Below are 461,373 nucleotides of genomic sequence, written 5' to 3' on the forward strand. Positions count from 1 at the left end.
GGACCCCCTTTATTTTGATTTTCATTTTACTGTGGATGGAGATAAAATTACACGCCTGCACAATGTTCTTTCCTCTAACAGTAGAGCAATTCCTTTGCCGCAGCCTATTGCAGCCTATTATCATGCCTCAGATATCTTTGACGGTGACCTTCTCGCAAACTGCTTTGCAGAGGATGCCATATTAGTTGACAATGGAGAAGAATTTCATGGTCCTGAAGTTATCAGCAAGTTTATTGTGAAGGCTAACAGGGACGCTGCGGGTAGGACTGAAATCACCAATTGTGCGGAGAAAAATGACGAAACGGTGGTCACCGCCACCATTTCAGGTAATTTCAAAGGCAGTCCAATTCCACTGGATTTCCGCTTCAAGCTTAATAACGGGAAAATCAAAGCCTTGAATATCGTAGTGTCAGGTGTATAAAGATGCTGGTGGAGAATTTAATTAAGGTACTAGAGTAAAGGGCTGGTATGACCCAGCCCCTCCTCATCAAACCGTACGTGAGGTTTTCCCTCATACGGCTTTCCGATGTTTGTCATTCATGGGCATGCAGATTACAATAGCGTTTTTAGTCCATATTGGATGGCCAAATATCGAACTTCTGACCGGGAACTCATCCATCTTCCTCGTTTTCTCTTCTTTGCATACCACCGGGTAAATCGCTGCTGAATATACCAATCCAGCTTTGCTAACCTCTTTTGACTATACTTCGTGTAATAATAATTTCTCCATCCCTGTATCTTGGGATTGAGCCATTCCACATGTTCCTCAAACGATTTCCAGCGCATGCCAGGCGGTGCTAATCGGTCTTTGACCACGCCCCGGATACGTTCCTCTGCCTTCTTCGTTAGCCACTGCTGTGTGGTATAGTACACCTTCCCTTGAGAGGTTTCTGCTTTCGTTTTTCGGTGGTGCATTCCTAAGAAGTCGAAGCCTTCGTCTCCTGTCCACAGACCTACAATGCGAGTTTTGGTCGGATGTAGCGTGAGTTCCAGACGTTCCATAATGTTGCGGATGAGTTCATACGCATGTTCCGCATCCTTTTTGGTTTTACAGACCACAACGAAGTCGTCTGCATACCTCGTCAGTTCTCCCAGCCCACTTCCGTGTTTCTCCCATAACCAATCAAAGTAGTTCAAATAGATATTCGCCAGCAGTGGCGAAATCACGCCACCTTGGGGTGTCCCTAAATCGGAGCGCCGTACGTTTCCTTCTTCCATCACTCCCGCATGAAGCCACTTCCGGATGAGCTTCAGAATCCGTCTGTCATTGATACGCATCTGTACCAGTTTCATAAGCTTCTCTTGATTGATATTGTCGAAGTAACCTTGGATATCGACATCGACTACCCAATTTCCTTTGCGGTTGCAGGCCTTCCGGATTCGCTCCAGCGCTCCTTTCGCGCTTCGTTTCGGACGAAATCCGAAGGAGACTTCTTTAAAATCCGCTTCAAAGATGGGTTCAATTACCAGTTTCGTTGCCATCTGTAGGACTCGGTCCCGTACCGTAGGGATGCCTAGCGGTCTTGGCTTCCCGTCTTTCTTTGGGATATAGTGCCGACGTACGGGCTGCGGATGGTAGCTGCCTTCTTTCAGTTCTCGCTCGCATTCCTTGAGGAATCTTGTTTCTCCTTGTTCTTCAATATCTGCGAGCGTCACGGCATCCACTCCCGCAGCTCCCTTATTCGCTTTCACCCGTTTCCAGGCTTCGCCTAGCACATCCCACCGGTAGACTTTGTCATACAAGGCGTGGAATTTACGCTTGTTGTTCTCCTTGGCCGCATGACCTAGCTTTTCTTGGAGTTCTTGAACTTTTTCCTTGGGTGTCGTTAGCCGCTTGGCATTCACTCACTCGTACCTCCTCCAAAAGCGTAAACAAAGCAGGGCTCCTTCCCTCCCTAAGGTTATGTTGTCCTTAGGTTCTTCGGTACTATGAGCCCCTCGGACTCCCTTCCCACAGACGGTTCACTTCGTCTTCTGGACTTATAGAGCGTCTCTTTACGGGTTCCTTAAAAAAAAATTTTTTTCTTTTTTTCTCCCGTGTGGGGGAGGGTCTCCCCAGTTCACTGCATTATCTTTCAATCCATGCCGTTCCCTATACGCCGGAGGATTCTTCACTGCTGTTCCAAGTTCTGTACAGTTTCCTTGGCCTTCGTCTATTGATTCGAGACTCGGCATCCTCTCATCCCCTTCGCAGGGCCTTTTTGACGACGCGGCAAGATTCACTTCATGTTGCGGCCTGGATTGTTGCTCGCCCAGTCTCTGACCGGTACTTTTGTCGATGCGCTTTTACGCACAGATTTCGCCATGCGCAAGCATCCTAGCTACAAAGGTGGCTTGGTCCCTCCTTTGGTTGGACTTTCACCAACTAGATAATGCGTGCCTCTGGGCACGCAATCAAGATAAAGAGCAGGTTATCGAAAAGATAACCTGCTGCATATGAACGTCGTCTATGTCTTCTTTGTTAGAATCCTGTTATTATATCCGTTCACCCACTGCGAAACCAGCGCTTGATCTGCTCCAGCGCCCCCTTCGCTTCCGGGCCATTATAGCCGAAGGCATTGCCAATCATCTTAATATATTCGTTAAAAGTCGTCTCCCGGCTATACCGGTCACTCCACCACGCCTTCGCGTTATAGCCCGAATCCGCCCCGATATAAGTCAGCGCAATCCCCGACTTCCTATACACATGATCGAAGATAAACTTCACCCGCCGCATATGAAAATCCGACGACACCACAATCGCCGACTTGAATCCCTCCTGCTGCATGATCGGAAGCGTGAGCTGCGCGTTTTGGTAGGTGCTCTCGGCAGCGTCCTCCGTCAGAATAGCGGATTCCGGGATGCCCAAGGAGAGGGCGGTTTCGCGCATGTCGCCGGCGGGGCCGGTGATCTCTTTAGCGTTAGACAGCAGGATCTGCGGCGCGTTGCCTTCTTGAAACAGCTGAACCCCTTGCTCCACCCGCCCTCCCCCGCCGCTGAGGATGATGATAACGTCTGCTTGCTTGGGAGCCTCAGTTACGGGAAGGAAGCGCCCGGCGCACAGGAACAGCAAGACGATTAACAGAAGGGGCAAGTACAGAAAAAGGATTCTTTTTCTGCGCTTGCCCATCTTGGTCCTAGTTAGGTTACGGCTCATAAGCTACTTCCGGTACTCGCCGCTAAGAATCTGTTCCCACCACTGTACATTCTCCGTATACCACTGGATGGTCTGGGCGATCCCGGTCTCGAACGTGTACGTAGGCTTCCAGCCCAACCGCTCCAGCTTAGCCGGATCAATCGCATAACGTTTATCATGACCCAGCCGGTCGGTAACGAATTCAATCAAATCCTCAGATTTCCCCAAAGTATGAATAATCGTCATCACAACCTCAAGATTGGTGCGTTCATTATGCCCGCCTACGTTGTACACCTCACCGCTTACGCCCTCATGCAGCACCAGGTCAATCGCAGCACAATGATCCCACACATGCAGCCAATCCCGGATATTCGCGCCATCTCCATAGACAGGAACCTTCTGTTCATTCAGAACCTTAGAGATTGTAAGCGGAATGAGCTTCTCCGGGAAGTGGTAGGGGCCATAATTATTAGAGCAACGGGTAATGTTCATCGGCAAGCCGAAGGTCTCGTGATACGCACGGACTAACAGATCGGACGAAGCTTTGCTTGCACTATAAGGACTGTTAGGCTGGAGAGGGGTCTCCTCCGTGAAGAATACAGCAGGGTCCCAGTCCAGTTCACCATACACCTCATCCGTAGACACATGAACGAACTTGGTCACTCCAATCGCACGGGAAGCATCCAGCAGCACCTGGGTTCCCATCACATTCGTACGGACGAATACCGCCGGATCTGTAATAGAGCGGTCCACATGACTCTCGGCTGCGAAATGAACCACATAATCAAATCGCTCCTCTGCAAAAAGAGACTGAATAGCCTCACGGTCCGCAATATCCGCCTGAACGAAGTGGTAGTTATCCCGATCCTCAATCTCTTTGTGCTTGGAGAGGTCACCTGCATAGGTCAACAGATCCAAGTTATAGACATCGTAATCGGAGTACTTATCGATCATGTACTGCACGAAGTTCCCGCCAATGAAACCGGCACCTCCGGTAACCAGCAATTTCTTTCTATTCATCAATTACACCTCAGAATCATTCAATTGGATTTCGGCCTGCTTCAGGGAGTATAGGTAAAATTCAGAACAGCGTCTTGCAGCAACGGAGCCTTTTCATCTTTGCCGGAAAGAACAGGTGTAACATGTAATGGCCACTCAATCCCGATAGCCGGATCATTCCAGAGAATGCCGCCATCACAGTCTGGAGCGTACAGCTCATCACACTTATACTGAACTTCAACATCCTCGGTCAGCGTCATGAACCCGTGGGCGAACCCCTTGGGAATCAGCAGCTGCTTCTTATTCTCTGCGCTTAGTTCAACACCGAACCACTTGCCGTAAGCGGGACTGCCTGCTCTGACATCCACAGCCACATCGAATATGGCCCCACGGGTACAACGCACCAGCTTGGTCTGAGCCTTGGGATTGAGCTGATAATGCAGACCGCGCAAAGTGCCCTGAACCGCAGAATAGGACTGATTATCCTGTACAAAAGCAATATCGATACCCTGCTCTCTGAACTTCGCATCACTGAACGTCTCCATGAACCATCCCCGGTGATCCCCGAATACCGTAGGTTCAACTATATACACGCCTGGAAGCGCCGTTTCTGTAAACTTCATATCCGACACACCTTTACTGCTTAATATTGAATTTTTCCGGTAGCCACCTTGATCAGATACTGGCCATAGCCCGTCTTGCTTAGCTTCTGCCCGCAACTGAGCAGGTGCTCCTTCGTAATCCATCCGTTAATATATGCAATCTCTTCGAGTGCGGCAATCTTAATCCCCTGATGATCTTCGATCGTCCGGACAAAATTGGTGGCATCCACCAGACTCTGATGAGTCCCCGTATCCAACCAAGTGAAGCCACGGCCCAGGAGTTCCACATCCAGCTCTCCCATTCTAAGATATGCTTCATTAATGGAAGTAATCTCAAGTTCCCCCCGGGAAGAAGGCTGTACCTTCTTGGCAATCTCCACCACACGGTTATCATAGAAATAGAGACCCGTAATCGCATAATTAGACTTAGGCTGTACCGGCTTCTCTTCCACACTCAGTACCTTGCCTTCATCATTGAACTCCACCACACCAAACCGTTCTGGATCATGGACATGATACCCGAACACCGTCGCCCCCTGCGCCTTCCCGGAAGCACGCTGAAGCATCTTACGGATGCCATTCCCATAATAAATATTATCGCCAAGAATCATAGCCACAGAGTCATTCCCAATGAACGATGCGCCCAAAATAAAAGCCTGAGCTAAACCGTCAGGACTGGGTTGTACTATGTATTGTAGAGAGATCCCGAACTGAGAACCGTCGCCGAAAAGACTCTCAAATCTCGGTGTATCCTCAGGTGTGGAGATGATAAGGATGTCTTTAATCCCGGCCAGCATTAAAGTGGATAAGGGATAATAGATCATTGGTTTGTCGTAAACAGGCAATAGCTGCTTACTGGTGACCATGGTTAACGGATAGAGACGGGTGCCGGAGCCTCCGGCTAGGATTATGCCTTTCATATATGCCTCCTATATTTCTATGACAAGCAAATTCACAATAATAAAAAATAAACTTGATAATTAATTGCATCATCTAAATAAAATATTTCTATGGGCATGCCTGAAAACTAATATCAATGCGGAGAATAACACGACGTACCAATTAAACGAAGTAAAACAACACTGATCTGGCAGCACTGAAAAACTTTTAACTATTAGAAAAGTTGTAATTTTGCATTCGAAAATATTAATGATTAAACCTTCTTCCAATAAACTGCAAAATAAAAATAAAGACAAAGTATTTTCCTTATGTTAGAAATTAGTTACCTTAATCCACTTTTTAACGAGGAAAAAACACAATGTCTCATATAACGATAGCGTACCAGAACAGTTACAACTATTTATTTCAGCATCACTTATCCCTATATTCTCCAAACCTATTCTGACTCAGATGAGCGTATGTAGTCGTTGCAACAGCAAAAAGATTCCGAATAAAAGTCGTTGGCCTGAGTAATGTCAATTCCATCCCACATCGCATAGTCATTTTCTAACCGAAGACAAGTGGGATTAGAGTCCTCTTAAACAATTGGTTACTGCTGATACTTTAGCTCAGGTCAAGCAATTACCCCGAAAGTAAAACGTTCGTCTCCTTCCTTACCTTGAAAAGTTATCGTAATGGATATATATAATGAAGAAGCGCTGAATGGAATACCGAACTTTCTGACCTAACTTTGTTAGCAAAAACAGACTTTTAGTGGACCGAAAGCTCTGTACACCTTTTGTTGAGGGAGCTAACTGGAAATCTAAAACATCGCCAAGTACTAAAACGAACGCACGCTCACCCAAGTCTTCTTTTCACAGTTCAAAATCACCTTGTATTTGAAAACCTATCAAGTTCATTCCGCGAAAACGTTTATCCACTTTTTAGCACATTAACCTAAACACATTTGTATTTCAAGGACGATTTGGTACAACTCAATTAGTAAAAGACTGCACTGGATAATAAAAACAGGCACAGAAAGAGCGACTTTGATATGTTTACGACCAAGCACATAACGATTCAATTTTACTTAATTATCATTAAATTCCTTGTAAATTTCTCGCTAAATTATAAGTTGAAAAGTTATTCACACATTTTTTTATAGTACGGTTAAACTTCTAAAATAATATCACAAACTCTATCAACTTCTTCTAAACTTAGATCCGCATAAAGCGGTAATGTAAGTACATTATTTGCAATATAATTAGCAACTGGAGTATCCTCGGTTTTAAATCTTCCTTTATAGCAATCATAACTATTTGTAAGTGGATAGAAATATTTGCGCGCAATAATATTTTCGTTTTTTAAATATTCAAATACGTCATCACGACTTTTTTTGAAACCTTCAAACACGACAGGAAAATAAGCATAATTCCTTTTTACACCTAATTGACTACGACATAATTTAATCCCATTAATATTAGTTAATCTCTTCTCATATTTTTCGAAAACAATTCTTCTTTTGTCCAGTTCTCTTTCGATGTGCCGAAGATTACATATTCCCATTGCAGCTTGAAATTCATTCATTTTAGCATTCCCACCTATGTACTCTACAGATTCTTGGCCGGTAATACCAAAATTTTTTATATCATAAAGGATTTTTGATAACGACTGATCCTTATAAGTTACCGCGCCTCCTTCAATTGTATTAAATACCTTTGTCGCATGAAAACTAAACATAGATGCATCGCCGAAGTTTGCTATATTCACATCATTAAATGATACTCCAAAAGCATGGGCAGCATCATAAATAACCTTTAATTTATACTTTTCAGCTAGATGATTGATTTTTTCTACATTACATATATTACCATATACATGAACGGGTAATATAGCCGTAGTTTTTTCTGTTATTAAACTTTCTATTAAATCTACATCAATTGTATAATCAATAGGATTGATATCACAAAATACAGGGTTCAATCCATTTCTTACTATAGCATGTGTGGTAGATGCAAATGTAAATGGAGTTGTAATTACTTCTCCTTCAAGCTTTAAGCTAGCGATAATACACTCTAAAGCCAGATGTCCATTTGTAAACAGGGTAATGTTCGGAGTTTCAAAATATTTCAATAATAAACCTTCTAATTCTTTATGTTTCTTCCCCATATTTGTTAGCCAATGAGTTTCCCATAGTTCTTTAATTTCATCTATATACTCTTCTAAATCCGGCATAGACGAACGAGTTACTTGTATTGGTTTCATTAATTACACCTCTAAACTTTTCATTGGAATTCGACTAACTTCTAAGTTCCGAGAATCTATTTATTTCCATCTCTTTTTTAAAATCATTTAAATAATCTATATAAAAATATTCAGGTTTATATCCTAATTCTAATTCTGCATTTGAGATATCCATTATAAACTCTCTACTATTATTCTTTTCAGGCAACTCGATTATTTTCGACTTTTTATTAATTGGACAAAAAACATCTATTATTCCTTCAATTTGTTCTCTTAATGTTATAGCAGTACCTGTTCCTACATTATAAAATCCAGAATCTTTTGTTGCTATTAATGCTTTAAAAAGCATTTGGCAAAAATCGCGAATATATACTATATCTTTAGCTTTACTCGGGTCGCCCCACATTTCAATAGGTTCACCTAAAATAGCTTGATTCATTAAATGTCGATAAGCCAATACTCTCTTAATACCATTAACATAAAAATACTGGTTTGGAGTATACGCATATATAGTTGGACATCTAAAGATAAAATTCTTTATTCCATAAGTTTGATGATAATGTTCTATCAAATCAACAGCAGTATTTTTTGATATTACGTAAATTGCATGATCTCCTTTAAAACTAAACTTTCTTGGAAAATCGGACTTAATTAATTTTTCCTTCCCCCAATATCCTGAAAGATCCCCTTCTGATTGAGGATATAAAATTCTATCTGCATTAGTTATCCTACAATACTCAAGAACATTAAAAGCGCCAATTATATTTGTATTTAAATATTGTTTAGGCTCATACCCTTCCATGTAAGCGGGAAGTACTGCCGAAAGATGAACTACTGCGTATACATTATCTTTTGGCAATTTAACAAATTGATCTTCATCGGTTATATCTACCTGATGATATTCAATTCCATATCTAGAAAAAAAATCAGTTTTTTTACGTCCAACTGCAATAACCTCAAACTCGGTTGCGCTCAAATTATTAACACAATATTCAGTAAAATATGCACCTGTATTTCCTGTAGCCCCAAATATAACAATTTTCTTTCTCATTTTTTCACACTCCATTTATCAAATTATTTCATACATATCTAGCTGCTCTTTAATATTATCTATTGAATTAAACATCATGACATCTATTATGGATAAATTTGGTACAAAATTATCTTTAAATTGTGGATATTGGATCTGCCTTGTTTTAAGAATTTTCAGATCAATATTACTCATTGAAAAAGTTTTGGCTGAATACAAATCTTGACCGCCTATAGCGTTATAATACTCATCAGCACCTAGTATTTTGCATATTTCAATAACTTTATCTTGTCCCCTTAAGTTATTATCTTTAGAAATATCTGAGGATCTTATTAAAATTGTATCAATTTTTAAATAAGAACAAATTTTTTCTATGGAATTTTCTATATACGCTGCTAAATTTATTTCTTTGTACTCTAAAATTTGCTCTAATATTGGCATAACATCCAAAAAGTAAGGAGCTTTGGAATAAGACAGTTCGATTGTTTTCAATAGCTTCTTAATGTGAGACTTATCTTTAATTATTTCAACCTCATTAATTTGCTTATTCGAACTTACCCCACTTAATTTTATATTTATCATTTGTGGTTCACCATTCAAAAGAATTCTATTTCGATTGATCCATCCACTTTTTATATAATTCACATCATCATATATTACATATTTATCAACAGTATTTAACAACTGCCAGTATCCAATGTAAGCAAATAAATAAGGTTGCATTATACCTAACTTCATCACAATAACTCCTTTCGTTTAGCTTATTTTTTTTTCCTATTTCTATATAAAACTAATGTTTCGTAAATAATATCCAGTTCTTTAATCTTAAATATCTTAGAAAATAATATATAAGATAAAAAGCCAATTATAAATTGCACTATCAAATTTAAAATGTTGCTTAAAGGAAGAATTATTCCAAAAGCATATACTAATAAACCCATTAACAGTGCACAAATGAACATAGGGGTTATGTCTTTAAGTTGTTCTAATGTCGAATATGAAACTAGTTTAGCAGAATAATAAGAATTTATAACAAATGATAAATATGACACTATTACACTTGCAAATAATAATCCAAAAATACCAAGTTGAAAAAACAAAACAATAATAATCGAACTAACACCAATAACTTTCTTTAAAATTTCTAAACCAAGATATAAATCCGATCTCCCTTTAACCTGGAGAATATTCAAATTAATTGCATGCAAAGGAAATAACATACCCGCAAAACATAAAATTTGAAAATAACTTATCGAATTAATCCATTTTTGTCCAAACATTAATTCAATAAGAGGAGGAGCTACAGCAGCTAAACCCAATAATAAAGGAAAAGTAATGAAAACAGAAAATTTTATAAGCTTTTTATATACCAAACTTAATTGCTTATCATCCTCTTTAATACTACTAAGAACAGGATAACTTACCTTTTGTAAAGCATTTGTAATTGATTGTGATGTTGTATCTCGTAGTCTTTGAGCATTTGAATAGTAGCCCAGTTCACTCGCAGAATATAATTTACCTATAATTAAATAATATAAGTTATTATACAAAGTATTAATTAGACCAGAGACCAATAGTTTCCATCCAAATCCGAATAATTTTCTAAAAGAATTTAAATTAAATACAAACGATGGTAGCCACCTATTTGTCAAGCATAGCATTAAGGTTTGTACCATTTGCATTATTAATGTTTTAATCACTAAGCTCCATATTCCAAACCCTTTATATGCGAGTATTATCGCTATAATACCAGACAAAATTGAGGAAATTAAATTAATTTTAGTTTGAGCTCTAAAATTAATATTCTTAGTTAATATAGTTCTTTGAATTAAACCGAAAGAATCAATTAGGAGTACCATTGAGAGTATTCTAATCAGTTGCAGCAATTGAGGCTCTTTAAAATAATTACTTATAGGTTCAGCACATAGAAATAATATAATATAGATTATAAAAGCCATAAGTAAATTAAAATAAAATACTGTTGAGTAATCATTTTGAGTAGGTTTTTTTTCACGGATTAAGGCATTGCTAAAACCACTATCTACGAAAGTTTGTGAAATAGCAATAAAAATCGTGATCATTCCAATAACCCCAAAATCTTTTGGAACAAGTAACCTCGCTAATACTATTTGTAAAATAAACTGTATCCCTTGGTTACCAATAGCGTCCGAAAAACTCCAAAATAAACCTGAGAGTGTCTTATTTTTCAAAGAATTATCGGACATACTTATCTCCTAGTCTTCATTTTTCTTTTTTTAATGTTCATTTTTAATGAGTATGTTAGACCAATAAGTGTTATGAACCAACTTGGGATGACGCTTCTGTAATCAACATTTTTTAGCATAAGTAATCTTTCAGTTGATTTAGTAATACTTTCTGACGAAAATGTATTATATGTATCTTCACTTAATTTTAAATAGCTTTGCGTATCCATATTTATAGTTTCCTCAATAAACACCTCTATTGGGATACCCGGTTCTGATGAAGTTAAATATTCTTTGCTTTCAGGTAAAAAACCGTAACCTTCACATATTTTGCAATAATGCCTTACTGGTATGGAAATCAGACCATTAATTGCACTATCTACAATCGAACCTGCTACACCAATAAAAATATTAGCCTTTTCAAAATGCTTATTCAGATTTTCATATTCAACTTTTCCAATTAACTCTATATCTTTTTGAGCATTACTTGATAGTAGTTTAATCTCTTGAATTACTTTCGCCTCGTCTTCACCATGACCTATGATTGTTAGTTTTAAATGACTATACTTTTCTTTTAATTTTTCATATGAATGAAGCAAACCAATAATATACTCTTTATGAGGAAAAGAAAAACGACCTACAGTAATAATATTAAATACATCACGTTCACTTCGCTTAAGTGCCAAGGAATTATCAAAAGGTAGAACCTCCCTAGAATACCCTACTAAAACTTTATCTTCTTTATTAGTAACTTTATATTTATAATTTCTAGTCATAGCATTTAAATGTGATTTATTTACATAGAAAATATTATTATTCCTCTCCATTTTTCTAATAATTTTCCCAACCACTTTTTTTGCAACCCTTTGAGTTTTTGTATTTAGACTTTCCTCAATAAATACTCCCGGACCTTCAAAATGAGGCACCCAAAAAAAACTATTAATGGTTATTTTACTATATTTTCTTTTCATTAACTCAAGAAATGTAAAATTAATTAAATCGAATGCTAAAGCCACTACTTCTTCATCATCTTTAAAAATTAAATCAAATGAATTAATCCAATTTATCTTTTCAAAATCGACATTTACAATTTCTATTTCTCCATTTAGAAGTGATCCTTTAAAGGAATCATCAATATAACCGTCCACAGGAAATAACCAAATAATTCTATTTCCATTTTTTTTTAATTGTTTAATAGTTCGTATTAAATATGTTTGAATACCACCAATTTCCATCCAACTTAAAGTAAACAAAAAAGTTTTAACCTTCTCCAAATTAATTCTCCTCTAATCAAATAGACTATTAAATAAAATATTCTGATAAGGCATAATAGCATCGACATTCCAATATGCCTGTATATAGTATATATATTTAACTAAAATGCAAAGATAAATTAAAAAATTAAAAATTTGAGTGTAATTCTTTTTCCTTGATATTTGTGCAAAACTAGGGATCAAAAATATTTCTATTATTGAAAAGTATGATGAAATTCTTCCAAAAATATTAAAACTATAACTAAGTGGAGTAAGTAGAAAATCAAAGATTAGTATATTTATATATAGATCGTTTGCTTTGTCTACCTTTGCAAGAGGTTTTCTTAAAATAAAAGCAATTAAAAGAAGGGGCGATTTAATAAGGTATAAACCAATTCCGTGAGAATTTTCATTTAAAGTGTTATCATAATAAGAGTATTTAGTGTTTGAAAAGTATATATTAAAAATATCATTAAATTTATAAATAAATACTGCAATAATCAAAAAATAAATAATATTTTTAAACTTAAAATTATTCTTGTTCCAAAAAAAATAAACAGGCCATACTATTAATGCAGTAAAATGAAATGAAGCTGCTAGTAAAACTAATGTAGTATATTTGAATATTTTCCTTTTCTCAATGTATGAATATGCATATATTATTATAGACACTGCTAAATATAATCGAACTAAATTAAAAGATTGAATAAAAAAACTAGAGCAATAAATCATTAATATTTGAGGAATACTAATGTTATCCTTTTTTTGTAATGCAGCAATTAATATGAAAACTATCGTTATTGTAGAACAAGTCACAAAAAGAAATTGTGCATTATTTGTAAAAAAACCAATGATTTTATTAAGCAAAAGATAGCCCGGCTCAACTTGATTTAAGGTAATAATATTTTTTAACGAAAAAACCTTTAATTCACCAGATTGTACTGATTTAAAAATCTCTTCATAATTTGCAGTATCAATTCCTACTTTACCATTTGTAACTCGAAAGCCTGATATAAAAACCAAAAGAAAAGCAATGCCAATAAAAAAAACTTTATTTATATTGTTTCCCTCATGTTGTTGAACACTTCTATTTAATCCTATAAGTCTCCTTGAGTTTTGTCCAATAAAAGCTAAAACGCCAGTGAAAAACATTACAAAAATATAGAAAAAAAATGTATAATAATCCCAGTAGCTATAGTTATACCACAAATTGCTCATTATTCAGAACTCCATTTCTTAATTTCCAATAAAAATATGATTTAGCACAAAAAAGCACAAAGAAAAATCAGATATCAATATAATATAATTCCATTTTTCGCGCTTCCTGTTCAATATCATAACCCTCTTTTTTCAATTCCTCGTAAGTGCTCTCTCGACTATAACTTCTAGTTAACTCAAGGATTTTAAAAGCCCATTTTTCATAAGTCTCTTTCAGAGAAATATAATCAACTAAATCAGTAACTTTTACTTCCCTAGTAACTGTATCTGATACTACACACTTCAAACCGGCCGCCTGGGCTTCAACAATGACTACAGGTAGACCTTCATATATAGAGGGTAATAAAAAAACATCCATTGCTTGCAAGACATTATTAATATCATTACGAATTCCTAAAAACTTAACCGCTTCTGTTAATTGAAGTCTTTCAACTTGAAGCATTAATTCCTTTTCTAGATCTCCTCTTCCCACCAAAAGTAACACTGCATTTTTATTTTTTTTATATATTTCATTGAAAACTTCTATCAAAAATTTATGATTTTTTTGGTGAGTTAATCTTCCTACAGTTCCTATCACAAATTTATCTTCAATGTTAAGTTCTCTTCTCAATTTATCTCTTGTCGCTCTATTAAAAATAAATTTTTTTAGATCTATTGAATTCTTCATTACAAATAGTTTATTATTTTCAACAATCCGTTTTCCCCATAAGTAATTACCAGCATCAACTCCACATGCAAAAAAATCAGTTGTGTACCTTTTTAAAAAAGGAGAAAATAGTAAATTCATTATTTTTTGTAACTTGTTATTCTCCGCTGAAGTTGTATGACTATGAGTTATTCTTTTTTTCACATTGAATTTTTTAGCATAATACATAGGAAATACAGATACTATTCCCTGATGAGAGTGAACCACATCATAATTACCATTTGAGATAACCTTTTTCATCAAACTTAAATTTTTCTTCATATCCTGCCGTTTTGTTGGTATATGATAAACTTTTGAATTCATTTGTTTAAAATCCAATTCCAAACTACCAATAAATTCACCATGAACAATAAAATCAAACCTAATTTCTTCTCTACTCATATTCTTATAATAACTTAAAAGTAAATTTTCTATTCCACCTGAATCTAAAAAAGGAACGATATGTAGAACCTTTATCATTTTATTCTCCTATCATGTAACATCTCTTTAATTTAACATGCTGTTTTCGAAATACATAATAACACTAAATTTATTATATTTTTCTGATTTTTGTTAATAAAATCCTTCTGAAATATTTGCCCCAATAGAATAGTTTCAAAAACAAATAAAAATGCTTATTAATCAAAGAGTTTTCCATAAGTTCTCTAATATTTTTTAAATTCCCTAAATGCATCTCTCTTAAGTTTGCCGATAATCCACTAAAACCGAAGGCAGGCTTACCTCCTCCGTAAGAGAGCATTTGAATAGGGTAATGATAGTAATTATAAGCGGCACAAATTTTCAGAAAGTAATTTCCGTCCTCTGCATATTGTTGTTTTTCGTCATATCCTCCAATTTCCTCAAAAATAGACCTTTTAAAAATGGCAGCAGAAGTTTGTGGAAACATCTTTAAACAAATATCCTTGATACTAGCTTTATAAAGGCCTTTAACTCTTTTGAATAATATTTGCAATCCCCTATCATCAATATCACCACCTAGAAAATCTATTTTTGGATTTAATTTTATAATATCAATTTGCATTTGAATTTTATTAGGCAACCAATCATCGTCTGAGTCTAATAAAGCTATCCAATGCCCTTTTGCCAGTTTCATACCGTTATTTCTTGCTACAGAAACTCCACTATTGGATTGATCAATTATTTTTATAGGCATAAAACTATTAGCTTCATAATATTTTTCTACAATGCTCAGTGAATTATCTAAGGAACCGTCATTAACAACTATTATTTCAAAAATTTCATTAAATGCTGTTTGATTTTTCACAGAATCTAAAGTGTTTATTATGGTTTTGCTACTATTATACATGGGTATTATTACTGATATATTCATACATCCACCTTTTATAAATTAAATTGTGAAAGCAATAAAAACCGGAATAAGCAATCCTTTAATTAAATTTCTTCTCAATTCCACTAAATTATTCAATAAACTTATTATTATTATTCATAAATTGATATAAATTTCACACTCCACATAAAATGTTTCACTTTTCAATAAGTACTCATATGTTTTTTGAATTTGATAATTCTATTTGTGGTATTATATATGCATCTTAGTTTTCATTTATTACATTTTCAACTTTTCTCCATTCGCTAAATGAATCATCCCACATTTTAATAATTTTTGCTGGTGTACCAGCAACAATACAATTATTAGGTATATCTCTGTTAACCACAGAATTTGCTCCAATAATACAGCCGTCGCCAACACTTACTCCAAGAAGTATACAAACATTTTCACCAATCCAAACGTTATTCCCAATTTCAATTGGCTTTGTATACAACTGTCTGTGATCTGGTGGAATATGGGGTCCAGAATTCAAATCCCTAATAGAATAATTCCCATGATTCGTATCACTAATAAATACCTTTGAAGCTATTAAGCAGTTATTACCAATTACTACTTTTTCACTTGCAACTATATGAACATGATCACCAATTTTACAATTTTCCCCTATAATAAGTTTCTTCGATCTTTTATCATGTTCTTCACCTAACAAATCAAATCTGCACATATATCCTGTAGTAAGCCCCCGAGCAAATTGTAGTCTTGATTTACCCCGACAATAAAACGGTTGTCTAATCAATCGAGCTCCATTATAAAATAATTTAGTACATATCAAAGCGAAGGCAGTTGACAAACTCTCAGATAATGAGTACATATTTTTCATAGACTACCTCCATCAGTCTTCTATAGCCCTACTATAAAATATCTTTTACTATTTTCATCCGAAATAATTGTTTCTAACCAACTATGTAGACTGTATTTTATATAGATCTGTTCATCAATTGGTTCATACTCCTGCTTCAAAAAATTTTCTATAGTGTTCAAATTATATTCTTCCAATACCAGAATGTTGTTTTCATTATAAAAGTCATACTTTTTAACATTCGTATTTGTTGTAATCATTTTCCTTTTTGCACCAAGTGTTTCAATTGTTCTCATCGTTAAACCACTTTGTTGATTATGTTGGATATCAAATACTGTATTTGATTTCTTTAAAATTTCTAGATTCTCCTTTTCCGACAATGGTATGAACTTAAATTCAATACTTTTAGAACCTTTAAATGCAGATAAACAAGCTTTATTATAAATATATTGAAATTTGTTCAAGAATAAATATGAGAAGATACGGACACCTTTAGACTCTAATCGCGGAAATAAATCCTTCAATATAACGTAACGATTTGGGTGGGCAGTACATACACTCACGATATCGTATTGCCTTTCACTGACGACTTCCCTGCCTACATTCTCATATGTCTTACAGTAGAATAGTGGCAAGAAACTTAATCCTTTAAAATTGTCACAATCATCAGAGTCAAAAGAATACGCTCGATCAAAGAGAGGTATCAGATCTTTACTATTAGGATAGAGTGTTAATGAGTCCCACATATACAAAACAAATCTCGCATTTTTATGAATGTCTTTTAATTTTAGAATCATCATTGGTGTAAAGACCTTACAATTAACGATAAATACAATGTCGTAGCTTTTGTTTTGGGTCTCAGTCATGATTTTTTCAAAATATTTTTGAATGAAATAGTTCATCAAACTTCTTTTGATTTTAATTAACCCTTTCGTTAAAGCACCCTCACTGGGCCTGTCATTATAATAATCAACAGAGCATCCTTGTTCCTCGAACTCCGTTATAATTTGTTTGTAATATCCAAAAAATGGGGTTCCAATATATAGAACATTCTTATTATTTCTCATCTGAGTCTAAACCTCAACTTGAACCAACATTCCTGTTGACTTCATTTCCTCAATTGAAAATTCAAAAAGATCATTAGATTTCTCAAGCTTATTATCTTTTTCTTGCCCTTTAACCCATGCAGTGAATTCTTTCATCCCCTCTTCAAATGTATATGAAGGTTTAAAACCAGTAAGTTGTTGTGCCCTGCTAATATCAGCAATATTATGTCTTATATCACCAATTCGGAAGTCACCTGAGATCTTTATCTCTGAATTAGACTCATATAAGTACTTCAACGTTTCTGCAACTTGGATTACAGAAATATTCTCACCACTACCAACATTAATATATTGATTATTAGTTAACTCATTCTCAAGTGCATCACATGTAATTGCAGCTACATCGCTAACGTGGATAAAATCTCTGCTTTCGTTACCATCCTCAAAGATATTAATCTTCTGATTCTGTAACAATAACTTTGAGAAGATTGAAAGGATACCTGTATAGGGGTTAGTAAGAGATTGTCCTGCTCCATAAACGTTTTGATATCTAAAGATTGTGAATGGAATATTCATTGTTGGACACATAACTTCTAACATTTTTTCTTGCGCAAGTTTTGTATAAGCATAATAGGAAATTGGAGATAAAGAACAATCCTCAGATGTTTTGCTTAATTCAACTTCCCTTCCACAAAGAGGACACTTCACTTCAAAGTCCAAACTCACCATATTATCAACATGTCTTGATTTTGGTACAACACTACCATGTTCTTTGCACTTGTACATACCTTCACCATATACGGAACGAGATGAAGATAGGATGATTTTCTTAATAGGTAACTTATTTTTCAAGATAGCTTCAAATAGATTGGACGTTCCCATGATATTGACATCGGTATATCTATTAATTTGATACATAGATTGCCCTGTACCTGTTTCCGCAGCAAGATGTATTATATAATCGACTTTTTCCAATGCTAACAATATATCTTCATAGTTACGCACATCGCCCTTAATCACCTTACATTTGCCTTTAATATTTTCATATAAAAACGATTCTTCGTAGTGTTCACCATGAATTTGTGGTGAAAAGTTATCCAGAACCACAATATCATACTCGCTATAAAGTCTGTCAATAATTCTACTTCCTATAAAACCTGCCCCACCTGTAATAAGTAACTTTTTCATAAATAATTACTCCCCTCAATATTATCTACGTTTATATTGTTCTACCTCTATTTCAATCCCTTCACTAAAGGGCATTGGATTAAAGCCAAAATCTTTACTCGCATCCTCGTGAGAATAGCTCCTATTCTCTCCCATTCTTTGGACTCTTTCTATATAATTAATTCTTCCTAAGCTAACAAATTTTAGAGCATTAGCTAAAAATACACCAATTACAAGAGGGACACTAATAAATACTGTCTTTTTATTGATTTTTTTGCTAATAAGCTTCAACCCATCAACCAATTTGATTGGTTTTTCGCCTGACAATATGTATTCTTTTTTCACAAGATCATTGGGTATACACAACACTTGGTAATATGCTTTACCAAGATCTCTTGCATTAACAGGTTGAATCAAGCTGTACCCTTTATCAATTACCGGAAATACCCTCAATTTATCAACCATTTTTATAAACTTACTAATATTAAGATCACATATATCCCCATAAATCATAGTAGGTCTTAATATAGTTATACTAATTTTTTTACTCCTATTTACAATATTTTCAATTTTAGCTTCAATATTTTTATATTCCTCTGAAGCCGATTTGAATTTCGAATAAATTCCTGTTGTATGCACCAATATAGCTCGGTCTATACCATTGTTTGCTGCAACCTCCATAAGAGCTAGAGATTTTTGAATACCAGCAATATGCATTACTGTATCTACATCTTTCATACAAGAATCTAGGAAATCTATATCTGTTATATCTCCTATAACTTTCTCTATCTTCAAACCGCTGGAATCTAGCAAACTTGTATCAGAGTTTTCACGAATAACACAACGGATGGTATCTTCATAATTATTATTAATCAATTCCTTTAGAAAAAATCCCCCTGTATGACCAGTAATTCCTGTAACTAACAACAATGGACTAACACCTCTCACCCTTTATTATCTTCGAAGGAGGATATTATTCCTCAGGAACCTAGTCACATGTCTTTACTTTTTAAGGTTCCAGTTCCTCCCTCAATAACACCTTCACTCTTTAAAACAATTAAAACTGTTATAAAAAAACACTTCACATCAGTTAAGAGTCCTATTTTCTGAACATACTCTCCATCTAATTGAGCTTTATAAGTTACCTCTAACTCATCCCGCCCATTAACCTGTGCCCACCCAGTAAGCCCCGGCTTAATATCGTTTGCCCCATACTTATCTCGCTCCGCGATCAAATCATGCTGGTTCCACAACGCAGGGCGCGGACCTACTATGCTCATGTCACCCTTAAGAATATTAATAATCTGAGGAAGCTCATCAAGACTTGTCTTCCTGAGGAATTTGCCTACTTTGGTAATGAAGAAGTCAGGATCTTGCAGCAGATGTGTAGGCATATCGCTTGGTGTATCTGTACGCATGGTCCTGAACTTGAGAATATAGAATTCTTTTTTATTCCTGGCTAACCGCTTTTGCCGAAATAGAACAGGACCTTTAGATGTAGACTTGATCACCACGGCGATAATCAAGAAAAGAGGCCATAACAGGAGCATTCCAATTAGAGCCAATATGAAATCTAAAGTTTGTTTGACGATAATATAAGGCTTCATACGCTCACCTTGTCCTTGGGATACTATGGTTTACAGCTACGGTTAAATAGAATGCATCCTACAACTGTAAACCATGTTTGTTCTGATATTGATACTTTTTCAAACCTATTATTTTCCCATACCCTCTGCTATAGCTCTTCCCTTATCCAGGTCAGCCTCAAAGGCCGCTCTATACTGAGCAATAATAGCCGTGCTATATCCATTAGTGTTTAGTTTTTGTTCAGCGTCAGCGATTATACTGTTAAATGAGGCTTTAAAAGAGGCTAGTTGCTCTAACCCTTTGGCCTTGATACTTTGCTTGGTTGCAGCATCTGTAGCACCCACATATTCAAAGGCTATTCCTAACAATGTAGATGTACTCTGCGACTGTAGCGCGCTCAGCTTCGCTTCGGTCTCACTGGTAATACTCTCGTAAGAAACCTTACCGGACCCTGTTCCTGCCGATCCTGAACCGCCGGCTGCTCCACCTGGTTCAACCGCAGGGGTTGCTACTGGTACGGGTGTCGGGCTTGCAGATGGACTAATTCCCTTGTCGGTTGGTTTCGCCGAAGCCGTATTTTCGTAGTTCTTAGAATTTGCAGTAATGGTCTTTGTTTCTGGATTCCAGCTAATGGAATTTCCTGCAGATTCCGATAAGAATCTTAGAGGGACATAGATCGAGCCGTTCAACAGATAACTGGACTGGCCTTGGGGCAACGCCTTGGTGCTCCCGCTAAATACATAACTTGCATTAACGTTGTTCAGCGTAATACTCTTGGCTGCAAAAGAAGGACTGGAAGTCGCATTCATCAAGTACTCCTTAATGACTACCATCTCTGAACTGCTTGGCTCAGCTACGGTTACCTTCAGGTTCTTGGCATCCCAGCTTACGCTCTTCTGCAGGGCATACGACATGAAGCGTAAAGGGACATAGGTAGTGTTATTGTACATGAACACATGTTGTCCGGCTGGCGGCTGTAGTGCTACACCGTCGAATAGCATGGTCACATCCACATTCTGTACTTTAATGGAATTGGATGCTTTGATTGGCGCTGCTGTTGCAGTTGCTACAGGGGTAGCTGCTGCTACGGTGGTAACCGGAGCCGATGCTGTCAGGGGCTCACAGCCCATTAAGGCTACGCTCAGAAGTGCTGCTGCAGGAATCTTGATCTTGAACATGCCTATTCACTTCCTTTTTCTTGGGCTTTGAGTTGTTCTTCTTCAGCTAAGATCTGATCCCGGGTCTTACCTTGGCTCACCCCGTACTTCTTGGCAATCTGAGCTAATTCGTTATATTGCTCCTCTGAGACCTTGCCGAGGATAATGCTGCGGGCTTCCCGCTTCTCTTCATTGGTAAGTCCGCCTTGGGCTAACTCTTGCAATCTCTTAATATCTGAGACACTGAGCTGCTTAGCTACGATCGCCGCCACATTCGCTTTATCTGTGATCGTTACGTTCTCTTGAACTTCCTTGGCCTTGTCCGTTGAGATATGGGCTAATCCATCCACACCCGCAGGTGTTGGAGCAGGAGTGCTTGCAGGCTTGTCAGTACTTACCGGCTTCTCCGTGCTGGCAGCTGCCGGATCAGCGGCATTACCGGATGCAGGTGTGCTAGCTGGTGCAGAGCTTGTTGCCGGAGCAACAGAAGCTGCTGGCTCCGCAGACGGATCGCTATCTGCTACCACAGGCTCAATCACTTGTCCTTGAGGGACACTGGGCGTATTACCAGCTTCCACATCGAAGCCGCCCGACATTGAGTTCATCAGTTTATCGACAGCATAATTGGCCGCGAATAGTCCGCTGGCACCTAACACGACGATGACCGACAACGTCCAGATCAATACTTTTTTCCACCTCTTCACTTCAGGTACCTCCACATCTCTAATTAGCTAATGGCTGCCTGGATGACTGGCTGCATCGGTACGATCTGGTTAATCACTTCGCGGATGGCTTCTGCATCTTCGGTGACAACCCGTTCCAACCGTTTGAATTCTAGCTCCATCTGGCTCCGGGTGATGACGTTAGGTCTGCCGATGAAGATCCGGTCATGCTGAGTGGAACCCAGGTTCTCTTCATCTGTCAACAGTTCTTCATACAGCTTCTCGCCTTCACGGATGCCTGAGAAGGTGATGTCAATGTCCTTGTAAGGCTCGTAACCGGACAGTGTGATTAAGTCCTCGGCCAGAGTCAGAATCTTAACTGGTGCTCCCATATCCAGGACAAATACTTCTCCGCCATTCGCGAAGGAACCGGATTGAATCACCAGTTGAACGGCCTCGGGAATAGTCATGAAGTAACGGACCATCTCGGGATGCGTTACGGTGACAGGCCCACCGGCTGCAATCTGCTGCTTGAAGGCGGGAATGACACTGCCCCGGCTGCCTAATACGTTACCGAAGCGTACCGCAGAGAACTTGGTTGGGCTTGCTACATTGAGACTCTGCACATACATCTCGGCAATCCGTTTCGTGGCTCCCATGACGCTGGTCGGGTTCACGGCCTTGTCGGACGAGATCATCACGAAGCGCTCTGCACCATACATATCTGCACAGTCGGCAACATTGCGGGTCCCGAAGACATTATTCTTGATCGCTTCGGAAGGGTTGCGCTCCATCAGAGGAACGTGCTTATGTGCTGCCGCATGAAAGACCACCTGCGGCTTATAGCTCTGAAATACATCCATCAGCCTTGACCGGTCCTGAATATCAGCAATCACGGTCACGATCTCCAGGTAAGGGAAGCTCTTGCGCAGCTCCATCTCAATCGTATAGATACTGTTCTCGCCGTGTCCTAGAATCAGCAGCTTGTCCGGTGCAAAAGGAGAGATCTGGCGGCATAGCTCTGATCCGATCGAACCGCCTGCACCCGTAATCAGTACGGTCTTGTTATGAACATAGCCCAGTATACTGTTCATGTCTGCCACAATGGGCTCACGGCCCAGAAGGTCTTCTACACTGACATCGCGGAGCTTCTTGACAGAAATCTTACCTGCAATCAGATCATTCAATGCAGGTATAATCTTCAGCTTGGCTCCTGTTGTCTTGGCCAGGTTAATAATCTCGGATATTTCAGTTCTGGAAACTGAAGGCATGGCAATAATAACCTCATGAATATTCTTCTCCTTCACCAGACGCGGCAGATCGTATCTATTCCCCAAGACAGGCAGTCCCAAAATAGACATATGATATTTATTGGAGCTGTCGTCAATGAAGCCTACCAATTTCGTATCGGCAAACGATGGACCCATCATTTCCTTAGCAATTAGCATTCCACAATCCCCGGCTCCGACGATTAAAGCATGGGTCTCTCTATTCTTGTCATTAATCCGTTCCTTCCGAAGGAATCTCCATAGGAAGCGGATGCCACCAACCAGAACTAGAGTGGTCTCCATAATCCGAACTTCTACTCCGAAGGGTACACGCACTGGTAGAATTAATAGAGATATACCATAAGCTATGATTGCCCCAGTCATTATAGCCTTAAGAATAGATACTATTTCACCGATACTAGCGTATTGCCACATCCGGCGATATAACCCGAAATAGACTAAGTTCCCACCAATCGCAACAGTAGAAATTATTCCAAACTGAATCATCTGTACAACATATTCGTGAGGAATGCCATCAAAGAAACGGAACATATACGAAGTGACTACACTAAACCATATGATCGCAATATCAATTAGAAACAACATAAACACTCTTGTTTTCGCTGTCATTTTCAGTGCCTCCAAAAACAACATTTTATCTATTAAACAATTCAATTGCCATAGTAGTAATAGTAGTAGCCTTCACTGGCCTTGCGCTTCACGTTGTTAAGGACCACGCCCAGCATCTTGGCCCCTACCCGGTCCAAATTGTCCTTGGCCTTGGCAGCAATATCCCGCTTCACCTTACCGTAGCTGACCACCATGATTACGCCATCACTCTTGGAGGCAACAATCTGTGCATCTGTAACGGCCAATAGCGGAGGTGTATCAATCAGAATGACATCATATAACTGGCGCAGCTCCTGCAGCACCGCACTCATCCGGTTGGAGGCCATCATCTCCGCAGGGTTCGGAGGAATCGGGCCGGATGTCATCAGATACAGGTTGTTCACACCCGATTCCTGAATCACATCAGACAGATTCGCCTGCTGCGAGAGCAAGGAGGACAACCCATACCGGTTACTCAGTGAGAAAGTCTTATGCGCTGTAGGCTTACGCAAGTCACCGTCGATCAGCAGCACCTTCTTATCCGCTTGCGCGTACGCAGCGGCCAGGTTAGCGGTAACGGTTGACTTCCCTTCCTCCGGTCCGGAAGAAGTGACCATAATAATCTGGATCTGTTCATCTACAGAGGAGAAATCAATGTTCGTGCGCAGTGCCCGAAAGGCTTCGGATACCGGCGAACGCGGGTTGGTCACGGTGATCAGATGGCGTTGTTTATTTGGCTGCTGTGACATGCTCGAGTTCCCCCGCCTTTCTGCTCTGTGTCTGAGCCTGCTGCCCGGTGGTTTTGGTTTCTTCCTGGCCCAGCCGGGTAATCATAGCTATAGTTGGAAGTCCAAGGTATTTCTTAATGTCGTCTTCTGTCTTCAGCGTATCATCAAGATACTCCAGCAGGAAGGCAATCCCCAGACCAATCATCAGGGATACGATAAAAGCAATGGCGAGGTTCATGACCACATTCGGCTCTACCGGTCCGGGTGCAACTGGCGGATTAAGCTTGGCTTCGTTGAGGATGGACACATTCTGTACGTTGAACAAGGACGGTATCTCCTGCTTAAATACAAGTGATATGGCATTCACGATCTCTGCGGCTCTCTGGTATGAATTATCTCGAACGACAAGTGTCATCACCTGCGTATTATTTACAGAACTCACGTTAACCTTCTTCAGCATTTCCTCTGCCGTAATCCCGAACTGCGGGTAGTTCTTGGCCACAACATCGAGGATCGCCGGGGTCTTGATAATTTCCTTGTACGTATTAATCAGCTGAATGTTGGTATTGATCTGATTCAGATCCAGCTGTGCTGCCGTAGCTTGGGTAGGCGTCTGATTAACAATGATCTTCGTTGAAGCTTCATAGACCGGATTCTTGATATATAAGCTGTAGATCCCGGCAAGAATACAAGCCACGATAACAATACTGATAATCATCCACAGTCTCTTCCTGACAATCTGGAAATAATCGCGCAAATCCAATTCTTGTGCTGACAAGTGCATTTCCCTCCAAGCTGTAAATTCTTATACCCTATATCCTAAAAAAGTGCCTCCTCTCTATACGACGAGAGGAGGCTCTCCACAATACTATTTACTTACTTGAAGTTGATTGTACGGTAGATAATTACTGCAGCTTCAGCACGTGTAGCTGTGTTGTTAGGGTTAAACTTGCCGGCGTTGCCGATAACCAGGTTATTGCTGGCAGCGAAGGCTACTCCGTCTTTCAGGGAAGCAGCGATCTTGCCTGCATCGGAGAACTTGCTCAGGGAGCTGACACTAGTTGCAGCATCTGGCTTCTGCGACTTCACGGCACGGGCAATCATCGTTGCCATTTCCGCACGGGTAATCGTTGCACTAGGATCGAACTGGGCTGCACTGCGTCCAGTAATGATGCCCTTCTCAGCAGCAACAGCTACATAAGGAGCATACCAGGCAGTGGAGCTTACATCACCGAAGCTCTGCTTCGCGGAGTTGTTCTCCAGGTTCAGTGCACGGATCAGCATCTTGGCGAATTCTGCACGAGTCACATTGTTCTTCGGAGCAAAGTTGCCGTTACCTACGCCTTCAATAGCGCCCTTGGCTGCTACGACTGAGATCTGTCTTCCAGCCCAAGCCTGAACACTTGCAACATCCTTGAAGCTGACTTTGTTCTCCAGTACAGCGTAGGAAGAGAAGCCGTCACGCGGTTCAGTGATGTGATCACCATCTACAACACCACCCTGGTATTGCAGTTCTTTGTAGACTACCTTCGCAACGGACAGCAGTTCACGGTCAAGGCCTTCTGTATTCTTAAGCGGCAGCTTGATGATGATTGGCTGCTTGAAGGTGGATGTAACCACACCGCCTACAGTCAGTTCGAAGTCATATACGCTGGATGCCAGCTTCATGCTGGACAGGGATGTTACGGTTGTATCTGCTACAGTGGAAGTAGTCAGTGTAATAGCTTCACTGAACTGTCCTACTGGAATCGTTACAGTCAAGCCGTTGAAAGTAATCGCAATGTTGGCAATGCCTTTCGCCTTGGCTGCTTCGATGATTGCTTTGGACAATGGCACTTCTACTGTTGCCGCGTTCACTGTACCCAGGTTCAGGGTAAGCGTAAGACCTGTCTTACCGGCATTAGCTGCAACCAGTGCATCAAAGGCTTTCAGTACATCAGCATCTACGAGCTTCAGGGTTGCTTTGTTGCCTACAATCGTTACCAGCTTGGATACATCGTATACACCTGGTGTAGCTGTAGGGTTCGTAACTGGAGTTGTTACTACAGCGCCACCACCGCCACCGCCGCCAGTGTTGCCACCAGGGGTTCCAGGATCAGGTGTTACAGGCTCGTTAATGTAAGCTCTCACATAAGCTAAAGCAAGAGCCTTCACTGCTGGCGCGGCTGTTGGAATTGTATCCTTCAGGTTCTTGAGACTGAGCTGTATATCTCCTGGAGTAATGTTAAGGTTGTAGACTACCTGGCTTACAGTAAGACCACCCTCAACTGTGTTGTGATTCAGAACCTTGGTAATGGCTTCATTCAGCAATGTATTCAGAGCATCATCAGTGCTAGAAGCATTAAGAATCAGGTTCATCAAGTCAGTTTTGGACTTATTGCTGATCATTGCACGAAGTTCAGCTTCAACGCCTTTGTCGCCGAACAGGAATTCATTGAAATCGTCAGCCGTAAGATTCTTTACGCCAGCCTTAACTGCAATTCTCTTCAGCAGGTCCACATTCTTCTCATCATAGCGGATCACCTTAATTGCAGTGTAATCCTTGTCATATACATCGTAGACTACACTGGATACGCTCGCGAAAGCTTTATGAGCAGTTACAAGATCATCAGCTTCTAAGGCAAGCTTGGAAAGTACTGGTTGGAAAATCTGTTCGAAAATTTCAGCGCTGATATTGCCTGCTTCCTTCTCATAAGCAAGAAGATCTTGTCTCTCTTTTTCTGTAAGCTGAGCATAAATCTTCTCAACCTTCGCCTTCACACCTGCATTAGTTACTGCTGCTGCGGAAGCTGTACTCACTCCAAAATGTTCAGCCAACCCCTTGCTGCTGAACGGGAATCCGGCAACGGATGCCGCTGCCATGCTTACTGCTAGTGTAGATACTGCCAATTTTTTCTTCAAAGTCACTTGTCATCCACCTCTGTGTATGTATTTTTATATAAATAGAACATAAATCCAGTAATACCCATTCTACCACCAAAAGTTCAGTAGGTCACCCCTTACGAGAGAAAAATCCGAACAATCTATGACGTTTGCTGGTAGATTGAATAGGATTAACTCGAATAATCTCCTTATTTGCAAGGATATCGCGCGCATTATGTTGAAAAAAGTCGAATGATTCTTCTCCCAATTCCCGCCGCACCACCCCGTAAGCTTCGCTTAATCCAAAGGGACGATGCATAGAATCATGCGCATCCGATGCAATAATATGCACGGCATGCTGCCGGCATAATTCGAGCGACAGCTTCTGCAGCTTACTCCCGAAGACGCCGGCTATACTCTGTGCGGTTACCTGTCCCAGGGCGCCAAGCTCTATTAACCGCAGCAGCTTGGACGGATCGGCAGCAACCTCCGCATTGCGCTCGGGGTGGGCGATAACCGGCACCATTCCCTGGATGACCAGCTCATGGCAGGTCTCTTCCATCGTGCGGGGCACCCGTGAAGAGGGCATCTCCAGCAGAATATACCGGGAACCGGCAAGCGTCAGCAGTTGTCCGCGCTCCAGATCATCGAGCAACTCTCCGTAGATCCGGATCTCCTGCCCCGGCAGCACGACCAGCGGATTGCCTGCCTCCTGCAGCTTCGCATTCAGCACCCGCACCGCCGCTTCAATCTCCGGGGCCGGATTCATATAGACTCCGTTCGCATGGTGGGGGGTAGCCACTACAGTTGTAATACCATCGTTATGGGCGTCAAGCGCCATGGCGAGAGCGGCGTCGTAATCAGCGGCTCCGTCATCCATGAAGGGTAGAATGTGGCTATGGATATCTATCATATGTTGTTTATCGGTCCTTTCGTAGAGGATATGTATAGTTTTCGCAAAAAAATACAACCATTTCACTAGGAAATGATTGCCATATATCGAAACATTATCACTTATGCTTCCAGTCGGAACAGCCGGCCGGCCGCCTCTGCAAGTCTCTCATCGACTTCCTTAATCACTGCCTCTTGCTGACTACGGTTGCGCAGATCGAGCAGTCTATCAGTCTCTTGCCGGAGCTGCTCAATCTCACATTCTACGCTCTGACGCTTGTAGACAGCCAGCATCTCTGCCACTGAATATTTATGCTGATAGATCAGCTTGGTGCCGCCCGGCCTTACTTCAGAGATCCGGCGCACCGAGCCGCCTTCATAGTAGTACATCATTGTAAGATCTTTATAAATCCGGTTTACGGTCCCCGTGCCCTTATACATGAAGAATAGTTTGCGCACTGCATTAATCAGATGAGGATTCACCACCCTGCAGGATAAGGAACCCATATAGATGCCGCCTTTGCGTTCAAAAGACAGATGGACCTCCTCACCTCCGGCCTCCTCCAGCACAATCTCCTGTTCACCCGCGCCTAGTACCTTTACACGGTGACTGATATAGCTGGTATCAGCGGTCAGCAGAAACTGGTTCAGCTGAAATTCAGTCATTTGCATCGTTGCATTCACATATTCCATCGCCAGACGCTGAGCCATAAACATCCCTCAATTCTTAATGACAAACCCTTAAGTCTCGGAAGGCGCTTCGTGCTGCGGTTCATCCCCGGAATTCTGATCATCCGGATCTGCCGGAAGCTCTTCTTCGGTGGGTAGAGTATGTCTATCTATAAGTTCCCATAATTCGTCTTTACCAAGTCCAATCTCAGATGAATACGCAATGAAGCTGTCTCCCGGCAGCACACCGAGCTCCTGCTTCATTACCTTGATATGCTTCGGCCAGCGGGTCTTCGGGATTTTGTCCGCTTTGGTAGCCACTACGCAGAGCGGCAGATCGTAGTGCTTCAGCCAGTCAAACATCATCTTGTCATTGGCCGTCGGCGGGTGGCGCAGATCCACGACAAGCAGGACCATCTTCAGCGTCTCGCGTTCCGCCATGTACTTCTCGACCATTTTGCCCCAGGAGGCGCGCTGTGTCTTCGAGACCTTGGCATAGCCATAGCCCGGGAAGTCAACGAAATACATGCTCTCATTCACAAGATAATAGTTCATATGCTGCGTCTTGCCCGGCGTAGAACTGGTGCGGGCCAGATTCTTGCGGTTAATCATGCGGTTGATCAGAGAGGACTTCCCTACATTGGAGCGCCCTGCCAGAGCAATCTCCGGCAAGGCATCCACAGGGTATTGGTCAGGGCCTACGGCACTGATAATAAATTCGGCGTTGTTAACTTTCATAAGACTTCCTTTCTAATGCACACTACTGGGCGCTTCAATGCTTATTTCTGTATCTGTATCTGAGTCTGAGCCGGTGTTAACGTCTTCTGCATGGTCTACGAGCGCGTGCTTCAGCACCTGGTCCATATGAGAGACCGGCACGAACTCGACATCATTACGGACACTCTCAGGAATATCCTTGAGGTCGCGTTCATTGTCCTTCGGCATAAGAATCTTCTTGTAGCCTGCACGGTGGGCGGCCAGGGACTTCTCCTTCAGTCCTCCGATCGGCAATACGCGTCCGCGCAGGGTGATCTCACCGGTCATGGCCACATGCTTCGAGACATAACGCTTGGTGAGTGCAGAGATCAGCGCCGTGGCGATGGTAATCCCTGCGGACGGGCCGTCCTTGGGAATCGCACCTTCGGGAATATGGATGTGAATATCGTTCTTCTCGTGAAAATCAGGGGCAAGCCCCAGCTCCTCCGCCTTCGAGCGGGTATAGCTGAAGGCGGCCTGCGCCGACTCCTTCATTACATCGCCGAGCTGTCCGGTCAGCGTCAGCTTCCCGGTGCCCTGAACCACCGTGACTTCAATCAGCAGCGTATCGCCGCCAACCTCTGTCCAGGCCAACCCGGTAACGGTACCGATCTGATCCTCCAGCTCTGCCATTCCATAACGGAACTTGGAGGCTCCCAAGTAATCCTTGATCTCCTCTGGAAGAATGCTGACGCGCTCCTTCTCTTCTGAGACAATCTGCTTCGCCGCCTTGCGGCAGAGGGCAGCAATCTGCTGCTCCAGATTCCGCACCCCGGATTCGCGGGTGTACTCGCGGACAATCTTCAGCAGCGTATCGTCTCCGATGGACAGCTGCTCTTCCGCAAGGCCATGGCTCTTGCGCTGCTTCGGCAGCAGATAACGGCTGGCAATCTGCAGCTTCTCCAGCTCCGTATAGCCGGGAATGAACAGCATCTCCATCCGGTCCAGCAGCGGACGCGGAATGTTGTGCACGGCATTCGCCGTAGTGACGAACATGACGTTCGACAGGTCGAACGGCAGCTCTACGAAGTGATCGCTGAACGTATTGTTCTGTTCCGGGTCCAGCACCTCCAGCAGGGCCGCCGACGGATCGCCGCGGAAGTCCGCTGCCATCTTGTCGATCTCATCCAGCAGGAAGACCGGGTTGATGCTGCCTGCCGTCTTCATCCCCTGGATGATCCGGCCCGGCATTGCGCCGACATACGTACGGCGGTGACCCCGGATCTCGGCTTCATCCCGCACGCCGCCCAGCGAGATGCGGACGAACTTGCGGTTCAGGGAGCGGGCGATGGAGCGGGCGAGCGAGGTTTTGCCGACGCCCGGAGGACCTACCAGACATAGAATCGGCCCCTTCAGACCCTTGACCAGCTTCTGCACGGCCAGGTATTCCAGTACCCGCTCCTTCGGCTTCTCCAGACCATAGTGGTCTGCGTCCAGCACCTCTTCCGCCTTGCGGATATCCAGATCATCTTCCGTGGCTTCACTCCATGGCAGACCAAGCAGCCAATCCACGTAGTTGCGGATGACGCTGCCTTCGGCCGAGCTTGCCGGCATTTTCTCCAGACGGTCGATCTCCTTCAGTATCTTCTCCTGCACCCGCTCCGGCAGATTCTTCTCTTCCATCTGGGTGCGCAGCTCATCGGCTTCACCAGCCCGGCCTTCCTTCTCGCCAAGCTCCTTCTGGATCGCTTTCATCTGCTCGCGCAGGTAATATTCCTTCTGGGTCTTCTCCATCTGCTTCTTCACGCGCTGGCTGATCTTGCGTTCGAGCTCCAGCACTTCGCGCTCATTATTGAGAATATCGAGCAGCTTCTCCAGACGCTTGCTGACGTCAATGGTCTCCAGGATCTCCTGTTTGTCCTTGATCTTCAGCGCCAGATGACTGGTGATGACATCCGCCAGCCGCCCGGGCTCCTCGATATCGGAGACCGCAGCAAGTGTCTCCGGCGTTACTTTTTTGGACAAAGTGATGTAGTGTTCGAACTGGCTCAGCACGCTGCGCATCAGGGCATCGCTCTCCTGGTCCACATCCTCCTGCTCCGGCAGCTCACGCGCCATCACCTCATAGTACTCCTCGTTGTCCGTATAATGAATGATCTCAGCCCGCTCTACGCCTTCCACCAGCACACGGATCGTACCATTGGGAAGCTTCAGCATCTGCCGCACATTCGCCACCGTACCCACGCGGAATATATCCTCTTGCCCCGGCTCCTCAATATTGACTTCAGACTGGGAGCAGAGCAGAATCAAATTATCTTCAACCATAGCTTTCTCTAATGCCCGGACGGACTTCTCACGGCCTACATCCAGATGCAGAACCATACTGGGATAGACAAGAAGACCTCTAAGCGGTAATAAAGGAAAACGACGACCTTTGGATTTATTTTGTATCATCGCTTTCGCACCTCCCATGGTTCATAAGTTGTGTCATATGCATTCATTCTAACAAAAGCCGCATGAAAACACCAACAACCCGTGTCCGCAATTGGCGTTATTGGCACGCTTACCCATCGGTATGTAGTATTCGCTGAACATTCGTGTCCTATGCCGCCGCTCTCCCCTACTCAGCCATAAAAAATCCCCCGGCAGCTGCCCGCCAGGGGATTCCTTCACACTATGCCTGTCTTACCCGGGCATACTCTCGCCCGAAGCGTCCGCCTTCAGCAGTGAAGGCGCCGAAGAGAAGGTCTCGCCGGATACGGCGGGCATCCGGATATCCGCCGTGTCGGTGCCGAACAGGTGGCGGAAGACTTCCTCCACCGTGTCCACGGGGATCACCCGCAACGCGCCGAGATCGGCGAACAGCGACTGCCAGTTCTCCTTCGGAATCAGCACAGTCGTTGCTCCAGCCTGGAAGGCAGCCTCCACCTTGGCGACCACGCCGCCGACCGGCTTCACCCGGCCATGGATGCCGACCTCCCCGGTGATCGCCACCGTGTTGTCCACCGGCAGCTGCCGGATGGCAGAGACGATGGCCACCGCCATGGCCACCCCGGCGGACGGGCCGTCAATCGGCGTCCCGCCGGGGAAGTTAATGTGCAGGTCATACTTGTCCGGCTCCAGCTTCATGGAGCGCAGGACGGTCAGCACATTCTCAATCGAGCCCCGGGCCATGCTCTTGCGCCGCACAGTCCGCGAGCCTCCGCGTGTCTCCTCTTCATCGACTACCCCGGTGATATTCAGCCTGCCCGGCCCGTTAAGGGCTGGCGCGGCTGAGACCTCAATCTCCAGCAGTGTGCCCATGCCGGGCCCGTAGACGGCAAGGCCGTTGACCAGTCCTACCTGCGGGGCGGATGGTATCTTACGCTCCGTCCGCAACGGCAGCTGGCTGCTGCTGGCGACCCATTCCACTTCCGCTGCGCTCAGCGTATCCCGGCCTTCGGTCAACGCAAGGCCCGCAGCCAGCTGAATCATATTCACCGCCTCGCGGCCGTTCGTAGCGTACTGCTGCACAACTTCGACCGCTTCGGGGCTTGGCTTCAGCCCAATCTTCTGGACGGCATCCCGTCCGATCACGGCAATCTCCTCCGGCAGCAGCGGACGGAAATAAATCTCCATGCAGCGCGAACGCAGCGCCGGCGAGATCTCGTCCGGCGACCGTGTCGTGGCACCGACCAGCCGGAAATCGGCAGGCAGGCCATTCTGGAAAATATCATGGATATACGCTGGTGTATTGCTGTCCTCCGAGTTGTAATAGGCGCTCTCCAGCAGTACCTTGCGGTCCTCCAGTACCTTCAGCAGCTTATTCATCTGAATCGGATGCAGCTCGCCAATCTCATCAAGGAACAGAATTCCGCCATGCGCCTTGGTCACCGCTCCGGGCTTCGGCTGCGGAACTCCGGCCACACCCATGGCTCCTGCTCCCTGATAGATCGGATCATGCACGGAGCCGATCAGCGGATCGGCAATTCCGCGCTCGTCGAAGCGCGCCGTAGTGGCGTCGATCTCGGTGAATTTGGCATCGCGTTTGAATGGCGATAACGCGTTCTTCTTCGCTTCTTCCATAACTACCCGCGCCGCTGCCGTCTTGCCCACACCCGGCGGCCCGTAGATAATGACATGCTGTGGATTGGCACTGCATAACGCGGCCTTCAAGGCGCGCAGCCCGTCCTTCTGTCCGACGATATCGTCGATGGAGGCGGGGCGTGTCTTTTCCGAGAGCGGCTTGGTCAGTGAGATCATCCGCATCTTCCGCAGCTTATCCAGCTCCTTGCGCGATTCCCGGTCCACCGCCGTCTTGTTCGTCTTCTGTCCCCGCAGCAGATTCCAAAAATAAACGCCGATGACCAGCGCGAAAAAGAGCTGCACGACCATCAGCAATATACTTAGTTCCATAGGTCACCCTCCTGTATCCTTCCGTCTGCATGTTCTGTATTCAGCTTCTACTAGGTAGTATAGCCGTTTCAAACATTCGTAAACTCCGGCGGCAAAAAAACAGGAACCGCACCGCCCTGCCGGGCAGTCTATTGCATACGATTTCCACAATCGGAAAGACTATACGGGATGATAGGAGGCGAATGAACATGACACAGCTGGAGAACGCAGGCTCGCCGCAGGAGAAGCTGCCGGATTCTATGTCCGCTTTTGTAGAGGGGACACAGGCCCGTCTGGGTACAAGTACAGATATCATCTACAGATTCATTACACTCGGACCCTCGTCCGTGGTGGTTGTATATATTGAAGGAATGGCTGATCCGCAAGCTCTGATGGAGGCCATTCAAGAAGACGAAGGCCGGTTCAATGCGTTCAGTGAACCGCAGCCGGAGCGCTGCCTGGAGCTGCTGCAGGAAAGAACAATCTCCCTCGGCAAAGTTGGAGGGATTACTAATTATACAGAGGTAGAGACGGAGCTGCTGGCCGGCAACTCGGTCATCTATATCGATGGAAGCACGAAGGCGTTGTCTGCCGGTACAGAAGCGCTGAAGCAGCGTTCAGTGGAAGACGCGGTATCCCAATCCGTAGTAAGAGGGCCGCGTGAAGGCTTCACCGAATCCCTGCGGGAGAACACGGCTCTGATCCGCCGGCGTATCCAGAACCCCAAGCTGCGTATTGAACAGCGGAAGCTTGGAGAGCAGACCCAGACCAATGTCGCGGTGATGTATATTGAAGGCAATGCCGATCCCGAAGTGCTGCAGGAGCTGCGCAGGCGGCTGGATGCCGCTAAGCTCGACAGTGTGCTGGAGAGTAACTATGTTGAAGAGATGATTCAGGACCAGCGCTACAGCCCCTTTCCGACGGTGTATAATACAGAACGCCCGGATACTACAGCCTCTGCACTGCTGGAAGGCCGGATCGCCATTCTGGTCGAGGGTACCCCGTTTGTCCTGGTGGTTCCGGCGCTATTGGTGCAGTTCTTCCAGTCCAGTGAGGATTATTACCAGCGGAGTGATTTTGCCAGTCTGGTCCGGATGCTCCGGTTCTTCTGCTTTGCCATCGCCCTGCTGACTCCCTCCTTCTATATAGCGATTACTACCTTCCACCAGGAGATGATTCCTACCACTCTGCTGATCAGTCTGATCGGACAGCGCGAGGGGATTCCTTTTCCGGCCTTCCTGGAAGCCTTCATCATGGAGATTACCTTCGAGATTCTGCGTGAGGCCGGCATCCGTCTGCCCAAATCGATCGGCCAGTCCGTGTCCATCGTCGGAACGCTGGTGATCGGCCAAGCGGCGGTCGATGCAGGACTCGTCTCGGCGGCTATGGTTATCGTCGTATCCATTACAGCCATTGCCAATTTCGCCTTGCCTGCCTTCAATGTGGGAATTTCCGTGCGGATGCTGCGGTTTGTCCTGATGGTCATTGCCGCCTCCTTCGGTTTATTCGGAATCATTATTGCCTTGATTATTCTGGGATTGCATCTGTGCAGCCTTGAATCTATGGGCATTCCTTACATGACCTCGTTTGCCCCCATCCGCTGGCAGAGCCAGAAGGATACGTTCATCCGCTTATCCCGGCGCACCATGAAGAAGTATTTTGGGCAGAATTAGCAGGTTGACATGAACTCTCTTCAACGAAAGGACTGCTGGACATGTGGAGAAAATTCCTGAGTATCCTTCTAATCATCAGCCTTACCTTGCTCACCGGATGCTGGAGCCGCAAAGAGCTGAATGATCTGGCTCTCGTCATGGCGCTCGGCATTGATCTCGATCCGGGCGGCTATGCCGTCACCGTTCAGGTGATGAATCCCGGGGAGGCGGGCAACCAGAAGGGCGGCAGATCCGGGGGGATGCCTGTGGTTACCTATCAGACCATTGGCAGAACTGTTCCCGATGCGTTGCAGCGCATGCTGAGCATGACTCCGCGTATGCTGTATCTGGCCCATATCCGCGTGTTAGTCATCGGAGAGGCCTTGGCACGCAGAGGAGTCAGCGATGTGCTGGACTTCATCTCACGCAACCATGAGCTGCGTACCGATTTCTTCCTGATGGTAGCGAAGGAATCCAAGGCTTCCAAGATACTGGAAATCATCACTCCATTCGAGCATATTCCGGCGAACTCCCTGTATTCTTCTATTCTGGTCTCGCATAAAAAATGGGCAGCTACCGGGAAAGTGACCCTCCAGCAGTTCATTACCGAGCTTGAGCGCGGCGGCTCCAATCCGGTGATGTCCGGTGTGCAACTGAATGGGGGCGGGCAGAATGGAGGGTCCGTGAACAATGTGGATACGATCCGCCCGAAGACCATGATCGAGCATGCGGGAATCGCAGTGTTCAAAAAAGACAGGCTGGTCGGCTGGCTGGACGAGCCTGGCAGCAAAACGGTCAACTATGTCCTGGATGAGGTAGACTCCACAGTTAGCAATGTATCCATTCCCGGAGGCGGGCTTGCAGGCTTCATAATAACCCGTTCAGACAGCAAGCTGGACGTCCGGCTAGATACACAGGGCAAGCCTGAATTTACGGTAAAGCTAAATATAGAAGCCAATCTTACCACGATTCAAGGCAAGCTTAATCTGAATAATCCGGCCAGCATCGAAGATATTCAGAGGAATCTGGAGCAGAATTATGACCTCAGCCTCACGCAAAATATACGGAAGGTCCAGCAGAAATACGGCGCTGACATCTTCGGCTTCGGCGAAGCCCTGCACCGGAAGTATCCCCGTCTGTGGCGAACATACCGCGAGCATTGGGAGGGCAGCTTCAGAACCGTCAAGGTTAATGTACGTTCCAAGATAGTCATTCAGCGCATCGGTTCGGTCATCCAACCCTTGAACCAGGAGATGGAGGAAAAATGAATTGGAATCTGATTCTGCTGTTCTTTCTGTTACTGGTGTTGATCCTGAAGACACCTGCCGTAATCAGGCTACGGTCACTGCGGGATGCGGCCGCCTTCTATAGTCTCTGGAGTCTTACTGTTGCGGCAACCGTACTGGACATGGCAGACCTGCCTCAGTTCAGGCCGCTCGACTGGGTACGCAGTCTCATGCAGCTTCTGTCCTGAAATAACTTTCAAGCGAGAGGGAGTGAACCACCCTGTGAAGAATCGTTCGGGTATTTCCTTACGGCAGTTCTATATCATGACATTCGGACTCACCATCGGAACCTCCATTCTGATCATCCCAAGCGGACTGGCGCATACCGCAAGAGAAGATGCCTGGATCGCTGCACTTTGCAGCCTCCTGATGAATCTGGTTATGGTCATCCTATATCTCGCGGTTGCCCGCTTGTATCCCGGCAAAGATCTCTACGAAATACTCGAAGCGGGGTTCGGCAAATGGGTTGGCAAAATCATCTCGTTACTGTATCTGTTCTATTTCATGATTCTCACCGGCACGCTGCTGGGCGACCTGGGCTTCTTCATCACCAGTGAGATTCTGCCCGAAACACCGATAGAAGCGGTCCAGATTATCTTCCTGACCGCTGCCATAGTAAGTGTCAGTTCAGGGATTGTCGTATTTGCCAGAGTATGCGAATTATTATTCCCCTGGGTGCTGTTCCTGTTCCTGATTCTGGTGCTGGCCCTGATTCCCAAAATCGAATGGAATCATATCAAGCCGGTCCTGGAAGGGGGCTTACCTCCTGTCCTCCTCGGCGGCTATCAATCTGCTGTGTTTCAGGAGCTCATCGTGCTGATGACCTTCCTGCCACTCGTCAGGAAGCCAAAAAGCGGGGAGCGGGCCTTTCTGCTGGGCACGTTCACAGGCGGCATGGTCCTTAGCCTCATTGTGCTGCTCAGCTTGCTCATTCTTGGGATTGAACAGACGGAGAACAGCACCTTCCCCGCCTATACTCTCGCCAAGACGATTAATATCGGAAATATTCTACAGCGGGTCGAAGGCATTCTGATCACCATTTGGGTACTGACCTTTTTCATCAAAATCTCGTTGCTCTACTTCTCCATTCTGAAGGGGCTGCAATCCGTCTTCCATCTGCTGAAGCAGGACTATCTCATCTATCCCTTGGCTGTATTGTTCATCATCATCGCTTGGAATACCTATATCAACACCGTTTATATCAATGAAATCATTGCAAAGGTATGGGGGAATTTCGCGTTTATCTTCTTGGTACTTCTTCCGCTGCTGCTCTATGGGCTAACTTTGCTGAAGAAAACTATTCATCGGCTCCGCACAAAATAAGCGCCCCGCCACAAACGTCTGATCAAACAGACTTCTGCAGCAGGGCGCTTCAAGTACATGGACATAATTATAATTAGGACAGGGTTCGTGACGAACGGGGCGTTCTGTTAATTCCCGTTCTCCGAATTGCTGAGCGCAGCGGCCGGAGCCAGTCCGGCATGACTGCGGCCGGGAATCTCGCCGGTCGCCTCAAAATGCTCCACAATAATGTCAATCTCCTTCTTCAGCTCGGAGACCAGCTCCGCCTCAGGCACCTTGCGGATCATCTTGCCGTAACGGAACAACAGCCCTTCTCCGCGCGCACCGGCGATGCCGATGTCCGCTTCTCTGGCTTCCCCCGGACCATTCACCGCACAGCCGAGGACGGATACCTTAATCGGCACCTTCAGCTTGGAGATGTACTCCTCCACTTCGTTCGCAATCGAGAAGAGGTCAATATCCAGGCGTCCGCAGGTCGGGCAGGAGATCAGTGTTGCCGCATTCGAGATCAGACCGAAGGTCTTCAGCAGTTCACGCGCTACCTTCACTTCCTCCACCGGATCAGCACTCAGGGAGATCCGCACTGTACTGCCGATGCCCATGGAGAGCAGCGCGCCGATCCCGGCGGAGCTCTTCACTGTTCCGGCGAACAGAGTACCGGACTCGGTAATCCCCAGATGCAGCGGATAAGGAATGACCTCCGCTGCCTTGCGGTAGGCTTCGATGGCCATTGGCACATCGGACGCCTTCAGCGATACGATAATATCGTGGAAGTCCAGCTCCTCCAGAATGCCGATATGGTACAAGGCACTCTCAACCATCGCCTCCGGAGTAGGATAACCGTATTTCTCCAGCAGGTGATTCTCCAGTGAACCGGCGTTAACCCCGATACGGATCGGTATCCCCTTCTCCTTACAGGCCTTAACGACAGCTTCCACCTTATCACGGCGTCCGATATTGCCGGGATTGATCCGCACCTTGTCGATGCCGTTCTCAATCGCCAGCAGGGCCAGCTTGTAATTGAAATGAATATCCGCTACGAGCGGGATATGAATCCGCGCCTTGATCTCCTTAATTGCTGCTGCCGCTTCTTCATTGTTGACCGTCACCCGCACGAGCTGACAGCCGGCTTCCTCCAGCCGCAGAATCTCGGCCACGGTTGCCTCCACATCAGCGGTCTTGGTCGTACACATGCTTTGGATGGCAACCTCGTTGTTACCCCCGATAATCACTCCGCCAACATTGACGGGACGGGTCTGGTGTCTCAGGAACATGGTTTTCTCCCCCATAACGATCAAAGCTCCACCCTCTCCGCCCCCGCAGGTCATGCGGGGTGTGCGGGAGAAAGTGGAGACCTGAGCTGTATTGTTAAGCCGCATCAGGCCCGGTTATTTAAGCCTGGCTTACGCGCTTTCTTCTTTTTTCTTATCCTTCTTGAGACTAAGCTCCGGCAGGGACTTCTCCTTAACAACCTGCTCGGTAATGACACAATCCTTAATGTCATCCCGTGAAGGCACCTCGTACATCACGTCAAGCATAATGCTCTCGATGATGGCACGCAGTCCACGGGCACCGGTGTTGCGCTTGATCGCTTCCTTGGCAATTGCTTCAAGGGCAAGCGGCTCGAACTTCAGTGCTACATTATCCATCTCCAGCAGCTTCACATACTGCTTCACGAGCGCATTCTTAGGCTCGGAGAGAATACGCACCAGGGTGCTCTCATCAAGCGGCTCCAAGGTCGAGATTACCGGCAGACGGCCGACGAACTCTGGGATAAGACCGAACTTCAGCAGATCCTCAGGCAATACCATGGACAGGTATTCACCGGCCTTGAGGTCCTTCTGTCCTTCAACCGCTGCGTTGAAGCCGATGACTTTTTTGCCGATACGGCGCTTGATCATCTGCTCCAGGCCGTCGAAGGCACCGCCCACGATGAACAGAATGTTCGTCGTATCGATCTGGATGAATTCCTGATGCGGGTGCTTGCGTCCCCCTTGCGGCGGAACCGAAGCAACCGTACCTTCCAGAATCTTCAGCAGCGCCTGCTGAACGCCTTCACCGGATACGTCACGGGTAATGGACGGGTTCTCGGATTTACGCGCTACCTTGTCAATTTCGTCTATATAGATAATGCCGCGTTCGGCTTTCTCCACATCATAATCAGCCGCTTGAATCAGCTTCAGGAGAATATTCTCAACGTCTTCACCGACATAACCGGCTTCCGTCAGGGAAGTGGCATCTGCAATGGCAAAAGGCACGTTGATGATCTTCGCCATCGTCTGCGCCAGCAGGGTCTTACCGGAGCCTGTAGGTCCGAGCAGCAGAATGTTGCTCTTCGTCAGCTCCACATCTTCAATCTTGCTCTGGCTGTTGACACGCTTGTAGTGATTGTATACAGCGACGGAGAGCGATTTCTTCGCTTGCTCCTGGCCGATCACGTATTGATCCAGAATATCACGGATTTCCTTCGGCTTCGGAATATCCTTCATATCCAGCTCTTCCTCGTGGCCAAGCTCCTCTTCCACAATCTCTGTGCACAGCTCGATGCATTCGTCACATATATAAACACCAGGTCCCGCTACGAGCTTACGAACCTGCTCTTGTGATTTGCCGCAAAAGGAACATTTCAATTGTCCTTTTTCATCATTAAATTTAAACATCTTACCACCCCTTTAAGATATGATCGGTGAAGAGAGTACCTGGTCAATGAGCCCGTATTCCTTCGCTTCTTCCGCGCTCATGAAGTTATCGCGGTCTGTATCCCGTTCGATTTTGTCAAGGGGCTGACCTGTGCGCTCTACATAAATCTGATTCAGCTTCTGTCTCGTCTTGAGAATCCAGTCGGTATGAATCCAGATGTCGGACGCCTGCCCCTGAACGCCGCCGAGCGGCTGATGAATCATAACCTCGCTGTTGGTCAGCGCATATCGCTTGCCGGGCGCTCCGGCTGTCAGGAGCAATGATCCCATACTGGCGGCCATCCCTACGCAAATCGTTGAAACATCCGGTTTGATATATTGCATCGTATCATATATACCCATGCCGGCTGTCACAGAACCACCGGGCGAGTTGAGGTACAAGTGAATGTCTTTTTCGGGGTCATCTGCTGCCAGGAACAGCAACTGCGCAATAACCAGATTGGCGACATCATCGTCAATCGCACTGCTCAGGAAGATGATGCGATCCTTGAGCAATCTGGAATAGATATCGTATGAGCGTTCTCCCCGGCTTGTCGTTTCCACAACCATTGGTACCAGACTCATGCCACCAACCTCTTTTCTCTATACAGATTAGTCTTTCCGTTTCAGAAATATTTTAACACGTTCAAAGCGGGATGTCATTTATTCACTGGCTCCCTAAACCGCATTGTTCATGTGCATGCCATTATAACGCAATTCCACGGACAATGCCAATTGAAGGGTCATGATATGTACTACTAAACGCCCGGCCCCCGATAAAAATAAGGCACGTAACAAAAACTTACGTGCCTTATCAAATCTCTATGGAGGCTAATGGATAGCCGTTCTAGGTAAAGGATTGAAGCTTACTCAGCCTTTGCTTCTTCTGCTGCCGCTTCTTCTGCAGGTGCTGCCGGAGCTTCAACTTCCACGCTGTTGCTAACGAGGAATTCGATGGTCTTGCGCAGGGAGATCTCATCGTTCAGGCTGCTCAGGGAACCGTTGGCTGCCAGAATGCTGCGGATTTCTTCAGGAGTACGCTTGTAAGCTTCAGCCATAGTAGCCAGCTCTTGCGTAACTTCTTCTTCCGATACTTCGATCTTCTCTTCCTTAGCAATAACTTCCAGAACAAGGTTGTTGCGAACGCGCTTCTCAGCATCGCCCTTCATTTGTTCCTGCAGGTCTTCACGAGTCTGGCCCGAGAAGCTGAGGAACATATCCATGTTCATGCCCTGCTGGCGGAGACGGGTATCGAAGTCACGAACCATGTTCTCTACTTCGCTGGCGATCATGGCCTCAGGAATTTCCACTTCAGCATTTGCTGCTGCTGCGTCAACTACTGCGGATTCACGAACGCTCTTCAGCTCTTCCTGCTTGCGGGATTCGAGCTGTGCCTTCAGGTCTGCCTTGTATTCTTCGAGTGTGTCGAATTCACTAACATCCTTGGCGAATTCATCATCCAGCTCAGGAAGCTGTTTGCGCTTGATTTCGTGCAGCTTCACTTTGAATACAGCAGCTTTGCCTGCCAGTTCAGCAGCGTGGTACGTCTCAGGGAAGGTTACTTCAACATCCTTGAAGTCTCCAGTGGACATGCCCACTACCTGCTCTTCGAATCCTGGAATGAAGGAATTGCTGCCCAGCTCCAGGGAATGACGCTCAGCCTGTCCGCCTTCGAATGGAACGCCGTCAACTGAACCGTCAAAATCAATTACTGTGATATCGCCGTTCGCTGCTGCTCCTTCTTCAATTACAACAAGCTCAGCGTGACGCTCTTGCAGACGCTTCAGTTCAGCATTCAGCTCTTCGTCAGTGACTTCTGCCTTCTGTACTGGAACTTCCAGACCTTTGTACTCGCCCAGCTTCACTTCCGGCTTAACTGTGATCTTCGCTTTGAAGATGAACGGCTGGCCCTTGGCGAATTGCTCGATGTCCACTTCAGGACGGTCTACAGGGAAGATGTCAGTCTGTTCAACGGCTTCGCCGTAAGCTTCAGGAAGAAGAATGTCGATAGCATCCTGATACAGGCTTTCAACACCGAAACGGGATTCAAAAATCGGCCGCGGTACTTTACCTTTACGGAATCCAGGTACGTTTGCTTTCTTTACCACTTTATTAAAGGCTTTGTCGAGTGCTGCAGCTACGCGATCTGCTTCTACTTCGACTTCAAGAACTCCGAGGTTCTTCTCTATCTTTTCCCAAGTTGCTTTCATAATATACTTTTCCCTCCAAAAATAGGTTGCATGTTTACTTAAATAGTCCAACATTTCACGCACAGAATAACCACTATATTATATACAACATTACTTTATTTATCAAGTAGAGAACTCTTCACGAATCCCCTGAGCGAACGGTAGGCCCCCTCAAATTGGAAGCGCATGCTATCGGTGATGCCGTACATCCCCCGTGTTTCCTCTTCTTTGCGGTTCCCGTTCAGGCTCTCCGACACCATCTGGTGCAGGGCCCCCGCCCAAATATCCAGCTGCGAATACTCCCCGTCCAACAGCTTGCGGTAATCCCCCGTCCCGTAGATGGACATGACGAACTGCCCCCACAGCTCCTGGGCAAAATAATACAGCGTCGGCTCATGCACCTCCGCCTGCTCCGCCACCCGTTCCAGCACCTGGCTGATCTGCGGCGGGAACTCGTCGCTGTGCAGCGGCACGGTCTCGATCTCCACCTCAGCGGCCTCATGGCCCCGGCTCAGCCTGATTGCCCCCTGAGCCCCTCTGCGCCGCAGCGTCTGCAGCGTGCGGAACTGCAGCAGCGGATGCACTTCGGCCTGCTGCAGCCAGCCGGTCAGCGCTTCATCCACCCCGCTCCCTTCCAGGTAGGAGAGCTGCTCCAGCGCCAGCACTGTCGCTTCAGACAGCGGTTCGTTCATCACCCGCTTCAGCAGCTTATCCGGGTACTCCGCGTCCTCCTCCAGCTTCGATCTGGCCAGAATCCGGGCCATGTCCTCTTCCCCCAGATCCATCTCCTCCGCATCCGTGGCACCGTCCCCGTCACCGCCCTGCGCCGCGTGGGGGAAGGCTGCCGCCAGCCAATCCAGCAGCGACCGCCATTCCTCGTAGTGCCGCTCTTCCTGTCCCTGGCACTGCAGCAAAAAACGCAGCAGCTCCATCGCTTCCCCGTAACGTTCATTCTCCAGCATAACTGTGAGCTGAATCTGGTAGTAATCCAGGGTCTTGGGAAACAGCACGATGTTCTCTTTGGCGGGGGAATTGAATTGATTCATGAGGGCACCTCCTTTTCTCCGAACTGTAATCGCTTCTGAACCTTAATCAATTGTAGATTATAACATATCCCTGCACGGTTTCAAAAAAACAAGTTGAAAAAGTTAACTATGTATGATAACATAATTTTTGCTTGCTTTTCAGTCAGTGTTCATGTCCCGGTAGCTCAGTTGGATAGAGCATGCGCCTTCTAAGCGCACGGTCGGGGGTTCGAATCCCTTCCGGGACGTCAAAACAACAGCCTTCCTTCGGGGAGGGCTGTTTTGTCGTCCGGGGGGGATGAGAATCCTAGGCGCCAGCCGGGGACGTTGGAGCATCAGCTTCGATAGCACCACTTCGCAATCAGCCCGAATGGGCTGTATCCCTTCCGGGACGTCAAAACAACAGCCTTCCTTCGGGAGGGCTGTTTTGTCGTCCGGGGGGAGTCTTAGTTTTGAGCGGGATGTACTTTGGCGCTTGGGTGGACGCTGCGCGAACGGACCGTTGTTACAATCGCTGTTGTCTCCAGATTTTATTTATTTCCCTAATCGGTAAAAATCCGGAGACAAAGGCGACCGCTATCGCTTTTCCACAATCGTTCCGTCCTCTCCGCTGTTTGAGCGGGAAATGACCTTCACAGACCCTCCCTCACTCTTTAGTAGTGGAGGAAGGGAATCCTGCACGTACTATGCGGACTGGAGATCCCTTATTCCGGCGGATCACGCCTGTCCGCAGGGTCATGCGGACTCAGAGGCCGTTAAGTAACCTGTTTCTCCGCACTTCCTGCTCGAATGCACAGTTTAACGTCCTCTGAGTCCGTTTAAGAACAAAAAGTTGGTTTTTTCGGCGAATAGCGTACCCTCAGTCCGGATGACTCAGCTGCTGGCTACATTCTATTGGTTCACTTTGTTGTCCACGTTGAACCGGCTACCTGGGGAGGATGCCGGAGTAACAGCGAACCGTGCACGTACCGTGCATGTACTATGCGGACTGGAGATCCCTTATTCCGGCGGATCATGCCTGTCCGCAGGGTCATGCGGACTCAGAGGCCGTTAAGTAACCTGTTTCTCCGCATTTCCTGCTCGAATGCACAGTTTAACGTCCTCTGAGTCCGTTTAAGAACAAAAAGTTGGTTTTTTCGACGAATAGCGTACCCTCAGTCCGCATAGCTCAGCTGGTGGCTACATTCTATTCGTTCACTTTGTCGTGCACGTTGAACCGGCTACCTGGTGAGGATGCCGGAGTAACAGCGAACCGTGCACGTACTATGCGGACTGGAGATCCCTTATTCCGACGGATCACGCCTATCCGCAGAGCTTGTTATTACATAATGTGTAGAATAACGCTGTTCCATCGTTGGATCTCCGGTCTTCGAGAAGCGAAGCGGACGCTTGGGGCCCTTGCCCCTTTTGACATAAGCGGTATGGGAGGGCTTCAGTTCATGCTCCCTTGCCTTCTGACGGATCAGTGACAGAATGAAGTTGATCTGCGACAGATTGCCGCGAAGGACCCGTTCCAGATAAGGAACTTTGCCCAGACGCCACTCTTCTACCTGTTCAGGACTGACTGCTCCAAGTCTGAGGAAGACTTCCAACGGAGCGACAACGCCCTTTCCTGCAATGAGCTCCTTAACAATTTCGCCCACTTTCTTGTTCAATTCCTGCCTATTCATGCATGCCGTCCTCCGTATTCCTGCAACGCCCGCACTTCTCCGGGAAGTAAATGCCATCTGCCCGGTAGTAGCTAAAATCAAGGTGATCGAACACAAACGGCTCCCCGCATTCCTGACATGCCAGCAAAACATGATCACGCGGGCGTATAATAAGCAATTGCGCTCTTTCCTCCAGCAGTTGCTGCCACGCTGTTTCATCCATCTTGTAGCGCATTCTAAGGTCTGCAATTAGCTGGCGGATTTGAGTCTGTACCTTCTGAAACTCTATCGTTTGCCACTGCTCCAGGAAAGGGATGTATTTCTGGTCACCGGCACACAGGATTTTGAACAGAAACAACAGAATCATGCCACGGTTCCGTTCCTTCAGATACTCCATACTGACCGGCGTGATCCCTTGGTCCAGCCAGTTCTCCCACTCCCGCAGCAGCTCCTCCGCCGCCCGTTCCCGCCGGACGGTCCAGCCGTAGACGGTGAACTCGATCATGGGAAGCTTCCCGGACAGCTCGGTCTTCAGGTACCCGGCCTCTATAAGGACGTCTACCTTCTCCATGATCTGCTCCATCGTCAGTTCGCGGTAGAAGCCATAGGCGGGTGTGTCATCCAAGTCGAGCTCGAGCAGCTTCTTCTCCTTCGAGCCCTTCAGGATCTTGGCCAGAAGCGTACGTCCTCCGGCGGCGATAATCTCATCGGCGGCCTGCAAAATGGCAAGCAGCTCCGGTCTTGGCAGCGGTGTATTCAAGGGATACACGGGCGCCTGCTTCCGGCCCGGCTTACGGCGGCTCTTCTTCTGCGTACTCACAGCGTTCTGCCTCCTTGTCCTTATCATGGGCACAGGCTAGTCCAGCCTGCACTTATTTTATAGCCGAATTATAACATATCCAGACCCGGAAACAGGAAATTCAGGGTGAATTACAGCCCTTCCCTGAGCACTCCTAAGCTCCCTCCATTACACAGCAAACAGGCTGCCCGCCATGGATTGTCCATAGCAGAGCAGCCTGTTCTTACAGGGTTATAGCGATAGCGTGAATCCGCGCATCCGTATCCCTCTCAGCGTCCCCGGCGGCGGTTGCCCAGCCACAGCGGGAAGCGGAACATGAAGTTGATCAGCAGCACGACAAAGACCAGCACGGCGGCAGACTTATCCGCGATTTGCCGCGCATCCTCGACAATGGCCTCAGATTGCACGTACCACAGATGTACAGCCAGGGTCTCGCCCGGCGAGAACAGGTTGAAATCCCACATCTCGCCGGAGGTGCTGAGCCCGGCGGTCAGGATAATGACCGCCGATTCCCCGAAGGCGCGGCCGGCCACCAGGCAGACGCCGGTGACGATGGCCGGAAGGGCTACCGGCACGACGACCTTGCGGATAACATGGAACTTGGTCATGCCGAGGGCATAGCCGGCTTCACGGATCTCGCCGGGGACCGCGCGCACCGCTTCCTCCGTGACGCGGGCCAGCATCGGCAGATTCAGCAGCGCCAGGCTGACTCCCCCGCCGAGGATCGTTAAGCCAACACCGAAGTACTCGGCGAAGATCGCCAGGCCCAGGAGGCCGAACACGATGGACGGCACCGAGGACAGGGATTCCACGCAGATGCGCAGCGCACCCGTGAAGGCATTATCCGGCGCGTACTCCGCCATATAGATCCCTGCCCCGATCCCGATCGGAACGGAGATCAGGAGGGAGATGAACAGGATATAGAAGGAGTTGAACAGCACGGGACCAATCCCGCCGCCGGGATCGATCTCCTCCGGCTGCTTGATCAGGAAGTCCGGTCTGAGTGAAGGCAGGCCTTTGCTCAGAATGGTGAACATCAGCCAGAAGATCAGCAGCATGACCAGAACGCCCAGCGTATAGAAGCCGATGGTCGCCAGTTTATTACGCCGCTGGGCTCTGGCCGTATGGCGTGTGCGCGTGAATCCGTTCATCAGGCATCCCTCCGTTTGCGGCCCAGGAGCCGGATAATCAGAATCAGTACAAACGAGATCAGCAGCAGCAGGAAGGCCATCATATGCAAGGAATAGTTCCAGGTGGAGTCGAACTCCACGTTGGAGATCTGCATCACGATATTACTGGTCAGCACCGAGGTGGGTGCGAACAGGCTCTTCGCCAGCTGCGGCGTATTGCCGATGACCATCACCACCGCCATAGTCTCCCCGACTGCGCGGGTCATGCCAAGAATGACCGCCGAGATAATGCCCCGGCTGGCAGCGGGCAGAACGACGCGCATAATGACCTGCAGGCGGGTCGAGCCGAGCGCATAGGCAGCGTCACGGTATTTGCGCGGAACAGCCACAATCGCATCATCGCTGATCCGGCAGATGGTCGGCAGCACCATCAATGCCAGCACGAGTGCGGCGGCAAGCAGCCCGTCCCCGAGACCTTCTCCGCTGACTCTGCGCAGGAAGGGCAGCAGCACGGTCAAGCCCAGATAGCCGTATACAATAGAAGGAATGCCGACCAGCAGATCAAGCACCGGACGGATGAAGCTCTTCAGCCAATTCGGGGCAATCTCTGCACAGAGCACAGCCATCCCGACCGAGATGGGCACGGCGATGACCAGGGTCAGCGCGGTAAGCGACAATGTATTTACGATGAAGGCGGCGGCGCCGAAGGCATCCTCTTCCGGCGTCCAGTTGAACGAGAAGAAGAAGTCCTGCGGGGAGATGCGGGTGAAGAGCAGCAGCGCCGTTTTGCCAATGAATACAATAACTAGTCCCAGCACAAGACAGAGCGCAAGGATGCTGAATAAGAAATAATAACGGGAGATGCTGTTGCCCAGCAGATGTCTGCGGTGCCGCTTGGTGTTACGTTTAACTTCCTCTAGGCTTGTCTGTGTCTTTGCTGTCAGGCCATGAACCGGTGCCCCCATACTTTCCCTCCTGTAAGAGGCCAACCCCGTAGTTCCCGGAGCTGGCCGCTGTTACCTATCAATCTATTGTGCTTGCTTGATTCAAGGATCTTAGGATTGCATCGCAGAGATTGGAATGAACTTAAGCTTCTTAAGCGAGCCCTGCTGGAACTTCTTGCTCTGTACATATTCGATGAATTCTTTGGTCGCGCCGGTAGGCTGGCCCTTCGTCATGTAGTAGCCGTAGGCCCAGATCTTGTACGAGCCGTTGATCACGTTATCCGTAGTAGCTTCCACACCATTGAACTTTACAGCCTTGATATCATTGCCGGTTACATATACAAGGTCGATGTAGCCGATAGCGTTAGGCGTTGTACCTATAGCTGTTTTCATGTCGCCGCTGGAGCCGGTTTCCTTGTAGTTCTTCTCTTTCTTCACGATATCTCCGCCGCCCAGCGCCTTGGCCTGATAGTTAACGCGCGTACCGGAGCCGAAGGCACGGGTGATCACTACGATATTCGCGTCCGATCCGCCGACCTCTTTCCAGTTCGTGATTTTACCGGCGTAGATGCCTTTAAGCTGCTCTGTAGTCAGGTTGTCGACTCCGACATTCTTATTAACGATGGTTGCAAAAGGAATCACCGCGACCTTGTTCGCCACCTGTCCGTCAAAGGCCTTGAAGCCCGGAACATCAATGCTGGCATCCCAGTCGCAGGCTCCGATATCGGCAATCCCCTTCTTCACGGCCTGCGGTCCGGTCACGGAGCCTTTGCCGGAAGCGGCGATCTTCACTTTAGGGTGCAGCTTCTGGAATTCCTTAGCGGCCTGCAGCGTCAGCGGAAGCAGGGCCGTAGAACCGTTAACGGTGATTTTACCTTTGAGGCTGTCCGCTGCTGCGGCTACCCCTGCAAAGGATGCGGTAACCGCGATCACCGCGGTAAGTGCTGTAACTGTGAATTTTTTGAACATCTTCATGTCTGAATTCTCCTCCCGGCGGTGTGCGCCGATAAATGTTTTAATTAATTAGCAGCTTCCGGTGAGACTGACAATTGCAGCGCTTTGCCGTTCTGAATGACCAGTACCTTGCCGTCGCTGATAATAGCCAGCTTGCTGCCGTCTGCCGATACCGCCACTTCCGATACATCTTCAGCTGTCCGGTACAGTTCAACCGGAGCTGCACTGCCTGCAATAGAGTAGATTACCGTGCTGCCGTCCGCTGTAGCCCCGGAGACCACAAGGCCCGTGCTAATCCCTGTGGACCAGTTCACCTCTGCACCGAGGGCAACATCTGTGCTTTTACCGTCTGCTGCAATCAGCTTCAGTGTGTTAGCGGCATTGCCGTCTGCATCTGCACTCAGGTAGGTCACGCTGCCGTCTGCCAGAATCTCAGGATACAGCTTGTTGTCAGGCGTAGTAGTCAAGGCTGCCGGCTTAGCACCTTTGGTCGTAAGATCCAGCTTATAGAGCTGTTCTCCGGCCTTGCTGAAGTCTACGGTAAGTGAATCTTCTGTGCTGTCGGCATCATTCTTCGCGGTACCGGTGATGTTGACGATGTACACTGCACTTTTGCCGTCTGCCGATATGCGAAGCTCCGATTTGTTCTCCACTTTATCCTCAAGCAGAGCCTTGATCTCTCCGGTCTCTACTGAAATCTGTGCCAGCTTCTCCTGCTTGTCGCCCTGGACGAAATAGAGCGTCTTGCCGTCACTGGACCACACGATATCTGTCTTCACGCTGGTGTCCTTGCCGAGCGGACTGATTAAGCCGGTGGACAGGTTGATCAGCTTCAGCTGGCCGGTCTCATCGCTGAACGCGCCCCACTGCTGGTCGGCGGAGACTGCGAAATCCACCGCGCCTTGGCTAGAAGAGAACAGATCATAGTTGCCTGGAGTCTGGGTGAATTTATAGAGCAGGGTGGATTCAGCGTCGCTTCTGTTCGCAATCAGGCCGCCGTCAGCGCTCCAGTGAAGAGTATCGAATGAACCGGCGGGCCGGGCAAAGCTCAGAATCGTATGGGCATCGGCCACAAGCTCACCGCCAAGCGCCGTAACCAGCTTCGTCAGCTCCACATACGTTTTGCTGTTACGTACAACCGGGGCCACTGTGAATTCCAGGGTTTCGCCATCCACCTGATAGCTTTTCACGCCAGGCTGGAGCTGTACACTATGTAGACCTTTGCTGTCATTCAGCTGGATTCCGCTGCTGCCGTGCACAAATCCTGCTCCCAGCTCTGCGGCTACCTGGCTCAATGAATAGAGCTTGTATCCGCCGCTGTTAATGGTGCTGAGTGTAACCGGCGTACCGTTGATGCTCCAGGACATGCTGCCCTCTACGGCTGCTGTTTTCACAGCTGCGGCACTTACTTGGCTGCTTGTGGCCAGAACACTAACAGCTCCCCCTGTTACGAGAAGTGCAGAAGCCAGAGCCGCGCCGATCCATTTACTATTCTTCAATTAGATTCACCCTTTTCCTATAGGTAACTGCTAATGTTATTTTCGTCTACGAGTGTCAATTCTGTTGCGCAGGAATGTTATGGAAATATTAACTGTAAAAATAATTACAAGCCCAAACCAAAGAAGACCCGCCCGGGAACCCTCCCGGACCGGCCTATTGTAAATCCTGTGTTAATTCACAATCCACGTCACGATAATCTCGTTCCCGCCGCGCTCTGATTCCGAGGGACTGCCAATAATAGAATACGAATAAGAGCCGTTCACTTTGCCGTTAATCAGCAGGTTATGGCTGTCGACAAGCTCTGTACCGAGTTCCAGCTCCTTCTCTCTTACATACTTCTGATATGTAGTTCCAAGAGCGGCCATGCTCTCCTTCGTCTGATAGATCAGCATGGAGGATTTCTTCCCCTCTGACTGTTCACCTTGGGTAAAAGTAATACCTGCCCCTTCGGGAATCGGCAGATCCTCCGGCAAATATTGCCTTGCCTCCGTCTTCTCGTCTGCCAAGGTATGAAACCGTCCGCCACTGCCAGACTTGTCCGCACCGCCGCAGCCGCTAAGTCCAGCCGCAGCCAGCAGAGCTGCCAGAGGAAGGAGCAGCTTATGTCCTGCCATAATTCCACCGCCTTTAGTGAATTGGGTTTCAGGATGCCGGTAACCATAGGATGTCCCTTTTATTACCCGGATGAGGGGTGGGAGTAACGGATAATCCTTACAATTTTATTTACTTTTGAGCAGGGAATCAGTAGTATAATGAGTGAGCGCTCACTCATTATTATGGCGGATGGAGGAGATTGGTATGGATGAGGGGAAGCCTGTCATTGCGGTTACTCATGTGAACCGGGCTTTTGGTAATAAAACGGTGTTGAAGGATATTACGCTTCAGGTGAATCAGGCAGAGACCTTCGGGATTCTGGGGCCATCCGGCTCCGGCAAAACCACGCTGGTCAAGCTGCTTACAGGTATAGACGAGGTAACCTCCGGTGAGGTCACCGTGCTGGGGGTGCGGATGCCGAAGCTTGCCATGCTCCAGCAAATCGGATATATGGCCCAGTCGGATGCCTTGTATAACGAGCTTAGCGCCAAGGAGAATCTGGAGTTCTTCGCCGCGCTCTATGGACTGAAGGGAGGCGACCGCACGCGGCGGATCGGGGATGTGATGGAACTGGTGAACCTGCAGGAGCATCTGCGGAGGCGGGTGGACCAATATTCCGGCGGCATGAAGCGCCGGCTGTCCCTGGCGATTGCCCTGCTGCACGAGCCGCCGCTGCTGCTGCTGGATGAACCGACCGTCGGCATCGATCCGGTGCTGCGCCAGTCCATCTGGAAGGAGCTGAAGGCGCTGAACCGCAAGGGAACAACGATTGTGCTGACTACGCATGTGATGGATGAGGCGGAGAAATGTGACCGGCTGGCGATGATCCGGGACGGCGTGCTGCTGGCGGCTGATACTCCGGCCGGACTGCTTGAGGCTACCGGCACCGCCAGCATTGAAGAAGCCTTCCTCTGCTATGGAGGTGTACGCCGATGAGAATCCGGGCCATTACACTGAGAATTCTGCAGCAGTTCATTCATGACCGGAGAACCATGGCGCTCATGTTCATCGCTCCCCTGCTGGTGCTTAGCCTGATGAGCCTGGTATTCGGCAGCGATGCCTATGAGCCTAGGATCGGCGTCTCGGGAGGTGCAGCAGGGTTCAGTTCAGCGCTGGAAGCCCAGCAGGCTGAGGTTACTAGCTATACGGATGAAGTATCCGGGCATGCCGCCCTGAAAGCGGGAGACATCGATGCTCTCCTTACAATGAAGGGAGACGCTCCTGCTGTTGTCCTTGAAGGCAGCAATCCGGCGGCTAACCGTGCTGTGATCATGGCGCTCCAGGAAGCTGCCCAGAGCCTCCGGCCGCCAGCTCCGGGCGGCGGACAGCTCCAGCCGCAGATCAGCTACCTCTACGGCGCGGAGGATATGAAGACGATCGACCGCTTCGGCCCGATTATGATCGGAGTGTTCGTCTTCTTTTTTGTCTTCCTGATTGCCGGTGTCTCCTTCCTGCGGGAACGGACCACGGGCACGCTGGAACGTCTGCTCTCCACCCCGCTTAAGCGATGGGAGATCGTGACCGGGTATGTCTGCGGCTTCGGCATCTTCACCGTCTTCCAGGCTCTGCTGATCTCCTGGTTCTCGATCCAGGTGCTGGGAATTATGATGACAGGCAGCTTCGGCTACGTGCTGCTGATGACGCTGCTGCTGTCGATGTCGGCGCTGACGCTCGGCACCTTGCTCTCGGCGTTCGCCGCCAATGAGCTGCAGATGATCCAGTTCATCCCCCTGGTCATTGTGCCGCAGATCTTCCTCAGCGGATTATTTCCGCTGGATACCCTGCCGCTCTGGCTCCAGCGCATTGGACTCGCCACCCCCATCTATTACGGCGCTCAGGCGCTGATGGACATAATGGTACGCGGCAGAGGCTGGAGTAATATCGCAGGGGATGTGTTCATGCTGATCGGCTTCTCCCTGCTGTTCATGCTGCTGAATGTACTGGCTCTGCGCAAGCACCGCAGAATGTAAAGGGTGAACAGGCTATGGTACACTAGGAGGAACTGCAAGAGTCTGGAGGTTCTATTGATGGAGAAAAACCCTGCTGCCGATCAGGGGCAGCTGGAGCAAGACCAGTGGATTCAGGAGCTGCTGGACCTCAGCGAGAAGGAGCAGGTCACGCCCAAGCAGCTGTCGATTCTGCGGGCGGCGATTGATGTTTTTGCAGAGAAGGGATTCTCGGCGGCCGCCACCAGTGAGATTGCCCAGAAGGCCGGCGTGGCCGAAGGCACGATCTTCCGTTATTACCGGACCAAAAAAGATCTGCTGCTCGCCATCGTTGTGCCCACTATGAGCCGGATGATCGCCCCGTTCGTGCTGCGCAACTTCAGCGGTGTGCTGGATGTGCCGTTCGAGAGCTACGAAGCCTTCCTTAAGGCCTTCATGGTGAACCGGCTGGAGTTCGTCCGCAGGAATCTGAAAATCGTCAAAATTCTCATTCAGGAGATCCCCTTCCAGCCTGCGCTGAAGGAGCAGCTGACCGAGAATATCTTCGAGCAGGTTCTGGCGCGTGTCACTGCAATTACCGAGCATTTCAAGGCGCAAGGTGAAGTGATTGATGCGCCCACTCCTGCGATTATCCGCTTCACGATCTCCGCAATTGCCGGCTACCTGCTGACCCGGCTGCTGCTGATGCCGGAGCAGGACTGGGACGATGAGGCAGAGATTGAACAGACCGTAAGCTTCATTCTGCACGGGATCGGCGGGAATGGATAATCTTTAAGTACGATATCCCCCGTGGGGGTGGCTTAGATAGAAGCAATAAAAGGAAGTGAGTATACGGTGGGTTATCAGGTGCCGGAACGGGTAATCAAGCTGCTGTGCGGCAATGCCGCTTTTGACCAGGGAGCGGCTTATTATCATGCCCATAAGGTGGATCTTGTCTATACGGAGCATAACGAGGAAGACGAATATTCCAAATACCGCGCTGAGGTTCATGGCTTGGAGAGCTATGAGATAGCGCTAATTATCGACAGCGACGGGGATGTGCAGGGGGAATGCACCTGCCCTGCTTATGTTCACGGCGGCCCCTTCTGCAAGCATATTGCAGCGGCGCTGGTGGCGGTCCTCTACCGCAGCCGGGCGGCCGGAGCTGAACAGGCTGAGGATATGCAGGCAGATGCGGGGGAGGCTTATCCCGCAAAGGCTGGCAGTCCGCCGCTGGCGCAAGGCCGCTCCGGCCCCTCGGGGGCAGAGCACAGGGAGCGCAGCGGAGACCGGCAGCTGGTGAGCAGCATGCTCGGAATATTCACCGGCGGGCGGCAGCTGCCAAGCGGTGCAGGCACGTATATCGACCTGCGGACACCGCTCCAGGTCGAGTTCATCTGCCGGCCCTTCAACATTGGCTACAGCAGCACGATGCTTGGAATCGAAGTGAAGCTGGGTCCTAAGCGCCTCTATATCGCGCAGAAGATCAGACCTTTTCTGGAGCAGGTTCACCGGGGTGAGCCTTTTCAATTCACAGCGCACTTCAGCTATGATCCCGCCCTGCACAGCTTCTCCAAGGAAGATAATGAGGTCCTGCTGAAGCTGATTGAGATCATGCAGAATGAGAAGGTCTACAACAGACTCAACGATCCGTATGCCACCCGCTCCAACACTCTGGGGAATGACCGGCTGCTGCCGGTGGCCCCTTTTTTCTGGGAGAGTCTGTACCCCCTGCTAGAAGCAGCACCTGCCGTACGCCTTCAGCATGGACAGCTTCTGCTGGACCGCTTGTCCCTCTCGGAGGAGCCGCTGCCGCTCAGCTTCCAATTCGATCAAGCACAGGAGGAAGGCTACCGGCTGGACGTCCGGGGGCTTGAGCAGCTTACGATTCTGGAGAGCTACGGGCTGGTCTTGACCGAAGGCAGGCTGCTGAAGCTCCCGGCACAGGAATGCGGGCGTCTCTCCGAGCTGAAGCGGATGCTCAGCGGCAGCCGGCGGGATAGCCTGGCGATTGCACCTGAGCAGATGGAGCCCTTCATGGAGACGGTCATTCCCGGACTGAAGAAGCTTGGCCGGGTAAGCATTGCCGACGCCATCGCGGACCGGATCGTCCAGACCCGGCTACACGCCAGACTCTACCTGGACCGGGTGCGGGACCGGCTGCTGGCCGGGCTGGAATTTCAGTACGGCGGGATCGTCATCAACCCGCTGGAGGAGAAGGCGCATGAGCGGAGCAGCGAGGTCATACTGATGCGGGACGGGGAAGCGGAACGGCGGATTCTGGACCTGATGGCGCATGAGTCCTTCTCTCGGACCGAGAGCGGATATATCATGCGTGACGAGGACGGGGAATTCGACTTCCTGCACCATACCATCCCGCTCTTGGAACCGCTGCTTCAGGTCTATGCGACGACTGCGGTCAAGGAGCGGGTGCTTACGGAGCATGCAGCGCCCAAGGTCAGCCTGAGCTGGAACGAGAAGACCGACTGGCTGGACTTCAAGTTCGCCATGGAGGGCATCACGGAGAAGGACATTACCGAGGTCCTGAAATCTCTCCAGGAAAAGCGTAAATATCACCGGCTCAAGGACGGAGCCCTGCTCCCGCTGGATACCGCAGAGTTCCAGGAGATTATCGCGCTGATGAACGAGCTGGGCGTCCGCAGCGTGGATATCCGAAGTACCGAGTTCTCCCTGCCGCTGGTCCGCGCCCTCCATCTCCATGGGGGCACCGTTCAGGGGCAGACCATCCAGACCGGACGCTCCTTCCGGCGGCTGCTGGCCAACATGGCGAGTCCCGAGAATCTGGACTTCCCGGTGCCGGAGAGTCTGGCTCCCGTGCTGCGGGATTATCAGCAATACGGCTTCCAGTGGATGAGGACGCTGGCCCATTACCGCTTCGGCGGGATTCTGGCGGACGATATGGGCCTTGGCAAAACACTGCAGAGCATTGCCTTCCTGCTCTCGATGCGGGAAGACATCCGGCAGAGCGGCGTGCCTGCGCTTATTGTGGCGCCGGCCTCCCTGCTCTATAACTGGCTTAACGAGCTGAAGCGCTTTGCCCCGGAGCTTCAGGCGGTCATTGCCGACGGCACCGCCGGTGAACGCAGCCGGGCCCTGCGGAACACGGCCGGTCATGATGTCATCATCACCTCGTACCCGCTGCTGCGCAGAGATGTGGATGAGTATGCCAAGCGGTCGTTCCATACGCTCATTCTGGATGAAGCGCAGATGATTAAGAATCATGAGACTATGGCTTCGCAGGCGGTCAGATTGCTCCAGGCCCGCTACCGGTTTGCGCTGACCGGAACACCGGTGGAGAATGCGCTTGAGGATCTGTGGTCGATCTTCAGCGTCGTTTTCCCCGGCCTGTTCCCCGGGAAGAAGGCCTTCCATGACCTTCCCCGGGAGACGGTCGCCAGGCGCGCCCGCCCCTTCCTGCTGCGCCGCCTGAAGAGCGATGTGCTGAAGGAGCTGCCGGACAAAATCGAGTCCCTCCAGGCCTCCGAGCTGCTGCCGGAGCAGAAAAGGCTCTATGTCGCCTACCTGGCCAGATTGCGCAAAGAAGCGCTTAAGCATCTGGACAGCGACAGCTTCGGGAACGGCCGACTCAAGGTGCTGGCCGGACTGACCCGGCTGCGCCAGCTGTGCTGTCATCCCGCCCTGTTCGTGGACGGGTACACAGGCGGCTCCGGCAAATTCGAGCAGCTCCTCGAGATTATCGACGAATGCCGCAGCTCCGGCAAGCGGATGCTGATCTTCTCGCAGTTCACGCAAATGCTAGGCATGATCAGTCGTGAACTGGCTCTGCTCGGGATTCCGCATTTTTATCTCGACGGACAGACCCCGGCCTCCCAGCGGGTTGAGCTGTGCAGCCGCTTCAATGAAGGCGAGCGCGACCTGTTCCTGATCTCGCTGAAGGCGGGCGGCACCGGCCTCAACCTGACCGGGGCCGATACGGTCATTCTCTATGACCTGTGGTGGAACCCTGCTGTCGAACAGCAGGCCGCCGACCGTGCCCACCGGATCGGGCAGAAAAAGATCGTCCAGGTCATCCGCCTGGTAGCCCAGGGTACGGTGGAGGATAAAATGTACGAGCTGCAGCAAAAAAAGAAAAACCTGATTGACGAGGTGATCCAGCCGGGGCAGGAGGCGTTGTCGAGCCTCAGCGAGCAGGATATACGTGAAATCCTCTCGATCTGAGGCATCTGCGAGTTGTTACCAGACCCGGCCTGGGAGATTTTCTGCTGTTCTGCTGCATTTTGTACACTAGAATAAGGCCATATCGGCTGAGAAATCCGATCTGTTGCACTTTGTACACTAGATTTTTACGTATCTGCTGTTTCCGAGCAGAAATTCAAAAATCAAATGTATGAAATGCAGTAGAATGGTTTTTTGCGTCCAAAAGTACAGTTTCTATTGCACAGAATACAATTACCAGCAAAATGCGTGCTTTGAAGACGGGACAAGAACCTGAAGCGAAACCCGGTTTGGATGCATCCGGCAAGTCCGGTATACAGTAGGGAAGGCATTGGATGCCTGCCGAGGCTTGCGATCTGGTATAGTCCGCTCTGCTCTATTCACAATATAAACAGGGACCTTCTGAGCGAGCAGCTCTGCAAGGTCCCTGTTTCATTTTACAACCGGGAAGTCCGGATCATTACCCTACCACTCTATAAGTCTGAGCTTAATACCTCTGAGCTTAATTTCTCATGCGTCACCACACGGTGTGCATTCACCAGCTGGCCGGTTGATGTCTTGCCCCACACGGATATTCCGATCTCATCCACGTCGTCTGGTTCATCGGTTAAGAACACAAATTCATAGGCATTCAGATCGGCAAAATAATCCCGAGTTACCACTTGATTCGGAGCAAGCGCAATCACCTCACTGACATACAGCGTTCTTGTGTTGCTCAGCACATACCCCTGAATACTGACGGTTGAGCTGCCTGAGGCACTGTTCTTGACAATTCTTACCGTCACCGTCTGCGTAGGTCTGACTCCCGAAACGGCATTGTTCTCTATCGGTCCTGTTGACAAAATCGCCATCCTGTCTCGTCCTCCCTTGAAGTTCTAGTGTCAAAGTACGATATATTCATATTCGGACTTTTCTATAACGGTGTGGACACAGGCCTGAGCCTATTCACCAATGACCGCAGGCACGCATATCCTTGAATAAGGAAAGACCGCCCATGGGCTGCGCTTTCTTCATACGAACGCCGAACGGAAGAAGGGAGTCCCATGCCCCCTCCTGGAAAAGGGAAGAAGCCCGCCGCCAAAAAAACACCGTCCAGCTCCAAAACCCAGACACCTAAGGGGCTTGAATTTGCCGTAGCTGCCCTTCTGTTGACCGGCAAGCTGAAAGTAGACTCTATCCAGATGTACACGGACGCGTCGATGTTCGTCAGTCTGGTAGGCAAATATAAAACCTTAAGCGAGCTAAGTAGTGACAACGTCGATAAGCTGGTCAGCTTCCTCGATGACAACAGCAGCCTGACGCTGAACGAGATCATGGCCGCTCTAAAAAAGAAAGCCGAAAACACATGAACACATGCGAAAAGTGAAAGTGAGGGACGGGGCTATGGACAGTTTTGACGGAGAAGGGTTTGCCGGCGGAATTCTGCTGGTCATTGTAATTATGCTGCTGATTTATGGTTCAACGGACATCAAGAATCTGACAGGGGCGCCCAATGACGAGTAACTCTTAACGGTTGGACTCCTGCTGCACGGTAATCCGCTCTTGCTTTCTCGCAGAAATTCGCTATACTGATACAAATCCATATTCAATCGATGACCGGGAGAGTAATGGTCTTATATCTAGTCCCCAGCGAGCCGGGAAAGTGGAAGCCGGTACAGATTAGAACCATGAAGCGCACCCGTGAGATGGACTTCTGAACCTTGTAGTAGGAAGCCCCGGCCGAGGACCGTTAACCTGTAAGGTGGCTGAACCGTAAGGCTCAGCAACGAGAGTGGTACCGCGAGCGCACAAGCCTCGTCTCTTAGGAGATGAAGGCTTTTTTTGTCGTTATTTTATTCAGGAGGTTGTTATTCATGCCAATGCTAAGTGAGCTAATCCAAGAGAGCTTGAAACAGTCTGTTCACAAAATCGTGCTAACCCTGGGCGTGCCCGCCATCGCTGAAGTAAATGTTGCCCTGGAGCAGCCGGCGAGTGCCGACCACGGGGATTATTCAAGCAATATCGCCATGCAGCTGGCCCGCCCCTTGCGCAAAGCTCCACTGGCTATCGCCGGACTGATCGTCGCCGAGCTCGAAGCTTCGGGCTCTGTTCACGGACTGGTGCTGAGAACCGAGGTTGCCGGTCCGGGGTTCATTAATATGTATCTGGATTGGCAGGCCTGGGCACGGGCGAAGGGGAATTTCACGCTGCCTCAGCATGCAGGAGGGTCGAAGGTGATTGTCGAGCATACGTCCGTCAATCCCAATAAAAGTATGCATATCGGTCACCTGAGAAACTCCTGTATCGGGGACGCGCTGGTGAGGGTACTGCGGGCAACCGGCCATACCGTTGAGGTACACAACTATGTGGATGATCTCGGCAATCAGCTGGCAGATACCGTAGCCGGTCTGCTGAATGTTCCGCTGGCGGGAGAACATGTCCGGTTCGGGGATTACTGCTGGGACATCTATGCCGAGATCAACAAAACGTACGCGCAGCAGCCGGAGATGGTGCAGAAGCGGACCGGGATTCTTCACGCGCTGGAAGAGGGCCATGGCAACACCGCCTGGATTGGCACCCTCGTCGCCGGTCAGATCGTGAAAGAGCATGTGGAGGAGATGCGGGGCTTCGGCATTGACTACGATCTGCTGGTGTGGGAGAGCAGCATTCTGAAGGAGGGCTTCTGGGCCTCGGCATTCGAGCTTTTGTCGCAGACGGAGATCTTCGTGCAGGAGACGGAAGGCAAGCTGGCAGGCTGCTGGATTCTGAAGCAACCCGCTGAAGACGCTACACCAGACACCCTGGAGGAGCATCAGAAGGATAAGGTGCTGGTGCGCTCGAACGGAATTCTGACCTATACTGCCAAGGACATCGCCTATCATCTGTGGAAGTTCGGACTGCTGGAGAAGGATTTCAGCTACAGCGAATTTCAGAGCGGACTGTGGACGACCGGCTTGAGCGGACAGGCTCTGCCTTTTGGACGGGCGGACCAGGTTGTGAACGTCATCGATTACCGGCAGGAATATCCGCAGCAGATGGTCAAGCAGGCGCTTAAGGCACTGGGATTCGGTGCGCAGGCAGACGCGCTGCATCATGTCAGCTATGGGGTGGTCTCGCTGAGTCCCGCTTCTGCGGCCGGGCTGGGCATTGATACCTCCAGCGGCAAAAGCTCCTACGCCATGTCCGGGCGCCAGGGAATCGGCATTAAGGTAACCGAGCTGGTCCGGCTCATGGAAGACATGATTGAATCCACCCGTTCGGACAAAAACGGCCTGTCCAGCCGCCTCATCGCCACCGCTGCCATCCGTTACTACCTGCTGCGCTTCAATCTGGGCACCGAGATTGTGTTCGACTTCAAGCAGGCAATGGAAATCTCCGGCAACACCGGCGTCTACCTGATGTACGCCTACGCCCGGGCGCAGCGCGTGCTTAGTAAGGCCGCTGCGGCGGGTGGCGGGAGCGGCGTTGGCAAGTCCGGCGTTAGCGAGTTCGGCGCTAGCGAGTTCGGCGCTGGCAAGTCCGGCGTTGGCGAGTCTGGCGTTGGCGAGTCCGGCGCTGGCGAGTTCGGCGCTAGCGACTCTGGCGTTGGCGAGTCCGGCGTTGGCGAGTTCGGCGCTAGCGACTCTGGCGTTGGCGAGTCCGGCGTTGGCGAGTTCGGCGCTAGCGAGTCTGGCGTTGGCGAGTCCGGCGTTGGCGGGGTGCCGCTATTCCCGGCGCATCTCGAAGCGGCTGAGCTTGCCCTGTTGAGACAGCTCAGCTTATGGCAGGACACACTCTATACAGCAAGCCGGGAGCTTACGCCGAATACGATTTGTAACTATGCCTATTCCCTGGCCTCGTTGTTCAGTAACTTCTACTCGGCTTGCCCGATTCTCAAGGGCGGGGAAGTCAGTATTGCCTTCCGCCTGTGGCTGACCCAGAGCTTCACCGATACACTGGGCGAAGCGCTCGACGTACTCGGTCTGCCTAAGCCGGAGCGGATGTAGACGCGCTGAGTCTACATCCGTTTAAGAACAGAACATACCTGCTCTATGGGATGAATGAGCAGGAACCTATGCGGGTCCGTGTAGCTTGCGTGGGCTGCTCCCCTTTCTCCATCTGCCCACTTCTGAGACATTCTACTTAATGAGGTGCACTAATGCACCTCATTTTCACATTTCGCCCGCTTCCGGTAAATTCAAGTGCACTTTTACACCACATTTTCTCATTTTGGCCGCTTCTGCTAAATTCAGGTGTACTTATGCACCTCATTTGCTCATTTAGCTCTATTCTGCTAAATTCAGGTGCACTTGTGCTCCTCATTTGTTCATCTCGCTTACTTCTGGTAAATTCAGGTGTACTTATACACTACATTTGCTCATTTTGCTCACATCTGGTGAATTCAGGTGTACTTATGCACCTCATTTGCTCATTTGGGCCGCTTCTGTTAAATTCAGATGTACTTATACACCTCATTCGCTCATTTGGGCCGCATTCAGTAAATTTAGAGTCAATTGGTCCTTTCTAAATTGAGCGTACTAAGATCGCTCCTTTGGAATGGATGGTTTTTGAGCTTTTTTGGATTGTTATGTATTTTGCACCCCGCTTAAACAGCGGAGCGGACGGAACGATTGTGTAAAAGCGATAGCGGTCGCCTTTGTGTCCGGATTTTCACCTCTAAGGGGAATACATAAAATCTGGACACAACAGCGATTGGAACAACGGTCCGTTCGCGGAGCGTCCACCCAAGTGCCCACGTTGATCCTACTCAAAATAAAATGAGGGTTCTCATCCCCCGGACGACAAAACAGCCCTCCCGAAGGAAGGCTGTTTCTTGACGTCCCGGAAGGGATTCGAACCCCCGACCGTGCGCTTAGAAGGCGCATGCTCTATCCAACTGAGCTACCGGGACATGTAGGACAACGTTGTATCACTTGAAGCTTTTGTAGAGATATGTATTAACGCAACGTTATTTATTATACCTGATTCACCAGAATTAGCAAGACCAAACTCTTCCAGTTAAGAAGCTTCCCGCAACCGCCGTCACGGAAAGCCTCCTGCTCTATAGTTAAGCCTGGACATGACCTGCGGAAGATGTGGGCTCAGGGAAGCTGCCTGAAGTGCTCGCCCAGTTGACGCTTCAGATCGCCGAAGATCAGCAGCTCGCGCTGGAACTTGGAGCGTTCATCCTCCGGGGTCATCACCGTACTGCCGGTGAAGCCGCTGACCGTAACGTCCTGGAAGGCATCATGCAGATTATTGTCGAACCAGTCGGTGGCCGTATCCGCATCATTCGTCAGAATCCGGACAATTTCATAGCCCTCCTCGCGCTGATCCTCAACAATATACACCAGCAGTGCGGAATCGCCCACAGCTCCCGGCAATACGCCAACCTCTGCGCAAGGCGCACCGTCGTAGTCAGTCATTCTGCGGATTTTGGCGTCTTTAATGTAATACACTTGTCATCATCCCTCCTGGCAAATTTCCCTCTCCCCTAGTGTTCGGATAAGGACATACATTTTATCCCTTCAATCGGCATATATCTGTATTACTTGGCAAAAAAGAAAGGACAGACAACAATCGCACAAAAGAGAGGATGAATCAGACATGTGCGGAATAACCGGATTTGTCCAGTGGCGCGGTGATCTTACCGGGCACTCGCAGCTGCTCGTCAGAATGACCGAAACGTTAGCCAACCGCGGACCGGATGCAGCCGGAACCTGGATTTCAGGGCCTATTGCCTTCGGACACCGCCGACTCAGCGTCATCGATCCCGAGAACGGTGCACAGCCGATGATTGCCCGCCATGAGGATAAGTTATACGCTATAGTATATAACGGCGAGCTATATAATGCCCCTGAGCTGAAAAAAGAGCTGAAGCAGCGCGGGCATCATTTTCTCACGGAATGCGATACCGAGGTTCTGCTGCATGCCTACATCGAATGGGGGCCGGATTGCACAGAGAAGCTCAATGGCATCTTCGCCTTCGCCGTCTGGGACAGCTTGCGCGATCAGGTGTTCCTGGCCCGCGACCGTCTGGGCGTGAAGCCGCTGTTCTACAGCCAAGTGGAGGACGTCTTCGTCTTCGGGTCCGAGCCCAAGGCGCTGCTGCAGCATCCCCTGGTCCAGCCGAAGGTCGGGCCGGAGGGTCTGGCCGAGATATTCATCATCGGTCCGGCACGGACTCCGGGACAAGGGGTATACAAAGATATATTCGAGCTTCGCCCGGGTCATGCCATGATTTACAGCCGCAGCGGAATCCGCAGCTATGCTTACTGGAAGCTGGAGAGCGTCCAGCATGCCGATAACGTGGATGAGACGGCAGCACGGGTGCGTGAATTGCTTCAGGATACGCTGGAGCGCCAGCTGGTCTCCGATGTTCCGGTCTGTTCGCTGCTCTCCGGCGGACTCGATTCCAGCGCCCTGACTGCGCTTGCCGTGGATTATTACAAGCGGACCGGCCAGGGCCGGGTCGACACCTTCTCGGTCGATTATGTAGACAACGACAAGCATTTCAAAAGCCATTCCTTCCAGCCCGGAGCCGACGGTCCCTGGATTCAGCGGATGGTCGACGAGTTGGACACGAATCATCACTTTATCGCTTTTGACACACCGGAGCTGGTAGCGGCTCTCGATAATGCCCTGTACTCCCGCGATTTGCCGGGGATGACCGACGTGGATTCCTCACTCTATTTGTTCTGCCAGGAGATCAAAAAGAAGGCCACAGTAGCCATCTCAGGCGAAGCAGCAGACGAAATCTTCGGCGGCTATCCCTGGTTCCACCGTGAAGAGATGTTATCTTCCGGCACCTTCCCCTGGTCAGTGGCCCCCAATATGCGTGCCGGATTATTATCGCCGGAAATCCGGGAGTGGATACGTCCGCTGGAATATTTAGGAGACCGGTACAGCGATGCGGTGGCTGAGGTGCCGAAGCTTGACGGCGAGACCGGCAAACAGGCACAGATGCGGGTGATGTCCTATCTCAACATAACCCGCTTCATGCCGACCCTGCTGGACCGTAAGGACCGGATGAGCATGGGCGTGGGGCTGGAGGTACGCGTTCCGTATTGTGACCACCGGCTGGTGCAATATGTTTTTAACATTCCATGGGAGATTAAGATGGTAGGCAACCGGGAGAAAGGCATCCTGCGCAAGGCGCTGGAGGGCGTACTGCCGGACGATGTGCTCTACCGCAAAAAAAGCCCGTACCCCAAAACGCATAACCCTGCCTATCTGAACAAGGTGCGCTCACAGGTACTAAGCATTCTGGACGATCCTTCCTCCCCCATTCTCCCGCTCCTTGATCCGGCCAAAATCCGTGAAATCGCCGCATCGCCAGAGTCCTCCACCAATCTGCCATGGTTCGGCCAGCTGATGTCCGGCCCGCAATTATTCGCTTATCTGGCCCAGGTCAACCTGTGGCTGAAGACATACAATGTGTCGATCGGCTGATGCCGCGTCAAGCCAAAAACAGCGGCTCTCATCAAAGAGAGTCGCTGTTTTTATTTTTAGCAAGCCGGTCCGCCTCATTTCTCAGCGCAAATCATGAACATCGGTGTGGACCGGTACAAGACCTGCTGTCTCTCATCCAACACCTTACCGTTAAGCTTCTCTTCCGTATATACAGCGGAGAAGCCCAGCTCTGTGAGTACCCGTACATCCCACTCCGGCCGCCACTCTCTGGTCAGCGGTAAGGCCAGGCTCAGACGGTCAGTCTCTTCGATGTTCTTATGATGCGGAAGCTCACCATAGCCCCTGTCGATATAGGCCTGCTGATCCTCTGCGTGCTTCCGCGCCATCTCTTCATCCCATAGATGACGATTCCAGTTGGCATCGAAGACCAGCAGCCGTCCCCCGGGCTTGAGTACTCTTCCCCACTCCTTGTAAGCTGACTGCGGATCGGTAAGACTCCAAGTGACATTGCGGCACACGATTAGATCAAAGCTCTCTGCAGCAAAATCCAGCTTATGCGAGTCCATCTTGCGGAAAGTAACATTCACCCCTTCCCGGCTGGAGTGCAGACGCGCCTCTTCCAGCATATTGTCTGTACAATCAATGGCCGTAACCAAATGCCCGACACTTGAAAGAATGACTGAGAAGAAGCCGGGACCACAGCCAATATCCAGAACATGCAGGCTCTCCTTCTGCGGAGCATGATCAAGGATAAGCTTCAGCCAGGCCTCCCGCTGGAAACCGTTCAGTTCCTTCTGGATGCCTTCACTGTACAGCTCTGCTTCGCCTTCCCAATACTGTTCTACCTCTTGTTGTATACTCATTATCATTCGCTCCTTCTTGGCAAGTACTGTATCTTATCATTTACTGTCTACATCCAGCTGGTTCCAAAAGACAGGGGTGAACGTGGTGTACCCCGGCTTAAATCCGGTCACTCTATGATTTACAGCCAATATGTCATCAGGGAAATACACAGCTGCAAACATTGCTTCCTTATACATGCTTAAAAATATGGAATCATAAGCACTCTGACGTTCCTGAAGATCCATGGCTCCGACTGCGGCATCAATCTGTGCTTCCAGCTCAGCATCAGACCATACCACAGCAGGGGCTTCAGCTGACCGGTGGAACAGGGACAACAGGAATGAATGAGGGTTATAGGCATCATCATAGGTCCGGTACAGGATAAGATCGTAGGCTTTGCTTGTCCATAAAGCATCATAATAGGCATTCGGCTCCAGCACCTGAAGATTAACCGCAATCCCAATCTCCTTAAGCTCCGATTGAATCAGCTCACTGATGGTCTTCCATTCAGGATATTCCGCCTGCTGAAGTACGAAATTGAATTCAAGCGGGTTTCCGTCCTTCTCGGCAATCCCATCTCCGTCCGCATCCTTATAGCCGGCAGCTGCCAGCAGTTGCTTCGCTTCCCCGGGATCGAAGCCGTACCATGTGTTATTGGACTCTGTGACATAGGGAACGGTCAACGGGAATAGGCCCTTTGCCTCCTGTCCAATACCGTTCATGAGATCGTTCACAATGCTTTTTTTGTTCATTGCCAAATTAATTGCTTTGCGGACATTCAGGTCTTGCAGAGCAGATGTATTATAGTTAAAAATCATGAAATGCGAGCTTGTTCCTGGTGATTTTTGCAGAGTTAGTGAGGAATCTGCTTCGATCACGGGTACACTTTCGACTGGGATTTTCCCCATTTGTCCCCCGGCAATATCTACATCCCCGCTTTGCAGCGCCAGTACTCTGGACTGTGGATCAGGAATGACCTTCATAATAATTTTGGACAGCTTCGGCATGTCTCCCCAATAATTAGGATTGCTGACCAGTACGGCTTCCTGATCCGTCTTATAGCTCTCTGCCATCCAGGGACCGGTTCCAATCGCCCGGACGAATGTACCGTTAATATCACCTGCCGGCTCCACTGCGGTGGGGCTGATAATCCGTACAGGTCTTGCAAAGGATAGCTCGGTCAAAAAAGGATAATAGGCTTTGTTGAATGTCATAGTAATAGTATGCTTGTTTACGACCTCAAGAGATTCCATGGCGGTAGCTACATTCAGCGAATTGGCCGGATCTTTAACCCAGCGTTCGAAGGAGAACTTGACTGCATCCGCATTAAATTCCGTACCGTCCGAGAATTTGACACCCCGACGAAGGTGGAAGGTATAGACCTTCCCATCCTCAGAGATGTCCCATGACTCCGCAAGCGAAGGCAGGATTTCCCCCTTCTCGCCGTACTCCACTAATCCGTCATATATCATCGCATGTACATTCATCGAACCCTCATAGGCCCCGGCATCCAGCCGGTCAAGACCGGTATCAGCCGCTATGGCAACAGTAATCACCTTGTCCCCGGATTCAGAGGTTTGTACTGTTCCATTGCCTGCAGCAGAATTGGAATGAGTTGATGAATTGCTTCTGTTATCCGAACTACTGCAACCTGACATTCCTATAATTAGCACAAGAAGCAGGATGAATAGTGACGTTGTTAATACACTTTTTGACTTTGAGCTGGCTCTCATTCTCTGTACTCCTTTTCTCTATCTTTTCTCCTTAAGCGGGGGTCTTGCACAGGTATCGAGGAGAGTAATTTTCTTGTATACGGGTGGTCTGCCTGCTGCATGATATGCGCACCTGATTGCTTCTCCACAATTCCCCCTTGATACATAACCGCCACACTGTCGCAAAAACGGTTTACTACCGACAAGTCATGTGTAATGAACACGTAGGATAATCCCAGCTCACGCTTCAACTCCTGCAACAGATCCATCATCTGCTTGCGCAGGGTGACATCGAGACTGGAGAACGGTTCATCACAGATCATCAGCTCCGGGCGCAGTGCAATCGCTCTGGCAATTCCGACCCTTTGCTGCTGGCCGCCGCTGAGTTCATGCGGATAGCTATGAATGTGCTTCTGCTCAAGTCCAACAAGCTCAAGCGTGTCAGCTACCAGAATTCTCCGCGCGCCGGTTTTCCTCTCCCCGTAGTTCCGCAGAGGCTCTCCGATAATTTGCTCTACTGTGAACAGTGGATTAAAGGAAGCCAGACTGTTCTGGAACACCATCTGCATCCTGCTGCGGATCTTACGCATCTCGCTGAAGCTCCAGTCTGTATAATCCGCACTTCGGTACAGCACTCTTCCGGAGGAGGGTTTCTCCAGTCCCAGCAAGAGTCTGGCTAAGGTACTCTTCCCGCAGCCGCTTTCACCCACCAGTCCCAGGGTTTCTCCGCTCTCCAGACTGAAGGACAGATTCTTCACAGCATGCACACTCCTGATATCAGATGTGAACCACCCCCTTTTCATTCCATACTTCTTATTCAGGCTTACCGCCTCCAGCAGCTTCATGGATCACCACCTCCCCCGTAGAACATATAATTCTATAGTTGTTATCTGCAATCCATTAAGTATCTAGTGTAGGAATGCATTGGACGTGCAAAGATGTCAAAGACATTGCCCGATTCCACAATCCTTCCGGATTTCATCACATATACATAATCCGCAAGCTCGGCGACAACACCGAGATCATGCGTTATTAATAGGATGCCCATATTATTCGCCCATCTGATCCGGTCCAGCTCCGTAAGAATCTGTGCTTGGATGGTTACATCCAGAGCCGTTGTAGGTTCATCTGCAATAAGTAAGCTTGCCCCGGAAGCCAGCGCGATAGCGATCATGACCCGTTGGCACATCCCGCCGCTAATTTGAAAAGGATATTTATTGAATAGCTGCGCCGGATCATTAAGGCCCGCTTGCTGCATTTGCAGCATAGCCAGCTGCTTGGCTTCTTGTCCAGTGACTTGCCGGTGCATGGTAATCGTCTCCATGATCTGCCTTCCAACCGGAAGCACCGGATTCAGCGCGTTCATGGGATCTTGAAAAATAACCGCCATTTCTGTTTCCCGGAGCTTCCTTAGCTGGCGGGTAGAGCACTCCCGGAGGTTGTGGCCGCGAAGCCAGATCTCTCCGCTGTCAATGCAGCCTGGAGGATCTACCAATCCGAGAATAGACATCGCCGTAACACTTTTCCCGCTGCCGCTCTCGCCAACCAGAGCAACAATCTGCCCGGACCTCACTTCGAGACTGACATCCTCTACAGCCCTGACTTGCTGACTTCCGGTATGGAAGCTGGTCGATAAGTGACTAACCTTCAGCAGGGTGGATTCACTGTTCATTTACCGGACGCTCACCTCCCGGGTATCGTAATCACGCGCTGAGCGGCGCAAGCCTTCCCCCAACAGATTGAAGCCCAGCACCGCCAGCAGGATGGCCATTCCCGGGAAGAGCATGAGCCGCGGCTCAGTCTGAATATAGGCCCGGCTGTCGTTCAGCATCATCCCCCATTCCGGTGTAGGCGGCTGGGCTCCCAGACCAAGGAAGGACAAGCCCGCAATCGAGAGCATAATTGTACCTGTCTCCATAGAAGCCAGAACCAGAATGGGACGCGCCGCAACCGGCAGGATATGCGTGAGCACAATTTGCAAATGGGAAGTACCCGACGCTGTGGCGGCTGCGATATAGCCGCCTTCCTTGATCTGAAGCACCAGGCTGCGGATCACTCTGGCATATCCCGTCCACCAGACGGCTGCAAAGGCGATTAACAGATTCTTCATACTGGCGCCCAACATGGCTGTAATTGCGAGCGATAGAATTAAGCTGGGAAAAGCAAGTAAGATGTCGATGATCCGCATAATCAATTGATCAATCTTGCCGCCAGCGTAACCAGCCAGTAAACCAACGGGGATGCTGATGGCAAAAACTACAGTCAAAACGGCAAATGAATAGTAAAGCGTGGTTCTTGTCCCATAGATTAAACGGGATAGCATACAGCGCCCCAGATGATCCGTACCCAGCGGGTAGTCCCAGGAAGGCATGCTCAGCTTATGCTCCATGTGAATCTGCAGCGGGTCAGAGGGGGAGAGCCAGGGGGCAAAGAGTCCCGCTCCAATGAACAAAAGGATAATCCCTGCCCCCAGCTTCGCTCCGTTATTCTTAAATAAGCTACTTCGAAACATAATACCTTACTCCTTTTACAGCGTCACCGCAGCCTGATTCGCGGGTCCAGCATCAGATGCAGTGCATCTACTGCCAGGTTAATCAGAACAACGACGACAGCCATCCATAATACATAACCCTGAATGACAATATAGTCTTTTGCAAAAATCGCCTCAATCACATACTTTCCGATCCCCGGCCAGGAAAATATAGTCTCTACGACCACAGAACCGCCGAGAAGCCCTGCTATGTTAACCCCAAGTAAGGTAAGACTCGGAAGAAGTGCATTACGAAGCGCATGTCTGGTGATGACTCTCCATTCCTGCAGCCCCTTTGCCCTCGCCGCCTTGATGTAGAGCGTACCCAGAACCTCCAGCAGACTGGAACGAATCAAACGGATGTACACCCCCGCCATGCCGAACCCAAGTGTAAATGCAGGTAGAATGACACTGGAGACCCCATCCATTCCTGTTACAGGTAATAGCTTCAGCTTCACTGAACCATAATAAATCAGGAGCAGACCCAGCCAGTAGCCTGGCATGGATACGCTAAACAGAGCACATACTCTTCCCAGGCGGTCAAACCATTTCCCCGGATACAGTGCAGAGCCTACACCCATAGGCAGAGCTATAAGAATAGCAGCCAATAAGGAACAGCCGCTCAACAGCGCAGTAGCCGGGAAACGATTCATCAGCTCTGTGAATACCGGGCGATTGCTGCTGTAGGATATGCCCAAATCGAGGTGGAGCACACGGTACAACCAATGAACATACTGCATATATACAGGTCCATCCAGACCCAGTGCATGTCTGGTCGCCTCAATGGCTTCATATGTAGGCTTAATACCGTCAGCACGCAGCATAATCTCTGCAGGATCACCTGGGGTCAGGTGCATCAGCGCAAAGGTTATGACTGAGATGCCTAGCAGCACAGGAATGAGCTGCAATAAGCGTTGCAACAAAGTTCGTATAATGGCATTCAACTCCACTTATTTAATCGTAATAATTACGATTATAACATAAAAAATTTAAATGAATAGTCCTAAAAAAATGCCACACTGCCGCCAAATGAAAAAAAGCAGCCCCCTTGAGGAGGCCGCTCTTTGCATCTACAGCTCATAATGCTCTAACTGTAGCTTAGAAATTGAAATTATCCGGGTCCGGGCCGAAGCGGTGGTTCTGGTTGAGATCCTCGATGGCTTTAACATCCTCATCGCTGAGTGTGAAGTCGAAGAAGCCGGCGTTCTCGATGATCCGCTCCTGATGGACCGACTTCGGAATGGTAATGACACCCTGCTGGAGATCCCAGCGCAGAACAATCTGTGCTACCGTCTTGCCGTAACGCTCTGCCAATTCCTTCAGCAGCGGCAGGTCCAGATTACCCTGCATGAGCGGACTCCAGGCTTCCAGCTGGATATCATGTTCCCGTGCATACTTCAGCAATTCACGCTGGGTCAGCAGCGGATGGAATTCCACCTGGTCCACCACCGGCACCACGCCGCTGTCCTCGATGATATCCTCCAGATGATGCGGCTGGAAGTTGCTCACCCCGATGGATTTGACCAGCCCTTCCTTTTGCAGATGGATCAGCGCTTTCCAGGTTTCTTTATATTTGCCGGCCACCGGCCAGTGGATCAGATACAAATCTACCTGCTCCAGACCCAGCTTCTTGCGGCTGACTTCAAAGGCCTTCAGTGTCGATTCATATCCCTGATCCGGGTTGCGGACCTTGGTGGTAATAAACAGCTCTTCCCGGGGGACTCCGCATTCACGGATGGCCTGCCCCACACCCTCTTCATTGTTATAGCCGGCAGCCGTATCAATACTGCGATACCCCGTCTCCACCGCAGACTTCACCGCACGGATAACCTCCTCGCCATCCTTGGTCTGCCATACGCCAAGACCCAGCCACGGCATAGTTACTCCATCGTTCAAGGTAGGCCCGCCTGTAAATGGTGCGTTCATTTCACTCATATGGATACCCTCCAAGCCTAATTTGAATTCAACAAGCTTCCTTAACCGTATTACCGCTCTCATAATCATCCAATTGCGAAATCCGTTCCCGTTATAGCGAATAGGTTGCCAAATCGTGAAGATTGTATGCCTCTTATGTACAAAAATGGAGTACAGCCCCTTCCCGGCCGTACTCCATTACAAACCTGCTTATTTCTTGTCAATCAGCTTGAAATCGTCAAAATGGAACTCCGGCGATACGATGCAGGAGACGAGTGCCGGTTCTTCACCCAGCGGGCGGGCGGCCTGCCATACGCCTGGAGGAATCACTACCTGCGGCTGCTGGCCCGCAGCGATATCCAGACCCAGGATAACCTCCGTTACGTTCTCCGGCTCTGCGCCATTGCCTCCCAGATTAAGCACGATCGGGCTGCCGGAATGATACAGCCAGATTTCGGAGGACAGCACAGTGTGCCAATCCGAACTCTCGTCAGCATGAAGCAGGAAATAAATCGATGAAGCTGAAGCACGCGGGCCCGAATAAGCCTCGCCCAGCGTGTCCCGGGGAATCTCAAACGGAGAATTCCAAAGTCTCTTGTACCATCCGCCTTCCACGTGGGGCTGCAGCCCCAGGGTTTCTACGAGCGGGGAAATTTCTTTTTGCGTCACGGTATCTTCTCCTTCAAGTTCTGCACAGCGGCAAAACAGTCTTCATAAGCAAAGGCTTAAGAGGTACAAGAGTACCTGCTAAGCCTCGGCCTGATTGTGCTATTAACTGTAACGGAATCTTCAGCAATTGTAAATTGTCTTACGCTTATTTGCCTTCTTTGCTGGCCTTGAATACTTCGGCGATCGCTCCCAGGCTGCCCAGTGTCTCCACCGCACTGGTCGGCAGGAATATTTTGTTCGCAGGTCCCTTAGAGATGTCAGTCAAGGCTTCAAAGGATTGATAAGCCAGCACTCTTTCATCCAGTCCTGCGCTGGCAATCATGGCAATCCGGGCTTTCTCCGCCATCGCGACTGCTTCAATCGCCTTGGCCTGGCCGAGGGCTTCCAGCTCCTGCGCCTGACCGAGACCTTCCGCCTGACGGATGCGGGCTTCCTTATCGCCTTCCGCCTTCAGGATCTTACTCTGCTTATCCCCTTCAGCACGAAGGATCATATCCTGCTTGGCGGCTTCCGCCTCCAGAACAATCGCGCGCTTGCTGCGTTCTGCCTTCATCTGTTTGTCCATGGCTTCCTGAATATCGAGCGGCGGCTTGATGTCGATAACTTCGACACGCTCAATGCGCACGCCCCACTTCTCTGTCGCTTCATCCAGCGCGAGACGGATGTCGGAGGAGATTTTCTCACGGCCGGACAAGGTCTCATCCAGCTCCAGCTTACCAATAATCTGACGCATGGTGGCTGTGGAGATATTCCGTACCCCGTACACATAATCGGAGATTCCGTACGTTGCTTCTTCCGGACCTACCACCTGATAGAAGATAATCGTATCGATCTGCACCTGCACGTTATCCTTCGTGATTACCGTCTGCGGCGGTACATTCGCCTGTTGAATCCGCAGGTCATGGTAGACCCGCACCTGATCAATTACCGGAATGAGAATATTCAGACCTGGTGTGAGCAGACGGTGGAATTTACCCAGACGCTCTACAACTCCAACTCTTTGCTGCGGGACAATCTTGATCGTCATTGCGATAAATACTACGACAACAACAATAATAATTCCGATAATTATCAATTCCATTAGTACATATCCCCCCATCGTTCTACTTCAATAATGGTAGTGCTTCTTCTTACTACAATTACCTGCTGACCCTTACCCAGTGCCACTGTTGAGGTTGCACTCCATGTATCGCCGCCAATCTTGACCTGCCCGTAACGGCCAGGCTCAATCGGTTCGGTCACCAGACCCTGTCTGCCGATAATCTCGGTACCCGTATCCTTGAAGCCCCGCGCATTGCGCAGCCGCTCAGACAAAGGCTTGGTGAAGAACGTCAGGACCAGGGCTAACAGCGAACCTGCTACGACCTGCAGCAGCCATGCATCCGGCAGCACAAGCGCAACCAGTCCGGCAGCCAAGGCTCCCAGGCTAAGCCATAACAAATAGAATGTAAACGTAAACATCTCTACAACAAACAAGACGCCAGCGGCAATTAACCACAATACCCACATACTCATTGGTGAACCCACCACCTTCCGCTATATACTACTATAACGAAATAATCGGCATCACGTTTCACAAATTTTTAGAGGCCGGGACAGCCGCCTGTCTGTTCATTATATTTCAGCCTGTGGAAGCTTATGAACCTTAAGCGGGATACAGGACGGCTAAATTGTATTTAAACATAAATATATCCAATCGAAGCGAAAATAACTCATGAACCGGAATTTCCGTACCCGGGAGCTCGCGGCAGATGAAGCAAGTGTCTGCTCACGCTTTCTATTAGCAAACAGAATCGTACGCAGCAGCACAACCTGTTCAGAAAAACACAAAAACGGTGCCAGCTTAAAGCCGGCACCGTTCCTTCTTCTATACTTAGGCATATTCATGCCTTATGGCTGGATTTCCGCGCTGCCCGCTCCGCCTTTAGTTCAGCTTCCAGAGCGCAGGAGTGACATTCGGTTCCCAGCCGGCAAGTGAGGTATGCGCCTGCAGGCAGGTGTAGGATTGGCCGCTGTACGTTACGGTACTGCCGACACTATAAGCGGTGCCCGCTTTCCAGGCAGCAGCGCCTGGGGTAGCCGAAGGGACTGGCGTCACTACAGGCGTAGACGTTGGCGCTACTGTTGGCGTAGCCGAAGGGCTTACTGTCGGGAGTGGCGTAGCTGTCGGCTGCGGAGTAGCGTTACCGCAGGTTCCGGTCACCCGCCATACCCCGGAGGTACCGCTGAGGTCCGGCCGTTCTCCTTGTGTCCACCACTGGGCTTGGTACAGCAGCCCGCCATAGGAGACTTGCTGGCCCTGTGTGTAGACAGCGGTGGAACTCCAGGCTGCCGTAGAGCATTGCCCCGGCGTAGCCGTTGGCGTCACGGTTGCGGTCGGCGTAGCCGTTGGCTTTACCGTTGCCGTTGGCGTCACGGTCGCGGTCGGCGTAGCCGATGGCTTCACCGTTGCTGTCGGCGTCACTGTCGCGGTCGGCACCGGCGTAGGCGTTGGTGTCACCACTCCGCCACCCAGCTCTGCGCTGAGCTTGGTCTGCAGCGTCTTGTTGCGGTCTCCGCTGGTCTCCCAGAACATCGCACCGGCCAGGCCCTTGGATTTCAGGTAACTGGCTTTGTAGCCGATGGATTCAGCATCATCATAGCTGATGAAGGTCTGGTTGGACGGGTTGTAGAGATAAGGGACCTTGGAGGTGTTGTTCCAGTAACGGGTATAACCATTCTTATTAATGTAATTGGCTTCCAGATCACTGAAATCGTAGTTGCCCTTCTCCCAGGTTCCGGTGGAAGAGATCCCGGCGGATACCTGATATTGCCCGTTCCCCGCAGCAGGAGCCCCGCCCCAGCCCCGGCCGTAGAACGGCATGCCGAGCACCAGCTTATTCGCCGGTACGCCTGCACTCAGATAGCTGGTCACCGCCTTATCGATATTATAGTTCGCCGGCTCGGTCAATCCTGACGAAGCGGCTGCCGGGTCATAATACAGCGGCGCATTGTGGCCGGTAGTAGGGTTCCAGCTGCCGTTAAAGTCATAAGTCATAATGTTGATCCAGTCCACCACGGAGGCGATTCCGCTGAGATTGTTATTCTGGATGTAAGTGGGGCCTGCACCGGAGGCAATGGTCAGGAGATACGTTTTGCCGTCGGCAGCTCCGGCGGCATTCAGCTTCTCACGGATCTTCTGGAGCAGCAGGATGTAGTTCTGCTTATCCTCGGGGCGGTAGCTGTTGCCCGCAAGTCCGCCGCTGACCGGGTATTCCCAGTCCAGATCGACGCCGTCCATCTTGTATTTACGGATGAAATCCACGGAGGAATTGGCGAATACCTCGCGGGTTGCCGCAGTTGCAGCCACATCCGAGAAGCGGTTGGACCAGGTCCAGCCTCCGACAGAGATCATTGTCTTCAGGTTCGGATTCTTCTCCTTCAGCTTCCAGAGCTGCTTCAGATTCCCCTTGATCGGGTCATCCCATTTGTCATCGCCGAAGCTTTTCTGGGCATCGATCCAGGGATCGCCCAGCACTACTGTACCGTTGGGGACGCTGATCGCCTGTCCCTGCTCGTTCTGGCAGGACCAGGTGACCGGATTCGGTCCGGTCGGATCGGGATTGCCGTGTATGCCGTTCCAGCAGATGTCGGCAAAGGCATAGTTGATGACATTCATTTTGCCGGGATCGATATCGGTGACATTATAAGCCCGCCCGTAGGCGGCCCATGAAGCATAGTAGCCGACAATCTTGTAGTTACCGGCTGCATGAACAGTCCTGCTATTTGCACCAAAGGCCGAAAAAAGAGTAAGGAAAAGGACTGCCGCCAAGCCAAGCACAAAGGATTTGCTTTTGATAAAGGCCATTTCGTGATTACCTCCCCGTTTCAATGCGTAACCTGTAAGCCTGCTTCATGGACATACATGCGCCTCTGCCATCAAGGATATTAAGTGACCGTTCTTCCCTTGCCGCGAATGAGAAAGCTCAACGTTCACCTCCCGGACCCGATTGACCTTGACCTTCACCCTGTGAAACTATTAAATTCCTTGCAGTGTCGCTGGTAGACTAGCAATATACAGCTCAAAAAAGCACAGTTCAGCAGCATACGGATCACTCGCTCCGCTGCGGTAGCATTGTTGTTTGGTACAGGGCAGGGTGGATGGATTGCGGCGATTGGCGGAAGGATGCAGGATCTGCGAAGGGGTGAAGTCAACTCTTATTCTCATACAAAGCCGGAGGATATGCTAGGGATAAATTTCCATAATCAGGGGGGATTATTATCTAAAAAACAGAAGCAGCCCCAAGCATATTCTGCTTACGGGGCTGCTTCCATAGGTACCAAATATTCTATTGACCGCCGCTCTGCGCGGCAGCAAGCTTCTCGGTCAGACGCCGCAGCGCCGTCCCGCGGTGGCTGACCGCCTGCTTCTCCTCAAGCGTCAGCTGAGCCATCGTCTTCTCGTATTCCGGGAGATAGAACAGCGGGTCATAGCCGAAACCGCCGGCACCCGCCGGCTCTGAGGTAATCCAGCCTTCGACCGTACCTTCAGCCGTCCATTCCCGGCCGTCCGCCGGATCATAGAGCGACAGGGCACAGACGAACCGGGCGGGGCTCAGCAGCGGCTGTCCGGTATCCTCACCCTGCTTCAGCCGCTCCAGCTCGCTCATCAGCTTCAGATTATTCGCCTCATCATCCGCCGCCTCACCGGCATAGCGGGCCGAGTACACGCCGGGGCTTCCGTCCAGCGCCTCTACGCAGAGACCGGAATCGTCTGCCAGCACAGGCAGCCCAAGAGCGTCCCCTACGGCGCGGGATTTCTTGAAGGCATTCTCGGCAAAAGTGGCCCCGTCCTCGACCACATCCGGCAGATCCGGGTAGTCATACATGCTTTTGACCGTAAGTCCCAATGGAGCAAAGGCATGCTGGAACTCCCGCACCTTGCCTTTGTTCTTCGTCGCGACAATCAGAACTCCGCTGCCGGACTTCATCCTACACCTCTTGGCCGGTCTGGCCGGCAGGGATTTTGAGCGTGATGGCGCCAAGGACTTCTTTTTGCACAGCGATCAGCTCGTAGATCCCCTTCTCTCCGAGACCCAGCAGCTGGTCCAGCTCCTGGCGGGTGAACGGCCGCTCTTCGCCCGTGCCCTGAACCTCAACGAAAGCGCCGCTGCCCGTCATGACCACGTTCATATCCACCTTCGCCTTGGAATCCTCTTCATAATTCAGATCGAGCAGCGTCTTGTCGCCAACGACACCCACACTGATGGCTGCCAGGTAGTCTGTAATCGGGAAGACCGTCAGCTTATTCTGGAGGGCAAGCTTGTTCATGGCGAAGGCCATCGCTACAAAAGCACCCGTGATCGAAGCCGTCCGCGTTCCCCCGTCCGCCTGAATCACATCACAGTCCAGCGTAATACTGCGTTCGCCGAGCGCCTGCAGATTCACCACCGAACGCAGGGCCCGTCCGATCAGGCGCTGGATTTCCATGGTCCGCCCGGTCAGCTTGCCGCGTGCCGCTTCACGCTGGTTGCGGGTCTGGGTCGCGCGGGGAAGCATCGAATATTCGGCGGTTACCCAGCCCTTGCCTTGTCCTTTCAGAAACGGCGGGACCTTCTCATCCACAGTTGCCGTACAGATAACCTTGGTATCTCCCATCTCAATGATGACGGAGCCTTCTGCATATTTGTTGGTTTGGGTCGTTATCGTCAGTGGCCGGAGCTGGTCTTCGTTGCGTCCGTTTGATCTCATCTTTTCTGCCTCCTACATCGTATAGCGCAAAGTTTGGGTATGCATTCATCCGTATCTTATACGCAGAAACGGGTGCCGCCCCCTATGGAAGAGAACGGCACCGCTGCTCCTGACCCGTTATTCGGATGAACAATACTTTATTCTATCAAAGAGTAGGCACAAAAGCATCTTTTTAAACCGGCGGCTTCGGCCTAAAGCGGCAGCTCGTTCACATATTCCGGCGCGGAGACCGGCTGGCCGTAATCGACGTTATTGGTGCCCGTAACCGTATCCTTGCCGTTCAGGCGGATCTGTACCAGCGAATCATCTGTATTCTGGGCCACCGTCAGCACAACCGACTCCAGCATCTCCTCGGGAATGCTTGTGCTGCCTTTGAACATATCATCGGTCAGCGATACGGTGACTACCCCGTTCTGCCCTGCTTTTACAGAATCAACTACCGTTCCCTGCGTCATGACCATCTCCAGGCCGTTCTCGGACTGCGGTCCGGCAATCAGCTCGCTCAGAGCTGCCTTCACCGTATCCCCGCCAGCGGGTACAAAACGGGTAACCGGAACATAATACTGATGGCCGCTATCCGGTGAAGCTGCAGCGAAATAGACCGTAACCGCGCTGGAATTCATCATCAATGCGTTATGCTTCGGCAGGTTAATGCCCATTGTACGGGACAGCGGGCGATCCAGCGGTGTACCCTGCAGCGGCATTTCAGTCAGCTTTTTGCCATCGACCCAGAGCTGTACTCCCTTGATGTCATCCTGCCCGGTCAGTGTCCAGGTCAGCGCTTCAAGGATTTTGCGTTCATCTGATGGATCGTAGTCGTTAAACGCCGAGTTGAATTCAACAATTGCTACATGATCCTGACCGACCGACACCTGGTTCACCTTCGTTCCTGCGGGCAGTACGCCCTGGAAGCCCTTAGGCAGAGCAGAGGCGTAATCCCCCTTGCTGACCAGTGCCGTGAGGGAATTCTTCAGCATGACCGTATCCTCGCTTTTCGGAAAAGACAGAGCCACCGGAGCCAGCAGACCGTTCTGATCCTCCAGATACACAGTAGTCCGCTCCCCGGCTACAGCAGGCGCACCGGTATCCTTCACCCCGGCAGACAGATCAGTCTCATCCATGGAGGCCGGTCCGAATACACCGGTATCCAGCGTATCTTCCCCGCTCACTTGCAGCATTTGCGCTTCTACGGCGGCGGGAGGCGGGTCCACAGCGGCGGATTCTGAACCGAACAGACTGCAGCCGGAGAGCACAAGCGGAACGGCCAGCAGGCAAGCCGCAGACGCCCCGCGGAGGTGTTTCACTGGTTTCATCAATCTTCATTACCCCTTTCTAGCGTTAAGATCAGTTTGTACTGCTATGTATACGAGCCCTGTGTCCAAAAAATAACAACAGCTTATCCTAAATTACAGAAGTTCTATTCCGGACGTTTCTGGACATCGGTCTGCCGCTTGCGTACAATTTAATACATACCCACATCACATCCGACTCACGAATGGAGGACTTCCTATGACTGATGCCAAAATTCCTTACAGCCTCAACAGCAAAGCCGTTGCCGAAGCGACCCGGCACTGGCTGCACAAGCGCGGGGTAACCCTGGAGGAAATTGCAGAGCTTGTCATGCTGCTGCAGAAGAAGTACTATCCGGGCCTGACTATGGAGGAATGTATTCATAACGTTGAGATGGTTCTCAGCAAGCGTGAGGTGCAAAATGCGGTTCTGACCGGCATCCAGCTCGATGTGCTGGCGGAGGAGGGCAAGCTGTTCTCGCCGCTGCAGGATATGATTGAGAACGATGAAGGATTGTACGGGGTAGACGAGATTCTCGCCTTCTCTATCGTTAATGTATACGGCAGTATCGGCTTCACCAACTATGGTTATGTGGACAAGCTCAAGCCGGGCGTACTGGAGAGGCTGAATGACAAAACCACCGGCCAGATCCATACCTATCTGGATGATATCGTAGGTGCTGTAGCCGCAGCGGCCAGCAGCCGGATTGCCCACCGCAAGCAGGCGGAACGCGAGCAGGAGCTGGGCCTGCCCCATGCCCCGGAGGACGCGGAAGAGGCTGCACGGCGCAGCCGGCTGGAGGAGACGGAGCCGGAATAAGACGAGAGCTGCTATTTATAAAAGAAAGGTGCGAAATGTGCATGACCTATTCGTTCGTAGTGGAGCCGCTGGCCGTCCAGGATTTCGAGAGTGAGGATGAGCGGATTGAGCGGTGTAAGGAATGGAATCTTCTGCCCGGTTCAGCCACCCGGGTCAAGACTTATCTGTACAAACGGCAGGGCCTGACCCTGCCTTGTGAAATTATAGGGTTTGTGGATAATCAGACGGTGGTGGTCCAGTTCGAGAATAAGCAGCAGCATTGTATCCACCCGGCGTACCTCAAAGAAATGCAGACCGCCAGCTTCGGCCAGCGCGCACAAGCGGCGGCAGATGCACGGTCCGAGGACCCGGCAGAAGCTGCCGGAGAGGAGTTGCTGGAGAACCAGCCGGTTGAGGAGGTTCGCGGTGAGGCTGAGGTGGAGGGTGCGGGGAGTGCTGGTGCTGTGGAGCGTTCAGAGAGCGGGAGTGCTGCTGAAGGCGTGACTGCTGCGGAGACAGCAGCTCTTGAAGAGAAGCCGCGCAAGCCAGCCGCCTCCAAAAAGAAGCCCGCCCTGCAGCTGCCGGAAGACAAGCTCAAGATTACAGCGGTTGTCAAGGAATTCACGACCGTTCCCAACCACTTTTCGGATAACGATGATGAAGTGATTATCTATGACAATGTAGCGATAGAAGGGCATGAGCTGGCCATTGACGAAGTCTGGTCAAGCCATAGTGCCACGCTGAAGAAGCTGGAGCTGAAGGAGGGCGACCCTGTTTCTTTTGAAGCGAAGATTGTGGCTAAGAAGCTCTCCCAGCACCCGGTCAAATACAAAATCAACAACCCGTCCAAGATGAAGGTGATCCAGCCGGATTCCTAGGAATGGGATAACCGCAGGCCACTGGACGACACCGGCAGCTCATTGTCTAGGGCAGAGCGTCCAGCGGCTGCGGTCCCATCTGATTGCGTTCGAGGAGGATACTGATATCCTCCATCAGCTTTTTGGCCGAAATCGGCAGCGAGTGTGTAATCCACCATTCCATTACGCCCACAGCAGCCGAAGCCATAAAATGCAGCAGCATCTCCTTGTTCATCCCCCGGTTCACACCATTCATATCGATCTGCTCCGCCAGTCCCTCCATCAGCATTGCATGCAGACGGCTTCTGAAGGCAGGAATGCCGCTGTTATTAATCAGGGTAATGAAGACGGCAGCATGTTGCTCGACATATTCAGCCGTACGCAGCAGAGGACCGGAAGAGGTGAAATCCAGATTCTCCTGGACGCCCATACAGCGGTCACGCAGCTCCGTCATTTCCTGCTCCACACACTGATCCAGCAGATCATATTTGTCCACAAAATGCAGATAGATAGTCCCTCTGCTGACATTAGCCCGCTCCGCAATCTCATGTACCGTAATCTGTTCAAAGCTCTTCTCTTCCATCAGACTAATAAACGCCTTAAAAATAGCATCCCGCGTCTTCCCAATACGCCTGTCCACCGCCATCCCTCTTACATCTCCTTCCCCTGAGCTCTTAGTTGGGTTCATTATATTTAACAGTTGTCAAAAAATCAACAGATGTGCAGAATTATGGAGCACTTGTGCTCTTCATTCACGCTCCCCGCCCGTTTTCGGCGAATTCAGGGGCATTTGTGCTCCTCATTTACGCTCCCCGCCCGCTTTCGCCGAATTCAGGGGCACTTGTGCTCTTCATTCAGACTGCTCAAAGGGATTAATCCCTTTCATTTCTACACAGCTGCCATTTCTAGCTAAATCAATGGGATTTATACCTTTCATTTCTACACATCCGCCACTTTCAGCCAAATTAATGGGATTTATCCCTTTCATTTCGCACCATCCACCACTTCTAGCCGAATCAATGGGACTTATCCCTTTGAATATCACACATCACCCGCCTGCAGCCGGGCTAGAGGTAGTGTTGATTACAAGCTGCAGTTTCACCAACGATTTAGCCATTTTTTTCAGGCATTCCAGTAGTCGAGGTTTCCCAGAATAGTGTGAGGGTAGCAACAGGCTAATGAGCGGTTTTCGGTCAGCGGGTTGTGTGCAGTGGGGCATTACAGCGTGTTATGGGGGCTACCTGTCGTGAGCTGTGTGGGCGTGTTATGGGGAGCTACCTGTCGTGAGCTGTGTGGGCGTGTTATGGGGAGCTACCTGTCGTGAGCTGTGTGGGCGTGTTATGGGCTACGTGTCGTGAGCTGTGAGGGCGTGTTATGGGCTACGTGTCGTGAGTTGCATGTTATGAGCCACGTGTGATGAGCTATGTACGATGAGCTACTACATGTCATGAGCTGCGGGTTGGCGGCAGCAGATTACAATATGATGTAATCTGCTGCCAGCTGCCTGCTCATTTCCCGCGCCGGCCTACTCCACAGCCGTGAAAAGCAGGTCGCCGCCTGGCCCGGCCTCCGTCTCGGCCGCCCGCCCCCGGCGCACCAGCTCGGCCAGATGGGCCAGCGCCTCGCTCATGGCGAACCGCATCTGGTGCGCTGTCGCGACCCGGCTGCGGAACAGCCCCTCGCAGACCGCGAACCCGCTCTGCGGTCCGCCCGCGAGCAGCGCGGCTGTAGCATCCAGCCGCTCCTCATGATGCCGGAGCAGGCTGTCCGCCCGCGCCGTGAACCCCGGGAACGGTTCCCGGTGGCCCGGGAACGCCAGCGTTACCCGCAGGCTGCGCAGCTCCCGCAGCCCCTCCAAGAACGTCAGCAGCGGCTGCGGATCGCTGCCTGGCTGCAGGCCGACATTGGGCGAGATCTGCGGCAGCACAGCATCGCCGCAGAGGATCTGCCCGCTGCCGCCGTGGTAGAACGACACATGCCCCGGCGCATGCCCGCCTGTGATAATGGGCTGCCATTTCCGGCTGCCCATCACAAACGGCTCCGCGGCATGGATATAGGTGACCTCCGGCTGCGGGGTCACCTCGGGCAGGAAGCTATCCAGATGCTCCCGGATACCCAGAAGCCACTCCTCCGGCATGCCATGCCGCCGGAAAAAGAGCGGCAGCGCCTCATTCAGAATCGCCTCGTCCCCCCAGGCCAGGGCAGCCTCGGCATGCGCCCGCTCGCTCATCCACACCCGCGCTCCGCTGCGGGACTGCATCCAGCCTGCCAGCCCGTAATGGTCGGGATGATGATGGGTCACCACGATATCCCGCACCTGCGCCCAGGTAAGGCTCAGCGCCTCGAGTACCCCCTGCCAAGCAAGCTCGGCAGCCGGTGTATGCGGGCCCGGATCAATGACCGTAACCCTGCCGTCCTTGTCCGGCAGAAGATAGCTGTTAACCTGGCGCAGCGGCAGCCCCATTGGTACAGATACCTGAAGAACTCCTTCGTCCCAAGCTTGAATGATCTCCTTGTTCAACCTTCCTTCGCCTCCTCTAAGCCCTCTCCCTGATGCCATCTCTAAGGTCTACCTCCCATGAAGATCATGCGGGCTGAGGCTTCAGCGTCATATTCCTCTTCATCGTAGCCGCCGTGAACGGTATCCAGCCGCAGCCCGGCAGCGTCAAGCATTCTGCGGAAATCCTCCAGCGTGTAGAGCTTCACCCGTTCCTGGCATTTGCGGGCCGGAGCGTTCCCAGCCTTCGAGGTCAGCAGGATCTCCTTTTTCACATACCCCTCCTCGATCCGGCGGGTCTCGTCAATCGTGATATCTCCATCCTCCCGGACCGAATGGGGCACCAGATGGCGGATGACGTAAGCCGGGTTCAGAAAATCAATGAGGAACCGGCCACCCGGCTTCAGCATCCGGCAGATCTCCTTAAGCACCTTAATCTGCTCCTCATCCTCTTCAAAATACCCAAAAGAAGTGAACAAATTGACCACAGCATCGAAGCCGCCCGTAAGCGGAAGCTCACGCATATCCGAGCGCAGCCAGGTTACCTGCTCGGCACCCGCCTGCGCACGCGCCTCACGCAGCAGCACCTCCGACAGATCCACGCCCGTTACTTCATATCCAGCCTGCGACAGAGCCAGCGAATGGCGGCCCATGCCGCAGCAGAGGTCCAGTACCTTCGCGCCCCGGGGCAGGCCAAGCCACTGGATCAGGCTCTCCACCTCATGACGCGCACCGCTGAAATCCCTGTGTTTGTATACAATCAGATAGTCCTCGCCAAAACATTTCTCATACCACTCACTCATCTCTCTCCTGGCTCCCTCCATACCCCGCTTCACCGCACGGGCTTATCCCTGTCTCTAATAACGCCTATTGTACCGCCTTTTACTATAGAAGCCCAGCGAAGTCACAGACCTGCAACACATAATATTTTATTTATAATTAGAGGAACAGGATCACAGTGTGGACAAAAAACATAATAATTCGCAATACCTCGCGGCGCATATGTATTCAGTCTTCCGCATAACAAACAGCAGTCCCGGCGTTCCCGCCAGGCCTGCTGCACATCTATAGGTTCGGTTCTGCATTCGTTCGATTCTATGCTCAATTATCGCTTGGGTTCGCTTAAGCAGGACCCTTATCTATCCGCTGCAGATACACGCGCGCTTCATAAGGGCGGAGCTTCAACTGCTGGAGATCCTCCTCCTGAGCAGGCTCATAATTGGAGATCAGCAGCTCCAGCTTCGCGGCCGACTGGAATTCCTCCGGCAGCTCGAATACCGGCTCATGCCCGAAGAAATTCAGGATCACGAGCAGGCGCTCGTCCTCCAGCGTCCGGGTATAGGCATAGATTTCGGGATGCTCCTTCAGCAGCAGTCCGTATTCACCATAGACGATGACCTGATGTTTTTTGCGCAGCTGGATCAGCTTCTTATAATAGTTGAAAATAGAGTCCGGGTCCTTGACGCTTCTGGCTGCGTTGATCTCCCGGGAGTTCGAGTTGACCCTGATCCACGGGACACCTGTGGTGAACCCGCCTTCCTCGCCATCATCCCATTGCATCGGAGTCCGGGCGTTGTCACGGCTCTTGGTATGAATTGCCGCCATGATGTCGGCTTCGGGAACACCGCCGTTGCGCTTTTCCTCATAATAGTTCAAGGTCTCCACATCCCGGTAATCATCGATCGACTCGAAGGCTACATTGGTCATGCCGATCTCCTCACCCTGATAAATATACGGCGTACCTTCAAGCATATGAATGAAGGTGGCGAGCATCTTGGCCGACGGTACCCGGTAGTACAGGTCATCCCCGAACCGCGATACCGAGCGCGGCTGATCATGGTTACACAGATAGTTGGCGTTCCAGCCCCGGTTATGCAGCACGGTCTGCCAATCGCTGATGATGGTCTTCAGGTCCGTCAGCTTCCAGGGCACGACATCCCACTTCCCGCTGCCCGGCGAAGCGGCATCCAAATTCATATGCTCGAACTGAAAGGTCATATTCAGCTCGCGGCGTCCGTCACCGACATAATCCAGCGCCTGCTCCGGCCCGAGGCCCGAGGTCTCCCCTACCGTCATGATGTCATAGTAATAGAGCACCTGATCGTGCAGATTTTGCAGCAGGGTATGCACATGATTCAAGTTCGAGAACATATCATAGGCGCGGACAGTGGGGGTGCCGCCGGGATTCAGGGCATCCGGGTAGCCTTCCGCCTTCACGATATGGGCAATTGCATCGAAGCGGAAGCCATCTACACCCTTCTTCAGCCACCACTGCACCATCTCATGCAGCTTGTCGATTACAGCAGGATTCTCCCAGTTGAGATCGGGCTGGAACCGGGAATACAGATGCAGGTAATATTCATCCGTACGGGGATCAAGCTCCCAGACCGAACCGCTGAAGTAGGATTCCCAGTTGTTCGGCGGACCACCGTTTTTACCTTTTCGCCATATATAATAGTCACGCTTGGGATTGTCCTTCGAGCTTCTGGATTCCACGAACCACGGATGCTCATGCGAGGTATGATTCAGCACCAGGTCCATCATCAGCTTCATTCCGCGGGAGTGCATCTCGCGCAGCAGCAGGTCAAAATCATCCATCGTGCCGAATTCCTTCATAATGTCGCAATAATCGCTGATATCATAGCCATTATCATGATTCGGGGATTTATAAATCGGACAGACCCAGATCACATCCACGCCGAGATCCTGCAAATAATCAAGCTTCGATAATATTCCGCGCAAATCTCCAATTCCGTCACCGTTAGCATCCATGAAGCTGATCGGATAGATCTGGTAGACAACACTCTCTTTCCACCATTTAGGGTTCACTTCAGATACCTCCGCTTCTCTCGATTCCTGTTGCATAAGACACATTAATATATTTTAACCAGAACAACCGCCTTCAACCAACCTTCGTATTCACATGCCTGATCGACCTTTGCGGCAAAAAGAAAGGCCGGATACCTGATCGGGTACCCCGCCTTCTGCCGGCACGTATCCGGCCCAATAAGTGAAAATATTCTGGTCGAAAGCCGAGCGATGACGCTACATACGGTACGCCTAATTGCATTCCGTACATCTAAATCGCCTGATTTATTACCGGTGATACGTTAAACCGAACCCCATAAATTGCTCATGGTGAATGAATTCACTTCTTGGTACTGATGCTGTACTAAGCCAGCTGCTTAATGACAATCGAAGCATTGACATTGGCTTGTGTTCCTCCAGCCAGCGTCTGCAGAGTGACTGCGGCAGCCGAGCTGTGATTCCGAAGCGTCAGCACATCGCCTGACGATAATGCGATGATCGCCTGCCCGGTGTTCTGCTGGGTGCCTGCGCCCGATCCGTAGACCGTTCCCGGAACCTCCGCCCCATTCACGAATAAGGCAAACTGGCTGGGTTCCGTACCGGATACCGAGAAATTAACCTCATAGATTCCGTCATTGGCTACCGAAATTGTAGTTGTCCCTGGGGCATGTGTAATTCCCGGGGTAAGCAGCCCATTCGTATCAAAAGACACATCTGCCTCAATCGGCACTACCAGCGCGCCGAGGTTATAGACGTATCCGAACTGGGCAATTCCACCGGCTGCCCCTGTGGCACCCGTCGCTCCCGTTGCCCCGGCTGGACCGGCAACTCCTGTTGCACCCGTTGCTCCAGCGGGCCCCGCTACTCCCGTAGCACCTGTGGCCCCCGCTGCTCCTGCCGTTCCCGCTGGCCCCGCCGGGCCGGTGGCTCCTGCCGTTCCCGCTGGCCCCGCCGGGCCGATGGCTCCCGCCGCTCCCGCTGGCCCCGCCGGGCCGGTGGCTCCTGCCGCTCCAGCTGGCCCCGCCGGGCCGATGGCTCCTGCCGCTCCAGCTGGCCCCGCCGGGCCCGCCGGACCGATCCCGCCCAGCGCTCCGGCCGCGCCTAATGCTCCGGCCGTTCCCGCAGCGCCGAGCGCACCTTGGGTACCGGCTGCGCCCAGCCCCCCGACTACTCCCGCTGCGCCCAACAGCCCGGCTGCTCCCGCTGCTCCACGGGCACCTGCGGCACCGGCTGCACCTGCGGCGCCAAGTGCTCCGGCCGCGCCAATTGCCCCCAGTGCCCCTGCGGTTCCCTGTTCGCCCAGCGCTCCGGCTGCTCCCGCTGCACCGAGCGCACCTGCTGCACCTGCGGCTCCCGCCGCTCCCAGCGCTTCAACAGCGCCTGCCGCGCTTAAGGCTCCTGCCGCACCCGCGGCCCCCAGCGCACCTAATGGAATATTGACGCGGACAATTTGCTGTTTGACGATAATTTTCTTGCAGCCGCATTTGTTGTCCTTCCGTTTTGTCGCGGGACGTTTCGCTCTTGGCAGAGGGCATCCGGCAAACTCCTCTGTGCAGCTCCGCTTTTTCTTCTTACGTTCCGTACGACCCATATTTGACACCTCCTATAGACTTTATGTATCCTACTCCGTTTACCCAGAGGGGGCATGGACATTCATCCCGTAGGCAAATATTTATTTTATGGAAAAGTGGTTAATTGTACAGGATGGACAAGCTCAATTCACCCCGTCAGGCCGAAATTTGTTCTCATACCCGCTCACCACCCGTCCACCAAAAACATATACTATTGCCGGACAAACCGCCTTCATTGCCCCGGTGATCACACTTGATTGCATCCTCGCTCAGACTCTCTGCATCAGCAGGCCAAATAAGCCTACTGATGCAGTACATACATCCGATTTCAGTGCAGAGTCAAACTTCAGTTGCAGAGTCATCAAATCAGCTATCCGTTGGATTCTGCTGTACAGAATGCAATAGAACAGGCTCCGAACGCAAAATAACCCCACAAAGCGGGAGCCAATCACCTTTAAATGCTCAGGTAAATGCTCAGGTGCTTTCGGGGGATGCAAATCATACAAATCCTTGTCTTTTCAGAACAAGATAAGCCAAACGGTTGAATCTTGCTGTAGGTTATGGCACCGTTATGGTGATTATGTAGCTATTACGGCCACTCTTCATCGCTGTATTATGACGATTCTGGAGTAGCATCCGGCGAAATCAGGTGCACTAATGCCAATGTCATTAAGTTAAGATATAGAGCCAAAAACAAGAAAAAGGCAGGTTATCGAAAAGATAGCCTGCTCTTTTTTTGCACAAAAAAATCTTGACAATCCGTAGAAAACGTGTGGCGAAGCCCCTTGAAAAAACGAGGAGGTTACGCCAATGAATGCTTATGCAAATTCGCTGAAAGACAGACTGACATCTCTCATCCGTGAGATGGCGGCTGCCCCCGCGCCTTACGTCAGAAACCCGGGAAAGGATTTTACCCGAACGAAAAAACTACCCTTTGAAATGGTTATGCAAACCCTGATCTTTATGGGCGGCAACAGCCTCTATAAGGAACTGTTGGAATCGCAGGGCTATGACGTTAACACCGCAACTTCTTCTGCTTTTGTTCAGCAAAGAAATAAAATTTTGCCGTCTGCGGTCGAATCTTTGTTTCACACCTTTACCGCGTCCCATACGGAATTCAAGGATTATCGAGGCTATCGATTATTGGCCATTGACGGTTCCGATCTGCATATTGCAACAGATCCTGCGGACCCGTTGACCTATTCTCAAAGTCAGCCCCACTCGAAAGGCTTTAACCTTCTGCACTTGAACGCTGCTTATGACCTCTGTAACCGGCTTTACGTGGACGCCATCCTTCAACCTCGAAAGCTACGCAACGAAGGAAGGGCGCTGTCCACGATGGTGGATCGGTCCCCTATTCAGGGGAACGTCATTGTGTTGGCGGATCGAGGATTGGAAAGCTACAATACGTTCGCGCATCTGGAACGGAAAGGATGGAAGTACGTCATACGGGTCAAGGATTTGCATTCGAATGGCATTCTTTCGGGCTTGCACTTGACCTTTGAAGGGGCGTTTGATCAGGAGATTCACCTGACGCTGACTAAAAAACGAACGAAAGCGTTCAGGGATCACCCCGAAATCTATAAAATTCTTCCGGCCACCTCTAGCTTTGATTTTCTGGACATGCAAAAGAACCTGTTTTACCCGATTTCCTTTCGGGTGGTTCGTTTCCTCCTGCCCAGTGGCGATTATGAAACCGTCATTACCAATCTACCGGCTGCTGAATTCTCACCGGATGAACTCCGGGAACTGTATCACCTGCGATGGGGGATTGAGACCTCTTTCCGGGCCTTAAAATACACCATCGGTCTGACCCATTTTCACGCAAAGAAGCAAGAGTCCATTACCCAAGAGATATTCGCAAGAATGATCCTCTACAATTTCGCTGAAATGATTACCTCGCACGTAGTCATTTCCCAAAAGGATAAACGGCACCTCTACCAAGTCAACTTCACGGTGGCCGTTCACGTCTGTAGACATTTCCTGCGCTCCAAGGGCGATGGACCCCCGCCTGATGTGGAAGCTTTGATTCGCAAAAATATGTTGCCGATTCGTCTCACCCGTCCTGGGCAAAGGAATACACGCAGAATACGTAGCAAATCCGCCATTAGCTTCGTCTACAGAGTAGCATAATTCGGTTCGCATGAACATTTTTTTAAGTGGATCTTCCATCCGCTTTGTTTGCTATGCGCTTTTTTCCTTCCTTACACCAAAAACAAACGGCATAGGACGTTTCCCCATACCGTTTTGGATTCTCTTTATTAATTCCAAACTTATCTTTGAACTTATCTTAATGACATTGGCACTAATGCTCCTCATTCCCGCCTGCCGCCCACTTTCTACCGATTCAGGTGTACTTATGCTCCTCATTCCCGCCTGCCGCCCACTTTCTACCGATTCAGGTGTACTTATGCTCCTGATATCCTCCTTTAGCCTGCATCCAGTAGTGTCAGAGCGATTTATCCCTTTTATTTCCCCTTCCAGCACACTCTGGCGGGATCGAGGGATTTTGCCCCCATAATTTCATAGCTGGTAACAAAAAGAGCATTCAATTGCATAAAACTGCAATAGAATGCTCTTTAAGATGCGTTCCTGCTCCAGATAACGCCCCAGCCATCGGTTTGTTGCTTTCTCCGGTTACTTTTCCGTTCGTATCTATGGGTGTTTCTACAGATATTTCTCCAATGTTTCGTCAGTGTTTCTCCAGAAGTTTCTCCGCTATGTTTCCCTACCCTCTCCAATTTCCTCCTACCTTCTCAAGTCGCTTTCCCGCCTCGGCCATTTGCTCACCGCACCGCATCAGCCCCTATCTACAGCAGCCCGACCATCTTCAAGCCTTCATAGATCCCGTCCTCACGGACAGACTTCGTAATGAAGGAGGCGGCCGCCTTCGCTGCCTTCTCGCCGTTGCCCATGGCAATGCCATACCCGACATACCCCAGCATCTCCACATCATTCAGGCCATCGCCAAAAGCATAGACCTCTTCCTTCTCCACCCCGATCACCTTCAGCATCTCCGCGATCCCGTTCGCTTTGGAGCCGTTGCCGGGCAGTACATCCATACAGAACGGGTGCCAGCGGATGAAATTCAGCTCCGGGTACCGCTCGGCATAGATCTGCTGACTCTCCTGCGGACAGAAGATCATCGCCTGGTAGATGTCATTCTTCAGGAAATATCCAGCGTCATGCGTCGGAAATACCAGCTTCAGCGAACCTACGCTCGTATTGATGTACTCATGATCGGCCACATTCACTCTCATGCCCGCCGTATCCGTATACGCAACAGGGTGATCCAGCTTCTCCGCGAACAAGGTCAGCTCCTCCAGCACGCCGGTCGCAATCGGGTTCTTGTACACCGGCCTCCCTTCATAGACTGCATACTGCCCGTTCAGCGAGACATACGAGTCGATTCCCAGCTCCTCGCGCAGCCCCTCGAACATATAATCCGCTCTTCCGGTAGCAATCGCTACATGGTGCCCGCGTCTCTTCAGCTCCGCTATCGCTTCTCTGGTGGAAGCCGGAATATTCTTTTCTTCATCATAGATCGTACCGTCAATATCGAAAAAAATCGTTTTCTTCAAAGTGATGCCTTCCCTTCTCCATACGCTCTGCCTATTCATAACCTGCTCAAATTGTAACAAAATCCTCCGCCAAAGTGGAGTCCATTCTACCCCCGGCCTGCCAGACCCGGATATATTTTCAAAAAAAAGCTGCGCCGCACTCCACATGGAGGACAGCCCAGCTTATGCATCCGTATAGTTAAAAATATATTATACCGCATTCTGTGCGCGCTGCTGCTCTTCCATCAGCCACTGCAGCAGCATGACTTCCGGCACAGTGCCCTTACGGGCCTCCGCGTAGGCCCGGACCTTCTCCAGCAGACGGCCGGCAGTCTCGGCGCTGACTGCAAGTCCCAGCTGCTCCAGCACATGCGCCACGCCGCCGCTGCCGGAATGCTTACCCAGCACATAGCGGTGCGCGCGGCCGACCACCGCCGGATCGAAAAACTGATACGTCTCCTGCTCCTTCATCAGCCCGTCCACATGAATCCCGGATTCATGGGTGAAGGCGAGCTGTCCCACGACCGGCTTCGCATCGCCGACACTGCGGCCGGACGCGGCAATGACCTTGTCGGCGAGGACCTGGAGCCCCTCCAGCCTGACCGCGCATTCCCCGCCGTACAAATAGCGCCAGGCCATGGCAACTTCCTCCATGGCCGCATTGCCGGTCCTCTCGCCGATCCCGGCCACCGTCGTACTGGCCCACACCGCTCCGGCAGCTATGCCGCTGAGTGTGTTCGCGCAGGCCAGCCCGAAGTCATTGTGGCAGTGTACCTCCAGCTCCACATCCTCAGGCACTTCTCCCAACAGCCGGCTTACCCGCTCTGCCATCTGGCCCGGATGATGAGCCGAGACGGTATCTGCATACCGGAACCTGCGGAGTCCCTCCTTGTATAAGGTATTCACCACTTCGATCAGGAAGCTCAACTCCGCCCTGGAGGAATCCTCCATACCTGCCGATATGGTCATGCCCTGCCGCAGCCCGTATTCCACGGTACGCAGCAGCTTGTTCAGACCTTCCCGGGGCGTCAGCCCCAGCTTGCCCTGCAGCTGAATCTCCGACACCGGAATGGAGATATGGCTCCAGTTCACACCGGTAGCCTTGGCCTTGTCAATATCCCCGGGGACCGAGCGGTTCCATGTCATAAGCTTCATGGGTAATCCCAGCTCAGCAACAGCGGCAATATCCTCCTGCTCCCGCTTGCCCATGGCAGGAATGCCTACCTCTGCCTGCTCTACTCCGCTCTCCGACAGCAACTTTGCGATTTCCAGCTTTTCCGCCCTCGTGAATGAAACTCCAGCCGCCTGTTCACCATCCCTGAGTGTCGTGTCACATAGCTTGAGACGTTTCACGGTTTACCTCCCTCTCCGCAGCAAGCGCAATTCGGATTACGGGCAATACGGACGCTATAACAGGCGAAGTCGAGTGAGCTGAAGCGATGCATTACGCCCGCGTAAGTTGTCCCTACCCCTGTAATCCATTTTACGGCCTCCAGCGCTGCCAGACAACCGGCAATCCCGGAGGTGGCGCCCAGAACCGGGAACCCCAGCGGCTCCCACTGCGGCGGCAGTTCCGGATACAGGCATTCGAGGCATGGTGTAAGCCCGGGAATCACTGTAGTGAGCGATATTTCAAAGCCATACATGGCTGCCTCCACCATCGGTGTATTCGTATCGACACACAGCCGGTTCAGTGCATACCGCTCCGGGAAGTCGTACCGGGCATCGATCACAAGATCGGCAGCTTCTAACCAGGGGCGTGCCTGAGGATATTCAATTCTGGAATTATAGCCTTCAATCTCTACCTGCGGATTCAGCTGCTTCAGCCGGGCAATCGCCGTACTCATCCGCTCCTGGCCGAGATGCTCACTGTCCATTAGAATCTGCCGGTTCAGGTCAGGGGCTACAATGACCCCCTCATGGGCCAAAATAAGCCGGCCTACTCCAGCCGCCGCCAAATAGAGGGCAGCCGTTCCGCCAAGCCCGCCGATTCCGGCGACCATAACCGTCGCTTCCTTCAACGCCTTCTGCCCGTCTTCCCCGAGCAGCTTCAGCTGCCGGGTGTACCGTTCCAGCTCCAACCCTCCGGCAAGCTGCTCCATCCCTGACTCCCCCTGTTACCAGTTATATAAGACGCACTTAAGGTTTAAACTTGAAGCTTTATCGTCACTGCGGTGAACATTTGGACTTCCGGCCGCTATTGTCAACAGATTTCTTGAATTTTCCCGCTGTTCGCGGTTGAAATCCGTTGACAAAGGCGGTCGCTACCGCTCCTTCAGTTCCAAATTCCCCCTCCGCTTCTTTTGCTTTTTGTTATTTTTTTTAGTGTTTCTTATATAGATATTCCTTTCTTCCCCTAGCCCTCCAGGCTAAGCAGGCCATGCGCTGAAGTCAGCTCCTTATATTTCTCCAGCCAAGCCATTCCTTCTTCAATACACTCCACCCCGTACGAAATCGTCTTCTCAGCCGAAGTGAACGGGAAGGGGAAGCCGGCCCGCAGGCTCTTAAGCACCACAATGACTCTGCCGCTGTAGAGCAGCCCCCGTCCGAAGCCCTCGCCGTTAATCTCCGCCGTACTCTGGATCATCAGGCCGATTCTCTCCTCCATGACGCCCGCCATGGCCTGGAACAGCAGCGGCACCTGCTGGCGGACCTTGGGCGACACCGCGCAATTGAATTCCGATTGATCCTTGTCCCCGGCAGATGCCAGGAACAGCTTCGCGATCTTCTCCAGCGGAGGAAGGCTGCTGCTGCGTCCGAAGAAATCTCCAGCATCCAGCAGATGACACAGACGCCGGATCAGGGCATCTGCGGTCTCCGGATTCAGCTCCTTGCGCGCTCTGGGACTGCGCTGTCTCAGCGCCGAAGCTCCCGGAATTACCGTTCCCTGCCACGTCGCACTCTCATTAGCCTTGGGTTCCATCCGCATCCCCTCCTTCATTCTTTTCCGCTTCCTCTGCCCGCAGCACCTTGGCCAGCCACATCGGCGGCTTGCCCTGAAGCATCTCGACCAGCCGCTTCAGCTGCTCCTCGATAGGGCTGCCCGGCGGAACCTTCACCGGCATAATCTTCCGGCGTGTTACCCGCGCAGCGGCCGAAGCGCCGATCTGCATGATGAAGATCAGGGTGCAGTCGCCTACGGAATCCAGGCGGCTGTCGATTTTACCTGCTTCATCCTGGTTCGGCACAGCTGACAGCCTGCGCAGCTCCACCAGCTCGGCTCCTGCTTTCGTTACATTATATACAGCGAACATCGGACTCTGTCCGAAATGCGCATTCACACGGCTTCCATCATCTGTGGCGAACGCTACTTTCACGGCTGCCTGCCTCCCTTTGCATGAACAGATTCCCTGCCTTATTACTCCATTCCATCGCTCCCCGGTACCCTACGGAGACGGACATGTAAGCCCCAAGCTCATTCCAGACCGGGAATCCGGCCGGCATGAAGGCGGCACCCGTCCGCTGCGCCCCGGCGATCCCATGGGAATTGCTGATCCACAGATCCGCCCCCTTGCCCAGCACCTCGGCATCGTCCAGATCGCCCACCCATACCTCGCGCTTCATTCCGGCAATAAGCGGGGTCTCGAACGAAGTGATCAGCGCCTTCTGCTCTACGCCCAGCTCCTCCAGCCACCCCGAGACTGAATGCAGATGATCCGGTTCCAATGCGGCAACCACCGACATTCCGGCAAATTGAAAATGGGCGTCCAGCATGCCGTCGAGCAGATTCTCCCGCTGCCAGCAATACCGCAGCGGCACCGGCTCCCCGCTGATCTGATGCAGGAAATGCAGCAGTTCATCGGTCGCCTTAAGCCCCATTGCCCCTTCGAATACCTTATACGGAGTGCCTATGGCATTATGCAGCCGTCTGGCCGGACGCTCCATGCTGCCGCCCACGGCAATCGTCAGCCCGGACTGCAGGCTCTGGAGCATAGAGTCCAGCGGAACCCCGCCGCGCGTCAGCGGCGAAAAGCCGGTAAGTAGATGGCCGGACAAGGAGGTCGAGATATCCGGCAGCGCAATCACCTCGAAGCCGAAGGAGGAGATGATCTCCTTCAGCTCCATCACATCGGCCGGGGTTAAGAACGAGCCGGGCAGCAGGGTAATCTGCCGGGCATTCACGCTTCTTTGCCCCCGGTGTCCTACCTGCTGGATCATCTCGTCAATCATGGCCTCCACCGTAGAGCTGAAGCCCGATTCCAGCGATCCGCGAAAATCAGGCAGCACAACCGAGAAGGCGAGACCTCCGCGCAAATTCCGCTCTCTTTTATACGACTTAAGCATATTCTGATAATCCACACCGGCTACATCGGTCAATTCCGTCCCAATGATGCCGATAATATCCGGGCGGTGCTTGCTCAGCACCAGATTCAGCGCCTCCTCCAGATTGCGGTTGGCATCGAAGATGACATCCATCTCCTGCAGCGCCGAGGTCTGCACGGCAATCGGTTCCCGGAAATGACGGGTCAGGAGCGCCTTCGGAAAAGCGGAGCAGCCCTGGGAGCCGTGAATCAGCGGCATGGCCCGGTAGCAGCCCTGCAATGCCAGTACGGCACCCAGCGACTGCCCGATCTTCATCGGGTTGACCGATGCGGGCTTTTTTCTCCGGTTAACGGTCATAGGGCGGCGCCTCCTTATCCCAGGGAGCAGGGCTTGCCGCCAGCTTCCAGATCGGGTTCGCAAGCGAATAGGTCAGCTCTTTGGCCAGCCGCAACAGCCCTTCATATCCGGCATACGCTTTGTGGCGCTCCTGATTAATATCAATGAAGGGAATCTGCTCTTTCATCGCCACATACATATTGCGGCCGCCGGCAATCATAATATCCGCCTTGCGCTCTCTTACCGTCTTGATGATCCGGCTGGCCCCGCCCTCGGGAATGTATTCTGTATCATCGCCCACACGGTCGGCAATCCGCCGCACATCATCCTCCGTGCTTTTGTTCGTGCCTACCCCCACGACCTGAACGCCCAGCTCCTTCAGGGCCGAGATGACGGACCAGCTTTTGACCCCGCCCGTATAGAGTACGGCCCGCTTCCCCCTCAGCAGCTTGCGGTAAGGCCGCAGCTCCTGGCCGAGCCGGGCCTCCTCCCGCTCGGTGAGCCGGTCCACACGCCGCTCCATCTCCCGGTCATTCATCAGATAGGCCATCTGGCGCAGCGAATAGGTCGTCTCCTTCGCACCATAGAACGAGCCTTCGAAATACGGGATCCCGTATCTTGACTCCATCTCCTTGGCAAGGCCCAGCAGCGCCCGGCTGCAGACCACCATATTCACTCTCGCCCGGTGCGCCCATGTAATCTCCTTATAGCGTGCATCCCCCGTAATCCGCGAGGTTACAGCGATCCCGGCGCTGTTCATCAGCTTCTCAATATCCCACATCTCACCGGCGATATTGTACTCCCCGATCAGATTCACCCCTAGATCCGTCTCCGGCTCCGGCTCCCCCGTCCCGATGACATACTGCAGCAGCGCATCCCCCGCCAGCCGGTTCCCGAGATTCTTGCTCCCGACGAAGCCGGGACTGTTCACCGGGATCACAGGAATCCCGATCCGGTCCGCCGCCTCCTTGCAGACCGCATCCATATCTTCGCCGGTCAGTGCGGTCACGCAGGTTGAATATACAAATATTGCCGGAGGCGCAAAGCGCCCGGCAATATAATCAATGCTGTCCTTCAATTTCTTCTCGCCGCCAAAAATAATATCAGAATCCGTAAGATCCGTAGCGAAGCCGTATTGGGACAGGGAGGGGCCGCTGGACAACGTGCCTCTGCTCTCCCAGCTGTTTCCCGCGCAGGCAATCGGTCCATGAACCAGATGTGCAGCATCCATAATCGGCAGCAGCGTGATCTGGGCTCCGTCGAAGGAGCAGCCTCCAACAGCTTCGCCCGGCTTGGGCCTCGGACAGGGCTTCGCCTTAGGCGCTATGCTCCCGCAAGCCTGGGAATCAAATTCATCTTGCCGTAAAGGGTCCATTGGCTCTTCATCTCCTTCGCTTAAGATGCTGGAATTCACGCCAGGCTTACGCGCAGTTAGCGCACCAGCTCAAAATTAAAGCCGGAGTTATGATCATCAAGCTGCTGCAGAATCGTGTTCACGATCAGGCTGAGCAAATTGAGTGTTCCCTGATACCCGATAATCGGATAACGGTGCATATGATGGCGGTCAAAGATCGGGAAGCCGACCCGCACCAGCGGCACCTCCGCATCCTTGGCTGCAAACTTCAGATGGGAGCTGCCAATCGCCAGATCCACCTTGTCATTCAGCAGCAGCGAGCGCATATGCCACAGGTCTTTGCCGACATGCACAGTAGCTTCGGTGCCATACGGGCTTGCTGCCAGCAGCGCTTCAGCTTCGTCCTTGAACTTCACTTCGTTGTAATCCACATCACCGTTCGAGCAGATAATGTGTACCGGCTCCATCCCGGTCTCCAGGCAGAAGCCGATCAGGCCAATAAGCAGATCCGGGTCGCCTACCAGCGCTACCCGCTTGCCATGCAGGTAAGGGTGACTGTCCATCAGCGCATCCACGACACGGCCGCGTTCTTCCGTGAGCATTGCTGGAACCGGGAGGCCGGTCAGCTCGCTGATCGTAGCCAGCAGCGTATCTGTGCCCTTAATGCCCAGCGGTGTGGATAACGCTGCCAGCTGCTGGTTCCAGGTGCCGCTGATATATTCCTGGGTCTTCTTCAGCGTATACTTTTGCAGGGACAGGGTTGCAAGCGCATTGGCTGCCTGCGGAACATCCGCAAGCTTGGTGCCGCCGTAGTAGTATTCATACTCACCGGTTGCCGGTGAATCGTAGTTCCCGCTGTGGTCTCCAAGTATGGTGTACTTGGTATCGAAGGCTCCCAGAATCTTGCGCAGCTCTGCAAAGTTGCCGGTGTACGGCTCAAAGCCCAGCATCACATTCAGCTTCTCTCCGCTCTCCGCACCGCTTCCGGGATGGCTCTCAATACCCGAACGGGTGTAGAGGTAGCTCAGGATCCCCTTGATCATGGCATCGTAGCCAGTGATATGTGAGCCAACGAAGCTTGGCGTGTTGCAGTAGGCCACCGGATATTCCTCACTGATCACCCCTTTAATGCGGGCATTGCCGATAAAAGAGTTCAGGTCATCCCCGATGACCTCAGCCATACAGGTGGTACAGATTGCAACCATCTCCGGTTTGTACAAGGCGACACTGTTCTCCAGACCGTCAATCAGGTTATTCATCCCGCCGAATACGGCGGCATCCTCTGTCATGGACGTGGATACGGACGGCGTAGGCTCCTTGAAGTGGCGGCTGAGATGGCTGCGGAAGTAGGCATTGCAGCCCTGCGACCCGTGTACGAACGGCAGCGTCTTCTCGAATCCGAGTGCGGCCATGACTGAACCCAGCGGCTGGCACGCTTTATGTGGATTGATCACCACATTCTGGCGGCTGAAATTCTTCTCCATATATTCGGCGGACTTGGAGTAAGCGAGTGCTTCGGCGGTCTCCTGCTCGCTGCAGGGCGCTTCGAACTGCTTCTTGTTCTCCCGCTGCTGCACATAACGCTCTTCCTTGAACAAGCTGGTATTATCTTTAATATTCAGTTCATCCCTGCTCATACGCCCGCCTCCTCCGGCTTCCTTGTGCCTTGTCTGCCCACCAGATCCCATACCGGGCTGTTCACGGTCATATCCATATCCTTAGCGAACACCTTAAAGCCGTCAAAGCCGTGATACGGGCCACTGTAATCCCATGAATGCATCTGGCGGAACGGCACACCCATTTTGTGATAGACATATTTCTCCTTCACGCCTGAGCCCACCAGATCAATGTTCATCTTCTTCGTGAGCTCTTCCAGCTCATAAGCTGTAGGATCATCCATGACAATGGTTCCCTCGGCAAGCATCGGGAGCATCTTCTCATAGTCATCCTTGTGGGCGAATTCATAACCGGAGGCTACGATATCCATCCCCAGATCTTCATAAGCTCCGATGGTGTGGCGGGAACGCAGGCCCCCGATCATCAGCATGACGGTCTTATTCTCCAGGCGCGGTCTGTATTTGCGGATCACCGCATCCATAACCGGCTTGTATCTGGCGATCATCTGCTCGCAGTTCTCCTGAATCGTGTCATCGAAAAGCGCTGCAATCGCCCGCAGGCTCTCATACGTCTTCGTAGGTCCGAAGAAATTGTATTCCAGCCAAGGGATGCCGTAGGCCTTCTCCATATGATCCACCATATAGTTCATGGAACGGTGGCAGTGGATCAGGTTCAGCTTCGCCTTGTGGGCTACCTCCAGTTCGTTCAGAGAGCCGTCACCGGACCACTGGGCAATAACGCGCAGGCCCATCTCTTCCAGCAGGATACGGGAGGCCCAGGCGTCGCCGCCAATATTATAGTCACCTATGATATTCACATCGTAGGGACCGGTCTCAGCCAGCTCGGCACGGCCCATCACGAAGTCACGGATCGCATCGTTCGCAATATGATGGCCCAGCGACTGGCTGACCCCGCGGAAGCCCTCGCAGCGTACCGGAACAATCGGCATTTCCAGCTCCTTGGACATCTTCTTCGACACCGCTTCGATATCATCGCCGATCAGCCCCACCGGACATTCCGACTGGACAGAGATCCCCTTAGCCAGCGGGAACATCTCGGTAATCTCGCGCATAATGACGGCCAGCTTCTTATCCCCGCCGAACACAATATCCGTCTCCTGAAAATCACTGGTAATCTGCATCGCCGTAAAGTTATCGATGCCAAGCGTCCCATTCGCAAAGTTACGGCGTGAGCCCCAGCTATACTGTCCGCAGCCGACCGGACCGTGACTGATATGGACCATATCCTTGATCGGACCCCAGACCACCCCTTTGGAGCCGGCATAGGCGCAGCCGCGCGGGGTCATGACACCCGGACGGGATTTGATATTGGACTTCACCGCACAGGTGCTGCAATCAATGGCCTTTTCATCCGCCACCTGAAAATGCTTCTCGCGGTCCTTCCGCGCCTTTTTGGGATAGGCTTCCAGAATCTCCTCAACCAGCTTCTGATTCTCTTCAATACTCAGTCCCATGGTTTGACCCTCCTTTTTCGCTTCGCCTCAGAGCTTATTGCCCGGAAGCCTGCAGCTTCTTGATCGCAGCTTCTTCATCTTCAATGATGCCGAATTCCATCAGCAGCTCTTCCAGCTCTTCCATCGAGATCGGGGTAGGGATCGTCAGCATTTTGTTATTGAGGATTTTCTCGGCCAGTATTTCATATTCTTTCGCCTGCTGGTGCTCAGGATTATATTGGGCTACGGTCATTCTGCGCAGCTCGGCATGCTGAACGATGTTGTCGCGGGGAACAAAGTGAATCATCTGCGTGTTCAGGCGGCGGGCCAGCTCCATGATCAGCTCATCTTCACGGTCTGTATTCCGGCTGTTACAGATCAGGCCGCCCAGCCTTACGCCTCCGCTGGTCGCATATTTCAGGATACCTCGGGCGATATTGTTCGCTGCGTACATCGCCATCATCTCGCCGGAGCAGACGATATAGATCTCCTGGGCCTTGCCCTCACGGATTGGCATGGCGAATCCGCCGCATACTACGTCACCCAGTACGTCATAGGAGACGAAATCCAGATCCTGATACGCGCCCTCCTGCTCCAGAAAGTTAATCGCAGTGATAATCCCGCGTCCGGCGCAGCCTACCCCCGGTTCCGGCCCGCCGCACTCTACGTTGATAATGTCGCCGAAGCCTGTCTGCAGCACATCCTCAAGCTCCAGGTCCTCTACGGAGCCAAGCTCCGCCGCCAGCTCCAGCACGGAGTTCTGGGCTTTGGTATTCAGAATCAGACGGGTGGAATCTGCCTTCGGGTCGCAGCCTACGATCATGACTCTTTGTTTGAATTTGGTTGCCAGCTGAGCCAGGGTGTTTTGTGAAGTTGTCGATTTACCGATACCGCCTTTACCGTAGAACGCGATTTGTCTCATTGTTCATCATCCCTTCGAAATGTTTAATGTTTCAAAATAAGAGCTGTACTTCACGCTTTCGAGAATGGCTTCCTGAATGCCGCCATTGCGGACAAGAGGCAGGACACCGATTTTGTTCAGGCTGGCCCTTGGGGCCTCGCCGATGCCGGAGCAGAGAAGAATGCGGCAGTCACTTAGAATCGATATAATTTCTTGCAGCGTAGCTGCTTTGTCACCATTACAATCGGCCTTGCCATGGCAATAGGCTTGGATCTTGCGGACACCCAGAAGCTGTACATCCGTTCCGTCAGTGTCGTAGACCAGGAACTCAGTGGCATGACCGAAATGCTGATTCACCTTGTCGCCGCCTCTGGTGGCTACCGCGACCCGCGTCTTCGGCCCTCCGGCCTGAATGCGTCTGGCCTGTCTGGCTAAGACACGCTCACGGATCTTGGTGTCCAGCTCCCTCTGGAACATCGCCCGGGCTGCTTCATTAATGACCGGCTCCACCTCCATCGCTTCCAGCGGGAAATCGGGATTGCGGTCCTGGCCCAGCAGCCCGATCGCATCGGCCCGGCATTGCCGGCAGTGGCGCATCACCTTCATCCCCCCGCGGCCCAGCTGCTCCTGCAAATTAAGCAGTTCCTTCGGACGGGGCGCCTTGCGCCCATCCGCTTCATACTGGCTGCCCGGTGCGATAATAAGCGGTGTTACATTGTGCAGCGTGGCTCCGAGCTCTTTTACCCGCGCTGACACTGCCGTCAGATGATGATCGTTAACCCCCGGAATCATAATGGAATTCACTTTCACCAGAATCCCCAGCTTCGCCAGCATTTCAAGTCCCAGTAATTGACGGCGGATCAGCAGCTCGGCTGCCTCTCTGCCTTCGTACCGGACCCCTTCATCGAACACCCAGGGATAAATCGCCTGGCCGACCTCGGGGTCGATGGCGTTGATGGTAATCGTGACATGGCGGATGCCCAGCTCCATAATCTCATCCACATGCCGGTACAGCGTGAGTCCGTTCGTGCTGAGACAGAGGGAGACATCAGGCACATGCTTCCTGACCCGGGCGAAGGTATCGAAGGTCTGCTCCGGATTCGCCAGGGGATCTCCGGGTCCGGCCACACCCACTACCGAGAGCTGCATCAGCCCGGCGGCAACTCCCCGCACCTTGCGCTCCGCCTGCTCCGGAGTAAGCACCTCACTGACCACGCCCGGCCTGCTCTCATTCACGCAATCGAACTTGCGGTTACAGTAATTGCACTGGATGTTACAGGCGGGAGCAACCGGGATGTGCATCCGGGCATAGAACCGGTGGGCCTCCTCGCTGTAGCAAGGGTGGCGGCTAATCTCCTCCTCCGCTTCACTTGATAGACATGACGGCTGCATCATTTCCCACCTCCTAAAAGCTAAAAGTTTTATGGTTCAAATAGCCTTTGTTTTGGTTAATGTTATTTTAGTTAACATTAACTTCACTTGGCCGCTTTAATTAGTCTCATCATATTTTCATTACGGAGGATCGTCAATTAGTCCGACGTTCATTTCGTCCTTTATTTCCTTTTGTTTGCAGTTTCGCCATATCATATGTCAACTTATATAACTCACACTTATCATGTTTCCGTTTTCAGGCCTGTCACTTTCTAATGATATGTGTTCTCACAAAAACATTGACAATGTCTCTTAACTCGGATATGATACGTTTAGCCAGAAACGAATACTATAAAATTTCATATAATCCCGTAAAGGGGAGTAGCTGTTAGATAAAATCGTCAATACGAGAATATGAGGATATTCTCCGGTTTTATCGGCAATAGATTATTGTTAGCGAGACCTTTACCAACCAGGTTACCTTTATTCCAAAGGCTAATCTGTTTGGTAAAGGTCTTTTTTATATATATTTTTGGTTAAACTAATGGTATCACCGTTAGTTTCGCAAAAAGCAGCTAAACCCACTTGAGGAGGAAACAGCAATGGATTGGGGATTATTATTAGAATACGGATGGGTATTGCTCGTTCTCGTAGCACTGGAAGGGCTGCTTGCCGCAGACAACGCACTTGTACTCGCAATTATGGTTAAGCATCTTCCTGATGAGGAACGTAAGAAGGCATTGTTCTACGGATTGGCCGGAGCGTTTGTGTTCCGGTTCGGATCACTGTTCGTCATCTCCTATCTGGTAGACATCTGGCAGGTACAAGCCATCGGTGCGCTTTATCTGTTATTTATCGCGGGGAATCACATCTTCCGAAAAGTGTTATTCGCTAAGCCGGTCACGGAAGACGCCGCTGAAAGCGGAAGCCCTGGAGCTGTAAATAAGAAGAAAGCCAGCTTCTGGTTCACCGTACTTAAGGTCGAAGTAGCAGATATTGCCTTTGCTGTAGACTCCATCCTTGCAGCCGTAGCCCTGGCCGTTGCTCTTCCGGCAAGTGGTATCCGCAACATCGGCGGCCTCGACGGCGGACAGTTCCTTGTAATCTTTGCGGGCGGCTTCATTGGTCTCGTTATTATGCGGTTCGCTGCTTCCTTCTTCGTTAAGCTGCTTCACACCCGTCCGGGTCTTGAGGTTGCTGCCTTCTTCATCGTCGGCTGGGTAGGGGTTAAGCTCGCAGTCATCACACTGGCCCACCCTGCTCTGGGTGTATTGTCCGAAGACTTCGCACACAGCACCTGGTGGAAACTGACCTTCTATGTAGTTCTGATCATCATTGCAGCTACAGGCTGGTTCATGAGCAGTGTCAAGACCGAAGAGAATGTCGGCGAGAACCCGGTCAAGGAAGTTGATAAGCAGCTCGGTAAATAATCCGGGAAAGATCTTAAGCGCTTCTGTTATGCTTTAAACATACCAAAAAGCCCGTTTCCTCCATTTGGGGAAGCGGGCTTTATTGTGTTGAATGGTTATACTCAGCGGCTATCTCCGCCACTTCATGAATCTGTAATCCAGCACATCCACCAGCAGGAACAGCACGAATCCCACCAGACTGAACAGCATAATTCCGGCATACATCTCAGGGTAATCCAGCCGGAGCCAGGCATCCATGATAAAGAAGCCCATGCCATGCTCTGTCCCATAGATCTCGGTGAAAAAGAGTACTGAAATCGCTGTGCCCAGCGAAATACGAATCGTACTGAGGATCACCGACAAAGCGCCGGGAAGCGTCACATTCCAGAATTTCTGCATCGTGCTGGCACCAATACTCGTCAGCACATCATAAGTACTCTCGGGGATGGCCTTCACACCATCACGTACCGATATAATGACCTGAAACAGCAGGATCAGCATAATCATCAGCACCTTGGAGGTTTCTCCCAGGCCGAAGAAGAGCATGACCACCGGCAGCAGCGCAATTTTGGGAATCGGATAGGTCAGATAGACGACCGGGTCCAGTACCCGGTTCCAGAAAGGAGAGCGGCCCATCAGCAGACCGGCCAGCAAACCCAGCAGCAGAGCCAGCAGCACACCTTCAGTGATCCGCATCAGACTGTAGCCGATATTCAGAGCCACATCATGGGCCCCCAGCTGAAACATTGCCTTATAGACCGCGCCCGGGCTGGGCAGAATCGCGTGATTCATGAGCAGATAAGCGATATACCAGAGCGCATTCATTCCGGCAAAAACGAGCAGCAGGCGCAGCAGGTGAACAAAACGCCGTCGTTTTACCATTTCTCCATCATTACCTTTCGGATTCTCTTGGACTGCATAAAGTACTCCTCGCTCTCCCGCTTCTCAGAATGCTTTATTGCAAATACAGCAGCGTTATCGAGAATCTCCGGCGGCTCCTGCTGCCTGGGCAGCAGGATGATAATCTTCTGTCCAAGGAGAATCGCCTCCTCCACATCGTGGGTGACGAACAGCGTGGTCGCCGGATGTGCCTGCCAGTTGTCGATAAAAATCTGCTGCAGCCCTTCCCGCGTAATGGCATCCAGCGCCGAGAACGGCTCATCCAGCAGCAGAAGGGTCGGCAGAATGGCAAAGGCGCGGGCAATGGCCACCCGCTGCTGCTGACCGCCGCTCAGCGAGAGCGGAAACCGTCCGGCGAGCTGCGCAATTCCCATGGATTCAAGCCAATGCATAATTTGACGGTCCTGCTCCCGCCGATTGTGGCCTTCCCCGCCCGGACGGGCGATCCGCATCGCAATCCGGATGTTGTCACGGACCGTCTTCCAGGGCAGCAGGCCATAATTCTGCGGCACCAGCCCGATCAGCGTCTCCTTTTCATGGACAGATCTGCCATTGAAGAGCAGTTCCCCCTTGTAACCGGGCAGCAATCCGGCAATCGCCCGCAGCAGCGTGGATTTTCCGCTGCCCGAGGGACCGATCACCGTATAAATCCCGTGCTCCGGCAGGGTCAGGTTCATTTCACCCAGGGCCAGCTGCCCGTTCTGATAAGCTACATGCAGCTGATGAATGCGGAGACCGCTATTTTTTAAACTGGACATCGGAGATCACATCTTCAGCCGATAGCGTTTTGGTCAACAGTCCTTTTTCACGGGCCCAGCCAAAAGCAGCCTCCACTTCCTTCACATCCACCTGGTTCGCAGGCAGATACTCCGGCACCTTAATCTCATTCTTCAGCGTATCGGGATAGCCCACTTCCTTAATAATCAGGTCGATATATTCCGATTGGTCATGCGTCTTCATATAATCGACAGCCTCATCATAGGCGGCGTACATATCACGGATTCCCTGACCCTTGGCATCAATGGCACTCTGCGGAAAAGCCAGCACAAACGGATTGATTCCCGCACTATGGGTGGAGCTGAGAACGCGCAGACCGGCAGTACGGCCCATGGTTACAAAAGGCTCCGGCAAAACAGCCGCATCCGCCTTATGATTCTTAAGCAGCTCCAGACGCGTTGGAATCTGCGGCACTTCCGTTACGGTAATATCGGCTTCCGTCAGGCCGGCCTGCTTCAGCATCATGGCAACGGTATACTGGGTTGAGGTATTCTTGGACAGGATAACGGTTTTCCCCTTCAGATCCTTTACCTCTTTCACTTCATCATTTCCGGTCAGCAGGTCGAATTCACCTGTGGTCGTACTGGTGATTTTGACATCGAGTCCTGCTTCATTATAGATCGAGATCGCCACCAGATCCGCACTGAGGCCATCTACCTTACCCGCCTGAAAAGCCACATCACGATCCTTCGCGCTCTTGAAGGTCTGGATATCCAGGTTCACATGATGCTTCTGATCAAATCCCTGCTCATGGGCAATAATAAAAGGAATCGCATCGATGGATGGCAGCAGTCCCAGTGATATCGTAACAGCCTCAGCAGGTGCAGCTACAGCAGCTCCAGTATTAGTATCTTTGGCATTTCCTGCCTGTTTTGCGCTACCGCATCCGGCAGCTACTACACTGACAGCAGCAGTCAGCACAACTAGCTTCATAAGGTGTTTCCAGTTTCTTGTCTTCATGAATCCTAATTCCCCCATCTCTTATCGGTTACGCTTCATGCGAATTTATTCACATACATAGTACACCTATTGTCCTATTTTGTATATTTATAAATTTAAGTATCAGTTTTCTAATGTCCAATATGTTCATGGAATTCTTTTGACAGCAGCACCCAATAATGACGCAAATATGCTATAATAACCTGTACCTATTCCGCAGGTATCCCCTCTTCAAGCAGCAGTCCTATTCCAACCCTATCTAAGGAGCTGTGCCCTATGAGCGATGTAATTCTCCAGCAGATTCTTGCCGAGCTGCAAGGAGTAAAGTCCGAAATTAACGGAATGAAATCTGAAATTGCAGGAATCAAGTCTGAAATCACTGGAATGAAGTCCGAAATCGCAGGAATCAAGTCCGAAATTGCAGGAATCAAGTCCGAAATTGCAGGAATCAAGTCTGAAATTGCAGGAATTAAAGCCGATGTTAACAATCTTCAGTCAGAATTCGCTACGTTCAAGTCTGAAATTGCGGCCGAGCTGGTGATCATCAAGGCTGATATCGAAAGCATTAAGGAAGATACGAAGCTAATTCCGCTTGTTCAACAAGCGGTGTCTGAAGTCAACGTTGAAGTCGTTGCTGGCCGGGATTCTCTGGAGCGGATCGACCGGAGCCTGCGCGGACATGACGCAACACTGGATATACTGGCCCGGCGTTCTATAGATCAGGAAGCTGAAATGAAACGTTTAGCTGCTTCTGCATAACACCCTGCCCCGAAGCGACCGCCCTCCCGGCTGCCGCTTTTTTGTTGCCTCCATACAGTCCATACCACAAGGACATTACTCTCTTATACAAACACAAACCCAGTAATCACGACATTATTCCTTATTTATTTGTCTTTTACAGGCGGACATCACATTGATTTATTGATTATCTATGCTATAATGAAAGCGTAACCAGGATAGATGTCCCAGAGGTTCATTACCGTATTTCATCGCCAAGGAGGATGAATGCAATGCTGGCAGGAATTAAGGAACTGAAGAATTGGGTAACCGGAATGTGGCAGCCGGGGATGGCTTCCGGAGAAGAGGATTACCGGAGAATGGAATACAGCGCACACCGCCATCTGCACACACCGCCAACACCAAGCCCGCTTACTTATGAGCAGGAATCGCGCATCAAGACCGTCAAATTTCACTAATCTCCAGTTAGATGTATATATAGAACACCCTTCACCTATCAGGTTAAGGCCGCTAAGGAACGGGAGCATCCCGGTTCAAGCGGCCTTTTATTTGTTGCACTAGATTCATTATCTCGCCAACCACCGCAGGATCGTCTGTGCTGCTTCCAGATAGCGCTGTCCTGCGAGCAGGCCGGTATGGGTGGTGCCCCAAAGACCTGCGTAGGCTGCGCGGAAATACGCTGCATTGGCTCTGCCCCGGCGCTCATCCTCATCACTGTTAACCGCATGGATCGCCAGACAAGGGCAAGTAATGGACCCGCTGTCTACAGATACCCCTGCTGCTCCGAAATGATAAGAAAAGGTTCGAAACGCCTTGGCGGACTCCATCGTCAGGTATTTGCGCTGAAACGCTATGTCTTCTGCCGTCTCATCCAGGCTGGTCTCCTCTTCGCGGACCGGAGCGGGCACTACATTACCTGGTACCGTTCTGACGATATCTGTATACGGCACCTCCTCATGAACCTCCCTGCATAGACTTGAATCCATCAGCACAAGCCCGGCCAGCCCGGCTGTCTCCGCCACCTTCTGGCTGAGGATCCCGCCCATACTGAACCCGATCAGGACAGGAGCAGCTCCGCATTCAGTCTGAATCAACTGCACTATCTCATGGATATCCTCCAGATAATCTTCAAAGGTAATCTGTGTCATATCCAGTACCCTGCTCCGGTAATGACTTCTCAGATTCATCACATAACACGTCCAGCCATCACGGATGAAATGGGGAAGGTACTTGCTCCACATCCAGCTTCCGGTATATGCACCGTGTACAAACAGCAGGGGTACGTTAATCTTCTGTTCGTGGCCTTCTCTCGCCTCCTCTCCCTTATAAATCTCCAGGAAGAGATCATGCTCACCGACATATTTCTCTGTATGCGGCGGTAATTCATTAGTGTAGTCTCTCATTTTTATTTCCTTTCCATAATTAGTTTGATATCAAACTATCACGCAAATTTTTTAGAAATTATGATTGATTTTCATTAAAATCGTCAGCAAAATCTTCTGCTCTTCTTCCGTGATATCGCGGTAGAACTGCTTCAGCATGGCAGAAGAGACCGATTCAAATATCGGCTCCAGCTCCTTCCCCTTCCCGGTTAGAGTAACATATACGTACCGGGTGTCCTCCTGATCCCTCTCCTTCATGACCAGCCCAAGCCGCACCAGCTTATCCACAAGTGCCGTAACTGTTGATTTGTCCTTATGAATATATGCCGAGATCTCGGCCATGGTGAGTCTGTGCTTAGACAGCAGCGCATACAGAATATCCCCGTGTGAGGTGGCAATGCCGTTTACTCCCTGCTTCGCCATCTCTTGTACGATGAACCGGTTAACCTTCTCGCGGATCTTTGATATAAGTGAAATAGCATCTCTGGTTTCCATAAATGAATTATAGTTTGACATCAAACTATTGTCAATAGTTCAGTATTTCAGTGTGCTCCTATTCAAGAGTCCTCATCAAGCAGCATGACTTCCTCGCCCCGCTGCTGCCGGATCGCAATATTGGTTCTGCCCCAAGAGCACATCAGGTCAATAATCTCATTGGCTGTGATCCCATACTCGGTGATGTAATATTCCACCTTGGGCGGCATTTGGCTATAGACCACTCTGCCGATGATCCCATCCCGTTCCAGCTCGCGAAGCTGCTGAATCAGAACCTTTTGCGAGATGCCTGGAATACTGCGCTGCAGTTCACTCGTCCTCTTGGTCCCCGACATCAGTATACATATGATCAGCGACTTCCACTTCCCGCCGATAATCTCAAGCGTCGCCTCAATCCCTAAATGATATTGCTTCATCCCCGGCACCTCCTCAGCAGTCATAACAATGCGCTGATCTAATGATTACTATTCTGCCACATCCGGCACCCGATTCCAATGCACACCTTGAGGTAACCTTGTTACTTCATTGTGTGTATTTACATTTTAAGGAACTTACAAAATAATAGAAGCAGCTGCACAACACAAATTATACACCAGAAAGGTGATCCCTAATGACAACCCTGGTAATCCTGGCACACCCCGATATAGAGGCTTCAAGAGTGAACCGGAGATGGAGACAAGAGCTGCTGCTGCATCCGGAGGACGTTAAGGTCCATGAGCTCTACAAGGAGTACCCGGACTGGAGCATCGATGCTCTGCGGGAGCAGCGTTTATTGGAGGCGCACGACCTGATTATTTTCCAATTCCCCTTATACTGGTACAGCTACCCCCCGCTGCTGAAAAAATGGCTCGACGATGTGTTCACTCACGGCTGGGCTTACGGCTCGAGCGGAAATAAGCTGAAGGGTAAGAAGCTGGGCATAGCTATGACCATCGGCGATAAAAAGGAAAACTATCTGCCAGCCGGGTCTGTTTCTTTTACAGTAGATGAGATCATCGCCCCGTTCCAGGCCAGTGCCATCCATGTCGGCGCAACCGCCCTGCCGTACTTCGCCGTGTTCGGCGCTTCCTTCCAGGCGAGTGATGATGATATTAATCAAAGTGCCGTGGATTATTTGCGATATGTCAAACAAGATACAGGTCAATTTCTTCTATAGCAATGACTTCAACTTCATTACAGTAAAATTTAAATCGGCCCTCCTCTTCAAAATCTCCCACATGAAATCTATACGAGTCCCAGCCTCTATCGGAAATATCTAAAATCTGAAACAAACTCAATTGAACTGCCGCTCCTCCAGAAGCTAGCTGAAGGTTGCCTACATTGGTGAATTGAAGGGTGACCTTGTAGGTTGGCGCTCCCGTACGAATTAAAATAAAGTCTATCCGAAGCATGGGAATGTTATGTTCATCAAACAAATTCACTGTATCTATTTCAATCCAATATCTGAAATCCGTAATGAACTTAAAATCGTAAAAAGTGAAACGGTCTATCAGGCTGGTTACCAAGTCCAGTTTTTTTATATTCCGAGTCACACCTGTCCTCCATTTCAATGGTCTGCAGATTTCGGCAATTGTCTTTGTTGCTCTTACCTAATCTTTATCGAAGCGATGACTGTCCAGGCTTGAAAAATAGACCAAATGATGCCTCCTTACCCGGACGGCAGTCACTTGGTCTATTCCTGTTTATTTTTCAAAATAATCATCCGAAACGATGATTCCATTTACTGAGAAAAGTTTGTTGAACGGATTATTTTGCTCAGAGACCTGTGTGGCAAACTCGCCTCCAAAATGCCCCATTTTGAACATATCGCGTAGTAACTTGGATTTCTGTGAGGTGGTACTTTGAGCAGCACCGTAATATTCACAGATGTCATGCACAGAGACGTAAGGCTCAAAGCTTTTATCAAATAAAAAGTTAATCGTGCCAATGGCGTGAATAATGCCTGCTGCCCAGATTTCCAGCTTTCCGCTCATAAAGGGAACTGTCCGTTTTCGTCCAAGCTTCTCTACCATTTTGCAGCACAGCTGTTCATAATCCTCATCCAGATATTCCTGGCAGAACCCCCGCACCAGTTGCAGCAGCTGTTCTTTCTTCTCTAACATCTTCGGATCTTTCATTCTCGGCCTCCCCATGTACAAATTTCGCATCACTACTATACCTTGGCAGCTATATTATCAGTGCGAACGCAACTCCATCTTTTGCATATCTACGATAAAACCATAAGTCTGCAAGATGTCTAGTCCAAGCAATCCTTTGTGAGACTTCGGAAGTATTCCCACATCAATCTCCACATCTTTAATTATAAATGCATCAATTTCAATTCGATCCATCACTTTAGTGTAAAAAGGTACCGTTCCCCCAACACCATATGCTTCATAAACAGGGTCTCCGTTTTCATAAGTTACACCTATCTCTTCGAGTACATCAGGACTAAACACAGTATGCGAGGAACCCGTATCAATAATAATATCTTTAATTTGCAGTGTTCTCCCTTGGTAGCATACGGAAATATCTATTGTCAGGAGTTGTCCATCATAAGCTATCTTCATGACCGCCGCCTCACTCTCATCAATGGGTCTCTGCGCAGATGAATAACGCACTCCTCATTGGCAGTGTGATAGACAAGATTGCCAGGTTCGGCGCTGAAAAATTCCTGGTTGGCGTTCTTCTCAGATACTGCACGAACAGGAGCTACTTCCGTTATAATTTTCTTATCATCTTCCTCGCGATAGTCAAGAATGGAAAGCAAAACAAATTGGTCAGGAAATAATTCTCTTACTTGCTGCCATTTCATTCTTTCACACCTCCCGGGTAGCCATCGATAAAAAAGTGGTTCTAATGAATTCATTTTATCATAGTTTGAAATCAAATTGAGAGTTGGCAAACAACAAAAAACCTCCCCTCACCCGAAAGGGTAAAGGAAGGCTTAAACACATCACCTCTGAAGCACGGCAGCTAAATTCTCAGCTCTCCAAGCCTATTCAGTTAGGAATACCTGTTGCGAACGGCCTATACGTCAGCTGTACAGTGTTGTGCTGCTAAGATTACCTTCTCAGCTTCCAGAGTCAGCCGGTAGCCGTTCTTGCCCTCCCGGACAGCAAATCCCCAAGCCTCAGCGGCTGCCCAGGCGGGATCACTCCCCAGCCGGACCTCGAAGGCCTGACAGGCTTCGGCCCGCCTGCGCAATTCTTCGCCTGCCCCGGGTTCAGCCGTTCCGGCAATCTTCTGCCGCAAGGCTCTCCACAGCTCTACATCCGCCAGGGCTCTGTGCAGCCAGGGGCCTGCTTCTGTCTGGAACTTGGAATTCTCCATTTCAAGCAGCCGGCAGGAGACGCTCTCCAGGCGTTCGAAATACGCGTCAAGCCAGCGGATATCTCTGCTGTGCACAGCCTCTTTCAGTTCCTCATATCCTCCGCTATAGAGCTGGCTGTTCAGATTCTGGCTACAGAAGAACATCAGCTCCTCTGCCAGCTCTCCGGCAAATTCGCGGACCGACAGCGCCCAGGACAGCTCAGGCATATAACGCTCACTGTTCCACATATAGTGGGCCATGGTGTTCAATGTAATCTTGGAGCATTCCCACTGCACCATCGGATTCGCTACCACGGCCTGATGTCCGGTCTGGGTTAGCCGGGAATAACGTCCGCGAACCGGGTCCAGAAACAGCCGGTCGTAGTCGGCATCATTGACAGGGATGTTGTCCCACAGCCACAGCTCATGTCCGTAATAGCTGTAATTATCCCGTGCCTGCCTGCTCCCGACCTGCCGGGCAAAGACGGCAGAGCCGGTCCAGAATACCTTGATCTCCGAATGCAGCTTCTCGCGGATATCCCGCTTATATTCGGTATCCCAGGAGGACCAATACTCAGAAGGGCACATTACCAGAGTAACCTTCTGCAATTGACGGCTTAGATAGTCATAGACACGGTTAGCCACATAGGCATGCGCCACTCCGGACCGTTCCAGGTAATGAAGGTTCTCCCCGGACAAGGCGTAGTCGATGTCGTCCATCAGCAGGGCGAAATGCCGGACACCAATAGCGATCATCGCGCTCAGCTTCGCCTCCAGACTGGCAAAATCATCTTCACTGCGAAACTGCAGATCGTTCCCCGGACTAATGCAATAATAGAAGTCCACCAGCTGCGTATCACATTCCTGCTTCAGCTCACGAATCTGCTCGAACAGATTCTCAGGATAAGGCTCACGCCATAGCTCGCGGTGATAGGGATCATCCTTGGGAGCGTACATGAAGGTATTCATCCGGTGAGCTGCCAGATAGCGCACCGCATCCATCCGGTCCTCCCAGCTCCACGGCGTGCCATAGAAGCCTTCAATAATGCCGCGGACTGGAAAAGAGGGCTCATCATGAATAGTCGCCACAGGCAACCGGCACTTGCCTTCATCTACGCTCAGCAGCCGGTGCAGAGCATCCATTCCATACCGTAGTCCCCTCTTATTGGAGGCAGCTATCGTAACTGTGCCGTCCTTACGGATATCCAGCAGATAGCCATCCGCCTTAAGCGATCCCTCGTATTCCAGCTCCAGCTTGATATTTCCAGGTTCGGGTGTTTCCTCATTTTCTCCAGGCGGCTCAAGGATCACAATCGGGCCTTCGGCGGCAAGCGGCCACTCCCACTTCTGGATCAAGGAAAATTTTGAAGTCAGCCCGATTCTCAGCTGCCGCCCTTCCAGCACCAGCTCCTCACCCTGATCATAGTAGTCCCGGAAGTAATACTGCCGTTCTCGTAACGGCATAGTCATAGTCATACTCACGCCCCCTTTAGCCTTCATAGCAAGTTAACTCTATCTCCCGGCTATTAGGCTTAATCCGTAACCTTCACGTTTCCGAACACAGCCTTGTTCCGTGAATCATTCCCGGGATTGCTGAGGGCAATCCCGATATATACTTTGTGTTTCATCGGTATCTGAATGGTTCCGACCGTCTGCCAGCTGTTCCCGTTTGAAGAAATCGACCCTTTGAACGTATTTCCGGTTCTCGTCAGCTTCAGCCATTTCGGAGCCGAAGCAGCCGCAGTATGGTCAGCCATACTGCCTGCGGTTTCTGTACGATACTGGAAGGTGGCCCCATTCGAGGGGGTAAGCATCATATCCGCGTGCTTGGAATTATGGCTCAGCGACTCCCGGATCATAATACCGGCCTTGGCCCAGCCGTCCAGCCAGCTGGTGGACTGCACCTTAACAACAATCTCCGCATTGCCGCTCACGGGCTGATAGATATAATTCAGCTGATCTCCATTGCCCCAAATATCCGTAGAGCTGCTGCTGAGTGTAAATTGCTTATTGGAAGCATTGTAGGTGGCGTTCCCCGGCATGGAGCCGATATTCCGCGCCTTCCATACTGCAGGCAGCTGGGCCGGATAATCTTGCTCTACCGGAGCCGTCCAGCCCGGCGTCGGCCAGGTCTCACGTTCATGGATGTTCGCCAGCTCCGCTTCCGGCCAGGCCCCGTAGGCAAAGAACGACAGGCGCTTCACATCCGGATAATTCTCGCGGATTCCCTTGTAGACCTCCTGATATTGATCATCGGACCAGTCATTATCCAGGGTGGCTACAATATCCACATTACTGCCGCTGATCGCGTCGCTGGTATCCTTCAGGATGCCGTAGGAGGTGCTGTATACCCAGTCACTGTTGAATTCCCAGTCATCGAAGTACGCCATCGGTGCGACAAAGTCGATCTCGTCTTTGAACTTGGCTACATTCTGTCCAACCTCGGTGAATTCCGGCGGCAGAATATACACCCCAAGCTGCACATCCGGATTCGCGGATTCGGAAATGTCCTCACGGATATCACCTACATACTGTCCGATTTGTTCGGTTCTCCATTCATTCCACTGCTGACGCTGCGGCGAATCCGTATCGAAGTCAATGCTGAGCGGCGAATAGCCGAACTGCGCCTGATACTTTGCAACCGTGTAATCACTGACATCCATGTTGTAATTGTCGAAGCGGATCCAGTCCAGTACAACGCCGTCCACATCATAATTCTCAATCACTTCCTGAATGATGGAACGCTCATATTGCTGCACTTCATGGTGAATCGGATTGACGAAATATTCGTTGCCGTTAGAGCCTGTAAACGGAGTCTGAACCCCGTCCACCAGCGCCTGCATCTGCCATTCATCGTGAGCCAGGAAGGCCTGCTGGTCATGGAACTGGGGAATCCAGGCGTGAACCTTGATTCCTGCGGCATGAGCTGCCGTAATGACAGCCTGCAGGGCATCGAAATTCTGATAGCCCTGGGCGATGGGCGCGATATCACTCTGATAAAATACACTGCCGGACGGAACCTCATCATCTTCATCCTGCTTCACATTCATGCTGATGACATCGACCCCGTAGCTGGTGGACAGTGCGATGAAATTCTGGACATCCGTCATGTTCTTGAACTGGTTCACGGTCCGTACAATAACCTCTGTCTCGAAAGGAGGATTGCTCTGCTCCTCGGCCTGGACAGGAAGGGGAAGGGAAGCCCCCGCTGCCGAAGAAACCAACACGATGCCTAACATTGCCATGAACCTCGATCTCAGTGTAAATGCCATAATATCGCCTCCACATCATAGTCTTATTGAACTTCTATATAGTTTGAACTCTATTTTTTGATATAAGGATAAGTCGCCACTGCGGTGAGTTTTGGACTTCCGGCCGCTGTTGTCCCCAGATTTCCTGATTTAAACCGCAGTTTGCGGTAGAAATCCGGTGACAAAGGCGGTCGCTTCCGCTCCTACAGTTCCAAAATCCCCTCCGTTGCTTCATCCTTCTATAGTTTTATAGTTCAATCTATATATCAATAATTATTTCGTAGCGTTAATTTTCTTTACATTCTCCTGCCATTTTTCGGTTCTGAACGTAAGCAGCTTATCCAGCCCGGCTTTTGCGGTGTTCTTTCTGGCGGTATCCAGTGCCGCAAGCACCTCTTCATCCGACTTGGCCTGAACCATCTGGGCGTAAGCAAGGGTATAGATATCCGCAACATTCTGGGCGATAATGCCGGTCTCCGTATCGGGAAGCGGATCGGTATTTACGAATTGTGTAATGTCCAGCGCGGTTTTCCAGGTCACTGTGGACTGGGCCACGGTCTCCCATGATTTCTGGTTCGCGGAGAGCAGCGCCTCGAGACTCATTTTGGCCGTATCAATGAAGGTCGTATTCCCGGCCCAGTTAAAGTCCTCGAATTTCCGCATCGTATCCGTGCGCTCGTTAGCAGGCGTCGTCTTGTATTTCTCGTTCGGAATCGGCGCTCCATCCGCATCCTCTTCATCCCAGTACAAGCCCTTAGGGCCGAAGAACAGCACCTTCTGTCCCTCCGGACCCGTGATCCAGTCAAAATAAGCGAAGATCGCCTCCGGGTCCTTGGCTTGTTTGGTAATGACACTGACGTTCCAGCCCAGCGTCTCAAAGCCGCTTACAAATACTTTATTCTTATCAATTCCGGCTTTGTGGACCGGCCAGATAATCTCATAACCGCTGTCCGGATTGCTTGCTGTCAATGCTCGGTGTCCCTCGGCTCCATACGTAGTAATATTGGATTCGACCATGACTGCTACCCGGCCGGTATTGACCTTCTCCTTGACCGCATCCTGGGTTTGCTGCAGCGCATCCTGCGTAATCAGCCGTTCACGGTACAGCTTATTGATGTACAGCACCATCTCCTCATAAGCGGGATCATCCAGGATAGAGTTCAGCTTATCGCCATCCGGATAACCCATGAGTGTAACGAACTTGCTGGTGGAATTCTCCTTGAAACCGCCATACATAATTTCCAGACCTGCGCCCTTCTCCCCCACCTCCAGAGGAACTACGTCAGGATACTTTGCTTGCACCGTGTGCAAATATTGATACAGGTCATCAAAGGTCTCCAGCGCCGGCCGGCCGAGTGCGTTATAGATATCCTTATTCACCATCCATCCGCCGTTGCCGAATTGCCCGGAGGTATACCAGTTCGGGATTTGATAGATTTTCCCGTCATCGGAACGGAGCAGATTCAGTGTCGATTCCTTCACATATTTCTTGAAGTTCGGATATTTCTCATAGTAATCATCCAGTGCAACGAGCTGCCCGGCCTGCACCAGCCGTTCTACCGAAGATCCCCGGTCCGTAAAAATAACATCCGGCAAATCGCCGCCGACGATCATCGTGTTGAGCTTTTCTCCGGCCGCTCCTCCGGATTGGATCGGTTCAACCGTAACCTTGCGGTTCTCCTGAATCCACTTCGTCGCCTCGTTCTCCCCCCATGGTGATGTCGTGAGCCAGTCGTAGTTGCCATAGAAGCTGAAGGTGACAGGCTTGATCCCGCTGCCGTCATCTGTAGCGGCCCCGGTATTCAGATTGTTCTGTGAATTGTCAGAATTCCCCCCTCCACTGCAGGCAGCAAGCAGAAGCACTAGCGAAGTCAGCAACAGAGCTACCCATTTCAGGCGTTTGCGCATTCTTTTTCCTTCTTTCTACGTAAGATGGGGACTGCTATTCTTTCAATGAACCGACCATTACGCCCTTAACAAAGTACTTCTGGAGAAAAGGGTAGGTCAGGATAATCGGAATAGTAGCGATCATCATCGTAGCCATAGTCAGTGACTTCGTGGTAATCGTCCGATTCCGGTTCATATGATCCAGAGCAATCGCATTCGAGGAGCCAATCTGGGTCATGATGTTGGAGTTCATTACCTGCCGCAGCAGCGTCTGTATAGGCAGCAGGCGATCCTCGGTAATGTAGATCGCTCCCGTAAACCAGTCGTTCCAGTAACTGACTGCGGTGAATAAGGCTATCGTAGCCAGCACCGGGCCGGAGACGGGAATCACGATCCGGAAGAAAATACCGTAGTTGCTGCAGCCGTCGATTTTGGCGGATTCCTCCAGTCCCTCAGGCAGAGCATTGAAGAAGGTGCGGATGACAATCATGTTCCAGACGCTGATGATGCCGGGAATAATCAGAACCCAGAAGGTATCAAGCATCCCCAATGAACGAATCAGTAAATAACTGGGGATAAGGCCGCCGCTGAAGAACATCGTAATCATGAAGAACACCATATATTGTTTGCGGAAAACCAGAGACTTTTTGGACATACCATAGGCTAACAAGGCTGTGAAAAAAACGGATAATGCCGTGCCGCTGAGCGTTCTAAGAATGGTGATCAAAAAAGAATTCAGCAGGCGGTCATCCTGAAACACAATATAATAATTCTCCAGGGTAAATGCTCTCGGCCACAGGGTTACACCGCCGAGCGCCGTATCGCTCCCCAGATTAAAAGAGATGACGAGCGCATTCCAAAACGGGTACAGCATGAGTAGCGCCAGCAGTGCCAAAAGGATATAAATACTCCGCTGCATCACTTTGTCGCCCAGGCTTAGTCTCATTGTTCGGCCCTCCTAAAAGGTTTATGGAGCATTGTTGTGGTATCTACCAGAGACTTACATCTGCCCGGCGGGCGATTTTGTTGGCTGTCACCAGCAGAATGACACTGATTACCGCTTTGAACAGCCCTACCGCTGTCGCATAAGAGAATCTGGCATTTAATATCCCGACGCGGTACACATAGGTGTCGATCACATCGGAGTAAGGCCTGAGGATTGGATTGGTTGCAAGCAGCAGAATATCCTCGAAGCCCGCACTGAGCAGACCGCCGATGGCAAGAATCATAAAGATGACGATAATGGGGGTAATGCTGGGGAGTGTAATCAGGTGAATTTGCTTGAACCGGCTTGCTCCGTCTATGGATGCAGCCTCATACAGGGTCGGATCAATGCCGGCAATCGCAGCCAGATAGACAATACTTCCGAATCCGACTTCCTTCCACACATTTACACTTACCAGAATAGACCAGAAGTATTTGGGTACCGCAAGGAAGTTAACCGGCTCCTGGACCAGATTGAACCGCTCCAGCAGATAGTTCACCGTTCCGTTATCAACGGACAACAGCGAAAATACGAAACCGGATACAATAACCCAGGACAGGAAATAAGGTAAGTAGCTGACGGTCTGGATCACGCGCTTGAAGCCCATATGCCCAACTTCATTCAGCATCAGCGCAAGCAGTATCGGGGCAGGAAAAGAGATAATCAATTTTAACAGGCTAATTACAAGGGTGTTACGCATCACATTCCAGAACTCCGGCGCCTCGAAGAACATTCTGAATTGCATCCATCCCACCCAGGGGCTATTCATCATGCCGCCGAAAATATCGTATTGCTGGAACGCCATAACCACGCCATACATCGGAATGTAACTGAAAATGAATACAAAGATAATTCCCGGCCAAACCATAGACTGCAAATCCAATTGACTGTTAAATTTCTTCCACCTGCTCGGTTTCCCGGCCGTATTCATCCGCTTGACCTCCTCTGGACGATTCTATTGAAATAACGGCAAAAACGGTTTGTTCTTCTCCAGCATTTCATCCAGCAGCTGTTCAGCTACGGTGACCGAAGGCATGAGCGGATGATGAACCATCGCCTGCAAGGCCACATCCCGGTCTCCGTGCACAGCCGCCTCGATCGTAAGACTCTCGTATTGCTTGACCGCAGCCAGCAGGCCTCTGACAGACTGGGGCACCTTGCGCAGCGGAATCGGCAGCGGCCCCTGCTTGGTGACCATACAGTTCACCTCAATCGAGGCATCGTCCGGCAGGAAATCAATAATCCCGTTATTTCTTACATTCAGCGTCTGGATATCGCGGGAATCATTATGGATAGAGCGCATCAGCAGCACTGCCGCCTCCGAGTAATAGGCTCCGCCGCGCTGTTCCAGCTGCTTCGGCTTCTCCTTCAGCTCTACGTTCCGGTACAGCTCGAATAGCTCCTCCTCCACCTTCTTCACAACTTCAGCGCGTGATCCGGCCGTTGCCGCTGCTTCCTTCTGTTCCGCCAGCATCGCGTCCGTCATATAGTAATAGCTCAGATAATAGGAAGGGATAGCTTTCAGACCGTTCAGAAACCGGTAGTCCCAGGAATCAAACGGCACATTGCTTGCCTTATAGCTCTCGGGGTAATCAATAAGCTCCTGCAGCTTGCTCTTCCCGTCAATCACGACATCGGATACCCAGTGCAGATGGTTGATGCCGACAAACTCCGCATAGATCTTCTGCATGGGAAGCCCGAAGAATTCGGAGAGCCATTTCTGAAATCCGATCGGCGAGTTGCACAGGCCCACGCTTCTAACCGATGAATATTTGTGAACAGCTTCAGTCACCATCCCGGCCGGATTCGTAAAATTCAGCAGCCAGGCATCCGGGGCCAGCTCCTCGATATCCCTGCAAATGTCCAGAATAACCGGGATGGTCCGCAGGCCCTTCATCATTCCTCCGGGACCGGTCGTCTCTTGACCGATGACACCGTACTCAAGCGGAATCAATTCGTCCCATTTGCGTGCTTCAAGCATCCCTACCCGGATCTGCGTGCAGACGAAGTCCGCTCCGGCAATGGCCTCCCGGCGGTCAAGCGTCGCTGCAACGGTAATCGGCAGTCCGGACTCGGCAATCATCCGCTTGCTCAGTTCCATAATCGTATGTAGCTTCTCTCTTCCTTCTTCAATATCCACCAGCCATATTTCGCGGACAGGAAGCTCCTGGTGGTGAAGGATGATCCCTTCAATTAATTCAGGCGTATACGATGACCCCGCTCCGATAACAACCAGCTTCAATGTTTCCCCCATGATAATTGCTCCTCCTTACCCTGTGATAGATGATCAAGAACCTCCTGATTCACATGCAACCCGCTGCTTTCCATCGCCAGAACGACCGATCCTACAACCGGCTCCCGGGTTAAAATCCTTAATGTGCCGTCCGGAGCCGCCTGCTTCACTCTTCGCTCAATGGCCCGGCGGATGATGCCCGCACGGTCTCCCTTGGTCAGCAGGCTGCCTGCAAGCACGATGTCGAAGGTATCCTCCTCCATAGCCAACCGGCGGATAGCCGCTGCCGCCGCCAGACCCAACTCCTCTCCCTGCCTGACCAGCAGTCCCGTGGCCACCGCATCCCCTTCCTCCGCCGCCTGAAACAGCAGCTCCGCAATTTGGGGAGGCAGGTCTCTGAAATGATCGAGGTAATCCTCTCTTAGCTCTGAGACACTGGAATAACCCAGCAATTGCGTTAAGCGTCCGCTTAGGACGGTCTTCTGTTCTCTTCCGTCATCCGCCCTGAGGACGCTGCGGAAGACCTCCATACTCAGGTCATAGCCGCCGCCGAAATCCCCGAACCGGTAGCCGAACCCGCCGCATTGATAGGTAGCCCCTGACGGATTTTTGCCGCTGCAGTTCACGCCCGATCCGCAGATCAGCACGATTCCGTAGTTCTTCTCTGTCCCTGAACGCAGCGCATTCCAGGTATCGCAGGAAATCTCCGTCCGGGGAAGCCCGAGGCGGCCGATGATGGGCCGTAAAATTCTAAAATCGGCCTCTCTGTCCGCTCCCGCCAGGCCGAACCAGGAGTAATCCAGCTGATCCCTGGTCAGTCCAGAGGCCCTAATGGCTTCCGATACAGCCTGCTGTAAGCTGTTCTCTGCCTGCTCACGGTCCAGTTGATGATTCCCGTTCCCGCCCTTGCCTACGCCGAGAAGCTTCCCCTGTTCATCTGCAATCATTGCGTAGGTCTTGCTGCCCCCTGCATCCACTCCCAAAAAATACTTCACAGATCATTCACTCCTAAATTTCAAGTTAATCGAACAGAAGCGGTAGATTCACGGATGAGAAGCTGAGGAGCAAGCTTCGTTACCGCAGGCGGCATCACCTCCCCATTGATCATTTTCAGCAGTAAGTCTACGCCGATATTGCCCATCTGCGCCTCCGGCTGTCTGACCGTCGTGAGCCGCGGGTAGAATTCACCTACGAACTGCTGATCATCAAAGCCGACGACTGAGATATCCTGAGGCACCAGAATCCCCTCCTCGCGCAGCGCTTGAACAACCCCGAGGGCAATAAAGTCGTCTCCCGAAAAAATGGCTGTAGGCAGCTTATCTTCACGAATCCATCGCTTGGCCACCTCATAACCGCTGCTTACCGTAAAGCCGCAATATTCCGTGCTAAAGGGCGTTAGTCCCGCTTCATCCAGCGCCTGGACATATCCCCGTTTGCGCTCGGTTACACTCAGGAACTCCGAAGGGCCGCCGATATAAGCGATCTGAGTGTGTCCAAGACTAATCAAGTGCCTTGTCGCTTCGTACCCTCCCTGGTAGTTATCCACGAGGACACTGGGAACATCCTCATGCTGGAACTGGTTATCGAGCAGAACAACCGGAATGTTCTTACGCTTCAGCTCCTCCACATATTCCTTCTCCTCCAGCGGAGACAACAGGATAATCCCGTCCACGCGGTCCTTCTGGAACAGGAAGTTCACCCCATCATCGTCATTCTCGGCGATGGACAGGGCCAGGAAGTATCCCTGCTCTGCCAGCTTCCGGTTCACTACGCGAATCACCCGGTCATAGAATGAATCGTTAAAGTTGTTAATCGACATCCCGATGACTCCGGTCTTGCCGCGCACCAGACTCCGCGCCGCTGAATTGGGCTGATAATTTAATTCCTCTATCGCATTCAGCACTTTCTGGCGGTTGCCTTCACGTACAGAGGGTGAATTGTTAAGGACTCTGGATACAGTCACCACCGAGAGCCCCGACTTTTTGGCTACATCATGAATGTTCATTTAAGTATCTATGCCTCCACGTTCAAAAGTTTAAACGATTTAACTTTTAGAGAAATAAAAAAGATTTACTCAGTATGCTACAACTTACAGCCTGACTGAAAAATCGGACATTGTACGTCAGCTTTTCATTTACCAAAAGCTTTAAAACCCTTTATAAAGTTTAAAGGTTTATACTTTACACAGATTTTACAACCAATTCCCCTATCCGTCAATCCATAAAATGCAGCCGGACTTGACTTAATATTTCGGGAGATTGGATCGCCGGGACTAGCTAAGAACAAAAAACCTCCCCTTCCCCCGAAGGGTAAAGGAAGGCTTAAACGCATCACCTCTGAAGCATGGCAGCTATATTTTCAGCTCCCCAAGCTTGATCAGCTCGACAACCGCTTGCGAACGGCCTTTTACGTTTAATTTTTGCATTACGTTTGAGATGTGGTTGCGGACGGTTTTTTCGCTGATGAATAACAGTCCGGCAATATCCCGTGTAGTTTTGTCCTGCACAAGAAGCTCGAATACTTCGCGTTCACGATGCGTCAGCAAAAATTTGCTATGATGTTCGTTGCCCTTCAATGGTGTCACCCCTCCTTGCCCTGGGTTTGTTTGGTATAACAAGGTAAAGGGATACAGTCAAAACATACTATGTGGAGGGGCAGTTAATGGTGCTGTCGCAGCATTAAATTGGGCGGGGGCAGGCGCGGAGCATGGACAATCCTGGTACTTCTGACCGGAATGCACACAAAAAACGGCTGCTGCTCCTTAGTCATTAAGGCGGCATCCGTCGGGCAATGTCTATAGAAACCACGCTGCTAAAGGGTTGCTCAGGAAAAAAATATTGCTGAACATCCTTCCTGCCCGCAGCGTGAAATGGCTAACGTTACCGGTCCGTCACGCCCTTGCGGTCACGCCGGTTTCTCCGGTAAGGCTTGTTGCACCCCCAGTGTAAAGTATGAAATGGATTCCATAGCAAGCTTTTTATCGGCCGAAAAGCTGGTCATTTCTATGTTAGAATAATGACATACCAGTCTCACACAGGAGGCGCAGAGAAGCGTGGCTAATATTAAAGAAATCGCCCGGATGGCCGGAGTATCTGTAACGACCGTCTCACGGGTGCTCAATAATCATCCGTATGTCAGCAAGGACAAAAGAGCCGCTGTATTGCAAACGATTGAGCAGCTCGACTATACCCGCAATATGAACGCCGTTCATCTGATTACCGGACGTACCGGTGCGGTGGCGGTGATCCTGCCGTATATTCATGCTTTTTATTTCTCGATTATTATGAATGGACTTGCCCACGAGGCGCTGCTCTCGCAATACCGGCTGATTCTGTGCCAGAGCAATTACCTGGAGGAAGAAGAAATCAAAGTGCTGGAGATGCTGCGCCATAAAGAGATTGACGGTGTCGTGATTGTATCTACTGCGCTGAAGCCGGACATCATCGAGGAGTATACGGCCTACGGTCCAGTTGTCACTTGCCAGGACAACGGAGAGCGGCGCTTCTCTTCTGTCTATATTGAGCATTATGCGGCTTTCAAGGAAGGGCTGGAGTACTTGACCGGCAAAGGTTACCGCTCCATCGGATATTGCGAAGGAAGGAGTAACGGCAGCAGCGCCGTGATCCGGCAGGCTGCTTACCGCGAATTCATTGCTGAGCATAAGCTGGCTTTTGAAGAGGAATGGATGATCTATGACTGTACAACGGAGGAAGACGGCGCAGCCGTTGCACAATCCCTGCTGAAGATGCCACAGCGGCCGGAAGCCATGATTATTACGGGAGACCATGTAGCTGCCGGGCTGATTATTGAAGCGCGCAGAGCCAGCCTCAGCATCCCTGGGGACCTCGCAGTTATGGGCTTCGATAACCAGCCGATTGGACGTCTGCTTCAAATCACCACCATGGACAACCACCTGTATGAGATGGGGGCCGCCGCCTTCCGCATTATCCATGAGCAGATTCACTCGGAGCACCCGAAGCCGGTCTACCGCAAGCTGGACTACCGGATTATTGAGCGGTCCACGGTGTAGTATAGATCAGCCGGAAATTCATATATACGAACTGCGTCTTCCGCCTGTCGGGAGGCTTTTTTTTGCATTTTATTTGTGCGAATTAGCATGGATATGATAAATATCACTTTTTTATTGACAGCTAATAGACAGAGATTTATGATAAGTCCATCATTGATAACGATTATCATTTTCATAAATGAAAAGGGGTATCCATACAGATGAAAATAGGCTATGCAGTACCTGCGGGTCTGCTTGCAGCGTCCCTCCTGTTTGCCGGATGTGCGGGCAAGGACAACAGTAATAACGATGGCAACAATGGCAACAGTGGTAACAACTCAGGGAATAATGCTGCAGCCCAGGCAGGCAGCGGGGCAGAAAGTGTAGCGAAGGCCGGAGGTGAGACGAATGCAGATTTCACCACTGCCATTGACGAATACCGCAAATATGTCATTGAACAATGCGACGAGTTCGTTAAACAGACCGAGGGCTTCACGAATGCCGTCAAGGCGGGCAAGCTGGATGAAGCCAAGGCGCTGTATGCTCCGGCACGCATGCATTATGAGCGGATCGAGCCGATCGCCGAAGCGCTCGGAGACCTGGACCCGAACATTGATGCCCGTGAGAATGATGTAGATGCTGCAGACTGGCGCGGCTTCCATAAGATTGAACAGGCTCTCTGGCAGAACAATACAACGGGGGGCATGACGGATGTCGCGGACCGTCTGCTGAAGGATGCGCAGCTGCTGCGCGCCAAGGTAGAAACTGCCGGAATCGATGCCAATCTGCTCGTTACCGGGGCTGTTGAGCTGCTGAATGAGGTCTCCTCCTCCAAAGTAACGGGGGAAGAGGAGCGTTATTCCCATACGGATTTGTATGATTTTGTGGCGAATGTGGAGGGAGCACAGAAGATCTATGAGCTGCTGAAGCCGGAGCTGGCCAAAAAAGACCCGGCCCTTGAGCAAACCATCGGCGAACGGTTCACCGCCTTAATGAATGAGCTGGCGCCGTTCAAATCGGGGGAGGGCTACGTCTCTTACGAAACGCTCAAACCGGAGGAGGTCCGCAGGTTAAGCCAGAATCTCGACGCCTTGGCTGAGCCGCTATCCAACATGGGAACGATTCTGGGAGTGTGACGATATGAACAAGAAAGATAAGAATTCCCGGAGTCAAGCTGACGCGGATCATGGCATTCCTGCGCCGGGGACCCAGCTGTTCAACACCAAATTAAGCCGCCGCGATATGCTGCGGCTTACCGGTGCCTCGGGTCTCGGGCTGCTGCTCGGCGGAGGCGGTGTGGGCGGCATTATGGCTGCACGCCAGGCAGCAGGACGGGCGGTCCCGGCCGCCGCAGCCTCCGGGCAGAATGAAGAACAGGCGGATACGATCCCCTTCTACGGTAAGCACCAGGCGGGGATTCTTACCCCTGCGCAGAATTTTCTATGCTTCGCTTCATTTGATCTGACGACTGCCAGGATCAGTGACGTGCAGAAGCTTATGCAAGCCTGGACTGCCGCCGCCGCTGCCCTGACTTCGGGCACGATGATCGGCACAGCGAACGACAAGCCCAATCTTCCGCCTACCGACACCGGCGAGGCGGATGGGCTCACCCCTTCCAAGTGTACGCTTACCTTCGGGGCAGGTCCGGCCTTGTTCGACAGCCGCTTCGGCCTCTCCGGCAAACGGCCCGCCTCCTTCACCGAGCTCCCGGCATTCACAGGGGACAGCTTGGAGCCGCAGTGGTGCGGCGGCGATCTCTGTGTGCAGGCCTGCGCGGACGATATGCAGGTGGCGTTCCATGCCATCCGCAATCTGGCCCGCATCGCCCGGGGCACGGCGGTGCTGCGCTGGACACAGGAAGGCTTCCAGCGCAGCGGCAGCGCCGACCCGTCAGGCGGCACCCCGCGTAATCTGCTCGGCTTCAAGGACGGCACGGGGAATCCGGACGTCACCGATGACGCGCAGATGCGAAATATCGTCTGGAGCGGCAGTGCCGATGGCCCGGCCTGGATGAACGGGGGCGCGTATCTTGCGCTGCGCCGCGTCCGTTTCCGTATTGAGGTCTGGGACCGCTCCTCGCTGAGCGATCAGGAGGCCACCTTCGGGCGGCACCGGCAGAGCGGCGCACCGATTGGAGCCGGGGATGAATTCGCCGAGCTGGATCTGGAAGCAGCCGATGCTGCCGGCAAGCCGCTCATCCCGCCGGACTCCCATTCCGCTCTCGCCCACGGAGACGGCTCGGTCCAAATGCTGCGGCGCTCCTACTCCTATTCCAGCGGCATGGATCTTAAGACCGGACAGCTCGATGCCGGTCTGGTATTCATCAGCTTCCAAAAGGACCTGATGAAGCAGTTCGTCAGCATCCAGCAGCGCCTCGCCAAAAATGACCGGCTGAATGAATATATGGTTCACACCGGCAGCGCCGTCTTCGCCTGCTTCCCGGGTGTACGCGAAGGCGGCTATATCGGGGAGCTGCTGCTCGAGGGATGAAATGCCTAGGCTGTGACCGGTGACACTGAGGAAGCAGGAGCTATGGGGATTGCGAGGCCGGAAGCGTAGCTGCCATTCGGGGACCGGAGAGGACGGAAAGGTAGCTGATCGTTACGGACTGAGAGGCCTTTATTTTCTCTTTTCGAGCATATTCAGCTACTTGAGCGGACTGCACGGCGCTTATTTCCGCTACAGCGGGCGTTTTCCTCCCAATTATTTGTACATTAGCTCCACTGAGTCCGTTTAACTTGCAGAAACGTTAATATTACTAAAATAAGCGCAGCTGAGTCCGTTGCAAGTGACCCCTCCTCGCTAAACTTGAAGGGAATGATCCCGATGATCGCAACAGATCTATTCAAACCATGGCGGCAGTTCAGGGCAGCGCTGCTGCTCCTCTGCCTGCTTGTGCTGCTGCCCGGCGCGCCGGCTTCTGCGTCAGGCGCGCCGCTGGATGAGCTGCTGCCGCCTGTAGGCAGCGCGCTGGTCGAGGCCGGCCAGAGCCGCTGGGCGGAGGCGGCGGCCGATGTTGATTCGTTCGCGGCGCTGTGGCGCAGCGCGAACGAGAGCACGCCGGACCCGGCACTCGCCGGTCCGGCTGCTGAAGTGGACGCCGCGCTGGCCGCTGCGGCGGAAGCCTTGGCGGGCGGCGGCGGAGCGCCCGCCAAGGCGGCCCTTTCCACGCTCGCCCGCAGCGTGGACGCGTTCGTCACCGCCGCCGCAGGCGAAGGCGGCGGTGACACGGGCGCCGCCGGACGCGCAGCGGCGGCGAAGCTGCTGCCCGCGGCGGAGCGCACGCGGGATGCGGCGCGGAGCGCCGACTGGGCCGCGGCGGCGGAAGCCTACCGCGCCGTGGTGAACGGCTGGACGCCAGTGGAACGCGGCATCCGGGCGGACAATCCCGCCGTCTACGGCTTGCTGGAGACGAAGATGAGCCTGCTGCGCATTGCGCTGCAGGCAGAGCCGGTCCGCGGGGAGGCCGCGCAGGCGGAATCGGAAGCGCTGGTAACGCTGCTGTCCGGTTACAGCGAAGGCCAGGCCGTTGATACCGGTGGCGTGCCAGCGGAGCCGGCTTCCATTGAGGGGCTGATCAGCTATCTGAAGCAAGCTTTCACCGCCGCCCAGGCTGGTGACAGTGCGGCAGCCGCAGATACAATGCAGCAATTCATCGCTGCCTGGCCTTCGGCCGAAGGCCAGGTCCAGCTGGCCTCACCCAAGGTCTATGCCAGCATCGAGAACGAGAGCACCGCCGTCACCGGTTATCTGCTCTCCAGCCCTCCGAAGCTGGACCAAGCGCTATCGCTTATGGACACAATGCTCTCTGAGCTGACGCCGCTGTCCGGGGAACGGACATATACCGCGTGGGATGCGGCACTCATTCTGCTGCGCGAGGGGCTGGAGGCGATTCTTGTACTCGCCGCTCTCCTTGCCTACCTGCGCCGGGAAGCAGAACCGGCGGCCCGCCGCTGGGTCTGGTCCGGCGCAGCGGCAGGTCTGGCTGCAAGCATCGGCCTCGCCGTATTACTGACCTATTCCCTCTCCCAAGCCGCCTCCGGCGGAGCGCGTGAGCTGATCGAAGGCATCACCGGCCTCGTCGCTGTGGTCATGATGCTCACCGTCGGCCGCTGGCTGCATGGGAAATCCAGCACAGCGGCCTGGAATAAATATGTGGACCGCCAGATGCAAGGGGCCCTGGCCAAAGGCAATCTGTGGTACCTGTTCTTCATCGCTGCGCTGGCCATTCTGCGCGAAGGGGCGGAGACTACGATTTTCTATGCTGGGATGGCACCGGCCATTGACACCTCTCAGCTGCTGCTCGGGATTGGCAGTGCACTGGTGGTCCTGATTATCCTCGGCTATGCCATGATTGCACTGAGTGCCCGGTTGCCGGTTGCCGCCTTCTTCCGCGCCGCTACCGTACTGATCTACTATCTGGTGTTCCGTTTCCTTGGCGAGAGCCTCCACGCATTGCAGATCGCCGGCAAGCTGCCTGCCCATAACGGGCACAGTCTGCCTTCCATCGGCTGGCTTGGCATGTATCCGACCTGGGAGACCACCATCCCGCAGCTGCTGATTCTCGTCTTCATCCTATGGGAGCTGCTGCGGGGCAGACGTCCTGCCAACAGGACGAAGGCTGCTGGCGGGATCACTAAGTAAACATACTAATAGCTCTTCAGATTTAAACTTGTGAAAATCACTTTAACTAATCACTTTCTGATGATTTACCGCGCCCCGATTAGGGTGCAAGGGGTAGGCTTAATTGCACGCTGTACAACTAAATCGCCGGATGTGGCGCCGAATCACTGTTTAGCTGTATTTCGTGCAACTAAAATGCCTCTATACCTGGATTTCCGCCCATTCGGGCAAATGTAGTTGTACAGAATACAGTTAGAAGAGGAATGCCTTCCGTTTCACTGTTTTTAGTTGTACAGAATACACTTATCTGTGATGATTCGCTACGAACAGAATGCCTTTTTCCCCCCATGGGATCATACTTGCTAAAGATGCATTTAATTCCATAATATGAGATCTTCCATCCGTTACGCCGAGTCCTCCAGCAGAGGGGAGTCCCGAATCCACCATTCAAAATCTGATGATCAAACTAATTATGTAAAAGCTGCCATCTGTCCGTGTGCTCCTCAAACACGCAGATTGCAGCTTTTTGTATCTCCTGCCACTTGTCAAACCTTGCGGGATGCATTTTCACAGTGAACTAATTGACTATGATCCTCATACAGGGATGTCCAAAGAGTTTTTGCTACGGTTCTAAAATTTAATGAGCGCGATCTCCCTCTCCTTTTTCAACCCCAACCAAACTACCTATTGCAACCTTCCGTAATTTGTTTTATTCTGATTATGAAAATAATTTTCTTTATAAACGTAAGTATTATGTAAAACAATTTCAGTAGCGACTTAGGCCAAAACTTAACCTGTCCATTTCCGCATGTCCATTTCTGCATTTTCATTCTATACGTAGAGAAAGCTACATGAATCCGAATCTATAGAAAAGAAGGTGAACGCTTGTATCCCATTCTGCATGCTCTGGAGCATGGCAAGCCCAAGCTGTCACAAGTGGAACGCAAGCTGGCTGAACGCATTCTGGCCTCGCCCGGGGAAATTGTCCATATGGGCATCACGGAGCTGGCGGAGGAATGCGGCATCAGCACGGCGACGATTACGCGCTTCTGCAAAGCGCTGCACTTCAAGGGGTATCCCGATTTCAAGCTCAAGCTGGCGGCTGAGCTGGCGCATAGCGACGGCTCGCCGGAGGCGGGCAGCTCCTCTTATCAGGACATCGTCGCTGGTAATCCGCTGCCATTCATTGTAGAGGCGATGCAGGCTAACCACCTGGCCTCGATCCGGGACACTACCTCGCTGCTGGATCTGGGACGGCTGCAGCAGGTGATTGATCTGCTGTGCCGGGCGCGGCGGGTCGATCTGTATGGAATGGCCACCTCGTCCATCGTGGCCCAGGATTTCTATCAGAAGCTGATCCGCATCGGCGTGAACTGCACCGCTTTTGCCGATTCCCATATGCAGATTACTTCCGCTTCCTCACTCTCTTCCGGCGATGTGGCCTTCGCGGTCTCTTATTCGGGGGAAACCCCGGAGACGGTGGATGCCTTAACCTGTGCGGCCGCAAGCGGCGCAGCCACGGTGTCGTTAACCTCATACGGAAGCAGTACTCTCGCTACACTCGCTGATATTCCGCTGTTCTCCTCGTCTCTTGAGCAGGGCATGCGGCGCGGCGATATGGCGTCAAGAATCGCACAGCTGCATATTATCGATATTCTGTTCACCGGTATGGTCAGTACCCGGTTCGGGGATTTCATCCCGAGGCTTGAGCAGTCCTACAGGAACGTCCAACATTACCGTCATAAACGGGGAGGTCAAATCTAATGAATATTTTGAAATTTCAGCATGAAGAAGATTTCGCAGCTACAGGAGCCAACCTGATCGCCAGTCTGCTGCAGAGCAATCCCAGAGCCGTTCTGGGACTGGCTACCGGAAGCTCACCTGTCGGGGTATATGAGAAGCTGGTGGAGATGCACCGCAAAGGCAATGTCAGCTTCGCCAAAGCCTCGTCCTATAACCTGGACGAATATGTCGGGCTCCCTGTGGATCATCCGCAGAGCTATCGCAGCTTCATGAATGAGCATCTGTTCAACCATATTGATATCGATTTGGCCCGCACCCATGTCCCTAACGGAAATGCCCCCGATCTGGAAGCCGAATGTCTGGCTTATGACCGGATGCTGGAGGATAACGGCCCTGTGGATCTCCAGATTCTCGGCATCGGCAGCAACGGCCATATTGGCTTCAATGAGCCGGACGCCAGCCTGAGCAGCGGGACGCATGTGGTTGACCTGCTGGAAGAGACCCGGGAGGCCAATGCCCGCTTCTTCGAGCGTGTGGAGGATGTGCCGCGCCAAGCCGTAACGATGGGGATTGGCGGCATTCTCAAGGCGAAGCAGATTGTCCTGCTTGTCCGCGGGGAAGAGAAGGCGGAAGCGGTTAAAAATGCGCTGGAGGGCCCAATCACTACCCAGTGTCCCGCCTCGCTGCTGCAGAGCCATCCGAATGTGGTCGTCCTGTTGGATGAAGGAGCCGCGAAATGGCTGAAATAAACGGTACGTGCGGAGAATTGTTGTACGGCAAGGTGCTGACTCCTGACGGAATCATCGAGATGGGTGTAATTGCCGTAGCGGATGGCTTGATTCAATATGCCGGAGAGGCTTCCTGGCTGCCCGCAGCCTATGAGAGCTGGCAGACAATCACCCGGGAGCCGCAAGGTCTGCTGATCCCCGGATTCGTCGATGTGCATGTGCACGGCGGAGCCGGACATGACTTCATGTACAGCGATGCAGATGCTCTTGACGACATCACTCGGTTCCATGCCTCACACGGAACGACCTCTATGCTTGCTACAACCATGACGGCTGCCAAGGCAGATATCGATCAGGTGTTGGCTGAGGTAGACTCCTACCGCGCCCGTGAAGGCGGCATGCCTTATGCAAGGCTGGTAGGCGCGCATCTGGAGGGACCGTTCATCAGCATAAGATGGCCAGGAGCGCAGAATCCTGAGCACATTGTTCCGGCTAATATAGAATGGCTGGAGGAATGGGAGGAAAAATATCCGGGATTGATCCGTCAGGTCACCCTGGCCCCTGAGCGCGAAGCTGCCCTGGAAGCTATCCAGTGGCTGCGCAAGCATGGCATTACGGCTGCGCTCGGCCACACAGATGCCACATTCGAGCAGGTGATTACCGCTGCCGATGCCGGGCTGAACCAGGCGGTGCACATGTTCAATGCCATGACGCCGCTGCATCACCGCAAGCCGGGAACGGCCGGTGCCGTCCTGTACGATCCCCGGATCAGAGCCGAGGTCATTGCCGACGGCATCCATGTTCATCCGGCAGCCATCAGCCTCATTACCCGGCTCAAAAACAATCATAATCTGCTGCTGATTACAGATGCCATGTCAGCAACCGGACTCAGCGACGGAGAGTATGCCATCGGTGATCTGCCTGTGATCGTCAAGGACGGCATAGCCACGCTGAAGGAGCACCCCGAAGCGCTGGCCGGCAGCACACTGACGATGATAAGCGGGTTCCGTTATCTGGTTCAGGAGGTCGGTCTCAGCCTGCTGGAAGCCTCACAGGCTGCCAGCCTTAATCCGGCGCTGTCGCTCGGCATGCAGCGGTCTATCGGAACGCTTGAGGCAGGCAAACGCGGCGATATTCTGCAGCTGGATCAAGACCTGAACCTGCGCGGCGTATGGATCGGCGGACGCAAGCTGGAGGCCTAATCCGGATAAGACACAGCTTGGTATTTGTATAAACGCAGGCAATGCAGCCCTCTCACGTGAGAGGGCTGCATTGTTTGCGTCTGTCTTCATTCACTTTTGCCCTTCTGTGCCCGTCATTTGAATAAGCCTCATATCCCTCTGGAATACTATCTACATTCAAGGCACAATGCTGTAGCGCTGCTTACTGTCCGCTGCGCGCAGGGAAAATCCGTTCCGCCATGATGCGGAATTCATTCGCGAAGCCTTTGAGCGGATGTCCGGCACGGAATTCCCGGGCATAATAATCAGCCCGTTCCACGAAATCCGGGTTCGCCGAGACATAGACATTGCTGACGTATGTGTTGCCTTTTTTAACCTCTGCGGCGATTTTGCTCTTAATCTCCCCGGGAAGCGTGTCTTTATCATCCCCCATATTGCTTCTGGTCATCAGCCCGTTATTGCCGTTCCCCGGATAATCTTTGGGAGCCGCCATACCTGTACCGCCAATGGTTCCAGTGCCAGTCATACTTCCCGGAATGCCGGCCATGGAGCCGCCTGTACCCGTCATTCCGGGAACACCAGCAGCCGTCCCTCTTCCGGTAGCCGTCCTGCTGGTGGTATTCCGGGTGTGAACACCGCCCGAAGTATTCTCCAGCATAACAGCGACATAAGCGCTTCTGCCAACCATAATGACATTAGCCGAACGGACTTCCGGCATCGCCGCAACACGGTCAGCCAATTCCTTGCTGATCTCCATGCTGCCGAAGTCATCGTCACGGTTCATGTCCCGTGCGGAGTTCACGTGGATTCGCCCGTCTGTCCCCCGTACACTTTTCGTCTGCATATTACCGCTATCTGCCGAATGGCCGGCACCGCAGCCAGTTAAACTCATGGCGCCGAGCAGCAAGGCTGCAGACACGGACAAGCCGAATTTCGATCGCAACATTCCTTCATCCCCCATCACAGAATAATGTAGTGTAGTGTGACAACCCTTAGCATGGCTCCTCCGCTGCCCGGTTATCCAGAAAGGATTTGGCAGAGCTGCCCCCACAGTCACATGTAAGAGAACTCCGGCGTATCTTATATAACAGCAGACTGTGTTTCTCCGCAGGCAGTTCAGATCAGGAGGGGTAAGCTTGAAAATACTATTTACGTTTTATGTACCGAGCGGCGGGGTTGAGACCCTGAACAGACTGCGGTGTGAGAGCCTTCAGAAGAACGGCATCGAATGCCATGTGCTCTATCTCATGCCGGGGTCCGGCACCGACAATAGTGTAAGCTTCCCGGTATTTATCACGAACCAGGATGAAGAGATCAGAACTGTACTGAATACCCATCATTATGACGCCATTATCGTAACCTCCGATTATCTGCTGCTGGAACGCCTGCGCCGGTTGGGGTATGGCGGCATCCTGATCTACGAGTCCCAGGGTCTGGGAACACGAAGCGAAGCCCGCAATGTGATTATAGATTCCGTGCCATATCTGCAAGCCTTCTGCAATGCCGTGCTGATTCCCCCCACCGATCATTTACTGGAGCTGTTTATCGAGATCTGCCCTTGGCTGCAGCGCTATGTTATTCCGAACATTGTTGATGTGCAGGCCTTCCAGCATGTCCCCGGCGAAGCGCCCGTTGATCCGGTTATCGCCTGGGTCGGGCGGCTGGAACCTAACAAAAACTGGAGTGAATACCTGAAGGTTGCCCAGCAAGTCCGGCGGTTCAAGCCTAATCTTCATCTGTGGATGTTCCATGATCCCGCTCTTGCTACTGAAGGCCAAAGGGAGCAATTTGACAAAGAACTGCTGTCCCTCGGCCTGAATGACCGGCTGAATGTGTTCACGAATATACCTAACCAGATGATGCCTGTCTACTATTCATCGATTGCTGCTTCAGGAGGCTTCCTGCTGTCCAGCTCTGTCACAGAAGGCTTCGGATATGCCGTAGCCGAGGCTGTCTGCTGCTCCTGTCCTGTACTCAGTACGGATTCCGACGGGGTCAGATCCTTCATCACCCATAATATTACCGGCAAATTCTATCCGCTTGGCAATGTGGAGGCAGCTGTGAACGAAGGCCTGGAGCTGATGAATAACATTCCGCTGCGTGAAGCCATTTGCTATCAGGGCCGCCAGCATATGGTTACGCATTTCGGATTCGATCAGTATGCGCATTCCTTCCGCGAGATGATGAATTCCTTCTCTATCTTCTAACTATTGCAAGCTTCATATCCCCTGTCTTCCGGCAAAAAAACCTTCACCCCCCAGCATCAGCCGGGGGGGTGAAGGTTTCTCTGTGTATGGCATTCTGCCCTGAGGCATTACGTGCCTTGTCTGGACACCATCTCAAACAGCTCAGCCTGGAAAATCTGCACGCTTCTCTCCCAGGTAAACTGTAAGGAATCCTGCTCTCCTCGGGCAGCCAGACGCCGGCGAAGCTCCCGGTCCTTAATGAGTGTCACGATATCCGCAGCAAGACGGTTCTCATGCCGATACGACATCAGGCAGTTCTGCCCGTGTGCGCAGTATTCGAGGTTCCCTCCTGAATATACGGTGACCAGCGCCGCACCGCAGCGCATCGCCTCCAGCCCCGGCAACGAACCGGCATCATTGGTACTTGCGCTGACAAAAATATCTGTCTCATTATAATGATAAGCCAGCTCATTGTCATTCGCGGGTGTCCGAAGCTGATAGCGCCCGGAGTTAAGCAAGTCCTGCAGACTCCTGGAAGCGGCATATTCCGCAGGGGGAGTCATAATATAGATCTCCACCTCAGGATGAAGCCGCTTGACCATGTCGAGCTGCTGAATCAGGTAATCCTGTTCCCGGTGACCGGAGAATCCGCCCTCGGGACGCCGCATAATGACCGATACGATCAGCGGCCGGTTAGGGTTGTCGCGAAAATGCGTATTATGAAAATCCGGATCAACGCCGACCGGAACAATTCTGCCTTTAATGCCGTGATTGACCCGTATGACCTCCTGCTGCCAGCGCGACAGTACAAGCAGGTTGCGGGTAATGCCGTAGGAGGCGAACGACTGATTATTATCCGGCAGGAAATTCGGCTCATAGCATAAGGCCAGCCGGATATGCAGCCCTTTGCCCTGCCGGCTGGCACGCTCGGCAACCGGAACGGTTGTATAATAATTGGAGATAATGACATCCCCGTAGGGAAAATGATCTTCTGTAAGTACCGGGGCGGGCACAGGGATAATCGGACATTTCATCTCATACTCCACAATACCCAGGCTGGGCATAAGAACAACGACCTCATGGCCAATTTCAGCCAGACGGTTAGCCAGCTCGGTGATCATCCGCTGCGCACCACCCCTGGATAAGGTCAGAACCGGAAAGGTCAGTTTCAATTCCTTCTCTCCTTTCTGAGCAGCTGTGTTAAATTGCCCCTGTGCATGAACTGCACCATTGCAATTTCCCGGTTCTGCGCTTCGTTGTGCAGGACCGAGCCCATCTCACTGTGAACACGGTAATCCAGCAGCGGCTCTTCTATATAAGACCATTCATAATGAGGCAGAATCCGCAGCCACATATCATAATCCTGTGTATACAGGAGACTCTCATTAAACCTGCCGACCCTGGAGAGAATCTCCATATCAAACAGCACCGTGCTGCCGTTCACCGGACAGCTGGACATCATGGTCTGTATGAGGGCCGGCCTGCTGCAGGCCGGCATTCGGACAATGTCCTGAATCCGTTGCCCGTGCTCATTAATATAGTAGTAAGCTGTATGATTGAAGGAGGTTCCTGAGCTGCGGAGAGCTTCTATTTGCTGTCTGATTTTATCAGGATGGAACAGATCGTCCGCGCTTAACCAGGCAAAATAAGCTCCGCTTGCTGCCTCTATTCCCTTATTGAGCGCCGAGCCGGTGCCTCCGTTGGTTTTGCGGACATATACAATCCGGCTTCTATAGGGATCAAGCTTTTCCGTATGGAGCGTTGAACCGTCATCCACCACGATCAGCTCGATATCCATGTAGCTCTGGGCCAGCACGCTTTCGACCGCCAGATGCACGTAGGGACAATTATAGAACGGAATCACCACCGAGACCTTGGTCTTCTGGTTCATGCCCCGGCCTCCTCCCTAAGTTCATTTATACTGTCTTGCAGGCGAGCAGGGCGTCCAGCGGCGCATGATTCTCACCGAAGGCTTCCCGGAATGAAGGATTCTCCGCATGGTGAAAGCCCTTCAGTACGGTTACAGCGTAGCCCAGCTTCAGAAAATCCTCAGGCTCCCAGCCGCTCCAGTGTTTCTGGTAATACTCTCCATGCAGATTGAAATGGTCCTTGCCCTCCTGCGGGAAGAAGCCCCGCGGTGTAAATACGATGACACGGTTCGCAGCGATAAGCTCCGCCTTACGCAGCAGCTCCATGCCCTCACTCATCGAGAAATGCTCCAGAGAATCGATCAGAGTGACCGCAGAGAAGGTTCCCGGCAGGAACAGCTTATCGATATGGCCGGCATCGGCATGAACCGGAATGATATGGGGAGCCTTGTATTTACGGTGCAGCAGATAAGGCCTGTGGATATCCAGCCCCAGCACCACACCGGCTTCATACCGCTCCAGCAGCGTACCGGTACCGCTGCCGATATCCAGTATACTCTCGGAGAATTTCAGCTGCTCCAGCAGGACCGGCAGGAAGTCTTTCACTTCGATTTCCCGGTACATATGCTCTCCCTCCTAAGCGTTAGTTGCCTGACCTTGGGCTGTGCTGCCGTGCCGGCTGTGCGCTCCGGCAGCTAGCCGCCCATGGAAGCAATCAAGGCGCTTAACGGAGCGTGATAACGGGCACTGGTTGCTGCAGCTTCGGCCATGATGATATCGTAGTGTCTGAGCGTGCCCATCCCCTCATGCCGGCGGTACGCCGTCAAGGACTGGTTCAGCATCACCGGCGCATAACCGTTCAGAATGGCCCGGTACCACAGATCATAATCATGGGTATACGGCAGCGCTTCATCGAACATCCCGATGGCTCCGAAGATCTCCCGCTTGAACATCACCGTACAGCCGTTGATGGGATTGCCGTACAGGAAGCAGCGCAGATATTCAAGCTGGTTCGGAAACACAGCCGCAGCATTCAGCTCCGTAGCCTGCGAGTTTCCGTTAATGTAGTTGAAGTTGGTATACGAGATTAGTAAACGATTCTGTTCCATGAACAGAACCTGATTATTGATCTTGTCACGATAGAACATATCATCCGAGCTAAGCCAGACTACATAATCTCCAGTGGCATGGGCAATGCCGTGGTTAAGAGCCGAGGCGGTACCTCCGTTGGCTTTGCCCAGATAGTGAATGTACGGCTTATAGGGGGCGATTCGCTCAGCATGCATTGTGGAGCCGTCATCCACTACGATAATCTCATAAGGCTGCCAGGATTGGCTCATGGCGCTCTGCAGCGCCTGCTCAATATAAGGGCAATTGTAAAAAGGAATAACTACGGATACTCTGGGCTTCATAACAACCTTCCTTCCTTACCGGCCCTAGTATAGCCGATAATATCCGCCAGCGAACGGTCCAGCGCAATCTCCGGCATCCAGCCGGAAATAACAGCATAGTCCCCCGATTCTTCAGGCGGTACCTTACTATCAGCAGATTCAAATGAAGGCTTAGCCGGAACGGCAGGTGTCGGGGAAGGATTGCCCCGACTGCGCTCCTCCTGCGGGCCCCAGTCCATCGCAACCGGTGCTGCGGCATGGGCCAGCAGCTTCGCCGCAACCTCCCCCAGCTCCCGCTCTGTCCCGGAATCAATGCGGTAGATCCTTCCTGTCTCGCCCGAATCCAGAATAAAGCCATAGGCCCTGACCGCATCACGCACATCCAGGAAGTCACGCAGCGCATGGCGCGAGGAGAGCCGAAACGCCGCAGGTGCAGCCGATCCGGTTACAGCAGCTGCTTCACTGCGCACAATATGCTGTGCCAGCAGGGAACAGAAGCCGGTGGACGGACCCGGACCAATCAGGTTCGAGGGCTCCGCCATCAGCACCGGCTGTGCAAACAGCGTTCCCCAGGCCAGCGATACCAGCTCCTCCAGCGTCTTGCTAAGGCTGTAGGGGTGGGGCGGGTCTGCCGCACCCGGTCTATACTTAAGCCGGGAGCCGGCCACCAGAATACGGCTGGCCGGCTGGACACGCAGCGCCTCAAGCAAATATAGAGTAGCCATTACATTGGTTTCCATGTAGAGCAGCGGGTCCCGCCAGGACTCCGGGACCGAATTCTTGCCTGCCAGGTGCAGCACCTGATCCGGCTTCACCGCTCCAATCATTGCCGCCACAGCCCTGCGGTCCCCCAGGTCACAGACGTACTGCTGAACGCCTTCCGGAAACAACTCCGCAGCTGGCTTGCGGCGGACTACAGCAGTCACCTCCGCTCCTCCGGCGGCAAAGTAGGCCACGGCATGCCTGCCCGTAAAGCCGGAAGCTCCGGTAATAAGGAGACGCCGCCCGCTCATGTCAGCAGCTCTGAGCTGCGCATAAAGTCGGCAAGCTCGCTAAGCATCCGGGGATAGGAAGGCAGCTCAATCGTGACATCGCTTCTCGTACTGATCAGCGTCCGGTCCTGAACCGGCGTCTGCTGCGGGATGATCTCAACATCCTCTTTATGAAATGCGGTCTGCATCATCTGCAGCAGCTGATATTTGCTTACGGGCTGCGGGTGGGCCAGATGAATCAGCCCGGAGAGATCCGAGTCCAGCAGGGAATCGATGGCTTTGGCCAGCTCCAGGGTGGTGACTCCATTCCACATCACGCATTCATATCCGGTTACCCGGCCTTTCTGGGCCAGGAACCATTCCATGAGGCCGATTCCGCCGGAGCGGATCTCGGGCCCGATAATGGAGGTACGGATGGTGAGATGTCCGGGATCACGCACTTCTCCAAGACTCTTGGTGAGGGCGTAGACCGAGGTTCCATCCGCGGCATCCTCCTCCGTATATCCGCCGCGTGTTCCTTCGAACACGCAGTCGGAGCTGATATGGATGAGCCGGGCATGAATCTGGTCCGCTGCCCGCCGCAGGCGGTGGGGCAGAAATCCGTTGACATGATACGCGCCGATCCGGTCCGCTTCGGCGAATTGATTGAGTACCCCCATCGCATTAATAATGCAATGGGGGGAGACGATTTCAACCAGCTTCTCTACGCCGGCAATGTCGTCGGCGTCTACATACAACCCTCCAAGATCCTTCTTATCCCGGGTTGTATGGAAGATGTGGTGCTTGCCCTGGCGGCGAAAATACTCCGCCAGCATATGACCTGCCATACCATTTCCGCCGAGAATCAGGAGCTTCACTGGAGGAACCCTCCCCGGATCAGGATATCCTTGATTTCAGCCTGCTCCATCAGATGATTCTCCGAGCTGAAGCTGCTGAAGGACACATGGGGGTAATGACGGTAATGCTCCTTCAGCTCCGGCATATCGAGCGTGGGCAGAATAACCAGGTACTGCTCATCGTAGACAACCGTAGTCAGGCTCTCGAAATCGCTCATCAGGATCTCATGGATTTTCTCACCCGGGCGGATGCCGGTCTCGATCATACTGACATCCGTCCGGCCGGAAGCTTCGATCAGCACATCGGCCAGATCCACGATCCGGCAGGTCGGCATGGTCATGACGAAGATCTCGCCGCCGATACTGACATCGGAGGCCTTGAACAGCAGGGTAATCGCATCGCGCAGGGTGAAAAAGAACCGGGTCATGTTCATATCCGTTATCCTTACCTGTCCCTTGTCCTTGATCTGCTTCATGAACAGATGGACCACGCTGCCGTTCGTCCCCAGCACATTGCCTCCGCGCACGGTGACAAACTTGGTGCCTGAGCCGATCAGATTGGCATAGACAAACAGCTTCTCGCCGATGGCCTTGGTCATGCCGTAGAAGTTCGACGGATTAGCCGCCTTGTCGGTAGAGATATAGATCGCCTTCTCCACATTGTTGGCAATCGCAGCTTCAATGACATTCTGTGTGCCGACCACATTCGTCTTGAGCGCCTCATACGGCTGGTCCTCGCAGACAGGCACATGCTTGAGCGCGGCCAGATGAAAGACATAATCCACACCGCGGCAGGCAGCTACCAGCGCATCCTTGTCACGGATATCGCCAATGATGAAGCTGAGGTGCTTATCTTCAAATTCACGGCTCATGGCTACCTGTGCAGACTCACTGCGGGAGAATACGATAATTTCTTTGGGATGCTGCGGCAGCAGCTGCCGGATCAGCTCATGCCCCCAGGAACCGGTACCGCCTGTAACCAGAATCCGTTTATTATTGAACATGCAGGTTCCCTCCAAGCAGAAATTTAACTACCTTTACCGAGACACCTTGGGCAAGATACCCTTCCGGCGCCTCCCAATCGGGCTTAAGCGACGTCATCAGCACGGTGCAGCGCAGGATGCTGTTCTGTTCTACCCCGGACACTACATTACTTCCGCAATCTACGGTCTCCGGGCGTTCTGTCGTCCTGCGTATGGTCACCGTAGGCACTCCCATCAGGCAACATTCTTCTTGAACGGTGCCGCTGTCGGTAATGGCGCACAGGGCATAACGTTCGAGATGAACAAAGTCAAAAAATCCGAAGGGTTCGTGAAACTCCACCAGCGGGTTCATACTTAGCGGGAACTCCTCCGTAAGCTTGGAGCGTGTACGGGGATGGATGCTGCAGATCAGGCGGAGTCCCAAATGCACAGCCACCAGGTTCAGCCCGGACATAATCTGGAGCAGCGACTCCGGATCATCGACATTCTCGGCCCGGTGGGCAGTCACCAGCAGATACCGGCCGGCTTCCAGCTTCAGCCGGGACAGGATGTCACTGGCCGCGATCTGCTCGTCGTAATGCGTAATCACTTCATGGATGGGATTTCCGGTTAACACGATACGCTGGCTGGGGAACCCTTCGCTGAGCAGATGTCTCTTACTCTGCTGGGTATACGGCATATTTATGGTGGAGACGGCATCTATGACACGGCGGTTTTTCTCCTCCGGCACTTTCAGATCGTAACAGCGGTTGCCTGCTTCCATATGCACCACAGGGATGCCCATCCGCTCGGCCAGAATGGCACACAGCGCACTATTGGTATCACCCAGCAGCAGTACGCGGTCCGGCTTCTCCTGAAGCAGGATGCTCTCCAGGCTGCCGAACATGGCGGCCAGCTGGCCCCCGAGCCCGGCCTGCTTATCCTGCAGCACGTAGTCCGGTGCGCGGAGTCCAAGCTCCGCGAAGAATACCGCGCTGAGGCTGGCCGTGAAATTCTGTCCGGTATGCACCAGCACATGCCGCTCCGCATGCCGGTCCAGCAGCGGAATGATGACACTAAGGCGGATGATCTCGGGCCGGGTGCCCAAAATCGTCATGATCTTCATGGGTTCACTCCCCTTTGATTATGGCCTGCCCTCAGGAACCGGGCAGGCTGCTCAGGATGCCTTACGCCGCCGCTTGCTCCGGCGGCTTCCGGCCTGGCCCGCGCGGCGCTTCTTGCCGCCGCTACCGGCCCGACGGCGCGCGGAGCCTGCTGCGCGCTTCTTACGGCGCGGGCGCGTTCCCGCCGCGCCGCTCCGGGACTTGGCGCGGCGCAGCCTGCCGCGCCGCAGCTTCGCGGCCCGCAGCCGTGCGGCGCGGCGTCCGGTCTTGCCCCGCGTCGGCTGTGCCGCGGGGGCGCTCTTCCCGCCCGCTGGCACAGCTGCGGGCGGGGCTTCCGGGCCGCCGATGAGCTGTGGCGGCTGGAGGCAGTAGCGGAGATGCCACCTCTCCGCTAAGCCTTGCAGCCGGGCGCGGTAAGCCGCCGGGCCGTAGACGGCCTCGATGCGCTCCCGCGCCTGCCGGCCAATGCCGGCCGCCATCGCCTGGTCGGCCAGCAGCGCGTTCACCCGCCCGGCCAGCGCATCCATGTCTCCCGCAGGCACGAGCAGCTCGCCGCAGCCTGCGGCGTCCAGAATCTCCCGCAGGCCGCCGGAATCATAAGCGACAACCGGCTTGCTGAAGGCGTAGCCCTCCAGGGCCGTCATGCCGAAGCCTTCCCGGATCAGGCTGGGGACAACAAGCAGATCCATCGCGCAGTAAGCGGCCGGCAGACATTCTTCGTACCCGACAAACCGGAAGCGTGAGGTCAGACCCTCCAGCTTCACCTTGCGGACACAGCGCTCATAGTAGCTTTTATCCCCGGGAGTCCCCACTACAAGGTAGCGGGCAGCCGGATGCTGCTCATGCACCAGAACCGCCATCTTGACGAAATGCTCCAGCCCCTTCTCCTTATTAATGAAGGAAGAGACATAGCCGATCAGCGGGTCCCCCGGGGCGATCTTCAGCTCACTCCGCCGTTCCCCGCGCAGCTTGCTCCAGGCCTCGAACATCAAATCCGCGTCGCTCCATGACGGAGGAAGCTGGGTCACCTTGCTATCGCGGATCTCCTCGGGGAAGCACGCTGCCGCTGTCTGTGAAATCGCCAGAATCTCATCGCTGTTGTTGTGGATCAGCTCTACGCTGACCGGGGTGAACTCGTTGTCTGTAATGGTCTCCGAAATCTTCCAGATCACGGGTATGCCCATTGACTTCGCCGCGATTGGCGGCAGGGCATGCACACAGGTGCTGGTGATCACGAAGGACGGACGAAGCTCCGCAAGCCAGTGAGTCAGCTCATGATATTCCCGGCCCTCCTGCAGCTTGCGGATATCTGCCGGAAGACCGGCATAGGGAGTGTACACTCCATAGACCAGCGGAATAGACATCAGCCGGACTTGAAGGCCGTAGCTCCGGGCCAGCTGTGTCAGCTTCCCGTCCTGCGGGGCTACGAGGATACAATTGAAGTAAGGAGACAGCTCCCGGCTGAAGAATAACAGCAGCTTCTCCGCACCCGTAATACTGCGCGTGTTGGAGACATGGGAAAAGAGGACGATCGTCGCTTTGTCGGCCATGGTGTCTCGGCGCTCCCCTGCGAAGGGCTGTGGAGCAGCCATTCACCTCCTAATTTTGAATGCACACAATCTACTATCACTCAGCAGTGCTCCTGCTTGGGACGGGTATATTAGCTGACAGGCTAACATCTCTGCCCGGTACTCCAGTATATTGAGGGGGCACAGCTGCCGGCACGACACCTGTCCCCTGTGATACGCACATTTGCTGACAGCCTGTTCTACGATTGCCCTGCTGGCTTACCCGTAAATAATAGTGAGCAGCTGACTAAGGCGTCTGGTATACGTATGATCCCTGAGCGTCCGCTCGAAGGCGCGGAGGGACATCTCCCGGCGTTCTTCCTCATGCGTCAGATAATACTGGATTTTGTCCATCAGCTCGCGAGAGCTGGAGAAGGTGTCGATCTCTTCGCCCACCTTGTAGAAGGAGCCGAGATCGTCACGGGCATCGCTGAGCTGCAGCGTGCCGCTGGCAGCAATCTCGAACGTACGCGGATTCGGCGATACGGCTGGAATATACAGTGCGTTGTTGTTGACTGCATCGTCAATGTGCGAGCGGTGAAGGTTAATCACAATCTTCGAGCCGCTGTAGGCTACAGCCGTCTCCTGGGGGGACATCCATTTGCCGATCTCAATCCGGTCGCCATAGAGCGGCGCTTCCGGCAACCGGTCCCACCAGATTCCGTTAATGACCGTGTTATAGCTCATCAGCTCCGGCATAATATCGCGGAAGAAATTAATCCGGTTCCAGTAGGCAGACCCGATGAAGCTGACATCCCGGCTGACCGGCGAACGTCCGGTAGTCGGACGGTAATGCTCACGGTGTGCGGCAAAGGGCAGATAGTGGACCTCCGTGCAGCCAAGGCCGCGGTAGATCTCTACGCAATTACGCTCCAGTGTGAATACATAGTCATAGTGAGCCACAATCTTCATTGTGAAATCGGTGTAATACGGATCATCGGTCAGCCAGATCGCGGTCTTAATGCCCTGGCCCCGCAGAATAGCCACCTGCTCCAGCGGTAAATCCAGACCATCCAGCACCAGCACGAGGTCGGGACGCTGGGCAGAAGCCAGCTCCACCAGATTCTGCCGCACATCAGTAATCGTGACCTGAACCGTTAACCGCTGCAGCGCGAAGAGCACGGCATCATCCAGCGGTGAATACGGATAGCCCTTGCCTGAAGCCACGTACATCACATGGATATTCCTTACCGGCTGCGGCTCCTCCGGGCGTCCGTCCAGAACGGCCAGACGTCCCCGCAGATATCCTTCGTCATAGCCTCCTTTGAAGCCGGTCAGACGTCCCCGCAGCTTCTCTTCCTCCGCAGGGGTTCTCGGCAACGGCGGGGCAGGCATAATAAATTCGTTGTTCATGAGTATTCGCTCCTTTTGATCCATAATGAAATTCACCCTCTTGAAGTAAGAACACCCAGTAAATGAGGCAGACGCGAAGTAAAGGTATGCCGGCGCAGCGTGGTCTGCAGTCCCCGCAGCGCATACTGCCGGCGCTCCTTGTCGTGCTTCAGGTAATAATCAATTTTGCGCTTCAGCTCATCGGCAGAAGCGAAGGTCTCCAGATCCCGGCCCGGCTTGTAGTGAATATCCAGATCCTGCCGGATATCGGTCAGCTGCATCGTCCCGCAGGCGCTGACCTCATAGGTCCGGGGATTAATGGAGAGGGACGGAAGCTGGAACGTATTCCGGTTATCCATCCCTCCCTCCCAGGGCCGGTGGATATTAATGACCAGCTTCGCGCCGCTGTAATAATTGGCTGTCTCCTCCGGCGGGATGAAGCCCTCCCGGATGTACGGAGACAGCTCCTCGAAGTGGGCCAGCCGCTCCCAGAACCCGCCGGCGATCAGCACCTTCTTTCCACGCAGGAAGGGGACCAGTTCATCGAACAGCTCCGTACGGTTGCGGAAGGCGTTGCCGATGAACACGACATCATAGTGATATTGCGGTCCGGTGTGGCGCGGGTAGAACATCTGGGGGTTGACGCACAGCGGAAGGTAATGCACAGATGCCGTCCCCAGCGAACGGTAGAATTCCACACAGCCCAGTTCATGCGTGAACACATAATCGTAATGCCGGCAGATGACGGATGTGTCCTCGGTGAAATAAGGATCATCCACAAACCAGATCGCCGCCGGGATACCCAGCTGTCTTATTGCCGTAATTTGTTCCAGATGATTCTCCGGAAATACATGCAGCCCGTTCATCACCAGCACCGCCTCAGGCAATTCGCGCGATGCCACCTCCAGCATAGTTTCCGGAGGACAGATGATCAGCTCGCTTACCAGCAGCCGCAGCGCTTCTGCGACTCCCGCATCGATGGCCTGAAACCCCTGGGGAACATACATCAGTTTTAACGGCTGGCGTTCTCCCACTTCAGGAGTATTCAGGCGCTTCACGGCTTCGCACAGGCCGAGATGGTACCCTTGCAGATAGCCATCCCGGTAATCCCGTGGAAGCCCGCCTCTCTTTTTTGTTTTCACGGCCTTCACCCTGCCCCGTTATATTCTCAAGACAGTAGTACTATATGCGGAGTCAGCATCCGCCTCATGGACATCTGTCTGTATCACGCCGAAATTGGCATATGCCCCCCGGTCTTTCGCCCGCTTGGCCCGAACCTCTACAGAATTCATCCACTCTTGTCCATGCAAGTGCATGCTCTGCACTCCGATGCTTACTCAAGTACTTTGCGGGGACCCCATAACAACCCCACAAAGTGAGGCCAGACTCTGAAGCTTATTCAAGTACTTTGCGGGGACCCCATAACAGCCCCACAAAGTGAGGCCAGACTCTGAAGCTTACTCAAGTACTTTGCAGGGACCCCGGGGATCATCTACAATTAGAGGCATCACCTTTCGAGGAGGAATTGAGATATGAGTTCAATCTATGGTCCTATGCTGTACCTCCGCCATGTCGAGCTGCTGCGCGATGCGGTCCCTTCCTTCGGAAGCTATCCGTTTCATCTGCCGGTGGTAAGAACCTTGGAACGGCTTGCTTTTCAGAAGCAGGTCACTTTTCTTGTAGGGGAGAACGGTAGCGGGAAGTCTACCTTGCTGGAGGGCCTTGCTGCTGCCTGGGGATTCAATCCGGAAGGAGGGACGCTGAATTTCTCATTCAATACCCATGCCTCGCATTCAAGCCTGTATGAATACCTGCGGATTGCCAGAGGGGTACGGCGGCCGAAGGACGGCTTTTTCCTGCGTGCGGAGAGCTATTACAACGTGGCTTCTTATATCGATGAGTTGGATGAAGAGCCGGACGCAGGCAATCTGATTAAAGACTCCTATGGAGGAAGCTCGCTGCATGAGCAGTCTCATGGAGAATCCTTCTTCTCCACGTTCGTTCACCGCTTCAGCGGACAGGGCCTCTATATCCTGGATGAGCCCGAGGCGGCCTTGTCTCCTGTACGGCAAATGTCTCTGCTGGCGCGGATGCATGAGCTGGCTGAGCAGAATTCCCAGTTCATCATCGCCACCCACTCCCCGATTCTGATGTCCTATCCGGGTGCGGAGATTCTCCTGCTGGAGGGAGAGAGCATTACGCCTGTTGCGCTGGAAGACACGGAGCATTATACGGTCACCCGCGCCTTCATGACCGACCGGCAGAAGATGCTCCGCGAGCTGCTGGGAGATTAAAAAAGACACCTCAAGGCGTTGAACGCCCGAGATGTCTCTTGAATTGGCATAGCTGCTCTGTATTTCTCTAATAAAGCTGATCATCCTTCTCCGTATTACAATCACTGTATTCGTTCAGAAGCGCATCCAGCTTCACCGATTGGCGGAGTACCCGGACATCCTGCATCCCGTACTCCAAGGCCAGTTTGTTCAGTTCCTGTCTTGCCTGTTCGATCTTATTCTTGTATTCGTCATTCCCCATAGCGGCCCCCTTATAGGATGAGGCTGTATCAAGCCATTTCCACTCTTTTACTAAAGTTCCAAACACATTGTATTCTATAATCCGCTAGGGGTCAATTAAGGGTTTGACATGATAAGTTATTTCAGCAGCTTCGTCAGCTTATGCAGCGTCCAGCCCAGCATCGCTACCGCCATCATATCGAAGCAGACATTGAACAGGAACAGATGCTTGCCGATATCCGCGCGCCCGTCACCGAGGATCGGAACCAGGAACGAGAACAGCCCGATCAGTCCCAGCAGCATCATCAATTCTCCGGCAATCCGCCCTGCCGCCTCCCGCGTACGGAAGTATTGATAGAGCAGTCCGGCGTAATACACCAGGTAGAAAATCGCCAGGAATCCGAGGGAATGGGGCAGATGCTTGTTCTTGAGCTCGCTCCACCCGCTGTACATTCCCGCTACCGCGCCTGCAGGCTTGCCTTCGCTTTTCTCATAGCTTCCGAGATAGTAGGGACGGATGGACATGCTGTTAGCAGCCGCATACTTCATATTCTCTATTAACCGGCCGGGATGCTTCATATAAAAGAATAGCACATCCTTATGCGATACACGGTCATAGAAATCCGGGCCCAGCGATGGATCATCCTGCTTGATCGCCGTATCCCCCTGGAAATAATTCGTGCCGGCCAGCACCTCCAGCCGCTCCGGCAATCCCAGATCACGCAGATCCCCGCGAACATCCGGAGACTCATTCAGAATGCCGAAGAACACCGTCTGGTACAGGTTGATATGCTTAAGCTCCTTCGGCGCAGTCACATACAGGACCACTGATACCAGCGCCGTGGCCACCCCTAAGCTAAGCGCCAGCTTGCGCCAGCTGCCTGTTCCATTCAGCGTCCGCAGACGCAGGAAGATCAGCGCGAAGGCGAGGCCGACGGGGGCATTCTGGATTTTGGAGCAGACCAGAAATAGCACGGCAATGAAAAATAATACCAGCCCTTTCGAGGACGGCTGCTCCTGCCCGGTAAGCCTCAGACCCAGGGCGAATGTAAGCAGCATGAAGACCATCGATACGGGTTCGCCGAACAGGGAGTTGAAATAGGCCAGATAGCCGATATCGTAGAATACAAACAGCATTCCCGCACCCAGCAGCAGACCTGTGGCATAGGAGCTCTTCGCGCCCAGCTTGACGATCATCCACGTGGCAGCCAGCAGCAGCACTGCATATACAACTGCTAGAAGACGGATATCGAAGTAGCTGCCGTGAAATAAACCCGCAAGCAGCCTTGGCACCAGCACCAGCAAAATTTGCGAGGACGGATAGAAGCCCTTGAACAGATCATCATAAGCAAACTTAGAATGACTGTAGCTGAAGAAGCGGTCGGCATAGTCCTCCCCGGCATCAAAATAATTCAGTCCGACCGTATTCATCATCCGCAGGAAATCGCCGTTATCGGCAACGCCTGTGAAGGGCCGCACGAACAGCAGATAGAGGATCAGCACAGCGCCGGCCAGCGAGATGAGGTACTCGGGTTTCCATAGTCTTTTCATAAAATCCTCCTAACGCTGCGGAAGCAGCTTCACATATTCATCAGATAAGCCCATCAGCTTCAGGATATAGTCGTAATCGCTTTGATAGGCACTGAAATCCTTCACCGGCTCATGCGTATCCAGCGAGACCGCCTCACCGTCCGAGAAGCTCTTACCGGGCACAAACAACACTTCATCATTAAAAAATGAGCCTGTCGGCAAATAATAGCGCATGCCCACCACGTTGCGGTCCACATTCAGCAAATCATGCCCGAACGCTGTGAACTTTTCGTCCTTCAGCGATACCCCGAGCAGATTGGCTACCGTCGGCAGCACATCCAGCTGTCCGCCGGTCCGCTCCACAACCTGTCCCTGCTTCATACCGGGCACGTGGATCACGAGCGGAATGTTGAACCGGCTGATCCGGTCATCATACTTGATGCCCAGCGCGTCCTCCACCTGCTCCGCCGGGACGTCCTTCGGCTGCAGACCGAAATGGTCACCGTACAGCACCAGTACGGTATCCTCCCACATCCCCTGCTGCTTCAATCCGTCAATCAGCGTGCCTATCGCATAATCCGTATAGTTCACCGCGCTCAGATAATCGCCCAGCATCGTGCCCTGAAGCTTGTCCGGTACCTGAAGACGACGGAAGCTGTCCGGCACCTTGAACGGATGATGGCTGGAGGCTGTCACCAGCTGGGCGTAGAAAGGCGTACCCTTCTGATGCAGCACCGACAGCTTCTCCACGGCAGTAGCATAGAGCTGCTCATCGGAAGCCCCGAACGAATTGAAATGGTCATTCTTGAAGGAGCCTTTGTCATAGTAGCCGTTGAAGCCAAGCGCCGGATACAGCTCATTCCGGTTCCAGAAGCCCACCTTGTTCACATGGAACGTGTACGCCTCATACCCCTTATCCCGCAAAAGGCGGGGCAGTCCCGGCAGCTCCCGGTCCCCGAAGCCTGTGGACATGGCCAGCGAAGCAATCGGATAGATCGAGGTGTTGCTCATGAATTCCGCATCCGAGGTATTGCCCGGACCTACCTGCTGGTACACATGCGGGAAGTAGAAGCCCTCTGCGGCCAGTCCATTCAGCACCGGAGTCAGCTCCTGACCCTCCAGTGACTGGTGCAGCGGGAAATTCTGGAACGCCTCCAGTTGGATGATGATGACGTTTTTCCCTTTTTGCGATCCGAAATGCTCTGGCAGTCCGCTTGTCACAGCCTTGTATGGATAGGTAGCCTCCAGTGCCTGCACCTTGGCTATCGTCTCCTGAATATCACCGGTCCCGATGAGGCCGTTATCCTCCCGGGCCTTGATCGCTGCCACCACCTCATAATTCAGGAATCCGGCCGTCTCCGCCTGGACCAGCTCATTGGTAATTCCCCGGGCCGAATGAATCGAATACGCCGACAGCGAGCCGCCTCCAATGATTGCCACCAGCAGCACCACCAGATAGATGCTCCGGGTTCTGCGAGCAGGCTGGCTGACTCGCTGCCACCGTGCAGGCCCCCTCTTCCATCTGCGGAACAGCGAATAGACCATCACTATGATTAGATCGGCAAAAAACAGATAATCAACCCACTCAATCGTAGATTCCACACTCTCTTTGACCTGAAACACCTGGTTCAGCTCATAGAGCGCCAGATAGGTAGGCACCGATCCGAAGTGATTGAAGTACACACTGGCCGCGAAGAGCAGCAGCGACAATAGCCCATTGAAGCTCCAGAAGACCCCTTTTCTCATCCGCCGGGGCGTAATTATAGCCAGCACACCGAGCAGCAGGAGTACCGGCGCCAGATCCGCAGCGATCCACTCCCAGGCAATCCGGTCAAAGAACAGCCCTCTCAGCAGCAGCAGCTTCAGCCACAGCAGTCCCGCCACGATATAGAAATGAGCCTGCGCAGACGCAGGTTTGCCCTCTCTCATTGCAATCCCCTCTTACTCTCTTCATTAATAGTGGTGTAAAAACAATTCCTTATTTCTGTAAAAAGCTCACGTTGCTCTAGTATAGCAATACTTGTAGAGGGAATCAAAAGAGGGCCACCCTATTAAACAACTGAGCGGGAGAAAAGGTTCATTATGGTTATTATCAATATCCAGACAAAAAAAAAAGCAGAGGCGCAAAGTCCCCTGCAAGTCTACAGTTTGAATCTAAGATGCTTCTGGGCCAGGCCGCAATCATGCCTCCGGTTACTATAGTCAGTTTGACTGGAACAACTGGCGTTGGAGCCCCTACCGCTCAGGATAGCCGCGCGCTGCCCAGCAGTCTTTTAATGGAAAGGTTCGCTTCATGAAGCACGACTTCCTTGTCGATGGTCTTCAGCAGCCCTGTGTGCATGAGAATCTCACCGTCAACCATCGTTGTCTCCACATCGGCACGGGTGGCCGAGTAGACAATCCGTGAGATCGGGTCCACATCATAGGAGGGGAAGGTATGGAAATTATAGAGATTAAGGATAGCCAGATCTGCCTTCTTGCCGACCTCGATGCTGCCAATCTGATCCTCCATCCCCACCGCCTTCGCGCCTCCGATGGTCGCCATCCGAAAGACGCTCCGGGCATCCATCGTAACCGGGCCATGCGCGGGCTTCTGGATGACTGCTGCCAGACGCATCTCGTTGAACATATCCAGGTTATTGTTGCAGGGCGCGCCGTCTGCACCCAGGCTGAGGTGAATATGGTCATGTAACATACCAGGCGTATCGGCAATGCCGGAGGCCAGCTTGAGGTTCGAGCCCGGGCAGTGGCTGACATGAACACCGCGGTCCCGCAGAATCCGCTTTTCCTGCTCATCCAGCCAGACACAGTGAGCCAGAATCAGACGTTCGTTAGCCAGCCCCAGGTGATCCAGATAGACGACATTGCGCATACCGGTCATCGCCTGCACAAGCTCGATCTCGCCCAGATTCTCGGAAGCATGGGTATGCACCTTCACCCCGTAACGGGCCGAGAGGCTCTGCACCTCCCGCAGCAGCGGCTCCGTACAAGAAATGACAAACCGCGGAGAAAAAGCATACTGAATCCGGCCATTCGCATATCCGTTCCATTTCTCCAGCAGATCCACACTCTCCTGCAGCGAAGCCGCCGTCTCCTCCTGCAGAGCCGCCGGTGCCTCAGGGTTCTTCCGGTCCATCATGACCTTCCCTGACAAGGCGCGGATACCGCTCTTCGCAATCGCCTGGAAGGCATAATCCGTATGATGTACCGTCTCCATATCCACGATGGTCGTTGTGCCGCTGGTAATCAGCTCCCCAATGCCGAGCATGGCGGAATAGTATAGCGATTCTTCGTCATGCGCCGCTTCCAGCGGCCAGATCCGCTTACGCAGCCAGTCCATCAGCTCCAGATCATCCCCTTTGCCGCGGAACAGCGTCTGGCACAGATGAATATGCGTCTGGATGAAGCCGGGAATAACCGTCCGGTTCTTAGCGTCTATGACAAGTTCATCCCCAATCCCTTCAAGACCGGTGCCGATTTCCACAATCAGATCGCCCTTGATACGGATATCGCCATATATAATGTCCTCCTGCTTGTTCATCGTAATAATCTCCGCATGCTTGATCAGGATATTCGCCATTGTCTTTTCCCCCTAGTCTTGTTGATGTCCGGCTGCCTGTAACACAAAAAGGCCACAAAAATATGCCTCAGCATATTTTCGTAGCCAGAAATTTACGGTTCCCGGTAGAGACCCTTAAACCAATTATTAAGGATATACGAAAAGGACTATTCCATTGCTTATGAATAATCCCATCATAGTCCAAAGACAACTTACCTGTCAACAAGAGTTATTAAAGTTAACACAAACATTTAATAAAGTGAGTTCAGGGCATGAATAAACATTTTTATCACAGAAAATCAGCCTTCAATGTAATGTTAACTCACTTAAGCAGAAATCATCTCTCCATATTATCTGGCAGCACCTTCTCAAACACCGGAAAAGCAGCGGTACGGCCGGGAAAACAAATCTCGCCTCTCTGCGAATATCCGAGCGAAGGATACAGCTTAAGCACCCTGTAATTCTTCGCATATGTATCAAGCCGGATGCTTCTATAGCCGCTGCTGCGGGCGAATTCCTCAGCAAAGGCGATCAGCCGCCGGGCAATTCCTCTCCCCTGAATCTCGGGATGTACCGCAAGCCGGTGCATGATCAGATGCGGCCCCTGCTGCTGTTCCCATTCAATGCCTGCATACTGCTCCGCCTGGTTCTCATCCAGCACAAGAATCCCGGCAATCGCCTCATTCTCCAGGCAGACAAATAAGGTTCCCTTACCGATATCTTCACTAATGACTTCTCGGTTAGGGTACCCTTCATCCCATTGATCGCTTCCGCCTGCCTGCATAACTTGTACACATTTGGAAATCAGATCCATGATCTCCTGGATTTCCTCACTCCGCGCTCTTCGTATCTCATTCCCTATCATGTGTGTTCCCCGCTTTCCTGCCTGAATAGTGACCCCGGTAAAGATTCTGTTAAGAAGTCTACCATATCCGGCCGGAAATTCCGAGAGCCCGTCTTATCCCAAAGTTCCCCATGTGCTATAGGGGCGGCGCAATATGCGCCAGCCCCTATATAACCGCAGCCCTGGTCCGCTACTGTTCCTGCGGCTCTGTCAGCCAAGCTCCAGCTTATGCCCGTCCTCGAAGCCCTTGGCGAAACCGGCGTCGAACCCCACGTTGTATGCTTCGGTGTAGCCCTGCTGATAGGCGTCTCCCGGCGGCAGTTCCGGCGGGACGCCCAGATCCGGGGGGAGCGGAATCACCTGCGGCACCAATGGTGTTTCGATTGCCGGTATGACCTGCACAGCGCGCACCCTGCGCAACCGGCGGCGGAGCCTTCTTTTTTTGCGCAGCAGCAGGGATTTCTTCCCCAGCTTACCGGGCAGACCCTTGCGCGATTTGCGTCCGGGACCTTTGCGTATCCGTGTCTTCCGCGACAGCAGCGGTCTGCGTCTCTTGCCCTTGCCCGTGGAACCAAGCTTGCCCAGTCTCTTTCTCTTCATCATCTACGCCTCCTGTACTTCATCTACTTCTGGCGGTCCCCTCTGAGCAGACCTTGCTCAGCCAGGGGGCTGCAGGCACTCCTTCTTTGGGCTCATGCAGCGAAATACCGGATATCATCCGGCACATCGAACTCTGGTATCCGCTAAGAATCCTGATATTGTCGCTCAGCTTGCGGGCTGTCAGCTCCGATTGCCCCGTCACTTCAGCAATACTCTCGAGGATGGCTGCAAGCGCTGCCTGGCTGCGGGCGATCGAGCGGATCATCTCCAGCTTGACGGCATGTTCGGAGAGCAGCCCGCCGCTCATTTGCTGTCGTCCCCGAAGCTGAAGCCCTCGCCATCCCCGCCGAAATCGCCGCCCTCGTCTTCCCCGCTGCCCAGCACCGCCTTCAGGTTGCTGTACAGCCCGTTCTCCAGCTTCGTCAGCCCCTCTACCATTTCCACGATTACCTCGTGAATAGAGATGGATTCCTTCAACTGGTCTTCGTGGGAGTCGAACGCTCTAGCGTGGATGTGATGATGGGTCCACTGCTTCACTTTTTCCGCTTCCACCGCTTTGGCCTCGAGAATCATCGCGATGTTCCACTGGATGGCAGCGGTCGACTCCAGCATTTGCAGATATGCCTTTTCTCTGCTCATCCTCCGCCTCCTTGCTCAAGTTACACGACGTTTTTCTACTCTTCTTCCTGACCGTTTAATTCCTTGATTACCCTGCCTACTCCCTCAGCCATCGCCTCTTCGAGATCAGCAAGTGCATTGAGATAAGCAATGATATTTTTGTTGACTTGGCCTGAGCTTTCCACCAGCCCACTGAATCCGCCGAAATCAGGGTCCGCATCCGGCAGATCGTGAACTATTTGCGACATACGGACGGCTACGTGGCGTTCGGCGTCGAGAATCCGTGCCATTTGTTCGTGCGTATGGGCCATGTGCTGCAGGACTTTTGTAATTTTACTCTGCACCTTCATGTCTCCTTTGCTCAAACGCCCTGCTACAGCATATGCGGCATCCGCCTTGACGGTGCCGGAGAAGCGCCGCAAGTTGGGCTGGGACATGCCGCAAGATGACCATTAATTTCAACGTTCGAATCCCCGTGTCCGCTTCCGCTTCAAGGTAAGGAGAATGCTGCAAGCTGGAGCATATTGACAAGGAACAGGACGGCAGACTATGCTTGGCTGAAAATACTTCCTAATGGTGTATGTCCGCATCTATGTACCCGCATTAGAACTGGAGGCAATCTATGAAACTTACAGGTGAACACCTGGACCTATCTCCTCTAAGCGCATCCGAACTGGCTTTGGCCTTAGAGAATTACGCCGGGCTGGAGCAGGCGCTGGGCCTGAACGTGACGGCAACCGCAACCCTGATGGACGATGAAGAGATGCGCTATGCGCTGCGGGTCAGGCATGCGAAGGTACTACAGGATGAAGAGAACTATTGCTGGCTGACCATGTGGGCCATCATCCACCGGGAGCAGCGGCAGCTCATCGGCTTCCTGATTCTCAAAGGCCGCCCGAACGAGCAAGGGGAGGTCATCGTTGGTTATGTCCTGGACGAGAGATACCGGGGCCAAGGCTATGCCATAGAAGCGCTGCGGCAGATCACCGCCTGGATCTTCAGCCATCCCGGCGCACGCTGGGTCACTGCAGATACCGAGAAGGACAACCTCGCCTCCCACCGTGTCCTGCAGCACCTGGATGCAGAGCTGTACCGCGAGACCGAGGATTTGTTCTGGTGGCGAATCGCCCGTCCAGCCAGTTACTGATGGCGATATGCTGAAGACGTTTAGCTGAGGGCGTTGAGCTGAAGGTTGCTAGCTGGGGCGATATGCTGCGAACGATATGCTGGTGGCTGCATGCTTGGGCAATAAGTAGAGACGCTTAGCTGAGACTGCTAGCTGGTGACGATAAGTTGAAGACGTTAAGCTGAGGCTGTAAGCTGGCGGCGATGAGCTGAAGACGTTAAGCTGAGGCTGCATGCTGGCGGCGATGAGCTGGCTGCTGCACTGCCCATCAGGGCAGCTCGAACGACTTTGGATCCCTGCGCCCGCTGGCGGCGGGTTCAGGGGCATTTGTGCCTCATTTCCGCCCAACCCCGAATTTTGCCGGATTCAAGTGTATTTGTGCTTTTCATTTCCGCCGAACGCCAACTTTCTCCGGATTCAAGTGTATTTGTGCTCTTCATTTCCGCCGAACGCCAACTTTCTCCGGATTCAAGTGTATTTGTACACTTCATTCCAGCTTCCAGCCCACTTCTAGCGAATTCAGAGGGATTTATCCCTTTCATTCCAGCCGCCAGCCCATTCCCGGCAAATTCAGAGGGAATTATCCCTCTCATTCCAGCCGCCAGCCCATTCCCGGCGAATTCAGAGGGATTTATCCCTTTTATTCCAGCCCACTTCTAGCGAATTCAGAGGGATTTATCCCTTTAGTTACCTTTGACCACTCAAGTTTCCTGCCATCCTCAATCTCTTCCTATGTAGACCAACTAATTACTATTCCCTTCCCCCTTCTCTCTACCTCGCCTTCCCCACCTCTCCGCCGCCCTACATTAATCGCCCCCACCAAGCGGAAACGGCTTTGCCGTCCTTTTAATGGACAGTACCGTTTCGGCGAGAAATAGAAGGATAAGTTATCGTGTGAAGCATATAATTTCTTCTATTTCCAAAAAAACGCCGCCCCTCAGGGCAGCGTATCTCTCAGCTTATCTCCGGCTTCGCGCAGAGACTGGAAGGTTCCCGCGTCACTCCACCAGCCTTGCAGCACATCGTAGCTCAGCTTGCGCTCGGCAGCATACAGGTTGTTCACATCGGTAATCTCCAGCTCGCCTCTTCTGGAAGGTGAAATCCGGCGGATGATATCGAATACTGCTTCATCGTACATATATATGCCTGTAACACAGAATTTTGTCTTCGGCTGCTCCGGCTTCTCTTCAATGTAAGCAATCAGGGAGGCATCGGCGCTGTCAAACACCGGAACCCCGTATCTGCGCGCATCCTCGACAGGCTTCAGGAGCACCTTCGCGGTCCCCGCCGGCTGCTGCAGATAACTCTTCACGTAAGGCTCCAGACTATCCTTGAACAGATTATCCCCCAGCAGCACGACAAACCGTTCTCCCGGCAGGATGAATCCTTCCGCCAGCTCCAGCGCTTCCGCGATGCCGCCTGCCGCCTCCTGGATTTTGTAAGTCAGCGATACGCCGAATTCCGCGCCGCTGCCCAAAAAGTCAGTGTACTGTCCTGCGGACTGTTTGCTGATGACCAGGAGAATATCGGTGATCCCCCCCTGGCGCAGCCGCTCAATCCCGTAGCACACCATAGGGTATTTGCCGACCGGAAGCAAATGTTTGTTCATCAGCCGGGTGAGCGGGTATAGCCTTGTTCCTGTTCCGCCAGCCAGTATGACTCCTTTCACTTACGTTCCTCCTCTTTCTCTACGTCTTTTACCTTCAGCCAGCGGCCTCAGATGAACTGCGACGGGTCCACTTGCCATTTCTCTATAAAAAACCTGCGGTTGCGCTCCACCAGCTCCTGCAATGAGGCGGAATAGACCTCCTTGAAGCTGGCGCTGCCTTCATGATGAACCAGGCAATCTCCGGCAATCAGCAGCCGGTATCCCTGCAGCCGGGCACGGTAGCAGTAATCGTCATCCTCATAATGGCCCGGCGAGAATCGTTCATCGAGCAGGCCGATCGCGTCCATAAGCTGTCTTTTGAATAAAAAGCACAGACCTACAAGCCTTCGGGTCTCCACCCACTTCGCTGCATCGGGAATATTGGCCCGGAGCGCCTCGGCATGGAAGCCTGCAATATCGGTATAGCCGGTCTGCACCTGCTGCCGTCCGCTGGCATAATTCGTCACCGGTCCGACAATTCCTATATCGGGGGCACTGTACAAGGCGCTCTTCAGATTATCCAGCCAGCCTTGCGACACAATGACGTCATTGTTCAGCAGCAGCAGCTCCTCCCCCGCAGCCAACTGCAGCCCGATATTGCAGGCCAGCGGAAAACCGCGGTTCTCCGGGAGGGAAATGAACGTCAGCTTGCTGGCGCGGCAGTAGGCTTCGGTACCATCATCTGAGGCATTGTCCACTACAATAATCTCATAGGGGGACCGGGTATGCGCTCTGATCGATTCGACGCAGGAACGCAGCAGCCCAAGCCTGTTATACGTAGGAATAATAATGCTCGTCAGTGTCATAGCGCGTTCCTCCAGGCGGCAATCTGCCGGCGGTGCTCCAGCAAATTCTCGGCCGGCAGCTGCCCGCTGCTCTGTTGGTGGGCAATCACGCAGACCAGGGCTTCCGCGTGATCACCGGCAATCAGCTGCTCCATGGCATTGCCGGCTCCCGTGTTCCCCTGTCGCAGCCGGTTTTGCTTGATCACATTCACCCCTCCGGCCTTCTCCACCCGCAGCCCGGCCATAATGGAGAGCGCCAGCGCCCGAGGCGGAACCATCAGCTCGCGGTAGCCGATTCTCTCCAGCGCCCGGCGGGATAAGGCATGCGGAACAGCCGTCATGGAGCTTGCTCCAAGTTCAGGGCGTCCCAGAACCTGATTCAGGTAGAGCTTGCAGCGGGTAACCGCATCACTTAGCCCGAAGGGGGGCAGGAGCGGATCAAGGTCATTGAGCGCCACATCCACCCCCCGGTCCACCGCAGCCACAAAAGAGGACAGCTGCCCGGCGGAGATCACCATATCCCCGTCCAGAAACAACAGGATATCTCCCCGGCTAAGCTTGGCGCCAAGAGAACGTCCCACATCATGTCCGGCAGATTCCGGAATGTACACTATACTTGCCTGAGCGCATAGCCGGGTCCGCTGAAAGCTGCGGTCATTACATCCATTGAGCACAACAATAATTTCTTGCGGCTTCAGGCGTTCCACCTGCTCCAACAGCTTCGGCAACGTCTGCTCCTCATTCCTGGCCGAGATAATTACCGACAGCGAACCCTGCGATGCCGGCAGGGTCAGATCCCTCCGCCCGGAAGCGGTCTTCCGCTTGGAGCGGGAGAGGCCAGGGCCCGCCGCCGCAGGCTTGTTGCGGCGCTTCGCGGACCGCCGCTTAGCCGCGCCTCCACGCACTACTGCGCTGCGTCTGGCGGCGCGCCCTGTAGAGCTGCTGCTTCCAGGCGCAGTACGCCCCGCTGAAGACCGGCCGCTGACGGATACTTCCCGCGCTCCCATCATCTCACCATCTCCCTTCGCCGGATGCCGTCCCCGAAGCCTGCCCGGCCGCCCTTGCGTTCCAGCACCATTGCTACGGCATCCAGGTGGTCTCTGAGGATAGCCTCCTGCAGAAGATCACTGCCGCTGCGCTTCCGGCGTACCGCATTCATCCTGCCCACAGGCACGTTATGCACTGCCTTCACCACCAGGCCCTCCAGCACCGCCTGCGCATGTGCGAGCGGCGGCCTCGACAGCAGACCGCTGCCCAGGACATCCAGCGCCCTGCGGCTAATCGCATGAGGAACGGCGGTCAAGGAGCAGCCCTTCAGCTCAGACCTTCCGAGCAGAAGATTCAGCACATGCTTGGATAACACCACCGGATGCGGAAATCTGCTGCGGACCGGGCCGGAATAATCATTCAAGGCCAGATCCGCTCCGCCGCTGACCGCGGTCACGAAGGGACGCAGCTGCGGGGCGGGGATTACCAGATCCCCGTCTGTGAACAGCAGAACCGCTCCCTTCGCCGCCGCCGCGCCTACGCTTCGCCCGACATCGTGTCCGAGCGGCTGTTCATACACAATTACGTTAGCTCCGCAGGAGCGCGCAATATCTGCGGTCTGATCCGCAGAACCGTTAACAATCACAATAACCTCACAGCGGGGATGAACGCCTCTGGCTCCGGCAATCACTGCGGCAATCGTCGCCGCCTCATTCATGGCCGGAATAATAACCGACACCTCAGGCTGCGGATGATTCACCGCAGGCGGCAGTGCAGCAGGCCGTACCGGCCTTGCCGCCGGCCGCCGTGCTGTCCGGGCTGCCCGCCGCCCCGTGCGGCGGGCAGATGCTCCTTTTCTTTTCATGCTCATCCACCTTCCTTCACAGGGCTGCTCCCGGGCTGAGGGTTACACCATAGTCTATGTATCCCGCCACTCCCGGTAACGGCAAGTGTCTCCCTGAGCGCAGATAATTGGACAAATGCCGCTATGCGCCTCCGCCCGGCTGCCCTGCTTGTCCAATCAGCAGATTCATTCCGCCACCCGCCCCGGAAGAAATCGAAGGGAACCAGCTATCTCAGCAGCAAGCAATAGTAGGATAATGTATAGCGTCATGCCTGGCGTAATCATGCACAAAAGGCGCAACCCACGGCTGCGCCCCATGTACAATCTATTGTGCCCTGGATCAATCAATCAAAAGCACGATGCTCCACAGCAGGTTTGACCAGCGGAGTGCCGAGCGCAATCCACGACAGCACGCCATAGAAATGCTGGGTCTCGCGCAGCCGTACCACCTCAATCGTCGCTCCTCCGCCCGTTCTGTTCTTAAGCGAGGCATGGAAGTACGGCTGGTTAGCCATGGCAACCAGCACATAGCCGGTATGGCCGAAGCTCTCGTCAAAAGAAACCGTCACCTCCACACTCTCCGCCTCACCGTTGAACATGAACGCCGTCATCCCGAACTGCTGCAAAACATCGCGATTCCCGACACTCTGCACCGGATGGAAGGATAGATGCTCCGCATTGACTGATCCGGGCGCCAGATGATCCCCGTTCACTGCACCCTGAGCAATATGATGGCTCTGGATGCTGTCTTCTTCCAGATGCCGGGACTGAACGGCAAAGGAAGCGATTTTGGCAGCCTTCACCGCCTCATCCTGCAGCTCAATGCTGCCTACCGCACCTTCAGCCAGATGTCCGGTGCCGACGCTGTGAAGCGCAAGCTTCTCTCCGTTGACACTATGGTCCGGGAGCAGCTCTGAGGTCAGCGCATCCTCGGCCAGATGCTCCAGGCCGATGCTGCCAGGACGGATATGGCGCCCGTCAACGATTCCGGGAGACAGATGGCCCCCGTAGATGCTGCCCGGAGCCAGATGATTAGGCCCCACCGCTCCTGGCGCCAGCTTGCTGCCGTCTATGCTGCCTTCTCCCAGCAGCTCAGAGGTCAGCGTGCCCTCGGCCAGATGCTCCCGCTGGATGCTGCCCGCACGCAGATGGCCGCTATCCACTGAATCAGGCGCCAGATGATCCCCGCTCACCGCACCCTGAGCAATGTGGTAGCTCTGCACGCTGTCCTCTTCCAGATGCCGGGACTGGATGGCAAAGGAAGCGATTTTGGAACCATCCACTGCCTCATCCTGAAGCTCTGAGCTTCCCACTGCGCCTTCCGCCAAATGCCTGGTTCCAATGCTGTGAGGAGCAAGCTTCTCGCCTGTAATACTGCTGTCCTGCAATAGCTCGGAAGTCCGCGCATTCTCGGCCAGATGCTCCAGGCCAATGCTGCCGCCTCGGATATGACGCCCGTCAACGGTTCCGGGAGCCAGATGGCCTCCGTAGACGCTGACCGGTGCCAGATGGTTAGATCCGACAGCTCCTTGCGCCAGCTTGCTGCCGTCTATGCTGCCTTCTCCCAGCAGCTCAGAAGTCAGCGTGCCCTCGGCCAGATGCTCCCGCTGGATGCTGCCCGCACGCAGATGGCTGCTATCCACTGAATCAGGCGCCAGATGATCTCTGTTCACTGCACCCTGAGCAATATGATGGCTCTGGATGCTGTCTTCTTCCAGATGCCGGGACTGGATGGCAAAGGAAGAGATTTTAGAGCCATCCACCGCTTCATCCTGAAGCTCGGAGCTTCCCACTGACCCTTCTGCCAGATGCCTGGTTCCAATGCTGTGAGGAGCAAGCTTCTCCCCTGTAATACTGCCGTCCTGCAAAAGCTCGGAGGTCCGGGCATCCTGAGCCAGATGCTCCAGGCCGATGCTGCCTGGACGGATATGACAGCTATCCACGGCTTCAGGCGCCAGGTGACCTCCGTAGATGCTGCCGGAAGCCAAATGGATAGAGCCCACAGAACCTGCGGCCAGCTTGCTTCCACTAATACTGCCATCCGGCAGCAGCTCCGCACTTCTGGTTTCCTCCGCGAGATGCGCCAGCCGGATAATTCCAGGCCCCAAATGGCGATCCCGGATTACTCCGCCTGCAAGATGTTCTGCGTTCACGCTCTGCGGCTGGAGATGCTGCGAACCCACTGCGCCTTCAACCAGCTTGCTTCCACCTATACTGCCATCCGGCAGCAGCTCTGCACTTCTGGTTTCCTCCGCGAGATGCGCCAGCCGGATAATTCCTGAGCCCAAGTGATGCTCCTGGATGGCTCTACCGGCAAGATGTTCTGCGTCCACGCTCTGTGGCTGGAGATGCTGCGAACCCACCGCGCCTTCGGCCAGCTTGCTTCCGCCTATACTGCCATCCGGCAGCAGGTCCGCACTTCTCGTTTCCTCTGCCAGATGCGCCAGCCGGATAATGCCCGAGTCCAAATGACGCTCCTGAATTACTCTGTCTGCAAGATGCTCTGCGTCCACGCTCTGCGGCTGGAGATGCTGTGAATCCACTGCCCCTTCAGCCAGCTTGCTTCCACCTATACTGCCATCCGGCAGCAGGTCCGCACTTCTGGTCTCCTCTGCCAAATGCGCCAGCCGGATAATTCCTGAGCCCAAATGACGCTCTTGAATCACTCCGCCCGCAAGATGCTCTGCATCCACGCTCTGCGGCTGGAGATGCTGCGAATCCACTGCGCCTTCGGCCAGCTTGCTTCCGCCTATGCAGCCATCCGGCAGCAGGTCTGCGCCCCGCGTATCGGAAGCCAAATGACTGAGCTGAATGCTGCCGGCGCGGATATGCCGGCTGCTTACTGCATCCGCAGCCAGGTGGCCGCCATACACACTGCCTGCAGCCAAATGGAAGGCCCCTACCACTCCCGCCCCCAGCTTGCTGCCTGCGATGCTGCCATCCGGCAGAAGATCCGCGCTGCGCGTCTCTTTGGCCAGATGGGCCAGCGTAATCTCTCCGGCACCGATATGCCGGGCTTCCACCGCTCCCTGCGCCAAATGAACGGCCTGAACACTCGCTTCAGCCAAGTGAACCGACTCTACAGCACCCGCTGCCAGCTTCTGCGCGCCAATGCTTCCGTCGGGCAGTAGCTCCGCACTGCGGACCTCCTCCGCCAGATGCGCCAGACGAATGCCGCCATCCGCGAGATGCCGCCCTTCCACGGAGGCCTCCGCCAGCTGGCTTCCGCCCACACTGCCGGGAGTAAGATGGCGGGATGCTACCGCTCCCTCAGCCAGCTTCGAGCCGCTGATGCTGTCATCCTGAATCTGGATCGATGAGACAGAGCTTGGAATAAGATGTCCGTTGCCGATCGACATCGGCCGGATATGTGCTCCGCCCACGCTGCCAGCCGCCAAATGTCTGCCTTGCACAGACGTATCCTTAAGCGAATCCGGGCCGACCGCGCCTGCCGACAGATGCTCAGTCTGCACTGCTGAGGCTGCCAGCTTCTCCGCGCTTACACTGCCGTCCGCCAGCTTAATTGAAGTGACGGCCAGATCACCGAGCTTATCCGTTGAGACACTCTCCGGCGATAGCTTCAGGGAAGTGACGGCATAGTCGGCCAGATGATGCGGCTGCACGATCGCCGCAGTGAGATGGGCCTCCTTGACGGCACCGGAAGACAGCTTATCTGCCGTGACCGAACCGGATTGCAGCGCGGATGAAGTCACACTGCTGTCTCCCAGATGCCGGCGTTCGATGGCGCCGGATGCCAGATGACTGGCGTCTACAGCCTCCTCCTGCAGCACCCGCCCGCTGATGCTGCCGTCCGCCAGGTGCTTCTCCTCCACGGCGCAGACCGCAATATGCTCACCGCTAACCGCTTCTTTTGCCAGAATCGTACCCCCGACCGCGCCCGTGGCCAGCTTGGCGGTAATGATGCTGCCGTCCGCCAGCTTGGCTGCAGTAATACTCTGGGGGCTAATATGTTCTCCTGTAACGGATTCATACCCCAGTTGTTCTTCCGTAACTGCTCCTTTGGCCAGATGGCCGGTCAGGACGGAATGCTCCTGCAGCTGGACTGAGCCTACAGACTCTGCGGCTAGATGAGAATGATCCACGGCCTCGCGCTGCAAATGTGCCGAAGTGACAGCCTGCGCGGCAATCTGCGCACTGCGCACGGCAGATTTCGCAATATGGCGCGTCATCACGGCTTCGTCAGCCAGCTTATGAGCAAGAATGCTCTGATCCGCAATTTTGGAAGAGGTGACCGCCTGCTCAATCAGCTGTGCAGTTCCTACCGCGCCGTCCGCCAGCTTCACAAAAGAAATGCTGCGGTCCGCCAGATGACGGCTGCCAACTTCACCTTCGGCAATATGGTCGGCATGGATGCTCTCCGGGTTAATGTGCTGGCTGCGGATAGCCTTCGCCGCGATCTGCCGGGACCCGGTTGCCCCGTCTGCGAGATGCCCGCTCTCAATAATACCGGGCTGCAGCTGCTCCTTGCCGATCAGGCGTGCCGCCAGCTGCTCCCGTCCAATGGCGCCCGGTGCCAGATGCTTGGCAGTAATGACGCCTTCCCCCACATGCCGGCTCTCGATCACCGCATCACCCAGCTTGACACCGCTGATCTCGCCATCGGCGATTTTGTCGGCAGACACCGCTTCGTCAGCCAGCTTAGAGCGGTCAATACTGCCGTTGCTGAGATGGCGGCTGTCAATGCTGCTGCTGAGAATCTTCTCACCAGTGACCGCCCCATCGTCCAGCAGCTCCGCTGTGATAATGAACTCACTGAGATGTCTGCTGCTGATGGCACCGTCGGCAATATGTCCTCCGCTGATCATCCGGTCTGCCAGCTTCTCCGGGCCGACGCTGCCATCCTTCAGCTTCTCGCCGCCGATGGAGTGATCCAGCAGCTTGCCCCCGCTGACACTGCTCTCCGCCAGATGCTCACCGGTAATGGACTCCGGCGCTATCTTCGAGGAGGTAACCGACCGGTCCGCAAGGTTGATGCTCTGCACCGCATAGTCCTGCAGCCAGGGTGTACCGATGATGCCATGCTTTAGTCTGGACCCGTCAATGGTCCGTGGAGCAATCTTGGCACCAGTGACGGCGCCATCGGACAGATCATCGGTGTATACGGGCTGCAGGCGTTCTTTTTCCGGTGGAGCTGTTACCTCCGCTTCTGGCAGGGCAGCAGTGCCTTCCTGCTGGCGCCCCTCTTCCGTCACGGCTTCCTGTTTCCCCTCCGGTGCAAGCACAGTCTGCTGGAGCGGCGCGGTCACTTCCAGCATCTCCACCCCGCTCACCTGCAGGGCAAGGTCTTCTCCCTCTGCCACTTCCGTCCATTCCAGTTCCTGGTTTTTTTGTGTTTTGGGACTGCTGTCTAGCATGCTAAGTTCAGTCGTATCGGGATTATCCACGTAATAGAGCGGTCTTTTGGAACTGCGCTGCTGTTTTCGTTTGGGACTCTTCACAAGCAGTCTCCTCCTTCCATCTGTTGTATCTTCTAGGCATCATATGCAGCAGCATGGGCGGATGACACCCTTCCCCTTGCCGGTAATCCAATCTTCTCCTTTCAAAAAAGGGCATCTGCCGCCGCGCATCCGTCCAACCCTTACGGGCACGTACATACATACAATGACAGGAGACATAAAAACAGCCGGGAAGTACTTCAAGATAACAGGAGGAACGAACATGGGGCAAAAGCTCGTTGGGATACTGCTAAATGCCGCTATGCACGGGGGCGTTCCCCGGTTAAAAACCGGACAGGAATCTCTGGCCAACTACGAAGAGGCCGCCGCCGCATACGGATTAACCCCTTGCTTTGTGAAGCTGTCCGACATCGACGTGGCGTCCGGCTTCAGCAGTGTCTATATGAAGAAAGGTCCGCAAGGCTACCGCAGACAAATCGTCCCTACGCCGGAGGTCATCCACAACCGGGCAATCTATGATCCCCGCAGCACTGGCGTCGAGCGCCTGCTCCGGCAGGGAATTCAGGTCTATAACAGCTGTAACCGCTACGGCAAGGATCAGATTCACGGCCTGCTGGAGCGCAGCCGCGAACTGCAAGCTTATCTGCCGGTCACTGCAAGCGGACTCTCCGGTCTGAGGGAGATGATGGGCCGCTACCCGGATCTGATCCTCAAGCCTTGCCGGGGCAGCGTGGGTAACGGTGTGATGCGGCTCACCCGCAGCGGCGAAGGGCGCTGGCTCTGGAGCTACTCTCTCTCTGGCTCAAGACGCAAGGTTAGCAGAGCCGTTAACCCGGACGCCCTTCCCCGGGTCCTCCGCGCCCGGCTCTCTTCTGTGCCCTATCTGGTCCAGGAACGGATTCCGCTGGCTGAGATTAACGGACGCCCCTTTGACCTGCGTGTCACGGTACAGCGGGGCTGGGGCGGAGCGTGGCAGGTCACCGGCCTTTTCGCCAAGCTGGCTGCGCCCGGCGGCTTTGTATCGAACATTGCCAGAGGGGGCGAAGCCCTGAAGTCCTCTTTTGCCCTGGAGCAGGCATTCCCTGGAGAAGAGGCAGCCAGAATCCGTATGTCCGTCCTCTCCCTCAGTCTCGCCATCGCCCGTGAGCTGGAGAAGAGTCTGCCGGGGCTGGCCGATATCGGTCTGGACATCGGTGTCACGAAGCACGGACATCTGTATTTCATTGAATGCAACGGGCGCGACCAGCGTTACGGCTTCCAGAAGGCCGGACTGCGCGGGGTATGGAAAGACAGCTACCGCCAGCCTATGGGCTATGCCAGATATCTGTACGAAGAAGCATTAAGAATGAACTCTTATTGATTTGTCTCCTATTCTATGTCAATATAATGCAGAGCGGGTGGAGTCCCTTTGGCACGGGATAACACTGCTGCATGATGGAAGGGAGATGGGCATGGTTAAACAATTGCTGCGGCTGATGACCGAGCTATCCTCGCACAGATGGCTTTCCAGGTTGATGGGGGCTTTATCCCACAGCAGACTCAGCCGCCTTATGATTCCGGTATTTATTCGTTCCTATCAGATTCCTGCCGCCGAGGCGGAGAAGGCTGCCGGAGAATACCGTACACTGAATGAATTCTTCAGCCGCCGCCTGAAGCCGGGGACGCGCCCGGTGGCCAGCGGTGAGCATGCCGTAGCCAGTCCCGTGGACGCGATGATTACGGCAATGGGTGAAATCAACTGCGGCACGATAATGAATGTGAAGGGGCAGGATTATACGCTGGAGGATTTGCTTAATCACTCGCCACACCTCGAACTGTACAAGAAAGGCTATTATTTCGTCCTCTACTTAAGCCCTACCGATTATCACCGGATTCACTCCCCGTTAACCGGACAGCTCCGGGAGAGCGATTATATCCGCGGACGGGCTTACCCCGTGAATGATTTCGGCATGCGCCATATGAAGAGTGTCCTGAGCCGTAACGAACGGCTGATTACTTATATAGCCGGCAGCCATGGCGAGACCGCCGTGGTCAAGGTAGGCGCAATGAATGTGAGCAGTATCCGCTACACCGATGAGGCGGCCAGAGAATGGCAGCGCGGCGACGACCTGGCATATTTCGAATTCGGTTCCACGGTAGTCCTGCTGATGGAGAGCGGCACCTTCACCCCGCGCCCCGGGCTTGCCCCGGACACGAAGGTGAAGATGGGCGAGCTGCTGGGAGAGATGCGGCGGCCGGTGTAACACAGTCTATTCAAAAAGGACTTCAGGCAGAAACAGCCTGAAGTCCTTTTAATATGCAGATATTATTCCTCTTCCAGAGCCCTATTCAACACAGAGTCGCTTCCCCTAGTATAATCCTCCATAGTGAATGCCACAGGGATATCCGGTAACAATGCATCGGCCGATCTATTTAATAAATGAAATTCTTTAGTACTGTAGCTGATAATGTGTCCTGTATCCGGTAATGTCAATGGCAGTGTTTCGCCTGCACTGTTAGGATTGCTCTTGGTAGGTTCCCCGATAAGAACAGCATCAAGAGACTCCTTTAAGGAAAGTGCGTTGGTAATGGCTGAAGAAGCGGTATTCCTTCCAATCAGAACATATACATTCTTATGAAGCCGGCCAATGGAAGTCAATTCCTCAATCAAGGGATCGAAAATTCGAGAATCGCCTCCCGGATTGGCCCTTAAATCAATGATCAACTTCCCTGCGGATTCATTACGAATTGACCTCACTATATCATCTTGAAAGGTTTGAAAGCTGTATTCTGTATCCTCGGCACAAAAATTATACGCAATATACAGAGCCTTTTGTGCAGCCAGATACTCCATCCCGTAATTGGAGCCTCTGAATTTATCGTAAAAGGGATTTCCGGCATGGGGAACTTGAAGTTCGGCCATATATTTTTGGGGAGACACAGGTTGAATGGAAAACTTAATTTCCTGTGACGCTTTATTTTGAAAGGTCAATTCCATTTGCTGTTTATCCTTAACAATATCCAGACCATGCAAGATGGATGGATAGAGCATGTACGTTGGCACCTTGGATTGCAAGCCCTGTATATTTTCATGCGAAATAATTTTCTCCAGCTTCTGAATGATTTCAGATACCTGCGTATCATTAATTTTAATTAATTTCATAAAAAAAGTATTTGTGTACCCTGGAGCAGCACCGGTGACAAATAAATTCCCCTGTTCAAAATAAAAATTAAACGGCAGCACATCTTCATTCTTAAGCTGTAACGCAGTATGTAACTGGCCGATGGAGGCGATTGCTCCGGAAAGATCTGCGAAGATTTGATCATCATTATCGTATTTCGGCAGATTGGAGATAATTTGATCTATCGCGTGCTTAAACTCCTCGGATCTTGCTGGATTTGTAATCAAACCGATATCTTTGTTTGGCATTTCCGACTTTACGTACTCCAAATCTGACTTCCACGTTGAAATATGTTGTTGTTGATTACAGGATACAGTGAACAGGACTAATAGAGAACAAAGTATGTGGAGAAGCTTTTTCATGGTAATTAAGCATTCCTTTATAAGTTTATAAATTACAGTTAGACAGAACTCATTAAATTATTTCGGGACGATAAATCAAAAACTTTCCCTTTTCTCATCTCCAAAATTCTATCATTACATTTAATGATACTACGCTTATGAGTGGTGTATAAAATTGTAGATTCTTCACACTCTCTTCGGAAATTATCCCAAACATATTTTTCCGTTTCTTCATCCAATCCAGAGGTCGGCTCATCAAGAATAATAAGCTCAGGCTTTAAAAGCATAATCCTTGCCAGCTCAATTCTTTGCTTTTCCCCCTTAGATAATGTGTTATGATCTATCATAGCTGAAAGTTCTTGGGTCTGAGTAAATAAATATTCAAGTTTCACCATTACCAGCACATTCTTTATTTTTTCTTTAGTTAGCTGCTCTTTGTTCAAACCATAGGTCATATTTTCCCAAAAGGTTCCCCTAAAAATACTACTCTCATCTAACATAAAACTAATCGCCGGCTTTCCGTTGGTTTGCATATCATTTACAGAGACAGTTCCTTGATATCCGTATAGCCCAGCGATAAGTTTGCATAATGTCGATTTGCCTGATCCGCTTTCTCCAGTAACTGCAACTTTTTCTTTTGAAAAGATGATTAAATTAACATTTTCAATCAATTTCTTTCCGTTTACATTACAGTTTACATTTTCACATATTAGCTTAACATTAGGATCAATAATCACCTTTTTTTCATGCTCTGCTTCGAATTTCACAATATCATATACTCTTTCGTGAGAGGACAATAAATTTTTATAGAAATGAATCCAATTGGAGAAAAATTGAGCTGGGGAATTTAGTCCTTGAGCGAGTTGATTAAATGCAATGAGTATTCCAATTGATAGCTGGCCTTTAGCAACCAGATAGGCGCCTATGGACAATACAAGCATTTGTCTAGATCCTGAAATCATTCCTGATATCCCTGAAAGTATAGATTGGCTTATAATTAGCACTTTTTTATTTATAAAAGATATTGATAAAACTTTAGAGAAACGTTCCAACTCTTGCTGATTTAATCTATTCAATCTTATGTATATATATCTATTAATGATTTGCTTATAACTTTCGAATAAGTTTGAATCAGAAGTTTTAACCTGATCCACTTTATTTTTAAGTTTATTTGATGAAAGGAAGTTATACATATAATCGACCAACATCATTATTATTACACATAAGCTAAGTATCTTGCTGCTATGAAACATCAAAATCAAAATTCCAATTAGAAGTACTAATTGTGTTATTGTTTTAATAATAATCTCAAAGGAAAGCTCACAAACATTTTGGATGTCATTATTCCCCCTATATATAATGTCCCCTTCAGAATAGTTAGAAATGCTGTTAAAATCTTTAGCCAAGTAAGATTCTAAATACTTTTTTCTAAATGTTAGGCTTGAGGCATTCAATACTTTTACATAAAAAGAAGTGTTAATGACATTTAATAATCCGCTTATTAAAAAAAAGGTTATTAAAAGCACTAAAATAATCACCAACAATTTGAAATCAAATTCTTTGATTACTTTATCAAAAATAATCTGGGTTAAATAGGCTGGAATAAGAGAAAAATAAGAAGAAAATATGTTAAGCAGTATTATAAAGATAATAGAACAGATCATTTTTTTGGATTTTGTTAAAGTCAGAAAATATTTAATCGGTTTTTTTTCCATTTAACCTCACCCTACTTTACACGTTCGAATTGTTGCCACAACCCGAACGTGCAAAGACATAGTAGCATATTCTTTAAATATTAGTTCTACAAATTAATAAATTTCCTTCTGAATAATTAGAAAATTTTAATCCAACACTTGTCGCAATAGGACCCACAAGGAGAATTGGTATTGCAAACCTCAACTTTGTTACAGAAAGTATATTTCGTGCAGTCTCCACCAACTCCACCTGAACCCCACTCATGACCATTTGGTGTAACTATGTAATCCATTTAATCTCCTCCTTAAATTTTAATTAAAAGATGTTGATCCAACATTTGTCACAAAAAGTTCCACAAGGAGAATTAGTTTTACAAACTTCGATTTTGTTACAGAAAGTATAATTTCCACAGTCCCCCCCAACTCCACCTGAACCCCATTCATGACCGTTTGGTGTAACTATATAATCCATCTTTTCACCTCCCTTTTATAAAAGTATTTATAGTTAAGACTCAAAGTCTCGACTATCAAAAATTCCATTCAGTGATAAAAAATTCTTTTTATTCTGCATCATTCTCAACTTCCTTGTTCTTGTAACTCGGAGGATGATTTTAATTTATAGAATCTTAACAAACGCTCTACGATATTGTACTTTAATTGATTGCATTCAAAGTCTTCTCCATTCCGGCTCATATCTGGACATCTACCTTTACATAACGGAAATATTGAACATTCATTGCACTTGTCGGGAAATTGCCATTCTACCCATTCAACATATCTCGCAGCATTAGCAAGACCTTCTGTAATGCTTCCAACTCTAAGTTCTTTTTTCCCAACTTCGTTCCAACATTTAAATAGATCTCCTTCGGAATCGATAACAAATGAATTGTTATTTACGGCAGTGCATACACTTCCCCCTAAATTTGAAGGATACATTTTCCCCATGTCAAAGCCTAATAAATCCGCATGTTTAATTAGTTCCATTTCCCATTTTGAGAACTCTTCTGTTAAAAGGCAGGATTCACTTACCGATTGGCAGGTACCCTCATGGGAAGTTACTGGGGCAAAATACAAACCAACTTTTTTATTCAAGTTATTTTCAAGTAGAATCGGAAAAAGCTTATGTACATCTTCAACATTATTCTGAGAGACGTTAACTCTAATTACTATATTTAAAAGATCATAAACATCCTTTATATTCTCCATGATTTTATGAAAAGTCCCGTCTCCACTTCTTAAATATCTAGTTTGATCATGGGTATCAGGACCACCGTCTAATGTAATCTGAACTGATGTAACTTTACACTCATTTACCAACATCTCAGCTACTTTTCTCGATAAAAGATAACCATTACTCACCATACTAAAATTATAGTTAATGTTCTTTTCATCACATTCCGCAATTAATTCTTTAGAAACTCTGCGGATCATCTCTTTTTGTAAAAGCGGTTCCCCTCCGTACCACGTTATCGATAGTGTTTCTTTTCCGACCATGTGATTTTTAATAAATTCCAACAAAGCTTGTTCTTTATTTTCATCAAAATAAGAGTCCAGATGTTCCTCATAACAATAAGGGCATCTAAAATTACATTGTAATGTAGTAGCAATAGTTAGCCCTAAAAACTGCTCGGAATATTTAGACTTATTAGTAATGTATGTATAAAACAAATTTTCGTTAACTTCCTTACCAATCATAAATCCCGCTTCTTTTAATTTATCTACATGGATAACAGGAATCTCCTTTAGTCTTCCTTCTTTTAATAATCGCACACTACTTTGATATTCAGTATCCAAACTTACAAACGCCCCTGTATGGCTATTGAATAGAAAGTTAGAGTCTCCATCATCAAAATATAAATTAAACTTAGATGCCGTATACAATGCATTAACCCCCAAAATAATTTTATGTAATAAATCACATCAAAAATTATTACCTATGGGGTATTCCTATTAACAAGATATCTGGAATTTCCCCCATAATAATTAATCATCAAATTTCCAATAGGAAATATCATCTTATTTAATAATTCGAAATTATTATTTCAATTGCAAAAAATCAGTTGCCTAAGAATTTAAATGGGCAGGCGTAACCAGGACATGGAACATTAACATTACAAGTTACATATGTTTGACATCCTCCCCCACCTGATCCCCATTCATGATAATTAGGTGTAATAATATAATTCATTTCCTCACCTCCTTATAAATATAAAATGTTCCTAATGTAAATCCAAAATATAACAACTCTGGAGGTTATATTTCGATAATTTAGTTTTAACATTTATCGCTATAGTAATAATATTAAATTTGTCACATTATTTTACAAGTAATAAGATTACATAAATAAACTAATATATACATATTAGCATTTAAAATAAATAATAATGTTAATTTGATAGTCGACAATTGTGTGTCGCTTGTTATGGTTGAAACCATTCTTGAGTTTAATCCCTCCTTACACTAAACTATAAATTATGTAAAACAATCACAAAAAGGGAGTATCCCCACACCAAGAATTGGCTGGAATACTCCCTTTATTATCATCTATGCCAAGCTGAACGCAGCGCCGCTCCGGTTACTCCGTAACCTTGCTCTGGTTCGCCACCTCGCGGGCCTTCTGCTGCACCTCTTCCGGTTCGCCTAGATAGAAGCGGCTGATTGGCTTCACATCGTCGTCGAGCTTGTAGACCAGCGGAACGCCGGTCGGGATATTGAGATCCAGCAGTGCGGTCTCGTCGATATCCTCCATATACTTGATCAGCGCCCGCAGCGTGTTGCCGTGCGCCGAGATCAGAACCCGCTCCTTCTTGCGGATCAGCGGTACGATCCGGTTGGTCCAGAAATCTCCGACCCGGTGCACGGTATCCTCCAGGCTCTCGCCGCGCGGAATGTCACCCGGACGCACTTCCTTGTAGCGGATATCATGTCTGGCATAACGCGGATCATCCGGCTCCAGCATCGGAGGGCGGACCGAGAGGCTGCGCCGCCAGATATGGAGCTGCTCCTCACCGTATTGAAGGGCCGTTTCACTTTTGCTGAGGCCCTGTAGTGCACCGTAATGGCGCTCATTGAGCTTCCACGACTTCTGCACAGGAATCCACAGCAGGTCCATCTCATCCAGCACATAGTTCAGCGTCTTGATCGAACGCTTCAGCACCGAAGCGAATGCAAGATCGAAGGTGTATCCGTTCTCCTTCAGCAGCCGGCCCGCTTTCTTGGCCTCCTCCACGCCCTTCTCCGTCAGATCGGGATCACTCCAGCCCGTAAACAGATTCTGCCGGTTGTATTCACTCTCACCATGCCGTATCAGAACGATTTCGTACATAAGTATTCTCCTTCTCCCGTGTATGATTGGCTTCTCTTGCTTCTATTCTGTCACAGCGCAGTGTGCGCTTCAACTTCAGGCCTGCCTTGCGGACTGGGAAGCCGCTATTTCAGCTATTTTGCCAGATCACGGAGGGCAAGCGGACTCAGATGCTCTTAAGTTAGCCCATACGCCTCTATTTCAGCCCCAATCAGCCTGATAACGGCCCCTGAGTCCGCAGCGGGGGGCAATAAGTGCCTTTTTCGCAAAATAAGGTCCGCACGGTCCGCATAGCGCACATGGTACACTTATCACACGTAGCATACATAGCACATCAAGCACCCAATGCATACCCAGCATATCTAGCACCCGAGGTACCTATATCACACTCAGTACGGTACTCACCCCGCCGCTTCAGCGGATCTCTGACGGGCTCTTCCCGGTATGCTGCTTGAACTGGCGGCTGAAAAAGAAGATGTCTCTGTAGCCGAGCGCATCCGCCACCTCCGTGACGTTCATGCCCGCATACAGCAGCAGATGCTGAGCCCGTTCGATCCGTGCGCGGATCACATAGGACTGGACCGAAGAGCCGGTGATCTCCTTGAACTTGATCGAGAAATAACGCGGGGACAGCCCTGCACGGGCGGCCAGATCCTCTACCCGGTGCGCTGCTCCGGGATGCTGGCTGACATAGTTGGCGACCTCGTGGATCACCTCCGCCAGCTGGTTGCTGACATGGCGCTCGACCGGCCTTGCCTGATCCTGCCGCAGCAGATGAATCATGAGCTGCTTCAGAATCAGACGGCCCTCCTCCTCCGCAGCATAGGTCTGCACCAGGAACAGCCGGACATAGCGGGCCAGCAGATGCTCGAATTCCACCGTCTCGCTCAGCTCATGGTAGAACGCAGGCACCTCGGTCACCTCTTCGGTAACATCGAAGTGAATATATGTAAGCACAAGCGGCTTTTGCGGATTATGTGTGGCGCTGGTATAATCCCCCGGGCGGAACAGGAAGCAGCTTCCCTTCCCTACCTGATAGGGCACTCCACCGCGCACAACAGTCCCCTCCCCGCTCCAGACGTAGAATAAATCGTAATTTTGCAGCGGCTTCTCTCTTTTTTGCCACTTCCAGCCCGGTTCACAGACAATCTTCGCCAGAGCCGGGAGGATTACAAAAGAGGATGGCGATGCATGCAGCATATGATTCCCTCCTATAGATATAGCGTAAGCTTACTTTTCATAATACCTTGTCCGGTTCCCATTTGTACATCTTCTGGGCTCCGCATGGGGACGGGACGCCGCTACGTTTCCAAAACTATTTATGAAAACGCAGCATTCCTAAGTGACGGCGGCAATCCACGGTGTTATAATGTTAGGCAATGTTAGCGTATATATCCCAGAAGAATACCGGAAGGATGAAACTGATGAATCCACTGGCTGGACAATTGAATGACAGCATCAAGGCAGGCAATGAACATGTATACGATATGCTCTCAAGTCTCGGTAAAGCGATTTATTTTCCCAAAGAGGGTATTCTGAGCCAATCTGCAGAGGCCACGGCTCATGCCAAAAAGTATAACGCCACCATCGGGATTGCTACCGAGAACGGGTTGCCGATGCACCTTGGCGTGATCCAGGATAAGCTCTCCGCTTACAGTCCCAAAGACCTCTACGGCTACGCACCTCCAGCAGGTAAGCCTGAGCTTCGCTCCGTCTGGCGGGAGAAGATGCTGCGGGAGAATCCGTCGCTTGAAGGCAAGTCTTTCAGTAATCCAGTCGTCACGAATGCGCTGACCCACGGGCTTAGCATCGTTGCCGATCTGTTCGCAGAGCAAGGGGATGCCGTCATTTATCCGGACAAAAACTGGGAGAACTACGAGCTGACCTTCGGCATCCGCCGCCAGACTGAAACCGTAAATTACCCGCTCTTCACGGAGGATATGAGCTTCAACAGCGAAGGGCTGCTGGATGCCCTGCTGGCCCAGAAGGACCGCGGCAAAGCCATCGTCCTCCTTAATTTCCCGAATAATCCAACCGGATATACGCCAGGCCTTGCAGAAGGCGAGGCCATTGTTGCCGCTATCCTGCGTGCTGCCGAAGAAGGCGTAAATGTGGTAGTGGTCAGCGATGATGCTTATTTCGGACTCTTTTTCGAGGATTCACTCAAGGAATCTCTATTCGGCAAGCTGGCGAATCTGCACCCGCGCGTACTGGCGGTCAAGATTGACGGAGCCACCAAAGAAGAATTCGTCTGGGGCTTCCGCGTCGGCTTCATCACCTACGCTTCGGAGAACAAAGAGCTGCTGGCAGCCCTGGAGCAAAAAACACTGGGCATTATCCGCGCCACTATCTCCAGCGGAGCACATCCATCGCAGACCTTTGTCCTGGACGCGCTGAAGGCGCCGGAATTCGCCGCACAAAAGGAAGAGAAGTTCCAGATCATGAAAGGCCGGGCCAACAAAGTGAAGGCGCTGCTGGACAGCGGTAAATACGGCGATGATGTATGGACGTATTATCCGTTCAACTCCGGGTACTTCATGTGCCTGAAGCTCTTTACCGTCTCTGCGGAAGATCTGCGGCTTCACCTGATCCACACCTACGGCCTGGGCACCATCGCCCTTGGCGAGAGCGACCTGCGCATTGCCTTCTCCTGTATCGAGGAGGATCAGCTGGAAGATCTGTTCGATCTGGTCTATGCGGGCATCCGTGATTTGGAGAAGGCCTGATCATCCGCCTTTGCATACCTGCATCAGTCCCGGAATGCCGGGGCTGATTTTTTTTGCCCGGTGCTACGGCATTGGCCTATACACGTTCTGCCCTCCGCACATACAATACGATGTACTCAAGTACAACAACTCACACGCGAAAGGGGAATGAACATGAGCGAAGAAGTTAGAGGCGGATACGGATACGGCGGCGGGTTCACAAGCACTGGAGCGATTCTGGTTCTCTTTATCCTGCTGGTCATCATCAGCCGTTCACTCTTTGTCTAACAGGGAGTGAGTCCCCTGGAGGGAGCTGCGTGCTCTCTCCGATCCACGTGTTATAGCATTCCCTGCCACACCTGATATGAAGAGGGAATTCCCTTTTATACATTCTTATCTTCTGAAAATGGCCTCAGACTTCGCATCCGCGAGAGTCTGAGGCCATTTGTGTTAAGCATACCCGCTTGCGGGTACGCCTTGTCGGCTGCGGCAATCTGTTCTACAGGTCATCTTCATCCACACGCGCTTCCTTGCGGGTGGAGCTTACCTTGAACAGATACGCCAGCAGGAATCCGCAGGCGAAGGTGCCCAGCACTTCCAGCGGGCGCTGCCCGGCCTGAAGCAGGAGCGGCAATCCGGTCAGCAGCGCCAGGACCAGATGGACCCGGAATACAAACTGGATCGTTCCCTTGCCCTTGCTGCCCTCCGGCAGCGGGTAGACGGTCAGCCAGAACGATTCGCTGTGCAGCTTGCGCAGCGCCGTCAGCTGAATGCCCATCAGGAAGAGGAAGAATACATAGATGCCGATGCCGAGATAGCTGGCTTGCATCATCCACACCAGGAACAGGTCCAGCACAGCCATCCGCAGGACGATGCCGAAGACATCACCCCGGGCGAAGCTTTTGGTCAGGAGGAACCGGTAGGCGGAATCCCGCTGCCAGCTCAGGCCGCTGCCCCAACGCGACAGATAACGGCGGGCATAGACCCGCTGCTCGCGTCCCGGCACATCGACGAACCAGCCGAGGACCATCAGCGCCCGGGTCCCCTGGTTCTTCTCCATGGTGATCAGGCGTTCCCACGGAACAGCGTGCCGGCCGGGAACGGCCAGCGCGGCCGCATAGGCTGCGGCCAGAATCAGGATGAAGATCAGGGCGCGCATGGACGGCTGCCATAACCAGGCGCCAACCATCAGAGCGCCAACTGCCCAGCGCAACAGGTTATAGCCTGCGGCAGCAGGGCGGGAGAGCATCGCCGTCTCCCGCCATAACCCGTAGCTGGATAACAGCTTGACCAGAATCAGCACCAGCAGGGTTGCCAGCAGACCCCGCGGTGACTCCTCGGTGCGTATGTACAGCGGCCATAATGTAATGAGGATAAAGGCCAGTCGCAGAATCTTCCACACATTGCCGCTGATCCAGGACGGGGCAAAATACTCTCTCATCCGGTGGCCCTGCGGCAGCAGGAAGATCGTATCCGGGGTCTGCAGATACGTCCGGAAGCTGCTGTGTACCGCCGCAGGCACCAGCAGGACGAACATAATCCAGCGGATCGGTAGGCCAGGCGGAATATCGCGCAGCAGCGCTGTGTACCAGGCGGAGAAGATGATCAGCACCAGCAGGAACACCATGGCGACACCGCTCTGAATGATATACCCCATATAAGGGACCAGGCTTCCTGTGAACCGGCTGCGCCGCTGCCGGCGCAGCTCCTTCAAATCCATATCATTTCCCTCCTTGAACCAGCTCGTAGAACAGCTGCTCCAAATTCAAGCCCTGCCGCCCGGCCTTCGCGGTCATCTCGGCGAGGGTTCCCTCCGCAATCACCTTGCCGCCGTGCAGCACAATGAACCGGTCACAATAGTTCTCAATCGTAGAGAGAATATGCGAGCTGAGCAGAATTGAAGCTCCCGACTTCTTCAGGTCCAGCATGAAATCCAGCAGGGAGCGGATACCCAGCGGGTCGAGGCCGAGGAACGGCTCGTCGATGACATACAGGGCCGGACGCGCTACGAATGCGCACATAATCATCACCTTCTGCTTCATGCCCTTGGACAGATGAGAGGACAAGGTATCCATCTTGTCCTCCATATTGAAGAGTGCAGCCAGCTGGCTGGTGCGTGATTCATAATCACTGCGCTCCACGCCATACGCTCTGGCAGTGAATTCCACATGCTCACGAACCGTCATTTCCTCATAGAGCAGAGGAGATTCCGGCACGAAAGACAGCGCACTGTGGTAGCTCTCAGGATCGCTGCTGCGCGTCTTCCCTTGTACCGTAATCTCACCCTTATGCGGGGACATTAGTCCCAGGATATGCTTCATCGTGGTGCTCTTGCCTGCACCGTTCAGTCCGATTAACCCAACCATCTCACCGGGCTGCACCTGCAGGCCGATGTCATGCAGCACCGGCTTGTTCAGGCTGTAGCCTCCGCTGAGGCCCGTAATTTCCAATACGGGAGCTGTATTCATTGACCGTCACCTCTCGGGGTTTTGTTCTTGAGCCATTTCGGGGCTCCCTTATTCTTGCGGTTCTGCTCCCGCTCCGCCTGGCTGCGGGCCTTGCCCCCGGGCCCCGCCGCGCTGCGCGTGCCGGCGCTCACTCCCGGCCGGTGCTGCCCGCGCCGCACCGTAACCCCACTACCTCCAGCCGCTGCGCCCGGCTGGCCTGCCGGCGCGTCGCCGCCCGTCCCTCCGGCTGCTGTTCCAGCCGCCGAGGTCCGCACCTGCGGCTTGCCGGTGCGCGCTGCAATGCCGCCGCGCGGGGCAACGCTTTCGCGGCGGGCGTTCCCGCCCCCGCCGCCTAAATCACTGCGCTCGCCTTCCGCCAGCGCCTTGCCGAAGGCCATCTCCCGCTCGTCCAGCTGGATATCCAGCTCGCGGGCGAATTTGCGCATGATGAACGTCTGCTGCTCCGTAACGATCGTTACGGATAAGCCGCGTTTACCCATGCGCCCGGTCCGTCCGGCACGGTGGACATAGTGCTCGGAGTCAAAGGCCGGATCGAAGCTGACGACAAGCGTCAGATTCTCAATGTCCAGGCCCCGCGCTGCTACGTCACTGGCGACCAGCACCTTGAGTTTGCCGTCCCGGAAGCGGGTCAGCACGTTTGCGCGCGTCACCTTGTCCGCATCTCCATAGAGCGCAGCAGCCGGAAGCCCCAGATGGTTCAGCTTCGCAGTCACTTCAGCGATGTCGTCCGTAGCGTTCACGAACACAATGGCCCGGTCCGGCTTGTAGTGGCGGATGACCCGGCGCAGCATATCGATCTTGTTACGCTCCTCGCACACCACATAGTGATGCTCCAGGCTCGCTGCGGTCATCATCTCCGGATCAATGCCCACCTCCGCCGGATTCTTCATTTCCCGGTTTGCCAGCAGGCGGGTCTCCGGTCCAATGGTGGCTGACAGCATGACCAGCTGCCGCGTACGCAGCGCACTGCTGACGATCTTCGTCACTTCGCCCGCACCGCTAAGCTGGAACATCTGATCTGCCTCATCGAGAATAATCGTGCTCACCTCGTGCATCTTGAGCTTGCGCAGCCCGATCAGCTCACGTATGCGTCCCGGGGTGCCTACCACCAGATGCGGATGCTCACGCAGCTTGTCAATCTGGCGCTTGATCGCCGCTCCGCCGATCAGCCCCATGGCCCGGATGCCCCGGTGTGCCCCGTAGCGCTCCGCTTCACGGAGAATTTGCATTGCCAGCTCCTGGGTTGGCGCCAGCACCAGCTTTTGCACCGATTTCGAGTCCGGGTTAATCCCTTGCAGCAGCGGCAGCAGATAAGCCAGTGTCTTGCCTGTTCCTGTCTGGGATGCGGCCAGAACATCTCTTCCTTCCAGCAGAAGCGGAATCGTCTGCTCCTGTACAGGGGATGGTTCAGTAATGCCGAATTCAGACAATCGGGCAGCAAGGTCTTCCTGGATGCCGATAGCCGCAAAAGAAGCTTTATTCATAATAGGGTTTCATCCTTTTCACTTAAGATAATATGTTCATTATATGCCAAAAAGGCCTCTCCACCAAATGGAAGGCCATAAAATCTAAGTTGGGGCCGTATTTATCACGGTCATACCAACCTGTATACCAAAGGGGGACAAGCCGTTCACGCCACAGACGGTAATTATGATCTATACTTATCTGGTTATTTTCTGTTCATCAGGTTATAGGTCAGCTTGTCTGCCAGCCGCGGGAACAGGCCATAGAGCCGGATGCCGAAGCCTGCCAGACCGGGCAGATCCACTTCCTCTTTGCCCTTGTCCATCAGCTTGACGATCTTCGCGGACACATGCTGCGGCGTCATCATGATCCGGCTTACGCTTCGTTCATAATTGCCTGAAGGGTCGGCGGTCTTGAAGAATTCGGTGGCGATTGGTCCGGGGTTCACAGCCGAGACAATAATACCGCTCTTACGCAGCTCCTGGCGGAGCGCATTGGTGAAGCCGAGAACAGCATGTTTGGTGGCCGTGTAGGACACTGAGCGTGCGGTTCCGATTTTGCCGGCCATGGAAGCCACATTCACGATCTGACCGCTGCCGCGTGTAAGCATATGAGGAACGACAGCCTTGGTGCAGCGTACAATTCCCATATAATTGACATCCATCATGTCAGCGAACTCTTCAGACTCCATCTCTGTAAAAGCCGCAAACTTGCCGTAACCGGCATTATTGAGCAGAATATCAATTCTGCCGTATTGCTCCAGAATCTCCGCAAAAGTATGCTTAACTGCCGTTTCATCGGTCACATCACAGACGAACAGCCCATGCTCCCCCTGAATGCCCGCCGCAACAGCCTGCAGCTTGTCCTTGGACCGGGCTAGCAGAACAGGAACCGCACCGTGCCCGCTAAGCATCTGCGCCGTAAGCGCGCCAATCCCGCTGGAAGCGCCTGTAATTACCACAATTTTGCCTTGTAATGCCATGGAATAGATTCAACTCCCGATTATCCGCCTAAGAGATCATAACCTGAATATCAAGCTCGCCGATCCCTTCCATCACAAGAGGAATACTCAGCGCTTTGCGCGGCAGAACAGACATGCTCTCGGACTTCATCAGCTTCGGCGGGGTAATGTCTACCGACACCCCTTGATTGGAGAGAATAGTACTGGCATTGCCGCTGATCATATTGCCCAGCTCGGAAATGGCGCTCTGGCCCATCTCATCCATCTCTGTTATCACATAACCGCCCATCATGGCCGACACCATCTTAAGTGCTACCGGTTCGGCAATCCCGAAGATAATATTCCCGCTGAGCTGACCTGTCATTCCCACTTGAATCCATATATGATTATCGATCAGTTCAATATCCTTAATCCCCAGCATACCGGTGGACGGCGAGACTTGGATCACCTGTTCAATTACAATGCGCGCAGACTCTAAAAACGGATTGATTACTTCTGCTTTCATGAAAGTGCTGTCCCCCTCGACCAGTCTTTAGTCATATACCAAAAGTCCTAAGCAATAAAATTTATTATACTTCATATATCGGCATTATTCACCAAAAATTAATGGTCTTGTCGAATGATTTCTGAAGATAGTTTGGAGCGCAACATTGCCCTCCCGGGAGGAATCTCCTATAATTTAATCAATAAACGTAAGATCTGCGGCGTCATACCCTCCGAGTGCAGCACTCACAGCGACCCTTGTACCTATCTACTTTGTCAGAATCCGCGGCTTACAGACTCTAATTCTGGAAGCCGGCATGTGCGCATATGCCCTCCGGAAAGCTGCGGCTTTCCCTGTTTGTACAAATATACGGCGGCACCATCCGGTAGCCATAAGGGGGACAGTCCATGAATATCAGCCAGCTCGAAACATTGATCACCATCTCCAAAACCATGAGCTTCCGCAAGGCGGGCGAGCTGCTCAACCTGACGCAGCCGGCGGTCTCGGCCCAGATCAAAAGCCTGGAGGAAGAGTTCAAGACCCAGCTTGTTGACCGGAACCAGCCGGTAACGCTGACGGACAGGGGCAAGGTCTTCCTCGCCCACGCGGAACAGATTGTCGGAATCGTAGATGAGCTTAAGCAGCGCCTTGCCGATCTCGAAGAGAATCCTCAAGGGCATATTATTCTCGGTACGACCACCTCCATCGCCATCCAGATTCTCCCCCGGGTGCTCTCCTACTTCCAGGATCAGTTCCCTCATATCAAAACCTCGATCTCATCGATGTCCTCCTCCCAGATCTACCAGCAAGTCGAGAACGGGATTGTGGATGTCGGCATCGGCTATCTGATCGGCCGCAATCCGGGGATGACGACCTCGGTCCTGTATTATGATACTTTTGAACTGGTTGTTTCGCCCCGCCATCCGCTGGCCCAGGTCAAAACAGCCGGGATCGAGGCACTGGGCACCATCCCGCTCATCCTGCTCTCACCGGATACGGTCGGCCGGAAATTTGTCGATGAGGTGCTGGCGAGGCACGGTATTCAGCCGCTGGTAATTATGGAGCTGACCAGCAGTGAGGAAGTGAAGCGGATGGTCGAGCTTGATCTGGGAGCGGCGGTCATCTCCAAGCAATCTGTCACTGCCGAGGTCAGAAGCGGCACTCTGCGGATCGTCCCGATCATCGAGCTTGAGGTTACCCATCCTGTAGGTGTTATTACCAAATCCGGCAAGTATGTCAACTCTGCGATGAGACAGTTCCTGAGCGACCTTAAGGGAATGCCCGAGACCCAGTTCATCGGCTCAGAGTAACCTGCACCCTATTTCGCCATATTGGCCTAAGGAGATGTTCCCATTATGAAGTTCGACCTGCATACCCATCATTTCCGCTGCGGCCATGCTGACGGCACGATCCGGGATTATATTGAAGCCGCAATAGCGGCGGGGCTGGATGTCATCGGTATTTCCGATCATTCACCTTACTTCGGAAGCCCTTCCGAGCAGGCTTTTCCGCGCATTGCCATGGCCAAGTCCGAGCTGGTCCACTATGTAGAGGAAGTATTGTCGCTGCAAAAAGAATACGAAGGCCGCATTGATGTCCTGCTCGGCATGGAATCCGACTTCTTCCCGGAGCATGCGGAGCTGTACCGCAAGACCTACGCCGCCTACCCGTTCGATTATGTAATCGGCTCCGTCCATCATGTGGAGGAGATCAGTATTTTCAACCAGGGCCGCTGGAAGGGACTTGACCCCGCGCAGAGGCTTGCCTCCAAAAGCGAGTACTACCGGCTGATTGCCGAATCCGCACGCAGCGGCATCTTCCAGATTCTCGGCCATATCGATGCCATGAAGGGGAACTATCCGCCGTTCTCCGAGATCGCTGCCCCCAAGGAGATTGACGAAGCCTTACGTGTGATCGGTGAATGCGGCCCGGCCATCGAGATCAACACCTCCGGCGGCACCAAGCTGTGCGGCGGCTGGTACCCTTCCGATGAGATTCTGGAGCGGGCCCTGCACTTCGGCGTGGAGGTCAGCTTCGGCTCCGATGCCCATCTCCCTGCCCGCGTTGCCGACCAGCGCAATCAGGTGGCTGCGCGGCTGAAGGAGATTGGATTCGAATACTGGGTCTATTACAAGCGGCGAGAGAAGGTTAAGGTTTCGTTGTAGGCAGTGTAATGCAAAAACCTCGCTTTGCAAGAAATCTGGCAAGACGAGGTTTTTTATTGGCTTGAAGCGCTACCGTTAGAGCTCCTCCTCATACAACCAGCACCGCGCAAACAGGCAGCGTAACGGGACACTCCCCGTCACGCTGCCTGCTGCTGCGGTGCTTTTTTGCGCTGTACAGCTATACTATGTTTATTCCTTATTCAGATTCTCACAGGTGAAGCCCTGCTGCTTCAGCGTACGCTGCGAGTCCCCATACTGCGGATTCAGAGCGTAGAAGCGGGAAATTATGCTGGTCCAGCTTCGCTCCGTCAGCCCTTGGGACTTGAGCAGCTCCCGGTGCGTCTCATTATATTCTTCGATCAAGTGTTGCTGATCCGGGTTATAGACTTCTTCATGATATACAGCCGCTATAGGCAGGCGTGAACTCTTCGGCTGTTCTCCCGCCGGATAGCCAATGCAGAGACCGACCACGGGGAATACATACGCTGGCAACTGCAGCAGTTCAATCACCCCTGCTGTGTTGCGGCGCACGCCCCCAATCGGGATAATCCCCAGCCCCAGCGACTCGGCAGCAGCTACTGCGTTCGATAGTGCAATGCCGACATCCGTAGCCCCAACGAGCAGCGCGTCTATATCCGCAGCCGTTTCAAACGGCTGGCCTTCCAGCTCTGCCGCAAGCTTGGCCCGGTGAAAGTCCATGCAGAACACCAGGAATACCGGTGCTTCCGCCACATGCTTCTGGTTACCGCTCAGCGCCGACAGCTGCTGCCTGCGTTCCTCGCTGCGTACCGCAATTATCGATACCTGCTGGCCATTCACCCACGACGGTGCCGCCTGGGCTGCCTCAATAATCGTCTTCAGCTTCCAAGGCTCCACCGCCTGCCCGCTGTAGTTACGGAATGAACGGTGGTTCATAAGTAATTTAATCACATCATTCAAAGGTTCATTTCCTCCCCATCTATACTTGTCTTATCCATGTACCATTTACACTATCATAGCTCAATCCCCTTGGAGACTGCCAGTACAGCAATGTTTGATGCCACAAGTATGGTCGCTACGAATTCAGGGGCACTAATGCTCCTCATTCGGCCACTTAGCCGACTATTTACGAATTCAGGTGTACTAATGCTCCTCATTCGGCCACTTAGCCAACTATTTACGAATTCAGGTGCACTTATGCCAATGTCATTAAGTTAAGATATAGAGCCAAAAACAAGAAAAAGGCAGGTTATCGAAAAGATAGCCTGCTCTTTTTTTGCACAAAAAAATCTTGACAATCCGTAGAAAACGTGTGGCGAAGCCCCTTGAAAAAACGAGGAGGTTACGCCAATGAATGCTTATGCAAATTCGCTGAAAGACAGACTGACATCTCTCATCCGTGAGATGGCGGCTGCCCCCGCGCCTTACGTCAGAAACCCGGGAAAGGATTTTACCCGAACGAAAAAACTACCCTTTGAAATGGTTATGCAAACCCTGATCTTTATGGGCGGCAACAGCCTCTATAAGGAACTGTTGGAATCGCAGGGCTATGACGTTAACACCGCAACTTCTTCTGCTTTTGTTCAGCAAAGAAATAAAATTTTGCCGTCTGCGGTCGAATCTTTGTTTCACACCTTTACCGCGTCCCATACGGAATTCAAGGATTATCGAGGCTATCGATTATTGGCCATTGACGGTTCCGATCTGCATATTGCAACAGATCCTGCGGACCCGTTGACCTATTCTCAAAGTCAGCCCCACTCGAAAGGCTTTAACCTTCTGCACTTGAACGCTGCTTATGACCTCTGTAACCGGCTTTACGTGGACGCCATCCTTCAACCTCGAAAGCTACGCAACGAAGGAAGGGCGCTGTCCACGATGGTGGATCGGTCCCCTATTCAGGGGAACGTCATTGTGTTGGCGGATCGAGGATTGGAAAGCTACAATACGTTCGCGCATCTGGAACGGAAAGGATGGAAGTACGTCATACGGGTCAAGGATTTGCATTCGAATGGCATTCTTTCGGGCTTGCACTTGACCTTTGAAGGGGCGTTTGATCAGGAGATTCACCTGACGCTGACTAAAAAACGAACGAAAGCGTTCAGGGATCACCCCGAAATCTATAAAATTCTTCCGGCCACCTCTAGCTTTGATTTTCTGGACATGCAAAAGAACCTGTTTTACCCGATTTCCTTTCGGGTGGTTCGTTTCCTCCTGCCCAGTGGCGATTATGAAACCGTCATTACCAATCTACCGGCTGCTGAATTCTCACCGGATGAACTCCGGGAACTGTATCACCTGCGATGGGGGATTGAGACCTCTTTCCGGGCCTTAAAATACACCATCGGTCTGACCCATTTTCACGCAAAGAAGCAAGAGTCCATTACCCAAGAGATATTCGCAAGAATGATCCTCTACAATTTCGCTGAAATGATTACCTCGCACGTAGTCATTTCCCAAAAGGATAAACGGCACCTCTACCAAGTCAACTTCACGGTGGCCGTTCACGTCTGTAGACATTTCCTGCGCTCCAAGGGCGATGGACCCCCGCCTGATGTGGAAGCTTTGATTCGCAAAAATATGTTGCCGATTCGTCTCACCCGTCCTGGGCAAAGGAATACACGCAGAATACGTAGCAAATCCGCCATTAGCTTCGTCTACAGAGTAGCATAATTCGGTTCGCATGAACATTTTTTTAAGTGGATCTTCCATCCGCTTTGTTTGCTATGCGCTTTTTTCCTTCCTTACACCAAAAACAAACGGCATAGGACGTTTCCCCATACCGTTTTGGATTCTCTTTATTAATTCCAAACTTATCTTTGAACTTATCTTAATGACATTGGCACTTATGCTCCTCATTCGGCCACTTAGCCAACTATTTACGAATTTAGGTGCACTAATGCTCCTCATTCGGCCACTTAGCCAACTATTTACGAATTCAAGTGCACTAATGCTCCTCATTCGGCCACTTAGCCCACTTCCTGCCAATCCAAAGGGATTTATCCCTTTCATTTCCTCATCCAGCCCACTTTCCTGCCAATCCAAAGGGATTTATCCCTCTTATTTCACCGTTCAGCCCACTTCCGGCCGATCCAAAGGGATTTATCCCTCTCATCTCCCCGTCCTACCGACTTCCACCAGAAATAAAGGGATTTATCCCTCTCATCGGGAGCCCATGTCAGCACACGCCAAAAAAAAATGGACCCGAATCATCGGGTCCCAACAGCAGTTATATTTTCAAAAGGGGGTCATGTACTTAGTTTAACCGCTGACTGTTAGAGTTTGATAACGGCATTATTTCAATTGTGTAACAATGTGAAGACTTTCATTACGTCGCCCGAGCCGTCCGCCATCGGCAGGGTCCGCTCCAGGGACAGGCCGTTCCTCAGCATGACCTGCGCGGACCGGTAATTATCCCCCCGGCAGCGCCCCTCGACCTTCCGCAGGCCAAGTTCCCTGAAACCGTAGGCCAGCAGCAATCCCAGTGCCTCGGTCGCATACCCGCGCCCCCACCATAACGGATTCAGCATATAGCCCAGCACCGCCTGGCCCTCCTGCCGGTTCCAGTTCTGCAGGGAGACTGAACCGATCAGCTCCGGCTGGCCTAAGATATAGATTCCTGCATGCAGCGCGCCGGGATCATAGCCGTGCAGCATCCGGCTCACCAGCTTATCCAGCACACCCTGCCGGGAAGTGGATGCATGGCGCAGCTGAATATGCGGCTGTACCTCCGGGTGGGAAAGCAGCGACTTCAGCAGCGCTCCGTCGCCGAACGCCATATTCTTCAGTTCTACCATAGAGCCTTGCAGTGACATCCCCATGATCATCTCATAAGTGCTCATGAACTTCTCCCTCTTCTTCCCCCGCCTATGGCGTCCCTCTCTTGCAGTCCGGCTACCCCCGGCGCAGAGTCAGCACAGTAAGCTCCGGGCGGCACAGGAAGCGCAACGGCATCAATGTCTCGCCGAACCCCCTGTTCACATACACTGGCATGGCCTTATTCTCTGTATAATACAAGCCGTCTATGTATTTCTGAGATCCGTAGGGCGTGAACGGCGCGCCGACCAGCGGCAGGCGAATCTGACCGCCGTGGCTATGCCCCGAGAGCTGAAGGTGAAACGGGTACGCTTCCGCCACCTCGGCGTAATCCGGCTCATGCATCAGCAGTACCGTGAAGATGCCGTCCGGAATATGCTGCACAGCTGCCTCCGGGTCCGGCTTGCCGTGCAGCATATCATCCAGTCCTGCTACAGCAATCGTCGCTCCGCCTTGCTTGATCAGATAGGACTCGTTCCGCAGGACGCGGAATCCGGCCTCCGTCAGCAGACGGGTCAGCAGCTCCGTATTCTTGTAATCATGATTCCCGAGGATGGCATACTTCCCAAGCGGAGCCTGTAGCTCTGCCAGCAAGGGGACTGAGTCGGTCAGATCCTCGGCATAGCTGTCTACGATATCCCCGGTGAAGCAGATCAGATCCGGCTGCTCTTCCTTGATATGCTTCGTCAGCCGGGCCAGATCCTTCGCATCCTTGTTGAAGCCCAGATGCACATCGCTGAAATGAACCAGCCGGGTCCCGGCGAACGCGGACGGCAGCTCCGCAAGCGGCAGCTCCCGGCGGGTCACCTCTAACCAGTTCGGCTCCCCTTGCCAGGCATAGCCGCCGGCGAGGAGACCCGCCCCTACCACCGCTCCTGCCCCCCGGGCCAGAAACTGGCGGCGGGTCATCTTGCGGCCGCTTCGGCCTTCCGGCAGCGGGGGACCCGTTCCTGCGCCGTCTGGCGCAGCGGGAACTGTACGCCCGGGAGAGCGCCCGAACGGCTTTTTGCTCATAGGGAGATTCTCCTTTCCATCATGAAATTTATTGGGTTCATATTGCTTATTATTTCTGCCTGAAATCCTGCGTTCCCTGCTCCTCCAGCTCCTCTTCCTTATCCTCTACGGCTTCATCCACCTTATCATCAATATCTACTTCAATGGCCGCCTCAATCTCTTCCTCCGTGGTATTTCCCCCAAGAATCTTGCGGAACAAGCCCAGCATGGACAGCGCATAAGCGACCGTAATGAAGCTGAAGCAGATCTGCATAACTACAACCAGCCTTGAGGTATTATCTATGGGAGCTATATCCCCGTAACCGACTGTCGTAAAAGTAGCCACGCTGAAATAGAGGAATGTAATCAACTGGCTAAGCAGATCCTGGCCCAAGCCTTCTCCCTGGAACGAGGACTGTCCAAACAGCTTATAAATCGATGTATATACGACTGTAAAAAAAACAATGCAGGTGAACGCAGCGGTGCTGATCCGGACCAGCGTCTGCTGCAGCCTGACTTCCTTGCTGTTGGAATCCCTGATTTCATGGAAAATAAACAGAATATAGAACAGGACTGAAGCCAGGACAAAAAACAGAATCAGTCCGCGCAGTCCCCGGTTGCCGGGCACAATCGTCCCCAGATCGATCAGGTTCAGCAGATCCTCCACCGAGATCAGCGCATAGATCAGAATAGGAGCGAGCAGCACGCCTCTGCCCATCCAGTTCAGCTTCATCCGGCCAAACCTCAGTACCAGGAATACAATGACAATGATATTGAAGGCCCAGATCCACCATGCCATAGCCTTTACGCTCCTGTTCTAAGCTCCCGGCTTCCCGCCGGGAAGGTCCTCATCCGGTCCTGCCGGCACCCGCAAAGCAGCGGCTTGCCCGGACTTATACTACCCCTTAGTGTGCTGACCGGCTCCAGTCTTAGCCCGCGAGTCCTCCTCTGGTCCGCTAATGACCCTGATCCGGCATTCTTCCTCAGGAGCTTCGCGGTAGGCGCGGGCAATTCCCTTATCCTTAATGTCCGCCCGGCTGACCCGCCGCTGCTTGAAGCTTACTTCAACCTCCTGTGTGAACGGGAACGGAGTCAGGGTCAGCGTCGCACTGTCCTGCCACTCCGCCTCAATGGCACGGCCGGAGGTGAAGCTGAATTCCTCGCTGCCGGAGAAGCCGTCTACGAACCAGGGATGCTTCTCGGATTCGGCGCTGCCCGGCCTACTAAGCGCCAAGAACAGCGACAGATCATCGCAGAATTGCAGCAGTCTGGCGTCATAATACAGCTCGCCTTCTTCAAGCGGCTTGCTCTGCTCCAGCTCCCGGTGGATACGGGCGCGGCGGTCCGCTTCACCCTCCAGATATTGCGTCAGCTCCGGGCACTCCTCACCCGACACCTCAATCAGCCGTTCAAAATGCGAGCTGCACAGCAGCGCCCCGTATGGCGTCTTCGCTTCCACCTCATCGATTCCCCGTCTATAAAAGGTCAGCTTCGGCACAACGGGAAAATCGAGGAAGCTGTAAGGCAGCCCCTCCGCATCATTCCAGAACGGTGTCTCATCCAGATCAATCCAGCCCCGGTCATGGTTGCTTACTGCCCACAATACCTCAGCCCGGCGGCCTTCCGCGGGCGTATGCTCTTCCTTGAACCACTTAGCAAATTCTCCAGCCAGCAGCCCGTGCTCATGCTGCTTCGTCATTACAAGCGTTCCATCCTGTTCACGGCAAATCACAGTCATTCCTCCCCGTTATCCGCTGTCAGGCGGCAATCTCCAAAATATAAGAATTTATAGGTTTTACGCTATAAATTATCCTTCTATTTCTCGCTGAAACGATACCGTCCTTAAAAGGACGGCAAAGCCGTTTCCACTTGGCTATGTAGATTATAACATATTCACCTATATTTATTGGAACCTGCACACGTATGGCTATTCTATGCAGCTACAGGCTCTTCATTACAGGCTGTCTACACATGTACCCTTTTTCCAGCCGACCAGAAACATCCTATGCCAGGCGCAGCCAAACAGGCCACTCAGGAATGACACCTGAATGGCCTGCTACGATTCTCACTATAGAGAAATGGGCTACACTGCCTCAGACACCCAGCCAGCGCTTGAACATATGCTTCGTTGTCTGCTTGTTGATCTCGGCAATGGAGGTGGTCAGCGGAATGCCCTTCGGGCAGGCCCGCACACAGTTCTGCGAGTTACCGCAGCCGTCGATGCCGCCGTCATCCATGAGCGCATCCAGGCGCTCTTCAGCATTCATCTCTCCTGTAGGGTGAGCGTTGAACAGGCGCACCTGGGAGATGGCTGCCGGCCCGATGAAGTCAGTCTTCTCATTGACATTCGGACAAGCCTCCAGACAGACGCCGCAAGTCATGCATTTAGACAGCTCATACGCCCACTGGCGTTTCTTCTCCGGCATACGCGGTCCCGGACCGAGATCATACGTGCCGTCAATCGGAATCCAGGCCTTGACCCGCTTCAGGGCATTGAACATCCGGCTGCGGTCAATCACCAGGTCGCGGACGACCGGGAAGGTCTTCATCGGCTCAATGCGCACCGGCTGCTCCAGATTGTCGATCAGCGCTGCACAGGCCTGACGGGGCTTGCCGTTGATCACCATGGAGCAAGCACCGCAGACCTCTTCCAGACAGTTGGATTCCCAGCATACAGGAACTGTATTATCGCCTTTTGCGTTCACCGGATTACGCTGAATCTCCATCAGTGCGCTGATCACGTTCATCCCCGGGCGGTAGGCAAGCTCGAACTCCTCCGTATAGGGGCTGGTCTCCGGTTCATCCTGGCGGGTAATAATAAATTTCACATTTTTGGGAGCTGCTGCTGTTTCCGCCATGTCAGTTACCTCCTAGAAAATTTGGTTAGTCTAACCGATCAGTCCTTCGAGTAATCCCGCACGCGCGGAGGAATCAGTGATACATCGACTTCCTCGTAGGAGATCTGCGGGCCGTCAGCCGTCCAGGCCGCTTTGGTGGTCTTGAGGAATTCCTCATCATTACGTGTCGGGAACTCCGGCTTGTAATGTGCGCCCCGACTCTCATTACGCAGGAGGGCTCCAAGCGTCATCGCCTCCGACAGCTCCAGCATGTTCCACAGCTGGCGGGTGAAGGCCACGCCCTGGTTGCTCCAGCGCGAAGTGTCGCTCATATTGATATTTTTGTAGCGTTCCTTCAGCTCTTTGATTTTGCCGATCGTCGCTTCCAGCTTCTTGTTCTCACGCACCACGGTCATGTTCGCCGTCATCCATTCGCCAAGCTCCTTATGGATCACGTAAGCATTCTCTGTGCCAGTCATCCCCAGCAGCGACTCATATTTATCGGTCTGCGTCTTGTGGAAGCTGTCGAACACCGTGGAGGAGATATCCTGCACCGATTTCTTAAGGCCCTTGATGTATTCCACAGCCTTCGGACCGGAGACCATCCCGCCATAAATGGCAGAGACCAGGGAATTCGCTCCCAGACGGTTGGCCCCGTGGTATTGATATTCACATTCCCCTGCCGCGAACAAGCCGGGAATATTCGTCATTTGATTATAGTCGACCCACATGCCGCCCATCGAATAATGCACAGCCGGGAAGATTTTCATCGGAATCTTGCGGGGATCATCCCCCATGAACTTCTCGTAGATCTCAATAATGCCGCCCAGCTTAACGTCAAGCTCCTTCGGGTCCTTATGCGACAGATCCAGGTAGACCATGTTCTCGCCGTTAATGCCCAGCCCCTGATCCACACACACATTGAAAATCTCACGGGTAGCAATATCGCGCGGCACCAGGTTACCGTACGAAGGATATTTCTCTTCAAGGAAGTACCACGGCTTACCGTCCTTATAGGTCCAGATCCGCCCGCCTTCACCGCGCGCCGATTCCGACATCAGCCGCAGCTTGTCATCGCCGGGAATCGCCGTCGGGTGAATCTGAATGAATTCCCCGTTCGCATAATGCACACCCTGTTGATACACGGCGCTTGCTGCGGTTCCTGTGTTGATGACCGAATTCGTGGTTTTGCCGAAAATAATCCCCGGACCGCCGCTGGCCAGAATGACCGCGTCCGCCGGGAAGGTCTGAATCTCCATCGTCTTGAGATTCTGGGCGCTGATACCGCGGCAGACCCGCTCGTCATCCAGAATCACCGAGAGGAATTCCCAGTTCTCGCTCTTGGTAACCAGGCCTTCCGCCTCCCAGCGGCGCACCTGCTCATCCAGTGCATAGAGCAGCTGCTGACCGGTAGTCGCACCCGCGAAGGCTGTACGGTGGCGCTTGGTTCCGCCGAACCGGCGGAAGTCAAGCAGCCCCTCCGGCGTACGGTTGAACATTACGCCCATCCGGTCCATCAGGTGAATAATGCCGGGTGCCGCTTCGCACATGGCCTTCACCGGAGGCTGGTTGGCCAGGAAGTCGCCGCCATAGACGGTATCGTCGAAATGCTCCCAGGGCGAGTCGCCCTCGCCCTTGGTATTCACGGCGCCATTGATGCCGCCTTGCGCGCAGACGGAATGTGATCTTTTGACAGGGACCAGTGAGAATAGATGTACATGCGCGCCGGATTCAGCGGCCTTAATGGTAGCCATCAGGCCGGCCAGACCGCCGCCCACGATGATGATATCGGCTGATGCCATGATTGTTCCCCTCCTAAAAGTTTTGTGAGCGTGTCAGCAGCACAAGTTAACCGCTTCCACGCACCTCTATATTCTTAAATAAAACTGCGCACTGACTGCATCGCCGTAGCGGCAGTTTGGAATTCATCGTTACGGAAGGTAACCAGCGACAGGACGAACATGAAAGTAACGATAACAAAAATACCTAGGCAAAGTACGGACGATACTCTCTGCGAACGCGGACCCACCGTGATTCCCCAGCTGATCAGGAACGACCATAGACCGTTGGAGAAGTGGAAGCAGGCAGCCACGATTCCGACAATATAGAGAGTCATCAGCAGCGGCTGGGTCACAATGTTATGCATCACTCCGCCAAGCTGATCATGCTCCACCTTGCCGAGCGCTACCTGGACGCGGGTGTCCCACAGATGCCAGACAATGAAGATGAAGGTGACAACTCCGCTGATCCGCTGCAGCGTATAACGCCAGTTGCGCTCAAGATTGTAGCGGTTCAGGTTCGGCTTGGACTGGTACGCGATGTACAGGCCGTAGACTCCATGGTACAGCAGCGGCAGCCAGATGCCGAACAATTCCAGGAAGAAGACAAGCGGCAGGCTGTTCAGCCACAGCACACTGTCTGTGAAACCAGAAGCGCCACCCTCTACTGCTGCGAAGTTCGTCAGCATGTGCTCAAGGAAGAATGCCCCGAGCGGGATAACGCCGAGCAAGGAATGAATCTTTCTGGAATAAAATCCTCTCATGCAAAGTGTCCCCTTTCCATATAAAACAGCGTTTTCACAAGTCTTTTTAAAGAGCATACACCGCCGGGAGTACAGTTGAAACAGGGCAGCGGCAGGCTTGATTTACCGGCTAATAGTCTGTTTTCACCACTATCCATTGTTTTCCCGGACTTTGCTGAATAATTCACAATATGTGAATATCTTGTGTCACTTTTCATGTTACTCTTTTTTTGCTTATAAGGGAATTGCAATCTAATTATTAATCGTTATACAATAATTGCATAAGAATATTTTTAATATGATAATAATTCTCATTTAGCTTCATTAATAACTTACAATTTAGGGTTGCCTTCCTGCTCATCAGGAGAACCTTGGATCATCGGCTATACTTTTTATCACAGTTGGATGGGAATTTGGGAGAGAGGAGCACTTTGAAATGTATGATGATTTAGATGCGTTTGCTGCGGTGGTGGAGCACTCCAGCCTGAACCGGGCCTCGCGCCAGCTCAACCTGTCCCAACCTGCCCTCTCCCGCAAAATCTCCAAGCTGGAGGAGCGGCTCGGCGTCGCCCTGTTCAACCGCTTCGGCAAGCGCCTGGAGCTTACAGAGGTTGGCCGGCTTACCTACACCTATGCGCTGGAGCAGCGGCAGCAGCGTTCCAAGTTCCTGGAAGCGTTATCGAAGTTCAAGGAGGGCGAGCCGCAGCTCGTAACCCTGGGTGCCAGCCTGACCACATTGCAGACCACCCTGCCTCCCCTCGTAAAAGCGTACACCGAGAAATATCCGGCAGCCGAGCTGAAGCTCATCACCGGGAAGACCCATGAGATGGTTACCGCTGTCAGCGAAGGCAAATGCGATGTCGCCATCATCGCCTCCCAGGTCCGGGAGCCGGGGCTGCGCTGCATCCCGCTGTTCGAGGACCAGCTCCGGCTGGTCGTCTCCGAGCAGCATCCGCTGACCCTGACGCCGCGGCTCACCATGGAGCATCTCTCCCGGCTGCCGATGATTCTTTTCTCCAAGGGAACCTGGTACCGCCGGACGACAGATGATCTGTTCCAGCGCTGCGGGGTGGATCCCGATGTACGGATGGAGATCGATTCCTTCGAGGCCATCGTCCGTCTGCTGCCCACCATCAAAGCTGCGGCCCTGCTGCCGAATTCGTATCTTCGCCCGGAGCTGCTGAACGGCGGGGGACTGGTCTCCCTGCACATCAAGGAGCTGGAGCAGACGCAGCGGACCACTTGCCTCATCTACCAGAGCAGCGGCGGACTCAGTACGGCAGCGCGCTGCCTGGTGCAGGTGACGGAGGATGTCTTCCTAAACAGCCGCGAGTAGCGGCGGGGAACACAGCAATCACCCGGCAAGCCTCCGTAATGCTACGGATCGGCCTGCCGGGTGAGGATACTGCCGGGTAATTTTTTTGCTATACTAAGCCAGACTTACACAAGATTAACGGAACTTGCCTGCATCAATTGCCGCCTGCTTCTCATCCAGAATCTCCTGGTAGCCTGCCTCCAGATACGTCTTCTTGGCGGCTTCATACGTAGCATCGAATTCAGCTTCTGGAGCGAGCACCACCTTCACGTACAGCTCCTGGAACAGCGTATTCAGATCGGCCTTGTATTCGTTCACCTTCTCCAGCACCACATTGAACAGGGCATCCGGTGTACGGAATTCGGCAACCTCGTCATAATACTTCACCAGATCATCCGCCAGCGGCTCATAACCGGCCGGTGCCCAGTTGCGCAGGTTGGCCTTGCGGGTCTTGGCTTCATCCGGGTACTGGGCAATTTCTGTCACCAGACCCCAATAGTCCTTGTTATTGTTCTGTGCCAGCACCGCTTCGCCCTTATAATCCGGATTCTTCAGCGCAATGCCGTCTGCGTCAAGCGTATAGTTCTCCCCTTCGATCCCGTTCTGGAACTTGAACAGGTTCTCCGGCTGGCTGAGCCATTCCAGATACATCCATACCGCTGCGCGTTCTTCAGGCGTAGACTCATAGTTAATCCCCATAATGAAGCCGAACGGCCAGTAAGCGCGTCCTTGAGGCTTATTGCCTTCCGGAACTCCCGCATACGGCGGCACTACCGCAAATTCAGCATCCGGGTTATTCTGCAGCGTAGCCGCAAAGACATCGGTGTTGTTCGCCAGATAGAAGCCGAAGTTGCCGGTTTTGCCTGCCACAAATTCAGCCTTAATCTTCGGTTCATCGTTACGCAGATAGAATTCCTTATCAATCAGGCCATTGTTATACTGATAATTGAGGTTACGCAGGTAAGCCTCAGTCTCCTCTGTAGTCAGATCGGCCACGCTGAGATCGGAATACAGCGCACGATATTTCGCATCCACCGGCCATTTACGGAACGGATAGTTGAAGTTGAAGAAGTTCTGCAGCAGATTGCCGCCGCTTACCCCGAGCCCGGCTTCCTTCCACTTGGCCAGCATCTCGTTATACTTCTCCAGCGAGGTCAGATCCTCAACCTTCATGCCTACCTTTTCCACCCAGTCCTTGCGGATAATGTTGACGAAGTTGTCCGCTTCAGGACGCGCAGCGAAGAAGAAGGTCTTCTGATCATCCACGGTACCATACTGTTCAATCGTCTCACCCATACTTTTCCAGTAGGTCGGCGCATAATTCTGAATCTCTGCATAGTCGAGCGGCTGCATCACATCCTCACCATAATAAGTAAGCGCTTGCGGCATATCATAGTGGAAAATAATATCCGGAGCCTTGTGCGAAGCCAGCAGCTGTTCGAAATCCGTTACTTCCTTGGAGCGGGTGATCGGCACATAATTAACCTCTATATTATATTTGTCGCCGAACTCCGCCTGCACCCAGCGGGTATAATAGTTATCGGACACGTTCCAGCCTTCATAGGCACGCTCATAGACCGGAATGTCGAGCGAGACTTTTTTCTCGAAGCCCTTGGAATAATCAGGATAGGCTCCTTCGGCTTGGTTCGTAGCAGCGGCTGTCTCGGCCGGCTTACTGCTGGATTCGGCTGTATCCTTGGTGTTATTTCCCCCGGAACACCCGGCCAGCAGGCCGGCCGTCATGACGGATGCCATCATTAACGAATACACGCTTCTTTTACTCATCGCAATTCCCCCATTTTTTGAATTTTCGTGATTCCAAAGAATGACTATATACCAGGGACGCAGGATTACTCCTTGACGGCTCCAAGCATAACACCTTGAACGAAGTATTTCTGGACGAACGGATACACACAGAGGATAGGCAAGGTAGCGAATACAACGACTGACGCCTTCAGAACTTCGGGATTGCTGAGCTGCACCTGGCTGGCCTCCAGCTGAAAGCTTTCACTTGCCTGAATGACCAGATAATACAGCTTGAGCTGAAGCGGCCGGAGCGAGGTCTCGTGCTTGATATAGAACAATGCGTCCTGATAAGCATTCCAGCGTCCCACTGCATAGAAGAGAGCGAGTGTCGCCATAATCGGCTTGGATAAAGGCAGCACAATGCTGAACAGAATCCGGAAATGCCCGGCACCGTCGATCCGCGCAGACTCTTCCAGACTTACGGGAATCCCGTGCGTTAGAGAAGTCTTCATAATCAGCAGATTGAAGGCACTGAAGGAGAGGGGCAGCACCAGTGACCAGATGGTATCCATCAGCCCCAGATTATTGATGTTCATATAGTCGGGAATGATGCCCCCGCTGAAATACATGGTGAACAGGAAGATGAAGGTGATCACCCTGCGGCCCTTGAACTGGGTTCGGGACAGCGGGTAGGCGGCGCAGATGGTCAGGATCATGCCCAGAATGGTGAACAGCACCGTCACGATGACCGAGATATACAGGGAACGGAGGATACTGGCATCCGCGAAGATTTTTTTATACGCTTCAATGGTGAAGCCCTGCGGCCACAGAAAGACCTTGTTGGCAATGACGAAGGAGTCAGAGCTCAGCGATTTCGATACGACATGAATGAACGGCAGCAGGCAGATCAATGAGATGATAATAATGACGAGGCGGATCAGCGTTTCCCAGATATCGATACGTGCTTTATGGGGTGCGGCAGTGCCTCCGGCAATTGCTTTCATGGTTCCTCTCCTTTCTACAAAATCCCATCCTCGCCAAGCTTCTTGGCTACGCGGTCCGCGGAAATGACCAGAATAATCCCGATGACGGACTGGAATAATCCGATGGCGGTCGCCCGGCTGAAATTACCACTCTCAATCCCCCAGCGGTACACCAGAACGGGAATGGTGGTGGTGAATTCCGTGGTGGCCTTGTTCTGGAGCGCGTATATCCGCTCGAAGGAGCCGTCCATTACTTTGCCCAGCGCCATAATCAAGAGCGTCACAATCGTTGCCCGGATCGATGGAAGGGTGATATTCCATACCTTTCTCCAGCGGCCTGCCCCGTCCACCGTAGCCGCTTCATACATCTCAGGGTTGATGCCGCTCATCGCCGCCAGGTAGATAATCGTGCCCCAGCCCATGCTCTGCCAGACCCCGATCACGAGATAGCTAATGAGCCAATTCGTATCCTGCTGCAGGAACGGAATCCGGGTGCCTCCCATCAGCTCTATGAGGTTATTGACAACGCCGCCCCCCTCACTGAGGAGCTGATACGCGATGGCTCCGATAATGACCCAGGAGAGGAAATGGGGCAAATACAGCACCGTCTGATTGATTCTTTTGAACCGTACACTCTTGATCTCGTTCAGCAGCAGAGCCAGCACAATCGGCATCGTGAAGCTGAAGCACAGGTCAAGCACGTTCAGCAGCAGAGTGTTGCGGACGGCCCGGATGAAATCAGGCTTGGCGAACAGGTCCTGGAAGACCTGCAGCCCGGCCCATTCACTGCCCCAGAAGCCTCTGGCGATCTTATAGTCCTTGAAGGCGATTACAAGTCCGGTCATGGGCAAATATTTGAATACGATGACAAAAGCCAGCGGAAGCATCACCAGCAGATAGAGCTGCCAATCCCGCTGTAAATAATAGCTGAACCCCTGTTTCCTTCTTAATAAAGGACTGTGATTCGTTTGTGAAGCGCTTGCAGCTTTCAACATATTCACCTCCTGCCTTGAATTCTTCTTGCCGGCTTCCGGCTCGTGTTCTCCGGCCTGGCTCCTATGCTACCGCCTTTGCCGGGTCTTGAATATCATGAGTATTGATGATCACCTATCACAATTGATTGCCAATGGATTACCGCCCGGCCCTCCAGGCCTCAGCCGCAGGAGAATAATCAAAACTGATAGGCATTCCCAAAATTAATAAAGCGCTTTCAATTAGGAGAGCAGGTACAAGTCGGATAGAAAGGCATGGCGAGGGATGGGGCCGGGGGAGATTGGAGTGATTGGGGCGATGAGGGAGCGATCAAGGAGCGATGATAGCTAACAGGGAGCGATTCGGGAGCTATGAGAGCTATCAGGAATGATTAGGGAGCTACTGTTGCTCACCCCGCCCGCTTTTACTAATATAGATTTGAACACTCCTACTTTCCACGAACTCAGGGGCACTTGTGCTCTTCATTTACTCAGTTGGCCAACTTTTCTGAAATTCAGGGGCACTTATGCTTCTCATCCGCTCACTTTCGGCTCCATCAGAGGGATTTATCCCTTTCATTTCCGCATCCAGCTCACTTTCAGCACTATCAGAGGGATTTATCCCTTTCTTTTCCGCATCCAGCCCACTTTCGGCTCCATCAGAGGGATTTATCCCTTTCTTTTCCGCATCCAGCTCACTTTCGGCACCACCAGAGGGATTTATCCCTTTCTTTTCCGCATCCAGCCCACTTTCGGCATCACCAGAGGGATTTATCCCTCTCATTTCCACCGCCTGCCCACTTTCCACCGACAAGCCGAAAAACCAAGATCCTTGAAACGAGATACCGGTCCGCCGGGGATGGGTTTCTAATGGTTTCTACGGGTTTCCATGAGCTTTTATGGGCTTTTATGGGCTTTTATGGGCTTTTATGGGCTTTTATGGGCTTTTATGGGCTTTTATGGGCTTTTATGGGCTTTTATGGGCTTTCATCACCATCTATGAGCTTCTAAGAACTCTTGCTCTTAGCCGATTTGTAGCCGCTCGGCGGCATGCCTTCATACTTGCGGAAAAAGCGGTTGAAGCTCTGCACATTGGCGTAACCGACCTCTGCGGCAATCTGCTTGATCGTCAGCCCCGAATCCAGCAGCAGCTCCTTGGCCTGCTCGATCCTTAGCTGGTTGACGAAATCAATCATACTGCTGCCGATCTGCTCATAGACAAGCTTGCGCATATAGGAGTAGCTGATGCCTATCTGCTTGGCCATGTCCTCGAAGATGATCTCTTCGCGGTAGTGCTGCTTCAGGTACTCCATGATCCGCTGCGCATAATTGGTCTCATGGGTGCTGCGGTCCAGGCTCTGTACAATCTCACAGTAAAAATCATACAGGTACTCCTCCAGCTCATCCAGCGTATCCATCGCGGCGAGAATCGAATACACGTTGCCCCGGCCCATAATCATCCTTCCAGTTCCGAGGTGGTTCTCCCGGAGATGCTTGATCGTCGCGCCCATCAGCTGATGATAGATGAACATAATATTATCGTAGGAGATATGTTCCTCTGCGGAGATCTGGCTGCGGATGCTCTGCAGCTCCTTGAAGATTCCCACCAGGTCGCCGGCATCCAGGAAATTCAGAATTCGCCGCTCGCTACTCTCAGAGTCAACATACTTGCGGCTGTTATCCTCCCCGTCGTGCCAGTACATGATGCTTCCGGCCCCCTTGATCATCCTGCGCTTAATCACCTCCATCGCCTCGAACAGCCGCAGCGCCACCCTCTCCGGAGCATCCGTCCGCTCACTCACCCCAATCGTGACCGAATGCTCCAGCAGCTCAAGAGACTGATCGCGGATCTCCTCCAGCGCCTGATGAATCAGAGTACTATGCGCCTCCCCCTCCTCCGGGGCAAAGTTCAGTACAATCACTGTGCAGCCCTCATTATGGTAGACACAGCGGGCCACCACCCCCTCAGCGAAAACATTCTCATACTTGGCACTCAGCAAATACCGGTGATAACTGCGCGTCTCCACATTGGTATGGCCCACGTATCTTCTATATTGGTCGATGGAGACCACCACCACTCTGTAACAGGCATGCGGAAAAACCTCCGTAATCCGCGGCGGAATCTCACCGCGCAGCAGACGGTGCACGGCCAGACTGCGGGTATCCTGTTCGCGCTCCTGCAGCAGCTGGAACAGACTCTCTTCCTCCTCCTGCATCCGTTTGAAGGCCAGATCCAGGAAGGCCAGCTCATTCTTGTTCACTACGCCCAGATCCAGCTTCGAGCGCATCGTCTGCACCAATTGCCTCAGGGGCCTGGATAGCCAAGTGGCAAGAAAGATGGCCAGCAGCGTCCCCAGTACAATGATCGCCCCCGTCAGCAGAATAATATTTCCCTGCATCTCCCGGGACTTGGTCATTAGCTCATCCATGGAGCTCCAGCTGACATTCCACCACCCGGACAAGGAGGAGCGGCTCCAGGCATACACCGTCCGTTTGCCCTCCAGCTTGCGGAAGGTGTAGCCTTCACTGGCTTCCTGATTCAGAATCTCCTGTAAGAACGGCAGCTTACGGCTGTCGGAGAGCAGCATGGACCGGTCATTGAAGGAGATCACCGTACCCGCAGCGTCCAGCAGCAGGTAGTTGCTCTCACCCACCTCGGTAGCATGCAGATATTTGCCGATCTGGCTCTCCTTCATGTTGACGACAATCACTCCCCGGGTGGTGGTGGACAGGCGGTTGAGCGGGTACACATAAGACACCACATTCTCGCCCGACGCAAGCTTACGGGGCACCCATACCCCGCTGATCCCCCTGCGCCCCTTAAGCGCTTCTGTGATCCATCCGATAGGCTCATAGCGGGCAAGCGTCGTGATGCTGCTGTCGGTAGAGAAGACATAATCGGAATCCTCCAGGACAAAGAATGAAGAGTACACACCATCCACCCGGCGGTTCAGGTTCAGCAGCTCCTTGGTCACGGACAGCGCCAGACTTACATTGTTATAGTTGGCGTTAATCTCATCGTAGGTCTCAAAGCTGCGGATGCGGTCAAAAATATTCGTCGCCGCCAGACGCGATGTATCCTGGGCCAGATTGGCCAGCGCGTTCTCGTTCAGCCTGCGGTTGGCATTAAGCCCGGCCAGCGTGGATTCCCCGATAGCCGCTTCAGAATTCTGTATAATCTGTGACCCGCTGTACCAGGTCAGGACTGCTGTAGGAATAGCCATAATGCAGAATAGAATCAACGCCAGCTGCAGGATCATCGGTGTTTTTTTCATCACATATCCCCCTAAGCATTTCTATGTTACCGCTTACAATATTTTTATTTTATCATTTCAGGATACATTTTACATATGTGTATAGGAAAATTTTTCAACCCCCGCGCGGCATGTTACAGGCTGATGTGCAGGCGTTCTAATGTGCGGCTGCAGGCTTACGCCGAAACAGCAAAAACGCCTGGATGCATTGCCATCCGGGCGTTTGTAGCTTTCTTTTATCGGGATAGGCTGGCTGGCAGGAAGTCCTTACTCCGCATTCACCGCTTCATCCTCGAACTCCTCGATGCTGTCGTTGGAGCCGATCACCACCATGATGTCTCCCTGATGCACATGATCATGCGCGGTCGGGGCAACGATGATGCCATCCTCGCGGTTCAGGGCAATGATGCTGCAGCCGTATTTGGCGCGGGTGTTCAGCTCAGAGAGGCTTTTGCCGTTCATGCAGGCGGGCACCGTCAGCTCAACGACCTTGTAATCCTTGGAGATCTCGATATAATCGAGCAGATTCGGCGTCACCAGCTGATGAGCCACGCGGATACCCATATCCCGCTCCGGGAAAATCACCCGGTCTACACCCAGCTTCGACAGCGCGCGGCCATGCAGAATGGAGATGGCTTTGCCGACCACCTGCTTGACGCCCAGCTCCTTCAGCAGAATCGCGGCCAGAATACTCCGCTCCATATTATCGCCGATCGCCACAATGCCGCAGTCAAAGTTACGCACCCCGAGGGAGCGCATAATCCCTTCATCCGTAGCATCCGCCATGACTGCATGCGTCAGCCGTCCGGTCATCTCCTCCACCCGCTCCTCCTGGTGGTCAATGCCAAGCACCTCGTAGCCCATGGACATCAGCTCCAGCGCCAGACTTGAGCCGAAGCGGCCCAGGCCGATTACAACAAACTGCTGTGGTTTCATGACTTGATTCCCCTATCCAATTATCATTTTGCCTTCCGGATATTTATATAATGGTTTACCCTGTCTCGGACCGAGCGCATACGCCAGCGTCAGCAGTCCCAGCCGTCCGGCGAACATGGTCAGGCAGATCAGGATCTTGCCGACCTGCGTCAGCTCCGGGGTCAGTCCCAGACTCAGTCCGACATTGGCAAACGCTGAGATCGTCTCGAACAGAATCATCAGATACGGCAGCCCCTCGGTAGTCGAGAGCATCATCGAGACCGTAACGATCAGCAGCAGCGCCAGCAGCGTAATGGTCAGTGCCTTGAACACGCGCTCCTGAGCCAGCCGGTAACGGAACAGCACGATGTCTTCGCGGCCGCGCAGCATGGAGATGACAGCTCCGATCATCAGCGTGAAGGTTGTGGTCTTAATTCCGCCGCCGGTAGAACCGGGGGAAGCCCCGATGAACATCAGAATCACAATGAAGAACTGTGTGGCCTGACGCAGTCCCGTGATATCCAGCGTGTTGGCCCCTGCCGTACGCGGTGCCACCGATTGGAACAGGGAGGCCCATAGCTTGCTCCCAAGGTTCAGCGGTCCCAGGGTCCGCGAATTGGTGAACTCGAAGATGAAGATGACCACCATTCCGGTCACAATCAGTCCGGCTGTCATCGACAGCACCACCTTGCTGTGGAGCGACAGCCGGCGTGTGCGGCGGTATTCGGCCAGGTCGGAGATGACGATGAAGCCGATTCCCCCGGAGATGATCAGGAACATAACGACCAGGTTAATGACAGGGTCTCCGACATAGCTGATTAAGCTATGATCATGCCCGCCGAACAGATCGAATCCGGCGTTATTGAACATCGACACCGCGTGGAACACCCCGTAGTAGACCGCGCGGCCCAGCGGCATATCCACCGCCCAGCGGATGGACAGGAGAAGCGCTCCCGCAGCTTCAATAACCAGGGAATAGAGCAGCACCTTGCGGATCAGCCGCACAATCCCTTCCATCGAGCTCTGATTCATGGCTTCCTGAAGAATCAGCCGGTCACGCAGTGAGATTCTGCGCCTGAACACCAGCGCAAACAGCGTGGCCATGGTCATGAACCCGAGCCCGCCAATCTGGATCAGCACCAGAATGACCGCTTGTCCGAAGCCCGTAAGATGGGTACCGGTATCCACTACAGCCAGTCCAGTCACACAGGCGGCAGAGGTGGCCGTGAACAGCGCGTCCATGAAGCGGAGCGGCTGACCGGGTACGCTGGATACCGGAAGCATAAGCAGCAACGTGCCGATGAAGATAACCGCAGCAAAACTCAGCACCAGGATTTGCGGAGGAGCCAGCTTCAGGAATCGGAAGCCGGTGATCTTGGAAGACGGTGACGCCAAACTTCTCATCCTTTCAGGGTTCCATATTAGAAGTTACGAATCGGTCAGTATCAGATAAGCATACAAAATTATATACGTTATTGCCTAACTTCACAAAGACTCATTTTGATAAGAAGACAAAAATAACAAGCCTTTAAGCATAAGCCGGGACTTCTTCACGTAAAAGGATAATAAGGCATTTCTTTGTACCTGCCCGGCATGTAATACTATAATGGATGGATGAGAGCATTTTATTTCAAGGAGGCGTTCCATGAATCCCGTCGGCCAGCCCCTGCACCAGCGGCCCCTTACTACCAAACTTATCCTTGCCGGAATTCTCGGACTCATTCTATTTGTCATGTTCCAGATCGCTCCCCAGCTCCTCTCCAGTTCAGACGGGGATACAGCCATTCTCAGCAAAAGCGAAATCCGGGAGAAGGCCGCCGCCTTCGCCGCCGGGCAGCTCGGCTATGAAGCCGCAGCCGGAGATGAATGGGTGATCCTGTACAAGACGGACTCTTCCTTCTACGGCTATATGTCCCGTGAGAAGCTGCTTCCGGACTATTCCAAGAATAAGCTGGACCAGCGTTATCCGTTCGATGTGTACCATGCGGTGCTCTATACGTCCGGAGAGGCGGCAGCCCGGCTGGCAGTCGATCTCAATATGTATACCGGCAAGCCTGTGGCTTTTGCTGTTGGCGCCGATGCCGATGCTGCGTCCGGGCTGAATTACGGGGAGCGGCCCACGGCGGCAACCAAACGTACCGATCCTGCCAATCCTGTAAGCAGCATTCCGGAGCTGAGCCTGGAGGCAAAAGAGAGGCTCGCCCTTCCCTGGCTGAAGCTATGGGGGGCCAATCCTGCCAAGCTGAAGATTGAGGCTAACCTTGAGGGATACGGGCTTGTCTATTCCGACAACTCCGTCACCATAGGTGAATTACCGCTTAAGTACCAATTCAATTATCTGAACGGCGAGGTCTCGTACTTCCGCGCCGGATTCTCGGCTCCTGCCTGGCATGATACTTATGTGGACGGGCAGACCTCGCTTGCCAAGAAGCTCACCTTGTTCGGCTACGGCCTGCCTACCCTGCTGCTCGGCATCCTGGCGATGATCTACGGCATTCTGCGCAGGAAGCATACTTCCTGGAAACGCGGAATTTTCCTGAGCTCCGTCCATTTCCTGATCATGATGGTCAGCAGCTACAATGTGGTATCCGAATCCGGCAGCGGCGGCGCTGAGGCAAGAGTTACAGCAGTAGTCATGTTCATCATCTACGTTCTGTACAGTCTGCTGATGTCGCTCCTGCTCTACTTCTCTCTGGTCGGAGGGGACGGCTTGTGGCGCTCTGAGGAGAAGCTGAATCCTTGGCCCCGGGCCTCGGAGCCCGGCTACGGCCACTATGTACTGAAGAGTATTCAGGCTGGTTATATCTGGGCCTTCATCCTACTTGGCGTACAGACCGTCATGTTCATTATTCTGTCCTATACGCTGGATAACTGGTCCACCACTGACGCCAGCCAGTCGCCTTACAATATGAAATATGCCTGGCTGCTGCCGATTGTAGCCTGGCTGGCCGGGCTCTCGGAAGAGGCGGTCTACCGTCTGTTCGGTATCCGAATGCTGAAGAAGCTGGTCAAGAATACGCTCATCGCTTCACTGATCACGACCCTGATCTGGGCACTCGGACATACGCTCTACCCGATCTATCCCGTCATCTCACGGCCGATTGAGCTGACGGTCATCGGTCTTCTGTTCAGCTATATTTTCATCCGGTACGGGTTCATCGCGGTGATGTTCAGCCATGTGGTATTCGACAGCATCCTGATGGGCGCGACACTGATCTTCATGCAGGATAAGGTGAATATCGGCGCTGGCATCGTGACCATCATCCTGCCGTTCATCGTCGGTTATCTGGTGTATCGCTTCAACCCTCCACGGGAGCCGAAGCAGGCCCAACCGAATCCTACTCCATAAACACCAGAAGCGGCTGCGCCTCCTCCTCCGGGATAGCGCAGCCGCTTCTGTATTGTTATGCTGTCCAGACTGACTTGTGCATTCTGTGCATTAATAGACGGACAATTCCCATAAAGAGTAGCCATATTGTGTGCCGCGCTGCGTCCCGTTCACTTTCACGTACCGCGCACTGACCGGGGTGAAGCTGATATCGTCGATGTCCCCATCCCCGGTCGTTGTGGAATAGGCCGTTGTCCAATTCGTGCCGTCTGCTGACGTCTCAATGGTGTAGGCTTTGGCGTACGCGCCCTCCCAGTTCAGCAGCACACGGCTGACCGTCTGGGCAGAGCCGAGATCCACCTGAATCCACTGCGGATCACTGAAGTCCGACTCCCAGCGGGTGCCAAGATCTCCGTCCACAGCACCGGCTGCGGGCTGCTTCGGATTCTCCGAAGCGGTCACCGCCTTGTTCAGCGCAAGGTTCACAGTTGGCGTTGTGCCGCCGGAAATCACCTGCTGCACCGAAGCATCATTATATCCGGCCGCAGTGACTGTAATCGTGTAAGTTTTCCCTGCAGGGAACAGCGCAGGGTTCAGGGTGATTGTACCGGCTGCCACGGTAACATTCGCTGCCGCTGCTGCCACTCCATCCACCCTCACCGCAGTAATTGCATTTCTCCAGGCCGCATTCTCCGTGAACGTCAGCTCAATCGGCTGGCCTGCTGCGTTCCCGGTGGTATCGGCTGTCAGGGCAGGCGGAGTAAGCGGTGTTACAGCGCTGCCGCTGCCGTACACCTCCAGTTCCCATAAGGAATACCCGTACGGTGTACCGCGCTCTGTGCCATTAACCTTCACATACCGCGCGCTGACCGGGGTGAAGCTAATGTCATCGATGTCCCCGTCTCCGGTTGTTGCCGAATAGACCGTTGCCCAGTTCGCTCCGTCTGCCGACGTCTGGATCGAGTAGGCTTTGGCGTACGCGCCCTCCCAGTTCAGCAGCACACGGCTGACCGTCTGGGCAGAGCCCAGATCCACCTGAATCCACTGCGGATCGCTGAAGTCTGATTCCCAGCGGGTGCCCGGGTTCCCGTCCACAGCTGCGGCAGCGGGCTGCTTCGGATTCTCCGAGGCAGTCACCGCCTTGTTCAGCGCAAGGTTCCCTGTCGGCGTTGTGCTGCCGGTAATCACCTGCTGCACCGAAGTATCGGTATATCCGTCTGCCGTCACTGTAACCGTGTAAGTTTTTGCCGTGGGGAACAGCGCGGTGTTCAGCGTGATTTTACCGGCTTCCACCGTATAATTCGCTGCCGTTGCTGTCACTCCATCCACCTTCACTGCAGTGATTGCATTTCTCCAGGCCGCATTGTCCGTGAACGTCAGCTCAATCGGCTGGCCGGCTGCGTTCTGAGTGGTATCGGCTGTCATGGCAGGCGGAGTAAGCAGCGTATCCGTGGTGACCTTCGTCGGGTCCACCTTCACCAGCTTCTTGGCTTCGACTACAGCCGAGCCTGTCACTCCTCCGCTGTTGCGGAACGTAACGGTTATGGCCGCATTCGTCGGATTCCAGACCAGCGCGCGGTAGGCGGAACCTTTTTTATATACCGTTGCACTGTAGCCGTTCTCCGCCCAAATGTCCTTGGTGCGTGATCCAAGTGTGGCCATATTGTGCACGAACCAGTACGTGTTGTACAATTCGTTCTGCTGCGGCAGTGCCGGATTCCATTTATTCAGCACCGCCTGCGGATCGCTCAGCGCCTGGATCGGCCAGACAATATGGTACCAGTCCGGTTCCGGCCCGCCGTTATCGGCCACGAAGCCGCTGTATAATCCAGCCGCCTTAGCCGTATCGAACCCGTAGCTGGTTAAATATTCTGCTGTAGGCAGCCAGTGGATGCCATAGACATACACCGGATTCCCGTTGAAAAAGGTGCCGAAGAAATTCGAGCTTCCGTAAATCTGGCCCACCGTTTTATGCGTATAGCCCGGCAGCCAGTTATCCTGGTCGTAGTTGAACCAGTACTGCTGTACTGCTCTAAGCTCCGTCGTGAAGCCCATAATGGACGCATCGCGGAAGGCTGTATTGCCGGTCAGCGTGCTCCACATATATTGGCCGACCCAGCCGAACAGCGATTCCCCTGCTGCTTCCTGGTTATTGCCGCTGTCATTGTCCGCATACCCGCCGGCCCAGGAATGACCTTCATACGGGTCGAAGTTGCGGAAGTACGGGTACTTAGGGTCTGTCTTCGACGGATTGGCATAATCCCGGATCAGCTCATCGACCATTCCGCTGAATTTATTTCTGAAGTCGGTATCATAGGTGGCGAGCACGGCCGATGCAAAAACATAATAGCCATACGTAAAATGATGGTCCGTGATGCCGGAGTTCGCACCGAACTCGCTGTTTTTATAGATCAATGTTCCCCAGTCAGAGTTGTAGTCGAAATAATAATCGGTTTCCCCCGAGGTGTACGTATACCAGTCTGTAAGCACCGTCTTCATCCGGGAGAGGAACAGATTCTTGTAGCTCTCATTGCCGATCTGATCGGCGATCAGCACACCCATGGCCAGCGGATGCAGCTTCTTGCCCTGCCAGTACGCATCGGCCTGCATCAGATTGGTGGCAGTGTCCGTATCCAGCAGCGCCAGGTAATTCAGCAGATCCTGACGGGAATAGGTAGAATCGCCCGGCTCGGTGAACTGCGGCACAATGCCGTGGAATTTATCCGTAGTGGCGAACGAATTGCCCTCTGTCACCTTCATCGTTCCGCGGATGGACGGGAAGGAGACAGCGGTCAGCGGTGTTGTGGTCACCTTCCACTGGTGGGGAAGCTGGGCCATCAGCGTGGTATTCGGGAAGCCTGAACGCTTGAGTTCTGTTACCGCATTGAAGGTAGTTGTGACATCTGAGGTCGTCTCGTTGAAGGTATAGGCCACCTTCGTGTCCGTCACGAAGGCATAGCCGTGCTGGTAGAAATAATTCAGATTGGACGGTGCCGGAAGAGCCGACAGGGACAGGTAATTCTGGCCTCCTCCCAGCTGAATTTTGAGCTTGGCGCCGACCCGCTTGAAGGTTGTACCGGCCGGAGCATACAGCCCATAGTGTCTGGTTACCATTTCAGGCGTTGGCGCCCCGTTGGAATTGGTAACCGCAATGCCGATATGGTCTGCAGTCACGGTGTCGCCGTCTGCAGCCAGAATCGTAGTATTGCTGTCATTAAAGAAGCGGGCCCCGGCGGGCAGATACACTTCAGGACTGGACGGATCACTGAACTGCGAGTAGAGGTAAGGCGAGCCTTTGACAAACGTTGTCTTCAGCTTCTCCGCAGCGCCATCGCTTAACACCGCAGTCGCCGACCAGTCGCCGTAACCGGTAATCCGGTTCGACATCCCCGAAGTATTAATGTTGCCGGCCATCAGGAACAGGTCCGGGCTTCCCGCCGCTTCCTGCGCCTTGCCGTCGGCGCTTAAGTAGCCTGCACCCGGATTCAGAATGCTGAGGCCCTGCTTGGTATATTTCGATTTGAGCGGAAGCGTGATAATGCCGTTGCCGAGCTGATTGATCATAATGGACTGCCACCAGTCATTGGAAGGCAGCGGCGCAGTCAGCGCATCCGATTTGTACAGCGGATATTTAGGCTGGGGAACCGAGAGGTCATTCGCGGCATGGCTGCCTTGGCCTACGGGTACTGTGGTCAGTGTAGGCAAGGCCGGAATGTTATAGACCGGCTTGGGATCGCCTGCCACATAATCATAGGCCTGGAATTCAAAGATCGAGTACCCGAAGGAGGTGGCTCTGCTGATGCCCTTCATCCGCAGATAGCGGCCGCTGGCATAGACCGGCAGATTAAGTGTGCCGCCGTCGCCGTGCAGCTCCCGGTATACCGTAGTCCATGTGCTTCCGTCATTGGAAACCTGAATATCATAGATCCGGCCGGCAGCGGCCTCCCAATTAATGACCACCCGGCCCAGCGTACGTACGCTGCCCAGATCAACGCTCAGCCATTCATTATCGGTCGCGTTGGAAGACCAGCGTGTGTTCAGGTTGCCGTCTACCGCCAGTGCCGGCAGGGTAGAGCCGACAGGGAGATAGTCGGCCACCTGATAGGATGAAGCCGTCGCGGGCTTGTTCAAGGCCACATTCGGCCCGAGAACGACCGGAGGAGGATTAACGCCGCCGGTGCCGTAGACCTCGAACTCATAGAGGGAAATGCCGTATTGCGTCAGGATTCGCTCTGTGGCGAATACCCGGACATAACGGCCGGTGCCGCTGAGTGTAATGTCATCCACACCGCCGTCTCCAGTAGATGTGGAATAGATATCACTCCAATTCAATTCATCTGCGGATACCTGGATCTTGTAAGACTTGGCGTAAGCCCCTTCCCAGCGGAGCACAACGCGGTCTACCGTTGCAGTTGCCCCGAGATCCACATAAATCCAGTTCGGGTCCGTCCCCCATGAACTGCTCCACCGGGAACCTGTATTGCCGTCCACCGCCAGATCCGGGGTATTATTGCCCTCCGTGCCCGATGCATACGCGGGCCGGTCTGTGGAGAGCAGATAAGAGTCCGCGGCATATGCCCGTCCGGGCGGAAGAACCTGCACGAGACTCAGCAGCATGACGATGCTTAGAATAAGAGCGGTCCCGCTGATTCCCCTCTTGCGTCTTACAGATTTTGAATATACCATTCCCTTTATCCTCCTCTTTACGATTGGATTGCAGCTCTTCAGCCTGTAAACCTGACTTTTTCCGGAGTCCATTTCCCGGAGTCTGCATCAGCCCCTTACCCTGGTTCTGGAAGTCCACACCTTTCAGACAAGCGCTTTCATAGATTCATAATAAGCGTACCCCTTACCGAAACCGGTTGCAATTGGTAAAAGCGACGATTTATGCAAAATATGAAGATTTGTCTAATTGTGCAGCGACAGATTACGGAACTTCACCCCATTTGCTCATTATGTTCGGTTTTCCGCACACATTGGCCTTCCGGGAATGTAGCGGGATTTCTGAGTATACCATCCATTCCTGACCACAACCAAAGAAGCCGGCCCACATGGGGCCGGCCTCTGTTCCGTTACCGTTCAACTCTATTTTAGATTGACGGCTCCTCATCCTTCAGCGCCTCCAGAATCTGACCGGCCAGCTTCTCGCCGATGGACAGCACCTTGAAATCCTCGATGGAGGCTTCCTTGATCTTCTTGAGCGAGCCGAAATGCTTCAGCAGCAGCTTCCGGCGCTTATCCCCGATGCCCGGAATCGAATCGAGCTTCGAGGTGACCATTGACTTGCCGCGCTGCTCCCGGTGGAACGTGATCGCGAAGCGGTGAACCTCATCCTGGATACGCTGCAGCAGGTAGAACTCCTGGCTGTCTCTGGCGAGCGAGACCGGCTCGGCGGAGTCGCCGACCAGCAGTTGGGCGGTTCTGTGCTTGTCATCCTTGACCAGACCGCAGACGGGAATGAATAACCCCAGCTCATTCTGCAGAATATCAATCGCCGAAGAGATCTGGCCTTTGCCTCCATCGACTACGATCAGATCCGGCTGCGGCAGATTCTCCTTCAGCACCCGTTCATAACGCCGCCGGATCACCTCGCGCATCGTCTCATAATCATCCGGCCCCTGTACGGTGCGGACCTTATACTTACGGTACTCTTTGCGGGCGGGCTTGCCATCGATGAAAACCACCATGGCTGAGACCGGATTGGCCCCCTGGATATTCGAGTTATCGAACGCTTCGATCCGGTTCAGCGAGTCCAGCCCCAGGCTCTGCCCCAGACTGCTGGCCGCCCCGGAGGTGCGCTCCTCGTCCCGCTCGATCAGGCGGAACTTCTCATTCAGCGCGACCCGGCTGTTCTGGCAGGCCATGCCGATCATCTGCTTCTTCAGCCCGCGCTGCGGCACCAGCACCTTAATGCCCAGCCATTCCTGCAGGGCGGCTGCGCCTCCGGCCGCATCTACGGTCCCTTCGGCAGCCGCCTCCTGCTCTGCCTGCTCCTGCACAGCTTCGGCAGCCGTGGAGAGATCAGCCGCAAGCATCTGACCAGCGGCGTCCAGCTCGCGCAACTCCTCTCCGGCCTCCGTCTCGTCCTCTGCGCCCAAGGCAGCCATCAGCGCCTGTCCGCTCGGCATTCCTACAGCCTCCGGTCCGCCGCTTCCCTGACCGCCGGCGCTGCCTGCTTCCGGCGGAAGCATTCCGGCGCTGGCCATATCCGGCAGCAGGATTTCCTGCGGCAGCGCGGGATTGTCGCTGTAATACTGCGTCACATAAGACATGAAGTCACTGTACGCCTCTCCGTAGAACGGAAAAGCCGACGAGTGGCGCTGAATCATTTTCCCCTGCCGCATGTACAGGATCTGCACACACATCCAGCCCTTGTCTACCGCATAGCCGAAGACGTCGCGGTCCTTGGTATCGGCTGTATTGATCTTCTGCTTCTCCATCACGGCATCGATGTGCTGAATCTGGTCGCGCAGCTCCTTGGCCCGCTCGAAATACAGCTCCTCGGCCGCCTCCTGCATCTTCTTCTGCAGATCCTTCTTCACCGCATCATGTCCGCCCCCGAGGAAGGATGAGATATTCTGGATAATCTCCTCATAGGCCGACTTCGGCACTTCCTTCTCGCACGGAGCCAGGCATTGGCCCATGTGATAGTACAGGCAGACCTCCTTCGGCATCACCCCGCATTTGCGCAGCGGATACATCCGGTCAAGCAGCTTCTTCGTCTGCTGGGCGGCATAGCTGTTCGGATACGGACCGAAATATTTAGCTTTATCTTTCAGCACCCGGCGGGTAACCTCCAGGCGCGGATGGGCTTCGTTCGTGATTTTCAGATAAGGAAAGGTCTTGTCATCCTTCAGCAGCACGTTGTAGCGCGGCATATGCTTCTTGATCAGATTGCACTCCAGAATGAGTGCTTCCATGTTGCTCGACGTCACGATATATTCGAAATCAACAATATTGGCGACCAGCCGCTGCGTCTTCCCGTTGTGACTGCCGGTAAAATAAGAGCGTACACGGTTCTTCAGCACTTTGGCCTTGCCGACATAGATGATCGTACCCTCTTGATTCTTCATCAGATAGCAGCCGGGCAGATCAGGCAGCAGCGCAAGCTTGTTGCGGATATTATCCATATAATCCATAAGTTCTCCCCCACCTGTTACTACACGGTTATAAGGTAAGTTTAGAATAGAATGTACTACACATTCAAGCCTTAATATAGAACATCCGTTTCTATAGGACAGACAAAGCGCCTTCGGTAATCCGAAGGCGCTTTGTCTGAAGGGCCGCAAGGCCCCGGTTACAGCAGGTTATAATCCATTATTGATGCTTGGCTACGATATTCTTAAGGGAGTCCTTGGAGTTCAGTCCTACGACTTTGTCCACAGGCTGGCCGTCTTTGAAGAAGATCAGAGTAGGAATACTCATTACTCCAAAACGGGAAGCTGTCTCAGGATTCTCATCAACATTCAATTTAGCGATCTTCACATCGTCACCCAGCTCGGTGGACAATTCCTCGAGAATGGGGGCAAGCATTTTGCAAGGGCCGCACCAAGGTGCCCAGAAATCTACTACTACAGTACCTTGACCTTCCACTTCATTCACGAAGGATTGGTCAGACACGTTTACGATAGCCATGATATTGTTCCTCCTTAAGATAAGTTTTGTGAGCTTAAGCTGTACGAAATAACTTCCGCTTCTATAGCCTGAGCCAAGTCCGCAGAATTTACTCCGAGATCATAGCGGGATAAAATGCTTCATGTAATATGATAACCAGATTATCATTTACCGACACATTCACAGTATAACATAAATACAATGCATTTGTTATATATTTCGAGAAATTATATTGTATAAAATTAATTTGTCTTTTAGCGGTTTAGACTTTGTCCCTGAGATTCAGCTTCATCGTCCACGAGGTACCGGCTGTCCCGACATACTCGAAGCCGAGCTTATGATATAACCGGACGGCCGCCTGATTCTCCGGATCAACGCTGAGCGAAAGTGACGGGTATCCATCGGATACGGCTTGCTGTATGATGCCCTTCATAAGCCTGATTCCCAATCCCTGCTGCCTGTAGTCAGACCGAATAGCAACGCCTAATTCCGGGGTTGTAGCATCCACAAATCCGTAGCCCTGGTTCGTCTCGTCAAACAGCCTGTACCAGGCAGCACCTGCGGGCTGATTATCCACCAGTGCGATTACCGCCCTGTCGCCTTGTCTCCCCCAATGTTCGTTGTACTTCGCAATCCCCGGGGAATTCAGCAGCTCACTTCTGGGAGGCTTACCTTGTTCAATATGAATGGACTCATAATGCATATCCATAAGAAAATCATACTCCTGCGGTTCCATAGGTCTTATATTTAGCATAGAATCACCCTTTTGGCATACGATCTTATCTTTACAACTTCCCTGCATCTTCGTATACTTGAAGAAAGCGCATTAATTGTCAATGACTTCGCTCACATGTATAACTGTAACCCACTTCATGCAGTCATGCAACAGCAAGGAGGAAGAAGCGAATGGACGTCAATGTCAACGCACAGGTCCGTGACCCGCGGGAGCATATCAATGAGGAGCCCCGCAACGATCTCGGTGATCTGCTGGCCGGTTTCTTCGGGATGACCGGCTTCATGACCGTGGTCTTCTTCGGAATGGTAATCATCAAGTATTTGTCCGAATAGCTGCTAGCTGCAGTGTCCGGTATTCTTCGCCCAGGCCTGGGCGGGATGCCGGATTTTTTTTGCGTTCATTTTGCGATCCGTCAAGTGCCGTTAAGAATAACATAAATTTACAATTTAATAAAAAGAAAACACATTTTTGTTTCACAGGAGCCGTGTTACTCTGTATGCGAAAGCGCTCTTATACTCTATTTTGAGGAGGAAGGAAGAATGAAAAAGCTTGTCAGCCTTGCTGTCGCAGGCTTGTTGGCTTCTGCGCTGTATTCCCCGGTATCGTTCGCTGACAACCCTGTTGTACAGACCATCTACACGGCAGACCCGGCCCCGCTTGTATACAATGATACGGTCTACCTGTACACCGGACATGACGAAGACAACTCGACCTACTATACGATGAATGATTGGAGGGTCTACTCCTCCAAGGACATGGCGAACTGGACCGATCACGGGTCACCGCTATCCTACAAGGCGTTCAGCTGGTCGAGCGGAGAAGCCTGGGCCAGCCAGGTGATTGAGCGCAACGGCAAATTCTACTTTTATGTCACGGCAAAAAGCACTTCGCTCGGACGGCCCGCCATCGGCGTCGCCGTTGCTAACAGCCCGACCGGCCCGTTCGTGGACGCTATCGGCAAACCGCTCGTCTCCAGCAGCTGGGGCGACATCGATCCTACGGTATATGTAGACAGTGACGGCCAGGCCTATCTCTACTGGGGGAATCCGACACTGAAGTATGTGAAGCTGAACCCGGATATGATCTCCTACAACCAGAGCACAGGGATTGTCCAGGTACCTATGACCACAGACAGCTTCGGTGTGCGAAACGGCAATGCTGACAGACCAACCCTCTACGAAGAAGGACCCTGGTTCTACAAACGCGGCAGCTTATACTACATGGTCTACGCCGCAAGCGGTATTCCAGAGAATATCGCCTATTCTACCAGCTCTTCGCCTACCGGCCCGTGGAAGTACAGAGGGATCATTATGCCTACCCAAGGCGGGAGCTTCACGAATCACCCGGGCATCATCGACTTCAAAGGGCGCTCTTATTTCTTTTATCACAATGGCGCGCTGCCTGGCGGGGGCGGCTTTACCCGGTCAGTGGGGGTTGAGCAATTCACCTACAACGCGGACGGAAGCTTCCCGGTCATCAACATGACAACCGCCGGGCCGCAGCCCATCGCCACCCTTAACCCCTATGTCAGAACGCAAGCCGAGACCAGTGCATGGGCGGCCGGGGTAGAGACCGAGACCACCTCAGATACGGACGGGGGAATGAATGTCGGCTTCATCGATCACGGCGATTATCTCAAAATCAAAAATGTGAACTTCGGCGCCGGAGCTTCCGGCTTCGAGGCCCGGGTAGCGTCAGCAGGCAGCGGCGGTAATATTGAGCTGCGGCTGGACAGTCCGACAGGAACGCTAGTCGGCACCTGTGCAGTGCAGAATACAGGGGGCTGGCAGAGCTGGGTGACCAAGACCTGCACGGTCAGCGGGGCAAGCGGGACTCATGACCTTTACCTGAAATTCACAGGCGGCAGCGGATATTTGTTCAATATCAACTGGTGGAAATTCAGCCCCAGCTAAATCCGGCTAACTCTTCACATAACAGTAAAAAGGGGCCCCAGCCATCACATCGACTGGGACCCTTTTTCTATTCATTACCCTCTGGCCCTGCCGCGCTGGTTCTCCCCATGCAGCGGAATCACCTCTACGAACGGGGCAATCCGGTCCATCAGCCGCTGGCCCTTGTAGACCTCTTCCCCGTCCTTGCTGGTGATGCTGAGATGCTTCTCCAGCCCGTCCAGCGGATAATTCGAGGTATAGAAGGTCGGCTTACGGTTCATCCGGTAATTCAGAATCGCTCCGAGCACATGGTCACGCGCCCAGGGATTGAGATTCTCGGCTCCGATGTCGTCGAAGATGAGCAGATCACAATTCTTCATCGTATCGACCATTTCCTTCAGCTTTTGGTTATCCATCATAATCAGCTTCAGTTCCTCGATGAAATCCGGCATATAGACAATCACGCCGCTGTAGCCCGAGATCGCCAGCTCATGGAGCAGATAGCACATCAGGAAGGTTTTTCCGGTCCCGAAGCTGCCCTGCAAATAAATGCCCCGCGAAGTCAGGCCCTCTGCCCGCACTGTTGCTATATAGTCAAATATTTTGTTCACGGCTGAGGCCCGCCGGGGGTCCTTGCCCATAATATCCATCTCATCATATCCGCCGTTCAACACCCGCTCGTCCACATAGAAGCTGCGAATCCGCTTGCGGACATTATCCTGATTATCCTGTGCAATCTTCAGCTTGCACGGTGTCTTGCGCTCATACAGATCCGTTACACCATTAACCGTCTCTACGGTAAGCTTGCTGTAATGCCCCTGGAAATCATTCGGGCAATTCGCCAGGCCGGGGCAGTTCTTACAATGCCGGTCCTCTTCGACATACTGGTACAGACGGCTTAAGTGCAGCCGCAGCCGGGACTCGTCCAGCTCGGGATGCTCAGCCTGAAGCTCCTTGACCAGGGGATGGTTCAGCAGGGTCTGCTCCAGGTCACGGGAGCGCTGGCGCAGAGCGGGGTTGTTCATCGAACGCAGCACTTCGCCCATGGACTCCATCGCTGCACCTCACTTTCTTCAGGGCGTTCTCAGAACGCCTTTTTTCTTGCTGGCCTTGATCTCGGCCGCTTTCTTCATCATCGCCGCGAATTCCTCTTCCGATACGGTTCCGGCGCTGCCGTCATCAAGCACAATCGGAATCTCCTGCTTGCCGGACCGCCCGCCGCTCTTCGTATATGAACGCGGACGGCTTCCCGTCGTGCCAGTGCCGGAGGAGGCGGAAGCCGCCCCCTTGCCCTTCACCTTGGACTGGTCGCGGATATAGCGCACGGCCTTCTCGTAAGTATTCACCTGCTTCACCAGCATATTGGAGGCAATCGCCTCCACGAAGTTGCGGTTCATCCGCTGATCGCCGCCGGAAGCTACCATCGTCATCAGATAATGGATCAGTACATTGATTACTTCACCGCTGAGCTTATAGTTCAGATCAATCTTCTCGAAAATATCCATCAGCTGGCCCGGAACCACCCCTGGGAAGAACGTCTGCAATAGCCGTGTATAAGGCTCGTTGCGCAGCATCATATTATATTGGTGAATGTCGCATTTGGACAGAAATTGCGGAGGGACTTCTACATAGAACTCCATTTCGACAGCCTGCTCCACCGGCACTGCGGAGGGATCACTCTCTTCCTCAGCGGCGGAGCGCAGTGACACTACCTTGGAGGCAGCAATCTCTCTTTTCTCCTGGCGCTTCCTATCCTGACGGAAATGCTGGCTCGCCTTGTACTGCAGCGTATCCAGAATCACCTCTCCGTCCGGCGTGAAGACATCATCCTCATCCAGCAGACGGCATACATCCTGCGGGCCAAGCTCGTATTTGCGGGCCACATAATTAATGACACCCATCTGGTTATGGTCAAAACGCAGCTTCTCAACATGCGCACGGTTCACCGATTCACGCGGGAAGCGCAGGATAATATCGCTGTAGGCTATATTCGAATCAGCGTCCTGGGTGGTGCCGGGCTGACGCACGGAGGCTACCTCGGCCAAGGCCTGCTCCAGCTCATAGTCGATGACATGGGTATTCAGCTCAAAAATATCATAAAAGGGCAGTGAAATATTCTCTTTCCCGAGCGACCGCCCGCTCCATTCCTCGGGTTCCCGGTGCCAGAACTGCTCACGCAGCGACAGCACAGCGAACTTGCCGATCTTATCCCGGAGCAGCAGCGTCAGATGCTGGGTTGCAAAAAAATCAGCCGGCGACAGCGGCGGCATTAACTCGTATTCGTACATATAATCATCGTTCTCCGCGGCATACAGCCGGCAGGTCTGCAGCAGTCCCACCGCCTCCAGCCGGGAAGCCTGGTCTACCATATATTTACGGCCCTTCTCGTTGGGTTCAACGCCCAGGGTCATAAAGAGCCTGCGCTGCTGCTCCACACCGGAGTAACCGATAGATTCAGCCGGAATATGTTCGAACAGCAATCTGTACAGGCTGATGGCGAACGCGCCTACCATTGGCTGATAGACTGAGCCCAGCATACGTCCGTCCAGCTGGCTTAGACCGAATTCGCGGGACACGCAGTACCGGTGATGTTCAGTGAAATGATGCAGGTTGCTCATACGCATCTGCGGTTACCTCCCCCTCTTCTATACCAAATCATATAGATTTCTATTCTATCACAAAACACCCGGCCGGAAATGTAAAATAAAGATGAATTCTTGGGCTTTCTGGCGGAAAAGAAAAAAACGGCTCCCCCCATTACTGGAGACTAGCCGTTTCTTGTTGTACCGCCCTTCAGGCAGCGCTTAGAACATCTTGTATCCGCCCAGCCGCAGCTTCTGAATCGTCCAGCCGCTCAGAACTGCCCCGGCAAGACCGGCTATGCCGGTAAGATAATCCACAATGTGGAAGGTAGAGAGGTGCTCCCATAGGGACATCGCGCTCCGGTCCCAGATGGAATAGACCACCACCGGAAGAATGACAATGACGAACAGATAGGCAGGGAACCAGGTAGTCTTCATCAGCATGTTAAGAATGAAGCCAATGCCGAACATCATCACAAAGAATAAAACGGCCAGAACAAACACCGGAATAAAGCCCATCGTACCGCCATCCCCTCTCTCTATAAAGAACCGCACACCCAAGCTTATATAATAGTAAGTTTACTAGAAAAAATGTAGCGAAGCAATGAACATTATCGTGCTACATACCGGAATTCGCGTGAATGGGGGCCTCGGCGTTTGCTCTCTGCCGCCCGCTGCGCTACAATGCAAATAGCACCCGACCTATGTTCATACATATTTAAGGTATGCGGACAAAGAAGATTTTACGCGAGGATATTCCACCGATAACCTATAAGGAGTGAACAACTTGAACGAAGCCGCTTTGACACTGGAAGGCTGGTATGCGCTGCATGACTTCCGCTCGCTGAACTGGACAGCCTGGACGGCAGCCGATGACGAGGAACGGGCAGTGGCCCTGGAGGAGTTGCATGCCTTCATGCAGGAGTGGGGACCTGTCGAGGAAGCGAAGGAGGGCAGCTCTGCGGTCTATTCCATCGTGGGCCAGAAGGCTGATTTCGTGATGATGTTTCTGAGAGAGAGTCTGGAGGCGCTGAATGCGCTGGAGACCGCTTTTAACAAAATCGCCTTTGCCCAATATACAACGAAGGCCTATTCCTATGTGAGCATTGTTGAGCTCAGCAACTACGCCGCAGGAGGAAGCGCCGGAGACGGCAGCGACCCGATGCAGAACCCGCATGTGGCTGCCCGGCTGAAGCCTGTACTGCCGCAAATGAAGCATATCTGCTTCTACCCGATGAACAAGAAGCGTGAGCTTGCCGACAACTGGTACATGCTGGATATGGAGAAACGCCGGGAGCTGATGTATTCGCACGGCCTGATCGGACGCGGCTACGCCGGCAAGGTGAAGCAGATCATCACCGGCTCCGTTGGCTTCGATGACTGGGAGTGGGGTGTGACGCTGTTCGCCGAGGATGCCCTGCAGTTCAAGAAGCTCGTCTACGAGATGCGCTTCGATGAAGTCAGCGCCCGCTACGGCGAGTTCGGCCCCTTCTATGTAGGCAACCTGCTGAACGAGGAATCGTTCGAGGAGATGCTGAAGCTGTAAGAGCATAAACGCAAATAGACCGCCCCCTCTAGCAAAGGTATGCGGTCTATTTGTCGTATCCTGTTTGTCCGAGGCCTACCGCCCTTAAAAGCGGCTATTGCACCCGAGAGCCGTGTTGCAAGCACGGCTCTCTTTGCATTGTACGTCTTTTCTGCTTCCACTATACCACACCGCTTATGCCGAAGGCTCCTTATCGTCCTCGTCCGCTTCGTCCTCATCCCCGTCACGCAGACTCTCCAGATATTCAGCCGTCGCCCGGTCACGCGCGCGGCCCTTATCCTTCAGGCGTTCGATGGCCGGGAGAATGAGAATATCGATTTCCTTCTGGATATTGTAGGCCAGATCATACCGCGTCTGATCCTCCAGATAAGAGCCTACCTCAATCAGAGCATTATAGCGGTCCAGCTCCTCGCGCGTCAGCAGTCCGCGTACTTGCACGCTGCAGTGGCGCATCTTAGAGGAATCTTCCCTTCTTGAGGACGAGCGGTATGCCGCCGATGATGAGCAGGTAGCGCATATCGACAACCTTCTTCAGCTGCGCCGCTGTCCAGCCTTTGTATGTCTTATCGCCGACTACGGCAATTCCCTGGCCTTTACCCAGCGAAGCTACGGTCCCCTTGTTGCTGAAGGCGAATTTCTTCGGCTGCTGGCTGCGGATGGCCGCTACCAGATTATGCGCGCAGCATTCTCCCTGCTGCATGGCAATCTGTGCCGTCGGCGGGTAAGGACGCCCTTCCGGGTTAATCATGAGGGAGCCGTCACCTATGATGAAGATGTTCTCATGTCCCGGAGCCCGCAGATATTCGTCTACCTTCACCCGTCCGCGCATCGCTTCGAAGCCGGCAGCCTCGATCAGACGGTTCCCGCGGATACCGCCGGTCCATACAATTGTGGAAGCCTTGATCTCTTCACCCGTGGCCAGAATCACGCCGCCAGGCAAGCATTCCTTGATCGCTACGCCCATCTTGAAGGTTACACCCTTCTTGGTGAGTACGGTCATGGCATGCTCAACCAGCTCAGGCGCGAACCCCGGCAGAGCCGTAGGCGCAGCTTCTATATTATAGATGTTGACCATGCTTGGATCGACATCAAATTCTTTGCATAGTGCAGGAATCCGGTCAGCCAGCTCCGCTACAAATTCAATCCCGCTGAAGCCCGCGCCGCCAATGACGAAGTTGATATGCTCCTGTGCATTATTCTCATTCTTGTATTTGGCGAACTGGTACTGGATATGCTCCCGGATCAGCCGCACAGAGTTGATGCTGCGGATGGTCAGCGCATATTTGTCGAGTCCCGGAATCCCGAACGTTTCAGGCTCACCGCCAAGGGCAATCACGAGGTAATCATACGAGAGCGTTCCGTCCTCCAGAATAACCTTCTTCTGCTGGGTGCGAATCTCCTGCACCGAGGATTTGACAAGATCGATCTTGAACTCATCGATTAATTTGGAGATAGACACGCGTGTATGCTCGATGCTGTCCGTGCCCGCTGCAGGCATATGCAGATGGGTCGTGAAATAGTGATATTCATGGCGGTTAACCAGAGTTACATCGGCTTCATTATAGTTCAAAGCTTTCTGCAGCCGCTGGGCGGTCAAAATCCCTCCATACCCCGCGCCTAGAATAACGATTTTGGGAATACTGCTCATGTTCCGGCTCCTTCCAACAGGTGAATCTGTCTATGTGTTATTTTTTGTAAAAAAATCAGGTTTCTTTTGTGAATTTATACACTTAAATTCAGAAGAATTTCCAATAAAACTTAAAGGATTTCTAAAATAACCATATCCATTGTAAACCTTAGTATCGTTTTAATCAAATATAATCATACAACAAAATGTCACATTTTTCATTGAAATCAAAGCCTTTGCAGGCAGGTGAGACTATGTTTATAATGAGTAGGTACGCTTGTATGGCAAATTGAAACTATCAACTCGGAGGTGTAATATTACGTGACATTAGAGCAAACCGTTCCTATGAGCGATCTGCTGATTATAGGCGGAGGTCCAGCCGGTATGTTTGCCGCTTTTTACGGCGGTATGCGCCAGGCTTCAGTAACCCTTATTGAGAGTATGCCCCAACTCGGAGGGCAGCTTGCTGCTCTGTATCCTGAGAAATATATTTACGATGTCGCCGGCTTCCCCAAAATTACCGCACAGGAGCTGGTGGATAACCTGTCCCGGCAGATGGAGCTGTTCCAGTCCGATATCCGTCTGGAGGAGAAGGTCGTATCGGTTGTGAAGCAGGGTGAGCGCCATTTCACCGTCACCACTGACAAGGCTGAATATCACAGCAAAGCCATTATCATCACGGCAGGCGTAGGCGCATTTGAGCCGCGGCGTCTTGAGGTACCTGATGCACAGCGCTTCGAGAAAGCCAACCTGCATTATTTCGTAAATGATCTGAATGCTTATAAGGATAAAAAGGTGCTGATTAGCGGCGGCGGCGATTCCGCTGTGGACTGGGCGCTGATGCTGGAGCCGATCGCTGAACAGGTAACCCTGATTCACCGCCGCGATAAATTCCGTGCGCATGAGCATAGTGTAGAGAATCTGATGGCCTCTAAGGTAAATGTGATTACGCCGTCCGAGATCACTGAGCTTCACGGTGAAGAATTCATTACCAAGGTCACCTTGTCCCATATCAAGACCAAGGAAACTCAAGAAATCGAAGTAGACAGCGTTATTGTCAATTTCGGCTTTGTCTCCTCTCTGGGCCCGATTGCCGAGTGGGGAATCGGCATTGAGGGCAACTCCATTGTAGTTGACTCCCGCATGGAGACCAGCATTCCGGGAATCTTCGCTGCTGGCGATATCACGACTTATCCGGGCAAGCTGAAGCTGATCGCTGTAGGATTCGGAGAAGCGCCGACAGCAGTCAATAACGCCAAGGTGTATATTGATCCGGATGCGAAGCTGTCTCCGGGACACAGCAGTAATCTTAAGCTCTAGGTTGTCTATAACCTTATAGCCATAATAAAAGGGTATCCTTTCAGGTTGATTCCACCTCAACTTGAAAAGATACCCTATTCCTTGATGCTTGCGGTTAATGAAGTCCAATGCTGCAGGATGTGCTCTGATCTTTAATGAAGAACCGCATGGTCTGGAGAGTGTAAGTTCCGTTTGCGAATTTCAGCGAGAAGCAGGGCGATGAAATCATGCTCCAAATGCAGCTCTATCGCTCTGTGATAAGAGTCTAGCAGCATCTCATCCGACAATTCAACCATAACGTTCACCTACCTTTCCTTTATTTGGATCTGAATCTATCATAGCAAACTATCATTATTCGAACAAGCGTTCTCATTATCCACAAGCTGCTGTGGAAATCCTGTGTATAATATGTGAGTAAGGGTTATAATGTCAGCAATTGCACAGTGGACTATGGGGATAACAGTTATGCACAGGGCTGAAACCTGACATCTCCACACAAAAACTTTTTTAGAATGTTCATAATTGGCTGGGATATTTCTTGTTGTATTACCTCAAAATCTAAACAACTAAACGCAATATTAGCCTATTACTGTATTTATCGTCAAATATAAAAATTTTATTAATCATTTTGGTCTTGTATTTACTTCCAGAATCCAAATCTTTCCCCGATGATCTACAGCATAGTCAAAGCCCAGTTCACCGATCCCCGGAAAATGCCGCTCCAGCAGCTCGGTACAGACTAAGGTCAGCCTGCGCATCTCCGCCTTTTTGGATGAGGTCCCCACTCTTGGCAATGATCTTCGCAGTCCCTGGCGGCAGCTGAGCATCGTGCCTCCTTTGCAGAGATTCGTAACGAACAAGCCCGGCCGGGCTACTCTCCCTACCATAGATCGGAACTCCCAGTGCTCGCCGTTCTTCACTACTTTGACACGGTAATCAATCGGACGCCCGGAGATTCGTGCAAGGGAAATGCCCTGCTGGATCAAATATTTCCGTTTCACCTTGAATCTGTCCAGTGCCTGGCGCATAGAAGTGAAGTCTCCATAGATACGTGTGCTCTTCATATACGTGAAGCCGTACCCCCTATGATCCCGGAACACCTTGATGACACCATATCCTCCTCCGCCTACAACCGGCTTGATGACAACATTGCCGTATCTTCCAAGCATCGCGGACAATCCGGCAGCACTATATTCCCGCGTTCTCGGAATGTAACCGGCAACCCGTGAATCGCTAAGCAGCGCCGCCGTCTTCAGCAGCTTGCTTGCCAGTTCTCTCCCCGCCATTATTTGCCCTCTCCTTTCGCATTCCCAGCCTACCCTATAGATTACTCACAAAAGGCCTTGCCCTCCTGTATGATTGTCCGTGGTATAGCTGGCCAGAGCAAAAAAGGGCATATGGCTGCGGGGCCTTATGTCCCTGGTACATTTGACTGGAAAACCTTTAAAATTCGTTGTATTATTGCCTGAAAGGGAGGGTTTCCTAATGGCTGAGTTTTTTGAAATCCTGTATTGGTTTGCGATGATCGGCATGTCTGTTGTACTGGCAGGAACGACAATACTCGTCTGTGCGCTTGGCTTCAAATTCATCAAGGACCGGCGCAGAGTGCTCGGTGCCGGCTGCATCGCCTTTTCCCTGGGGGCCTCCGCCCTGATCGTGTTCATGATTAACCTGAAATTTATTATCCCCGCCTGAAGCATATTCCCGGCAGCAGTGGCCCAGGAAGCGGATTGCGCGTTCCCCTGCCGTCATTGCTGCCTTCGGGCGGAACTCTTAAGCGTCATTCTTACACGATTCATAGATTCGCCCCGTTACCATATTCTATGAAAATTGCGTCAGGCTGGCCTGTGCGGACAGACGGCTTCATTCGCTGAGCAGGTTCCGGCCTATTCCCCACTTTTTCGCTCCCTTTCTCTTCTGCAAGATACTCCAATCTTTGAAATTTCCGTTCAGACAACAACTTTTTCACTTTATATCCGTAATATGTATGTGCAATAAATTGGAAGACCTACTATTTTGAAAAAGGAGATTCTATCGTGTCGAAACCTGTGTACGGAAAACAGGCGGCTTCTGTCAAAGCTACGGACAAGCTTTCAGGGGCGGCTTGGATGCTTTGCGCTGCGTTCCTGCTGTTCCTGGGCTGGTCCGCTTTTCAGATCGGATTGTTCAACGGAATGACGGCGGATTTCGAGAAGCCCATTTATGTTGCCGCCTTATTAAGCTGTCTGCTCCTGCTGGCCGCTGCCGTCCTGTATTTCAGATCCTTCCGGCTGGAGGGACAGCGTGATCTGCTCACCGTAGCGGCCCTCCTGCTTCCCTTAACCTATGCGCTGTCGCTATTCGGCGCTGCTTCCCGGTATATGGCGATGAACATGCTGTTCACCCAGTTCACCTATGCCGCAGTCTTCATCATCAGTATCCTTCTGCTCCGGCACAAGCGGCTCAATTCCGCCGTCCAGCATGGCGTGCTTGCCCTCGCTTACCTGATCGTCGGCTTTGGCCTGCTCAACTGGCTCGGAAGCTGGAAGCTGGCCGGCAGTCTGGTGGGCTGGTTCTCGAAGACTGTATGGAGCGGCAGGTATAGCGAAGCGGTAATGACCGACTCGAACGGCCTGCGTCTGACCTCCATTTTCCAATATGCTAATACATATGCAGCCTTCCTGATGGCCTTTCTGTTCGTGGCCGTCTTTGCACTGATCCGCTCCCGCAAATGGTCCGGGCAGCTGCTGCACGGCTTCATGCTGGTGCCTATCATCGTCTCGCTGCTGCTTACCTTATCCCGTGGCGGACTGGTGCTGCTGCCGGTGGTCTTCATCCTCCTGCTGCTCTTCCTGAAGCCAGTGCAGCAGATTCTGTGGATTGTCCATCTCGCCCTTGCCGGCCTATTCTCTCTGCTGATTACCAGCCCGGTCACGAGACTGGGCCTGGAGCTGAATACGGAGTTCAACTCGTCTGCTGCCCTTAAAGGCTGGGGCTATCTGCTGGGAGCATCTGCCTGTGCAGGCGTGCTCTGTCTGGTGGTTCAGCGTTACCTGGCACCTTATCTGAGCCGCAAGCTCGGCGGACTGGAAGCCCGCCGCATGAGCGGATTATGGATTCCTGCCGTTTCGGTGGCTGGCGTCGCGATCATCGCCTTCCTGTTCATTGGCACGAGCGCGCGCAATATCCTTCCGGCGAATATCGGAACACGGCTGGAGAATATCAACTTCAGGCAGCACAGTGTCCTGGAACGTTTTACCTTTTACGAAGATGCCATGAAGGTCGTCAAGGATTATCCGGTACTTGGCACGGGCGGAGGCGGATGGGCCACACTCTATGAGCATTATCAGAACAACCCTTACTTGAGCCGCCAGGTGCATAACTTCTTCCTGCAATATCTGATTGAGGTGGGCATTGTAGGCTTCCTGGTGTTCATGGGCTTCATCCTGTTTATCTTCTACAAATTCAGCAGACAGTACCTGAGACGGGAGACCGATGACTATAGCAACGGATTCTTCTATCTTATTATCGCCTTGTCGATTCTCGTTCACAGCCTGCTGGACTTCAACCTCAGTTTTGCCTTCATGGGTATGCTCGTATTCCTCGCTCTGGGGGGAATGGCTGTGGCCATGGAGAGCAAGCCGCTCCGCTTTACGTGGAACAAGCTGTGGATCAGAGCGGGCTATTTCACAGTACTCGGAGTCGGCACAGGCTACCTGCTCTTCCTGTCTCTGGGGTACATCCGTTCAAGCTCTGAGGCTTATGCCGCCAAGAAGCTGATCCAAGTGAGCCAGTCCTATGAGGAGATCAAGGCCCCGTTGGTAAAAGCACTCAACATCCGCCCATACCACCCGGAATCCGCTGTGTACCTGTACCTGCTGGATCAGAAGGTGTATGAGCAGACCAAGAACGAGCAGTTCCTGGACGAGGCTTATGCGGTATTGACCCGCGCGCTGAAGAATGAGCCGTCTAACAAAGAGCTGCTGACCCAACTCGCAGGCTACTATGACCTGAAGGGCCAGAGCATTGAAGCCTATCATGTCTATCTGGACAACGCGGATAAGTTCATGTGGGATATCAACTGGTATGCCGGACTGATCAGCCGGGCTTCCCTCCTTGGACAGCAGGCTTACTCCAAGCAGGATGAAGCCGGACAACAGACGTATTTCGCTTCCGCACTCTCCGCCTACAAACATGTAACGGACGGCATTGCCCATTTGAAAAGCCTCCCTCCCGAGCAGCTTCAGGGCCGTGAATTCTTCGTCACACCTACAATTGGCCTAAGCGCAGGGAGAGTACAATTCCTGTCCGGGGACAAGGACGCGGCTGCCGCGGCTGTGAAGCAGGGCTTCACGGGCGGATACGAGGATCTGACCGACAGCGGAAGCCTGTGGACAACCGCCTGGTACAGCGGAGTGATTGCCCGGTCCCAGGAGCTGGGAGCCGCAGCCCTGAAACGTTCGCAGGAAGCTGCGGCTGAGGGGAAGCTGGAGATCAGGGACCAGGAGACCCTTAACAAGCAGCGGTATTTCAAAACCGGCTTGGATGCTTATACTTACGCCGCCGCAGATCAGGATGCACAGCAGCAGGGCGTTAGCGTCACGCCGGAACTGCTGCTGAACACCGCGAAGATCCAGTACATGTCGCAGGACATGCAGGCCGCAGAAGCTACACTGAAGCAAGGTCTCAGTGAGGACTACAGCAACCCTGTCAACCGTGAGCTTGCCCGGTGGCTGCTGGCCGTTCAACAGAGACTGCAAAGCGCCCAGGATCAGGCGGTCTATCAGAAGCTGACCGCCGCTGATCCGGAAGAAGCGGCGAGGATTAATGAAGTGGCGGGGATGCCGCTGTAACCGCCGCTTAAAGAACAGCAAAGAGCACCTGACCGTTTAAGGCAGGTGCTTTTTGCTGTGTGCGGGGGCTGAGCCGCTTTTTCATGGCCATTGGCTACTGACAACCGTGCCTCCATGTACCCCTTATTTTTGCTGGATCTACTCTCTATTTCTTGTTCTAATTGTATTTCCTACAATAGATACCGCTGAAATTCACCCAAAAAGACATTCAATTGTACTTCATGCAGCAGAATCTCAGCAAATAGGCATTTCCAACTCCTAAGCCAGAAAATCAAATGTATGTAATACAGCAGAATGCATTTTAAGGTGAAATGAAGTGAAATCTAGTGTAGAAAATGCAATTGCAGATGCTGTAGGCCGCCTAACTGGCGGCCTACAGCATCTGCCCATGATCCTTACAGTACTGCGTGCCGATACCGCCCCTTATACTCATCCTCCAGAATCGAATATTGATAGGAGTCCATCCACTTCTCTTTATGATACATATGTCCTCTAAGATGCCCTTCGTATGTCATGCCGAGCTTCTGCATCACGCGGGCGGAGCCGATATTCTCGGGGCGGCAGGTGGCATAGATCCGGTGAAGCTCCAGCTTATGAAAGCCCAAGTCCAGCAGTGCCGCGGCAGCCTCAGTAGCATAGCCCTGTCCCCAGTACAGCCGGTTGTAGCAATAGCCGATCTCTCCCTGTCCTGTTCCGGTAATATGCAAGCCACAGCCGCCGATCAGCCGCCCGTCCTCCTTCAGAACCACAGCGTACTCGAAGCCAAGGCGCGGCTCCTCCTGCTGCAATGTCAGCGTATGGCGCATATATTCGCGGGTATCCTCCAGTGAATTGGGCCCCCAGATTGAATGCGTCACTACTGCGGGATCGGACGCATATTCATGTACCTGCACCATGTCTTCTTCGATGAATTCCCTGATGATCAAACGTCTGGTCTCAAATTCCATATCTCTGTGACCTCCTTACGCTCTCCTTATATTAGTGTAGAACTTTACCACAAAAAGAACAGGCCTGCCACCGCAAACTGCGGCAAAGAGCCTGTCCCATATACTTGTCCTGCATTTATTCAAACACGTACTCGCCTTCACCAACAGTCAGCGTCTGTCCCTTGAGCTGAGGTGAATCCGTCCGGAACACAATCCGGCTGAGCCGGTTCTCTTCGCCTGTCACGAACTCAAACATCTGCTGATCTCCTGCCTTAAGGCTGTAGCTGCCGTCGAAACCATCCGCAGGTCCGCTCACCGGGATGCCGAACAGCTCACTCCAATGACTGGCGGCAGCGGCCGGATCGGAGACACGGAAGACTGCACCCGCCATGTCAACCTTCCCGGCAGGATGGGGCTGGTTGATTCCTGCTGCATTCAGGCTGTCCAGCCGCTCCTCATCCGCCTGACTCCACTGGATAATGAATGGATAGGCCAGCCCCTGAAAATCACCGTCAATGGTCATCATCCGCCACTCGATTAACCTACCCTGGTTATCCAGACGGCGGCCGTCAATGATGGGCGACAAGGCTAATCCCGCAGCCTTCAATTTACCCTCTACTGCCTCAATATCATCTGTGCGCAGCACCACTCTGCTTAATACCTCGTGCTCCGGCAAAAGCGTGACGGCATCCCGCACAACCACGTTATGCTTGGTCGAACGCGCCAGCTCCAGGTTCTCGATCCCGAGGAACTCCAGGTAGGTGAGTCCAAAATAACTCAAGGCGTTATACGTTCCCCAATCCTTATGCGATCCGCCCCGGAAGGCTGTTAGTCCATGCTCCGCGAAGAGCTGAACCGGCTGGTCCAGATCATTCACATAATGTACAAGATGATCCCATTTCAGTACGGCCATTACTTCTTCACTCCCAGCTCCGTGGTCCGCTTCACCGCAGCCAGTACACTCCGCTGCAATCCGGCAGCGAAATCACTGTTGTTCAGCTCATACAAACCGTGCATACCGACGCCGCCAGGCGAGTTGTTGATGTCCAGCAGTTGTCTTGGGTGCAGTCCGGTCTGCTGCAGCATAGCCACCGCTCCCAGCATATTCTCCAGCGCCACCTTCCAGGCTTGCTCCCGCGGCAGTCCGGCAAGAACTCCGGCATCCGTGAACGACTCAATGAAATAATAGATGTAGTTCGGTCCGGCTACCCCGAAGCCTGTGAAGATATCAATATAGGATTCCTCCAGAACCTGCACCTTGCCGAAGCCCAGCAGGAATGCTTCCACCTGCTCCAGAGAAGCGGCAGCATTCAGAGCTACACCGCTGTATCCGTAACCGGTATCGGTCAAGGTATTCGGGATCACCCGGACAATCGGACGTTCTGCTCCGAAATAATCTCCGAGCTGGACTATTGTTACTCCCGCCACAATCGATACAATGACCGCAGACGGTGCAGCATACTCGCGAACCTGTGCTCCAAGTGCAGCCAGATCATCCTGTGGACGGACAGCGATGACGATCAGTTCTGCGCCGGAGAGAGCTTCTTGCTGCGTACTCTCCGTGTCTACGTTATATTTGCTTTTTAATAGCTGAAGCCGTCCTTCATGAATATCCGCTACACTGATCTGTCCGGCAGCCAGCGTGCCGCCTGCGAGGCAGGCCCGGATGATCGCTTCCGCCATCTGCCCGCCGCCAATGAAATGAATCTTGCCTTTTGACACTTCCACTCACTCCCTGATTAGGTTAGTTATTGGCCCAGGCCTCCGGCAGAATGAACCCGGCATATTTCTCCTGTCCCAGGATGTATTCTTCGAACTCCTTGGATTCATAGGCAGCCTTCAGGTCCTTGGCCCACTGGGTATCCTGGTCCTTCTTGTTCACCGATACGATGATTCTATGCTGCATAGGCGTATTCTCAATCATCAGCGCATCTGTAATCTTGCGGTCGGGAGCGTTAGCGATATAATTCCCGTTCACCACACCATAGTCAACATCCTGCAGCGAGACCAGAATCTGCGCCGGGTCCAGCACCTTCAGGTCAATCTTGAACTTGTCCGGCTCCACGCTGTTCACATTGAAGTCCGCTACCCCGGCGCCCTCTTTGATCTTGACCCAACCCAGCTCCTCCAGAATCCGCAGCGCACGCTCCTGATTCACCGGGTCGTTCGGAATCGCGACGGTAGTGCCGTCCTTCACATCGTCAAGCGTCGTGTGATTAACGGAATACAGCCCCTGCGGAGCGCCCGGAACATAGGCAATCCCCACCATATCGGCACCAATTTCCTTATTGATCGCATCCATATAGGCCGTACTCTGGAAGATACTCGCGTCAATCGAGCCTTCCTTCATGGCCGGGTTGACCTGCATATTCTGCGAGAAGGTTTTGATATCTACAGTATACCCTTTTCCTTCCAGGATCGGGAGAATGGATTGCCGGAACTGCTCCTCATACGTACCTACGCCGAATCCGACTGTGATTTCCTTTTTGTCCCCGGAGCTTGCCGCTTCCTTATTGTTACCGCAAGCCGCCAGCACCGCCATCGAACTAATCAGTAGAACCGCCAGTAATTTTCTCATCACTCTCATCCCCTATCCTAATACTGTGTTTTTAAAATGCACTAATGCTTCGTCTGTAACCGTCAGCGGAATGGCGCAGTTGGGCGACAGAATAAACGGCTGACCCTTCATCTTGGCCAAGGCTTCCTTGGCCTGCTGTTCAATCTGCTCCAGATCATTTCCGGCAAACAGCCCATGATCCACTCCGCCCACCTTCGTAGCCTTGAGATCGGCGTCCAGCCCGGGATTGCCTTCGGCTACCGTATCCCAGCTGATCCCGTCAATCCGGTAATCATTGAATTTCTCAGGCTGGGCATGAGCACCGCAGGTATGTAAAATATTCTTGCCATAGCCCGCCGCCTCCAGCACGATGGAATCATACGGTCTCGACAGCTCATCGAACCTCGCTTCATCGAATAAACCGGGGTGGGCTGTGCCTGTCACCGCATAGAACAGACCATCTGATCCCGCCTGCCGCAGCTCCTGCACATAATCGGCCAAGGTCAAGGCAATCGCATGCAGGGCATGGTGCGCGGCGGCGCGGTGTTCCTTGAAGAGCGATTCCAGCGTCACCGGCTGCTCAATCCCGAATACGGTCTCTGTAACATAAGCAGAACGTCCTACTATGAACAGCAATACCGTGAGCGGTGAGAATACCGTCTGAATCAGCGGCGTATCCGGCAAGCCCTGGCGGATCTTCCTTACAGCCTCCAGATGCTCCAGCAGCGAAGGGGTTTGTGCGGCTTTTTTCACCTCAAGATCCCAGAGATTCGCGGCTGCCGGAACTGCCGTAGTCAGCTGTCTCGGAAATACCGTCCGGTAATCTGCGAAGTTATACTCATTTCCCCAGGCTTCCGCCAAATAGGTCGCTCTCGGGTTGATTTTCACCCAGTCCCAATCATATTTCTCCGTAAAAGAAATCGTAGACGACGCCAAGTCCTCCGCATTCTGCTCCTTGTCAATAAAGTGGCGCCATCCGCTGACCAGCGGACGGTCCGCAAGTTCCCCGGATAAGATCGCCTGAAAACGCTCCTGCTTGCTCCATACACTCATCTGCCTATCCCCTTTGTCTCGTAATCTCTAGTAACGGCGAATCTTGCGCGCCAATGTGTTGCCCAGGGACTGAATCCCCTGCACCAGAATGATCAGAATAATGACCGTCGCGAACATGACCACCTCGTCAAAACGCTGATAGCCGTACACGATTGCCAAGTCGCCGACCCCTCCGCCGCCTACTGCCCCGGCCATTGCCGTAGCCCCGATCAGCCCGATCGTCGCTGTGGTCAGGGAGAGTATTAACGAACCCACCGCTTCCGGCAGCAGGAAGTACCATATGACTTGTAACGGCGTAGCTCCCATTGCTTCCGCAGCTTCGAGAATACCCGGATTCACCTCCAGCAACGAATTCTCCACCAGCCGTGCAATATAGGGTGCGATATAGATAATCAGTGGAACAATTGCGGCACTGGTTCCAATCGACGTATGAACAATTGCTCTTGTTAGCGGAATAATGGCAAATAGCAGAATGATAAACGGAACCGAACGAATGACATTAATTAAGGGATTCAGTAAGGTATACAGCCACTTGCTCTCCAGCACGCCGCCCGGACGGGTAATGACCAGCAGGATGCCCAGCGGAATACCCAGCAGCGAGCCGATGAACAGCGATACCCCCACCATCTGAATCGTTTCAATAATCGCCTTCAGGAATTGCTCACTTGTGATCGATGTCGAGAACATAGGACTTCACCTCCTCTACCCGGACCTCATGCTGCTTCATGTAATTCAAGGCCGCTTCCATCTGTGCCGGATCACCTTGCAGTTGAACGATAATCGTACCGAGCGTCGTCTCTTGAATCTCTGTCGTATTCGCAAACAGGATGTTAACCTTAACGCCATAAGACCGGATGATCTCATACAGCACAGGCTCAGAAGCGCTCTCCCCGGCAAAATTCAGCTTATACACCCGGCTCCCCTGCTCAGTCTTCAGAGTTCTGCGGACGCTTGTAGTCATACTGTTCTGAATGACTGTTTTGACGAAATTCTGCGTCGTCTGATGCTTCGGTGCTCCGAACACATCCAGCACGCTGCCCTGCTCGATAATCCGTCCCTCTTCCATTACGGCTACCTTGTTGCAGATCTCCTGAATCACCGACATCTCATGCGTGATGATCATCACTGTGATGTTGTATTCCGCGTTGATCCGCTTGAGCAGCTGCAGGATGGACTGTGTCGTCTGCGGGTCCAGAGCGGAAGTAGCTTCATCGCACAATAGTATTGAAGGATTCGAGGCAAGCGCCCGGGCAATCCCGACCCGCTGCTTCTGTCCGCCTGACAGCTCGCTCGGATAGCTTCCAGCCTTGTCGCTTAGCCCGACGAATTCGAGCAGCTCCTCCACCCGCTTGCGGATTTCCGCCTTGCTCTTTTTCAGCAGGATGAGTGGAATCGCCACATTGTCGAACACCTTTTTGGACTCCAGCAGGTTAAAATGCTGAAAAATCATGCCGATGTTTTTCTTGGCTGCCCGCAGCTCTTTGTCGCTGTACGCGCCCAGATCGTACCCGTCCACCAGCACCTGGCCCTCAGACGGCCGTTCCAGGTAATTGACCAGACGGATTAATGTGCTTTTTCCGGCTCCGCTGTAGCCGATGACTCCGAAAATATCGCCCTTCTCCACCTTCAGGCTGATTCCCTTCAGCGCTTCAATCTTCACCTCTTTGCGGGTGAACGTCTTGTACACATTCCGTAGTTCAATCATAGTTGTTCCCCTCAATCATCTGGTAAATTTAGGATTCAGGTTTCAAGCCTGCTGCTTCAGCTTCGCCAGTGCCCCCTCTGCCAGCAGAGCGAAATACTTGGCTGCCGGCAGGATGGCCGCCTCATCGACATCGAAGCGGGGATGATGCAGCGCATGGTTCGGGCCGGTGCCGATGTTCACAAAAGCACCCGGGATCTGCTGCAAATAGTAGGCGAAATCCTCTCCGCCCATCTGCGGCGGAATATCATGTACCTCATAGCCTGATTGTGCCGCGACCTCTTTGGTGAAGTCTGTCCATGCACCGTGATTGACCGTAGCGGGCGGGCCGGGATACCAGTGCAGCTTCGCCTCTGCTCCGGCTGCGGCTGCAATCCCTTCGATGATCCGCGTCATTTGGGCCGGGATGCTGCTGCGGATCTCTTCGTTATACGTACGTACTGTACCTTCCAGCTCCACCTTCTCCGGCAGCACATTCCAGGTGAAGCCCCCGTTGATCCGGGTCACACTGAGCACGACCGGCTCCTGCGTGTTATTCAGGCGGCTGACTACGGTTTGCAGCATCGTAATGATCTGCGCGGCGGTAACAATGGTGTCTACCCCTTTCTCCGGTGTAGCAGCGTGAGCGCCGACCCCTTGCACCGTAATCTCAAAGCGGTCCACTCCAGCCGTTAAAGCTCCCGTTCTGGTACCGAACGCCCCGTTAGACAGGTCCGGTGAATTATGTAATCCGAAGATGGCCTCTACCCCGCTTAGCCCGCCGGATGCCAGTACATCCTCTGCACCGTGCCCCGTCTCTTCAGCCGGCTGGAACAGAATTCTGACCTTGCCCGGCAGTTCATGCTCACGCTGCTTCAGCAGGCTGGCCGCGCCCAGGATCACAGCGGTGTGGAAGTCATGGCCGCAAGCGTGCATTTTTCCCGGAATGGTGGAGGCATAAGGCAGGCCCGTCTGCTCCTCAATCGGCAGGGCATCGATATCGCAACGGATCGCTACTATGCTGCCGTCACCTTGTCCCACCTCTGCGATCAGTCCGGTCTTCAGAGGAAGATCCAGCACCCGTATCCCCGCTTCACTCAGCCACCCGCGTAGCTTCTCTGTCGTTCTGAACTCTTCATTGCTAAGCTCAGGTTCACGGTGCAAGTTCCTCCGCACTTCGGTCAGCCGGGCTGCCAGTGCTTCTTCCGTCTCATGCTGTGGTCTCATAGGCTTGTTCTTCCTCCTTCATTTTACGTATGTTCAATTCCTCTAATCCGCTCCAGCGCAGTCGCGAGGCTGCTTAAGATATGCTCCCGCATTGCCCGCTCCGCCCCCGCTTCATCCCTGGCTATGATCCTCTGCAGAATCACAAGATGCTCCTCATCCGCCTGCGTATTCCAGTCCCCATGTAGCGAAACATAACGACAATACCGGAGGGAACGGTCTCTTAGCTGGTTCAGCACCTTCTCAAAAGTCTTCAGCCCGCTGATCTCCCACAAGTAATCATGGAATTCGAAGCCATAGGATACCACATCCTGCTGATCCCCCATCTGGAAGGATTGCTTCAGCTTCTCCAGAATCAGCGTTAACCGCTGAATATCCTTGATGGTAGCATTTCTGGCGGCGCTTCTGGCGATATGACCTTCAAGCATGCTGCGGATCTGGAAGATCTCTTCGACCTCCTTAATCGTTAAAGGGGCTATCCGCAGCCTGCCGTTGGGCTGGCGCACCAGGAAATCCTCATTCTCCAGCCGCTGAATTGCTTCCCGTAGCGGAGTCCGGCTGACTCCGAGAAGTGCCGCCAGGCTCTCTTCGTTAACCGCCTGATCCGGCTCCAGCTCGCTGTCTATTATTTTTTGCTTAAGTGCATAGTAGGTATTATCCTTCGACAATCTTCGTGAACGCATTTCCATAGATTTCATTGCTCCTCGCTACTCATTTGCGGGTCGCCCGGTCAACTGTATAATTGTATACAATTATTAATGATGAGAGAGATTGAAGATAAAATGAAAGTATCAGTTGAAAATCTCTCTGCGCAATCAAGCTTTTTTCATACTATAATCCCATTAATCCCACTAGTCAAGTATGTTTTATAGGGGAATCAATAATCGACACGAATTGGACAAAAAAACTGAAGATGCAGGGTGTTCCCTAACACCTTCAGGAGGCTAATCTTCCGCATGCTACGGCTTCCTTCATTGATCGTGAGTTTGACTTTAATCACTTACCTGAACAGACTTTCGATCTGTTTCTATTTTATAGATTTCACTACCTTCTCCGCTTTGAACCGAAAATTCCGCAAGCGCCGAAATTTCGTATGTGCCCGATTTTTCAAACCGATATTGAGACTTTTCTGAAATGATATCTCCATCCGACATTTGACGTACAACTCCAACATCCTTTCTTGCACTTGAATTAATCACCTTGTCGGTATTATCCCGAACGGCAAAATAAAATATCGGTTCTCCAGTTGTAATCTCCAGATCCCGTCCAGCTTCATTTTTTAACTCAATAGAAATTTTAAGTTCCTGATTTGCTTTAACTTGTTCCGGAATTGAGATATTAGCTGAAAAAAGTTCGCTTTTAATATTTTCTGAGGCAGATGGGATTGGTTTCGTCTTGGCAGCTATGGATTCATTCGGTTCCGAGGAATCGCACGAAATTAAGGCCATGAAAAGGAGAATAATCAGTTTGTTCAAAATAAACACCTCCAACTTCATTAACGTAATGGCAGCCTGGATTAGACGTTGTGGAAAGTGGATTGTTTGAGATATAGCGCAAACGATAAATAACCCTCCAACACCTAATAGGTGTGGAGGGCTATTCACCTTACTAAAGTTCAAATACTATCTCATCACCTGTCTCACTCTTGTTGAACGGGTAGCTATATTCTTTGAACCTAAATTGAATTCCTGAAATCTCATCAGGTAATGGCGGAGAGACTACATATTTGTATGATGCATGATCTGATGTGCTTCCACCATTAATCATTCGGCAATCATATTGGTCATTAATATATAGTTCGTAATGGCTATGCTGATGAGATGTGGATTCAACTTCCGGCTCATCGTCCCAATCTATATTTAGTGTTAATACACTTGCATTACTGTATTGTCGTAAGGACGTTAGAGTATAGAAACGCTCCCCTTTCACGACTGATTTCAGAATTGCAATGTGTTGTCTAAATCCGGCTGGTTCAATCATTGGTTTAAATTGTTTTTCATTCATCATACTTGAGAATAAGGAGTTTAGGAAATCTTCATAGAGTTCAAAGGCTTCTGACCATTTAGAAATATACTCCAACGGAGGAAATCCTGGATTATTATCCGAGACCTCCTTTCTCTTCTTGATCAAAGAGCAAATTTCTTTATCGATATCCATAATTCGTTCATCATAATGCTCTGTTGGGCGTTCAAATGGCATTCGTATCATTTTTATCCTCCTCACAGCTCCATTAATTATTTCATCACCATATTTTAACATATAATGGTTTAAGTCAACACAAAAAAACCTCCTAATAAGTATAGTTTGCACCATACATAATTAGGAGGTTTCGGAAACCGCAATCCACGCTTACTTAATGCACGGTTTGCAACGTCAGATTCAATAGAATTAATCACTATCATATTGTATTATATTGTTAATATTATATTTGGAGGGGCGTATCACTATATGACTGATGGATTAATTGCTAGAATTGAACAACTAATACAACAAGGTCAAGAAGCTAAAAACAAAGACCTTCGCGATATTTCATATGGAGGTGGTTACATAACTGGTGAGTCTTATGAACTGTGGATATCAAGTTGTTTGCTCTTCCTTGACAGGTACTACAAAAATAATCCTCTTTATGGAAAGTTCACCAAAGCTGCCAATAAAGCACCTGGAAACGGTACTGAACATTTTGACACAATGATGGGAGTACTAAAAGCCCTTCATTCAACCCCAGATTTAGCATCGGAAACAAATACATCTATTGTCGCAGCAAATTATGATAAAATTTTCATAAGTCATTCGTCAAAAGACCTAGTCTACGTGGAGCAGATCATACAACTCCTAAACGATATAGGTATTCCAAAAAAAAGCGAAAACATCTTCTGCAGTTCCTTTGAAGGATATTGTATACCTCTAGGAGAAGGGATATATGAGTATCTTAAAGGTCAGTTTAATCAAAACATAATGGTGCTGTTTATTCTTTCAGATAATTATTACGCTAGTGTACCTTGCCTTAATGAAATGGGAGCTACATGGATAACCGCCAGAGATTATCACTCAATTCTCTTACCTGGTTTTGAGTACTCGAGTATTGTTGGAGCTATTGATCCAACCAAGATCTGCTTAAGAATTGATGAAACACAAAAATTGAATTCATTCAAAGATAAAATCATCCAAAAATTTAATCTCACACCGCTAGATGGGAGCATCTGGGAGAATGATCGTAATAAATTTGTAGCGAATATACAACAGATAGCTCTAAAAAATAAACCAACTGACCAACAAGTAAGAGTAGAATTTATAAAGGGTAAGCCCGTTGCAGACGGTAAGGTTGAAGTGGAAATTAGATTTATAAACTCTAGCTCAATTCCAGTTGAAATAAGTGACCTGTCTTTTGAACTAGTGAACGAGGACGGAACTGTTAATTCACTGCAAATTATTGATTCTGATCCTGAAAACACCTTCTCACTTTATGGGATTGAAAATCGCAGAGAACTTTACAAACTTAATTTCAATACTAACTCTTTTAATATACGAAAGGTTACAAATGCTAATGCCTCATTTCATTACCAGACTTTATACTGATTGGACGAGTTTCTTCTATATAATGATCTCATGTTTTATATTTACTCCCCGAGTTAAAAATACTGCACGGATATTTCGTACAGCAGAATGCAGTCCTGGCGATGGGGGCTTTGGGGATATTCTAGTGTGGTGAAGCAACATATAATCGTATTGTATACGGTATTCATCCTTGCAGGTAGTGGATCATCAATCAATAACCCAGCTTAATCGCCGCAAACCCGCGCCCTCCTACGTTTACCGCACGCCTGCATAAACAGACCGTATACAGCGAATATACATCCCCAGCGCATACGCCTGCGATCCTTACAACTGCGCGGCTTAACGATAATCAACGCTGGTAAATTATACATCCATAATGATTACGTTTATGCATGCGTTTATGTAGCGCGAATAAGCGGTCGGCAGCGCTGATCCCCGAAAATTTCGGAGGGCGTCCGGTCCGAGGCCGCTGCAGAATAAACCGCCTTTTGTCCGGTAATGGGACGTTAATCATCCCGATATAAACGCAGAAAAGGCCGCGCTACCGCAGCGTTTTGCCACGATAACACTAATAATAGGTATTGGATGGCCGTGTGCTGGCCCTGCTGATAGTGATTTCCCCTTTACTAGATAAGATAAATAAACCTATTAATAGGCAGTTCGTACACAAGAGCGGCCGGCCGTTCGATTATGCCGCCTACGCCGCATCCCTTCCGTTAAGATTCGCTCAGATATCGTGTACACCCAGCGCAAGCGTTTCGTACTGAGGCCTGCGAGTGACTCGAACCGTTGCGCCAGGCTCTCCGCTAAACTCATTAAGCGGTCTTCACGCGCTAGGGCCGCTATATTTATGCGCTTAATCTCGCGCCATACTACTCCAGCGACAACCGCAATTGCCGCGATTATCACACCGTTAATAACCGTATTCATCCGTTAATCCGTCTCCTTTACGTGAAAAAGCCGCCCCGAAGGACGGCCGTAATGCATGTGCGTATAATGGTAGAGACAGCGTGTCCCGAGCGTATGTTATTCGCAAAGTTATAGCGAGCGTAAAGAAGCCCCACGCGTGGTGGCGGAGGATCGTGCGTGCTTGAAGCGCGTTAGTGCGCAGTAAGAGGAGGATGAAAAGTAGACATCAAAAAAGCCACTCCGGGAATGAAGTGACTTTTTTAACCAATTTGATGGTTTATTGATGGTTTAACTAATTTTCAAACACATATTGCTGAATTTATTATTCCGCTCATTTTTCCGAAGATATACGAAGTCTCTATTTTCATAGAATTGATAGCAATCATCTTCTGTTTCAAGAGTTACAAAAGTACACCCACTAATTTCAGATATATCTTTTGCAGCATAAATTGCTTCAAATAATAGATATTCTCCCAAACCAATTTTTTGATACTTTTGATTTACTCCTAAAAAGTGAAGTCTAATTGCAGGAAAAATGTTTTTTTGATCTTCGATATCAATCCATTGTTGTTGAGTTCGCTTACTTTTCATAACTGAAACCGACTCATTGAATAATGAGAAAAATCCAATAAAATTATGATCTTCATCAAAATATAGTCTGGTTTTAACTAAATTTACGTCATTTAGTTTTAAAGCTTCCTCTTTTAAAAAATTATTCACCAAAACTTTTCCACAATCAAATGATTCAATAACACTTTGATGACTTGAATTTATAATTTCGCAAACAAGAACAGAGTCAGACATTGATTATTTCCTCGGCTTTGCTCTTTTATGATTTTTAAATCTATCTCCCATTTTTGCAAATGAAGGTGTTTTCTTGGTTGCAAATTCTATAAATTTATAATAATCCGCTTCATCTAGGGTGATTCTCATTTCATCGATAGGTTTAGTCGCTGCTGCCATATCGTTTTCCTCCTTATGCTTCTCTTTCTTATCCACATAATCACCTCCTAGATTACTCTAGCAAAAGATCAATGCAGATAAACGAGAATCATGTTCTCAATAATCAAATAGTTTTCTCCAAATAATTTTTATTTCGGACGAATAAATAATAGATTGTCAGGATATAATATATAATAGAGAAATCTACCGAGTATTGGGATAATTTAATTATAGCCTACAGCGATAATCTTAGCAATAATTAACAGTGTTTTTTGCATATGAAAATCATCATTATTTGGACACTATTATTTGAATAGAATTTTGGCTACTAAATAGTACTATAATTATTAGTAGATTTTTTGCACGATAATACAACTCGAAATTTAAGAGCCATTCAGAAACGTATAAGAATGGCTCTTTTTTAAAGCATATTTTTTACATCTCACTACTACGCAGTATGGTCCTAATGCAAATCAAGTACCCGTGAAAGGTCTGTCTTAGGTCCAGTCTGCTTTAAGTGTATTCGAAGAACTCGCTGTTATATTTGCGGGCCTCCGATAATTTTTTCGTTAATCTCTACCGCAGCCATTTAACGAAGTAACCGTAATGCTTTCCGTAATCCAATAGCGTTCGATCGCGCAGTCCTCCGACCTTTTCGCATTAATCGCGAAGTCTACCGCCTGGCTAAGCGTTATCTTCGGAAACTCCTTTAGCGTGCGGGCTCCGTTGGGAACGCGCCGCGTACGTTTATTTAACGACACAAAAACGACCTCCAGTACGCATTAGTCGCGGACTAATAACGTAGTAGAGGTCGTAATCCACAACCCACAAACGGCGTTTTCCGGGTTGTTAACTCCGGGCCTTCGGGGTTGTTAACGTTCAATTCCACCGCTGCAATCCGTAGCTCCAAACGCCGTTCGCGAGGGGCTGACGTACCGGCTACCGTTCAGATCATCGAAGAGAAAACGCTGATGCTCCGCGTCTTAGCAAGGCTCAGCCGCCGGATTCCCCGCCTCTTCCTTCGTGCGGAACGAGGAGCCGCAGCCACAGGTGGCGCTGGCGTTGGGGTTGTTGATGGTGAACCCGCCGGTCATGCCGGATTCCTCGAAGTCGATCTCCAGGCCGTTCAAAACCCAAGCGTATCAAGGGATTTTTCGGTTCACTACAATTCAGAGTATAACTGTTAATTGTTTTGTAGGTTGTTGATTACGTCATTCCAAGCTTGTGAATCTCGCTGATTCTATTATACCCAAAGTTGGATGAACAGTACAGCTCAGGAAGCAAGCAAGAGACTATACAAAACATACGATTTACTTTCACCAGAATGACTAAAAAGGCACATAAAGTGGTATTAACCTGTTTACGCGCCTTTTTTATAATCTATAACGTCACTATTTTGAAATAGCTAAATCGTATTTATCAAGTTCATAAATATTTTCAAGCGTCTTTTCGATTATCTCAATACCTAGACGAATTGTTCTACGTTTTGGAAATTCAATTTCGTGAACTGCATAGTTACCTAATTTACGTACTTGGTGCAAAATATTTCTTTGGGGCAATGTTATTATCCCGAGTTCTTGCAAGCCATTGATTTTGCCTTGAAGATTGTTTGAACGTACCTTTTCTCCATCTTTTTCTACATGTGTACCATCTTCCTTATACACAAACCCATCCGATACTTTTATATCCTTACAAATTGCTTCGACTATTGTCCTAAGACCAGCTGCCGGAAGGAGATTAGCCTCTGTATTAAAGGATGCGACAACTTCATGATAAACCTGATTGATAAAAGTAGGTACATTTGTAAAGTTATTCACTTGATGAAACATCTTCTTATTTACTACCTCACGTTTTGGTTCTTCAGGATAAACTGTATAGGTAGTATCATAGAATAAGTGACCATTTTCATCTACCGCTTGACAATCATCACCAGAATATACGTTTGCAAAACAAACATTATCACACCCTAAACACTGAACTATATGGTATTCATCATGAAATTGATAATCGTCATAGTATGATGAACTAATGGTATAGGTTAAAGATACATTGTCTTTGCTTAGAGTATGATGATTAGTATGTCGTTTGCATCTTTGACAATATAATTTCTCGGATAATGTCTCCATTTACACTCTCCTTAAAATTCGGATTTGATCAAACAAACAGCCCTATTCAACAAAAGTTATAATGTCATTTTTAAAATTACCTTTTATCTGTTTTGGCTTCGAAAAGAAATCTATAAGCATCTCTTTTGAAACATCTCCTAGTTTAATCACCTTGTACTTTCGGTATTCAAATAATTCAAATTTCTTATTACTCTTAAAAGGTTCAACTACTGATAAGATACCTTTTACAGTGTTGGCGGAATCTCTAATAAAAATTTGATCTACAGTAATATTTCTCAGTTCGTATCTTTCTCCCTCATCACTTACTAATAAGACTCTGATAATGTCGCCCAGGTTTAGCTCAGCGTCTGTATAGAGAAACGTATTAGCTCCTTCTAGCCTAACATCGTTAGAGTTTGATTTTTGAATCTCGTTAGTCACTTTGTGAAATCTATTCTTAGCAAAGTCTAAAGTGTTAGTATTCATAAAAGAGAATACTTTTTCAAGCAGTAAATCTAAATATACAATTGAAAAGTCCAGACTTTTAAGCAAAACATCATTGAGTTCAACTTCATCATGTTTATGTGTTCTTTTAACGAATTCTGGAATCTGCGAATCAATTTCTCCATCATATAAATAGATTGTTGAAGAAATTTTTATACTATATTGATGTTTGTTTACATTATTAAAATCTTCTATATATTGATAAATTGAACTCTCAGATGTGCTTTTTAGATGGTTGTAAACTTCATTAAATTCATCTTTTTGATATTTATTTAGCGCCTCTGTTATATTCTTCAAAGAAACTGCGTCTAGAGGCTTTTGTTCATTGGCTAACAAACACTTGTTTACTATGTGTGCAGAATTATCAAATATACTATGCAAATAGTGAAAGAAACTAAAAATCAATTTTTCTTTAATAGTTTCATATTCTACCTCCATTGATAGGTAATCAATATTTAAAACACTATAATTTGAAGCTGACTTTTTTTTAAATAGTTCGCTTCTCCATTTTCCATTATCTTCTTTGAGCATTTTCTCCAAATTGTGAATAGCCTCATATTCAAGCTTCGCAAACATTAATTTTTTAAAGGTAGATTCTATGAATTGCAGTGAATCAAAAACTTTTGAATTTGATAGTATTTCAAGCGTAGATTTATTCATATATTTTGATAATAACTCTTCATAGTTCATAATAAATTCTCCTTATAAGATCAAGTTACTTCCCCATAACCTTCTTTACATACTTCTCAGCCCTATAATCCTTGCGCACCTCATGCAGTACACCGCTATTCGCTTCTGACCAAGACTCCAGTATCATCCTTGGCTCTCCTTCAATGATGTCACGTGCTGCGCCAGTGTCGCCACTCCTGAACGCCTCAATGACTTTCATCAAGTCAGTTCGATCTAGCAATTTCACATGGTTGATGCCAGCCAGTGTCTCGCAAGGCTCCGTAAACTTGGCTGTAGCGATCACAATGGCTTTTTTGGCTTTGTAGTAGCGCATGCAGGCGAAGACCTCTTGCACAGCACTGATACCCACAGGATTGTCAACGTGATACCGCTTTGCTTGCACAACATTCCTGACACCATCACGATCAGTGAAAACTACATCTGCTCCGAAATCGCGGCTCCCTACAGTCTTGTAGACTCCTGAATAGCCAAGCTCCATAAACAGCCTGTAAAGATACATCTCAAAACCTGAGCCATCTTCCATCTTGTCTATTTCAGTAATGGTAATGGCTTTTAAATCGTAATTTTCTTTAGTAAAGACTGCTGTTCTCTTTTGTTTACGTTGGAAACTCACAACCAACAGACCAAGCACAACAAACACTACAACCATTAATACAGTTAAAACATAGATCATTAGGGCTACCTCCAAAATAAACTAGTAAAATCATACCATATTTTCCTTGGGAATAAATCAAGTTATTGGGTTTTACAACACAGAAAAAAAGACAACCATTTTTGGTTGCCCATTATCCTACTTAAGAAAGACAGCATTTAACTGAAGGTGCTTTCTTCATTGTACAATTTGAAATTCTCTTATCACTTCCACACTAGTTCTTCACCAGCCATGTTTAAGCCCCAATACTCTTCCTGCCGTTTTTCTCTGCTAAAATCCTTTAAAATACTAGCTATATCATGTAAGTAACTTGGTTTTAGAAAATCATGATAAATAACGCCTATCATCTCCATTCCAATTTCCATATTAAACCCATCCTTTGATAACACGAACATACTTGTATTATAATCAGACGGAAAAAGCTTGTTCCCTTTATAGGAGGTTTCTTTGCTACTATTAAGCTCGTCATTCGTTTCAAACTGTATTCTTCGAACTTTCCATCCAAAGCTTTCAAATGACTTCTTTAGAGCTGTAAAATTGATAAAACTTTCAAGTATAATTTCACCAGAGAGTATTTGAATCACATCATTTTCATGAAATGGGAAAACAGAGTATGGAACTTTGTTTCTAAAGATTTCAGCATTTTTCATAAAGTATGTGTCTACATTCGAAAAAAATGTTTTATCCGTTGTCTTCTTAAACGGCACTGATAACTGCTTATTTAATCTTGGAGTATGTATGGCTCTAACAAACATCACATCATCAATATGCCTTTCACAAAATCCACTTTCATTTATCTGACAACGTTTAACAACTTCTTGAACCGTCTTTAAATAAGTCTCAACCGGAAATACTGCTCTTCCCAGCTTAACATTAGAGCTACCAACAGTTATTTGACCGTTGCGGATTACACTATTAATTTCAAGAATTTTAGCTCCTTGATTAGAAAGCTCCCCTCCTTTCTTTAAAATTCGTAAGTATTCATCATAAGTCCATATTTTCTTTCCTGATTTCTTTAATTCAACGATGTGTGGAAATCCATTGGGTTCCAAAATGGTTAGGTCGCCAATACGCAATATATTAGTAATATCATGGATTAGTACATTATTTCCTTCCATACTAATATTAGCGGCTACTAAGTCTTCATTTGAAATAGAAGAACCTATGTAACCTGGAGAGTTATTTTGTGATAGAAATCTCATTAGCGGTCTGTTAAAACCTAGAACTCTCCATGCATAACCATCTGCTATTTCTTTTATTATTTCTCTCAGTCTCTGAATGTACAGAACTTTTAAATCGTGTTTTGTACTTCCGCTCTTTAGTTGTTCACTTATAGCTGTTTCTAACTCAGTTAGGGTTCTTAAAATTGCAATCTGCAAAGAAACTCCATGAACAGTCGAACGCTGAAAACGACTTGATCTACTGATTCTAAGTATTTTCAACAGGTAAGGCTTCCAGTTTGTATAATACTTACTTGTAACAAAACCATAGATATTCATCAACTTTTCCTCTTTTATATTCATTTATCCACCTACTTCCTTTGTTTTCCATCTTTCTTACAATCGGTATTCAATCAGATTGTAACACCCTAGAGGAAAATTTCCACTAGGGTGTTTGCTGAATGGAGAACCGACTATGCTTCTTATTCCCTTATTATAAAACATAAAGTTCAAATGGATAGAAAAGTGGAAAAGCCTTATCACACACAAGAGTTGGATTATTTTTCGCTTATCTGTGAAAGGGGTAGTGGAATTTTTCCACTAGGTAGTACGCTCATTTCACTTGACCTGTCGCGGCAGAACAGCGCATGGTAAATCATGGTTTTCCTTAAGCCTTTCTGATCTAAACATACCCCCTCCATGAAAAAGAGCATCCTATAGATGCCCTCCTGTTCAACCACTATTCAACTTTACTCAGTTTGCCTTTTCGAATGTTCAATTCCCTGTACAGAGTTGCCTTTTTCACACCAGTCATTGTTTCAATATCGGCAATAGAATGTTCCTGACTGTCATACAACTTCAAAGCACGTTCAATCTTCTTTGAATCAGTCTTAGGTCGCCCTCCCTTCCTCCCCCTTGCTCTAGAAGCCGCTAATCCTGCTTTGGTACGCTCCACGATCATCTCTCGTTCCAGTTCTGCAATGACCCCTATCATCTTGAACATGGCTCTTCCTGTAGGTGTAGTCGTGTCCAATCCATCACAGACGCTCACCAGTTCAACTCCTAGCTTCACCAACTGTTCATAAACCTCAATCAGCTTCTTTGTCGAACGTGCTAAGCGATCAAGCTTGTAGACAACAAACACGTCCCCCTCCCGTAATGCATCAAGAGCCTTTTGTAATTCCACTCGATCATCTTTTGCTCCACTAGCTTTCTCAGTGTATATACGTTCACATCCAGCATTGCTTAAAGAATCCATTTGCAAATCTAAAGACTGATCTGCCGTTGAAACTCTCGCATAGCCTATCTTCATATAAATACCCTCCGTAATATCTATGTATTACCACAATTGTATCATTATTAGGTACGTTTTTACAACTTTGATTTTGATACGACTTAAGGAACTATAATCATCACAATTGGGGATACTTTCGTTGCATTTTCCCTTCGTCTGAAATACGAAGGTTTTTGAAACAAATGTTCAACTTAGTCAAGATTGTTGCATAAGAAGCAAGGAATTATTAGATAGGAAATCATATTGTTCTGAGGTAGGATAATAGAAGAGTTGGAAATATAACCAATTGAGGTGACTTGAATTGAGTAATCATCAAGCAAGATTTATTCAATTAAAATTAAATCAAATTTTAAGATATGACTCTGATGAAGTCGTACTTTTCAGTGGATATTACGAAAAGATCGAGAACATAAATTTAAAAAAAATATTTTCAATATTGCACACACAATTCAATAATTTATTCTCCTTTATGAATGAAAAAATACAAGTCAATCGACACTATAATGCAGACCCCAGCAGATCACTTAAAGATTTAATTCAATTCACTATATCGTTTCATGCGAACCTTAAGGATGAATATGCATTTAACATAAACGATTATTATGAGGATATCATGAAAAGTTGTAACTCCTTCCTTTCAACAAATGGAGGAAGCACGATACCTGAGGACTTTGATCTCATTAACATTATTGAAGATCAACCCATCTTCAACATAGCTAATACAAAATCGTTATCCAGCACAGTAAGCAGCACATCCGTACAAATGCGCTTAATTGGCGAAGGTTCGTATGCAACTGTGTTCAAGTACAAAGACCCCTTTTATAATTCTTACTATGCAGTGAAGAGAGCTAAGAACGAGCTACGCTCTGATGAACTAGAACGATTCAGAAATGAATTCAATGATTTAAACTCCTTATCTAGTCCTTTTATCATTAAGGCATTTTCCTACGATAATAAAAAAAATGAATATGTAATGGAGTATGCTGACGAAACATTAAGCAAATATGTAAATCGAAGCAATAATAGCCTTCTCTTTGAGAATAGGAGAGTGCTAATTGAGCAACTGTTTCGCGCATTCATGTATATTCACACCAAAGGTATACTTCATAGAGATATCAGCTTAACCAATATATTAGTTAAGCATTACGATGATGGTTCAACTTATGCAAAAATTTCTGATTTCGGAAACGTCAAACGTTTAAATAGCACCCTTACCAGACAAGGAACTGAAATAAAAGGTGTTTTAAATGATTACACCGATCTTGAAGTCATCGGATTTGAAAACTACGAGATAAGACATGAAACATATGCGCTGGGCAAGGTTATTTATTTCATTTTAACTGGACGTACCAGCAACTATCATTTGGAGAAAAACGAAGCACTAAAACAATTCATACTAAAGGCAATATCTTCAGACAAAAATTCTAGGTTTGCAAGTGTTACAAATATGAAAGAAGAACTGTATTCAAAAGTATACCCAATGCTCCGAAAATGACACAGAGGTGGTGTATCGTAGAAAGACTTAGATAACATAAAGGAGCCTCTCTGTAGGCTCCCTTATGCATCATTATAGATTAAGTTTGTAATATAAAAGCAGTATTATCATAGAAGGCTGTCTATCGCTCACTGTGACCAATCCAAGAATCCTCAACAAGCTTATGAATTTTTTAAATTCAGCTCCCTCCACATTCAGCAGCTTCGTTACGATTGAACTGATGGAATTATCAGCTCTATTCAACACAATCTATCGCTAGGTAACAGGAGGCGCAGCGGGGAACTGTTTAGCAGCCAAAACACACGAAATCCCGTAATTGGTTCAATCCCACCCAGCAGTCACATCAAAGCCATCTTCACCAGTATTTCGCTTCTTCCTACTGCCAAGCTTTTTCATAGCCCTCTTTATCCTAACCATCTCTTGTGAATCCAAAATATTCTTTTCAAGTTCAGCTTCAGCATTCAAAGAACGCAGTAATCGTTCTTTTGCTTTTGCCTTCATTTTGGAGAAATTAAATCCAGAATCCTCTAGCTTCTTCATTTTTGCTTCACAAAATTCACCAAACTCTTTATCCATGTCTTTTTGAAGATAGTACAAATACAAATCATTATCAGTGAGATTGGCAAATTTTCTTCCAGAGGTTTTTTTGTTCCAGTTCCCCCAATCAATCTCCACATTGTTTGTACTTATATAAGCTTTTTCCTCAGCTTCAATTGGTTCTTCTATGTTTTCATTTACATGATAGCTCTTCTTTGTATCAGAAACAGGAGTACTAATAACCTCATATTGATTTATTTCTTGACGGAGTTGTCTTGCATCATTGTAATAATAACGTCCACTTTGCTTTGTTATAAGCCCATCGTCTACCATTCGCTTTATAAGTGTTTTTGCAGATTTATCTGATATGTGTAGTAAACTTGCAAAGTTTGAATAAGCTATCTCTGATTTATTTTTCAAAATCAAACACAGTACATAAAACGCTTGGCTATCTCTAGAAGCTTCAAAAACAGAGAACGGAATGATTTCAAATCCTCTCATGAAACTTGGCAGTTCTAGATAGTAATCTATGGTTTTATAAACTATTATCAGCGGCGACTGATTAGTAATTTCCTGGTCTTCAAAAGAGATCACCTCTTTACCCTTTAATGAAAGAAGAGTCTCTTTTATTTTGTTTCTATTTTGATATTTATCCTTCTTGAGATTGATTTCAGAAGCTATTTGATTTATAGTTATTTTTGTCGTTTCTTTAAACCACTTAGCTTCGCTTTGCAAAATCACGTAGTAAACATAAAGTTCATCAGGTGTAAGCTTCTTTGTATTTTCAGTTAAAAATGCATTTGGTATCATTACAAATCTTTCATTTGAATCCATTTTCTCTTGTTTCATTACTTCTCCTTTTGCATATTCTGTCCAAGACACCTCCCATATAGTATGTAGGTATCTTCTGTAGTATAGTATGTTAAGCTGTGTAAATTCGTCGAGAAAAATTAACTGGACTACCAGCTGCTATTAAAATTTTTCAATTCAATTTCCGACTCAAATAGAGAATTCTCGATAGCCTATCCAGTAGCAACTTTCACATAAATGTTACTTATAAATCCCCCCTCCTCTAACTTCCCCCAAGACTTCTATGGAAGAGATTGTACGCAAAAAGCTCATGCCCCTCACGCACAATCTAAATATCCTACTTTGCAGCAAGCATTACTTTAATCTCATTCATTTCAATCTGAATTTTGTCGTACATAGTCTTAAGTTCTTCATACAATTGCAGCATAGCAGCCTTCGCCATATCGTCATGCCCATCTTTCATCTTCATGAGATGCACCGTTTGCTCAAGCTTAGACAATTTCTCAATTATATTCGTTTCCATGTTTCCACTCCTCCATTGTACTAATATTATTTTTCTTCTTTGCCACGCTCTTCCCTTGATATGCGTATCGCTTCTTCAACAGACAAGTCCGCATTCATTGGTGGCTTGCCAAGCTCCTGCCTCAGTAGGAGATACACATGTCCACACTCCGCGCACTCCCATCCATTATGGAAACCTAAATCTGGGTCTTCTCGCTCAGTCTCTACAAAGCTATCACTGCCACAGGAGCAATGCACAGGAGGTACAGATACATAATGTATTGGGATTGGTTCATCACGAATAATGAAAGGTTTCATGATCTCCTTACCGCCAATATAAACGTAAGGCATTGGCTCTACGCCTATGATTCCTGATCTGCACACATCAATCACGCATGTATGGACAGTTTCCTTGGCAACAGGAACATCTTTATCAAAAACAACGAGTATTTCCTGCTCAATCTCTGTTATCTGTGCGTTGTGCATTGGAAACTCCACTTCACCCACTTTGGGCAACTTTATATCAATCAGGGGTTCATCATCATACTTGTTGATAATTCTGATTCCCAGCATATTGTACGCAGCATCGTAAAGAAGGAAACAACTTACATCAGAACGAGTCTTAGTCCTCTCATGCTTGTGTTTCTCGTTGTCTTTGAGGTAAATATACATCATTGAATCTTCAGAAATTGTAATTTGCATGTCTATTAATCCCTCCAATTCTTCCAGCAAGCTTTACTTCAGGCGACCTATTTCACGTTCCAGCTCTTTCAACCGCTCCCAACAGGTATAAATATCCTGTACGTTGGTTGCAAAAAGTTGTTCAAGCCTTCTCACTCGCGCTGGTAGGGCAAAGTGGGAGGTTTCCTCAATCCCCTCACTCTGAATGATTACCAATTGCTCCTTTACCTCTTCAATTGCAGCAGCCAGCTTGTCTAGAGAAGAATCTGGTTGAATGGGCGTAGATTGCTGTTTATGCTTGTCCAGTGAGGAATCTGGTTGATTGAGCTTAGCCTCCTGTCTTCGCTCGTCTCTTTCTTTTCGAGCTTCATTGTTATATTGCGTTAATTTCTCCATATTCCTTTCATAGTCTAGCTGTAGTAGGTTTCGTTCTTCTGGTGAAAGCTTTGAATCATCGCCATACAGATCGCTCATTTGATCAATCACTAATTGCATCAAATCTGTTTTGTCCATATAAACCAGCCCCTTTAATCTGTGTTGTATCCACTAACAGCCTTATCACCTTTCTCACATAGATAAAATATATTTTCGGGAGTCATGCTAAAGCCTACTGTTCAGATACTCGTCATGCTCAAGTTTCATTTCCTTAGGGAAATTCATCAACTCTTTTTGTGGGACTATTGGGATATTATGATTGCGAACAACATAAACATTTTTATTATGCCCCTTCAATGAAACTTCCTGAATAAACCCAAGTTTCTTTAATCTTTTTAAAGCCTTACTTGTTCTTTCTATGCTCATACTACTTTCCTCGCTTAATTCTTTTTTTGAAACCTGAACTGCATTATTATTACTAGTAGTCCTCATGAGAAATGAAAGAAAGACACTGAACGCTTCACCCATTACACGCTTCCAGTACCTTCCGATATAATCGTCTACTCCAGTTCCTCTAAAAGTATTAATATCCGCTGTTGTCAGTATCCTGTCTCCTACTCTCTCAATAACAAAATTGCTTTGTTGTATTTCAAACTCTGTTAGAAATCTGACCTTGTTAGCAATTGTCATGTTATTGTTACTCTCCTTCTAAGTTTTTCATTTATTTCTGTTGTTCCAGGCTTCCCAAATCATATAAACAACGATAGTACACACGCCTCCTAGCCCAAATCCGAAAACGAAAGTCATGTCAAATGTGGTATTTGTCAGCTCGATTAAATTCATTTTCACATCTAAGAATCGTACGTTCATACTTATCAGAGTGATTATTCACTCCTTTCTAGATTTAATGAGGATTTTTTTGGGGTACTGACAATCCCTTTTTGTTGACTTCCAACTCTATTCAGGTTACAATGGCTTCATAAAGTAAAATTAAAATGCCCCATCTATGCAATTAAGCTGAAAATAAATATTTGAACCCACTATACTCTACTTTTCTTTGAAAAGTCAAGAGTGTTTTTCATGCTCTTTTTTTGGTGTTTATGCCTACTTCAAGCGTACTCCCCACCCTCAGTCACCAAAGACGCTCCTCAATTCGTTGTATCGCCCTTCTCTTGCTCCACCAACAATTCCCTTGATCATAAGATTAAAAGGCGCTGAACTACATATGAATCGTTCTTAGCTCTATGTTTGCACTTCATCACCCTCTGACCACTCGTCGTTCAAGAGAAACCTTCAATACTATGAAAGCTAACTTATTTATAATTGCTTTCAAAGATTTCTTTTTACCAATTGTTTATAATCTTGTCAAAGGAGGATTCTTAATGATCTCTGATAAGGAACTGACTGATATGCAGGTAATCAAGAGCAGAGATGGAGTTTTTATTCCAAAAGATTTCTGTTTAGTATCGTTGTTGAATTATTATCAAAGTAACAGCCCACTTAAAGATGAAGAGTACAACGCCATTTCAGATTTCCTTTTCCACTTGGAGCTTGATTTGGGCATCTGTGATGGAACGAATCCAAAATACTTAAAACAAAGAGTTGTCAGCAAGGACTAGATTTCTGTGCCTGTACAACACGTATCATAATGAATATTTCACCTTACATAGATTGGAGTGATTAAAATGAACAAAATCGTGGTCTCAGTAAAAGCGGCACCTAACTTTATGTTGTTACTGGAGTTTGAAGGGAAGGAATACAGAGTGTTTGATTTTAAGGCATATGCTGAAACTAAATCAGGCTTTCCATTAGAAATCATTAAGAATCGCGTTCTTTTTGAAAGTGTCAGAATAGATGGAACTGGAACTATAAGTTGGGACAATGATTTCGACATTGATGTTGAATTTTTGTACAACAATAGTATTGCTAAGTCAGATTCAGATTTTGATTGAGTCGCAGCTTTAGTGGATTCGGTAATACCCCATCCTCAGCACCAAAGCCGCTCCCTAAACATTTTAACGACTTCTCCTTTCTCCCTCAATTCCTTGCCTAAGAGATTCAAGAGTTGCTCCAATACATTTAAATCGCTCGGTCTTAATCCCATGTTCACACTTCCATAGTACTACCGCTACAGTTGTCGCTGTCTTATTACTATTCGGATATTCTCAGAAGGTGTAAATGACAGATGCTTCACGAAATCCTCTGATGAAAAACCCAAATGCGAACATCTATCACGAAAGTGATTTTTAATATTGCAAATCGACAAACATGAAATCAGCCATTGGTGCTCCCTATATTTAAATAAGGACTACTTGTTTTAAAATTGCACTATTTTAGCGGTAATCGGTGAATGGATTCGTCAAAAAAATAGTTAATATCGACAACTGTGCAGTCTTTCAGTACGTCGCCAATTGCGTACTTTTTCGCCTTATCGATCGGCATAGTCGAGAAAGCAAGTCGAAATTCTTTTTGGTATTTAAAATAATTTTCCTTCCAAAAAGCCAAGCCTATATTTCCTTCAATAAATTGTTCTAATTGTTCTTTGTACATGACCCCCGCAGAATAATCAACGTATCGAACTGCTTTTATTTCTCCGTAATGCTCATCTGGTATTGTTGCAGCCACAAGATGTGGAAAATCGTTCGGCAGAATGACTGCGCTTTTCCCAAAATTATCGATGATATTTTGTTTCTCTACTTCGGGAAGGCTTAGTTTTACATATGCATACTCTTCGTCTACGTGGACAACTTCAAAGTCATCTTTCGTGAAAGCTGTAAAGCAGAATACTGGAACGTATCCAGCATCAGGATGGCGAAGTATAATACCTTTTTTACCAAACTCAGCTACTACCTCACCTGTACGGTTATCAACGACACTTAAGTTCTCTAATTGACCTACTGCCGCACCTTCAAGCCTATCGCCTTGTCCACGTACCTGCTCGCGTTCTTCTTGTTCGATGAAACTTTTCAACGGTTGCATAAAAAGATTGCCGTCTTTCAGATCTTGAACGTACTCTGGTTTAGTGAATTTAACGAAATAATAAACCTGCTTGTCCTGCATTACTTCCAACTCATTTAAACGCATATGCTTCCCCCTATCCTATTGTAATCCAACAGAAGTTTACGCCTCTTTTAGTGTGTCACTAAGAGATGCGACGTCAGATATTCTTCGGCAACATAACTGATCTATCTTGCTTTCTTTTAACACTTGGAACCAGAAAAATTACATCACAGCTGATGAAATCCGCCGCCATTCTATTCAAACACATTTTGGTCGCTTCGCCTCTAGATGCTTCGCTTGTAGGCATCACCCAAAGCTTTTCGAGGATATTTAAGACGCTGCTATAGGTTAAATGACAAAGAGTAATCCCCCCCCCTGCAAAAGTGACGGATTACTCTAAGTGGTTTACTCCTGAAAAACATGAACAAAAAGAAATAATCAGCCCACCCTCAGAAAGTAACAGATTACTCTTTGTGTCCAAAAACAAGGGATAACAAGAAAAAGAATAGCACAAAATCTCTATAATGCAAGTTTTTCCAAAATAAAAATATACACTTCTCCACAGCCATTCCACATGATGTAAACGCCGTTGTATCCTCCAAGGGCAGATTTACCTGTACTGGCTCAATGGAGGGCATCCATCAATAATGGAATCGCTCTGAGAGTGTATTAACTATTCGTGTTTACTTGTCAACTGCATTAGACAAAAAGCAACATTTGTCCTGCTAAACATAAGTTAAATAAAAAAGCCCTCCGAAGAGAGCTTTTGTGAATATTAGTAAGTTAGTTGTTGATAGGGTCAATAAAAATTGCATTGGAGGAGGATGTGTCAAGCTGCGTCAATTGAATGGCATCCTCTTCGAATTCCCAACCATCAGCAATTAGTTGTTCCAAAACCTTTTTCTTGCCGTTTTCTTCTGTGTCTGCAACAACTACAACACCGAATTCAAGGGAGCTGTCAAGCTTCTGGCAATAATACACATTCATTATTAGGAACCCCTCTTTCAGAAATGGACTGAATACTTATTCTACCAGTTAATTATTGTAAATTCAACTCACTTGAACAATTTAAATGAGCATGCCTTTCATCCTTTAACGGTGGATCACCAACATGGTTTATGAAGGCAATTATCGTTTGAGGGCATTGGGTGCAAATGAGGCTAAAATTAAGCCATTTAATCTACAAAGTTCCACCACGTTTGTTAATCAAATTTTGAAGCGGCGAACAATCATCATGACTTTTTCTGATGTCTGTGGTGTCCATTTGAATGTATCGACGTACAGTTCGAATATCAGACCAACCGCCCATCTTCTGCAAAGAAAAAGGGTCTGCTCCATTCAAGGTCATGTTTTTAGCCCATGTGTGGCGGTAAACGTGCGCTGTCATTTTTTTGCCCACAATGCCAGCTTTCCCACCATAATACTTTAGGCGCTTGGTAAATTGATTAGCGCCAAGCGGTTCACCAAAGCAGGACATAAAAATCCTATCCGTTGTAAAGTGTTGTTTATTTTCGGAGACTAGCTGTAAAAGAAGCTTTGATGCCAGTGATGAAAAAGGAATCAAGCGCGGTTTACGGTTTTTACTTTTTTCTGCTGGTATTGTAATAAATCTAGCTTGAAAATCAATATCCATAGTTCTCAAGCTTAGTAATTCTTGAATCCGTAAGCCTGAATCCAGCATGACAACCATCGCAACATAATCTCTGAAGCCTACAAAATCTCGCTGATTAGGCTGCTTAAGTATCGCCCTTACTTCTTCATCTGTTAAACAATTAGTTAAATCAATATCTTGTTTCAGCAAGTTGATCTGATCGAATACATTGACCTCAAGTAGATTGTCCTTTCGTAATTGATTAAAGATAGCCTTCATTGTTCGCAACCTAATATTCACTGTAGTATCAGTTAATCCGATTCTTTGCTTGTCTGAATCAATGTATTTATGGTTTTCATATCTTCGTGCATCAAATCGCATATAGTTGATATGGTCACGAATATGGGATGCTGTTAGTTCGTCAATAAACTCCATTTCTGGATAGCGCTCTTGTAACCAGCTGTAAAAGTAATGGAAATGTTTGTAATAATCCTTAATCGTACGTTCTCTGAGTCCTTCTGCCCTTTTTGCATTGATAGCAAGATCAAGCGCTTGCTCAAACCCCAGCCTTGGAAATTCCTCCTTGTTCCTGCTGCCAACAGGTACTCTTCGCTCTTTCTTTTTAAGCATTAAAAAACCTCCCAAATTTGTGTTTATGCGATCAACACAAGCTTGGGAGGTCCGTAATCCGCAACCCTGAAACATCAATTCTAGGGTTGTTATTATACAAATTGATGATTGCGGATTGTTGAATTCCTCTTGCAATCCACAACCTACAACAATTATTGAACTCTGAATGAGTTACACACCGGATTATACTCTTAAACCCGTCTTAGCAAGGCTCAGCCGCCGGATTCCCTGCTTCTTCCTTCGTACGGAACGAAGACCCGCAGCCGCAGGTAACTGTGGCGTTAGGATTGTGGATGGTGAAGCCGCCGGTCATGCCGGATTCTTCGAAGTCGATCTCCAGGCCGTTGAGGTAACGGATATCGTCTTTGCTGACGACCACCTTCAGACCTGCAACGTCCATGTAGATGTCCTGCTCAGTCTCGGTATCATCGAAGCCCATCGCGTACGAGAATCCGCTGCAGCCCCCGGCGGTTACGCCCAGACGGAGAAACATATCCGGCACTTCCTGCTCTGCAAGCATAGCCTTAATTTGGCCTGCCGCTGTCTCACTAATGCTAATCATAATTACAACCTCCTTAGGGATCAATGTATTAGAATCAAGCAGCCTTCAGGCTGTACGTAATGAAATCAATGCCTTGCTTGAGAAAAAAATGAGTATGATGTATATCATTTTCATCGGCTCTTTCAATCAGTATACTCCACTATTCTTCTGCCCTCAAGTCGTAAACCGGGCGCAGGTAAGCGATTTGTCCCGGAAGACCTGCCGTTTCTGGCGGTTGCTCACCCTACGGGAGAAGTTTATAATGAGAAAAGCGATAAAATTTCGATAAATTGTCACGGAGGTTGCAGTTAACCTCTATTTATAATGCCGGCTGCTGCCGGATATGCTCAGGTACACGATTATGCGATGCAATTGCCTCGCCAACCTTCAGGAGGAACTTATATGTCTACCCTTATTACACCCCACACGGATGCCCGGATGGCGAACATCATTGAGAAGGTTCGCGGCGGAGAACGATTGAATTTGGAAGACGGCGTTTATTTATATGAGAGCAACGATCTGTTAACGATCGGGCAACTCGCTAATGAAGTCAACATGCGAAAAAACGGGAATAAAGTCTATTTTATCGAGAACATGAGTCTATATTTCACCAATGTCTGCGAATCCCGCTGTGCCTTCTGCAATTTCCGCAAGGATGAAGGCGAAGAAGGGGCTTACACCCTCTCCGGCCAGGAGATGGTGGAGTATGTACAGCAGCATATTCATCCCGGCGTGCGCGAGTTCCATATTGTAGGCGGGCATAATGATAATGTGCCCTTCCAGTACTATGTTGATTCGCTGCGTGCTCTGAACGAGCATTTCCCCGAGGTGACTCTCAAGGCTTATACAGCGGCAGAGATCGACTTCTTCACCCGCATCAGCGGACTTAGTATCCGTGAAGTGCTGGAGCAGCTGCGCGCCGCCGGACTGAAGACCCTTACCGGAGGAGGGGCAGAGATTCTGTCTGACCAGTACCGCAAAAAAATGCGCGTCGACAAAGCCAATGTCGAGGAATATCTCGAGGTGCACCGCACCGCCCATCACCTTGGCATGAAGACCCATACCACGATGCTGTACGGTTCGATTGAGTCCCGTGAAGACCGCATCCGCCATATGCTGCAAATTCGTGACCTGCAAGACGAGACCGGCGGTTTCATGGTATTCATTCCGCTGTCCATGCAGCCTAAGAACAAGAATGCGGGCATTATGCGCCGCAACTCCGCGAATGAGGATCTGAAGACCATTGCCGTCAGCCGTCTGATGCTGGACAATTTCGATCATATCAAGGCCTACTTCATTAATATCGGGCCCCAGTTGACCCAGGTTGCCTTGAACTTCGGCGCTTCCGATGTGCACGGAACGATCCTGAAGGAACGGATCAGCCACGCTGCCGGCGCGCTGACACCGGAGGGCTTGACCCGGGATGAGCTGATCTGGCTCGTGAAGGGCGCAGGACGGATTCCTGTAGAACGGGATACCTTCTATAACGAGATCAAGGTATACGAATAAGAAAAGAACAAGCTTACCTCAGCCAGTGAACGCAGAACTGCCTTGTCCATTATGTACCCGAAAGGAAGATCAGTTGGCATGAGAACCCTACTTGTCTTGGGCGGCGGCTACGGCGGTCTTGCCCTCATTCAGCAACTGCTGGATAATCATCTCCCTCCTGATGTGGAAATCATCCTGGTGGACCGGATGCCGTATCAGGGGATCAAGACCGAATATTATGCACTGGCCGCAGGCACCGCCACCGATTACCATTTGCGGATTCAATTCCCGGTGCACCCCCGCCTGACCGTACGTTACGGGCAGGTGGGTTCCATTGATCTGGAGAGCAGACTGGTCCTCCTCGATTCCGGGGAGCCGGTAGCCTATGATATCCTGGCGATTGCCCTCGGCTGTACGGATAATTACCATAACATTCCGGGTGCCGAGGAATACACCTGCAGTATTCAGAGCTTCGCCGGGACCCGGGAAACTTACCGCCGGCTGAACGATGTGAAGCCTTATGGAACCGTCAATATTGTCGGCGGGGGACTGAGCGGCGTAGAGATTGCCTCGGAGCTGAGGGAGAGCCGGCCGGATCTGAATATCTCTCTGATGGACCGGGGAGAACGTATTTTATCTTCTTTTCCGGCCAAGCTGTCCAGGTATGTCGAGGAATGGTTCAGTGAGCATCAGGTGGAGACGATTGGCGGGGTGTCGGTCTCTCATGTCGAGAAGGATGCCATCTTCAATGGCACCCAGGCTATTCCGGCGGATGTGACGGTATGGACTGCCGGTATTCAACCCGTGAAGGTCGTGCAGCAGCTGGAGCTTCCGAAGGACCGTGGAGGCAGGCTCATTGTGGGGGAATATTATAATATTGCTGAATATCCGGAGGTCTATGTGATCGGGGACTGTGCCAGCCTGCCCTTCGCCCCCAGTGCACAGGCGGCGGGTGCCCAGGGCGAGCAGGTGGGACAGATATTACAGGCGTTATGGCGGGGCGAAACCCCGAAGCTGAATAAGATTAAGCTGAAGGGAACCCTCGGTTCACTCGGCAAAAATGCCGGCTTCGGCCTGATGGGCCGCCGCTCCGTCATGGGCCGGGTTCCGCGCCTGCTGAAGAGCGGCGTCCTGTGGATGTCCAAACGCCATTTCGGCTGAACAATCCCGGCTTGAATCCGGCTTAATCAATCTCCAGACTGTCCCAGGCCTCTGCTTCTTGTATAGCGGCTGCAATCGCCTCTTCCAGAGCAGCGGGGGAATCAGCTTCTATGATCTCCCCGTCAACCATGGCGAACGGCCGGAGATAACACTCTCCGCAGTTGTTCAGACAGCCGTACTCCACTACATCATATTCAGGGTTTTGTTCCAGCTTAAGCTTGAGCGGTTCAGTGCCGTGGCCGATGTTGCTGGCACAGAATTCTATAATTGGTCTCATGATGATCTCCCTATTCTGCCGTAACCATTTTATTTTTTAACTTTTTGTACTATAATAAACATACGAAAGGAGTGATTGAGAAATGAGTGAGAATGTACAAAGCGCAACCATGTACGATGAAGTACTGGAAGTCCTTGATAAACTTCGTCCGTTCCTGCAGCGCGATGGCGGTGACGTGGAACTGATTGATGTTGAAGACGGCATCGTTAAGCTGAAGCTTATGGGTGCATGCGGCAGTTGCCCAAGCTCCACGATCACGCTTAAAGCCGGGATCGAACGCGCCCTGATTGAAGAAGTAGAAGGCGTGGAAGAAGTCGTTCAGGTATTCTAATCCCGTTTCATAAACCATCCCGGCCTCCGCTAAGAGGCCGGGATTTTTTTTTATTATAGAGGATTTCGCCTGCAGGATCAACCACTTGGCTATTCAAAAAGACCAGAAGCCGCTCCGCCAGCCATTTCTGGCTACGGGCTTCTTATGGTCTCATTAGATGATTCAACATCCCTAGGTTCAAGCTTAGAATGCCGGGATAATTGCTCCGTCATATTGCTTTTCGATGAATTCCTTCGCTTCCGGGGAAGTCAGCGCTGCTGCCAGCTTCTGAATAGCATCGGAATCCTTATTGTCAGGACGGGCTACCAGCAGGTTGGCATACGGGGAATCTCCGCCTTCAATGAACAACGCATCCTTCGTTGGAGACAGCTTGGCATCCAGTGCGAAGTTGGTGTTGATCAGCGCCAGGTCTACTTCATCCAGCTGACGGGGCAGCATGGCTGCATCCAGCTCAATGATATCCAGCTTCTTGGTGTTCTCAGTGATATCCGCTTTGGTGGAAGCAATATTCGTGTCATCCTTCAGCTTGATCAGACCGTTCTTCGCCAGCAGAATCAAGGCGCGGCCTCCGTTCGTTGCATCATTCGGAATCGCAACCTTCGCACCTTCTGCCAATTCATCAATCGATTTGATCTTTTTGGAATAGGCGCCAAATGGCTCTACATGAACAGCAGTTACAGATACGAGATCTGTGCCGTTCTTGGTGTTCTGATCATCCAGGTAAGGCTTGTGCTGGAAGAAGTTCGCATCGAGCTGCTTCTCGGCAAGCTGTGTATTGGGAAGAATATAATCTGTGAATTCTTTGATCTCCAGCTTAATGCCTTGGGCTTCAAGCAGTGGGGCAATTGCTTTGAGGATCTCCGCATGCGGTACAGGAGAAGCACCAATCACCAGGGTTACCGGGTCCGCAGCAGGCTCTGTAGTCGGCTCTGCAGCAGCCGCTTCTGTAGGTGCCGTTGTGGCAGCAGAATTCGTGGTGTTATTCGCCTTGTTGTTTCCGCAAGCGGCAAGCACCAATATCAAGGTCAGGCTGAAGAATGTAAGCAGTACTTTTTTCATCTGTAAATCCCCCTCTAATCCATATGGTTTATTGAATAAGGCTATATGTGGACTTACCTTATTTCCGTGTAAAATGTCTTACCAGCCGGTCACCGGCCATTTGCAGCAGCTGCACCAGAATCACCATCAGCGCTACCGAGATAATCATGACTTCCTTCTCATAGCGGTAATATCCGTAGCGGATCGCCAGGTCACCCAGGCCGCCGCCGCCGATCATGCCGGACATTGCGGTATACGAGACAAGGGTCACAACAGTAATGGTTACACCGGCAAGCAGACCCGGACGAGCCTCCGGCAGCAGCACGCGCATCACGATCTGCCCGGTGGACGCTCCCATGCCCTGCGCCGCTTCAATAATTCCCCGGTCAACCTCCCGCAGTGCCGTCTCCACCAGTCTGGCGAAGAAAGGCGCCGCGCCGATCACCAGTGCCGGAATCGTTCCAAGCACACCAATCGAAGTGCCCATAATGGCCTTGCTGAACGGAATCAGGGCAACCATCAGAATGATAAAAGGAACCGAACGCAGGATATTCACAACGAAGGATAATACCGAGTAAACCACCCTGATAATAACGTTATTTGACTTGCCCCATAAATATAACACAATTCCAAGCGGTAAACCAAGGATTATTGTAAATATTCCTGAAATTGCGATCATTTTGAGTGTAGCAATCGTAGCTTCCAGCATTTCTTCCCAATTGATTGTGCTAAAGTCCATTACAAAATCACCTCCACATCAAGACCTTGCGCTATGAGCTCAGTGAGCGTGGCTTCAACCGCACCCTCAGGTCCTTCGAACCGGACGATCAGCTGGCCGTAAGGAACATCCTTGATTGTAGAGATGGTGCCATGGAGAATGGCGAAGTGAACCCCGGTTCCCTGAACCACCTGTGAGAGCGTCGACCCGTAAGTCTTTTGCCCGAGAAAAGTGATTTTGACCGACTTCGTGTAACCCGGCTGCACAGCATCAATCGCTTGCCGGAGCGGTCCGTCCGACTGGGTCTCACTGCGGATGAATTCTTTGGTCACCTCATGCTTCGGCTTCAGAAAGACCTCGGCCACTTCACCCTGCTCCACAATACCGCCGCCATGGATCACGGCAACACGGTCGCAAATGCTCTGAATGACATGCATTTCATGGGTAATCAGCACGATGGTCAGATGGAATCTGCGGTTGATATCCATCAGCAGGCGCAGTATGGAGTCTGTCGTCTGCGGATCAAGCGCCGAGGTCGCCTCATCGCATAACAGAACGTCCGGATCACTCGCCAGTGCCCGGGCGATTCCGACACGCTGCTTCTGTCCGCCGGATAACTGGGCCGGGTACTTATTCCAGTGCTCCTCCAACCCTACCAGGGCGAGCAGATCCTTAACCTTTTGTTCAATCTCGTTCCTTCCGGCTCCGATCAGCCGCAGCGGAAACGCGATATTGTCATAGACTGTAGCCGATGAGAGCAGATTGAAATGCTGAAAAATCATCCCGATCTTGCGCCGCTGCTCCTGCAGCTGTCCCTGGCTGAGCGCTGTAAGCTCGACACCGTCCACCCACACCTCGCCCGCAGTCGGACGCTCCAGCAGATTAATGCAGCGGATCAGCGTGCTTTTGCCGGCCCCGGAGTGACCGATCACCCCGAAGATTTCACCCTTCTTAATCGACAGGCTCAGCGCAGAGAGTGCAGTTGCCTGCTTACTGCCCTTGCCATACACCTTGGTTATATCCTTCAATTCTATCAACCGCTGCGTCCCCCTTCTGTATTAACTTCCATCATTGCAATAAAAAGACCCCCTACGATCCATGCAGATCGCAAGAGGCCCTGTGTGTATAATGACAATGCCTTCTCATCTGCCAAATACCCCTTAACCGGCGGCATTGTAGGAATTAGCACCATGACATTTGGATGCAGCTTAAGGCTGTCTTCAAACCGGTTGCCGGGCTTCATCGGGCCTATCCCTCCGCCGCTCTCGATAAGATAATAGTATGAAGTTATATATTCCGTATCCTGTCAGAACTTAATGTATGCCTAAGTATATTCAGTTTCGAGTTTTTTGTCAAAGGTAAGTTTTTACGGACGGACATGCCCGGATTTAGGTCCTGGGGCCGCTTTGTTCTTGTGCCATTGTTCATTCCCGTACCTGTATGCGGCGGCCAGGGATTGGCATACCATCTCCAGGCTCTGCTTCAAATCCTCCAGATGGCTGTCGAGATCCTCCAGACGAATCTTGTCATGCAATCCCTGGTGACGCTGCCAGAGGTCGTCGGTCATCTCCGCGTTCATGTAATGGATCTCAGCGTTGCGCCGCTTGCGCAGATTCTCCACCGGCTCCCGGTAGGAATTCCTGATTCGCTCCAGCTCATCCGCCAGCGGATGATGCGCATGCAGCAACTGAAATTGCCTCAGCACCGTGAAATAGGAGAAATGCGTCTTCACCTTGCCTGTATTGAGATTGTACAGATTATTCAGCACCGTGCCCAGCTTGTCCAGCAGCGAGAAAACACGGATGAAGCCATCCTTGTAGAAATACACATATCTGGCGTACTCCCCCTGCTCCGTGGACGACATGTCGTCCATATAACCGGCTATCACTGACTTCCGGAAAAAGGCGGCTGCGAACCAGCTCTGCTCCAGCTCATCCAGAGAGGAGATCAGGCCGCGTGTCCAGATTTCCAGCTTGCGGTATTCATGGTCATGGTCTTCATGTGCCGCCATCTCCTTGCGCAGCACGGAGGCAGCCTTCGCCATGGACTCCATAGCTTCAGCCAGCACACCGCTGTTCACGCGGGGCGGCTCTCCAAGTAACGTCCGCAGCATATTTTGACCCTCCTTAAGTTCACTTCTACGCTAGAGGAAAATAACGGTTCCAGTTGCGGCCTACCCGCTTCGCAATATCCTCATTCGGAGCCAGCTCCTCCGGGTATCCCGGCTTCATCCGGGCATCTATAATAATCGGCAGCGTATAGCTGACGCTGCCCCGGTGTACCCCGGCCGCCGAATAGATATCATCTGCCGGATTGAAGCGGGTGAATACGGTCCACAGGAATGAGGTCTGCGTGCTTACCGCCTCTTCCGCCCGATCGACCAGCACAATCAGCGGCCAGGCGGTCTCCCTCTCCTTGAAGGCAGCCACCAGCCGCTCCGGCAGCTCCGGGTCCTCTTCATAGGATGCACCGGAAACGGCTAAACATCCTCCGCAATAAGGCACAGCGGCGGTGATTGATGGAAGCAGACCCTCTGTATAGGTCCTTGGCAGCTGACGGACCGGGCTGCCGATGCCCGCCATCACCGCCTTACTGCCATGATTCAGCTTACGTCCGGTATAATCCAGTGTATCCATGGAGGTATTGGCAAAGATCGTCAGATCCGATTGCGGATTGAAGCGCTCAAGCACCGTTTCCAGCAGCTTGGGGAAATCGGTAAGCTCCACCTGCACATTAGTCAGCAGCAGGAATTTGGTTAAGGAGAGCTGACCTTCCCCTAAGATACGAAACGCTGACACCATGTACTCGCGCGGATAGCTCTCCCTCACGACCGCTGAAGTCAGTGAATGCGAACCGGATTCGGAGTAGGACCACAGCCCTTTGACCGAAGGGATCAGCAGAGGATAGGCTGGAGCGAGCAGCCGCTGCAAATAATCCTTCAGATAATAATCCTCCTGGCGCGGCTTGCCGGTAATGGTCGCCGGGTAGATGGCATCCTTGCGGTGCCACATCCGCTGAACATGCATGACCGGGAAATCATGCTGCATGGAATAGTAGCCGGACTGGCTGCCGTACGGCCCTTCCGCTCTCCGCTCCAGCGGAGATACGCGTCCCCGGATGGAGAATTCCGCCTCAGCCGGAATCCGGTGCCCGCCCAAGGGGTCCTGCACCATAGGAAGCTTGCCGCCCAGCATCAGCGAGGCCAGCAGCAGCTCCGGAATCCGTTCCGGGACCGGAGCCACTGCTGCCGCAATCAGCGCCGGCGGCCCGCCGATGAAGACAGACACCGGCAGCGTCTCGCCGAGATGCTCTGCCTGCGAGTGATGGAAGCCGCCGCCCTTATGAATCTGCCAGTGAATACCTGTGGTGCTGTCGTCATACACCTGAATCCGGTACAATCCGAGATTATGATCCTTGGGGTTGGTGATACTCTCCGTATAGACCAGAGGAAGCGTGATGAACGCCCCGCCGTCCTTAGGCCAAGCCGTAATCCGGGGCAGCTCCTTCAGCGGGTCACTGCTGCTGCAGACACCGAGCACCGGAGCCTCTCCTTGCGGTATATTCTTGGTCCCTGCTCTCAGCAGCTCAAGCAGCACCGTTTTCTCCCGCCATAAACCGGCGGCTGAGGGCGGAACCAGCTGCTCCATCGCCGTTGTCAGCGACTTCAGCAGCTGCTCCGGTCTTGTCCCAAAGGCCTTGTTGACGCGCCGGACGGTACCGAACAGATTCGTAGCGACCGGGAACGGCGTTCCCTGCACGTTCGTGAACAGCAGTGCCGGGCCCTCCTCCTCCACCACCCGGCGGTGAATTTCGGCAAGCTCCAGATAAGGATCAACAGGGGTATCTATCACTGCCAGATCCTTATCCCTGCGGAGCTGCTCAATCCATTGTCGTAAATTACCGTATCGCACTATAGTGTTCCTCCTCAAACAGGACCTTATGCTAATCCCGTCCACCGTTGCCGTTACCTTATCACTTGCTGCCCCTGCCAGCTCCGCTTAACTGCCAGACCCTTACACTCATGTAGCACAGAACCCCGAAGAGTCCGGAGATCAGCACAATATGGGATAACGCAGCAAATATGTACAATCTTTCATTATTCAGTGTGTATACCACAGCCGCTCCGCTGAATACCTGCATCAGGCAGAGCAGAACTGCCGCCACGCCCAGAGCCCTCAGCTCAGGCAGCTCCTTATGCTTCCAGAAGGCCAGATGCCCAAGTATAGCCGTCAGCAGGAACAGAATCGCCGCCGCTATCCGGTGCACGAATACAATTCCTACTCCGCCGCTCATTTCCGGGATCCATTGTCCATTACACAGCGGCCAGCCGGAGCACCCTCCCTGGGAGCTGGTGTGGCTTACGTAGGCCCCGATGTAGACAACGATATATGAATATACTGCAGTAACCCAGGTTAAGTTGCGGAAGGCTATACGGACTTTAGGACTTCCTGTGCTGAGTTCCGCTCCCGGAGAGAATGCCCGCCTAGTCCCAAGCGCCAGCATCAGCGAACCGGCGAAAGCAATCAGCGAGAAGCCCATATGCAGGGCCATAACCGCAGCCGACTGCGACTTCACAACTGCAAGCGCTCCCATCCCGCCTTGAATGATGACGAAGATCAGGGTCAGCAGGGCATAGGCCAGCAGATCCTTACGGTGCCTGGCATAACGCCAGAAGGCAACCATGGAAGCCAGGGACAGCAGGCCAGCCAGGCCGCTGAACAAGCGGTGGGTATATTCAATCAGAGAGCCAATTGTGTAGGCCGGAATCAGCTTTCCGTGGCACAGCGGCCACTGATTTCCGCATTCCAGTCCCGAGCCGGTCTTGGTCACCACAACCCCGCCGAACAGCGCCATGAACATAATGAGACAGGTCAGATAGCTGAGCCATTTTAATTGAATTGTCGTCAATAGTATCACCCGTATTGTATAGGAATGAGTATGAAACATATAAATGCTTATATGATTAGAAAAAAAGCACCGCTTCTGCTCGGATAGGGCGAAAGCGGTGCTGCGGAATTACTTGTGAATGCTGAGATAAACGTCCAGCGCCGTATCAAGAAACTTCTCGATTTCCTCCCGGGACTTCCGGAGCTTGTTCACGAACCGGACCAGTTCCCGTCCATCGGTGTACGCAACAAAGCTTGGAATGCCCAGTATATTCTGTTCCTGGCTGACATCACCTACGGCATCGACATCCACTTCGACCAGGGTAAGACGCTCTGCATATTTCTGTTCCACATCCGGCATGAACGGATCAATGAATTTGCAATCCACACACCAATCTGCCTTGAAGACTGCCACCGTCAGACGCGGAGACTGAATTGCCACCTGGAACTGGGCAGGCGAGCTGATTTTGTCCATCAATTGACCATTCCCTTCTATCAGAGAGTTCCACACGAAGCTTGCTCTTTAAGTGAAGCAAAATGTACGGAATAAGTCAAACAATAATGACAAATCAAGACAATAGTCATATCATTATTCACCGGCACGCACACGGGCAGGCTGCAGTTTCATCAAAGGACCGAGCAGCTTGCGCAGCGGACGGGGATAACCGGCAATCTCCTGGCTGCTGAGTACGCCCAGAATAATCAGGAGAACCAGATAGACAATCACCACTGCCGCCCCAACCACCAGACAGGTAATCAGGAAGGCTAAGCGGGCCGGCATCAGATCAGTCATCAATAGGCCTGCTTCATTCAGACCATAGCCGATACCGGCCGAGGCCAGAACCGCAATGGAGAAGCCTCCCCAGCGTTTACCGAGAATGGAGAAGGGTACGATTTTTTTGAGCATCCGCAGATTCAGCAGTGTAATGACAATGAAGCACAATGCCGTAGAGCCGATAATGCCGTAGATGCCGAACCACTGGCTGAACAAGAAGTTAGAACCAAACTTCACGAGGATACCAACAAGTACATAATACATCGATATCCGCGATTTGCCCATTCCAAGCAGGATCGAGTTGGTAGTCATCATCGTAATCTGGAAAATGGTACCCAGCGTCAGCATCGCCACAATGCCGCTTCCATCGAGTGTTTTGAACAAGAGGCCATTCACAGAATAAGCAGCCACGACCAGTGAGAGCACAACCGGTGTGCCGGTCAGAATGGATACCCGCATGGCGAGTGTGACCTGACGCTGCAGGTGCTGTTCATCTTTGCGGGCGAAGGCGGCAGATATAATCGGAATCAGCGATGCACTGAGGGCGATCGATAATACCGGAGGAATCCCGGCCACACTCTGTGCCCGGCTGCCGAAGATCCCCAATGTCCACGTAGCTTCCTTCAAGCCGATTTGTCCGCTAAGCAGCGGCACAATAAAGGTAGTATCAATGAAGTTCACTACAGGCACCGTAACGGAAGACAATACAATCGGTATGGACAGCTTGAAAATATCCTTGTAAATCTTCAGCAGCGGGATACGGGCTTCACTCGATTCATATAATGCAACCTTCTCCTCGCTGCGGCGCAGCTTCATGGCATAATACAGCATCACACCGAAGGCGCCGATACTGCCGAGCACACTGCCGAAGGATGCGCCTGCTGCCATCCAGGTGTTGCTGTAGCCCTGGCGCAGCAGAATGAATGCAAGCAGAATGGCCGTGGATACCCGGGCAATCTGCTCGACAATCTGTGAGATGCCGCCGGCCATCATATTGTTACGCCCTTGGAAATACCCGCGCATCATCGCGATCGCGGGGAATAGCAGCAGCGCCGGGGCAATCGCCCGTATGGCCAATGTACTCTCGGGAACCTTGCTGGATTCCGCATAATAAGGAGCAGCTATGTAGAGCGCCACACTCATAAGCACACCAACCACAGCCGCAAAAATCAGCGCCGCCCGGTACACCTGCTGTGCTTCCTGCGGGCGGTTCAGCGCATAGCGCTCGGACACCATTTTACTAAGTGTGCTGGGAATACCGGCTGTCGCCAGAGGCAGCAGCAGCAGATATACGTTGTTGGCTTGTGTAAACGCAGCGTTACCGACTTCATTGAATAAATGCTCCAGCGGCACCCGCTGGGCAAGCCCTAGGACACGGGCCACCAGCGCGGCTGCCGCCAGAATAAGCGTGCCTTTGACAAAGGATTCTTTCTTGGTGGACAAGCTGTTTCGCCTTCTTCACAATAAATTTAATTAGCTGTTGTTAAAATTTCCCCACCTCTAAAGTGGCGAGATGAATGACATTGTTTTAAGCTTGGAATTTTGAGGGAATTAGGTTATGCTATATAAAGCGAATATATGTTCTTGTAATGGTTTTAGTTGGTCTTTTCGGTGACCACATCCATGGTTCGTTTTTCAGCTGAAACTTTGTTCTATTCTGCGGACTCATCTTCTGTTTTAACAGCAAATGGAAGGCGATTATAGTACATAGGAGGCATACTTGTGCTCAAAGCGTTCAAATATCGCTTGAAACCCACAACACAGCAGGCGGAACTATTCGCCAAAACGTTTGGTTGCGTACGCAAAGTCTATAATCTCATGCTCCATGACCGGATTGAATCATACAAAACGCATCAAGATACGGGCGAGAAAATCAAATTCCCAACACCGGCACAGTACAAGCACGAGTTTCCTTTCCTTAAAGAGGTCGATAGTCTGGCCCTCGCCAATGCGCAGCTCCATCTTAATGCCGCCTACCGCCAATTTTTCCAGCAGCCCGCCTCCGGGTTTCCCCAGTGGAAATCCCGCAAACATCCCGTCCAATCCTACACCACGAATAATCAGCACGGAACGATTGCAATTAAGGAGGGTCGTTACTTAAAGTTGCCCAAAACGGAGCCGGTGCGAATCAAATTACATCGACAGCCGCAGGGAGTCATCAAGTCTGCAACAATCTCCCTCACGGCATGCGGCAAGTATTTCGTTTCCCTGCTGTGCGAAATGAATATCCCGCCCAAACCCAAAACGGGTTCTGTAATTGGGATTGATCTCGGCCTTACGAATTTTGCGATTTCATCGGATGGAGTAAAAATACCGAATCCGAGGACTCTCTCCAAAACGGCCGTTACACTGGCAAAAGCGCAGCGCAAACTATCGCGCCGGGCGCAGCATGCGAAGAAGGACGGGCGTCCGCTTAGCGAGAGCCGCAACTACCAGAAGCAGCGGATACTGATCGCCAAGCTGCATGAAAAAGTGAGCAACCAACGAAATGATTTTCTGAACAAACTCAGCACGGATCTCATCAATAACCACGATGTAATCAGTGTGGAGTCGCTGAATGTCAAAGGGTTGGTGCGCAATCACAAACTCGCCCGGTCGCTTCATGACGTCTCGTGGTCCAGCTTTATATCCAAACTGACCTATAAAGCGGCCTGGTACGGCAAGCAAGTCGTGCAGGTGGAACGCTGGTTCCCTTCGAGTCAGCTGTGCTCAGCTTGTGGGCATAGAGGCGGGAAGAAGGCGCTCCGCATCCGGGAATGGAACTGCCCAAGTTGCGGCATACACCATGACCGTGACCTAAATGCGAGCTTGAACATTCGAGCAGAAGGGCTTCGCCTGCTGCAAGGTGCAGAAACACTTTAACAGGACAACGAACCGCAGGGACTGCGGGGATCGCTTGGGTAGCGCGTTGAGTTGGTGCGAAGGGAGGGGTTAAACCGCTCCATCCAATTGCTTAAGCGTGCAATAAATCTGACCTCCGCTCACGGGTTATGCTGCTTTGAGCAAGTGCGGGTTGTTTCCAAGAATCCGCCACCTCTACAGGTGGGGGGAGTTCACTAACGTCCGATCCAGATAAAGAAGAGGACGATCATCGCAATCTGCAGAATAATCTTGACAACTGTGCTGCTGAACAGTCCTAGCAGTGCGCCAAAGCTGACCTTCACCGCTTTGCCCGCCTTCTCGCCGGCAATCAGCTCGCCGATGAAAGCACCCAGGAAGGGGCCAATCAGCAGGCCGAACGCCGGAATCAGGAAAGGACCGGCAATCAGACCGATGGTGCTGCCGATCACGGAGGCGCGGGAGCCGCCGAACTTCTTGACGCCCCAGGCCCCGACCACGTAGTCGGCAACGAACAGAACGACAACGATCAGGGTCTGGGCAATCCAGAACCAGGGACCGAAGGAGTCGAAGGAGAAAAACCAGCCATATACGAAGAAGGCCAGATAAATCGCAAGCGCCCCCGGCAGGATCGGATATACCGCCCCCGCCAGCCCGATTGCGAACAAAGCAATGATCAGAATCCAGCCCAGAATTGTCAATTCCCTCAACTCCTTAATCTTAAGCTCGCTTGGATATGCGTCCGGCCGAGGTTCCGGCCTCTGTCAGGATGTACTTCTGAATCACTTCCGCGATCCCGTCTTCATTGTTCGTAGCTACTACCGCATCCGCTTCCTGCTTGACAGCCTCCTGGGCGTTGCCCATAGCCACCCCGAAGCCGGACTGTTGTATAGCCGCCAGATCGTTGAGGCTGTCGCCTACGGCAACAACCTGGGACATGTTAATGCCCAGCAGCTTGCATACTTCAAGTATGCCTGATGCCTTATTGACGCCAAGCGGATTAATCTCCAGGTTGAACGGCGAGGAGTTGGTGATCTCAAGCCCGCCCAGCTCCTGCAGGCGCATCAGCAGCTTATGGCGGATATCGTTATCTTCGGTAGAATAGCCGAATTTCAGCCATTCCCTGCTGTCAATCTCCCCGTCCCAGCTATCCCGGTTGTACACTTCATCTACGGAGTAGGCCCAGAACCAGATGTCGAATTCCTCAGCGATTGTGTGCATCTCCCGGACCAGCTCCACATCCATCAGGGACCGGCGATACAGCTCATGAGGCGCACGCCAGACTTCACTTCCGTTGACCATGATCATCGGAGTGTTCAGGCCAAGCTGTTCAGCATACGGCATCGCACTGCGCGAGGAGCGTCCGGTAGACAAGCAGACATGTACGCCGGCCTCCATCGCTTTTTTGATCCATTCCACCGTAAGCGGCGTAATCTTCTGTTCGTCGTTCAGTAGGGTTCCATCCATATCCAAGGCTAGCAGGCGGTATTTGGCAGTCATTTGCCACCCCTCCATTCTTGGTTGCTCTTTCGTTTGAAGGCAACCGTATATTTGGTATTTCTCGCAGATCCATCTCCATCATGGCTATAATATCATCAGTTTGTTGCGGCAGTATTATCGGAACTGTCACCGGAAGCAGCACCGTCATTTGGATTCGCTGTTTTCAGGCTTTTCTTAGGCACGCCGTCCAGTCCGTACTCCCAATCATAAGCATCGAAAATTTTACGCGCAACCGGAGCGGCACTGTTGGAGCCGAATCCGCCTTCCGGAATGACCACAGCAACCGCTAACTTAGGATTATTACGCGGGGCGAAGGCAATAAATACCCCGTTATCGCGCAATTGCCCTTTTCCCAGCTGCTGTGAGGTCCCTGTTTTACGGGCAAAATCATAAGGGAAATCTGCGAATGCGGAGACCTTACTGTTCATGCCCTTTTTAATCTCTCTCCAATAGGACTTGTCAAAGGTCGTCACTTCATCCAGCACCTCGCGCTCAAACTTCTTGACCACCTTGCCCGCTGAATCCGTGATCTTGCTGACAAGCTGCGGCTTGATCCGCACCCCTTCATTCGCAAGCGTCGAGGCATACTGGGCTAATTGCAGCACCGTATAACGGCCCTGCTGTCCGAAGGAGGCATAGACCAGCGCGGCTTGCGCACTGCCCGCTGCCTTAGTATCTGTGTAGTTGATCTGTCCCAGATATTCATTAGGGAGACCGCTCTGCGTAGAGACGCCCAGGCCGAATTCCTTCATATATCTATCCCAGATATCAATACCTTTAGCCTTATATTGCTCATAGAGCTTCTTGCCGATCATATCCACCATGAACACGTTGGAGGAATCTTCAATTGCCTTAGCCGGACGCATGGGTCCGTATACGTGCCCGGAGGAATTGCGGACAGAGGATTTATCATCCTTACCGAAATAGGCAATCCCTCTATCTGTGTACGTATAGGAAGTGCTAAAGAAGCCTTCATTCAGACCGATCAGCACCGTCAGCGGCTTAATGGTGGAACCGAGCAGTACCGTGGAACCAAATCCATGACCGGACAGGCCGGAAGAGTACGGGGTGATCGTCCCGTTCTGGTAGTTGCCCATGATCTTGTTCCAGGTATCCGAATCCAGCTTCTCCGCTGTCCAGACATTGGTATCATAATCGGGCATGCTGGCCATGGCTACGATATTGCCGGTATCGACCTCCATCGCCACCGCGTAGCCTGTCTTGGCGTCAGGATGAGTCCTGCCCTGTACAGAGTTGCGGTGCAGCCAGTTGATCTGTTCGGTGATAGCCTGCTCCGTCTTAAGCTGAACATTCTTGTCAATCGTCATCCAGATATCATTACCCTTGACAGGCGGCACTACCTCTTCCACCTTCTCGGCCATGTTCTGCGGATTCACCGAGATGACCTGATAGCCGTTCTTGCCGCGCAGCTCCCGCTGATATTGCAGCTCCAGACCGTCGAAGCCGACGAATTCATCGTCTTTATAATTCAGGCCGGGATCTGCGCCGATCTTCTTCATGGCGCTCTGAATATTCTTGTAGATGTTGAGCGTATTGGAGGATTTGAAGGGCTTGATATAGCCGACCGTCTGCACGGCTACGGTATCCTTGTCGTAATGACGTACGCCTTCTTCCACGATCTCAAGGCCGGGGAATTCGCTTTTGTGCTCCATGAAATAAGCGATTTCCTTGGTGGTCAGACCGGATTTGATCTTGCGGGCCATATAGCCCGAATATTTCTTGAAATATAAATCCAGAGAATTAATCACTTCATTAACAGTCAGCTTCTCGCCGTTCGGGTCGCCATATTCGTCAAATTTCGCAACCAGATTATTCGCCAGCGCATACGCATTGGCTCTTGCCTCCGGCTTCAGCGAGCTAATGCCCGTCTCCTTATCCACTGCCTTAGCTGTATATTCCTTCGTAAGCGTAACATACAGCGTTTGAACGGAGGTAGAGTAGGCAATTTGCTCGCCTGCGGCTGCGCGGATACCTCCGCGGATAGAGGCGAGAGGGACACTTTTGGTATCCCGGCTGGTCTCCACCTCGGTCAGCGTCGGTCCCTCAACGAATTGAATAACTGCGAGACGAATAATAATGACACAAAAAATAACAAACGTGCTGAAGAAAAACACGTTAAGCCGCAGGCCAAGCGAGCTCTTGCTGTCCTTCTCTTCCGGGGGGGAGGCCTGCTTTCGGAAAACACCCACAGTTTTTCACTCCTCTACATCAAAATAAACCGTTTAATCGACCCTTGACTCTGGCACATTCTTCTTAGGGACTCCATCCAGTCCATACTCCTGGTCATAGGCTTCAAAGATCTGACGGGCTACCGGTGCTGCACTGTTCGCTCCAAAGCCGCCTTCCGGAATAATCACGGCCACCGCCAGTTTAGGATGCTCACGCGGAGCATAAGCAATGAATACCCCGTTGTCTCGGGTGGCCCCAAAGGCTTCCATCTCGGAGGTTCCTGTCTTGCGGGCGAAGTCATACGGGAATCCGTCAAACGCCTTAACCTTAGTATTCATCCCGCGCTTGATCTCCTTCCAGTAAGCAGGGTGAAACGAGATGCTGTCCAGGACTTCCCGTCCAAATTGCTTAACCGTCTTCCCGTCGGGATCTGTAATCTTACTGACGAGCTGGGGCTTAATCCGTACGCCTTCATTCGCAAGTGTTGCCGTATACTGGGCAAGCTGCAACGCAGTGTATTTCCCCTTCTGGCCGAAGGAGGCAAGTACCAGTGCCGCTTGGGTAGAGCCTGCCTTCTTGGGATCAAGATAATCGGCTACTCCGGCACTTTCACCGGGAAGCCCGCTTTGCGTAGACACGCCAAGGCCGAATGCCTTCATATATTTATCCCATATAGCAATGCCTTCCTTGGGATACTTCTTGTACAGTGCATTGCCGACCCACTCTACCATAAAAGCATTCGAGGATTCCTGAATAGCCTTCGCCGGACTAAGCGGGCCCAGGACATGGCCGGAGGAATTCCTGACCGAGGAGCTGTTATCCTTACCGTAATATGCGATTCCTTTATCCATATAAGTATCGCCGGTAGTGAATAAGCCTTCTTCCAGACCAATCAGGACACTTAAGGGCTTAATCGTGGAACCCAGGTAGATCAATGACTTCAGCCCGTTGCCGGAGAGACCGGAGGAAATATCGGTAATCGCCCCATTCTGATAATAGTCCTCAATTTTGGCCCACACTTCTGTCGGCAGCCTCTCGGCATTCCAGACATTCGTATCATAGTCTGGCATATTCGCCATTGCCACTACATTGCCTGTATCGACTTCCATCGCAACGGCATAGCCGGTGAGCGCATCCTTATGAAGCTTCCCCTGTACAGGGTTGCGGTGCAGCCAGTTGAGCTGATCCATAATCGCCTGTTCTGTTCTCATCTGCACCTGCTTGTTAATCGTCATCCAGATATCGTTGCCCTTGACGGGCGGGACCAATGCGATAACCTCTTCGGCCATATTCTGGGCATTGACAGAGATCGTCTGATACCCGTTCTTCCCTCTAAGCTCGCGCTGGTATTGCTGTTCAAGACCATAGATGCCGACGAACTCATCTTCCCTGTAGCTAAGTCCCGGGTCTGCACCCGTTCGTTTCATGGCGCTGCGGATATTTTTGTATAAATTATATCCCTTTTCTGTAGAACGGAATTGCTTCATATAGCCCACCGTTTGGACGGCCACCGTGTCCTTGTCATAATGGCGGATACTCTCCTCCACAACAGACACCCCGGGATAACGCTGCCTGTTCTCCATCAGATGGGCGACTTCCTTCATCGTAAGACCAGTCTTGATCTTGCGCGGGACATACCCCAGCGACTTCTTGTAATCAAGGTCCAGCAGCTGGAGGATATCCTCCTTGGGAAGCTTCTTCGCAGAGGGATCACCATACTGTTCAAAAACGGATGACAGCTCCGCTACCAGCGCACTCGTATTCGCCTTGGCTTCAGCGGTGGGTTCATATAAGCCGGTCTTTTTATTCTTGACCTTGGCGGTGTATTCTTGGGTTAACGTAACGAACAGTGACTGAATCGGTGTAGAATGGGCGATATCTTCCCCGCCCGCCGCGTGAATAGTCCCCCGGATCGCCGCAAGCGGAACATCCTTGGTCTCCCGGCTGGCCTCCACCTCGCTAAGCTCGGGACTCTCCACAAACTGCAGTCCCGCAAGCCGGATCATAATGATTACAAAAATTAAAAAAGTGCCGAAAAAAAACAGATTTATGCGTAAGCTCTGGTAGTTGCGGGTCTCTCCATTGCCCGGGCCGGAGCCCGGCTTACCGAACCATCTCACAGCAAGTCCTCTCCTTGTATGGTTTGCAGTGCTGCTTATCCGTCAGGTTACGGGCAAAGCCTTTATTGAAATATAAGAATTTATATCTCGCTGAAACGGTACCGTCCTTTGAAAGGACGGCACAGCCGTTCCCACTTGCCCGCTGTTATTGTACCATAGATACAAGAGCATCCGCTCCTTCTCAGAGGATGTTCTCCTTGATATGTGTGGAGTCGAAATCCCCCGGATTGAACCAGTCGCCGCTGCTGGCCCAGGTGGAATCGAGCGGAATCCAGGCTGCGCTGCCGCTGATATAGACCTCATTCCAGGCATGCGGACCATAACCGCCTTGTCCGTCATAGCCCTTGCCGGTGACGACACGCACCTGGAGACCTTGCGAGCGGGCCATCATCGCATAGAGCCGCGCGTAATCAATGCATACCCCAAGCCGCGTATCCATCGTATCCTGCGGTGTCTGCTCATGCCAGATCCGTCTCTCTTCATAATTCTTCGCCTTGTTATAGTCATAGGCAATACGCGAGCCTACCCAGTCATAGAGCAGTCTGGCCTTCTCTTCATCCCCGCTGGCTTGTCCGGCAATATCTGCGGCTGCACCGGCAATATCCGCCGATATATCATGGTCAATCACCTCATATTTGCGACGGAGAATGTCACTCATCTCGGCGGCTACCGCCTTGGTCAGTACCGGAAGCTTGCCTCTGACCTGTTCACCGGCCAGCGGCTCAAATACCGCTTCCGCGCTCTGGCTGTAGACCGGCGAGGACTGCACATAACGGCTGAAGCCGCTGTCCGGGTTCAGGGCGACGCTGATGAACAGGACAAAGACCAGCACCAGTGCACGGGTAAGCCCTGTGGCGGTGCCAAGCACTGCCCCGACCAGCCGGCTGGCGCCTGTGATCCGCCCCGGCCCCCTCCCGGACTGGCGCGGCAGGCGGAACGGCAGCAGCAGAAACAGCAGACCCAGCAGCAGACGAATCAAGGTATAGCACAGCAAGAGCAGCAGCAGAAACCGCACTACCGGTGAATTCGCCAGTACAGAGGCACCGGTATAATATAGCTGTTGCCATTGGCTTAGCTTGTCCTCTGGCGGAGTAATGCCGGAAGCCCAGTTCCCGGCAGCAGGCGAGAGGTATACGGCTGCGGGAATCGCCATCACCAGCGAAGCTGCCGCAAGCACTCCTGATCCGAGCATGCCGAACAGCCCTCCGGCTGCTCTGCGGAAGCCCCGGCCCCAGCCCTGCAGTGCAGAGAAGAGAACTACCAGCAGCAGAACAATGGAGATGATATTGGCTTCACGAAGACTTTCTATCCAGCTATTCAATGAATCACTCCTCCTTCTGCTGCTGCAGGTAACCCTGAGCCCGCTGCACTATTACTTGCCCGCCTGCTTCCGGGCTTCGTCGATGAAGGTCTTGGTTGTATCCGTAACGCTCCACTTCCCGAGGCTGACTCCGCGGAAGACCACTTCCACCTTGTCCTCTGCGGCGGAGCCCTTCACCTCCAGATTAGGAGTAGTGATGGTGAAGGTACCGTCACCGCCAGAGGTATAGACCGCCTCCTGGGCTTCTTTGAGCATAACCTCCTGCGCCTCATTCTTCAGCGTACTGACAGTCCCGTCCGCCACTTTGTTAACGGCATTACCGATCTGATCCATGGTTACCCCGCTATAAATGAACAACCCTACCACAATAATGACGACGATAGCCCACTTCAGCATAGTCTTAACGATGTTAACGACTGCGAACAGCAGGACAAGCGCAATAACGATAACAAGCCAATTCTCTCTGATAAACTGTGACCACACTTCCGGATTCATCAATTTCACAACACCCCAATCGCAAATTTCGCCACGCCGGGACGCTGTCCCGTCAGACATTTCATTAATATTAATTATTATACATGAATGACCCTTATAATTCATGGTTGCCGGAATGCAGAACTGCATACAGGGGCTGGCCAAGAAAATGGTATAAGCCCCCGCTGCCGCACGTAAAGTACAAGTAGGCTGTTCCCTCTGCTGGAATCCGTTCCGTCATCAGCGGCTGGCCGCTAATCTGGAGGTGTTATCCGTGAAAACTGCAATGTGGCTGTACCTCTTCATGTTCCTGGCGTTCTTCGATTTACATGCCCAGTACCCTATCCTGACACCCTTTGCCATGTCCCTGGGAGCGGGCCCGGCCTTCATCGGCTGGATGATGGGGATGTATTCCCTGACCCACCTCCCGGGCAATCTGCTGGCCGGTGTACTTGTAGACCGCAACGGCAGCCGCCGCTATATCGTATTCGCCCTTACTGTTGCAGGACTGATCCTGCTTCTGCAGGCGCATGCCCAGCTGCCCTGGCATCTGCTCCTGTTGCGGGCAGCGAGCGGGTTCGCCCTGGCGTTCCTCTCCCCTGCCTGTATGACCCTCTTGGCCTCGCTCTCGTCTGACCCTGCGACCCAGGGTAAATACATGTCAGGCAACGGAATTATTCACACGCTGGCTTCGGTGGTCTCCCCTGCCGCCGGAGCCTTCATCGTCGCCAAAGCCGGTTACTCCGGCACGTTCAGTACATTGGGTTGGCTACTGATCTTCACCGGTGTGATGGCCTTCTTCAGTGTACCGAAGCACAATCCGGCTCTGGCCCTGCATAAGCCTGTCCTTCCGCTCAAGGAGAATCTGCCCCCTGGAGTGGCCGCTACCGGCCAGCCTACTGTCTCCAGGCGTTATTATCTGCTGCCCTTCTTCGTATCCTGCTCTCAGGGCGTGCTCTTCTTCGAGCTTCCCCTGTCACAGGGACAGGACGGAATGGTCTCTACCGGAATTCTGCTCTCCCTGCTCAGCCTTGGGGCGCTGGCGACCCTCTGCCTGTTGTTCCTGAACCGCCTCTCGCCGGGCATCCGGATTGCCGCTGCCCTGCTGGGAATGGCTCTCTGCTTCTTCACCCTGGCTGCCTTCCGCAGCATCCCGGCCGGAGTGGTTCTCTTCCTGCTCGGCTCTGCCAAAGGCGTGTTGTTTCCGGCTATGGCCTCCCTCTTCATCAGTCTGGGCGGCGCAGGACGGCTGGGCCGGACCTTCTCGCTGCAATCCATCGCTATGTCCCTAGGGGCTTTCGCCGGACCCGTAGCCGCCGGACAGCTAAGGGAGTACGTCTCCCCTTACTTCATCGCCTTCGTCCTGCTGATGACGGCCCTTATGCTGCTGCCTCCGGGCAGATCCGGCCGTCTCTCTTCCTACGCTCCCGGCTGGAACAGCCCTGCCGCCTGAATGCGACATTTCCCGGGGAATGAATACATATTGTTCCGCCCGGCTGTTAAAAATAGCGCAGCTTAGGTACAATATCGTCATAACAACTAAGATCCGGGGGCTGATTGCATATGTCCATCACCATTATTGTCGAAGGCAAGAACGACCGCAGCAGACTGAGGCGGCTGCTTGAACCGGAGGTCGACATTCTGTGCACCTTCGGTACGCTGAATACCCTGAAGCTGGAATCCCTGCGGAATACCATCCGGGACGGGGAAGTCTACCTGTATATGGATAATGACAGCTCAGGAAAAAAAATCCGCGCTGTGCTGCGCGACGCCTTTCCCGATGCCGTTCATATGTATACACGTAAGGGTTATGCCGGCGTGGAAGGGACGCCGGATGAATATAACATCACCCAGCTGGAGAAGGCCGGGCTTGAAGAGTACATTATCTACCCCCAGCCGTATCCTCAGGGAATAGAAGGATAATTCACCGCATGAAGCATATACATTCTTAACCATTCATCACAAAACGAGGGTGCCCTGTGCAGCAGCTCCACTGCTCCACGGACACCCTCGTTTATTTCATGCCTATGCTATTCACGGGCCAGCTTCTTGACCGTTCTGGCCAGGAACTCCGGCGTAACATTCTCCGTATCCCCGGCATCATACAATCCCCGGAGCTGGTTGTTCTTGTCCACCAGACCAATGAGGTTCGCATGAGCGAAATCATCCTTGCTCGTGCCGTAGATCAACACCTTGAAGGATTCCGCTGCCAGCTTGCGTACCTGCTCCTGATCCCCGCGCAGGAAGTACCACCCGCTGTAATCGGCATGAAACTTGTCGGCGAAGGCCTTGATCGCTTCCCGGGTATCATTCTTCGGATCGAAAGATATCGAGACGAATTCAACATCCTTGCCGAAGCTGCCGTCCTTAACCAGGATATCCTGCGTCTCTGACAGCATATAGGTGGTAATCGGACACACATCGGGACAGACGGTGAAGAAGAAATAGACCAGCCTTGCCTTGCCGGCCGTATCCGCCAGACTGATCTGCTTCCCGTCCACATTCTCCAGGGAGAAGTCCTGTACCTGACCGATGACCGCCAGCTTCTCACCTCCAAAATCAAATGATTTGACTGCCAGATAGACCGCCATAATCACTGCAAGCAGCAGCAACAGCCAGGTCCATTTGTAACGTTTCAAGGTCTGCACAGGACACCTTCCCCCTCTATCCTAAGAATGCTTACACATGAATGGTATTCAGCACAAGGGCAATCAGACTTAAGGTCAGATAGTTAATGGAGAAGAGGAAGCTTTTCTTCGCCCAGACCTCATCATCCTTTGCCTTGAATCCGATGAGGGTTAAGTAGAGCCAGCCAACCGACAAGGCCAGTGATACAATCAGATAATAAATACCTGCATAATCATAGGCATACATCAGCACCGGCACCGGCAGCAGCAGCGCCACATAAGGAATCATCTGGAATTTGGTGCGGCGCGTCCCCTTGACAACCGGAAGGAGCGGGAATCCTGCAGCCCGGTATTCCTCCTTGCGGCGGATGCCAAGCGCCCAGAAATGGGGCGGCTGCCACAGAAAGAGCATTGCGAACAGCAGCCAGGCGCCGAGATCCACTGTTCCTGTAACAGCCACATATCCGATGACAGGAGGCATGGCCCCCGAGATCGCACCTACCGAGGTGCTCCAGGTAGAGGTTCTTTTGAGCCACAGGGTGTACACTACAACATATACGAACATGCCGACTATGCCGAACAATCCGGCCAGCACGCCGCAGAAGGCGAACAGTACGGCCAGCCCGGCAATGCCGAGTCCAATGCCATAGATAAGTACCGTTGTCGGCTTCAGCCTGCCTGTAGGCAGCCCGCGTTCCCGTGTCCGTTCCATCTTCATATCCAAATCGCGGTCAAAATAATTATTGAAGACACAGGCTGAAGCCATGACCAGCATGGTGCCGAGCAAAGTCAGAATCAGACGGCCATACTGTACATCCCAGCCTGATGCCACCCAGTAGCCTGCGAAGGCCGCAATCAGATTGGAGCGGATAATGCCGGGCTTCGTAACGGTAATAAAGTCGCGCCAGCTTGCACCTTCCGGTGGAGACTTGGCAGACATTGATGCGGAATCAGAAGAAGCTTGATATCTCAATTGATTGTCCACGTATCGGGTTCCTCCTTCTAGGGAACTTCTTACACTCCGCTATTAACTTTATCATAGCAAACTGGGAAAGACTTTGACAATCATTGACCAAGATGTTCATTAATTCGACAATTACGTGACGATATTTATTTCCCCGTCCTTAAATAACTTAGCCCAATAATGGGTAGTTATTAATAGAGAACTTCCGTACAAAGGAGATCTGACTAATGGATACTGCCACACATTTTGTTATGGGACTTGGACTTGCAGGTCTGTCCTTCGTCGATCCGCTCGTCGCTTCGAACGGTACGCTTGCCGGAGCGGTGATGGTAGCTACTGTACTGGCTTCTCAGGCACCGGATGCCGATACCGCCCTTCGTCTGAAGGATAACGCGGTATACATCCGCAATCACAGGGGGATCACCCATTCCCTGCCCTTCTTACTGCTGTGGCCGGCATTGATCACCATGGTCATCGGGCCGTTGTTCGGCTTAACGGACCTGAGCACCTTAAGCCATATCGCGCTCTGGAGCTTCATCGGCGTTGCCGTCCATGTATTCTCCGATCTGTTCAACACCTACGGGACTCAGGCCGCACGCCCGTTCACCGAGAAATGGATCGCCTGGAACATCATCCATATCTTCGATCCGTTTATCTTCGGCAGCCATGCAGCGGCGATTATTCTCTGGATCAGCGGAATGGTGCCGCCCGCTCCCCTGTTCATCACCTTGTATGCCTGCATCGTCTTGTACTACATCTGGCGGACCCTCGTTCATGCCCGCATTACCCGCAGCATCAAGAACAAGGATGTTCACCATAGTGCAGGCGACCGTTACTATGTGATCCCGACCATTTCGCCAACGCGGTGGAATCTGGTCAAAGCCAAGCCGGACGGCAGCTACAATGTCGGGCTGCTGAACAGCGGGCGGCTGGAATGGTTCAAGCATGCGGTGTGCTCCACTCACCCCGCCGTCGAGCATTCCAAATCCCATCCGGATATCCAGGCCTTCCTGTACTTCACCTCGTACGCTGTCGCGGAGGTGGAGGAGCTGCCCTCTGGTTATATTGTACGCTGGGGAGATGTCCGTTATTTACACCGTAAGCAATTCCCGTTCGTGGCTGTGCTGGTCATGGACCATGAGTATAGACCGCTGAATACTTATGTCGGCTGGCTGAGCAGCGAGAAGCTGGATGAGCGCTTCGCCGTTGATCCGGGAACCGTCAAGCTGTAGCAGGTTAGCACAGGTTATCACTATGTAGAGGGCTGTCCCGGAAGCCAGGAATGAATTGGCTGCTTGGGGCAGCCCTCTTGACGTAACGGGACCGCATAAGGCACAATCAACAACAAAAGCGGTTACAATTCAAAGCTTATATACGCTCACTTTACGTAAAATCCCGGCATGCTGCGAGGCACACCGGGATTCACTTGTACACTATTTGAAGCAGAAAGGAAGGCTGGAATATATGGGTAAAGGTCTGTCACTGTGGTTCGCCTGCTCTTCAATTCTACTCCTCACAGCAGCTTCCATCTCGATCAGCTATAACATTTGGCTGGCGCTGCTGCTCGGCGCGCTGTGCGTGCTTAACATCGGCTGGGGCTTCATCGTCAAGGCCAGGCTGAGACGCAAGGCGGAGAGCAACCAGCCTGCCCCTTAACTTAACGGGTAGGCAGGAAGCCCATCCGTTCCTTCACGCCCTCCAGCGTACGGGCGGCACTTATGCGTGCACTTTCGGCACCCTGAGCGAGAATATCGCTGAGCATCCCTGAGCTCCGGATGTCCTGATATCTTTGCTGGATTGGCTCCAGCAGCGCTACGACCGCTTCAGCCAGCTCTTTTTTGAAGCCGCCGTACATTTGGCCTTCATATTTGTCGGCAATCTGCTGCAGGCTCATTCCCGAGCACTCGGCATAGATGCTCATCAGATTGCTGATCTCCGGCTTAGCCGCCGGGTCGAAAATAACCTCACGGCCGGAATCCGTTGTGGCCCGGCTAATCTTTTTGCGGATTACATCAGGCGGGTCCAGGAGTCCGATTCTGCTGCCGGGGTTGGGATCGCTTTTGCTCATCTTCTTGGTGCCGTCATCCAGGGACATGATCCGCGCCCCGACCTCCGGAATGTACGGCTCAGGGACGGTGAAGAAGTCACCGAACCGGTGATTGAAGCGTCCCGCCAGGTCACGTGTCAGCTCCAGATGCTGCTTCTGGTCTTCGCCTACCGGTACCAGATCCGCATTGTAGACCAGAATGTCGGCGGCCATCAGCGACGGATAGACGAACAGACCTGCGCCCACGGATTCTTTGCCGGCAGACTTATCTTTGAACTGTGTCATCCGTTCCAGCTCACCCATGGCAGTGAGCGTAGTCAGAATCCAGCCCAGCTCGGCATGCTGCGGCACATGGGACTGCATATAGACATGCGCGATCGATGGATCAATGCCTGCAGCCAGATACAGCGCGGCTACCGATTCCGAATTCTCACGCAGAGCTGCGGGGTCCTGGGCTACCGTAATGGCATGCAGATCGACCACCATGAAGTAACATTCGTATTCCTTTTGAAGCTTGACGAAATTCTTGATTGCCCCGATATAATTACCGAGTGTGAGTGAACCGCTGGGCTGTATGCCCGACAATACTTTTTTAGCCATCCTCTTATCCTCCATCATCATTATAATTGTCCGCTGGCGCAAGGAACGCAAAAAGGCCCCACATCCGCAAGGGACGTGAGACCGTGGTACCACCCTTATTCGCTGCCTGGAGTCCCCGGAGGGATCTATGCAAACAGCCTTGGCTTCCGTTAACGGGGAAGAGACGGCCGGTCTACTTAAGGCTTCTGCAGCCTGTTCGAGCGCGGCGCTCAAGGGTCCATTCAGTCAAAGGTGCACCACCGGTTCACATCAGCCACCGGCTTTCTGGAGGTACAGTCCATGCTTACTTGTCCCTGTCATCGCGTTACCTGTGTTAATTGATGCCTCCATCATAGATCGGCCCGGAGAAGTTGTCAAATCCCTAACCTCCGCCGGATAAATCTGGTATGATAAAGGTATTCGTGTGTATGTAATCTGATTACAGCTTATCAAAGGAGCATATCTCTTATGAAACAGGTGACCAAAGGGCAATGGAACGGTTATGATACGTATATTTTGCATAGCCGGGAACTGGAAGTCACGCTTCTGCCCCGGCTGGGTAATAACGTAATTTCATTATGGGACCGCACCATGGAGCGGCAGATCCTCCGTCAGCCTGAAGAAAGCGACTTGGCATCATATATGCAGAAGCCTTATCACTTCGGCCTCCCGCTTCTTGTGCCGCCTGGCCGCATACGCGGCGGAAGCTTCCTCTTCGACGGCACAAGCTATCAGTTCGACCGGAATGCGGGAGAACATCATATTCACGGGCTGCACCGTGCCCAGTCTTGGTGTGTCAGTGATATTGAGGAGGACGAGTTCGGCTGCGCGGTCACCACTGAGTTCATAACCACGGATGATCCCGAGTGGATCAGACAATTCCCCGAGCCGCTGAAGCTTGAAATGACCTTCCGGCTTCAGGATGACCGGCTGCAGCAGACGCTTAAGGTCACTCATCTCGGCAGCAAGCGTGTTCCTTTTGGCGCAGGCTACCATACCTGGTTCATGCTTGACGGAACCCCGTCCCGCTGGAATGTTACCCTTCCTGCCGGAGCCGTCTGCGAGCTGAGTGAGGATCTCCTGCCTACCGGACAGCTATTGCCGCTCGGAGAGCTTACGGGCCTGCACACCCGGCTGAATCTTCAAGGTGCGGACCTGGATACCATCCTGCGTATAGCAGAGGGCCAGCCTGCCGAGGCCGTGCTGATGCGGGATGATGGATACGGGCTGCGTTACTCAGCCGATCCTGACTTCTTCCGCCACTGGATTCTCTATACCAAAGGCGAAGCCGACCAGTTCCTGTGCATTGAACCGCTCACCTGGCTCCCGGATGCACCTAATCTCCAGCAGGACGCCTCCGCTACCGGGCTGATCACGCTTGAACCCGGACAGACGCTAGTGCTGGGAGGCACCCTGCAGATGATCTACCCGCAACGATAAATTTCATAATAATTACCATCCTATAAAACTTCAACATCCGTGCATGAATTCTCCCTCCCGCGCTCATACTATCTTCACAACGGGCGAAGGAGGTGAGCACACATGGGTCAAGCAGGTCAACAAAGTCGTGGTAGCCGTTCTAACAACCTGGTCGTTCCTCAAGCGAATGCAGCGCTGCAGCAGTTGAAATATGAAGCAGCACAAGAGCTTGGAGTAACTATCCCGGCTGACGGTTATTATGGGAACTATACTTCCCGCGAAACAGGTTCTTTGGGAGGATATATCACCAAACGTCTGGTGCAACTGGCAGAGCAACAACTGTCCGGTCGTTCGTAATCGCTACCTTATCTTTACAAACCGTCTAAGCCGTGAGGCATAGACCGAGCAGCTTCACAGCCCTCCCGCGCTTCTCGTCGAAGCGCAGGGGGGCTTTTCTATATGTATATAGAATCAGCCGAAGGATTGATCCGAGACATCGCCGTGGCTGCTGCGCGGATAGCGGATCATCAGATTCGCCATATTGTAATTGGACTCCAGCGTGGCATCTACCACCACCATTCCCTGGCGTACAGCAAATTCGTAGCTGATCTCTCCATGTGTCCACCGTTTCTTATATTTCAGGCTCTCCAGCGCCATGACGCGGAATGAGGATTGCTGACCTGAAGTCAGCCCCTCCTGCCCGGCTGCGAAGCTTCCGCTGCGTCCGGCGAGCGGATTGTGGCGGACCCCGAACTTGCCGATGATATTATTCCTGATCTGTACAAATACGGTCCCTGAATTCAGTCCTGACAATTCCTCCTGCAGCTCATGAAATACCAGATCCATCTGTCTTGCAAGCGATAATTGTTCCGTCCTCACATGCATTTCCTCCTAAAAGTCTTGTGGGTGATGCAGCCTCATGGCTCTGCCTCACACAACACTTGCTTCGTAAGCAGTTGTTTGAATTTTGTGGGTCTAGCAGCGCTTATATAAGGCTTTAGGCTCATTATAGGTTACTAATTAAACACGTACAACATTATTCAACATAATTGGGTTATAATCCCTATAAATGCGCAAATTATTTAGTATTAATAGCAAAATACAAACTTTTGTCGCCATTTATCGACAAATAAACAGTATAAAAAGACCCCGAAACCGGGGCCTTTGCGCATTCACACCATATTCAACCGCCATCATTTTACTGCAAAAAAACAATTCGTCTCATTTCCGACAAATTCTTAGCCGCGTTGTTCCGTCATTTCCAGGAATTCGTTAATATCGGCAACGATTAAATCCGCCGCCCCCTGCCAGAAATCCGGCTTGGACAGATCAACGCCCAGATGCTTCGACACCAGATCCTCCAGCGTCATCACTCCGGTATCCTGCAGCAGGCTGTCATATTTACCGGCAAAGGAAGCCCCTTCCTCCAGCGCGAGCCGGTATAGACCTGTGCTGAACATATACCCTACCGTATACGGGAAGTTGTAGAACGGCACGTCTGTGATATAGAAATGAAGCTTGGACGCCCAGAAATGAGGATGATATTCGGAGAGGACCCCGCAGAAGGCTTCCTTCTGGGCTTCCTCCATCAGCGCAGATAATTCCTCACTGCTTACAAGGCCTGCCTTGCGCTTCTCATAGAAGCGGGTCTCGAACAGGAAGCGGGCATGGATATTCATGAAGAACGCCACACTGTTCTGGATCTTCGCTTCAAGCAGCGCCAGCTTCTCTTCGCTGTCCGACGCAGATTTCACCTGAGCATCCGACACAATGACCTCCGCGAAGGTAGAAGCTGTCTCCGCCACGTTCATCGCATAGTTCTGGTTGAACAGCGGCTGGTCCTCCAGCAGGAAGGAATGATAGGCATGGCCCAGCTCATGCGCAAGGGTGGACACATTGGATGGCGTACCGCTGTAGGTCATGAATATACGGGATTCCTTGCTCTCCGGGAAGGAGACGCAGAAGCCCCCCGGACGCTTCGCGGCCCGGTCTTCGACCTCGATCCAATCCTTGTCGAAGGCGCGTTCGGCGAAATCCGCCAGTTTCGGACTGAATTTGCGGAACTGGGTCACGATGTCGGCGGCTGCCTGTTCATAGGGAATTTTGCCGGAGGATTTGCCCACTGGCGCATCCACATCGACCCAGGCGAGTGATTCCAGACCCAGAATTTCCGCCTTGCGCTTCAGATAAGATACCAGGGCAGGCTTGCTCTTCGTGATTACCTCCCACATGACATCCAGGGTCTCACGGGACATACGGTTGATGCCCAGCGGCTCCTTCAGCACATCCTCCCAGCCGCGGCCCTTGTACAGCTTCAGGCGGAAGCCTGCCAGATGGTTCAAGGTATCTGCACAATAGTCGGCCGCCCCGCCCCAGGCCTCTTCCCATTTGCGGAACATCGTACTGCGGACCTCAGGATTCTCATCCGCCAGCTTGTTGAAGGCTTGCCCGGCAGAGAGCAGCTTCTGCTCCCCGTCTTCTTCACAAGGAATCTGGATCTGTCCGACAATCGTCTCATAATGCTCGCTCCAGCCATGATAGCCGTCAACGGCAAGCTCAAGCGCCAGGCTCTCCAGCTCCGGGCTCATCTTCTCACGGGCCAGATTCCGGCTCTCACTGAGCACGAAATTCAGCGGGGCAATCTCCGGCCGGGCCATCCACTCGGCCCATACCGCGTCAGAGGTCTGACGGAGCACGTTATCGAAGGCAGCGCTGATGCCCTCATAACTGGCGCGCAGCCCCGTTACCTTGGAGGACAGTCTCACCGCCCCTTTGTCGAGCTGATTCTGTGCTCCCAGACAACCGGCGAATTCCGAGGCCTGTGTAAGGCGTCCGGCACAGCTCTGCAGCAGCTCAATGACCGGGTCCAGCCCCTTCGTTGAAGCCGCATCAGCCGGTGCGGCAGCGGCAGCCACCTGTGTGCGCAGGCGCTCAATATCGGATTCGAGCTGGCTGAGGAAGCTCTCAAACTGCGGGGAGGCAGAGCCTCCCGGAAAAATCGATTCCAGCTCCCATGTCAGTGATAACGGTTGTTTCATGTATACTCACCATTCCTTCGTTATAGAGTAGTTTTCTTTGTATTTGCGGTACAGCCATGGTAAAGTGAATCATGATACTCCACTAATTGTAAGGAGGGCATCCTAATGAAGCCACTGCAAATATCGCCGGAGACGGCCATCACCTTATCGAAACAACTCGGCGTTCCGCTGGAACACCTGATGCATATGCCCCACCATATCCTGCTGCAAAGAATAGCTGAATTATCCAAGAAAGCTGCTAGCGAGACCCCAGAAGGCAGCGTGCCTGCTCCCTCTGACGAGAAGGACAAGCAATGATCCCCTTCAGCCATACCTGGCCTTATGACATTATTCTTGGCGACATGTACGTGCAATACTGCCCCTTCTGCGACCATGAGAATGTTCTTCTGCCGATGAAACCCAAGGAGCTGCAGCACGTGCGTGACGGCAAAAAAAAGCTGCTGGTCTTTCCCTGCTGCAGTGCAAGTCCCACCGTCATTGACAATGACAATGACTACCTGCTGTTTGACCGGGCGGTCCGCTAAACGCGGTTGTCCGGCAGTTCGCCCCGCTTAAGCGGGCAGAGGCGTAGAAGGGGCATCCCTTCTACGCCTTTTTGCGTTCCGGTATACCGGATAGACACTCTGACACCCTCACTCCGCCTTCTATGTACCTGCGGGAAGCCCGTCCGGATCAACGTCCAGCCCGCGCATCTGCTCACGCAGAATGGCCCACTGCTCGCGCGAAGCCCGGATCATGGCCGCGTCCGTAATCCGCTGGTCATTAATGACCCTTGAGAACCACCGCACAGCAGCGGCGAACTCCCCGATCCGGCGGTTCAACTCACCAATCAGATACATCAGCCGCGCATCATTTCCAGCGGATGAATCATTCTCGAACACCTTCACATACTCGTCCAGCGAATAGGCCAGGAAACGCTTCTCCTGCACCGAATCCCCTTGATAACGGTACAGCCAGGCAATATGGTGAAGCAGGCTGGCAATAATACGTTCCTTGTCCTTAATGCTCTGCGCGCAGATCAGCGCCAGCTTGTACGTCTCCAGAGCCTCCTCCCAGCTACGCTTCTCTCCGAAATCGCGGGTTTGCCACCGTCTTCCTACTTGTGCATCGAAGGACTTCCGCTGCCAGTCAGCCAGCTTGTCCGCTGAATTCTCCGTGGAGGCAAAGCCGCACTTCGGACAGACCCGGACCACATAATAATCGGGATTCTCCGCCTTGTAATAGGAGCAGAAGTCCGCATCACGGCGGATGGCCTTCTTCAGGCTGGGGCGTACTCTTGAGGTTGAAAATTCATGTTCACAGTTACAGCAGGTAACCTTAATCGAGTAAAGCGGTATTAATTCCGGCACGGGTGCCCTCATCCTTTCACAACTACACTTTATTCATGGGGCATATTGACAAAATGATGGGCGGGACCCGCCAGCCGGCTCAGGACAAACGTACGCAGGGACTCCTCCACACCAATCTCCTCCAGCGCCGCCTTCATGCAGGCGAGCCAATCCTCCGCCAGAGCAGGAGTGATGGGGACATGCATATGTCTGGCTCTCATCATGGGATGGCCGTGCTGCTCGGAGAACAGGGCAGGGCCTCCAAAGAATTGGCTCAAGAACTGATATTGCTTCTCCAGCACCGGAGTAATATCTTCAGGGAATAACGGGCTGAGTTGCGGGTGAAGCTGCACCTTGGCATAGAACACAGTCACCAGACGGTGAATTCCCTCAGCGCCTCCCAGGCTGTCATACAGGCTCTCTTTCGGATTCATTTGGAGGTTTCGCCTTCTTCCGTATTAATCTGATAAGCAGTTGCTTATCATTATACCAAAAAACAGGCTGCACAGTTATCCCTGCCTTAAGACATGCCTGCTAAGCCTATGAAAATAAAAATTTGAACAAAAAAAGGCGCCAAACCGGAGTTCAGCGCTCGTAAGCTAATCAGTATGTTCTAAAATCTTCATCACCAGGCGGGACAAGGGAGACCCGGATCACATATACAAAAGCACAAACGAGCACTCCGGCAACCACACTCATCACCATCACTCCATCCCTGAAAATCCATCTCAACAAGATGTGCATTAATTAAGTTTATAATACCATAATTTCAGTGAAAAAGCACCGGTAAATGTAACCGTTTTCCTCGTTTTTTTGTGCTGTTTGTCCAGCTTTCGGCATACAACTAAGCATAGAACTGGAGGCGAGAAACCGATGACTCTGAACAAAATCGCAAGCCCGCTGCTCGGGATCATGCTGGCGGGCTGTATGCTGCTGATGCTGGTCCATCCCGCTAGCTCTCTGGATGCGGCGCTGCGCGGGCTCGCCGTCTGGTGGGATGTGCTGTTTCCCTCGCTGTTCCCGTTCTTCGTCATCTCTGAAATTATGCTGGGCTTCGGCATCGTCCATCTCTTCGGCGCTCTGCTTGATCCGCTGATGCGCCCGCTCTTCAATATACCCGGCAGCGGCGGCTTCGCCCTAGCAATGGGATATGTATCAGGATACCCTGTCGGCGCGAAATTAACCGCCAAGCTGCGCGAGCAGGGAATGATTAGCAGAATCGAAGGCGAGCGGCTCGTCGCATTCACGACCTCCTCGGACCCGATTTTCCTGCTGGGTGCGGTCTCTGTCGGATTCTTTCACGATGCCTCTCTGGGGCTTGTGCTTGCCCTTGCCCATTACGGGGGAGGGCTCATCGTTGGTCTGCTGATGTCCTTCCATGGCCGGGGCAGGCCGGAAGCAGCAGCTGAGAACACCGCCCTCCCCCATTCAGGCAGCTCTTCCGCATCTCCGGAAGGACAAGGCCCCGGAAGGCTGCGGACTGCCCTGAACGCGATGGCACATGCACGCCGGGTAGACGGCAGAAGTCTCGGCGAGCTGCTGAAGAGTGCCGTTACCTCCTCACTCCAGCTTATTATTGTTGTCGGCGGGCTGGTTGTGTTCTTCAATGTGCTGATGGAGCTGCTCGCCCGTGCCGGCGTAATGTCCGCTCTGTTCAGCATGACCGGACGCCTGCTGTCGCTGGCCGGCTTCCCGCCTGAGCTCTCAGCCGCCTTGGTCAGCGGCTTATTCGAAGTGACGCTCGGCGCCCGGTCGGCGGGCGAAGCTGCCGGAGGCGTTCCGCTGCAGTTCAAGGCAGCGGCGGCAGCGTTCATCCTCTCCTGGGGCGGCTTGTCGGTTCATGCTCAGGTCGCCAGTATCCTGAACGGTACCGGTCTGCGCTATCTCCCGTTCATGGCCGCCCGCCTGGTGCATGCCCTGCTCTCAGCGGTTCTGCTTCTCCTGCTCTGGAAGCCGGTAGTCAGCTCGGGACTGGCCGGTCAGTGGTCCACACTACCCGCCGCTTCCGGGCTGGCCGCTCCAGAAGCTGCCCTGATCAGCAGCATCAGCCTGCTCTGCCTTCTGCTTGCAGTCATGCTGGCCCTGTCACTGATAGTCTTTCTGCTGGGGAAGCTGTGGCGGCAATCTTATGCGCACCGCAGCTAATTCGATATGTCACGGCTCTACTGATGCAGCACTGAAGCGGATTCCGGCTTTTCACAGCACTAATATTGTGTTCCGGGTCAAGATTGATTATGATCGGTGTATGACTGAATTACACAAAGGAGCCTGTACACCTTGAGATATTATGTTCTGGACCGCGGAGATGAATTATCCATCCAACTAGCGGAGCAATTTCACAAGCTGGCGCAAGGCCGGAATCTGGAGCTGGATGCCAAGTCACCGGAAATCGTGATCTCTATTGGCGGTGACGGCACGATGCTGCACGCTTTTCATACGTTTATCGATCAGATCCCGAACCTCGCATTTGTTGGCGTGCATACCGGCCATTTGGGCTTCTATGCGGACTGGCAGGCCGAAGAGCTGCCGTCCCTGATTGATTACATGTGCGGAGAGGTTGGGCCGCATAAACCCCGTATCGTACAGTACCCGCTGCTCGAACTGGAAATACATAAGAAATCCGGCTCCAGCAAGCACATTGCCCTGAACGAATTCACCCTTAAGGGCGTGGACGGTACGGTTGTGATCCAGGTGGATATTAATGATGTGACCTTTGAGATGTTCCGCGGGGACGGGCTGTGTGTATCCACACCCTCCGGCAGTACCGCTTATAACAAAAGTCTGGGAGGCGCTATGGTGCACCCCTCGATCGAGGCCCTGCAGATTGCTGAAATTGCCTCCATTAATAACCGGGTATTCCGCACCATGGGTTCGCCGCTAATGTTGCCTAAGCATCATCACTGCGATATCTTCTCGCGCAAGGATCAGCGCCTGCTGCTGACCATTGACCATAATAATATTCCGGTGGATGATCTGATTTCGGTACGTGCTCAGGTCGCGGATCACAAAATCAGCTTCGCCCGTTACCGCCCTTTCCCGTTCTGGAACCGTGTCCGGGAGGCCTTCTTGGTCTAGTTAGTATATGCCTGTAAAGCCGGAGATGCCCCCGATCTCCGGCTTTATCATGCCGGCTGACGGCAACTCTATTGAGCCTGGAAGTAACCCTTAGAATAAATAGACAGACGGAATTTCCAAATGGTATAATGGTTCTATTTTACAAAGTTTTCTATTTGAAGGAGCGAATCTATTGAAGAAATTAGTATCCCTGCTAGGCATCAGCCTGCTGGCTCTTGTGCTGGCGGTTCCCGCTTTTGCCGCAGACAAACCCATTAAAGTGTATATTAACGGCAGTAATCTTGCCTTCACAGCAGGCACTCCATATCTGAAGAATAATACGGTGCTTGTGCCTTTCCGCGTTGTTTTTGAGAAGCTTGGCCTGCAGGTGCTGTGGGACTCCAAGACGGGCACGGTAACCGGCACCGGAACAGGGCTGGATATCAGCCTTAAGGTAGGCAGCAAGCGGGCCAGCGTCAACGGAACCGTCAAGCAGCTTACAGTCGCTCCTGTATCGAACGCCGGGACCACTTATATACCCTTGCGCTTCATTGCCGAAGCCACCGGGGGCACAGCGGTCTGGGATGCAGCCAGCCGCAGCGTGAAGATCACCGTATCGCCGTCCTCCGCCTCCAGTGAGCAGGAGATCAAGGCTATCATTCAATTAGCTAACCAATATTATAATGAAGAGAAGGCCAGCAGCTTCTATTCGCTTGTCGATGCAGGGGCAGACAAAACGGAAGCTGTAAGCAATATGAATGCCCAGTTCGAGCTATATGACATCAAGAACACGATTGAGAGTCTTAAAGTTCTCAGTGTTACAGGCAATGAAGCTACGGTCTATACTGTCGAAAAAGCAGTACGAACCGGCGGTTATTATACTCCGGATGAGCAGTATGAATATTTATATACACTGTTCCGTCAAGACGGCGCGTGGAAGATCTCCGAAATGGAGCTGCAGGAATCCTCTGTGCTGCTGACGCGCGAACAAGGCATGAAGCCCGCTGTGCTTCCACAGGGTGATCAGACCGGGATTAAGGATACGCTGAGCAAATACTACCAGGGTATGAATGACCGTAATATAGATAACGTCCTTGCCGTGATGACCTCGTACGGGGAGGAGAATGATAATTCGTACAAAGATGAGCTGCGTGATTATTTCATCAGCTACGAGCTGAGTTATAAGGTATCCGCCTCCAATGTCTTCTACTACACTGACTATGAAGCAGCAGTCTATACGGAAGTGGTGATTACGGACGGTGAATCGAAGGAGACCTATACCGAGTCTCTGATCCTCCTGCTCTCGAAGCCGGAGAGCGGTGCCTGGACGATCGACACTACTTATCATATCGGCTTCGACGCGCAGTCCTAAATTCAAAAATTCATCTAAAGGATGTAATGAACTCATGAAATCAGCCAAAATCGTTACCGCACTCTTAAGCGGCTGTCTGGCGCTATCCATCGCCTGGGCCCCTGCGGCTTCAGCGGCAGATGCTGCTGCCTCTACAGAAGCGGCGCAAGCCTCGAAGACGGAGATCATCAATGAAATTATGCAATATCTGGAGTATTACAACGTTGAGGGTGTGGACCAGGATACACTTATCCGCGGTGCAATTGACGGTATGGTAAGCACATTGGACGATCCTTATAGCCAATACTTCACGAAGGAGGAGGCTGCTGACTTCGGTCATCAGGTCGATCTGGAATATGTCGGCATCGGTGTCCGGCTGATGTATACGGCCAAAGAGCTATATATTGAAGAGGTCATGAGCGGTTCACCGGCCGAGGCCGCGGGGCTAAAGCGCGGCGACTCCATTCTCAAGATCAATGGCGTGCGGGTGGCTGATACGAACGGCGATGAGCTGAGCGGCAAAGCGGGCACGAAGGTCTCTCTGCTGATTCAGAGAAACGGAGCTAACAAATCCTATACGGTTACCCGCAGCGAGATTGCTACAAGCTCCGTAACCAGCAAGATGCTTAGCTCCAAAATCGCCTACATCTCCATCAACGGCTTCACCCAGACTGCCGATGAGGAATTCTCCGCAGCACTGGACAAAATGCGTTCAGGCGGCATGAAATCGCTGGTTCTTGATCTGCGAGATAATACGGGCGGTTACATGGACAGCGCCCAGAATATCGTCTCGAAGTTCATGGATGCCGGCATTATGATGTACACCTCCGATCAGACCGGTACACTGAAGCCGGTCGCAATTACGAACGGCAGCAAGATCGGCGTGCCTGTGGTTGTATTGACCAATGAATATACGGCCAGCGCCTCCGAAGCCTTAACCGGTGCACTTCGTGACAACAAGCTGGCTACAGTTGTAGGCACGCGCTCCTACGGAAAGGCCCGGATTCAGAGCCTGATTCCCATGTCCGGCGGCGGCGAGCTGAAGCTGACCACCATGAAGTATCTGACTCCGAACAAGGAGGACTTCAACCATATCGGGCTTGCGCCTGATATCGAGGTCAAGGGCAAAACTGCCCAGTTGATTACCGCTCTGCAAATTGCCGGGATGAAAGAGATTGTCGCGTCTGGTGACCATCATATTCTGGATATCAACGGCACTGCTTTTGCCGGTAATGTAGGTCTGATCAAGCAGGGCGATAAGGTGTATGCCGCCTCCCGTGTCCTCGCCGCGCTAGTGGAGAATGAGGTCTCCTGGGATGCCAAGAACAAAAAGGTAATGCTGACCACTGGCGCCGGTAACGTATCCGGGTTCACCCTGGCCTCCAAGGAGGCGCTGTTCCAGGACGGAGAGTCCTTCATCGAGCTGAATGCCTTCAAGAAAAAGTTCCCTGCGCTCGTATGGAGCTACAACGCTTCACTGAAACAGCTGAAATTAGCTATGAAATAGAATCTGCCCGCTTACGGGGGCATCCGGTAAAAACAGGGGCATTAGTGCCCCTGTTTTTGCTTATTTGTGCTTCGTTCGGCCCATGCGCGGTAGCATCAGCTCACCGACTGTATGCTGTTTTTCGCATACATTTGGCCCGTGCCCTCTCGCCCGCCCATTGAATTAGAAAAAGCCCCTTCAGCTAATGTGCTAAGGAGGCTTTTTGAGTTACATTGAGAAGCCGGGGGTACATGCTGTCACCCTTGGCTATCGTTCTAGTTGTCCTGTTTGCTCTGGTTATTGTCTGGTCTGTCCTGCTTGTTCTGGTTACTATCCTGTCTGTTCTGGTTCTGGTTGTCCTGCTTCTCCGGTCTATCCTGCTTATTCTGATTCTGGTTATCCTGCCTGTTGGGTCTTTTCGGATTGTGTTCTCTGTTCTGCTTAGAGTTAGGATTACCCTGATTCCCGCCCTGGCCTCTGCCCTGGAACTCTTTATGGTTCTTCTTGCCCTGGCCTTCTTTGTTGCGGTGATTGCGGCTCTGGTGCTCACGCACCGGTCTGTCCTTGATTGCATGCTCCCGGCCAGAGCCGCCTGCGGCATCCCTGTCCCGGCCTGTACCCTTCGTCTGCGGCTCCCGGTGTTCTTTTACCGTTACCACCTGTTCAGCATCCTGCTCCAGATCCTCGTCTAGCCCCGGCTCCGGGATTTCCTTGATCAGAATATCCTTGAAGCTTCCCTCCTGCGGAGACTCCTTCAGCTTATGCAGCACAAAGTACGCACAACCAAAGTTACAGTATTCATTAATATAATCCACCATGCCTGAGATGGCCGTGTCGCGGTTCACTTTAGGGTGATTATCCCGGTAAAAGCCTTTGAGGCGCAATTGGCTGTAGCCCCAATCACCAATGATATAATCGTACCGCTCCAGCACTTCGCTGTATCTTCCGCGAAAAGCCTCCGGGTTCCAGCCATCCTTATGATCGAGCATCAGCTCGTAACCTTTTCCACCTATAACGATCAAGCGTGTGTCGCCTGCCTTTCAATGAGAAATGGGGGGGCGTTGATAAGCCGTCATTCCGCGGGATTTTGAATTTCCGGCCGCTGTTGTGGTCTGATTTCCTCATTTAACCGCTGAGCGGTTGAAATCAGACCACAAAGGCGGACGCTGCCGCTCCTACAATTTCAAAATCCCTCTCCATGACTCCATCAACGTGAGGGGGGTGCAAACGTCACCCAAGAACCTCGCCGGCTATCGCGGCATTGGTTCTTTCGACCCTTCAACCCCTTTTAAAAACAAACCTAAACCTTAAAACCTAAAACAAAAAGCTTAAAACCTAAAAACATAAAAAACCAAAACCTATCTACTGTGACTCCGTCACGCGGCAAACTTGTTTACACAAGTTTTTATAAAATCGAACCCAACGCAAATAGACTAAAAGACCTACCTATGCCTGTGAAACGGAACGCGCCTCACGGGCCACGGCAGCAGACTTCACCTGCTCATGGGCACGATAAGAGCTGCGCACCAGCGGGCCGGCCTCCACATGGCTGAAGCCGCGCTTCAGGCCCTCTTCCTTCAGCACCGCGAACTCCTCGGGCGGATAGTATTTCTCCACATTCAGATGCTTCGGCGAAGGCTGAAGATATTGTCCTAATGTCAATATATCACAATCTACGGCTCTAAGGTCATCCATCGCCTGCAGAATCTCATCCCACTCCTCACCGACGCCAAGCATAATACTCGATTTGGTCGGAATCTCCGGCTTCATCTCCTTGGCCCGGCGCAGCAGCTCCAGGGAACGGCGGTATTTAGCTCGGGCCCGGACACGGTCTGACATCCGCTCCACGGTCTCAATATTGTGGTTCAGAATATCCGGACGGCTGTTCATCACAGTCTCCAGGCTCGCGCGGTCTCCCAGGAAATCAGGAATCAGCACTTCAATGCTGCACAGAGGAAGGCGCTTACGGATCGCGGACACTGTCTCAGCAAAGATTGCAGCACCTCCATCCTTCAGATCATCGCGGGCCACGCTCGTAACCACACAATGCTTAAGCTGCATCCCCTCGGCAGCCTCTGCCACACGTTCCGGCTCCAGCAGGTCCAGCTCGGTCGGCAGGCCTGTATTCACCGCACAGAAGCGGCAAGCGCGCGTACAAATATCCCCCAGAATCATGAAGGTCGCCGTGCGGTTCGCCCAGCATTCATAAATATTCGGGCAGCGTGCTTCCTCGCATACGGTATGTAACGTCTTCGAGCGCATCATACCCTTGATTTCCTGATATTCCTCACCGGTGGTTAACTTGATTTTGATCCAGTCTGGCTTGGGCTGTTTGGCTGTTCGATTAGTCAAAGTGATGAGACCCCGCTTTCGATCTGAATGTCATGTCAATTTATTTCACAGTCAAAAGTTGCTGCCTCATATTATAGCATGTGAAGTAGTCCTTTGCCTGTTTTTGTGAACCTTGGAGCAGTCATGGATAAAAAAAGTCCTTTTGCTTCAATCTAAAGAAAAGCACCTGGCCCCGGTGCAGCTTCCGCAAACATATATGCAATTCATGCGTCCAAACGCAGGAGGATGAGATCATGCTGGCCTTATTAAATAGCCCCTACACCCGCAGAACCTTGATGTGCATGTCTGCCGCCGCCCTGCTCTGGAGCGGTAGTCCTGCCGAAAGCACCCAAGCTGCCCGTTATCATAAAATTCCCGAACTGAGCTCGGGCAGTCCTGCTCCCGCAGACAGCAAAGAGACTGCCGCCGCTGACCGCAAGCAGCTCTTTGAGCAGATGGACGCGGCAACCGGCATTCCCTGGTACCGCTTCGCTGCCATCGATCAGTACGAACGGTCCATCGCCAGGAAAAGCAAAAAAACAGCCGCCGCAGAAAGCCCTTCTGCAGCGGCTAAGCCACGGCTTACCGGAATTATGATTCCGGCGCCCGTATGGTCCGGTCCGCTGAATCCGGATCAGGACGACAAGCAGCCGGAGTCGATCCGCTTCTTCGGCGGCTTCGGGCTGGACGGCTCGGGAGACGGCATCGCCGATCCCGAGAGCGATGCGGATGTGCTCTACAGCATGGCCCGCCACTTGCTCAAGTACGGGGATTCCTCTACGGATTTCAATATAGGGATCTGGGAGTATTATCATAACGGGCGGGCCGCCCAGCGCGTCTCCCAGTTCGCCAAGCTATATGAGCATTTCGGACGGCTGGACTTGTCCGGCAGTGCATTTCCGCTGCCGATAGGGACCAATTATGCCTACCGCAGCACCTGGGGAACCGGCCGGAGCTGGGGCGGCGCGCGCATTCACGAAGGCACGGATCTGTTCGCGCCGCATGGCTTGACGGTGCGCAGCACCTGCTTCGGCATTGTGGAGACCAAGGGCTGGAACCGCTACGGCGGATGGCGCATCGGTATCCGCGATATCGAGAACCGCTACCATTATTATGCCCACCTGATGGGGTATGAGAAGTCCCTGCTGCGCGGGGATATTGTCACTCCGGGACAGACCATCGGCTGGGTCGGCAGCTCAGGCTACGGCAGCCCGGGCACACAGGGCAAGTTCCCGCCCCACCTGCATTATGGCATTTACCGTGACCGCGGCATTACGGAGTGGGCCTTCGATCCTTACCCGCTGCTCAAGCAATGGGAAAACAAGGAATTCCGGCTGCTGAGACTGAACAAAAAGAAGAAATAACACTTGCAGGCTGCCGCCGCTCAGAGTCCGTTACTCTTTTACCGTGGACAGAGGTTACAGGTTAGTGCAGCATCAGACAGCCAAACGGCTCAATCTCCACAAGAAGCTTGCTTGAGCTGCGGAGGGTGAGTCCGCTTAACAGCTCAGTCAGTACTTTGGTGTCCGAACGGTAGGCGGGCAGCTCCAGATGGTAGCGGTTGGGGGAGTTATTGATAATCAGCCCCATCCGGTCCTGCCCGCTGCGCCGGACATAGCCCAGGACACCGCGCGTCTCATCTGTGAACCACGGGCGGAAGGCCCCTCTGCGCAGCACTTCATGCTCTGTTCTCAGCGAGATCAGCCGCTTGTACCAGTCCAGCAGTCCGGTATGCTGAGCCTGCTCCTCCCAGAGCATCGGCCGCCGGCAATGCGGGTCTGTAGCGCCTTCCATTCCTACCTCATCCCCGTAATAGATCATCGGCAGCCCAATATAAGTCATCTGGAAAAAAACAGCCAGCCGCATCCGGCTCATTGCCGTAGCTTCCCGGTCCCAGCCCCGCCCCCCCTCCTTGCAGGCGGTCAGGAAACGCAGCGTATCGTGGCTGCCCAGCAGCTGGAACATTGCCGAATTGGCCTGATCATTGTATAAGGCTTCCTGATGCAGCAGCTGCTCCATGAACCGGGCCGGCCCCGCAGACTGTGCTGCAAAAAACTCCAGCACTGCATCCCGCAGCAGGTAATTCATGCCGCCGTCGAACTGGTCTCCCCGCAGCCAGGGCCCGGAAGCATGCATAATCTCGCCGATCAGCAGCAAGTCCGGGAATTCCGCCTTCAGCTCCCGCCGCAGTCTTGTCCAGAAGGCCGGAGTCACTTCGTTAGCCACATCCAGCCTCCAGCCGTCGATCCCGGCTTCCCGCACCCAATACCTGGCTACGTCCATCATGTAATCCGCTGCCTCAGGGTGATCCATATTCAGCTTCGGCATACTCGACTCCGCCTTGGCGAAGGTCTCATAGCCGGGAACCGGCTTAGTGCTGACCGGGAAGGAATGAATAAAGAACCAGTCCTTATAGCGTGAGGCCTCCCCATGCTCCAATACATCCCGGAAGGCAAAGAAAGTATCGCCGGAATGGTTAAAGACCGCATCCAGCAGAACCTTCATCCCCAGCCGGTGGGCAGTCCCGACCAGCATCTTCAGATCCTCAAGCGTCCCAAAGCCGGGGTCTACCTTATAGTAATCGGAAGTATTATACTTATGCCCGGAAGGCGATTCAAAGATTGGCGTCATATAAATAGCAGTCACGCCAAGCTCTTGCAGGTATGTAAGCTTGTCTGTAATGCCTTGAAGCGTCCCCTGATGATAGCTCTCGGGGTAAATCTGATAGACCACCGCGTCTGAACTCCAGGCAGGCAGCGCGATAGCCTGCGGGCGGTGAATATAGGCATATTGAAAGGCACCCGCCTGGTCCCTGTTCTCGGAGCTTCCCCGCTCCCCATACCATATGTATTCACCTGCGGGATTCCCGATGTGGAACAGATACCGGCATTTGCCAGTCTCGGCCGGAATAAGGGCTTCATGAATGTCATACGCTCCGGCACAGCCGATCCGCTCCATCTCTTGCGGAAGCTCATGGCCGGGTGAATCATAACGGTCAGCGTGGACAACTGTGCAGGACAAGGACTGTCCGGTCTGCACGAATAGTCTGAGTTTAAGCAGGCGGGGGCCTGCCGGGAAGGCAAAGGGGTCCTCCGCTGTGTGATATACGAATAACCGGGTAAGCATACTGTATACTCTCCTTTTATGCCGCATAGAGCAGCCTCAGCAACTGTGTTATTATGACAGGTAGAACAAAGTTCGCCATTAAGGCGTACCATACCGTAAGGACGGGAGGGAAAGCTATGAAAGTTACTATTAAGGATATCGCCCAGGCAGCGGGTGTCGCGAAATCCACTGTATCCAAGGTCATGAACGACTCTCCCAAAATATCCGAGGAAACGAAGGCCAGGGTCCGGGACATCATCAAGCAGATGAACTATACCCCGAGCAGCATCGCCACCGGACTTGCCAGACAGAGCAGCAATACGATAGCTATCCTCATTGATATGTCCAAGGAAAGTGAGTTTCTCAATCAGTTCTTTTATAACATTATCGGCGGGGTGGAGAGCATCATTGGTCCTCTGAAATATGAGCTGACCATTGCCAATATCCAGCATGACCATGCGGAGGGGCATTTCCTGCAGAGGCTGGTGCTGAATAAGCGGGTGGACGGCATTATTGCCAACACCTCGGTGCTGACTCCTGAGCTGTGCGCGGAGCTGAACCGGCTTGAGTTCCCCTATATCTCCATCGGTGAGATCAACGCCCCGGGAATCTGGGTCGATTGTGACAATGAGCTGGGCGGATTCATGCTGACCCGGCATCTGCTGGACCAGGGCTACCCGTCTGTGGCCTTCATCGGCGGCGAGAAGGATGAGCCGCTCTTCCTGCGCCGTGCAGCCGGCTATCAGCGGGCACTCGGCGAGGCGGGAATGGCTGTGCAGAGCGGCTGGATCATCAATGGCCGGGCGGCCCAGGAGGATGGCTATCAGGCAGCCAAGCAGCTCCTGCGAAGTGCAAATCCCCCCGGCTCCATCGTCTGCATGAGCAACTTCTCTGCTTACGGCGTGCTGCAGGCGGCCCGGGAATTGAATATCTCCATTCCTTCACAGCTGGGCATTGCCACGTTCGATGAATATCCCTTGTCCCCCTACACCACTCCTCCGCTGACTTCACTCGATATGGATACCTTCCAGCTCGGCGCATCCGCAGGACGATTATTAATGGACAAGCTGGATAACAAAGAAGCTGCCGTGAGCGGACAACTGCTGGAGCCAGAGTTGATTCCCCGGTTATCTTCCAAGCGAAGCGGCGGGGCTGCTGCGGAATAACGGAACAGCAAATAGCATATAGCGAAAGTACGGTATCTTCAGTTAAAAGGAAACCGGTTTCCTTGAGTTGAAAATACCATGCCCCCTCCTCAATGTCAACGTGTTCACCCATTTATCATCGACGTATTGATATCTTATAGAAGGCTTTATTTTAACATCAAATCCTGTAGTACAAAAAAAAACGCAGTTCAGTCAAATTATTCACTCTTACTGAACTGCGCTTTAATACATAAGGCCGTATTGGACTTAAGCGGTAACGTCTTTTTGAAAACACCCGCTTTCTGTCGATCGGACTGAACATGAAGCGAATCAATTTGCTGTAGAGTTATTGATGCCTGATGAATTGCTGTATGAATCTAAGCATGAAAATTCACAGTAAAAGAAGCTGTAGCTATGTACGGGGTACCCTCAGGATTGGAATAACTAAAAAATTTCTCTTACACCGTTAAAATAGAATGATAAAGCGTGCCAATAGTGCACGCTTATCATCCTAGTTGTTAAGAGAATTTTATTTCAAATATAAATCCAATTTACAAGATGTTTCTTGTTGCATCAGCATGGATATCCATTGGTGGGAACAGATTTAACAAGTCCTTTTCATTAAACAGATAAATGTTCTGCCATGTCCCTCCATTTACACTGGCATAAATCTCATATGAAGGGTAACCATCATGAAGACCTTCAATCGAAATCACAACATTCTTGTGAATCGTAACAAACAGGTGATAATTTACTGCCGGTGCTGCATTAATAAGTGGATCAGCAACATCTCCATCACACACAAATCTGTAGAAATCGGAAGCTCCACCTAAAAGATAAGAGGAATCTACTCCGACTGTAAGGCCGCTCTCGGATGCTTGCGCGGTTTTATGTGTAATATACATATATACTATGTTAAATTCCGGAGGTAGAAAAATTGAAAAAGTTACTTTTGCTACTGCTACCGTTGCTATTACTTTTTGTATCCTGCAGTTCTAATAAACGCACTCCAAATACTTATCTTATTCCAAAAAATTATGTGGGTTGGGTACAGATTATTTATAATCAAGAGGGGTTTAACGCTATCGAAAAGGTTAATGGGAGAAACATTTTTACCATTCCTGAATCTGGAGTATTAAAAACATCCACTCCAAGTGCTGAATATGGGGTAGCTATTGATGTATTTTATTATTATGATGAACAAAATACACAGGAAAAAATAGATGTCGATCAAATGATTCACGCTCACACTATAGGCGACGGCGAGTCGGTTAATAGTTCCGGTAAAATCAAAGGGCCTACGGTGCAGAGCTTTTTTGTAGGAACAGAAGCTGAGCTCAAAAATACTCCTGATCCTGACTATCCTGTTGAACTAATGAAATAGACTAAAATTAATTTAGCATTTAGGCTCATCCTTAACTGGATGAGCCTATTTATTTTTTCTATGGATTTTAATATTAGTAATAATTTATAATAGATAAACAGGAACATATGTTTGCATTTTGGTTGTAATTAACAAGTATTAAAGTTCCTTTATATATAGAGATATACCAAATTCAGGACTACGGAGGCACATTATTATGAAATCTACTTCGTCTATAGAGTATTACAAGAGAGAACTTTACCGTATAGCTTGGCGCATTCAACACAAGCAAAGAATTCAGTATAAAAAAGAACTACCATTAAAAATAGAAATGATAAAAAACTCTATATCAAATGATGAAATTATCGAAAAAATTCACATCAATGAATTACTTGCCTCCCTACCTTCACCCACAGGAAGGAAAATTATATATAAAATCTATATTTTGGACATGACAACATCACAAATTGCAAAAGAGCTTCATATCAGTCAACAGGCGGTGAGTAAATGGAAAAAGAAAATGCTGACCTATCTATATCAGAAGAGGACTTTATAAAGTTACTAGCTTCAGCTAGGGGAAATGATAAGAAGGCTATATGGAAATTACTCGCATTATTCGAAAAGGACATTCTATATCTCAGTAAATATATGAGGATGCCCTACGAGGATGCAAAATAAACATTAATAACCGAATTGATTTCACTTTTAAAAAAAGAAACATAGCTTACAAACTCGTAAATCCTGAGATTTTTAAAGAATAGCAGACGGCTAATAAATATCACAGTAAAAAGGGCCCCGGCCAAGAGCAGTTTGAGCTATTCCTTCACCCACGTTTATGATGTGGGTGTTATTGTGAAATCATCGGGGTAGATGCGAAACGAAGAACCCTTTCCAGCCCTGGAAGGGTTCTTCGTTTACCCGGAATCGCCGGCGCGGCGGATAAACCGGAGCACTTCATCCATCATGGCGGGACTCTCCGCGCTATGGCAGACCATATGTCCGCTTTGCTCCATAATCAGCACCTGTCTGCGTTCCGAGGGAATCGTCTGCCGGAGATAGTCCGCACTTTTGAATTTCACCAGATGATCCCGCCTGCCCTGTACAATGAAGGTCGGCACCTCCAGCTGCGGGTAGACCTCGAAGCTCTCACGAACCAGCCGCTGGAACTCCCGTGTGGCCCTCATGGGTGTAGAACCCCATTTGCTGAGATAATTCCTGAGCATCTCCGGGCGGACCAGCGTACGCAGAATCTCGGCCGGGTTGAGCGGATACACCGGGGTTGACAATAAGGTGAGCGACTGAATCCTGGAAGAATATTGAACCGATAGCCGCGACGCAATCAGCGCTCCGGTAGAGAAGCCGATCAGATGTACTTTGTCGGAGCTTGAGAATAGCTGCTTCAGTTCCTCCTCGGCGCTTAGCTGCCAGTCCCCCCGGCTTGAATGGAGCAGCTCCCTTCTGCCGCCTCCATGTCCATGCAGGGTAAACATTCTGGACACATAACCGTTCGCCTCCAGAAACTGCGCAAGCGGAGAAATCTCGTATTCGCCTCCGGTGAAGCCGTGTATAAACAGACAGCGCTCCATGCTTCCTCCTCCCCAATCCTCTAATTCATCCATTTATAGAAAAATAAACCTTAGTCACCTTGAAGTCAAGTGGGCTCGGCTCTGCCGTGCTCTAAGCGGCGGTACCGTTTCAGCAAGAAATAGAAGGATGTCTAGCGTGAAACAGCTATAGAGGTGCTTAAGCACCGGCCTGCTATCTCTCCCACCAGTTCAGGCTTAACGCAGATATAATTGTCCCGACTGCCGCGCTTGAGGAGCTTACGCTGATGCTGATGACATTGTTCGGAGGGACAATAATGCTGCCGGTAAAAGCCGGGCTGAACACTCCCGGCGCAATCTGAACATTCGCCAGCACAGTGCCCCCGGAAATAGCTGCGGTGGAGGATTGGACCGTCATGCTGCTTGCTGCCGTGCTGGCCAGATTATTATTCACCGGCGTCACCGTGGACGGCGAAGAAATCGTGCCTCCCTTGACAATGCTAAAGCTGCCAGAGATTGAGGTCAGCACCGAGGTGCCGCCGATACTGCCGCTGATCCGGGACAGATACAAGGTCCGGCCGCTGCCCGCAGGATTACTGATGCGGACTGAAATAACAGCCGAGAGAAGCGACAGCACGATCGTTGCTGAATTCGAGGCATTCGCCGAGAATAATACGGCTGCCTGCGAAGCGCTCATCTCAGGCGGGGCGCTGATATCCGGGGCACGGAAGGTATTCGTCATTTCCACATAGACCGGCTGGTCATTGTCATTGATTACATAATTATTGGGCATGGTTCATCCCTTCTCCTTCCGCTCTAAAATTCCCACCAGCTGATGTTGCCTGTTGCCGAAGTGCTCCCTGACGCAATCGTTACCGATATCGTGAGCGAGTTGCCGGGCGGCAGAATAATCCTGCCGTCCATATTAAGGATGACCGGACCTATAGCCAGCAGCATCGACATTAATGTCGCCGGGGAGCCTGTAGGTGCAGCCGTAGCGGTCCGGGCAGTACTGACGCTTGTGACCGCACTCCCGAAGTTATAGTTAACCGGAGTGACCGCCATGCCCCCCACCGTTGCATTACGCAGCAAGGTTAAGGTGACCGACGCTGTTCCCGTGCTTGCGATGATGCGGGAGATATACAAGGTACGTCCGCTGCCGCCAGGATTAGCTATCTGCATGACAAGCGGGGTTGAAGTACCCACCGTGGAGGCAAAAGGAATCCCAAACAATAAGCCTGACATCGCGGCTCCCGCTTCAGGCAGAGTGTCGATCCCGGGTGCAATATAGGTGTTCACCTGCTCGGTATACAGCGGCTGGCTATTCTGGTTAAACACAGTCTCATTTGGCATATTCTCACTCCTTCTGTCGGTCTAGCATATTTTCATAGTATGCGAAGCTGTCCGGCAGGTTGTTTGGCGGCTGCGTATTTTTGCAGAGTTAACCCAGTCATTCTCTTAAAAGCTCCATATCCTAATATCACACCATTCGAATGGTCCTGCCCAACTCATGCTTCTCTCTATTAACCCGGCAGCCTATACATGCTTATGGACCCAGACGACGGTTTGGGTCTTTTCATGAGCAGGCTGACGGTAGAAATTGCCCACAGAAAGGATGACTCTATTTTGCCAAATTTCAGTTCATTTCAGGCGAATCCGGATAATTTGCGCACACTTATTTTTGGCCGGGACCCCTCGACCCTGATCGACCGGCCGCTAACCACGGATGCCAGCGGGAATCTGACCACCGTCATCTTGAACGGCACCATCTCTAGCATACTTGGCACGACTATTACTGCTGGTACATTAACCTCGGCCGGTACAATCACGAACATCCTTGCGGGTACAATTACTAGTGTGCTTGGTGCGACTATTACTGCTGGTACATTAACATCTGCGGGTACAGTGACTAACCTGTTAGACGGTACGATTACTAGTGTGCTTGGCGCGACTATTACTGCTGGTACATTAACATCTGCGGGTACAGTGACTAACCTCTTAGACGGTACAATTACTAGTGTGCTTGGTGCGACTATTACTGCTGGTACTCTATCATCTGCTGGTACGGTTACGAACATCCTTGCCGGTACGATTACTAGCGTGCTTGGTGCGACTATTACTGCCGGTACATTAACATCTGCGGGTACAGTGACTAACCTCTTAGACGGTACGATTACTAGTGTGCTTGGCGCGACTATTACTGCTGGTACATTAACATCTGCTGGTACAGTGACTAACCTCTTAGACGGTACGATTACTAGTGTGCTTGGCGCGACTATTACTGCCGGTACGCTGAGCAGCGTAACCTCTATTTCCCAGCGCAGCTTTATTGAGCTGCCTACTAGCGCAATTGCCACCTCAGATACCTATACGCCTCTACCAGCCAACAATACTAGCGTCCTTGGCACCTATTCCTACTTCATTGTGAATACCGGAGCCAATCCGGTAAATACACGGGTCGAGATCAGCGCAGACGGAACCAACTATTTCGTCGATACGACCGGAGACAATCCGCTGCCGGCAGGTTCTGTAGACGTTATTGTGCCTGCCCGGTTCCTGAAATACACCCGCCTCTCCTATCAATCCGCCACGCCGGGCGCAGCTTCTACGCTTAATGTTATTTTTGATGCACAAGGAACGTAAGTATAGTTTCCGTCATACGATGCAAAAGCCAAGAGTGCATGGGTACCCATGTACTCTTTCCTGTGCGGTATTCCGCATCTACATATGACGGCAGCGGCTTTACATGCTCATTTTGCAGAATACCCGGAGGAACTAAGGCCCGCGAAGGAGGAACGATCTTGAATCCATATGCCAAACCTACACTCGGCGTACAGCTCATTGTCAACAATGAAGCCGAGCTGCTCCCACGTTGCCTAGCTAGTCTGCAGGGCGCCGATGAAATCATAGTGGTCGATACCGGCTCCACGGACCAGTCCGTGGAAATCGCCCGGAGGTACGGGGCAACGATCATTGAAGCCCAGTGGAACCACCATTTCTCAGAGGCACGCAATACCGGTCTCTCCCATGCAGCCAGCAGCTGGATACTGGTCCTCGATGCCGATGAAATCCTTCAGACTTCCATAGAGTCAATTAAGGAGATTCTCGGAGACAGCACAGCTGAAGCCTACACAGTGCGTATAGAGAACCTGCTGGGAAGCAGGCCGGAGGATCGTCTGTATCACCATCCTGTGCGGCTGTTCCGGGGTGGGCAGGGCTATCTTTTCAGCGGAAGAATTCATGAAAGTGTAGAGTCCTCTATTCTCACAAAACATGGGTCCGCCGCCATCGTGGCCAGTCCAATAGAGATTCTTCACTTCGGCTACCTGCCCCCGGTCATGAGCGCCAAGCATAAAGTCAGCCGCAACGAGCAGCTGCTGCGTCTTGCGCTTGCAGAAGAGCCTGACGATGTGTTCGCCCGTTATAATCTGGCGGTCACCTGCTGTCAGGATGGAAGACTGGAGGAAGCCGGAGAACTGCTGCGCCAGAGTCTTACTCTCGCTCCGCTTCAAGCCTCTTACCGTCCCTCGATCATTCGCGATCTGTGCAAAATCGATCTGGCCGCCGGTCATGTAAAAGCGGTCGACAGCCTGCTGACCCGCGAGCTGACACGTTATGGAGATTATCCCGACCTGCATTACATGCAGGGCCAGTCCTGGGAGTGCCAAGGACTATATGAACGCGCCGTCCAGTCTTACCAGCACGCCATAGATACCTCGTCTGCCCCGGCTCCGCGCAGAGCCTACGTCACCGAACAGGGCATGGACAGCTTCCGCCCGCTGCACCGGATGGGGGTCATCTTCCAGCAGCTCGGGAAGCAGAAGGAGGCCGCGCAGTTGTTCCATCGTGCGCTCCAGCAGCACTCTCTGTATCTCCCCGCTCTGGAGGGGATCGCCTCTGCTTTTCAGGAGCTGGAGGTGCCAGAGGGAGAGATTGCCGCGCTGTTGATACAGCTGACCGGTACAGCGCAGCGTGCTGCGAGAACCGCAATGATCGGTACTTTATATCAGTTGGGCGCTTATAAGACGATTGCAGAGCTGCCGTCCGCGGTCTGCCCGCTGGAAGAGGACACCTTGCTGTTCCTGCTGTCTTCCTGGATCATTACCGAAAAATATCATTCGTTCAGGAAGACAGCCGCCAAGCTGCGGGCCGGCACTCTACAGCTCTCAGCCGGAGGATTGGACACAGAAACGCTGCGGCAGCTATGGCTCCTTGAAGCCATGATGACATGGGAGCTGGGCGAGGAGCTGCAAGAGGAGTTGTGGCTGCAATCACCTGCGGAGGTGCGTTCCGCATTGCTGGAGATCGACGCAAGGTTGTCGTCCGATAGTGCCGTGCAGCAAGCGGAGTTCGCCGCCTTCGGGGAATCCGCTCTGCTTGCCGAGGTGATCCGGCTCGCTGTGAAGCACCAGTTCATCGCGCTGGGCAAGCGGCTGGTTGAACGCTTCCCGGCACATACAAGCACTCTGGCAGAAGCGCTCTATGAGGAAGGCTGGCGTGCGGAGGCGGGGGAACTGTTCATCGGCCTTGCAGGCAGCAAAGAAGCTTCAGGCGCAACCCTCCGGTATCTCGGAGAACTGCTCATCGATAACGGGCATTATGCGGAAGCTGCCGGCTGGTACCGGCTTGCCCTGGGGGAATCCCCTGCAGACGATGCAGTTAGCACCGGACTGGCGCTCTGTTATCTGCATCTGGCAGAGCAGCGTCTCGCAGAAGCTGTAGAACGTCTCCAGGGGATGGGACAGCCGGTTCAGGGTCCGCTTCAGGAGGACAGGGCAGCGGTTGCCCAATCCATCTCTGTGCTGCGCTGCACCCCCTGGCATACGAAGTGGAATTACACGCAGCGGCAGAGAGGAGCGGATCTGAGCTTATGACCACGAAACCGCAACAACCGCTGATTTCCTTGTGCATGATCGTCAAAAATGAAGCCGACAACCTGGCCCGCTGTCTGCGGAGTGTACGCGGAGCTGTGGATGAAATTATCATTGTAGACACCGGCTCTACCGACACCACCTGTTCGATTGCCCGCAGCTTCGGTGCCCGGATTATCGATTATCCGTGGAACGGGGATTTTGCCGCCGCACGCAATGCCGGTCTGACCCTGGCACGCGGCACCTGGATTCTGGTGCTGGATGCAGACGAGGAGCTGGAGCCGGGGAGTCTGGATGAGCTGCTGGTGTGCGCGAAGCATACGGAGTATGAGGCTTTTTTTGTGCGGATTCATAATCATCAGGGGACAGAGCGTGCTTCGCAGACGCTTACGGTTAACCCGATCCTCCGAATGTTCAAGAACCGCCCGAATTATCGCTTCAGCGGCATTATTCATGAGCAGATTGCGGCTGTCATTGTGCAGGAGACTCCGGATGCCGCGATGCATATGGGCACCGTCATTGTCCATCACTACGGCTATGCCGCCGGGGTCGTGGAGCGAAAAGATAAAATCAGCCGTAATCTCGGATTGCTGAAGCAGCAGCTGGAGGAGAGTCCTGGAGATGCTTTTCAGCATTTCAATCTGGCGGTTGAGTATATGCGGCTTGGCGATTACGGGCAGGCGCTGGAGCATATCGGCACCTCGCTGAACCTGGCCGAGCCGGGGACCAGCTATATTCACCTGCTCTATAAATACAAAGCCCGCTGCCTGGCGGTAACGGGTGATTCCCCAGGGGCGCTGGAGGCGTGCGGGCAGGGAAGCTCGCTCTTCCCGGACTATCCCGATCTTCACCATCTCAAAGGTGCGCTGCTGCTGCAGGTCTCAGCCTTAGCCGAAGCCAAGGCTGCACTGCGCAGGGCACTGCAGATCGGTGCCTCACCTCCCCTCTACCATACGGAATCGGGGATAGGCACATATCTCACCCACACGCTGTTGGGGCAGGTCTGCCAGCAGATCGGCGAAGACCATGAAGCGGCAGCCTGCTTCACCAGGGCAGCCCAGCTCCAGCCGGACCCCTGGCTGCTGATCCCCCGGCTTACGCGCTTATTCAAATGCACGGGCCGCGAGCCAGAGCTCCACGGCTGGTTGGCCGGACAGCTGCCCGGTATCCTGACGGAGCAGCGCCAGGAGCTACTACGCCTGCTGGTAAGGGATGGCTGTTACACAGCGGCGGTTGATATGCTTGGGGGCGGGGTGAGGGCTGGTGTGGCAGCGGGAGAGATGGATGGCGGGGTGCAGAATGCGGGTGAGATAGATACTGTGATGCGGGATGCGGGAGCATCGGGTGCAACGATGCAGAGTGCGGGAGCGTTGGGTGCAACGATGCAGAGTGCGGGTGAGATGGATGCTGGAGCTTTGGGTGCGAAAGTGATGGATAGTGTGATGCAAGGTGCGGGGGCGGTGGATGATGCAGCGCTTGAGGTGCCGCCTACTACTGATTTGTTGGAGCTGTTGCAGCGGGCAGAAGCAGCTTCCGCAGCTGAGCTGGGCTACGATGATATCACCGGACTGCTTAGTCATCCTGCAGTTGTCCCGGCGGATCGGAATACCGAAGTCCCTTTATCTGCTATTGCTGCGGCTGTGCAGCCCTGGATTCTTTTGGCTGACAAGGTTCTGGCTGCACTCATAACTTCGGCCATATATTCACCGGCGGCTGCGGCTGCGCGCCTCTCTCTTCCGCTTCCCAGATCAGCCGATTAGTGTATTACCAGATGTTCGGAGTTACCTCTGTATCGTTCATTTTTTCCGGGAGAGTACCGGTGTGACAGAGCGTTGCGGACTGAGGATCGTTTATTTTGGAGAAAACGCATGCTTGGGAAGAGTTACGGACTCCAGTGCGCTTAAAGGCGGATATGCTGCCCACAATCATCGGTTAGAGAAACAATAGGGTCCTCTCAGTCCGCCACTCCGTAAAAAGTACTGTTTTCGGGGAAATAACGGCTCTCCAGTCCGGCAGGAATATACCCGCTCCGCTTGCTGTGCACTCCCACTTTTTCAATCAAATACTGATAGAAAGGAGCTTACAGACCATGGATACTCCCGGGATCTCGCTCTGCATGATCGTCAGGAATGAGGCGCAGCATCTGGAGCAATGTCTGCTGTCTGTTCAGGGTATGGTCTCGGAGATCATTATCGCTGATACCGGATCAGAGGATAACAGTATGGCTATCGCCCGCAGGTTCGGTGCCCGGGTGGTCAGGCTGCCCTGGGAACACGATTTCTCCAAAGCCCGTAATCATACCCTGCTGCTAGCCTCCTATGGTTGGATTCTGGTGCTGGATGCAGATGAAGCCCTTGCTGACTGGAAGGCGGAGGAGTTAGAGCATCTACTGGAATCGGAGCGTGCGGACGGGTATTTCCTGCCTTTTATTCATTATGTGGGAGAGGACGCCGGATACGAATACACAACAGACAATGTGTGCAGGCTGTTCCGTAATGATTCACGGATCTGTTTTCGCGGGAGCATTCATGAAGAGGTGGCCTCCAGCATCTGGAGCCTCCCCGGAGGACATATCGCTTATGCCCGTCTAACTGTGCACCATTACGGCTATCTGGATGATGAGCTTCAGCGCAAAAATAAAGCCAGCCGCAATCTGGAGCTGATCCGCGCTGCTCTGCGGCTTGAACCGGACAGCGTTCCTCTGCGGTATGCACTGGGCACGGAATATTACCAGCAGGGGCAATATCAGGCTGCGTCGGACCTGCTGCTGCCACTGCTGGAAGAAGCTCAGCCCGACTCTGGCTATACCGCCGACCTGTATCTCAAGACAGCCTTTGCCCTTCAGGCGGGCGGCCGGCCCGAAGAGGCCGAGGCTGTCTATGAAGCCGGGAGTATCCGATATGCAGATTTCACTGATCTGCTGGAGAGCTATGCGGGGCTGCTGATGGAGCAAGGGCAGGTATGGCGGGCGTATCCTCTGCTGCAGCAGGCACTGGACAGCGGGGATACCGCGCATAAATACCCTTCCTCCTCCGGCAGCGGAACCTACCGCACCCGCCTATTCGCCGGGCGGGTCTGCGAGCGGCTGTTCCTCTACGAGGAGGCGCTGGAGCATTACAGGCAGGCGGTAGCCTACTCGCCTGACGATCTTGCCGCCTGGGAGCAGCTGGCCGCGCTGTGCCTGCTGTCCGGCCAAGCGGAGCAGCTGACGGTGTTCACGCGTCAGCTGCTCCCTGCCCTGCCCCGGCGAGTGCTGAGCAGGCTGGTGCCTGCCGCACTCAATGCCCGCGCCGCCCCGTGGCTGGCGGCGCTTCTCGCAGCACCGCATCTGCCGGAGGATATCCGGCAGGTGCATCAGGTGCTGCTGGGGACGCTGTTCCGGGACCCGGAACAGCCCGGGGCCGCATCCGCCGCGCTTGCGCGGATGCGGGGGGATTCGCCGGATTACCCGTGGGTATCCGGCTATCTGTGGGCCTTGTCCTGCCGCAGCGGCGGAATCACCGCGGCAGGACAAGGCTTGGGGCGGCTGGCGGAGCTGCCGCCCGGGCTCGCAGCCGCGCATCGCCGGCTCGCGCAGCAGCAAGCCTGCCCGGCGGAGCATCGGGCAGGCTCTAACCGCATGCAGGAGCGCCCAGTCGCCTCCCCCTACGCTGAAGCCAGCCATTCCAGGCTGCTACAATGCCCAGCCGAAGAGCAAGAAGACCCTTCTGTTCCGGCAGAAGGGTCCTTCCCGGCCCCCGATATCGGCAGCTTAGCCGATTCGGAACACCGCTCAGACGCACCGCTTCGCTCTACAGATTGTTCCTACGCAGCCCAACTGCTGCTTCAAGCAGGCGCTTGGGACACATTGCTTCTGCTTGGCAGGCTTACCGGCGCTGCGCGCTTTCTCTGGAGCAGACTTCCCCTGCCACTGCTGCGGGGACTGCTGGATGCACCCGTTTCATTTAGATTGCAGTGGTGTGCGAATTACATCGAGCAATCACAACACTATAGCCTTCCTGGTGACGCTGCGGAATGGCTGCTCTATGCAGCCCTCGCTCAGTCTTGCGGGCAGCTCCCGCAGCTTACGTCCGCCGATGAACAGACGCTACTGCAATCCGGCAGCGCTGCCGCAATCACTGGCCTCAGCTACCACATGCTGCTTCTTGCCGCAGAGGTTCACCCGGAGAGCAGCATCCCCGCTACCGGCAGCATTCCGTGGTTATTGCTTGTGAAATCGGCGCTACAGGGTAGGGGATGACAGGAGATAACAATGTCTGGGGCTAAGCTTGGTTTCAAAGCTTTACTCATTCTCTTCAAACGCTCATAGAAACGAAAGACCCTGAGGGATAGCTCCCTCAAGGTCAACTTTACAACGTTCTGCTCAGTTATAAATATTATACTCCTTAGCAATTACCCATCCATTAAGACCATATGAAGCGGAGATCACATAATAGTTGTAATTTTTATGTAGTAAATATTCAAGCAAATCCTCTATTTTGTCATAATACACCGGCCAAGCGGAGTCCTTTTGCTTCTCTAATAACTCCTTGTTATTTGTGACAAATAAACTTATTTCGAATTGGCTGATATCAAGAAGAATACTCCCTAGCAACTGTGTTTCAAAAAAATAAGCCAAGACTTCAATAAACTCAATTATGACAGGAACCTCATTGTCTTTGCCGCCCAAAGTTTGGAATGTAATTTTGGCATTTTGTAAATCAACATTATAGGAAACAATTTCATTATCATGAACACTTGGCATTCCCCCTACCTCCCAGTGAAAATCCTGCTCAAAATACAACATTCCCCTGCTCATCCCGGCTACATTCCAGTATTGTTGCATAAAAAGCAGGATTTTTCATCCTCCAAACGCTTAGCGGGGGACAATTCTTGCATTTTATACAACAACTCTATTAAATCCCCCGATATCCAGGTCTCCGAGTTGCAATATGTACAACATTCTGGGAATACAGTGGTGAAAAACATTAATTGAATGAAGAGTCCTTCCAGCATCACGACAAAAGAGGCCCCGGCGTAAGCCAGCCAAGGCCTCACTCTCCTGTATTCACCTAAGATAAGCCGACAAGCTTACCACCGGTCGGTCATCCTTACCGGCTTAATGGCCCCGTCAGCGAATTCCAGTCTGTCGATGCATAACATGCGGTTGCCCGGCTCCGGGTCGCCGATGAGTCTGCGGTGATAGACGATCAGCCATTCATCGCGTTCCGGCAGATGCAAATATCCGTGATGTCCGGGGCCTTCCGCCACGGGCTCCTGCCGCTCCAGTATGGTCCCCAGGTTCGCGAACGGTCCCAGCGGGTTGTCGCTTACGCCGTAAGCGACCCGGTAGGTCCCGTTGGTCCACCCGCCCATCGACCACATCAGGTAATACAGGCCGTCTTTCTTGATCATACACGGCCCCTCCACATAACCCGGCGGGGTGACGGAACGGATGACCTCTCCGTCCGGGAACGGAACAAACCCCGTCATCTCCTCATTCATCCGGGCCACGTTGCAATGTCCCCAGCCCCCGTAGTACAGGTAGATTGCACCGTCCTCATCCTTGAACAGATGAGCGTCGATCGGCTGGGCGCCGTGAATGAACCCGCCGATCAGCGGGCGGTGGAGATACCCCCGGTAGGGGCCTTCGGGAGCATCCGCAACAGCAATCTCCAGCCCGCCGGCTTCGCCGTCCTTCTGGATATCGTTGGAGGCAAAGACCAGATAATGCCGGCCGCCCTGCTCAATCTGGGTCGGAGCCCATACCGCTCTCCAGATCCAGGGGAAATCATCCATTTCGATGATCCCCTCGTGGGTCGTCCAATGAACCAGATCCGTAGAACTGAAGACCTCCAGGTTCATCTGCCGGGTATATTCCGTAAAAGATCTGGTGGCATACACATAATGCCTGCCCTCATAGGTTCTTGCTTCAGGGTCTGCATACCAGCCTGGCACAATCGGGTTCGTGATTCCCCGCAAGCGAACCTCACTCCTTTCTACGCAGAAGCTTATCAATAGCTGTACAGGCTACTTCCTTCCAATTCCCGGACCCAGACCTGCATGAATCCGGGCTCCCTGTTATCCCAGGCATAGTATGGGATGAACCGGAGCGGCCTGCCGTCTTCATCCCGGCTCAGCAGCACCGTTACCCCGCCCAGCAGCTCCGGCAGGTGCTCCACCCGGAACTTCGCCCCGGACGGAATGGAGTATCCATCATACGATAATCCGGGATGGTCCGTCTGCTCCAGACAATATACAACGGGTCCCCGCTGCACGGCAACCCGTCCGCTGTCCGCCTCCACCTCCGGCCGGGCCCGCACCTTATTTACGGGCATATCCAGCTCAAGCACAACCTTATCTCCCGGAGACCAGTTCCGGTCCAGCACCAGATACCCCTGATCCGTCAGGGCTCCCGGCCCGCCGGTACCGGCGCCTCCCGCCTCCACCCGGTATCCGCTGCACCACTCCGGCACCCGCAGCCGGATACTGAATTCTGCGCTTACAGCAGGGTTCACCTCAAGCTCTATCCGGCCATCCCAGGGATACCGGGTGCTTAGCTTCAGCCTGACGTCCAGCCCGCCGGCAAGCCTAAGCTCCGCTTCGCTGTTCATATATTGATTCACCGCAAGGCCGTCCTCTGTAACAGCATAGGCGTATTGGCCCAGGGAAGGCAGAAAGCGGGCCAAATTGGTCGGACAGCAGGAGGTTTCAAACCAGGGCACACGATGATGCCCGCCCTGTGAAGCCAGCGGATTCTCATAAAAATACTGATCCCCGGACAGGGAGATCCCCGACAAAGCGCCGTTATACATCTCACGTTCTACCACATCGGCATATTTGCCGTCCCCGAACGTCAGGTTCATCCGGTGATTCCAGAACACCATGGCAATGGCGGCGCAGGTCTCGCAATAGGCGGTCTCATTGGGCAGGTCATAATCGGAAGTGAAGCCTTCATTATGTCTGGACGGCCCAATGCCGCCCGTTACATACATGTTCCGCTCCACAGTATGTGTCCAGACCCGGTGCAGAGCCTCCGCATAAGCGGAATCGCCGGAAGCATGGACAATATCCGCCATTGCCGTATACAGATATACCGCCCGGACGGCATGGCCGGTGACCTGCTTAATGTCGCGGACGGGAACATCGTCCTGGCAATACGGCGGTCCCCACTCCGGGTTGTCCCAGATCGCGCCCTTGCCGTGACCATGGCCGCGCTCCTCCAGCAGCCACAAGGCCAGCTTCCAGTAGCGCTTCATCCCTGTGGCGCGGTACAGCTTCACCAGCGCCAGCTCGATCTCCTCATGTCCTTCCACCCAGTGCCGCTTGCCGGGGCCGAACACCCCGTCAACATGATCGGCCAGACGGCAGGCCACCTCCAGCAGCTCACGCTTGCCAGTCGCTTCATAGTAGGCAACCGCCGCTTCGATCAGATGCCCGCCGTTATACATCTCGTGCTTCTCCATGTCCGTCCACTTGCCCTCAGGATTCTCCAGGGTGAAATAAGCGCACAGGTAACCGTCTGCTTCCTGCGCAGCCGAGATCAGCCCGATGATCCGGTCGGCCTCCGCCTCCAGCGCCGCATCCCGCTCTGACATCAGGACATAGGCCATGCCTTCAAGCACCTTGTAGACATCCGAATCATTATAATACTTCCCTTCGTAATGCCCTTCCAGCAATCCCCCGGCCTTGGCAAAGTTATTGATGCGGCCGGTCTCCTCACATTTGGACAGGCAGTCCGGCAGTGTGGTCTGCCGGAGCACCTTCAGGCGCGGCAGCCAGAACTGATCGTCTATGTTGACTCCCGTAAAAGACACGCCCTGCCAGGCATGAATTCTCACTTGTTGCTCTGCCATTTCCGTTTTCCGCCTCCTTTATCCTTTTAATCCCGTTAAGGTAATACCCTCCAGAAAGTAACGCTGTCCGGCCAGAAATACAATAACACAGGGCAGCACGACCGTGGCCGAGGCCGCCATCAGCAGATCCCACTGCGCGGTGTAGGTCCCCTGGAACATTTGCAGGCCCAGGGCGAGGGTGAAGAGACTGTCGCTTTTCAGATAAATCAGCGGGCCCATGAAGTCATTCCAAGAGGCCAGAAAGCTGAACAAGGCGACCACAATGATGGCAGAACGGCTTAAGGGAAAGATAATCCGGGTGTAGATCTGCCAGTAATTCGCCCCGTCCACAAAGGCCGCTTCATCGAAATCGCGCGGAATCGTCAAATAGAATTGCCGGAGCAGGAAAATATTGAAGATCCCCCCGCCGAAATAAGCGGGTACAATCAGCGGGTACAGCGTATCGTATAACCCCATCATCTGCCAGCCGAGGAAGCTCGGGATAATCGTGACCGCCGCCGGCAGCATCATGCTGGTCATCAGGATCGCGAACACTGTATCCCTGCCCTTCCACTGAATCCGTGAGAATCCGAACGCTCCGATGCTGCTGGTAATCACGGTCCCCACAAGCACCGTAACTACGATAATCAGCGTGTTCTTGAAGAACACATCGAACGGCAGCACCGTCAGCGCCTTGTGAAAATTGCTCCATTGAAACGGCCTCGGTATCCATTCGGGAGGCATGGTGAAAATCTGCGACAAATTCATCAGCGAGCTGCGGATCAGCCAGACAAACGGAATGATGAACATGCCGGAGATCAGGATCAGCGCTCCGTAGCCTGCGGTAAGTGAAAGCTTCGATGGCCTCAAGTCCGGTCCCCCCCTTCGTAATACACCCACGACTTCGAGGTTCTGAACACGATGAATGTGAAGAACAGAATGATGATGAACAAGATCCAGGCCAGCGCAGACGCATAGCCCATTTCGGCATCCCGGAAGCCCGTTCTCCACAGATAAAATACATAGAACAGACTCTGGTTGTTCGGTCCGCCCTGCGTCAGAATGTAAGCTTCGTTGAAGACCTGAAAGGAACCGATAATGGTCATGATGGTATTGAAAAAGATCGTCGGGGTGACCATCGGAACCGTCACATGGCTCAGCTTGCGGAACCAGCCGCCCCCGTCCACCTCAATCGCTTCGTAATACTGCCGGGGGATGCCGGAGAGTCCGGCGAGGAAAATAATCACCGTGCTGCCGATCCCCCATAGCGTGGTAAGTACGACCGAGGGGATAACACTCCCTTCCCCGTACAGCCAGTTGCTGGTCGGCAGATGCAGGCGGCTCAGCAGCGAATTGATGAGGCCCAGATCGGGGTTAAGCAGCCACATCCAGATCATGGCCGAGGCCACCGCCGGAACGATGCTCGGAAGATAGATGATCGTACGGAAGATCGCCCTTCCCTTCACATTGAGATTCAGCAGCAGCGCAATCCCGAAGGAGAGGAGAATCACCGCAGGGACACGCAGCACCACGAAATAGAAGGTGATTCCCAGCGATTTGTAGAACAGCTCATCCTCCCCTGAGAACAGCCGTGTGAAATTATCCAGACCCACAAAGGCGGTCTGTTCCTTGAACACATTGTAGTCGGTCAGGCTGAGCACCAGACTGGCGATCATGGGACCCAGCGTGAAAATGGCAAATCCAAGGATGGCGGGGGCCGTGAATAACAGCCCATAGAACATTCCCTTTCGCATACCGGCCTCCAGTCTCGAAATCGCATATCCATTCTTTCAGTGCACAAAAAGCGGCGAACGAGGCAACGGACGCCGCTCCATGCTGTGATTTCGCAGTTGATTATTCCTTGATATCGCGCCGCCCCTTAATCTGGGCCTGGGCCTTCGCCGCGATGGAGTCCATCGCCTCCTGGGCCGTCTGCTGGCCGAGCCATACCTTATCCAAGGCGGGATTGACGAGGTCCATAATATTGTTGAAGTTCTTCACATATCCGGTCGGCGTCTGATGACCCTTGATCAGAATCACATCCACGATGGCTTCTTTATAGCCGGACGGTCTGGCATCCAGATTCTCTGTCCATTTGGCCAGCAGTGCAGGATCGGTGTACCAATCCTTAGGTGAAGGCATCCAGGTTCCGGCTGTCAGCATATCAATGGAAGCTTCAGGATCAAGCAGCGCCTTCAGCAGCTCCCAGGTCTCCTGGGGATGCTTCGTGGATTTGAAGATGGAGAACATGCCGCAGACCACGGTGGTAACCGGTTCCTTCATGACAGGCATCACTCCGACATTGAAGTTGAACTTCGATTGGGCGAGGCCTGCGCTTGCCCATTGCCCGTCTACAGTCATCGCCACCTTCTTGGTCTGAAGAGCCACATTCGTTGCCGGAATATTCTTGGACTGCACAGGTGAAGGGGAGACATGATGCACATTCATCAGATCAGATATTTTCTGGAGGGCTTCCACCGCCTCCGGCTGGTTCAGGCCGAAGGTTTTGCCGTCCGCCGAGATGAAATCCCCTCCGTTGGAGTAGATAAAGTTGCTGTATACGCCCCACCAGGTGGAGATATTTGCGCCGTATTGCTTGATTTTTGCCGGATTGAAGCCCTCCTGGTCTGCCGTCTTGCCGTTCGTGTCTACTGTGAGCTTCTTCGCGACTTCGACGAATTCATCCCAGGTCCAGGCATCGGCCACATTCGACGGGGGAGGTTCAATTCCGGCTTCCTTGAAGATATCCTCATTGTAGAACAGGCCGAAGGATTCAGGCCCCGGACCGATCCCGATAACATTGCCCGGCTCAAGCGAGTAGGTAATATTGGGAACCAGCGTATCCGGACTGATATCAGCATCCGTATCCAGGAATTCCTGAAGATTATAGAATTTGCCCTGCTCCGCCATCGGAAAAGCAATTGTGCCCGATTCCATCATGGCAATGTCCGGAACATCATTCCCGGCGACCATAGTCGTCAGCTTGGTATCATAATCGGCGGCAATATGCTGAAGCTCGACCTTAACGCTCGGATGCTTGGCCTCGAAATTCTGAATCGCTTTTTTATAAGGAGCCACTTCCTCCGGTGAGCCCCAGACCGTCATCCGCAGCTTAATATTCTCCTTCGATCCGGAATTTCCGGAAGATGCGGAAGTGTCAGGGCTTGCAGTATTAGACTTCGAGCACGCAGACAGCACGGCGGCAAGCATCAGAACCAGAGTCAATGTGATGAAGACTGATTTCCTGGGTTGCGACATATTCCAAGCCCCTCTCGATTTCTAAGTTCAACGGGTTCATAGCTGCAGTCTATGATGCCTTTATTATAAAATATAAGATAGCGCTTACATAACCCTAATCTCTTTGGATTGGTGGACCGGGATTGGCTTATAGCGGCAAAGTAATCACTACCTTCGTGCCCGTTCCCGGAGTCGAGAAGATGGATATCCCGTACTCGCCCCCGTAGGTCATCTGAATGCGGTCAATAGTATTCTTAATGCCCACGGAGGAAGATTTCTGATACAGAATCCTGTGTACCGTCTCCGCACTCATGCCCCGGCCGTTGTCAGCTACCTCGTAATGCCGGGTTCTGCCGTTAATCCAGCCGCGGATACCGATAATGCCGCCTGACTCGGTCCGGTCGAAGCCGTGAAGAATCGCATTCTCCACAAAAGGCTGGAACAGCAGCCGCGGCACATCATACTCCAGGAGCCGAGGGTCCATATCATACTCCACGGTGAACTTGTCTTCGAAGCGGATCGACATAATATAGAAGTAATTACTCATCCAGCTCATCTCTTCGGACAAAGGTACGGCGTCCCATGTCTTCCGGGAGGTATAATGCAGCATGTTGGACAGACAGACAAGCATCCTGCTAAGCTCCTGCTGATCATTCTCAATCGCCGTCCAGTTCATCACATTCAACGTATTGTACAGGAAGTGCGGATGCATCTGCATATTCAGCGCCTGTATCTCGGCCTCCTTCTCCTTCAGCTTAATCTCGTAATTCTCCGTCACCAGCAGGTGAATCCGGTCATTCATCCGGTTAAAGCGCTGGGTCAAAATGCCGAACTCGTCATGGCTCACCACATCCACGCGGGTCTGGAAATCTCCTTCGCCCACCGATTTCATCGCGCTTAGCAGCCGCTTGATGGGCTTAGTGATTTTACCTGCAATGAAGAAGGCGAAGACCAGAGCCACGATCCCCATCACAACGGCCAGCACGGTAATTGAGGTGCGGATCACCGGCACGAAGCTGCTCACCAGCCCTGCCTCCGGTATCCACACCACAGACATCCAGCCGGTCACCTCCGAACGGTCGAAGCAGACGATCACCGCTTCGCCGTCCAGCTTCATTCTCCGTGCCCCGCTGTTCTCCCGCTGCAGCTTGTCCAGCCCTGCCTCCTTATAGATCTGTGCAACCTGACCCGGCTCACTGCTGGCAACTACCCTGTCCTGCGGATCAAGCACCATGTAGCGCGAGTTTCCCGGAAGGCTGTCTGCATACAAGGATTTAAGCACCTCGGATTTGAAGCTTATGGCAAGTACGGGGCGTTCCACTCCGGCATCCATTTTGGCAAGCTTCGTATTGCTCAGATAGGTGAAATCCAGCAGGCGTGTAGCCGAGAAAAGAAAACGGAACTCCAGATTCCCGCTTTGCAGATAGGGCTGGTTGAACATGGACGCGAACTCATAAGTCGGTATCCACACCAGCTTCCCTCCGGCCTGCCGGGCCATACGGTAGATATCCGATTGCGTCGGCTCTCCTTGAGGCAGGGGTTGTCCGAAGGTGAAGTAGGAGGTCCACAGCTGGTAGGCAAAGATATCCTGGTTCTGGGAAAAGGTTTTGCCGAGCACCGCCGTCACCTGCCGGTCGGCTGCGAACAGCTCCGCTTCATTCGCGGGGTCCAGCTGGTTGAAGATGCGGAACAGATCCTTATCGAGGAACAAGGACATGCTGTTCTGGTCCACGATCCGCAGCTTGGTGTCCATAACTTCATTGTTCTTCCTGACAATCTCATACACATTCTTCTGCGCCTGCTCTGTAATAATCTTCAGGCTGGTCCGGTAGAACAAAGCCCCCAGAACGAGCAGGGGAATCGCGATCAGCAGGATGTAGCTGGCCAGCAGCCGGTATCGGAAGGTAATCTTCATGCTTCCCGCTTCCTTTGCGACAGCGCGTGCTTATAGGCTTTGGGCGACATGCCGTAATACTTCTTGAATACGCGGCAAAAATATTTCGTATCCTGAAATCCGCATTCCAGCGATATCTCATATATTCGGAGCGGCTCCCCGGCAAGCAGCACCTTGGCCCGCTTCATCCGGGCCGCCGTCACATGCTCAGAGAAGGTTTTTCCCGTCCTGTTCTTGATCAGTGTACTGAAATAGGAGGGGTTAAAATGGAAATGCTCGGCTGCCCGCTCCAGTGTGATGTTCTCTCTCGTATGTTCCTGTATCCAGCCCAGGCATTCAGCAGTCACCACCTCGCCCTTATCCTGTCTGAAGCAGGCCAGGGCAAGATGCACTTCCCGGAGCGCATTCTCCAGATGGTCCACCAGCTCCGGGTACGAGCGGCAGGAGCGGATAAGCATCGCAGCCGTACCGGTCAGCTTCTGCTGTGCTCTCTTATCCAGAATGTCCTGATGCTCACTCCGGATCTGCAGCAGCATCAGCGATGCCTGCTCCTTCAGCAGCATAGGACTGGCATGTCCACCGTCCGCAAGCTGACAGAGGGCTTCCCCGCAAGCTTCCAGAACAAACGCAGCATCATCCATTTTCAACGCCTCATAGACCTTGCTCCAGTCAGGAACGGCCTCGCGGGAAGAAAACCTGATCTCATCAGAAAACAGCAGCCCCTGCCGGAAATCATAGAAGTTGTAACTGTTGGCCGTTCTGGCCGCCAGATAGGACCGCGGCGCTTCCTCCCGGAGGGAACGGCATTCCGGGCCAATCCCGTGGGTGAGCTCTCCGGTATGCGTCCAATCCGCCGCCAAGGAATGAGCGATGGACCGGGCTTCTTCCCGCTTGTCCCCGGTAATGGCTTCCAGGGTAATCAAGGTAACGGCGGCAAGAGGGCCGTCCTCCGTCATCCCGCTCAAGGGAATCGTGATGGCTTCCCCCCACCTGCTCCAAGCCTGCTCCAGAGCACGGATGAACACGCCGCTGTCCTGCCTCTCCCCGCTGTCCCCGCAGGAGTTCAGCTCCGAATACACTGCGACACCGCTCTCCCGCAGCCAATCATAACCGTCCAGCTCCGCCAGCTCGGCCAAGGACGCACTTCCGTTCAGCCAGGACAGCATGAGCCGGTTCAGGTAGGCGGAAGAAGCGAGCTTAAGCCGGTGCTGCAGCTCTTCCTCTTCACGGCGCTGCCTCTGTTCCGCTGTCAGCAGAAGGTCAATCCGGCTTAGGACATCTGCTACTTGGCCAATCTCCACCGGCTTCAGCAGGTAATCATAAGCCCCATAATGGACTGCCTTTTGCGCATACTCGAACAAATTGTAAGCGGATACCATTACAACCCTGGTCTGGAACCCTTCGTGCTTAAGCCGTTCAAGAAATTCAAGCCCATCCATTCCGGGCATGCGAATATCCGTCAATATGGCTTCGGGCCGGTGAGCCTTCACCATCTCCATAGCCGACAAGCCATCCTTCACCGCAACCACCTGATCCTCCGGCCGAAGGCGTCCGATCAGATTCACCATCCCCCTCAGATGCCTGGGCTCATCATCTACAATCAATATTCTCATTCGTCTCAGCCCCCCAAGATTGGCTTACAGCCCCTGTCAGCCGCAGCGTTGCCCTTATTATAGAAGTCCATCCGGCTGATTCATAGTGCATTAATATTGTATAGGTGGACTATAATTGGGAGGAGTGTGGAGGCAAAGAGAACACAAACCTTAGGACTACGCACTTCATATTTTAATAAAAGAACCGCCTGTTCTTGGCGGTTCTTCTTGGCTTCTGGATGTATAGCGTGCGGCTGAAGCCTGCTATTCTCCCGTATTCTTTTCACCATACTAATTGTCTCCGCCCGCATTGCCGTCTCCCCCGGACGCATCAGGCACAGTAGTTACGCCTGCGGCAGGCGCGGGGCTCTCCCCGCTGCCCGCATGTCCGCCTGATCCGCCGGAGCCCGAGCTGCTGTTGCCGCCGCCTGCTGGTGTTCTGTCCACGCCGGTGCTGCCCTTCTCAGTACTCAGCGAAGGGGCCGGGATGGCGATGCCCGGGGCGCTGCTGCCGTTCTCGCCGACAGGCTTGCCCTGATTGTCATAGTAGTACATTGGAACGTCACCGACTACCATCAGGTAGGAGACGGGAATCTCGGTATCCACCACCTGCGGCTCCATGTCAAATGGAATTACAACCGCTACCTCGGTCACAATATGAATATAGACCTCAACCAGAATCATATTGATTCCGGCATTTTGCTGCCGGGTGTTCAGCTCTACCTTCACGGCCCCCTGAGGCTCGATCTTGATCGGGATATCGGGTCCAAAGGAGGCAATCAGCGGGCTGCCGAGCGCCTGGCCCAGCGGTATGCGCTCGCTGCGGTTATGCAGCTCCTGCAGCGTAGACTGTATCACCTCGGCGGCCTGCGAGGTGATTCGCATATGCTCCTTGTAGTTGAGCATGAAGCCGGAGATTTTGCCGTTCTTGTCTGTCTTCCAGTCAATCAGCGCTTCGGCATTCCCGCCGTCCGCCACCTGGGACGTAATCGCCTTGTTAATCGATTCCGTGGCGATCTGCTTCACCCGGATCTGCGCCAGATGCAGGATCGGCGGCTTCATATGCTGCTCCACATAACGCAGCCCCTGCAGCACCGCCAGAATCAGCAGCAGGCTTACGATGATCCAGAATCTGCCCCGTCTGCGCGGCTTCTGCTCCTTGCCCCCGGCAGCTTCCTGCCGCTTCCCGTCCCTGCTGCCGAACAGGCGGAACCCGCCGCCCGCACGCCCGGCCTTGCGCCAGACCCGCTGGCCCGGAGCGCCTGCTGCTCTCCCGGACGGCTTCGCTGTCCCGTAATCCGCTCCGCTGGACCTGGAGGGCTTCGCCACGAAGCCCCCGCTCCGCCCCCAGCTCCGGCCAGCCAGCCCGACGCCGGGTCTTGACGGCTTCGCTTCGAACCTTGCTCCCGAACCCGCGCCCGGCGGCCGGATTCCCGCTCTGGACGGTTTGGCCTTGAAGGCCTGGCGGCGCCCGCCAGACCCCCTAGGACCGCTTCCGCTGAAGTCCGGCAGACGCAGACGCCCGAAGAGCGGTACGCCTGTGCTCCGTTTCCCCCATTTTCTGATTCTGCCCATGCCCTGCCGTCCCTCCCGACATTCCTGCGGTCAAGCCGCCCCTGTACTACTAAGCTATTCAGCACCCGTACGAAATAACCCCACAATGTGGGGCTTTCGCTTTGATGTTCCACTTTCAGATCATTCACAGGCTCCTCCTCCCAACTCTATGCCCGCCTTAAAACAACAAAAAAAGAACATCCCCGCGGCAGCACACCGCAGCAACGTTCTTCTAATGCCCCGCCCGCTTGCGCTTATCCTCCTGAAGATGCCCCCAATGCAGCCGGACAAAGATAGCAAGCAGAATCAGCATAAATACGCCATACCACAACAGAAAACCGTTCCAGTCCTCACGCGGGACAATGAGCGAGGAGCTGAGCGTACCGAACAGCCAGATAAAAGACAGATTGCCTAGCACCGTCCCCCAGACATACGCCGCCGGCTTCATCGGAGACACGGCTGACATCAGATTGATGATATTGCTGGGCACCACCGGAATCGTACGCAGCAGCACCAGGGTCCAAATCCCGTAACGGTCCAGATAGGTCTGCCATTTCTCATACTTCTTGAGCTTGTAGCCCCATTTGCGGTCGAACCAGTCGAAGAGATAGCGCCGGAAGAGAAAATAGACGACTACCGCGCCCAGGTTGCAGGCCAGCCAGCTGACAGCCATCCCGCCGATCACTTCGAATACAGAAACATGGAGCACAATCAGAATCGCCAGGGGGAAAAATCCGAACAAGCTTTGCAGCACGGCGAGCGGAAAGGTAGCAAAAACAATATACGGCCCGCTAAGTCCCAGACTTTGCAGCAGCCAGTCAATCCAGGCATTGATGATCTCGGTCATAGAGCGCTCTCCTTTCCTGACTCTTAGCAGCATGTAAAGGAACCGCTCATTAACGTTGAAGAAAAACACCCCTTGCGGGGTGTTTATTGAACATCTAACTATAGATTCTGCGACATAAGCGTACAAGTTACAGAATTGTTGCTTATTTTCTCTCATCATAGCACACATCGGTCATCGCCGCCAGATCACTGAACCCTACAGAGTTCACTTAAGCAGAGATGCCAGCCGTCCACTCATTAACCTTGGCTTCATTACTCTCTACCCATTCCTTGGCCGCTTCTTCAGGCGATTGTCCGCCCTGAATCTTGACCATAACCTGCTCCATATCCTCTGCAGTCCATTTGAATTGGCTCAGGAACTTGTGTACATCCGGCATATCTTCCTTCAGACCTGAGCGGACCATGGTATGAATCTGCTCGGCACCGCCGTAGACATTCTTCGGATCGTCCAGGTACTTGAGGTCCATATTGGCGAACATCCAGTGCGGCGTCCAGCCTGTCACTACAATCGGTTCATTCTTGTCAAAAGCCTTCTGCAGCTCCTGCGCCATCGCTGCCGATGAGCTCTCCAGCAGCGTATAATCGCTCAAGCCGTAGGCTTCGAGCGCTTTTTCCGTAGCCGTCATAATTCCGGCCCCCGGCTCAATTCCGATAATCCGCTTATCCAGCGTTGCCGCTACTTCCGCATTATTCAGATCTTCAATGGAGTTGATCTCCATATAGGCCGGAACAGCAAGCCCGGTCTTCGTTCCATCCAGATTCACACCGGCATCCTCAATGTCCTTGCCGTATTTCTCCAGATAAGAGGCATGTGTGCTTGGCAGCCAGGCGGCTACCATGGCATCTGCGCTTCCGTCAGCAATCCCTGCCCACATCGGTCCGGCATCGACCTGCAGCATCTCCACCTTCACGCCGAGCTTCGTTTCCAGCACTTCCTTGACTACGTTAGTACTGGCGATCTCGGAATCCCAGGCCACATAAGCCAGCTTCACCGTACTGTTAGTATTGGACGAACAACCAGCTACCAGAATTACAGCCATTAGCAGCATCAGCAAGACCAGGGGTCTGCGCTTTATCGATTGGATTCTTTTCATATTAATCATACACTCCTATTCTTGTGGTTTGGATTTGAAGAGCTTCTGGGTCAGACGATCCAGCAGGATGGCAATAATAACAATCGCAATCCCCGCCTCGAAACCCGCACCCGTCTTCGCCTGTGATACTGCACGGTATACATAGGCACCTACACCCTGGGCACCGATCATGGACGAGATGACGACCATAGACAGCGAGAGCATAATCGTCTGGTTAATCCCGGCCATAATGGTCGGGAGCGCGATCGGCAATTGCAGCTTGAACAGCTTCTGCCCTGCGGTTGAACCGAAGGCATCCGCCGCTTCCACCAGCTCCGGTGAGACCTGGCGAATCCCCAGGTTCGTTAACCGGATCGTTGGCGGAATAGCAAAAATAATAGAAGCAATGACGCCGGGAACGACGCCCAGCGAGAAGAACGACACGGCTGGAAGCAGATATACGAACGCCGGCATCGTCTGCATGAAGTCTAAGATAGGGGTGGCAATGTTCTGGAAAGTCCGGCTCTGTGCACACAGCACTCCTAGCGGAACCCCGATCACTACAGCCAGCAGAGAGGCTGTCAATACCAGGGCCAGCGACTGCATCGACGGCCCCCATAATCCAAGATTGTCAATCAGGAGCAGTCCGACCACCGCAAACAGCGCCATCCGCCATTTGCCGATCCAGTAGGCCAGAGCTGCGATCAGAAGGGTCAGCACCATTGCGGGCAGGAAATTCAGTGCCGCATCAATCCCGCTCACCATTCCGCCAATCACAGCATGAATGATATCAAATACAGGGCCGAAGTAGGTCGTGAGCCAATTTTCAATCCATTCTACGCCCTTTCCGAGCGGTATTTTGGGTAAATTCATGAACCAATTCCTCCTTCAGGAACCGCGTTACCGGCCAGGGCAGACAACACGGCCCCTTTGATAACAATGCCCTTCAGCTTCTCGCCTTCCCCCACTACAGCAACGGGCAGATGCGTCTCCGACATCAGCTCGAACAGATCATTCAGCAGGGTATCCGGCTGAACCCGGGGAATGTCGCGCAGCATCACATCCAGAATACTGCGGTTCTCCTTCAAGGCCTGTGAGGCATTATCCGCTGTCAGCAGACCCTGCAGCCGCATCTCATTATCTGCGACATACAGGCTGGAGACCCCGCTGTCCCGCATGAGCTGCAGGGCTACCCGGGGACCGCGTTCCGGGCGGATCATCTCCGGCTGGCGCATGACATGGGAAGCGGTCAATACTTTGGACAGATCCACATCCTCTACGAAGCGTTCCACATATTTGTTCGCAGGCTGAATCAGAATTTCTTCCGGCGATCCGATCTGGACAATGACCCCGTCCTTCATCAGGGCAATACGGTCCCCGATCCGCAGCGCTTCATCCAGATCATGCGTGATGAAGACAATCGTCTTCTTCACTCTGGATTGCAGCTCCAGCAATTCCTGCTGCATATCCTTACGGATCAGCGGATCAAGCGCACTGAAGGCTTCATCCATCAGCAGAATGTCAGGATCATTGGCCAGACCGCGCGCCAGGCCGACACGCTGCTGCATGCCTCCGCTGAGCTGATCCGGACGGTGATTCTCCCAGCCCTTCAGCCCCACAAGCTCAAGAGCCTCCATCGCCAGGCGGGTTCGTTTGCTTCGCTCCACACCCTGGACTTCCAGTCCGTATTCTGCGTTAGCCAGCACACTGCGGTGCGGGAACAGCGCGAACTTTTGAAAGACCATGCCGATATTCTTCCGCCGGAATTCCCGAAGCTGCTCCGGATTCATCTTGACAACATCCTTACCCTTGAACAGCACCTGTCCTCCGGTAGGCTCAATCAGCCGGTTCAATAGACGGACAAGCGTGGACTTACCACTGCCCGACAATCCCATAATGACAAATATTTCTCCCTCTTCAATGCTGAATTCGGCTTTATTCACACCGACCGTCAGCTTGGCTTCCCTGGCGATCTTTTCTTTAGACCAGCCTTGTTCTAATAATGGAAGCGCCCGTGCTGCATCATGACCGAATACTTTGGTTAACTGTTTCACCTCTATAATTGCCATGGTGACCTCCTTCTCTCCCTTTACTTTCGGGTTAACGCTACTGACCTAGTGTAACGGACTTACGAAAAAATAAGCAAAGCGCATATTCGGTTAAAATTTAGTGTACAGTTTTAACTTTACAAACTTTACGTATAGAATACTCTGTTTAACGCCGGATTCCGTTCCGGATGAATTCTTTACTTCTTGCCGGGGATTTGATTACAATACACTAGGAGAGACATGCAGAATGTCAGCCTATTCCTCAGGAGGGACATCATGAACGATTTAGAGGGGCTTTTGCCCGAGCAAATAGAAAAAATCAGCAAAGCCCGTGAACGGGTCATCGACTCTATCGGCAAAAATATGGATTTATACGGCATCACCCTGTCCATCGGGCATTTATACGGTTACATGTACTTTAATGAGGGCCCGGTTACACTGGATGAACTAAGCAGCACCATGGGCATGAGTAAGACCTCCATGAGTACTGGAGTACGTACCCTGCTGGATTTGAAGATGATCGATAAAGTCTGGGGCAAGGGCACCCGCAAGGATCTGTTCGAGGTGGTTCCCGACTGGCATCAGAACTTCAGCGATTACTTCTCTATTAAATGGAGAAAAGCAGTTGAAGGGAATATGACCGCCCTTAACAAATCACTCGCCGAAATCCGGCAGATGCAAATCGATTACGCGGACGAGCCCGACCTGTCGCGCCTGCTCCACACCGACGAGCTCAAGATTGAGGAAGCCATTAAATATTACCGCTGGCTGCTGAAGCTGATCGAAGCGCTGGAGACCGGCAAGATTTTTGAATTAATCCCTAAAGAATAATATCAGCTATTGGCGTTCAAACTATTCTGCTCATGCTGAAAAGGCTGTCCCAAATGGGGATGTTCCATAAGCCATGAAATGGCAGGGACACCCCTTGTTTTGGAGTTGGATGGACGTTTGCGCTCGGTGAGGACGCTCCGCGAACGAAACGTTGTTACAATCGCTGTGCTCGTAAGAATTTTTTTCATTCCCCTATTCGGTTTCGGTGAAAATCCGGAGACCAAGGCGACCGCTATCGCTTCTCCGCGGGTCGTTTCGTCCTCTCCACTGTTTAAGCAGGAAATGGAACTACCAAAGACTTCAAGGGAACCTAGCCTCGCATACATTTGAGCCATCGCCTACTTTTGAGCACAATGTATGCTGTTTTCCGCATACATTCGGGCCATCACATGCGTTTGAGCACAATGTATGTTGTTTTCCGCATACATTTGGGCCATGCGCCTGCGTTTGAGCACAATGTATACTGTTTTCCGCATACATTCGGGCCATAAGCCTGCGTGCGAGCACAATGTATGTTGTTTTCCGCATACATTCGGGCCATATGCCTGCGTGCGAGCACAATGTATGCTGTTTTCCGCATACATTCGGGCCATCGCCTGCGTTTGAGCACAATGTATACTGTTTTCCACATACATTGGGGCCATCGCCTGCGCTTGAGCACAATGTATACTGTTTTCCACATACATTCGGGCCATGGGATGCTCCACCAGGGAAACTATAGTTTCCCTACAAGCATCAAAACGGCGGCGACCCTTGAATTCAAGGATCGCCGCCGTTTTCGCATGCTGATGTGCTGTCACTGGCAGTTATACTACCGGCAAATTACGCTGTCTTTCGTTAGCTTACGGGTTCTCGATCAGACTGACATCATCGATGAAGATATGATTGCCTGCTTCGATAGCGGCATTCGTCTCTGCGCTGTTGCCGGGATTCAGCCCCAGCAGAAAGACCAGATGAACACCTGCATCCGTTCCGCCGTTCATGGTAAAGGTGTAGCTGAAGCGCTGCATGTCGCCTGTCAGAGCCGTCGCCGTCACCGGCAGATATTTGGTGTAATCGCCGCCGTTATGCTCAACTGCCACCTCAATCAGCCGGTTGATATCCGAACGGGCGCTGAAGGCCAAGGTATAGCTTTTCCCCTGAGTCAGCTTCAGATCCCTGTAATCTACCTGGGCGGCGTAGTTGGCAGATCCCGTGAAGCCCAGCGACACCTCAAGCTCTCCATTCTGGACTGCGGCATTTCCAGCACCCTCGAAGTACTGGGTCCAGCCCTTAAGAGCCGGCTGCGCATCGAATGTGCCGTTATCCAGCGTGCCGCTGGCAGGCTCAGTGTCCGGTCCGTCCGTTACCTTCCTAAGCACGATATCGTCAAAAGAAATCGTATGCGCTATATGGTTCGCCGTCTTATCCTCACCCAGCGTGGCTCCGATCAGATAATTCAGCTTCAGCGGATTGTTATTCGTCACACTGAACTGTGTGCTATAGGTCGCCCATGTGGCTGTTATGTCGAACTTCGCTTGGGCTGCCTGAGCAGAGGTCCCGCTATACTCCACGACAATCTGCCGGGGAACGGTAGATTTCGCTCTGAAGCTGAGCTCATAGGTTGCGCCTGCTTCAAGCGGGATTTTCTCCTGATAGAGCTGGGTATGCCAGGCTTGTGACCCGGCCGCCGTGATCAGCACCTCCGCTGCTCCGTTCACCACTTGGAAGGACGAGGCTCCGCCTTCGCCGGACCAGGTTGACCAGCCTGAGCTGCCGCTGGTGAATGAGCCGTTAACGACCAGATTGTTATCATTCGCCAGTATAGTCTGAACCACACTGGCGTTGACATACCCTTCGGCTTCCACGGTAATGATATAGCTTCCCTCTGCCGGGAAGGCGGCAGGCTGAATTGTAATTGCTCCCGTTCCTACATGGTACAGCTCCGCCGCAAGCGTAACGCCATTCACCTTAACGGACTTAATGCTGCCTGACCATTCTGGCTTATCGATGAAGATAAGCTCAATCGGCTGTGATACCCGGTTGGCTGTGGAATCTGCAAGCAGTTCCTGCGGCTTCGCCGGGGCGTCCTTAATCTCGAATCTGACATTGTCAATAATGATGTCATGACTCTGAGGAACACTCACTCCGCCTACCTTGCCGAGCAGGAATTTCAGCGAGAGCATATCATTCGCCCCCTGCCGGAATTCGAACCGGTAATGCTTCATCTCTGGTGTCAGCTCCACCGTCTTATCGATGGAAGGGGAATAGCTCGCATTCTCTGCCTTCACATTGATCTGCCGGGCCACGCTGGCACTGGCGTCGAATTCAACCACATAATTGAGGCCCGCCGCTGCCTTCAGGTTATTCTGGAAAAGCATCACCGAATACGCCTGATTGCCGGTGTTCGTAATGCTGAATTTCGCTGCCCCATCCGCCGCTGCCGCAGTGCTCTGGCCGCCGTCTTCTGTCAGCAGCCGCTCCCAGCTCGTAAGCCCGAAGCTGAAATCCCCGTTCAAGAGCGGGTAATAGGTCAGATCAGGATCATAATAGGAGCTGGTGCGTACCAGCACGAATTGATCCAAATGGACCGTTCCGGTGCTCCCGCCAAGCCGCAGTACGAATTGTCCAAGATGATCCTTAGCTCCCGCGAGATTCTTGAACACCGCCTCAACCTGCTGAGGTCCCGCACTCAGCTGTACCGGCTCCGAAGCATAGACTTCGCCGTCATGGCCGCGCAGTTCAATAATTGCTGTCCGTGCAGAGGAGCTATCCGCCTCGAAGGTCAGCTTATAATCCTGGCCTTGCACCAGGAAGATCCCCTTTTGTTGCAGCGTAATCTCGCTGCTGCCGTTGTCCGCGCCTATTATGTCCAGCTTCAGGCGACCGTCAGCCTCAACCCCCGGGGTAACCTCCGCACCCCCTGAAGCATCGATATGCCAATAGCTCATCCGATCCGGTTCCCCCAGATCAAAGCTGCCGTTGTACAGGTGGTTGCCGCTGCCGAGCGGCGCCTTGGCGCTGTCATGATCGAAGGGAATACTGCCGATCTCTTCAAGCCGTGCATTGCCAAGCCAGACCGGGGAAGCGTTGGTCCCCAGATTGAACTCAATCCGCGCGGCATTGTCCGAGCTCTCCTTCATCTGGAACATCGTCTCGTAATGCTGAAGCTGCGGGGTCAGCACCGCCTTGAACGCCGGAGAATAGGACGGGAAGCCCAGCGGTGCGCCGCCGGTCAGCCGGGCAGTGAACTCCCTGGCCGTATCCGTTCTGGCATCGAAGCTCAGCTTGTAGTATCTGCCCTTCGCCAGCGAGACAATGGCCTGCGGCTGAATCGAATAGGAATTGCCGCCCGGCTTCAAGATGTTTACCTTGAGGAGATTCACACCGCCGGCCTGCTCCAGAGAGAGAGCCGCATCCGCGCCTTCATCCTTATACAGTACCCAGTGGGCTGTATTCGGGATACCCAGCCCGGGATCTCCCTCTACCTGCTCCGTGAACCCGCTGTTATAAATGAAGTTGCCGTCCGCCAGCGGCGGCTTTGCTCCCTCCAGATAAGGCTCCTTCGCCAGCTCTACCGGTACCGGCTGCCGGTATTCGCGTCCGGTCAGCTCATAGATTCTGACATAGTCAATCTCCATGGAACTCGGAAATACCGTTTCTTCCGTAGGATTACCGTCAAAGTTGCCGCCGACTGCCAGATTCATCAGCAGGTGGAACTTCTGGTTGAACGGTGCCGGATACGCATTGATAGCCGGCTGTCCGCTGCTCTTGCTGTACCAGTCATTCTTGGTCGAGAACAGTACCCCGTCCACATACCAGCGGATCTCCCCCGGCTCCCATTCAATGGAATAGGTGTGGAACTCTTCAATAGTGGAACCGCCCGGCAGCACATACTCCTTGCCGGAATAGACATTATCCGGCCACTGGGAACCATAGTGGATCGTTCCGGCAACTACATTCGGACGGCTGCCCCAGCCTTCCATAATATCCAGCTCCCCGGAGGCCGCCCAATTGCCGTACACATAATTCTCCGGCAGCATCCAGATCGCCGGCCACAGCCCCTTGCCTGCCGGTGCCTTCGCCCGGATCTCGAATTTGCCGTACATTTTGCTGTACAATCCATTCGTCTTAATTCTTGTGGAAGTGTACGGCTTGCCACCCACCGCTTCTTTACGCGCAGTAATGATCAGCTTGCCGTCCTGCTCCTTCACATTCTTCGGATCATTGGTGTAATACTCCAGCTCATTATTGCCCCAGCCCGGATTCCCGACAGCGGTGCCATCGCCGAGATCATAGGTCCACTTCGCGGGATCAATGACATTGTCATCGAATTCATCATTCCACACCAGACTCCACGGATCACTGGTCGGCGCTGGTGTGGGTGTTGGACTTAGTGTTGGTGTCGGCGTTGGGGTTGGTTCCGGTGTCGGTATTGGCGTCGGCTCTGGCGTAACCTCCGGTGTCGGTATTGGTGTCGGCTCCGGCGTAACCTCCGGTGTCGGTATTGGCGTCGGCTCTGGCGTAACCTCTGGTGTCGGTATTGGTGTCGGCTCCGGCGTAACCTCTGGTGTGAGCGTTGGCGTGGGCTCCGGTGTAGCCGTCGCCGTCTCCCCGCCACCGGCGGCAACAGGCGGCTGGCTGGCCTGCGGCGAGGCCAGATTGAGATTGCTGCGGCTGCCCGTCTTGAGAGCGACGCCCCCGGCTGTGACAGCTTCGGCCTGATTCAGCACGGTGCCAAAGCTGCCGCTGCCCAGAATCACGGTGCCCCGGGCACCGGCTGTAAGGAGCAGCTCTGCCACCTGCGCCTGATTCATCAGCACCAGCTTGCCGGGAGTGCCCCAGATCAGCTTGGATAGCTTGCCCGACAAGCTCAGCGTGAGGTTGCCTCCAGCCGCATCAGCGGTGGATACAACCCCATAATTGCCAATAAGAGTGACCGCCTGCTCCCCTGGCGGGAGTACAACACCAGCGAATCCTTCCCCGGTAAGCGCACCTTCTTCAAGGATAGCACCGGAATCAAGCTGCACTGTTCCGGCTGTTGTCGTCCCGCTGGCAACGATGCGGACACTCCCCTTCGGCTTCGCCACCTGCACAGCCCCAAGGCTGCTGTCCGCAAGGCTCACTCCCTGCCCTCCGCCGCCGCGAATATAGGTTGTGCCTGTAACCTGCACCCCCTGAAGCCGGATCACTCCTTCCCCGATCCCCTCCGTAAGATAGAGATTGCCTTCAATGATACTATCCCTCAGTGTAATATCCTTATGGCTCAGCACCACATTCCCCTTTACCCTGCCCAGCTTCACTTCCCCGGCGGCGGAGCGCAGCTCCGTCACCAGTGTATCCGCCAGCTTCGCCAGCTCGGCACGTGTAATCCTCCCGTCCGGCTTGAATAAGCCTCCGGGATAGCCTTGCATATAACCGGCTGCCGTAAAAGCATCCGCCGCAGCGCTAACTGCGCTGTCGGCTCCCGCCAGGTCGCTATACATCCCCTTCGCTTGACGCTCTGTCTCCAGCCTCAGTATCCGCTGAAGCGCAAGGACCGCCTCCCCGCGTTTCAGCGGAGCCGCAGGTTCGATTCGCTGATCTGCGCCAGCGCTCAGATACCCCGCCGCTACCGCTTTGGCGATATCGTCCTTATACCAGGCGGCCGCCGGGACATCTGCCGGAAGCACAGCCGCCATGTCCGTATAGCCGAAGATACGGTTAATGATTGCCGTAAATTCTGCCCGGGTTACCTGCTGCTCCGGCCGGAAGCTGCCGTCCCTGTAGCCGGAGATCACCCCGCTGCGGCTCCAGCGCTGCACTGCATGTGCCGCCCAGCTGCCCTCTTTTACATCAGTAAACGCTTTCAAATCACTAGCAGCCAAGCTCCCGCTCTGCAAGGCGGCCGTAGTCTCCGCAGACGCTGTCAATCTACCCTGAACAGATTTCGCCTCAGCCCCGCCGCTGCCCAGCGGCGATAGAAGTCCGGTAACGATGACAGCGGCCGCTAACAACGCTGATAGATTTCTTTTCATTCCGTGTATGCCTCCTCAGGATTTGAGTCTCCTCTTACCGCATTTCCATCGCCCCGCGCCTTCAAGCTGCTCTCAGCTCCCTCTACAGTACCCTCAAGCTCCCTAATCGAAATCGGTTTCGATTTTCTCCGTGCCATTCCTCTGAACGCAATTAACCTTTGACTTGTTTCGGCAAGTTGAATAGACTCTAGAAAGGACTGCTGTTTGACAGCAGAGAGCGTCCAAGTGAACGGTCAGTAGCCTTGAGAAACCCTGGCATACCCGTCTTTTGGCCCTGTTATAACTATGAAGCGGGGGTGAGCATAGCCATGCAAATGAATATCAAAAAAATCGCCGAAATGGCCGGGGTCTCTGTATCGACTGTCTCCAAAATCATGAACAATTACAGCGATGTATCCGAAAAAACGAAACGAAGAGTGCTCGAAATCATCGAACAAACCGGATATACCCCCTCAAGCTCCGCCAAGACGCTGGCTACCAAGAAGTCCAATCTGATCGGGGTTATTTTTGCCGGTGAGCTGAATGTGGAATTTACCCATCCTTTTTTTGTAGAGGTGCTGAATTCGTTCAAGAAGCAGATGGGCGTACTGGGGTATGACCTGATTTTCTTCTCGAATGAGAAGTTCATTAACAGCGGCGATTACTACTCGCGTTGCCTGCATTTCCATGTGGACGGCTGTGTCATTATCTCGGGAGAACAGATGGAGCCTGCGATACAGGAACTCGACCGGAGCCATATTCCCTGCATCGGCGTTGACCTGGAGCTGACCGGCAGGAAATCCGGCTATGTCATGTCAGATAATTACCAGATTGCTTCCAAGGTGGTGGAGCATTTCTACCTGCTCGGACACCGGGAGCTTGGCTTCATAGGCAGCAGAGCGGATTCGGATATCTCCAACCGGCGCGAAGCAGGGTATGTCAGAGCCATTGCAGGCTTCGGCCTGGTCATGAATCCTAAGTGGTTCGTGCATGGTGACGATTTCTTCGAGCCCAGCGGGTATGCGGCAATGAACTCGTTAATTGCATCGGGAGATTTGCCAAAAGCGGTCTTCGCCGCCTCCGATCTCCTCGCTCTCGGCGCAGTCCGCGCCTTGAAGGAGCAGGGTCTGCGTGTTCCCGAGGATGTGGCCATCATCGGCTGTGATGATATTGAGGCCTGCCAGTATACCAGCCCTACGCTGACGACCATCCGCCAGAACAAGGAACGCCTGGGTGTGCTCGCCGCCCATATGCTGTTCGATCTCATCAATAACCAGTCTGAAGGCGGCTCATTTGTAGTTGAACCGGCGTTAATCGTCCGTGAATCCTGCGGCAGCGGGCTGAAACACTTGAACCGGTAAACGGCTAAATCCCTGAATTACTGAATCGCTTGAATCGCTTGAATCACTGTACTCCTGCTTCTCCCGGAATTGCCCTTCAATCCCTCCCCTCCAGCCCAGAACTTCGCTTGGCTGCACTATGCACCCACCCGAAAACGCTTTCGATACTATAATCGCTCATTTAACGGACTGCTTCAAGGCACCGTTTTTCTGGTTTTGGGGACCATTTTTCGGCTTGGCCCCCACATTGGCCTGTCCTTGCCCTCTATACTGACCGCATCACAGCGGAGCAGGCTCGGCTGCCTGAGGGTCCAGCGACAATCTGACCAGTTGGCCCGCATGACTAAGACCCGCACCGAAGCCGTACAGCAACACCTGCTGGCCGCTGCGCACCTTCCCTTCGCGGATGCCCAGATCCAGCGCAAGCGGAATACTGGCAGCCGAGGTGTTACCGAAGGCTTCAAGACTGTACAGTGCCTGCCCGAGCGGATAGTTCAGCCGTTCACAGATGGGTTCAATCATCCGCAGATTGGCGCTGTGCGGGATGAACCAGTCTACTTCCGCAAGCTCTGCTCCGGCGTTCTTCAGCACCTGCTGTACTCCCTGCGGAACCGTACGGACCGCCCACTTGAAGACTTCACGCCCGTTCTGTACCAGCATGCCTGAACCGGCAAGCTCCACTCCGTTCACCTTCTCCGCCAGCCCTGTGCGATAGACATGCTGCGCTCCGCTTCCGTCACTGCCGAGATGGTATCCCATGAAGTCGTCTGACGCCCCGCTCCCGCTGCTCTCCACCAGCACAGCCCCTGCTCCATCCCCGAACAGAATGCAGGTACTGCGGTCCGTATAATCGGTGATCTTGGATAGCGTGTCGGCACCGATGACCAGCACCTTATGATGCAGTCCCGAAGACACCAGCGCATGAGCCGTATGCAGAGCATATACGAATCCAGCGCAGGCGGCGCTCAGATCGATCGCTCCCGCAGTCAGCGGAATGCCAAGGGTATTCTGCACAATGGACGCCACAGATGGAAAAGAAAAGTCAGGCGTGCTGGTCGCCACAAGCACCATATCGACATCCTGCACGCTTTTGCCATAACGCTTCATCATATCCCGGACGGCAGCTGCACACAGATCACTGGTATATTCATCCGCGCGGCTGATCCTGCGCTCCCGGATACCCGTCCGCTGCACAATCCACTCATCATTGGTATCCACCATCTGCTCCAGATCCTGATTCGTAAGTCTGCGGGCCGGCACGTAAGATCCGATCGCTGTTATTTTTGCACCTGTCATGTGAACCACCTCAGCTTTTCAGTTTATTAGTATCTGATATTAGTACTTGGTACTAATTATAACCTGCTCCTGACTATTTTGCAAAATGTATACCCGGAATCGCCCGTCTGCAATCACATCTTAACATTGTAAAGATCACAAACACATGCTACAATCTTTACATTGTTAAGATGACAGGCAAGTATGAAAGGAAGCATGCATACCTTGAAAGATAAACCCTACCACCGCGGCAATTTACGCAACCAGCTGATCGAAGCTGGTATCAAGCTGATTAACTTGGACGGCATGAATAGCTTTTCCCTGCGCAAAGTAGCCGCCGAATGTGCAGTCAGCCATACCGCCCCCTACAGCCATTTCAAAAATATAGATGAACTGGTAGCCGCCATGGGGGAACATGTCACGAGCCAGTTTATGGACACCCTGCATGCCTCCGTTCAAGGACAGGCGGAGAACCCTGATACGATTATCCTGCTGGGGCAGGCCTATATTGATTTTTTCATAGAGCATCCACAGTATTTCCAGTTTCTGTTCTACCATTCAGGCATCGTTATTGATCTGGACAACTACGATTCTGACAGCTATCCGCCATTTGCCCTATTCCGGACAACGGTCTATGAAGTGTTCCGCGGCAGCGGGCTGCCGGAGTCGGAATTCACCAGGCACTTAGTTGCACTCTGGTCCATGGTGCATGGAATTACGGCTTTGCTTACCAATAACGGAGTGCGTTATTCGGGCAACTGGCGCGATCTGCTGGAGCTTAAATCTATCTTTTAGGGAGATGAAGTCTTGAGAACGATCATACACGATCTGCAGGAGCAAGAATTCGCGGGCTGGCTGGGGGATACGGCGCAAGAGGAAGTAACGGTCATCTCGGATAGCGGTGCGATCCGTTCGTGCATGGGCTGCTTCGGCTGCTGGACCCGGACTCCCGGGACATGCGTCATTAAGAGAGATGGCTACGACAATCTGGGGGAGCTGTTCTCCCGCAGCGATGAGCTCATGATCATCAGTCAATGTATGTACGGCAGCTATAGCCCCTTTGTGCTGAATGTGCTGAACCGGAGTCTCTCCTACATGCTGCCCTATTTTGTCACCACACACGGGGAGACACATCACCGGCCCCGCTATCAACACCAGTTCACATTATCCGTACATTTCTATGGCAGTGACCTTACGGAGGCTGAGCAGCATACGGCCCGAATGCTGGTCGCGGCAAACGGCCTGAATCTGTATTCGTCAGAGAACAACGTCTATTTCCACACCAGCCCGCAGCACATTAAGGAGGCCCTCCAATGAACATCGCGCTGATTAACGGCAGCCCCAAGCCAAACGGCAGCAACTCGGGCATACTGCTGTCCATGCTGGAGCGGCTGATTGCGGACGGGAACGAACTGCACACCTATACGCCGAATAAAAGACCGCTCGCCCCCGGGCAATACAGCGAGCTATGCGGCATGGATGTGCTCGTTCTGGCCTTCCCGCTGTATTATGACGGAATTCCGTCACACTTGTTCCAGCTGCTGGTTACCCTGGAAGGATATCTGAAGACCGAGCGCGAACGGGAGATTTACGTCTATGCGCTGATTAACAACGGCTTCTATGAGGGACAGCAGAACCACATTGCGGTGGAAATCCTTAAGAATTGGTGCGCGCGCGCCGGTGTTCACTTCGGGCAAGCCATAGGCCAAGGCGCCGGGGAAATGCTGGGCTCCATGGATAAGGTTCCTCTGGGCCGGGGGCCGCTGAAGAATCTGGGCCGTGCCATGCATAGCCTGGCCGAGAGCATCCAGTCCAGAAGCGCCGGGGATTCCCTGCTCTTCAGTCCGAACTTCCCTCGCTTTGCCTGGAAATTCTATTCCACCCGTTCCTTCTGGCACCGCACAGCCAGGGAGAACGGGCTGAAGCCGAAGGATCTGCGGCGGAGGATGTAGCGAAAAGTGTAACCCATTGCATACTGGTGGGTTGCCGTACCCGATTACGATACGAGCGGAGGACTTAATATAGGACTTAGTTGCACTCCGTACACTTAAATCACCTGATATTGCACCAATGATGCGTTTAGTTGTATTTCGTACACCTAAACTCCAACAATACCAGGCTTCTTCCCATTCGGGCAGATTTAGTTGTACAAACTACATTTAGAAGCGGCGAACCCTCCTTTTCACTGTTTTTAAATGTATGGAATACAGCTATCCTTATCCGCGCTTGGAAGAAACGTAGTGCGATCTACGCCTTGAAAATCCAGGTTAATTAGAACAAACTTCTATGTAACCTTAAAAGCCCGGTCCCCAACAGGGACCAGGCTCTTTCACTTACAACCTCTATTCGCATGCCCAAGGAATGCCTCCCCCTGATCTCACCAGGTCTCACCGGCCCCCCAGGCTTTTATAGTTCCGCCAGCGACACTGTAACCTGTTCCACCAGCTTCTCCGGCTTGGCCGTGTTCCTGGAGCGGCAGTTCAGGAACTCCACTTCTTCCCCGTTCTCAATATAAAAGGCCGGGCCGTCGTGGTTCTCAATAGTGACCTGCTGGAACTGCACCTCGCGGACATTGCCAAGAAAGAAGCCCCGGCGCTGCATGTCCTGAAGCCCTGCCATCATGTCGGGCTGACCGGGCACGGCATGCTCCGCCATCGAGATATCAATGTTGGTGAAGGTGATTTCCGAGACGGCTTGCTCCGCCAGCCCGTACAGGAATCCGGCAGCGGCATGGACGTTGCGGGCGGTAATGTTGGCGTAATGAATCCGCCGGAACTGCGGCGTCTCTTCCGTCACCGGATACGGATTCTTGTCCCAGACGTATTTCTCCTTGCCCCGGGGCCCACAGAAATAGTAGAGATTCAGCGTGAAGGGACAGATCACATCCTCCATCACTATATTGCTGATCCGGATATCCTCAATAATCCCGCCCCGTCCCCGCCGGGACTTCATGCGGATGCCGCGGTCCGTCTGCTTAAATACACAATTGCTGATCGTCACATTGCGGATATCGCCGCTCATCTCACTGCCCAGCACCACCGCGCCGTGCCCGTGGACCATCACGCAGTTCGTAATCGTGATATTCTCGCAGGGAATCCGTTCCCGGGTATCCTCGGTGCCTGCCTTAATGGCAATACAGTCATCGCCGACATCGATATGGCAGTTGCTGATACGCACATCGCGGCAGGATTCGGGATTGATTCCATCGGTATTCGGCGAATCTGCCGGATTCAGGATCGACAGATTATCGATCATCACATTGCTGCAGTTGATCGGATTCACCGTCCAGCTTGGGGAATTCACCAGCGTTAGATCGCGGAGCGTCACCCGGTTGCAATCGTCGAAACCAATCAGTCTCGGACGGGGATACTCCAGCTCTTCCGGGCGGCTGCGGTGCTTCTCCCACCAGGGTTCTCCATTCCCGTCAATGGTTCCGCTCCCGGTAATCGAGACATTAGTCAGGCCCGCTCCGTAGATGCAGGCGGCATGAACCTCCCGCTTCACCCCTTCCCACCGTGATTCCACGGCAGGATAATCCGCCGGATCGGTACTGAAGGACAATACCGCACCAGGACTGAGATGCAGCTCAATATTGCTGTATAGACGGATTGCGCCGGTCAGGAAGGTGCCAGCCGGAATATATACCCTCCCGCCACCGGCACCGCGTGCTGCTGCAACCGCGTCCGCAATCGCTTGCGTTGCCGGTACTCCGCTGTCCCGCTGCGCTCCGTAGTCCACTATGTTATACACTGTCCGCCTCCTCTTCTAATCCGCTGCCGGTCCAGACAGCTTTATGCTCTATTACTCCTATGCCTGAACTAGCAGCTCCTAACTCCACTCCGCTTATGCCGGATACAAATCCTGCATCTCCACACAGGCCATCACCAGCGCGCCCACGCCATGCAGATCATTGCTGACCTTCGGGCGGGTAACATAGTTGCGGTAATCTCCCGCAGAGGTCCCGATGCAGATATCCGGCAGCAGCAGCCGGCCCTGCTCATCCCACTGGAGCACCTGAATTAAGCCTTCGTAGCCTTTACGCGCGGCTTCCGCCGCTTCATCCGCTACTTCAGCCGGAAGGATACCAAGCTTCACGGCTCTGGCAATCGTGTAGACGAACAGACAGGAGCCGGAGGTCTCCAGCCAATTGTCAGGCTCATGTCCCTTATCTACCACCTGATACCACAGGCCGCTTCCCGGATCCTGATAACGGATCAACGCCTGTACGAATCCGCTTAGCTCGGCTGCAAGCTCGGCCCGTCCAGGATCAGTCTCCGGCAGTTCATCCATGAACTGTGAGACGGCAAGCCCGTACCAGCCAAGCGAGCGGCTCCAGAATTCCGGCGAGCAGCCGGTGGCGGGATTCGACCATGGCATGCGGCGGCTCTCATCCCAGGCATGGTAGAGCAGGCCGGTTGCCTCGTCCTTCATGTATTTGCGCATCAGGCGCTCCTGGTGCAGCACCTCGGCCCGCAAGGCATCGTCTCTATAAATATTCGCGTACTTCAGCGAGAACACCCCGGCCATGTACAGTCCGTCCAGCCACATCTGGTTCGGATATTTGTCCTTATGCCAGTACCCTCCTTCGGAGGTCCGGTTCAGCGTCAGCAGCAGATGGCGAAGCTTGGCCGCCGCCTCCCGGTATTTCCGCTTGCCGGTCCGTTCATACAGCGTGAAGAGCAGCAGCCCCGCCTGGACGGCATCCAGCTCATCCCGGGCAAAGTCGAAATTCCCCTGCTCATCCACGAGATCATCCACATACTGCTTAATATAATCGATATAGCGGTCCTCCCGGAGCTTCTTCCACAGCAGCTCCATCCCGCACAGGAATACGCCCTGATGATAATGCCAGCGGTGCGCAGGCGGGAGTTCCCACGCCTGATACGTATCCATTAATGAATCACAGGCTTTTTGCGCCCATTCAATTGGTGTTTGCTGCAGACTGCCAATCATGATAATACCCCTTTCATCGTTTAGAAGGTCCCACCGTCCCTCGGCGGCCGTCAACATCTGTCAGTCATCAGCCCTTCATCGAGCCCAGCATCGCACCCTTGGCAAAATGCTTCTGCAGGAACGGGTACACCATCAGAATCGGCAGCGTAGCGACCACGATAACCGCCATCTTGATCGTCTGATCCGGCGGCGGAACCGTGCCGTCCAGTGTCGCACTGTGATCCATTCCGCTGGCCAGCACGACAATCTGTCGCAGCAGGACCTGAATCGGCCATTTGGCGCTGTTATCCAGATAGAGAATGGCACTCATATACGTGTTCCAATATGTCACGGCGTAGAATAGAGAGATCGTGGCAATCGCCGGCAGCGACAGGGGCAGCACGATTTTGAACAGAATCCCGAAGTCATTACAGCCGTCGATCTTGGCCGATTCCTCCAGCCCCTCAGGAATGTTCTGAAAAAAGTTCTTAAGTATAATCATATTGAACGCGCTGATCGCAGACGGAAGAATCAGCGCCGCATACGAGTCGATCAGCCCCAGCTCCTTCACCACCAGGAACGTAGGAATCATTCCCCCGTGGAACAGCATCGTGAACACCACCAGGAAGTTGAACACCCGGCGGCCGTCCAGATCCCTGCGGGAGAGACCGTAAGCCATCAGCGCCGTAATGAACATACTGAACAGTGTGCCTATCAGCGTGACTCCAATCGATACCCCTAAGGCTCTGAAGATCGTATTCGTGGAGAAAATAAATTTGTACGCCTCTAAGCTCCACACCTTCGGAATCAGCACAAACTTGTTGGCAGCCAGCTCAGCACTGGTTGTGAAGGAGCCTGCTACCACGTGGATGAACGGCAGCACCGTTACCAGTGCGATCAGGGCAAGCAGTATAAAGTTGACGGCAGAGAATAGTCTGCCGCTGAATGTGCGGTCTTCTACCATTTGAATTCCTCCTGCGGCATTTTAATATACGCCTTCTTCTCCTATTTTCTTGGACACCTTATTGACGGTCATGACCATGATCAGGCCCACAATCGACTTGAAGAAGCCGATGGCTGTACTGTAGCTGAACTGCCCTTGCCGCAGACCGGCGGTGTAGACATACGTATCGATAATTTCCGCAACCTCGCGGTTCATGGAGTTGAGCAGCAGGTAGACATGCTCGAAGCCCAGGTCGAGAACGGAACCGATTTTCAGAATAAACAGGGTGATGATCACTCCCCGGATGGCCGGAAGCGTAATATGCCAGACCTGTCTGAGCCGTCCGGCTCCGTCCATACGCGAAGCTTCATAGAGCCCCGGATCAATAGCCGCAATGGAAGCCAGATAGATGATCGTCCCCCAGCCTGCTTCCCGCCAGATGACCTGAAGGATATACATCGGCCGGAACCAGCCCGGACTCAGCAGGAAATTGATCTTGGCGAATCCGAAGTAAGCCAGCAGCTCGTTGATAATCCCCCCGTCCATCGTCACCATAACGAAGGAGATCGAGACGACGATCACCCACGACATGAAGTGCGGCAGATAGACCAGGGTCTGGAAGAATCTTTTGAAGAAGGTGCCTCTGAGTTCATTAAGCATCAGGGCCAGAATAATCGGAATCGGAAAATAAATCAGAATATTCATCCCGAACAGAATCAGCGTATTGGCTAATATGTTCAAGAAATCAGGCTCGGTGAACAGCCGGCTGAAATGCTTCATGCCCACCCATTCGCTCCCGGTAATCCCTTGGTAAGGCTTGTAATCCTGGAAGGAAATAATCAGTCCGTACATGGGCAAATATTTGAAGATAATGAAATACAGCACGCCGGGGATCAGCATCACATAGAGTAATTTGTTGCGCCACAGCCGCTTTTTCAGCTCACTGCTGCTCTTGTATTTCTTCGGCTGCGGTTCGGGAACTACGCGGGGCGGGGCGGTTACTTCCTGCATGATTCTCTTCCTTTCTCTGTAAATTATTCTATAGTGGAAAAAAAGGCCGCCGGAGCGCTAACCCGGGGCAGCCCTCTTCCTGTGTTCAGTCCGCTGTTATCGCGGCTGCGCTCTGTTTATTTTTTGTACGCGGCATTGTATTCTTCGATGATCTTCGCCCCGCCCCGGCTCTTCCAGTTCTCGACTTCCTTCTCGAAGCCGGCTTTATCCAGCTGACCGTACATGTACTTGTATGTCGCATCCGCAATAATCTGCTGAAGCTCAACGCCCTTGGACGTATAGGTAGCCGAGTCGAGCGCAGCCGTAGGATCTGCGACCCCGTATTTCACATTCTCCAGCACCAGCTCCTCCGCATGAATCCGGCCCGGCAGCACGTTCAGACTCTGATACATGCCGTTCGTTTCGTATTCGCCGATAACGCTGTCCTTGAAGCCTTTGACTTCGCGTTCAATGAGCTCTTTATTGTCGGTCGCTTTGGCTTTGCCGTCCACCACGGTATAGTGTGTGCCTTCAATGCCCCAGTACATCAGATTCGATACTTCAGGAGTCATCATGTAATCGAAGAACTTCAGGATCTTCTTCAGCTCCGCTTCATCCTTCACCGCCGATTTTGGGAACAGCACTACATTGTTATAGCCGGGAATCATCCACTGGGCGAACTTGCCGTCAGCTCCAGCCACCATACTATGCGTATCCAGCACGGCATCCGGCACGTTCTTGATCAGGTCCTTATTCAAGGAATCGATATCCTGCATCGAGCCGCCGATATACAGCCCGGCTTTGCCGCTGGTGAACATATTGACCGCATCCGTCTTGCTGGTTGCTGCGAAGTCCTGGTTCATGTAACCGCCTTCACGCAGCTTTTTGAAGAAATCCATGGTATCGATATATTGCGGAAAAGTGAACTCTGGCGCAAGCTGACCGTCCTTCTCGGCCCAGTTATTCGGGGTGCCGAACCAGGAGGAGACGGTTTTGAACGCACCATACACCAGCTCGTTGCGGTCAACAACACCGATGGTATCCTTTTTCCCGTTGCCGTCCGGGTCCTGCTCGGTAAAAGCCTTAGCCATCGCGAACAATTCCTCCGTGTTGGCCGGCGCTTTCAGTCCCAGCTTATCCGCCCAGTCCTTGCGGTAGATGATGCCCTGGCGGGCCAGCGGACGGCCGATATACAGGGTATACAGCTTGCCGTCTACCTTGGTGTTATTCAGGATCTCCGGCTTCAGCTTATTCAGGTTAGGGAATTCGCTGAGCAGCGGCCCGATCTCCCAGAACTGCCCGTCCTTGATCGCTTCCTTCATCTGCAGGAAGGTCGTCTGATTCTTCAGATACGTCACCTGCGGCAGGGAGCCGGTGGCGAACGAGGAGTTCAGCTTCTCCTCATACGTATCGGCTGGGAAGAACTGGTAGGTCAGCTTCGTATTCGTCAATTTCTCCACTTCATTCTTGATCGTATCCGGTGGAGTATCTGTCGTGTTCAGCGGGAGCATGATTTTGATCTCAGTCGGCTTCTCCGGCTCAGCAGTGGCCGAGTCCGTGGTTGCGGTTGTGTTGGTCCCGGTGCTGGCGCCCGGGTCTTTCGTAGCTGCCGCCTCTTTGTTGTTGTTACCGCCGCAAGCGGACAACATGCTGAGGGTCAGCAGCGAGCTTAGAAGCAGGGTGAAGGATTTTTTCGTCATTCCTCTTTGACCTCCGTTTAACTTGTATTGGTTACAAGCCTCACAATACGCTCCGGGGTGGATTACGAAAACAATCATTTGCTCATAAAAGCGGGCTGGGCGCGGGGGTGTGGGTTAATGATTATCGTGTGATGGGGGGGATAGGCATTGAAAGCTAGAGCGTGGGAGTGGTGTTGGCATGACGGAAATGGCGGCGGGCGGAACTGTGTTGCGGGCGGGTGCGGCAGCGGGTAGGTGCGGCGGCGGGTAGGTGTGGCAGCGGGTAGGTACGGCGGCGGGTAGGTGCGGCGGCGGGCGGGACTGCGTGAGCTTTGGACTTCCGGCCGCTGTTGTCTCCAGATGTTGTTGATTATATGCTTCCAGCAGATAACATCCGGAGACAAAGGCGGACGCTATCGCTCCTCCAGTTCCAAACCTCCCTCCGTCCCTTTCTGCCGCCCCAGGTTGGGGGCTTTCAAGGCCTATCCTTGAAAGGGGGCAAAGGGAATAGCCCCGCCACTTCGCGCGGCGGGGCCTTAGTAGATAAGGAGGCTGATTAGTCCGCTATTACTCAAAAATCCTGCACAAATTGCAACATTCCGCTCATAAAACTAACCATAATCAAAAAATGTTGCAGAAAAAGCAGCATTCCTTCTCTTCTAAGCAGCCCAAAGAGAAAATTCCTGCATTTCGTGCAACATTCCTTTGTAGTGTCCTGATATAGGCGATCCAGAGATGCATTATGTGCAGGCGTGTTGATTACCCATATTATGGGATGACAAAAACACCTAAATGTTCTTTACGCCTGAGCAGATTAAACTGAACCTGCCACTCCAGCGGAAGATTAAATATACGCCAATGCTGTATAAATTCCCAAAGAGTCAGTTCGGCAAAGACCGGTACCTTCGGATGAATTTCATCAAAAATGTACTTCAAAAGCACATACACAGCAAGGGCCACAAACAATTGGTTATATACTGCATTTTCGGTGGTTCCAAATAAACAAGGGACATTCAGATGCTGCTTCATCCAGCGGAAAAAGACTTCAATCTTCCAGCGTGCTTTGTAGATTTCAGCAATCACCTGAGCAGACTCTTTTCTCAAATCGGTCACGACTCGCACCACTTCACCCCGGTCGTTTTCAAATTCAACGACGCGGTGGCGCTGGGTAGATTGATGTTTCCCTTGACCAATATAACAAGTGATATCGCGTACAATTTGGGTGTCTCCCTCTGCCGGTCGCTGAAGCTTTCGCGGCTTTACCAAATGGAGATTGTCTTTTAGACGAATCACAAAAGACTGACCTTGCTGCACATATTGATCCAATCGACCGATTTTTCCATACGCTCGATCCTGAACTAAAATGTAGTCCTTATGGGCCAAGACTTCTCCAAATGGAGCGTCATTGCGCCGGGCAATCGATTCGACCACCTTCAAGGGGGAATGCTGGCCATGCGAATGAGCGACATGCAGCTTCAGGCCCCCTCTGAATTTTTTATACGGAGCCCAAGACATGCGGGAGTTCGCCGCCGTAACCGTCGTCGAGTCAATCAGCAGCAGATCTTTAGGCAGATTCAGGTGACGCCGGGTTTGCCGGTTACATTTCTGGACAAGCAGTTGAAACAAACGTTTGAAGATATCGTAAGGAACTTCACCGGCTTTGCCCGAAAGAGTGGAGTAATGAACCTTAGGCAAATCGAAGTTCGAGCCCACGCGGGCACTTTGACGAAAGCCATCCCATTGGTGGTAGCAGGCTTGGATAAAGTAATCGAACAACACACCAACGGTCATTTTGGTTCCGGTATCCTCGTAGTCCTCGGTTTGCCCGGTCACCATTTCAACTTCTTCTGGAGTTAATACTTGTTTGAATACGGCTAAGAATGGGGTATTATTATTCATGAGGTCGCCTCATTTCGGTTTGGTTTGGTCGTACTTACCATTACCCGAAATGGCGGCCTTTTTTGTCCCTTTTATTGGGAAATCAACACGCTTACAGAAAAAGCAGCATTCTTCCTCTCCTAAGCAGCCCGCGCGGCGGGGCCTTAGTAGATAAGGAGGCTGATTAGTCCGCTATTACTCAAAAATCCTGCACAAATTGCAACAATCCACTCATAAAACTAACCATAATCAAAAAATGTTGCAGAAAAGGCAGCATTCTTCCTCTCCTAAGCCACCCAAAGAGAAAATTCCTGCATTTCGTGCAACATTTTAAGGGAATAGCTTATATACATCGTTTTACAGATCATAGCTTGGTACGTATTCAAACCGAATAGACAACTTTCCTTCCGCATCATATCCCCAATACGCGAAGACATAACAATTAGAATATTTATCTGTATTCTGTTCTAATTTTACTGCCAATACGGCTTCAACGTCGTGAGCATCCACTAGCAAACGCTTAAGTCTTCGATATACCAACCATGTTCATTATTGGCGCAATCATTCCCTTCTCCTGAATCAATCACAAATTCTTTTCCAATCTCACGTGCCTTTGAAATCACGCAATCCATATATTCATCACTTGGCTCCAAAATCTTACCTCCTATGATGTAAATGATGCCTTTGGACTTGACCTCTCATTAACCCACTCCTTCCCTTTACCTTTATACTTATCTTGTTCTGCACTTTTATCGGCGTTAGCTTCATTTTTGGATGAAAGGATAGATCAAACATAAACGATCTCATTGACTTTTTGTTGCCACACAAATATATTTATTATGGACACAAAAAGTGGGGTGAGGCGATGTCGTCCAAAAAGATGGGGCGTCCACTATCTGACAATCCCAAAAGCGAATTGATTCGGGTACGTGTCGATCAAGAAATTTTGAGCAAGCTTGATGCCTGCACTGAGAAGCTCCAAACGACCCGTTCCGATGTTATCCGCAAGGGAATTGAAAAGGTGTTTGACGAGCTCCAAAAATAAAGAAGGAAGCAGCGTAAGTCCCACGAAGAACACCGCTACTTCCTATCCCGCAACCGCTTGGATAAGCAGACTGCATAAATATCCTACCATGTGCAAGAATCTCATTCAAGCGATGCGATGATAATAATGGGAGGACAAGCATGAAAACAATTTTGGAAGCCCTGTACCACGGGAAGCTTCAACCCAATATGACTATTGTGCCGTCACATCCAGAATATCGTTCCGCATGCAAACAGGTAGCAGCAGAGACACAGCAATGGCGCGAACGGTTGGGTGAGAAAGTGTTTAGAGAGCTGGAGGAATATTTGGATTTGTACGATAGCGTGAACAGCATGTATGTGGAAACTGCCTTTCATCATGGGTTCAAGTTGGGGGCAAACCTACTGATTGAAACGATGAGTCCTCGGCAGTAAGCCTTAGAGGATTTATCGTCTGTATCGCAGAAAAGTCAATGAAAGTTATTACTCACGGTTAAATCTCTAGAATAAAGGGCTGGATAAAAAACAGTCCTAATCATCAAAGCCATAACTAGATAATGTTTACCTTTGGGCATGCATTAATGTCTAAGAGTCGCTGGAAAGCGACTCTTAGACAAGGGAAATTTTCCTTTTGTAATAGGTTTTAACATTTCGCATATTGACGGGTGACTCTCTGATGGATGGTATCTAAATTAGAGAATTTTTATCTAATCTCAAGATTCTTCATGATTAGATACTATAACCAAAGAGAAAGCTTAAATAGATCCAGGAACGGAAACTGTGCTTGAATTACCCGGTGCAAGGGTCAGCCAACCCTGATTTATTGTACGAATTCTTCCTGTCATCTTTGTTCGATAATATCCATCAGAAACATCAGTGAATTGGGCTTGATTTTCTTCAAAATTAGAGTATCCACCTTCGTTTAAGAAGAGCCTCGTCTCTCCGTTTGCCCATATAAATGCAGAACTCTTTTGGAGCACCATATTAAGATCCACTTTTGACACTTGTGTATCTGGTTCGAAGGTTACCTTCCATCCAGAATAAACAGTACGATAAGTGGCGCTAATTGAAATATCAAGCCGCCCGTAGGAAACTGCACCCGCTTTTAAACTGTAACTTGGCTCATTGATTTTATCAGTGGTTTTGTTTTGGATAAATTCAGATTCCTTATAAAAGTAAAGTGTTCTGGTTTCGCCGCCTTCAACAAATGTACCAGATGTTATAGTGATTCTACCCTCTTCATCCACATTTTGATGAAGAGCTTCGATAGAGTCCTTAGAAGTTGTTAAGGGCGCAAATTCACTTCCTGGAATTATCGTTCCGTTAGTATCAGCAAAGACTGAAGACGAAATAGACAAAGTCAATATTAGTGAAAATAACACAGAAAACATCTTCTTCAAATCTACCACTCCTTGATTGAAATTTCAGATACCGGCCAGTAATCTTATTAAAGTATAGATTCTAATATATGGAATTACAAGGTATTTACGATTTTTTATTACAATATTATATATTTTGTGCTAAATTATTCTTATAATTTCGAGAGGAGGATCTTAAAATTATGGACAATAAATTTCGCTTTTCGAATAAAAAATTATACTATTCCATATCAAATAATCTAGTATTAGTGATGGAAGCTTCCAAAAATAAAAAATACTTGCTTTCCGATGTTTGGGATTATACTACCCTTTATTCATTAGATGTCGGTGCCTCTTTTGAGGATTTCAATCATAAAAATGCTAATGAAGTTGGAGGTTACTTTTTTAAGGAATCAGATATAGAAGATATTTTTCGTTTAATTAAAAGTGAATCCCCTTGGTAAAAGAAGAGTACAAGGAACAAACTACTTAAATAGCCCTAAATTGATTTGAGAGCATATTTTGGTTTGAATAAGCATAGGACCATCAAGGATGCATTTAGTGTTGAAGAATTCTTCGATAAAAGAATTGAAGATTACTATGATACGCTGATGGAGGCCACACAAGGTAATTTAAAACCATTCATTGTTTTTTATCTGGAGTGCGTTAACGCATCACTTACGAAGGTTCTTAGACAACTGCAGCGTTACGATAAAATCAAACATACTCGTGAATTGCTGGGCAAAGGACATGCCAAAACGATGTTTGAATGGATTAGCAGGATGGAGGATGGTGAGGTTTTCCATAGACAATTATTTGATAATACACTGGATGCCTCCTCCTCAAGTATTGCGAAGAATATTTCAAGACTTAAAGAATTGGGCGTAATTAAATCAGGCAGGGGCCGCGGAGAATATATCGTCTGTATCACGGATTAGTCCCATAGCTAAGCCCCACCGCTGAAGCGGCTGGGCCTTCTTTTGCATCAACAGCTCTATTCTGGGAATAGCACTTTGGATACGATATACTAAGCGGCTGGTGTCATCAAAGCGACGGCTCCAATATCCAGAGAAATCGCCACGCAGGACCTCCGGCTTCCCTATCCCCTCGTAGCGTTTCGTTCAATATCTTTTATTGAGTCACAGTCTTTCCTTGCTCCATCTGTTGAATGGATTGCTTTAACCATTTGACGTTGGACGGGTTATAGAAAGGATCAGTCTGAGTTGTGATTTCAAAAGGAATTCCACCTTTACGTAGTGACTGTCTAACAAAGATATTGATCGCCGTTGTCATGTTTAATCCCAAGTCAGAAAAAAGCAATTCCGCTTCTTTTTTCAAGTCTTCATCAATGCGAATATTGATATTGGTTTGAGCCATTCTCAACACCTCTTTCGTTACTGAAAAATCCCACCACAAGAAGCTGTAGCAGGACTTTAAAGTTTAGCTTATGGGATGATACTGTCCTAAGCGTTGGAGGAATTAATCAGCCTTCCCCGTGATTGAATAATGAAATTCCAGGAGAGCTAGGTACGTTTGGCCCTACAACAATTGGTACTAAAACAATGCTAAGAACCGTAAGAAGTATAACGACCCTTTTCTTCATGAGAATCTCCTCCCAAAAGTAAAGTTTGATACTGCCGCTTGATCTCTTGACTAGCATTACTTCTAAATCTTTCAAATAGAATTACACTTTCCAGTATATACTTTTCATTGTTTATCTGTTGGAAATTTTTAATTGCTGTTAATAATAAGTCAAACCCTTTAGGATAATCGCCTTTATATAAATAATAATATGCGAGTTCATAAATCAAACTAGCTTGGCGATCCATGGCAAGGTTTCTAGAATATCTCCCTTCAATAATTTCATTTAATAATTCACTTAATTCCTGCTTATAACACTCCAGTGTATGATCAATAACAAACTGATTTTTATTTGCGGCTCTTAAAATATGTAATAATCCCATGACTAATTCATTTCTGTGTTTATTAATGTAGTCAACGTAAGATTCCAAGACAATAGTATCGCCACTTAGTAACTTTGTTATATAGATATTGGCGGTTGACCATTCAAGGAAAAGAGCTTTCCAATGTTCTACTGCTTCTCCTTGCTCACTTACCCAACTTAAATCGGAGTATGCATACTTGTAACCCAGTGCCCCCTCATAATCCCCAAGCTCATCACAAACATTCCCTCTCAGCAAATCACTGTATGCAATGTAAAAGAACAGCGGTCTGCCGGGGAGCTTCACGGGTTCTGATGCTCTGTGTTCGTGCTGGACCTTCAGGTCATACTGTATTCTAGCCTTGTGCCCCATCTTGGCTGCATATTCATCGACCTTATCCCAGAGCTGTAAGGACCGGTATGTATTGGCGAGTTCCTTCAGTGCATCCAACTGATCAACTTCATCCAACCGTTCGACATAAGGCTCAAACCGGTTGGCTGCCCACAGGTTCCGGTTCTGGTCATCACTGAGCGAAATGGTGAACAGCCTGAACTGGCATAGCGCCAGCCGTTCCGAATGCTGATAGCGTTCAGCCTCGGCAACAATCTCATAGATTGCGGCAGCGGCTTCCTTTTTCCCGGCCATGAAGAGTTCTTCTGCACTATCAAACAACAGGGGCGCATACATGAGGTTGTCCATAGTATGGCGTGCCAGGCGTTGGATGCTGTCCAACTTGTTCAGGTCAGCACAGCGGAGCAGCAGCGGTCCAATCCTTCTCCAGTCTGAGGAACCACGGATAATATAGTCATCAATATACAAGTCATAGAAGTATCCTTCCTCCTGTCCCATGGCCTCGGTAATCCGATCCAACTGCTGCATCGCAACAGGCCGGTGCCCGCGAAGGATATTGCTGAGTGTCCCGGAATGAAGCTGAGAACGCTTGGCGAATTCAGTAATAGTCAATTCCTCCTGCCGCAAATACTCCTCCAGTTCCGATAATATCGTAGTCGTTGCCTGCAAGTCCTAACCACCCTTCCTCTTCATTTTGTGATTTATAGAATAAAATTCCTTTTATGTTATACAAAATATACCAGTGGTCGATTCGATTTTCAAGTACTATTTATGTATTTTTCCTAAACTTTAAATTTTTGGCATTAGGGTTGCCATTATTGATACAATGGCCATCCCCCACACTTTCATGAATAGAGTAATGCATAGTTTCGGACGCAAAAAAAAGACCTTGAGGATTCACTCAAGGCCTAAGAAAATGCTCACATCGAATAACCCAATATAATATCCCCGTTATCTTCAAACTCCCCCGTCTCGGTGAATCCCACATCCTTATAGAGCTTATTGGCCGTTAGATTATGCGGAATATGCGATACCCTAATCTGTTTGCAGTCCTCGCGGCTACTCAGCATCTTAATGACTTCTTTAATAGCCGATTTCCCATAACCTTGTCCCTGATATCTCCCGTCAATCATAAATCGCAGAATCCAATAGTAGCCGTCTGTATATCTTTCATTATCAAAAAGGATAAATCCGACCATCCTTCCTTCAGCAAAAATACCGTAGGGTATCGATGTGGGCTCATTTACCGCATGCACAAGGGAATCTGCATTACTTGCCACCAAGTCCAACTGCTCCGTGCTCACGCTCAATTGAGTACATTCGTGTTCCAGCTCGGGGGTAATCTTATGTAATTCAACAATAGTCAAAGTGTTCACAACCTTCATTATGAATTGATCTTCAGTCAAGCTGAATGGTATAGATGATCTCCCCATCCTGGTTCAAGCGCTGCTCGCTGGTGAATCCTAATCCTTCATACAGCTTCTGTGCTACTGAATTCTCTTGTTCCACCGTTAAGGATATTAGGCTGCACTTCGGATGAACTTCTTTAATGAACTTAATGATTTCTATCATTGCTTGTTTCCCGTAGCCTTTTCGTTGGTGCCTGTGGTCAATCTGAAACCCGCCAATCCAGTAATTATCTGAGCTTCCGGGAGTAAATGAAAGATAGAAGAATCCGATAATTTCGCCATCAATGGACAGAATATACGGATCTAACGCTTCATCCCACGGCTTGATATAGGCATATGCTAGCGACTCCATCACTGAAGGAACGAAGTGCCTATGCTCTTTACAGACAGATATCTCTAGAGCTTCTTCCCAATTCTGGGCGTTGACAGGTTGGATAACGATTGGTTTCATGTTTTCTCCTTATAATCCAGAAAGTTAGAATAACCCTTATCTTACCACAATTTAGAAGTTGTAAGCGAACATGGAGCGGGTTATCTCTGAGTTGGCCGTAATTCCGTCTCTGCCCCTGTATCCCTCACTCCTCCAACCCCCGCACCCTCCCCCCCGCCTCCCCATACTCCTGAATAATCAGGCTGCCGCCGCTGGTCTTCCATTTCTCAACCTCTCCGGCGAAGCCGGCGGCGTCGATATTACCGAGAATATAATTGTAGGTGGCATCCACGATGATGGCAGACAGCTCGGCGTTCTTCTCGTCATAGGTCGGAGAGGTGAGTGACACGGTGGGGTCATCGACGAGAAACTGCTCGTTATCCCGGCTGAGCTGGTCGGCCAGGGCGGTGAGCTGCTCCTTTTGTGCAACCTCCTTGATATGGGTATTGCCTACATCAGCGATCATCAGGGAATTGAGCGGATTGACCTCATACACCCGCAGCTGGGACGTTTCTTCCGGAAGAATCACTTTGCCGTATACATCCAGCTTATAGTGGCGGCCCTCGAAGCCGTAAGCCATCAGGTTGGCTACATCCTCATCCATCGTGCGGTCGAAGAATCCAAGCACCTGCTTCAGCTCCTGCTCGGTAGCAATGGCTTTACGTGAAAAGAGGTACAAGCCGTTGTACTTGGGTATGGACCATACCTTATATCCGTCCGGCCCTTTAATCCGGTTAATCAGCGTCAGCTCTGCCTTGGGGTTGATCGCCTTGGCCTCAATAGAGAGCCGCTGCACATCCGTCATGCTCCCGATGAAGATCCCGGCCGTTCCCCGGATGAATTTGTCCCGCTGCACTTCCTTGCTGGTCAGGGCGAAATCCTGGTTAATGATCCCCTCCTTGTATAATTTGCGCATGAAGTTCATCGTGTCCATATATTCAGGGGTGGCGAATTCCGGGATGAACTGTCCATCTTCGATTTTCCAGTTATTCGGCGTGCCGAAATAGGAGCTTAACGTCTTGAATACCCCGTACACCAGATCGTTGCGGTCCACCAGTCCAAGGGTGTCTGCCTTGCCGTTGCCGTCCGGGTCATTGATGGTGAATTGCTTCATCACCTCATACAGCTCCTCCAGCGTTCCGGGGGGACTGAGGTGCAGCTTATCCAGCCAGTCCTTGCGGATAATAATGCCCTGCCGGGAAGCCGGTCTTTCGGTATACAGGCCATAGATTCCCCCGTCCACCGAGGTCTGCTTAAGAATCGCCGCATTCAACTGACTGAGATTCGGAAATTCTGCCAGATAGGGACCAATCTCCCAAAAAGCGCCCGAGCGGATCATATTCTTGACCGGATTATAATCGGTGAATTTCACGAACGTTACTTTGCCGAGGGAGCCGGTGGTCAGTGCGGTATTCATTTTGTCCGTGTAGACGCCCTCCGGCACCCAGGTAATATCAAGCTGAGTCCCGGTCAGTCTCTCAATCTCGGCGATCAGCTCCGCTGAAGGCGTCTGCGGAAAATGCAGCGGTGCCAGAATCGAGATCGGTGCCGGTACACCCGCTGAATCGGAACGCCCAGACTTATCCCCGCTGCAAGCGCTTAACATAATGAACGATAAGAATAGGATGAAGCACCCTGCAAGAGCTTTCTTCCTGCCCGTTAACCGGTTGAACATTCCATAACCCCCTGAAGCGTAATATTTATCTGCCTTAGAAGCCTATCTATTGAATAATGTAGCTTATGTATGAATGATTAGAGAAAATGATTATTGCGGCACCAGATGATTATTGTTATTATCCTTCGTGATGCATACACTTAAGACAGTGATTTCCTATTTCATGCAAAGGTGCTGAACGCTGTTGAAACATCTTAGCTTTCTCAGTAAATTAACTATGTTCGCGTTCGCCATCAGCATCCTGCCGGTGCTGTTTATTGGTTCGTTCTCCTATTTCACATCCTCCAGTGAAATTCAAAAAAATGTTAACGAAAGCAAAAAGGAGCTCATTTTACAAATTACCTCAAATGTAGAGCATAAGCTGAATACTGTCAACCAGACCTTGAACCAGGTCGTGAACTCTTCGGTGCTGAAGAAGGCGCTGAACAACCCGCTTAGTGAAAACGATTTCATTTTATATAACGACATCCGCAATGAGATCCGCAATATGCAGTCCTTCGATACGAAGCTGGAGGATGTCATCCTGCTCAATCAGCGCCAGAACTGGATGATCAAGAATTCCGGGCTCTACCGGCTGAATGAATACCGCAATTACGAGCAGCTGACGAATCTGCTGAATGTGGAAGGCAGCTCTTCTTGGGTGCTGAACCCCTCCTCCCTGTTCTACAGTGAAGAGAGCATTAACGTGACCGGCTGCAATTACAGCATCAGCCTGATTAAGAAGCTGCCGGTGACCAAGCTGCAGAAATACGGACTGGCTCTGGCCAATATTCCGGCCTGCAGTCTTCAGGACTTCATTAATCCCGATATGCAGCCGCTGGACAGTATTATGGTGCTGGACAAGAGCGGACGGATTCTGCTGCATTCAGACCGCAAGCTGATCGGAGAGCCTGCCGCAGCGGCCGGGTTCACGGGATTCGAGCAGATCGCCGCTGCCACTGAGCCATCGGGACAATTCAAGACCAAGCTTAATGAAGCCGATTACTCGATCACCTATATGCGTTCCCAGTTGAACGGCTGGATCTATCTGTCGGCCACCTCCATCAAGAGTCTGACCCGCGAATCCGGCAAAATCGGCACTTACACGGTATTTGTCTGCACGTTCATGCTGCTCTTGTCTGTGCTGCTTGCCTGGCTAGGCTCCCGGCGCATGTACACCCCCATCGAACGGCTGCTGACCCAGATTGGACTGCGCCGTCCCGGTCTGCGGGCAGGGCGTACGGATGAATTCCAGCTCATCGGTGAGCAGGTCCATTCCCTGTTCCAATCCAAGTCACAGCTGGAGAAGGAGGTCAGCCAGCATCTCGGACAGGTGCGGACCTTCTTTCTGATTCAGGCGTTCGGAGGCAATCTGAGAAGACGCGAGCTGATGGAGGAGCTGGAGCAATACGGGTACGGCAAGCAAGTCGAGGAATGGAAGACGATGGCTGTCATTACGCTGAGCATCGACTTCTCCGAGGAGAACAGCTATGAGAAAAAGGATCTCAATCTGCTGTTATTCGCAGCGCATAATATGACTCAGGAGCTGGTCTCTGCGCAGCACAGGCTAACCCCTGTGATGATGGGTCATGCCCTGGCGGTCTTAATCGGCAGCCCCGATGAGGACACGGAAGCTTTTCACCGGATGCTCTATGCGCTTACGGAGAAGCTCCAGCAGGAGATTAACGGGGTCCTGAAGCTGCAGGTCAGCATTGGGCTGAGCCTGCCGTTTCATTCGTTTGACAAAATGTCCATTGCCTACCGGGAAAGCCTGGAGGCCCTGAAGCACCGGATTACCCTGGGCAAAGGCATCATTATCCAGTACGAGAATATCAATTCAGGCAAGCATTATCTCAATTTGAACTACCCGACCCACACGGAAAATGACCTGATGGATGCCATCAAGCTGGCTGACAGCGATAAGGCGAAGGAGCTGCTGCATAAGCTGTTCAAGTGTATTTTTGCGCTGGGACTGTCGCCGCAGGAATATCAGATTCCGCTGACCCGGCTGCTGAACAATACGCTCATTATGATGCAGGAATCAGGAATTACGCTGAACCAGATCTACCACGCGGGCGGTTCCCTGTTCGAGGAGCTGACCGATCTGCATATCGTGGCCGAGATTGAAGACTGGTTCTGGACCATCGTCATCCAGCCGGTCATCGTCATCTTCCATAGCAGGCAGAACGCCCAGTATCATAATATCTCCGAGAAGCTGATCGACATCGTCCAGCATGAGTATGACCAGGATCTGACGCTGGAGGAGTGTGCTTCCCGGCTGCATTATAACGCCAACTACATCAGCAGTGTGTTCCGCAAGGAAACGCAGTATTATTTCAGTGATTACCTGACTATGTACCGGTTCAAAATGGCCAAGAAGTGGCTGGAGGAGACCGATATGCCCGTGAAGGATATCGCCTCCCGCCTGAGATACAACAATTCACAGAATTTCATACGTTCCTTCCGCAAGCAGGAGGGGATGACCCCCGGCCAGTACCGTGACAGCTTCCACACGAAGCTTAGAGCGGTCCCGGACGATGAGTAGGCGCAGGCCCTTCAGACGGGGTCTTGGACCTCTTCAGCTTTCTTTTTCTGATAAACCATGTAAGAAGTACAGCCAGAATAAGCAAGATTCCGCCCGCAGTAATCGCAATATTCCTGATATCCGGTACATAGACCACCAGCTGAATCGGCTCGGAATCCGCAAGGGACACATGCCAGGTTAACGTGTTGCCGTCTTGCTCGGCCGCATTATTAGCCCCGTATAGATCATAGGGAATCGTTAATTTGAAATCGGCGGAGAAGCTGCCCATCAGCAGCCGCACCAGGGACTTAGGGACATTTAAGCTGCCAAGGCCGTCAATAATCTCATCCGTGTAGGCATTCAGCTTAGGCTGGGCCACCACATCGTATTTGGTATACAGCCACCTGTCCGTCTGTCCCACCTTGGCCTCAACAATATCGAAGCCGCTGCTGCTGTTCTTCAGCTCCTCCATCGAAGCATACGATTTATGAAATTGATATTCCGTTGATTTGCCGCTTGCTGTCTTCTTCAGCTCTATGCCTGCGGCCGCCAGCCGGGTGGTTAGGAGCTCCTCCACCTTGCCGCTGACCAGCTTCTCAGCCCGGGCATCCAGCAATAGACTGAAGGCCAGATCCAGGGAGCCGTCCTTCTTCACGGTTACATGGGCCGTGCCTTGCGCGCACCCTGTAAGCAGCAGGACAAGCATAAGCATCATCAGTATTGCCTTAATTCGAGTCCCGTTCAACCTGCGTTTCTTCAACCGCTGTCCCTCCATCCGCTGACTGTTACTACTAGCTTAACTCAACCTTGAAGAAGCAAATCTGCACTTATGGAGTCAAGCTTATCACATGCCGGGGAGGTACAGAAAGCCCCCAGCCTGCGGATATCCGTAAGCTGGAGGCTTCCATGCGCATAATCCTGTTATTTTTTCAAATGATAAGGAACGGTAGTGATAATGACATTGCGCCGGTACAGCAGATGTGCGCGGATCAGCAGACTGGACTGGTTATGCAGAATGTTATGCCAGCCCTTCTTCGGTATGAATTGAGGGACAATGACGGTCACCTGATAATTCGACTCGCTGGCCTTGCGCTGAACCGTATCTATGAACTTGGTCAATGGATGAATGATGCTGCGGTAAGGCGAATACAGCGTCACTAACCGCACCTCCGGGTGGAATTTCTTCCACTTCTCTTCGAAAATAGCGTCATCCTCCCGCTCGAACGGGATGTGGACGGCGATAATCTGCTGCGCACTCAGCGACTTGGCATACCGCAAGGAATTCTCCACCACATGGGTAATCCCTGCTACCGGCAGGATGATGATATTCCCTTCAATCGCAAGCGGCGGCTCCCCGCAGGTGGCTACCCGCAATTGGTCGGCGACCGATTCATAATGCTTGTAGATGCGGTAGAAGAACAGGATAATCAGCGGCAGGAAGACCAGGACCGGCCAGACCTGCGTGAATTTGGTCAGGAAGAACATCATCGTGACAATGAAGCTGATCAGCGCCCCGATTGCATTGATGATCAGCTTAGGCAGCCAGCCCTCCGGCTTGTGCCGGAGCCATTTGACGATCATGCCTGTCTGCGACAGGGTGAACGGGATGAAGACCCCGACTGCATACAGCGGAATGAGATGCTCCGTCCGCCCCTCAAAGGCAATGATCAGGATGATCGACAAGATGCCCAGGCTGAGAATGCCGTTCGAGTACCCCAGCCGGTCTCCGCGCACGGTGAACATCCGGGGAATGAATTTATCCTTCGCCAGATTCACAGCCAGCAGCGGAAATGCGGAATATCCGGTGTTCGCCGCCAGAACCAGAATTAAGGCTGTCGTGCCCTGCACGACATAATACATGAAGTTGCGGCCAAAGACATGCTCGGCAATATCGGACACCACCGTGACCTGTTCACGCGGAGCAATGCCGTAATAATACGCCAGGAAGACGATGCCTGAGAATAACAGCGCGAGCAGAATTCCCATCGCCGCTAAGGTTTTGGCTGCATTATTCGGTGCCGGTGCCTTGAAATTGGGGATCGCATTCGATATGGCCTCCACCCCAGTCAGCGCCGAGCTGCCTGAGGAGAACGCCCGCAGCAGCAGGAACAGGCTGATTCCGGCCACCGGTGTTCCCAGTGAGGTGTGAAGCTCCGCCGGTACTCTTCCGGTCAGCACATTGAACAGGCCCAGCCCGATCATAATGAACATCGCCAGGACGAACAGATAAACCGGATACGCCAGGAAAGAGGCAGACTCGGTGACCCCACGCAGATTCAGGGTCGTGATCAGCAGGACGAAGATGATGGCAATCAGCACATTATAAGGATGCAGACCCGGAAAAGCTGAAGTAATCGCATCCGTTCCCGCAGAGACACTGACCGCTACGGTTAGTATATAATCGACGAGCAAGGAGCCCCCCGCAATCAGACCCGGATATTTACCCAGATTCTCCTTGGATACGACATAAGCCCCGCCGCCTTGGGGATAGGCAAAGATGATCTGCCTATAGGAGAGTATCAGGGCCAGGAGCAGCACCAGCACCCCGCCTGCAATCGGAATGGAATACCAGAATGCGGCTGTACTCACCGTGATCAGCACCAGCAGAATCTGCTCCGGGCCATAGGCCACAGAGGATAAGGCATCCGAGGACAGAATGGCTAGGGCCTTGGTTTTGTTAAGCTTCTGTTCCCCCAGCTGATCGGACTTCAGCGGCCGTCCGATCAGGAACCTTTTTACCGAAGACATCATTATCACTCACCGACTTTTTTTGTAGTTATATTACCCCTGGTGCACGAATAAAATCTGGACCTATAATTGGATACAGACACTATTTTTGCTGCCGTTCGATACTACATTAATTCTTTTATCACCATCTGTATATATGCAGATATCCTAGACAAACCCCAAACCATGAATAACAAATGATATTCGCCGAAAGACACAGCAAAAGGGACCAAGCAGGCTTTCCGCTTCGTCCCGTTTGCTTATTTCAGCTTTTTTTGCTATATTCAGCCATTTTCAGGAGGTCTCAGAGCCAGTCCTGTGTAAGCAGCGTCCGCAGCAGCTCCACCTCCTCCCTGCCGATCCGGGCCGTGATTTCGTCCTCAATAGTATGCTTGATCTCCAGCATACTCCGGCAAGCCGCTGTCCCCTTCGCAGTGAGCACGATAGGCTTGTCCCGGCTGTTCCCTTCCTTAGCAGCGGTACCCACGTAACCTTCGGCCAGCAGATTGTTAATCGTCTTCTGCGTGCCCTGGCGGGAAATGCTGATCAGCCTGCTGATCTCCGAGATGGACAGAACGCCGTGCTGCTCCAGCATCGCCAGAATATGCGTCTCCGTCTTATTCAGCGGCTCGCCGCTCATCTGGTTTACCTTGTCCCGCAGCATCTTATGCTTCTCGCTAATCATATCGACCAGATTCAACCCGCTCATATACTCCTTCATTTACAAGACCTCCATTAGAGAAATGCAGTTCCGCCTTACCGGGAATCTCTGTTGCCTTAATTGTCAACCAAGTTGACAATAATGCCTCCCACTGCTACTATAAGTGAAGTTTGATAAACTTACATTTAAGGGAGTTCGGAAACATGGGCAGCAACAAAAAAGAAGCTTTAATTTTCACCAGTATGATGTGTTTTTGCATGGTCGTCTTTATGTCTTTCTATAATGTAATTATTTCTAACGGATTCAACAGCAGGCTGTTCACGGATGTGGCTGTGGGCTTGCTCCCGGCACTTGCCGTTGCCCTGTTCTGCGATATTGTGGTGGTTGGCAGAATTGCCAAGGGGCTGGCCTTCAAAATAGTGAAGCCTTCCGCCTCCCAGATCCGCAAAGTGCTGACGATCTCGTGCTTCATGGTCTGCGGCATGGTCATTCTCATGTCTCTATACGGCACACTAGCACACTTCGGATTCGGGGACAACTTCTTTCGTCATTACTTCTCCATTCTGGGGCTTAATTTCATCTGCGCCCTGCCGCTCCAGCTGCTGGTGGCCGGTCCGCTGACCCGGTTCCTGTTCAGCCGGATGTTTCCGGTTCCTACGGCAGCACCGGGCGTCTAAGGCTGGCGTGGACCGGTGCCGCGTTCCCGCCATACCAAAAAGGGTGTTCAGCCAGCCATGATCTCATGGCTGTGCGGAACACCCTTGTCCGGGATTCATTCTATTGATTATTTATTCCATGAAAGACAGGTCTCGCCGGACTGATCTCTGTGCAGGGTTAGAGTGTCTTCAGCAGCAGAGTAGATGAGTTCAGTATACTCAGTAGCTGTATGATGAATAATAAGACCGAATTCTTCCGCTTCAATCCGTGTCATGAAGTCACTTAAGAACAGAGGAATCAAGGTGCCGGAGCAGGTAGCGGTCTGCGGCTTCGACGATGCCTCGGAATCCCGGATCATCGAACCCCATCTGACAACGGTTCATATTTGGCCGATCTGGTAAAGGTCAGCGACGAGGAGCTGCAGCTGATTACAAGCGAAGCGGACCGTGATGCCGCCCTTGATATGCTGCATGAATGGGGTGCCGGAGCAGTAGCCGTTACTCTGGGCAGAGACGGCACCCTGATCTCCTCCCTGGACTCACGGTTGCTGATTCCGAGCATCACCGTGAAGTCCATCGATTCCACCGGTGCCGGCGATGCCTTCATCGGTGCGCTGCTCTGCCGGATCAGCCAACTGGCCCATCCGGCAGACTTCACCCGCAGCGCGGAGCTGCAGCAAGAATTCGTCACCTTCGCCAACCGGGTGGGGGCGATGGTCTGCACCAAGGTCGGGGCGATTGCCGCGCTGCCGACACTGGACGAGGTCCAGGAGTTTGCAGGGTAAGCTGCGGAGTTGCTGCTAAACCAATCTTTACCTGCTGTTTTCATCACAGACAGGGGAGCATGGCACGTAATATGATAAGCACATTATCATATGGTTGAAGGAGCAGCTTTTGCATGACGATGAAACAAGAATTCGATAATCTCATGGCGTTTGCCAAGGATTTAATCAATGAGAATCTCGGCTTTTATTATGATATCAATTATGGTTATTTCCAGCCCGAGACCCACCCGATTGTGGACTTCATCCGGCTCATCGGCAGACGTATTCAGAGCCAGCTCATGCTGATGCCCGCGCTCTACGGGGAGGTCGACCAGATGGAGCGGATGTTCTCGGACAACCTGTTCTTTGATGAATGGGCCGAGGTGACGCTGGATGGACGGAGCTTCCACTTCCTGATGCGGCAGATTGACAACAGCAGCAGAATCATCAACCTGGCACGTGACCTGGTCTTCCCCTCCCCCTGGATTCCCCGCAAGCTGCGCGACAGTCTGATCCGCATCGGTGAAGGTACCCTGAACGGAAGCTGGCGGCAGGATAAGGATCATCAGGTTACCCTCTGGCTCCCTCTTGGCATCTCCTTCGTGGAAGGCTCAGGGCATCATTCCATAACAGCGGGGATCGCCAAGGGCGAAGGGGAGCTCTACCCCACCTCAGTGTATGACATCAGCCTCATCTACGATCACGTGTATACCGACGGCAGGTATTACTACAGAACGCATGACCATTCGATTATCTCCGAGGTTCATTTCGTGGAATGCGCCGCCATCTTTGAGATCGGCCGGATCATGGCAGCGCAGAAGATTATTTTCTGAAGGACGACATCCGTTTCAGCAAGTGCAGCTCAAACAAATCACCCTGACGGGTGAACGATGTTAAATGCCTTATGCCGCTCTTAAGAGGCTCTTCACTATTCTCCCTCCGGCCGCTTTTAAGGAGCAGTAATGTTGCTCTTTTTGTAAGCGTGTTGATTTCCCAAAAAAAGGGACAAAAAAGGCCGCCATTTCGGGTAATGGTAAGTACGACCAAACCAAACCGAAATGAGGCGACCTCATGAATAATAATACCCCATTCTTAGCCGTATTCAAACAAGTATTAACTCCAGAAGAAGTTGAAATGGTGACCGGGCAAACCGAGGACTACGAGGATACCGGAACCAAAATGACCGTTGGTGTGTTGTTCGATTACTTTATCCAAGCCTGCTACCACCAATGGGATGGCTTTCGTCAAAGTGCCCGCGTGGGCTCGAACTTCGATTTGCCTAAGGTTCATTACTCCACTCTTTCGGGCAAAGCCGGTGAAGTTCCTTACGATATCTTCAAACGTTTGTTTCAACTGCTTGTCCAGAAATGTAACCGGCAAACCCGTCGGCACCTAAATCTGCCTAAAGATCTTCTACTGATTGACTCTACGACGGTTACGGCGGCAAACTCCCGCATGTCTTGGGCTCCGTATAAAAAATTCAGAGGAGGCATCAAGCTGCATGTCGCTCTTTCGCATGGACAGCATTCACCCATGAAGGTGGTCGAATCGATTGCCCGGCGCAATGACGCTCCATTTGGAGAAGTCTTGGCCCATAAGGACTACATTTTAGTTCAGGATCGGGCGTATGGAAAAATCGGTCGATTGGATCAATATGTGCAGCAAGGTCAGTCCTTTGTGGTTCGTCTGAAAGACAATCTCCATTTGGTGATGCCGCGAAAGCTTCAACGACCGGCGGAGGGAGACACCAAAATTGTACGCGATATCACCTGTTATATTGGTCAAGGCAAACACCAATCCGCCCACCGCCACCGCGTCGTTGAATTTGAAAATGACCGGGGTGAAGTGGTACGAATTGTGACCGATTTGAGAAAAGAGTCCGCTCATGTGATTGCTGAAATTTACAAAGCACGCTGGGAGATTGAAGTCTTTTTCCGCTGGGTGAAACAGCATCTGAATGTCCCTTGTCTATTTGGAACCACCGAAAATGCAGTATATAGCCAATTGTTTGTGGCCCTTACCGCGTATGTGCTTCTGAAATACATTTTTGATGAAATTCATCCGAAGGTACCGGTCTTCGCTGAGCTGACTCTTTGGGAATTTATGCAGCACTGGCGTATATTTAATCTTCCGCTGGAGTGGCAGGCTCAGTTTAATCTGCTCAGGCGTAAAGAACATTTAGGTGTTTTTGTCATCCCATAATATGGGTAATCAACACGCCTGCTCTTTTTGCAGGATTCCTCTATACCTTTTACGGGTTGAAGTACATTGTTGCATGATTTGCACAAATTTCGGTGTTTAGAGCAAGTTAGCGCTGAATTTGTTGCATTTCGTGCAGGATTTCAGCATTGACCGCTTCTTTGGGGCAGTATTGTTGCATTTTTGGCAGGATTCCTCTTAAAATGTTACTGCCTATGATGCATGGGGCCCTTCCCTCCGCGCAGCGGCACCCATTGTATTCAGTTTTTCTGTGAAAATACGTCTCTTGCGATAAACGCACGGCCTACGTGGCGCTCCCGGTCCCATTGTGTTCGGTTTTAAGCATACCCTCAGCCTTCAGTCACATTCAGCATCAAAGTCATTCTACGAATCATTCAAAGAACTCTTATCCACAAATTTACACACCCTTTTCCACAGCAGAAGGAAGCTATAGTTTCCTATACAAGCACAAAAGCCGCGAACCCGCCCAAATCGGACGGTTCACGGCTTATTCAAGTAGTAGCTCTCTGTACGAGCTGGAATTCAAGCTGCTGCTGCCTGGCTTCTGTTCCCCCCAGCTTGCCGAGAATCAGATAGAGCGCATTCTGGGCCTGTGCGGCAATCGGATTATCAATCGAGGTGATTCCCAGCGTATGGGCCAGCTCCGTATTGTCGAATCCAACAATCGCCAGCTCCTCCGGCACCTTCACCTTAAGCCTGCGGGCCTCGCTCAGTATCCCTGCCGCTACCATATCATTGGCGCAGAGGATGGCATTCGGAGGCCCGCCAGGAATCAGCAGCAGCCTGCGGATCAGCTCCTCACCCTGCCGGATGGAGTGGATGCCCGTCTGTGACCAGTCCGGGTTAACCGTCAGAGCGTGTGTGCGGGCTGCATCCTGATACGCCTGTATCCGCCCGGAGGTATTCATACTGGTCGGCCTGCCCCAGGCATTGGCAATCCGCGTATACCCCCGTCCGATCACATGCTCAAGCCCCAGCATGTACCCGTCATATTGATTCATGGCGACACTCTGAATCTCCGGAAGCTCCATCCGCTGCCAGGACACAATTGGCCCGTATTTGCAATAGGAGCCAAGGAGCGCCTGATCGTTGACGCAGGTGCTGATCACCAGCGCATCGACTCTTTTGCGCCGCATATCCTCGAAGGCTTGCAGCTCTTTGGCCGGATCGCCCCCTGAGGTATAGATGATCGTCTGATATCCGTGCCGGCTCGCAGTCTCCACGAAGCTGTTCAGAAAAGGCAGCATCACCTCGTTGATCCCCTCCGTCACCATCCCGATCTGCATCGTCTGTCCTCTGGACAAGGAAATGGCATTGCCGTTCGGCACATAGTCCAGCTCTTCCATAATCTTCAGGATGCTCTCCCGCGTCGCTTGACTTACATGGGGAGAACGATTCAGTACTCTTGATACCGTAGCCTTGGAGAATCCCGACAATTTGGCGATTTGATCCAGATTCGACATGATGGCACTCCTTACATAAATTCTGATCTTTTAAATAATACTTGACATGTAACGCGTTACAACATTTAGCATGGAATTATGGGACATATTAATAGCTTACCATATCTGACCATAACTATAAAAAGGCGGGATTATCCATGAGTACTCCATTTCCTGAAGGCTTCCTGTGGGGCGGCGCAGTAGCTGCCAATCAGTTGGAAGGCGCATATAACGAGGACGGCAAAGGCCTGTCCACTCAAGACGTAGCTCCGCAAGGAATCAAGGGCCCCATCACTGAGGTGCCTACCGAGGATAATATGAAGCTGGTCGGGATCGACTTTTACCACCGGTACAAAGAAGATGTTAAGCTTTTTGCTGAAATGGGCTTCAAGGTCTTCCGCACCTCGATTGCCTGGTCCCGGATCTTCCCGAACGGTGATGAGCTGGAGCCGAATGAGCAAGGCCTGCAATTCTATGATGACCTGTTCGATGAATGTCACAAATACGGCATTGAGCCGCTGGTGACCCTCTCCCACTACGAAACGCCGCTGCACTTGTCGAAGCAGTATGACGGCTGGGTCAACCGGCAATTAGTCGGCTTCTACGAACGGTATGCCAGAACGGTATTCACCCGCTACAAGGATAAAGTGAAGTACTGGCTGACCTTCAACGAGATTAACTCCATCCTGCACGAACCGTTTATGAGCGGCGGGATCTATACACCGAAGGACAAGCTGAGCAAACAGGATCTGTATCAGGCGATTCATCATGAGCTGGTAGCCAGTGCTACTGCGGTCAAGATTGGACATGAGATCAACCCCCAGGCCCAGATCGGCTGTATGATCCTCAGCATGCCAACCTACCCGCTGACACCTAACCCGGACGATGTGATTGCAGCGATGAAGTCGGAGCATATGAACTACTTCTTCGGGGATGTTCATGCCAGAGGCGTATATCCCGGCTACATGAAACGTTATTTCAGAGAGCACGGCATTGAGATTCACATGGAGCCCGGAGATGCAGAAATCCTCAAGCACACCGTAGATTTCATTTCTTTCAGCTACTATGTGAGCATCTGTGAGACGGGAGACCGCAGCAAACGCACCCAGGAAGGCAACCTGATCGGCGGCGCGCCTAACCCATACCTGAAGGCTTCCGAATGGGGCTGGCAGATTGACCCGCAGGGCCTGCGCTATGTGCTGAATATGTTCTATGACCGTTACCAGAAGCCGTTGTTCATTGTAGAGAACGGACTCGGGGCCAAGGATGAGCTGATCACCGGTGAAGACGGCGTGCCGACCGTTAATGACGACTACCGGATTGAGTACCTGAACGACCATCTGGTGCAGGTGGGCGAAGCCATCGAGGACGGCGTTGAAGTCATGGGCTACACCTCTTGGGGCTGTATTGACCTGGTCAGTGCGTCAACCGCTGAACTAAGTAAACGCTACGGCTTCATCTACGTAGACCGCCACGACGACAATACAGGAACACTGGAGCGCTACCGCAAGAAATCCTTCCACTGGTATAAGGATGTTATTGCTACCAATGGACAGAGCCTGCGTCGCTCAGGCGAATAGAATAGCCAGACAATACAGGTTGTCCCGAAAAGCCATAAAAAGCTGATTGGGACAGCCTTTTTTTTAAAATTGTAGGAATGGTAGCGACAGCGCCCCATTCCGCCGTTCTTTGCCTGCCCCCTCCCCCCAATAACTGAAGATATCAATTTCAGTTGAATAAGCCATTAACAAAAAGCTGGGAAGGAGCGGAGGGGAAATTTGGAACTGTAGGAGCGATAGCGACCGCCTTTATGTTTGGATTTCTACCGCGCCCAGCGGGTTCAATCAGGAAATCCAAACATAACAGCGGCCGAAAGTCCAAATGTTCACCGCAGTCGACGAGTTTAAGCTTTGTGTTACTACCCTTCCATCTCAGATTTATATCTTCAGTCAGCTCCTTTACCATTTTGAAACTAATTGCCCGAAAGGTTAGGATATACTAGCCACAGATGAATCCTAAGGAGCGTAACTGCAATGAACAAATATACCTTCGGCCTCAGCAGCCTCTTATTCTTAAGCCTGATCGCCTCCGGCTGTGGTACCATGAAGACGCCAAGCGATCTGCTTCAAGCCCCGGCACAGGGGAATAGCGACGGCAATCTTACCGGAATCGTCAAATCCTTTCTACCGGCCAACGCGCATTTAACGGTTCCCATCCACTCGGAATCCGGCAGTGCGATTCAATTACAGGATCTGGACAAGGACCGGCAGGAGGAGCTTCTGGCCTTCTACAAGACAGAGAAAACCGATTACGAGATCAATACCCTCCTCCTCTCACAGCAGAACGGCAAGTGGACCAAGCTGGCTAACCTTACCGGGGTAGGCAGCGAATTGAATGAAGTGTCCTTCACAGATGTTACCGGTGACGGAGCGGAGGAGCTGCTGCTCGGATACGGCGGCGGGGAGGGCTTAAACAAAGAGCTGGCGGTCTACAGCCTAAGCGGCGGCAAGCTGACCGAGCTGCTTAAGCAGCCTTACGACCAGCTGGTCCTTGGCGATCTGACCGGAAGCGGGCATACCGACATTGCCTTGCTTCAGAGTACCTACACAACAGATAACATCCGTGAGACCCATCTCCTGTTGCTCCGGCTCAAGGACGGTACGCTGCAAACCTTATCTGACCAGAAGCTCGATGGTAATGTCATCGAAGCCCAGTTCGGCAAGGCGTCCCCTACCCGGGACGCAATCGTCATCGATGCCGCCATTGGCGCACATGCTTCCTATACTTCACTGCTAACTTGGGAAAAAGACAGGTTTACTGATATACTGGCAACAGATGATTATCAGCGTACCGCGCTCGCTGCAAGCAAGGATCTGGTGCTATCTCCGCCAGCCGTCTCTCCTGACCTGCTTGGCAGCAGCAGTATTGCAATTAAGGACTACCCGCAGTCCAGCCTGGATGTGAATAATGACGGGATCTTGGAATTCGGCTTCCTGGTGCCGCCAGCCGGTACGGAGAGCATGGCTCCCTTGGCGACCCCATTCATCACCAAATATTATCAGTGGAACGGACAGACCGGCCTGACCTTCGTGCAGGAGCAGTTCGACCGCTGGGGCTTCAACTTCCGTATTCCCAAGTCCTGGGCGGGCCAGATCCTGCTGGAGGTTCCGGGAGAATCACCCCAGCCCTGGGAGAAGCTCCAGTTCAGCTACAAGAATGCCGGGTCTGCTGTGAAGGCTCCGCTGCTGGAGCTTCGCCTGCTGACAAAGAAAGCCTGGGCTGCCGCAGAAGTCCAGCTGAAGGCTGAGAATAGAGAGTATAAGCTGCTGTATGAGCAGGGGAACTCTAACAATGACACGGAGCCTACCCTATTCGTTGCCGTAATGCCCGCAGCGGATGCCGCCGGCAAGCTGCAGGGGGCCGATCTGCAGAATTATAATCAGCTGAAGCTGACACTGGATGAAGTCGTTCAGCTGGCCGGCATACCCCAGAAGCCGCGGCAATAAGAAGGAGAGCTGTTCATGAAAGTGCTGATACTGGAAGATGAGAAGCCTATCCGTGATCTGCTGTGCATCAACCTTAAGCGGGCAGGCTTCGAGATCGCGGAGGCTTCTACCGGTGAAGAGGCGCTGCGCATTGCAAGAGAGCAGAGGGATTTTGACATCGCGATTCTCGACCTGATGCTGCCCGGACTTAGCGGGTTCGAAGTGTGCACCCTTCTGCGGACACACTTCCCCCGGCTGGGAATCATTATGCTCACCGCCAAAAGCCAGGAAATCGACAAGGTCATGGGCCTGGAATCCGGCGCAGATGACTATGTGGTCAAGCCCTTCAGTCCGGTGGAGCTGGTCGCCCGGGTGCGCTCTCTCTACCGCAGGATGTATCCGGGAGAAGCGCTGCCGCAGGAGAATCTCATCGAGCTTCCGCCTTTTACCCTAATGCTGGATGAACGGAAATTATTGAAGGACGGGCAGGATATCCCGCTGACCCCGACCGAGTTCATGATCGTTAAGCTGCTGATGGAACAGCCGAACAAGGCCATGAACCGGGATGATATTCTGACAGCCGTATGGGGGCAGTACTTCATGGGAGATCTTAAAATAGTAGATGTGAATATCAGCCGAATCCGCCAGAAGATCGGACAGGAGTCCTCCGGGCCGCAGTTCCTCGAGACCGTGTGGGGATTCGGATATATTTGGAGGGGCTAATTGTGCTGAAGGGAATCAGGTCCAGACTTATCGTCTATATTACCCTTATGCTGCTCCTGATCGTGCTGCTGCTGGAGGGAGTGTTCATCGCTGCTGTCCACTATTATTATCTGGGCAGTGCGATGGAGACATTGAATACAAGGGCCACGACTTCAGCGACCTTTTTCAATAAGTATCTGGAGAGTTATAGCTTGAATGAACGGGCGCGTTATATTCTGGAGAATCTCTCCCCTGAGGAGAGCAGTAAGGTGGAGGTGCTGAGTCCAGCCGGGCATGTGGTCATTAATTCCTTCGGCTTCTCCAGTAGAGAGCAGGTGAGTACCCCTGATGTGAGAGCAGCCCTGGCCAACGGCAAAGGAAGCTTTCAGAGCATCAAGCCAGTGAACGGGGAACGAATTATGGCAGTCTCTATCGCGCTGAAGGAGTCGGGGAGCACGATGGGCTTGCTGCGCTACTCGGTTTCAGCAGAGCCTCTATATAACGTTATTCTCAAAATTGCGCTGAATGCAGCCATCGTCGGGCTGCTCGTCATTGGATTCGGCTTCATGCTCAGCCTGATTATCGCCAAACGGATCGTAGGGCCGATCCAGCAGCTGACCGGGGTCGCCAAGGAAATGGCCACCGGTAATTTTGCCGTCCGGGCAAAGAGACGGTATGACGATGAAGTCGGCACCCTTGCGGTAACGCTGAATTATATGTCGGAGGAGATCCTCAAGAGCGAGAAGCTCAAATATGATTTCATCTCCTCCGTCACTCATGAGCTGCGGACCCCGCTTACCTCCATCAAAGGCTGGGGGGAGACCCTGCTGGTTGGTGATCTATCGGATAAACAGGAGACCCTGCAGGGTCTTGAGGTTATGACCGGGGAGACAGACCGGCTGATCGGCCTGGTGGAGGATCTGCTGGACTTCTCCAAATTCCAGGCCGGAGAGATCCGCATTGTGCGCCAGCCGTATGATCTTAGAGGCCTGCTGGAGGATCTGCTGCTGCAGTTCAGATACCGGGGGCAGACGAAGCAGATCCGCCTCTACGCCGATCTTCCCGATCAGCCGCTGCCGGTGGACGGTGATTTTAACCGGTTGAAGCAGGTGTTTGTCAATTTGCTGGATAATGCCTTCAAGTTCACCCCTGCGGAGGGCGAGGTCCGCCTTACAGCCGTACTCGAAGGCGAGCGGATACTCGTCACAGTCGCCGACAACGGCGAAGGTATCGAGACTGAGGATCTGGCACAGCTTGGCACCAAATTCTTCAAAGGCCGCTCCCGCCAGTCCGGAAGCGGCCTGGGCCTCGCCATCTGCAAAGAAATTATCGAGCTGCATGACGGGCAGCTGCGAATCGAGAGCGAATTCACCAAGGGAACCACAGTAATTGTAGAGCTGCCGCGTTACGAGGTGGAGCAGCATTTTGCCTCACCAGTGTAGCTCTAGCTCTGTATCCCGCTGTGCTTCTATTACTCTACCCGGGCTTGTCCGCTCCCTCGCGCGATTTCCACAACTGGCTTAGTCTCTATAGAGACGTTACCGGCCACGGCTCTGGAGATCATACAGGATTCTTCAGCCTTATGTGCCAGCCGCTCTGCCATCTTCAGCTGCGCCGGTGCCGCACCAGCCTGGAGCACAATGCTAGGCTTGTGAACAATCTTTTCGTACGTGAACACATTATTCGTGACATCTACTGTCGCTTCAGACGCCAGGGTCAGCTCCTCTGGAACAATCTCCGAACGCTCCAGCATTGCGGCCAGGGTAATCAGGTAACAGGTCGCTGCTGCACCCAGCAGCATCTCATCCGGGTTCGTGCCGGTTCCCGGTCCGCCCATCTCCTGCGGAATCGATATAACCGTCCGCAGTCCGCCCGCATCAATATGCCCTTCGCTGTTCCGTCCTCCATTCCATACCGCCTTCAGGTGAAAAGGATGCTTCATCTCACTCCGTCCTTTCTTTTCTTCATATCAAATAAGTACTATTATCTTGTGTCACTCCTGGGGCTAGATACGCCCGATCCGTCTGGTCTCCAGCCGCTGGTCTGCCTGCCTATACACATGGCAAGTCATCTCCGTCAGATTCACCAGCCCAAGCGACCTTTCTTCAAGTATCGGGTAGGTATTAGACCCCAGATCGCAGTTCATCCTGACGCCGTCACCATAGATCCGTTCAACCGGCGTATGCCCGTGAATCACCGGCCTGCCATTCGTTAAGGCCAGGAGCGCTTCACGCGGCTGGCGGTAGAATTCATATTCTGTCATCCATAGAATCTCCCGGCTCTGCTCCTCCAGAGTCTGCTCTGTATACAGTCCGGCATGTGTATATACATATTCATCATCCTCAAAATACAGCGGCAAAGAATAGGCCCATTCCATCAGCTCCTGCCGTTGTTCCGGGTCGGGATAAGCCTGCTTCAGGCTCGCCAGCGTCTCGCGCCCGCCATGGCTCAGCCAAAGCTTGTCTCCGCTTTTTATATAATCCCCCATCATTTCTTCATGATTGCCAATCAGCGCATGGACCTGGCCCGGATGCCGCTCTGTAAGCTGCTTAAGGTAAACAAGCACTCCGGCCGAGTCCTTGCCCCGGTTGATCATATCTCCGCCGATGACCAGCTGGTCCTGCGCCCAGTTCATTCCAGAGTGCCGGAGCAGAAGCTCCAGACCCGTCTTATCGCCATGGATATCCGTTATGAAGAATTTGCGCATGAACTCCCTCCTTCTACAGCATCCAGTCTATCTTTATTGCAGTTTAATCTCGTCAAAAAGCCCAGTCTGCGGATCAGGCTGATCCAGGTGTCCAGCCTCGTTCGCTGGACCGCTTCCGCCCAGATATTTAGCAAAGAGCACCTCGATCTGGGCCATAGTGGCCGGCTTTGCGGAATCCTGCAGTTCATATCCGAGCTGGCCGTTGGGCTCAATCGTCGCTGTTTTGACATCGCTGAGCCTGGAGATGCCCTGTCCCCGCAGGCTCATCTCCAGCTCATCGACGGTTAATCTCAGCTTCCGCAGATTCTTAGGCTGAAGCTGTCCCTCCGCAATAACAATAACCGCAGGCCCCTTGATCAGCCGCTCCAGAGCACCCCAGCGGACCTGCAGCCATTCCACTACAATTAACACTATGATGAATACGGCTGCTGCAACTATGGTAATCAGAATACTATGATCGGCGATCGGCTGCACAATAATCGTCCCAATTGAGATCATGGCGATCGTCGTAGGAATCGTCATCTGCGAGATCGATTTGCGGCCGGCCAGCCGCAGCACCAGCATCCCGACAATGATCAGCACCAGCGCCTTCCAGATTTCGCTCCAGATTTCATGCATCGCTCCGTCTCCTTTTGATAGTAGATAGGCTAGCTTTTGTCTTACAGGAGGCGAATATGCATCTCTAGAGAATCGGAGCCCGGCACACGCCCGCCGGAATCCCCAACCGGTTGTAATGCTGTTTGATGTTGACAAGCGCATGGCCGCTGAACACCTGCGCCACTATGTCCTCCAAAGGTCCAGCCTCCACCTGCTCCTTCCGCAGCAGACGCTCCACCGCGCTCTTGATCTCCAAGGGGTACAGATTTCCGGCCACACTGGAGAGACCATTGCAAGGGCCTGCGGCGAAATTCTCCACAAGCCTCATATCCCCTGCTGCAAAAAGAATGAACCCCTCCGGATACTCTACTCCCACATGCCGCTGCAAATCGCCTGTTTCTTTGTAGCCTACAATATTCGGGTGGCGGCGGATTAACGTGTACAGCGACTCCGGCGCCAGATCGAATCCGGTCCGGCCGGGATTATTATACAGCGCTACCGGCTTGCTCGTATGGCTAAGCAACTCCTCCACATAAGCAACCGCCTGTTGCTGCGTAGGCCGGATGTATGGCGGGAAGCCAATCATAATGGCATCGATTACCGATGTCTCCAGCGCCTGAACCAGCGTTACCGCGTCCCGGGTTCTGATGGCAGAAGCCCCGAACACCAGCTCTATCCCCTGGAAGCGCTGCTGATTGAAGTACTCAATGATCTCCAATTCTCTCTCCGATACTCAGCGAATGCTGCTCGCCAGTGCTTCCCGAGATCAGCAGCGATTCGATACCGTTCTGCTTCTGGTAGGCGACAATGGCTTCGAATCCTTCTACATTCAGACCCTCATCACTGTGAAAAGGTGTAGGGATCGCTACATTTAATCTTTTCATATTACACTCCTTTTGGAATAGACCTCGCATCTTCTAACTCCAATGTAACAAAAAATCCTGATGAATCAAGAAATACTTGATCATCAGGATAAATTCAGTTCTATAGCAACACGGCTTCCCGCTTACTTAGCCTTACCGGCAGGCTCATAGATCAGACAACGCAGCTGTTTACCCGGATAGCGTAATTCCGCATTATATTTGCTGCCGTCTTCCAGCAACACATCCACGGCCACCATCCCGCGTTTATTGTTTACCTTGGTGTTCGTCAGATACGCCTTCACTATCTTTCTTTTCTCTCCCTGCTTGTCCTTAACAATCCGGGTAGCTTCCTTTATCCAGCTGTCATCCTTCTTCATGGCAGCCGCTGCTGCCGCGTCGATCGGGGTTCTTTTTATAATAGAGTTAAAAGCTGTTGTATCTACCACCACCCCGGTGTCAGGATCGATCTGTACACTATATTGCCAGTATTCCTGACCTTGTCCAAGCAGAGTAAGCGACTTATATGGTGCAGAATGAACCGACCAAAATGAGGGGATGCCATAACCCGGTTCATGCAGCATAACATTTGTTTGCAGCTTGGAGATATCGGCATCGAACAGCTTGCGCACACTTTCAGCCGCCCGTGCCTGTACTTCAGTCTTGCTGAATTTCTCCGGTACGGCCACGGCAGGAGCAGTTATATTACGTTTGGATGACAGAAGATTAAGCCGGTAGTACCAGTCAATCATTTGCAGCAGCTCTTCATCCGTCCAGGTGCGCTCCGGTTGATGATACGTATTGGTCTTTATATCGAGATACAATTCTCCTTGACCCGCCTCTAGCGGCAAAGGCTTCTGCGGCCGCACACCATCATATACATACTTATCCTCCAGCACCCGCCTGCGGTTAATCTCCGCATCGCTCATCGCCCGGCCTGAAATATGGGGATCGCCTGGGAGCTCTAGATAGTCGTAGATTTGCTGGATTTGTTCCTCTGTCATCTGCTTCAGCAGCAGATCATCATTCACGGTAGATACCGGCACGGGTGCCTCCACCTTCAGTACAGGAACATCGCTTCCTGCCGGACTTGCCTTAGCACTGACCTGAGCTGCCGTACTGTACTTCGCGACGACTGCTGAGTTCGCCAGACTGGGGACAAGGAGTCCGCTGAATGCGAACATACCGCCTGAGCATAGGACAACTGCCATAGTAACAGACCACTTTTTCTTGTTCAATTGTATTACCTCCATCAGGATTCAGGATATTAACTCTATCCATAGCTTAATCCCGGGATATTATAGAGTAGAGGAGCAGTTGTTATGGAGTTGTAAAATAGCTTCACACAGTAGAGCTTAAAAAAAGCCGGATGCTCGTCCCCTCACCCGGAGCAGATAGCAGCTCAATTCTGGCATGATGCGCTTCAGCAATCTGGCGGCATAGAGAGAGACCCAGACCTGCATGGCCATAGGACCGCGAACGTGAAGGATCTGCACGGTAGAACGGCTCAAATGCCCGCCTGCTCTGCTCTTCTGTCAATCCACTCCCGCTGTCCTGTACTTCAAGCACCCCTGCTCCGTCCTGCTGATAGGCCAGCACACGGATCGTATGCCCTGGCCGGGACACCGGAATCGCATTCTCGATCAGATTCACCAGCAAAGCTGCCAGAAGATCAGCATCTCCCCATACGGCAGGAATGGAGCTATTCAGCTCCAGCAGTAATCCGTTATCTGTTACCCTCTGCTGTTCGGTCTGGGCCACTGTGTCGAATAGCGAAGCCACGTCTACCTCTGCCAGCATCAGCGGCTGATGCCGCAGAACGGACAGATCCAGCAGTTTGAAGGCCAGATTCTTCAGCCTCACGGTCTCACTAAGAATATAATGGCCCGCCTTGACCTGATCCTCCTGATCTATGTTAGCTGTGGTCAGCAGCTCCGCGAATCCCTGTATACTGGTCAGCGGTGTCCGCAGCTCATGAGCCAGATTATCGACCATCCGCTGCTTATCCTCAGCCATGCCTGCGAGATCGCTCATCCGCTGCTCGATCACTGAAGCCATTCGGTTGAAGTTTACGGCCAGCTCCCCGAATTCATCCCTGCTGTTCAGCTCCACACGGTTGGAATAATCGCCTTCGGCTATCGTCTTCGTTGTCTCCGACAACAGCTTGAGCGGCTTGGTCAGATGCCGGATCAGAAGATAGAGCAACCCCACGAGGAGCGGACCGACAATCCAGTTAATCATCACAAAAAAACGGTTAAGCTCCTCCTGCTGAGCGTACAGCCCGCTGATATCGCGCTTGTATACCAGCTCCAAATGTTGATAGGGAGCAGGGAGCGGCATCGCTAACGTCATGATATGTTCTTCCTGTGCTGCACGCTGTTCTTTCTCACCAGGATAGAGCAGCAGTCCATCATCCCGCAGCTCCAGCTCTATCCCCTGCTTACGGTAGTGTTCTCCATAGGACTTAGCCACACTGACCAGCAGTGCCGGGGTAAGAGAGACGCCTCTTGCCCGAATGGAATCCAGATTCTCATAGATATTATTCGTAATTAGCAGCTGTTCGCTGGCCGCACGTTTGCTCTCACTGGCCATGTTCAGCTGCCAGCTTTTTTTCATTACCATCACGACACTTACATCAAGTGCCGCTATAAACAGCACCAGGACAGCAAGGAGAATCTTATGCCAGAACCGCATGGCTAGACCTGAACTTCCAGCCGGTAGCCCAGCTTGAACACGGTTTTGATCTGTTCTTCCCAGCCCAGCTTTTTGCGCAGCTGCCGGATATGTACATCCACGGTACGGGTATCACCGGCATAATCATAGCCCCAAGCCAGCTCCAGCAGCTTCTCTCTGGAAAGAGCAATATTCCGGTTGCGAATCAACACTTCAAGCAGCTCGAATTCTCTGGCCGTCAGATCCACCAGCAGCTGTTCCACCCACACCTGACGCTCCTTGAACCGGACTTCAACCTCATCGCATACAAAAGCAGAGGCAGCCTGCTCATTCCTCCGCAGCACAACATTAATCCGGGCCAGCAGCTCCAGAATCTCAAAGGGCTTGATAATATAATCATCCGCACCCAGCTCGAAGCCCCTGATCCGGTCTGAGAGTGCATTCCGGGCCGTAATCAGAATGACCGGAATTTTAAGCGGAGCAATCTGCTGCATCACCCCGAACCCGTCCAGACCGGGAAGCATGACATCCAGCAGGACGAGATCCGCCCGTTCCTTCTCCAGCAATTCCGCAACCTCTGAGCCGGTATAGGCTTTGGAATACGTATGTCCCACCAGCTTAAGGTTCATAGTTATTAAATCATTAATCGCCTGTTCATCCTCAACAACAAGTATATGAGCCATCTATCGAATATCCTCCTAACTCTGTAGCCACAGGGTACCCGTACACAGGTAACCTAATCTTAATCATACCAGATTCCAGAGCATCCATAACCTATAAGCCGAACCTGACCTTACACACCCGCCTGCTAAAAAATCCCGACGAATCAAGAACTGCTTGATCGTCAGGACTAGTTAGTTCATTGAATATAAGCTTCCCGCTTATTTTCCCTTATCGGCAGGCTCATCAATAGGCGTTCTTATCGCTGCCAAATTAACTGCTCTCGTATCCACAACCACTGTGGGCTCCGGTGCTTTCGGGACGACAACAGTCTCTACCACTACACTACTCTCTACATGTTATAGAGTAGAGTGACAGTTGTTATGGAATTGTAAAAAGAAACGGGGCCTCTCTGCTTCCCTTAACGTTATATCGCGGCTACCCAGGCAGTGTCCAAGCTTTCCCGAAAACACAAAAAAACCACTGTCTGAGAATCAACAGTGGTCTTGTGTGCTTGGCAACGTCCTACTCTCCCAGGACCCTTCGGTCCAAGTACCATCGGCGCTGGAGGGCTTAACGGTCGTGTTCGGGATGGGTACGTGTGGAACCCCTCCGCTATCGCCACCAAACATGATTTTTGCGCTGCGTGGACATCTGTGAGATCACTCCCGCAAAATATCAATCCTTTAAAAGGACCTGCAGCTTAAAATCTTTCAGGAATTGATTCCTGAAAACTGAATCCGAAACGAATCTGCGTGTTAGAAATTTGGATAAGCCCTCGACCGATTAGTATTGGTCAGCTCCATGCATTGCTGCACTTCCACCTCCAACCTATCTACCTCGTCGTCTTCAAGGGGTCTTACTAATTGGGAAATCTCATCTTGAGGGGGGCTTCACGCTTAGATGCTTTCAGCGCTTATCCCGTCCGTACGTAGCTACTCAGCCATGCTCCTGGCGGAACAACTGATGCACCAGCGGTACGTCCATCCCGGTCCTCTCGTACTAAGGACAGCTCCTCTCAAATTTCCTGCGCCCACGACAGATAGGGACCGAACTGTCTCACGACGTTCTGAACCCAGCTCGCGTACCGCTTTAATGGGCGAACAGCCCAACCCTTGGGACCTACTTCAGCCCCAGGATGCGATGAGCCGACATCGAGGTGCCAAACCTCCCCGTCGATGTGGACTCTTGGGGGAGATAAGCCTGTTATCCCCAGGGTAGCTTTTATCCGTTGAGCGATGGCCCTTCCATGCGGTACCACCGGATCACTAAGTCCGACTTTCGTCCCTGCTCGACTTGTAGGTCTCGCAGTCAAGCTCCCTTATGCCTTTGCACTCTGCGAATGATTTCCAACCATTCTGAGGGAACCTTTGAACGCCTCCGTTACTCTTTAGGAGGCGACCGCCCCAGTCAAACTGCCCGCCTGACACGGTCCCCGTACCCGATGAGGGTACCAGGTTAGAACCTAGATACGATCAGGGTGGTATCCCAACGGCGCCTCCGCAGAAGCTTGCGCTCCTGCCTCCACGGCTCCCACCTATCCTGTACAGATCGTACCCAAATTCAATATCAAGCTGCAGTAAAGCTCCATGGGGTCTTTCCGTCTTGTCGCGGGTAACCTGCATCTTCACAGGTATTAAAATTTCACCGGATCTCTCGTTGAGACAGCGCCCAAGTCGTTACGCCATTCGTGCGGGTCAGAATTTACCTGACAAGGAATTTCGCTACCTTAGGACCGTTATAGTTACGGCCGCCGTTTACTGGGGCTTCGGTTCACAGCTTCGGATTGCTCCTAACCGCTCCCCTTAACCTTCCAGCACCGGGCAGGCGTCAGCCCGTATACTTCGCCTTACGGCTTCGCACAGACCTGTGTTTTTGCTAAACAGTCGCTTGGGCCTTTTCACTGCGGCCCCCTCGGGCTATTCACCCTACCGAGGCACCCCTTCTCCCGAAGTTACGGGGTCATTTTGCCGAGTTCCTTAACGAGAGTTCTTCCGCGCGCCTTAGAATTCTCTTCTCGCCTACCTGTGTCGGTTTGCGGTACGGGCACCTTCTCCTGACTAGAGGCTTTTCTTGGCAGTGTGAGATCATGACCTTCGCTACTGTAATTTTCGCTCCCCATCACAGCCCAGCCTTAATGATGTGCGGATTTGCCTGCACACCAGCCTCACTGCTTAGACGGACATCCATCAGTCCGCGTCACTACCCTCCTGCGTCACCCCATCGCTCATAGCGGATTACGGTGGTACAGTAATTTCAAACTGTTGTCCTTCGACTACGCCTGTCGGCCTCGCCTTAGGTCCCGACTTACCCTGAGCGGACGAGCCTTCCTCAGGAAACCTTGGGCTTTCGGCGGATCAGATTCTCACTGATCTTTTCGTTACTCATACCGGCATTCTCACTTGTATGCTGTCCAGCGCTCCTTACGGTACACCTTCAACCTACATACAACGCTCCCCTACCCCAGATACAAAGTATCTAGCCATAGCTTCGGTGGTGTGTTTAGCCCCGTTACATTTTCGGCGCAGAGTCACTCGACCAGTGAGCTATTACGCACTCTTTCAATGGTGGCTGCTTCTAAGCCAACATCCTGGTTGTCTGTGCAACTCCACATCCTTTCCCACTTAACACACACTTGGGGACCTTAGCTGATGGTCTGGGCTGTTTCCCTTTTGACAATGGATCTTAGCACTCACTGTCTGACTCCCGGCAAGAAGTAAATGGCATTCGGAGTTTGACTGAGCTTGGTAACCCTTGCGGGCCCCGCACCCAATCAGTGCTCTACCTCCACCACTCCATTCACCGAGGCTAGCCCTAAAGCTATTTCGGGGAGAACCAGCTATCTCCGAGTTCGATTGGAATTTCTCCGCTACCCCCACCTCATCCCCGCATTTTTCAACATGCGTGGGTTCGGGCCTCCAGTGCGTGTTACCGCACCTTCACCCTGGACAGGGGTAGATCACACGGTTTCGGGTCTACGTCCACATACTCAGTCGCCCTATTCAGACTCGCTTTCGCTGCGGCTCCGGCTTCTCACCTTAACCTTGCATGTTAAACGTAACTCGCCGGTTCATTCTACAAAAGGCACGCCATCACCCATAGAAAGGGCTCTGACTTTTTGTAAGCACACGGTTTCAGGTTCTATTTCACTCCCCTTCCGGGGTGCTTTTCACCTTTCCCTCACGGTACTGTTTCACTATCGGTCGCCAGGTAGTATTTAGCCTTAGCAGATGGTCCTGCTGGATTCATACGGGGTTTCACGTGCCCCGCACTACTCGGGATCCGTCTCGGAGAGAACACAGTTTGGGCTACAGGGCTTTTACCTCTATCGCGGGCCTTTCCAGACCTCTTCACCTACTCTATTCCTTTGTAACTCCATGTGAGACGTCCCACAACCCCAAGAGGCAAGCCCCTTGGTTTAGGCTGTTCCGCGTTCGCTCGCCGCTACTGACGGAATCACTATTGTTTTCTCTTCCTCAGGGTACTTAGATGTTTCAGTTCCCCTGGTCTGCCTCTGCGTATCCTATGTATTCAGATACGAGTAACTGCGAATTACCACAGCTGGGTTTCCCCATTCGGACACCCCCGGATCAAAGCTTGCTTACAGCTCCCCGAGGCAGTTTCGTTGTTCGCCACGTCCTTCGTCGGCTCCTGGCGCCTAGGCATCCTCCGTGTGCTCTTAGTAGCTTAACCAATGTGTTTTCCCTAAGGAAAATCACGGTAGCAACTAATAACTATTTCCACTTGCTTACACAAGTTTCAGCTAAAAGATGTTCTAAAACGCAAATTCGTTTCGGTATCCAGTTTTCAAGGATCAAGTTGCTGTAAGTTCGGGTCGAACACAACTGTGTCGATCGAAGTTACAGACGGTTGAGAGCTTAAACTCTCAAAACTGACCAACGAGTGAGTATTCGAACCCAAGGGTTCTTTGGTGGAAGCAAGCTTCCGATTTGAATGTTTCCGTTGCAGGAAACGATTCTCCATAGAAAGGAGGTGATCCAGCCGCACCTTCCGATACGGCTACCTTGTTACGACTTCACCCCAATCATCTACCCCACCTTCGGCGGCTGGCTCCCTTGCGGGTTACCCCACCGACTTCGGGTGTTGTAAACTCTCGTGGTGTGACGGGCGGTGTGTACAAGACCCGGGAACGTATTCACCGCGGCATGCTGATCCGCGATTACTAGCAATTCCGACTTCATGCAGGCGAGTTGCAGCCTGCAATCCGAACTGAGACCGGCTTTGCTGGGATTGGCTCCACCTCGCGGCTTCGCTTCCCGTTGTACCGGCCATTGTAGTACGTGTGTAGCCCAGGTCATAAGGGGCATGATGATTTGACGTCATCCCCACCTTCCTCCGGTTTGTCACCGGCAGTCACTCTAGAGTGCCCAGCTTCACCTGCTGGCAACTAAAGTCAAGGGTTGCGCTCGTTGCGGGACTTAACCCAACATCTCACGACACGAGCTGACGACAACCATGCACCACCTGTCTCAACTTTCCCCGAAGGGCACCTGATGCATCTCTGCTTCGTTAGTTGGATGTCAAGACCTGGTAAGGTTCTTCGCGTTGCTTCGAATTAAACCACATACTCCACTGCTTGTGCGGGTCCCCGTCAATTCCTTTGAGTTTCAGTCTTGCGACCGTACTCCCCAGGCGGAGTGCTTACTGTGTTAACTTCGGCACCAAGGGTATCGAAACCCCTAACACCTAGCACTCATCGTTTACGGCGTGGACTACCAGGGTATCTAATCCTGTTTGCTCCCCACGCTTTCGCGCCTCAGCGTCAGTTACAGCCCAGAAAGTCGCCTTCGCCACTGGTGTTCCTCCACATATCTACGCATTTCACCGCTACACGTGGAATTCCACTTTCCTCTTCTGTACTCAAGTCACCCAGTTTCCAGTGCGACCTCAGGTTGAGCCCAAGGTTTAAACACCAGACTTAAATAACCGCCTGCGCGCGCTTTACGCCCAATAATTCCGGACAACGCTTGCCCCCTACGTATTACCGCGGCTGCTGGCACGTAGTTAGCCGGGGCTTTCTTCTCAGGTACCGTCACTCCGGTAGCAGTTACTCTACCGGACGTTCTTCCCTGGCAACAGAGCTTTACGATCCGAAAACCTTCATCACTCACGCGGCGTTGCTCCGTCAGGCTTGCGCCCATTGCGGAAGATTCCCTACTGCTGCCTCCCGTAGGAGTCTGGGCCGTGTCTCAGTCCCAGTGTGGCCGTTCACCCTCTCAGGTCGGCTACGCATCGTCGCCTTGGTGGGCCGTTACCCCACCAACTAGCTAATGCGCCGCAGGCCCATCCCCAAGCAGCAGATTGCTCCGCCTTTCATTCTCTCCTCAGGAGAAGAAAGAAATTATCCGGTATTAGCTACCGTTTCCGGTAGTTATCCCAGGCTTGAGGGCAGGTTGCCTACGTGTTACTCACCCGTCCGCCGCTAAGTCTGAAAGGAAGCAAGCTTCCTTTCACACTCCGCTCGACTTGCATGTATTAGGCACGCCGCCAGCGTTCGTCCTGAGCCAGGATCAAACTCTCCAAATTGGTATTTAGAAAGAGCGATTGCTCATTTTGAAACATCTGACGAGAATTTACATTCTCTCATTTTGGATCTCACCGAAGTGATTTCCGATACTCACTCGTTGTTCAGTTTTCAAAGATCAAGCTCGTTGTTAGCGCCGCTCACCGCGTCACCAGCAACTTTTATAATATAACATGGATCAAACAACTATGCAACTATTATTTCAAAAGTTCTTGCTGAAGCAATACCATCAGCTCTTCCGCAGTATCCCAAACCAGCGGACGTATCTCCTGAAGATGGATCCTTAATGTATCTGCCTCGTCGCTTCTGACCGTCCAGATTACCGGAATGTTCAGCCCAAGCGCATAGCCCGCTGCCAGATACACCTCAGATGACTGGCCTGTGAGGTCCGCAATAACCAGCTTGCTGTCCGCCACAGGCACCAGCGAATTCGCGGCTTCATTCTTGCTGGCAAGCAAACGTGGGAAATAGCCAATCTGCTCGATTTTGGCCCACAGCTTGTCCTGCCATTCCGCCTGCAGCTTCTCATCATCCGGCAGAAGAACCAGACATTGTTGTAAAATCCGGCCGCCTGCGTTTGCAGAAGCTTCCTCCCACCCCATAGGGGTCAAAGAGAAGTTCATACCTTCCCGGACTAACAGATTCTCATTTTGCAGCCTGTCAATAATATAGACCAGCTCCTGCAGATTGGGAGAATACGTCAGATTGTAGCTGCGGGACAGGGGATGAATCACTACGGGCTCCCCGGGGCCACTAGAATGCCTATACAGATACTGCAACAGCCGGTCCCCTTTATCCTCAGCCGTTACCGGAATACCCGGGGCATTCACAATATCCTCCAGATCGCTGAACGCAAGGATCACCTTCTCGCCACAATCTGTCTTTTCACGGATATAACCTGAGATCAGATGCAGCATGTCCCGCTTCTGCTGGAACGAGAGCGCCAGAATTGATTCATAGCTATCTCTAAGCAGACCGTAGCTTCCGCCAGGAGAGCAGGAGCAGTCGATATACTGATCGTACTCACCGTCTGCTGTAATGCGGACAATCTGATCGCAGAATGCACAATGTTTCTTTTGCATAATCTTCACCTCTTCAGAATAGCAGTCCCCCTACCTTACCAAGAATGTATTGAAAAGTGGACCGGAAATTCCTTCCTCCCCGACAGCTTGACATGCCTGATTTCGGAAGTACACCAAGGAGATTGCCGAATCGGAGCGTTCAGAGTTCACCACATTTTAATTAAACTGCCAGCAGCTCAAGCTTAGATTACCATACTGATAACTCCGGTGAAGCAGCTGCGCATTACGCCCCGGGTCTCCCGCTCCCATAGCGATGAACAGCGGAATAAAGTGCTCACTCGTTGGGACCGCCATCTCCGCATAAGGAGCAAGCTCCTCGTATTGGAACAGCGCTTCTGTATCCCATGCTTCCACCTTCTCCTGAATCCAATGATCGAACTGCTCGGCCCACCCGTTGATCTCATCCGAATTCCAGTTCAACCTCCGCAGATTATGAACGGTTCCCCCGCTGGCGATGATAAGCACATCCTGTTCACGCAACGCCGCCAGCGCCTTGCCGATTTCATACTGCTGCGCATTAGGCAGATCACGATTCACAGACATCGCCACAACCGGAATATCCGCCTCCGGATAGAGCAGCTTCAGCACAGCCCATGCCCCGTGATCGAGTCCTCTTTGTTCATCCCTGACATTCTCCACACCGCCCGAAGTCAAAAGCTTCTGAATCTGCTCCACGAGAGCCGGATCGCCATGTGCCGGATACGTCATCTGGTACAGCTCGTCCTGGAACCCGCCAAAGTCATAAATGGTATCATACGTTGCCGCCGCGCCCACGGACTGCACGGATTCCTCCCAATGAGCCGAGAAGAGAACGATGGCTTTCGGTTTAGGCATGTGGTCCTTGAACTCTTTCAGCAGCTTGGTGTAGGCATTATCTTCAAGAACAATAGATGGAGCTCCGTGTGCAAAAAAATAGGAAGGCATCATCGATTATCACTCCTTATTAATGGTTAATCCGGCATCCTGCTTGAGCCATTGCAAGAAATCACACTGGTTCTCTTCAGATACGCCATGGTCGGACGGATAGAGTCTGAAGGTCAACCGTTCGGTTTGCCCCTCCAGATAGGCGGCAGTCTCATGTCCAATGCGCACCGGGAACACCGAATCGTATTCACCATGCGAAGCGAAGACAGACACGTTCTTAAGGCTACGGAGCTTATACTCCATTTTCACAAAATCAGGAATATATCCATTCAGTGCGACAATCCCCTTCAGCTGCTCCCCCATCGTAAGCGCAAGCGTCATGGACAGAATGGCCCCTTGGCTGAAGCCGAGCAAATAACATCTGTCCGGATCGACCGGATACTGCTGCGTTGCATAGTGAATGAAGGCCTCAAGATCGCTGACAGCTTGGTCAAACATCTCACGGATGGGGTTGCCCAGGCTTTTCAAATCATAATATTGATACCCCGTACCCAGCGGCAGATTCCCGCGAACCCCGATAATAATGAACTCCTTAGCCAGCGGGGCCACCAGACCGAACATATTGCGCTCATTAGAGCCCTTGCCGTGAAAAGTAAAGATCACCGGGTACTTCCTGCCTTGCTCAAGCCCATCCGGTAAATGAATATTATATGAATACTTAGGGTTCATCTTATCTTCCTCCATACTGAAGATCCTCGTTTAAATATTAGTTATAATAATATATTTTCTATATGAGTAATTTAACGCAACCCACATTGACTTGTCAATCATTAAATTGTTAATATGAAAATAAGTTTAGTATTACAAATATTACGAAGGTGTGATCCTATGGATATCGGTGCTACAATACGGGCAATCCGCAAGCGGAAAAATATCACCATCGCGCAAATATGCGACACTACCGGCCTCTCCCAAGGCTTCATGAGCCAGGTCGAAACCAATAAGACCTCACCTTCCATCGCTACACTGGAGAATATCGCCCAGGCTCTGAAGGTTCCGCTTGCTTATTTGCTGCTTAAAAAGGAAGAGCGCATGCAGATTGTCCGCAAGGATGAACGGAGAATCACCACCAGCGGCGCAGCTGAGCTAAAAGTCGAACACCTCAGCTCCACCCAAAATGTACGGATGTCGATCGTCGAGTTCCCTCCCGGTGCCATGATCGGCGATGCCCCCCATGCGCATGAAGGACAGGAGGTCCATGTCGTCATTAAAGGGACTATCTATGCGCAGCAAGGGGAAGACGGAGCCGAATTTACCGAAGGTGATTCCTTTAGCTGGAATGCCTGCACCCCCCATTCCGTCAAAAATACCGGAGAAGACACCGCGATTGTGCTGATCTCCATCTACACAGAAAGCGAAAACGGACAGGATGTCCTCTGAACATTCAAAAGCCCGTACTCTGACCGGATAGGCGGAGTGCGGGCTTCTTTTAATCACATATTCACTATCTCATTATATTCAGCATGCTTCTCAATCTCCGTCACGATCATCTGCTGATTGATCTTTTGTATCTTATAGGCCTTGGCCTGTTCTCTGGAAGAGATCACTTTATACCCATCATCTTTATAAATAATGGCGCAGTGATTCTCAATGGCTATGCCAGTTGTATCCATTCCCTTAACCATTTCCAAGAAATCTGCCTCGCGGTTGTCTTCATTATAATGAGGACAGTGAATCCCTGGTAAGATCCCCATCGCCTGCAATTTGATATAGATCCATTCTCCATTAGTATCGAACGCCTCTGTGTCACTATGACCGTATTCGTACCAGCAGATCGAACCCGCACTCATACCTGACAGCACAACCCCCGAGGCGTACGCCTGCTTCAGCAAAGTATCCACACCATGCTCCCGCCAGATGTCCAGCATCTTCCTCGTATTACCGCCACCCACATAGATTAAATCGGCGGATAAAATCATATTTTCTATTTCTTCTGATGCATATGTATTTTTCGTCAGCAGCAAATGCTGGACCTCACACCCTAACCGGTCACCATATACTAATTGAAAAGAGTCACAATACCCTTCCGCATCCATACTGGCTGTAGGGATGAACAATGCTTTGGGATTCCTTTTATTCGTTAAACCTACAATCGTTTGATCGATTGCCAAAGTCTCTAATTCGCTAATCTCTCCTCCGCCAATCGCCACAATAATCCCCATATTCATCACTCCTATTCATAGTATTGAAGCTGAAAAAGAATACAAAAAAGCCCCGGATGCATTACGTCTTATTCAGACACACCGGGACTGACTCTGTTGTGAAAGTTATATAGGTTGGTTAAGATAATTCCCCCGCTGCCGCATCCCCTCAAACAGCAGGATTGTTGCGGCCATTGCCGCATTCAGCGATTCGGCGCGGCCGGCCATCGGGATGAGGATGCTTTTATCGACCATTGCGGCCGTCTCCGGGGAGATCCCCTGTCCTTCGCTGCCGATCAGCAGCCACTGGCTGCCGTGAAAATCATGGGTGTAGCAGGAATCCTCGCCCGTCAGCGAAGTGCTGACCAGCAGCGTACCACGCTCCCGTGCCTGGGGCAGAATCGTGCCGAGCTCTCCCTCCACTACCGGGAGATGGAACATCGAGCCCATCGTGGACCGGATGGTCTTGGGATTGAAGAGGTCGGCGCAGCCCTGGCCGAGGATCACGCCGTCCGCGCCCGCCGCATCCGCGCTGCGGATGATGGTGCCTACATTGCCGGGGTCCTGGACCCCGTCCAGCACCACAACCAGGCTGTCCGGCTTCGCCAGAATGGCCTCTATCCCCTTCTGCTCCTTCCGCACAATGGCGAACACCGGCTGCGGTGTGCCTGTGCTGCTGCACTTGGCAACCACCGCCGCTGACACACCGATGACCTCCATACCCTGTACGGCCTGAAGCAGCGGCTTCAGCTCAGACGGCATCCCTTTATCGAGGTCGTACGCTAGGCATTCCACATCCGCTTCGGCTTGCAACGCCTCCTGCACTAGATGAATGCCTTCTACGATATATTTGCCGGACCGGTCACGGTGCTTCTTCTCCTGCAGTCCGGCCCATTCCTTCACCCGCGTGTTCTGCGGCGACATAATTTCCATAGGGTCCTACCTTTCTGTTGCTTACAGATTCCTATTGATAAGCCATTTCCAGCTTCGTCAGGTTATCCTTCCGTCCGACAATGACAAGGACATCACCCTCGGTCAGGCGATCCTCCGCTCTGGGAGAGATATTCATTTCCTCGCCCTTACGGATCGCCATAACATTGCACCCATATTTGGCGCGTATGTCAAGCTCCTGCAGGTTCTTGCCCAGCATCGGTCCTGAGACCTTCATGTCGAGAATGCTGTACTCCGGTGACAGCTCGATGTAATCGAGGATGTTCGGAGAAGCGAGATGATGCGCCACCCGCATCCCCATGTCCCGCTCCGGGTAGATCACCTTATCTGCTCCGATTTTACCCAGCACCTTGCCGTGCAGCTCGCTTTTGGCTTTGGCGATAATCGCAGGTACGCCCAGATCCTTCAAGATCAGCGTTGTCAGAATGCTGGCCTGAATATCCTCACCGATGGCAACTACCACCACATCGAAGTTACGGATGCCAAGCGCACGCAGCGCCTCTTCATCCGTGGAATCCGCAGATACGGCATGGGTCACAATATTGGAGATTTCCTGGGTGCGCTGTTCATCCGCATCAATGGCCAGCACCTCATAGCCCATCCCGCTGAGCGCCTTGGCCACACTTGAACCGAAGCGGCCCATGCCGATGATGGCATACTGTTTTTTTGCCATTAAGCCTTGTCCCTCCCGCACGTATAATACATCTCACACAGTATAGCATAAGCCGTTATAAACTTGAATGTTCAGCGCTCCCGCAGGGCACCTTATAAGAAGGCTGCTTACCTGACTAAGCCCTGCTTTCGAAGTCAGTTTTGCGATGCTATTTAGGAAGCAGATGCTCACAAAACTTTAAGGAGGCCGATTATGCCAGTCACCCTTGATTTGCGCCAGGCCATCATTCACAAGGTGCACGGCCAGTCCGAAGAAGGTCTGCGGGAGGTCATTGAGAATTCCGTAGACGGGCCGGAAGCCGCGCTTCCCGGACTGGGTGTCGTCTTTGAGATGATCTGGAAGGACCTCGACCCTGCGAAGCAGGACCGGGTTCTCTCTATGCTGCACAGACATCTGGACAAGCTTACCCCAGGGTCCATCACCTCCTAGAGGAGGCCCATCCCGTCAAAAACCTCCGCACCCCACCATGCTGCTGCACAGGTGGAGCCGGAGGTTTTTTATAGCCTAATCGTACATATGCTTAACTACTCATCCTGCTTCTATTACACCCTTCAAGGCGCAGTCTCCAGGAACTTCGCGGTCGGATTCTTCTCCATCGCGGTCCGCATGGCGTATTCGTTCTCGAACAGCACTACGTAATTACCCTTCTTGTCCGTAACCAGAGTGGAGTTGATCCGGAACTTACTGGCATCCGGCTTGTTCTCATCCACGATCCAGCGTGCGAACTGGTAGCTCATACGCTGCAGCTGCACATCCACGCCATACTCACCCTTCATACGGTATTCGAACACCTCGAACTGCAGTTGTCCGACTACACCCAGCAGAATGTCATCGAAGTTGACGGTACGGAACACCTGGATCATGCCCTCTTCAGTCAGCTGGTCAATCCCCTTCTGGAATTGCTTCGACTTCAGCGCATTCTTAATGGTGACTTTGGAGAAAATCTCCGGCGAGAAGGTCGGTAGCTCATCGAATTCAATATCTCCGGCCTGGCTGAGCGTGTCGCCAATCCGGAAGATGCCCGGGTCGAACAGACCGATAATATCCCCCGGATACGCCTCTTCCACAATGTCCCGGTCCTGGGCAAGGAACTGCTGCGGCTGGGAGAGCTTGATGTCCTTGCCGGCACGCACATGCTTCACACTCATTCCACGCTGGAACTTGCCGGACACGATACGCAGGAAGGCGATGCGGTCACGGTGTGCGGGATTCATGTTCGCCTGGATTTTGAATACATAGCCGGTGAATTTCTCATTCGTCGGTTCTACAGCACCAGCTGTACTGCGGCGTGGTTCAGGCTTCGGTGCAAGCTCCAGGAAATTATCCAGGAACGTCTGTACACCGAAGTTGTTGATAGCACTGCCGAAGAATACCGGAGTAATCTCCCCGCGCAGCACCTTCTCATAGTCAAACGGATCGCCCGCTACATCCAGCAGCTCCAGATCCGCGCATAGCTGATCATGCAGGTACTCCCCCGCCATCTCCCGGATAATCGGGTCGCGGTAGCTCTCCACCTTCTGTACTTTAATTACAGAATGGTCATCACCCTGGAACAGTTCGACCTGATTCTTCATCCGGTCATACACGCCGCACAGCTCACGGCCCATCCCAATCGGCCAGTTCATCGGCACCGAGCGGATGCCCAGCACATTCTCCAGCTCCTCCATCAGATCAAACGGGCTGCGGCCTTCACGGTCCAGCTTATTAATGAAGGTGAAGATCGGAATGCCGCGCTTCGCGCAGACCTGGAACAGCTTGATTGTCTGTGTCTCCACACCCTTGGCTACGTCGATCAGCATGACCGCGCTATCAGCCGCAGTGAGCGTACGATAGGTGTCTTCACTGAAATCCTGGTGACCCGGAGTATCCAGAATGTTCACCCGGTGGTCCAGGTAATCAAACTGCATCACAGAGGACGTAACCGAGATTCCGCGCTGCTTCTCAATTTCCATCCAGTCACTGGTGGCGTGCTTGCTTGCCTTACGGGCTTTGACTGTACCTGCCAGACGGATGGCACCTCCGAAGAGCAGCAGTTTCTCTGTCAGTGTAGTTTTACCCGCATCCGGGTGGGAAATAATCGCAAAGGTTCTGCGTTTGTCTACTTCACTCTGAAGCTTATGGTCCGTTGCTTTATTCATTGCACATATCCCTTCATCTATAAATTCATGCTTACTTCTGCCTCTATTGCCGGATCAATCAAATCGGACTATTCATGGATTCAGATCCTTTCCTTAGAGATTCAACGTCTATTTCTTGAACGTAACGTTTACCATGTATAGGATCATCTATAGCGCTAGGCTTAGAAATCTTTATGTTGAAAGCATCCTTCTCAGTATAGCAAAATCCGGCAGAGATTATCTACAAAAAAGCGCCTGTAGTGAAATATCTTGTAATATAAATTCACGTTCAGCAAAAAGATCCCCCCGCAACGAGATGCAGGAGGATCTGGAACAGTTCTTCTTCAGGGACTAGCGGTTAACCTGCCAGACCACATTGTCTTCATCCTGGCCGTTGACCGGCCACCAGTGGAAGCCTTCTCCGGCAAGCAATTGGTCGGCTTCAACCGGACCCCAGGAGCCCGCAGGATAGGAAGCCAAGTCGTTGCTCTCTTCCTTCCACGCCTTGACAATCCGGTCCACGAAGGACCAGGCCGAGGACACTTCATCCCAGCGGGTGAAGTAGGTGGAATCGCCGCGTGCAGCATCATGCAACAGACGCTCATACGCCTCCGGCGAGTTGATGCCGATCATGCAGCTCTGGCAGAAATCCATGGCCAGCGGCTGAATCTCGGATTCTGAGCCCGGCTTCTTCGCATTGATCTTCACGTAGATGCCTTCCATCGGATTGACACGGATGACGAGCAGGTTCGGCTCGAGCTTGTGCTTCTGGCCCAAGTAGACGTTGGTCGGCATTCCTTTGAACTCTACAACCACTTCGGTGGTCTTCACAGGCAGGCGTTTGCCGGTACGGATATAGAAAGGAACTCCAGCCCAGCGGAAGTTATCCACGAACACACGGGCTGCGAAATACGTCTCTGTATTCGATTCCGGGTCCACTTTGTCTTCCTGGCGGTAAGCCGGAAGCGTCTTGCCTTTGTAGAGACCTTGAGTGTATTGGCCGCGAACTACATTCTCACGGACTTCATCAGCGGTGGCGTAAGGACGCAGCGAACGTAGAACCTTCACCTTCTCATCACGGATATCTTCAGCCAGCAGACGGCTAGGCGGTTCCATAGCGATCATCGTCAGCAGCTGCAAAATATGGTTCTGGCCCATATCGCGCAACGCCCCCGCATGATCGTAATACCCGCCGCGTTCTTCCACGCCCACCGTCTCGCCGAGTGTAATCTGAATGTTGGCGATATGCTTGTTGTTCCACAATGGCTCAAAGAAGGCATTGGCGAACCGGATCACTTCAATATTCTGAACCATTTCCTTACCCAGGTAGTGGTCAATCCGGTAGATCTCCTCTTCCTTGAAGACTTGGCGGATCTGTTCGTTCAGTTCCTCAGCGGATTCGAGATTGTAGCCGAACGGCTTCTCGATGACCAGACGGTTCCAGCCTCTGGCCTGCAGCATCCCGCCTGCCTTGAGGTTGAAGGATACGCTGCCGAACAGCTCAGGCGCAAGCGCCAGATAGAACATGCGGTTGCCCGGAATATGGAACTTCTCTTCCAGCCGCTCCGTCTGCTCATTCAGCTCACGGAAGCCGTCAATATTATTGATGTCGAGTGACTTGTATTCAAAATGCTGTACGAACTCGTTCCATTCCGCAGCATCACCTGCCTGATAACGGCAGAATTCGCGGATGGATTCCTTCACATCTTCCCGGAATTCATCCTGGGTGCGGGGACGCCGAGCCACGCCAATGACCGCAAAATCTTGGGTCAGCTTGCCTTCACGGTACAAACTGTAAATCGCCGGAAAAAGCTTACGCCGGGCCAGATCTCCGGTTGCCCCGAAGATAAAGAATACAGCACCGGGTGTATGCAGTGCATCAAGGGTTTGATTTTCAGCCATGGCTCCTCATCTCTCTGTATGTAATATAGTTGACATTCATTCTCATCGCCTGGTATGAAACAACATACGACTATAGGCGTGATGTCATTTTATCATAATTGCACGGAGGATGCCATCACATTCCTGACAGTTTTTCTCGGGATTTCGCACTTTTCCATTACTCTTTCTTATGCCTTCACCGGATTACGCTTATATTCCTAGCATCTCACATCTTTTCTTGCCAAGGAAGTACACCACCATTATAACGTCACAACATACATCCAACAATTCAAAGCCTAATATTCTATAGTAATAAGAGGGAGTCCGATTGTCACCCTATTGCTGTTATCCTTGTCATTTTTATGTACAGCCATTTGCATGCCAATCTTATGGTCACCGCTGTTCACGAACCGTTTGATACCTGGAACCGCATAGGATCGGCTGATCGTGGACACATCCTCATAACTTTCTACTGCATGCAATCCACTCTTTTCTGCTTTAATAGTACCTTCAATTGCTGTAATTGCCTCCCCAGGTGATTCCAACGACGAGGCTGTGCCCTGTAAAGATGCGTTCCATTCTGGCGTGATTCCAGCCGCCATCATCAGTTTACCCGTTTTCTCTGCCGCATCCTGAGACCATTCTGCCTTCAGCGGATTCTGGGTTTCGAAGGTTACAAACACATAACTTCCACCCTGTTCCAGATTAGTCCAGAGCATGGATAGCTTGCTGAAATCACCTTGGGAAGCAGCGGCTCTATACGTCATATACCCATCCTTATCACTTCTGGCAACCTTTCCGAGACCAAGCTGTTCTGCCAGCATGGTGGCATTCTCTTCCGATTCATCGCTATCCCCGCTGTATTGTCCCTGCCATTTAAGGACAACACGTAACGTTGTACCTGGAACTATTACCTCTTGCCCAACTGATGATAACAGAGACAACGACTCCGGCAGACCGGCAAAAACTGAAGATTCAGAATCAGTAGCTGATGATACTATGGCTGTGAGCTGTTTATCTCCACTACGGAATCCGGCCAGCATAAACAAAGTTAGACAAAGACAAAACATCAGCAGTGCCAGCTTCCCTTTATTTTGACTGCAACCCCGATCATTCTGCTTCATCTATTCATCTTCCTCTCACTGACTCTAGCAATCTACTACATAGGATAGCCAGAAACAGTAGAGGGTATACGCAGAAAACACATTTTTGTTAATAAAGATTGAGGACTGCTGATCAGCCATTGTTGGGTTTTGATACCGCTAGATATACCTTCCATGTTAACCTGTAAATAAACAAAGATTAGCTCGATAGTTTTCAAGTTCTGGGAAAGGCTGGATCGAGATCCACACCAATAATATTCAAAACAACAAAAAACAATACATAATTACAGAGGCTGGAAAGGAAAGTGCATTGTTAGAATTAAAAAGACTTCATTCACTCTACCAGTTAGGACTTCAAACTATTGAGGAGGCTGAAACATGAAAAAAAGTGTCTTTAAAGTCTTTATTAATGCTCTCGAAAGTCAGGAAAAATGGCTTAATTCTATGGTAGGTGATGGCTGGCGGCTGGTTCAGGTTCGAGGGTGCTTTTACAGTTTTGAAACCTGCCATCCGAGAGAGTATGTTTACAGAATACAGTTTGTAGCCGATCAGTCTATTCAGCAGTTGGACCAATATAAAGAATATTTAGATGACTTAGGTTTAACTCATTTTTCTCAGAGCTTGAACATCGGGAAGTTTGCGATAGGCAATAAGCGTTGGCGTCCCTATGGGAAAGGAGCTACTTCATTTGCAGGTTTGCCTGGAAACATTAATTCCGAGCTATTGATTCTGGAAAAAAAGAACGACGGAACTCCCTTAAATATTTTCACTGAACGAACGGAAGCGATTCAGTATTACACCAAAATAAGGAATGCCTTTGCTATTGCCTCAATTCTTCTTGCACTCACCTTTTTCGTAAGCAATCCTTCACTTTATTCCCTTATCGCAGATTTATATGAAAACGGCACTGCGGATTGGCGGATTTTTTTAAAATTTTTAATCTTCCTCCTACTTGTGCCTTTCTGCTGGACTGTGTTTACCTTCACCCGTAAAATAATAAACATCAAGCATGAGAGTCATACATACGAATAGCTTTATCATAAATAAAAAAACAGACCACGGTATCTTGAGCATACCTGGTCTGTTAATAAATTCCTATTGTTATAGTAAGTAAACTCCTACTTAGCTTACTCCGCCAGTCCATTCTTATATGCATAAATAGCCGCCTGGGTCCGGTCTTCAACCCCCAGCTTGGCAAGAACATTCGTGACATGGAATTTCACCGTCTTGATTCCAATAATTAATTGATCGGCAATATCCTGGTTGGATTTGCCCTGGGCTAACAGCTTCAGCACTTCCATCTCGCGTTCAGTAAGCTCTTTGTAAGCCGGTGCCTCTCCTCTTGCATTGGAACGGAACCGGTTCATCATCTTGGAAGCCACCTGCGACTCCAGCACGGACTGGCCTCTGGCGGCTGCCCGGATCGCATCAGCGACTTCGCTGGCCCGTGAGGTCTTAAGCAGGTAACTGAAGGCTCCCGCTTCAATCACCGGATACATCTTCTCATCATCTAAATAACTGGTCAACACAATCACCTTGCAATCCGGGTACAGCTTCAGCAGCTGTCTAGTCGTCTCGATTCCGTCCATGCCGTCCATGACCAGATCCATCAGCACCACATCCGGTGTATACTCCTGGGCCAGACGGATGCCCTCTTCGCCGCTTCCGGCTTCACCTACGACCTCGATTCCATCCTCGGTGCCAAGCACCGCAGCAAGTCCGATCCGGACCATCTCATGATCGTCTACAAGCAGGACCTTGATTGCTTCCGCTTCATCTATCTCCATGGTTACAACTGCCCTCCTATTCATTGACTACCGGTACGGTAATATCGATCCGCATTCCTTTGCCGGGGGCGGTGATGAACTGGATCGAGCCCCCGATCTCTGTGATCCGCTCCTGCATATTCGACAGCCCGTAGGATGTCTGTTTGCTGTCATCCATCTCGAAGCCGATTCCGTCATCACGCAGCGTCAGCCGGACGGTGTCGCCGCGGCGGTGCAGGCGGATCTCCATCTTCTCCGCTTTGGCATGGCGCAGCGTATTGGAGATCGCCTCCTGCACAATACGGAATAAATGATTCTCCACGCCCTTCAGCAGCTGTACGCCCTGATCCATCTCGAACACAATATCAATCGGCACCTTGATCTTCAGTTCCTTAATCAGCTCCTGGAGACCTTCCTCCAGCCCCTTGCCTTCCAGATACACAGGTCTTAGATGCAGCAGCAGTGCCCTCATCTCCGACTGGGCTACTGCTGACATCTCCTCGATCAGCGCGATTTGCCGCTGTGCCTTGTCGAAGTCCTTCTCCAGGGTCCGGCCTACTGCCGTTGCCGTCATGGAGATGGCGAACAGCTGCTGTGATACCGCATCATGCAGCTCCCGTGCCAGCCGCTGCCGCTCCTCGATAATTGCCGTAACCCGCGCCTGCTCGGCAAGCTTCGCATTATTGGTGGAGAGCCGCTGCAGCGTGTTCACCTGATTCTCCCATTTGCCGCTGATCCGCCCGAGCTGTTCCCCGAGCCGCCCCAGCTCATCATTGCCGAGGTCCGGCATGGCCGGGGTGAGATTGCCTTTCTCCCAGGCGACCAGGGTGGCCCGCAGTAATTCCAGCTTGCGCTTGCTGCGGAAGCCCTGATAGAAGCCGTACCCGATTCCGAAAGCTAGCGGCAGCAGAATCAGCGTCAATCCTGTCCTTACGCCAATCCGCCAATCCTCGAACGGCCGTAGTAGCCCATATGTATACATAATATATGCAATAACGAGCAGCATGAACAGAGAGAACAGAGCTCCCTCACCCATACTGCGCGTTACCATGTTACTGCTTTTTTTGTCCATGCCGGGAGCTCTCCCTTCTCTCTTGGTCTAACATACTCTTAGGGGAAGCGTATGTCCAGATCCCCCATCAGATAAGAAATGTTAAACTTCACTTTATGCTCGCAGCTGTCATAGTTAGGTGACTTCCAGTTCAGCCGGTTCAGCATCCCCGTATCGCGGTTACTGCCGGTCTCAATCGAGCCGAACAGCACGAATGCCTCAATCTCCACCCCGTAATCCTCAGACAGCAGGATATCCACATCACCAAAAATCCCCTGATACAGCATAATCGTCTCCTGCTCTTCCGCCATGGCCAGGGAAAGATCCACATCCACCTCACCCAGCACATGCCAGGCGCTCAGGCTGCGCAGCACCCAAGGCGAGAGATCCCAGTCGAATCGGGAAGAAAAGCTTTGCTTCTGCACAAACCCCGCCTTGCGCTGCATTCTTTTCGATTTGACAAAGAACATCCCCAGCGAAAGCAGGCAGATGCCAAGCACCAGCAGCAAATGATCCAGCAGCAGCAGTACCGCTCCGACTCCCATTAGCTTATAGCCTTGCTTGACCCTGCCCGACGTCGTCCGGTAGATTCCCAGCAGCAGGAACAGGAGTGCGACAATGGAGAAGAAGCCGAGCCATTTGCCAAATATCATCAAGCAGCCTACACCAATCAATCCGATGGCAATCAAACGGTTCCGTTTATCCATTTCCGCACCTCCTGCGCAGCATATCAATTCTTATATTTGAAGCAAAACTGACCTCATAAGCATTAGCTGAAATATCGCGAAGCTACATCTTCAACATACTGCATCCGCTACAAAAGCCATACCGGTATGGAGAATCCATACCGTATGGCTTTACCTTGATCAGCATATCATATCCGGCTGTTCTTTAGGAACAGGGATTATTGTTCTTTTTTATTCAAAGGAGGGGCTGCAGGAGTTGAGTTCAGCTTGTTCTTGAGTGCGGCAAGCTGCTCCTCCACTTTCAGTTCCTTCTCAGGATCTACCGGCTTAGCATATGCGGTTGCCGAAGGACTATACGGAGCGCGCATGACATCTGCTTCCGCTTCAAGCTGCATGATCTTTTCTTCCATACGGTGGAAGCCAAGGGAGGCACTTCCGCTTTCGATGGAATGTACGCTGCTGATCTGGGACATTTGCTTCTTGGCCTTAGCCATCTGAGCGCGGGATACCAGTTCATTGCGTTTGTTGCGCATTTTGTAGAACTCATCCTTCATATCATGAAGCTGCTGCACCAGTTCCTTGGCCTGTACTTCAGCCTGTGCGTGAAGCTCGCCATACTCGGTAAACTTCTGGTCGAAGTAGATCTTCTCTTCCAGCAGCTTACGGGTAACTTCCTCCTGCCCGTTCTTCAGCGCAAGCTCAGCCTGTGCCCCGCGTTGTCCGGCTACCTTGGCAGCTTCGTCCACACGTTGTTTCATACGGCGTTCATTAGCCATCTGCTTCGCTACCGTTACTTCAGCCTCATGAATCTCAGCCTCCATATCGCGCAGATACTGATTCAGCATCACAATCGGGTCCTCTACCTTATCCAACATATCGTTTACCGACGCCTTAGTCATATCTTTAATCCGTTTGAATACTCCCATAATTTACACTTCTCCCTTCTCGTATTTAGCAAGTTTTTGTTTGAGCTCTTCCACTTCTTTTTGCAGTGCCTTCTTCTCGATATCCTTCATCATGGCATCCAGGCCAGAATCGGGAGCTGTGTGAGCACTTGCCTTGTCATAGCTGGGATTGTAGCCCGGCTGTCCGCCATAGGGGCCATATCCCTGAGGTCCTTGGTGAGGAGCCTGTGGTCCGCGGCCATATTCAGGTCCACCGGAGTAGGGTCCGCCGTACGGGCCACCCGGCCCACCGGGTCCGGGACCGAAGGGATTGTACTGGTTAGGCTCCTTGGCAATCACCATTGCTGCGATAAAGTATACGAGGATTGTAGCTCCACCGCTAAATGGAATACTGATCACCAGCAGAATCCGGAACAGTGTAGAGTCAATGCCGAGAGTCTCGGACAATCCGCCTGCCAGCCCAGTCATTACTTTGTCTCTTGTTGAACGATACAATCGGGTCATACTACTACTCCTTTCTGCCATCATTGTTCAGCTTCTCCTTTAGACGGGCCATTTCTCTTTCGAGTACGGTTGCCACGGTCTCTCCGGCCTGCACCGCATATTCCTGTCCCATCCGGCGCAAGTCGCTCAGGCTTTTGGCTTCAAGCTCCCAATCGTTCATCTTGTCTTCCAGACGACCGAACATTTTGGGAACATCTCCGCCGCCGCCATAAGCACCGGCTCTTTGATTCATGCGCTGCTGCAGCCGCAGCGACTCCATCCGTGCTGCATAGAACTGGCGTTTGCTGTATACCGTCTGATACTCCATTTTGAGCTCGTTCAGCTGGGATTCCAGTTCGAAAAGTGATTGCTGGCTCGTCTCCAGCAGCCCGCTGTATTGCTCCAGCTTTTCCTCATGGATAATTTTCTCCTGCAATGCCAGCTTGGCCAGATGATCTTCGCCTGCCTTGAGTGCGAGGAGCGCCTGCTCTTCACGTTTGTTCCTCATGGCGGTGGCCTGATTCACCTGCTGCTGCAATTGCTTCGTATGAGAAGCGTACTGCTGGTACAGCCGTTCGGCCTCCCCGATCTCTTCACGGGTTGAATGTAGAAATTGATCAATCAGCTTCACCGGATCTTGGCTCTGCTCCAGGCGTTCATTCAAGTTGGCTACGGTGATGTCCCTCATTCTGCGAAAAACACTCATGATTTCCTGCTCCCTCCCTGCTTCTTAATAAGTATGGACTGTGTGTATTAGTATGTTCTGCTTTGTTTGCCCCTCAGTACCGAGATGCCCCACACTACCAGAGCAATACCCAGCAGCGGACCGATAATCCAGGAAAGCTTGGAGATCAGGGACATGACACCGATGAACAGCACCACCCAGCCGATAATCTTGCGGCCGCTCTTAATTCCGTAGTATCCGAGCACAACCAGCACTGCCGGGAACAGGATACCGAAGATTCCTGAAATCAAGTGAGGCAGAATGCCAAGCAGCATTACCGCTCCGATTACAATCAGCGCAATCGCAAGTCCGTTACCTTTGTTTCTTTGCATTTGTTATCACCGCCTTTCGCTGCTCTCTTTCTTATACCCTTATTCTAGGGCAATCCCGCATCTTTCAAAACAGACTGTGGACGGTTTTATGTACTGGACCTTAGTCGGGGATGGTTGCAGGACTGGGGAGGTCTAGCCAATGCCCGTCGGTCGAAGGGCTGCATGCACATGGGGTAAAGGCATACCAAAAAGCCGGATGCTCTGTTAGAGTACCGGCTGTTGATACGTCCTTACTATTAGTGTATCGGCCGCTGCTGCGGTTGTATATCAAGCGCTGCTTGAGTAGCCGCCGGCTGTGGCTTACTACGGAAAAGAGTTACCAAAACCACAGCCCCGATAATGATCACGGCTGCGATCAGGGTGTTCAGGGTAAGCTGTTCGCCTACCAGCAGCCAGCCAAGCAGCACAGCGACTACCGGATTAACGAAGGCATACGTGGAGACGAGGGTGGCGTCAGCATTCTTAAGCAGCCAGATATAGGCTGTGTAGCCGACAATGGAGCCGAAGGTGATCAGGTAGGCCAGTGCCAGGTACGAGCGCATAGAAATGCCGGAGATATGAAGTCTGGACCAGTCGCCGGTAAAATAAGAGAAAATCACCAGCAGCGCGCCTCCCGTTAGCATCTGCGCCGCTGTCGCCATCAAGGGTGAACCCGGCATGGTCGCGCTTCGGGAATACATGGACCCTGCTGCCCAGCTTATGGAAGCTGCCAGCACGGTAATAATTCCGATCAGATCGGTAGCGGTCCCCGTCTCTCCCTTCCCCGGCTGGAAGACCAGTACGGCGATACCGAGCAGTCCAAGAACGATTCCTGCGATAACTCCGGTATTCGGCCGTTTGCCGCCGCGCCCAAGCCAGCCCATCAGCATCATCCAGACAGGCACTGCCGCCACGATGAGCGAAGCGATGGAGGAAGAGACTCTTTGCTCTGCCCAGGCCACAACCCCGTTGCCCCCAAGCAGCAGCAAGGCGCCGACAATCGCGGAGGATCGCCATTCACGCTTTACCGGACGTTTCGCTCCGCTTACTCTGGCAATGAGGTACAGGACCACACCTGCCGTGAAAAAGCGGACCCCTGCCATCAGAAAAGGCGGTATGGTCTCGATGGCAATCTTCATGCCGACATAGGTGCCTCCCCAAAATAAATACACAAATAAGAGCGCTATTCCCACCACGTACACCGGGTTAGCTTGTGCTTTCGATTTCATCCCGTCTCGTCCCTTCTTCCCCAAAAATAGATATGCCGCCGGTCCGGCGGCATCTGCCCGAATATGTAATTGCCTTCTACTATCCTCATTCTATAACATAATCACTCCAATATATTACTAAATGGTATAAATCTGAGTTCAGAAGGATGAATTAACAGCGTTAACATCAGCTAAGTCCCATTCGCGCCAATCAGCTACTCCGTCTTCTCTCCTCCCGGCAGCCCGCCGCCGAATATCGCTCCCTCCGCAAGCCCCGACACGAACCGCTGCAGCCAGGCATAGTACTCGGCCGCATGCTTCAGCTTCTCCAGATCTCTGAGGCAGGCCTGCCGCTCCTCTTCGGGTGTGTCTGCTGCATGGGCCAGTGCCTGGAGGCCCGGGACCCCAGCTCCCATCGCTTCCTGCATCATATCGATCTCCCGCTGAAGCTTCAGGGTGAAGAAGTTCCGGAAGGCCTCGAAGAAGTCCGTCTCCGCTGCGTACAGCTCCTTCCGCTCACGCTTCTCCGGAAGCTTCGTGACCATCCGGGAGGCGATCAGGGAGCGGACTCCGTAGCTCATATTGCTTTTACTCATATTCATGACCTGCTTCATTTCCTCCAGCGTCATCGGCTTGTCCTCGAAGAACATCACTCCGTACAGCTGGCCGAAGGAATAATTCGCTCCATATAAATCCATGGTCTGGGCTATGGCATCGATCACCGGGCCGAGCAGCTGCTCCCGGGGCGAACGGTGCGGATGTTCTTCGCCGAATGCGGCCTGCTTCATCAGGTGGCACCTCATTTTCACATAGAATCGTTCTCTCTACCTTACACAATACCGCAGCTTTACGGCAATCATCCTACAAATTTTACAGAAAATCCGAACGGGCTTTACGCCCGCTTAACCACAAGCCTGCCTCATGAGTGTACAATTTTTTTTGAACAGAGGAACTGTCCTCTGCATTATACCGCATCAACCAATGTGGAGGAAATGGAGAATATGGACGAAAATGACACGTTCAAAGTTATTCAGCGGCTTGAAGCCCGTGCTGTTCACTCTGCCGGCCATGATCTCGTTCGCCGTGTTCTGGCTCGCGCCGCTGCTGTATGTGCTGTATCTCAGCTTCACGGAATGGGATTTCATGAGCCCGGAGAAAACCTTTGTCGGCTGGCAGAATTATACCGATCTGCTCAGCAACCCCGCTTTTTACAAAGCGCTAAGGGTGACCGTTCTCTTCTGTCTCGGCAGTGTGCTGCCGGTGATCCTGCTCGGACTGGGTCTGGCCCTCCTCATGAACAGAAAGCTGAAGGGCTCAGCCCTCTATCAGATCCTGCTGTTCTCGCCTTGGGTGACGCCGACCGTCGCTGTGTCTATCGTCTGGTCCTGGATCTATCAGCCTGAAGCCGGACTTGCCAATGCGGTGCTGAACTTCTTCGGTCTGGACTCCATCGGCTGGCTGCAGGACCCCAAATGGGCATTAACCGGCGTCCTGCTGGTCACGATCTGGAAGTCGGTCGGCTGGGCAATGATCTTCTATCTGGTGGCGCTGCGCAATGTGCCTTCCGACCTGCTGGAAGCCGGGGAGCTGGACGGGGCAAGCCCGGTGCAGAAGTTCCTGCGGATTACATGGCCGCTGATCTCGCCGACTACTCTTTTCTTATTCGTGGTGCAGTTAGTCTCGGCACTTCAGGCCTATGACCAGATTAATGTCCTGACCCAGGGCGGCCCGTCCGGCTCCACCCGCACTCTGCTCTATCTGTATTATCAGTCCGCCTTCGAATCGTTCCAGATCGGAGAGGCTTCTTCCGTAGCTGTCGTTCTGGTCTTGATCTGCATGCTGCTGTCGGTCCTCTCTTTCGGGATCAGCAAGCGGACCACTCATTATCAATAGAAGCTTTACCATCAGCCCTTAAGGAGGTCTCACCGCTTGCCTATATTCACACGTATCAGTAGGCTGGTCCGCCAGATTTTTTTCGCCGTGCTTGCTCTTCTGATGGCCTTCCCGTTCTATTGGATGGTTACGAGTGCCCTCAAGACCAATGATGAGATCTGGCGCTCTCCGCCCACACTCTGGCCTGAGGTGCCGCTGTGGGGCAACTTCGCCGCTGCCTGGAACGAGGCGCCATTCGCCAGATATATGGGTAACAGTATCTTCGTCGCTGTCTCCATTGTCCTCCTGCAGACAATCAATTCCGGGATGATGGCTTATGCGCTGACGCATATGAAATTCCGCCTGAAGGGCGTTTTTGCCGGAGTGATTCTGTTCGGTTATATGGTTCCTGCAACGGCAGTCTACCTGCCCGGATACCTGGTCCTCTCCGAGTTACACTTGCTGAACTCCTATGCGGGCCTGATTCTCTCCAACTGTGTGAGTATATTCTCGATCTTCCTGATTAGGCAGGCCTTCCTTCAAGTCTCGCATGAGCTGGTGGAGGCCGGTGAAGTGGACGGTGCCTCGCATATGCGGATTCTATGGACGATCCTTGTGCCGGTCACAAGATCTTCATTCGCCGTACTGGCGCTGATTACCTTCATTGACCAGTACAACAATTACTTCTGGCCGATGCTCATTACGAAGGACCCCAGCCTGCAGCTGGTCTCGGCCGGTCTGCGCAGCTTCTTCGTGGAAGGAGGTGCTTACGGACTGAAATGGCCGCTCATCATGGCCGCCAGCGCCTTCACGATTGCCCCGCTGCTGCTAATCTTCCTGCTGGCGCAGAAAACGATAATGCAAAGTGTCAACATGACCGCAGGCTCAAGTAAAGGCTAAACCCTAAACTTCAATACCCAAGAGGAGAATGATGATGAACGTATTCAAAAGGTTGTCCGCAGTATCCATGATCGCCGGACTCTCCGTGCTCACCGCTTGCGGCGGAAATGCCGCTCCCGACAATGCAGTCACAGCGGACGGAGCAACCGCCGCAGTCCCTGCTGCCAATGCCGCTCCGGCTGGAGGCGCACCGGTCACGATTGAATTCTGGTATGGGCTCGGCGGCAAGCTGGGTGAAAATATGGAATCGCTCATTCAGAAATTCAACGCCTCCCAGCAGGAGGTCATCGTCAAGGGGATCGTGCAGGGGGATTATACAGAGACCGAACAGAAGCTTCAGGCAGCGATTGCTGCCGGGCAGGTCCCGGCGGCGGTCCTCTCCTCCAATATCGATTGGGCGCGCAAGGGTTATTACGCCCCGATGGATGAGCTGATTGCCGGGCAGCCGGACTTCAACAAAGAGGATTTCGTCCAGACCTTCCTGAACCAGGGCCAGGTGGACGGCAAGCAGTATTTCCTCCCGATGTATGGATCGACCCAGGTGATGTACTACCGTAAGGATGCTTTTGCGAAAAGCGGCATAGACGCCAGCCAGATTAAGACCTGGGAAGACCTCGCTGCGGCCGCGAAAAAGATGACCGTCTCCGAAGGCGGCAAAACCACCTTCTACGGCTGGGAACCGATGTGGGGCTCCGGCAATATGATTGATGCCGCTCTCAGCAAAGGAGGCAGTATTCTTAGTGAGGACGGCACCAAGGTCACGATTGATTCCCCGGAGTGGATCGACACCTGGGAGTTCTTCCGCAAAGCAATTCATGAGGACAAGACGATGCGCATTCATTCGGGCGGACAAGGCTGGGAGTACTGGTACAAGACCATTGACGATGTGATGAAAGGCCAGGCGGCCGGATACACCGGTTCGAGCGGCGATCAGGGCGACCTTGATTTCAGCGTCGTCTCCGCTATGGAGCAACCGGGCTGGGCCGGAGCTGGGGAAGGCAAACCTGTCGCTGGAGCGAGTATGGCCGGTATTCCTGCCAAAGCCGGAGACGCCGAGAAGCAGGCAGCGATGAAATGGCTGGCCTACTTCACGAACTCCGAGAATACGGCCTTCTGGTCCATCAACACCGGATATATTAGCGTCCGCCAGTCTGCGCTGGAAGATCCGGCATTCGTCGCCTTCAGTAAGAGCAATCCGCAGATCAATATTCCATTGCAGCAGGCGGCTCATGCTTCCGCTCCGTTCCAGGACCCGACCGGCGGCAAGATCAACGATGCCTTGACCATCGCTGCGGATAAGGTGCAGATTGAGAATATTCCGGCAGCCGAGGCGCTGAAGGAAGCGCAGCAGACGGCTCAGGCGGCACTGGATAAACTGAAGTAGAATTGCTGAACAAATTTCTATTAATAAAGGGGGACGCTGCGTGATTGAGCTTAACACTCCGCAAGGAAACTATCCCGTATCGGCCATCCTGTTCGACAAGGATGGAACCTTACTACAGTTCGTATCCCTCTGGGGGAGCTGGGCCGAATGCTTCCTGGACCAGTTCAACCTTCAGCTGGAGCAGCGCGGCCTCAAGTTCCCTGTGCAGCATCTGGCTTCCCTGCTGGGAACGGTTCATGACGCTGAGGGGAAGATTACAGATTATGACCGTAATGGCCCTCTCGCCATGGGTACGATGAGCGATCTGTATGCCATTCTGTCCTGGCAGGGTTATTCTCTCGGCCTATCCTGGGCCGGAGCGGTCGAACTGGTGGACTCCTGTCGGAATGCAGCGGATGCGATGCTGGAGCAGAGCCGTCCGGTCCGTCCTCTTCCCGGGCTGGTGCCCTTTCTGGACGCGTGCGCAGCCCAGGGCATACCTATGGCCGTAGTGACTGCCGATGAAACGGCGGCAGCAGAGAGTCATCTGCGCTGGCTGGGCATCCGCCAGTATTTCACCGCCGTGATCGGCACCGATCAGGTGGAGCAGGGCAAGCCCTTCCCCGACATGGCGCTGCTTGCCTGCCAGCGGCTCGGGGTATCTCCGGCTGAAGCCGCCGTGATCGGCGATACGAACGGAGATATGCGGATGGCGAAGGCAGCGGGCGCTGCCGCTGCCATTGGGCTTGCCGGCGGAATTACCGCCGGGCTGGCGGCTTCAGCTGCGGCGGCAGGACCGGCCGCAAATGCGGGCGGGGACTGGCAGGCGGCGGCAAACCGGGTTATTGCGGCGGCGGACACGCGGGCTGCCGGGACTCTTTTGCCGGATGCAGATTGTATCGTGTCTTCTTATGCAGAGCTTGACGTACGAAGGATAGCACGATGAAGGCCGAAGGGGCATTAGCCTAACGATTATAAAATATTTCAAGGAGGCTTCGCTTGCTATGAATACATCTTCCATACCCGGCGTTACTGAACCGCTGCTGACGTTCCAGATTATCACCGATACCCATGTCACCGCCGATCCGGAACACGAGTACAACCAGAACTTCGGGCGGGCATTGCAGGATTTGGCCTTACACGCACAGGGCAGCAGCGGCATCATGCATATTGGAGATATTACGAACAATGGCTTCCCGGAGGAGTATGAGGAGGTCCAGCGTATTCTTGAACAGCATCAGGCTTCGCTGCCGCAGCTTCGTTACACTCTGGGCAACCATGACGTCGGCCTCGGCCATTGGGATTCCCGTCTTGCGATGTATACTTCCCGCATGGGGATGCCGGGTCCTTATCATGATCACTGGATCGGCGGGTATCATTTCATCTTCCTGGGTACTGAGGAAGGGCTGCAGACATTCTGCAATCTATCCGACGGACAGCTCCAGTGGCTGGACCGGAAGCTTGGGGAACAGGCGGCAGCTTCCGCGCAGGATCAGCCCGTCTTCCTCTTCCTGCACCAGCCGCTGAAGGATACGGTAGCCGGTTCGCTGGAATCTCAGGAATGGTACGGGGTCACTCAGGATCAGGAGCTGCGTACTATTCTGTCGCGGCACCCGCAGACCCTGCTGTTCACCGGGCATACCCACTGGGAGCTGGAGGTCGGCAATACTATGTATCCAGGCAACGGACAGACCGCCACGATGTTCAATGCAGCTTCTGTAGCCTACCTCTGGACGGATGCAGATGAGCACAAGAGCGGCAGCCAGGGCTATTATATAGAAGTCTATGCTGATAAAGTGCTCGTGCGGGGACGGGACTTCACTACAGGGACCTGGATTGAAGCAGCGCAATATGAGGTGGCGTATCCCGTTAACGCTCTACGGTAAATTAGGGAATCATTGATGTATCAAGCAGGAGCAATGTGCTTCCTGCGCAACAAAAAACGGCCCTCTCTCCCAAGAGAAGGCCGTTTCTCTTCTATTTAAAAGCAGGCAGCGCGATGTCCGCGTAATTATCCTCCAGGAACTTCTTCACTTCCGGGCCGCTGATCGCCTTCGCCAGCTTCTGGATGGCCTCGGAATCCTTGTTGTCCTCACGGGCAACGAGGGTGATGGTGAAGGCTGAATCTTCACGCTCGGTGATCAGCGCATCCTTCTTCGGAGTCAGACCCAGCGGGCTGGCATAGGCCGGCGTCATCGCTACCAGATCTGCATCATCCAGCATCCGGGCCAGCATCAGCAGATCAACTTCCTCGAACTTATAGTTCTTCGGATTGGCAGTAATGTCAGCTTGGGTAGCCTGAATTCCTACCCCATCCTTCAGCGTAATCAATCCGGCATCTGCGAACATTTGCAGGGAGCGTCCAATATTCGAAGGATCATTCGCCATCACGAGCGTTGCTCCCTCGGGCAGATCGGCAATATTCTTGAAGCGTTTGGAGTACCCGCCGTAGATGGCATCATATACAGGCTGAACCGGCACCAGCTTTGCCCCTTTGCTGGCATTGAACTGTTCCATGTACGGGACATGCTGGAAGAAGTTCGCATCCACCTCTTTGTTCGCCAGTGCTTCGTTCGGCTGCACATTATCAGACAGCACGACAACCTCCATATCCACGCCTTCTTCCTTCAGAATTGGCTTCACAATATCGAGGATATCCGTCATTGGCGGAATCAGCGAGGCTACCTTGATCTTCACAGGTCCGGTGCTGGTTGCCGCCGGTGTCTTTTCCGCTTCTTTGCTGTTGCCGCAGCCTGCAAGTGCAAGCGTCAATACAAGCAGTACCAGTGTAAACGTGGTGGTCATTCTTCTTCCTGTTCTCTTCATGATATCTCTCAAGCCCCCATTATTGTATAGTATTCTAGCGTTTGTCCAGCAGTCTGGCTATCGTGCTTCCCGTGAACTGGATGAGCTGCACCAGCACAATCATCACGAGAATGGCGTAGATCATCACCTCGGTCTCGAAGCGCTGATACCCGTAACGGATGGCGAAATCGCCCACCCCGCCGCCGCCGACAACCCCCATTACGGTTGAAAAAGAAATGAAGCTGATCGTAGACGCCGTGAGTCCCAGCACCAGCCCTGAACGGGCCTCTACATATAGAAATTTGAAGATGATTCCCAGCTTGGATGCTCCCATCGACAATGCCGCTTCAATCGTTCCCCGAGGAACCTCCAGCAGTGATTGCTCTACCAGCCGTGAGTAATAAGCAATGGCAACGATGGACAGCGGCACCGTGGCCGCCAGTGTGCCAATCGACGTACCTACGACCAGCCGCGTGAACGGAATCAGCGCCACCACCAGCAGCAGGAACGGAAACGAACGGATGACATTGACAATGCTGTTCAGCACCAGAGACAGCCCTCTATTCTCATACAACTGGCCTTTGCGGCAAAAATACAGCAGTGTCCCCAGCGGAAGCCCCACCAGCAGTGCAGCGCCTATGGCAATGCCGACCATGACAAAGGTCTCGCCGATAGACTGCCACATCTGATCCTGGTATTTCAGCATACTCTCAAACATGGGCCTCCCCCGTTCTGCCGGTGATCCGCTCCCGGAAGGAGCCTGAATGCTTTGCCGGCGGAAGGAAGCCGCCCTCGCCGCGGGAGAAGGAATCTACGATCCGTCCGCCCTCCATGACGGATACCTCGGAACAGATGCTCCGCACAACGTCCAGCTCATGGGTAACGATCACGATGGTTACGCCCAGGGAAGCATTGATATGGCGCAGCACCTCCAGAATATCCGCCGTGGTGCCCGGATCAAGCGCAGATGTCGGTTCATCGCACAGCAGCAGCTTCGGATTGTTCGCCAGTGCGCGGGCAATCGCTACCCGCTGACGCTGTCCGCCGCTGAGCTGGGCCGGATATTGCCCGGCCTTGTCCGCAAGGCCGACGAATTGCAGACATTCCTCCACCCGCTTCATCCGCCCTGCACGCGGCACTCCGGCAAGTTCCAGAGAGATCGCCACATTCCGGCTGACAGTGGCATTGCCGATCAGATTGAAATGCTGAAAGATCATACCGATTCTCTGCCGCTGCCGGCGCAGCTCCTTGTCCGGCAGCTCCGTAAGCCGTTGCCCGTCAACCGTAACCGTTCCCTTATCGGGCCGTTCCAGCAGATTGATCAGCCGCAGTAGCGTGGATTTACCCGCGCCGCTGGTGCCAATAATACCGTGAATGGCACCCGCCTGGACTTCAAGCGATACCTGATCGACAGCCGTATAAGGGCCGTCCTTCAGAGTGAAGCTCTTGCTAACCTGACTCAGCGAAAGAATATGAAGCCCTCCCTTACAGACTGCCTGAACGTACTCTCTGAACTTCAGGACTTATTGTACTATAATTATTTAAAATCTGTTTCATTAAAAATCTCTTTAAATAATAAGGTATTTCTTACGCTGTGTCATCATTTTTTTCAAAACAATTGCTAAGTCCTTGGAAGAGCAGAGCATTATAAGGATGCTCGGGGCTCTATGAGATTATTCAAGAGACGCAGAATCATAGCACAAAAACGGGTGCGGCCCCTGGTAGGACTGCACCCGTTTTGCTATTTTGCATACATAAGTCTATTCGCTCTGAACGCTTATTCTTTCACACTGCCGACATTGAGGCCCACTACGAAATACTTCTGCATGAACGGATACACCAGCAGTATAGGTACAGAGGCGACCACGGTGATAGCTGCCCGGATTGAAATCGGCGTGACCATCGCCCGTGCTGAATTCTGATCCATCCCCACCCCGTTGGTTACGGTAGGATTCCCGTTAGAGTTCATCGTTGAAGACAGCAGCTTCATCAGCTCATACTGCAGTGTACTCAGATGCTGCTTGGAGGAGGTGTAGATGAAAGCGTCGAACCAGGCATTCCAGGCTCCGACCGCCACGAACAGTGCAATGGTCGCCAGCACCGGCTTACAGAGTGGGAAGACCACCCGCATGAAGATTTTGAAATCCCCGGCTCCGTCGATTCTGGCCGATTCCATCAGACTCTCCGGTATAGTCCCGATGTAAGTGCGGATGACGATCATGTTGAACGCGCTGATCATCGATGGAATAACATAGACCCAGAAGCTGTTCAGCAGGCCCAGGTCCTTAATCAGGAAGTAGTTCGGGATCAGACCTGCGCTGAAATACATCGTCAGCACGAAGACTACAGTAATAAACTTACGGAATACGTACTCCCTGCGGCTTAAGGTATACGCCAGCATGGTGGTCAGAAAAATATTAAGCAATGTAGAAATCACTGTACGTGCCACTGAAATCAGGAAAGCATCAAAAATCGTTCCGGTGGCAAAGATCGCTTTATAATTCTGAACGGTCCATTCTCTTGGCCATAAATAAATACCGCCGCGGATCGTATCATTCCCTTCATTAAATGAAACAGCAATCGTATTGATAAATGGATATAAAGTCACAACCACCAGACAGACCATGAAGACCGTATTGAAGGAAGTGAACAAAAACGGTTCAAGTCTGCCGGTGCCCAGATTTCTTTTCGCCGTAAAGCCTGCTTTGTGCCCAGGGCTAATCTGCCGGTTATCCGCCATTATAACAACCTCTCTTCCCCAAGCCGCTTGGAAATCCCGTTAGCCATAAGCAGCAATGTCACGCTGACCACCGTTTTGAAAATCCCGCCAGCGGTTGCGAGTGAATAATTCCCTTGTGCAAGTCCGTATTTAAGCACGAAAATATCTATCGTTTCGGCCCAGTCTACTACCAGTCCGTTGCCGAGCAGGTATTGCACTTCAAAGCCTGCTTCCAGCACATGTCCTATGGACATAATCATCAGAATAACAATGGTTGCCTTGATGCCAGGCAGGGTTACGTGCATCATTTTCTTATAACGGTTCGCACCGTCAATCTCTGCAGCCTCATACAGGGCAGGGTCAATGGAAGCGATGGCTGCCAGATAAATAATGGTATTCCAGCCTACTTCCTTCCACACATGTGAAGCCCCTACGATTCCCCAGAAATATTTGCCTTCACTGAGCCACAGAATCGGCTCCTTAATCAGATGCAGCTTCATCAGAACGATATTTACAATCCCGTCATTGATGGACAGCGAGGTCGCCACAATACCGGTAACGATAATCCACGACAGGAAATGGGGCAGATAAGAGATCGTCTGCACGGTTCTTTTCCAGAATACTTTCTTAATCTCGTTAAGCAGCAGGGCCAGCACGATGGCTGTAACGAAGCCGAGGATCAGATTGATAACCCCCATGGCCAGCGTATTGCGCAGGACACGAATGAAGTTATCATCGGTGAACAAAAACTTGAACTGCTTCAGTCCCACCCATTCCTGCTCGCCGAAGGACTTGGCCGGTCTGTAGTTCTGGAACGCCATGGTCCAGCCCCACACAGGAACGTAGGCAAAAAGGATAATGTAGAGCATTAAAGGCACAGACATCCAGATCAGCTGATTCTGATTCTTAATCACACGCCAGGTAATCGGCTGCTTTTTCCTCTTGTTCTTCTTCGGACGCCGGACGCCAGTATCTATTTCTAAGGTCTCATCCATATTCGTTGTCTCCTACTCCATCAAATTAATGTAAGGCGGAAGGCCGGTTGACGGCCTTCCACCTTCTAAAACCCGGTACCAGACCTTACATTATTTACTCCAGTTCTCAATTCTCCACTTAATCTGCTCATTGATCTTGTCTTCGTAAGCCTTCACATTGGCTTTCTCGATTTGTTCCGTATAATCGGTCCATACGGAATCGAATTCGGCCGGCTTGGCAAGAATGGCTTTCGGCAGGAACTTGGTCTGCAGCTCATTTAGCTTGGTACTGGCGATTTTGGCATCCGAGCCTTCAATCAGATCGATGGACCAGGCAGGATAATAAACAGGGTTTGGCGGCGGATCGCTGAAGAAGTCAACGTAGGAATTGAAGCCATAGGCATCCAGAACTTCCTTATCGTACGGCTTCAGACCTGCTTTGTATTCTTCCGGCTGTGCAGCGGCATCCGTGGAGTTGCCGTCGCTGTAGCTTCCTTCGGTCTTAGGCAGATATTCGAATAATGATTTGGCCTTGTTGGCCAGCTGCCAGGTGGCATCGGCTGCATCATCACGCTGCTTCTGGGTTCTCATGAATCTGCCGTTCTCAACAATATAATCCTCGCCTTCTACACCCCAGGAGAACAGCTTCTGCCACTTCTCATCCATCAGGGTGTCGAGCAGCTTGATAATCTTTACCGGATCTTTGGCATTAATGCTGATGCCGAAGCCATTGTTAAGATTGAGCACCGCAAGATCGCGGTAGTGGTCTTTGGTCGACTCATCGTATACCAGCGGAAGACCTACATAAGTGCGTTCAATTTTATTCTGAGTCGTCAGTGAATCCTCAGCAGCGTTGAAGTTCCAGTGCTGGTCGAACATCCCCAGAACGGTTCCGCTGGACAACTTTGCCATATACTGGTCGTAGTTCTGCACGAAGGTTTCTTTATCGATAATGCCCTTCTCGTTCATCTCATTCAGCTTCTTATAGTACTGCTTGGCATAATCCTTATTGGCAAATACCTCGGCTACGCCGTCCTTCACGACTACGCCGCCATCATTCGGATGTCCGATCAGATGCTGCGGAGCGTTGAACAGGCCCCAGTTTTTCCAGTCATAGTTCAGAATTTCGAACCCGATGGTCGGGCTTCCGTCAATTTTCGGATACTTTGCTTTATATTGCTCAATCAGGTCAAAGTACTGATCCAGTGTCTTAACCTTCGGATAATTGAATTCCTTAAGCACTGCTTTTTGAATCCAGAAGGCCGGTCCCGAATACCATGAGCTGTTGACCTTACCGTTATATACACCGTAGTTAGGCAGAATATAAATATGTCCGTCATTCGGGTCCTTCATCATGTTCCAATATTCTGCATAATGCGCTTTCAAATTCGGCGCATGCTCTTCGATCAGGTCTTCAAGCGGGATATAAGCCCCTGCTGCTGTAAGCTTGGTGCTCCCGGTCATAAGATCCGGATAATCCTGACCGGCAATCATAACGCCCAGCTTCTGGTTAATGTCGCCTGCTAAGAATTCCATATCGAAGCTGGCACCGGTCTCCTCTTTGATCTTCTTGTAGATCTTGTTGTCCGGTGTCGGCTGTTGCCCGGCTACTCCGATAAATGCGCTAACCTTGAACGGTTCAACCTTTCCTCCCGTGTTAGCTGAAGCAGAATCCGCTGCTGTAGTTGCCTTTGCTTTGTCAGTTGCAGCAGCATTCTTGTCGTTGCCCCCGCCGCAGCCTGACAGTGCGAAGCTAAGCGTTAACAGCGCAACCAGGGAATACTTAAACGTCACTTTCGACTTGCCCCCCATAAAGCACCTCCATAGTGTTTGTCTTTAATTTGTAAGCACTTACACAAGTAAATTATAGAGGTGAACTGTCCGCTAAAATACGACCGAACTAAAGGTGTACCCCCGAAAATTTTAGAACTTGGCATGCCGGTACTCATTCGGGCCCATGTGCAGCTCCTTCTCGAACCGCTTCAGAAACTGTCCGTAATTGGCGTAACCGACACGTTCGGCAATCTCTGAGAGCTTCAGCCTGCTCCCGCGCAGGAGCTCAGCCGCAGCCTGAATCCGCAGATGATGCAGCTGCTCATTGAAGGTCATCCCGTTCTTCTTAATCAATAATTGCCCCAGGTATACCGGATGCAGGAAGAAGATCTCGGCCAGCTTCTGAATGCTCAGGCTCTCCTGATAATGCTCCCCGATGTATTGGTTGATCTCCCGGACAATCCCATGCGATTTATAATTCTGCTCTTGCACCAGCAGATCTATGGCCTTCCCGCCGTAGGACAATAAGCGGCTAAGCAGCCCGCTCAGCGGGGTCATCGCCTGCTGAATCTCTGATACCTCAACACCCGAGGCCACTCCGCCCTCCTCGCCTGCGGCTTCTGCCCCGGGTGCGAGTGCGAATATCCAGTACATGAGGTGGATTACGAATTTGCGTACTACCTCCGGCGCCACCTGCTGTTCCCGGAAGCTGCGGGCCGCCGCCTCCAGCGCCTCGCGGTAGCCGTCCGCGTCCAGGAGATTCACGCAGTCCAGCAGGGCATCCATCAGCCCGATATGATCATAGTGATAACTGAAGGGCTTGTCCTGTACCGCGCTGTAAGCCAGCACCCCTGCCTGCTCCGGCTCGTAAAAGAAATGGAGCAACGTCTCTTTGGCCCGGCCATAACTGCCCTCTATGGACCATAAGGAGTCCTCCGGGGTTCCCAGCGCGATGTGAATCTTCCCTCTCCCGTACTCGCGCAGCAGGATATCCAGCACTTCAGCTATTCCGCCTTCTTCCCCGCTGCCTGCCGTCATGCCGTACACGATCCCGAGCAACCCTGCTTCCAGATCGATCGTCACGAGTGCCTGATATCCGGCCAGCAGGGAGACTATGCGGCTCCGTACCTCTGTGTACAGCTCCGGGACCGTCCGGATCAGGCAAATATTCCACGAAGGACTCTCCTTGAAGCCGGGCAGAGTCTCCAGCCATTCCATAAGCTCGGGTTCTCCCTTTTTGCCATGAAGCAGCCCCTTGATTAAGGTTGCCGCCTCTTCTCCGGAAGCGGTCTCATGGATTCTTCTGCGGTTCGCCTCCTGCTCCAGCTCCAGGCGGATCTCCCGCAGCTCCTCGGCAGCTTCCTCCGGGAAGACCGGCTTCAACAGATAGTGATTGATTCCGTAGCTGATGGCCGTGCGGGCGTATTCAAACTCACTGTAGCCGCTCAGAATGACGAACTTCGTCGAATCCGTCCCCTCCTGCCGCCATTCCCCGATCATCTCCAGACCATTCATCAGCGGCATATGGATATCGGTTATGACCAGATCCGGCTGAAGCTGCTTCATCATCTGCAGCCCCTCCCGGCCGTTGCCGCAGGTTCCGCACAGCTCGAAGCCCAGCTCCTGCCAATCGATCCACATCTCCATCCCTTCCAGAGCGCTCGGCTCATCATCGATTAATAATACTTTGTATTTCATCATCTATACCTCTCTTTCCATAGAGTAATTATTCTCAAGCAGCTTCAGGGGAATGCCAAAGGTCACTACCGTTCCCTGACCCGGCGTACTGGATATCTCGAAGCGCACCTGATCTGCGTAATTCAGCTCCAGCCTGCGGTATACATTGCGGATACCGATGTTGGTCCCGGAATAATCCTCCTTGCGGACCGCAAACATCAGCTCCTTCAGCTTCTCCGGCTCCATACCTTTACCATTATCAGATACTGTAATCTGCAGCCTGTTATCCAGCACGGCCGCAGCCACCTTGATGACCCCCAGCCCCTCAATCGTCTGCAGGCCATGCTTGCAGGAATTCTCGACCAGCGGCTGCATGCTCAGCTTCGGTATTTTATAATCCAGGGACTGCTCATCGATCTCAAAGGTATAGTCGAATTTATCCCTGAACCTGAATTTCTCAATCCGCAGATACATGTCGATAAATGCGATCTCCTCGCGCACCGGCACCAGATCCTCCTTCCAGCTCAGCAGTCTGCGCAGTAGCTTCGACAGGCTTTTCACAATATCGGTGACATCGTTATATTTATTCTTGGTGCAGACCACCAGAATCGCATTCAGCGTATTGAACAGGAAGTGGGGGTTCATCTGGCTCTGCAGGAAATTCAGCTCCGCCCTGACGCGCTCCATCTCCAGGTTCTTGCTCTGGATCTCCAGCTTGTACACATCGTTGATCAGGGAGTGAATTCTGGAGGTCATCCGGTTAAAATTGTGGATTAGCCCGCCGATCTCATCCCGGCCCTCATCGATGGCGATCAGCTCGAACTTCTCGTTCGTCACCTTCTGCATATGCCGGGACAGGCGTTTCACCCGGTAGTTGTAGGAGCGCAGCATGATATATATGAATATGCTAGTCAAAAGAGTAAGTGTGGTGGCTAGGCCCGCTGCGTACAGCCGGATATCGAGAACCGCCTGGGAGATCCGCTCCCCCTGCGTAATTCCGACAATCCGCCAGCCTTTGAGATAATTCGCCGTCCCTACAGCCATTACCCGAACCCCTTCGCTCTCGTCCTGACTGTCCCCCCACTGATCGAATACCGGATAGGGATCATCCGTAATGTGCTGATAGCCGCTGTCCGCTGACATCACGATCTTGTTCTCCCCATTGATCAGATAGAGGCTCAGGTAATCCCGTTCCCGGACGATAATGTCATAGATCTCACTGAGGTCCAGATCGATCCGCAGCACCTTCTCATAGTTGTTCAGATTACGGTAATTGTCCATGGTCTCAATAATGCTGAGCGTCGGGGTGGATGAAGCCAGATTCTTGTTCTCCATGATCCGGTAAGCAGCAACATAGACCTGGGTAGTGGCCTTCTTGGCCTGCCGGTACCAGTCACTGAACCATACTTTATCGTTCATTACCTGATAATTCCCCCCGGATACAACCGTCTGATTGTTCGTGAATATACTGATTCGTTCCAACTGGTTATTGACAGGCATATAGCTGTTCATCCGGTCTCTCAATTGTTCGTTGAACATACTGTAGAATTCGATAGAGTCCGTATAGGTCCGGTCCAGCATCTCGTACAGATTCTTATCCGCAGCCAGCGTGTAGCCGACAGAGACTCCCCCTTCAATAAAATCATGAATGTCCTTCCGCGCCCGCTCCATGGAAATCTCCAGATTCTGCTGCTCCCTCGATTTGATGAGATCAGTAATCCGCTCCAGGAATACCAGATTCAGCACCATGATCGGCAGGAGCACACCCACAATGTAGATGAGATAGAACTTGTAGCTTAGTGGAATATCATTGACGATCGTGCCGAATTTAAACCGTTTTGTCGCCATCCCTCACACACACCCGGCTTTCTTAAGATTTCGGTATCTGAGTAACCTTCGAAGCCACAGCCCCACTTTGTGGGGTTATTTTAGAGCTGTTTATTGTTGTGGGCATTCTTGTACACCGAAGGTGATGAACCCACCTTATTCTTGAACTTGTCGATGAAATAATCGGTATTGGAAAAGCCCACCTGCACCGCGATATCTGATATCTTGAGCTGGGTGCGCTTGAGCAGGCTTTTGGCCGCTTCGATCCGCTTCTCATTCAGATAATCGCTGAAGCTGCGCCCCGTCTCCTTGCGGAACAGCTGGCCCAGATAGGCTGAATTCATATGAAACTGCCTGGCGAGGTCCTGGAGCTGCAGCTTGCTGCGGAATTCCAGATCTACGTATTGGATCACATTATAGATGGTGTTCCCCTCATTATTGGCCCGCAGCTCGGTGAGGTACGCTGAGGTCTCCAGGCAGAACCTGTCGACATACAGGCTAAGCTTGTAATAGTCCGTGAGTCCGCCCAAGTTGCCGTACTCCTTGTGCATCGCACACATGATCTGGTCGGGGTCTCCCTGCATCTCGGCAATACTCCGGCATAAGGTCATCTCCAGATGGGCTACCTCAGCCTGTGCAGCATCAATACTCACCCTCTTGGCGGTCATGGCTGCGAAGGCTTCCCTGGCAGCGGCCCGGATTCTCTCAGGCACGCCTTCCTTCACCTCATCCAGCACACGCGTAAAGTGCCCGTCAGTGAATTCGGGAGACAAGCGGGCCGTACGCAGATCGTTGTAGTAGAAAATTCCGCCCCGCTCCTTCCGGTATTTAAGCCCCCAGACCTCAAGCGTCTGGGTGTACAGCTCCTGGACGGCGCGCAGGCCGTTCCCCCGGCCGCTGATCATTACAGCCACCGGTACCCCCAGCTTCGCTGACTGCACCTTCTGCACCTGAGCGGCTGCTGCCTCCAGCGCTTCCGTGGACAGTCCGGCTGAGCGAATCAGAAGCCCGGCCCTTCCGGCCGGGTCCTGGAAGACATAGCCCAGGTGATCCGGGAAGCCTTCGGTATCCCCTTCATTCAGGCTCACCGTACCTGAACCTGATATGGCAGCAGCAAGTATGCATTGCAGCTCTGTATCAGGCTGAAGCCCCAGCAGACCGCAGGCGGCGTGCTCCAGCTCCTCACTCCAATCCCCCTGGACACAACGGCTGATCAGATTATGCACCAGAATATTATGCTTCTTCCGCTCCTCTAGTCTGGAAGCGGTTTCATAACGGATAATAGCTCGGATCTTCCCGAGCAGCTCCTCGATCTCCTCATCATCCACCGGCTTCAGCAGGTAGCCGTCCACCTTGTGGCGCAGCGCAGTCCGGGCATAGTTGAAATCGTCATATCCGCTCAGGATCACGAACCGGGGCGGCGGGTCCACCGTCTCCTTCACGGCCGCAATCAGCTCCAGACCGCTCATCACCGGAAGATTGATATCCGTCAGCAGCAGATCCGGCCTGTGCTCCCGGATCAGCCGCAGCGCCTCCCCGGCGCTAAGCGCTTCAGCGCATACCTCGAATCCGCACTTTTCCCAGTCCACCATCGTCCGGAGTCCTTCCAGAACCCAGGGTTCATCGTCCACAATCATGACTTTCAGCATGAGCTCCGCTCCCCTCTACATAATCAAAATTTGGTAAGTAATAGAATTACAAGTAATGCTAACATACAAGTTTAATCCTGTGAATGTTAACTTGAGCGAGGCTTTCTTTAACCTAAACAGGGAAGTCCGCAGCCAGTATGGTTTGGCTGTAGACTTCCCTGTTATCAACTTACCTTCTTAACGGCCTATTGTATTCGGTTTTTCACATACATTCGGCAATCTTTCCTTCCCATACAAGTGGAAACGGCATTGCTGTCCTTTTTAAGGACGGTACCGTTTCGGCGAGAAATAGAAGGAAAATTTGTAGGGGGAAACCTATAAATTCTTATATTTCGAGAACAAAATGTCTGCGGCATCCCCATTGTAATCGGTTTTTCGACCATATTCGGCCCACGCGCCTCTGCCGCACCGAATGTGATCGGTTTTTCGACCATATTCGGCCCACGCGCCTCTGCCGCACCGAATGTGGTCGGTTTTTCGACCATATCCGGCCCAGACGCCTCTGCCGTGCCGAATGTGGTCGGTTTTTCGACTACATTTAGCCCAGATGCTCACGCGCTGCCCATTTTGTCCGGTGAAATCAGCGAAGTACATAAGACACTTCCACATCGGACGCAAATCATCATTTCCTAATCAACAAAAAAGCCACTCAATCGCACCGGATGTTTTCCCCTTGGATACATCCGGTGCGAGGCGACTTCATAAAAAGCGCTCAAATATAATTAGTATCTGTATTATCCCTGTTTCGCTTCTCCCAGCTCCGCCCGCAGCTTCAGAAACACCTGATAGCTCCGCTCGGCGACCTCAGAAATGGCGATCGGGTGGAAGCCCGGCAGATCCGCATACAACAGGTCGTTGAGCGGTGCGGTCCACTTAACCGGCAGCTTGGCTGCACCCAGCTTCGCTCCCATAATGGAGCCGACGGTGGCCCCGTTGCAGTCGGTATCCATTCCGGCCGATACGGAGGTGACCACCGCTTTCTCGAAGTCATCGCCGCCGTAGATCAGCGAGGCGGCCACAATGGCAGCGTTGTTGTTCGTATGCACCGGGTCGTAATGGCTGAACTCGTTCCAGAGAGTGCTGACCAGCTCACGCTCACTGCCTGCCTGCTGTGCAATTTCTACGCCCCGCAGCACATCCTTAGCCAGTCTGCTCGTCTGTGGAATCTCGCTCAGGCCGATCTGCACAATCTCCTGGTTGCTGAGGCCTGCGAAAGCTGCTGAGATCATCGCGGCATTGAACATCTCGCCGTAGATCCCGTTCTTCACATGCGAGAAGGAGGCATCCCGCCAGCCCAGCTCTGCCGCTAATTCGGGATGTCCGGCCGCTCCATAAGCCAGGGCATCCGCGCGGATCGCCGCACCAATCCATTCCCGGTACGGATTCAGATGCATCCGTACCCGCTCCTGCCGCAGCGGCCAATCCGCCGGCTTCTCCCCGTGAAGATGGGAGGTCTCCTGAGCAAAGTTCATATAGCTCTGCGTTTCCGCCGTGCAGACCTGACTGTAGGTCAGATGCCCGTGCCACAGTTTGCCGATATCCCAGGAATCCCAATTCAGCCCTTTTTGCTCCAGCAGGATCAGGCCAAGCACTGTATAACGGATATCATCATCGCTCTCCATGAAGCTGATCTTCTCACGCGTGCTGGTGAATGACCAGTCGCTTAAGCCGAGGCCGTATTCCTCGCGTGCCGTGGAATGCTCAGGAGTATAACCTGTAATCGGCCAGGCATCCGCACCGCGGAACCACAGCTCGATATTCTCCCAGCCGGTCCGGCCATCCTTGCCGTACAGATAGTCCCAATATTCCAGCGGCTTGCCCAGCGCGCAGCCTACACTCCGCCCGAGCCAGGCCCCGTAGAACCTGTCTCTCCACTGGTCCGGCGTCCAATCCACCGCAAGCTTGCGCGGACCTTCCGGACGGAGCTGCCTGATTCCCGCCAGATCCGAAGGCTCCTTATAAGGAAAATCAGCGGATACTGGAAATGCCATCAGCTCCCGGTATACCTCCATCAGCTTGTCCTCATCGCTCCCGGCCGCATCCAGCTTCTCCGCCAAACTGCCCGGCTGGCAGCCTTCCTCGATCCGCTGCTGCAGCTCGAACCTTACCGTCTCCTGCAGACGTTCCCAGCCCGCCATCCGTTAGGATTCTCCTGCCGGAGACCCCAGCTGCCGGTCTAAACGTTCCAACGAATCGAACAGCAGCTTGATGAAGGCTTCGCGGTCTACACCAAGCAGTACCTCCGTATTCGCAGGCTGGTCCGGCTTCTTGCGGCGGTCCGCCACAGTCATGCCGCGGGTAAGCTTGCCTTCAGTCTCTACTGTTACATACAGGTGCTCGGATTCGAACAGCTCCGGGTGCAGCAGCCAGGCAATGGCGCAAGGGTCATGCAGCGCATTGCCGACAAAGCCCATTTTCTTCCCGTAGATCGAATAGAAATCTAGCAGCTCACCGACCATGACGGACACGGGACCGCGCGTCTTCAGCTCCTGAATCTCCTCTTCGAAGATCGCCGCTTTATCTGTCACATCCAATCCGCTCATGACAATCGGAATGCCGGATTCGAAAACGATCCGCGCCGCCTCCGGGTCTACATAAATATTGAACTCCGCTGTCCGGGTCACATTGCCGTAAGCCAGTCCGCCGCCCATTAGCGAGATCTTCTCGATCCGCTCCTTCACTTCCGGGTAAGCGGTAATTAGCAGAGCGATATTCGTCAGCGGGGCGGTAGGCACCAGAGTGATTTTCTCATCTGAGGCGCGGATAATCTCCAGCATGAATTCTACTGCGCCCTGCTCTACGGGCTTGAACTTGCTCGCCGGCAGCGCCGGGCCATCCATGCCAGACTCCCCGTGGGCTTCCTCTCCGGTTACAAGCTTGCCCAGCAGCGGCGCCGCAGCGCCTTTGGCTACCGGAATGTCTGCATTTACAAAGCTGAGAATCTTAAGCGCATTGTCGGTGATTTTATCCAGAATCTGGTTGCCGCCAACGGTTGTAATCCCCCGGATATCCAGCTCTCCCGGATGTGCCAGCGCAAGCAGAATGGCAATCGCGTCGTCATGCCCCGGATCGCAGTCAATAATGATAGGTGTTGGCATCGTTGTCGCTCCCTTTGATTAGTTGTGAATGGCTAGATAAGACGCACTTAAGAGTTGAACTTGAAGCTTGGTCGAAGCTGCGGTGAACATTTGGACTTCCGGCCGCTGTTGTCACCAGATTTCTTGATTTTGAACCGCTCTTCGCGGTAGAAATCCGGTGACAAAGGCGGACGCTATCGCTCCTACAGTTCCAAATTTCCCCTCCGCTTCTTTTTGCTTTTCGCTAATTTCTTTCGTGTGCCTTATCTACCTTGTTTATTTCGTAACAGTAGCCTTAAGCTTCTTGTTCTTCTTCCGTGTCTCCGAGATTGCGTAGATAATCAGACCGATCACCGTTGCCACATAAGGCAGCGTAGCGATCAGCTCAGCTGGAATCTTCAGCACCTGCAGGGCATTGGAGAGCGCGTCCGCTGCGCCGAAGAGCAGCGAGGTCAGCGCTGTGCCCACGGTGGTGCTCCGGCCCATGGATTCAGCAGCGATGGCAATCCAGCCCCGGCCGGCAATCATATCGCGGGTGAACAGCGACAAGTAGCCCATCGACATATAAGCTCCGCCCAGGCTGGCGAAGAAGCCGCTGAGCAGTAGCGCGCTGTACTGGATGCGGACCACACTGACGCCCACTGATTGGGCCGCATGCGGATTCTCGCCTACGGAGCGGATTCGCAGCCCAAGCGGTGTACGGTTGAGCAGATAATAGACTACGAGCACTGACAATATAGAGAAATACGTCAGAATGTGGTGCCCCGACAGAATCGGGCCCAGCACCGGAATATCCTGCAGGAGCGGAATATCTATACTCGGCAGCACTTTACTCGCCAGGGAGGTGGATGATCCTTTGTCACCGCTCAGCAGATACAGAATAAATACCGTACCGCCGGAAGCGAACATATTGATCGCCACCCCGCCGAGAATAATGTGGGTCTTGAACTTTAAGGTGAAAAAAGCCAAAATGCCCGCAATCAGCGTTCCCGACAGCACCGCCCCAAGCAATCCCACCCAGGCGCTCTGCGTATAGGCACTCACGATAACCCCGGCCAGCGCCGAGACCAGCATGATCCCTTCCATCCCGATGTTGATGATTCCGGCACGGTTCGAGATCAGCGCCCCCAGTGCAGCGAATAGTATCGGCGTGGTTACACGCAGGACAGAGAAGGCAAAATCCGTCGTCAGAATGACATTCAGCAGACTGTTCATGCTTCCTTCGCCTCCTTCAGCAGCATGCGGTTCTTCCAGAACTTGAGGAACTGCTCAGCGGATATCAGCAGAATAATGACCGCCTGGATAATCGAGATCATCTCGGACGGCACATCAGACAGGCGCGACATCATGTCGGCGCCAATACGGATATAGGCCAGGAAGAGCGCCGAGACAATGACGGAGAACGGATTATTCTTGGCCAGCATGGCCACCAGTGCACCATCCATACCGTAGCCCGGTAAGGAGGTCCACTGAAACCGGCTGTACATCCCGAGCACCTCCACCGAGCCGCCCATACCGGCAATGAAACCGGCGATCAGATGGACCAGAATGATCACCTTGGCCGTCTTCATGCCTGAATAACGGGCGAAGTCCCGGTTAACCCCGGTCATCCGCAGCTCATAGCCCCATTTGGTCCGGTAGAGGAACAGATGAGCGAGCACAATGAGCACCAGCACAATAATAAGTCCGGTATGAATCCGTGTCCCGGCAAACAGCTTGCTGAGCTGGGCCGTTTTCTCGAATTTAAAAGAAACGTTGGCAAAGGCCTTGGCATCCCGCAGATGGTAGTTCAGCAGGTACAGCCCCACCCCAAACAGGATGTTATTGAACATCAGCGAGGTCACCAGCTCATTGGCGTTCCACTTCGCTTTGAGAATACCGGGGATGGCTGAGAGCAGTGCCCCTACGATCGAGCCCGCAAGAATCGCCACTACCGGATGGAACCAGCTGTTCAGGCTGAGATGAATCGCCAGCGCAGTAGTCACGACACCGGAGAAATAGAAGATCCCCTCCGCTCCCAGGTTGAACATATTGGCCCGGAACAGCAGGGAGACCGCAAGGCCGGTGAACATCAGCGGAATCGCCATTTCAATGACGTTGCCGATATGGCCCTTCGTGGACAACGGCTCCCAGAGGAAGATTCCGATTGTCTTCACCGGGTGGTCACTGACCAGCGAGATGATCAGGAACGCGATAATAAGTGCAATGACGATGACCGCCGCTGTGCGGATCGCCTCGAAATATTTGACTTTAAACATGATATGCGGCCCTCCCGGTCTGCTCTTTATCCTGCCGGTTAATGCCCAGCATGTAGAGCCCCAGCTCTTCCTCACCGACTGCTGACGGATGTTCGAAATAGGCAACAATCTGGCCCTCATACATCACGAGCAGACTGTCACTCAGCTCCAGAATTTCATTCAAATCCGCTGATACCAGCAGCGTGGCACAGTTCGCCGAGCGCAGCTCCAGCAGCTTCTGGTGGATGAACTGAGCGGCCCCGATATCCACGCCCCGGGTCGGCTGCTCGGCGATCAGCAGCTGCGGATTCGTGGAACACTCCCTGGCTACGACCACCTTCTGCATGTTACCGCCGGACAGCATGCCGATCGGCTGCTGCGGACCGGAGCACCGCACCTTGAATTCCTCCACCAGCGCAGAGGCCAGCGCAGCAATTCTGGACCCGTGCAGAAATGGCCCTTTATTCATATCCTTCTGGCGGTAGCGCGTGGAGATCAGATTGTCAGCAATGCTGGCTTCTCCGGCAGAGCCCTGGCGCATCCGGTCCTCAGGGATATAGGATACCCCCAGGTTGCGGATGTCCAGAATATCCAGCTCACGGATATCCTTCCCCTTCACCTGTACCGTCCCGCTGCCGCCAACCCCGCGCAGGCCGCCGGTCAGCGCCTCGATCAGCTGTGTCTGTCCGTTCCCTTCAACGCCGGCGATGCCGACAATCTGGCCTTCACGGACCGAGAAGCTGAGCTCGGAGAGCAGCGCTTTTCCCTGGCTGTCTGAGACGCTCAGCCCTTCCACTGTAAGCACCGGCTTACCGTAGGGAAGATCGCTTTTGTCATACTTCAGCACCACATCGCGCCCGACCATCAGCCGCGAGATCTCCTGCTCCGTTACTTCTTTGGTCTCGAAGACGCCTTCACTCCGGCCGCCGCGCATGATGGTAATACGGTCACAGATGGCTTTGACCTCCTTCAGCTTGTGCGAGATGAACACAATCGTGTGTCCCTGCTCCTTAAGCTGCTGCAGCTCATGGAACAGCTCCTCCGTCTCCTGCGGAGTCAGCACTGCCGTTGGCTCATCGAGGATGAGAATTTTGGCCCCGCGCACCAGCGCCTTCAGAATTTCTACCTTCTGCTTCATGCCGACGCTCAGGTCCTCCACCTTCGCCTTGGCCTTCACCGAGAGATTATATTTACGCGCAGTTGCTTCCGTCAGACGTACGGCCTCTGCATAATTGAAGCCAACGCCCTTCTTCGGCTCCATACCGAGCACCATATTCTCCGCCACCGTAAAAGAAGGCACCAGCATGAAATGCTGATGCACCATACCGATACCGCGGTCAATTGCGTCCTGCGGGGACTGCAGCTTCACTTGTTCTCCCCGGATGTAGAGCCCGCCTTCGCTTGGGCTCTCCATTCCGAACATAATTTTCATCAGAGTCGATTTACCGGCTCCGTTCTCACCCGCAATCGCATGGATCTCGCCTTCGCGCAGGGAGAACTCAACGTCCTTGTTGGCAACCACACCGTTCGGATACACTTTGGTGATTCCCCGCATTTCCAGCAGAGCATTTGCCATGGGTCATCAACGCCTTTCAACCAAAGTTTTATTCATGTCCTTAAGGTTTAACAGCATTACGGATGGCTTCCACTTCAGAAGTCTCCATACCCATTGCGTTATCCACCTTGATTTCCTTATTGATCAGCTTCTGCTTCACTTCTTCAATCTTGGTCTGCAATTCCGCCGGGAAGGCCGCCTTGTAGATCTCGTTCTCGGCAATGCCTACGCCGTCTTCGACGAAGCCAAGCACATCACGTTTACCCATTTCAAGCGTGCCGTCCTGCAGCTTTTTCACTGCGCCAAGAATGGCGGAATCGATCTTTTTAATCGCGGAAGTAACGATCAGGTTGGCCTTCGCACTATCCGTATCCTTGAGCAGCATCGCCTGGTCAGAATCGACGCCGATTGCATATTTGTTCTTTTCCTTTGCTGCATCGAAGATGCCAAGGCCCGTACCGCCCGCCACGTTGAAGATAATATCCACGCCCGAGTTATACTGGATCAGCGACAATTCCTTGCCTTTGGCAGGGTTTACGAAATCTCCGGCATAAGAGACAGCCACCTTCACTTCCGGATCAACATACTGTGCTCCCTGAATGTAACCAACCAGGAAAGCATTGATGCCGGGAATGTCCATTCCGCCCAGGAATCCGATCACATTGTCCTTGTTGGCATTAGGCATATCAGACTGGGTAGCAAGCGCCGCTGCCGCTCCGGCCAGGAAGGAGACCTCATTGGTCGAGTAAGACATATTGTACATATTGGCAGGTGCTTCCTCGATGTCGGTGTCATAGTTGATGAATTTTTTATCGGGATTTGCTTCTGCCGTTGCATTGAACATTTCTGTAATTTCCGAGCCGCCGGAGATGACAACATCCCAATCCTCAGCAGCGATATCATTAAAAGTCGGCTCCCATTTCGTCTTGTCAGCGCCCATTTCCACAACCTTCGTCTCTGCGCCAAGCTCGCTTTTCACCTTCTGCAGACCATTGTTCGCCGCATCAAAAAACGACTTGTCCCCCAGCGTCCCCGGAATCAGCAGCACCACCTTGAGCTTGTCCCCCGCAGCCGCCCCGCCGCCTTCCGCATCCGTTCCCGGAGTTGCTGCCGCACCATTCCCGTTCCCGGACTTGTTGTTCCCGCATGCAGCGACCAGTACCATAACTGCCAGTAACATTAAAGTGAGCATTTTCTTTTTCATTTTCTAAGTTCACACCCCTATTTGTAATAGATCCACCCTGCTGAATAGCATAAAATCCCAATTACACGTTTTGTTGGTTCCTTCGAATCGGGCAGCATGAATAAGCGACTGTTGAAATTCTGAAAATAAGCAATTTACTCTGAAAACCAAACATTTCATGTTACATTTCGCTAAAAAACCGTAAAATATCCGAACAAGATGGCCAGTCCAGTTGAGAATCTTCGGTTTTATTGATAAGATCATATCAAATGAAAACATAAATATTTATATATTTTCGGTCATGTTTTTGTACGATTCGGCTAAATGACGATCAAGGGAGGCTCATCATGGATCGTGTCCTATATATTGTAAATGCAGAACATGAAGCAGGTACCTATATCCCTCCGCACCAGCATGAGTGCTTCGAGCTGGTCTATTACATCCACGGTCAGGGCACCTGCAGCATCGGCCAGCGCAGCTATCACTTCCGGCCCTCTACCTTCGCCCTCATTCCGGCAGGCTTCAAGCATGACGAGAATCATCAGCCCAGCCCGGAGGTGCTGTTCGTCGGCTTCCACTGCGGCAATCCGGTGATTAATTCGCTGTCCGGTGTGTTTGACGACGATAAAGAGCACACAGTACTACAGACCCTGCAGCGGATGAGCGCTGAGTTCAAGCGCAAGCGCGACGGGTTCAGCGAGCTGCTGAATCTGCAGATGAGTGAAATTACCGTCTATCTCCAGCGACTGCTCAGCGCCTCCGATTTCCATTCCCCGGCAGAGGATCAGATGCAGTATGTGCTCAATTATATGAACGAGCATTACCGCCACAAGCTCTCGGTAGCCTCGCTGGCAGAGATGTCCGGCTACAGCTACGACCGCTTCCGGCATCTGTTCAAGGAGCGGTTCATGCACTCCCCCCACCGTTATCTTTTACTAAAACGCCTGGATTATGCCAAGTCGCTCCTCCTGCACAGCCAAATGCATATTTCCGAGGTCTCGGCTGCAGCCGGATTCGTCAACGACGCCCAGTTCTGCAATATGTTCAAACGGGAGATCGGCCTCTCCCCGCGCACCTTCCGCATTCAGAGCAGAGTCATATAGGGAATAGTCCCCTCCCCTGTCACAAGTAGCTTTTGTACACGAATCTTGCATTTGTTCACTGCGCTGGGTTCCGGCCTGTTCACTGTTGTAAGCTTGTTCCACTGTCCTGTTCATAGGCTGGAGCTTATAATCGTACTATGAACATTTACGACAAGGACGGTACCCGCAAGAATACACAGTGAGTCAGGGGGCTACTTTGGATGAGACTGAACAAGATCGGCAATCAACGGGCACTGTACAGCAGACTGCTAGTCAGCATTACGCTTTGCGTCTCCTTAACCTTTCTGGTCTCCACCATCATTTATTACAACTACTATATCGGCGTAGAAAAGAAACAGACCTTCCAGTCCGACCTCGGCAACCTCACACAGACCAGCCGGGAGGTCGTGAACATGACGGATGCTGCGCAATCGCTTTCTTTTCAAATCTACCGCAACAGCACTATCTCCAAAATCGTGTTCTACGATAAGCCGGACATCTACGATGTCACCGCCGCCATGTCCGAGCTGGGCAACTATCTAAGCTCCATGCCTTATATCGAATCCATCTATGTATATAATCCCAAGAGCGGGCAGCTGTATGTTGCCTCCTCCCATGGCCAGAACGGTGTGTATACCGAGAAGGAGCTGGTCGATACCTCCATTCTGGATATCCTGAGCCACTATCAGAACTATAAGGCGTTCACTCCCATTCCTAGAGTCTATTCCAACGGCGCACAGGAGAACGATCAGGTCCGTGCCTATACCTTCCTGTGTCTGGATGCGATCGGCTGGGACCGGGCTATTAATTCGGCGGTAATTGTGAATATTTCGGCTCCGTGGATCAACAAAGAGATCGCCAGCCCGGCGGATTCCACCAGCGCGACCTATATTCTGGATGATCAGGGCGCCTTCCGCTCCAGCAACAGCCTGAAGCAGCAGGAGCTGACCCCGGAGGAAGCAGGATTCATTGAGCAGCGGATCAAGGGCCGGGAGGCCGGCTATTTCATCGCTCCCTTCGGGGGCGTGAACTCGCTGATCTCTTATACGGCACCGGATGATTTAAGCTGGCAGTATGTACGAATTACGCCTTATGAGATCATTACGAAGCAGACCAACAACATCCGCAACACCACCTTGCTGATCGCAGGTCTGGTGCTGGTGGCCGGCATCGGCCTCTCCTGGATCATGTCCAGAAGCCTCTACCTGCCGATGAACCGGATTGTCAGCGAGATGCATATTCTGGAGACCGAGAAGCGCGACAGCATGTTCATGATCCGGCAAAATACACTGCGGGACCTGATCCTCGGCCTGAAGCCGCTGCAGTCCATGCAGCAGGTAGAGAAGCTGCGCCAGCTCGGCATTCATTTCACCTTCAATGATGATTACCGGCTGATCCTGCTGCGGATTGACCGTTACCGGGAGTTCCGGGAAGCCCGCTCCTCTTATCTGCTGACCTCCAAGTTCGCCATTATGAACATCGCCTCCGAGATCTGCGGCCAGACCTACCGCGTGGAGACCGTAGATATGAACGATGACGGAATCCTGGTGCTGCTGAACATTATCGATCCCGTGGAATATACGGATACCGGCCTAATCGAAGCCCTGCTCCGGCAGATTCAGCAGGCCTGCTCCGACTATCTGAAGATCAGCCTTACCCTGACCTACAGCCATATTGACCGTAATGCCAGCCAGCTGCATCAGCTCTATCAGCAGGTCCGCGAGGCGTCGAATCACCGCCTGTTCTATGGGCATGGCTGTATCCTGAATGCCCGGGACATCTGTGCGCTGGAGTCCAGCACTTATCATTATCCGGCGGACAAGGAGAAGAAGCTGGCGGATGCATTGCTGAGCGGTAGAGTGGACGATGCCGCCGAACAGTTCAGCTCGATGATTCGCGAGACCGGGGCCTTCCCTTATCAGACCGCGCAGTTAACCGTGTCCAGGCTCAGCGTCACCGTCAGAGAGATCGTAAATTCGATCCAGAAGCGTAACCGCTTACAAATCGATGGAATGGCCGAGCTGCCCAGCCTGGAAGCCATCGAGACGATAGAGGAGCTGGAGGCGGCTTTCGCCGCCCTCTTCCATACCCTGCAGGAGCAGCTGGCCGGCAAAAAGAACACCAAGCAGCACGACCTCATCTGCCAGATCAACGCCAAGATCAACGAGGATTACATGAAGCCTCATCTGAGCCTGAACCAGATCGCCGATGAACTGGACATGTCGCCCATCTATATCAGCCGCCTCTACAAGCAGCAGACCATGAACAGCATCGTCGATGTCATCCTGGAGGTGCGGATGCGCGAAGTGTGCGCCCTGCTGGAGAACACCGACCTGCCCGTCACCGCCATCGCCGAGCGCTGCGGCTTCACCAGCAGCTCGTACCTGCACCGGATGTTCAAGCGCAGCTTTGGTACAACGCCTACCGATTATCGCCGTTTGAAGAGTGTGCGGATGGATTGAATTTCGGACATGAGGATGCACCGCTGGCAGTTGCTCTTGGTAACTTTAGTTGTACTATTGTGGTGGTTACGCTAATTAGCTGCAGCAGTCATCTGTACCGCCAGCTGGCGCTATCATCCACAGTAGCTACTACTACCGCCAGCACTCGCTTTCAGCCGCAGTAGTTACCACTAACTTTTCAGTTCAGTCCACACCCCAGGGCCGTATGCCAGCAGAAGCCTGAGATTCTCAAGCTCATACACACCAGCAAGTTGAAATGTTGCAAGATTTGCAACTTAGATTTTTAATCCTGGGCTATTCCTATGAATTGTTGCACAAAATGCAGCAATAGCCTCGGATATCGACCATTTCCAGACAAAATCCTGCCTTTCCTGCAACAATCCCTGATTTGAGCCGATATCTCCGAGGTAATGTTGCAATTTGTGCAGGATTTTTGCATAGAGGGTCTGCCCGCTTCGGTGCCTTGCCTTTTTGCTTTGGTGGAACACCAAGCCCAGTTCTTTGCCCTTACCAGTTGTTTTTGGCTATGGCAGTTCCCGCTTTGGTGGAACACCAAGCCATTCTTTACGCCTTGCCTTGCAGTTCGCGCTTTTGTGGAACACCAGCCCGTCTCCAAATTCGTGGAGACGGGCTCTCTGCTCTTCCCTCCTGCCGCGGAGGCCGTAGGGCTGACGCGGCCTCCGCAGCTGTGCTCCGGTTGCGCCTAACGCTTAAACAGCGGAGAAAACGGAATGAATGTGGAGAAGCGGAGCGTTCGCCTTTGTGTCCGGATTTTCACCGCTAAGGTAGAATAAATAAAAATCCGGACACAACAGCGATCGGAACATCATTCCGTTTTCGGAGCGTCCACCCAAGCGCCATCGCCACTCCAGCACCAGCACTCACTCCAGCTCCCGCGCACACAAAAGCCCCAAAAGCCATACGGCTCCCGGGGCTCCCCTCATCTACTTAAGACCTTTCTCCGCCACATAAGCCTCCCACTGCTTCGTCCACTCCGCCTGAATCTTCTCCAGGCCCGCCTGCTTGGCCTTCTGCATGAAGGTCTCCAGGCCCTTATCCACATCATCCACCAGTCCGGCCTCCAGCGGGAACAGGTACTGCTTCTCTACCTGCTCAAGTGCAGCCTTCTCTGCCTGATAAGAGCTGTAGTCCTCAGCGAAGCCAAGGAACAGGTCCGGCTTCTGGATTTTATCCAGCTCATCAAAGATCGCCTTGACCCCGTCAAAGCCCTTGTCGAACAGCATGAACTCCGGATTTCTCCACGCCCAGCCGTTCATGCCCTCACGGGTGAAGCCATTGGAGGTACTGGTGCCGACCAGCTTATAATAGCCGTCTTCTACCGTGTAGTTCTTGCCTTCAATGCCATATTGCGTCAGCTGATTATACCGTTTGTCGAGCACCATCTTCTGATAGAAGGCAAGCGCCCGCTCCGGGTTCTTGCTGCTCTTCGGAATAGCGAACCCGTTGTGAATCGGATGTACAGGGGTCGCATAGCCGGTAGTTAAGCCGAAAGGAGAATACGCCAGCTCCCAATCCGGATGAGTCGTGCTGATCTTCATCTTCATATCATTGAACCGGTTAGGATTGTCCCCGAACATGCTGGCCGCTTTACCTGAAGTGACCGGGTCCTGCATCGTATCCTTAATATTCAGCACATTCTTTGGAATGAAGCCTTTATCGGCCCAGCGTTTCATCATCTTCAGCTCTTCTTTTTGCTCATCGGAGCCCCAGTAGGAGTAGACCGTGGACGGAGAATCATATTTCACACCCATGCCGTACGGCAGCGCGCCGACCATTTTATGCAGCTCCGTATAGATATAATGGAGATTGTTACCCACATCGCTGTTCAGGGACATCGGCATCATATCCGGCTCGTTTTTGACAATGCCGTCCATGTAAGCCTCATAGCTGGCCAAGTCCTTGGGCTCCGGGAGATTGTATTTCTTGCGCAGATCCTCGCGGTAGACGAACCCGTTGGTTACATACTCCTTGAAGGTCGCCGGAACCGTGTAGATTTTACCGTCAACCTTAACATCCTCCCACATTTTCTCAGGGACGAACTTCTGCAGCTCAGGAGCCGCCTTCGGCAGCAGATCATCCAGTGCCAGGAAGGCACCGCGCTTCGCATAGGATTGATATTGCGTCCAGTCCGCTGTAAAAATCAGATCTATCGCCTGCCCGGAGGACAGCAGCAGCTTATACTTCTGATCCCAGTCCGTCCAGCTGGTGAAGTTGAACTTCACCGTGGCGTTCAGGTCCGCTTCAGCCATTTTGTTGACCTCCGCCTGGATGGCCGGAAGATCCTTAGGAGCATCGCCGAGCATATAGAATTGCAGCTCCACCTTCTTTGAGGTGTCAATCCCTGTATCCGCTGCCGGGGCAGCTCCCTCTGAAGCTGCTGGAGTGCCGGGATTTGCGTCTTTTCCAGTATTACCGGCGCTGCCAGTGTTGCCGTTGTTCCCCCCGCTGCAGCCGGCCAGGAGCGATAGAGCGAGCAATCCCGTTGTAAGCGTAACCAAAGATCGTCTGCCTGCTTTCTTTCTCATGAATGAACCCTCCTAAAATTTGTTGTAAGCCCACGCTTCCCCGCTGCCCTCGTGCAGTTCTCTCCCCGGAAGCATACCATCCTTGTGTGTGACTCTATGTTAGCCGATATAGCAGATGTACGGTAAGGAACAATCTGCCAGCCGGTTCTAACCTTTGACCGCTCCGATCGTCAGCCCCTTCACGAAATAACGCTGGATGAACGGATACAGGAACAGAATCGGCCCCGTGACCACAATCGCCATCGCCATCTTGGTGGATTCTGTAGGCAGATCACTGCCTAAGCTGACCCCGGTTCCCGCGCCCATATTGGCGATGAAGGAGGCCGAGTTGATGACATTGTACAAGTGGAACTGCAGCTGATACTTATGCGGATCATTAATGAACAGCGACGAGGAGAACCAGTCGTTCCAGTAAGCCAGCGCAAGGAACAGGCCTACCGTAGCAATTCCGGGCATCGAGAGCTGCAGCACAATGCGCCAGTATATTTTGAAATCCCCCGCCCCGTCAATCTTGGCCGATTCGAACAGCTCCTCCGGCACCGCCGAGCGGATGAAATTCTTCATCAGAATAATCAGGAACGGTGTCATCAGCCCCGGAAAAATCAGCGCCCCATAAGAGTCGGTCAGATGCAGATACTTAGTGATCATAATGTACCAGGGCACCAGTCCCCCGCCGAACAGGGTCGTGAAGTAAATATAGAACGAGAAGGTATTGCGGTATTTGAAATCCTTGCGGGCCAGTACATACCCGGCCATGGTCATGAAGAACAGTCCCAGCGTCGTCCCTGTCACCGTTGTGAACAGCGTCACCCCATACGCCCGCAGCACCTCATCAGGGAAGGTGAATACCGTCTTGTAGCCCTCCAGCGAGAACTGCGCCGGGATGAAATGATAACCGTCCTTGATGATGGACTCATTAGCCGTCAAGGAAGCCGAAATAATCAGCAGGAACGGAATCAGACAGGCTAAGGAGCCCAGTATAATTACCGTGTAAGCCACTCCCTGGAGTAGCCTGGTGTACGAGTCGTCTTTGATTTGCATGCTCTTTCTCTCCTTCCGCAGCTGGTTCCGCACAACCTAGAACAAGGCGTAATCGTCATTTATTTTACGGATGATATAGTTGACCGTCATGATCAGGAAGAAGCCGAACAGCGATTGGTACAGGCCGGCCGCCGTGGCCATCCCGACATCGAAGGTCACCTTGAGCGAGCGGAACACGTACGTATCCAGAATATCCGTTGTATTGTACAGCACCCCGTTATTGCCAATCAGCTGGTAAAAGAGGTCAAACTGCCCCTTCATAATACTCCCCAGCGAAAACAGCAGCAGCATGACGAAGGTTGATTTCAGCATCGGCACCGTGATATACCAGATCCGCTGAAAAATGTGGGCACCGTCAATTTTGGCCGCTTCATAATATTCCTCGCTGATGCCCGTGATGGAGGCCAGGTAGATGACCATGCTGTAGCCAAGATTTTTCCAGAGATAAAAGAGAATGATCAGGAAAATCCAGATGACCGGATTATTATAGACATCCACAGGATTCGCCCCGAACTGCGTCAGCAGCGTATTCAAGAAACCGTTATCATAATTGAACACATTGTAGACGATCACGCTTAAGATAACGAACGATACGAAGTACGGCAGGAACATGACCGACTGGGTCAGCTTCTTGAACCACTTCACCCGCAGCTCGCTGAGCAGAATCGCACAGATAATCGCCAGCACATTCCCGAGTAAAATAAAAGCCAGATTGTAGCCGATCGTATTGAGCGTCAGCTTCACCAGCGTGCCGGATTTCCAGAGGAATTCAAAGTTCTTCAGCCCCACGAAGGGAGCATCGAACAGCCCGGAATTGAAATCAAACTGCGTGAACGCATAATAGACCCCGACCATCGGAAAATACGAGTTAATTAGAAAGAACAACAGCGTAGGCAGCAGCATCAGGAACAGAATCCGGTTATGGACCAGCTCATGCACGAAGCCCTTCTTCCTTGTCTTCCGGGTGCCGGACTCAAGCTGCGGGGACAGCCCGCCCGTTCCCTTCAAGGGAAGCTGGGTGACGAGCGGTATCCCGGTCTTGCGTTTGCGGTGTCTCAAAGCCTTCACTCTCCTATGCCTATAGATAAGTTGCCGCGTCACTGGGTTCGAAGCCTCTGTCCTTGGGCCTTGATGGCCCCTGCGGCTTCGTGGAATCCAATGTATGACCTGAGTATAGAAGAAGCCTCCAGCGGCTGAACAGTGAAGCTTCGGGATATTCCTGTACTTTACGGCTAACCGCACTGTGCACTTATCATACATTTGTGCAGTAATCGCAAGTTCAACGCAAATAAGCCCCCGAAGTACTCCTTAAGGAGAAGAATCCGGGGGAATTCGGGTGGTCGCGCTGGACCTATCTATAGCCTTACGATTTAAACTTGCCTGTAATAAATTATAGGTGATATACTCTGGGAAATGTACTAATTCTCCAACCTAAACTTTCAATATCCAAACTTTCTTCAGGAGGCCAGCCCATGAACCCGCTTCTGTTCCGCATCCCTCCCCTGCCGCATTATATAGCCAGCGGCCTCAATCACTGCCAGCCCGGATATCAGCACCGGAGCCGCCAGCAGATCAAGGTATTTGACTTGCTCATTGTCCAGCAGGGATGCCTGTATATCGGCGAGGAGGAGCAGCGCTTCACAGTGAAGGCAGGCGATGCCTTGATCCTTCGCCCCGACTGCCACCACTTTGGAACCGAAGGCTGCAAGGAGGATACGGCCTATTATTGGCTCCACTTTCAGACCTTCCATGACCTGCCCGCCTTATCGGTGACAGGGTCCGCTTCCGGCAATCTGACTGAGACTTCAGGAGAGCTTCCCGCTTCTCTATTCGATATCAGCTCCTTCAATCTGGTGTTATCGCAGTTTGTTAACTTACTTCTGCCGGACAGAGCTTACGAGGTATTGGAGCAGCTCACGCAATTGCAGGCCACCGCCCACCTCGAAGCCGTCCGCTTCCGGCAGCAGCTCCTCTTCCAGGATCTCCTGCAGCAGCTGGCCGCTTCTGTGAACCCGGAGCACCGCAGCTCTCAAACCACCCTATGTGCCGAGCAGGCCGCCTCCTATCTCCGCACCCACTACCGTGAAGAGATTACAACCGCCATGCTGGGAGACAGCCTCAACTTCCATCCGGTCTATATTGCCCGTTGCATGAACAAGGTATATGGCTGTTCACCCATGGAATATCTGCTCCGCTACCGTATCGGACAGAGCAAGCTGCTGCTGATGCAGACCAGCTTCCCGATCGCCCGGATTGCCGAAGAGGTCGGCTTCAACCAATCCTCCTACTTCAGCTCCAGCTTCATGAAGCTGGAGGGGTTGTCACCGCGCGAATACCGGCAGCGCTTCTCATGAAACAGGCCATCAGCGAAGGATACGCTGATGGCCTGTTTACTTAGTGATGATTACGCCTCCGGCAATGCCGCCGTCAGCGTGAATTCGAACTCCAGCCGCTGATCGGCGGCGATCCGGTATTCCGGATGCACCGGCGCTCCCCAGCTGTCATCCCCGCCCACACCCATCTGCTGTGCCGCGAGGGTGACAACCGTGTAGTGCACCTTAGGCAGCTCATAAGCATGTGCTGCCTGCTCCAGCTCGAACGCTGTATACGGTGACAGCGTACATTCCAGCGGCTGTCCCGCAGCCGCCTGAACCTGCAGCCCATACCCCCGGCTGTCCGTGATGCTCACCTCACGGACGCCCGTCCGGTTGCCGGATTCCTGCGGCACCAGATACGGTGACGGCAGCTCCGTCACCTTACGCCGGAAGCGGGTGAGCCGCGCTCCATGTGCGCGGTCACTGTAGTTCTCTTCCGGTCCGCGGGCATACCACTCGGTGGCCTCGTAGTCTGCCGGCATCCGGAAGGATACCGCCACTACCGGCACATCCGGCAAGCCGTCTGCTCCGGTGTAGACCATCCGGACACGGACGCTGCCGTCGGCATGGACCGTGTATTCAATGCTTGCCTTCAGCTCACTGCTGATGCTGAAGGCATAGTCGAAGCTGACCGTAGCCCGGTCTGCTTTCGTGTGCAGGCTGACCGCCGTACACTGGCGGGCCAGACTGGCCGCAAACCAGCCGCCGGCATGGTACCCCAGCGCAGTCCCTTTATCATTGTCGGTCGTTGCCCGCCAGAACAGCGGAGCGGGCGGGGTCACAATCATCTCGCGCCCTCCGTAGCAGAGCGACACCAGCGAGCCCGCCTGCTTGGAGAACAGGGCGGAGAATCCCCGCCCGGTGACCCCGATATTTACATCTCCTTCAATGACGCCGAACTCCCCGGACGCAGGCAGCAGTGCCTTTTTCCCGCCTGCCGTTACCCCGGCTGCTTCAACGCGGAACACATGCTCTCCATAAGCGGTCTCGAACCCGGAATCGGCCCATAGCTCCGCTTCCTTCAGCACCAGACTGGCCGCCAGCGTATATTCTCCCGGGGCGGCTGACACATCCGGCAGTTCCAGCGGAATCTGTGATTCCTCCTGCGCGGCCACATGAATCTCCTGCTGCCCCTTGAAGATCTCCCGTCCTTCTCTCAATAACCGGAACTCCAGCAGCAGCCGCTCCGTTCCCTCGAACAGATTGCCGTTGATCACCGTCACGGCATCCCGTTCAGGAACAAGCCGGATGTTCTGGTAGAGGAACTTCACCTCCTGCATCTTCGGCGTGATCGTCCGGTCAGCGAAGACAATCCCGTTGCCGCAGAAGCTGTAGTCCGTCGGCCGGTCGTCGAAATCCCCGCCATACGCCAGATACTCTTCACCGTACCTGTCCTTGGCCACCAGCGCCTGATCGATGTAATCCCAGATGAAGCCGCCCTGATACAGCGGATACCGGTTCTCCAGCTCAATATATTTATGAAGTCCCCCGACCGAATTGCCCATAGCGTGCATGTATTCGCAGCTAATATACGGCTTATCCGGTTGATTCTCCAGGTATTCCACAATGTCAGCGGGCTTGGCATACATCCGGCTCTCCATATCACTGCTGTCATTATATTTGCGGTTATGGAAGACTCCTTCATAATGCACCAGCCGTCCACGATCAGCCTTACGGAAGTAATGAGACACCTTCAGAATAACCTCACCCGCATACGATTCATTGCCGCAGGACCAGATCAGGATCGACGGATGATTTTTATCGCGCTCCAGCATCGACACTGCCCGGTCCATGACAATCCCCTCCCACTCCGGCTTATCCCCGGGAATGTTCCAGGATGGCTCAACGGCGCCCATCTTCTGCCATGAGCCATGGGATTCCAAGTTCATCTCGTCAATCACATACACCCCGTATTCATCGCACAGCTCATACCAGAGCGTCTGATTCGGATAATGCGAGGTCCGCACTGCGTTGATATTATTCTGCTTCAGGATGATGATATCCTTGATCATATCTTCCTTGGAAATATTCCGTCCTGTACGGGGGTTGAACTCGTGGCGGTTGACGCCTTTGAACATGATCCGTTGGCCGTTCAGCAGCATTAGCTTGTCCTTCAGCTCGAACACACGGAAGCCCGCCCGCTGCACAATCGCCTCTACCAGTTCCCCGCCGCCATTCCATACAGAGATACAGACGTTATACAGGTACGGATTCTCCGCGCTCCACAGGAACACCTTGCCTGCATCCATACTCAGAGCCGCCTTGCCCGCCACTGCCCGTCCTTCTGCTTTTGCCACCACAGTCCCGGCCGCATCCTTCAGCTCCATTCTGATCACAGCTTCGGCCTCTGACGCCATGCGAAGTTCAGCCGTTAACCTGCCCTGCTCATAGGAAGCATCCAGCCCCGCCTGAATCCGCAGATCCTGTACATGCAGCTCAGGAACCGTATACAAATACACTTCACGAAAAATCCCCGAGAACCGCCAGAAATCCTGATCCTCCAGCCAGCTCCCCGTACAGCGCTGATAGACCTCAACCGCGAGCTTATTGGCTCCTTCTTGCAGATAGGGGGTCAGTTCAAATTCCGCAGGGGTGAAGCTGTCTTCACTGTAGCCGACGAAGTGCCCGTTCAACCAGACATAACAAGCCGCCTCTACCCCCTGAAAAGAAATAAAGACCGGTCCCTTCCCCATATTCTCCGGCACCTCAAAAAACTTCACGTAGCTGCCCACTGTATTACTGCTCACCGGAATCTCCGGCGGTCTTACAGCATCCAGACCGTCCCAAGGGTACATCGTATTCGCATATTGCGGCCTGCCGTACCCCTGAAGCTGGATATGACCCGGCACCTGGATGTCCCCCCAGCCTCTCGTATCAAATTCCATCTTATAGAAATTCTGCACACGGGCTGCCACATTCACTGCATAACTGAATTTCCAATCTCCGTTCAGCGAGTGGCGCAGCGCCATGGGGGCTTGTGTCTCTGCTTCCTCCATCGTTCTATAATAGCGGTGGTCCGAATGCGCTTCCAACCGCTTCACCTTAAATACAGATACATCGCTTAGCCAATCCAGACTCGGTTCATTGCCTGACATTATATGATCCTCCTTCATCTTCTTTCGGTGAATATGGCTCTTATTCTATCCCAAGTTCACGCTAGTTCCCAGTGCAGGATTACAACTTAGATGCAGTTAACTGACTTTCAGCTGGTTTTATGATTTCCAGAGGCTTCCGCTTCATTCTCCATTGAAGCAAAATAAGCAATCTTATGGTCAATCTTCCGGGCAAAGCTCTGAAAGAACTTAATCTTCTCATCGATATGCTGTTTATGCTCCTGCAGCAGCTTGCGCTGATCGGGCAGACGGTCCCTGCCTTCCTGCGAGAACGCAATGAATTGCTTAATGTCCGCTATAGCCATTCCGGTATCCTTCAGACAGCAGATTAGCGAGATCAGCTCCAGATCCTCATCATTGAAGCAACGGTTACCGTTCTCATCCCTTGCCACAACCGGCAATACACCCTCCCGTTCGTAGTAACGCAGCGTATATTGGCTCAGTCCGCTTTTTTGTGCTATGGTTTTGATACTGTATCCCATCCGTACAAGCTCCTCTCTGCCAGCCGTTGCCGGCTTCACCTATATGTAAAGGTAACACCAATCCGTTTCTATGAACAGCCACTCTATGATTCTATTGACTTACACCTAACTCTAAGGTCTAAGCTTACACTATACCTTCATTTAAGGAGTGAATAATTAATGGTAAAAAGAATTAATGTGGCTAACGGTACACTTGAGGTGTCCGAGATTTCACTCGGCTGTATGCGGATCGCTGACTTGTCTCCCAAAGAGGCTGAAGTCCATATCCACAGCGCCCTTGAGGTCGGCATAGACTTTTTTGACCATGCAGATATTTATGCCGGCGGCAAAGCGGAGGAAGTATTCGGGGATGTACTGGCTGCAAATCCCGGCATGCGCGACCGGCTGATGATTCAGGCCAAATGCGGCATCAGGAACGGCTTCTTTGACTTCTCCAAGGAGCATATTGTCAGTTCAGTAGAGAATAGCCTGAAGCGGCTGCAGACCGATTATGTAGATGTCCTGCTCCTCCACCGTCCTGACACCTTGATGGAGCCGGAAGAAGTAGCCGAAGCCTTCGATGATCTGGAGCGCAGAGGGCTGGTCAAGCATTTCGGCGTCAGCAATCAGAACCCGCTGCAGATTGAGCTGCTCAAGAAGAACGTCAAGCAGCCCCTTCTGTTCAACCAGCTTCAGCTCAGCATCATGGTTACCGGCATGATTGATGCCGGCTTCAACGTCAACATGACGAATTCCGGTTCTGTAGTCCACGATGGCGGCATCCTGGAGTACAGCCGCCTGCACGATATGACCATCCAGCCATGGTCGCCGTTCCAGTATGGCTTCTTCGAGGGCGTATTCCTCGGCAACGAGAAGTTCCCTAAGGTAAATGAAGTGATTAACCGTCTCGCCGCAGAAAAAGAGGTAACCGATACCGCCATCGCGACCGCCTGGCTGCTTCGCCATCCGGCTAAGATGCAGCCCATTGTCGGCACCACCAACACTGCCCGCCTGCTCGACATCGCCAAGGCCTCAAGCATCACCCTCAGCCGTGAGGAATGGTACGAGATTTACCGCGCCGCCGGGAATGTGCTGCCTTAAACCAGACCATCTGTATGAAAGACCCGCAAATCTCCCCTTTAGAAAGGGGTTTGCGGGTCTTTTTGTATTTGCACCCAGGGCTTCAAGCAAGTTTTATAATAGGCTCTTGCAAAAAAATTTATATCATAATACGCTTTTCACAGACATCGATGTACTTATATTTAGAAGGAGAACAAGTATGAATAACAGAATTCTAGATTTCGAGAATCTGATTAAAACAGAGTATGGTAACATTGCTGGTATTGTAGTACTGCTCGGCAGCGAAAAGGTATATGAAGGCTATTTTGACGGCTACACCGCTGACGATCCGATCCATATTGCATCGGTGACGAAGAGCGTTGTGTCTGCACTGATCGGCATTGCCATAGACAAAGGCTATATTAAAAGCATTGACCAGAAAGTATTGGAATTTTTTCCTGATTACACGGTCAAACGCGGTGAAAAAACGATACAGAATATCACAATAAAAAATATACTGACAATGACCGCACCGTATAAATACAAGTCGGAGCCATATACAAAGGTCTATACCAGCGAGGACTGGACCAAAGCTGCACTGGACTTGTTGGGTGGCAAGGACGATCCTGGAGGATTCAAGTATTCCACAATCGGCCTACAGGTCCTGTCGGGAATCCTCACCAATGCAACCGGCCAATCTGTACTTGATTTTGCCACAGAAAATCTGTTTGAACCACTGGGGATCAAAGCGCCCCCTAATGCGAATATACATTGTAAAGAAGAGTATTTGGCGTTCCTCAAAGATAAATTTGTTAATGGTTGGATCATAGATCCCAAAGGGACGAGCACCGCCGGTTGGGGACTTACCTTAACCCCCTTGGATATGGCAAAGATCGGTCAGCTATACCTAAATAAAGGTTTGTGGAACGGCAAGCGAATGCTATCCGCAAAATGGATCAAGGACAGTACCCAAGAAAACAGCCGATGGGGAGAGGTACCTTACGGGTATTTATGGTGGATTGTTAACAATGAGGGACAAGGTTGTTATGCGGCTTTGGGCGACGGAGGAAATGCGATTTACGTAAATCCCGACAAGAAAATCGTAGTTACGATTGCTTCGCGTTTCATGCCGCGTGCGAAGGACAGAATTGAATTAATTACAAAGTATATCCTACCGTTGTTTGAGCCGACAAAGGAGTAACCGACATCGCCCTCAGCCACGAGGAATGGTACGAGATTTACCGCGCTGCCGGGAATGTGCTGCCTTAACGAAGATAACAGCAAAACACCACCAGCTTTAGACGAGTCTAAAGCCTGGCGGTGTTTTTTTAACTACCTCTCGGTTGGACTTTCTTTTTTACCCATCCTATAAATTCCGATCCAGGCTACCATTAATACGATCTGAGCCAGAACGACCAGCCACAACACTTCTGTGAAACCTCCTATGAGGCAAAATATAGTGTTAACCAGGGGGAACCCTACGAAAGTAAACATGATCGGAAAATCTTTTTTGGGAGTGATTGAATAGTTAGCCTTCCGGTCCCAGAACTTTGTGAAAGCTAATGCTAAAACTCCGATTGTAATGACAGAAAGTGCAATCAACATCACCCATTGCATATTAGATTCTCTGGCGAAGAACGGACCCATGTAATTAAAGAAGTTGGATAAAGGGGAGAACATACAAGCCAATGACGCAAGGGCCGCCAAAAACGGATAGATATAACCCACGGTTTTACTATAGCCTTTCTTTTTATGCCACCATTCACCAATTAGAATAAAGACGGTCCAATATCCGGCGATATAAATCCATCCTGTAAAATTCATCACGGGTTCCCCATAAATTTGAGGTTCACCGGCCAGCGGATAATAAGTCCATCTTGCAATGGTTCCATCCATGGTCTCAAAAATCTGTTTAACGGCCACCGGGTCGAGTGAAAAGTCAAACACCATCGCACTTAATCCCGTAATAAACGGTTTCGTCCAAGACGGTATATTTACAGAATTTAGCACACGCAAGGTGGAATAAATAATCAGGAACTCAATAATAGGGACAGTAATTGGTATGTTAAACAACATTAAAATACTGCGCCCATAGGCGTAGAAACCTTCCCCAAGCGATGAAGCAGTAATTTCAAAAACGGCGGCGTAAAAAAACACAAAACCTATAAATTGCAGTAAAACCGTTTTGGGATGTGTTTCCTTATCAAGGATATAGAACACCATTAGGACAGCAGCAATTAAGACAAGAATGTCTTGAATAACCCATACAGGCACTACAGTTATACTACCCATTTTCTTCCTCCAATTAATTTTATTTGAATCGAATGTTTAAATAAATTATAATATTATCATGTTAGTTAAACAACAGTCTGTTCGTTTGGATTATGTTAGTTATTATACAATTCATATTAGATTTGTTCATTTACTATTTTATTATTTTAAATTGGGAGGATAATATGGAAGACAAAAAAACAGATCACAGAGTGAGATATACAAAAATGGTTATCAAAGAAAGCTTGTTGAAGCTGCTGACAGAGCGGTCTATCAATAAAGTTACCGTGACCGACATTTGCAGCGAAGCAGGGATTAACCGCAACACCTTTTATTCACACTATGCCAATCAGTTCGAGCTTCTTTCTACGATCGAAAATGATCTTTACGAAGACATTAAGCAAGTTGGGATGAGTTCGTCCAATCCTCAAAAGCTATCTTATGAATTATGTAAGTATATAAAAGCGAATAAAACGATATGTGAGGTTCTATTCTCGGAGCACGGCGATAAAGAACTATTAGAAAGAATCCTTTATATCAGTCACGATCTAACGATTGAGCGATGGAAACAGGAATTAAAATATTTTGATCCGCAATTATTTGAGTCCTGGTATACGTTCACTGCTCATGGCAGTATAGCCATTATTAAAAAGTGGGTCAGTAGCGGTCTGAAGGAAAGCCCGGGTAAGGTTGCAGCTTTTATTGATAAAGCGACCGAGGCAGTATCCAAAGCATTTTATGCAGAGGAATTATAAATCATAAAAAATGAAGCGGTCCCTCTTTGTTGAAGGCCGCTTCTCTTTTTCCCAATATTCATTTTCTTCCTGTTCATTCCGATTGATCTGATTGATCCTTTGCTTGTTGTTGTATAAGTGCGGCCTCTTGAGCGGAAAGCTCATTTAAAGTTGTAAAAAAGGGTTCAATCGGTACCATTACACCACAGGTTGAACCTAATCCCAACATCAATCTGAGATAGAATTGAACCTTCCTTTTCTCCCTGGCAATCTGCTGTAATTCGGACATGTCCGGGTTTTTCTTCTTCATCAGCCGATGCTTCCTTCCATTTCAATCTGTAGTGTCCTCATTCTCCGATCCTTCCCTTGCGTAGTATTTTTCAGCACGCGCCAACAGATCACCCATGAATTTCCCGATCGTCTGTAACTCAGTCTCTGAATAAGAGTCAATGAACTGGTAAAAGCTCTCTTCTTTCTCCTGATGCATCTGTTGGTGCAGTTGATATACCTGTCTTCCCTTATCCGTTAGAGTGAAATAACTTTCCTTCCGGTTGTTGTTCATTTGATTTCTCACAATGAAACCCATCTCCAATAACTTTGAACTAATATTTGTAATACTTGCTTTGGACAGATTCATTCTTTTAGTAATTCCGGTATGGTTAATGGGCTCATGATCACCAATGCAATCAATAACATGTACACTGGTAATATTATTGGAGAGCATATCAATCTGAAGCTTGTGGGCTTGCTCCCGAAACACGTTAATTTCATGTTCTGTATATAATTCGTTCAAATGCAGCATTCTGATATATTGCCCGTAAAGGTGACCTTTAGCATGATTTGGAAACTCCAATTTATTTCTCTCCTCTCATGTATTTAGTTGCAGACCTTATTCGATGCAGCGATAGATTCTTCTTCTTTTTTTGTTCAGCACTGAACAAAATCATATTAGCATGATTGATATTGATAATCAATATCATTTTCATCTTTTCAAGCCAAAGGTAATCTGCTATAATTCAACCAAAGTACCAAACATCCTACGTTTGCAAAGGAATGATTCGATTGTTAGCTCAGACTCAACGTTTAACCTTGGTGGAACAGGTAGCCTACCAGATCCAGGAGAAGATCGAAAGCAGCGAATGGCAAGTTGGGACACGTATTCCTCCAGAGCCCGAGCTAATGGAGCAGCTTCAAGTCAGCCGTAATACCTTGAGGGAAGCCATTCGGGCTCTAACCTATGCAGGTCTGCTGAAGACCAGGCAAGGGGATGGGACTTATGTCTGCTCCTCGAGCGTTTTGGGGTCAGTGATTAGAAAAGTGATTCAGCATACCGATAGGCTTGAGAGCCTGGAGGTCCGCTATGCACTAGAAAGAGAAGCTGCTGCCCTGGCGGCGCTCAGGAGAGGCGAGGAAGATTTGGAGGCACTGCGGGCATGCCTGGACCAATGCAGACAAGCAGCCGGCCGGCAGGATCTCGAAGCTTATGCCCATTGGGATGTGGAGTTTCACAAGATGGTGATTGCTGCATCACATAACCAATTGATGGCCAACTTGTACAATCATATCTCCGAGGCGCTTCAGAGCATGGTTTTGGAAATGAAGTATTTTAAACATGTGGATTTTTATCTCGACTCTCATGCCCTGCTCTATCAAGCTATTGCCAATCAGGATAGTCATCAAGCTGAAGAGGCTGTACGTTTATACATTGACAAGGCCCGTACACAGGAGGAACATCTATGAGTTCATCAGAACAATTGTTAAACCAACAGGATGGAAATGGAATGTCGGGCACCGGCATTCGCAAGCAAGCAACACTCTGGTTCATGGTCATAGGAATTATTTTTATCGCAGCGAATTTGCGCGCTCCCCTCACATCCGTAGGACCCTTGGTCAGTCTTATTCGGGACAACGTGCATATTTCAAATACATTAGCAGGCCTGATTACCACCGTTCCACTAATCGCATTTGCCTTGTTATCACCTTTTGTGCCGAAATTAGGACATAAATATGGGGTAGAACGAATGATCCTGGTTTCCCTTATTTTTTTGGTCACCGGTATTGCTATCCGGTCGTTATCTGGAGCAGTGACCTTGTATGTGGGAACAGCAATTCTAGGATTTGCTATTACGATATGTAATGTATTACTTCCCAGCCTGATCAAACGGGAATTTCCGCAGCAACTGGGTACGATGACGGGGGTTTATTCGGTTTCGATGAATCTGTGCGGGGCAATCGCTTCCGGGATCAGTGTTCCCTTAGCTGTGGGGGCAGGCTTGAGCTGGCAAGGGGCCTTGGGAATATGGGGGATACTCAGCGTGATCTCCATTCTCTTCTGGATACCGCAGCTCAAGACTCCAGTGAAACCAGCCGCTGCTGCTGGCAGTGCAGCTAACAATCGTCAGGTTAATATCTGGCGCTCTCCACTCGCTTGGCAGGTGACTCTATTTATGGGAATACAATCGGCCATTTTCTATGTGCTGGTGGCCTGGCTGCCTGAAATCTTGAAAGATCAAGGCATCAGTTCAAGTCAGTCGGGCTGGTTTCTCTCGGTTCTGATTATGGCTTCGCTCCCCTTTGCCTTTATCGTTCCTGTGATGGCAGGCCGTATGTCTAACCAGCGGTTGTTAGTGGGGATTACAACCATTCTGCTTTTGATTGGAACCCTAGGACTTCTCTATAGCAGTATCCATCTGCTTCTGCTTTGGGTGATTATTCTTGGAATTGGATCGGGCTTTGCCTTTGGCTTGTCCATGATGTTCTTCGGCTTGCGTACCCAAAGTGCCCACCAGGCGGCCGATTTATCGGGCATGGCCCAATCCATCGGATATCTGCTGGCAGCTACCGGCCCGGCGCTGATTGGATACTTGCATGATGCCAGTCATAGTTGGGGCGCTCCACTTCTGATATTAGTCGGCGCGTCTGCTCTCCTCGGCATCGTTGGTCTCGGTGCGGCCAGAAATCAATTCGTGGGTTCGTCGAATGATCGGCGCGCAAAAAATTAAAAGATTGTCGGTACCATTCCCCCATCTATTCGGATCGGGGATCCTTTGAAGGCGGAGGCCATGGGACTGCACAGGAAAGCAGCCAACCGGCCAATCTCCACTGGTCGGATAAACCGCCCGATTTCGGATTGAGGCAGGTTCTTGGTCATAAAGTCCTTCTCTTTAGCCTCGAACGTCATCTCTTCTTTCGAATATATACTCTCGATGATTTTAAGCACATTCTCGGAGAGGGTCGGTCCCGGCAGGATCGTGTTCACTGTAACTTCGGCGCCACGGGTCAGCTTGGACAAGCTCTTGGACAATGACAACAGCATGGATTTGGTCACACCGTATTGAGGCATCTGTCCTGAAGGCATTACGGCTTCCTCACTCGCGATGAAGATAATACGGCCATATTCACGACTCAGCATGGAAGGCAAATAAAACTTGGTTAAGGCGTTGGCGGCAAGAAAGTTTGTGCGGAAGTACTTCTCCCAAACGGCATCGTCTACGTAGTCATAGGACATGATCTCATAGATGCCCATGCTGTTGACCAGGATATCGACGTGGGGAAAACTTGCGAATAAAGCTTCTCTTTGCCGCGAATCGATGAGATCAGCGGTTGCATTCCGCGGTTCCGTTTCCGGGAACGCTGCTTGAATCTCAGCTACCGTACGCTCTACGTCATCATTGTTGCGTCCATTTATGAGAACATGAACACCTTCCCTGGCAAGTTCACAGGCGATCGCTTTTCCTATGCCTTTAGTTGATCCCGTTACTAAAGCTGTCTTGTTCTTTAATCCCATATCCATCTGTCTGCACTCCTTGTGTCTAAGATAGGGATCATATTACATCGTTTCGTCTACTCGGTAACTAGCATAGAGCGCCAATTATCTTGCGTGACGCGCCAATTGGCAGGAGTCTCCCCTGTCCATGCGCGAAAAGCGCGATAAAACGAATTTTGGTCCTCGTAGCCAATAAGAAAAGCGACCTCTTTGATCTCCAATGCAGGGTCTGCCAAGTAAGCAACGGCCATCTCCCGCCTCGTTTTCGCCAGCAGCTGCTTGAAGCTCCCGCCTTCTTCCGTCAGCCTGCGCTGTAAGGTACGCTCGCTCATCCCCAACTCGGAGGCTACGGAGTGGATATCGATTTTCCCTTGAGTCAGGCACCGTGAGAGAATCCACTGCACCTTAGTGCTCATTGTGAGCTGGCTCTGTCGCTCTTCCAGCGTACGATCCAAGGAGGGGGTCAGAATCTCAAGAAGTTCTTCATTGTACGACGTGAAGGGGCGATCCAGATCTTCGCGATTAAGCGTTAGCTGATTGCGCTCCGTCCCCGTCCGTACTCGACAGCCGAAGTAACCTTCAAGGGCTTGAACGTCGCCCATATAGTTAATGAATTCTACGGAATGTGCCTTAAGGAAACGGCCGGTTCCCCGGCGTCCGAGCTCAAGCAGGTAGGCGAGCGTAATGCCGACAAGCACCGGCGGTCCGGATAGCTCGGCATGCTGCCATTCCAATTCAATCGAATATAGCTCGCCTTCTTCCTGAATCCTCAAGTTTTCCGGGGGGCACAATTGCTTATAGCGCGCCATTCGGTTCAGCGCGTCCCGGTAATTGCGAGCGTGAAAGGTCGCCAAAGCAGCCGGCGGATATTGAGTTGTCTTGTATGCGGCCGCAAGCTTGACGATTCCCGTAGCGATGTCTCCGACTAGTTCGGAATAGGCTAGCCAGATCGAATAATATTGGGCGGTCGTGACTACCGGTTCGGTGATGATGGTTAGCGGCAGGCATGCCTTGCGTGCTACATCAATAGGTTCTACCCCTATTCCCTTCAGGCTGGTCCAGAAACCGGGCGCGATCTTAATACGGTCTGCGAAAGGGGCATTCATGGCTGTCGACCTCCAAGAACTAATTTCAATTGCAATGATCCACCAATCGTAGATCATTGATTCTTCTGATTATAGCCGATCGAAATAATAAGATCGGTGCAATAAATATAAAAAAGCTCATTAGAATTATTCTCTAATGAGCTGTCTGTTATTAATTTGATACCGGCGAGAGGACTCGAACCTCCACGGTTTCCCACTCGATTTTGAGTCGAGCGCGTCTGCCATTCCGCCACGCCGGCGTACTACATATATAATTCCAAAAAAATAATGGAGGTGCCACCCAGATTTGAACTGGGGATAAAGCTTTTGCAGAGCTTTGCCTTACCACTTGGCTATGGCACCACATGAAATGGAGCGGACGACGGGAATCGAACCCGCGACCCTCGCCTTGGCAAGGCGATGCTCTACCGCTGAGCCACGTCCGCATATAATGGCTGGGGATATAGGAATCGAACCTATGAATGACGGAGTCAAAGTCCGTTGCCTTACCGCTTGGCTAATCCCCAACATCTTATTAAATAAAAATGGGGCGACTGATGGGTCTCGAACCCACGAATGCCGGAACCACAATCCGGTGCGTTAACCCCTTCGCCACAGTCGCCATATGAAGCTTTTAAGTTGTATTGCTATGTAATTCTTATAAAAGAAATGGGGCGACCGATGGGTCTCGAACCCACGAATGCCGGAACCACAATCCGGTGCGTTAACCCCTTCGCCACGGTCGCCATATGATTCTTTTATATGAAATTACTTGGCAGGGGCAGCAGGAATTGAACCCACACCAACGGTTTTGGAGACCGTTGTTCTACCTTTAAACTATGCCCCTAAAAAATGGTGGAGGCTGATGGATTCGAACCACCGAACACGTACGTGAGCAGATTTACAGTCTGATGCGTTTGGCCACTTCGCTAAGCCTCCACGGTATGGTGCCGGCGAGAGGACTTGAACCCCCAACCTACTGATTACAAGTCAGTTGCTCTACCAATTGAGCTACACCGGCATATTAAGTTGTGTATGGTGGCGCGGGAGGGAATCGAACCCCCGACACAAGGATTTTCAGTCCTTTGCTCTACCGACTGAGCTACCGAGCCATAAAAGTAATTTTGTAAAGATGGCGGAACAGGGCGGGATACTCTTCACTCCGTTACGAGATTGCGAAGTATTCCTTACGATGCCTATGCTTCAACGAACCCAGGGAATTCTCATCCCTTAAGCCATTAAAAATGGCGGAACCGACGGGATTCGAACCCGCGATCTCCTGCGTGACAGGCAGGCATGTTAGGCCAACTACACCACGGTTCCAAATTAAAAGTACTTATGGGGTCCCCGGAAAGTATTCGGAATATGCTACAGAGCATCTCTTCACTTTGTGGGGATTAATTGCGGGGGCAGGATTTGAACCTGCGGCCTTCGGGTTATGAGCCCGACGAGCTACCGGGCTGCTCCACCCCGCGTCATTGTACAAAATCTATTCGGTTAAGATAGATGGTGGAGGCTGAGGGGTTCGAACCCCCGACCCTCTGCTTGTAAGGCAGATGCTCTCCCAGCTGAGCTAAGCCTCCATATATGACTCTCTCTTCCCGTCATTCAAAGAAGAAATTGGTGACTCGTATGGGATTCGAACCCATGTTACCTCCGTGAAAGGGAGGTGTCTTAACCCCTTGACCAACGAGCCATGCTATACAGTTATTTCCTTTCCCTTTTCAGGGAGGTAACGCTACGGAGAGAGAGGGATTCGAACCCTCGAGACGCTTGTGGCGCCTACACGATTTCCAATCGTGCTCCTTCGGCCAAACTCGGACACCTCTCCATATGGCTCCCCGAACAGGACTCGAACCTGTGACAACTCGATTAACAGTCGAGTGCTCTACCAACTGAGCTATCAGGGAATATACATATCAAGCTTGATCGCCTGAAAACTGAATCCGAAACGAATCTGCGTGTTAGAAATTTGGATAAGCCCTCGACCGATTAGTATTGGTCAGCTCCATGCATTGCTGCACTTCCACCTCCAACCTATCTACCTCGTCGTCTTCAAGGGGTCTTACTAATTGGGAAATCTCATCTTGAGGGGGGCTTCACGCTTAGATGCTTTCAGCGCTTATCCCGTCCGTACGTAGCTACTCAGCCATGCTCCTGGCGGAACAACTGATGCACCAGCGGTACGTCCATCCCGGTCCTCTCGTACTAAGGACAGCTCCTCTCAAATTTCCTGCGCCCACGACAGATAGGGACCGAACTGTCTCACGACGTTCTGAACCCAGCTCGCGTACCGCTTTAATGGGCGAACAGCCCAACCCTTGGGACCTACTTCAGCCCCAGGATGCGATGAGCCGACATCGAGGTGCCAAACCTCCCCGTCGATGTGGACTCTTGGGGGAGATAAGCCTGTTATCCCCAGGGTAGCTTTTATCCGTTGAGCGATGGCCCTTCCATGCGGTACCACCGGATCACTAAGTCCGACTTTCGTCCCTGCTCGACTTGTAGGTCTCGCAGTCAAGCTCCCTTATGCCTTTGCACTCTGCGAATGATTTCCAACCATTCTGAGGGAACCTTTGAACGCCTCCGTTACTCTTTAGGAGGCGACCGCCCCAGTCAAACTGCCCGCCTGACACGGTCCCCATACCCGCTAAGGGTACTAGGTTAGAACCTAGATACGATCAGGGTGGTATCCCAACGGCGCCTCCGCAGAAGCTTGCGCTCCTGCCTCACCGGCTCCCACCTATCCTGTACAGATCGTACCCAAATTCAATATCAAGCTGCAGTAAAGCTCCATGGGGTCTTTCCGTCTTGTCGCGGGTAACCTGCATCTTCACAGGTATTAAAATTTCACCGGATCTCTCGTTGAGACAGCGCCCAAGTCGTTACGCCATTCGTGCGGGTCAGAATTTACCTGACAAGGAATTTCGCTACCTTAGGACCGTTATAGTTACGGCCGCCGTTTACTGGGGCTTCGGTTCACAGCTTCGGATTGCTCCTAACCGCTCCCCTTAACCTTCCAGCACCGGGCAGGCGTCAGCCCGTATACTTCGCCTTACGGCTTCGCACAGACCTGTGTTTTTGCTAAACAGTCGCTTGGGCCTTTTCACTGCGGCCCCCTCGGGCTATTCACCCTACCGAGGCACCCCTTCTCCCGAAGTTACGGGGTCATTTTGCCGAGTTCCTTAACGAGAGTTCTTCCGCGCGCCTTAGAATTCTCTTCTCGCCTACCTGTGTCGGTTTGCGGTACGGGCACCTTCTCCTGACTAGAGGCTTTTCTTGGCAGTGTGAGATCATGACCTTCGCTACTGTAATTTTCGCTCCCCATCACAGCCCAGCCTTAATGATGTGCGGATTTGCCTGCACACCAGCCTCACTGCTTAGACGGACATCCATCAGTCCGCGTCACTACCCTCCTGCGTCACCCCATCGCTCATAGCGGATTACGGTGGTACAGTAATTTCAAACTGTTGTCCTTCGACTACGCCTGTCGGCCTCGCCTTAGGTCCCGACTTACCCTGAGCGGACGAGCCTTCCTCAGGAAACCTTGGGCTTTCGGCGGATCAGATTCTCACTGATCTTTTCGTTACTCATACCGGCATTCTCACTTGTATACTCTCCAGCGCTCCTTACGGTACACCTTCAACGTATATACAACGCTCCCCTACCCCAGATGCAACGCATCTAGCCATAGCTTCGGTGGTGTGTTTAGCCCCGTTACATTTTCGGCGCAGAGTCACTCGACCAGTGAGCTATTACGCACTCTTTCAATGGTGGCTGCTTCTAAGCCAACATCCTGGTTGTCTGTGCAACTCCACATCCTTTCCCACTTAACACACACTTGGGGACCTTAGCTGATGGTCTGGGCTGTTTCCCTTTTGACAATGGATCTTAGCACTCACTGTCTGACTCCCGGCAAGAAGTAAATGGCATTCGGAGTTTGACTGAGCTTGGTAACCCTTGCGGGCCCCGCACCCAATCAGTGCTCTACCTCCACCACTCCATTCACCGAGGCTAGCCCTAAAGCTATTTCGGGGAGAACCAGCTATCTCCGAGTTCGATTGGAATTTCTCCGCTACCCCCACCTCATCCCCGCATTTTTCAACATGCGTGGGTTCGGGCCTCCAGTGCGTGTTACCGCACCTTCACCCTGGACAGGGGTAGATCACACGGTTTCGGGTCTACGTCCACATACTTAAATCGCCCTATTCAGACTCGCTTTCGCTGCGGCTCCGGCTTCTCACCTTAACCTTGCATGTTAAACGTAACTCGCCGGTTCATTCTACAAAAGGCACGCCATCACCCATAGAAAGGGCTCTGACTTTTTGTAAGCACACGGTTTCAGGTTCTATTTCACTCCCCTTCCGGGGTGCTTTTCACCTTTCCCTCACGGTACTGTTTCACTATCGGTCGCCAGGTAGTATTTAGCCTTAGCAGATGGTCCTGCTGGATTCATACGGGGTTTCACGTGCCCCGCACTACTCGGGATCCGTCTCGGAGAGAACACAGTTTAGGCTACAGGGCTTTTACCTCTATCGCGGGCCTTTCCAGACCTCTTCGCCTACTCTATTCCTTTGTAACTCCATGTGAGACGTCCCACAACCCCAAGAGGCAAGCCCCTTGGTTTAGGCTGTTCCGCGTTCGCTCGCCGCTACTGACGGAATCACTATTGTTTTCTCTTCCTCAGGGTACTTAGATGTTTCAGTTCCCCTGGTCTGCCTCTGCGTATCCTATGTATTCAGATACGAGTAACTGCGAATTACCACAGCTGGGTTTCCCCATTCGGACACCCCCGGATCAAAGCTTGCTTACAGCTCCCCGAGGCAGTTTCGTTGTTCGCCACGTCCTTCGTCGGCTCCTGGCGCCTAGGCATCCTCCGTGTGCTCTTAGTAGCTTAACCAATGTGTTTTCCCTAAGGAAAATCACGGTAGCAACTAATAACTATTTCCACTTGCTTACACAAGTTTCAGCTAAAAGATGTTCTAAAACGCAAATTCGTTTCGGTATCCAGTTTTCAAGGATCAAGTTGCTGTAAGTTCGGGTCGAACACAACTGTGTCGATCGAAGTTACAGACGGTTGAGAGCTTAAACTCTCAAAACTGACCAACGAGTGAGTATTCGAACCCAAGGGTTCTTTGGTGGAAGCAAGCTTCCGATTTGAATGTTTCCGTTGCAGGAAACGATTCTCCATAGAAAGGAGGTGATCCAGCCGCACCTTCCGATACGGCTACCTTGTTACGACTTCACCCCAATCATCTACCCCACCTTCGGCGGCTGGCTCCCTTGCGGGTTACCCCACCGACTTCGGGTGTTGTAAACTCTCGTGGTGTGACGGGCGGTGTGTACAAGACCCGGGAACGTATTCACCGCGGCATGCTGATCCGCGATTACTAGCAATTCCGACTTCATGCAGGCGAGTTGCAGCCTGCAATCCGAACTGAGACCGGCTTTGCTGGGATTGGCTCCACCTCGCGGCTTCGCTTCCCGTTGTACCGGCCATTGTAGTACGTGTGTAGCCCAGGTCATAAGGGGCATGATGATTTGACGTCATCCCCACCTTCCTCCGGTTTGTCACCGGCAGTCACTCTAGAGTGCCCAGCTCAACCTGCTGGCAACTAAAGTCAAGGGTTGCGCTCGTTGCGGGACTTAACCCAACATCTCACGACACGAGCTGACGACAACCATGCACCACCTGTCTCAACTTTCCCCGAAGGGCACCTGATGCATCTCTGCTTCGTTAGTTGGATGTCAAGACCTGGTAAGGTTCTTCGCGTTGCTTCGAATTAAACCACATACTCCACTGCTTGTGCGGGTCCCCGTCAATTCCTTTGAGTTTCAGTCTTGCGACCGTACTCCCCAGGCGGAGTGCTTACTGTGTTAACTTCGGCACCAAGGGTATCGAAACCCCTAACACCTAGCACTCATCGTTTACGGCGTGGACTACCAGGGTATCTAATCCTGTTTGCTCCCCACGCTTTCGCGCCTCAGCGTCAGTTACAGCCCAGAAAGTCGCCTTCGCCACTGGTGTTCCTCCACATATCTACGCATTTCACCGCTACACGTGGAATTCCACTTTCCTCTTCTGTACTCAAGTCACCCAGTTTCCAGTGCGACCTCAGGTTGAGCCCAAGGTTTAAACACCAGACTTAAATAACCGCCTGCGCGCGCTTTACGCCCAATAATTCCGGACAACGCTTGCCCCCTACGTATTACCGCGGCTGCTGGCACGTAGTTAGCCGGGGCTTTCTTCTCAGGTACCGTCACTCCGGTAGCAGTTACTCTACCGGACGTTCTTCCCTGGCAACAGAGCTTTACGATCCGAAAACCTTCATCACTCACGCGGCGTTGCTCCGTCAGGCTTGCGCCCATTGCGGAAGATTCCCTACTGCTGCCTCCCGTAGGAGTCTGGGCCGTGTCTCAGTCCCAGTGTGGCCGTTCACCCTCTCAGGTCGGCTACGCATCGTCGCC

At 51.6% G+C, this 461,373-nt stretch carries 402 protein-coding genes, 18 tRNA genes, 5 rRNA genes, 3 pseudogenes, 2 riboswitches and 1 other annotated feature (2 of these 431 only partly in view); of the genes and pseudogenes, 109 read left to right on the forward strand and 319 right to left on the reverse strand.

All coding sequences use genetic code 11. The features are described 5' to 3' along the window. Positions 1-421, forward strand: the 3' portion of a protein-coding gene (locus tag MKX51_RS24290; protein WP_340994165.1) for a nuclear transport factor 2 family protein. 275 nt of this gene lie to the left of the window's left edge; the window shows 421 of its 696 coding nt (coding positions 276-696); its start codon lies beyond the left edge, outside the window; its stop codon occupies positions 419-421. Positions 422-552: 131 nt separating this feature from the next. Here MKX51_RS24290 and ltrA read toward each other — a convergent pair whose 3' ends face one another. From ltrA to lonB, 29 genes are all read right to left on the reverse strand, one after another. Next, on the reverse strand, positions 553-1,845 hold the full coding sequence (ltrA, locus tag MKX51_RS24295) for a group II intron reverse transcriptase/maturase (RefSeq protein WP_340994166.1): 1,293 nt from the start codon (positions 1,843-1,845) through the stop codon (positions 553-555). 640 nt (positions 1,846-2,485) lie between these two features. After that, complete coding sequence (locus tag MKX51_RS24300) at positions 2,486-3,136, reverse strand: YdcF family protein (RefSeq protein ID WP_340994167.1); 651 nt, start codon at positions 3,134-3,136, stop codon at positions 2,486-2,488. 3 nt (positions 3,137-3,139) lie between these two features. Beyond that, a complete protein-coding gene (gene rfbB / locus MKX51_RS24305) occupies positions 3,140-4,135 on the reverse strand; it encodes a dTDP-glucose 4,6-dehydratase (protein ID WP_340994168.1) in 996 nt (331 codons plus the stop codon). A 41-nt stretch (positions 4,136-4,176) separates the two neighbouring features. After that, on the reverse strand, positions 4,177-4,737 hold the full coding sequence (gene rfbC / locus MKX51_RS24310; protein WP_340994170.1) for a dTDP-4-dehydrorhamnose 3,5-epimerase: 561 nt from the start codon (positions 4,735-4,737) through the stop codon (positions 4,177-4,179). A 20-nt stretch (positions 4,738-4,757) separates the two neighbouring features. Further along, a complete protein-coding gene (rfbA, locus tag MKX51_RS24315) occupies positions 4,758-5,636 on the reverse strand; it encodes a glucose-1-phosphate thymidylyltransferase RfbA (RefSeq protein WP_340994171.1) in 879 nt (292 codons plus the stop codon). A gap of 1,129 nt (positions 5,637-6,765) precedes the next feature. Next, the gene (locus MKX51_RS24320) at positions 6,766-7,860 is read right to left on the reverse strand and encodes a DegT/DnrJ/EryC1/StrS family aminotransferase (protein ID WP_340994172.1); all 1,095 of its coding nucleotides are present in this window, start codon (positions 7,858-7,860) and stop codon (positions 6,766-6,768) included. A 34-nt stretch (positions 7,861-7,894) separates the two neighbouring features. Continuing rightward, positions 7,895-8,890, reverse strand: coding sequence for an NAD-dependent epimerase/dehydratase family protein (locus MKX51_RS24325; RefSeq protein WP_340994173.1), 996 nt, complete (start codon positions 8,888-8,890; stop codon positions 7,895-7,897). 18 nt (positions 8,891-8,908) lie between these two features. Then, positions 8,909-9,607, reverse strand: coding sequence for a WbqC family protein (locus MKX51_RS24330; protein WP_340994174.1), 699 nt, complete (start codon positions 9,605-9,607; stop codon positions 8,909-8,911). A 23-nt stretch (positions 9,608-9,630) separates the two neighbouring features. Further along, the gene (locus tag MKX51_RS24335) at positions 9,631-11,094 is read right to left on the reverse strand and encodes a lipopolysaccharide biosynthesis protein (protein WP_340994175.1); all 1,464 of its coding nucleotides are present in this window, start codon (positions 11,092-11,094) and stop codon (positions 9,631-9,633) included. A gap of 2 nt (positions 11,095-11,096) precedes the next feature. Beyond that, positions 11,097-12,347, reverse strand: a complete 1,251-nt coding sequence (locus MKX51_RS24340) for a glycosyltransferase (RefSeq protein ID WP_340994176.1) — start codon at positions 12,345-12,347, stop codon at positions 11,097-11,099. A 12-nt stretch (positions 12,348-12,359) separates the two neighbouring features. Continuing rightward, positions 12,360-13,544, reverse strand: a complete 1,185-nt coding sequence (locus MKX51_RS24345) for an EpsG family protein (RefSeq protein ID WP_340994177.1) — start codon at positions 13,542-13,544, stop codon at positions 12,360-12,362. A gap of 67 nt (positions 13,545-13,611) precedes the next feature. Beyond that, entirely contained in the window at positions 13,612-14,709 is a 1,098-nt protein-coding gene (locus tag MKX51_RS24350; RefSeq protein WP_340994178.1) for a glycosyltransferase family 1 protein, read from the reverse strand. A gap of 73 nt (positions 14,710-14,782) precedes the next feature. Further along, positions 14,783-15,580, reverse strand: coding sequence for a glycosyltransferase family 2 protein (locus tag MKX51_RS24355; protein WP_340994179.1), 798 nt, complete (start codon positions 15,578-15,580; stop codon positions 14,783-14,785). Between the two features lie 223 nt (positions 15,581-15,803). After that, a complete protein-coding gene (locus MKX51_RS24360) occupies positions 15,804-16,421 on the reverse strand; it encodes a DapH/DapD/GlmU-related protein (RefSeq protein ID WP_340994180.1) in 618 nt (205 codons plus the stop codon). Between the two features lie 20 nt (positions 16,422-16,441). Next, positions 16,442-17,467: a hypothetical protein gene (locus tag MKX51_RS24365; protein WP_340994181.1), complete on the reverse strand. Its 1,026-nt coding sequence runs from the start codon at positions 17,465-17,467 to the stop codon at positions 16,442-16,444. A gap of 6 nt (positions 17,468-17,473) precedes the next feature. Further along, positions 17,474-18,634, reverse strand: a complete 1,161-nt coding sequence (locus MKX51_RS24370; protein WP_340994182.1) for an NAD-dependent epimerase/dehydratase family protein — start codon at positions 18,632-18,634, stop codon at positions 17,474-17,476. Between the two features lie 21 nt (positions 18,635-18,655). After that, positions 18,656-19,543, reverse strand: coding sequence for an SDR family oxidoreductase (locus MKX51_RS24375; RefSeq protein WP_340994183.1), 888 nt, complete (start codon positions 19,541-19,543; stop codon positions 18,656-18,658). 62 nt (positions 19,544-19,605) lie between these two features. Next, on the reverse strand, positions 19,606-20,220 hold the full coding sequence (locus MKX51_RS24380; RefSeq protein WP_340994184.1) for a sugar transferase: 615 nt from the start codon (positions 20,218-20,220) through the stop codon (positions 19,606-19,608). A gap of 108 nt (positions 20,221-20,328) precedes the next feature. After that, the gene (locus MKX51_RS24385) at positions 20,329-21,378 is read right to left on the reverse strand and encodes a stalk domain-containing protein (RefSeq protein ID WP_340994185.1); all 1,050 of its coding nucleotides are present in this window, start codon (positions 21,376-21,378) and stop codon (positions 20,329-20,331) included. A gap of 2 nt (positions 21,379-21,380) precedes the next feature. Continuing rightward, on the reverse strand, positions 21,381-22,061 hold the full coding sequence (locus MKX51_RS24390; protein WP_340994186.1) for a hypothetical protein: 681 nt from the start codon (positions 22,059-22,061) through the stop codon (positions 21,381-21,383). Between the two features lie 23 nt (positions 22,062-22,084). Further along, positions 22,085-23,917: a polysaccharide biosynthesis protein gene (locus tag MKX51_RS24395; protein WP_340994187.1), complete on the reverse strand. Its 1,833-nt coding sequence runs from the start codon at positions 23,915-23,917 to the stop codon at positions 22,085-22,087. A 41-nt stretch (positions 23,918-23,958) separates the two neighbouring features. Then, the gene (locus tag MKX51_RS24400; RefSeq protein WP_076159880.1) at positions 23,959-24,645 is read right to left on the reverse strand and encodes a CpsD/CapB family tyrosine-protein kinase; all 687 of its coding nucleotides are present in this window, start codon (positions 24,643-24,645) and stop codon (positions 23,959-23,961) included. Further along, entirely contained in the window at positions 24,626-25,402 is a 777-nt protein-coding gene (locus tag MKX51_RS24405; RefSeq protein WP_340994188.1) for a YveK family protein, read from the reverse strand. Before MKX51_RS24405 ends, MKX51_RS24400 begins: the two co-directional genes overlap by 20 nt. 98 nt (positions 25,403-25,500) lie before the next feature. After that, the gene (locus tag MKX51_RS24410) at positions 25,501-27,531 is read right to left on the reverse strand and encodes an S-layer homology domain-containing protein (RefSeq protein ID WP_340994189.1); all 2,031 of its coding nucleotides are present in this window, start codon (positions 27,529-27,531) and stop codon (positions 25,501-25,503) included. An 85-nt stretch (positions 27,532-27,616) separates the two neighbouring features. After that, positions 27,617-28,399 (reverse strand): tyrosine-protein phosphatase, encoded by a 783-nt coding sequence (locus MKX51_RS24415; protein ID WP_340994190.1) that lies wholly within the window; start codon positions 28,397-28,399, stop codon positions 27,617-27,619. A 101-nt stretch (positions 28,400-28,500) separates the two neighbouring features. Continuing rightward, entirely contained in the window at positions 28,501-29,088 is a 588-nt protein-coding gene (locus tag MKX51_RS24420) for a non-ribosomal peptide synthetase module (RefSeq protein ID WP_340938572.1), read from the reverse strand. Between the two features lie 30 nt (positions 29,089-29,118). Next, positions 29,119-29,784 carry a ribosome biogenesis GTP-binding protein YihA/YsxC gene (yihA, locus tag MKX51_RS24425; protein ID WP_340938570.1) on the reverse strand — a complete coding sequence of 222 codons (666 nt, stop codon included), beginning with the start codon at positions 29,782-29,784 and terminating at the stop codon, positions 29,119-29,121. A gap of 12 nt (positions 29,785-29,796) precedes the next feature. Next, positions 29,797-32,196: an endopeptidase La gene (lon, locus tag MKX51_RS24430; RefSeq protein ID WP_340950580.1), complete on the reverse strand. Its 2,400-nt coding sequence runs from the start codon at positions 32,194-32,196 to the stop codon at positions 29,797-29,799. Between the two features lie 231 nt (positions 32,197-32,427). Beyond that, positions 32,428-34,137, reverse strand: a complete 1,710-nt coding sequence (lonB, locus tag MKX51_RS24435; RefSeq protein WP_340752032.1) for an ATP-dependent protease LonB — start codon at positions 34,135-34,137, stop codon at positions 32,428-32,430. Positions 34,138-34,325: 188 nt separating this feature from the next. Here lonB and MKX51_RS24440 point away from each other — a divergent pair, with 188 nt between their 5' ends. Genes MKX51_RS24440 through MKX51_RS24455 form a run of 4 tightly spaced genes read left to right on the forward strand, consistent with a single transcriptional unit; the run spans position 34,326 to position 38,377 of the window. Further along, positions 34,326-35,789 (forward strand): spore germination protein, encoded by a 1,464-nt coding sequence (locus tag MKX51_RS24440; RefSeq protein WP_340994191.1) that lies wholly within the window; start codon positions 34,326-34,328, stop codon positions 35,787-35,789. Between the two features lie 41 nt (positions 35,790-35,830). Next, a complete protein-coding gene (locus MKX51_RS24445; protein WP_340994192.1) occupies positions 35,831-37,036 on the forward strand; it encodes a Ger(x)C family spore germination protein in 1,206 nt (401 codons plus the stop codon). Beyond that, positions 37,033-37,242: a hypothetical protein gene (locus MKX51_RS24450; protein WP_340938564.1), complete on the forward strand. Its 210-nt coding sequence runs from the start codon at positions 37,033-37,035 to the stop codon at positions 37,240-37,242. Before MKX51_RS24445 ends, MKX51_RS24450 begins: the two co-directional genes overlap by 4 nt. A 34-nt stretch (positions 37,243-37,276) precedes the next feature. After that, the gene (locus MKX51_RS24455; protein ID WP_340994193.1) at positions 37,277-38,377 is read left to right on the forward strand and encodes a GerAB/ArcD/ProY family transporter; all 1,101 of its coding nucleotides are present in this window, start codon (positions 37,277-37,279) and stop codon (positions 38,375-38,377) included. A 107-nt stretch (positions 38,378-38,484) separates the two neighbouring features. Here the strand turns inward: MKX51_RS24455 and ispG are convergent, their stop codons facing one another. The 5 genes from ispG to MKX51_RS24480 form a co-directional block, all read right to left on the reverse strand. Then, positions 38,485-39,630 carry a flavodoxin-dependent (E)-4-hydroxy-3-methylbut-2-enyl-diphosphate synthase gene (ispG, locus tag MKX51_RS24460; protein WP_340995697.1) on the reverse strand — a complete coding sequence of 382 codons (1,146 nt, stop codon included), beginning with the start codon at positions 39,628-39,630 and terminating at the stop codon, positions 38,485-38,487. A gap of 129 nt (positions 39,631-39,759) precedes the next feature. Further along, positions 39,760-41,016 carry an ATP-dependent Clp protease ATP-binding subunit ClpX gene (gene clpX, locus MKX51_RS24465; protein WP_036697574.1) on the reverse strand — a complete coding sequence of 419 codons (1,257 nt, stop codon included), beginning with the start codon at positions 41,014-41,016 and terminating at the stop codon, positions 39,760-39,762. Positions 41,017-41,028: 12 nt separating this feature from the next. Continuing rightward, the gene (gene clpP / locus MKX51_RS24470; RefSeq protein ID WP_340752026.1) at positions 41,029-41,619 is read right to left on the reverse strand and encodes an ATP-dependent Clp endopeptidase proteolytic subunit ClpP; all 591 of its coding nucleotides are present in this window, start codon (positions 41,617-41,619) and stop codon (positions 41,029-41,031) included. 281 nt (positions 41,620-41,900) lie between these two features. Then, positions 41,901-43,244 carry a trigger factor gene (gene tig, locus MKX51_RS24475; RefSeq protein ID WP_340938558.1) on the reverse strand — a complete coding sequence of 448 codons (1,344 nt, stop codon included), beginning with the start codon at positions 43,242-43,244 and terminating at the stop codon, positions 41,901-41,903. Between the two features lie 95 nt (positions 43,245-43,339). After that, positions 43,340-44,269 (reverse strand): hypothetical protein, encoded by a 930-nt coding sequence (locus tag MKX51_RS24480; RefSeq protein WP_340994194.1) that lies wholly within the window; start codon positions 44,267-44,269, stop codon positions 43,340-43,342. Positions 44,270-44,422: 153 nt separating this feature from the next. Between MKX51_RS24480 and MKX51_RS24485 the strand changes: the two genes are divergently transcribed. Further along, positions 44,423-44,496: transfer RNA gene (locus tag MKX51_RS24485), tRNA-Arg, on the forward strand. 1,035 nt (positions 44,497-45,531) lie between these two features. Here MKX51_RS24485 and MKX51_RS24490 read toward each other — a convergent pair. The 7 genes from MKX51_RS24490 to MKX51_RS24520 all read right to left on the reverse strand — a co-directional run bounded on the left by MKX51_RS24490 (position 45,532) and on the right by MKX51_RS24520 (position 51,838). Further along, positions 45,532-45,918, reverse strand: coding sequence for a hypothetical protein (locus tag MKX51_RS24490; protein ID WP_340994195.1), 387 nt, complete (start codon positions 45,916-45,918; stop codon positions 45,532-45,534). Then, the gene (locus tag MKX51_RS24495; protein ID WP_340994196.1) at positions 45,911-46,717 is read right to left on the reverse strand and encodes an RQC-minor-1 family DNA-binding protein; all 807 of its coding nucleotides are present in this window, start codon (positions 46,715-46,717) and stop codon (positions 45,911-45,913) included. Before MKX51_RS24495 ends, MKX51_RS24490 begins: the two co-directional genes overlap by 8 nt. A 248-nt stretch (positions 46,718-46,965) precedes the next feature. Further along, on the reverse strand, positions 46,966-47,847 hold the full coding sequence (pstA, locus tag MKX51_RS24500) for a phosphate ABC transporter permease PstA (RefSeq protein WP_340994197.1): 882 nt from the start codon (positions 47,845-47,847) through the stop codon (positions 46,966-46,968). After that, complete coding sequence (pstC, locus tag MKX51_RS24505; RefSeq protein WP_340938547.1) at positions 47,847-48,791, reverse strand: phosphate ABC transporter permease subunit PstC; 945 nt, start codon at positions 48,789-48,791, stop codon at positions 47,847-47,849. The genes pstA and pstC overlap by 1 nt, the downstream gene beginning before the upstream one ends. Positions 48,792-48,881: 90 nt before the next feature. Next, positions 48,882-49,745, reverse strand: a complete 864-nt coding sequence (locus tag MKX51_RS24510; protein WP_340994198.1) for a phosphate ABC transporter substrate-binding protein — start codon at positions 49,743-49,745, stop codon at positions 48,882-48,884. Between the two features lie 44 nt (positions 49,746-49,789). Beyond that, on the reverse strand, positions 49,790-51,223 hold the full coding sequence (locus tag MKX51_RS24515) for a stalk domain-containing protein (RefSeq protein WP_340994199.1): 1,434 nt from the start codon (positions 51,221-51,223) through the stop codon (positions 49,790-49,792). Positions 51,224-51,394: 171 nt separating this feature from the next. After that, positions 51,395-51,838, reverse strand: a complete 444-nt coding sequence (locus tag MKX51_RS24520; protein WP_340994200.1) for a hypothetical protein — start codon at positions 51,836-51,838, stop codon at positions 51,395-51,397. Between the two features lie 184 nt (positions 51,839-52,022). Between MKX51_RS24520 and MKX51_RS24525 the strand changes: the two genes are divergently transcribed. From MKX51_RS24525 to MKX51_RS24540, 4 genes are all read left to right on the forward strand, one after another. After that, the gene (locus MKX51_RS24525; RefSeq protein WP_340994201.1) at positions 52,023-52,754 is read left to right on the forward strand and encodes an ABC transporter ATP-binding protein; all 732 of its coding nucleotides are present in this window, start codon (positions 52,023-52,025) and stop codon (positions 52,752-52,754) included. Next, positions 52,751-53,788 (forward strand): ABC transporter permease, encoded by a 1,038-nt coding sequence (locus MKX51_RS24530; RefSeq protein ID WP_340994202.1) that lies wholly within the window; start codon positions 52,751-52,753, stop codon positions 53,786-53,788. The genes MKX51_RS24525 and MKX51_RS24530 overlap by 4 nt, the downstream gene beginning before the upstream one ends. A gap of 57 nt (positions 53,789-53,845) precedes the next feature. Continuing rightward, complete coding sequence (locus MKX51_RS24535; protein WP_340994203.1) at positions 53,846-54,532, forward strand: TetR/AcrR family transcriptional regulator; 687 nt, start codon at positions 53,846-53,848, stop codon at positions 54,530-54,532. A gap of 66 nt (positions 54,533-54,598) precedes the next feature. After that, on the forward strand, positions 54,599-57,943 hold the full coding sequence (locus MKX51_RS24540; protein ID WP_340994204.1) for a DEAD/DEAH box helicase: 3,345 nt from the start codon (positions 54,599-54,601) through the stop codon (positions 57,941-57,943). Positions 57,944-58,413: 470 nt separating this feature from the next. Here the strand turns inward: MKX51_RS24540 and MKX51_RS24545 are convergent, their stop codons facing one another. Further along, complete coding sequence (locus tag MKX51_RS24545) at positions 58,414-58,791, reverse strand: hypothetical protein (RefSeq protein ID WP_340994205.1); 378 nt, start codon at positions 58,789-58,791, stop codon at positions 58,414-58,416. 192 nt (positions 58,792-58,983) lie between these two features. Here MKX51_RS24545 and MKX51_RS24550 point away from each other — a divergent pair, with 192 nt between their 5' ends. Together MKX51_RS24550 and MKX51_RS24555 are read left to right on the forward strand one after the other, a co-directional pair. Beyond that, entirely contained in the window at positions 58,984-59,289 is a 306-nt protein-coding gene (locus tag MKX51_RS24550; protein ID WP_076086516.1) for a hypothetical protein, read from the forward strand. Between the two features lie 234 nt (positions 59,290-59,523). Continuing rightward, positions 59,524-59,745, forward strand: a binding site (T-box leader). Positions 59,746-59,799: 54 nt separating this feature from the next. Beyond that, positions 59,800-61,905, forward strand: coding sequence for an arginine--tRNA ligase (locus tag MKX51_RS24555; protein WP_340995699.1), 2,106 nt, complete (start codon positions 59,800-59,802; stop codon positions 61,903-61,905). Between the two features lie 831 nt (positions 61,906-62,736). On the opposite strand, the gene MKX51_RS24560 is transcribed toward MKX51_RS24555, so the two are convergent. Both MKX51_RS24560 and MKX51_RS24565 read right to left on the reverse strand, forming a co-directional pair. Continuing rightward, a tRNA-Arg gene (locus tag MKX51_RS24560) sits at positions 62,737-62,810 on the reverse strand. 190 nt (positions 62,811-63,000) lie between these two features. After that, a complete protein-coding gene (locus tag MKX51_RS24565) occupies positions 63,001-63,357 on the reverse strand; it encodes a hypothetical protein (protein WP_340938526.1) in 357 nt (118 codons plus the stop codon). 148 nt (positions 63,358-63,505) lie between these two features. On the opposite strand from MKX51_RS24565, the gene asnB reads away from it, so the two are divergent. Next, positions 63,506-65,350, forward strand: a complete 1,845-nt coding sequence (gene asnB / locus MKX51_RS24570) for an asparagine synthase (glutamine-hydrolyzing) (protein ID WP_340938524.1) — start codon at positions 63,506-63,508, stop codon at positions 65,348-65,350. Positions 65,351-65,424: 74 nt separating this feature from the next. Here the strand turns inward: asnB and MKX51_RS24575 are convergent, their stop codons facing one another. The 14 genes from MKX51_RS24575 to MKX51_RS24640 all read right to left on the reverse strand — a co-directional run bounded on the left by MKX51_RS24575 (position 65,425) and on the right by MKX51_RS24640 (position 80,022). Beyond that, positions 65,425-66,174, reverse strand: a complete 750-nt coding sequence (locus tag MKX51_RS24575) for a class I SAM-dependent methyltransferase (RefSeq protein ID WP_340994206.1) — start codon at positions 66,172-66,174, stop codon at positions 65,425-65,427. Positions 66,175-66,210: 36 nt separating this feature from the next. Continuing rightward, positions 66,211-67,710 carry a nickel ABC transporter substrate-binding protein gene (locus MKX51_RS24580; protein ID WP_340994207.1) on the reverse strand — a complete coding sequence of 500 codons (1,500 nt, stop codon included), beginning with the start codon at positions 67,708-67,710 and terminating at the stop codon, positions 66,211-66,213. 173 nt (positions 67,711-67,883) lie between these two features. Continuing rightward, positions 67,884-68,711 carry an ATP-binding cassette domain-containing protein gene (locus MKX51_RS24585; RefSeq protein WP_340994208.1) on the reverse strand — a complete coding sequence of 276 codons (828 nt, stop codon included), beginning with the start codon at positions 68,709-68,711 and terminating at the stop codon, positions 67,884-67,886. Between the two features lie 41 nt (positions 68,712-68,752). Then, a complete protein-coding gene (locus MKX51_RS24590) occupies positions 68,753-69,538 on the reverse strand; it encodes an ABC transporter ATP-binding protein (RefSeq protein ID WP_340994209.1) in 786 nt (261 codons plus the stop codon). Beyond that, the gene (gene nikC, locus MKX51_RS24595) at positions 69,539-70,378 is read right to left on the reverse strand and encodes a nickel transporter permease (protein ID WP_340994210.1); all 840 of its coding nucleotides are present in this window, start codon (positions 70,376-70,378) and stop codon (positions 69,539-69,541) included. Positions 70,379-70,401: 23 nt separating this feature from the next. Continuing rightward, a complete protein-coding gene (gene nikB, locus MKX51_RS24600) occupies positions 70,402-71,346 on the reverse strand; it encodes a nickel ABC transporter permease (RefSeq protein ID WP_340994211.1) in 945 nt (314 codons plus the stop codon). A gap of 148 nt (positions 71,347-71,494) precedes the next feature. After that, a complete protein-coding gene (locus MKX51_RS24605) occupies positions 71,495-72,331 on the reverse strand; it encodes an aldo/keto reductase (RefSeq protein ID WP_340994212.1) in 837 nt (278 codons plus the stop codon). 189 nt (positions 72,332-72,520) lie between these two features. Then, on the reverse strand, positions 72,521-72,979 hold the full coding sequence (locus MKX51_RS24610; protein WP_340994213.1) for a cupin domain-containing protein: 459 nt from the start codon (positions 72,977-72,979) through the stop codon (positions 72,521-72,523). A 145-nt stretch (positions 72,980-73,124) separates the two neighbouring features. Beyond that, positions 73,125-74,060, reverse strand: a complete 936-nt coding sequence (locus MKX51_RS24615; protein ID WP_083685599.1) for an SPFH domain-containing protein — start codon at positions 74,058-74,060, stop codon at positions 73,125-73,127. Further along, a complete protein-coding gene (locus MKX51_RS24620; protein ID WP_076083137.1) occupies positions 74,060-74,494 on the reverse strand; it encodes an NfeD family protein in 435 nt (144 codons plus the stop codon). The genes MKX51_RS24615 and MKX51_RS24620 overlap by 1 nt, the downstream gene beginning before the upstream one ends. A gap of 409 nt (positions 74,495-74,903) precedes the next feature. Continuing rightward, positions 74,904-76,826, reverse strand: coding sequence for a glycosyl hydrolase family 18 protein (locus MKX51_RS24625; RefSeq protein ID WP_340994214.1), 1,923 nt, complete (start codon positions 76,824-76,826; stop codon positions 74,904-74,906). A gap of 481 nt (positions 76,827-77,307) precedes the next feature. Then, on the reverse strand, positions 77,308-77,949 hold the full coding sequence (locus MKX51_RS24630; protein WP_340994215.1) for an XTP/dITP diphosphatase: 642 nt from the start codon (positions 77,947-77,949) through the stop codon (positions 77,308-77,310). Between the two features lies 1 nt (position 77,950). Continuing rightward, positions 77,951-78,709: a ribonuclease PH gene (rph, locus tag MKX51_RS24635; RefSeq protein WP_340994216.1), complete on the reverse strand. Its 759-nt coding sequence runs from the start codon at positions 78,707-78,709 to the stop codon at positions 77,951-77,953. 191 nt (positions 78,710-78,900) lie between these two features. Further along, positions 78,901-80,022 carry a GerMN domain-containing protein gene (locus MKX51_RS24640; RefSeq protein WP_340938505.1) on the reverse strand — a complete coding sequence of 374 codons (1,122 nt, stop codon included), beginning with the start codon at positions 80,020-80,022 and terminating at the stop codon, positions 78,901-78,903. Positions 80,023-80,218: 196 nt separating this feature from the next. Between MKX51_RS24640 and MKX51_RS24645 the strand changes: the two genes are divergently transcribed. Both MKX51_RS24645 and MKX51_RS24650 read left to right on the forward strand, forming a co-directional pair. Then, positions 80,219-80,818 carry a phosphatidylglycerophosphatase A family protein gene (locus MKX51_RS24645; protein WP_340994217.1) on the forward strand — a complete coding sequence of 200 codons (600 nt, stop codon included), beginning with the start codon at positions 80,219-80,221 and terminating at the stop codon, positions 80,816-80,818. A gap of 41 nt (positions 80,819-80,859) precedes the next feature. Continuing rightward, entirely contained in the window at positions 80,860-81,675 is an 816-nt protein-coding gene (locus tag MKX51_RS24650) for a hypothetical protein (RefSeq protein ID WP_340994218.1), read from the forward strand. Between the two features lie 46 nt (positions 81,676-81,721). On the opposite strand, the gene MKX51_RS24655 is transcribed toward MKX51_RS24650, so the two are convergent. From MKX51_RS24655 to MKX51_RS24680, 6 genes are all read right to left on the reverse strand, one after another. After that, positions 81,722-82,294 carry a TetR/AcrR family transcriptional regulator gene (locus MKX51_RS24655; RefSeq protein WP_340994219.1) on the reverse strand — a complete coding sequence of 191 codons (573 nt, stop codon included), beginning with the start codon at positions 82,292-82,294 and terminating at the stop codon, positions 81,722-81,724. 210 nt (positions 82,295-82,504) lie between these two features. Further along, a complete protein-coding gene (locus tag MKX51_RS24660) occupies positions 82,505-82,642 on the reverse strand; it encodes a hypothetical protein (protein WP_340994220.1) in 138 nt (45 codons plus the stop codon). 537 nt (positions 82,643-83,179) lie between these two features. After that, a complete protein-coding gene (locus tag MKX51_RS24665) occupies positions 83,180-84,175 on the reverse strand; it encodes an MBL fold metallo-hydrolase (RefSeq protein WP_340994221.1) in 996 nt (331 codons plus the stop codon). A gap of 41 nt (positions 84,176-84,216) precedes the next feature. Beyond that, complete coding sequence (locus MKX51_RS24670) at positions 84,217-84,954, reverse strand: class I SAM-dependent methyltransferase (RefSeq protein WP_340994222.1); 738 nt, start codon at positions 84,952-84,954, stop codon at positions 84,217-84,219. Between the two features lie 319 nt (positions 84,955-85,273). Continuing rightward, positions 85,274-86,980 carry a glycoside hydrolase family 13 protein gene (locus MKX51_RS24675; protein WP_340994223.1) on the reverse strand — a complete coding sequence of 569 codons (1,707 nt, stop codon included), beginning with the start codon at positions 86,978-86,980 and terminating at the stop codon, positions 85,274-85,276. 343 nt (positions 86,981-87,323) lie between these two features. Then, complete coding sequence (locus tag MKX51_RS24680; RefSeq protein ID WP_340994224.1) at positions 87,324-88,550, reverse strand: BclA C-terminal domain-containing protein; 1,227 nt, start codon at positions 88,548-88,550, stop codon at positions 87,324-87,326. Positions 88,551-89,340: 790 nt separating this feature from the next. Here MKX51_RS24680 and MKX51_RS24685 point away from each other — a divergent pair. Then, positions 89,341-90,663 carry an IS4 family transposase gene (locus MKX51_RS24685; protein WP_340991681.1) on the forward strand — a complete coding sequence of 441 codons (1,323 nt, stop codon included), beginning with the start codon at positions 89,341-89,343 and terminating at the stop codon, positions 90,661-90,663. A gap of 677 nt (positions 90,664-91,340) precedes the next feature. On the opposite strand, the gene MKX51_RS24690 is transcribed toward MKX51_RS24685, so the two are convergent. The 11 genes from MKX51_RS24690 to nifB all read right to left on the reverse strand — a co-directional run bounded on the left by MKX51_RS24690 (position 91,341) and on the right by nifB (position 103,409). After that, positions 91,341-92,150: a Cof-type HAD-IIB family hydrolase gene (locus MKX51_RS24690; RefSeq protein ID WP_340994225.1), complete on the reverse strand. Its 810-nt coding sequence runs from the start codon at positions 92,148-92,150 to the stop codon at positions 91,341-91,343. Between the two features lie 150 nt (positions 92,151-92,300). Next, positions 92,301-93,443: a homocitrate synthase/isopropylmalate synthase family protein gene (locus MKX51_RS24695; protein WP_340994226.1), complete on the reverse strand. Its 1,143-nt coding sequence runs from the start codon at positions 93,441-93,443 to the stop codon at positions 92,301-92,303. Next, positions 93,440-94,192, reverse strand: coding sequence for a HesA/MoeB/ThiF family protein (locus MKX51_RS24700; protein WP_340994227.1), 753 nt, complete (start codon positions 94,190-94,192; stop codon positions 93,440-93,442). Before MKX51_RS24700 ends, MKX51_RS24695 begins: the two co-directional genes overlap by 4 nt. 254 nt (positions 94,193-94,446) lie before the next feature. Further along, entirely contained in the window at positions 94,447-95,013 is a 567-nt protein-coding gene (locus tag MKX51_RS24705; RefSeq protein WP_340994228.1) for a DUF269 domain-containing protein, read from the reverse strand. After that, the gene (gene nifX / locus MKX51_RS24710; protein WP_340994229.1) at positions 94,997-95,407 is read right to left on the reverse strand and encodes a nitrogen fixation protein NifX; all 411 of its coding nucleotides are present in this window, start codon (positions 95,405-95,407) and stop codon (positions 94,997-94,999) included. Before nifX ends, MKX51_RS24705 begins: the two co-directional genes overlap by 17 nt. Continuing rightward, on the reverse strand, positions 95,382-96,710 hold the full coding sequence (nifN, locus tag MKX51_RS24715) for a nitrogenase iron-molybdenum cofactor biosynthesis protein NifN (RefSeq protein WP_340994230.1): 1,329 nt from the start codon (positions 96,708-96,710) through the stop codon (positions 95,382-95,384). The genes nifX and nifN overlap by 26 nt, the downstream gene beginning before the upstream one ends. After that, complete coding sequence (gene nifE, locus MKX51_RS24720) at positions 96,700-98,064, reverse strand: nitrogenase iron-molybdenum cofactor biosynthesis protein NifE (RefSeq protein WP_340994231.1); 1,365 nt, start codon at positions 98,062-98,064, stop codon at positions 96,700-96,702. Before nifE ends, nifN begins: the two co-directional genes overlap by 11 nt. Positions 98,065-98,120: 56 nt before the next feature. After that, entirely contained in the window at positions 98,121-99,680 is a 1,560-nt protein-coding gene (gene nifK / locus MKX51_RS24725; RefSeq protein WP_340994232.1) for a nitrogenase molybdenum-iron protein subunit beta, read from the reverse strand. Then, complete coding sequence (gene nifD, locus MKX51_RS24730; protein WP_340994233.1) at positions 99,677-101,134, reverse strand: nitrogenase molybdenum-iron protein alpha chain; 1,458 nt, start codon at positions 101,132-101,134, stop codon at positions 99,677-99,679. The genes nifK and nifD overlap by 4 nt, the downstream gene beginning before the upstream one ends. Before the next feature lie 34 nt (positions 101,135-101,168). After that, positions 101,169-102,035 carry a nitrogenase iron protein gene (nifH, locus tag MKX51_RS24735; protein ID WP_076083080.1) on the reverse strand — a complete coding sequence of 289 codons (867 nt, stop codon included), beginning with the start codon at positions 102,033-102,035 and terminating at the stop codon, positions 101,169-101,171. A 6-nt stretch (positions 102,036-102,041) separates the two neighbouring features. Next, positions 102,042-103,409: a nitrogenase cofactor biosynthesis protein NifB gene (gene nifB, locus MKX51_RS24740; RefSeq protein ID WP_340994234.1), complete on the reverse strand. Its 1,368-nt coding sequence runs from the start codon at positions 103,407-103,409 to the stop codon at positions 102,042-102,044. A 578-nt stretch (positions 103,410-103,987) separates the two neighbouring features. Here nifB and MKX51_RS24745 point away from each other — a divergent pair. Then, positions 103,988-104,815: a TerC family protein gene (locus MKX51_RS24745; RefSeq protein WP_076083072.1), complete on the forward strand. Its 828-nt coding sequence runs from the start codon at positions 103,988-103,990 to the stop codon at positions 104,813-104,815. Between the two features lie 108 nt (positions 104,816-104,923). Here the strand turns inward: MKX51_RS24745 and MKX51_RS24750 are convergent, their stop codons facing one another. The 3 genes from MKX51_RS24750 to MKX51_RS24760 are packed head-to-tail and all read right to left on the reverse strand — an operon-like array spanning position 104,924 to position 107,404. After that, positions 104,924-105,676, reverse strand: a complete 753-nt coding sequence (locus MKX51_RS24750) for an ABC transporter permease (protein WP_340938470.1) — start codon at positions 105,674-105,676, stop codon at positions 104,924-104,926. After that, entirely contained in the window at positions 105,670-106,452 is a 783-nt protein-coding gene (locus MKX51_RS24755; RefSeq protein WP_340994235.1) for an ABC transporter ATP-binding protein, read from the reverse strand. The genes MKX51_RS24750 and MKX51_RS24755 overlap by 7 nt, the downstream gene beginning before the upstream one ends. Then, positions 106,433-107,404 carry an ABC transporter substrate-binding protein gene (locus tag MKX51_RS24760; RefSeq protein ID WP_340994236.1) on the reverse strand — a complete coding sequence of 324 codons (972 nt, stop codon included), beginning with the start codon at positions 107,402-107,404 and terminating at the stop codon, positions 106,433-106,435. The genes MKX51_RS24755 and MKX51_RS24760 overlap by 20 nt, the downstream gene beginning before the upstream one ends. Positions 107,405-107,686: 282 nt before the next feature. On the opposite strand from MKX51_RS24760, the gene MKX51_RS24765 reads away from it, so the two are divergent. Next, a complete protein-coding gene (locus MKX51_RS24765; RefSeq protein ID WP_340994237.1) occupies positions 107,687-108,169 on the forward strand; it encodes a hypothetical protein in 483 nt (160 codons plus the stop codon). A 251-nt stretch (positions 108,170-108,420) separates the two neighbouring features. After that, positions 108,421-108,606: a hypothetical protein gene (locus MKX51_RS24770; protein WP_036723496.1), complete on the forward strand. Its 186-nt coding sequence runs from the start codon at positions 108,421-108,423 to the stop codon at positions 108,604-108,606. Positions 108,607-108,714: 108 nt separating this feature from the next. Here MKX51_RS24770 and MKX51_RS24775 read toward each other — a convergent pair whose 3' ends face one another. From MKX51_RS24775 to MKX51_RS24785, 3 genes are all read right to left on the reverse strand, one after another. Then, positions 108,715-109,551, reverse strand: coding sequence for an alpha/beta hydrolase (locus MKX51_RS24775; protein ID WP_340994238.1), 837 nt, complete (start codon positions 109,549-109,551; stop codon positions 108,715-108,717). A 51-nt stretch (positions 109,552-109,602) separates the two neighbouring features. Further along, a complete protein-coding gene (locus tag MKX51_RS24780; protein ID WP_340994239.1) occupies positions 109,603-110,025 on the reverse strand; it encodes a MarR family winged helix-turn-helix transcriptional regulator in 423 nt (140 codons plus the stop codon). Positions 110,026-110,087: 62 nt separating this feature from the next. After that, positions 110,088-110,441, reverse strand: coding sequence for a winged helix-turn-helix transcriptional regulator (locus tag MKX51_RS24785; RefSeq protein WP_340994240.1), 354 nt, complete (start codon positions 110,439-110,441; stop codon positions 110,088-110,090). A gap of 194 nt (positions 110,442-110,635) precedes the next feature. Here MKX51_RS24785 and MKX51_RS24790 point away from each other — a divergent pair, with 194 nt between their 5' ends. Continuing rightward, entirely contained in the window at positions 110,636-111,181 is a 546-nt protein-coding gene (locus tag MKX51_RS24790; RefSeq protein ID WP_340994241.1) for an NAD(P)H-dependent oxidoreductase, read from the forward strand. On the opposite strand, the gene MKX51_RS24795 is transcribed toward MKX51_RS24790, so the two are convergent. From MKX51_RS24795 to MKX51_RS24855, 13 genes are all read right to left on the reverse strand, one after another. Continuing rightward, complete coding sequence (locus MKX51_RS24795; protein WP_340938453.1) at positions 111,150-111,557, reverse strand: hypothetical protein; 408 nt, start codon at positions 111,555-111,557, stop codon at positions 111,150-111,152. The genes MKX51_RS24790 and MKX51_RS24795 overlap by 32 nt on opposite strands. A gap of 150 nt (positions 111,558-111,707) precedes the next feature. Beyond that, entirely contained in the window at positions 111,708-112,142 is a 435-nt protein-coding gene (locus MKX51_RS24800; protein WP_340994242.1) for a DUF6398 domain-containing protein, read from the reverse strand. Between the two features lie 57 nt (positions 112,143-112,199). Continuing rightward, on the reverse strand, positions 112,200-112,574 hold the full coding sequence (locus MKX51_RS24805) for a retropepsin-like aspartic protease (protein ID WP_340994243.1): 375 nt from the start codon (positions 112,572-112,574) through the stop codon (positions 112,200-112,202). Continuing rightward, positions 112,571-112,819, reverse strand: coding sequence for a hypothetical protein (locus tag MKX51_RS24810; protein WP_036723516.1), 249 nt, complete (start codon positions 112,817-112,819; stop codon positions 112,571-112,573). Before MKX51_RS24810 ends, MKX51_RS24805 begins: the two co-directional genes overlap by 4 nt. Positions 112,820-113,034: 215 nt before the next feature. After that, positions 113,035-114,792, reverse strand: coding sequence for a beta-N-acetylhexosaminidase family protein (locus MKX51_RS24815; RefSeq protein WP_340994244.1), 1,758 nt, complete (start codon positions 114,790-114,792; stop codon positions 113,035-113,037). 56 nt (positions 114,793-114,848) lie between these two features. Continuing rightward, positions 114,849-116,588, reverse strand: coding sequence for a glycoside hydrolase family 10 protein (locus MKX51_RS24820; RefSeq protein WP_340994245.1), 1,740 nt, complete (start codon positions 116,586-116,588; stop codon positions 114,849-114,851). Between the two features lie 252 nt (positions 116,589-116,840). Then, positions 116,841-118,475: an extracellular solute-binding protein gene (locus MKX51_RS24825; RefSeq protein WP_340994246.1), complete on the reverse strand. Its 1,635-nt coding sequence runs from the start codon at positions 118,473-118,475 to the stop codon at positions 116,841-116,843. Positions 118,476-118,509: 34 nt separating this feature from the next. Further along, positions 118,510-119,400, reverse strand: coding sequence for a carbohydrate ABC transporter permease (locus tag MKX51_RS24830; protein WP_340938439.1), 891 nt, complete (start codon positions 119,398-119,400; stop codon positions 118,510-118,512). A 43-nt stretch (positions 119,401-119,443) separates the two neighbouring features. Further along, on the reverse strand, positions 119,444-120,370 hold the full coding sequence (locus MKX51_RS24835; protein WP_076083030.1) for an ABC transporter permease: 927 nt from the start codon (positions 120,368-120,370) through the stop codon (positions 119,444-119,446). Positions 120,371-120,394: 24 nt separating this feature from the next. Then, the gene (locus tag MKX51_RS24840) at positions 120,395-121,693 is read right to left on the reverse strand and encodes a 6-phospho-beta-glucosidase (protein WP_340994247.1); all 1,299 of its coding nucleotides are present in this window, start codon (positions 121,691-121,693) and stop codon (positions 120,395-120,397) included. Then, positions 121,678-122,667, reverse strand: coding sequence for an N-acetylglucosamine kinase (locus tag MKX51_RS24845; RefSeq protein WP_340994248.1), 990 nt, complete (start codon positions 122,665-122,667; stop codon positions 121,678-121,680). Before MKX51_RS24845 ends, MKX51_RS24840 begins: the two co-directional genes overlap by 16 nt. Before the next feature lie 20 nt (positions 122,668-122,687). Next, positions 122,688-123,677, reverse strand: a complete 990-nt coding sequence (locus MKX51_RS24850) for a LacI family DNA-binding transcriptional regulator (protein ID WP_339311404.1) — start codon at positions 123,675-123,677, stop codon at positions 122,688-122,690. Positions 123,678-124,022: 345 nt separating this feature from the next. Next, the gene (locus MKX51_RS24855; protein WP_019908812.1) at positions 124,023-124,247 is read right to left on the reverse strand and encodes a helix-turn-helix domain-containing protein; all 225 of its coding nucleotides are present in this window, start codon (positions 124,245-124,247) and stop codon (positions 124,023-124,025) included. A 477-nt stretch (positions 124,248-124,724) separates the two neighbouring features. On the opposite strand from MKX51_RS24855, the gene MKX51_RS24860 reads away from it, so the two are divergent. The 7 genes from MKX51_RS24860 (at position 124,725) to nagA (ending at position 133,977) form a co-directional block, all read left to right on the forward strand. After that, positions 124,725-125,702, forward strand: a complete 978-nt coding sequence (locus MKX51_RS24860) for a LacI family DNA-binding transcriptional regulator (RefSeq protein ID WP_340994249.1) — start codon at positions 124,725-124,727, stop codon at positions 125,700-125,702. 200 nt (positions 125,703-125,902) lie between these two features. Continuing rightward, positions 125,903-126,817 carry an iron uptake system protein EfeO gene (gene efeO / locus MKX51_RS24865; protein WP_340994250.1) on the forward strand — a complete coding sequence of 305 codons (915 nt, stop codon included), beginning with the start codon at positions 125,903-125,905 and terminating at the stop codon, positions 126,815-126,817. A 4-nt stretch (positions 126,818-126,821) separates the two neighbouring features. Continuing rightward, positions 126,822-128,171 carry an iron uptake transporter deferrochelatase/peroxidase subunit gene (efeB, locus tag MKX51_RS24870; RefSeq protein WP_340994251.1) on the forward strand — a complete coding sequence of 450 codons (1,350 nt, stop codon included), beginning with the start codon at positions 126,822-126,824 and terminating at the stop codon, positions 128,169-128,171. A gap of 336 nt (positions 128,172-128,507) precedes the next feature. Next, complete coding sequence (locus tag MKX51_RS24875) at positions 128,508-130,325, forward strand: FTR1 family iron permease (RefSeq protein WP_340994252.1); 1,818 nt, start codon at positions 128,508-128,510, stop codon at positions 130,323-130,325. Positions 130,326-131,189: 864 nt separating this feature from the next. Further along, positions 131,190-132,068, forward strand: a complete 879-nt coding sequence (locus MKX51_RS24880; protein ID WP_340994253.1) for a MurR/RpiR family transcriptional regulator — start codon at positions 131,190-131,192, stop codon at positions 132,066-132,068. Then, positions 132,068-132,796 carry a glucosamine-6-phosphate deaminase gene (gene nagB / locus MKX51_RS24885; RefSeq protein WP_340994254.1) on the forward strand — a complete coding sequence of 243 codons (729 nt, stop codon included), beginning with the start codon at positions 132,068-132,070 and terminating at the stop codon, positions 132,794-132,796. The genes MKX51_RS24880 and nagB overlap by 1 nt, the downstream gene beginning before the upstream one ends. After that, positions 132,784-133,977: an N-acetylglucosamine-6-phosphate deacetylase gene (gene nagA, locus MKX51_RS24890; protein ID WP_340994255.1), complete on the forward strand. Its 1,194-nt coding sequence runs from the start codon at positions 132,784-132,786 to the stop codon at positions 133,975-133,977. The genes nagB and nagA overlap by 13 nt, the downstream gene beginning before the upstream one ends. A 181-nt stretch (positions 133,978-134,158) precedes the next feature. Here the strand turns inward: nagA and MKX51_RS24895 are convergent, their stop codons facing one another. Further along, positions 134,159-134,902 carry a YhcN/YlaJ family sporulation lipoprotein gene (locus MKX51_RS24895; RefSeq protein WP_340994256.1) on the reverse strand — a complete coding sequence of 248 codons (744 nt, stop codon included), beginning with the start codon at positions 134,900-134,902 and terminating at the stop codon, positions 134,159-134,161. A 190-nt stretch (positions 134,903-135,092) separates the two neighbouring features. Here MKX51_RS24895 and MKX51_RS24900 point away from each other — a divergent pair, with 190 nt between their 5' ends. Next, positions 135,093-136,163, forward strand: coding sequence for a glycosyltransferase family 4 protein (locus MKX51_RS24900; protein WP_340938416.1), 1,071 nt, complete (start codon positions 135,093-135,095; stop codon positions 136,161-136,163). 107 nt (positions 136,164-136,270) lie between these two features. Here MKX51_RS24900 and MKX51_RS24905 read toward each other — a convergent pair whose 3' ends face one another. The 11 genes from MKX51_RS24905 to MKX51_RS24955 form a co-directional block, all read right to left on the reverse strand. Beyond that, positions 136,271-137,314 (reverse strand): glycosyltransferase family 4 protein, encoded by a 1,044-nt coding sequence (locus tag MKX51_RS24905; protein WP_340994257.1) that lies wholly within the window; start codon positions 137,312-137,314, stop codon positions 136,271-136,273. Further along, on the reverse strand, positions 137,311-138,033 hold the full coding sequence (locus tag MKX51_RS24910; protein ID WP_340994258.1) for a glycosyltransferase family 2 protein: 723 nt from the start codon (positions 138,031-138,033) through the stop codon (positions 137,311-137,313). The genes MKX51_RS24905 and MKX51_RS24910 overlap by 4 nt, the downstream gene beginning before the upstream one ends. 25 nt (positions 138,034-138,058) lie before the next feature. Continuing rightward, positions 138,059-138,634 carry a class I SAM-dependent methyltransferase gene (locus MKX51_RS24915; protein ID WP_340994259.1) on the reverse strand — a complete coding sequence of 192 codons (576 nt, stop codon included), beginning with the start codon at positions 138,632-138,634 and terminating at the stop codon, positions 138,059-138,061. A 71-nt stretch (positions 138,635-138,705) separates the two neighbouring features. Then, entirely contained in the window at positions 138,706-139,422 is a 717-nt protein-coding gene (locus tag MKX51_RS24920; RefSeq protein WP_340994260.1) for a glycosyltransferase, read from the reverse strand. Then, positions 139,419-140,414 (reverse strand): NAD-dependent epimerase/dehydratase family protein, encoded by a 996-nt coding sequence (locus tag MKX51_RS24925; RefSeq protein ID WP_340994261.1) that lies wholly within the window; start codon positions 140,412-140,414, stop codon positions 139,419-139,421. The genes MKX51_RS24920 and MKX51_RS24925 overlap by 4 nt, the downstream gene beginning before the upstream one ends. Then, entirely contained in the window at positions 140,411-141,250 is an 840-nt protein-coding gene (locus MKX51_RS24930; protein WP_340994262.1) for a dTDP-4-dehydrorhamnose reductase family protein, read from the reverse strand. The genes MKX51_RS24925 and MKX51_RS24930 overlap by 4 nt, the downstream gene beginning before the upstream one ends. Continuing rightward, complete coding sequence (locus MKX51_RS24935) at positions 141,247-142,233, reverse strand: polysaccharide biosynthesis protein (protein ID WP_340938402.1); 987 nt, start codon at positions 142,231-142,233, stop codon at positions 141,247-141,249. The genes MKX51_RS24930 and MKX51_RS24935 overlap by 4 nt, the downstream gene beginning before the upstream one ends. Next, a complete protein-coding gene (gene wecB / locus MKX51_RS24940) occupies positions 142,223-143,317 on the reverse strand; it encodes a non-hydrolyzing UDP-N-acetylglucosamine 2-epimerase (RefSeq protein ID WP_340994263.1) in 1,095 nt (364 codons plus the stop codon). Before wecB ends, MKX51_RS24935 begins: the two co-directional genes overlap by 11 nt. A 51-nt stretch (positions 143,318-143,368) precedes the next feature. After that, on the reverse strand, positions 143,369-144,865 hold the full coding sequence (locus tag MKX51_RS24945) for a glycosyltransferase family 4 protein (RefSeq protein ID WP_340994264.1): 1,497 nt from the start codon (positions 144,863-144,865) through the stop codon (positions 143,369-143,371). Between the two features lie 237 nt (positions 144,866-145,102). Then, positions 145,103-146,236 carry a CgeB family protein gene (locus MKX51_RS24950; protein WP_340994265.1) on the reverse strand — a complete coding sequence of 378 codons (1,134 nt, stop codon included), beginning with the start codon at positions 146,234-146,236 and terminating at the stop codon, positions 145,103-145,105. Between the two features lie 32 nt (positions 146,237-146,268). After that, the gene (locus MKX51_RS24955; RefSeq protein WP_445322032.1) at positions 146,269-147,366 is read right to left on the reverse strand and encodes a CgeB family protein; all 1,098 of its coding nucleotides are present in this window, start codon (positions 147,364-147,366) and stop codon (positions 146,269-146,271) included. 381 nt (positions 147,367-147,747) lie between these two features. Between MKX51_RS24955 and MKX51_RS24960 the strand changes: the two genes are divergently transcribed. Then, on the forward strand, positions 147,748-148,509 hold the full coding sequence (locus tag MKX51_RS24960; protein WP_445322033.1) for an AAA family ATPase: 762 nt from the start codon (positions 147,748-147,750) through the stop codon (positions 148,507-148,509). A gap of 67 nt (positions 148,510-148,576) precedes the next feature. Here the strand turns inward: MKX51_RS24960 and MKX51_RS24965 are convergent, their stop codons facing one another. From MKX51_RS24965 to MKX51_RS25005, 9 genes are all read right to left on the reverse strand, one after another. Next, positions 148,577-148,750 (reverse strand): aspartyl-phosphate phosphatase Spo0E family protein, encoded by a 174-nt coding sequence (locus tag MKX51_RS24965; RefSeq protein WP_340938395.1) that lies wholly within the window; start codon positions 148,748-148,750, stop codon positions 148,577-148,579. A 116-nt stretch (positions 148,751-148,866) separates the two neighbouring features. Next, a complete protein-coding gene (gene wsfD / locus MKX51_RS24970) occupies positions 148,867-150,279 on the reverse strand; it encodes a glycan biosynthesis hexose transferase WsfD (protein WP_340994266.1) in 1,413 nt (470 codons plus the stop codon). A gap of 9 nt (positions 150,280-150,288) precedes the next feature. Next, the gene (locus MKX51_RS24975; RefSeq protein ID WP_340994267.1) at positions 150,289-152,187 is read right to left on the reverse strand and encodes an LTA synthase family protein; all 1,899 of its coding nucleotides are present in this window, start codon (positions 152,185-152,187) and stop codon (positions 150,289-150,291) included. 313 nt (positions 152,188-152,500) lie between these two features. Continuing rightward, complete coding sequence (locus tag MKX51_RS24980) at positions 152,501-153,838, reverse strand: 5'-deoxyadenosine deaminase (RefSeq protein WP_340938389.1); 1,338 nt, start codon at positions 153,836-153,838, stop codon at positions 152,501-152,503. Between the two features lie 61 nt (positions 153,839-153,899). Then, positions 153,900-153,998, reverse strand: a riboswitch (purine riboswitch). Positions 153,999-154,154: 156 nt separating this feature from the next. Next, a complete protein-coding gene (locus tag MKX51_RS24985) occupies positions 154,155-154,682 on the reverse strand; it encodes a GNAT family N-acetyltransferase (protein WP_340994268.1) in 528 nt (175 codons plus the stop codon). A gap of 189 nt (positions 154,683-154,871) precedes the next feature. Continuing rightward, positions 154,872-155,261: a hypothetical protein gene (locus tag MKX51_RS24990; protein WP_340994269.1), complete on the reverse strand. Its 390-nt coding sequence runs from the start codon at positions 155,259-155,261 to the stop codon at positions 154,872-154,874. A 19-nt stretch (positions 155,262-155,280) separates the two neighbouring features. Then, positions 155,281-155,568 carry a hypothetical protein gene (locus MKX51_RS24995; RefSeq protein ID WP_036701531.1) on the reverse strand — a complete coding sequence of 96 codons (288 nt, stop codon included), beginning with the start codon at positions 155,566-155,568 and terminating at the stop codon, positions 155,281-155,283. Continuing rightward, positions 155,565-155,900: a hypothetical protein gene (locus tag MKX51_RS25000; RefSeq protein WP_036727122.1), complete on the reverse strand. Its 336-nt coding sequence runs from the start codon at positions 155,898-155,900 to the stop codon at positions 155,565-155,567. Before MKX51_RS25000 ends, MKX51_RS24995 begins: the two co-directional genes overlap by 4 nt. A gap of 35 nt (positions 155,901-155,935) precedes the next feature. Next, positions 155,936-156,229 (reverse strand): nucleoside-diphosphate sugar epimerase, encoded by a 294-nt coding sequence (locus tag MKX51_RS25005; RefSeq protein ID WP_081751236.1) that lies wholly within the window; start codon positions 156,227-156,229, stop codon positions 155,936-155,938. 272 nt (positions 156,230-156,501) lie between these two features. Here MKX51_RS25005 and MKX51_RS25010 point away from each other — a divergent pair, with 272 nt between their 5' ends. Continuing rightward, complete coding sequence (locus MKX51_RS25010; RefSeq protein ID WP_340994270.1) at positions 156,502-157,026, forward strand: GNAT family N-acetyltransferase; 525 nt, start codon at positions 156,502-156,504, stop codon at positions 157,024-157,026. A 916-nt stretch (positions 157,027-157,942) separates the two neighbouring features. Here the strand turns inward: MKX51_RS25010 and MKX51_RS25015 are convergent. The 5 genes from MKX51_RS25015 to MKX51_RS25035 form a co-directional block, all read right to left on the reverse strand. Then, positions 157,943-158,674: a sugar phosphate nucleotidyltransferase gene (locus MKX51_RS25015; protein WP_339250824.1), complete on the reverse strand. Its 732-nt coding sequence runs from the start codon at positions 158,672-158,674 to the stop codon at positions 157,943-157,945. Between the two features lie 47 nt (positions 158,675-158,721). Continuing rightward, on the reverse strand, positions 158,722-159,459 hold the full coding sequence (locus MKX51_RS25020) for a glycosyltransferase family 2 protein (RefSeq protein ID WP_340938380.1): 738 nt from the start codon (positions 159,457-159,459) through the stop codon (positions 158,722-158,724). Beyond that, positions 159,456-160,448 (reverse strand): glycosyltransferase family 2 protein, encoded by a 993-nt coding sequence (locus tag MKX51_RS25025; RefSeq protein ID WP_340994271.1) that lies wholly within the window; start codon positions 160,446-160,448, stop codon positions 159,456-159,458. Before MKX51_RS25025 ends, MKX51_RS25020 begins: the two co-directional genes overlap by 4 nt. After that, on the reverse strand, positions 160,445-161,290 hold the full coding sequence (locus tag MKX51_RS25030; RefSeq protein WP_340994272.1) for a glycosyltransferase family 2 protein: 846 nt from the start codon (positions 161,288-161,290) through the stop codon (positions 160,445-160,447). The genes MKX51_RS25025 and MKX51_RS25030 overlap by 4 nt, the downstream gene beginning before the upstream one ends. A gap of 323 nt (positions 161,291-161,613) precedes the next feature. Beyond that, the gene (locus tag MKX51_RS25035) at positions 161,614-166,728 is read right to left on the reverse strand and encodes a WIAG-tail domain (RefSeq protein WP_340994273.1); all 5,115 of its coding nucleotides are present in this window, start codon (positions 166,726-166,728) and stop codon (positions 161,614-161,616) included. Positions 166,729-166,948: 220 nt separating this feature from the next. On the opposite strand from MKX51_RS25035, the gene MKX51_RS25040 reads away from it, so the two are divergent. Continuing rightward, positions 166,949-168,046, forward strand: a complete 1,098-nt coding sequence (locus MKX51_RS25040; RefSeq protein ID WP_340938372.1) for a YheC/YheD family endospore coat-associated protein — start codon at positions 166,949-166,951, stop codon at positions 168,044-168,046. 91 nt (positions 168,047-168,137) lie between these two features. After that, positions 168,138-168,929, forward strand: a complete 792-nt coding sequence (gene asd, locus MKX51_RS25045) for an archaetidylserine decarboxylase (protein WP_340994274.1) — start codon at positions 168,138-168,140, stop codon at positions 168,927-168,929. Positions 168,930-168,991: 62 nt separating this feature from the next. Here the strand turns inward: asd and MKX51_RS25050 are convergent, their stop codons facing one another. The 5 genes from MKX51_RS25050 to MKX51_RS25070 all read right to left on the reverse strand — a co-directional run bounded on the left by MKX51_RS25050 (position 168,992) and on the right by MKX51_RS25070 (position 176,386). Then, complete coding sequence (locus tag MKX51_RS25050) at positions 168,992-170,095, reverse strand: hypothetical protein (RefSeq protein ID WP_340994275.1); 1,104 nt, start codon at positions 170,093-170,095, stop codon at positions 168,992-168,994. A 152-nt stretch (positions 170,096-170,247) separates the two neighbouring features. Further along, complete coding sequence (locus MKX51_RS25055; protein WP_340994276.1) at positions 170,248-171,903, reverse strand: ATP-binding cassette domain-containing protein; 1,656 nt, start codon at positions 171,901-171,903, stop codon at positions 170,248-170,250. Between the two features lie 555 nt (positions 171,904-172,458). Next, positions 172,459-173,763, reverse strand: a complete 1,305-nt coding sequence (locus MKX51_RS25060; RefSeq protein ID WP_340994277.1) for a radical SAM/SPASM domain-containing protein — start codon at positions 173,761-173,763, stop codon at positions 172,459-172,461. Positions 173,764-174,457: 694 nt separating this feature from the next. After that, a complete protein-coding gene (gene gpmA / locus MKX51_RS25065; protein ID WP_340994278.1) occupies positions 174,458-175,207 on the reverse strand; it encodes a 2,3-diphosphoglycerate-dependent phosphoglycerate mutase in 750 nt (249 codons plus the stop codon). Positions 175,208-175,600: 393 nt separating this feature from the next. Further along, entirely contained in the window at positions 175,601-176,386 is a 786-nt protein-coding gene (locus MKX51_RS25070; RefSeq protein WP_076082292.1) for a helix-turn-helix domain-containing protein, read from the reverse strand. A gap of 224 nt (positions 176,387-176,610) precedes the next feature. Between MKX51_RS25070 and MKX51_RS25075 the strand changes: the two genes are divergently transcribed. Beyond that, complete coding sequence (locus MKX51_RS25075; protein ID WP_340938366.1) at positions 176,611-177,912, forward strand: aminotransferase class I/II-fold pyridoxal phosphate-dependent enzyme; 1,302 nt, start codon at positions 176,611-176,613, stop codon at positions 177,910-177,912. A gap of 153 nt (positions 177,913-178,065) precedes the next feature. Next, on the forward strand, positions 178,066-178,179 hold the full coding sequence (locus tag MKX51_RS25080; protein ID WP_209875980.1) for a YjcZ family sporulation protein: 114 nt from the start codon (positions 178,066-178,068) through the stop codon (positions 178,177-178,179). Positions 178,180-178,390: 211 nt separating this feature from the next. On the opposite strand, the gene MKX51_RS25085 is transcribed toward MKX51_RS25080, so the two are convergent. The 5 genes from MKX51_RS25085 to MKX51_RS25105 form a co-directional block, all read right to left on the reverse strand. Then, on the reverse strand, positions 178,391-179,611 hold the full coding sequence (locus tag MKX51_RS25085; RefSeq protein ID WP_340994279.1) for an ABC transporter permease: 1,221 nt from the start codon (positions 179,609-179,611) through the stop codon (positions 178,391-178,393). Position 179,612: 1 nt separating this feature from the next. Further along, on the reverse strand, positions 179,613-180,359 hold the full coding sequence (locus MKX51_RS25090) for an ABC transporter ATP-binding protein (protein WP_036701580.1): 747 nt from the start codon (positions 180,357-180,359) through the stop codon (positions 179,613-179,615). Then, on the reverse strand, positions 180,356-181,843 hold the full coding sequence (locus tag MKX51_RS25095; RefSeq protein ID WP_340994280.1) for a DEAD/DEAH box helicase: 1,488 nt from the start codon (positions 181,841-181,843) through the stop codon (positions 180,356-180,358). The genes MKX51_RS25090 and MKX51_RS25095 overlap by 4 nt, the downstream gene beginning before the upstream one ends. Before the next feature lie 185 nt (positions 181,844-182,028). Continuing rightward, positions 182,029-182,805, reverse strand: coding sequence for an SDR family NAD(P)-dependent oxidoreductase (locus MKX51_RS25100; protein WP_340994281.1), 777 nt, complete (start codon positions 182,803-182,805; stop codon positions 182,029-182,031). Positions 182,806-182,833: 28 nt separating this feature from the next. Further along, positions 182,834-183,289, reverse strand: coding sequence for a chemotaxis protein CheX (locus MKX51_RS25105; RefSeq protein WP_340938361.1), 456 nt, complete (start codon positions 183,287-183,289; stop codon positions 182,834-182,836). 386 nt (positions 183,290-183,675) lie between these two features. Between MKX51_RS25105 and MKX51_RS25110 the strand changes: the two genes are divergently transcribed. Together MKX51_RS25110 and MKX51_RS25115 are read left to right on the forward strand one after the other, a co-directional pair. Next, positions 183,676-184,578 carry a LysR family transcriptional regulator gene (locus MKX51_RS25110; RefSeq protein ID WP_036701586.1) on the forward strand — a complete coding sequence of 301 codons (903 nt, stop codon included), beginning with the start codon at positions 183,676-183,678 and terminating at the stop codon, positions 184,576-184,578. A gap of 45 nt (positions 184,579-184,623) precedes the next feature. Continuing rightward, a complete protein-coding gene (locus tag MKX51_RS25115) occupies positions 184,624-185,433 on the forward strand; it encodes a histidinol-phosphatase (RefSeq protein ID WP_340994282.1) in 810 nt (269 codons plus the stop codon). A 189-nt stretch (positions 185,434-185,622) separates the two neighbouring features. Here the strand turns inward: MKX51_RS25115 and MKX51_RS25120 are convergent, their stop codons facing one another. Beyond that, positions 185,623-186,363 carry an NADPH-dependent oxidoreductase gene (locus tag MKX51_RS25120; protein ID WP_340995702.1) on the reverse strand — a complete coding sequence of 247 codons (741 nt, stop codon included), beginning with the start codon at positions 186,361-186,363 and terminating at the stop codon, positions 185,623-185,625. A 399-nt stretch (positions 186,364-186,762) separates the two neighbouring features. Here MKX51_RS25120 and MKX51_RS25125 point away from each other — a divergent pair, with 399 nt between their 5' ends. Continuing rightward, positions 186,763-188,085 carry an IS4 family transposase gene (locus tag MKX51_RS25125; protein ID WP_340991681.1) on the forward strand — a complete coding sequence of 441 codons (1,323 nt, stop codon included), beginning with the start codon at positions 186,763-186,765 and terminating at the stop codon, positions 188,083-188,085. A gap of 626 nt (positions 188,086-188,711) precedes the next feature. Here MKX51_RS25125 and MKX51_RS25130 read toward each other — a convergent pair. The 7 genes from MKX51_RS25130 to MKX51_RS25160 form a co-directional block, all read right to left on the reverse strand. Further along, entirely contained in the window at positions 188,712-189,254 is a 543-nt protein-coding gene (locus MKX51_RS25130; protein WP_340994283.1) for a GNAT family N-acetyltransferase, read from the reverse strand. A gap of 52 nt (positions 189,255-189,306) precedes the next feature. Then, the gene (locus MKX51_RS25135) at positions 189,307-190,242 is read right to left on the reverse strand and encodes a metallophosphoesterase (RefSeq protein ID WP_340994284.1); all 936 of its coding nucleotides are present in this window, start codon (positions 190,240-190,242) and stop codon (positions 189,307-189,309) included. A gap of 49 nt (positions 190,243-190,291) precedes the next feature. Continuing rightward, positions 190,292-191,020 carry an ion channel gene (locus MKX51_RS25140; RefSeq protein WP_340938353.1) on the reverse strand — a complete coding sequence of 243 codons (729 nt, stop codon included), beginning with the start codon at positions 191,018-191,020 and terminating at the stop codon, positions 190,292-190,294. A 99-nt stretch (positions 191,021-191,119) separates the two neighbouring features. Further along, positions 191,120-191,953 carry a DUF3891 family protein gene (locus tag MKX51_RS25145; RefSeq protein ID WP_340994285.1) on the reverse strand — a complete coding sequence of 278 codons (834 nt, stop codon included), beginning with the start codon at positions 191,951-191,953 and terminating at the stop codon, positions 191,120-191,122. Positions 191,954-192,314: 361 nt separating this feature from the next. Next, positions 192,315-193,079: a succinate dehydrogenase iron-sulfur subunit gene (sdhB, locus tag MKX51_RS25150; RefSeq protein WP_036727090.1), complete on the reverse strand. Its 765-nt coding sequence runs from the start codon at positions 193,077-193,079 to the stop codon at positions 192,315-192,317. 38 nt (positions 193,080-193,117) lie between these two features. Beyond that, positions 193,118-194,860: a succinate dehydrogenase flavoprotein subunit gene (sdhA, locus tag MKX51_RS25155; protein WP_036701593.1), complete on the reverse strand. Its 1,743-nt coding sequence runs from the start codon at positions 194,858-194,860 to the stop codon at positions 193,118-193,120. 74 nt (positions 194,861-194,934) lie between these two features. Next, the gene (locus MKX51_RS25160) at positions 194,935-195,600 is read right to left on the reverse strand and encodes a succinate dehydrogenase cytochrome b558 subunit (protein ID WP_076162220.1); all 666 of its coding nucleotides are present in this window, start codon (positions 195,598-195,600) and stop codon (positions 194,935-194,937) included. 415 nt (positions 195,601-196,015) lie between these two features. Between MKX51_RS25160 and MKX51_RS25165 the strand changes: the two genes are divergently transcribed. After that, the gene (locus MKX51_RS25165) at positions 196,016-196,915 is read left to right on the forward strand and encodes a LysR family transcriptional regulator (RefSeq protein WP_340994286.1); all 900 of its coding nucleotides are present in this window, start codon (positions 196,016-196,018) and stop codon (positions 196,913-196,915) included. A gap of 114 nt (positions 196,916-197,029) precedes the next feature. Here the strand turns inward: MKX51_RS25165 and MKX51_RS25170 are convergent, their stop codons facing one another. From MKX51_RS25170 to MKX51_RS25200, 7 genes are all read right to left on the reverse strand, one after another. Next, the gene (locus tag MKX51_RS25170; RefSeq protein ID WP_340938346.1) at positions 197,030-198,679 is read right to left on the reverse strand and encodes an ABC transporter substrate-binding protein; all 1,650 of its coding nucleotides are present in this window, start codon (positions 198,677-198,679) and stop codon (positions 197,030-197,032) included. A gap of 65 nt (positions 198,680-198,744) precedes the next feature. Beyond that, positions 198,745-199,644 (reverse strand): carbohydrate ABC transporter permease, encoded by a 900-nt coding sequence (locus tag MKX51_RS25175; protein WP_340994287.1) that lies wholly within the window; start codon positions 199,642-199,644, stop codon positions 198,745-198,747. A 14-nt stretch (positions 199,645-199,658) separates the two neighbouring features. Beyond that, entirely contained in the window at positions 199,659-200,618 is a 960-nt protein-coding gene (locus tag MKX51_RS25180) for an ABC transporter permease (RefSeq protein WP_209875949.1), read from the reverse strand. Between the two features lie 463 nt (positions 200,619-201,081). After that, complete coding sequence (locus tag MKX51_RS25185; RefSeq protein ID WP_340994288.1) at positions 201,082-201,378, reverse strand: hypothetical protein; 297 nt, start codon at positions 201,376-201,378, stop codon at positions 201,082-201,084. Between the two features lie 223 nt (positions 201,379-201,601). Continuing rightward, on the reverse strand, positions 201,602-203,869 hold the full coding sequence (locus MKX51_RS25190; protein WP_340994289.1) for an AraC family transcriptional regulator: 2,268 nt from the start codon (positions 203,867-203,869) through the stop codon (positions 201,602-201,604). Between the two features lie 246 nt (positions 203,870-204,115). After that, positions 204,116-204,784, reverse strand: coding sequence for a potassium channel family protein (locus MKX51_RS25195; protein WP_036721939.1), 669 nt, complete (start codon positions 204,782-204,784; stop codon positions 204,116-204,118). Between the two features lie 12 nt (positions 204,785-204,796). Further along, positions 204,797-206,158 carry a TrkH family potassium uptake protein gene (locus tag MKX51_RS25200; protein ID WP_340994290.1) on the reverse strand — a complete coding sequence of 454 codons (1,362 nt, stop codon included), beginning with the start codon at positions 206,156-206,158 and terminating at the stop codon, positions 204,797-204,799. A 250-nt stretch (positions 206,159-206,408) separates the two neighbouring features. Here MKX51_RS25200 and MKX51_RS25205 point away from each other — a divergent pair, with 250 nt between their 5' ends. After that, positions 206,409-208,112 (forward strand): CPBP family intramembrane glutamic endopeptidase, encoded by a 1,704-nt coding sequence (locus MKX51_RS25205; RefSeq protein WP_340994291.1) that lies wholly within the window; start codon positions 206,409-206,411, stop codon positions 208,110-208,112. A gap of 90 nt (positions 208,113-208,202) precedes the next feature. Here MKX51_RS25205 and MKX51_RS25210 read toward each other — a convergent pair whose 3' ends face one another. The 4 genes from MKX51_RS25210 to MKX51_RS25225 all read right to left on the reverse strand — a co-directional run bounded on the left by MKX51_RS25210 (position 208,203) and on the right by MKX51_RS25225 (position 216,414). Continuing rightward, positions 208,203-212,777, reverse strand: a complete 4,575-nt coding sequence (locus MKX51_RS25210) for a galactose-binding domain-containing protein (RefSeq protein WP_340994292.1) — start codon at positions 212,775-212,777, stop codon at positions 208,203-208,205. Between the two features lie 404 nt (positions 212,778-213,181). Further along, on the reverse strand, positions 213,182-215,230 hold the full coding sequence (gene uvrC, locus MKX51_RS25215; RefSeq protein WP_340994293.1) for an excinuclease ABC subunit UvrC: 2,049 nt from the start codon (positions 215,228-215,230) through the stop codon (positions 213,182-213,184). Positions 215,231-215,408: 178 nt separating this feature from the next. Beyond that, a complete protein-coding gene (trxA, locus tag MKX51_RS25220) occupies positions 215,409-215,726 on the reverse strand; it encodes a thioredoxin (RefSeq protein WP_036701616.1) in 318 nt (105 codons plus the stop codon). 241 nt (positions 215,727-215,967) lie between these two features. Further along, complete coding sequence (locus tag MKX51_RS25225) at positions 215,968-216,414, reverse strand: GNAT family N-acetyltransferase (RefSeq protein WP_340938333.1); 447 nt, start codon at positions 216,412-216,414, stop codon at positions 215,968-215,970. 197 nt (positions 216,415-216,611) lie between these two features. On the opposite strand from MKX51_RS25225, the gene MKX51_RS25230 reads away from it, so the two are divergent. Both MKX51_RS25230 and MKX51_RS25235 read left to right on the forward strand, forming a co-directional pair. After that, positions 216,612-216,773, forward strand: a complete 162-nt coding sequence (locus tag MKX51_RS25230; protein ID WP_155991192.1) for a YqzM family protein — start codon at positions 216,612-216,614, stop codon at positions 216,771-216,773. A gap of 207 nt (positions 216,774-216,980) precedes the next feature. After that, complete coding sequence (locus MKX51_RS25235) at positions 216,981-218,354, forward strand: glycoside hydrolase family 43 protein (RefSeq protein ID WP_340994294.1); 1,374 nt, start codon at positions 216,981-216,983, stop codon at positions 218,352-218,354. Positions 218,355-218,428: 74 nt separating this feature from the next. Here the strand turns inward: MKX51_RS25235 and dnaI are convergent, their stop codons facing one another. The 3 genes from dnaI to MKX51_RS25250 form a co-directional block, all read right to left on the reverse strand. Beyond that, the gene (gene dnaI, locus MKX51_RS25240) at positions 218,429-219,388 is read right to left on the reverse strand and encodes a primosomal protein DnaI (RefSeq protein ID WP_340938330.1); all 960 of its coding nucleotides are present in this window, start codon (positions 219,386-219,388) and stop codon (positions 218,429-218,431) included. Positions 219,389-219,406: 18 nt separating this feature from the next. Then, positions 219,407-220,957, reverse strand: a complete 1,551-nt coding sequence (locus MKX51_RS25245) for a helicase DnaB (protein ID WP_340994295.1) — start codon at positions 220,955-220,957, stop codon at positions 219,407-219,409. 180 nt (positions 220,958-221,137) lie between these two features. After that, on the reverse strand, positions 221,138-221,434 hold the full coding sequence (locus tag MKX51_RS25250) for a YuiB family protein (protein WP_025707684.1): 297 nt from the start codon (positions 221,432-221,434) through the stop codon (positions 221,138-221,140). Between the two features lie 268 nt (positions 221,435-221,702). Here MKX51_RS25250 and hemQ point away from each other — a divergent pair, with 268 nt between their 5' ends. Continuing rightward, the gene (gene hemQ, locus MKX51_RS25255; protein ID WP_340938327.1) at positions 221,703-222,461 is read left to right on the forward strand and encodes a hydrogen peroxide-dependent heme synthase; all 759 of its coding nucleotides are present in this window, start codon (positions 221,703-221,705) and stop codon (positions 222,459-222,461) included. A gap of 174 nt (positions 222,462-222,635) precedes the next feature. Here the strand turns inward: hemQ and MKX51_RS25260 are convergent, their stop codons facing one another. Further along, positions 222,636-222,914: a hypothetical protein gene (locus tag MKX51_RS25260; protein WP_340994296.1), complete on the reverse strand. Its 279-nt coding sequence runs from the start codon at positions 222,912-222,914 to the stop codon at positions 222,636-222,638. Between the two features lies 1 nt (position 222,915). After that, a complete protein-coding gene (locus MKX51_RS25265) occupies positions 222,916-224,109 on the reverse strand; it encodes an NAD(P)/FAD-dependent oxidoreductase (protein WP_173131751.1) in 1,194 nt (397 codons plus the stop codon). Between the two features lie 324 nt (positions 224,110-224,433). On the opposite strand from MKX51_RS25265, the gene MKX51_RS25270 reads away from it, so the two are divergent. Beyond that, positions 224,434-225,408, forward strand: coding sequence for an NAD(P)/FAD-dependent oxidoreductase (locus tag MKX51_RS25270; RefSeq protein ID WP_340944420.1), 975 nt, complete (start codon positions 224,434-224,436; stop codon positions 225,406-225,408). 131 nt (positions 225,409-225,539) lie between these two features. Here the strand turns inward: MKX51_RS25270 and MKX51_RS25275 are convergent, their stop codons facing one another. Together MKX51_RS25275 and MKX51_RS25280 are read right to left on the reverse strand one after the other, a co-directional pair. Continuing rightward, positions 225,540-225,683: a sporulation histidine kinase inhibitor Sda gene (locus MKX51_RS25275; protein WP_036721967.1), complete on the reverse strand. Its 144-nt coding sequence runs from the start codon at positions 225,681-225,683 to the stop codon at positions 225,540-225,542. Between the two features lie 327 nt (positions 225,684-226,010). Further along, positions 226,011-226,673, reverse strand: a complete 663-nt coding sequence (locus tag MKX51_RS25280; RefSeq protein ID WP_340938320.1) for a YheC/YheD family protein — start codon at positions 226,671-226,673, stop codon at positions 226,011-226,013. A gap of 199 nt (positions 226,674-226,872) precedes the next feature. Here MKX51_RS25280 and MKX51_RS25285 point away from each other — a divergent pair, with 199 nt between their 5' ends. Together MKX51_RS25285 and MKX51_RS25290 are read left to right on the forward strand one after the other, a co-directional pair. Further along, positions 226,873-227,082, forward strand: coding sequence for a hypothetical protein (locus MKX51_RS25285; RefSeq protein WP_036701644.1), 210 nt, complete (start codon positions 226,873-226,875; stop codon positions 227,080-227,082). A 341-nt stretch (positions 227,083-227,423) separates the two neighbouring features. Then, entirely contained in the window at positions 227,424-230,219 is a 2,796-nt protein-coding gene (locus tag MKX51_RS25290; protein ID WP_340994297.1) for an O-antigen ligase family protein, read from the forward strand. 395 nt (positions 230,220-230,614) lie between these two features. Here MKX51_RS25290 and MKX51_RS25295 read toward each other — a convergent pair whose 3' ends face one another. The 11 genes from MKX51_RS25295 to MKX51_RS25345 form a co-directional block, all read right to left on the reverse strand. Next, positions 230,615-231,166, reverse strand: coding sequence for a GNAT family N-acetyltransferase (locus MKX51_RS25295; protein ID WP_340994299.1), 552 nt, complete (start codon positions 231,164-231,166; stop codon positions 230,615-230,617). Positions 231,167-231,281: 115 nt separating this feature from the next. Then, positions 231,282-232,058, reverse strand: coding sequence for a VOC family protein (locus tag MKX51_RS25300; RefSeq protein ID WP_340994301.1), 777 nt, complete (start codon positions 232,056-232,058; stop codon positions 231,282-231,284). Next, positions 232,058-232,867 (reverse strand): pyrroline-5-carboxylate reductase, encoded by an 810-nt coding sequence (gene proC, locus MKX51_RS25305; RefSeq protein WP_340994303.1) that lies wholly within the window; start codon positions 232,865-232,867, stop codon positions 232,058-232,060. Before proC ends, MKX51_RS25300 begins: the two co-directional genes overlap by 1 nt. Positions 232,868-232,889: 22 nt before the next feature. Continuing rightward, entirely contained in the window at positions 232,890-233,723 is an 834-nt protein-coding gene (locus tag MKX51_RS25310) for a MetQ/NlpA family ABC transporter substrate-binding protein (RefSeq protein ID WP_340994304.1), read from the reverse strand. A gap of 12 nt (positions 233,724-233,735) precedes the next feature. Then, complete coding sequence (locus MKX51_RS25315) at positions 233,736-234,755, reverse strand: uroporphyrinogen decarboxylase family protein (RefSeq protein WP_340994306.1); 1,020 nt, start codon at positions 234,753-234,755, stop codon at positions 233,736-233,738. Positions 234,756-234,782: 27 nt separating this feature from the next. Further along, entirely contained in the window at positions 234,783-235,442 is a 660-nt protein-coding gene (locus MKX51_RS25320; protein WP_076081622.1) for a methionine ABC transporter permease, read from the reverse strand. After that, the gene (locus MKX51_RS25325; RefSeq protein ID WP_340994308.1) at positions 235,417-236,460 is read right to left on the reverse strand and encodes a methionine ABC transporter ATP-binding protein; all 1,044 of its coding nucleotides are present in this window, start codon (positions 236,458-236,460) and stop codon (positions 235,417-235,419) included. The genes MKX51_RS25320 and MKX51_RS25325 overlap by 26 nt, the downstream gene beginning before the upstream one ends. 42 nt (positions 236,461-236,502) lie before the next feature. Continuing rightward, complete coding sequence (locus MKX51_RS25330; protein ID WP_340994310.1) at positions 236,503-237,663, reverse strand: amidohydrolase; 1,161 nt, start codon at positions 237,661-237,663, stop codon at positions 236,503-236,505. A gap of 23 nt (positions 237,664-237,686) precedes the next feature. Beyond that, a complete protein-coding gene (locus tag MKX51_RS25335) occupies positions 237,687-238,349 on the reverse strand; it encodes a GntR family transcriptional regulator (RefSeq protein ID WP_340994311.1) in 663 nt (220 codons plus the stop codon). 303 nt (positions 238,350-238,652) lie between these two features. After that, positions 238,653-239,135, reverse strand: coding sequence for a hypothetical protein (locus MKX51_RS25340; protein ID WP_340994312.1), 483 nt, complete (start codon positions 239,133-239,135; stop codon positions 238,653-238,655). 133 nt (positions 239,136-239,268) lie between these two features. Then, positions 239,269-239,868, reverse strand: coding sequence for a hypothetical protein (locus tag MKX51_RS25345; protein ID WP_340994314.1), 600 nt, complete (start codon positions 239,866-239,868; stop codon positions 239,269-239,271). A 240-nt stretch (positions 239,869-240,108) separates the two neighbouring features. On the opposite strand from MKX51_RS25345, the gene MKX51_RS25350 reads away from it, so the two are divergent. Next, a complete protein-coding gene (locus tag MKX51_RS25350) occupies positions 240,109-241,236 on the forward strand; it encodes a toll/interleukin-1 receptor domain-containing protein (protein WP_340994316.1) in 1,128 nt (375 codons plus the stop codon). A 1,176-nt stretch (positions 241,237-242,412) separates the two neighbouring features. Here the strand turns inward: MKX51_RS25350 and MKX51_RS25355 are convergent. The 8 genes and pseudogenes from MKX51_RS25355 to MKX51_RS25390 all read right to left on the reverse strand — a co-directional run bounded on the left by MKX51_RS25355 (position 242,413) and on the right by MKX51_RS25390 (position 249,489). Beyond that, on the reverse strand, positions 242,413-242,928 hold the full coding sequence (locus tag MKX51_RS25355) for an N-acetyltransferase (RefSeq protein ID WP_340994318.1): 516 nt from the start codon (positions 242,926-242,928) through the stop codon (positions 242,413-242,415). 3 nt (positions 242,929-242,931) lie between these two features. Next, positions 242,932-243,123, reverse strand: a complete 192-nt coding sequence (locus MKX51_RS25360) for a hypothetical protein (protein WP_340994319.1) — start codon at positions 243,121-243,123, stop codon at positions 242,932-242,934. 926 nt (positions 243,124-244,049) lie between these two features. Continuing rightward, a pseudogene (locus MKX51_RS25365) lies at positions 244,050-244,196 on the reverse strand (HesB/IscA family protein); the annotation flags it as partial. 261 nt (positions 244,197-244,457) lie between these two features. Further along, entirely contained in the window at positions 244,458-245,192 is a 735-nt protein-coding gene (locus MKX51_RS25370) for a DUF4145 domain-containing protein (protein ID WP_340994321.1), read from the reverse strand. Positions 245,193-245,234: 42 nt separating this feature from the next. Next, on the reverse strand, positions 245,235-246,365 hold the full coding sequence (locus MKX51_RS25375) for a hypothetical protein (protein ID WP_340994323.1): 1,131 nt from the start codon (positions 246,363-246,365) through the stop codon (positions 245,235-245,237). 25 nt (positions 246,366-246,390) lie between these two features. Continuing rightward, positions 246,391-247,038: a restriction endonuclease gene (locus tag MKX51_RS25380; protein WP_340994325.1), complete on the reverse strand. Its 648-nt coding sequence runs from the start codon at positions 247,036-247,038 to the stop codon at positions 246,391-246,393. A 182-nt stretch (positions 247,039-247,220) separates the two neighbouring features. Continuing rightward, the gene (locus MKX51_RS25385; protein WP_340994327.1) at positions 247,221-248,540 is read right to left on the reverse strand and encodes a hypothetical protein; all 1,320 of its coding nucleotides are present in this window, start codon (positions 248,538-248,540) and stop codon (positions 247,221-247,223) included. A 376-nt stretch (positions 248,541-248,916) separates the two neighbouring features. After that, positions 248,917-249,489 (reverse strand): recombinase family protein, encoded by a 573-nt coding sequence (locus MKX51_RS25390; RefSeq protein WP_340994329.1) that lies wholly within the window; start codon positions 249,487-249,489, stop codon positions 248,917-248,919. A gap of 283 nt (positions 249,490-249,772) precedes the next feature. Between MKX51_RS25390 and MKX51_RS25395 the strand changes: the two genes are divergently transcribed. Further along, positions 249,773-250,966, forward strand: a complete 1,194-nt coding sequence (locus MKX51_RS25395; protein WP_340994331.1) for a protein kinase domain-containing protein — start codon at positions 249,773-249,775, stop codon at positions 250,964-250,966. 321 nt (positions 250,967-251,287) lie between these two features. Here the strand turns inward: MKX51_RS25395 and MKX51_RS25400 are convergent, their stop codons facing one another. From MKX51_RS25400 to MKX51_RS25420, 5 genes are all read right to left on the reverse strand, one after another. Beyond that, positions 251,288-252,352: a hypothetical protein gene (locus MKX51_RS25400; protein ID WP_340994333.1), complete on the reverse strand. Its 1,065-nt coding sequence runs from the start codon at positions 252,350-252,352 to the stop codon at positions 251,288-251,290. 298 nt (positions 252,353-252,650) lie between these two features. Continuing rightward, positions 252,651-252,836, reverse strand: a complete 186-nt coding sequence (locus tag MKX51_RS25405) for a hypothetical protein (protein ID WP_340994334.1) — start codon at positions 252,834-252,836, stop codon at positions 252,651-252,653. A gap of 26 nt (positions 252,837-252,862) precedes the next feature. Then, positions 252,863-253,516 (reverse strand): hypothetical protein, encoded by a 654-nt coding sequence (locus MKX51_RS25410; RefSeq protein ID WP_340994336.1) that lies wholly within the window; start codon positions 253,514-253,516, stop codon positions 252,863-252,865. Between the two features lie 33 nt (positions 253,517-253,549). Further along, positions 253,550-254,008 (reverse strand): hypothetical protein, encoded by a 459-nt coding sequence (locus MKX51_RS25415; protein WP_340994337.1) that lies wholly within the window; start codon positions 254,006-254,008, stop codon positions 253,550-253,552. 87 nt (positions 254,009-254,095) lie between these two features. Then, positions 254,096-254,560 carry a hypothetical protein gene (locus MKX51_RS25420; protein ID WP_340994338.1) on the reverse strand — a complete coding sequence of 155 codons (465 nt, stop codon included), beginning with the start codon at positions 254,558-254,560 and terminating at the stop codon, positions 254,096-254,098. Between the two features lie 692 nt (positions 254,561-255,252). Here MKX51_RS25420 and MKX51_RS25425 point away from each other — a divergent pair. Further along, entirely contained in the window at positions 255,253-255,489 is a 237-nt protein-coding gene (locus MKX51_RS25425; RefSeq protein WP_340994339.1) for a hypothetical protein, read from the forward strand. Positions 255,490-255,555: 66 nt separating this feature from the next. Then, complete coding sequence (locus MKX51_RS25430) at positions 255,556-255,822, forward strand: DUF2442 domain-containing protein (RefSeq protein WP_340994340.1); 267 nt, start codon at positions 255,556-255,558, stop codon at positions 255,820-255,822. 376 nt (positions 255,823-256,198) lie between these two features. On the opposite strand, the gene MKX51_RS25435 is transcribed toward MKX51_RS25430, so the two are convergent. The 4 genes from MKX51_RS25435 to MKX51_RS25450 form a co-directional block, all read right to left on the reverse strand. Next, positions 256,199-256,954, reverse strand: a complete 756-nt coding sequence (locus tag MKX51_RS25435) for a hypothetical protein (RefSeq protein WP_340994341.1) — start codon at positions 256,952-256,954, stop codon at positions 256,199-256,201. Between the two features lie 699 nt (positions 256,955-257,653). After that, positions 257,654-257,857, reverse strand: coding sequence for a hypothetical protein (locus tag MKX51_RS25440; RefSeq protein WP_340994342.1), 204 nt, complete (start codon positions 257,855-257,857; stop codon positions 257,654-257,656). 193 nt (positions 257,858-258,050) lie between these two features. Next, the gene (locus tag MKX51_RS25445; protein ID WP_340994343.1) at positions 258,051-259,091 is read right to left on the reverse strand and encodes a tyrosine-type recombinase/integrase; all 1,041 of its coding nucleotides are present in this window, start codon (positions 259,089-259,091) and stop codon (positions 258,051-258,053) included. A gap of 202 nt (positions 259,092-259,293) precedes the next feature. Continuing rightward, positions 259,294-259,653: a HesB/IscA family protein gene (locus MKX51_RS25450; RefSeq protein WP_340994344.1), complete on the reverse strand. Its 360-nt coding sequence runs from the start codon at positions 259,651-259,653 to the stop codon at positions 259,294-259,296. Between the two features lie 381 nt (positions 259,654-260,034). Between MKX51_RS25450 and mqnE the strand changes: the two genes are divergently transcribed. Together mqnE and MKX51_RS25460 are read left to right on the forward strand one after the other, a co-directional pair. Then, on the forward strand, positions 260,035-261,141 hold the full coding sequence (mqnE, locus tag MKX51_RS25455; RefSeq protein ID WP_209875907.1) for an aminofutalosine synthase MqnE: 1,107 nt from the start codon (positions 260,035-260,037) through the stop codon (positions 261,139-261,141). Between the two features lie 78 nt (positions 261,142-261,219). Further along, on the forward strand, positions 261,220-262,281 hold the full coding sequence (locus MKX51_RS25460) for an NAD(P)/FAD-dependent oxidoreductase (RefSeq protein WP_036722010.1): 1,062 nt from the start codon (positions 261,220-261,222) through the stop codon (positions 262,279-262,281). A gap of 22 nt (positions 262,282-262,303) precedes the next feature. On the opposite strand, the gene MKX51_RS25465 is transcribed toward MKX51_RS25460, so the two are convergent. Next, a complete protein-coding gene (locus MKX51_RS25465; protein ID WP_340938300.1) occupies positions 262,304-262,558 on the reverse strand; it encodes a YuzB family protein in 255 nt (84 codons plus the stop codon). Positions 262,559-262,640: 82 nt separating this feature from the next. Here MKX51_RS25465 and MKX51_RS25470 point away from each other — a divergent pair, with 82 nt between their 5' ends. Beyond that, positions 262,641-262,889: a NifU family protein gene (locus MKX51_RS25470; RefSeq protein WP_036701687.1), complete on the forward strand. Its 249-nt coding sequence runs from the start codon at positions 262,641-262,643 to the stop codon at positions 262,887-262,889. 183 nt (positions 262,890-263,072) lie between these two features. On the opposite strand, the gene MKX51_RS25475 is transcribed toward MKX51_RS25470, so the two are convergent. From MKX51_RS25475 to MKX51_RS25510, 8 genes are all read right to left on the reverse strand, one after another. After that, positions 263,073-263,948 (reverse strand): MetQ/NlpA family ABC transporter substrate-binding protein, encoded by an 876-nt coding sequence (locus MKX51_RS25475; RefSeq protein ID WP_340938298.1) that lies wholly within the window; start codon positions 263,946-263,948, stop codon positions 263,073-263,075. A gap of 58 nt (positions 263,949-264,006) precedes the next feature. Continuing rightward, complete coding sequence (locus MKX51_RS25480) at positions 264,007-264,666, reverse strand: methionine ABC transporter permease (RefSeq protein WP_340938296.1); 660 nt, start codon at positions 264,664-264,666, stop codon at positions 264,007-264,009. Continuing rightward, complete coding sequence (locus MKX51_RS25485; protein WP_340938294.1) at positions 264,666-265,682, reverse strand: methionine ABC transporter ATP-binding protein; 1,017 nt, start codon at positions 265,680-265,682, stop codon at positions 264,666-264,668. The genes MKX51_RS25480 and MKX51_RS25485 overlap by 1 nt, the downstream gene beginning before the upstream one ends. 102 nt (positions 265,683-265,784) lie before the next feature. After that, a riboswitch (SAM riboswitch) is annotated at positions 265,785-265,920 on the reverse strand. 91 nt (positions 265,921-266,011) lie between these two features. After that, entirely contained in the window at positions 266,012-266,758 is a 747-nt protein-coding gene (locus MKX51_RS25490; RefSeq protein ID WP_340938291.1) for a Cthe_2314 family HEPN domain-containing protein, read from the reverse strand. A 25-nt stretch (positions 266,759-266,783) separates the two neighbouring features. Beyond that, positions 266,784-268,556, reverse strand: coding sequence for a UbiD family decarboxylase (locus MKX51_RS25495; RefSeq protein WP_340994345.1), 1,773 nt, complete (start codon positions 268,554-268,556; stop codon positions 266,784-266,786). Between the two features lie 61 nt (positions 268,557-268,617). Beyond that, positions 268,618-269,553: a COX15/CtaA family protein gene (locus tag MKX51_RS25500; RefSeq protein WP_340994346.1), complete on the reverse strand. Its 936-nt coding sequence runs from the start codon at positions 269,551-269,553 to the stop codon at positions 268,618-268,620. A gap of 108 nt (positions 269,554-269,661) precedes the next feature. After that, positions 269,662-270,006 carry a thioredoxin family protein gene (locus MKX51_RS25505; protein ID WP_036722030.1) on the reverse strand — a complete coding sequence of 115 codons (345 nt, stop codon included), beginning with the start codon at positions 270,004-270,006 and terminating at the stop codon, positions 269,662-269,664. 114 nt (positions 270,007-270,120) lie between these two features. Further along, a complete protein-coding gene (locus MKX51_RS25510; RefSeq protein ID WP_209875896.1) occupies positions 270,121-271,749 on the reverse strand; it encodes a putative polysaccharide biosynthesis protein in 1,629 nt (542 codons plus the stop codon). Positions 271,750-272,028: 279 nt separating this feature from the next. On the opposite strand from MKX51_RS25510, the gene tnpB reads away from it, so the two are divergent. Next, the gene (tnpB, locus tag MKX51_RS25515; RefSeq protein WP_445322034.1) at positions 272,029-273,168 is read left to right on the forward strand and encodes an IS200/IS605 family element RNA-guided endonuclease TnpB; all 1,140 of its coding nucleotides are present in this window, start codon (positions 272,029-272,031) and stop codon (positions 273,166-273,168) included. Between the two features lie 194 nt (positions 273,169-273,362). On the opposite strand, the gene MKX51_RS25520 is transcribed toward tnpB, so the two are convergent. The 6 genes from MKX51_RS25520 to MKX51_RS25545 all read right to left on the reverse strand — a co-directional run bounded on the left by MKX51_RS25520 (position 273,363) and on the right by MKX51_RS25545 (position 280,770). Then, positions 273,363-273,845 (reverse strand): DUF456 domain-containing protein, encoded by a 483-nt coding sequence (locus MKX51_RS25520; protein WP_340994347.1) that lies wholly within the window; start codon positions 273,843-273,845, stop codon positions 273,363-273,365. A 19-nt stretch (positions 273,846-273,864) separates the two neighbouring features. Continuing rightward, complete coding sequence (locus MKX51_RS25525; RefSeq protein ID WP_340994348.1) at positions 273,865-274,644, reverse strand: Cof-type HAD-IIB family hydrolase; 780 nt, start codon at positions 274,642-274,644, stop codon at positions 273,865-273,867. Between the two features lie 95 nt (positions 274,645-274,739). Further along, complete coding sequence (locus MKX51_RS25530) at positions 274,740-276,854, reverse strand: peptidoglycan D,D-transpeptidase FtsI family protein (RefSeq protein ID WP_340994349.1); 2,115 nt, start codon at positions 276,852-276,854, stop codon at positions 274,740-274,742. Positions 276,855-276,887: 33 nt separating this feature from the next. After that, on the reverse strand, positions 276,888-278,954 hold the full coding sequence (locus tag MKX51_RS25535) for a peptidoglycan D,D-transpeptidase FtsI family protein (protein ID WP_340994350.1): 2,067 nt from the start codon (positions 278,952-278,954) through the stop codon (positions 276,888-276,890). Between the two features lie 181 nt (positions 278,955-279,135). Further along, complete coding sequence (locus MKX51_RS25540; RefSeq protein ID WP_340994351.1) at positions 279,136-280,275, reverse strand: transglutaminase domain-containing protein; 1,140 nt, start codon at positions 280,273-280,275, stop codon at positions 279,136-279,138. 51 nt (positions 280,276-280,326) lie between these two features. After that, positions 280,327-280,770, reverse strand: a complete 444-nt coding sequence (locus MKX51_RS25545) for a hypothetical protein (protein ID WP_340994352.1) — start codon at positions 280,768-280,770, stop codon at positions 280,327-280,329. A gap of 253 nt (positions 280,771-281,023) precedes the next feature. On the opposite strand from MKX51_RS25545, the gene MKX51_RS25550 reads away from it, so the two are divergent. Both MKX51_RS25550 and MKX51_RS25555 read left to right on the forward strand, forming a co-directional pair. Continuing rightward, positions 281,024-282,202 (forward strand): MFS transporter, encoded by a 1,179-nt coding sequence (locus tag MKX51_RS25550; protein ID WP_340994353.1) that lies wholly within the window; start codon positions 281,024-281,026, stop codon positions 282,200-282,202. A 110-nt stretch (positions 282,203-282,312) separates the two neighbouring features. Further along, positions 282,313-282,672: a DNA primase gene (locus tag MKX51_RS25555; RefSeq protein WP_340938269.1), complete on the forward strand. Its 360-nt coding sequence runs from the start codon at positions 282,313-282,315 to the stop codon at positions 282,670-282,672. A 107-nt stretch (positions 282,673-282,779) separates the two neighbouring features. Here MKX51_RS25555 and MKX51_RS25560 read toward each other — a convergent pair whose 3' ends face one another. Next, on the reverse strand, positions 282,780-283,397 hold the full coding sequence (locus MKX51_RS25560) for an SCO family protein (protein WP_340994354.1): 618 nt from the start codon (positions 283,395-283,397) through the stop codon (positions 282,780-282,782). Between the two features lie 31 nt (positions 283,398-283,428). After that, a complete protein-coding gene (gene cyoE, locus MKX51_RS25565) occupies positions 283,429-284,361 on the reverse strand; it encodes a heme o synthase (protein ID WP_076081577.1) in 933 nt (310 codons plus the stop codon). A 206-nt stretch (positions 284,362-284,567) separates the two neighbouring features. Between cyoE and MKX51_RS25570 the strand changes: the two genes are divergently transcribed. Both MKX51_RS25570 and MKX51_RS25575 read left to right on the forward strand, forming a co-directional pair. After that, positions 284,568-285,572 (forward strand): metal-dependent hydrolase, encoded by a 1,005-nt coding sequence (locus MKX51_RS25570; RefSeq protein ID WP_340994355.1) that lies wholly within the window; start codon positions 284,568-284,570, stop codon positions 285,570-285,572. Positions 285,573-285,804: 232 nt separating this feature from the next. Further along, positions 285,805-285,996 carry a hypothetical protein gene (locus MKX51_RS25575; RefSeq protein WP_340938264.1) on the forward strand — a complete coding sequence of 64 codons (192 nt, stop codon included), beginning with the start codon at positions 285,805-285,807 and terminating at the stop codon, positions 285,994-285,996. A 1-nt stretch (position 285,997) separates the two neighbouring features. On the opposite strand, the gene trpS is transcribed toward MKX51_RS25575, so the two are convergent. Next, positions 285,998-286,987 carry a tryptophan--tRNA ligase gene (gene trpS, locus MKX51_RS25580; RefSeq protein ID WP_340938262.1) on the reverse strand — a complete coding sequence of 330 codons (990 nt, stop codon included), beginning with the start codon at positions 286,985-286,987 and terminating at the stop codon, positions 285,998-286,000. A 447-nt stretch (positions 286,988-287,434) separates the two neighbouring features. Between trpS and MKX51_RS25585 the strand changes: the two genes are divergently transcribed. After that, entirely contained in the window at positions 287,435-288,406 is a 972-nt protein-coding gene (locus MKX51_RS25585; protein WP_340994356.1) for an aldose 1-epimerase, read from the forward strand. Between the two features lie 102 nt (positions 288,407-288,508). Then, positions 288,509-288,742 carry an alpha/beta-type small acid-soluble spore protein gene (locus MKX51_RS25590; RefSeq protein WP_036701727.1) on the forward strand — a complete coding sequence of 78 codons (234 nt, stop codon included), beginning with the start codon at positions 288,509-288,511 and terminating at the stop codon, positions 288,740-288,742. A gap of 114 nt (positions 288,743-288,856) precedes the next feature. Here the strand turns inward: MKX51_RS25590 and MKX51_RS25595 are convergent, their stop codons facing one another. Together MKX51_RS25595 and MKX51_RS25600 are read right to left on the reverse strand one after the other, a co-directional pair. After that, positions 288,857-289,231 carry an O-methyltransferase gene (locus MKX51_RS25595; protein ID WP_235191739.1) on the reverse strand — a complete coding sequence of 125 codons (375 nt, stop codon included), beginning with the start codon at positions 289,229-289,231 and terminating at the stop codon, positions 288,857-288,859. Between the two features lie 392 nt (positions 289,232-289,623). Beyond that, a complete protein-coding gene (locus MKX51_RS25600; RefSeq protein ID WP_340994357.1) occupies positions 289,624-291,423 on the reverse strand; it encodes a M3 family oligoendopeptidase in 1,800 nt (599 codons plus the stop codon). Positions 291,424-291,528: 105 nt separating this feature from the next. On the opposite strand from MKX51_RS25600, the gene MKX51_RS25605 reads away from it, so the two are divergent. Further along, positions 291,529-291,720 carry a YycC family protein gene (locus MKX51_RS25605; RefSeq protein WP_340994358.1) on the forward strand — a complete coding sequence of 64 codons (192 nt, stop codon included), beginning with the start codon at positions 291,529-291,531 and terminating at the stop codon, positions 291,718-291,720. Beyond that, positions 291,717-291,947: a hypothetical protein gene (locus MKX51_RS25610; protein WP_340938257.1), complete on the forward strand. Its 231-nt coding sequence runs from the start codon at positions 291,717-291,719 to the stop codon at positions 291,945-291,947. The genes MKX51_RS25605 and MKX51_RS25610 overlap by 4 nt, the downstream gene beginning before the upstream one ends. Before the next feature lie 120 nt (positions 291,948-292,067). Here MKX51_RS25610 and MKX51_RS25615 read toward each other — a convergent pair whose 3' ends face one another. Continuing rightward, on the reverse strand, positions 292,068-292,772 hold the full coding sequence (locus MKX51_RS25615; protein ID WP_340994359.1) for a DUF2225 domain-containing protein: 705 nt from the start codon (positions 292,770-292,772) through the stop codon (positions 292,068-292,070). A gap of 29 nt (positions 292,773-292,801) precedes the next feature. Next, the gene (locus MKX51_RS25620; RefSeq protein ID WP_036722077.1) at positions 292,802-293,185 is read right to left on the reverse strand and encodes a globin domain-containing protein; all 384 of its coding nucleotides are present in this window, start codon (positions 293,183-293,185) and stop codon (positions 292,802-292,804) included. A 439-nt stretch (positions 293,186-293,624) separates the two neighbouring features. Between MKX51_RS25620 and ylbJ the strand changes: the two genes are divergently transcribed. The 4 genes from ylbJ (at position 293,625) to MKX51_RS25640 (ending at position 298,663) form a co-directional block, all read left to right on the forward strand. Then, positions 293,625-294,896: a sporulation integral membrane protein YlbJ gene (gene ylbJ, locus MKX51_RS25625; RefSeq protein WP_340994360.1), complete on the forward strand. Its 1,272-nt coding sequence runs from the start codon at positions 293,625-293,627 to the stop codon at positions 294,894-294,896. Between the two features lie 132 nt (positions 294,897-295,028). Then, the gene (locus MKX51_RS25630; RefSeq protein ID WP_076081552.1) at positions 295,029-295,826 is read left to right on the forward strand and encodes an NAD kinase; all 798 of its coding nucleotides are present in this window, start codon (positions 295,029-295,031) and stop codon (positions 295,824-295,826) included. A 172-nt stretch (positions 295,827-295,998) separates the two neighbouring features. Beyond that, on the forward strand, positions 295,999-297,177 hold the full coding sequence (locus MKX51_RS25635; RefSeq protein ID WP_340994361.1) for a stalk domain-containing protein: 1,179 nt from the start codon (positions 295,999-296,001) through the stop codon (positions 297,175-297,177). Positions 297,178-297,211: 34 nt separating this feature from the next. Beyond that, a complete protein-coding gene (locus MKX51_RS25640; RefSeq protein WP_340994362.1) occupies positions 297,212-298,663 on the forward strand; it encodes a S41 family peptidase in 1,452 nt (483 codons plus the stop codon). 254 nt (positions 298,664-298,917) lie between these two features. Here MKX51_RS25640 and MKX51_RS25645 read toward each other — a convergent pair whose 3' ends face one another. After that, positions 298,918-299,664 carry a YutD family protein gene (locus tag MKX51_RS25645; protein ID WP_340994363.1) on the reverse strand — a complete coding sequence of 249 codons (747 nt, stop codon included), beginning with the start codon at positions 299,662-299,664 and terminating at the stop codon, positions 298,918-298,920. 424 nt (positions 299,665-300,088) lie between these two features. After that, entirely contained in the window at positions 300,089-300,994 is a 906-nt protein-coding gene (lipA, locus tag MKX51_RS25650; protein ID WP_340938246.1) for a lipoyl synthase, read from the reverse strand. Between the two features lie 233 nt (positions 300,995-301,227). Between lipA and MKX51_RS25655 the strand changes: the two genes are divergently transcribed. Then, positions 301,228-302,337, forward strand: a complete 1,110-nt coding sequence (locus tag MKX51_RS25655) for a M23 family metallopeptidase (RefSeq protein WP_340994364.1) — start codon at positions 301,228-301,230, stop codon at positions 302,335-302,337. A 61-nt stretch (positions 302,338-302,398) separates the two neighbouring features. Here the strand turns inward: MKX51_RS25655 and MKX51_RS25660 are convergent, their stop codons facing one another. Further along, a complete protein-coding gene (locus tag MKX51_RS25660; protein WP_340994365.1) occupies positions 302,399-304,099 on the reverse strand; it encodes an alpha amylase N-terminal ig-like domain-containing protein in 1,701 nt (566 codons plus the stop codon). A 116-nt stretch (positions 304,100-304,215) separates the two neighbouring features. On the opposite strand from MKX51_RS25660, the gene MKX51_RS25665 reads away from it, so the two are divergent. Continuing rightward, a complete protein-coding gene (locus MKX51_RS25665) occupies positions 304,216-305,244 on the forward strand; it encodes a LacI family DNA-binding transcriptional regulator (RefSeq protein ID WP_340938240.1) in 1,029 nt (342 codons plus the stop codon). A gap of 322 nt (positions 305,245-305,566) precedes the next feature. Further along, a pseudogene (locus MKX51_RS33275) lies at positions 305,567-305,623 on the forward strand (hypothetical protein); the annotation flags it as partial. A 151-nt stretch (positions 305,624-305,774) separates the two neighbouring features. Here the strand turns inward: MKX51_RS33275 and MKX51_RS25670 are convergent. Beyond that, a complete protein-coding gene (locus MKX51_RS25670) occupies positions 305,775-306,128 on the reverse strand; it encodes a DUF3238 domain-containing protein (RefSeq protein ID WP_340994366.1) in 354 nt (117 codons plus the stop codon). Between the two features lie 32 nt (positions 306,129-306,160). Between MKX51_RS25670 and MKX51_RS25675 the strand changes: the two genes are divergently transcribed. Beyond that, positions 306,161-306,607, forward strand: a complete 447-nt coding sequence (locus tag MKX51_RS25675) for a DUF6843 domain-containing protein (protein WP_340994367.1) — start codon at positions 306,161-306,163, stop codon at positions 306,605-306,607. Positions 306,608-306,803: 196 nt separating this feature from the next. Beyond that, a complete protein-coding gene (locus tag MKX51_RS25680; RefSeq protein WP_340994368.1) occupies positions 306,804-307,142 on the forward strand; it encodes a sigma factor-like helix-turn-helix DNA-binding protein in 339 nt (112 codons plus the stop codon). Positions 307,143-307,500: 358 nt separating this feature from the next. On the opposite strand, the gene MKX51_RS25685 is transcribed toward MKX51_RS25680, so the two are convergent. From MKX51_RS25685 to MKX51_RS25695, 3 genes are all read right to left on the reverse strand, one after another. Then, positions 307,501-308,172, reverse strand: a complete 672-nt coding sequence (locus tag MKX51_RS25685) for an alpha/beta hydrolase (RefSeq protein ID WP_340994369.1) — start codon at positions 308,170-308,172, stop codon at positions 307,501-307,503. Positions 308,173-308,344: 172 nt separating this feature from the next. Beyond that, positions 308,345-308,923 (reverse strand): hypothetical protein, encoded by a 579-nt coding sequence (locus tag MKX51_RS25690; RefSeq protein WP_340994370.1) that lies wholly within the window; start codon positions 308,921-308,923, stop codon positions 308,345-308,347. Positions 308,924-308,946: 23 nt separating this feature from the next. After that, positions 308,947-309,483, reverse strand: a complete 537-nt coding sequence (locus MKX51_RS25695) for a hypothetical protein (protein ID WP_340938235.1) — start codon at positions 309,481-309,483, stop codon at positions 308,947-308,949. Between the two features lie 273 nt (positions 309,484-309,756). Between MKX51_RS25695 and MKX51_RS25700 the strand changes: the two genes are divergently transcribed. The 4 genes from MKX51_RS25700 to MKX51_RS25715 all read left to right on the forward strand — a co-directional run bounded on the left by MKX51_RS25700 (position 309,757) and on the right by MKX51_RS25715 (position 317,241). Further along, complete coding sequence (locus MKX51_RS25700; protein WP_340994371.1) at positions 309,757-310,773, forward strand: DUF6385 domain-containing protein; 1,017 nt, start codon at positions 309,757-309,759, stop codon at positions 310,771-310,773. 158 nt (positions 310,774-310,931) lie between these two features. Then, positions 310,932-313,004, forward strand: coding sequence for a glycosyltransferase (locus MKX51_RS25705; RefSeq protein WP_340994372.1), 2,073 nt, complete (start codon positions 310,932-310,934; stop codon positions 313,002-313,004). Further along, a complete protein-coding gene (locus tag MKX51_RS25710) occupies positions 313,001-314,761 on the forward strand; it encodes a tetratricopeptide repeat-containing glycosyltransferase family 2 protein (RefSeq protein WP_340994373.1) in 1,761 nt (586 codons plus the stop codon). Before MKX51_RS25705 ends, MKX51_RS25710 begins: the two co-directional genes overlap by 4 nt. A 329-nt stretch (positions 314,762-315,090) precedes the next feature. Beyond that, positions 315,091-317,241 carry a glycosyltransferase gene (locus MKX51_RS25715; protein ID WP_340994374.1) on the forward strand — a complete coding sequence of 717 codons (2,151 nt, stop codon included), beginning with the start codon at positions 315,091-315,093 and terminating at the stop codon, positions 317,239-317,241. A 123-nt stretch (positions 317,242-317,364) separates the two neighbouring features. Here the strand turns inward: MKX51_RS25715 and MKX51_RS25720 are convergent, their stop codons facing one another. From MKX51_RS25720 to MKX51_RS25780, 13 genes are all read right to left on the reverse strand, one after another. Next, the gene (locus MKX51_RS25720; RefSeq protein ID WP_340938227.1) at positions 317,365-317,787 is read right to left on the reverse strand and encodes a hypothetical protein; all 423 of its coding nucleotides are present in this window, start codon (positions 317,785-317,787) and stop codon (positions 317,365-317,367) included. A 284-nt stretch (positions 317,788-318,071) separates the two neighbouring features. Continuing rightward, entirely contained in the window at positions 318,072-318,962 is an 891-nt protein-coding gene (locus MKX51_RS25725) for a glycoside hydrolase family 43 protein (protein ID WP_340994375.1), read from the reverse strand. Positions 318,963-318,994: 32 nt separating this feature from the next. Beyond that, the gene (locus tag MKX51_RS25730) at positions 318,995-320,836 is read right to left on the reverse strand and encodes a glycoside hydrolase family 127 protein (protein WP_340994376.1); all 1,842 of its coding nucleotides are present in this window, start codon (positions 320,834-320,836) and stop codon (positions 318,995-318,997) included. Positions 320,837-320,854: 18 nt separating this feature from the next. Then, on the reverse strand, positions 320,855-321,625 hold the full coding sequence (locus MKX51_RS25735; RefSeq protein WP_340995705.1) for a carbohydrate ABC transporter permease: 771 nt from the start codon (positions 321,623-321,625) through the stop codon (positions 320,855-320,857). A 56-nt stretch (positions 321,626-321,681) separates the two neighbouring features. Continuing rightward, the gene (locus tag MKX51_RS25740; RefSeq protein WP_076085002.1) at positions 321,682-322,569 is read right to left on the reverse strand and encodes a carbohydrate ABC transporter permease; all 888 of its coding nucleotides are present in this window, start codon (positions 322,567-322,569) and stop codon (positions 321,682-321,684) included. A gap of 100 nt (positions 322,570-322,669) precedes the next feature. Then, on the reverse strand, positions 322,670-324,073 hold the full coding sequence (locus MKX51_RS25745) for an ABC transporter substrate-binding protein (RefSeq protein ID WP_340994377.1): 1,404 nt from the start codon (positions 324,071-324,073) through the stop codon (positions 322,670-322,672). 127 nt (positions 324,074-324,200) lie between these two features. Then, positions 324,201-325,967 (reverse strand): sensor histidine kinase, encoded by a 1,767-nt coding sequence (locus MKX51_RS25750; RefSeq protein WP_340938222.1) that lies wholly within the window; start codon positions 325,965-325,967, stop codon positions 324,201-324,203. Beyond that, entirely contained in the window at positions 325,964-327,559 is a 1,596-nt protein-coding gene (locus MKX51_RS25755; RefSeq protein ID WP_340994378.1) for a response regulator transcription factor, read from the reverse strand. The genes MKX51_RS25750 and MKX51_RS25755 overlap by 4 nt, the downstream gene beginning before the upstream one ends. Positions 327,560-327,829: 270 nt before the next feature. Then, positions 327,830-328,663 carry a sporulation protein YunB gene (yunB, locus tag MKX51_RS25760; protein ID WP_340995706.1) on the reverse strand — a complete coding sequence of 278 codons (834 nt, stop codon included), beginning with the start codon at positions 328,661-328,663 and terminating at the stop codon, positions 327,830-327,832. A 661-nt stretch (positions 328,664-329,324) separates the two neighbouring features. Further along, positions 329,325-329,939 (reverse strand): TVP38/TMEM64 family protein, encoded by a 615-nt coding sequence (locus tag MKX51_RS25765; protein WP_340994379.1) that lies wholly within the window; start codon positions 329,937-329,939, stop codon positions 329,325-329,327. 208 nt (positions 329,940-330,147) lie between these two features. Further along, a complete protein-coding gene (locus tag MKX51_RS25770) occupies positions 330,148-331,032 on the reverse strand; it encodes a glycine betaine ABC transporter substrate-binding protein (protein ID WP_076085017.1) in 885 nt (294 codons plus the stop codon). A gap of 15 nt (positions 331,033-331,047) precedes the next feature. Continuing rightward, positions 331,048-331,884 (reverse strand): ABC transporter permease, encoded by an 837-nt coding sequence (locus MKX51_RS25775; RefSeq protein WP_340938215.1) that lies wholly within the window; start codon positions 331,882-331,884, stop codon positions 331,048-331,050. Beyond that, a complete protein-coding gene (locus MKX51_RS25780; protein WP_076085023.1) occupies positions 331,881-333,080 on the reverse strand; it encodes a quaternary amine ABC transporter ATP-binding protein in 1,200 nt (399 codons plus the stop codon). The genes MKX51_RS25775 and MKX51_RS25780 overlap by 4 nt, the downstream gene beginning before the upstream one ends. A gap of 255 nt (positions 333,081-333,335) precedes the next feature. Here MKX51_RS25780 and MKX51_RS25785 point away from each other — a divergent pair, with 255 nt between their 5' ends. Continuing rightward, positions 333,336-333,890, forward strand: a complete 555-nt coding sequence (locus MKX51_RS25785) for a GbsR/MarR family transcriptional regulator (RefSeq protein WP_076085026.1) — start codon at positions 333,336-333,338, stop codon at positions 333,888-333,890. A gap of 842 nt (positions 333,891-334,732) precedes the next feature. On the opposite strand, the gene MKX51_RS25790 is transcribed toward MKX51_RS25785, so the two are convergent. Continuing rightward, positions 334,733-339,886, reverse strand: a complete 5,154-nt coding sequence (locus tag MKX51_RS25790; RefSeq protein ID WP_340994380.1) for a carbohydrate binding domain-containing protein — start codon at positions 339,884-339,886, stop codon at positions 334,733-334,735. A gap of 314 nt (positions 339,887-340,200) precedes the next feature. Here MKX51_RS25790 and MKX51_RS25795 point away from each other — a divergent pair, with 314 nt between their 5' ends. Further along, entirely contained in the window at positions 340,201-341,226 is a 1,026-nt protein-coding gene (locus MKX51_RS25795; RefSeq protein WP_076085058.1) for a LacI family DNA-binding transcriptional regulator, read from the forward strand. Positions 341,227-341,484: 258 nt separating this feature from the next. Here MKX51_RS25795 and MKX51_RS25800 read toward each other — a convergent pair whose 3' ends face one another. Beyond that, a complete protein-coding gene (locus MKX51_RS25800) occupies positions 341,485-342,501 on the reverse strand; it encodes a ketoacyl-ACP synthase III (RefSeq protein ID WP_340938208.1) in 1,017 nt (338 codons plus the stop codon). 204 nt (positions 342,502-342,705) lie between these two features. On the opposite strand from MKX51_RS25800, the gene MKX51_RS25805 reads away from it, so the two are divergent. Genes MKX51_RS25805 through MKX51_RS25815 form a run of 3 tightly spaced genes read left to right on the forward strand, consistent with a single transcriptional unit; the run spans position 342,706 to position 344,432 of the window. After that, positions 342,706-343,275 carry a TetR/AcrR family transcriptional regulator gene (locus tag MKX51_RS25805; RefSeq protein WP_340994381.1) on the forward strand — a complete coding sequence of 190 codons (570 nt, stop codon included), beginning with the start codon at positions 342,706-342,708 and terminating at the stop codon, positions 343,273-343,275. Between the two features lie 12 nt (positions 343,276-343,287). Then, positions 343,288-343,797, forward strand: coding sequence for a flavodoxin family protein (locus MKX51_RS25810; protein WP_340994382.1), 510 nt, complete (start codon positions 343,288-343,290; stop codon positions 343,795-343,797). Beyond that, positions 343,794-344,432 (forward strand): hypothetical protein, encoded by a 639-nt coding sequence (locus tag MKX51_RS25815; protein ID WP_340994383.1) that lies wholly within the window; start codon positions 343,794-343,796, stop codon positions 344,430-344,432. Before MKX51_RS25810 ends, MKX51_RS25815 begins: the two co-directional genes overlap by 4 nt. Before the next feature lie 454 nt (positions 344,433-344,886). On the opposite strand, the gene MKX51_RS25820 is transcribed toward MKX51_RS25815, so the two are convergent. The 7 genes from MKX51_RS25820 to MKX51_RS25850 form a co-directional block, all read right to left on the reverse strand. Continuing rightward, on the reverse strand, positions 344,887-346,230 hold the full coding sequence (locus MKX51_RS25820) for a glycoside hydrolase family 28 protein (protein ID WP_340994384.1): 1,344 nt from the start codon (positions 346,228-346,230) through the stop codon (positions 344,887-344,889). A gap of 93 nt (positions 346,231-346,323) precedes the next feature. Next, positions 346,324-347,433 (reverse strand): glycoside hydrolase family 88/105 protein, encoded by a 1,110-nt coding sequence (locus MKX51_RS25825; RefSeq protein ID WP_340994385.1) that lies wholly within the window; start codon positions 347,431-347,433, stop codon positions 346,324-346,326. A 67-nt stretch (positions 347,434-347,500) separates the two neighbouring features. After that, positions 347,501-348,376 (reverse strand): carbohydrate ABC transporter permease, encoded by an 876-nt coding sequence (locus tag MKX51_RS25830; protein WP_340938196.1) that lies wholly within the window; start codon positions 348,374-348,376, stop codon positions 347,501-347,503. Between the two features lie 21 nt (positions 348,377-348,397). Further along, positions 348,398-349,366, reverse strand: coding sequence for an ABC transporter permease (locus tag MKX51_RS25835; protein WP_036732542.1), 969 nt, complete (start codon positions 349,364-349,366; stop codon positions 348,398-348,400). 116 nt (positions 349,367-349,482) lie between these two features. Then, positions 349,483-351,045 carry an extracellular solute-binding protein gene (locus MKX51_RS25840; protein WP_340994386.1) on the reverse strand — a complete coding sequence of 521 codons (1,563 nt, stop codon included), beginning with the start codon at positions 351,043-351,045 and terminating at the stop codon, positions 349,483-349,485. A gap of 747 nt (positions 351,046-351,792) precedes the next feature. After that, entirely contained in the window at positions 351,793-352,923 is a 1,131-nt protein-coding gene (locus MKX51_RS25845; RefSeq protein ID WP_340994387.1) for an IS4 family transposase, read from the reverse strand. 488 nt (positions 352,924-353,411) lie between these two features. After that, positions 353,412-353,555 carry a hypothetical protein gene (locus tag MKX51_RS25850; protein WP_340994388.1) on the reverse strand — a complete coding sequence of 48 codons (144 nt, stop codon included), beginning with the start codon at positions 353,553-353,555 and terminating at the stop codon, positions 353,412-353,414. Between the two features lie 212 nt (positions 353,556-353,767). Between MKX51_RS25850 and MKX51_RS25855 the strand changes: the two genes are divergently transcribed. Then, positions 353,768-353,947 carry a CopG family transcriptional regulator gene (locus MKX51_RS25855; RefSeq protein WP_036701885.1) on the forward strand — a complete coding sequence of 60 codons (180 nt, stop codon included), beginning with the start codon at positions 353,768-353,770 and terminating at the stop codon, positions 353,945-353,947. 140 nt (positions 353,948-354,087) lie between these two features. After that, positions 354,088-354,360 (forward strand): DUF6809 family protein, encoded by a 273-nt coding sequence (locus MKX51_RS25860; RefSeq protein ID WP_340994389.1) that lies wholly within the window; start codon positions 354,088-354,090, stop codon positions 354,358-354,360. Positions 354,361-354,680: 320 nt separating this feature from the next. Here the strand turns inward: MKX51_RS25860 and MKX51_RS25865 are convergent, their stop codons facing one another. Next, positions 354,681-355,325 carry a hypothetical protein gene (locus tag MKX51_RS25865; protein WP_340994391.1) on the reverse strand — a complete coding sequence of 215 codons (645 nt, stop codon included), beginning with the start codon at positions 355,323-355,325 and terminating at the stop codon, positions 354,681-354,683. 161 nt (positions 355,326-355,486) lie between these two features. Here MKX51_RS25865 and MKX51_RS25870 point away from each other — a divergent pair, with 161 nt between their 5' ends. Continuing rightward, positions 355,487-355,747 (forward strand): hypothetical protein, encoded by a 261-nt coding sequence (locus tag MKX51_RS25870; protein WP_340994392.1) that lies wholly within the window; start codon positions 355,487-355,489, stop codon positions 355,745-355,747. A gap of 63 nt (positions 355,748-355,810) precedes the next feature. Next, entirely contained in the window at positions 355,811-356,221 is a 411-nt protein-coding gene (locus MKX51_RS25875) for a hypothetical protein (RefSeq protein ID WP_340994393.1), read from the forward strand. Here MKX51_RS25875 and MKX51_RS25880 read toward each other — a convergent pair. The 6 genes from MKX51_RS25880 to MKX51_RS25905 all read right to left on the reverse strand — a co-directional run bounded on the left by MKX51_RS25880 (position 356,177) and on the right by MKX51_RS25905 (position 361,091). Beyond that, the gene (locus tag MKX51_RS25880) at positions 356,177-356,386 is read right to left on the reverse strand and encodes a type II toxin-antitoxin system YoeB family toxin (protein ID WP_340995707.1); all 210 of its coding nucleotides are present in this window, start codon (positions 356,384-356,386) and stop codon (positions 356,177-356,179) included. The two genes, MKX51_RS25875 and MKX51_RS25880, sit on opposite strands and share 45 nt — an antisense overlap. 28 nt (positions 356,387-356,414) lie before the next feature. After that, entirely contained in the window at positions 356,415-356,660 is a 246-nt protein-coding gene (locus MKX51_RS25885) for a type II toxin-antitoxin system RelB/DinJ family antitoxin (protein WP_340994394.1), read from the reverse strand. A gap of 188 nt (positions 356,661-356,848) precedes the next feature. Then, positions 356,849-358,246, reverse strand: a complete 1,398-nt coding sequence (locus MKX51_RS25890) for a helix-turn-helix domain-containing protein (protein ID WP_340994395.1) — start codon at positions 358,244-358,246, stop codon at positions 356,849-356,851. Positions 358,247-358,497: 251 nt separating this feature from the next. After that, a complete protein-coding gene (locus tag MKX51_RS25895; protein WP_340994396.1) occupies positions 358,498-358,944 on the reverse strand; it encodes a GNAT family N-acetyltransferase in 447 nt (148 codons plus the stop codon). 31 nt (positions 358,945-358,975) lie between these two features. Further along, complete coding sequence (locus MKX51_RS25900; RefSeq protein ID WP_340994397.1) at positions 358,976-359,437, reverse strand: GNAT family N-acetyltransferase; 462 nt, start codon at positions 359,435-359,437, stop codon at positions 358,976-358,978. A 124-nt stretch (positions 359,438-359,561) separates the two neighbouring features. Further along, on the reverse strand, positions 359,562-361,091 hold the full coding sequence (locus MKX51_RS25905) for an extracellular solute-binding protein (RefSeq protein WP_340994398.1): 1,530 nt from the start codon (positions 361,089-361,091) through the stop codon (positions 359,562-359,564). Positions 361,092-361,275: 184 nt separating this feature from the next. On the opposite strand from MKX51_RS25905, the gene MKX51_RS25910 reads away from it, so the two are divergent. After that, complete coding sequence (locus MKX51_RS25910; protein WP_340994399.1) at positions 361,276-363,615, forward strand: AraC family transcriptional regulator; 2,340 nt, start codon at positions 361,276-361,278, stop codon at positions 363,613-363,615. Here the strand turns inward: MKX51_RS25910 and MKX51_RS25915 are convergent. The 3 genes from MKX51_RS25915 to MKX51_RS25925 form a co-directional block, all read right to left on the reverse strand. Beyond that, the gene (locus MKX51_RS25915) at positions 363,590-364,354 is read right to left on the reverse strand and encodes a hypothetical protein (RefSeq protein WP_340994400.1); all 765 of its coding nucleotides are present in this window, start codon (positions 364,352-364,354) and stop codon (positions 363,590-363,592) included. The two genes, MKX51_RS25910 and MKX51_RS25915, sit on opposite strands and share 26 nt — an antisense overlap. A 161-nt stretch (positions 364,355-364,515) precedes the next feature. Further along, complete coding sequence (locus MKX51_RS25920; RefSeq protein ID WP_340938179.1) at positions 364,516-366,345, reverse strand: APC family permease; 1,830 nt, start codon at positions 366,343-366,345, stop codon at positions 364,516-364,518. Between the two features lie 280 nt (positions 366,346-366,625). Continuing rightward, entirely contained in the window at positions 366,626-367,042 is a 417-nt protein-coding gene (locus tag MKX51_RS25925; RefSeq protein WP_340994401.1) for a MarR family winged helix-turn-helix transcriptional regulator, read from the reverse strand. A gap of 143 nt (positions 367,043-367,185) precedes the next feature. Between MKX51_RS25925 and MKX51_RS25930 the strand changes: the two genes are divergently transcribed. Further along, complete coding sequence (locus MKX51_RS25930; protein WP_340994402.1) at positions 367,186-367,659, forward strand: DUF2798 domain-containing protein; 474 nt, start codon at positions 367,186-367,188, stop codon at positions 367,657-367,659. A 107-nt stretch (positions 367,660-367,766) separates the two neighbouring features. Here the strand turns inward: MKX51_RS25930 and MKX51_RS33280 are convergent, their stop codons facing one another. After that, entirely contained in the window at positions 367,767-367,913 is a 147-nt protein-coding gene (locus tag MKX51_RS33280) for a GH32 C-terminal domain-containing protein (RefSeq protein WP_445322081.1), read from the reverse strand. Between MKX51_RS33280 and MKX51_RS25935 the strand changes: the two are divergent. The 4 genes and pseudogenes from MKX51_RS25935 to MKX51_RS25950 all read left to right on the forward strand — a co-directional run. Next, positions 367,906-368,028: pseudogene (locus tag MKX51_RS25935) on the forward strand (substrate-binding domain-containing protein); the annotation flags it as partial. The gene MKX51_RS33280 and the pseudogene MKX51_RS25935 overlap by 8 nt on opposite strands. Before the next feature lie 5 nt (positions 368,029-368,033). Beyond that, positions 368,034-368,423 carry a carbohydrate kinase family protein gene (locus MKX51_RS25940; RefSeq protein WP_340995709.1) on the forward strand — a complete coding sequence of 130 codons (390 nt, stop codon included), beginning with the start codon at positions 368,034-368,036 and terminating at the stop codon, positions 368,421-368,423. Between the two features lie 113 nt (positions 368,424-368,536). Further along, positions 368,537-369,235: a DUF6710 family protein gene (locus MKX51_RS25945; protein WP_051478692.1), complete on the forward strand. Its 699-nt coding sequence runs from the start codon at positions 368,537-368,539 to the stop codon at positions 369,233-369,235. Between the two features lie 238 nt (positions 369,236-369,473). Continuing rightward, positions 369,474-370,604, forward strand: coding sequence for an IS4 family transposase (locus MKX51_RS25950; RefSeq protein WP_340993035.1), 1,131 nt, complete (start codon positions 369,474-369,476; stop codon positions 370,602-370,604). A gap of 509 nt (positions 370,605-371,113) precedes the next feature. On the opposite strand, the gene MKX51_RS25955 is transcribed toward MKX51_RS25950, so the two are convergent. After that, positions 371,114-372,085, reverse strand: coding sequence for a LacI family DNA-binding transcriptional regulator (locus MKX51_RS25955; protein ID WP_340994403.1), 972 nt, complete (start codon positions 372,083-372,085; stop codon positions 371,114-371,116). Between the two features lie 137 nt (positions 372,086-372,222). Here MKX51_RS25955 and MKX51_RS25960 point away from each other — a divergent pair, with 137 nt between their 5' ends. From MKX51_RS25960 to MKX51_RS25975, 4 genes are all read left to right on the forward strand, one after another. Further along, a complete protein-coding gene (locus tag MKX51_RS25960; RefSeq protein ID WP_340994404.1) occupies positions 372,223-373,644 on the forward strand; it encodes a glycoside hydrolase family 1 protein in 1,422 nt (473 codons plus the stop codon). Positions 373,645-374,097: 453 nt separating this feature from the next. After that, the gene (locus MKX51_RS25965) at positions 374,098-375,570 is read left to right on the forward strand and encodes a hypothetical protein (protein WP_340994405.1); all 1,473 of its coding nucleotides are present in this window, start codon (positions 374,098-374,100) and stop codon (positions 375,568-375,570) included. A gap of 15 nt (positions 375,571-375,585) precedes the next feature. Then, positions 375,586-376,272, forward strand: a complete 687-nt coding sequence (locus tag MKX51_RS25970; RefSeq protein WP_076085268.1) for a response regulator transcription factor — start codon at positions 375,586-375,588, stop codon at positions 376,270-376,272. A gap of 2 nt (positions 376,273-376,274) precedes the next feature. Continuing rightward, positions 376,275-377,693 (forward strand): sensor histidine kinase, encoded by a 1,419-nt coding sequence (locus MKX51_RS25975; RefSeq protein WP_340994406.1) that lies wholly within the window; start codon positions 376,275-376,277, stop codon positions 377,691-377,693. A gap of 29 nt (positions 377,694-377,722) precedes the next feature. Here MKX51_RS25975 and MKX51_RS25980 read toward each other — a convergent pair whose 3' ends face one another. The 14 genes from MKX51_RS25980 to MKX51_RS26045 all read right to left on the reverse strand — a co-directional run bounded on the left by MKX51_RS25980 (position 377,723) and on the right by MKX51_RS26045 (position 391,968). Continuing rightward, a complete protein-coding gene (locus tag MKX51_RS25980) occupies positions 377,723-378,193 on the reverse strand; it encodes an OsmC family protein (RefSeq protein ID WP_340994407.1) in 471 nt (156 codons plus the stop codon). A gap of 63 nt (positions 378,194-378,256) precedes the next feature. Beyond that, positions 378,257-378,958: a metallophosphoesterase gene (locus MKX51_RS25985; protein ID WP_340994408.1), complete on the reverse strand. Its 702-nt coding sequence runs from the start codon at positions 378,956-378,958 to the stop codon at positions 378,257-378,259. Between the two features lie 33 nt (positions 378,959-378,991). Further along, a complete protein-coding gene (locus MKX51_RS25990) occupies positions 378,992-379,576 on the reverse strand; it encodes a DUF421 domain-containing protein (protein WP_340994409.1) in 585 nt (194 codons plus the stop codon). 64 nt (positions 379,577-379,640) lie between these two features. After that, positions 379,641-380,273: a dihydrodipicolinate synthase family protein gene (locus tag MKX51_RS25995; RefSeq protein WP_340994410.1), complete on the reverse strand. Its 633-nt coding sequence runs from the start codon at positions 380,271-380,273 to the stop codon at positions 379,641-379,643. After that, on the reverse strand, positions 380,260-380,439 hold the full coding sequence (locus tag MKX51_RS26000) for a dihydrodipicolinate synthase family protein (protein WP_340994411.1): 180 nt from the start codon (positions 380,437-380,439) through the stop codon (positions 380,260-380,262). The genes MKX51_RS25995 and MKX51_RS26000 overlap by 14 nt, the downstream gene beginning before the upstream one ends. A gap of 122 nt (positions 380,440-380,561) precedes the next feature. After that, positions 380,562-381,653: a hypothetical protein gene (locus MKX51_RS26005; RefSeq protein WP_340994412.1), complete on the reverse strand. Its 1,092-nt coding sequence runs from the start codon at positions 381,651-381,653 to the stop codon at positions 380,562-380,564. A gap of 103 nt (positions 381,654-381,756) precedes the next feature. Then, positions 381,757-383,109, reverse strand: a complete 1,353-nt coding sequence (locus MKX51_RS26010) for a HAMP domain-containing sensor histidine kinase (RefSeq protein ID WP_340938152.1) — start codon at positions 383,107-383,109, stop codon at positions 381,757-381,759. A 2-nt stretch (positions 383,110-383,111) separates the two neighbouring features. Beyond that, positions 383,112-383,771, reverse strand: coding sequence for a response regulator transcription factor (locus MKX51_RS26015; protein ID WP_340994413.1), 660 nt, complete (start codon positions 383,769-383,771; stop codon positions 383,112-383,114). Between the two features lie 489 nt (positions 383,772-384,260). Next, a 5S ribosomal RNA gene (gene rrf, locus MKX51_RS26020) occupies positions 384,261-384,377 on the reverse strand. A 137-nt stretch (positions 384,378-384,514) separates the two neighbouring features. Further along, positions 384,515-387,441, reverse strand: a 23S ribosomal RNA gene (locus MKX51_RS26025). A 293-nt stretch (positions 387,442-387,734) separates the two neighbouring features. Then, positions 387,735-389,295, reverse strand: a 16S ribosomal RNA gene (locus MKX51_RS26030). Together the 16S, 23S and 5S rRNA genes form the textbook arrangement of a ribosomal RNA operon. A 195-nt stretch (positions 389,296-389,490) precedes the next feature. After that, complete coding sequence (locus MKX51_RS26035) at positions 389,491-390,375, reverse strand: hypothetical protein (RefSeq protein WP_340994414.1); 885 nt, start codon at positions 390,373-390,375, stop codon at positions 389,491-389,493. 156 nt (positions 390,376-390,531) lie between these two features. Further along, a complete protein-coding gene (locus MKX51_RS26040; RefSeq protein ID WP_340994415.1) occupies positions 390,532-391,302 on the reverse strand; it encodes a dioxygenase family protein in 771 nt (256 codons plus the stop codon). Between the two features lie 6 nt (positions 391,303-391,308). After that, on the reverse strand, positions 391,309-391,968 hold the full coding sequence (locus MKX51_RS26045) for an alpha/beta hydrolase (RefSeq protein WP_340994416.1): 660 nt from the start codon (positions 391,966-391,968) through the stop codon (positions 391,309-391,311). 159 nt (positions 391,969-392,127) lie between these two features. Here MKX51_RS26045 and MKX51_RS26050 point away from each other — a divergent pair, with 159 nt between their 5' ends. Then, a complete protein-coding gene (locus MKX51_RS26050; RefSeq protein WP_209878909.1) occupies positions 392,128-392,679 on the forward strand; it encodes a helix-turn-helix domain-containing protein in 552 nt (183 codons plus the stop codon). Between the two features lie 53 nt (positions 392,680-392,732). Here the strand turns inward: MKX51_RS26050 and MKX51_RS26055 are convergent, their stop codons facing one another. The 3 genes from MKX51_RS26055 to MKX51_RS26065 all read right to left on the reverse strand — a co-directional run bounded on the left by MKX51_RS26055 (position 392,733) and on the right by MKX51_RS26065 (position 395,064). After that, positions 392,733-393,461, reverse strand: coding sequence for a Type 1 glutamine amidotransferase-like domain-containing protein (locus tag MKX51_RS26055; RefSeq protein WP_340994417.1), 729 nt, complete (start codon positions 393,459-393,461; stop codon positions 392,733-392,735). Between the two features lie 105 nt (positions 393,462-393,566). Beyond that, on the reverse strand, positions 393,567-394,373 hold the full coding sequence (locus MKX51_RS26060; RefSeq protein WP_340994418.1) for a TrmH family RNA methyltransferase: 807 nt from the start codon (positions 394,371-394,373) through the stop codon (positions 393,567-393,569). 31 nt (positions 394,374-394,404) lie between these two features. After that, the gene (locus tag MKX51_RS26065) at positions 394,405-395,064 is read right to left on the reverse strand and encodes a potassium channel family protein (protein WP_340938132.1); all 660 of its coding nucleotides are present in this window, start codon (positions 395,062-395,064) and stop codon (positions 394,405-394,407) included. Between the two features lie 192 nt (positions 395,065-395,256). Between MKX51_RS26065 and MKX51_RS26070 the strand changes: the two genes are divergently transcribed. Then, positions 395,257-395,493, forward strand: a complete 237-nt coding sequence (locus MKX51_RS26070) for a small acid-soluble spore protein SspI (protein ID WP_036700271.1) — start codon at positions 395,257-395,259, stop codon at positions 395,491-395,493. Between the two features lie 122 nt (positions 395,494-395,615). Here MKX51_RS26070 and MKX51_RS26075 read toward each other — a convergent pair whose 3' ends face one another. The 3 genes from MKX51_RS26075 to MKX51_RS26085 form a co-directional block, all read right to left on the reverse strand. Further along, entirely contained in the window at positions 395,616-397,202 is a 1,587-nt protein-coding gene (locus tag MKX51_RS26075; RefSeq protein ID WP_340938131.1) for a peptide chain release factor 3, read from the reverse strand. A 330-nt stretch (positions 397,203-397,532) separates the two neighbouring features. Further along, positions 397,533-399,083 carry a glucose-6-phosphate dehydrogenase gene (gene zwf / locus MKX51_RS26080; RefSeq protein WP_340994419.1) on the reverse strand — a complete coding sequence of 517 codons (1,551 nt, stop codon included), beginning with the start codon at positions 399,081-399,083 and terminating at the stop codon, positions 397,533-397,535. 275 nt (positions 399,084-399,358) lie between these two features. Next, the gene (locus MKX51_RS26085; protein WP_340994420.1) at positions 399,359-400,186 is read right to left on the reverse strand and encodes a YwmB family TATA-box binding protein; all 828 of its coding nucleotides are present in this window, start codon (positions 400,184-400,186) and stop codon (positions 399,359-399,361) included. A gap of 357 nt (positions 400,187-400,543) precedes the next feature. On the opposite strand from MKX51_RS26085, the gene MKX51_RS26090 reads away from it, so the two are divergent. Next, positions 400,544-401,197 (forward strand): DUF2812 domain-containing protein, encoded by a 654-nt coding sequence (locus MKX51_RS26090; protein WP_340994421.1) that lies wholly within the window; start codon positions 400,544-400,546, stop codon positions 401,195-401,197. 95 nt (positions 401,198-401,292) lie between these two features. Here the strand turns inward: MKX51_RS26090 and MKX51_RS26095 are convergent, their stop codons facing one another. The 9 genes from MKX51_RS26095 to MKX51_RS26135 all read right to left on the reverse strand — a co-directional run bounded on the left by MKX51_RS26095 (position 401,293) and on the right by MKX51_RS26135 (position 408,087). Then, the gene (locus MKX51_RS26095; protein WP_173140636.1) at positions 401,293-401,952 is read right to left on the reverse strand and encodes a response regulator; all 660 of its coding nucleotides are present in this window, start codon (positions 401,950-401,952) and stop codon (positions 401,293-401,295) included. A 16-nt stretch (positions 401,953-401,968) separates the two neighbouring features. After that, the gene (locus MKX51_RS26100) at positions 401,969-403,003 is read right to left on the reverse strand and encodes a sensor histidine kinase (protein ID WP_340938120.1); all 1,035 of its coding nucleotides are present in this window, start codon (positions 403,001-403,003) and stop codon (positions 401,969-401,971) included. A gap of 38 nt (positions 403,004-403,041) precedes the next feature. Further along, complete coding sequence (gene liaF / locus MKX51_RS26105; RefSeq protein WP_340994422.1) at positions 403,042-403,689, reverse strand: cell wall-active antibiotics response protein LiaF; 648 nt, start codon at positions 403,687-403,689, stop codon at positions 403,042-403,044. 197 nt (positions 403,690-403,886) lie between these two features. Next, positions 403,887-404,594 carry a PspA/IM30 family protein gene (locus MKX51_RS26110; RefSeq protein ID WP_036700284.1) on the reverse strand — a complete coding sequence of 236 codons (708 nt, stop codon included), beginning with the start codon at positions 404,592-404,594 and terminating at the stop codon, positions 403,887-403,889. A gap of 3 nt (positions 404,595-404,597) precedes the next feature. Then, a complete protein-coding gene (locus tag MKX51_RS26115) occupies positions 404,598-405,077 on the reverse strand; it encodes a PspC domain-containing protein (protein ID WP_076082064.1) in 480 nt (159 codons plus the stop codon). Positions 405,078-405,081: 4 nt separating this feature from the next. Beyond that, positions 405,082-405,762, reverse strand: coding sequence for a PspA/IM30 family protein (locus tag MKX51_RS26120; RefSeq protein WP_340938118.1), 681 nt, complete (start codon positions 405,760-405,762; stop codon positions 405,082-405,084). A gap of 47 nt (positions 405,763-405,809) precedes the next feature. Beyond that, positions 405,810-406,112 (reverse strand): LiaF transmembrane domain-containing protein, encoded by a 303-nt coding sequence (locus MKX51_RS26125; protein WP_036731138.1) that lies wholly within the window; start codon positions 406,110-406,112, stop codon positions 405,810-405,812. A gap of 236 nt (positions 406,113-406,348) precedes the next feature. Then, on the reverse strand, positions 406,349-407,320 hold the full coding sequence (locus MKX51_RS26130; RefSeq protein ID WP_340994423.1) for an EamA family transporter: 972 nt from the start codon (positions 407,318-407,320) through the stop codon (positions 406,349-406,351). A 194-nt stretch (positions 407,321-407,514) separates the two neighbouring features. Beyond that, positions 407,515-408,087: a GbsR/MarR family transcriptional regulator gene (locus MKX51_RS26135; RefSeq protein WP_340994424.1), complete on the reverse strand. Its 573-nt coding sequence runs from the start codon at positions 408,085-408,087 to the stop codon at positions 407,515-407,517. A gap of 223 nt (positions 408,088-408,310) precedes the next feature. Here MKX51_RS26135 and MKX51_RS26140 point away from each other — a divergent pair, with 223 nt between their 5' ends. From MKX51_RS26140 to MKX51_RS26160, 5 genes are read left to right on the forward strand one after another with little or no spacing between them, the layout of a single operon-like run. Next, a complete protein-coding gene (locus MKX51_RS26140) occupies positions 408,311-409,192 on the forward strand; it encodes a carbohydrate ABC transporter permease (RefSeq protein WP_445322035.1) in 882 nt (293 codons plus the stop codon). Between the two features lie 36 nt (positions 409,193-409,228). Continuing rightward, a complete protein-coding gene (locus tag MKX51_RS26145) occupies positions 409,229-410,071 on the forward strand; it encodes a carbohydrate ABC transporter permease (protein ID WP_076081989.1) in 843 nt (280 codons plus the stop codon). Between the two features lie 34 nt (positions 410,072-410,105). Beyond that, positions 410,106-411,455 carry an ABC transporter substrate-binding protein gene (locus MKX51_RS26150; protein ID WP_340994425.1) on the forward strand — a complete coding sequence of 450 codons (1,350 nt, stop codon included), beginning with the start codon at positions 410,106-410,108 and terminating at the stop codon, positions 411,453-411,455. 40 nt (positions 411,456-411,495) lie between these two features. Further along, positions 411,496-412,380: an HAD family hydrolase gene (locus MKX51_RS26155; protein ID WP_340994426.1), complete on the forward strand. Its 885-nt coding sequence runs from the start codon at positions 411,496-411,498 to the stop codon at positions 412,378-412,380. A gap of 58 nt (positions 412,381-412,438) precedes the next feature. Continuing rightward, entirely contained in the window at positions 412,439-413,320 is an 882-nt protein-coding gene (locus tag MKX51_RS26160; RefSeq protein ID WP_340994427.1) for a metallophosphoesterase family protein, read from the forward strand. 91 nt (positions 413,321-413,411) lie between these two features. Here the strand turns inward: MKX51_RS26160 and MKX51_RS26165 are convergent, their stop codons facing one another. The 15 genes from MKX51_RS26165 to MKX51_RS26235 all read right to left on the reverse strand — a co-directional run bounded on the left by MKX51_RS26165 (position 413,412) and on the right by MKX51_RS26235 (position 432,931). Continuing rightward, positions 413,412-414,239 (reverse strand): MetQ/NlpA family ABC transporter substrate-binding protein, encoded by an 828-nt coding sequence (locus tag MKX51_RS26165; RefSeq protein WP_445322082.1) that lies wholly within the window; start codon positions 414,237-414,239, stop codon positions 413,412-413,414. A 55-nt stretch (positions 414,240-414,294) separates the two neighbouring features. Beyond that, positions 414,295-414,957 carry a methionine ABC transporter permease gene (locus MKX51_RS26170; RefSeq protein WP_036731110.1) on the reverse strand — a complete coding sequence of 221 codons (663 nt, stop codon included), beginning with the start codon at positions 414,955-414,957 and terminating at the stop codon, positions 414,295-414,297. Continuing rightward, positions 414,950-415,711, reverse strand: coding sequence for a methionine ABC transporter ATP-binding protein (locus MKX51_RS26175; RefSeq protein WP_340995711.1), 762 nt, complete (start codon positions 415,709-415,711; stop codon positions 414,950-414,952). Before MKX51_RS26175 ends, MKX51_RS26170 begins: the two co-directional genes overlap by 8 nt. Before the next feature lie 305 nt (positions 415,712-416,016). Then, positions 416,017-416,979 carry a carbohydrate ABC transporter permease gene (locus MKX51_RS26180; RefSeq protein WP_340938102.1) on the reverse strand — a complete coding sequence of 321 codons (963 nt, stop codon included), beginning with the start codon at positions 416,977-416,979 and terminating at the stop codon, positions 416,017-416,019. Continuing rightward, positions 416,979-417,953, reverse strand: coding sequence for an ABC transporter permease (locus MKX51_RS26185; protein ID WP_076081983.1), 975 nt, complete (start codon positions 417,951-417,953; stop codon positions 416,979-416,981). The genes MKX51_RS26180 and MKX51_RS26185 overlap by 1 nt, the downstream gene beginning before the upstream one ends. A 90-nt stretch (positions 417,954-418,043) precedes the next feature. Continuing rightward, a complete protein-coding gene (locus MKX51_RS26190) occupies positions 418,044-419,744 on the reverse strand; it encodes a sugar ABC transporter substrate-binding protein (RefSeq protein ID WP_340938101.1) in 1,701 nt (566 codons plus the stop codon). Positions 419,745-419,855: 111 nt separating this feature from the next. Further along, positions 419,856-421,406: a response regulator gene (locus tag MKX51_RS26195; RefSeq protein ID WP_340994429.1), complete on the reverse strand. Its 1,551-nt coding sequence runs from the start codon at positions 421,404-421,406 to the stop codon at positions 419,856-419,858. Further along, positions 421,407-423,230: a sensor histidine kinase gene (locus MKX51_RS26200; protein ID WP_340994430.1), complete on the reverse strand. Its 1,824-nt coding sequence runs from the start codon at positions 423,228-423,230 to the stop codon at positions 421,407-421,409. A gap of 80 nt (positions 423,231-423,310) precedes the next feature. Beyond that, positions 423,311-424,858 (reverse strand): response regulator transcription factor, encoded by a 1,548-nt coding sequence (locus MKX51_RS26205; RefSeq protein ID WP_340994432.1) that lies wholly within the window; start codon positions 424,856-424,858, stop codon positions 423,311-423,313. A gap of 734 nt (positions 424,859-425,592) precedes the next feature. Continuing rightward, on the reverse strand, positions 425,593-426,996 hold the full coding sequence (locus tag MKX51_RS26210) for an ADP-ribosylglycohydrolase family protein (protein WP_340994433.1): 1,404 nt from the start codon (positions 426,994-426,996) through the stop codon (positions 425,593-425,595). Between the two features lie 3 nt (positions 426,997-426,999). Further along, positions 427,000-427,956: a nucleoside hydrolase gene (locus tag MKX51_RS26215; protein ID WP_340994434.1), complete on the reverse strand. Its 957-nt coding sequence runs from the start codon at positions 427,954-427,956 to the stop codon at positions 427,000-427,002. A 255-nt stretch (positions 427,957-428,211) separates the two neighbouring features. Then, entirely contained in the window at positions 428,212-429,150 is a 939-nt protein-coding gene (locus tag MKX51_RS26220; protein ID WP_340994435.1) for an ABC transporter permease, read from the reverse strand. After that, positions 429,147-430,193, reverse strand: coding sequence for an ABC transporter permease (locus MKX51_RS26225; RefSeq protein ID WP_036731087.1), 1,047 nt, complete (start codon positions 430,191-430,193; stop codon positions 429,147-429,149). The genes MKX51_RS26220 and MKX51_RS26225 overlap by 4 nt, the downstream gene beginning before the upstream one ends. Beyond that, positions 430,186-431,748, reverse strand: a complete 1,563-nt coding sequence (locus MKX51_RS26230; RefSeq protein ID WP_340994437.1) for an ABC transporter ATP-binding protein — start codon at positions 431,746-431,748, stop codon at positions 430,186-430,188. Before MKX51_RS26230 ends, MKX51_RS26225 begins: the two co-directional genes overlap by 8 nt. Positions 431,749-431,788: 40 nt before the next feature. Then, positions 431,789-432,931, reverse strand: coding sequence for a BMP family ABC transporter substrate-binding protein (locus MKX51_RS26235; RefSeq protein ID WP_340994438.1), 1,143 nt, complete (start codon positions 432,929-432,931; stop codon positions 431,789-431,791). 326 nt (positions 432,932-433,257) lie between these two features. Here MKX51_RS26235 and MKX51_RS26240 point away from each other — a divergent pair, with 326 nt between their 5' ends. Continuing rightward, positions 433,258-434,013: an AraC family transcriptional regulator gene (locus MKX51_RS26240; protein ID WP_076085625.1), complete on the forward strand. Its 756-nt coding sequence runs from the start codon at positions 433,258-433,260 to the stop codon at positions 434,011-434,013. 200 nt (positions 434,014-434,213) lie between these two features. Continuing rightward, positions 434,214-436,454, forward strand: a complete 2,241-nt coding sequence (locus MKX51_RS26245) for a helix-turn-helix domain-containing protein (RefSeq protein ID WP_340994439.1) — start codon at positions 434,214-434,216, stop codon at positions 436,452-436,454. 944 nt (positions 436,455-437,398) lie between these two features. On the opposite strand, the gene MKX51_RS26250 is transcribed toward MKX51_RS26245, so the two are convergent. The 3 genes from MKX51_RS26250 to MKX51_RS26260 form a co-directional block, all read right to left on the reverse strand. Further along, positions 437,399-439,000, reverse strand: coding sequence for an extracellular solute-binding protein (locus MKX51_RS26250; protein WP_340994440.1), 1,602 nt, complete (start codon positions 438,998-439,000; stop codon positions 437,399-437,401). A gap of 147 nt (positions 439,001-439,147) precedes the next feature. Continuing rightward, complete coding sequence (locus tag MKX51_RS26255; protein ID WP_036700398.1) at positions 439,148-440,041, reverse strand: carbohydrate ABC transporter permease; 894 nt, start codon at positions 440,039-440,041, stop codon at positions 439,148-439,150. A gap of 36 nt (positions 440,042-440,077) precedes the next feature. Then, positions 440,078-440,944, reverse strand: coding sequence for an ABC transporter permease (locus MKX51_RS26260; protein WP_235192047.1), 867 nt, complete (start codon positions 440,942-440,944; stop codon positions 440,078-440,080). Positions 440,945-441,513: 569 nt separating this feature from the next. Between MKX51_RS26260 and MKX51_RS26265 the strand changes: the two genes are divergently transcribed. Continuing rightward, entirely contained in the window at positions 441,514-442,395 is an 882-nt protein-coding gene (locus MKX51_RS26265) for an AraC family transcriptional regulator (RefSeq protein WP_340994441.1), read from the forward strand. Positions 442,396-442,445: 50 nt separating this feature from the next. On the opposite strand, the gene MKX51_RS26270 is transcribed toward MKX51_RS26265, so the two are convergent. Then, on the reverse strand, positions 442,446-445,511 hold the full coding sequence (locus tag MKX51_RS26270; RefSeq protein WP_340994442.1) for a glycoside hydrolase family 2 TIM barrel-domain containing protein: 3,066 nt from the start codon (positions 445,509-445,511) through the stop codon (positions 442,446-442,448). A gap of 107 nt (positions 445,512-445,618) precedes the next feature. After that, positions 445,619-446,011 (reverse strand): MerR family transcriptional regulator, encoded by a 393-nt coding sequence (locus MKX51_RS26275; protein ID WP_340994443.1) that lies wholly within the window; start codon positions 446,009-446,011, stop codon positions 445,619-445,621. A gap of 159 nt (positions 446,012-446,170) precedes the next feature. Here MKX51_RS26275 and MKX51_RS26280 point away from each other — a divergent pair, with 159 nt between their 5' ends. Further along, a complete protein-coding gene (locus MKX51_RS26280; RefSeq protein ID WP_340938084.1) occupies positions 446,171-447,091 on the forward strand; it encodes an aldo/keto reductase in 921 nt (306 codons plus the stop codon). A gap of 178 nt (positions 447,092-447,269) precedes the next feature. After that, a complete protein-coding gene (locus MKX51_RS26285) occupies positions 447,270-448,250 on the forward strand; it encodes a serine hydrolase domain-containing protein (protein WP_340994444.1) in 981 nt (326 codons plus the stop codon). A gap of 131 nt (positions 448,251-448,381) precedes the next feature. On the opposite strand, the gene MKX51_RS26290 is transcribed toward MKX51_RS26285, so the two are convergent. Further along, positions 448,382-449,341 (reverse strand): carotenoid biosynthesis protein, encoded by a 960-nt coding sequence (locus MKX51_RS26290; RefSeq protein WP_340994445.1) that lies wholly within the window; start codon positions 449,339-449,341, stop codon positions 448,382-448,384. Positions 449,342-449,505: 164 nt separating this feature from the next. On the opposite strand from MKX51_RS26290, the gene MKX51_RS26295 reads away from it, so the two are divergent. Next, positions 449,506-450,075: a TetR/AcrR family transcriptional regulator gene (locus MKX51_RS26295; protein WP_340994446.1), complete on the forward strand. Its 570-nt coding sequence runs from the start codon at positions 449,506-449,508 to the stop codon at positions 450,073-450,075. 73 nt (positions 450,076-450,148) lie between these two features. On the opposite strand, the gene MKX51_RS26300 is transcribed toward MKX51_RS26295, so the two are convergent. Beyond that, entirely contained in the window at positions 450,149-450,364 is a 216-nt protein-coding gene (locus MKX51_RS26300) for a hypothetical protein (RefSeq protein ID WP_340938080.1), read from the reverse strand. Positions 450,365-450,385: 21 nt separating this feature from the next. Then, a complete protein-coding gene (locus tag MKX51_RS26305; RefSeq protein ID WP_340994447.1) occupies positions 450,386-450,907 on the reverse strand; it encodes a MarR family transcriptional regulator in 522 nt (173 codons plus the stop codon). Between the two features lie 209 nt (positions 450,908-451,116). Here MKX51_RS26305 and MKX51_RS26310 point away from each other — a divergent pair, with 209 nt between their 5' ends. Both MKX51_RS26310 and MKX51_RS26315 read left to right on the forward strand, forming a co-directional pair. Beyond that, positions 451,117-451,794, forward strand: a complete 678-nt coding sequence (locus MKX51_RS26310; protein WP_340994448.1) for a FadR/GntR family transcriptional regulator — start codon at positions 451,117-451,119, stop codon at positions 451,792-451,794. Beyond that, the gene (locus MKX51_RS26315) at positions 451,791-453,056 is read left to right on the forward strand and encodes a CynX/NimT family MFS transporter (RefSeq protein ID WP_340994449.1); all 1,266 of its coding nucleotides are present in this window, start codon (positions 451,791-451,793) and stop codon (positions 453,054-453,056) included. The genes MKX51_RS26310 and MKX51_RS26315 overlap by 4 nt, the downstream gene beginning before the upstream one ends. Here the strand turns inward: MKX51_RS26315 and MKX51_RS26320 are convergent. From MKX51_RS26320 to MKX51_RS26415, 20 genes are all read right to left on the reverse strand, one after another. Continuing rightward, entirely contained in the window at positions 453,053-453,847 is a 795-nt protein-coding gene (locus MKX51_RS26320) for an SDR family NAD(P)-dependent oxidoreductase (RefSeq protein WP_340994450.1), read from the reverse strand. The two genes, MKX51_RS26315 and MKX51_RS26320, sit on opposite strands and share 4 nt — an antisense overlap. Positions 453,848-453,897: 50 nt before the next feature. After that, complete coding sequence (locus tag MKX51_RS26325) at positions 453,898-454,926, reverse strand: helix-turn-helix transcriptional regulator (RefSeq protein ID WP_340994451.1); 1,029 nt, start codon at positions 454,924-454,926, stop codon at positions 453,898-453,900. A gap of 160 nt (positions 454,927-455,086) precedes the next feature. Further along, a tRNA-Leu gene (locus MKX51_RS26330) sits at positions 455,087-455,165 on the reverse strand. A gap of 29 nt (positions 455,166-455,194) precedes the next feature. After that, a tRNA-Cys gene (locus tag MKX51_RS26335) sits at positions 455,195-455,268 on the reverse strand. A gap of 8 nt (positions 455,269-455,276) precedes the next feature. Then, a tRNA-Gly gene (locus MKX51_RS26340) sits at positions 455,277-455,351 on the reverse strand. 6 nt (positions 455,352-455,357) lie between these two features. Continuing rightward, a tRNA-Gln gene (locus tag MKX51_RS26345) sits at positions 455,358-455,432 on the reverse strand. 19 nt (positions 455,433-455,451) lie between these two features. Beyond that, a tRNA-His gene (locus tag MKX51_RS26350) sits at positions 455,452-455,527 on the reverse strand. 48 nt (positions 455,528-455,575) lie between these two features. Further along, positions 455,576-455,651: transfer RNA gene (locus MKX51_RS26355), tRNA-His, on the reverse strand. A 27-nt stretch (positions 455,652-455,678) separates the two neighbouring features. Further along, positions 455,679-455,752: transfer RNA gene (locus MKX51_RS26360), tRNA-Trp, on the reverse strand. A gap of 6 nt (positions 455,753-455,758) precedes the next feature. Then, positions 455,759-455,844 (reverse strand) — tRNA-Tyr (locus MKX51_RS26365). 6 nt (positions 455,845-455,850) lie between these two features. Next, positions 455,851-455,926 (reverse strand) — tRNA-Thr (locus tag MKX51_RS26370). Positions 455,927-455,941: 15 nt separating this feature from the next. Then, positions 455,942-456,017, reverse strand: a tRNA-Phe gene (locus MKX51_RS26375). 133 nt (positions 456,018-456,150) lie between these two features. Further along, positions 456,151-456,228: transfer RNA gene (locus MKX51_RS26380), tRNA-Asp, on the reverse strand. A 78-nt stretch (positions 456,229-456,306) separates the two neighbouring features. Beyond that, positions 456,307-456,380 (reverse strand) — tRNA-Met (locus tag MKX51_RS26385). A 32-nt stretch (positions 456,381-456,412) separates the two neighbouring features. Next, positions 456,413-456,488 (reverse strand) — tRNA-Val (locus MKX51_RS26390). A 38-nt stretch (positions 456,489-456,526) separates the two neighbouring features. Then, positions 456,527-456,601 (reverse strand) — tRNA-Glu (locus MKX51_RS26395). Between the two features lie 45 nt (positions 456,602-456,646). Then, positions 456,647-456,736 (reverse strand) — tRNA-Ser (locus MKX51_RS26400). A 3-nt stretch (positions 456,737-456,739) separates the two neighbouring features. Next, positions 456,740-456,815 (reverse strand) — tRNA-Asn (locus tag MKX51_RS26405). Between the two features lie 62 nt (positions 456,816-456,877). Continuing rightward, a 23S ribosomal RNA gene (locus MKX51_RS26410) occupies positions 456,878-459,805 on the reverse strand. A gap of 293 nt (positions 459,806-460,098) precedes the next feature. Next, positions 460,099-461,373 (reverse strand): 16S ribosomal RNA (locus MKX51_RS26415) (it continues 286 nt past the right edge of the window).

This window comes from Paenibacillus sp. FSL M7-0420 (assembly GCF_038002345.1).
Taxonomy (GTDB): domain Bacteria; phylum Bacillota; class Bacilli; order Paenibacillales; family Paenibacillaceae; genus Paenibacillus_AQ.

Coding starts and splice junctions, on each gene's coding strand:
- MKX51_RS24650 (WP_340994218.1), top strand. CDS start 80,860: ATGACCTATTCGTTCGTAGTGGAGCCGCTGGCCGTCCAGGATTTCGAG.
- MKX51_RS25275 (WP_036721967.1), bottom strand. CDS start 225,683: ATGGTTGAATTGTCGGATGAGATGCTGCTAGACTCTTATCACAGAGCG.
- MKX51_RS25990 (WP_340994409.1), bottom strand. CDS start 379,576: ATGCATGAAATCTGGAGCGAAATCTGGAAGGCGCTGGTGCTGATCATT.
- MKX51_RS25715 (WP_340994374.1), top strand. CDS start 315,091: ATGGATACTCCCGGGATCTCGCTCTGCATGATCGTCAGGAATGAGGCG.
- MKX51_RS25080 (WP_209875980.1), top strand. CDS start 178,066: ATGAGCGAAGAAGTTAGAGGCGGATACGGATACGGCGGCGGGTTCACA.
- MKX51_RS25660 (WP_340994365.1), bottom strand. CDS start 304,099: ATGCTTACCCGGTTATTCGTATATCACACAGCGGAGGACCCCTTTGCC.
- MKX51_RS24520 (WP_340994200.1), bottom strand. CDS start 51,838: ATGGCAGGACATAAGCTGCTCCTTCCTCTGGCAGCTCTGCTGGCTGCG.
- MKX51_RS26050 (WP_209878909.1), top strand. CDS start 392,128: ATGGATATCGGTGCTACAATACGGGCAATCCGCAAGCGGAAAAATATC.
- MKX51_RS24450 (WP_340938564.1), top strand. CDS start 37,033: ATGAATTGGAATCTGATTCTGCTGTTCTTTCTGTTACTGGTGTTGATC.
- MKX51_RS25860 (WP_340994389.1), top strand. CDS start 354,088: ATGAAAACAATTTTGGAAGCCCTGTACCACGGGAAGCTTCAACCCAAT.
- MKX51_RS26245 (WP_340994439.1), top strand. CDS start 434,214: ATGAGACTGAACAAGATCGGCAATCAACGGGCACTGTACAGCAGACTG.
- MKX51_RS25845 (WP_340994387.1), bottom strand. CDS start 352,923: ATGAATAATAATACCCCATTCTTAGCCGTATTCAAACAAGTATTAACT.
- MKX51_RS25920 (WP_340938179.1), bottom strand. CDS start 366,345: ATGATGTCTTCGGTAAAAAGGTTCCTGATCGGACGGCCGCTGAAGTCC.
- nifN (WP_340994230.1), bottom strand. CDS start 96,710: ATGACCGTTAACCGGAGAAAAAAGCCCGCATCGGTCAACCCGATGAAG.
- MKX51_RS24640 (WP_340938505.1), bottom strand. CDS start 80,022: ATGAAACCAGTGAAACACCTCCGCGGGGCGTCTGCGGCTTGCCTGCTG.
- MKX51_RS24800 (WP_340994242.1), bottom strand. CDS start 112,142: ATGAAAGATCCGAAGATGTTAGAGAAGAAAGAACAGCTGCTGCAACTG.
- MKX51_RS25835 (WP_036732542.1), bottom strand. CDS start 349,366: ATGCAGGAAGTAACCGCCCCGCCCCGCGTAGTTCCCGAACCGCAGCCG.
- pstA (WP_340994197.1), bottom strand. CDS start 47,847: ATGAACGGATTCACGCGCACACGCCATACGGCCAGAGCCCAGCGGCGT.
- MKX51_RS26095 (WP_173140636.1), bottom strand. CDS start 401,952: ATGGAGATAGATGAAGCGGAAGCAATCAAGGTCCTGCTTGTAGACGAT.
- asd (WP_340994274.1), top strand. CDS start 168,138: ATGGTTAAACAATTGCTGCGGCTGATGACCGAGCTATCCTCGCACAGA.
- MKX51_RS26010 (WP_340938152.1), bottom strand. CDS start 383,109: ATGCGGTTCTGGCATAAGATTCTCCTTGCTGTCCTGGTGCTGTTTATA.
- MKX51_RS25945 (WP_051478692.1), top strand. CDS start 368,537: ATGACGATGAAACAAGAATTCGATAATCTCATGGCGTTTGCCAAGGAT.
- MKX51_RS25110 (WP_036701586.1), top strand. CDS start 183,676: ATGAATATCAGCCAGCTCGAAACATTGATCACCATCTCCAAAACCATG.
- efeB (WP_340994251.1), top strand. CDS start 126,822: ATGAACAAGAAAGATAAGAATTCCCGGAGTCAAGCTGACGCGGATCAT.
- MKX51_RS25125 (WP_340991681.1), top strand. CDS start 186,763: ATGAATGCTTATGCAAATTCGCTGAAAGACAGACTGACATCTCTCATC.
- MKX51_RS25900 (WP_340994397.1), bottom strand. CDS start 359,437: ATGAAACCAATCGTTATCCAACCTGTCAACGCCCAGAATTGGGAAGAA.
- lonB (WP_340752032.1), bottom strand. CDS start 34,137: ATGGAACTAAGTATATTGCTGATGGTCGTGCAGCTCTTTTTCGCGCTG.
- MKX51_RS25245 (WP_340994295.1), bottom strand. CDS start 220,957: ATGCGTATGAGCAACCTGCATCATTTCACTGAACATCACCGGTACTGC.
- MKX51_RS24325 (WP_340994173.1), bottom strand. CDS start 8,890: ATGAGAAAGAAAATTGTTATATTTGGGGCTACAGGAAATACAGGTGCA.
- MKX51_RS26170 (WP_036731110.1), bottom strand. CDS start 414,957: ATGTTTGAGAGTATGCTGAAATACCAGGATCAGATGTGGCAGTCTATC.
- MKX51_RS25310 (WP_340994304.1), bottom strand. CDS start 233,723: ATGAGAAAATTACTGGCGGTTCTACTGATTAGTTCGATGGCGGTGCTG.
- nagA (WP_340994255.1), top strand. CDS start 132,784: ATGGCTGAAATAAACGGTACGTGCGGAGAATTGTTGTACGGCAAGGTG.
- MKX51_RS26295 (WP_340994446.1), top strand. CDS start 449,506: ATGGAAGACAAAAAAACAGATCACAGAGTGAGATATACAAAAATGGTT.
- MKX51_RS24820 (WP_340994245.1), bottom strand. CDS start 116,588: ATGGCATTTACACTGAGATCGAGGTTCATGGCAATGTTAGGCATCGTG.
- MKX51_RS24445 (WP_340994192.1), top strand. CDS start 35,831: ATGTGGAGAAAATTCCTGAGTATCCTTCTAATCATCAGCCTTACCTTG.
- MKX51_RS26060 (WP_340994418.1), bottom strand. CDS start 394,373: ATGGAAATTATGTCGCCGCAGAACACGCGGGTGAAGGAATGGGCCGGA.
- MKX51_RS26135 (WP_340994424.1), bottom strand. CDS start 408,087: ATGAAGCAGGCCGCATTCGGCGAAGAACATCCGCACCGTTCGCCCCGG.
- MKX51_RS24440 (WP_340994191.1), top strand. CDS start 34,326: ATGACACAGCTGGAGAACGCAGGCTCGCCGCAGGAGAAGCTGCCGGAT.
- MKX51_RS25905 (WP_340994398.1), bottom strand. CDS start 361,091: ATGTTCAACCGGTTAACGGGCAGGAAGAAAGCTCTTGCAGGGTGCTTC.
- MKX51_RS25420 (WP_340994338.1), bottom strand. CDS start 254,560: ATGACAATTGCTAACAAGGTCAGATTTCTAACAGAGTTTGAAATACAA.
- MKX51_RS24415 (WP_340994190.1), bottom strand. CDS start 28,399: ATGATAGATATCCATAGCCACATTCTACCCTTCATGGATGACGGAGCC.
- MKX51_RS25380 (WP_340994325.1), bottom strand. CDS start 247,038: ATGATCTATGTTTTAACTGTATTAATGGTTGTAGTGTTTGTTGTGCTT.
- MKX51_RS25280 (WP_340938320.1), bottom strand. CDS start 226,673: ATGGCGGGGAGAGAACTGGCAAGCAAGCTGCTGAAGACGGCGGCGCTG.
- MKX51_RS25010 (WP_340994270.1), top strand. CDS start 156,502: ATGAAACTTACAGGTGAACACCTGGACCTATCTCCTCTAAGCGCATCC.
- MKX51_RS25440 (WP_340994342.1), bottom strand. CDS start 257,857: ATGAATGTGTATTATTGCCAGAAGCTTGACAGCTCCCTTGAATTCGGT.
- MKX51_RS25285 (WP_036701644.1), top strand. CDS start 226,873: ATGGCTGAGTTTTTTGAAATCCTGTATTGGTTTGCGATGATCGGCATG.
- MKX51_RS26090 (WP_340994421.1), top strand. CDS start 400,544: ATGAAAAAAAGTGTCTTTAAAGTCTTTATTAATGCTCTCGAAAGTCAG.
- MKX51_RS24510 (WP_340994198.1), bottom strand. CDS start 49,745: ATGAAGATGTTCAAAAAATTCACAGTTACAGCACTTACCGCGGTGATC.
- MKX51_RS26195 (WP_340994429.1), bottom strand. CDS start 421,406: ATGATGAAATACAAAGTATTATTAATCGATGATGAGCCGAGCGCTCTG.
- sdhA (WP_036701593.1), bottom strand. CDS start 194,860: ATGGCATCAGCCGATATCATCATCGTGGGCGGCGGTCTGGCCGGCCTG.
- MKX51_RS25265 (WP_173131751.1), bottom strand. CDS start 224,109: ATGAGCAGTATTCCCAAAATCGTTATTCTAGGCGCGGGGTATGGAGGG.
- MKX51_RS25755 (WP_340994378.1), bottom strand. CDS start 327,559: ATGAGAATATTGATTGTAGATGATGAGCCCAGGCATCTGAGGGGGATG.
- MKX51_RS25800 (WP_340938208.1), bottom strand. CDS start 342,501: ATGACAGGTGCAAAAATAACAGCGATCGGATCTTACGTGCCGGCCCGC.
- MKX51_RS25690 (WP_340994370.1), bottom strand. CDS start 308,923: ATGCCCAATAATTATGTAATCAATGACAATGACCAGCCGGTCTATGTG.
- MKX51_RS24990 (WP_340994269.1), bottom strand. CDS start 155,261: ATGAAGAGAAAGAGACTGGGCAAGCTTGGTTCCACGGGCAAGGGCAAG.
- MKX51_RS25030 (WP_340994272.1), bottom strand. CDS start 161,290: ATGAAAAGAAAAGGAGCATCTGCCCGCCGCACGGGGCGGCGGGCAGCC.
- MKX51_RS25680 (WP_340994368.1), top strand. CDS start 306,804: ATGAAATCTACTTCGTCTATAGAGTATTACAAGAGAGAACTTTACCGT.
- pstC (WP_340938547.1), bottom strand. CDS start 48,791: ATGGGGGCACCGGTTCATGGCCTGACAGCAAAGACACAGACAAGCCTA.
- MKX51_RS24995 (WP_036701531.1), bottom strand. CDS start 155,568: ATGAGCGGCGGGCTGCTCTCCGAACATGCCGTCAAGCTGGAGATGATC.
- MKX51_RS25130 (WP_340994283.1), bottom strand. CDS start 189,254: ATGAGCACTTATGAGATGATCATGGGGATGTCACTGCAAGGCTCTATG.
- MKX51_RS25175 (WP_340994287.1), bottom strand. CDS start 199,644: ATGAAAGCAATTGCCGGAGGCACTGCCGCACCCCATAAAGCACGTATC.
- MKX51_RS24780 (WP_340994239.1), bottom strand. CDS start 110,025: ATGGAAACCAGAGATGCTATTTCACTTATATCAAAGATCCGCGAGAAG.
- MKX51_RS26035 (WP_340994414.1), bottom strand. CDS start 390,375: ATGCAAAAGAAACATTGTGCATTCTGCGATCAGATTGTCCGCATTACA.
- MKX51_RS24615 (WP_083685599.1), bottom strand. CDS start 74,060: ATGGAATTGATAATTATCGGAATTATTATTGTTGTTGTCGTAGTATTT.
- MKX51_RS24750 (WP_340938470.1), bottom strand. CDS start 105,676: ATGGTAAAACGACGGCGTTTTGTTCACCTGCTGCGCCTGCTGCTCGTT.
- MKX51_RS25640 (WP_340994362.1), top strand. CDS start 297,212: ATGAAATCAGCCAAAATCGTTACCGCACTCTTAAGCGGCTGTCTGGCG.
- MKX51_RS25655 (WP_340994364.1), top strand. CDS start 301,228: ATGCTGGCCTTATTAAATAGCCCCTACACCCGCAGAACCTTGATGTGC.
- MKX51_RS25370 (WP_340994321.1), bottom strand. CDS start 245,192: ATGGAGACATTATCCGAGAAATTATATTGTCAAAGATGCAAACGACAT.
- MKX51_RS26290 (WP_340994445.1), bottom strand. CDS start 449,341: ATGGGTAGTATAACTGTAGTGCCTGTATGGGTTATTCAAGACATTCTT.
- MKX51_RS33280 (WP_445322081.1), bottom strand. CDS start 367,913: ATGACACGGATTGAAGCGGAAGAATTCGGTCTTATTATTCATCATACA.
- MKX51_RS26230 (WP_340994437.1), bottom strand. CDS start 431,748: ATGGCAAATGCTCTGCTGGAAATGCGGGGAATCACCAAAGTGTATCCG.
- MKX51_RS24545 (WP_340994205.1), bottom strand. CDS start 58,791: ATGGCGATTTTGTCAACAGGACCGATAGAGAACAATGCCGTTTCGGGA.
- MKX51_RS25190 (WP_340994289.1), bottom strand. CDS start 203,869: ATGAAAAAAACACCGATGATCCTGCAGCTGGCGTTGATTCTATTCTGC.
- MKX51_RS26265 (WP_340994441.1), top strand. CDS start 441,514: ATGAACCCGCTTCTGTTCCGCATCCCTCCCCTGCCGCATTATATAGCC.
- MKX51_RS26100 (WP_340938120.1), bottom strand. CDS start 403,003: ATGGACAAAAAAAGCAGTAACATGGTAACGCGCAGTATGGGTGAGGGA.
- MKX51_RS25435 (WP_340994341.1), bottom strand. CDS start 256,954: ATGCGTTTAAATGAGTTGGAAGTAATGCAGGACAAGCAGGTTTATTAT.
- MKX51_RS24810 (WP_036723516.1), bottom strand. CDS start 112,819: ATGAAATGGCAGCAAGTAAGAGAATTATTTCCTGACCAATTTGTTTTG.
- MKX51_RS24680 (WP_340994224.1), bottom strand. CDS start 88,550: ATGGGTCGTACGGAACGTAAGAAGAAAAAGCGGAGCTGCACAGAGGAG.
- MKX51_RS24685 (WP_340991681.1), top strand. CDS start 89,341: ATGAATGCTTATGCAAATTCGCTGAAAGACAGACTGACATCTCTCATC.
- MKX51_RS24690 (WP_340994225.1), bottom strand. CDS start 92,150: ATGAATAGGCAGAGCGTATGGAGAAGGGAAGGCATCACTTTGAAGAAA.
- MKX51_RS24935 (WP_340938402.1), bottom strand. CDS start 142,233: ATGTTCAATAATAAACGGATTCTGGTTACAGGCGGTACCGGTTCCTGG.
- MKX51_RS25115 (WP_340994282.1), top strand. CDS start 184,624: ATGAAGTTCGACCTGCATACCCATCATTTCCGCTGCGGCCATGCTGAC.
- MKX51_RS25950 (WP_340993035.1), top strand. CDS start 369,474: ATGAATAATAATACCCCATTCTTAGCCGTATTCAAACAAGTATTAACT.
- lon (WP_340950580.1), bottom strand. CDS start 32,196: ATGATACAAAATAAATCCAAAGGTCGTCGTTTTCCTTTATTACCGCTT.
- MKX51_RS25490 (WP_340938291.1), bottom strand. CDS start 266,758: ATGCTGCGGACGTTACTTGGAGAGCCGCCCCGCGTGAACAGCGGTGTG.
- MKX51_RS24590 (WP_340994209.1), bottom strand. CDS start 69,538: ATGAACAGTGAATCCACCCTGCTGAAGGTTAGTCACTTATCGACCAGC.
- MKX51_RS25210 (WP_340994292.1), bottom strand. CDS start 212,777: ATGGTATATTCAAAATCTGTAAGACGCAAGAGGGGAATCAGCGGGACC.
- MKX51_RS25315 (WP_340994306.1), bottom strand. CDS start 234,755: ATGAGTGTATGGAGCAAGCAGGAGCGTTTTCAGGCGATCTTATCCGGG.
- MKX51_RS25980 (WP_340994407.1), bottom strand. CDS start 378,193: ATGAAGCATCCTTTTCACCTGAAGGCGGTATGGAATGGAGGACGGAAC.
- MKX51_RS24400 (WP_076159880.1), bottom strand. CDS start 24,645: ATGTCACAGCAGCCAAATAAACAACGCCATCTGATCACCGTGACCAAC.
- MKX51_RS24535 (WP_340994203.1), top strand. CDS start 53,846: ATGGAGAAAAACCCTGCTGCCGATCAGGGGCAGCTGGAGCAAGACCAG.
- MKX51_RS24335 (WP_340994175.1), bottom strand. CDS start 11,094: ATGTCCGATAATTCTTTGAAAAATAAGACACTCTCAGGTTTATTTTGG.
- MKX51_RS25965 (WP_340994405.1), top strand. CDS start 374,098: ATGAACAAATATACCTTCGGCCTCAGCAGCCTCTTATTCTTAAGCCTG.
- MKX51_RS24320 (WP_340994172.1), bottom strand. CDS start 7,860: ATGAAACCAATACAAGTAACTCGTTCGTCTATGCCGGATTTAGAAGAG.
- MKX51_RS25525 (WP_340994348.1), bottom strand. CDS start 274,644: ATGACTGCCAAATACCGCCTGCTAGCCTTGGATATGGATGGAACCCTA.
- MKX51_RS25385 (WP_340994327.1), bottom strand. CDS start 248,540: ATGAATATAAAAGAGGAAAAGTTGATGAATATCTATGGTTTTGTTACA.
- MKX51_RS26235 (WP_340994438.1), bottom strand. CDS start 432,931: ATGAAAAAGAAAATGCTCACTTTAATGTTACTGGCAGTTATGGTACTG.
- MKX51_RS25170 (WP_340938346.1), bottom strand. CDS start 198,679: ATGAGTAAAAGAAGCGTGTATTCGTTAATGATGGCATCCGTCATGACG.
- MKX51_RS25075 (WP_340938366.1), top strand. CDS start 176,611: ATGAATCCACTGGCTGGACAATTGAATGACAGCATCAAGGCAGGCAAT.
- MKX51_RS25160 (WP_076162220.1), bottom strand. CDS start 195,600: ATGAGAGGATTTTATTCCAGAAAGATTCATTCCTTGCTCGGCGTTATC.
- MKX51_RS25410 (WP_340994336.1), bottom strand. CDS start 253,516: ATGCAAATTACAATTTCTGAAGATTCAATGATGTATATTTACCTCAAA.
- nifE (WP_340994231.1), bottom strand. CDS start 98,064: ATGGACCCTTTACGGCAAGATGAATTTGATTCCCAGGCTTGCGGGAGC.
- MKX51_RS25055 (WP_340994276.1), bottom strand. CDS start 171,903: ATGGAAAAAAAACCGATTAAATATTTTCTGACTTTAACAAAATCCAAA.
- MKX51_RS26300 (WP_340938080.1), bottom strand. CDS start 450,364: ATGAAGAAGAAAAACCCGGACATGTCCGAATTACAGCAGATTGCCAGG.
- MKX51_RS25000 (WP_036727122.1), bottom strand. CDS start 155,900: ATGAGCAGAGAAAAGGCATATCTGCAAATGCTGGAGTCGACCGCTGCC.
- MKX51_RS25350 (WP_340994316.1), top strand. CDS start 240,109: ATGACTGATGGATTAATTGCTAGAATTGAACAACTAATACAACAAGGT.
- MKX51_RS25885 (WP_340994394.1), bottom strand. CDS start 356,660: ATGGCTCAAACCAATATCAATATTCGCATTGATGAAGACTTGAAAAAA.
- MKX51_RS24925 (WP_340994261.1), bottom strand. CDS start 140,414: ATGAGCGGGCGGCGTCTCCTTATTACCGGAGCTTCCGGCTTTACGGGC.
- MKX51_RS24830 (WP_340938439.1), bottom strand. CDS start 119,400: ATGAGACTAAGCCTGGGCGACAAAGTGATGCAGCGGAGTATTTATATC.
- MKX51_RS24630 (WP_340994215.1), bottom strand. CDS start 77,949: ATGAAGTCCGGCAGCGGAGTTCTGATTGTCGCGACGAAGAACAAAGGC.
- MKX51_RS25815 (WP_340994383.1), top strand. CDS start 343,794: ATGAACATCGCGCTGATTAACGGCAGCCCCAAGCCAAACGGCAGCAAC.
- MKX51_RS25470 (WP_036701687.1), top strand. CDS start 262,641: ATGAGTGAGAATGTACAAAGCGCAACCATGTACGATGAAGTACTGGAA.
- MKX51_RS25480 (WP_340938296.1), bottom strand. CDS start 264,666: ATGGACTTTAGCACAATCAATTGGGAAGAAATGCTGGAAGCTACGATT.
- MKX51_RS25770 (WP_076085017.1), bottom strand. CDS start 331,032: ATGAAAAGAATCCAATCGATAAAGCGCAGACCCCTGGTCTTGCTGATG.
- MKX51_RS25070 (WP_076082292.1), bottom strand. CDS start 176,386: ATGCTGCATGCATCGCCATCCTCTTTTGTAATCCTCCCGGCTCTGGCG.
- MKX51_RS26070 (WP_036700271.1), top strand. CDS start 395,257: ATGCCAGTCACCCTTGATTTGCGCCAGGCCATCATTCACAAGGTGCAC.
- efeO (WP_340994250.1), top strand. CDS start 125,903: ATGAAAATAGGCTATGCAGTACCTGCGGGTCTGCTTGCAGCGTCCCTC.
- MKX51_RS25855 (WP_036701885.1), top strand. CDS start 353,768: ATGTCGTCCAAAAAGATGGGGCGTCCACTATCTGACAATCCCAAAAGC.
- MKX51_RS24490 (WP_340994195.1), bottom strand. CDS start 45,918: ATGAATAGGCAGGAATTGAACAAGAAAGTGGGCGAAATTGTTAAGGAG.
- ispG (WP_340995697.1), bottom strand. CDS start 39,630: ATGTTCCTGAGACACCAGACCCGTCCCGTCAATGTTGGCGGAGTGATT.
- nagB (WP_340994254.1), top strand. CDS start 132,068: ATGAATATTTTGAAATTTCAGCATGAAGAAGATTTCGCAGCTACAGGA.
- MKX51_RS25025 (WP_340994271.1), bottom strand. CDS start 160,448: ATGATGGGAGCGCGGGAAGTATCCGTCAGCGGCCGGTCTTCAGCGGGG.
- nifH (WP_076083080.1), bottom strand. CDS start 102,035: ATGAGACAAATCGCGTTCTACGGTAAAGGCGGTATCGGTAAATCGACA.
- MKX51_RS26225 (WP_036731087.1), bottom strand. CDS start 430,193: ATGTTTAAAGTCAAATATTTCGAGGCGATCCGCACAGCGGCGGTCATC.
- MKX51_RS24775 (WP_340994238.1), bottom strand. CDS start 109,551: ATGAGAGACTACACTAATGAATTACCGCCGCATACAGAGAAATATGTC.
- MKX51_RS24660 (WP_340994220.1), bottom strand. CDS start 82,642: ATGAAAGGGATAAATCCCATTAATTTGGCTGAAAGTGGCGGATGTGTA.
- uvrC (WP_340994293.1), bottom strand. CDS start 215,230: ATGGATTATATGGATAATATCCGCAACAAGCTTGCGCTGCTGCCTGAT.
- MKX51_RS25085 (WP_340994279.1), bottom strand. CDS start 179,611: ATGGATTTGAAGGAGCTGCGCCGGCAGCGGCGCAGCCGGTTCACAGGA.
- nifB (WP_340994234.1), bottom strand. CDS start 103,409: ATGATGCAGCCGTCATGTCTATCAAGTGAAGCGGAGGAGGAGATTAGC.
- MKX51_RS24345 (WP_340994177.1), bottom strand. CDS start 13,544: ATGAGCAATTTGTGGTATAACTATAGCTACTGGGATTATTATACATTT.
- MKX51_RS26015 (WP_340994413.1), bottom strand. CDS start 383,771: ATGGCTCATATACTTGTTGTTGAGGATGAACAGGCGATTAATGATTTA.
- MKX51_RS25825 (WP_340994385.1), bottom strand. CDS start 347,433: ATGATTGGCAGTCTGCAGCAAACACCAATTGAATGGGCGCAAAAAGCC.
- MKX51_RS25335 (WP_340994311.1), bottom strand. CDS start 238,349: ATGGAAATGCGTTCACGAAGATTGTCGAAGGATAATACCTACTATGCA.
- MKX51_RS24745 (WP_076083072.1), top strand. CDS start 103,988: ATGGATTGGGGATTATTATTAGAATACGGATGGGTATTGCTCGTTCTC.
- MKX51_RS25390 (WP_340994329.1), bottom strand. CDS start 249,489: ATGAAGATAGGCTATGCGAGAGTTTCAACGGCAGATCAGTCTTTAGAT.
- MKX51_RS24625 (WP_340994214.1), bottom strand. CDS start 76,826: ATGGCCTTTATCAAAAGCAAATCCTTTGTGCTTGGCTTGGCGGCAGTC.
- trxA (WP_036701616.1), bottom strand. CDS start 215,726: ATGGCTATCGTAAACGTGTCTGACCAATCCTTCGTGAATGAAGTGGAA.
- MKX51_RS25610 (WP_340938257.1), top strand. CDS start 291,717: ATGATCCCCTTCAGCCATACCTGGCCTTATGACATTATTCTTGGCGAC.
- MKX51_RS25260 (WP_340994296.1), bottom strand. CDS start 222,914: ATGCGCCACTGCAGCGTGCAAGTACGCGGACTGCTGACGCGCGAGGAG.
- MKX51_RS26130 (WP_340994423.1), bottom strand. CDS start 407,320: ATGAAATCGAAAGCACAAGCTAACCCGGTGTACGTGGTGGGAATAGCG.
- nifD (WP_340994233.1), bottom strand. CDS start 101,134: ATGGGACTGAGTATTGAAGAGAATCAGAAGCTGGTTGAGGAGATTCTG.
- MKX51_RS26085 (WP_340994420.1), bottom strand. CDS start 400,186: ATGAAGCAGAATGATCGGGGTTGCAGTCAAAATAAAGGGAAGCTGGCA.
- MKX51_RS24355 (WP_340994179.1), bottom strand. CDS start 15,580: ATGAATATATCAGTAATAATACCCATGTATAATAGTAGCAAAACCATA.
- rfbB (WP_340994168.1), bottom strand. CDS start 4,135: ATGAATAGAAAGAAATTGCTGGTTACCGGAGGTGCCGGTTTCATTGGC.
- gpmA (WP_340994278.1), bottom strand. CDS start 175,207: ATGTACGAAATCGTTCTGATACGGCATGGTGAGAGTGAATACAACCGG.
- MKX51_RS25785 (WP_076085026.1), top strand. CDS start 333,336: ATGAACGATTTAGAGGGGCTTTTGCCCGAGCAAATAGAAAAAATCAGC.
- MKX51_RS24530 (WP_340994202.1), top strand. CDS start 52,751: ATGAGAATCCGGGCCATTACACTGAGAATTCTGCAGCAGTTCATTCAT.
- MKX51_RS25270 (WP_340944420.1), top strand. CDS start 224,434: ATGAGCGATCTGCTGATTATAGGCGGAGGTCCAGCCGGTATGTTTGCC.
- MKX51_RS24550 (WP_076086516.1), top strand. CDS start 58,984: ATGCCCCCTCCTGGAAAAGGGAAGAAGCCCGCCGCCAAAAAAACACCG.
- rfbA (WP_340994171.1), bottom strand. CDS start 5,636: ATGAAAGGCATAATCCTAGCCGGAGGCTCCGGCACCCGTCTCTATCCG.
- MKX51_RS26140 (WP_445322035.1), top strand. CDS start 408,311: ATGACACGTTCAAAGTTATTCAGCGGCTTGAAGCCCGTGCTGTTCACT.
- MKX51_RS24945 (WP_340994264.1), bottom strand. CDS start 144,865: ATGGCCGACAAAGCGACGATCGTCCTCTTTTCCCATGTCTCCAACACG.
- MKX51_RS25450 (WP_340994344.1), bottom strand. CDS start 259,653: ATGATTAGCATTAGTGAGACAGCGGCAGGCCAAATTAAGGCTATGCTT.
- MKX51_RS25005 (WP_081751236.1), bottom strand. CDS start 156,229: ATGAAGGTGCAGAGTAAAATTACAAAAGTCCTGCAGCACATGGCCCAT.
- MKX51_RS24620 (WP_076083137.1), bottom strand. CDS start 74,494: ATGAGTATGTGGGTATTGTGGTTAATTGCCGCTGGCGTCTTGTTTGTT.
- liaF (WP_340994422.1), bottom strand. CDS start 403,689: ATGGATAAACGGAACCGTTTGATTGCCATCGGATTGATTGGTGTAGGC.
- MKX51_RS25295 (WP_340994299.1), bottom strand. CDS start 231,166: ATGGAATTTGAGACCAGACGTTTGATCATCAGGGAATTCATCGAAGAA.
- MKX51_RS25325 (WP_340994308.1), bottom strand. CDS start 236,460: ATGATTGAACTACGGAATGTGTACAAGACGTTCACCCGCAAAGAGGTG.
- MKX51_RS25710 (WP_340994373.1), top strand. CDS start 313,001: ATGACCACGAAACCGCAACAACCGCTGATTTCCTTGTGCATGATCGTC.
- MKX51_RS24300 (WP_340994167.1), bottom strand. CDS start 3,136: ATGAGCCGTAACCTAACTAGGACCAAGATGGGCAAGCGCAGAAAAAGA.
- MKX51_RS24755 (WP_340994235.1), bottom strand. CDS start 106,452: ATGTCCAGTTTAAAAAATAGCGGTCTCCGCATTCATCAGCTGCATGTA.
- rph (WP_340994216.1), bottom strand. CDS start 78,709: ATGAGATCAAACGGACGCAACGAAGACCAGCTCCGGCCACTGACGATA.
- MKX51_RS25575 (WP_340938264.1), top strand. CDS start 285,805: ATGGGTAAAGGTCTGTCACTGTGGTTCGCCTGCTCTTCAATTCTACTC.
- MKX51_RS25780 (WP_076085023.1), bottom strand. CDS start 333,080: ATGGCAATTATAGAGGTGAAACAGTTAACCAAAGTATTCGGTCATGAT.
- MKX51_RS26315 (WP_340994449.1), top strand. CDS start 451,791: ATGAGTTCATCAGAACAATTGTTAAACCAACAGGATGGAAATGGAATG.
- MKX51_RS26275 (WP_340994443.1), bottom strand. CDS start 446,011: ATGGGATACAGTATCAAAACCATAGCACAAAAAAGCGGACTGAGCCAA.
- MKX51_RS26160 (WP_340994427.1), top strand. CDS start 412,439: ATGAATACATCTTCCATACCCGGCGTTACTGAACCGCTGCTGACGTTC.
- sdhB (WP_036727090.1), bottom strand. CDS start 193,079: ATGGCGGAAACAGCAGCAGCTCCCAAAAATGTGAAATTTATTATTACC.
- MKX51_RS26055 (WP_340994417.1), bottom strand. CDS start 393,461: ATGGGGATTATTGTGGCGATTGGCGGAGGAGAGATTAGCGAATTAGAG.
- MKX51_RS24985 (WP_340994268.1), bottom strand. CDS start 154,682: ATGATAGGGAATGAGATACGAAGAGCGCGGAGTGAGGAAATCCAGGAG.
- MKX51_RS25670 (WP_340994366.1), bottom strand. CDS start 306,128: ATGTATATTACACATAAAACCGCGCAAGCATCCGAGAGCGGCCTTACA.
- MKX51_RS25695 (WP_340938235.1), bottom strand. CDS start 309,483: ATGCCAAATGAGACTGTGTTTAACCAGAATAGCCAGCCGCTGTATACC.
- MKX51_RS25100 (WP_340994281.1), bottom strand. CDS start 182,805: ATGGCATTACAAGGCAAAATTGTGGTAATTACAGGCGCTTCCAGCGGG.
- MKX51_RS25685 (WP_340994369.1), bottom strand. CDS start 308,172: ATGGAGCGCTGTCTGTTTATACACGGCTTCACCGGAGGCGAATACGAG.
- MKX51_RS25730 (WP_340994376.1), bottom strand. CDS start 320,836: ATGGCAGAGCAACAAGTGAGAATTCATGCCTGGCAGGGCGTGTCTTTT.
- MKX51_RS24920 (WP_340994260.1), bottom strand. CDS start 139,422: ATGAAGCCCAGAGTATCCGTAGTTATTCCTTTTTACAATTGCCCTTAT.
- MKX51_RS26260 (WP_235192047.1), bottom strand. CDS start 440,944: ATGCTGCTGCCTACGCTGTTGTTCTTTCTAATTAACTCGTATTTTCCG.
- MKX51_RS25465 (WP_340938300.1), bottom strand. CDS start 262,558: ATGAGACCAATTATAGAATTCTGTGCCAGCAACATCGGCCACGGCACT.
- MKX51_RS26165 (WP_445322082.1), bottom strand. CDS start 414,239: ATGACCACCACGTTTACACTGGTACTGCTTGTATTGACGCTTGCACTT.
- MKX51_RS25475 (WP_340938298.1), bottom strand. CDS start 263,948: ATGAAAAAAGTACTGCTTACATTCTTCAGCCTGACCTTGATATTGGTG.
- MKX51_RS25235 (WP_340994294.1), top strand. CDS start 216,981: ATGAAAAAGCTTGTCAGCCTTGCTGTCGCAGGCTTGTTGGCTTCTGCG.
- MKX51_RS24760 (WP_340994236.1), bottom strand. CDS start 107,404: ATGAAGCTAGTTGTGCTGACTGCTGCTGTCAGTGTAGTAGCTGCCGGA.
- MKX51_RS24965 (WP_340938395.1), bottom strand. CDS start 148,750: ATGGGGAATGACGAATACAAGAATAAGATCGAACAGGCAAGACAGGAA.
- MKX51_RS25230 (WP_155991192.1), top strand. CDS start 216,612: ATGGACGTCAATGTCAACGCACAGGTCCGTGACCCGCGGGAGCATATC.
- MKX51_RS24835 (WP_076083030.1), bottom strand. CDS start 120,370: ATGAATACGGCCGGGAAACCGAGCAGGTGGAAGAAATTTAACAGTCAA.
- MKX51_RS26280 (WP_340938084.1), top strand. CDS start 446,171: ATGGTAAAAAGAATTAATGTGGCTAACGGTACACTTGAGGTGTCCGAG.
- MKX51_RS26220 (WP_340994435.1), bottom strand. CDS start 429,150: ATGAACAGTCTGCTGAATGTCATTCTGACGACGGATTTTGCCTTCTCT.
- MKX51_RS24980 (WP_340938389.1), bottom strand. CDS start 153,838: ATGGCGAATATCCTGATCAAGCATGCGGAGATTATTACGATGAACAAG.
- MKX51_RS24605 (WP_340994212.1), bottom strand. CDS start 72,331: ATGAGTGAAATGAACGCACCATTTACAGGCGGGCCTACCTTGAACGAT.
- MKX51_RS24875 (WP_340994252.1), top strand. CDS start 128,508: ATGATCGCAACAGATCTATTCAAACCATGGCGGCAGTTCAGGGCAGCG.
- rfbC (WP_340994170.1), bottom strand. CDS start 4,737: ATGAAGTTTACAGAAACGGCGCTTCCAGGCGTGTATATAGTTGAACCT.
- MKX51_RS25505 (WP_036722030.1), bottom strand. CDS start 270,006: ATGGACAAAATCAGCTCGCCTGCCCAGTTCCAGGTGGCAATTCAGTCT.
- MKX51_RS25415 (WP_340994337.1), bottom strand. CDS start 254,008: ATGGACAAAACAGATTTGATGCAATTAGTGATTGATCAAATGAGCGAT.
- MKX51_RS25590 (WP_036701727.1), top strand. CDS start 288,509: ATGGGTCAAGCAGGTCAACAAAGTCGTGGTAGCCGTTCTAACAACCTG.
- MKX51_RS26180 (WP_340938102.1), bottom strand. CDS start 416,979: ATGGCGGATAACCGGCAGATTAGCCCTGGGCACAAAGCAGGCTTTACG.
- MKX51_RS25345 (WP_340994314.1), bottom strand. CDS start 239,868: ATGATACGAATGCCATTTGAACGCCCAACAGAGCATTATGATGAACGA.
- MKX51_RS26000 (WP_340994411.1), bottom strand. CDS start 380,439: ATGAAAAGATTAAATGTAGCGATCCCTACACCTTTTCACAGTGATGAG.
- MKX51_RS25225 (WP_340938333.1), bottom strand. CDS start 216,414: ATGGATATGCATTATGAGTCCATTCATATTGAACAAGGTAAGCCTCCC.
- trpS (WP_340938262.1), bottom strand. CDS start 286,987: ATGGCTAAAAAAGTATTGTCGGGCATACAGCCCAGCGGTTCACTCACA.
- MKX51_RS24585 (WP_340994208.1), bottom strand. CDS start 68,711: ATGAAGCTGCTGGAGGCGGTAAGCCTGAATAAGAAGTATGGAATGAAA.
- MKX51_RS25585 (WP_340994356.1), top strand. CDS start 287,435: ATGAAACAGGTGACCAAAGGGCAATGGAACGGTTATGATACGTATATT.
- MKX51_RS26325 (WP_340994451.1), bottom strand. CDS start 454,926: ATGAATGCCCCTTTCGCAGACCGTATTAAGATCGCGCCCGGTTTCTGG.
- MKX51_RS26255 (WP_036700398.1), bottom strand. CDS start 440,041: ATGCAAATCAAAGACGACTCGTACACCAGGCTACTCCAGGGAGTGGCT.
- MKX51_RS25425 (WP_340994339.1), top strand. CDS start 255,253: ATGATCTCTGATAAGGAACTGACTGATATGCAGGTAATCAAGAGCAGA.
- MKX51_RS24330 (WP_340994174.1), bottom strand. CDS start 9,607: ATGAAGTTAGGTATAATGCAACCTTATTTATTTGCTTACATTGGATAC.
- MKX51_RS26045 (WP_340994416.1), bottom strand. CDS start 391,968: ATGAACCCTAAGTATTCATATAATATTCATTTACCGGATGGGCTTGAG.
- MKX51_RS26285 (WP_340994444.1), top strand. CDS start 447,270: ATGAATAACAGAATTCTAGATTTCGAGAATCTGATTAAAACAGAGTAT.
- MKX51_RS25355 (WP_340994318.1), bottom strand. CDS start 242,928: ATGTCTGACTCTGTTCTTGTTTGCGAAATTATAAATTCAAGTCATCAA.
- MKX51_RS26110 (WP_036700284.1), bottom strand. CDS start 404,594: ATGGGAGTATTCAAACGGATTAAAGATATGACTAAGGCGTCGGTAAAC.
- MKX51_RS25555 (WP_340938269.1), top strand. CDS start 282,313: ATGTCCATCACCATTATTGTCGAAGGCAAGAACGACCGCAGCAGACTG.
- MKX51_RS25105 (WP_340938361.1), bottom strand. CDS start 183,289: ATGAAAGCAGAAGTAATCAATCCGTTTTTAGAGTCTGCGCGCATTGTA.
- MKX51_RS26150 (WP_340994425.1), top strand. CDS start 410,106: ATGAACGTATTCAAAAGGTTGTCCGCAGTATCCATGATCGCCGGACTC.
- zwf (WP_340994419.1), bottom strand. CDS start 399,083: ATGGCTGAAAATCAAACCCTTGATGCACTGCATACACCCGGTGCTGTA.
- MKX51_RS24840 (WP_340994247.1), bottom strand. CDS start 121,693: ATGGGGGAAACATTGAAGCTGGTTGTTATCGGAGCGGGGTCATCGTAT.
- MKX51_RS26215 (WP_340994434.1), bottom strand. CDS start 427,956: ATGCCAACACCTATCATTATTGACTGCGATCCGGGGCATGACGACGCG.
- MKX51_RS25735 (WP_340995705.1), bottom strand. CDS start 321,625: ATGTTCATCATTCCGTTTGTCTGGCTGATCCGCAGCTCGCTGATGAAT.
- MKX51_RS24960 (WP_445322033.1), top strand. CDS start 147,748: ATGAGTTCAATCTATGGTCCTATGCTGTACCTCCGCCATGTCGAGCTG.
- tig (WP_340938558.1), bottom strand. CDS start 43,244: ATGAAAGCAACTTGGGAAAAGATAGAGAAGAACCTCGGAGTTCTTGAA.
- MKX51_RS24525 (WP_340994201.1), top strand. CDS start 52,023: ATGGATGAGGGGAAGCCTGTCATTGCGGTTACTCATGTGAACCGGGCT.
- MKX51_RS26250 (WP_340994440.1), bottom strand. CDS start 439,000: ATGAGAAAGAAAGCAGGCAGACGATCTTTGGTTACGCTTACAACGGGA.
- MKX51_RS25740 (WP_076085002.1), bottom strand. CDS start 322,569: ATGCGAAAGGGAATGTTCTATGGGCTGTTATTCACGGCCCCCGCCATC.
- wecB (WP_340994263.1), bottom strand. CDS start 143,317: ATGAAGATCATGACGATTTTGGGCACCCGGCCCGAGATCATCCGCCTT.
- MKX51_RS24805 (WP_340994243.1), bottom strand. CDS start 112,574: ATGAAGATAGCTTATGATGGACAACTCCTGACAATAGATATTTCCGTA.
- MKX51_RS25750 (WP_340938222.1), bottom strand. CDS start 325,967: ATGAAGATTACCTTCCGATACCGGCTGCTGGCCAGCTACATCCTGCTG.
- MKX51_RS24385 (WP_340994185.1), bottom strand. CDS start 21,378: ATGTTCAAGATCAAGATTCCTGCAGCAGCACTTCTGAGCGTAGCCTTA.
- MKX51_RS24645 (WP_340994217.1), top strand. CDS start 80,219: ATGACTGATGCCAAAATTCCTTACAGCCTCAACAGCAAAGCCGTTGCC.
- MKX51_RS25375 (WP_340994323.1), bottom strand. CDS start 246,365: ATGAACTATGAAGAGTTATTATCAAAATATATGAATAAATCTACGCTT.
- MKX51_RS25570 (WP_340994355.1), top strand. CDS start 284,568: ATGGATACTGCCACACATTTTGTTATGGGACTTGGACTTGCAGGTCTG.
- MKX51_RS25445 (WP_340994343.1), bottom strand. CDS start 259,091: ATGCTTAAAAAGAAAGAGCGAAGAGTACCTGTTGGCAGCAGGAACAAG.
- MKX51_RS24700 (WP_340994227.1), bottom strand. CDS start 94,192: ATGGAGCAGCTTGCCGGAGGGTTGGAGCTGGAACGGTACACCCGGCAG.
- MKX51_RS25840 (WP_340994386.1), bottom strand. CDS start 351,045: ATGACGAAAAAATCCTTCACCCTGCTTCTAAGCTCGCTGCTGACCCTC.
- MKX51_RS24365 (WP_340994181.1), bottom strand. CDS start 17,467: ATGAGAAATAATAAGAATGTTCTATATATTGGAACCCCATTTTTTGGA.
- MKX51_RS25040 (WP_340938372.1), top strand. CDS start 166,949: ATGGGGCAAAAGCTCGTTGGGATACTGCTAAATGCCGCTATGCACGGG.
- MKX51_RS24380 (WP_340994184.1), bottom strand. CDS start 20,220: ATGAAGCCTTATATTATCGTCAAACAAACTTTAGATTTCATATTGGCT.
- MKX51_RS26270 (WP_340994442.1), bottom strand. CDS start 445,511: ATGTCAGGCAATGAACCGAGTCTGGATTGGCTAAGCGATGTATCTGTA.
- MKX51_RS25955 (WP_340994403.1), bottom strand. CDS start 372,085: ATGTCGAATCTGGATCAAATCGCCAAATTGTCGGGATTCTCCAAGGCT.
- MKX51_RS25250 (WP_025707684.1), bottom strand. CDS start 221,434: ATGGGCTTTATTCCGGTGTTTGTTCTGGCCGTTTTATTCTTTGTGATG.
- dnaI (WP_340938330.1), bottom strand. CDS start 219,388: ATGGAGTCCATGGGCGAAGTGCTGCGTTCGATGAACAACCCCGCTCTG.
- MKX51_RS26200 (WP_340994430.1), bottom strand. CDS start 423,230: ATGGCGACAAAACGGTTTAAATTCGGCACGATCGTCAATGATATTCCA.
- MKX51_RS24480 (WP_340994194.1), bottom strand. CDS start 44,269: ATGAATCAATTCAATTCCCCCGCCAAAGAGAACATCGTGCTGTTTCCC.
- MKX51_RS25400 (WP_340994333.1), bottom strand. CDS start 252,352: ATGAAACAAGAGAAAATGGATTCAAATGAAAGATTTGTAATGATACCA.
- MKX51_RS26065 (WP_340938132.1), bottom strand. CDS start 395,064: ATGGCAAAAAAACAGTATGCCATCATCGGCATGGGCCGCTTCGGTTCA.
- MKX51_RS25720 (WP_340938227.1), bottom strand. CDS start 317,787: ATGTTGTATTTTGAGCAGGATTTTCACTGGGAGGTAGGGGGAATGCCA.
- yihA (WP_340938570.1), bottom strand. CDS start 29,784: ATGAAAGTTAACAACGCCGAATTTATTATCAGTGCCGTAGGCCCTGAC.
- MKX51_RS25205 (WP_340994291.1), top strand. CDS start 206,409: ATGAATCCCGTCGGCCAGCCCCTGCACCAGCGGCCCCTTACTACCAAA.
- MKX51_RS24950 (WP_340994265.1), bottom strand. CDS start 146,236: ATGAACAACGAATTTATTATGCCTGCCCCGCCGTTGCCGAGAACCCCT.
- MKX51_RS24350 (WP_340994178.1), bottom strand. CDS start 14,709: ATGATAAAGGTTCTACATATCGTTCCTTTTTTAGATTCAGGTGGAATA.
- MKX51_RS24395 (WP_340994187.1), bottom strand. CDS start 23,917: ATGACAGCGAAAACAAGAGTGTTTATGTTGTTTCTAATTGATATTGCG.
- MKX51_RS25775 (WP_340938215.1), bottom strand. CDS start 331,884: ATGAATTTACCCAAAATACCGCTCGGAAAGGGCGTAGAATGGATTGAA.
- MKX51_RS24790 (WP_340994241.1), top strand. CDS start 110,636: ATGACAACCCTGGTAATCCTGGCACACCCCGATATAGAGGCTTCAAGA.
- MKX51_RS25930 (WP_340994402.1), top strand. CDS start 367,186: ATGGGCAGCAACAAAAAAGAAGCTTTAATTTTCACCAGTATGATGTGT.
- MKX51_RS24360 (WP_340994180.1), bottom strand. CDS start 16,421: ATGAAAAATATGTACTCATTATCTGAGAGTTTGTCAACTGCCTTCGCT.
- MKX51_RS25430 (WP_340994340.1), top strand. CDS start 255,556: ATGAACAAAATCGTGGTCTCAGTAAAAGCGGCACCTAACTTTATGTTG.
- MKX51_RS25165 (WP_340994286.1), top strand. CDS start 196,016: ATGTATGATGATTTAGATGCGTTTGCTGCGGTGGTGGAGCACTCCAGC.
- MKX51_RS24770 (WP_036723496.1), top strand. CDS start 108,421: ATGCTGGCAGGAATTAAGGAACTGAAGAATTGGGTAACCGGAATGTGG.
- MKX51_RS25985 (WP_340994408.1), bottom strand. CDS start 378,958: ATGCGCAAATTCTTCATAACGGATATCCATGGCGATAAGACGGGTCTG.
- MKX51_RS24785 (WP_340994240.1), bottom strand. CDS start 110,441: ATGAAGCAATATCATTTAGGGATTGAGGCGACGCTTGAGATTATCGGC.
- MKX51_RS26240 (WP_076085625.1), top strand. CDS start 433,258: ATGGATCGTGTCCTATATATTGTAAATGCAGAACATGAAGCAGGTACC.
- wsfD (WP_340994266.1), bottom strand. CDS start 150,279: ATGAAAAGACTATGGAAACCCGAGTACCTCATCTCGCTGGCCGGCGCT.
- MKX51_RS26125 (WP_036731138.1), bottom strand. CDS start 406,112: ATGCAAAGAAACAAAGGTAACGGACTTGCGATTGCGCTGATTGTAATC.
- MKX51_RS24705 (WP_340994228.1), bottom strand. CDS start 95,013: ATGGAACCCAAGGCTAATGAGAGTGCGACGTGGCAGGGAACGGTAATT.
- MKX51_RS24575 (WP_340994206.1), bottom strand. CDS start 66,174: ATGAGTATACAACAAGAGGTAGAACAGTATTGGGAAGGCGAAGCAGAG.
- MKX51_RS25595 (WP_235191739.1), bottom strand. CDS start 289,231: ATGGATCTGGTATTTCATGAGCTGCAGGAGGAATTGTCAGGACTGAAT.
- MKX51_RS25925 (WP_340994401.1), bottom strand. CDS start 367,042: ATGAAGGAGTATATGAGCGGGTTGAATCTGGTCGATATGATTAGCGAG.
- clpP (WP_340752026.1), bottom strand. CDS start 41,619: ATGAGTCTGGTACCAATGGTTGTGGAAACGACAAGCCGGGGAGAACGC.
- MKX51_RS26320 (WP_340994450.1), bottom strand. CDS start 453,847: ATGGATATGGGATTAAAGAACAAGACAGCTTTAGTAACGGGATCAACT.
- nikC (WP_340994210.1), bottom strand. CDS start 70,378: ATGTTTCGAAGTAGCTTATTTAAGAATAACGGAGCGAAGCTGGGGGCA.
- MKX51_RS25970 (WP_076085268.1), top strand. CDS start 375,586: ATGAAAGTGCTGATACTGGAAGATGAGAAGCCTATCCGTGATCTGCTG.
- MKX51_RS25960 (WP_340994404.1), top strand. CDS start 372,223: ATGAGTACTCCATTTCCTGAAGGCTTCCTGTGGGGCGGCGCAGTAGCT.
- MKX51_RS26210 (WP_340994433.1), bottom strand. CDS start 426,996: ATGGCGGGCTGGGAACGTCTGCAGGAGACGGTAAGGTTCGAGCTGCAG.
- MKX51_RS25090 (WP_036701580.1), bottom strand. CDS start 180,359: ATGAATACAGCTCCCGTATTGGAAATTACGGGCCTCAGCGGAGGCTAC.
- MKX51_RS24975 (WP_340994267.1), bottom strand. CDS start 152,187: ATGAGAGAGGGCAAACCTGCGTCTGCGCAGGCTCATTTCTATATCGTG.
- MKX51_RS25765 (WP_340994379.1), bottom strand. CDS start 329,939: ATGACCGAGATCATCAATGCCTGGATTGACTGGCTGCTGCAAAGTCTG.
- MKX51_RS24765 (WP_340994237.1), top strand. CDS start 107,687: ATGAGCGATGTAATTCTCCAGCAGATTCTTGCCGAGCTGCAAGGAGTA.
- MKX51_RS25185 (WP_340994288.1), bottom strand. CDS start 201,378: ATGAGAGGGATAAATCCCTCTGGTGATGCCGAAAGTGGGCTGGATGCG.
- MKX51_RS25095 (WP_340994280.1), bottom strand. CDS start 181,843: ATGAATAAAGCTTCTTTTGCGGCTATCGGCATCCAGGAAGACCTTGCT.
- MKX51_RS26190 (WP_340938101.1), bottom strand. CDS start 419,744: ATGGGGGGCAAGTCGAAAGTGACGTTTAAGTATTCCCTGGTTGCGCTG.
- clpX (WP_036697574.1), bottom strand. CDS start 41,016: ATGTTTAAATTTAATGATGAAAAAGGACAATTGAAATGTTCCTTTTGC.
- MKX51_RS25605 (WP_340994358.1), top strand. CDS start 291,529: ATGAAGCCACTGCAAATATCGCCGGAGACGGCCATCACCTTATCGAAA.
- MKX51_RS25665 (WP_340938240.1), top strand. CDS start 304,216: ATGAAAGTTACTATTAAGGATATCGCCCAGGCAGCGGGTGTCGCGAAA.
- MKX51_RS25620 (WP_036722077.1), bottom strand. CDS start 293,185: ATGAATCCGAAAGAGAGCCTGTATGACAGCCTGGGAGGCGCTGAGGGA.
- MKX51_RS25020 (WP_340938380.1), bottom strand. CDS start 159,459: ATGACACTGACGAGCATTATTATTCCTACGTATAACAGGCTTGGGCTG.
- MKX51_RS25745 (WP_340994377.1), bottom strand. CDS start 324,073: ATGTCGCAACCCAGGAAATCAGTCTTCATCACATTGACTCTGGTTCTG.
- MKX51_RS25460 (WP_036722010.1), top strand. CDS start 261,220: ATGAGAACCCTACTTGTCTTGGGCGGCGGCTACGGCGGTCTTGCCCTC.
- MKX51_RS24850 (WP_339311404.1), bottom strand. CDS start 123,677: ATGAACATTCATGATGTAGCCAAAAAGTCGGGGCTCTCGGTGGTGACT.
- ylbJ (WP_340994360.1), top strand. CDS start 293,625: ATGACTCTGAACAAAATCGCAAGCCCGCTGCTCGGGATCATGCTGGCG.
- MKX51_RS25180 (WP_209875949.1), bottom strand. CDS start 200,618: ATGTTGAAAGCTGCAAGCGCTTCACAAACGAATCACAGTCCTTTATTA.
- MKX51_RS24910 (WP_340994258.1), bottom strand. CDS start 138,033: ATGAACCAGAAGACCAAGGTCTCGGTGGTGATTCCGTTCTATAATTGT.
- MKX51_RS25050 (WP_340994275.1), bottom strand. CDS start 170,095: ATGCCAAACAAAGATATCGGTTTGATTACAAATCCAGCAAGATCCGAG.
- MKX51_RS24670 (WP_340994222.1), bottom strand. CDS start 84,954: ATGAGTGAGTGGTATGAGAAATGTTTTGGCGAGGACTATCTGATTGTA.
- MKX51_RS26075 (WP_340938131.1), bottom strand. CDS start 397,202: ATGAATAAAGCAACGGACCATAAGCTTCAGAGTGAAGTAGACAAACGC.
- MKX51_RS25330 (WP_340994310.1), bottom strand. CDS start 237,663: ATGAGACCACAGCATGAGACGGAAGAAGCACTGGCAGCCCGGCTGACC.
- MKX51_RS25140 (WP_340938353.1), bottom strand. CDS start 191,020: ATGGCATGGTGGATCTGGGCCTTCAATATCATTGTCATTGTATTCCTG.
- MKX51_RS24420 (WP_340938572.1), bottom strand. CDS start 29,088: ATGGCTCAGCGTCTGGCGATGGAATATGTGAATGCAACGATGCAAATG.
- asnB (WP_340938524.1), top strand. CDS start 63,506: ATGTGCGGAATAACCGGATTTGTCCAGTGGCGCGGTGATCTTACCGGG.
- mqnE (WP_209875907.1), top strand. CDS start 260,035: ATGTCTACCCTTATTACACCCCACACGGATGCCCGGATGGCGAACATC.
- MKX51_RS25405 (WP_340994334.1), bottom strand. CDS start 252,836: ATGGAAACGAATATAATTGAGAAATTGTCTAAGCTTGAGCAAACGGTG.
- MKX51_RS24815 (WP_340994244.1), bottom strand. CDS start 114,792: ATGACTATGACTATGCCGTTACGAGAACGGCAGTATTACTTCCGGGAC.
- MKX51_RS25135 (WP_340994284.1), bottom strand. CDS start 190,242: ATGAGCAAAAAGCCGTTCGGGCGCTCTCCCGGGCGTACAGTTCCCGCT.
- MKX51_RS25195 (WP_036721939.1), bottom strand. CDS start 204,784: ATGAAACCACAGCAGTTTGTTGTAATCGGCCTGGGCCGCTTCGGCTCA.
- MKX51_RS25300 (WP_340994301.1), bottom strand. CDS start 232,058: ATGGCCGTACTGAAATGGGATCATCTTGTACATTATGTGAATGATCTG.
- MKX51_RS25790 (WP_340994380.1), bottom strand. CDS start 339,886: ATGAAAAGAAATCTATCAGCGTTGTTAGCGGCCGCTGTCATCGTTACC.
- MKX51_RS25830 (WP_340938196.1), bottom strand. CDS start 348,376: ATGGTAGAAGACCGCACATTCAGCGGCAGACTATTCTCTGCCGTCAAC.
- MKX51_RS26185 (WP_076081983.1), bottom strand. CDS start 417,953: ATGGATGAGACCTTAGAAATAGATACTGGCGTCCGGCGTCCGAAGAAG.
- MKX51_RS24915 (WP_340994259.1), bottom strand. CDS start 138,634: ATGTACCGGGAAATCGAAGTGAAAGACTTCCTGCCGGTCCTGCTGGAG.
- MKX51_RS25320 (WP_076081622.1), bottom strand. CDS start 235,442: ATGTTCTCGACATCGATCACAAGTGAGCAATTCCTGAAGGCGATTATT.
- MKX51_RS24555 (WP_340995699.1), top strand. CDS start 59,800: ATGCTAAGTGAGCTAATCCAAGAGAGCTTGAAACAGTCTGTTCACAAA.
- MKX51_RS24825 (WP_340994246.1), bottom strand. CDS start 118,475: ATGCGCAAACGCCTGAAATGGGTAGCTCTGTTGCTGACTTCGCTAGTG.
- MKX51_RS24895 (WP_340994256.1), bottom strand. CDS start 134,902: ATGTTGCGATCGAAATTCGGCTTGTCCGTGTCTGCAGCCTTGCTGCTC.
- MKX51_RS25600 (WP_340994357.1), bottom strand. CDS start 291,423: ATGAAACAACCGTTATCACTGACATGGGAGCTGGAATCGATTTTTCCG.
- MKX51_RS26115 (WP_076082064.1), bottom strand. CDS start 405,077: ATGACCCGATTGTATCGTTCAACAAGAGACAAAGTAATGACTGGGCTG.
- nifK (WP_340994232.1), bottom strand. CDS start 99,680: ATGAGCAGGGATGAACTGAATATTAAAGATAATACCAGCTTGTTCAAG.
- MKX51_RS26040 (WP_340994415.1), bottom strand. CDS start 391,302: ATGATGCCTTCCTATTTTTTTGCACACGGAGCTCCATCTATTGTTCTT.
- MKX51_RS25870 (WP_340994392.1), top strand. CDS start 355,487: ATGGACAATAAATTTCGCTTTTCGAATAAAAAATTATACTATTCCATA.
- MKX51_RS25545 (WP_340994352.1), bottom strand. CDS start 280,770: ATGAATCCGGAAGTGTGGTCACAGTTTATCAGAGAGAATTGGCTTGTT.
- MKX51_RS24370 (WP_340994182.1), bottom strand. CDS start 18,634: ATGAAAAAGTTACTTATTACAGGTGGGGCAGGTTTTATAGGAAGTAGA.
- MKX51_RS25795 (WP_076085058.1), top strand. CDS start 340,201: ATGAATATCAAAAAAATCGCCGAAATGGCCGGGGTCTCTGTATCGACT.
- MKX51_RS26120 (WP_340938118.1), bottom strand. CDS start 405,762: ATGAGTGTTTTTCGCAGAATGAGGGACATCACCGTAGCCAACTTGAAT.
- MKX51_RS26205 (WP_340994432.1), bottom strand. CDS start 424,858: ATGCTGAAAGTCATGATTGTGGACGATGAACCCTGGGTTCTGGAAGGA.